419 protein-coding genes, 5 tRNA genes, 2 other RNA genes, 6 pseudogenes and 3 riboswitches (2 of these 435 only partly in view) are annotated in these 449,502 nt (G+C 68.0%); of the genes and pseudogenes, 232 read left to right on the top strand and 200 right to left on the bottom strand.

Annotation, left to right across the window (positions count from 1 at the left end):
- Positions 1-77 carry the end of a dienelactone hydrolase family protein gene (locus tag QE385_RS07695; RefSeq protein ID WP_307100616.1) on the top strand. It extends 820 nt beyond the left edge of the window, so 77 of the gene's 897 nt are visible here — the last part of the coding sequence; its start codon lies beyond the left edge, outside the window; the stop codon is at positions 75-77.
- A gap of 30 nt (positions 78-107) precedes the next feature.
- Positions 108-731, top strand: a complete 624-nt coding sequence (locus tag QE385_RS07690; protein ID WP_307100614.1) for a glutathione S-transferase family protein — start codon at positions 108-110, stop codon at positions 729-731.
- A 15-nt stretch (positions 732-746) separates the two neighbouring features.
- On the opposite strand, the gene QE385_RS07685 is transcribed toward QE385_RS07690, so the two are convergent.
- From QE385_RS07685 to sppA, 5 genes are all read right to left on the bottom strand, one after another.
- A complete protein-coding gene (locus QE385_RS07685) occupies positions 747-914 on the bottom strand; it encodes a hypothetical protein (RefSeq protein WP_307100613.1) in 168 nt (55 codons plus the stop codon).
- Between the two features lie 163 nt (positions 915-1,077).
- A complete protein-coding gene (gor, locus tag QE385_RS07680; RefSeq protein WP_307100611.1) occupies positions 1,078-2,427 on the bottom strand; it encodes a glutathione-disulfide reductase in 1,350 nt (449 codons plus the stop codon).
- Between the two features lie 134 nt (positions 2,428-2,561).
- A complete protein-coding gene (gene pgi, locus QE385_RS07675) occupies positions 2,562-4,052 on the bottom strand; it encodes a glucose-6-phosphate isomerase (protein ID WP_307100609.1) in 1,491 nt (496 codons plus the stop codon).
- 146 nt (positions 4,053-4,198) lie between these two features.
- Complete coding sequence (locus tag QE385_RS07670) at positions 4,199-4,789, bottom strand: GNAT family N-acetyltransferase (RefSeq protein ID WP_307100607.1); 591 nt, start codon at positions 4,787-4,789, stop codon at positions 4,199-4,201.
- Between the two features lie 206 nt (positions 4,790-4,995).
- The gene (gene sppA / locus QE385_RS07665) at positions 4,996-6,960 is read right to left on the bottom strand and encodes a signal peptide peptidase SppA (protein WP_307100605.1); all 1,965 of its coding nucleotides are present in this window, start codon (positions 6,958-6,960) and stop codon (positions 4,996-4,998) included.
- A 226-nt stretch (positions 6,961-7,186) separates the two neighbouring features.
- Here sppA and groES point away from each other — a divergent pair, with 226 nt between their 5' ends.
- Together groES and groL are read left to right on the top strand one after the other, a co-directional pair.
- Positions 7,187-7,474 (top strand): co-chaperone GroES, encoded by a 288-nt coding sequence (gene groES, locus QE385_RS07660; RefSeq protein WP_230483787.1) that lies wholly within the window; start codon positions 7,187-7,189, stop codon positions 7,472-7,474.
- 57 nt (positions 7,475-7,531) lie between these two features.
- Positions 7,532-9,172, top strand: coding sequence for a chaperonin GroEL (gene groL / locus QE385_RS07655; RefSeq protein ID WP_307100603.1), 1,641 nt, complete (start codon positions 7,532-7,534; stop codon positions 9,170-9,172).
- 852 nt (positions 9,173-10,024) lie between these two features.
- Here groL and QE385_RS07650 read toward each other — a convergent pair.
- Genes QE385_RS07650 through QE385_RS07640 form a run of 3 tightly spaced genes read right to left on the bottom strand, consistent with a single transcriptional unit; the run spans position 10,025 to position 12,013 of the window.
- Positions 10,025-10,774: a thioredoxin domain-containing protein gene (locus tag QE385_RS07650; protein WP_307100601.1), complete on the bottom strand. Its 750-nt coding sequence runs from the start codon at positions 10,772-10,774 to the stop codon at positions 10,025-10,027.
- A gap of 28 nt (positions 10,775-10,802) precedes the next feature.
- Positions 10,803-11,498 (bottom strand): thioredoxin domain-containing protein, encoded by a 696-nt coding sequence (locus QE385_RS07645; protein WP_307100599.1) that lies wholly within the window; start codon positions 11,496-11,498, stop codon positions 10,803-10,805.
- Positions 11,498-12,013 (bottom strand): DUF721 domain-containing protein, encoded by a 516-nt coding sequence (locus QE385_RS07640; protein WP_307100596.1) that lies wholly within the window; start codon positions 12,011-12,013, stop codon positions 11,498-11,500. Before QE385_RS07640 ends, QE385_RS07645 begins: the two co-directional genes overlap by 1 nt.
- 26 nt (positions 12,014-12,039) lie before the next feature.
- Here QE385_RS07640 and QE385_RS07635 point away from each other — a divergent pair, with 26 nt between their 5' ends.
- From QE385_RS07635 to nudC, 3 genes are read left to right on the top strand one after another with little or no spacing between them, the layout of a single operon-like run.
- Positions 12,040-13,089: an A/G-specific adenine glycosylase gene (locus tag QE385_RS07635; RefSeq protein WP_307100595.1), complete on the top strand. Its 1,050-nt coding sequence runs from the start codon at positions 12,040-12,042 to the stop codon at positions 13,087-13,089.
- 8 nt (positions 13,090-13,097) lie between these two features.
- Entirely contained in the window at positions 13,098-14,417 is a 1,320-nt protein-coding gene (locus QE385_RS07630; protein ID WP_373424710.1) for a serine hydrolase domain-containing protein, read from the top strand.
- Positions 14,414-15,268 (top strand): NAD(+) diphosphatase, encoded by an 855-nt coding sequence (nudC, locus tag QE385_RS07625; protein WP_307100591.1) that lies wholly within the window; start codon positions 14,414-14,416, stop codon positions 15,266-15,268. The genes QE385_RS07630 and nudC overlap by 4 nt, the downstream gene beginning before the upstream one ends.
- A gap of 365 nt (positions 15,269-15,633) precedes the next feature.
- Here nudC and QE385_RS07620 read toward each other — a convergent pair whose 3' ends face one another.
- On the bottom strand, positions 15,634-16,524 hold the full coding sequence (locus QE385_RS07620) for a prephenate dehydratase (RefSeq protein ID WP_307100589.1): 891 nt from the start codon (positions 16,522-16,524) through the stop codon (positions 15,634-15,636).
- Positions 16,525-16,641: 117 nt separating this feature from the next.
- Here QE385_RS07620 and QE385_RS07615 point away from each other — a divergent pair, with 117 nt between their 5' ends.
- The 4 genes from QE385_RS07615 to QE385_RS07600 all read left to right on the top strand — a co-directional run bounded on the left by QE385_RS07615 (position 16,642) and on the right by QE385_RS07600 (position 20,429).
- Positions 16,642-17,349 (top strand): cytochrome c family protein, encoded by a 708-nt coding sequence (locus QE385_RS07615; RefSeq protein ID WP_307100587.1) that lies wholly within the window; start codon positions 16,642-16,644, stop codon positions 17,347-17,349.
- A gap of 7 nt (positions 17,350-17,356) precedes the next feature.
- On the top strand, positions 17,357-18,397 hold the full coding sequence (locus QE385_RS07610) for a nitronate monooxygenase family protein (RefSeq protein ID WP_307100585.1): 1,041 nt from the start codon (positions 17,357-17,359) through the stop codon (positions 18,395-18,397).
- A gap of 45 nt (positions 18,398-18,442) precedes the next feature.
- Complete coding sequence (locus QE385_RS07605) at positions 18,443-19,510, top strand: exo-alpha-sialidase (RefSeq protein WP_307100584.1); 1,068 nt, start codon at positions 18,443-18,445, stop codon at positions 19,508-19,510.
- Between the two features lie 100 nt (positions 19,511-19,610).
- A complete protein-coding gene (locus QE385_RS07600) occupies positions 19,611-20,429 on the top strand; it encodes a shikimate 5-dehydrogenase (RefSeq protein ID WP_307100582.1) in 819 nt (272 codons plus the stop codon).
- Here the strand turns inward: QE385_RS07600 and QE385_RS07595 are convergent.
- Positions 20,426-20,827, bottom strand: a complete 402-nt coding sequence (locus QE385_RS07595) for an EVE domain-containing protein (protein ID WP_307104617.1) — start codon at positions 20,825-20,827, stop codon at positions 20,426-20,428. The genes QE385_RS07600 and QE385_RS07595 overlap by 4 nt on opposite strands.
- A gap of 140 nt (positions 20,828-20,967) precedes the next feature.
- Here QE385_RS07595 and QE385_RS07590 point away from each other — a divergent pair, with 140 nt between their 5' ends.
- Together QE385_RS07590 and QE385_RS07585 are read left to right on the top strand one after the other, a co-directional pair.
- Positions 20,968-21,348, top strand: a complete 381-nt coding sequence (locus QE385_RS07590; RefSeq protein ID WP_307100580.1) for a hypothetical protein — start codon at positions 20,968-20,970, stop codon at positions 21,346-21,348.
- A 76-nt stretch (positions 21,349-21,424) separates the two neighbouring features.
- Positions 21,425-21,703, top strand: a complete 279-nt coding sequence (locus QE385_RS07585; RefSeq protein WP_307100578.1) for a DUF3297 family protein — start codon at positions 21,425-21,427, stop codon at positions 21,701-21,703.
- Between the two features lie 244 nt (positions 21,704-21,947).
- On the opposite strand, the gene QE385_RS07580 is transcribed toward QE385_RS07585, so the two are convergent.
- From QE385_RS07580 to lipB, 4 genes are all read right to left on the bottom strand, one after another.
- Complete coding sequence (locus tag QE385_RS07580) at positions 21,948-23,810, bottom strand: ABC-F family ATP-binding cassette domain-containing protein (RefSeq protein WP_307100576.1); 1,863 nt, start codon at positions 23,808-23,810, stop codon at positions 21,948-21,950.
- A gap of 161 nt (positions 23,811-23,971) precedes the next feature.
- A complete protein-coding gene (locus tag QE385_RS07575; protein ID WP_307100574.1) occupies positions 23,972-24,679 on the bottom strand; it encodes a hypothetical protein in 708 nt (235 codons plus the stop codon).
- 246 nt (positions 24,680-24,925) lie between these two features.
- Positions 24,926-25,192, bottom strand: coding sequence for a hypothetical protein (locus tag QE385_RS07570; protein ID WP_307100572.1), 267 nt, complete (start codon positions 25,190-25,192; stop codon positions 24,926-24,928).
- Between the two features lie 90 nt (positions 25,193-25,282).
- Positions 25,283-25,954 (bottom strand): lipoyl(octanoyl) transferase LipB, encoded by a 672-nt coding sequence (gene lipB, locus QE385_RS07565; RefSeq protein ID WP_373424647.1) that lies wholly within the window; start codon positions 25,952-25,954, stop codon positions 25,283-25,285.
- A gap of 172 nt (positions 25,955-26,126) precedes the next feature.
- Between lipB and QE385_RS07560 the strand changes: the two genes are divergently transcribed.
- Together QE385_RS07560 and QE385_RS07555 are read left to right on the top strand one after the other, a co-directional pair.
- Positions 26,127-26,978, top strand: a complete 852-nt coding sequence (locus tag QE385_RS07560; RefSeq protein ID WP_307100571.1) for a hypothetical protein — start codon at positions 26,127-26,129, stop codon at positions 26,976-26,978.
- 11 nt (positions 26,979-26,989) lie between these two features.
- Positions 26,990-27,718, top strand: a complete 729-nt coding sequence (locus QE385_RS07555) for a hypothetical protein (protein ID WP_307100569.1) — start codon at positions 26,990-26,992, stop codon at positions 27,716-27,718.
- Here QE385_RS07555 and QE385_RS07550 read toward each other — a convergent pair.
- The 7 genes from QE385_RS07550 to petA form a co-directional block, all read right to left on the bottom strand.
- Positions 27,708-28,301: an N-acetyltransferase gene (locus tag QE385_RS07550; RefSeq protein WP_307100568.1), complete on the bottom strand. Its 594-nt coding sequence runs from the start codon at positions 28,299-28,301 to the stop codon at positions 27,708-27,710. The two genes, QE385_RS07555 and QE385_RS07550, sit on opposite strands and share 11 nt — an antisense overlap.
- Before the next feature lie 3 nt (positions 28,302-28,304).
- Complete coding sequence (hemF, locus tag QE385_RS07545) at positions 28,305-29,165, bottom strand: oxygen-dependent coproporphyrinogen oxidase (protein WP_307100566.1); 861 nt, start codon at positions 29,163-29,165, stop codon at positions 28,305-28,307.
- A gap of 35 nt (positions 29,166-29,200) precedes the next feature.
- Positions 29,201-29,656, bottom strand: a complete 456-nt coding sequence (locus QE385_RS07540) for a tRNA (cytidine(34)-2'-O)-methyltransferase (protein WP_307100564.1) — start codon at positions 29,654-29,656, stop codon at positions 29,201-29,203.
- The gene (locus QE385_RS07535; RefSeq protein ID WP_307100562.1) at positions 29,656-30,192 is read right to left on the bottom strand and encodes an adenine phosphoribosyltransferase; all 537 of its coding nucleotides are present in this window, start codon (positions 30,190-30,192) and stop codon (positions 29,656-29,658) included. The genes QE385_RS07540 and QE385_RS07535 overlap by 1 nt, the downstream gene beginning before the upstream one ends.
- A gap of 244 nt (positions 30,193-30,436) precedes the next feature.
- The gene (locus QE385_RS07530) at positions 30,437-31,285 is read right to left on the bottom strand and encodes a cytochrome c1 (RefSeq protein WP_307100561.1); all 849 of its coding nucleotides are present in this window, start codon (positions 31,283-31,285) and stop codon (positions 30,437-30,439) included.
- A gap of 25 nt (positions 31,286-31,310) precedes the next feature.
- Positions 31,311-32,609 carry a cytochrome b/b6 gene (locus QE385_RS07525; protein WP_307100559.1) on the bottom strand — a complete coding sequence of 433 codons (1,299 nt, stop codon included), beginning with the start codon at positions 32,607-32,609 and terminating at the stop codon, positions 31,311-31,313.
- A gap of 14 nt (positions 32,610-32,623) precedes the next feature.
- Positions 32,624-33,217, bottom strand: coding sequence for a ubiquinol-cytochrome c reductase iron-sulfur subunit (gene petA / locus QE385_RS07520; protein WP_307100557.1), 594 nt, complete (start codon positions 33,215-33,217; stop codon positions 32,624-32,626).
- Positions 33,218-33,504: 287 nt separating this feature from the next.
- Here petA and QE385_RS07515 point away from each other — a divergent pair, with 287 nt between their 5' ends.
- Positions 33,505-34,029 carry a hypothetical protein gene (locus tag QE385_RS07515; RefSeq protein ID WP_307100555.1) on the top strand — a complete coding sequence of 175 codons (525 nt, stop codon included), beginning with the start codon at positions 33,505-33,507 and terminating at the stop codon, positions 34,027-34,029.
- Here the strand turns inward: QE385_RS07515 and QE385_RS07510 are convergent, their stop codons facing one another.
- The 8 genes from QE385_RS07510 to radC all read right to left on the bottom strand — a co-directional run bounded on the left by QE385_RS07510 (position 34,030) and on the right by radC (position 40,093).
- On the bottom strand, positions 34,030-34,479 hold the full coding sequence (locus QE385_RS07510) for a MaoC family dehydratase (protein WP_307100553.1): 450 nt from the start codon (positions 34,477-34,479) through the stop codon (positions 34,030-34,032).
- A 12-nt stretch (positions 34,480-34,491) separates the two neighbouring features.
- Positions 34,492-35,811, bottom strand: coding sequence for an ectonucleotide pyrophosphatase/phosphodiesterase (locus tag QE385_RS07505; RefSeq protein ID WP_307100551.1), 1,320 nt, complete (start codon positions 35,809-35,811; stop codon positions 34,492-34,494).
- 86 nt (positions 35,812-35,897) lie between these two features.
- On the bottom strand, positions 35,898-36,290 hold the full coding sequence (locus QE385_RS07500) for a BLUF domain-containing protein (protein WP_307100549.1): 393 nt from the start codon (positions 36,288-36,290) through the stop codon (positions 35,898-35,900).
- A gap of 79 nt (positions 36,291-36,369) precedes the next feature.
- On the bottom strand, positions 36,370-37,470 hold the full coding sequence (gene ychF / locus QE385_RS07495; RefSeq protein WP_307100547.1) for a redox-regulated ATPase YchF: 1,101 nt from the start codon (positions 37,468-37,470) through the stop codon (positions 36,370-36,372).
- A gap of 207 nt (positions 37,471-37,677) precedes the next feature.
- Positions 37,678-37,872, bottom strand: coding sequence for a hypothetical protein (locus tag QE385_RS07490; RefSeq protein WP_307100545.1), 195 nt, complete (start codon positions 37,870-37,872; stop codon positions 37,678-37,680).
- A 160-nt stretch (positions 37,873-38,032) separates the two neighbouring features.
- The gene (locus tag QE385_RS07485) at positions 38,033-38,635 is read right to left on the bottom strand and encodes a TIGR02466 family protein (RefSeq protein WP_307100543.1); all 603 of its coding nucleotides are present in this window, start codon (positions 38,633-38,635) and stop codon (positions 38,033-38,035) included.
- The gene (gene pth / locus QE385_RS07480) at positions 38,632-39,207 is read right to left on the bottom strand and encodes an aminoacyl-tRNA hydrolase (RefSeq protein ID WP_307100542.1); all 576 of its coding nucleotides are present in this window, start codon (positions 39,205-39,207) and stop codon (positions 38,632-38,634) included. The genes QE385_RS07485 and pth overlap by 4 nt, the downstream gene beginning before the upstream one ends.
- Before the next feature lie 184 nt (positions 39,208-39,391).
- A complete protein-coding gene (radC, locus tag QE385_RS07475; RefSeq protein WP_307100540.1) occupies positions 39,392-40,093 on the bottom strand; it encodes a DNA repair protein RadC in 702 nt (233 codons plus the stop codon).
- A 127-nt stretch (positions 40,094-40,220) separates the two neighbouring features.
- Here radC and QE385_RS07470 point away from each other — a divergent pair, with 127 nt between their 5' ends.
- The 10 genes and pseudogenes from QE385_RS07470 to uvrC all read left to right on the top strand — a co-directional run bounded on the left by QE385_RS07470 (position 40,221) and on the right by uvrC (position 49,857).
- Positions 40,221-43,397 carry a YdbH domain-containing protein gene (locus QE385_RS07470; RefSeq protein ID WP_307100538.1) on the top strand — a complete coding sequence of 1,059 codons (3,177 nt, stop codon included), beginning with the start codon at positions 40,221-40,223 and terminating at the stop codon, positions 43,395-43,397.
- A 29-nt stretch (positions 43,398-43,426) separates the two neighbouring features.
- Positions 43,427-43,615 carry a YnbE family lipoprotein gene (locus QE385_RS07465; RefSeq protein ID WP_307100536.1) on the top strand — a complete coding sequence of 63 codons (189 nt, stop codon included), beginning with the start codon at positions 43,427-43,429 and terminating at the stop codon, positions 43,613-43,615.
- A 2-nt stretch (positions 43,616-43,617) separates the two neighbouring features.
- Positions 43,618-43,998: a YdbL family protein gene (locus tag QE385_RS07460; RefSeq protein ID WP_307100534.1), complete on the top strand. Its 381-nt coding sequence runs from the start codon at positions 43,618-43,620 to the stop codon at positions 43,996-43,998.
- A 387-nt stretch (positions 43,999-44,385) separates the two neighbouring features.
- Positions 44,386-44,703 carry an AtpZ/AtpI family protein gene (locus tag QE385_RS07455; protein WP_307100533.1) on the top strand — a complete coding sequence of 106 codons (318 nt, stop codon included), beginning with the start codon at positions 44,386-44,388 and terminating at the stop codon, positions 44,701-44,703.
- Between the two features lie 33 nt (positions 44,704-44,736).
- Positions 44,737-45,528: a F0F1 ATP synthase subunit A gene (locus QE385_RS07450; protein WP_307100531.1), complete on the top strand. Its 792-nt coding sequence runs from the start codon at positions 44,737-44,739 to the stop codon at positions 45,526-45,528.
- Between the two features lie 81 nt (positions 45,529-45,609).
- A complete protein-coding gene (locus tag QE385_RS07445) occupies positions 45,610-45,837 on the top strand; it encodes a F0F1 ATP synthase subunit C (protein ID WP_007406947.1) in 228 nt (75 codons plus the stop codon).
- 58 nt (positions 45,838-45,895) lie between these two features.
- Complete coding sequence (locus QE385_RS07440) at positions 45,896-46,390, top strand: ATPase (protein WP_261269959.1); 495 nt, start codon at positions 45,896-45,898, stop codon at positions 46,388-46,390.
- Positions 46,383-47,045: a hypothetical protein gene (locus tag QE385_RS07435; RefSeq protein WP_307100529.1), complete on the top strand. Its 663-nt coding sequence runs from the start codon at positions 46,383-46,385 to the stop codon at positions 47,043-47,045. The genes QE385_RS07440 and QE385_RS07435 overlap by 8 nt, the downstream gene beginning before the upstream one ends.
- Before the next feature lie 346 nt (positions 47,046-47,391).
- Positions 47,392-47,712, top strand: coding sequence for a multidrug efflux SMR transporter (locus QE385_RS07430; protein ID WP_307100527.1), 321 nt, complete (start codon positions 47,392-47,394; stop codon positions 47,710-47,712).
- Positions 47,713-47,936: 224 nt separating this feature from the next.
- Positions 47,937-49,857 (top strand): annotated as a pseudogene (gene uvrC, locus QE385_RS07425) (excinuclease ABC subunit UvrC).
- A 51-nt stretch (positions 49,858-49,908) separates the two neighbouring features.
- On the opposite strand, the gene QE385_RS07420 reads toward uvrC, so the two are convergent.
- Positions 49,909-50,154, bottom strand: coding sequence for a hypothetical protein (locus QE385_RS07420; protein ID WP_307100525.1), 246 nt, complete (start codon positions 50,152-50,154; stop codon positions 49,909-49,911).
- Positions 50,155-50,756: 602 nt separating this feature from the next.
- Here QE385_RS07420 and recO point away from each other — a divergent pair.
- From recO to QE385_RS07405, 3 genes are all read left to right on the top strand, one after another.
- Positions 50,757-51,488 (top strand): DNA repair protein RecO, encoded by a 732-nt coding sequence (recO, locus tag QE385_RS07415; protein ID WP_307100523.1) that lies wholly within the window; start codon positions 50,757-50,759, stop codon positions 51,486-51,488.
- A 70-nt stretch (positions 51,489-51,558) separates the two neighbouring features.
- Entirely contained in the window at positions 51,559-52,602 is a 1,044-nt protein-coding gene (gene leuB, locus QE385_RS07410; RefSeq protein WP_184105976.1) for a 3-isopropylmalate dehydrogenase, read from the top strand.
- Between the two features lie 5 nt (positions 52,603-52,607).
- Positions 52,608-53,708 (top strand): glycosyltransferase family 2 protein, encoded by a 1,101-nt coding sequence (locus tag QE385_RS07405; RefSeq protein WP_307100520.1) that lies wholly within the window; start codon positions 52,608-52,610, stop codon positions 53,706-53,708.
- Between the two features lie 94 nt (positions 53,709-53,802).
- Here the strand turns inward: QE385_RS07405 and QE385_RS07400 are convergent, their stop codons facing one another.
- A complete protein-coding gene (locus tag QE385_RS07400; protein WP_307100517.1) occupies positions 53,803-55,047 on the bottom strand; it encodes a phospholipid carrier-dependent glycosyltransferase in 1,245 nt (414 codons plus the stop codon).
- Positions 55,048-55,244: 197 nt separating this feature from the next.
- Between QE385_RS07400 and QE385_RS07395 the strand changes: the two genes are divergently transcribed.
- Entirely contained in the window at positions 55,245-57,104 is a 1,860-nt protein-coding gene (locus QE385_RS07395; RefSeq protein WP_307100515.1) for a beta-galactosidase family protein, read from the top strand.
- A gap of 69 nt (positions 57,105-57,173) precedes the next feature.
- Here the strand turns inward: QE385_RS07395 and QE385_RS07390 are convergent, their stop codons facing one another.
- A complete protein-coding gene (locus tag QE385_RS07390) occupies positions 57,174-57,485 on the bottom strand; it encodes a hypothetical protein (RefSeq protein ID WP_307100514.1) in 312 nt (103 codons plus the stop codon).
- Positions 57,486-57,614: 129 nt separating this feature from the next.
- Here QE385_RS07390 and QE385_RS07385 point away from each other — a divergent pair, with 129 nt between their 5' ends.
- The 3 genes from QE385_RS07385 to QE385_RS07375 are packed head-to-tail and all read left to right on the top strand — an operon-like array spanning position 57,615 to position 60,006.
- Positions 57,615-58,823, top strand: a complete 1,209-nt coding sequence (locus tag QE385_RS07385; RefSeq protein ID WP_307100512.1) for a PLP-dependent aspartate aminotransferase family protein — start codon at positions 57,615-57,617, stop codon at positions 58,821-58,823.
- Positions 58,820-59,218: a Co2+/Mg2+ efflux protein ApaG gene (apaG, locus tag QE385_RS07380; RefSeq protein WP_307100510.1), complete on the top strand. Its 399-nt coding sequence runs from the start codon at positions 58,820-58,822 to the stop codon at positions 59,216-59,218. Before QE385_RS07385 ends, apaG begins: the two co-directional genes overlap by 4 nt.
- A complete protein-coding gene (locus QE385_RS07375; RefSeq protein WP_307100508.1) occupies positions 59,215-60,006 on the top strand; it encodes a LysR family transcriptional regulator in 792 nt (263 codons plus the stop codon). Before apaG ends, QE385_RS07375 begins: the two co-directional genes overlap by 4 nt.
- A 216-nt stretch (positions 60,007-60,222) precedes the next feature.
- Here QE385_RS07375 and QE385_RS07370 read toward each other — a convergent pair whose 3' ends face one another.
- From QE385_RS07370 to parE, 4 genes are all read right to left on the bottom strand, one after another.
- Positions 60,223-61,137 carry an Hsp33 family molecular chaperone HslO gene (locus tag QE385_RS07370; protein ID WP_307100506.1) on the bottom strand — a complete coding sequence of 305 codons (915 nt, stop codon included), beginning with the start codon at positions 61,135-61,137 and terminating at the stop codon, positions 60,223-60,225.
- A gap of 133 nt (positions 61,138-61,270) precedes the next feature.
- Positions 61,271-62,191: an ornithine carbamoyltransferase gene (argF, locus tag QE385_RS07365; protein WP_307100503.1), complete on the bottom strand. Its 921-nt coding sequence runs from the start codon at positions 62,189-62,191 to the stop codon at positions 61,271-61,273.
- Positions 62,192-62,244: 53 nt separating this feature from the next.
- On the bottom strand, positions 62,245-63,435 hold the full coding sequence (locus QE385_RS07360) for an aspartate aminotransferase family protein (protein WP_307100501.1): 1,191 nt from the start codon (positions 63,433-63,435) through the stop codon (positions 62,245-62,247).
- 99 nt (positions 63,436-63,534) lie between these two features.
- Positions 63,535-65,514: a DNA topoisomerase IV subunit B gene (parE, locus tag QE385_RS07355; RefSeq protein ID WP_307100499.1), complete on the bottom strand. Its 1,980-nt coding sequence runs from the start codon at positions 65,512-65,514 to the stop codon at positions 63,535-63,537.
- A 151-nt stretch (positions 65,515-65,665) separates the two neighbouring features.
- On the opposite strand from parE, the gene QE385_RS07350 reads away from it, so the two are divergent.
- On the top strand, positions 65,666-66,526 hold the full coding sequence (locus tag QE385_RS07350; RefSeq protein ID WP_307100496.1) for an outer membrane protein: 861 nt from the start codon (positions 65,666-65,668) through the stop codon (positions 66,524-66,526).
- Between the two features lie 184 nt (positions 66,527-66,710).
- Here the strand turns inward: QE385_RS07350 and QE385_RS07345 are convergent, their stop codons facing one another.
- Positions 66,711-67,361 (bottom strand): GcrA family cell cycle regulator, encoded by a 651-nt coding sequence (locus QE385_RS07345; protein WP_307100493.1) that lies wholly within the window; start codon positions 67,359-67,361, stop codon positions 66,711-66,713.
- Positions 67,362-67,448: 87 nt separating this feature from the next.
- On the opposite strand from QE385_RS07345, the gene QE385_RS07340 reads away from it, so the two are divergent.
- The 3 genes from QE385_RS07340 to queE all read left to right on the top strand — a co-directional run bounded on the left by QE385_RS07340 (position 67,449) and on the right by queE (position 69,867).
- A complete protein-coding gene (locus QE385_RS07340; protein ID WP_307100491.1) occupies positions 67,449-68,300 on the top strand; it encodes an ABC transporter permease in 852 nt (283 codons plus the stop codon).
- Between the two features lie 234 nt (positions 68,301-68,534).
- Positions 68,535-69,230, top strand: coding sequence for a 7-cyano-7-deazaguanine synthase QueC (gene queC / locus QE385_RS07335; protein ID WP_307100489.1), 696 nt, complete (start codon positions 68,535-68,537; stop codon positions 69,228-69,230).
- 4 nt (positions 69,231-69,234) lie between these two features.
- Positions 69,235-69,867, top strand: a complete 633-nt coding sequence (gene queE, locus QE385_RS07330) for a 7-carboxy-7-deazaguanine synthase (protein WP_307100487.1) — start codon at positions 69,235-69,237, stop codon at positions 69,865-69,867.
- Positions 69,868-70,122: 255 nt separating this feature from the next.
- Here the strand turns inward: queE and QE385_RS07325 are convergent, their stop codons facing one another.
- From QE385_RS07325 to QE385_RS07290, 8 genes are all read right to left on the bottom strand, one after another.
- Positions 70,123-70,920 (bottom strand): LytTR family DNA-binding domain-containing protein, encoded by a 798-nt coding sequence (locus tag QE385_RS07325; protein WP_307100485.1) that lies wholly within the window; start codon positions 70,918-70,920, stop codon positions 70,123-70,125.
- On the bottom strand, positions 70,917-72,056 hold the full coding sequence (locus QE385_RS07320) for a sensor histidine kinase (protein WP_307100483.1): 1,140 nt from the start codon (positions 72,054-72,056) through the stop codon (positions 70,917-70,919). The genes QE385_RS07325 and QE385_RS07320 overlap by 4 nt, the downstream gene beginning before the upstream one ends.
- Before the next feature lie 120 nt (positions 72,057-72,176).
- Positions 72,177-73,886 (bottom strand): hypothetical protein, encoded by a 1,710-nt coding sequence (locus tag QE385_RS07315; protein WP_307100480.1) that lies wholly within the window; start codon positions 73,884-73,886, stop codon positions 72,177-72,179.
- Positions 73,887-73,935: 49 nt separating this feature from the next.
- Positions 73,936-75,531: a TonB-dependent receptor gene (locus QE385_RS07310; protein ID WP_307100478.1), complete on the bottom strand. Its 1,596-nt coding sequence runs from the start codon at positions 75,529-75,531 to the stop codon at positions 73,936-73,938.
- Positions 75,532-75,860: 329 nt separating this feature from the next.
- A complete protein-coding gene (gene ligA / locus QE385_RS07305) occupies positions 75,861-77,993 on the bottom strand; it encodes an NAD-dependent DNA ligase LigA (RefSeq protein WP_307100477.1) in 2,133 nt (710 codons plus the stop codon).
- Positions 77,994-78,085: 92 nt separating this feature from the next.
- Positions 78,086-78,214, bottom strand: a complete 129-nt coding sequence (locus tag QE385_RS07300; RefSeq protein WP_307100476.1) for a hypothetical protein — start codon at positions 78,212-78,214, stop codon at positions 78,086-78,088.
- 137 nt (positions 78,215-78,351) lie between these two features.
- Positions 78,352-80,016, bottom strand: coding sequence for a DNA repair protein RecN (gene recN / locus QE385_RS07295; RefSeq protein WP_307100474.1), 1,665 nt, complete (start codon positions 80,014-80,016; stop codon positions 78,352-78,354).
- 215 nt (positions 80,017-80,231) lie between these two features.
- Positions 80,232-81,167, bottom strand: a complete 936-nt coding sequence (locus QE385_RS07290) for an outer membrane protein assembly factor BamD (protein ID WP_307100473.1) — start codon at positions 81,165-81,167, stop codon at positions 80,232-80,234.
- Between the two features lie 180 nt (positions 81,168-81,347).
- Here QE385_RS07290 and QE385_RS07285 point away from each other — a divergent pair, with 180 nt between their 5' ends.
- Entirely contained in the window at positions 81,348-82,172 is an 825-nt protein-coding gene (locus QE385_RS07285; protein ID WP_307100471.1) for a phosphoheptose isomerase, read from the top strand.
- 61 nt (positions 82,173-82,233) lie between these two features.
- On the opposite strand, the gene QE385_RS07280 is transcribed toward QE385_RS07285, so the two are convergent.
- Entirely contained in the window at positions 82,234-83,679 is a 1,446-nt protein-coding gene (locus QE385_RS07280) for a S41 family peptidase (protein ID WP_307100469.1), read from the bottom strand.
- 234 nt (positions 83,680-83,913) lie between these two features.
- On the opposite strand from QE385_RS07280, the gene QE385_RS07275 reads away from it, so the two are divergent.
- Positions 83,914-85,110 carry a glycosyltransferase gene (locus QE385_RS07275; protein WP_307100468.1) on the top strand — a complete coding sequence of 399 codons (1,197 nt, stop codon included), beginning with the start codon at positions 83,914-83,916 and terminating at the stop codon, positions 85,108-85,110.
- Here QE385_RS07275 and QE385_RS07270 read toward each other — a convergent pair.
- Genes QE385_RS07270 through yajC form a run of 4 tightly spaced genes read right to left on the bottom strand, consistent with a single transcriptional unit; the run spans position 85,092 to position 88,441 of the window.
- Entirely contained in the window at positions 85,092-85,475 is a 384-nt protein-coding gene (locus tag QE385_RS07270) for an Mth938-like domain-containing protein (protein WP_307100466.1), read from the bottom strand. The genes QE385_RS07275 and QE385_RS07270 overlap by 19 nt on opposite strands.
- A gap of 9 nt (positions 85,476-85,484) precedes the next feature.
- Positions 85,485-86,465 (bottom strand): protein translocase subunit SecF, encoded by a 981-nt coding sequence (gene secF / locus QE385_RS07265; protein ID WP_307100464.1) that lies wholly within the window; start codon positions 86,463-86,465, stop codon positions 85,485-85,487.
- 16 nt (positions 86,466-86,481) lie between these two features.
- Positions 86,482-88,086: a protein translocase subunit SecD gene (gene secD, locus QE385_RS07260; RefSeq protein ID WP_307100462.1), complete on the bottom strand. Its 1,605-nt coding sequence runs from the start codon at positions 88,084-88,086 to the stop codon at positions 86,482-86,484.
- A gap of 4 nt (positions 88,087-88,090) precedes the next feature.
- A complete protein-coding gene (gene yajC, locus QE385_RS07255) occupies positions 88,091-88,441 on the bottom strand; it encodes a preprotein translocase subunit YajC (protein ID WP_307100460.1) in 351 nt (116 codons plus the stop codon).
- A 192-nt stretch (positions 88,442-88,633) separates the two neighbouring features.
- Between yajC and QE385_RS07250 the strand changes: the two genes are divergently transcribed.
- Positions 88,634-88,710: transfer RNA gene (locus QE385_RS07250), tRNA-Pro, on the top strand.
- A gap of 200 nt (positions 88,711-88,910) precedes the next feature.
- On the opposite strand, the gene QE385_RS07245 is transcribed toward QE385_RS07250, so the two are convergent.
- Positions 88,911-89,477 carry a septal ring lytic transglycosylase RlpA family protein gene (locus tag QE385_RS07245; protein ID WP_307100458.1) on the bottom strand — a complete coding sequence of 189 codons (567 nt, stop codon included), beginning with the start codon at positions 89,475-89,477 and terminating at the stop codon, positions 88,911-88,913.
- A gap of 109 nt (positions 89,478-89,586) precedes the next feature.
- A riboswitch (cobalamin riboswitch) is annotated at positions 89,587-89,789 on the top strand.
- A 165-nt stretch (positions 89,790-89,954) separates the two neighbouring features.
- Between QE385_RS07245 and QE385_RS07240 the strand changes: the two genes are divergently transcribed.
- The 7 genes from QE385_RS07240 (at position 89,955) to cobJ (ending at position 99,055) form a co-directional block, all read left to right on the top strand.
- Positions 89,955-91,025, top strand: coding sequence for a HoxN/HupN/NixA family nickel/cobalt transporter (locus QE385_RS07240; RefSeq protein WP_307100456.1), 1,071 nt, complete (start codon positions 89,955-89,957; stop codon positions 91,023-91,025).
- Positions 91,026-91,047: 22 nt separating this feature from the next.
- A riboswitch (cobalamin riboswitch) is annotated at positions 91,048-91,249 on the top strand.
- Positions 91,250-91,429: 180 nt separating this feature from the next.
- Positions 91,430-92,467 carry a cobalamin biosynthesis protein CobW gene (gene cobW / locus QE385_RS07235; protein WP_307100454.1) on the top strand — a complete coding sequence of 346 codons (1,038 nt, stop codon included), beginning with the start codon at positions 91,430-91,432 and terminating at the stop codon, positions 92,465-92,467.
- A gap of 4 nt (positions 92,468-92,471) precedes the next feature.
- Positions 92,472-95,846, top strand: a complete 3,375-nt coding sequence (gene cobN, locus QE385_RS07230) for a cobaltochelatase subunit CobN (RefSeq protein WP_307100452.1) — start codon at positions 92,472-92,474, stop codon at positions 95,844-95,846.
- Positions 95,843-96,955, top strand: coding sequence for a cobalamin biosynthesis protein CobG (locus QE385_RS07225; RefSeq protein WP_307100451.1), 1,113 nt, complete (start codon positions 95,843-95,845; stop codon positions 96,953-96,955). Before cobN ends, QE385_RS07225 begins: the two co-directional genes overlap by 4 nt.
- The gene (locus tag QE385_RS07220) at positions 96,955-97,584 is read left to right on the top strand and encodes a precorrin-8X methylmutase (RefSeq protein ID WP_261269916.1); all 630 of its coding nucleotides are present in this window, start codon (positions 96,955-96,957) and stop codon (positions 97,582-97,584) included. The genes QE385_RS07225 and QE385_RS07220 overlap by 1 nt, the downstream gene beginning before the upstream one ends.
- Positions 97,581-98,309, top strand: coding sequence for a precorrin-2 C(20)-methyltransferase (gene cobI, locus QE385_RS07215; RefSeq protein ID WP_307100449.1), 729 nt, complete (start codon positions 97,581-97,583; stop codon positions 98,307-98,309). The genes QE385_RS07220 and cobI overlap by 4 nt, the downstream gene beginning before the upstream one ends.
- Complete coding sequence (gene cobJ / locus QE385_RS07210) at positions 98,306-99,055, top strand: precorrin-3B C(17)-methyltransferase (protein ID WP_307100447.1); 750 nt, start codon at positions 98,306-98,308, stop codon at positions 99,053-99,055. Before cobI ends, cobJ begins: the two co-directional genes overlap by 4 nt.
- Here the strand turns inward: cobJ and QE385_RS07205 are convergent.
- The gene (locus QE385_RS07205; RefSeq protein ID WP_307100445.1) at positions 99,031-99,777 is read right to left on the bottom strand and encodes a cobalt-precorrin-6A reductase; all 747 of its coding nucleotides are present in this window, start codon (positions 99,775-99,777) and stop codon (positions 99,031-99,033) included. The genes cobJ and QE385_RS07205 overlap by 25 nt on opposite strands.
- On the opposite strand from QE385_RS07205, the gene cbiE reads away from it, so the two are divergent.
- Genes cbiE through cobF form a run of 6 tightly spaced genes read left to right on the top strand, consistent with a single transcriptional unit; the run spans position 99,776 to position 104,870 of the window.
- Entirely contained in the window at positions 99,776-100,975 is a 1,200-nt protein-coding gene (gene cbiE / locus QE385_RS07200) for a precorrin-6y C5,15-methyltransferase (decarboxylating) subunit CbiE (RefSeq protein ID WP_307100443.1), read from the top strand. The two genes, QE385_RS07205 and cbiE, sit on opposite strands and share 2 nt — an antisense overlap.
- Positions 100,969-101,325: a cobalamin biosynthesis protein gene (locus tag QE385_RS07195; RefSeq protein ID WP_307100440.1), complete on the top strand. Its 357-nt coding sequence runs from the start codon at positions 100,969-100,971 to the stop codon at positions 101,323-101,325. The genes cbiE and QE385_RS07195 overlap by 7 nt, the downstream gene beginning before the upstream one ends.
- Positions 101,322-102,086 carry a precorrin-4 C(11)-methyltransferase gene (gene cobM, locus QE385_RS07190; RefSeq protein ID WP_307100438.1) on the top strand — a complete coding sequence of 255 codons (765 nt, stop codon included), beginning with the start codon at positions 101,322-101,324 and terminating at the stop codon, positions 102,084-102,086. Before QE385_RS07195 ends, cobM begins: the two co-directional genes overlap by 4 nt.
- On the top strand, positions 102,083-103,390 hold the full coding sequence (locus QE385_RS07185) for a cobyrinate a,c-diamide synthase (protein ID WP_307100437.1): 1,308 nt from the start codon (positions 102,083-102,085) through the stop codon (positions 103,388-103,390). Before cobM ends, QE385_RS07185 begins: the two co-directional genes overlap by 4 nt.
- Positions 103,387-104,109 carry a uroporphyrinogen-III C-methyltransferase gene (cobA, locus tag QE385_RS07180; RefSeq protein WP_307100435.1) on the top strand — a complete coding sequence of 241 codons (723 nt, stop codon included), beginning with the start codon at positions 103,387-103,389 and terminating at the stop codon, positions 104,107-104,109. The genes QE385_RS07185 and cobA (QE385_RS07180) overlap by 4 nt, the downstream gene beginning before the upstream one ends.
- The gene (gene cobF / locus QE385_RS07175; RefSeq protein ID WP_307100433.1) at positions 104,106-104,870 is read left to right on the top strand and encodes a precorrin-6A synthase (deacetylating); all 765 of its coding nucleotides are present in this window, start codon (positions 104,106-104,108) and stop codon (positions 104,868-104,870) included. The genes cobA (QE385_RS07180) and cobF overlap by 4 nt, the downstream gene beginning before the upstream one ends.
- A gap of 179 nt (positions 104,871-105,049) precedes the next feature.
- Here the strand turns inward: cobF and cobO are convergent, their stop codons facing one another.
- Positions 105,050-105,649 (bottom strand): cob(I)yrinic acid a,c-diamide adenosyltransferase, encoded by a 600-nt coding sequence (cobO, locus tag QE385_RS07170; protein ID WP_373424646.1) that lies wholly within the window; start codon positions 105,647-105,649, stop codon positions 105,050-105,052.
- Positions 105,649-106,173, bottom strand: coding sequence for a bifunctional adenosylcobinamide kinase/adenosylcobinamide-phosphate guanylyltransferase (gene cobU / locus QE385_RS07165; RefSeq protein ID WP_307100428.1), 525 nt, complete (start codon positions 106,171-106,173; stop codon positions 105,649-105,651). Before cobU ends, cobO begins: the two co-directional genes overlap by 1 nt.
- Positions 106,174-106,200: 27 nt before the next feature.
- Here cobU and QE385_RS07160 point away from each other — a divergent pair, with 27 nt between their 5' ends.
- From QE385_RS07160 to QE385_RS07150, 3 genes are read left to right on the top strand one after another with little or no spacing between them, the layout of a single operon-like run.
- Positions 106,201-107,190: an aminotransferase class I/II-fold pyridoxal phosphate-dependent enzyme gene (locus QE385_RS07160; protein WP_307100427.1), complete on the top strand. Its 990-nt coding sequence runs from the start codon at positions 106,201-106,203 to the stop codon at positions 107,188-107,190.
- Positions 107,183-108,121 (top strand): adenosylcobinamide-phosphate synthase CbiB, encoded by a 939-nt coding sequence (gene cbiB, locus QE385_RS07155; protein WP_307100425.1) that lies wholly within the window; start codon positions 107,183-107,185, stop codon positions 108,119-108,121. Before QE385_RS07160 ends, cbiB begins: the two co-directional genes overlap by 8 nt.
- Complete coding sequence (locus QE385_RS07150; protein ID WP_307100423.1) at positions 108,109-109,563, top strand: cobyric acid synthase; 1,455 nt, start codon at positions 108,109-108,111, stop codon at positions 109,561-109,563. The genes cbiB and QE385_RS07150 overlap by 13 nt, the downstream gene beginning before the upstream one ends.
- Here QE385_RS07150 and cobS read toward each other — a convergent pair.
- From cobS to QE385_RS07120, 6 genes are all read right to left on the bottom strand, one after another.
- Positions 109,548-110,264, bottom strand: coding sequence for an adenosylcobinamide-GDP ribazoletransferase (gene cobS / locus QE385_RS07145; protein WP_307100421.1), 717 nt, complete (start codon positions 110,262-110,264; stop codon positions 109,548-109,550). The genes QE385_RS07150 and cobS overlap by 16 nt on opposite strands.
- Positions 110,261-110,818: a histidine phosphatase family protein gene (locus tag QE385_RS07140; protein WP_307100419.1), complete on the bottom strand. Its 558-nt coding sequence runs from the start codon at positions 110,816-110,818 to the stop codon at positions 110,261-110,263. The genes cobS and QE385_RS07140 overlap by 4 nt, the downstream gene beginning before the upstream one ends.
- The gene (gene cobT, locus QE385_RS07135; protein ID WP_307100417.1) at positions 110,815-111,825 is read right to left on the bottom strand and encodes a nicotinate-nucleotide--dimethylbenzimidazole phosphoribosyltransferase; all 1,011 of its coding nucleotides are present in this window, start codon (positions 111,823-111,825) and stop codon (positions 110,815-110,817) included. The genes QE385_RS07140 and cobT overlap by 4 nt, the downstream gene beginning before the upstream one ends.
- A complete protein-coding gene (locus tag QE385_RS07130; RefSeq protein ID WP_307100414.1) occupies positions 111,822-112,229 on the bottom strand; it encodes a DUF1636 domain-containing protein in 408 nt (135 codons plus the stop codon). The genes cobT and QE385_RS07130 overlap by 4 nt, the downstream gene beginning before the upstream one ends.
- Positions 112,230-112,320: 91 nt before the next feature.
- Positions 112,321-112,504, bottom strand: a riboswitch (cobalamin riboswitch).
- Between the two features lie 171 nt (positions 112,505-112,675).
- Positions 112,676-114,943, bottom strand: a complete 2,268-nt coding sequence (locus tag QE385_RS07125; protein ID WP_307100412.1) for a S9 family peptidase — start codon at positions 114,941-114,943, stop codon at positions 112,676-112,678.
- Complete coding sequence (locus QE385_RS07120; RefSeq protein WP_307100410.1) at positions 114,940-118,077, bottom strand: glycoside hydrolase family 2 TIM barrel-domain containing protein; 3,138 nt, start codon at positions 118,075-118,077, stop codon at positions 114,940-114,942. Before QE385_RS07120 ends, QE385_RS07125 begins: the two co-directional genes overlap by 4 nt.
- 144 nt (positions 118,078-118,221) lie before the next feature.
- Between QE385_RS07120 and QE385_RS07115 the strand changes: the two genes are divergently transcribed.
- The 6 genes from QE385_RS07115 to QE385_RS07090 all read left to right on the top strand — a co-directional run bounded on the left by QE385_RS07115 (position 118,222) and on the right by QE385_RS07090 (position 122,475).
- Positions 118,222-118,665: a MerC domain-containing protein gene (locus tag QE385_RS07115; protein WP_307100408.1), complete on the top strand. Its 444-nt coding sequence runs from the start codon at positions 118,222-118,224 to the stop codon at positions 118,663-118,665.
- 38 nt (positions 118,666-118,703) lie between these two features.
- Entirely contained in the window at positions 118,704-119,501 is a 798-nt protein-coding gene (locus QE385_RS07110) for a phosphatase PAP2 family protein (protein WP_307100406.1), read from the top strand.
- An 83-nt stretch (positions 119,502-119,584) separates the two neighbouring features.
- Entirely contained in the window at positions 119,585-120,574 is a 990-nt protein-coding gene (locus QE385_RS07105; RefSeq protein WP_307100405.1) for an SDR family oxidoreductase, read from the top strand.
- A gap of 107 nt (positions 120,575-120,681) precedes the next feature.
- Entirely contained in the window at positions 120,682-121,587 is a 906-nt protein-coding gene (locus QE385_RS07100; RefSeq protein ID WP_307100403.1) for an ROK family protein, read from the top strand.
- Positions 121,588-121,645: 58 nt separating this feature from the next.
- Entirely contained in the window at positions 121,646-122,206 is a 561-nt protein-coding gene (locus QE385_RS07095; RefSeq protein WP_307100400.1) for a glycoside hydrolase family 108 protein, read from the top strand.
- The gene (locus QE385_RS07090; protein WP_307100397.1) at positions 122,203-122,475 is read left to right on the top strand and encodes a 3TM-type holin; all 273 of its coding nucleotides are present in this window, start codon (positions 122,203-122,205) and stop codon (positions 122,473-122,475) included. Before QE385_RS07095 ends, QE385_RS07090 begins: the two co-directional genes overlap by 4 nt.
- 4 nt (positions 122,476-122,479) lie before the next feature.
- Here QE385_RS07090 and QE385_RS07085 read toward each other — a convergent pair whose 3' ends face one another.
- Positions 122,480-123,730, bottom strand: a complete 1,251-nt coding sequence (locus tag QE385_RS07085) for an aspartyl protease family protein (protein ID WP_307100395.1) — start codon at positions 123,728-123,730, stop codon at positions 122,480-122,482.
- A gap of 327 nt (positions 123,731-124,057) precedes the next feature.
- Positions 124,058-125,578 (bottom strand): ATPase, T2SS/T4P/T4SS family, encoded by a 1,521-nt coding sequence (locus QE385_RS07080; RefSeq protein ID WP_307100393.1) that lies wholly within the window; start codon positions 125,576-125,578, stop codon positions 124,058-124,060.
- A 109-nt stretch (positions 125,579-125,687) separates the two neighbouring features.
- Here QE385_RS07080 and QE385_RS07075 point away from each other — a divergent pair, with 109 nt between their 5' ends.
- The 3 genes from QE385_RS07075 (at position 125,688) to QE385_RS07065 (ending at position 128,862) form a co-directional block, all read left to right on the top strand.
- Positions 125,688-126,776 carry a S1C family serine protease gene (locus QE385_RS07075; RefSeq protein WP_307100391.1) on the top strand — a complete coding sequence of 363 codons (1,089 nt, stop codon included), beginning with the start codon at positions 125,688-125,690 and terminating at the stop codon, positions 126,774-126,776.
- Positions 126,689-127,213 carry a hypothetical protein gene (locus QE385_RS07070; RefSeq protein ID WP_307100389.1) on the top strand — a complete coding sequence of 175 codons (525 nt, stop codon included), beginning with the start codon at positions 126,689-126,691 and terminating at the stop codon, positions 127,211-127,213. The genes QE385_RS07075 and QE385_RS07070 overlap by 88 nt, the downstream gene beginning before the upstream one ends.
- 92 nt (positions 127,214-127,305) lie before the next feature.
- Positions 127,306-128,862 (top strand): hypothetical protein, encoded by a 1,557-nt coding sequence (locus QE385_RS07065; protein ID WP_307100387.1) that lies wholly within the window; start codon positions 127,306-127,308, stop codon positions 128,860-128,862.
- Between the two features lie 3 nt (positions 128,863-128,865).
- Here the strand turns inward: QE385_RS07065 and QE385_RS07060 are convergent, their stop codons facing one another.
- Positions 128,866-129,696, bottom strand: a complete 831-nt coding sequence (locus QE385_RS07060) for a bifunctional transcriptional activator/DNA repair enzyme AdaA (protein WP_373424645.1) — start codon at positions 129,694-129,696, stop codon at positions 128,866-128,868.
- A 251-nt stretch (positions 129,697-129,947) separates the two neighbouring features.
- On the opposite strand from QE385_RS07060, the gene QE385_RS07055 reads away from it, so the two are divergent.
- The 6 genes from QE385_RS07055 to QE385_RS07030 all read left to right on the top strand — a co-directional run bounded on the left by QE385_RS07055 (position 129,948) and on the right by QE385_RS07030 (position 135,436).
- Entirely contained in the window at positions 129,948-130,517 is a 570-nt protein-coding gene (locus tag QE385_RS07055) for a F0F1 ATP synthase subunit delta (RefSeq protein ID WP_307104613.1), read from the top strand.
- Positions 130,518-130,523: 6 nt separating this feature from the next.
- Positions 130,524-132,053, top strand: coding sequence for a F0F1 ATP synthase subunit alpha (gene atpA, locus QE385_RS07050; protein WP_007406897.1), 1,530 nt, complete (start codon positions 130,524-130,526; stop codon positions 132,051-132,053).
- A 128-nt stretch (positions 132,054-132,181) separates the two neighbouring features.
- Positions 132,182-133,057 carry a F0F1 ATP synthase subunit gamma gene (locus QE385_RS07045; protein ID WP_261269889.1) on the top strand — a complete coding sequence of 292 codons (876 nt, stop codon included), beginning with the start codon at positions 132,182-132,184 and terminating at the stop codon, positions 133,055-133,057.
- Complete coding sequence (locus QE385_RS07040) at positions 133,057-133,638, top strand: hypothetical protein (protein WP_307100385.1); 582 nt, start codon at positions 133,057-133,059, stop codon at positions 133,636-133,638. The genes QE385_RS07045 and QE385_RS07040 overlap by 1 nt, the downstream gene beginning before the upstream one ends.
- Positions 133,638-135,110, top strand: coding sequence for a F0F1 ATP synthase subunit beta (gene atpD / locus QE385_RS07035; RefSeq protein ID WP_307100383.1), 1,473 nt, complete (start codon positions 133,638-133,640; stop codon positions 135,108-135,110). Before QE385_RS07040 ends, atpD begins: the two co-directional genes overlap by 1 nt.
- Before the next feature lie 74 nt (positions 135,111-135,184).
- A complete protein-coding gene (locus QE385_RS07030; protein ID WP_007405041.1) occupies positions 135,185-135,436 on the top strand; it encodes an ATP synthase F1 subunit epsilon in 252 nt (83 codons plus the stop codon).
- Between the two features lie 324 nt (positions 135,437-135,760).
- Here QE385_RS07030 and QE385_RS07025 read toward each other — a convergent pair whose 3' ends face one another.
- The gene (locus QE385_RS07025; RefSeq protein ID WP_307100380.1) at positions 135,761-137,932 is read right to left on the bottom strand and encodes a primosomal protein N'; all 2,172 of its coding nucleotides are present in this window, start codon (positions 137,930-137,932) and stop codon (positions 135,761-135,763) included.
- A gap of 48 nt (positions 137,933-137,980) precedes the next feature.
- Positions 137,981-139,480 (bottom strand): sensor domain-containing diguanylate cyclase, encoded by a 1,500-nt coding sequence (locus QE385_RS07020; protein ID WP_307100378.1) that lies wholly within the window; start codon positions 139,478-139,480, stop codon positions 137,981-137,983.
- A gap of 371 nt (positions 139,481-139,851) precedes the next feature.
- On the opposite strand from QE385_RS07020, the gene QE385_RS07015 reads away from it, so the two are divergent.
- The 9 genes from QE385_RS07015 to guaA all read left to right on the top strand — a co-directional run bounded on the left by QE385_RS07015 (position 139,852) and on the right by guaA (position 147,462).
- Complete coding sequence (locus tag QE385_RS07015; protein ID WP_307100376.1) at positions 139,852-140,544, top strand: response regulator transcription factor; 693 nt, start codon at positions 139,852-139,854, stop codon at positions 140,542-140,544.
- Positions 140,541-141,896 carry a HAMP domain-containing sensor histidine kinase gene (locus QE385_RS07010; protein WP_307100374.1) on the top strand — a complete coding sequence of 452 codons (1,356 nt, stop codon included), beginning with the start codon at positions 140,541-140,543 and terminating at the stop codon, positions 141,894-141,896. Before QE385_RS07015 ends, QE385_RS07010 begins: the two co-directional genes overlap by 4 nt.
- Positions 141,897-142,022: 126 nt before the next feature.
- Positions 142,023-142,301, top strand: a complete 279-nt coding sequence (locus QE385_RS07005; protein ID WP_307100373.1) for a hypothetical protein — start codon at positions 142,023-142,025, stop codon at positions 142,299-142,301.
- 158 nt (positions 142,302-142,459) lie between these two features.
- Positions 142,460-142,828 (top strand): 30S ribosomal protein S13, encoded by a 369-nt coding sequence (gene rpsM / locus QE385_RS07000; RefSeq protein WP_307100371.1) that lies wholly within the window; start codon positions 142,460-142,462, stop codon positions 142,826-142,828.
- 95 nt (positions 142,829-142,923) lie between these two features.
- Positions 142,924-143,313, top strand: a complete 390-nt coding sequence (rpsK, locus tag QE385_RS06995; RefSeq protein ID WP_007405180.1) for a 30S ribosomal protein S11 — start codon at positions 142,924-142,926, stop codon at positions 143,311-143,313.
- 88 nt (positions 143,314-143,401) lie between these two features.
- Positions 143,402-144,466 (top strand): DNA-directed RNA polymerase subunit alpha, encoded by a 1,065-nt coding sequence (locus QE385_RS06990; protein WP_307100369.1) that lies wholly within the window; start codon positions 143,402-143,404, stop codon positions 144,464-144,466.
- A gap of 247 nt (positions 144,467-144,713) precedes the next feature.
- The gene (rplQ, locus tag QE385_RS06985; protein ID WP_307100367.1) at positions 144,714-145,136 is read left to right on the top strand and encodes a 50S ribosomal protein L17; all 423 of its coding nucleotides are present in this window, start codon (positions 144,714-144,716) and stop codon (positions 145,134-145,136) included.
- A gap of 155 nt (positions 145,137-145,291) precedes the next feature.
- Positions 145,292-145,876, top strand: a complete 585-nt coding sequence (locus QE385_RS06980; protein WP_307100365.1) for a hypothetical protein — start codon at positions 145,292-145,294, stop codon at positions 145,874-145,876.
- Between the two features lie 32 nt (positions 145,877-145,908).
- Positions 145,909-147,462 (top strand): glutamine-hydrolyzing GMP synthase, encoded by a 1,554-nt coding sequence (gene guaA / locus QE385_RS06975; RefSeq protein ID WP_307100363.1) that lies wholly within the window; start codon positions 145,909-145,911, stop codon positions 147,460-147,462.
- 107 nt (positions 147,463-147,569) lie between these two features.
- On the opposite strand, the gene QE385_RS06970 is transcribed toward guaA, so the two are convergent.
- Positions 147,570-147,646: transfer RNA gene (locus QE385_RS06970), tRNA-Arg, on the bottom strand.
- Positions 147,647-147,729: 83 nt separating this feature from the next.
- Between QE385_RS06970 and QE385_RS06965 the strand changes: the two genes are divergently transcribed.
- A complete protein-coding gene (locus tag QE385_RS06965; RefSeq protein WP_307100361.1) occupies positions 147,730-148,464 on the top strand; it encodes a queuosine precursor transporter in 735 nt (244 codons plus the stop codon).
- 300 nt (positions 148,465-148,764) lie between these two features.
- Here the strand turns inward: QE385_RS06965 and purQ are convergent, their stop codons facing one another.
- The 3 genes from purQ to purC are packed head-to-tail and all read right to left on the bottom strand — an operon-like array spanning position 148,765 to position 150,442.
- Positions 148,765-149,433, bottom strand: a complete 669-nt coding sequence (purQ, locus tag QE385_RS06960) for a phosphoribosylformylglycinamidine synthase subunit PurQ (RefSeq protein ID WP_307100359.1) — start codon at positions 149,431-149,433, stop codon at positions 148,765-148,767.
- Positions 149,433-149,663, bottom strand: coding sequence for a phosphoribosylformylglycinamidine synthase subunit PurS (gene purS / locus QE385_RS06955; protein WP_042486357.1), 231 nt, complete (start codon positions 149,661-149,663; stop codon positions 149,433-149,435). Before purS ends, purQ begins: the two co-directional genes overlap by 1 nt.
- Entirely contained in the window at positions 149,663-150,442 is a 780-nt protein-coding gene (purC, locus tag QE385_RS06950) for a phosphoribosylaminoimidazolesuccinocarboxamide synthase (protein ID WP_007405170.1), read from the bottom strand. The genes purS and purC overlap by 1 nt, the downstream gene beginning before the upstream one ends.
- A 299-nt stretch (positions 150,443-150,741) precedes the next feature.
- Here purC and QE385_RS06945 point away from each other — a divergent pair, with 299 nt between their 5' ends.
- The 4 genes and pseudogenes from QE385_RS06945 to QE385_RS06930 all read left to right on the top strand — a co-directional run bounded on the left by QE385_RS06945 (position 150,742) and on the right by QE385_RS06930 (position 155,313).
- Positions 150,742-151,131 (top strand): hypothetical protein, encoded by a 390-nt coding sequence (locus tag QE385_RS06945; RefSeq protein ID WP_307100356.1) that lies wholly within the window; start codon positions 150,742-150,744, stop codon positions 151,129-151,131.
- A 140-nt stretch (positions 151,132-151,271) separates the two neighbouring features.
- The gene (gene parC, locus QE385_RS06940) at positions 151,272-153,524 is read left to right on the top strand and encodes a DNA topoisomerase IV subunit A (protein WP_307100354.1); all 2,253 of its coding nucleotides are present in this window, start codon (positions 151,272-151,274) and stop codon (positions 153,522-153,524) included.
- Between the two features lie 111 nt (positions 153,525-153,635).
- A pseudogene (locus QE385_RS06935) lies at positions 153,636-154,418 on the top strand (diguanylate cyclase domain-containing protein); the annotation flags it as partial.
- Positions 154,419-154,548: 130 nt separating this feature from the next.
- Entirely contained in the window at positions 154,549-155,313 is a 765-nt protein-coding gene (locus QE385_RS06930) for a bifunctional diguanylate cyclase/phosphodiesterase (RefSeq protein WP_307100352.1), read from the top strand.
- Here the strand turns inward: QE385_RS06930 and QE385_RS06925 are convergent.
- Genes QE385_RS06925 through QE385_RS06910 form a run of 4 tightly spaced genes read right to left on the bottom strand, consistent with a single transcriptional unit; the run spans position 155,304 to position 158,173 of the window.
- Positions 155,304-156,464 carry a CCA tRNA nucleotidyltransferase gene (locus QE385_RS06925; RefSeq protein WP_307104611.1) on the bottom strand — a complete coding sequence of 387 codons (1,161 nt, stop codon included), beginning with the start codon at positions 156,462-156,464 and terminating at the stop codon, positions 155,304-155,306. The genes QE385_RS06930 and QE385_RS06925 overlap by 10 nt on opposite strands.
- Positions 156,452-157,045 (bottom strand): CoA pyrophosphatase, encoded by a 594-nt coding sequence (locus QE385_RS06920; RefSeq protein ID WP_307100350.1) that lies wholly within the window; start codon positions 157,043-157,045, stop codon positions 156,452-156,454. The genes QE385_RS06925 and QE385_RS06920 overlap by 13 nt, the downstream gene beginning before the upstream one ends.
- Positions 157,042-157,614 carry a DUF1285 domain-containing protein gene (locus QE385_RS06915; protein WP_307100348.1) on the bottom strand — a complete coding sequence of 191 codons (573 nt, stop codon included), beginning with the start codon at positions 157,612-157,614 and terminating at the stop codon, positions 157,042-157,044. The genes QE385_RS06920 and QE385_RS06915 overlap by 4 nt, the downstream gene beginning before the upstream one ends.
- Before the next feature lie 46 nt (positions 157,615-157,660).
- Positions 157,661-158,173, bottom strand: a complete 513-nt coding sequence (locus QE385_RS06910) for a GNAT family N-acetyltransferase (RefSeq protein WP_307100346.1) — start codon at positions 158,171-158,173, stop codon at positions 157,661-157,663.
- 134 nt (positions 158,174-158,307) lie between these two features.
- Here QE385_RS06910 and QE385_RS06905 point away from each other — a divergent pair, with 134 nt between their 5' ends.
- Together QE385_RS06905 and QE385_RS06900 are read left to right on the top strand one after the other, a co-directional pair.
- Positions 158,308-158,676 (top strand): dihydroneopterin aldolase, encoded by a 369-nt coding sequence (locus tag QE385_RS06905; RefSeq protein WP_307100345.1) that lies wholly within the window; start codon positions 158,308-158,310, stop codon positions 158,674-158,676.
- Between the two features lie 7 nt (positions 158,677-158,683).
- Positions 158,684-158,971, top strand: a complete 288-nt coding sequence (locus QE385_RS06900) for a Rossmann fold domain-containing protein (RefSeq protein WP_307100343.1) — start codon at positions 158,684-158,686, stop codon at positions 158,969-158,971.
- On the opposite strand, the gene QE385_RS06895 is transcribed toward QE385_RS06900, so the two are convergent.
- Positions 158,947-159,840 (bottom strand): hypothetical protein, encoded by an 894-nt coding sequence (locus QE385_RS06895; protein ID WP_307100341.1) that lies wholly within the window; start codon positions 159,838-159,840, stop codon positions 158,947-158,949. The genes QE385_RS06900 and QE385_RS06895 overlap by 25 nt on opposite strands.
- A gap of 214 nt (positions 159,841-160,054) precedes the next feature.
- On the opposite strand from QE385_RS06895, the gene QE385_RS06890 reads away from it, so the two are divergent.
- The 7 genes from QE385_RS06890 (at position 160,055) to QE385_RS06860 (ending at position 165,825) form a co-directional block, all read left to right on the top strand.
- Positions 160,055-160,735, top strand: a complete 681-nt coding sequence (locus QE385_RS06890) for an energy transducer TonB (RefSeq protein ID WP_307100339.1) — start codon at positions 160,055-160,057, stop codon at positions 160,733-160,735.
- Between the two features lie 51 nt (positions 160,736-160,786).
- The gene (locus tag QE385_RS06885) at positions 160,787-161,578 is read left to right on the top strand and encodes a MotA/TolQ/ExbB proton channel family protein (protein ID WP_307100337.1); all 792 of its coding nucleotides are present in this window, start codon (positions 160,787-160,789) and stop codon (positions 161,576-161,578) included.
- Between the two features lie 102 nt (positions 161,579-161,680).
- Positions 161,681-162,154 (top strand): biopolymer transporter ExbD, encoded by a 474-nt coding sequence (locus QE385_RS06880; RefSeq protein ID WP_307100335.1) that lies wholly within the window; start codon positions 161,681-161,683, stop codon positions 162,152-162,154.
- Positions 162,155-162,188: 34 nt separating this feature from the next.
- Entirely contained in the window at positions 162,189-162,614 is a 426-nt protein-coding gene (locus tag QE385_RS06875) for a biopolymer transporter ExbD (RefSeq protein ID WP_307100333.1), read from the top strand.
- A gap of 355 nt (positions 162,615-162,969) precedes the next feature.
- Positions 162,970-163,320, top strand: a complete 351-nt coding sequence (locus tag QE385_RS06870) for a tetratricopeptide repeat protein (RefSeq protein WP_307100331.1) — start codon at positions 162,970-162,972, stop codon at positions 163,318-163,320.
- Between the two features lie 874 nt (positions 163,321-164,194).
- Positions 164,195-164,821, top strand: a complete 627-nt coding sequence (locus tag QE385_RS06865) for an SOS response-associated peptidase family protein (RefSeq protein ID WP_307100329.1) — start codon at positions 164,195-164,197, stop codon at positions 164,819-164,821.
- Between the two features lie 2 nt (positions 164,822-164,823).
- Entirely contained in the window at positions 164,824-165,825 is a 1,002-nt protein-coding gene (locus QE385_RS06860; protein WP_307100326.1) for an MBL fold metallo-hydrolase, read from the top strand.
- Positions 165,826-165,868: 43 nt separating this feature from the next.
- Here the strand turns inward: QE385_RS06860 and QE385_RS06855 are convergent, their stop codons facing one another.
- Together QE385_RS06855 and QE385_RS06850 are read right to left on the bottom strand one after the other, a co-directional pair.
- Positions 165,869-166,420, bottom strand: a complete 552-nt coding sequence (locus tag QE385_RS06855; RefSeq protein WP_307100324.1) for a phosphoribosyltransferase — start codon at positions 166,418-166,420, stop codon at positions 165,869-165,871.
- A 99-nt stretch (positions 166,421-166,519) separates the two neighbouring features.
- The gene (locus QE385_RS06850) at positions 166,520-167,533 is read right to left on the bottom strand and encodes an adenosine deaminase (protein ID WP_307100322.1); all 1,014 of its coding nucleotides are present in this window, start codon (positions 167,531-167,533) and stop codon (positions 166,520-166,522) included.
- Positions 167,534-167,811: 278 nt separating this feature from the next.
- On the opposite strand from QE385_RS06850, the gene QE385_RS06845 reads away from it, so the two are divergent.
- Positions 167,812-169,176 (top strand): nucleobase:cation symporter-2 family protein, encoded by a 1,365-nt coding sequence (locus QE385_RS06845; protein WP_307100321.1) that lies wholly within the window; start codon positions 167,812-167,814, stop codon positions 169,174-169,176.
- A gap of 26 nt (positions 169,177-169,202) precedes the next feature.
- Here the strand turns inward: QE385_RS06845 and QE385_RS06840 are convergent, their stop codons facing one another.
- On the bottom strand, positions 169,203-170,306 hold the full coding sequence (locus QE385_RS06840; protein ID WP_307100317.1) for a purine nucleoside permease: 1,104 nt from the start codon (positions 170,304-170,306) through the stop codon (positions 169,203-169,205).
- Between the two features lie 59 nt (positions 170,307-170,365).
- The gene (locus QE385_RS06835) at positions 170,366-172,852 is read right to left on the bottom strand and encodes a TonB-dependent siderophore receptor (protein WP_307100315.1); all 2,487 of its coding nucleotides are present in this window, start codon (positions 172,850-172,852) and stop codon (positions 170,366-170,368) included.
- 237 nt (positions 172,853-173,089) lie between these two features.
- Here QE385_RS06835 and QE385_RS06830 point away from each other — a divergent pair, with 237 nt between their 5' ends.
- Positions 173,090-174,010, top strand: coding sequence for a LysR family transcriptional regulator (locus tag QE385_RS06830; RefSeq protein WP_307100313.1), 921 nt, complete (start codon positions 173,090-173,092; stop codon positions 174,008-174,010).
- Here the strand turns inward: QE385_RS06830 and QE385_RS06825 are convergent.
- From QE385_RS06825 to QE385_RS06800, 6 genes are read right to left on the bottom strand one after another with little or no spacing between them, the layout of a single operon-like run.
- Positions 173,992-175,143, bottom strand: a complete 1,152-nt coding sequence (locus tag QE385_RS06825; protein ID WP_307100310.1) for a nucleoside hydrolase — start codon at positions 175,141-175,143, stop codon at positions 173,992-173,994. The genes QE385_RS06830 and QE385_RS06825 overlap by 19 nt on opposite strands.
- Positions 175,116-176,405 carry a guanine deaminase gene (gene guaD / locus QE385_RS06820; RefSeq protein WP_307100308.1) on the bottom strand — a complete coding sequence of 430 codons (1,290 nt, stop codon included), beginning with the start codon at positions 176,403-176,405 and terminating at the stop codon, positions 175,116-175,118. Before guaD ends, QE385_RS06825 begins: the two co-directional genes overlap by 28 nt.
- Positions 176,406-176,407: 2 nt before the next feature.
- Positions 176,408-177,343: a xanthine dehydrogenase accessory protein XdhC gene (xdhC, locus tag QE385_RS06815; RefSeq protein ID WP_307100305.1), complete on the bottom strand. Its 936-nt coding sequence runs from the start codon at positions 177,341-177,343 to the stop codon at positions 176,408-176,410.
- An 11-nt stretch (positions 177,344-177,354) separates the two neighbouring features.
- Entirely contained in the window at positions 177,355-179,667 is a 2,313-nt protein-coding gene (gene xdhB, locus QE385_RS06810) for a xanthine dehydrogenase molybdopterin binding subunit (RefSeq protein WP_307100303.1), read from the bottom strand.
- Positions 179,667-181,070: a xanthine dehydrogenase small subunit gene (gene xdhA, locus QE385_RS06805; RefSeq protein ID WP_307100301.1), complete on the bottom strand. Its 1,404-nt coding sequence runs from the start codon at positions 181,068-181,070 to the stop codon at positions 179,667-179,669. Before xdhA ends, xdhB begins: the two co-directional genes overlap by 1 nt.
- 4 nt (positions 181,071-181,074) lie before the next feature.
- Entirely contained in the window at positions 181,075-182,430 is a 1,356-nt protein-coding gene (locus QE385_RS06800) for an NCS2 family permease (RefSeq protein ID WP_307100299.1), read from the bottom strand.
- A gap of 208 nt (positions 182,431-182,638) precedes the next feature.
- Here QE385_RS06800 and QE385_RS06795 point away from each other — a divergent pair, with 208 nt between their 5' ends.
- The 13 genes and pseudogenes from QE385_RS06795 to QE385_RS06735 all read left to right on the top strand — a co-directional run bounded on the left by QE385_RS06795 (position 182,639) and on the right by QE385_RS06735 (position 196,852).
- The gene (locus QE385_RS06795) at positions 182,639-184,186 is read left to right on the top strand and encodes an adenosine deaminase (protein ID WP_307100295.1); all 1,548 of its coding nucleotides are present in this window, start codon (positions 182,639-182,641) and stop codon (positions 184,184-184,186) included.
- Positions 184,187-184,359: 173 nt separating this feature from the next.
- Positions 184,360-186,693, top strand: coding sequence for a TonB-dependent receptor (locus tag QE385_RS06790; RefSeq protein WP_307100294.1), 2,334 nt, complete (start codon positions 184,360-184,362; stop codon positions 186,691-186,693).
- A 30-nt stretch (positions 186,694-186,723) separates the two neighbouring features.
- Positions 186,724-186,888: a hypothetical protein gene (locus QE385_RS06785; RefSeq protein ID WP_307100292.1), complete on the top strand. Its 165-nt coding sequence runs from the start codon at positions 186,724-186,726 to the stop codon at positions 186,886-186,888.
- A complete protein-coding gene (locus QE385_RS06780) occupies positions 186,885-188,243 on the top strand; it encodes an AtzE family amidohydrolase (protein WP_307100290.1) in 1,359 nt (452 codons plus the stop codon). Before QE385_RS06785 ends, QE385_RS06780 begins: the two co-directional genes overlap by 4 nt.
- Positions 188,243-189,823, top strand: coding sequence for a gamma-glutamyltransferase family protein (locus tag QE385_RS06775; RefSeq protein ID WP_307104609.1), 1,581 nt, complete (start codon positions 188,243-188,245; stop codon positions 189,821-189,823). Before QE385_RS06780 ends, QE385_RS06775 begins: the two co-directional genes overlap by 1 nt.
- Positions 189,817-191,073 carry an allantoate amidohydrolase gene (locus QE385_RS06770; RefSeq protein ID WP_307100288.1) on the top strand — a complete coding sequence of 419 codons (1,257 nt, stop codon included), beginning with the start codon at positions 189,817-189,819 and terminating at the stop codon, positions 191,071-191,073. Before QE385_RS06775 ends, QE385_RS06770 begins: the two co-directional genes overlap by 7 nt.
- Before the next feature lie 37 nt (positions 191,074-191,110).
- Positions 191,111-192,293, top strand: a pseudogene (locus tag QE385_RS06765) (alanine--glyoxylate aminotransferase family protein).
- Positions 192,290-193,192 carry an allantoinase PuuE gene (gene puuE / locus QE385_RS06760; protein WP_307100286.1) on the top strand — a complete coding sequence of 301 codons (903 nt, stop codon included), beginning with the start codon at positions 192,290-192,292 and terminating at the stop codon, positions 193,190-193,192. Before QE385_RS06765 ends, puuE begins: the two are co-directional and overlap by 4 nt.
- Before the next feature lie 8 nt (positions 193,193-193,200).
- Positions 193,201-193,581 (top strand): oxalurate catabolism protein HpxZ, encoded by a 381-nt coding sequence (gene hpxZ / locus QE385_RS06755; protein ID WP_307104607.1) that lies wholly within the window; start codon positions 193,201-193,203, stop codon positions 193,579-193,581.
- Positions 193,578-194,069, top strand: a complete 492-nt coding sequence (gene uraD, locus QE385_RS06750) for a 2-oxo-4-hydroxy-4-carboxy-5-ureidoimidazoline decarboxylase (RefSeq protein WP_307100285.1) — start codon at positions 193,578-193,580, stop codon at positions 194,067-194,069. The genes hpxZ and uraD overlap by 4 nt, the downstream gene beginning before the upstream one ends.
- On the top strand, positions 194,066-195,487 hold the full coding sequence (locus QE385_RS06745; RefSeq protein WP_307100283.1) for an NAD(P)/FAD-dependent oxidoreductase: 1,422 nt from the start codon (positions 194,066-194,068) through the stop codon (positions 195,485-195,487). The genes uraD and QE385_RS06745 overlap by 4 nt, the downstream gene beginning before the upstream one ends.
- Entirely contained in the window at positions 195,484-195,825 is a 342-nt protein-coding gene (uraH, locus tag QE385_RS06740; protein WP_307100282.1) for a hydroxyisourate hydrolase, read from the top strand. The genes QE385_RS06745 and uraH overlap by 4 nt, the downstream gene beginning before the upstream one ends.
- A 28-nt stretch (positions 195,826-195,853) precedes the next feature.
- Complete coding sequence (locus tag QE385_RS06735) at positions 195,854-196,852, top strand: bile acid:sodium symporter family protein (RefSeq protein ID WP_307100280.1); 999 nt, start codon at positions 195,854-195,856, stop codon at positions 196,850-196,852.
- A gap of 5 nt (positions 196,853-196,857) precedes the next feature.
- Here QE385_RS06735 and QE385_RS06730 read toward each other — a convergent pair whose 3' ends face one another.
- Positions 196,858-197,763, bottom strand: coding sequence for a LysR family transcriptional regulator (locus QE385_RS06730; RefSeq protein WP_307100278.1), 906 nt, complete (start codon positions 197,761-197,763; stop codon positions 196,858-196,860).
- A 77-nt stretch (positions 197,764-197,840) separates the two neighbouring features.
- The gene (gene dcd, locus QE385_RS06725) at positions 197,841-198,395 is read right to left on the bottom strand and encodes a dCTP deaminase (protein WP_007405039.1); all 555 of its coding nucleotides are present in this window, start codon (positions 198,393-198,395) and stop codon (positions 197,841-197,843) included.
- Between the two features lie 113 nt (positions 198,396-198,508).
- Here dcd and QE385_RS06720 point away from each other — a divergent pair, with 113 nt between their 5' ends.
- The gene (locus QE385_RS06720) at positions 198,509-199,288 is read left to right on the top strand and encodes a MerR family transcriptional regulator (protein ID WP_307100277.1); all 780 of its coding nucleotides are present in this window, start codon (positions 198,509-198,511) and stop codon (positions 199,286-199,288) included.
- A gap of 130 nt (positions 199,289-199,418) precedes the next feature.
- On the opposite strand, the gene QE385_RS06715 is transcribed toward QE385_RS06720, so the two are convergent.
- Genes QE385_RS06715 through QE385_RS06705 form a run of 3 tightly spaced genes read right to left on the bottom strand, consistent with a single transcriptional unit; the run spans position 199,419 to position 201,030 of the window.
- A complete protein-coding gene (locus tag QE385_RS06715; protein ID WP_307100274.1) occupies positions 199,419-199,877 on the bottom strand; it encodes a cytidine deaminase in 459 nt (152 codons plus the stop codon).
- On the bottom strand, positions 199,874-200,548 hold the full coding sequence (locus QE385_RS06710) for a GH25 family lysozyme (RefSeq protein ID WP_307100272.1): 675 nt from the start codon (positions 200,546-200,548) through the stop codon (positions 199,874-199,876). Before QE385_RS06710 ends, QE385_RS06715 begins: the two co-directional genes overlap by 4 nt.
- Complete coding sequence (locus QE385_RS06705) at positions 200,548-201,030, bottom strand: UPF0262 family protein (protein ID WP_307100270.1); 483 nt, start codon at positions 201,028-201,030, stop codon at positions 200,548-200,550. Before QE385_RS06705 ends, QE385_RS06710 begins: the two co-directional genes overlap by 1 nt.
- A gap of 97 nt (positions 201,031-201,127) precedes the next feature.
- Between QE385_RS06705 and QE385_RS06700 the strand changes: the two genes are divergently transcribed.
- Positions 201,128-202,621: a replicative DNA helicase gene (locus QE385_RS06700; RefSeq protein WP_307100268.1), complete on the top strand. Its 1,494-nt coding sequence runs from the start codon at positions 201,128-201,130 to the stop codon at positions 202,619-202,621.
- Positions 202,622-202,779: 158 nt separating this feature from the next.
- Here QE385_RS06700 and QE385_RS06695 read toward each other — a convergent pair whose 3' ends face one another.
- The 5 genes from QE385_RS06695 to cobA (QE385_RS06675) are packed head-to-tail and all read right to left on the bottom strand — an operon-like array spanning position 202,780 to position 206,691.
- A complete protein-coding gene (locus QE385_RS06695) occupies positions 202,780-203,526 on the bottom strand; it encodes a phosphoadenylyl-sulfate reductase (RefSeq protein WP_307100266.1) in 747 nt (248 codons plus the stop codon).
- Positions 203,519-203,977, bottom strand: a complete 459-nt coding sequence (locus QE385_RS06690; RefSeq protein ID WP_307100264.1) for a DUF934 domain-containing protein — start codon at positions 203,975-203,977, stop codon at positions 203,519-203,521. Before QE385_RS06690 ends, QE385_RS06695 begins: the two co-directional genes overlap by 8 nt.
- Positions 203,970-205,595, bottom strand: coding sequence for a nitrite/sulfite reductase (locus QE385_RS06685; RefSeq protein WP_307100262.1), 1,626 nt, complete (start codon positions 205,593-205,595; stop codon positions 203,970-203,972). The genes QE385_RS06690 and QE385_RS06685 overlap by 8 nt, the downstream gene beginning before the upstream one ends.
- 11 nt (positions 205,596-205,606) lie before the next feature.
- Complete coding sequence (locus tag QE385_RS06680) at positions 205,607-205,903, bottom strand: DUF2849 domain-containing protein (protein WP_307100260.1); 297 nt, start codon at positions 205,901-205,903, stop codon at positions 205,607-205,609.
- Positions 205,900-206,691 (bottom strand): uroporphyrinogen-III C-methyltransferase, encoded by a 792-nt coding sequence (gene cobA / locus QE385_RS06675; RefSeq protein ID WP_307104605.1) that lies wholly within the window; start codon positions 206,689-206,691, stop codon positions 205,900-205,902. The genes QE385_RS06680 and cobA (QE385_RS06675) overlap by 4 nt, the downstream gene beginning before the upstream one ends.
- Positions 206,692-206,915: 224 nt before the next feature.
- Here cobA (QE385_RS06675) and QE385_RS06670 point away from each other — a divergent pair, with 224 nt between their 5' ends.
- Positions 206,916-209,897, top strand: a complete 2,982-nt coding sequence (locus tag QE385_RS06670) for a TonB-dependent receptor domain-containing protein (RefSeq protein ID WP_307104603.1) — start codon at positions 206,916-206,918, stop codon at positions 209,895-209,897.
- 42 nt (positions 209,898-209,939) lie between these two features.
- Here QE385_RS06670 and astD read toward each other — a convergent pair whose 3' ends face one another.
- Both astD and QE385_RS06660 read right to left on the bottom strand, forming a co-directional pair.
- Positions 209,940-211,346, bottom strand: a complete 1,407-nt coding sequence (gene astD / locus QE385_RS06665; protein ID WP_307100258.1) for a succinylglutamate-semialdehyde dehydrogenase — start codon at positions 211,344-211,346, stop codon at positions 209,940-209,942.
- A gap of 10 nt (positions 211,347-211,356) precedes the next feature.
- A pseudogene (locus QE385_RS06660) lies at positions 211,357-212,734 on the bottom strand (protein adenylyltransferase SelO family protein).
- Positions 212,735-212,771: 37 nt separating this feature from the next.
- Here QE385_RS06660 and QE385_RS06655 point away from each other — a divergent pair.
- The 4 genes from QE385_RS06655 (at position 212,772) to QE385_RS06640 (ending at position 217,004) form a co-directional block, all read left to right on the top strand.
- Positions 212,772-213,632: an alpha/beta fold hydrolase gene (locus tag QE385_RS06655; protein ID WP_307100256.1), complete on the top strand. Its 861-nt coding sequence runs from the start codon at positions 212,772-212,774 to the stop codon at positions 213,630-213,632.
- Between the two features lie 237 nt (positions 213,633-213,869).
- A complete protein-coding gene (locus QE385_RS06650) occupies positions 213,870-215,006 on the top strand; it encodes a glycosyltransferase (RefSeq protein WP_307100254.1) in 1,137 nt (378 codons plus the stop codon).
- A 100-nt stretch (positions 215,007-215,106) separates the two neighbouring features.
- Positions 215,107-216,510 (top strand): nitronate monooxygenase family protein, encoded by a 1,404-nt coding sequence (locus tag QE385_RS06645; RefSeq protein ID WP_307100252.1) that lies wholly within the window; start codon positions 215,107-215,109, stop codon positions 216,508-216,510.
- An 8-nt stretch (positions 216,511-216,518) separates the two neighbouring features.
- A complete protein-coding gene (locus tag QE385_RS06640) occupies positions 216,519-217,004 on the top strand; it encodes a hypothetical protein (RefSeq protein ID WP_307100250.1) in 486 nt (161 codons plus the stop codon).
- A gap of 2 nt (positions 217,005-217,006) precedes the next feature.
- Here the strand turns inward: QE385_RS06640 and QE385_RS06635 are convergent, their stop codons facing one another.
- Complete coding sequence (locus tag QE385_RS06635; RefSeq protein WP_307100247.1) at positions 217,007-217,198, bottom strand: hypothetical protein; 192 nt, start codon at positions 217,196-217,198, stop codon at positions 217,007-217,009.
- Positions 217,199-217,597: 399 nt separating this feature from the next.
- Positions 217,598-218,596: a D-glycerate dehydrogenase gene (locus tag QE385_RS06630; protein ID WP_307100244.1), complete on the bottom strand. Its 999-nt coding sequence runs from the start codon at positions 218,594-218,596 to the stop codon at positions 217,598-217,600.
- 142 nt (positions 218,597-218,738) lie between these two features.
- Between QE385_RS06630 and QE385_RS06625 the strand changes: the two genes are divergently transcribed.
- Positions 218,739-219,236 carry an SH3 domain-containing protein gene (locus QE385_RS06625; protein WP_307100242.1) on the top strand — a complete coding sequence of 166 codons (498 nt, stop codon included), beginning with the start codon at positions 218,739-218,741 and terminating at the stop codon, positions 219,234-219,236.
- A gap of 253 nt (positions 219,237-219,489) precedes the next feature.
- Here QE385_RS06625 and QE385_RS06620 read toward each other — a convergent pair whose 3' ends face one another.
- Positions 219,490-220,671, bottom strand: a complete 1,182-nt coding sequence (locus tag QE385_RS06620; RefSeq protein ID WP_307100239.1) for an acetyl-CoA C-acyltransferase — start codon at positions 220,669-220,671, stop codon at positions 219,490-219,492.
- 90 nt (positions 220,672-220,761) lie between these two features.
- Between QE385_RS06620 and QE385_RS06615 the strand changes: the two genes are divergently transcribed.
- The 8 genes from QE385_RS06615 (at position 220,762) to QE385_RS06580 (ending at position 234,240) form a co-directional block, all read left to right on the top strand.
- Positions 220,762-221,523: an A24 family peptidase gene (locus QE385_RS06615; RefSeq protein WP_307100237.1), complete on the top strand. Its 762-nt coding sequence runs from the start codon at positions 220,762-220,764 to the stop codon at positions 221,521-221,523.
- Positions 221,520-221,942 (top strand): hypothetical protein, encoded by a 423-nt coding sequence (locus QE385_RS06610; RefSeq protein ID WP_307100235.1) that lies wholly within the window; start codon positions 221,520-221,522, stop codon positions 221,940-221,942. The genes QE385_RS06615 and QE385_RS06610 overlap by 4 nt, the downstream gene beginning before the upstream one ends.
- Positions 221,943-222,050: 108 nt before the next feature.
- Positions 222,051-224,288, top strand: a complete 2,238-nt coding sequence (locus tag QE385_RS06605; protein WP_307100233.1) for an autotransporter assembly complex family protein — start codon at positions 222,051-222,053, stop codon at positions 224,286-224,288.
- Positions 224,288-228,520, top strand: coding sequence for a translocation/assembly module TamB domain-containing protein (locus QE385_RS06600; RefSeq protein ID WP_307100230.1), 4,233 nt, complete (start codon positions 224,288-224,290; stop codon positions 228,518-228,520). The genes QE385_RS06605 and QE385_RS06600 overlap by 1 nt, the downstream gene beginning before the upstream one ends.
- A gap of 71 nt (positions 228,521-228,591) precedes the next feature.
- Complete coding sequence (argE, locus tag QE385_RS06595; protein ID WP_307100228.1) at positions 228,592-229,761, top strand: acetylornithine deacetylase; 1,170 nt, start codon at positions 228,592-228,594, stop codon at positions 229,759-229,761.
- A 319-nt stretch (positions 229,762-230,080) separates the two neighbouring features.
- Positions 230,081-231,361 (top strand): GGDEF domain-containing phosphodiesterase, encoded by a 1,281-nt coding sequence (locus QE385_RS06590; protein ID WP_307100226.1) that lies wholly within the window; start codon positions 230,081-230,083, stop codon positions 231,359-231,361.
- Positions 231,348-233,783, top strand: coding sequence for an ATP-binding protein (locus QE385_RS06585; RefSeq protein ID WP_307100224.1), 2,436 nt, complete (start codon positions 231,348-231,350; stop codon positions 233,781-233,783). Before QE385_RS06590 ends, QE385_RS06585 begins: the two co-directional genes overlap by 14 nt.
- A gap of 67 nt (positions 233,784-233,850) precedes the next feature.
- Complete coding sequence (locus tag QE385_RS06580) at positions 233,851-234,240, top strand: response regulator (RefSeq protein WP_307100223.1); 390 nt, start codon at positions 233,851-233,853, stop codon at positions 234,238-234,240.
- Positions 234,241-234,496: 256 nt separating this feature from the next.
- Here QE385_RS06580 and QE385_RS06575 read toward each other — a convergent pair whose 3' ends face one another.
- Positions 234,497-235,342 carry a class I SAM-dependent methyltransferase gene (locus QE385_RS06575; RefSeq protein ID WP_307100221.1) on the bottom strand — a complete coding sequence of 282 codons (846 nt, stop codon included), beginning with the start codon at positions 235,340-235,342 and terminating at the stop codon, positions 234,497-234,499.
- Positions 235,343-235,400: 58 nt separating this feature from the next.
- Between QE385_RS06575 and QE385_RS06570 the strand changes: the two genes are divergently transcribed.
- The 5 genes from QE385_RS06570 to QE385_RS06550 all read left to right on the top strand — a co-directional run bounded on the left by QE385_RS06570 (position 235,401) and on the right by QE385_RS06550 (position 237,848).
- A complete protein-coding gene (locus tag QE385_RS06570; RefSeq protein WP_307100219.1) occupies positions 235,401-236,162 on the top strand; it encodes a ComF family protein in 762 nt (253 codons plus the stop codon).
- A 31-nt stretch (positions 236,163-236,193) separates the two neighbouring features.
- Positions 236,194-236,451 carry a glutaredoxin 3 gene (gene grxC / locus QE385_RS06565; RefSeq protein ID WP_307100218.1) on the top strand — a complete coding sequence of 86 codons (258 nt, stop codon included), beginning with the start codon at positions 236,194-236,196 and terminating at the stop codon, positions 236,449-236,451.
- Entirely contained in the window at positions 236,448-237,272 is an 825-nt protein-coding gene (locus QE385_RS06560; protein ID WP_307100215.1) for a carbon-nitrogen hydrolase family protein, read from the top strand. The genes grxC and QE385_RS06560 overlap by 4 nt, the downstream gene beginning before the upstream one ends.
- Positions 237,269-237,700 (top strand): DUF1178 family protein, encoded by a 432-nt coding sequence (locus QE385_RS06555; protein ID WP_307100214.1) that lies wholly within the window; start codon positions 237,269-237,271, stop codon positions 237,698-237,700. Before QE385_RS06560 ends, QE385_RS06555 begins: the two co-directional genes overlap by 4 nt.
- A gap of 71 nt (positions 237,701-237,771) precedes the next feature.
- Positions 237,772-237,848 (top strand) — tRNA-Arg (locus QE385_RS06550).
- Positions 237,849-237,942: 94 nt separating this feature from the next.
- On the opposite strand, the gene QE385_RS06545 is transcribed toward QE385_RS06550, so the two are convergent.
- The gene (locus QE385_RS06545) at positions 237,943-238,140 is read right to left on the bottom strand and encodes a hypothetical protein (RefSeq protein ID WP_307100212.1); all 198 of its coding nucleotides are present in this window, start codon (positions 238,138-238,140) and stop codon (positions 237,943-237,945) included.
- Positions 238,141-238,287: 147 nt separating this feature from the next.
- Here QE385_RS06545 and QE385_RS06540 point away from each other — a divergent pair, with 147 nt between their 5' ends.
- On the top strand, positions 238,288-238,704 hold the full coding sequence (locus QE385_RS06540) for a DUF2721 domain-containing protein (RefSeq protein WP_307100210.1): 417 nt from the start codon (positions 238,288-238,290) through the stop codon (positions 238,702-238,704).
- A gap of 28 nt (positions 238,705-238,732) precedes the next feature.
- Here QE385_RS06540 and asd read toward each other — a convergent pair whose 3' ends face one another.
- Positions 238,733-239,593 (bottom strand): archaetidylserine decarboxylase, encoded by an 861-nt coding sequence (asd, locus tag QE385_RS06535; RefSeq protein WP_307100208.1) that lies wholly within the window; start codon positions 239,591-239,593, stop codon positions 238,733-238,735.
- 38 nt (positions 239,594-239,631) lie between these two features.
- Between asd and QE385_RS06530 the strand changes: the two genes are divergently transcribed.
- Entirely contained in the window at positions 239,632-241,308 is a 1,677-nt protein-coding gene (locus QE385_RS06530) for an aminotransferase class III-fold pyridoxal phosphate-dependent enzyme (protein WP_307100206.1), read from the top strand.
- Between the two features lie 204 nt (positions 241,309-241,512).
- Here QE385_RS06530 and QE385_RS06525 read toward each other — a convergent pair whose 3' ends face one another.
- The 3 genes from QE385_RS06525 to QE385_RS06515 form a co-directional block, all read right to left on the bottom strand.
- On the bottom strand, positions 241,513-242,136 hold the full coding sequence (locus QE385_RS06525; RefSeq protein ID WP_307100204.1) for a hypothetical protein: 624 nt from the start codon (positions 242,134-242,136) through the stop codon (positions 241,513-241,515).
- Positions 242,133-242,786, bottom strand: coding sequence for a class I SAM-dependent methyltransferase (locus tag QE385_RS06520; protein WP_307100203.1), 654 nt, complete (start codon positions 242,784-242,786; stop codon positions 242,133-242,135). Before QE385_RS06520 ends, QE385_RS06525 begins: the two co-directional genes overlap by 4 nt.
- A 284-nt stretch (positions 242,787-243,070) precedes the next feature.
- Positions 243,071-244,420, bottom strand: coding sequence for a methyl-accepting chemotaxis protein (locus QE385_RS06515; RefSeq protein WP_307100201.1), 1,350 nt, complete (start codon positions 244,418-244,420; stop codon positions 243,071-243,073).
- 154 nt (positions 244,421-244,574) lie between these two features.
- Here QE385_RS06515 and QE385_RS06510 point away from each other — a divergent pair, with 154 nt between their 5' ends.
- Positions 244,575-245,042, top strand: a complete 468-nt coding sequence (locus QE385_RS06510; RefSeq protein WP_307100199.1) for a hypothetical protein — start codon at positions 244,575-244,577, stop codon at positions 245,040-245,042.
- Between the two features lie 63 nt (positions 245,043-245,105).
- Here the strand turns inward: QE385_RS06510 and QE385_RS06505 are convergent, their stop codons facing one another.
- Positions 245,106-245,366: an SWIB/MDM2 domain-containing protein gene (locus QE385_RS06505; protein WP_307100197.1), complete on the bottom strand. Its 261-nt coding sequence runs from the start codon at positions 245,364-245,366 to the stop codon at positions 245,106-245,108.
- A gap of 56 nt (positions 245,367-245,422) precedes the next feature.
- On the bottom strand, positions 245,423-245,626 hold the full coding sequence (locus tag QE385_RS06500) for a DUF2945 domain-containing protein (RefSeq protein ID WP_058734057.1): 204 nt from the start codon (positions 245,624-245,626) through the stop codon (positions 245,423-245,425).
- A gap of 107 nt (positions 245,627-245,733) precedes the next feature.
- Here QE385_RS06500 and QE385_RS06495 point away from each other — a divergent pair, with 107 nt between their 5' ends.
- From QE385_RS06495 to QE385_RS06455, 9 genes are all read left to right on the top strand, one after another.
- Positions 245,734-246,846, top strand: a complete 1,113-nt coding sequence (locus tag QE385_RS06495) for an S-(hydroxymethyl)glutathione dehydrogenase/class III alcohol dehydrogenase (protein WP_307100194.1) — start codon at positions 245,734-245,736, stop codon at positions 246,844-246,846.
- Positions 246,846-247,232 (top strand): VOC family protein, encoded by a 387-nt coding sequence (locus QE385_RS06490; RefSeq protein ID WP_307100191.1) that lies wholly within the window; start codon positions 246,846-246,848, stop codon positions 247,230-247,232. Before QE385_RS06495 ends, QE385_RS06490 begins: the two co-directional genes overlap by 1 nt.
- 22 nt (positions 247,233-247,254) lie before the next feature.
- Positions 247,255-247,644, top strand: coding sequence for a VOC family protein (locus QE385_RS06485; protein ID WP_307100189.1), 390 nt, complete (start codon positions 247,255-247,257; stop codon positions 247,642-247,644).
- Complete coding sequence (purU, locus tag QE385_RS06480) at positions 247,641-248,504, top strand: formyltetrahydrofolate deformylase (protein ID WP_307100186.1); 864 nt, start codon at positions 247,641-247,643, stop codon at positions 248,502-248,504. The genes QE385_RS06485 and purU overlap by 4 nt, the downstream gene beginning before the upstream one ends.
- Complete coding sequence (gene fghA, locus QE385_RS06475; RefSeq protein WP_307100185.1) at positions 248,501-249,343, top strand: S-formylglutathione hydrolase; 843 nt, start codon at positions 248,501-248,503, stop codon at positions 249,341-249,343. The genes purU and fghA overlap by 4 nt, the downstream gene beginning before the upstream one ends.
- Positions 249,344-249,531: 188 nt before the next feature.
- Entirely contained in the window at positions 249,532-250,158 is a 627-nt protein-coding gene (gene folE / locus QE385_RS06470; protein ID WP_307100183.1) for a GTP cyclohydrolase I FolE, read from the top strand.
- Complete coding sequence (locus QE385_RS06465; protein WP_307100181.1) at positions 250,155-250,901, top strand: SDR family oxidoreductase; 747 nt, start codon at positions 250,155-250,157, stop codon at positions 250,899-250,901. The genes folE and QE385_RS06465 overlap by 4 nt, the downstream gene beginning before the upstream one ends.
- Complete coding sequence (locus QE385_RS06460) at positions 250,898-251,251, top strand: dihydroneopterin aldolase (RefSeq protein WP_307100178.1); 354 nt, start codon at positions 250,898-250,900, stop codon at positions 251,249-251,251. The genes QE385_RS06465 and QE385_RS06460 overlap by 4 nt, the downstream gene beginning before the upstream one ends.
- Before the next feature lie 142 nt (positions 251,252-251,393).
- On the top strand, positions 251,394-252,854 hold the full coding sequence (locus QE385_RS06455; RefSeq protein WP_307100176.1) for a porin: 1,461 nt from the start codon (positions 251,394-251,396) through the stop codon (positions 252,852-252,854).
- Here the strand turns inward: QE385_RS06455 and QE385_RS06450 are convergent.
- On the bottom strand, positions 252,848-253,639 hold the full coding sequence (locus QE385_RS06450; RefSeq protein ID WP_307100173.1) for a hypothetical protein: 792 nt from the start codon (positions 253,637-253,639) through the stop codon (positions 252,848-252,850). The two genes, QE385_RS06455 and QE385_RS06450, sit on opposite strands and share 7 nt — an antisense overlap.
- An 84-nt stretch (positions 253,640-253,723) precedes the next feature.
- A complete protein-coding gene (leuA, locus tag QE385_RS06445) occupies positions 253,724-255,382 on the bottom strand; it encodes a 2-isopropylmalate synthase (protein WP_307100170.1) in 1,659 nt (552 codons plus the stop codon).
- Positions 255,383-255,670: 288 nt separating this feature from the next.
- Between leuA and QE385_RS06440 the strand changes: the two genes are divergently transcribed.
- A complete protein-coding gene (locus QE385_RS06440; protein ID WP_307100169.1) occupies positions 255,671-256,072 on the top strand; it encodes a BLUF domain-containing protein in 402 nt (133 codons plus the stop codon).
- A gap of 50 nt (positions 256,073-256,122) precedes the next feature.
- Here the strand turns inward: QE385_RS06440 and QE385_RS06435 are convergent, their stop codons facing one another.
- From QE385_RS06435 to miaA, 5 genes are all read right to left on the bottom strand, one after another.
- Complete coding sequence (locus tag QE385_RS06435; RefSeq protein ID WP_307100167.1) at positions 256,123-256,737, bottom strand: YceI family protein; 615 nt, start codon at positions 256,735-256,737, stop codon at positions 256,123-256,125.
- 293 nt (positions 256,738-257,030) lie between these two features.
- On the bottom strand, positions 257,031-258,050 hold the full coding sequence (gene ilvC / locus QE385_RS06430; RefSeq protein ID WP_307100165.1) for a ketol-acid reductoisomerase: 1,020 nt from the start codon (positions 258,048-258,050) through the stop codon (positions 257,031-257,033).
- 126 nt (positions 258,051-258,176) lie between these two features.
- Positions 258,177-258,692 carry an acetolactate synthase small subunit gene (gene ilvN, locus QE385_RS06425; RefSeq protein ID WP_307100162.1) on the bottom strand — a complete coding sequence of 172 codons (516 nt, stop codon included), beginning with the start codon at positions 258,690-258,692 and terminating at the stop codon, positions 258,177-258,179.
- A 148-nt stretch (positions 258,693-258,840) separates the two neighbouring features.
- Complete coding sequence (locus QE385_RS06420; RefSeq protein ID WP_307100160.1) at positions 258,841-260,586, bottom strand: acetolactate synthase 3 large subunit; 1,746 nt, start codon at positions 260,584-260,586, stop codon at positions 258,841-258,843.
- 85 nt (positions 260,587-260,671) lie between these two features.
- Positions 260,672-261,604, bottom strand: coding sequence for a tRNA (adenosine(37)-N6)-dimethylallyltransferase MiaA (gene miaA, locus QE385_RS06415; protein WP_307100158.1), 933 nt, complete (start codon positions 261,602-261,604; stop codon positions 260,672-260,674).
- On the opposite strand from miaA, the gene serB reads away from it, so the two are divergent.
- On the top strand, positions 261,603-262,481 hold the full coding sequence (gene serB, locus QE385_RS06410) for a phosphoserine phosphatase SerB (RefSeq protein ID WP_307100156.1): 879 nt from the start codon (positions 261,603-261,605) through the stop codon (positions 262,479-262,481). The genes miaA and serB overlap by 2 nt on opposite strands.
- Before the next feature lie 48 nt (positions 262,482-262,529).
- Here the strand turns inward: serB and QE385_RS06405 are convergent, their stop codons facing one another.
- On the bottom strand, positions 262,530-263,639 hold the full coding sequence (locus QE385_RS06405; RefSeq protein ID WP_307100154.1) for an SPOR domain-containing protein: 1,110 nt from the start codon (positions 263,637-263,639) through the stop codon (positions 262,530-262,532).
- 188 nt (positions 263,640-263,827) lie between these two features.
- Here QE385_RS06405 and QE385_RS06400 point away from each other — a divergent pair, with 188 nt between their 5' ends.
- Positions 263,828-265,129: a tetratricopeptide repeat protein gene (locus QE385_RS06400; RefSeq protein WP_307104601.1), complete on the top strand. Its 1,302-nt coding sequence runs from the start codon at positions 263,828-263,830 to the stop codon at positions 265,127-265,129.
- Between the two features lie 305 nt (positions 265,130-265,434).
- Here the strand turns inward: QE385_RS06400 and QE385_RS06395 are convergent, their stop codons facing one another.
- The 3 genes from QE385_RS06395 to QE385_RS06385 all read right to left on the bottom strand — a co-directional run bounded on the left by QE385_RS06395 (position 265,435) and on the right by QE385_RS06385 (position 267,584).
- Positions 265,435-265,731 (bottom strand): hypothetical protein, encoded by a 297-nt coding sequence (locus tag QE385_RS06395; protein ID WP_307100152.1) that lies wholly within the window; start codon positions 265,729-265,731, stop codon positions 265,435-265,437.
- 69 nt (positions 265,732-265,800) lie between these two features.
- A complete protein-coding gene (locus QE385_RS06390) occupies positions 265,801-266,988 on the bottom strand; it encodes an NAD(P)/FAD-dependent oxidoreductase (protein WP_307100150.1) in 1,188 nt (395 codons plus the stop codon).
- A gap of 140 nt (positions 266,989-267,128) precedes the next feature.
- Entirely contained in the window at positions 267,129-267,584 is a 456-nt protein-coding gene (locus QE385_RS06385; RefSeq protein WP_307100148.1) for a GreA/GreB family elongation factor, read from the bottom strand.
- 208 nt (positions 267,585-267,792) lie between these two features.
- Here QE385_RS06385 and QE385_RS06380 point away from each other — a divergent pair, with 208 nt between their 5' ends.
- Positions 267,793-269,532: a DEAD/DEAH box helicase gene (locus QE385_RS06380; protein WP_307100146.1), complete on the top strand. Its 1,740-nt coding sequence runs from the start codon at positions 267,793-267,795 to the stop codon at positions 269,530-269,532.
- Between the two features lie 156 nt (positions 269,533-269,688).
- Here the strand turns inward: QE385_RS06380 and QE385_RS06375 are convergent, their stop codons facing one another.
- The 5 genes from QE385_RS06375 to QE385_RS06355 all read right to left on the bottom strand — a co-directional run bounded on the left by QE385_RS06375 (position 269,689) and on the right by QE385_RS06355 (position 276,211).
- Positions 269,689-270,906, bottom strand: coding sequence for a dihydroorotase family protein (locus tag QE385_RS06375; RefSeq protein ID WP_307100144.1), 1,218 nt, complete (start codon positions 270,904-270,906; stop codon positions 269,689-269,691).
- On the bottom strand, positions 270,903-271,886 hold the full coding sequence (locus QE385_RS06370) for an aspartate carbamoyltransferase catalytic subunit (protein WP_261270972.1): 984 nt from the start codon (positions 271,884-271,886) through the stop codon (positions 270,903-270,905). The genes QE385_RS06375 and QE385_RS06370 overlap by 4 nt, the downstream gene beginning before the upstream one ends.
- A gap of 92 nt (positions 271,887-271,978) precedes the next feature.
- Positions 271,979-274,348, bottom strand: a complete 2,370-nt coding sequence (locus QE385_RS06365) for a TonB-dependent receptor (RefSeq protein ID WP_307100141.1) — start codon at positions 274,346-274,348, stop codon at positions 271,979-271,981.
- A 295-nt stretch (positions 274,349-274,643) separates the two neighbouring features.
- Positions 274,644-275,108, bottom strand: a complete 465-nt coding sequence (ruvX, locus tag QE385_RS06360) for a Holliday junction resolvase RuvX (protein ID WP_167345377.1) — start codon at positions 275,106-275,108, stop codon at positions 274,644-274,646.
- Positions 275,105-276,211 carry a DUF3089 domain-containing protein gene (locus QE385_RS06355; protein ID WP_307100139.1) on the bottom strand — a complete coding sequence of 369 codons (1,107 nt, stop codon included), beginning with the start codon at positions 276,209-276,211 and terminating at the stop codon, positions 275,105-275,107. The genes ruvX and QE385_RS06355 overlap by 4 nt, the downstream gene beginning before the upstream one ends.
- A gap of 138 nt (positions 276,212-276,349) precedes the next feature.
- Between QE385_RS06355 and gatC the strand changes: the two genes are divergently transcribed.
- Genes gatC through gatB form a run of 4 tightly spaced genes read left to right on the top strand, consistent with a single transcriptional unit; the run spans position 276,350 to position 280,006 of the window.
- Positions 276,350-276,637 carry an Asp-tRNA(Asn)/Glu-tRNA(Gln) amidotransferase subunit GatC gene (gene gatC, locus QE385_RS06350; protein WP_037568622.1) on the top strand — a complete coding sequence of 96 codons (288 nt, stop codon included), beginning with the start codon at positions 276,350-276,352 and terminating at the stop codon, positions 276,635-276,637.
- On the top strand, positions 276,637-278,118 hold the full coding sequence (gatA, locus tag QE385_RS06345) for an Asp-tRNA(Asn)/Glu-tRNA(Gln) amidotransferase subunit GatA (RefSeq protein ID WP_307100137.1): 1,482 nt from the start codon (positions 276,637-276,639) through the stop codon (positions 278,116-278,118). Before gatC ends, gatA begins: the two co-directional genes overlap by 1 nt.
- Positions 278,112-278,528 (top strand): hypothetical protein, encoded by a 417-nt coding sequence (locus tag QE385_RS06340; RefSeq protein WP_307100135.1) that lies wholly within the window; start codon positions 278,112-278,114, stop codon positions 278,526-278,528. The genes gatA and QE385_RS06340 overlap by 7 nt, the downstream gene beginning before the upstream one ends.
- Positions 278,525-280,006: an Asp-tRNA(Asn)/Glu-tRNA(Gln) amidotransferase subunit GatB gene (gene gatB / locus QE385_RS06335; protein ID WP_307100133.1), complete on the top strand. Its 1,482-nt coding sequence runs from the start codon at positions 278,525-278,527 to the stop codon at positions 280,004-280,006. The genes QE385_RS06340 and gatB overlap by 4 nt, the downstream gene beginning before the upstream one ends.
- A gap of 264 nt (positions 280,007-280,270) precedes the next feature.
- On the opposite strand, the gene QE385_RS06330 is transcribed toward gatB, so the two are convergent.
- A complete protein-coding gene (locus QE385_RS06330; protein ID WP_307100131.1) occupies positions 280,271-280,513 on the bottom strand; it encodes a hypothetical protein in 243 nt (80 codons plus the stop codon).
- Positions 280,514-280,521: 8 nt separating this feature from the next.
- On the bottom strand, positions 280,522-280,680 hold the full coding sequence (locus QE385_RS06325) for a hypothetical protein (RefSeq protein ID WP_307100127.1): 159 nt from the start codon (positions 280,678-280,680) through the stop codon (positions 280,522-280,524).
- Between the two features lie 122 nt (positions 280,681-280,802).
- Here QE385_RS06325 and QE385_RS06320 point away from each other — a divergent pair.
- From QE385_RS06320 to QE385_RS06310, 3 genes are all read left to right on the top strand, one after another.
- Positions 280,803-280,887: transfer RNA gene (locus QE385_RS06320), tRNA-Leu, on the top strand.
- A gap of 59 nt (positions 280,888-280,946) precedes the next feature.
- Positions 280,947-282,602: a trigger factor gene (tig, locus tag QE385_RS06315; RefSeq protein WP_307100125.1), complete on the top strand. Its 1,656-nt coding sequence runs from the start codon at positions 280,947-280,949 to the stop codon at positions 282,600-282,602.
- A gap of 193 nt (positions 282,603-282,795) precedes the next feature.
- Positions 282,796-283,728: a glycosyltransferase family 2 protein gene (locus tag QE385_RS06310; protein ID WP_307100123.1), complete on the top strand. Its 933-nt coding sequence runs from the start codon at positions 282,796-282,798 to the stop codon at positions 283,726-283,728.
- Here QE385_RS06310 and QE385_RS06305 read toward each other — a convergent pair.
- A complete protein-coding gene (locus QE385_RS06305; RefSeq protein WP_307100121.1) occupies positions 283,692-285,083 on the bottom strand; it encodes a hypothetical protein in 1,392 nt (463 codons plus the stop codon). The two genes, QE385_RS06310 and QE385_RS06305, sit on opposite strands and share 37 nt — an antisense overlap.
- A 165-nt stretch (positions 285,084-285,248) precedes the next feature.
- Between QE385_RS06305 and QE385_RS06300 the strand changes: the two genes are divergently transcribed.
- The 4 genes from QE385_RS06300 to QE385_RS06285 all read left to right on the top strand — a co-directional run bounded on the left by QE385_RS06300 (position 285,249) and on the right by QE385_RS06285 (position 289,312).
- Positions 285,249-285,935 (top strand): ATP-dependent Clp protease proteolytic subunit, encoded by a 687-nt coding sequence (locus tag QE385_RS06300; RefSeq protein WP_307100119.1) that lies wholly within the window; start codon positions 285,249-285,251, stop codon positions 285,933-285,935.
- 112 nt (positions 285,936-286,047) lie between these two features.
- The gene (gene clpX, locus QE385_RS06295) at positions 286,048-287,319 is read left to right on the top strand and encodes an ATP-dependent Clp protease ATP-binding subunit ClpX (RefSeq protein ID WP_307100117.1); all 1,272 of its coding nucleotides are present in this window, start codon (positions 286,048-286,050) and stop codon (positions 287,317-287,319) included.
- A gap of 160 nt (positions 287,320-287,479) precedes the next feature.
- Positions 287,480-287,989: a GNAT family N-acetyltransferase gene (locus tag QE385_RS06290; RefSeq protein ID WP_307100116.1), complete on the top strand. Its 510-nt coding sequence runs from the start codon at positions 287,480-287,482 to the stop codon at positions 287,987-287,989.
- A gap of 195 nt (positions 287,990-288,184) precedes the next feature.
- A complete protein-coding gene (locus QE385_RS06285; RefSeq protein ID WP_307100114.1) occupies positions 288,185-289,312 on the top strand; it encodes a calcium:proton antiporter in 1,128 nt (375 codons plus the stop codon).
- Positions 289,313-289,673: 361 nt separating this feature from the next.
- Here QE385_RS06285 and QE385_RS06280 read toward each other — a convergent pair whose 3' ends face one another.
- Positions 289,674-291,431, bottom strand: a complete 1,758-nt coding sequence (locus QE385_RS06280) for a M1 family metallopeptidase (protein ID WP_307100112.1) — start codon at positions 291,429-291,431, stop codon at positions 289,674-289,676.
- Positions 291,432-291,568: 137 nt separating this feature from the next.
- On the opposite strand from QE385_RS06280, the gene lon reads away from it, so the two are divergent.
- The 4 genes from lon (at position 291,569) to QE385_RS06260 (ending at position 295,811) form a co-directional block, all read left to right on the top strand.
- Positions 291,569-293,995: an endopeptidase La gene (lon, locus tag QE385_RS06275; protein ID WP_307100110.1), complete on the top strand. Its 2,427-nt coding sequence runs from the start codon at positions 291,569-291,571 to the stop codon at positions 293,993-293,995.
- A 201-nt stretch (positions 293,996-294,196) separates the two neighbouring features.
- Positions 294,197-294,469 (top strand): HU family DNA-binding protein, encoded by a 273-nt coding sequence (locus tag QE385_RS06270; protein ID WP_042489856.1) that lies wholly within the window; start codon positions 294,197-294,199, stop codon positions 294,467-294,469.
- Between the two features lie 64 nt (positions 294,470-294,533).
- Positions 294,534-294,608, top strand: a tRNA-Val gene (locus tag QE385_RS06265).
- A 432-nt stretch (positions 294,609-295,040) separates the two neighbouring features.
- Positions 295,041-295,811 carry an EAL domain-containing protein gene (locus QE385_RS06260; RefSeq protein ID WP_307100107.1) on the top strand — a complete coding sequence of 257 codons (771 nt, stop codon included), beginning with the start codon at positions 295,041-295,043 and terminating at the stop codon, positions 295,809-295,811.
- A 10-nt stretch (positions 295,812-295,821) separates the two neighbouring features.
- Here QE385_RS06260 and QE385_RS06255 read toward each other — a convergent pair whose 3' ends face one another.
- From QE385_RS06255 to QE385_RS06220, 8 genes are all read right to left on the bottom strand, one after another.
- Positions 295,822-296,856, bottom strand: coding sequence for a c-type cytochrome (locus QE385_RS06255; RefSeq protein ID WP_307100105.1), 1,035 nt, complete (start codon positions 296,854-296,856; stop codon positions 295,822-295,824).
- A complete protein-coding gene (locus tag QE385_RS06250) occupies positions 296,853-297,431 on the bottom strand; it encodes a cytochrome c oxidase assembly protein (RefSeq protein WP_307100103.1) in 579 nt (192 codons plus the stop codon). Before QE385_RS06250 ends, QE385_RS06255 begins: the two co-directional genes overlap by 4 nt.
- Positions 297,428-297,805, bottom strand: a complete 378-nt coding sequence (locus tag QE385_RS06245) for a hypothetical protein (protein WP_307100101.1) — start codon at positions 297,803-297,805, stop codon at positions 297,428-297,430. The genes QE385_RS06250 and QE385_RS06245 overlap by 4 nt, the downstream gene beginning before the upstream one ends.
- Positions 297,802-300,312 carry a cytochrome c oxidase subunit I gene (gene ctaD, locus QE385_RS06240; protein WP_307100099.1) on the bottom strand — a complete coding sequence of 837 codons (2,511 nt, stop codon included), beginning with the start codon at positions 300,310-300,312 and terminating at the stop codon, positions 297,802-297,804. The genes QE385_RS06245 and ctaD overlap by 4 nt, the downstream gene beginning before the upstream one ends.
- On the bottom strand, positions 300,309-301,277 hold the full coding sequence (gene coxB, locus QE385_RS06235; RefSeq protein WP_307100097.1) for a cytochrome c oxidase subunit II: 969 nt from the start codon (positions 301,275-301,277) through the stop codon (positions 300,309-300,311). The genes ctaD and coxB overlap by 4 nt, the downstream gene beginning before the upstream one ends.
- 52 nt (positions 301,278-301,329) lie before the next feature.
- Positions 301,330-301,848, bottom strand: coding sequence for a TspO/MBR family protein (locus QE385_RS06230; protein WP_307100095.1), 519 nt, complete (start codon positions 301,846-301,848; stop codon positions 301,330-301,332).
- Between the two features lie 71 nt (positions 301,849-301,919).
- On the bottom strand, positions 301,920-303,362 hold the full coding sequence (locus QE385_RS06225) for a PepSY domain-containing protein (RefSeq protein WP_307100093.1): 1,443 nt from the start codon (positions 303,360-303,362) through the stop codon (positions 301,920-301,922).
- 95 nt (positions 303,363-303,457) lie between these two features.
- Complete coding sequence (locus QE385_RS06220) at positions 303,458-303,901, bottom strand: hypothetical protein (RefSeq protein ID WP_307100091.1); 444 nt, start codon at positions 303,899-303,901, stop codon at positions 303,458-303,460.
- A 184-nt stretch (positions 303,902-304,085) separates the two neighbouring features.
- Here QE385_RS06220 and QE385_RS06215 point away from each other — a divergent pair, with 184 nt between their 5' ends.
- Both QE385_RS06215 and QE385_RS06210 read left to right on the top strand, forming a co-directional pair.
- On the top strand, positions 304,086-306,653 hold the full coding sequence (locus QE385_RS06215; RefSeq protein WP_307100089.1) for a PAS domain-containing protein: 2,568 nt from the start codon (positions 304,086-304,088) through the stop codon (positions 306,651-306,653).
- A gap of 94 nt (positions 306,654-306,747) precedes the next feature.
- Complete coding sequence (locus QE385_RS06210; protein WP_307100087.1) at positions 306,748-307,443, top strand: HAD family hydrolase; 696 nt, start codon at positions 306,748-306,750, stop codon at positions 307,441-307,443.
- A 7-nt stretch (positions 307,444-307,450) separates the two neighbouring features.
- On the opposite strand, the gene QE385_RS06205 is transcribed toward QE385_RS06210, so the two are convergent.
- Entirely contained in the window at positions 307,451-308,386 is a 936-nt protein-coding gene (locus QE385_RS06205; protein ID WP_307100085.1) for a cell wall hydrolase, read from the bottom strand.
- Between the two features lie 99 nt (positions 308,387-308,485).
- Positions 308,486-310,918 carry a TonB-dependent receptor gene (locus tag QE385_RS06200; protein WP_307100083.1) on the bottom strand — a complete coding sequence of 811 codons (2,433 nt, stop codon included), beginning with the start codon at positions 310,916-310,918 and terminating at the stop codon, positions 308,486-308,488.
- 174 nt (positions 310,919-311,092) lie between these two features.
- Between QE385_RS06200 and QE385_RS06195 the strand changes: the two genes are divergently transcribed.
- Positions 311,093-312,763: an alkaline phosphatase gene (locus QE385_RS06195; RefSeq protein WP_307100081.1), complete on the top strand. Its 1,671-nt coding sequence runs from the start codon at positions 311,093-311,095 to the stop codon at positions 312,761-312,763.
- Between the two features lie 25 nt (positions 312,764-312,788).
- Here the strand turns inward: QE385_RS06195 and QE385_RS06190 are convergent, their stop codons facing one another.
- Positions 312,789-313,538 (bottom strand): AcvB/VirJ family lysyl-phosphatidylglycerol hydrolase, encoded by a 750-nt coding sequence (locus tag QE385_RS06190; protein WP_307100080.1) that lies wholly within the window; start codon positions 313,536-313,538, stop codon positions 312,789-312,791.
- Between the two features lie 190 nt (positions 313,539-313,728).
- On the opposite strand from QE385_RS06190, the gene QE385_RS06185 reads away from it, so the two are divergent.
- Positions 313,729-317,031, top strand: coding sequence for a glycosyltransferase (locus tag QE385_RS06185; protein ID WP_307100078.1), 3,303 nt, complete (start codon positions 313,729-313,731; stop codon positions 317,029-317,031).
- A gap of 107 nt (positions 317,032-317,138) precedes the next feature.
- Here the strand turns inward: QE385_RS06185 and QE385_RS06180 are convergent, their stop codons facing one another.
- From QE385_RS06180 to QE385_RS06170, 3 genes are all read right to left on the bottom strand, one after another.
- Positions 317,139-318,401 carry a HAMP domain-containing sensor histidine kinase gene (locus QE385_RS06180; protein ID WP_307100076.1) on the bottom strand — a complete coding sequence of 421 codons (1,263 nt, stop codon included), beginning with the start codon at positions 318,399-318,401 and terminating at the stop codon, positions 317,139-317,141.
- An 89-nt stretch (positions 318,402-318,490) separates the two neighbouring features.
- Complete coding sequence (locus QE385_RS06175; RefSeq protein ID WP_307100074.1) at positions 318,491-319,180, bottom strand: response regulator transcription factor; 690 nt, start codon at positions 319,178-319,180, stop codon at positions 318,491-318,493.
- Positions 319,149-319,577 (bottom strand): hypothetical protein, encoded by a 429-nt coding sequence (locus QE385_RS06170; protein WP_307100072.1) that lies wholly within the window; start codon positions 319,575-319,577, stop codon positions 319,149-319,151. Before QE385_RS06170 ends, QE385_RS06175 begins: the two co-directional genes overlap by 32 nt.
- Before the next feature lie 388 nt (positions 319,578-319,965).
- Between QE385_RS06170 and mprF the strand changes: the two genes are divergently transcribed.
- Complete coding sequence (mprF, locus tag QE385_RS06165) at positions 319,966-322,527, top strand: bifunctional lysylphosphatidylglycerol flippase/synthetase MprF (RefSeq protein WP_307100070.1); 2,562 nt, start codon at positions 319,966-319,968, stop codon at positions 322,525-322,527.
- Positions 322,528-322,623: 96 nt separating this feature from the next.
- On the opposite strand, the gene QE385_RS06160 is transcribed toward mprF, so the two are convergent.
- Positions 322,624-323,655, bottom strand: a complete 1,032-nt coding sequence (locus QE385_RS06160; protein ID WP_307100069.1) for a N(4)-(beta-N-acetylglucosaminyl)-L-asparaginase — start codon at positions 323,653-323,655, stop codon at positions 322,624-322,626.
- A gap of 359 nt (positions 323,656-324,014) precedes the next feature.
- On the opposite strand from QE385_RS06160, the gene QE385_RS06155 reads away from it, so the two are divergent.
- Together QE385_RS06155 and QE385_RS06150 are read left to right on the top strand one after the other, a co-directional pair.
- On the top strand, positions 324,015-327,071 hold the full coding sequence (locus QE385_RS06155) for a TonB-dependent receptor domain-containing protein (RefSeq protein WP_307100067.1): 3,057 nt from the start codon (positions 324,015-324,017) through the stop codon (positions 327,069-327,071).
- Between the two features lie 447 nt (positions 327,072-327,518).
- Complete coding sequence (locus QE385_RS06150) at positions 327,519-330,605, top strand: TonB-dependent receptor domain-containing protein (protein ID WP_307100064.1); 3,087 nt, start codon at positions 327,519-327,521, stop codon at positions 330,603-330,605.
- A gap of 166 nt (positions 330,606-330,771) precedes the next feature.
- Here QE385_RS06150 and QE385_RS06145 read toward each other — a convergent pair whose 3' ends face one another.
- The 3 genes from QE385_RS06145 to QE385_RS06135 are packed head-to-tail and all read right to left on the bottom strand — an operon-like array spanning position 330,772 to position 333,235.
- Positions 330,772-331,713: a Gfo/Idh/MocA family protein gene (locus QE385_RS06145; protein ID WP_307100062.1), complete on the bottom strand. Its 942-nt coding sequence runs from the start codon at positions 331,711-331,713 to the stop codon at positions 330,772-330,774.
- 5 nt (positions 331,714-331,718) lie between these two features.
- Positions 331,719-332,348: a 2-dehydro-3-deoxy-6-phosphogalactonate aldolase gene (locus tag QE385_RS06140; RefSeq protein WP_307100060.1), complete on the bottom strand. Its 630-nt coding sequence runs from the start codon at positions 332,346-332,348 to the stop codon at positions 331,719-331,721.
- Positions 332,345-333,235, bottom strand: coding sequence for a 2-dehydro-3-deoxygalactonokinase (locus tag QE385_RS06135; protein WP_307104598.1), 891 nt, complete (start codon positions 333,233-333,235; stop codon positions 332,345-332,347). The genes QE385_RS06140 and QE385_RS06135 overlap by 4 nt, the downstream gene beginning before the upstream one ends.
- A gap of 113 nt (positions 333,236-333,348) precedes the next feature.
- Here QE385_RS06135 and QE385_RS06130 point away from each other — a divergent pair, with 113 nt between their 5' ends.
- On the top strand, positions 333,349-333,840 hold the full coding sequence (locus QE385_RS06130; RefSeq protein WP_307104596.1) for a GAF domain-containing protein: 492 nt from the start codon (positions 333,349-333,351) through the stop codon (positions 333,838-333,840).
- A gap of 126 nt (positions 333,841-333,966) precedes the next feature.
- Positions 333,967-334,956 carry an RcnB family protein gene (locus tag QE385_RS06125; protein WP_307100057.1) on the top strand — a complete coding sequence of 330 codons (990 nt, stop codon included), beginning with the start codon at positions 333,967-333,969 and terminating at the stop codon, positions 334,954-334,956.
- Positions 334,957-335,071: 115 nt separating this feature from the next.
- Here QE385_RS06125 and QE385_RS06120 read toward each other — a convergent pair whose 3' ends face one another.
- From QE385_RS06120 to QE385_RS06090, 7 genes are all read right to left on the bottom strand, one after another.
- On the bottom strand, positions 335,072-336,334 hold the full coding sequence (locus tag QE385_RS06120) for a M20/M25/M40 family metallo-hydrolase (RefSeq protein ID WP_307100055.1): 1,263 nt from the start codon (positions 336,332-336,334) through the stop codon (positions 335,072-335,074).
- 158 nt (positions 336,335-336,492) lie between these two features.
- Positions 336,493-337,359: a manganese catalase family protein gene (locus tag QE385_RS06115; RefSeq protein ID WP_307100053.1), complete on the bottom strand. Its 867-nt coding sequence runs from the start codon at positions 337,357-337,359 to the stop codon at positions 336,493-336,495.
- 31 nt (positions 337,360-337,390) lie between these two features.
- The gene (locus tag QE385_RS06110) at positions 337,391-337,912 is read right to left on the bottom strand and encodes a ferritin-like domain-containing protein (RefSeq protein WP_307100051.1); all 522 of its coding nucleotides are present in this window, start codon (positions 337,910-337,912) and stop codon (positions 337,391-337,393) included.
- Positions 337,913-337,937: 25 nt separating this feature from the next.
- On the bottom strand, positions 337,938-338,795 hold the full coding sequence (locus tag QE385_RS06105; protein WP_307100048.1) for an SDR family oxidoreductase: 858 nt from the start codon (positions 338,793-338,795) through the stop codon (positions 337,938-337,940).
- 75 nt (positions 338,796-338,870) lie between these two features.
- On the bottom strand, positions 338,871-339,698 hold the full coding sequence (locus QE385_RS06100; RefSeq protein WP_307100046.1) for a serine aminopeptidase domain-containing protein: 828 nt from the start codon (positions 339,696-339,698) through the stop codon (positions 338,871-338,873).
- Positions 339,686-340,381: a hypothetical protein gene (locus QE385_RS06095; protein WP_307100044.1), complete on the bottom strand. Its 696-nt coding sequence runs from the start codon at positions 340,379-340,381 to the stop codon at positions 339,686-339,688. The genes QE385_RS06100 and QE385_RS06095 overlap by 13 nt, the downstream gene beginning before the upstream one ends.
- Complete coding sequence (locus QE385_RS06090; protein WP_307100042.1) at positions 340,378-340,650, bottom strand: acyl carrier protein; 273 nt, start codon at positions 340,648-340,650, stop codon at positions 340,378-340,380. The genes QE385_RS06095 and QE385_RS06090 overlap by 4 nt, the downstream gene beginning before the upstream one ends.
- Before the next feature lie 275 nt (positions 340,651-340,925).
- Here QE385_RS06090 and QE385_RS06085 point away from each other — a divergent pair, with 275 nt between their 5' ends.
- The 12 genes and pseudogenes from QE385_RS06085 (at position 340,926) to QE385_RS06030 (ending at position 356,382) form a co-directional block, all read left to right on the top strand.
- Positions 340,926-342,416: an AMP-binding protein gene (locus QE385_RS06085; protein ID WP_307100040.1), complete on the top strand. Its 1,491-nt coding sequence runs from the start codon at positions 340,926-340,928 to the stop codon at positions 342,414-342,416.
- Positions 342,413-343,640, top strand: a pseudogene (locus tag QE385_RS06080) (pyridoxal-dependent decarboxylase, exosortase A system-associated). The gene QE385_RS06085 and the pseudogene QE385_RS06080 overlap by 4 nt, the downstream one beginning before the upstream one ends.
- Before the next feature lie 88 nt (positions 343,641-343,728).
- Positions 343,729-344,367, top strand: coding sequence for an XrtA/PEP-CTERM system exopolysaccharide export protein (locus QE385_RS06075; protein ID WP_307100038.1), 639 nt, complete (start codon positions 343,729-343,731; stop codon positions 344,365-344,367).
- Between the two features lie 14 nt (positions 344,368-344,381).
- Positions 344,382-345,890 (top strand): XrtA system polysaccharide chain length determinant, encoded by a 1,509-nt coding sequence (locus QE385_RS06070; RefSeq protein ID WP_307100036.1) that lies wholly within the window; start codon positions 344,382-344,384, stop codon positions 345,888-345,890.
- Positions 345,887-346,930: an AAA family ATPase gene (locus tag QE385_RS06065; RefSeq protein ID WP_307100034.1), complete on the top strand. Its 1,044-nt coding sequence runs from the start codon at positions 345,887-345,889 to the stop codon at positions 346,928-346,930. Before QE385_RS06070 ends, QE385_RS06065 begins: the two co-directional genes overlap by 4 nt.
- Positions 346,927-348,621, top strand: a complete 1,695-nt coding sequence (locus tag QE385_RS06060; RefSeq protein WP_307100032.1) for a hypothetical protein — start codon at positions 346,927-346,929, stop codon at positions 348,619-348,621. Before QE385_RS06065 ends, QE385_RS06060 begins: the two co-directional genes overlap by 4 nt.
- A 19-nt stretch (positions 348,622-348,640) precedes the next feature.
- Positions 348,641-349,975, top strand: a complete 1,335-nt coding sequence (locus QE385_RS06055; RefSeq protein ID WP_307100030.1) for an ExeA family protein — start codon at positions 348,641-348,643, stop codon at positions 349,973-349,975.
- The gene (locus QE385_RS06050) at positions 349,965-350,831 is read left to right on the top strand and encodes an XrtA system polysaccharide deacetylase (protein WP_307100028.1); all 867 of its coding nucleotides are present in this window, start codon (positions 349,965-349,967) and stop codon (positions 350,829-350,831) included. Before QE385_RS06055 ends, QE385_RS06050 begins: the two co-directional genes overlap by 11 nt.
- Positions 350,828-351,859: a FemAB family XrtA/PEP-CTERM system-associated protein gene (locus QE385_RS06045; RefSeq protein ID WP_307100026.1), complete on the top strand. Its 1,032-nt coding sequence runs from the start codon at positions 350,828-350,830 to the stop codon at positions 351,857-351,859. The genes QE385_RS06050 and QE385_RS06045 overlap by 4 nt, the downstream gene beginning before the upstream one ends.
- A complete protein-coding gene (locus tag QE385_RS06040) occupies positions 351,856-353,013 on the top strand; it encodes a TIGR03087 family PEP-CTERM/XrtA system glycosyltransferase (protein WP_307100024.1) in 1,158 nt (385 codons plus the stop codon). The genes QE385_RS06045 and QE385_RS06040 overlap by 4 nt, the downstream gene beginning before the upstream one ends.
- On the top strand, positions 353,010-354,494 hold the full coding sequence (xrtA, locus tag QE385_RS06035; RefSeq protein WP_307100022.1) for an exosortase A: 1,485 nt from the start codon (positions 353,010-353,012) through the stop codon (positions 354,492-354,494). The genes QE385_RS06040 and xrtA overlap by 4 nt, the downstream gene beginning before the upstream one ends.
- A 4-nt stretch (positions 354,495-354,498) precedes the next feature.
- Complete coding sequence (locus QE385_RS06030; RefSeq protein WP_307100019.1) at positions 354,499-356,382, top strand: XrtA/PEP-CTERM system amidotransferase; 1,884 nt, start codon at positions 354,499-354,501, stop codon at positions 356,380-356,382.
- Between the two features lie 47 nt (positions 356,383-356,429).
- Here the strand turns inward: QE385_RS06030 and QE385_RS06025 are convergent, their stop codons facing one another.
- The 4 genes from QE385_RS06025 to QE385_RS06010 form a co-directional block, all read right to left on the bottom strand.
- Complete coding sequence (locus QE385_RS06025; RefSeq protein ID WP_307100017.1) at positions 356,430-357,413, bottom strand: alpha/beta hydrolase; 984 nt, start codon at positions 357,411-357,413, stop codon at positions 356,430-356,432.
- Positions 357,414-357,519: 106 nt separating this feature from the next.
- Positions 357,520-357,666, bottom strand: a complete 147-nt coding sequence (locus tag QE385_RS06020) for a hypothetical protein (RefSeq protein ID WP_307100016.1) — start codon at positions 357,664-357,666, stop codon at positions 357,520-357,522.
- Complete coding sequence (locus QE385_RS06015) at positions 357,666-358,715, bottom strand: deoxyhypusine synthase (protein ID WP_307100014.1); 1,050 nt, start codon at positions 358,713-358,715, stop codon at positions 357,666-357,668. The genes QE385_RS06020 and QE385_RS06015 overlap by 1 nt, the downstream gene beginning before the upstream one ends.
- A gap of 184 nt (positions 358,716-358,899) precedes the next feature.
- Complete coding sequence (locus QE385_RS06010) at positions 358,900-360,135, bottom strand: type III PLP-dependent enzyme (protein ID WP_307100012.1); 1,236 nt, start codon at positions 360,133-360,135, stop codon at positions 358,900-358,902.
- 141 nt (positions 360,136-360,276) lie between these two features.
- Between QE385_RS06010 and QE385_RS06005 the strand changes: the two genes are divergently transcribed.
- The 4 genes from QE385_RS06005 to QE385_RS05990 all read left to right on the top strand — a co-directional run bounded on the left by QE385_RS06005 (position 360,277) and on the right by QE385_RS05990 (position 362,947).
- Complete coding sequence (locus tag QE385_RS06005) at positions 360,277-361,239, top strand: threonine/serine dehydratase (RefSeq protein ID WP_307100009.1); 963 nt, start codon at positions 360,277-360,279, stop codon at positions 361,237-361,239.
- Positions 361,239-361,403: a hypothetical protein gene (locus tag QE385_RS06000; RefSeq protein ID WP_307100006.1), complete on the top strand. Its 165-nt coding sequence runs from the start codon at positions 361,239-361,241 to the stop codon at positions 361,401-361,403. The genes QE385_RS06005 and QE385_RS06000 overlap by 1 nt, the downstream gene beginning before the upstream one ends.
- A gap of 213 nt (positions 361,404-361,616) precedes the next feature.
- Positions 361,617-362,291, top strand: a complete 675-nt coding sequence (mtgA, locus tag QE385_RS05995; protein WP_307100004.1) for a monofunctional biosynthetic peptidoglycan transglycosylase — start codon at positions 361,617-361,619, stop codon at positions 362,289-362,291.
- Positions 362,292-362,545: 254 nt separating this feature from the next.
- The gene (locus QE385_RS05990; protein WP_307100002.1) at positions 362,546-362,947 is read left to right on the top strand and encodes a hypothetical protein; all 402 of its coding nucleotides are present in this window, start codon (positions 362,546-362,548) and stop codon (positions 362,945-362,947) included.
- Positions 362,948-362,969: 22 nt separating this feature from the next.
- Here QE385_RS05990 and QE385_RS05985 read toward each other — a convergent pair whose 3' ends face one another.
- The 8 genes from QE385_RS05985 to QE385_RS05950 form a co-directional block, all read right to left on the bottom strand.
- Complete coding sequence (locus QE385_RS05985; RefSeq protein WP_219020342.1) at positions 362,970-363,224, bottom strand: hypothetical protein; 255 nt, start codon at positions 363,222-363,224, stop codon at positions 362,970-362,972.
- A gap of 75 nt (positions 363,225-363,299) precedes the next feature.
- Positions 363,300-363,623 (bottom strand): YbaB/EbfC family nucleoid-associated protein, encoded by a 324-nt coding sequence (locus tag QE385_RS05980; RefSeq protein WP_307100000.1) that lies wholly within the window; start codon positions 363,621-363,623, stop codon positions 363,300-363,302.
- 1 nt (position 363,624) lies between these two features.
- A complete protein-coding gene (locus QE385_RS05975) occupies positions 363,625-365,304 on the bottom strand; it encodes a DNA polymerase III subunit gamma/tau (protein WP_307099998.1) in 1,680 nt (559 codons plus the stop codon).
- A 204-nt stretch (positions 365,305-365,508) separates the two neighbouring features.
- Positions 365,509-365,606: signal recognition particle sRNA small type (ffs, locus tag QE385_RS05970), an RNA gene on the bottom strand.
- Positions 365,607-365,676: 70 nt separating this feature from the next.
- Complete coding sequence (locus QE385_RS05965) at positions 365,677-366,000, bottom strand: hypothetical protein (RefSeq protein WP_307099996.1); 324 nt, start codon at positions 365,998-366,000, stop codon at positions 365,677-365,679.
- Between the two features lie 97 nt (positions 366,001-366,097).
- Positions 366,098-366,403 carry a 2Fe-2S iron-sulfur cluster-binding protein gene (locus tag QE385_RS05960; RefSeq protein WP_307099994.1) on the bottom strand — a complete coding sequence of 102 codons (306 nt, stop codon included), beginning with the start codon at positions 366,401-366,403 and terminating at the stop codon, positions 366,098-366,100.
- The gene (locus tag QE385_RS05955; RefSeq protein WP_307099992.1) at positions 366,400-367,461 is read right to left on the bottom strand and encodes a cysteine desulfurase family protein; all 1,062 of its coding nucleotides are present in this window, start codon (positions 367,459-367,461) and stop codon (positions 366,400-366,402) included. The genes QE385_RS05960 and QE385_RS05955 overlap by 4 nt, the downstream gene beginning before the upstream one ends.
- A complete protein-coding gene (locus QE385_RS05950; protein WP_307104593.1) occupies positions 367,458-368,504 on the bottom strand; it encodes a cysteine desulfurase family protein in 1,047 nt (348 codons plus the stop codon). Before QE385_RS05950 ends, QE385_RS05955 begins: the two co-directional genes overlap by 4 nt.
- Before the next feature lie 109 nt (positions 368,505-368,613).
- Here QE385_RS05950 and QE385_RS05945 point away from each other — a divergent pair, with 109 nt between their 5' ends.
- On the top strand, positions 368,614-369,270 hold the full coding sequence (locus tag QE385_RS05945) for an alpha/beta hydrolase (protein ID WP_007404127.1): 657 nt from the start codon (positions 368,614-368,616) through the stop codon (positions 369,268-369,270).
- 63 nt (positions 369,271-369,333) lie between these two features.
- Here the strand turns inward: QE385_RS05945 and QE385_RS05940 are convergent, their stop codons facing one another.
- From QE385_RS05940 to QE385_RS05925, 4 genes are all read right to left on the bottom strand, one after another.
- On the bottom strand, positions 369,334-370,029 hold the full coding sequence (locus tag QE385_RS05940; protein ID WP_307099990.1) for an aspartate/glutamate racemase family protein: 696 nt from the start codon (positions 370,027-370,029) through the stop codon (positions 369,334-369,336).
- Positions 370,030-370,088: 59 nt separating this feature from the next.
- Positions 370,089-371,312: an NAD(P)/FAD-dependent oxidoreductase gene (locus tag QE385_RS05935; RefSeq protein ID WP_307099989.1), complete on the bottom strand. Its 1,224-nt coding sequence runs from the start codon at positions 371,310-371,312 to the stop codon at positions 370,089-370,091.
- 2 nt (positions 371,313-371,314) lie between these two features.
- Positions 371,315-372,220, bottom strand: a complete 906-nt coding sequence (gene rpoH / locus QE385_RS05930) for an RNA polymerase sigma factor RpoH (RefSeq protein WP_007404166.1) — start codon at positions 372,218-372,220, stop codon at positions 371,315-371,317.
- Between the two features lie 68 nt (positions 372,221-372,288).
- A complete protein-coding gene (locus tag QE385_RS05925) occupies positions 372,289-373,236 on the bottom strand; it encodes an RluA family pseudouridine synthase (RefSeq protein ID WP_307099987.1) in 948 nt (315 codons plus the stop codon).
- Positions 373,237-373,253: 17 nt separating this feature from the next.
- Here QE385_RS05925 and QE385_RS05920 point away from each other — a divergent pair, with 17 nt between their 5' ends.
- From QE385_RS05920 to rnpB, 9 genes are all read left to right on the top strand, one after another.
- A complete protein-coding gene (locus tag QE385_RS05920; protein WP_307099984.1) occupies positions 373,254-373,658 on the top strand; it encodes a M67 family metallopeptidase in 405 nt (134 codons plus the stop codon).
- Between the two features lie 44 nt (positions 373,659-373,702).
- A complete protein-coding gene (locus tag QE385_RS05915; RefSeq protein WP_307099983.1) occupies positions 373,703-374,347 on the top strand; it encodes a histidine phosphotransferase family protein in 645 nt (214 codons plus the stop codon).
- 59 nt (positions 374,348-374,406) lie between these two features.
- Positions 374,407-376,731: a chemotaxis protein CheA gene (locus QE385_RS05910; RefSeq protein ID WP_307099981.1), complete on the top strand. Its 2,325-nt coding sequence runs from the start codon at positions 374,407-374,409 to the stop codon at positions 376,729-376,731.
- Positions 376,731-377,159: a chemotaxis protein CheW gene (locus QE385_RS05905; RefSeq protein WP_307099980.1), complete on the top strand. Its 429-nt coding sequence runs from the start codon at positions 376,731-376,733 to the stop codon at positions 377,157-377,159. The genes QE385_RS05910 and QE385_RS05905 overlap by 1 nt, the downstream gene beginning before the upstream one ends.
- A gap of 83 nt (positions 377,160-377,242) precedes the next feature.
- Positions 377,243-377,608 carry a response regulator gene (locus tag QE385_RS05900; RefSeq protein WP_307099978.1) on the top strand — a complete coding sequence of 122 codons (366 nt, stop codon included), beginning with the start codon at positions 377,243-377,245 and terminating at the stop codon, positions 377,606-377,608.
- A 32-nt stretch (positions 377,609-377,640) separates the two neighbouring features.
- Positions 377,641-378,744, top strand: a complete 1,104-nt coding sequence (gene cheB, locus QE385_RS05895; RefSeq protein ID WP_307099975.1) for a chemotaxis-specific protein-glutamate methyltransferase CheB — start codon at positions 377,641-377,643, stop codon at positions 378,742-378,744.
- Positions 378,741-379,634, top strand: a complete 894-nt coding sequence (locus QE385_RS05890; RefSeq protein ID WP_307099973.1) for a protein-glutamate O-methyltransferase CheR — start codon at positions 378,741-378,743, stop codon at positions 379,632-379,634. The genes cheB and QE385_RS05890 overlap by 4 nt, the downstream gene beginning before the upstream one ends.
- Before the next feature lie 66 nt (positions 379,635-379,700).
- Positions 379,701-380,390 (top strand): N-acetylmuramoyl-L-alanine amidase, encoded by a 690-nt coding sequence (locus QE385_RS05885; RefSeq protein ID WP_307099972.1) that lies wholly within the window; start codon positions 379,701-379,703, stop codon positions 380,388-380,390.
- Positions 380,391-380,538: 148 nt separating this feature from the next.
- Positions 380,539-380,920: RNase P RNA component class A (rnpB, locus tag QE385_RS05880), an RNA gene on the top strand.
- 20 nt (positions 380,921-380,940) lie between these two features.
- Here the strand turns inward: rnpB and QE385_RS05875 are convergent.
- The 3 genes from QE385_RS05875 to QE385_RS05865 form a co-directional block, all read right to left on the bottom strand.
- Positions 380,941-382,017 (bottom strand): hypothetical protein, encoded by a 1,077-nt coding sequence (locus QE385_RS05875; protein WP_307099970.1) that lies wholly within the window; start codon positions 382,015-382,017, stop codon positions 380,941-380,943.
- A 61-nt stretch (positions 382,018-382,078) separates the two neighbouring features.
- Positions 382,079-382,717, bottom strand: coding sequence for a carbonic anhydrase (locus QE385_RS05870; RefSeq protein WP_307099968.1), 639 nt, complete (start codon positions 382,715-382,717; stop codon positions 382,079-382,081).
- Positions 382,714-384,294: a SulP family inorganic anion transporter gene (locus QE385_RS05865; RefSeq protein ID WP_307099965.1), complete on the bottom strand. Its 1,581-nt coding sequence runs from the start codon at positions 384,292-384,294 to the stop codon at positions 382,714-382,716. The genes QE385_RS05870 and QE385_RS05865 overlap by 4 nt, the downstream gene beginning before the upstream one ends.
- 185 nt (positions 384,295-384,479) lie before the next feature.
- Between QE385_RS05865 and QE385_RS05860 the strand changes: the two genes are divergently transcribed.
- Positions 384,480-385,019 (top strand): J domain-containing protein, encoded by a 540-nt coding sequence (locus QE385_RS05860; protein WP_307099963.1) that lies wholly within the window; start codon positions 384,480-384,482, stop codon positions 385,017-385,019.
- Positions 385,016-385,312, top strand: a complete 297-nt coding sequence (locus QE385_RS05855; protein ID WP_307099961.1) for a (2Fe-2S) ferredoxin domain-containing protein — start codon at positions 385,016-385,018, stop codon at positions 385,310-385,312. The genes QE385_RS05860 and QE385_RS05855 overlap by 4 nt, the downstream gene beginning before the upstream one ends.
- 243 nt (positions 385,313-385,555) lie before the next feature.
- Here the strand turns inward: QE385_RS05855 and QE385_RS05850 are convergent, their stop codons facing one another.
- The 9 genes from QE385_RS05850 to QE385_RS05810 form a co-directional block, all read right to left on the bottom strand.
- Complete coding sequence (locus tag QE385_RS05850; protein WP_307099959.1) at positions 385,556-385,957, bottom strand: SufE family protein; 402 nt, start codon at positions 385,955-385,957, stop codon at positions 385,556-385,558.
- A 106-nt stretch (positions 385,958-386,063) separates the two neighbouring features.
- Positions 386,064-386,303 (bottom strand): hypothetical protein, encoded by a 240-nt coding sequence (locus tag QE385_RS05845; protein ID WP_307099956.1) that lies wholly within the window; start codon positions 386,301-386,303, stop codon positions 386,064-386,066.
- Between the two features lie 33 nt (positions 386,304-386,336).
- Complete coding sequence (locus QE385_RS05840; RefSeq protein WP_307099954.1) at positions 386,337-386,594, bottom strand: hypothetical protein; 258 nt, start codon at positions 386,592-386,594, stop codon at positions 386,337-386,339.
- Positions 386,595-386,621: 27 nt separating this feature from the next.
- Positions 386,622-386,921, bottom strand: coding sequence for a hypothetical protein (locus tag QE385_RS05835; RefSeq protein ID WP_307099951.1), 300 nt, complete (start codon positions 386,919-386,921; stop codon positions 386,622-386,624).
- A gap of 13 nt (positions 386,922-386,934) precedes the next feature.
- On the bottom strand, positions 386,935-387,231 hold the full coding sequence (locus QE385_RS05830) for a hypothetical protein (protein ID WP_307099949.1): 297 nt from the start codon (positions 387,229-387,231) through the stop codon (positions 386,935-386,937).
- Between the two features lie 40 nt (positions 387,232-387,271).
- Positions 387,272-387,655 (bottom strand): envelope stress response membrane protein PspC, encoded by a 384-nt coding sequence (gene pspC, locus QE385_RS05825; RefSeq protein WP_307099947.1) that lies wholly within the window; start codon positions 387,653-387,655, stop codon positions 387,272-387,274.
- Between the two features lies 1 nt (position 387,656).
- Positions 387,657-387,950, bottom strand: coding sequence for an envelope stress response membrane protein PspB (pspB, locus tag QE385_RS05820; protein WP_307099945.1), 294 nt, complete (start codon positions 387,948-387,950; stop codon positions 387,657-387,659).
- 1 nt (position 387,951) lies between these two features.
- The gene (gene pspA, locus QE385_RS05815) at positions 387,952-388,620 is read right to left on the bottom strand and encodes a phage shock protein PspA (protein WP_307099944.1); all 669 of its coding nucleotides are present in this window, start codon (positions 388,618-388,620) and stop codon (positions 387,952-387,954) included.
- Between the two features lie 29 nt (positions 388,621-388,649).
- The gene (locus QE385_RS05810) at positions 388,650-388,796 is read right to left on the bottom strand and encodes a hypothetical protein (protein WP_307099942.1); all 147 of its coding nucleotides are present in this window, start codon (positions 388,794-388,796) and stop codon (positions 388,650-388,652) included.
- Positions 388,797-388,971: 175 nt separating this feature from the next.
- Here QE385_RS05810 and pspF point away from each other — a divergent pair, with 175 nt between their 5' ends.
- Both pspF and QE385_RS05800 read left to right on the top strand, forming a co-directional pair.
- Positions 388,972-390,018 (top strand): phage shock protein operon transcriptional activator, encoded by a 1,047-nt coding sequence (gene pspF / locus QE385_RS05805; RefSeq protein ID WP_307099940.1) that lies wholly within the window; start codon positions 388,972-388,974, stop codon positions 390,016-390,018.
- Between the two features lie 66 nt (positions 390,019-390,084).
- Positions 390,085-390,696, top strand: coding sequence for a superoxide dismutase (locus QE385_RS05800; protein WP_307099939.1), 612 nt, complete (start codon positions 390,085-390,087; stop codon positions 390,694-390,696).
- A gap of 263 nt (positions 390,697-390,959) precedes the next feature.
- Here the strand turns inward: QE385_RS05800 and QE385_RS05795 are convergent, their stop codons facing one another.
- The 3 genes from QE385_RS05795 to mtaB are packed head-to-tail and all read right to left on the bottom strand — an operon-like array spanning position 390,960 to position 393,747.
- Positions 390,960-391,574 (bottom strand): septation protein A, encoded by a 615-nt coding sequence (locus QE385_RS05795; RefSeq protein WP_307099937.1) that lies wholly within the window; start codon positions 391,572-391,574, stop codon positions 390,960-390,962.
- Positions 391,571-392,506 carry a signal recognition particle-docking protein FtsY gene (ftsY, locus tag QE385_RS05790; RefSeq protein ID WP_307099935.1) on the bottom strand — a complete coding sequence of 312 codons (936 nt, stop codon included), beginning with the start codon at positions 392,504-392,506 and terminating at the stop codon, positions 391,571-391,573. The genes QE385_RS05795 and ftsY overlap by 4 nt, the downstream gene beginning before the upstream one ends.
- Positions 392,503-393,747 (bottom strand): tRNA (N(6)-L-threonylcarbamoyladenosine(37)-C(2))-methylthiotransferase MtaB, encoded by a 1,245-nt coding sequence (mtaB, locus tag QE385_RS05785; protein WP_307099933.1) that lies wholly within the window; start codon positions 393,745-393,747, stop codon positions 392,503-392,505. The genes ftsY and mtaB overlap by 4 nt, the downstream gene beginning before the upstream one ends.
- On the opposite strand from mtaB, the gene QE385_RS05780 reads away from it, so the two are divergent.
- Positions 393,746-394,321 (top strand): DUF924 family protein, encoded by a 576-nt coding sequence (locus QE385_RS05780; RefSeq protein ID WP_307099931.1) that lies wholly within the window; start codon positions 393,746-393,748, stop codon positions 394,319-394,321. The genes mtaB and QE385_RS05780 overlap by 2 nt on opposite strands.
- On the opposite strand, the gene QE385_RS05775 is transcribed toward QE385_RS05780, so the two are convergent.
- Complete coding sequence (locus QE385_RS05775; protein WP_307099930.1) at positions 394,296-395,840, bottom strand: bifunctional diguanylate cyclase/phosphodiesterase; 1,545 nt, start codon at positions 395,838-395,840, stop codon at positions 394,296-394,298. The genes QE385_RS05780 and QE385_RS05775 overlap by 26 nt on opposite strands.
- Positions 395,841-396,081: 241 nt before the next feature.
- On the opposite strand from QE385_RS05775, the gene ffh reads away from it, so the two are divergent.
- From ffh to rimM, 3 genes are all read left to right on the top strand, one after another.
- Positions 396,082-397,605 (top strand): signal recognition particle protein, encoded by a 1,524-nt coding sequence (gene ffh, locus QE385_RS05770; protein ID WP_307099927.1) that lies wholly within the window; start codon positions 396,082-396,084, stop codon positions 397,603-397,605.
- 56 nt (positions 397,606-397,661) lie between these two features.
- The gene (gene rpsP, locus QE385_RS05765) at positions 397,662-398,045 is read left to right on the top strand and encodes a 30S ribosomal protein S16 (RefSeq protein WP_307099925.1); all 384 of its coding nucleotides are present in this window, start codon (positions 397,662-397,664) and stop codon (positions 398,043-398,045) included.
- A 152-nt stretch (positions 398,046-398,197) separates the two neighbouring features.
- Positions 398,198-398,758, top strand: a complete 561-nt coding sequence (gene rimM, locus QE385_RS05760) for a ribosome maturation factor RimM (RefSeq protein WP_307099923.1) — start codon at positions 398,198-398,200, stop codon at positions 398,756-398,758.
- On the opposite strand, the gene QE385_RS05755 is transcribed toward rimM, so the two are convergent.
- Positions 398,748-399,656 (bottom strand): NAD(P)/FAD-dependent oxidoreductase, encoded by a 909-nt coding sequence (locus tag QE385_RS05755; protein ID WP_307099922.1) that lies wholly within the window; start codon positions 399,654-399,656, stop codon positions 398,748-398,750. The genes rimM and QE385_RS05755 overlap by 11 nt on opposite strands.
- An 86-nt stretch (positions 399,657-399,742) precedes the next feature.
- Here QE385_RS05755 and QE385_RS05750 point away from each other — a divergent pair, with 86 nt between their 5' ends.
- From QE385_RS05750 to rplS, 4 genes and pseudogenes are all read left to right on the top strand, one after another.
- On the top strand, positions 399,743-400,015 hold the full coding sequence (locus QE385_RS05750; RefSeq protein WP_307099920.1) for an AbrB/MazE/SpoVT family DNA-binding domain-containing protein: 273 nt from the start codon (positions 399,743-399,745) through the stop codon (positions 400,013-400,015).
- The gene (locus QE385_RS05745) at positions 400,008-400,391 is read left to right on the top strand and encodes a type II toxin-antitoxin system VapC family toxin (protein ID WP_307099918.1); all 384 of its coding nucleotides are present in this window, start codon (positions 400,008-400,010) and stop codon (positions 400,389-400,391) included. The genes QE385_RS05750 and QE385_RS05745 overlap by 8 nt, the downstream gene beginning before the upstream one ends.
- Positions 400,388-401,103: pseudogene (gene trmD, locus QE385_RS05740) on the top strand (tRNA (guanosine(37)-N1)-methyltransferase TrmD); the annotation flags it as partial. The gene QE385_RS05745 and the pseudogene trmD, both read left to right, overlap by 4 nt.
- A gap of 15 nt (positions 401,104-401,118) precedes the next feature.
- Positions 401,119-401,511, top strand: a complete 393-nt coding sequence (rplS, locus tag QE385_RS05735) for a 50S ribosomal protein L19 (RefSeq protein ID WP_058733020.1) — start codon at positions 401,119-401,121, stop codon at positions 401,509-401,511.
- 226 nt (positions 401,512-401,737) lie between these two features.
- Here rplS and QE385_RS05730 read toward each other — a convergent pair whose 3' ends face one another.
- From QE385_RS05730 to QE385_RS05705, 6 genes are all read right to left on the bottom strand, one after another.
- Positions 401,738-402,379: a peptidylprolyl isomerase gene (locus tag QE385_RS05730; protein ID WP_307099916.1), complete on the bottom strand. Its 642-nt coding sequence runs from the start codon at positions 402,377-402,379 to the stop codon at positions 401,738-401,740.
- 73 nt (positions 402,380-402,452) lie between these two features.
- Positions 402,453-402,911, bottom strand: coding sequence for a GNAT family N-acetyltransferase (locus QE385_RS05725; RefSeq protein ID WP_307099912.1), 459 nt, complete (start codon positions 402,909-402,911; stop codon positions 402,453-402,455).
- Between the two features lie 140 nt (positions 402,912-403,051).
- Entirely contained in the window at positions 403,052-405,076 is a 2,025-nt protein-coding gene (gene rpoD, locus QE385_RS05720) for an RNA polymerase sigma factor RpoD (protein ID WP_307099910.1), read from the bottom strand.
- Positions 405,077-405,218: 142 nt separating this feature from the next.
- The gene (dnaG, locus tag QE385_RS05715) at positions 405,219-407,066 is read right to left on the bottom strand and encodes a DNA primase (protein ID WP_307099908.1); all 1,848 of its coding nucleotides are present in this window, start codon (positions 407,064-407,066) and stop codon (positions 405,219-405,221) included.
- Between the two features lie 164 nt (positions 407,067-407,230).
- Complete coding sequence (locus tag QE385_RS05710) at positions 407,231-407,734, bottom strand: endonuclease domain-containing protein (protein WP_307104591.1); 504 nt, start codon at positions 407,732-407,734, stop codon at positions 407,231-407,233.
- A 42-nt stretch (positions 407,735-407,776) separates the two neighbouring features.
- Positions 407,777-408,229, bottom strand: coding sequence for a GatB/YqeY domain-containing protein (locus QE385_RS05705; protein WP_261270902.1), 453 nt, complete (start codon positions 408,227-408,229; stop codon positions 407,777-407,779).
- 140 nt (positions 408,230-408,369) lie between these two features.
- Between QE385_RS05705 and carA the strand changes: the two genes are divergently transcribed.
- The 5 genes from carA to QE385_RS05680 all read left to right on the top strand — a co-directional run bounded on the left by carA (position 408,370) and on the right by QE385_RS05680 (position 414,457).
- Complete coding sequence (carA, locus tag QE385_RS05700) at positions 408,370-409,563, top strand: glutamine-hydrolyzing carbamoyl-phosphate synthase small subunit (protein WP_307099904.1); 1,194 nt, start codon at positions 408,370-408,372, stop codon at positions 409,561-409,563.
- Complete coding sequence (locus QE385_RS05695) at positions 409,556-409,903, top strand: hypothetical protein (protein WP_307099902.1); 348 nt, start codon at positions 409,556-409,558, stop codon at positions 409,901-409,903. Before carA ends, QE385_RS05695 begins: the two co-directional genes overlap by 8 nt.
- 7 nt (positions 409,904-409,910) lie before the next feature.
- Positions 409,911-413,243, top strand: coding sequence for a carbamoyl-phosphate synthase large subunit (gene carB, locus QE385_RS05690; RefSeq protein WP_307099900.1), 3,333 nt, complete (start codon positions 409,911-409,913; stop codon positions 413,241-413,243).
- A gap of 94 nt (positions 413,244-413,337) precedes the next feature.
- A complete protein-coding gene (greA, locus tag QE385_RS05685) occupies positions 413,338-413,814 on the top strand; it encodes a transcription elongation factor GreA (protein WP_183953050.1) in 477 nt (158 codons plus the stop codon).
- Positions 413,815-413,818: 4 nt separating this feature from the next.
- Positions 413,819-414,457: a rhomboid family intramembrane serine protease gene (locus tag QE385_RS05680; RefSeq protein WP_307099897.1), complete on the top strand. Its 639-nt coding sequence runs from the start codon at positions 413,819-413,821 to the stop codon at positions 414,455-414,457.
- A 157-nt stretch (positions 414,458-414,614) separates the two neighbouring features.
- Here QE385_RS05680 and QE385_RS05675 read toward each other — a convergent pair whose 3' ends face one another.
- Positions 414,615-414,830: a DUF4170 domain-containing protein gene (locus QE385_RS05675; protein WP_307099894.1), complete on the bottom strand. Its 216-nt coding sequence runs from the start codon at positions 414,828-414,830 to the stop codon at positions 414,615-414,617.
- A gap of 140 nt (positions 414,831-414,970) precedes the next feature.
- Between QE385_RS05675 and QE385_RS05670 the strand changes: the two genes are divergently transcribed.
- The 3 genes from QE385_RS05670 to QE385_RS05660 all read left to right on the top strand — a co-directional run bounded on the left by QE385_RS05670 (position 414,971) and on the right by QE385_RS05660 (position 421,006).
- On the top strand, positions 414,971-416,227 hold the full coding sequence (locus tag QE385_RS05670; RefSeq protein ID WP_307099891.1) for an NAD(P)/FAD-dependent oxidoreductase: 1,257 nt from the start codon (positions 414,971-414,973) through the stop codon (positions 416,225-416,227).
- A gap of 356 nt (positions 416,228-416,583) precedes the next feature.
- Complete coding sequence (locus QE385_RS05665; RefSeq protein WP_307099890.1) at positions 416,584-418,701, top strand: TonB-dependent siderophore receptor; 2,118 nt, start codon at positions 416,584-416,586, stop codon at positions 418,699-418,701.
- A gap of 67 nt (positions 418,702-418,768) precedes the next feature.
- Complete coding sequence (locus QE385_RS05660; RefSeq protein ID WP_307099887.1) at positions 418,769-421,006, top strand: alpha-galactosidase; 2,238 nt, start codon at positions 418,769-418,771, stop codon at positions 421,004-421,006.
- Between the two features lie 59 nt (positions 421,007-421,065).
- On the opposite strand, the gene QE385_RS05655 is transcribed toward QE385_RS05660, so the two are convergent.
- Positions 421,066-421,737, bottom strand: a complete 672-nt coding sequence (locus tag QE385_RS05655) for a PEP-CTERM sorting domain-containing protein (protein WP_307099886.1) — start codon at positions 421,735-421,737, stop codon at positions 421,066-421,068.
- Positions 421,738-421,846: 109 nt separating this feature from the next.
- A complete protein-coding gene (locus QE385_RS05650) occupies positions 421,847-422,554 on the bottom strand; it encodes a FadR/GntR family transcriptional regulator (RefSeq protein ID WP_307099884.1) in 708 nt (235 codons plus the stop codon).
- Positions 422,555-422,767: 213 nt separating this feature from the next.
- Between QE385_RS05650 and QE385_RS05645 the strand changes: the two genes are divergently transcribed.
- From QE385_RS05645 to QE385_RS05635, 3 genes are all read left to right on the top strand, one after another.
- Positions 422,768-424,732 carry a CocE/NonD family hydrolase gene (locus tag QE385_RS05645; RefSeq protein WP_307099881.1) on the top strand — a complete coding sequence of 655 codons (1,965 nt, stop codon included), beginning with the start codon at positions 422,768-422,770 and terminating at the stop codon, positions 424,730-424,732.
- A 112-nt stretch (positions 424,733-424,844) separates the two neighbouring features.
- A complete protein-coding gene (locus QE385_RS05640) occupies positions 424,845-426,008 on the top strand; it encodes a GAF domain-containing protein (RefSeq protein ID WP_307099879.1) in 1,164 nt (387 codons plus the stop codon).
- Complete coding sequence (locus tag QE385_RS05635; RefSeq protein WP_307099876.1) at positions 425,974-426,435, top strand: response regulator; 462 nt, start codon at positions 425,974-425,976, stop codon at positions 426,433-426,435. Before QE385_RS05640 ends, QE385_RS05635 begins: the two co-directional genes overlap by 35 nt.
- Before the next feature lie 44 nt (positions 426,436-426,479).
- Here the strand turns inward: QE385_RS05635 and QE385_RS05630 are convergent, their stop codons facing one another.
- Positions 426,480-426,932, bottom strand: coding sequence for a MarR family winged helix-turn-helix transcriptional regulator (locus QE385_RS05630; RefSeq protein WP_307099874.1), 453 nt, complete (start codon positions 426,930-426,932; stop codon positions 426,480-426,482).
- Between the two features lie 117 nt (positions 426,933-427,049).
- Here QE385_RS05630 and QE385_RS05625 point away from each other — a divergent pair, with 117 nt between their 5' ends.
- From QE385_RS05625 to QE385_RS05615, 3 genes are read left to right on the top strand one after another with little or no spacing between them, the layout of a single operon-like run.
- A complete protein-coding gene (locus QE385_RS05625; protein ID WP_307099872.1) occupies positions 427,050-428,249 on the top strand; it encodes an HlyD family secretion protein in 1,200 nt (399 codons plus the stop codon).
- A complete protein-coding gene (locus tag QE385_RS05620; protein WP_373424641.1) occupies positions 428,246-429,829 on the top strand; it encodes an MDR family MFS transporter in 1,584 nt (527 codons plus the stop codon). The genes QE385_RS05625 and QE385_RS05620 overlap by 4 nt, the downstream gene beginning before the upstream one ends.
- Positions 429,830-429,837: 8 nt before the next feature.
- Complete coding sequence (locus QE385_RS05615) at positions 429,838-431,298, top strand: efflux transporter outer membrane subunit (RefSeq protein ID WP_307099871.1); 1,461 nt, start codon at positions 429,838-429,840, stop codon at positions 431,296-431,298.
- A 229-nt stretch (positions 431,299-431,527) separates the two neighbouring features.
- Here the strand turns inward: QE385_RS05615 and QE385_RS05610 are convergent, their stop codons facing one another.
- Positions 431,528-431,917: a MerR family DNA-binding transcriptional regulator gene (locus QE385_RS05610; RefSeq protein WP_307099869.1), complete on the bottom strand. Its 390-nt coding sequence runs from the start codon at positions 431,915-431,917 to the stop codon at positions 431,528-431,530.
- Positions 431,914-433,632 (bottom strand): long-chain fatty acid--CoA ligase, encoded by a 1,719-nt coding sequence (locus tag QE385_RS05605; protein WP_373424640.1) that lies wholly within the window; start codon positions 433,630-433,632, stop codon positions 431,914-431,916. Before QE385_RS05605 ends, QE385_RS05610 begins: the two co-directional genes overlap by 4 nt.
- A gap of 131 nt (positions 433,633-433,763) precedes the next feature.
- On the opposite strand from QE385_RS05605, the gene QE385_RS05600 reads away from it, so the two are divergent.
- The 9 genes from QE385_RS05600 to QE385_RS05560 all read left to right on the top strand — a co-directional run bounded on the left by QE385_RS05600 (position 433,764) and on the right by QE385_RS05560 (position 444,317).
- On the top strand, positions 433,764-434,900 hold the full coding sequence (locus QE385_RS05600; protein ID WP_307099866.1) for a thiolase family protein: 1,137 nt from the start codon (positions 433,764-433,766) through the stop codon (positions 434,898-434,900).
- Positions 434,900-437,227, top strand: a complete 2,328-nt coding sequence (locus QE385_RS05595) for a 3-hydroxyacyl-CoA dehydrogenase/enoyl-CoA hydratase family protein (protein ID WP_307104585.1) — start codon at positions 434,900-434,902, stop codon at positions 437,225-437,227. Before QE385_RS05600 ends, QE385_RS05595 begins: the two co-directional genes overlap by 1 nt.
- Before the next feature lie 18 nt (positions 437,228-437,245).
- On the top strand, positions 437,246-439,042 hold the full coding sequence (locus tag QE385_RS05590; RefSeq protein WP_307099865.1) for an acyl-CoA dehydrogenase C-terminal domain-containing protein: 1,797 nt from the start codon (positions 437,246-437,248) through the stop codon (positions 439,040-439,042).
- 156 nt (positions 439,043-439,198) lie between these two features.
- Positions 439,199-439,606, top strand: coding sequence for a DUF2147 domain-containing protein (locus QE385_RS05585; protein ID WP_307099863.1), 408 nt, complete (start codon positions 439,199-439,201; stop codon positions 439,604-439,606).
- 43 nt (positions 439,607-439,649) lie between these two features.
- Positions 439,650-440,957 (top strand): OmpP1/FadL family transporter, encoded by a 1,308-nt coding sequence (locus QE385_RS05580; RefSeq protein WP_307099861.1) that lies wholly within the window; start codon positions 439,650-439,652, stop codon positions 440,955-440,957.
- Between the two features lie 14 nt (positions 440,958-440,971).
- Entirely contained in the window at positions 440,972-441,721 is a 750-nt protein-coding gene (locus tag QE385_RS05575) for an electron transfer flavoprotein subunit beta/FixA family protein (protein WP_307099859.1), read from the top strand.
- Positions 441,718-442,647: an electron transfer flavoprotein subunit alpha/FixB family protein gene (locus tag QE385_RS05570; protein WP_307099857.1), complete on the top strand. Its 930-nt coding sequence runs from the start codon at positions 441,718-441,720 to the stop codon at positions 442,645-442,647. The genes QE385_RS05575 and QE385_RS05570 overlap by 4 nt, the downstream gene beginning before the upstream one ends.
- Positions 442,648-442,738: 91 nt before the next feature.
- The gene (locus tag QE385_RS05565) at positions 442,739-443,194 is read left to right on the top strand and encodes a hypothetical protein (RefSeq protein WP_307099854.1); all 456 of its coding nucleotides are present in this window, start codon (positions 442,739-442,741) and stop codon (positions 443,192-443,194) included.
- An 85-nt stretch (positions 443,195-443,279) separates the two neighbouring features.
- Complete coding sequence (locus tag QE385_RS05560; protein ID WP_309701721.1) at positions 443,280-444,317, top strand: substrate-binding domain-containing protein; 1,038 nt, start codon at positions 443,280-443,282, stop codon at positions 444,315-444,317.
- A 6-nt stretch (positions 444,318-444,323) separates the two neighbouring features.
- Here QE385_RS05560 and QE385_RS05555 read toward each other — a convergent pair whose 3' ends face one another.
- From QE385_RS05555 to QE385_RS05545, 3 genes are all read right to left on the bottom strand, one after another.
- Entirely contained in the window at positions 444,324-445,445 is a 1,122-nt protein-coding gene (locus QE385_RS05555) for a glycoside hydrolase family 68 protein (RefSeq protein ID WP_307099852.1), read from the bottom strand.
- A 31-nt stretch (positions 445,446-445,476) separates the two neighbouring features.
- Positions 445,477-446,844, bottom strand: a complete 1,368-nt coding sequence (locus QE385_RS05550; protein ID WP_307099850.1) for an MFS transporter — start codon at positions 446,842-446,844, stop codon at positions 445,477-445,479.
- 203 nt (positions 446,845-447,047) lie between these two features.
- Positions 447,048-449,285: a DPP IV N-terminal domain-containing protein gene (locus QE385_RS05545; RefSeq protein ID WP_307099848.1), complete on the bottom strand. Its 2,238-nt coding sequence runs from the start codon at positions 449,283-449,285 to the stop codon at positions 447,048-447,050.
- A 169-nt stretch (positions 449,286-449,454) separates the two neighbouring features.
- Here QE385_RS05545 and QE385_RS05540 point away from each other — a divergent pair, with 169 nt between their 5' ends.
- On the top strand, positions 449,455-449,502 hold the beginning of the coding sequence (locus QE385_RS05540) for an FAD/NAD(P)-binding protein (RefSeq protein WP_307099846.1). 1,314 nt of this gene lie beyond the right edge of the window; 48 of the gene's 1,362 nt are visible here — the first part of the coding sequence; the start codon lies at positions 449,455-449,457; its stop codon lies off the right edge, out of view.

Raw genomic sequence — 449,502 nt, 5'->3', positions numbered from 1 at the left:
GCTATGACGCAGCGGCGGCCGCGCAGGCATGGGAGCGGACGACGCGCTTCCTGCATCGCCATCTCGACCGGGTCTGACCGGTCCGGCACGTATCGAGGAAACATGCGATGACCGACGATCTGACGCTTTACACCAACCCCCGCTCGCGCGGCCGCATCGCGCGCTGGATGCTGGAGGAAAGCGGGGCCTCTTACGACACGGTGGTGCTCGACTATGGGACGACGATGGTCGCGCCCGCCTATCGCGCGATCAACCCGATGATGAAGGTGCCCGCCATCGTCCATCGCGGACAGGTGGTGACCGAAACCGCCGCGATCTGCGCCTATCTGGCCGATGCCTTTCCGGATGCCGGGCTGGCGCCATTGCCGGCGGAGCGTGCCGATTATTATCGCTGGCTGTTCTTCGCGGCGGGCCCGCTGGAGGCGGCGATCACCAACCGCGCGATGGGCGTGACCCCGACCGTCGAGCAGCAGCGCATGGCGGGCTATGGCGATTTCGACCGGGCGGTGGCGGTGATCGGCGATGCGGTGGCGCGCCATCCCTATATCGCGGGCGATCGCTTCACTGCCGCCGATGTCTATCTGGGGTCGCAGTTGATGTGGTTCACCCAGTTCGGGCTGCTGCCCAAGACCGAGCCGGTCATGGCCTATATCGGCCGGTTGAGCGAGCGCCCCGCCCATGCGCGCGCCACTGCGCTGGACGACGAAAGGGTCGAGGAGGGGGCGGCCTGACTCCGCCCCGGCGGGTCAGGCAAGTACCGGAAACGCGCGCTGCGCCTGCTGGGCGGCGCGCAGCATGTCGAGCCCGGCGGCGAAATGATTGCCCGCCAGCGGCTGGTTCAGCGCATCGGCGCCTTCCAGCGCGGCCTGGGCCAGCGCGATGATCTGATCGAGGGTCGGGGCAGGAGCGGACATCGCGGTTTCCAGGGCAACGGGTTTCGGACCATCGCGTGACGGCCGTGCAATCGCTTAACGCGCGAGGCTTAAGCTTCGATAACTTTTTTCGCGATAACGAATATCCGTGGCCAAGTGACCATCTGCCCCCGAGCGGGACACTCGGGGGCAGGGTGCGCGCGGGTCAGCGCATCAGGACCAGTTCCTCGGCCATGGTCGGGTGCAGCGCGACGGTGGCGTCGAACTGCGCCTTGGTGAGCCCCGCCTTCACCGCGACCGCCGCCGCCTGGATGATCTCGGGCACGTCGGGGCCGATCATGTGCAGCCCGACCACACGGTCGGTGTCGCCGTCGCATACCATCTTGTAGAGCGCACGCTCGTCGCGCCCCGCCAGCACATTCTTCATCGGGCGGAAGTCGGAGGTATAGACGCGGACCGAGCCCAGCTTCTGCTTGGCCTGTGCCTCGGTCATGCCGACCCCCGCCATGGGCGGGTGGCTGAACACGGCGGCGGGGATGCAGTCATAATCGACGCGGGTCGGCTTGTTGCCGAAGATCGTGTCGGCAAAGGCCTGTCCCTCACGGATCGCCACCGGGGTCAGCTGGACGCGGTTGGTCACGTCGCCGACCGCATAGATGCTGTCGCAGGTCGAACGATTATCCTCGTCCACCTTGATCGCGCCATGCTCGTCCAGCTCGACGCCCGCCGATTCCAGCCCCAGCCCATGGGTGTTGGGCAGGCGGCCGGTCGCGAACATGACCAGATCGACCTCGATCGGCGCATGGTTCGACATGGAGACCAGCAGCGACCCGTCCGCCTGCTTCTCGATCCCCTCGAAGGTCGCGTCGAAGCGGAACTCGATCCCCTTCATCATCGAAATCTGGAGCAGCCGGTCGCGGATCGTCAGGTCGTATCCGCGAAGGATATCCTTGCTGCGGTTGATCAGCGTGACGTGCGCGCCGAACTGGTGGAAGACGCCCGCAAATTCGTTCGCGATATAGCCCGCGCCCGCGATCAGCACGCGGCTGGGGATCGAGTCGAGATGGAACGCCTCGTTGGAGGTGATGCCATGCTCATGGCCGGGGCAGGAGGGGACGGCGGGATGCGCGCCGACCGCGATCAGGATCTTGTCGGCGGTCTTCTCGGTCCCATCGGCCAGGCGCACGCTGTGCGGGCCGGTAACGACCGCGCGCTGCTGGATGATCTCGACCTTATGGCTCTCCAGCGTGTTGGTATAGGCGCCGTTCAGCCGGTCGACCTCCGACAGGACATTGTCGCGCAGCGTCTTCCACGAAAATTCGCACTCGCTGGGCACCTGCCAGCCGAAGCGGCGGGCGTCCTTCAGATCCTCGGCGAAATGCGCGCCGTATACGAGCAGCTTCTTCGGCACGCAGCCACGGATGACGCAGGTGCCGCCGACGCGATACTCCTCGGCCACCGCCACGCGCGCGCCATGCGCCGCCGCGACCCGCGACGCCCGCGTTCCCCCCGAGCCTGCGCCGATGACGAACAGGTCATAGTCATACTCAGCCATGGGATCGGTTTCTCCGGGGAATGGGGGCGACAGGCCCGCCTAAAAGCATAACGGGGGACGCCGAGCCAAGTTCAGCGTCCCCCTGACAGTGATCGGAAATTCAAATTCCTCCCCCTGGCAGGGGGAGGATCGGATCACCCAAAGGCGCGCTTGATCAGGTCCTCGGTCGAGGGGTCGAAATCCTGTCCGCCCTGGTCGGCGGCCTTGGCCATTTCCTTGCCCAGTTCGACGCCGAACTGGTCGAAGCTGTTGATGCCCAGGATCACGCCGTTCACGAACACGCGGTGCTCGTAAAAGGCGATCAGCGCGCCCAGCGTGCGCGGGTCGAGCGTCTCCAGCAGGATGGTCGAGGACGGACGATCGCCCGAATAGCTGCGCGCGGGATCGTCGGTCTTCTTGCCCTTCATCAGCGCGGCGCCCTGCGCGAAGGCGTTGAGCAGCAGCTGGCGGTGATGCTCGTCGCTCAGCACGTCGCCCGGCTCGACCACCGCGATGAACTCGACGGGGACGAGGTGCGTGCCCTGGTGGAGCAGCTGGAACACCGCATGCTGCGCATCGGTGCCGACCCCACCCCAGGTGATGGCGGCGGTGGGACGGCCGACGGGCTGGCCGTCGACGGTCACGCCCTTGCCGTTCGATTCCATCTCCAGCTGCTGGAGATAGGAGGGCAGGAGGCGCAGCCGCTCGTCATAGGCGAAGGGCGCGCGCGTCTCGGCATGGCGGACCTGGGTGTAATAAAGGTCGGCAAAGGCGGCGAGCGCGGGGGCGTTCTGCGACAGGTCGGTCAGGCGGAAATGGCGGTCCATCTCGGCCGCGCCTTCCAGCAGTTCCTCGAACGCGTCCCAGCCCAGGCCCAGCGCGGCAGGGAAGCCGATCGTCGACCAGAGCGAATAGCGGCCGCCGACCGACTCGGCGAAGGACAGGATGCGCGTCTCGTCCACGCCCCATTCGACCGCCTTGGCGGGGTTGGCGGTCAGCGCGATGACGCGGCCATAGGGGTCTTCCACACCATGCTCGGTCATCCACTGGAGCGCCGAGGTGGCGTTGAGCATCGTCTCGGTGGTGGTGAAGGTCTTGGACGCGACGACCAGCAGCGTGGCGGCGGGGTCGAAGCGCTTGAACACCTCCTCCAGCGCGACGCCGTCGACATTGGAGACGATCGCGACGTCATAGCGGTCGCTGTCGCGGCCCAGCGCGTCGACCAGCAGGTCGGGGCCCAGCGCCGATCCGCCGATGCCGATGTGCAGGACATGGCGGATGGGGCCCAGCGCCTCGGCCTCGATCGCGTCGATCAGCGCGCGCATCCGGGCGTGCGAGGCGCGGGCGGTGGCGACGCTTTCGGGATTGCCCTCGCCACGCTCGGCGGTGTGTTCGACCGCGCGGCCTTCGGTGACGTTGACCACCTCGCCGCCGAACAGCGCGTCGCGCTTGGCGGCCAGCCCCTTGGCCTTGGCCAGTTCGGCGAAGGCGGCGACGGCGTCGGGCGTCAGATGCGTCTTGGACCAGTCGAAATGGATGCCCGCCACGTCCAGGCTGAGCGAGGCCAGCCGGTTGGGATCATTCGCGAAAAGATCGAGAAGCGGAGTCTGCGGGAGCGATTCGATCGTCGACCAGTCGGCAGCCATGATGCCTGTTCCTTCCTTGACCTGCCCCAAAGGGCTTCATCCACGGCGTTAGACAATGCGGGTGCGCAAAGCCAAGCCCTAGATTGGTATGGTGGATCAGGCTGGCACGCGAAATCGCCACGGGCGGGCGACTTGCGGCGGATCGGTCAGCGGTGCTTCACCGCCACCGGGTCGCGCACCACGCCGACATCGGCGAAGCGCCGGGGCTCGGCGGGCTGGGGCACGGGCTGGGCCAGTTCGCGCTGCCAATAGCCGACATCGATCCAGCGGCCATGCTTGTGGCCGACCTCGCGGAAGACACCGGCGCGGCGGAAGCCGACCGCCTCGTGCAGCTTGATCGATCCGTCATTGGGCAGCGCGATCACCCCCATCGCCTGGGTGAAGCCCTGCGCGGTCAGCGTGTCGACCAGCGCTTCGTAGAGCAGCCGTCCGACGCCCGCGCGTTGCGACACGTCGGCGACATAGATGGTCGTCTCCACCACCCAGCGATACGCCTCGCGCTCGCGGAAGCGCGCAGCATAGGCATAGCCGATCACCGCATCCTCGCGGCCCGCCTCGTCGCTCAGCGTGGCGACGATCCATGGATACAGCCCGTCCGCGCCCTCCATCCGCGCGCGCATCGCATCGGCATCGGGCGCCTGCGTCTCGAACGAGACCACCCCCGCCAGCACATGCGGCGCATAGATGGCGGCGATGGCGGCGGCGTCATCGGGGCGGGCGGCGCGAATGGCGATCATGGGGCGTGCGTCTCCTGAAACGATGGGCCTGCCTAGCGCGCGGACGCGCCGTTCGGAAAGCCCCGATTCCCGCGCGCCGTTTTGGGAAGGCCACAATCCCAGGCCCCGTTCGCCCTGAGCGAAGTCGAAGTGCACGCCCCACATAGGGGCAAGGGAGTCCCTCGGCCTTCGACTTCGCTCAGGCCGAACGGAGGTGGCGGATCAACTCACAGCCCCAGCCGCGCGATCAGCAGGTCGAGCAGCCGCTCGTCGCTGACCGAGCCCACCGGACCCAGGCCGCCGCATTCCAGGCAGCGCGCCTGCACCGATCCGCCGCGCGCCAGCCGCGCGACATCGCCCAGCGCGCGGGCCGCGACCGCGCGACGCTCCGCCGCCGCGATGGCGAATACGTCGCCGCCCTGCTGCGTGTCGTCATCGTCGCCGTCGAACCCTTCGGCCAGCATCGCGGCGAAGCCCGGCTTCTTCTCCAGATATTCGGCATGGACCTTGGCGGGGTCCAGCCTGGCGCGGTGCGCCGCCTCGGCGATCGCGTCGGACAGGGTGCCGAACCGGTCGACCAGCCCGATCTGGCGCGCGGTGCCGCCGTCCCACACGCGGCCCTGCGCGATGGTGTCGACCTTTTCCACCGACATGTGGCGCGACTCGGCGACGCGGGTCAGGAACTGGCGATAGCCATTCTCGATCCCCGCCTGGAGGATCGTGTCGAGCATCGGGGTGAAGCCGCCCAGCACGTCGGGCTGGCCGGTCAGCGGCGTGGTCTTCACCCCGTCGGTGGTGATGCCGATCTTGGCCAGCGTGTTCTCGAACGAGGGGATCAGCCCGAAGATGCCGATCGACCCGGTGATCGTGCCCGGCTCTGCGAAGATCAGGTCGGCGGGGGTCGAGACCCAATAGCCGCCCGACGCGGCCAGGCCGCCCATCGACACGATGACGGGCAGCTTCTGGCGCTTGGCCTCCAGGATCGCCTGGCGGATCTGCTCGGAGGCCAGCACCGAGCCGCCGGGCGAGGCGACGCGGACGACCAGCGCCTTCAGTTTCTTCTTGGCCAGCCCGTCGAGCAGCGCCTTGGCGATCGTATCGCCTGCCGCGGTGCCGGGGCCCGCCTCGCCATCGACGATATTGCCCGCGATGGTCAGCACGCCGATCGCGTCGCCTTGCGTCGGCAGGGGATGGGCACGAACCCAGGCGGCGTAGGAAATGGTCCGGAAGCTGCCCGCAGGCTTGCTCGCATCGGCGCCCGCAATCTCGGCGACGCGCTTGCCGAAGGCCAGCTTGTCACCCAGCCTGTCGACCAGCCCGGCCTTCAGGTTCGCATCGGCGATGCTGCCGTTCGCGGCCAGCACCGCGCGGTCGGGCTGGGCCAGGAAGCTGTCGATCTGCGCCTTGGGCCGCGCCTTGGCGACGCCCTCTCGCCACTGGGCGAACAGCGTGCCGTACAGCGCCTGCGAGGCCGCGCGCGCCTCCGGGCTCTGGTCGGCGCGGATATAGGGTTCGACGAAGGACTTGAACTTGCCGACGCGGTAGACATGCGCGTTGACGCCCAGCTTGTCGATCAGCCCCTTGTAATAGAGCTGGTTGCCGCCCGGCCCCGCGAACAGCGTGCCGCCCAGCGGGTTGACCCAGATCTCGCTGGCGTTCGCGGCCAGGCGATAGGCGCCGTCGGTATAGGCGGTGGCATAGGCCAGCACCGGCTTGCCGCCCTTGCGGAAGCGCTGGATCGCGTCGCCGACCTCCTGGAGACTGGCCGGGTACGCGCCGCCGAAGCTGTCGAGGTCGAGGACCAGCAGCTTGACCCGGCCATCGTCGCGGGCCGTATCGATCGCGCTGACCAGATCGCGCAGGCGATATTCGTGCGGGACGCTGCGCCCCGACAGCATGGCGAGCGGCGCAATCGTCTCGGGCTGCTCGACGATCGGGCCGTCCAGCTTGAGCAGGAGGGCGCCGTCGGTGATCGCCTTGGTTCCCGGCCGTGCATTGAGCGCGGCGAAGATCAGGCCGAAGAACAGCAGCATCGCCGCCAGGACCAGGAAATCCTTGATCCCGACCAGCAGCCGCCACGCCGCCTTCAGAATGCGCCAGCCGCTGCGCTTGCCCGGCTTGCGTCCCGGTCGGCTGAAATCCTGGTCGAGGGGAGAGGCGGGCGGAAGAGCGTCTGCGCGAGCGTCGGTCATTCCCCATCGCTACCCCAGCCGCGAAGGCGCGGCAATGGCCCGTATTAGCCAGCCAATACGGACGCCGCCGCACCGCGATTTTGTTCCCGCTTTCGGGGCGCTCGGTCGAAATTTTTTGATGGGGGTCGTTGACGGCCTGAACCGGCGTTCACATATCCGGTGGCGTTGGCACTCGCATGGCTCGAGTGCCAGAAAAGTGTAACATGCCAGATAAAGGGACATGGCAATGAACTTTCGTCCGTTGCACGACCGCGTTCTCGTCCGTCGCGTCGAGGCCGAGGAAAAGACGGCCGGTGGGATCATCATCCCCGACACCGCCAAGGAAAAGCCCCAGGAGGGCGAGGTTGTCGCCGCCGGTTCGGGCGCGAAGGCCGAAGACGGCAAGCTGACCCCGCTGGACGTGAAGGCGGGCGACCGCATCCTGTTCGGCAAGTGGTCGGGCACCGAGGTCAAGGTGAACGGTGAAGACCTGCTGATCATGAAGGAATCGGACATCCTCGGCATCATCGGCTGAGCGACCGTTTCTTCTTTTCCGTTTTTCTGACAATTCCAGATCGAAAGGGTAGCCACCATGGCAGCCAAGGAAGTCAAGTTTTCGCGCGACGCGCGTGAGCGCATTCTGAAGGGCGTCGACATCCTCGCCGATGCCGTCAAGGTCACGCTGGGCCCGAAGGGCCGCAACGTCGTGATCGACAAGTCGTTCGGTGCGCCGCGCATCACCAAGGACGGCGTCTCGGTCGCCAAGGAAATCGAACTCAAGGACAAGTTCGAGAACATGGGCGCGCAGATGGTGCGCGAAGTGGCGTCGAAGACCAACGACATCGCCGGTGACGGCACCACCACCGCGACCGTCCTCGCCCAGGCGATCGTCCGCGAGGGCATGAAGTCGGTCGCGGCCGGCATGAACCCGATGGACCTGAAGCGCGGCATCGACATCGCCGTCGCCAAGGTGACCGAGGACATCAAGTCGCGCTCGAAGCCCGTCTCGGGCAGCCAGGAAGTTGCCCAGGTCGGCATCATCTCGGCGAACGGCGACCGTGAAGTCGGCGAGAAGATCGCCGAGGCCATGGAAAAGGTCGGCAAGGAAGGCGTCATCACCGTCGAGGAGGCCAAGGGCCTCGAATTCGAACTCGACGTCGTCGAGGGCATGCAGTTCGACCGTGGTTACCTGTCGCCCTACTTCATCACCAACCCGGAGAAGATGACGGTCGAACTCAACGACCCGTACATCCTGATCCACGAGAAGAAGCTGTCGAACCTGCAGGCGATGCTCCCGATCCTGGAAGCCGTCGTCCAGTCGGGCCGTCCGCTCCTGATCATCGCCGAGGACATCGAGGGTGAGGCGCTCGCCACGCTCGTCGTCAACAAGCTGCGCGGCGGCCTGAAGGTCGCGGCGGTCAAGGCACCGGGCTTCGGCGATCGTCGCAAGGCGATGCTGGAAGACATCGCCATCCTGACCGCGGGCGAGCTGATCTCGGAAGACCTGGGCATCAAGCTCGAGACCGTCACCGTCGGCATGCTGGGCACCGCCAAGCGCGTCACGATCGACAAGGACAACACCACCATCGTCGATGGTGCGGGTGATGCCGACGCGATCAAGGGCCGCACCGAGGCGATCCGTGCGCAGATCGAGAACACCACCAGCGATTACGACCGCGAGAAGCTCCAGGAGCGTCTGGCCAAGCTCGCTGGCGGCGTGGCCGTCATCAAGGTCGGCGGTGCGACCGAGGTCGAGGTGAAGGAGCGCAAGGACCGCGTCGACGACGCGCTGCACGCGACCCGCGCGGCCGTCGAAGAGGGCATCGTCCCCGGCGGTGGTACGGCGCTGCTGTACGCGACCAAGGCGCTGGACGGCGTCAAGGGCGTCAACGACGACCAGACCCGCGGTATCGACATCGTTCGCAAGTCGCTGACCGCGCTGGTTCGCCAGATCGCTCAGAACGCGGGTCATGACGGTGCGGTCGTGTCGGGCAAGCTGCTCGACCAGAACGACACCTCGTTCGGCTTCAACGCGTCGACCGACACGTATGAGAACCTGGTTGCCGCCGGCGTGATCGACCCGACCAAGGTCGTGCGCACCGCGCTCCAGAACGCGGCGTCGGTCGCGGGCCTGCTGATCACCACGGAAGCCACCGTGGCCGAGCTGCCCGAAGACAAGCCCGCCATGCCCGCCGGTGGCGGCATGGGCGGCATGGGCGGCATGGACTTCTAAGTCGGATACCGGCGACCGGCGGGGCTTGCGCCTCGCCGGGAACCGGACCGGCTTGTCCTTGCGGCACAGCCAACAGAAAAGGGCCCGGGGAGCGATCCCCGGGCCCTTTTTGTGTCTGCTTCATGGTCCCGAACTCCGTTCAGCCTGAGCGGTCGAAGGCCGGGAATCCCCTCGCGGAGATGGCGAGGCGTGCACTTCGACTTCGCTCAGTGCGAACGGGGGTGGGGATTGTCGGCGCGATCCCACAGTCTGCCCTCCGTTCAGCCTGAGCGCAGTCGAAGGCCATGGGAATCCGCTTGCGGAGACGGCGGTACGTGCACTTCGACTTCGCTCAGTGCGAACGGGGGTGGGGAGTGTCGGCGCGATCCCACATCCTTCCCTCCGTTCAGCCTGAGCGCAGTCGAAGGCCACGGGAATCCCCTCGCGGAGATAGCGGGGCGTGCACTTCGACTTCGCTCAGTGCGAACGGGGGTGGGGGGAGCGTCGGCGCGGTCCTACATCCTTCCCTCCGTTCAGCCTGAGCGCAGTCGAAGGCCACGGGAATCCCTTCGCGAAGATGGCGGGGCGTGCATTTCGATTTCGCTCAGTGCGAACGGGGTGGGGGAGAGCCATTGAAAGGCCCGGTTCCCCGGCGAAGGCCGGGGCCCAGTTACGATGCGATCGAAATGGCTCCCGGCGTCGCGTGGGAGGCTCAAACCGGCGCGTCGCAAACGCCTCCCATGAAGCCGTCCGCGCGCCAGCGACGATGGGGCGACTGGGCCCCGGCCTTCGCCGGGGAACAGGAGGCGTGGACAAGAAAAAGGGCGGCCGAGCCTTCGCCCGACCGCCCTTCACGAACCACGAATGCCGCGCTTACGCGCCCGCGTTCTTCAGCGCGGCCTGGACGTCCTTCCAGGTGATCGCGCCCTGAAGCGGCTTGCCGTTCAGGATGAAGGTCGGGGTGCCCGTCACCGTGCCGTCGGCGCCGCGATCCTGGGTCTGCTTGGTCAGGCGGTCGATCTCCAGCATGTTGCTGAGGCAGGCGCGCGCCTTGGCCTCGGGGATGCCGCGTTGCTTGACGAAGTTGATCAGGTCCATCTGGTCGGCCAGCGCCTTGATCACGTCGACCGGCTTGGCGTTCTGCAACGCCTTTTGCTGCTCGGGGCTCATCGCCTGGAGCTTGTCGTTGAAGCCCTGCTGCGACTGGTACATCTGTTCCAGGATCGGGAAGAAGGTCGCCTCGCCCGCGCAGATGCCGAGCAGCGCGGGCGGCAGGTCGGGCGCGCCGTGGATCAGGAATTCGCGGAATTCCCAGCTGACCTTGCCCGACTTGACGTAATCGTTCGTCAGCGGCTCATAGCCTTCCCGCGCGAAGGCGCCGCAGGCGGGGCACAGGCGCGAGCCATATTCGACCAGCTTGATCGGGGCATTGGGGTTGCCCATCACGAAGCCTTCGCCGGTCTTGCTGACGACCTGGGTCCAGTCCTTGCCCGCAGGCGCGGGGACCGCCGCGACCGGCGAGGCGGCGGGAGCGCTGCTGTTGGCGTCGCCGCCGCCACCGCAGGCGGCCAGTGCGAGAGGCAGCGCGAGAGGCAGGGCGAGAAGGAGGAGACGAGACTTCATCGACAAATGCTCCGAGAGAAAAGGGGGATCAGCGGGCTCCGGCCGCGCGCAACAGCGGCAACAGGCGTTCCCAGGTGAAGACACCCGTCGCCTGGCGACCGTTGATGAAGAAGCCGGGCGTGCCCTCCAGGGTCTTGGGGGCAGAGCTGGTCATCGCGACGATCCGGTCGGTGGCGGCGCGATCCGACAGGCAGGCGGTGATCTGCGCATCGGTCAGCCCGGCGCTCCGGCCGATTTCGGTCAGCCCCGCGCCATCGGCGATCGCGCGCATCTGCGCCGCCGCCGGATACATGCCGATCCGCTGGCCATTGGCCTGTTCGAACTCCATGCCGCGCGCCAGCCACGTCTTCTGCTGCGCGAACAGCGTGTCGGTCAGCCCGGCGAATTTCGCCGCGCCGCCGCACCGCGCGATCAGCGCGGCCGCCAGGTCGATCCGGTTGAAGATGTAATGGCGCAGCTCGATGCTGGTCGAGCCCGACCGGACCATCTGCCCCTTCAGCACCGCGCCCGAGCTGTTGATGAAGGCGGCGCAATGCGGGCAGGTATAGCTGACATATTCGACCAGCTTCACCCGCGCCGCCGGATTGCCGATGACATAGGCGCCCGTCGGCGTCTGGGTGATATGGGTCGTCCAGTCGGTCTTGCGCTGTGCCTGGGCCGCCTCGACGGCGCCGGTGGCGGAAAGCGAAAGGCCGAGCGCGGCCAGCGACAGGAAAAGGCGCATCACGATACCTTGGGAATGCCGCGCGTCGCCGCGACGCCCGCGGCCAGCGATTCGAGCACCGCGCGAAGCTCTGGGTCGGCGATCTGGCGCAGCCCGTCGCCCATCTCCGGCGGCACCGGCTGGGGCTTGGGGCGGGCGGGGCGGCGGGGCGCGCCCATCGGCAGCTCGCCCTGCCGGATCTGCAACCGCGCGACCGCCGGATAGCCGAAGAAGCGGTTCACCCGCTCGATGATCTCGGGTGCGATATGCTGCATCATCGGGGCATGGGCCCCGCGCACGACCAGGGTCAGCACGCCATTCTGCTTCTCGCCTTGCGGAAAGCGGATCGATTCGGGCGCGCTGGCGGTCGACAGGCGCGGGCCGACGATATCGGGCCAGCGGCTGACGATCGCGCTCTGCACGAAGCCGAAACGACGAAAGGCCGCGCCGCCGATGGCGGGCAGCAGTTCGGACACCGCGCGGGGGCGGTTGGAACGGGGGGGCGGCTCCTGGGGGGCGCGGACGCGCTTGCTCATGTCGCGCTCCATGCCATAGCGGGCCGGTGCACGCCAAGCCTTCATCATCGCCCGACAATCCTGCGGCCCGGCTGCTCGCCTGGTACGACCGTCATGCCCGCGACCTGCCCTGGCGCAGCAAGCCGGGGGAGACGCCCGTTCCGTACCGGGTCTGGCTGTCGGAGGTGATGCTGCAACAGACGACGGTGGCGGCGGTCGCGCCGCGCTTCACCGCCTGGGTCGACCGCTGGCCCGACGTCGCCAGCCTGGCCGCCGCGCCCGACGAGGACATCATGGCCGCCTGGGCGGGGCTGGGCTATTATGCCCGTGCGCGCAATCTGGTGAAGGCCGCGCGGGCGGTCGTGGCGGAGCATGGCGGGCGTTTCCCGGCGACGGAGGCGGCGCTTCGCGACCTGCCGGGACTCGGGGCCTATACGGCGGCGGCGGTGGCGGCGATCGCGTTCGGCGAGCGCGCGGTGGTGGTCGATGCCAATGTCGAGCGCGTCGTCGCCCGGCTGTTCGCGATCGCAACGCCGCTGCCCGCCGCGCGGCCCGCGATCCGCGCCGCAACCGATCGAATCACCCCCGACGCCCGCGCGGGCGACTTCGCGCAGGCGATGATGGACCTGGGCTCCGCGATCTGCACGGTGAAGAAGCCGCAATGCCTGCTCTGCCCTGTGGCGGTCGATTGCGATGCCCGCGCGCAAGGGATTGCCGAGACGCTTCCCGCCAAGGCGCCGAAGAAAAAACGTCCCTATCGTCACGGCACCGTCTTCTGGATCGAGCAGGAAGGGCGGGTCTGGCTGGTCCGCCGCCCGGACAAGGGGATGCTGGGCGGCATGCGCGCGCTGCCGACCGGGCCATGGAGCGACGAACGGCCGGGTCTGGCCGAGGCACCGGGCAAGGGGCCATGGACGATGCTGAACGAGACGGTCGTGCATGGCTTCACCCATTTCGAGCTGGAACTCGCGCTCGCCCGGAGCGAAGGGCGGCCCGAGGACGCGGCGGCGGGGGAATGGTGGCCGGTCGCCGATCTGGGAACCGCGGGGCTCCCCACGCTGTTCGCGCGGGCGGCCGATCTGTTGAAAAGGACCTGATGCCGATGATGCGCCGAATGATGATGACGGGCGGGGTGGCGATGACCCTGCTGGCGACCGCCGCCCCGGCCCAGCTCGCGGCACCGCCCCGCGCGTCGGTGGCGGCGGCGACCCGGCTGCCCGCGACCCAGGCCCTGTTCGACAGCTATGTCCGCACCGGCAAGATGCCCGGCATCGTCGCCGCGCTGGGGATGCTGGGACAGCCGACCGTGTTCGTCTCGGCGGGGCGGACCAGCCTGGAGCCGAACGCGCCCGCCGCCGGGCCGGACACGCTGTGGCGGGTCTATTCGATGACCAAGCCGATCACCGCGATGGCCGCGATGATGCTGATCGAGGAGGGGCGGCTGAAGCTCGACCAGCCGCTGTCCGACATCTATCCGGCCTATGCGCGGATGCGGGTGCTGACCGACCCGGAGCATTCGCTGGAAACCCGGCCTGCGACCCGGCCGATCACTATCCGCAACCTGATGACCCATACGGCGGGGCTGGGATACAGCATCGTCACGAAGGGGCCGCTGCTTCAGGAATATGAGCGGCTTGGCATCGTGCCCTTCGCAGCCAATGCGCAGGTCGAGGCCAAGGTGCGGCCGACCCGCCCCGCCAGCCTCCAGCAATTCGCCGAGCGCGTCGCGACCCTGCCGCTGATCGCCGAGCCGGGGACAAAATGGAGCTATTCGATCGGTCTCGACGTGCTGGCGGCCGTGGTCGAGAAGGTGTCGGGCATGCCGTTCGAGCGGTTCGTCCAGACGCGGCTGTTCGCCCCGCTCAGGATGACGTCCAGCTACTGGCAGGTCCCGGCCTCGGCGGCGAACCGGCTGGCGACCAATTACACCTTCATCGGCGACCAGCTGGTGCCGCTCGATCCGGCGGCGGGCTCGGTCTTTCGCCAGCCGCCCAGCTTTCCCTATGGCGGGGCGGGGCTGGTCATGTCGGCGCGCGACTATGACCGGTTCCTCCAGATGCTTCAGAATGGCGGGGAGGTGGACGGCGTCCGCGTGATGAAGGCCGAGACGGTCAAGCTGGCCATGTCGAACCTGCTGCCGCCGGGCGTCACCTATGGCTCGGTGTCGGGCACGACCGGGGGCAGCGCGGGCGAGGTGCCGACTGGCTTCGGCGCGGGCGGGTCGGTGACGCTGGCCGATACGCCGGGCGGGCCGGGCAAGGGCACCTATGGCTGGGGCGGCGCGGCGGGCACCATCGCCTTTGTCGACCCCAGCCGCCACATGCGCGGGACCGTCATGGTCAATTACTTCCCGGCGGATCGCTATCCGTTGCGGCGCGATCTGGCGGCGGCATTGTACCAGGATCTGGGTGCGCCGCGTCGATGAACGGACTGGGCTTTACCGGCGGGCGACTCGACCGCGCCGATCCGCTGCGTCATGACGAACCGGGTTTCGCCGCGGCGCTGGCCGATCCGGCGGCACGGCTGCTGATCCTGAATGAATATCAGCCGGTTATGGCCGAGGGGCGCCTGGGCTGGACCGCCATCGCCCCCGACGCCCGGCCGGAGGATCATGTCCTGCTGGGCATCGAGGACGGGGTGCCGCATTTCGCGCGGCTGGTGGCGGAACCGGCCGCGGGGCGCTCGGTCGAGATGATCGCGGCGCTCCACGCGCTGGCGGCGGGCGAGGCGGCGACCTATGCGGCGGCGCGCTCGGTGCTCGACTGGCATGCCCGGCATGGCTTTTGCGCGCGCTGCGGCGCGGCGACCGCGCCGTTCCGCGCGGGCTGGGGGCGGCGCTGTCCGGCGTGCGGCACCGAGCATTTCCCGCGAGTCGACCCGGTGGTCATCATGATCGCCGAGCATGACGGGCGCGCTCTGCTCGGCCGCCAGCCCGCCTTTCCGCCGGGGCGCTATTCTGCGCTGGCGGGGTTTCTGGAACCCGGCGAATCGATCGAGGAAGCGGTCGTGCGCGAGCTGTTCGAAGAAGCGGGCGTGCGGGTGCGCGACGTCCGCTATATCGCCAGCCAGCCCTGGCCCTTCCCCTCGTCGCTGATGATCGCCTGTGTCGCAACGGCGCTGGACGACCGGCTGGCGATCGACACGACCGAGCTGGAGGACGCGATCTGGGTGTCGCGGGACGAGGTGCGCGCCGCGCTGGCGGGGGATGCGTCCAGGTTCGGCGTGCCGCCCGCCTATGCCATCGCGCATACGCTGCTGGAGACGTGGGCCCGATAATCCCCCGGCATGGCGAGGTAGCAGACCGAAGGCCTGATGGGGGGCTTAGGGCGGACCGACATTCAGTATTGCTTCTTCTTTCCTCTCCCCTGGACAGGGGAGAGGGTTAGCGAAGCTTGCCAGCCTGCTGGCTAGCGCAGCTTGGGTGAGGGGTTGAGCGAGCCCAAGGGCTCGCGCGCTCGCGGGGCGAGCGCCCACCCCTCACCCAGCTCCGACTAAGCCTTTGCTTTCGCAAAGACCAAGTCTGCGCAACCCTCTCCCCTCTGCGAGGGGCGAGGGGAGGAAATGTCGATCGGCGCTCGTTGGCCGCCATCCCCCTTAACCACCGCTTCGTGGCGGACTTCCTCCCTGTGTCGGGGAGGATTTCAGCCGCGCTGGCGCGCCTGGGCGTAGGTGCCCAGCACTCGCATCCATTTGCTGTGGAAGCCCAGTTCCTCGATCGAGCGGTCGAAGGCGGGGTCGCCCGGCTTGCCGACCACGTCGCAATAGAATTCGGTCGCCGCGAAGCTGCCGCCGCGCTGATAGCTTTCCAGCTTGGTCATGTTGACGCCGTTGGTCGCAAAGCCGCCCATCGCCTTGTAGAGCGCGGCGGGGATGTTCTTCACCTCGAAGATCAGGCTGGTCATCCACGGACCGTCGCCCACCGGGGGCTGGCCGCCGCGCGCCAGCACCACGAAGCGGGTCATGTTGCGGTCGCCGTCCGAAACATCCTCGGCCAGCAGGTTCAGGCCGTACAACTCGGCGGCGCGCGGCGGGGCGAGCGCGGCGATGCTGGCGTCGCCCATCTCCGCCACCCGCGCCGCCGCGCCCGCCGTATCGGCATAGGCGATCGGGCGAATCCCATGCGCGCGCAGCCAGTGGCGGCACTGGCCCAGCGCCTGCGGATGGCTCATCGCCTCGACCAGCCCGTCGCGGCCGCCCGTTGCCATCAGCGCGTGGCGGATCGACAGGAAATGCTCGCCGACGATCGCCAGCCCGGATTCGGGCAGCAGGAAATGGATGTCGGCGACCCGCCCGTGCAGCGAATTCTCGATCGGGATGATCGCGCGGTCGGCCTTGCCGCTCTTCACCGCATCCAGCGCGTCGGCAAAGTCGAAACAGGGCAGCGGCAGGCCGTCCGGAAAGGCCTCCATCGCCGCGACATGGCTGTTGGCGCCCGGCGCACCCTGAAAGGCGACCGCGCGCGCGGGTTCGGCCAGCGCGGCCTCGGTCATCGCCGCGACGATCGGGCGGGCGGGGGCGGCATAATTTTCCATGGGTCAGCGGCCTAAAGCGCGGGCGCCATGCGATCAAGGGAAGCAAAACTTGCCGTCCGCGAAAGCCGCACCTAAGGTCTGCGTTCAGGAGAGATATTGGCGGGGCAGCGAAAAGCGATGGACCTAAAGACCAATACGATCGCGGGATGGGTGCTGGGCGCGGCAGGCGTCGCATTGGGCCTTTCGATCGTCGGCGGCATGATCTTCCACGACGAGCGCCCCAAGAAAATGGGCTATGCGATCGAGGGCGTCGAGGCCGAGGGATCGGGCGGGGGTGCCGCCGAGGTGCCGATCGCCTCGCTGCTGCCGACCGCCGATGCGGCCAAGGGCGCCGAAGTCTTCAAGAAATGCGCCGCCTGCCACACGATCAACCAGGGCGGCGCGAACGGGATCGGTCCCAACCTCTATGCCACCATGGGAGAGGCCATCGCGCAGGGCAAGGCGGGCTTCGCCTTCTCCGATGCGCTGAAGGCGGTCGGCGGCACATGGGACTGGGACAAGATGAACGCGTGGCTGACGTCCCCGCGCAAATTCGCGCCCGGCACCAAGATGACCTTTGCCGGGCTGTCCAATCCGCAGGACCGCGCGAACGTGATCCTCTATCTCAACCAGCAGGGATCGAACCTGCCGCTGCCCGCCGCGCCGGCCGCCAAGGAACCGGCGGCGGGCGACGCCCCCGCCAACGGCGCCGATGCGGCGGTCAACCGGGTCGAGGAGGATCCGCGCGGCGATACCGGGTCGATCGCCAATACCGGCACGCCCGCGCGGGGGGCGCCCTCGGTCGATCCGCAGGCGGCGGTGGAGGGGGCCAAGGCGCCGCGCTGACCGGAGGATGCTGCCCGGCCTGAACCTCGATCCGCCGATCCTGCAAGCGCCGATGGCGGGAGTGTCGACGCCCGCCATGGCGGCGGCGGTCGGGGAGGCGGGCGGGCTCGGCGCGGTCGCCCTGGGGGCGAGCGATGCCGCCGGTGCCGCCGCCATGATCGCCGAGACGCGGGGCCGAACGCCGCGCCCCTTCAACGTCAACCTCTTCGTCCATGCGCCGCCTCGCCCCGATCCCCAGCAGGAGGCGGCCTGGCGCGAGGCGTTGCGGCCCGCCTTCGTCGAACAGGATGCCGCCCCGCCGCTGGCCCTGCGCACCATCTATGCCAGCTTTGCCGAGGATGACGCGATGCTGGCGCTGCTGGTCGCGACGCGCCCCTCGGTGGTCAGCTTCCATTTCGGCCTGCCCGGTGCCGATCGGATCGCGGCGCTGAAACGCGTGGGATGCCGGCTGCTGGCCAGCGTCACCTCGCTGGCGGAGGCGCGGGCCGCCGAGCATGCGGGCATCGATGCGCTGGTCGCGCAAGGCTATGAAGCGGGCGGGCATCGCGGCGTCTTCGACCCGGATGCGCCCGACGACCGGCTGGGGACGCTGGCGCTGACCCGGTTGCTGGTGGTGCGGACGCGCCTGCCGGTCATCGCGGCGGGCGGGATCATGGACGGGGCGGGCGTGTCGGCGGCGCTGGCGCTGGGCGCGGTGGCGGCGCAGCTGGGCACCGCCTTCATCGCCTGTCCGGAAAGCGCGGCGGACGACGCCTATCGCACGGCGCTGAGCGGCCCCGGAGCGGCGCATAGCGTCATGACCCGCGCCATATCCGGGCGGCCCGCACGCTGCCTGCCCAATCGCTTCACTGCGCTGGGCGAGACCTTGTCGGTCGCGCCGCCCGATTATCCGCGAGCCTATGACGCCGGAAAGGCGCTGAACGCCGCCGCGCGTGCGAAGGGCGAGCATGGCTATGGCGCGCAATGGGCCGGGCAGGGGGCTCCGCTGGCCCGCGCCCTGCCAGCGGGCACGCTGGTCCGCACGATCGCTGGCGAGATGCGGCGATAGCGTCTATCCGCGCCGACGATTGCAGGCATCGGAAAGGGACAGTTTGTGAGAATCGCGCTTTGGATGGCGGCCCCCGCGCTGGTCGCGGCCGCGCCCCTGCCCGCAGCGGAGAGCCGTTCGCCGATCCTGCTGTCCGAGTTCGTCGATGCCGCCGCCCCCTATCCGCAGGCGCATGCCTCCACGATCGTCCAGCTTCCCGACGACACGCTGGCCGCCGCCTGGTTCGCCGGGTCGGGTGAGAGCCGCCCCGATGTCCGCATCTGGTTCGCGCGCCGGGAGGCAAAGGGCTGGGCCGCGCCGGTGCCCGTCGCCGATGGCGTCAGCCCGGACGGCAAACGTTATCCGACCTGGAACCCGGTGCTGTTCCAGCCGCCGGGCGGCGCGCTCCAGCTGTTCTACAAGGTGGGTCCGAATCCGCGCGAATGGTGGGGCATGGTGATTCGCTCGACCGATGGCGGCCGCACCTGGACCCGCCCCGAGCGTCTGCCCGAGGGCGTGCTGGGGCCGATCAAGAACAAGCCGGTGATCGCCGCCGATGGCAGCTGGATCGCCCCCTCCAGCCGCGAGGAGGGCAATGCCGAGGCCAATATCTGGTCGCTGCGGATCGAGCGCAGCACCGACCAGGGCAAGAGCTGGACGGTGGGCCCGCGTATTGCCAGCCCCATGCATATCGAGGCGATACAGCCCAGCATTCTCTTCCACCCGGACGGTCGCCTGGAACTGATCGCGCGGACGCGGCAAGGCGCGCTGGCGCAGAGCTGGTCGCGCGACAATGGCGTCACCTGGTCGCCGATCGCGGCCATTGACCTGCCCAATCCCAATGCGGGCACCGATGCGGTGACGCTGGCCGACGGGCGCCAGCTGATCGTCTATAACCACAGCGCACACGCCCCCGATACGCCGGGCGACGGGCCGCGCTGGCCGATCAATATCGGCCTGTCCGATGACGGGGTGCGCTGGCGCAACGCGCTGACGCTGGAGAGCAAGCCGATGCCCGATGGCTATGCCTATCCGGCGGTGATCCAGACGCGCGACGGGCTGGTCCATGTGACCTATACCTGGAATCGGCAGCATATCCGGCATGTCGTGATCGATCCCAGGCGGCTCAAATAAGGGAGGGAGGCCCGAGCGGGACGACGTCGAAGGCCACGGAAATCGCTCGCGAAAACAACAAGGGGGTGCCACCCGCGCCGCAGCCCGCTACACCGTTGCGATGACCACCAAGCCCCCCATCGGTCGCGATACGCGGCTGTGCATGTCGCTGTCGGCGCGGCCCGGCAATTTCGGATCGCGCTTCCATAACCGGCTCTATGAGCTGACCGGGCTCGACTATGTCTATAAGTCGTTCAGCACCACCGATCTGGCGGCGGCGGTCGGGGGGATTCGCGCGCTGGACATTCGGGGCTGTGCGATTTCGATGCCGTTCAAGGAAGCGGTGATCCCGATGCTCGACGGGCTGGCCGGGTCGGCGGCGGCGATCGACAGCGTCAACACGATCGTCAACGATGCCGGGCGGCTGACGGGATATAATACCGACTATGCCGCCGTCGTCGAACTGGTCGCCGATATCGATCGCGCGACGCCGTTCGTGCTGCGCGGATCGGGCGGCATGGCCAAGGCGGTAGCCGCTGCGCTGCGCGATTCGGGCTTCACGCACGGCACCATCGTCGCGCGCAACGAAGCGGCGGGGCGGGGGCTGGCCGAGCTTTACGGCTTCGGCTGGGCGAGCGAATTGGGCGAGGGCGCGCCGCTGCTCATCAACGTCACGCCGATCGGCATGACCGGCGGCAATGAGGATGATCTGGCCTTTCCCGAGGCGATGATCGCCGATGCGGACATCGCCTTCGACGTGGTGCAATATCCGCCCGAGACACGGTTCCTGAAGACCGCCCAGGCGCTGGGCAAGCGAATCGTCACCGGCACCGAGGTCGCGACCATCCAGGCGCTGGAACAGTTCGTCCTCTATACCGGCCTGCGTCCCACCCCCGACCAGGTGGCCGAAGCGGCCGCCTATGCCCGCAGCCTGGGCTAAACGCCGCCCATTGCTGTCAGCACCGCCCATTCGGCTTCGCCCACCGGCGAGACGGAGAGGCGGGACTGGCGCAGCATCGGCAGGTCGGCCAGCCTGGCCTCCGCCTTCATCGCCGCCAGCGCGACGGGGCGGGGCAGCGGCCGGTCGGGCGCGACCTGGACCGAGACCCAGCGCCCATCCTCGCCATCGGCGCGCGCGGCGCGGGCGACGGTGACGATCCCGACCGCCGCCTTGTCCTTGCCGCTGTGATAGAAAATCGCCGAGTCGCCCACCGCCATGGCGCGCAGATGCTTGGCGGCGGCGGCGTTGCGTACGCCGTCCCATTCGGTCGCGCCGTCGCGGACCAGATCGTCCCAGCCATAGCTGTCCGCCTCCGATTTCAGCAGCCAATGGGCCATGGTCGTATCGCGCTCCTGAACCGCGACTAAACGCCGCATTCCATGTCCATTCAGCCCGATGATGGCAGGGAACGCAACACCGACGCCAGCGGCGCGTTTTGCCATCAGCGGACCGGGCGTATCAGTATCGGAGGTTCGGTATGAACGGAGTTTTGAAGAAAGTGGGGTTGGGCGTCGCCTTGGCCGCGACCGCGCTGACCGCCGCGGCACCCGCCGAGGCGCAGCGTTGGGGCCGTGGCTGGGGTGGCGGCTATTACAACCGGGATCGCGGTGGCGATGCGGTGGCGGGCGCGTTGCTCGGCGGCATCCTCGGCCTGGGCGTCGGGGCTGCGATCGCCAGCAGCAACCGGCCGCGCTATGTCGATCGCGGTTATTATTACGATCGCGGCTATGATCCCTATTATGCGCCGCCGCCCCCGGCGGTGGTCTATGAATATCAGGATTACCGGCCGCGTTGCTGGAACGACTGGCGCTGGGACCCCTATTGGGGCCGCAACGTCCAGGTGCGGGTCTGCAACTAAGTCCAAGGGCGGCGTCGGATCATTCCGGCGCCGCTTTTTCTTGGCAGCGAGCCCGTCTCGGCGTTAAGGCGCGGACATGACCGATACCGTTCCCGATCGCCTGTCCACCAACCCGGACAGCCCCTATTTCAACCAGGACCTGCTGCAGCGGGGCGTTGGCATCCGCTTCAAGGGCGCCGAGCGCCGCGACGTCGAGGAATATTGCATTTCCGAAGGCTGGATCCGCGTCGCGCTGGGCAAGAAGGTCGACCGCCATGGCCGTCCGCTGACCCTGAAGCTGACCGGCGAGGTCGAGGCGTGGATCGAGAACCCGGCTGCTGGCGAAGACGCCGCCGAGGGTTCGGACGAGGCCTGATTTCCGGCCGTACCCCGGCGAAGGCCGGGGGCCGGTTGCCTTCGAGGGTGGGATGTAGTTGCCTCCCACTTGTCGGGTAGCGAGCCATCTACTTCGCCGTAACTGGGCCCCGGCCTTCGCCGGGGTACGGGCCTGCGTTATGGACCATCTGCTCCCAACCCCCCGTTCAGGCTGAGCGAAGTCGAAGCCCAAGCGAATCCCCCGCCGCATTTCGACGTCACTCAACGCGAACGGAGGGCCGGGCTCAAGCCGCCTCCATCGCCTCGCCCGCTTCCATCCAGCGCGTCTCGGCATCGGCGAGTTTCTCGACCACTTCGGCGCGGCGCTTGTTCAGTTCACCCATCGACAATTTCGCATGGCGCGGTTCGGCCGAGGCCGGGTCGTTCATCGCCTTGTCCAGCGCATCGCGCTCGCGGGTCAGCTTGGCCATCTCGTCCTCGATGCCACGCAGCGTCTTCTTCATCGCATTGAAGCGTTCGCGCTGCTCGGCCGAGGCCTTCTTGCTGGCTGCGCGGTCCGCCTTGGACGCGGCGTCGCCCTGGCCCGCATCACCCTTCAGGACGAAGGCGATATAATCGTCCAGCGACCCGTCGAACTCCTTTGCCGTGCCGTTGTCGACCAGCACCAGCCGGTCCGCCGTCATCTCCAGCATGTGGCGGTCATGGCTGACCAGCACGACCGTGCCCTTGTACATGTTGAGCGCCTGGACCAGCGCCTCGCGCGCATCGACGTCGAGGTGGTTGGTCGGTTCGTCGAGGATCAGCATGTGCGGCGCGTCGCGGGTGATGAGCGCCAGCGCGAGCCGGGCGCGCTCGCCGCCCGACAGCTTGCCGACCTTGGTCGTCGCCTTGTCGCCCGAAAAGCCGAACCGGCCCAGCTGCGCGCGCACCGCCGCCGGGGTCGCGCCGCGCATGATCCGGGTCATGTGCTCCAGCGCGGTATCGCCGGTGTCGAGCTCCTCGACCTGATACTGGGTGAAATAGCCGACGCGCATCTTGCCCGACGAATTCATGTCGCCTTCCATCGGCGTCAGCTGCGCGGCGAGCAGGCGGGCCAGCGTCGTCTTGCCGTTGCCGTTGCGGCCCAGCAGCGCGATCCGGTCGTCCGGGTCGATGCGCAGGTTCAGCCGCTTCAGGATCGGCGTCTCCGCATAGCCGACACTGGCGAGGTCCAGCGTGATCAGCGGCGGGCGCAGCTGGTCGGGATCGGGGAAGTCGAAGGACAGCGAGGGGTCGTTCGCCATCTCGGCGATCGGCTGCATCTTGGACAGCATCTTGGCGCGGCTCTGCGCCTGTTTGGCGGTCGAGGCGCGGGCCGAGTTGCGCGCGATATAGTCCTGCAGCTTGGCGCGCTGCGCCTCCTGATTCGCCTTGGCCGCGGCGAGCTGCGCCATCCGCTCGGCGCGCTGGCGCTCGAACGAGTCGTAACCGCCGGGGTAGAGCGTCACCTTGCCGCCCTGCAGGTGCAGGATATGGTCGACCACATTGTTCAGGAAGTCGCGCTCATGGCTGACCAGCAGGATCGTCGCGCGATAGGATTTGAGGAAATCCTCCAGCCACATCACCGCTTCGAGGTCGAGGTGGTTCGACGGTTCGTCGAGCAGCAGCACGTCGGGCGCCGAGAAGAGCAGGGCGGCGAGCGCCACGCGCATCTTCCACCCGCCCGAATAGCTGGACAGCGGGCGCGCCTGCATCGCCTCGTCGAACCCCAGGCCCTGGAGGATGCTGGAGGCGCGCGCGGGCGCGGTATAGGCGTCGATCGCGATCAGCCGCTCATAGATGTCGCCCAGCTTTTCGGGATCGCTCTCGGTCTCGCTGCGCTCCATCAGCTCGGCGCGTTCGACATCGGCGGCCAGCACCGTCTCGAACGGGGTGGCGGTGCCGTCGGGCGCTTCCTGCGCGATATAGCCGAGCCGCGCGCCCTTGGGCATTTCGCAGGCGCCGTCATCGGCCTCCAGCTGGCCCGCGATCACGCGGACGAGCGTCGACTTGCCCGCGCCGTTGCGGCCGATCAGGCCGACCCGGCTGCCGGGGGGGAGCGCGGCGGATGCACCGTCGAGGATCGTGCGGCCGCCCAGGCGCACGGTGATGCCATTCAGATTGAGCATGGCGCGCGCGTAGCAAATTCCGGCGCGAAAGGGGAGGGGGACCATGCGAAACATGGTGGAGGGGTGTCCCGGCTGGCGAGGTCGGCTCTGCCTCGCCGCCGGGAAAACCCCTCCGTCAGGCCTTCGGCCTGCAACCTCCCCGTGTCGGGGAGGAATAGGGTTCAGCGCGCGGCGAGGTTGGTCGCGCCGGCGGGCGGCCAGTTCTGCGGCCCGCACTTCTTGACGACCCATTCGGCCCGCTTGTTCCAGCACAGCGCGTCGAGGCGCGGCATGGTCACGGCGACATGCTCGCGGCCGATATAGCGCGGGAAGCGCTGCTCGCCATAAGGGACCAGGCTGTTGCGCAGTTCCTGCATCCGGTCGACCGCCAGCTCGCCCAGATGGCCGCGCGGGGTGAAGACCGCCTGATGCAGGATCGAGCTGGCCGTCTGACAGAAGCCCAGCTGGCCCGACACCGAGGAGAAGCTGGCATAGGTGCGCGTGCCGAACTGGTCGAGCGCGTTCTGGCCTTCCTTCACGGTCTTGTTCTTGCGCTTGAAATAGGCACCGAGCGTGTCGAACGCGCCCTTCAGCTCGCCCTCATGATCCTTCAGGATGGCATTGTAATTGGCGACCGTGGCCAGCGTCGGCTCGAACTGGCATTGCAGCGCGGCGACGTTGAGCGCGGCGCGCATGTTCCAGAGCAGCCCCGCGCGCAGCTCGGCCGGGGTCGCGCCGGGCAGCGGCTGGCCGATGCCGGGTTCGTCGCCCTGAACGGGCTTTCCCTGGAAATTATAGGGCTGCAGGAAGAATTGTGCCGATGCGGGTGCCGCGGCACCCATCCCCCAAAAAGCCACGCCGGCGACCAGCGCGGTACGCACCACCTTCATTGTGTTCCGATCCTTCCCCCGTAGGGCTTTCGAGCGTCCCGAAACATAACGCTTTTTGGGGGCCGACCCAAATGGAAATCACGGGGTCGCGTCGATTGTCGGATGCGATCGGTCGTTACGGAAAGGCAGCGAAATCGCGGTGTTGGCGGTGGCACCGACACCCCTTGGTGCGGGCTGGCGCACTTATGAAAAGGGCCGCCCGGTCGCCCGGACGGCCCCTGTCGTCAGGAATGATCCTGGCGATGATTACATCGCGTTCGACGCGTTGGTCATCGTGTCGTTGGCCATCATCATGTCGTTCGACATGGTGTCGTTGGCCATCACGCCACCGTTCATGGCGCCGTCGACGGCGGTCATGTTGTCGGTGGTGGTGTCCATGCCTTCCGAAGCGTTCATTTCGGTGGTCATGTTCGCGTCGGTGGTGTTCTCGGTCTTCGAGCCGCAAGCCGAAACCGCGAGCGCCGCGCCGGCGATGATCGAGCCCGTCAGGACCTTGGAGATGATTGCACGCATTGGAAGCTCCCTTGATAATAAGGATTTGGAACGGCTTGCTGGCCCTATTACCCAAATCGGGGTGGACATTAATCGGATACCGCCTGGTCCTCAAGCCTCGTTTTGTCGGACCGGATCAAGGGTCTTGAGGAAAGCCGGAAAGCTGAACGCAAGCGCCTCGTCAAAGGTTTCCAATGACTTGGTGCCATTCAACGCAAAAAGACTGGTCACCGGGAACTCCGGCAGGCCGCAGGGGACGATGCCGCCGAAATGGGACAGGTCGGGCGCGATATTGACCGCGAAGCCGTGCAGCGTGACCCAGCGGCGCACGCGCACCCCGATCGCGCCGATCTTGGCCTCCGGCCCGCCGTCGCGGGTCCAGATGCCGACGCGCCCGTCCACGCTGAACGCATTCACCCCCAGCCGGGCGAGCGCGGCGATCAGCCAGTCCTCCAGCGCATGGACGAACTGCCGCACGTCGCGGCCGCGCTTGGTCAGGTCGAGCACCAGATAGCCGGTCCGCTGTCCGGGCCCATGATAGGTATATTTGCCGCCGCGCCCGGTCTGGTGCACCGGAAAGCGCGGATCGACCAGCTCGGCCGGATCGGCGCTGGTCCCCGCCGTATAGACGGGGGGATGTTCGAGCAGCCAGACCAGCTCGCGCGCCTCGCCCGCCGCCACCGCGGCGGCGCGCGCCTCCATCTCGGCAAGCGACTGGTCATAGGGGGTGAGCCCGGCGCTGATGCGCCATTCGATATCGGAAAAGGCGGGAAGATCGGTCACGATGCGCGCTATCTGCGCCCGGGGCGGCGGCGATGCAAGCGTTCCGCCGGGACGGGGGCGGCGGGCCAACGCGACCGATGGCGTCCCGTCCGGCAATCGGTTAGGCAGGAGTCATGTTCATGACGGATGACGCCGGACAGGTCGGCCGCATGACGGGGCAAAGGGAAGCAAGATGACCGTCAGGATCGGATCGGTGTGGGACAGCACGCAACAGGTGCTGGCGGGCAGGGCCGGGATGCTGGTCCCCTTCGCCGCGATCGGGTTCGTGGTCCCGGTCCTGATCCAGTTGCTGCTCGTCCCCGCAGGCAGCGTGCCGCATGGCGGCCTGATGATGGTATCGACGATCCTGGGCGCGCTGCTGGGCATCTGGGCGCAGCTGGCGATCATGGCGCTGGCCACCCATCCCGCGACCACCCAGGCCGATGCGGCGCGTGCCGGGTGGCGGCGATTCCCGGCGGCGCTGGGCGTGGCATTGGTGCTGGGCCTGGCGTTCATGGTCGCGATCCTCATTCCCATGGTCCTGCTGGGGGCCTCGGGCTTCGACTTCGCGCAGGCGGTGGCCGCCAATGGCAATCCCGCGCTGATGCCGCCCATCCCCTCGGGGCTGGGTGCGATTCTGGGGCTCTACATCCTGGCCCTCGCCCTGGTCGCGGTGTGGATCGGCGTGCGGTTCATGCCCCTTTATGCGGTGGTCCTGAACGAGCGCCGGGGGCTGGGCGCCTATCGCCGGTCGCTGACGTTGACGCGTGGGATGACCTGGCGGTTGATCGGCGTCTCGCTGCTGTTCCTGATCGTCCTGTTCGTCACCACGCTGGCGGTGCAGGGGGTGACCGGTGCCGTCCTGCGGCTGGCGCTCGGGCCCGACCGGCCGGGGATCGTGCTGGGGCTGGTCGGGGTGCTGGGGTCGATCGTCACCGCCGCCTTCATGACGCTGGCCTATGTCTTCGTCGCCCGGCTCTATGTCGCGACGGCGGCCGAGCATCCCGCCGGTCCGGCCACGGAGGACGGCACGCCGTCGCTGTGATGACGTTCGACATGATGGCTGCGCTGCGGGACGCCTGGGGCCTGTTCCGCCGGAATGCCGACCTTACGCTGCGGCTGGCCGCGCCCTTCCTGTTCCTGCCGACGCTCGCGCTCGGCCTGCTGGTGCCTGCGCCGCCCCTGCCCGAGGAGGACGCGGCGGACGGCGCGGCGCGGGCGATGGCCTGGGTCGATTCGGTCGGCAACTGGGCGGGGCAATATGGCGGCTGGTATTTCGCCACCTATGCGATCGGGCTGATCGGCATCGCGGCGCTGCTGGCGCTGCATCTGGGCGGCGGCCGGTTGACGGTGGGACAGGCGCTGAACGTCAGCCTGCGGATCGCGCCGCGCTTCCTGCTCGCGATGATCCTGGTGGCGTTGCCGGTGGGGGCGGGCATGCTGCTCTACATCCTGCCGGGGCTGTATGTCGCGGGGCGGTTGCTGCTGGTCGGCCCGATCCTGCTGGCCGAGCGGCGGATGCCCGCGCTGGCGGCGCTGGCCCGCTCGTTCGCGCTGACGCGGGGCGTCGGGCTGCCGATGGCGGCGCTGGCCTCCTGCACCTATCTGGGCGGGATGATCCTGGGCCAGCCCTTCATCCTGCTGATCGACACGGTGCAGGGCAGCGGCGGCAATCCGGTCGCGATCGCCCTGCTCCAGACCGGGGCAGCGGCGGTGGCGCTGGCGTCCGGGGTCGCCCAGGCGCTGATCGCACTCGCTGCCTATCGCCGACTGGTCAGCCGCTGATCCCCAGGCGCGGGATCTGCGGCGCGGCATCCTCGGGCAACAGCCCCAGCGCGCGGGGATCGGGAAAGGTCTCGATCGCGCGCCCGATCGGGGTGAATCCCTGCTTGCGGTAGAAGCTCAGCGCCGAGGGATGGTCGAGCGTGCAGGTATGCACCCAGACCCGCTCCACCCCCGGCGTCCAGGCGCGCAGCATCGCCTGCGCCATCAGCCAACGGCCATGGCCATGCCCCGCCAGCTCGGGGATCAGCCCGAAATAGCCGATCTCGCACGCGCCCGTCTGGCGATGGTCGAGTTCGAGCAAGCCGACCTCGATCCCCATCCGGTCGATCACCGCGAAGACCGAGACGGCGGGATCGTGGATGATCCCGGTCAGCATCGCATCGTCCATCACCAGCCGCGAGAACCACAGCCACGGCGCGCCGACCCGCGCGAACAGCGCCCGGTATTTGGCCGGGTCGGGCCTGGCCCAGGCGGTCAGCCGCAACGGCGAGGCGAGCATCGGGCGCGGGCGCGGGCGCTCGCGCATCTCCAGCGTGGTGACGATGGTGGCGATCTCGCCGGGATCGACGGGGATCAGCGCCATGGATTATTCCCAGGTCGCGAGCGGCGGCAGGCTCATCAGGATCGCCTCGATATTGCCGCCGGTCTTCAGTCCGAACAGCGTGCCGCGATCATGGACCAGGTTGAACTCGGCATAGCGGCCGCGCCACGCCAGCATCGTCGCGCGATCCGCCTCGGTAAAGGGCTGGTCCATCCGCCGCCGGACGATACGCGGATAGACGTCCAGGAACGCCTCGCCGACATCGCGGGTCAGCGCGAAATTGGCGTCGAAGTCGCCCTCCAGATGATCGTAGAAGATGCCGCCCACGCCCCGATGCACCTTGCGGTGGGGGATGTAGAAATAATCGTCGGCCCAGGCCTTGAACCGGGGATAATGGTCCGGGTCATGCGCATCGCACGCCGCCTGCATCGCGGCATGGAATTCGGCGGTATCCTCGTCGATGGGCAGCGGCGGATTCAGGTCCGCGCCGCCGCCGAACCAGCGCTTGGTCGTGGTCAGGAAGCGGGTGTTCATATGGACCGCGGGGACATGCGGGTTGGCCATGTGCGCGACCAGGCTGATGCCGGTCGCCACGAAGCGCGGATCCTCGCCCGCGCCGTGGATGGTCTGGGCGAACGGCCCCTCGAACGTGCCGCCGACGGTCGAGACGTTGACGCCGACCTTTTCGAAGACGCGCCCCTTCATCACGCCGCGCACCCCGCCGCCGCCGGGCTCGCCGCTGGGATCGGCACGGTCCCAGGCGGTATAGGTGAAGGCCGCGTCCGACCCCGCCTCGCGCTCGATCGCCTCGAACGCGGCGCAGATCCGGTCGCGTAGCGATTCGAACCAGAGGCGGGCGGCGTCCTGCTCGGCGTCGAGCGCGATGTCGGGGGTGCGGCTGGTCATGATCCGGAGTCTCTGGGCGGGGGAGGGGGCGGGGGTCAACCCGGCATTTGGTCCCAACCCGTCTGCCGCCGCGCCTCGGCCAGCAGGATGCCGCCGGTGATCGCGACGTTGAGCGAGCGGACGCCGCTGCGCATCGGCACGCGCACCCGGATGTCGGCGGCGTTGTGCACCGCCTCCGGCACCCCTGCGCCCTCCGAGCCGAGCAGGATCACGTCGTCGGGGCGGAACACCATCTCGGGCAGCGGCAGCGCGCCCAGCGTCGTCGCCAGCACGATGCGCCCCGGCGTGGCGGCGCGGAAGGCGTCCCAATCGGCATGGCGCACCACCTGGGCCATGGCGGCATAGTCCATCGCCGATCGGGCCAGCGCCCGGTTGGAATAGGGAAAGCCCATCGGCTCGATCAGGTCGACCGCGACGCCGAAACAGGTCGCGGTGCGGATCAGCGTGCCGACATTGCCCGCAATATCGGGCTCATGAAGCGCCAGCCGCATCAGTGGCCGGGAAAGGACAGCAGCGCATCGACCGCCAGCCCCTCGGCCCGCAACGCGTCGGCGCCGCCGAGATCGGGCAGGTCGACCAGGAACTGCGCCTGTTCGACGACGCCCCCCGCCCTGCGTAGCAGCCGGACGGCGGCGCGGGCGGTGCCGCCGGTGGCGATCAGGTCGTCGACCAGCAGGACGCGCGCGCCGGGGACCAGCGCATCCTCGTGCATCGCGATCCGGTCCTGGCCATATTCCAGCGCATAATCCTCGGCGATGGTCGCGCCGGGCAGCTTGCCGTCCTTGCGGATCAGCAGCACGCCCGCGTTCAGCGGCACCGCCAGCGCGGCGGCGAACAGGAAGCCGCGCGCCTCGATCCCTGCGATCAGGTCGACCGGCCCACGCGTCGCGGCGACCATCCGCTCGATGGTCTTCGCGAAACCCTCCGGGTCGAGCAGCAAGGTGGTGATGTCGCGGAACGCGATGCCGGGCTTGGGAAAGTCCGGGATCGTGCGGATCAGGGCTTTCAGATCGTCATTGGCGTTCATGCGGCGCCTCATGGGCCTGATGGCGGCGGGGGTAAAGGGGGCAATCCCAACCATCCGTTCGGCCTGAGCGAAGTCGAAGGCCAAGGGAATCCATTGCCAAAGGGGCCGGAGGAAAGGTTCGGGCATGGGCTTCGACTTCGCTCAGCCTGAACGGAGGTCGGGAGTGGGGCGGCGGGTTCCCCAAAAAAAGGGCGGCTTCCTCGTCGGAAAACCGCCCCAGGCTCTCACATGATCCGATACGGCCTCAATGCTTCACGTCGCGCCAGACATTCTGATACGCGCCCCAGGCCAGGAAGCAGAAGATCAGGATGAAGATCACCGCCCCGATCCCCGCCGCATGGCGCGATTCCAGCTTGGGCTCGGCGGTCCAGGTCAGGAAGGCGGCGACGTCCTTGGCCATCTGGTCGCGGGTGGCCAGCGTGCCGTCGGTATATTGGACCTGCCCGTCCTGGGTCAGTGGCGGTGGCATCGCGATGTTGAGGTTCGCGAAATAGGGATTGTAGTGCAGTCCCGTCGGCGTCTTGGCATCCGGGAACTGGCGCAGCAGCGCGGCGGGCTGGTTGCGATAGGCATCGGGGCCGATCAGCGAATAGACGTAATTGGTGCCGTCATGCCGCGCCTTGGTCATCAGTGACAGGTCGGGCGGCAGCGCGTTGTTGTTCGCCGCGCGCGCCGCGACCTCGTTGGCGAAAGGCGAGGGGAAATGGTCGGCGGGCACGTTCTTGCGCGTCGTCGCCTCGCCCGTCTCCGGGTTGATGCTCGGCTGTTCGATCACCCACTGGTTGGCGATCGCCTTCACCTCGGCCTCGTTATAGCCCAGATCCTTCAGGTCGCGGAACGCCACCAGCCGCAGCGAATGGCAGGCCGCGCAGACCTCCTTATAGACCTGGAAGCCGCGCTGGAGCTGGCGCCGGTCGAACCGGCCCAATATCCCGTCCGAGGCCAGATGTGCGGGCTTGGGATGGAGGTGGAACTCCTCTTCGGCGGTGGGGGCGGGCGGGTCGGAGACCAGCCCCGAGACGCTGCCCCACAGCGCGATGGCGAGGACCAGGGTGAAGGCCGCCCCGACCAGGAATGCGATGCCACGAACCATGTTCGAAATCCTCTCTCGGTTCGTGTCAGGCCGAAGCCGAAGGGGTTAGGGCCGACTTGGTGGGCGCGGTGCCGCCATGTTTGGCCAGCACGGCTTCGGTGATCGAATGGGGCAGGGGGGAGGGCCGCTCCGTCCGCGCGATCCAGGGCAGGATCACCAGGAAGTGGAGGAAGTAATAGGCCGCCGTGACCTGGCTGAGGATGATGAAGAAGGGCGTCGCGGGCGACCCCCCGCACCAGCCGAGCAGCAGCACGTCGACCACCAGCACCCAGAAGGCGATCCGCGCCTTGGGCCGGAAATTGCTCGACCGCACCGGCGAGCTGTCCAGCCAGGGGAGGAAGAACAGCAGCAGGATCGACCCGAACATCGCCAGCACGCCCCACAGCTTGGCGGGCAGGATGAAGTCGGCGGTGAAGGCGCGCAGGATCGCGTAGAAGGGCCAGAAATACCATTCGGGCACGATATGCGCAGGGGTCGAGAGCGGGTTGGCCGGAATGTAATTGTCCGGATGGCCCAGATAATTGGGGAAGAAGAACAGCAGCCCCGCGAACACCAGCAGGAACACGCCCAGCCCCACCGCATCCTTGGCGGTGTAATAGGGGTGGAAGGGCACCGTATCCTGCTCGCCCTTCACGTCGACGCCGGTCGGGTTGTTCGAGCCGGGGATGTGCAGCGCCCAGATGTGCAGGATGATGACGCCCGCGATCACGAAGGGCAGCAGATAGTGGAGCGAGAAGAAGCGGTTGAGTGCGGCATTGTCCGGCGCGAACCCGCCCAGCAGCCAGACGCGGATGGTGTCGCCGACCAGCGGGATCGCCGAGAAGAAGCCGGTGATGACCTGCGCCCCCCAAAAGCTCATCTGCCCCCAGGGAAGGACATAGCCCATGAAGGCGGTGGCCATCATGAGGAGGAAGATGACGACGCCCAGCAGCCACACCATCTCGCGCGGCGCCTTGTACGACCCGTAATAGAGGCCGCGGAAGATGTGGGTATAGACGACGATGAAGAACATCGACGCGCCATTGGCGTGGGCATAGCGCAGGAACCAGCCCGCATTGACGTCGCGCATGATGCTTTCGACCGAGTCGAAGGCGACGCCCGCATTGGCGGCATAATGCATCGCCAGCACGACGCCGGTGATGATCTGGATGGCGAGCGCGGCGCCTGCCAGCACGCCGAAATTCCAGAAGTAATTCAGGTTGCGCGGCACCGGATAGCCCGCGCCCACCGCATTATAGACGAGGCGCGGCAGCGGCAGCTTCTCGTCCAGCCAGCGCATGACCGGCTGTTTGGGTTCGTAATGCTTGGCCCAGGGAAAGCTCATGTCTCGGGTCCCCTTTAAGCGGCCGCGCCGACCGTGACGGTCGTGTCGCTGTCGAACTTGTAATCGGGCACGAAGAGGTTCTTCGGTGCCGGACCCTTTCGGATGCGCGCGGCGGTGTCATAGGCCGAACCGTGGCAGGGGCAGAAATAGCCGCCATAGGGGCCCTTGTTCTCGCCCTCGCCCGCGCCCAGCGGCACGCAGCCCAGATGGGTGCAGACGCCCAGCGTGATCAGCCAGTTCTTCTTGCCCGGCTTGGTCCGCTCCTCCAGCGTCTGGGGATCGCGCAGCTCGGACAGCGGCACCGCATCGGCCTCCGCCATCTCCTTGGGCGTCAGGTTCCGGACGAACAACGGTTGCTTGCGGAAACTGGCCTTGATCGCCTGGCCCGGCGCGATCTTGGACAGGTCGATCTCGGTGGTCGACTGCGCCAGCACGTCGGCCGAGGGGTTCATCTGGTTGATGAGCGGCAGGACGATGGCCAGCGCCCCCACGCCCGCGAAGGACACGGCGGCGACGTTGATGAAGTCGCGGCGGCGGGGATCATGGACCTCTTCGTGGAATGGCTCCGGCGACTCGCCGGGGGGTACGGTGTTCTCCGTCATCGCCATTCGTCCTGTCCCTCCACCTCGTTCGCGTGGCGCCGGTCGCGCCCTGGCGGTCGTGCCGGATTGTCCCCGGTCATGCGCCGCCCGATCTCGCCCGCCCATGATGAACGGAGCGTCAGGTTAGCCTTGCTTGGCGGGCTTTGCCAATCCCCTTTGCGGTGGCGTTCATGGCGGGTGCAGTCGGGCGGGCGCAGGAACCATGGTGGCGTGGTTCGGGTTGACCGATGACGGACGCGGATGACGGGCCCCTGTCGCATCCGCAGGAACGACCAGGGGCATGGAGAGAGGCGATGCTCTTGGGCAGGATCGGATGGGGCGGCTTGCTGGCCGCCGGGCTGTTGGCGCTGGGCGGCTGCGCCGACGGCTATGGCTATAGCGGCGTGTCGGTGGGCACGGGCTATGGCGGATATGGCGGCTATGGCTATGCCCCCGGCTATTATGGCGCGGGTTATGCGCCGTCCTATTATGGCTGGTACGACGACTTTTATTATCCGGGCACAGGCGTCTATGTCTATGACCGCTACCGTCGGCCGTTCCGCTGGAACGAGGGCCAGCGCGCCTATTGGGAAGGGCGGCGCGGCGCTTGGCGCGGGGCCCCGATCCGCGACCAGTGGCGCGGCTGGGGTCGCAACGGCTGGCGCGGCGATCGCTGGGGCAATGGCCCGCGTGGACCCGGCCCCAACCCCGGTGTGGGTGTCGCGCCCCGCCCGCCGGCCCCACGGGTCGAGGGTTGGCGCGGCCCTCGCGGCGGCAATCCCGGCTGGCGTGGCGGGCGGCCCGGCGGCGCGCGGGGCGGTCCGCGCGGGCCGCGCTGATCAGCCTGCCGAGCGGGCCCGGATCATCAGCGTGGGGCGGAACCGCATCACCGCCACATCGTCCTGGTTATAGACGGTCAGCAGGCTGACGATCAGCCCCATGTCGGGCCGACTGGCCGAGCGGCGCACCTCCAGCACTTCGGTCTCGCAGCGCAGCGTGTCGCCCGGATAGACCGGCTTCAGCCAGCGAAGCTCGTCGATGCCGGGCGATCCCAGGCTCTGAAAGCCGGTCGCCCGGTAATGCTCGACGATCATCGCCATGGTCATCGACGCGGTGTGCCAGCCGCTGGCCGACAGCCGCCCGAAATGGGTGGCGGCGGCGGCCTCGTCGGACAGGTGAAAGGGCTGGGGGTCGTAGCGCGTGGCAAAGGCGATCACCTCGTCCCGCTCGACCCGATGATTTCCGAACCGCGCGGTATCGCCGACCGCCACATCCTCCAGCCAGATCATCGCATCCTCTCCTTATCGTCTGAAAACGCGGCGGAACGGCGCATCGTTGCCGTCCAGCCCCTGGCCCGCCGGAAGCCCGATCAGATCGCGCAGCAGCGGGGCGACATCGACATTGTCGAACGGCGCCAGCCGCACCCCCGACCGAAATGTGGGGCCCTGCGCGATGAACAGCGCGGCCATGGCGGGATCGGCATTGTCATAGCCATGGGTGCCCTTGGCAAAGGGGGCATCGGGCCGCTTGGCCTGGATCAGCCAGCCGGTCTGGGCGAGGCAGAAATAGGGGGGGATGCGCGGGTTGCGACCATAATGGAAACGCGCGGGCATCGCCGGGCTGCGCCAGCAATCGGCATGATCGTGATGGCCGAGCAGCCGCCGCTCCAGCGCGGCCTCATGCCCCGGCACCGCGCGGAAGGTTGCATAGGGGCCGTCCTCGGTCATTACCGCATCGGCGGGATCGACCAGCATATCCTCGGTCACGATCCGGTCGCTGGACGTCGCGGCCATGCCGTGGTCGGCGACGACGACCAGATTGGCGGGCTGGCCCAGTTCGGCAAGCCCCGCCAGCAGGCGGCCGATCGCCTTGTCCACCTTGCCGACCGCCGCGTTCACCTGCGGCGAGTCGGGGCCGGCGTCATGGCCCGCGCTGTCCACTTCGTCGAAATACAGGGTCAGGAACTGCGGACGCGTGGCCGCCGGGCGACGCAGCCAGTCGATGATCGAATCGACCCGCTGGCGGTCGGTCACGTTCTGGTTGAACTGCTGCCAGTCGTGCGGACGCATGCCGCCCGTCACGGTGCCGCCATAGTCGCCGGGGTGGAAGGTGCCGCCCCAGGCGACGTTCGATCCCGGCCAGAACATGGTGGCGGTGGGAATTCCGGCCTTTTCGGCGGTGATCCAGATCGGCTCGGCGGCGTTCCACCAATAGGGCTGGTCCGACGCCATGGTGAAGCGCGCGTCGGGATGGGCCGGATCGGTGAAGCCGTTGGCGACGATCCCGTGGCGATCGGGCACCAACCCGGTGACCAGGGTCCAGTGATTGGGGAAGGTCTTGGACGGGAAGGAGGGACGCATCGACGCGCTGACCCCCTCGGCGGCCAGCCGCGACAGGTTCGGGGTCAGCCCGCGCGTCAGATAATCGGGGCGGAAGCCGTCGATCGATACCAGGATCGTGACCGGCGCGCGCGGCGCGACCGCTTCGGCGGCGGGGCGGGGCGTCGCCGCCCCCGCGCTCGCCGCGCTCTCGCCGATCGGGGGCAGTGCGGGCGGCGTATAGGGGTAGGCACAACCGGCCAGGAGGGTCAGGGCCAGGGCGGCGAGGGGGAGTCGGGTCACGGAGCGGCTATCCTTTCAGGCCAGCCGATAGCGTCGTCCTGTGACACTGGCGAGGCCCGTCGGCACGATCGCGCTTGCCCGGCCGGTCAGTCCAGCGGGAAGAAGTGGCGCACCTCCGGCCCGGCATGGCGAAGCAGGACCCGCAGCCGTTCGGCGGCTTCGGCGGGATGATCGCCGGGCAGCCCCGCCATCGCCCAGTCGCCGAAGGTCGGCGTGTCGGTCCGGCGGTCGTCGAGGACCTGGATGTCGGTGTGGCGCGGATCGCGCCGGATCCGCTCGAACGCGTCGCCCACGCTGTCGACGGGGCCCTCGATCAGCTGGAGATAGCGGCCCCGCTCGATCCAGAGGATGCCCGAAATGCCGTCCATGCCGTTGTTGCGGCGCGAGACGCGCAATATGGCCAGGTGGTCCGACCGGCCATCCTCGCCCACGGCCTGGCTGCTATAGATGATACGCCGGAACGAACTAACCTGGATCATAATCGGCTTCTAGGTCCTCCGGCGCGCGCTGCAAAGCGGCAATGCGCCGGGCGGCCGGAGCCGACCGGCGCATAATGGGTCAGACGTTGAAGCGGAACAGCATCACGTCGCCGTCCTGCACGACATATTCCTTGCCCTCGGCGCGCAGCTTGCCCGCATCGCGGGCGCCCGCCTCGCCCTTGAAGGCGATATAGTCGGCAAAGGCGATGGTTTCGGCGCGGATGAAGCCGCGTTCGAAATCGCTGTGGATCTCGCCCGCCGCATTGGGTGCCTTGGCGCCGCGATGGACGGTCCAGGCGCGCGCCTCCTTGGGGCCGACCGTGAAGAAGGTCAGCAGGTCGAGCAGCGCGTAACCGGCGCGGATCACGCGGGCGAGGCCGGTTTCGGACAGGCCCAGCTCGGACAGGAACTCGCCGCGATCCTCCGCGGGCATGGTCGCGATGTCGGCCTCGATCGCGGCCGACACGACGACCGCCTGCGCGCCCTCGGCGGCGGCCTTTTCGAACACGCGCGCCGAATGGGCATTGCCGTTGGCGGCGTTCGATTCCTCGACATTGCAGACATAGAGGACGGGCTTGGCGGTCAGCAGCTGTGCCTGCGAGAACACGCGCGCCTCTTCCTCATCCTTGGGCACGGTCAGCCGCGCGGGCTTGCCGTCGCGCAGCAGCTCCAGCGTCTGGCCCAGGACCGAGGCGGCGATCTTGGCCTCCTTGTCGCCCTGCTGCCCCTTCTTGATGAAGGCGGGCACGCGCTTTTCCAGGCTTTCGAGGTCGGAGAGCATCAGCTCGGTCTCGACCGTCTCGGCATCGGCGATGGGGTCGACCTTGCCCTCGACATGGGTCACGTCACCGTCCTCGAAGCAGCGCAGGACATGGACGATCGCGTCCACCTCGCGGATATTGCCGAGGAACTGGTTGCCCAGGCCCTCGCCCTTGGACGCGCCGCGCACCAGCCCGGCAATGTCGACAAAGGCGAGCTGCGTCTCGATGATCTTGGCGGACCCGGCGACCTCGGCCAGCTGGTACAGGCGCGGATCGGGGACCGCGACGTTGCCGACATTCGGCTCGATCGTGCAGAACGGATAATTGGCGGCCTGCGCCGCCGCCGTTTCGGTCAGCGCGTTGAAGAGGGTGGACTTGCCGACATTCGGCAGGCCGACGATGCCGCAGCGGAAACCCATGCGTCGCTTATCCTACAGGAAGGGGAAAGCGTCCCTCTAGCGACGATGGGGATATTTCTCAACCGAGCGCTTCTCCCATGCTCCGTTCAGCCTGAGCGAAGTCGAAGGCCAAGGGATGACGGTTGGGCGGGGCGCCATTGTCGGATGTTCCAGCGTGGCCTTCGACTTCGCTCAGGCTGAACGGACTGGGGGGAAGGGGTTATGGGGTCAGGCGATCCCGACCATCATCGCGGCGGCCCAGGCGAGCAGCATCACGCCCAGCGCCCCCGAAAACCCCATCAACACCAGGCCCAGATAATGCAGCATCGGCGGATTGGCGCGCTGCGCCTTCTTGTTCCGGCCCAGGCCCGACAGCACGAAGCTCGCCAACATGCCGAAGGTGAAGACAGCGAATTCGATCATCGGGAATAACGTCCGGGATAGGGGGTGCGATCGACGCCCCCTTTAACCGAGATAAGTTAACGGCACGATATCGGCGCGGCGAAGCGCCCGCTTTCATCGATGAAGCGTGGGAACCTTTCGCCCTGTCGCGGGTGCGGCGCGGATCGTCGCGCGCGGCGGATCAGCGATAGTTGAAGCTGACGCTGATCCGCTCGCCCTTGGCACCGTTGGGCACGACCTCGTGCCGCAGCCAGCTTTCCCACAGCAGCACCGTTCCCGGCTGGGGCGTGGCGGTGGCGAAGGTGGCCAGGTCGTCGGGCGCATCGGCACGGCGCGGCGGGGCCGCCATCAGCATCGGCAGGCGCGGATCCTCCAGCTTCAGCGCGCCCGATCCCTGGGGCATGGCGACATAGAGCGTGCCCGAGACGACCGAGTGCGGATGGATATGCGCCGAATGATGCCCGCCGGGTTTCAGGACATTGACCCACAGGCTGTCCAGCTTCAGTTTGCGCCCGCCCAGGTCGAAGGCGCATTCCTCGGCGAAGCGCGCGACATGGCGGTCCAGCTTCTTGCGCAGGTCCGCGAAGACCGGATCGCGGATCGGCAGGTCGTTGAGCGAGGCATAGCTGGTATAGCCGCGATAGCCATGCTCCTTCGACCAGCGCCGCCCGGCGCGGTCATCCTCGGCCAGCGCCCAGCAGCTCTGCTCGATCTCCTCCAGCAGATCGGCATCGTCCAGCTGGCCCTCATAGAGAAGCGAGGCGAAGAGGCGGCGCACGCTCATGCCGGGTCTCCCAGGCGCAGCGCGATGTCGTTGACGAAGCGGACATCGTCCCCCTCGGCCAGCCACCGCGCCTCCGCCGCCAGCGCGCCGAGCAGGTCGGACAGCGGCTCGATCTCCGCCTTGGCGTAGTTGCCCAGCACATGGCCGGTCACGCGGTCCTTGTGCCCCGGATGGCCGATGCCGAGCCGGACGCGGCGGAAGTCGGGCCCCAGATGCTGATCGATCGAGCGCAGTCCGTTATGCCCCGCCGTGCCGCCGCCGGTCTTCACCTTTACCCGGAAGGGGGCGAGGTCGAGTTCGTCGTGGAAGACGGTCAGCGCCTCCACCCCCAGCTTGTAGAAGCGCAGCGCGTCGCCGACGCTGCGCCCGCTCTCGTTCATGAAGGTCGCGGGCTTGAGCAGCAGGATCTTCTGCCCGCCGATGCGGCCTTCCTGGGTCCAGCCCTGGAACTGCTTCTTCACGGGGCCGAAATCATGCACCTCGGCGATGGCGTCCATCGCCATGAAGCCGACATTGTGGCGGTGCATCGCATATTGCGGCCCCGGATTGCCCAACCCGGCCCAGACCTGCATGTGATATTCCTTATTCGCTTGGTTGGCAGGGCCCTAGCACCGGGGGCTTCGGGTTTCCAATGCGGTGAGGGTAATGGGGGCGTGGGCTTCGACTTCGCTCAGCCTGAACGGATGTCTGGGTAATCCTGCCGCACTATCAACAGCCGTTCAGGCTGAGCGAAGTCGAAGCCCAAGGGAATCCCCCTCAGATCAACCCCTGCGCCCGCAGACTCACATGCCCCGAGGTGCCGATGATCAGATGGTCGTGCACCGTGATCCCCAGCCGCTTGCCCGCCTCCGCGATGGCGCGGGTCACGTCGATATCGGCGCGGCTGGGCGAGGGGTCGCCGCTGGGATGGTTGTGCACCAGGATCAGCGCCGCCGATCCGAAGTCGATCGCGCGGCGAATCACCTCGCGGATATAGACCGGCGCCTGGTCGATCGAACCCTGTCCCATCAGTTCGTCGCGGATCAGCATGTTGCGCGTGTTGAGGTGCAGCACTCGGAACCGCTCGACCCCGTGATGCGCCATGTCGGCATGGAGATAGTCGAGCAGCGCCTGCCAGTTGGACAGGACCGGGCGCTTCGCCGCCTCCACCTGCACCAGTCGCAGCGCGCAGGCCTGCGCGATCTTGAGCGCCGCCGCCGCCGTCTCACCCACTCCGTCGACGCGTCGCAGGGCATTGGGATCGGCGGTCAGCACGCCACCTATGTCATGGAATTCACGCAGCAGCGCCTTGGCGATCGGTTTGGTGTCGCGGCGGGGGATGGCGGTCATCAGCAGATATTCGATCAATTCATGGTCGAGCAATCCGCCACCGCCCAACAACCGGTCGCGCAGTCGCGCACGGTGTCCGGCATGGTCATTCGGCTGATCCCGCTCGTCCCCGCCGCCACCGTCGCCCATGGTCCGCTTCCCCCTTTGCCGGAAAGCATAAGGGCGGCGCGGGGAACTGTCGCCGGGCTTCGTGCGATTGCGTGCGGCGCGACCATAGGGTTATGACACAGGTCAAGACGGAAGGAGTGGCATCGGGGTGGAGGGCGCGAACGAGGAAGTCGGCACCCCCGAAAGCCCGATCCGGCGTTTCCGTCGCCTCCAGCGTATCCTGATCGCCATCGCGTTGCTGATCCTGGTCGCGCTGATCGCTCTGTGGCTGGAGCGCAAGCCGCTCGCCGGGGGTTTCATCGATCGCGAACTGGCGCGGCGCGGCGTCCCTGCGCGTTACAAAATTTCCGACTTGGGGACGGGACGGCAAAGGCTGACCGATGTGGTGATCGGCGATCCGCGCGATCCCGACCTGGTCGCCGACTGGCTGGAGACGCGAACCCGGCTGACCCTGTCCGGCGCCGAGGTGACGGGCGTGCGCGCTGGCCGGGTGCGGTTGCACGGGCGACTGGTCGGCGGACGGATCACGCTGGGCGCGCTCGACAAGCTGATGGGGCCGTCCTCGGGCAAGCCCTTCGCGCTGCCCGCGCTGGATGTCGTGGTCGATGATGGCGGCATCCGGCTCGACACGCCGCATGGGCCGGTGGGGATCAGCCTGTCGGGGCGCGGAGTGCTGAACGACGGTTTCACCGGGCATCTGGCGGCGGTGGCGCCCCGGCTGGTGATGGGCGATTGCGTTGCCACGGGGCTTGCCGCGCCGATGCGCGTGCGGGTGGTGCGCGAGCAGCCGACGCTGACGGGGCCGCTGCGGCTCGGCAATCTGCGCTGCGGCGAGGTGGCGGTGGCCGATCTGGCGGCGCGGGTCGATGTGACCTTCGGCGCGGCGCTCGATCGGTGGCAGGGGCGTGCCACGGTGGGCAGCGGCGCGATCCGCCATCCCGTCATGGCCGCCGCCGCGATCGAAGGACAGCTCGATTTCACCGGCACCCCCAAGGGCACGCATGGCCGGATGCAGCTGGCCGCGCGCAACGTCACCGCGCGACCGGGCCGCGCCGGGCGGGCAACGATCGCTGGACAATATCTGGTCGGCCCCGCCACCCGCTTCGACGGCCGGATGACGCTGGGCGACGCACAGCTGTCGCCCGCCATGTTGGCGCGGGTCGGGCAATGGGGCGCGGCCGCCGCCGGAACCCCGGTGGGCCCGGTGGTGAGTGCCATGGCCGAGGCCGTGCGGCGCGGCGGGCGGCGCTTCGCCGCCGACGTCGCGCTGGCGATCGACAGCGACAAGGGGCCGCGCGGCCCCGGCTTTGCGGTGCGGGTGCCGCGCCTGTCGCTCGCCTCGGCCAGTGGCGGACGGCTGGCCTTCGCCGATGGCGCGGGGCTGACCTATGACGCGCGGGGGCTGCGGCTCGACACCCGGCTGGCGATGCGCGGGGGCGGCCTGCCCGGTCTGCGCGCCATCTTACGACAGGATGCGCCGGGCGCGCCGATGCGCGGCACCGCCGAGCTGGCGCGTTACGACGCGGGCGGTGCCAGCCTGGCGCTCGACCGGCTGGTGTTCCAGGCGGCGATGAATGGCGAGACGCAGATCACGACACGCGCCATGCTGTCCGGGCCGATCAGCGGCGGCCGGATCGATGGGCTGATCCTGCCCATCACCGCCAACTGGGATGGCGGACGGCGCTTGCGGGTCAATCCGACCTGCCAGCCGCTGGCGATCGACCGGCTGGCGCTGTCGGGGCTCCGGCTGGAGCGGGTCGCGACGACGCTTTGCCCGCTCGACGGCGCGCTGGTCCGTCTCGACGGTGGGCGGATCGGCGGCGGGGCGCAACTGGGGCCGACACGGCTCGCCGGGCGGATCGGGAGCAGTCCGCTGGCGCTGTCGGCGGCGACGACCCGGTTCGCGCTGGCGGATCGCAGCTTCACGCTGACCGGCGTCGAGAGCCGCATCGGCCGCCCCGAATCGCCGACCCGGATCGACGCGGCGAGCCTGTCGGGCCGGATCACGCCAGAGGGGATTGCGGGCCAGTTCACCGGCGGCAGCGGACAGGTCGGGCAGGTGCCGCTGCTGCTGGGGCAGGCCGATGGCACATGGCGGCTGGCCAAGGGCGTGCTGACCCTGAACGGCGGGTTGCAGGTGAGCGATGCCCGTGCCGATTCGCCGCGCTTCCTGCCGATGGCGGCGCGGGACGTGACGCTGACGCTGGCGGGCAGCCGAATCGACGCGAAGGGCGTGTTGTTCGAGCCCACCAAGAATGTGAAGGTTGCCGATGTCGCCATCACCCATGCGCTCGATCGGGGCGCGGGCTCGGCCGAGCTGGCGGTGCCGGGGCTGACCTTCACCAAGGACTTCCAGCCCGAATTGCTGACCCCCGTCACCAAGGGCGTGATCGAGGATGTGCGGGGCGAGATGTCCGGCCAGGGGCGGATCGCCTGGGATGCCGATGGCGTCCGCTCGACCGGCGATTTCGGCACCGAGGGCATCGACCTCGCCGCCGCGCTCGGCCCCGTCACCGGGATTGCGGGCAAGATCCACTTCACCGACCTGCTGGCGCTGGAAAGCGCGCCGGGCCAGGTGGTGACGATCCGCACGATCAATCCCGGCATCCAGGTGACGAACGGCACCGTCCGCTACCAGACGCTGTCGGGCACGCGTATCCGGGTGGAGAGTGGCAACTGGCCCTTTGCGGGCGGCACGCTGACGCTCGACCCGACGCTGCTCGATTTCTCGCAGCCGGTGGAGCGGCGGATGACCTTCCACGTCAAGGGCGCGGCGGCCGACCAGTTCCTGCTCCAGTTCGATTTCCAGAATCTCAACGCCACCGGCATCTTCGACGGCGAATTGCCGATGGTCTTCGACGAGCGCGGCGGGCGGATCGAGGGCGGGCGGCTGGTTGTGCGGCCGGGCGGGGGCAGCATCGCCTATCTGGGGGCGGTCAGTCAGAAGAACCTGGGGCTTTGGGGCAATCTGGCCTTCGGTGCGCTCCGCTCGCTCAACTATCGTTCGCTTCGGATCGACATGAACGGGCCGCTGGCGGGCGAGATGGTCACCGATGTCCGCTTCGCCGGGATCAGCCAGGGCAAGGGCGCCAAGTCGAACTTCCTGATCCGGCGGCTGCAGAAGCTGCCTTTCGTGTTCAACGTGCGGATCAAGGCGCCCTTCCGCGGGCTGCTCGATTCGGCGCAGTCCTTCTACGACCCGCGCCGCCTGATCCAGCGGAACCTGCCCGCGCTGCTGGAGGAACAGAATAAGCGCGCCGCGCCACCCGCCGTCCCGGCCGCCGGAACCCCCATTCAGCGCAGCGCAAGCGAGACCGTGCCATGACCGTAACAGGATTGAAAATGCAGGACAGAATGCCGATCTTGGGGATGACGCGATGGATGCCGGTCGCGCTGGTCCTGGCGAGCGGGGGATGTGTGAACATTTCCGCGCCGGACAAGCCGATCGAGATCAATCTCAACATCAATGTGACGCAGGAAGTGGTATATCGCCTGGACGGCGAGGCCAAATCGCTGATCCAGCAGAATCCGGGGATATTCTGATCATGAAGACCAAGGCGGTGGTGATGGTGGCGGCAGCGGTCGCGCTGATCGGCATTTCGGGCGTGGCGATCGCACAACGCGATCCCGCCTATGCCGCCGCGCGCGCCGAGGGATTGGTCGGCGAGCAGCCCGACGGCTATCTGGGCATCGTCGGCGCCGCGACCCCGGCGCTGCGCACGCTGGTCAACAGCATCAACATCCAGCGCAAGGCGGCCTATACCCAAAAGGCGCAGGCCAGCGGCGCGACCGTCGAGCAGATGGCCTTTACCAGCGGCTGCAACCTGATCGCGCAGACCGCGAGCGGCGAGAAGTACAAGACGCCCGAAGGCGTGTGGAAGACGCGCACCGCGGCGGCGCCCGAGCGGGCGCCGGCCTGCGTGTAAGCTCCCTTCTTACTCCCCTCCCGCAGGCGGGAGGGGCTGGGGGAGGGGAGTCCGGTTACGGTCAGGCTGTCGGCTTGAGGGGAGGGGGGATGAAGTCCCGTATCTTCAAAGGCATTGCCTGACGATAGCACCTGCCCTCCCCCGACCCCTCCCGCCTGCGGGAGGGGAGAAGAAGGGGGGCTCCCTATGGGGAGAAGAGGAACCGGTCCGCGAATCGGACGGTCCTGTCGCTCCTCGGCAACAATCCTTAACGCATCTGTCACAACGCCCACCCCAGGCGGTTGACTTGGGGGGAGGGCCTTTCTAAACGGGCCTCGCCTTGGCGGGGTCGCTCGCCGTTCGCGCGCATTCTCCCCTTCGGTGACGAAAACAGGTGAGGGTGGCTGCGTGGCGGAGAAAGAGCCCGGACAGGACTTTGGCGATGCGGACGATCCGCGTCTGGCCGCGCTGGACAAGCGACTGGCTCAGGCACGCGCGGAGGGCGCATCGCGGCAGGGGGTGAAGGTGGATGCCGACAGGGGATATTCCCAGGGCAGCCGCGTCATCTCCGCGCTGATCGGAAGTCTTGTCGGCAGTGCGTTGATCGGCTGGCTCTTCGACCGCTGGTTCGGCACCGCACCCTGGGCCCTGATCGTGATGCTGTTCCTGGGGATCGGCGTGGCGTTCAGGCAGATCATTCGGATTTCTGGTGAGCGCCCGGAGTAACCGGGCGTTCGTCATATGTGGGAACGAAGCAGCGTGGCGGCAGAATCGGGCGGCAAGATTGATCCGATGCACCAGTTCCTGATCGAGCCGGTGCTCGGTCGGCATTGGGTGGTCGGCGGCTACGACCTTTCCTTCACCAATTCCGCTCTGTGGATGGTGGCGACGCTGGTCGCGCTGTGGATCTTCATGATCGGCGGGATGAAGCGCGATCTGGTTCCCGGTCGCTGGCAGGCGGCGGTCGAGGGCTTCACCGGCTTCGTCAATTCGATGCTGACGTCGAATATCGGGCCGGAGGGCAAGCGCTTCCTGCCTTATGTCTTCTCGCTCTTCATGTTCATCCTGTTCGCCAACGTGCTGGGCCTGCTGCCCTTCGGCGTGGTGCCGGGTGTCCATCCCTTCACCGTGACCAGCCATGTGACCGTGACCGGCGTGCTCGCGCTGATCTCGTTCGCGATCGTGCTGATCGTCGGCTTCGGTCGCCACGGTTTCCACTTCTTCGCGCTGTTCGTGCCGCACGGCACGCCGACGCTCATGATCCCGCTGATCTTTGTGGTCGAGCTGATGAGCTTCCTGGTGCGTCCCTTCTCGCTGGGTCTGCGACTGTTCGTCGCGATGACCGCGGGGCACATCCTGCTGAAGGTTCTCGCCGCCTTCGTCATCAACGGCATCAACATGGGCCCCGGCTATGCCGCGCTCATCACGCTGCCGAGCTTCCTGCTGATGATCGGCATCACGCTTCTCGAACTGCTGGTCGCCGCGATCCAGGCCTATGTCTTCGCGCTGCTGACCTCGGTCTATCTGAACGACGCGGTCAACCTGCACTGATCCGGGGAGCCGGACCGGGCGGGCGGCCTCGCCGCACGACTTGAATACCCAAACGACCCTTTTTGAACTGGAGTGATTGAAATGGACGCAGAAGCCGCGAAGCTGATCGGTGCCGGTCTGGCCGCTATCGGCATGGGCATCGCCTCGCTCGGCGTGGGCAACGTGTTCGCCAAGTTCCTCGAAGGCGCGCTGCGCAATCCGGGTGCGGCGGACAGCCAGCAGGGCCGCCTCTTCATCGGTTTCGCCGGTGCCGAGCTTCTGGGCCTGCTCGCCTTCGTGACGATGATCATCCTGGTGTTCGTCGCCTAATCATTCGGATCGGCCGGGCGGCCCCGTGTCGCCCGGTTGATATGGCAACGAGGACTCCATGCCCCAGATAGCACAGATCAGTGCGACCTATGCGTCGCAGATCTTCTGGCTCCTGATCACCTTCGGCCTGCTCTATTTCGTGGTCGGTCGTGGGATGGTGCCCAAGATTCAGGCGACCGTCGACGCTCGCGAAGCCCGTATCGCCGGCGATCTGGCGGCGGCGGAGGCCGCGCGTGCCGAGGCCGACCGGGTCGAGGCGGCATGGCGGGCCGAGATGGACGCCGCGCGCACCGCCGCGATGGCGGAAACCAACGCCGCCAAGGCGCGGGCCACCCATGCCTTCGAGGCGCAGGTCAAGGCGGCCGATGCCGACCTGGCCGAGCGGCTGGGTCATCACGATCTGGCGATCGCCAATGCCAAGGCCGAGGCGATGGCCAATCTTCAGTCCGTGGCGGCCGAGGCCGCGCGCGATCTCGTCGCCAAGCTGTCCGGCGTCCATGTGGGCGAGGACGCGGCGGCCGACGCGGTGCGAAAGGTGAGCGCGCATGGCTAATCATTCCGCGAACGGCGCGCTGACCAACGCCGACGCGCTGGTCGCGCAGAACCTGGCCGATGCGGCCTCGGCCGAGGGCATGGCCCCCCAGCCGATCCGCGAAGGCGATGGCTTTACCGCCAACACGGTCGCGCCCGCCGAGGGCGAGCATCACGCCGCCAGCCCGACCGCGCTGGGTTTCGATTCGACCGGCTGGGTGGCGCTCGCCGCTCTGGTCGTGCTGATCGGGATGCTGGTCAAGAAGGTGCCCGCGATGATCGGGCGCTCGCTCGACCAGAAGATCGCCGGTATCCGCGCCCAGCTCGACGAAGCGACCAAGCTGCGTCAGGAAGCCGAAGCGTTGAAGGCCGAATATGAGGCCAAGGCCAAGGCGGCGCATGCCGATGCCGAGGCGATGCGCGTCCAGGCGCAGCACGAGGCGGGGCAGCTGCTCAGCAAGGCCAAGGCCGATGCCGAGGCGCTGATGGAGCGTCGCGCCAAGATGGCCGAGGACAAGATCGCGGCCGCCGAGCGCACCGCGCTGGCCGAGGTCCGCGCCCGCGCCGCCGAGGCCGCGGCCAAGGCCGCCGGTCTGCTGATCGCCGAGCATCACTCGGTCGAGGCCGACCGGGCGATGATCGACCGCTCAATTGCAGGGCTCGGCCGCCCGAACTGATCGGCGCCAGGGCCAGTGACAGGACCGCGCTTCGGGCGACCGAGGCGCGGTTCGGTCGTTTTTGGCGGCCGAACGACCGCCCACACCGTTCAGGCTGAGCGAAGTCGAAGCCCAAGGGAATCCCTCGCCCTGCGTGTGAAGAGGGCAGGGCGTGGGCTTCGACTTCGCTCAGCCCGAACGGGGGATGGGAAAGCCAATTTCTTCTCAAGCTCGACTTGGGGAGGGGGCCCGCCGGGCCAGGCCCCACATGACATAACCCCGCAAGCACGGGGCCGCATCGCCGTCTCTTCCGGGTTTCCGGCGCCGATGCCCATAGTGCCGAGCCCGTAACCAAGGAGACGCTCCGATGGCATGGGTCATTCTGGGCATTGCCGTGATTACCGAGATTTGCTGGGCGCTCAGCCTGAAATGGGCGGCGACCGTTGCCACCTGGCAGGCGTCGAGCGTGCCGATCCTGCTCAGCTTCGTGAATATGGGCCTGCTGGCGCTGGCCATGCGCGGGCTTGCGGCCGGGACCGCCTATGCGGTGTGGACCGGGCTGGGCGCGGTGGGCGTCGTGATCGGTGGCGCGATCGTCTTCGGCGACAGGATCGCGCCGGTCCAGGCGGGCTTCATGGTGCTGACCGTGATCGGCGTGATGGGCACCAAGCTGTTCGCGCAGGGCTGAATTTGGGTTCGCGCGAAGCCGCGAAGACACGAAGAAGATGGTTCGCGCGGAGGCGCAGAGAGCGCGGAGAAAGAAGAAGGTCTTCCGACCGCCACGTTTGGAACGCCTCTGCGTCCTCCGCGCCTCCGCGCGAACAAAAAACCGTCGCGTCTTCGCGGCTTCGCGTGAACCAAAGGCACCTCACAGGGTAGCGATCCGCCCGCCGCGCTCCTAAATCGGCCGTAATGTCCGAGCCTCCCGTCGACCGCTTCAACGAAGAGAAATCCACCTTCACCCTGCGCGGGGCCGATGCGCCCGATCTGAAGGCGGGGGTGGCGGCGATCCGCAATGTGCTGGCGACGCTGCCGCTGCGGCCGGGCGTGTACCGGATGCAGGATGCGCGCGGCGATGTCCTCTATATCGGCAAGGCGCGCGCGCTGAAGAACCGCGTCGCCAACTACACCCAGGTCGATCGTCTGCCCAAGCGGCTCCAGCGGATGGTGGCGCAGACCCGGTCGATGACGATCGTCACGACCAACAACGAGGCCGAGGCGCTGCTGCTCGAGGCGCAGCTGATCAAGCGCTATCGCCCCGCCTTCAACGTCCTGCTGCGCGACGACAAGAGCTTTCCCTTCATCCTGCTGCGCAACGACCATGACTTCCCGCGCATCCAGAAGCATCGCGGCGCCAGGCGGGCGGTCGGCAATTATTACGGCCCCTTCGCCAGCGCGGGCAGCGTCAACAACACGCTGAACGCGCTGCAAAAGCTGTTCCTGCTGCGGTCGTGCACCGACAGCTTCTTCAAGGGGCGCGACCGGCCGTGCCTGCTCTACCAGATCAAGCGATGCTCGGCCCCGTGCGTGGGCCGGATCGACGAGGCGGCCTATGCCGAGCTGGTCGCGGATGCGAAGAACTTCCTCGGCGGCAAGTCGACCCAGGTCCAAGCCAAGCTGGGCGCGCAGATGCAGGACGCCGCCGAAGCGATGGATTTCGAGCTGGCGGCGATCCTGCGCGACCGGCTGAAGGCACTGACCTTCATCCAGGGGACGCAGGCGATCAACGCCGAGGGCGTGGGCGACGCCGACATCTTCGCGCTGGCATGTCGCGAGGGCGTGATGGGCATCCAGGCCTTCTTCATTCGCAGCGGCCAGAATTGGGGGCATCGCAGCTTCTTCCCCGCGCACACCACCGACGTGCCCGAGGAAGAGGTGCTGACCAGCTTCCTCAGCCAATTCTATGAGGAGGTGCCGCCCGCCAAGACGATCCTGCTCGACCCGCGATTTGCCCGAAGGCGAATTGCTGACCGAGGCGCTGGGCGAGCGGGCGGGATACAAGGTGCAACTCACCGTGCCGCAGCGCGGCGACCGCCGCCGCCTGCTCGACCAGGCGAAGCGCAATGCGGTCGAGGCGCTCGACCGGCGGCTGGCCGAGTCGACCACCCAGGCCAAGCTGCTGCGCGAGGTGGCGGACTTCTTCGACCTGTCCGAGCCGCCGCAGCGGATCGAGGTCTATGACAACAGCCATATCCAGGGCACCAATGCGCTGGGCGCGATGGTCGTGGCCGGGCCGGACGGGTTCCAAAAGGGCCAGTATCGCAAGTTCAACATCAAGGGGAACGAGGCGGCGACCAATGACGATTTCGGCATGATGCGCGAAGTCTTCCGCCGCCGCTTCGCGCGCCAGCTCGAGGAAAATCCCGACCGCGACGATGCGACCTGGCCCGACCTGGTCCTGATCGACGGCGGGCGCGGCCAGCTCAACGCGGCCAAGGCGGTGCTGGAGGACCTAGGCATCGAGGATGTCTGCCTGGTCGGCGTCGCCAAGGGCCCGCATCACGGCCGCGAGGGGCGCGAGGTCTTTCACATGATGGACGGCAGCGAACGGATGCTGCCGGTCAACGCGCCGCTGCTCTTCTACCTCCAGCGGTTACGCGACGAGGTCCACCGCTTCGTGATCGGCGCGCACCGCGACAAACGCGCCAAGGCGATGGGTGCCAGCCCGCTCGACGAAGTGCCCGGCATCGGCCCGGCGCGGAAGAAGGCGCTGTTGATGCACTTCGGCACGGGCCGCGCGGTGCGCAATGCCAGCCTGGAGGATCTGCGCAAGGCACCGGGGGTCAGCCAGGCGGTGGCGCAGCAGGTGTACGACTTTTACCATAGCCGGTAAGAGTCTCCATTGCTTCCGAGGCCGATCGTCGCGGGCGAATTCATGCGTTTGTCAGCGGACGGTAAGCCATAGCGCGATAGCCTGCGCATCGGCCGTGCAGCTTTGCTGTCCGGCGGGAAGAGCCGCTCTGGAAACGGCTTCATCGAAGCGGGAGACGAGTGTGCCGATCGCTTTTGCCATTGTGCTTGCCGCGCAGTCCGTCAGCTCTCCGCTCTCGCACAAGGCGACCGCCTGTTCCGCCTCGGAGATCGTCAGGGTGCCGCCCGGAGACATGCTCCAGCTATTGGACGATTTCATGGCGAGCCTGTCATCCGGCGACCGTCACCAACTCGACGGCGCGCTCCCCCGTGGCGCCGATGGCGGAATCGAACGATGTGATCGCGCCAAGGGGAGCCGCGCCGCGTGCGAGGTCCATGCCTATATGCCGGCACTTCGGCGCACCGGGCTGATGCCAAGGTTCCGGGCAAGTCTCTGCCCCGCAAGACCGGATGCGCGGGACCATTCTCCGGCGTCGAAGCGATAGGCCTCCCGCTTCCTGCTTGGGCGGCGGGTCGCCATTCAGCGATGCCTTTCCTTCCCTCGCCCCTCGCAGAGGGGAGAGGGGAGAGGGTTGCGCAGACTTGGTCTTTGCCAGAGCAAAGGCTTAGTCGAAGCTGGGTGAGGGGTGGGCGCTTGCTTTGCGAGCGCGCGAGCCTTTGGGCTCGCTCGACCCCTCACCCAAGCTGCGCTAGCCAGCACGCTGGCAAGCTGCGCTAACCCTCTCCCCTGTCCAGGGGAGAGGAAAGAAGAAGCAATACTGGATGTCGATCCGACCTGATTTTTTCGGCCGAGGGGGTAGCGCGGATCGGCCTGCTCGCTCTCCATAGCATCCCACCCCATTCCCCCCTACATCCCCCTCCATGCACCGCGTCGCCCCCGCCATCATCCTGTCGGTCCGGCCACATGGCGAGCATGGGGCGATCGTGCGGGCCTTGACCCGCGAGGACGGGGTACAGCCGGGCTATGTCCGGGGCGGGCGGTCGCGGGCGCTCAGGCCGGTGCTGCAACCGGGCAACGGGATCATCGGCGAGTGGCGGGCGCGGACGGTCGAGCAACTGGCCGCGCTGACCATCGAGCCGGGGCATAGCCGCGCGGGGCTCCACGGCGAGCCGCTGGCTGCCGCCGGGATCGAATGGCTCTGCGCGTTGACGGCTGCCGCGCTGCCCGAGGAGCAGCCTTATCCGGTCCTCTACGACGCGCTCGACGCGGTGTTGACCGCGATCGAGTCGGCCCCGTCGGCGCGCGGCTGGGCAGGGGCGCTGGTGCGGTATGAATTGCTGCTGCTGGGGCAATTGGGCTTCGGGCTCGATCTGGAGCGGTGCACCGTCACCGGCGGGACCGCCGATCTCGCCTATGTCAGCCCCAAGAGCGGCGCGGCGGTGTCGGCGGGGGCGGCGTTCGGGTACGAGGCGCGGCTGTTTCCCCTGCCGCCCTTTCTGCGCGAGGGCGGGGCGGGGGACTGGCCCGACATCTTCGCTGCCGGGCGGATCACCGCGCATTTCCTGGCGCGCGATATCCTGGCCGGTCTGCGCCATGATCCGATGCCGGCCCGCGCCCGGCTGTTCCATCGTTTCAAAAGGGCGGTTGCGTGATGCCCGCCCGCTAAGGCAAAGGGCGCTCCGAACTCAGCTAAGACAACTCAGGTAAGACAAGGGGCCAGCCATGGCATTGATCGCGATCCTCGCCGGTGACGGCATCGGCCCGGAAGTGACGGCGGAAGCGCGTCGTGTGCTGGAGGCGCTGGACCTGGGCCTGACCTTCGAGGAGGCCAAGGTCGGCGGAGCGGCCTATGAGGCGGCGGGCCATCCGCTGCCGCCCGAGACGCTGGAGGTGGCGGGCCGCGCCGATGCGCTGCTGTTCGGCGCGGTCGGCGATCCGCGCTTCGACAATCTGGAGCGTGCGCATCGGCCCGAACAGGCGATCCTGGGTCTGCGCAAGGCATTCGGCCTGTTCGCGAACCTGCGTCCCGCGCGCCTGTTCGAGGGGCTGGAGGATGCCAGCTCGCTGCGCCCTGACATCGCACGGCGCATCGACATGGTGATCGTGCGCGAGCTGACCGGCGACGTCTATTTCGGTGCGAAGGGCCGTGGCACCACCGAGGCGGGTCTGCGCGAAGGCCATGACCTGATGCGCTATGACGAAGAGGAAGTGGCGCGCATCGCCCGCGTCGGTTTCGAGACCGCGATGCGCCGCCGCCGCCGGTTGCTGTCGGTGGACAAGGCCAATGTGCTGGAAACCTCGCAGTTGTGGCGCGACGTGGTGATCGAGGTGGCGAAGGACTATCCGGACGTCGCGCTCGACCATATGTATGTCGACAATTGCGCGATGCAGTTGGTGCGCGATCCGGGCCAGTTCGACGTCATCCTGACCGGCAATCTGTTCGGCGACATCCTGTCGGATCAGGCGTCGATGTGCGCAGGCTCGATCGGGATGCTGCCCTCCGCCGCACTGGGGGCGACGGGCAAGGGGCTGTACGAGCCGATCCATGGCTCGGCCCCCGATATCGCGGGGCAGGGCAAGGCCAATCCGTGCGCGGCGATCCTGTCGTCGGCGATGATGCTGCGCCACTCGCTGGGGCTCACCGAGGCGGCCGACCGGATCGACGCAGCGGTGGCGGGCGCGATCCGCGAGGGCGCGCGGACCGGCGATCTGGGCGGCAGCCTGTCGACCCGCGCCATGGCCGACGCGATCCTCGAACGCCTTTGACGCCCATGAGCGCGCTCCTCGAACTCGCGGTCGTCATCCCGACCTTCAACGAGCGCGCCAATGTGCCCGTGCTCATCGCCAAGCTCGACCAGGCGCTGGCCGGGCGGCGGTGGGAGGCGATCTTCGTCGACGACAACAGCCCAGACGGTACGGCCGAGGCCGCGCGGGAACTGGGCCGCGTCGACGGCCGCGTTCGGGTGATCCAGCGGATCGGGCGGCGGGGGCTGTCGTCCGCCTGTATCGAGGGGATGTGCGCCACCGCCGCGCCTGTGGTCGCGGTGATCGACGGCGACTTGCAGCATGACGAGACGTTGCTCCCGAAGATGCTCGACCGGTTGCAGACGGAAGGCGATCTCGACATCGTCGTCGGCTCGCGCTTCGTCGACGGCGGCGGGACGGGGGACTGGGACCGCGACCGGGTGGCCAAGTCGGCCTTTGCGACGAAGCTGTCGCAGCGGGTGCTGAACGTGAACCTGTCCGACCCGATGAGCGGCTTCTTCATGGTCCGCACCCAGGTGGCGCGCGACACCGTGCCGCATCTGTCGGGGATCGGGTTCAAGATCCTGCTCGACATCATGAGCGCGTCGCCGCGCCCGTTACGTGCGGCCGAAATGCCCTATGTCTTCCGGCTGCGGACCGAGGGCGAGTCGAAGCTCGATCATGTCGTGGCGATGGAATATCTGATCGCACTGTACGACCGCCGCTTCGGCAAGGTGGTGCCGGTGCGCTTCGCCATGTTCTCGGCGATCGGGGTGCTGGGCGTGGGCGTGCACATGGCGGTGCTCAGCCTGTTCTTCGTCCTGCTGGGCGCGAGCTTCCTGGCCAGCCAGATCGTCGCGGTGGCGGCGGCCATGACGTTCAACTTCTTCCTGAACAACGCGCTGACCTATCGCGACCGGCGTCTGACCGGGTTCAAGCCGCTGCTCGACGGCTGGGTGTCCTTCTGTCTGGTCTGCGCCGTGGGGGCGATCGCCAATGTCGGCGTTGCGGCCTTCCTGCACGATGCGCGGGCGAACGAGTGGGCGGTATCGGCACTGATCGGGGTGCTGGTCGGCGCGGTGTGGAATTACGCGCTGTCGTCGCGGTTCGTCTGGGGGCGGTATTGATGGATTCCCTTGGGCTTCGACTTCGCTCAGCCTGAACGGATCCTGGTATGAAACGCCGTTCAGCCTGAGCGAAGTCGAAGGCCAAGCGACAAGCTCACCGCCAATCGACAAACCACGTCCACCGCACGAACGACTTCGGCCCCGCCAGCGCCCCCGCCGTCAGGATCGGATAGAAATAGACGAACAGACAGGCGGCCGCGACCAGATAGGCCTCGTCCCAGTCGCGCAGCGCCGCCCGCCACCGGTCGATCGCCACCGCCAGCGCGACCGACAGCCAGATGGCGGGCAGGAAATAATAATAATAGAAGCCCAGCGACTTGGGGATGATCGCCCAGACCGCGAAGCCGCCGATCCACAGCGCCGCCGCGAACCCCGGCCGCACCTCGCGCGTCCGGACCCAGCCCAGCGCGCAGGCCGCCACCGCGACCAGCCCGCCCCACATCACCGCCGGATTGCCGAGCAGGAAGATGCCCCGCTGCGCCCCGTCGGCGACCTCGTAGAAATACCAGATAGGCCGCCCGATCACCGGCCAGCTCCACCACGCCGACTGATAGGTGTGCGCCGCCAGCACCTGGGTCTGGCGCGCATACATGTCGAGCTGAAAGGGCACGAACCCCGCCACGGTCAGCGGATCGCGCGCATAGAAAAAGGCCGGTGCGAAGGTCGCGGCATAGGCCAGCCCCGCCCCGATGCCCAGCAGCCCCCAGGCCGACCACCAGCGTAAGCCCGGCCAGCGGCTGGGATCGCCGCGCTTCATCAGGACGAAACCGATCGCGGCATAGCCCAGATAGGGGACCGCCGCCCATTTGGTCCCGACCGCCAGCCCCAGCAGCACCGCGCCCAGGCCCCAGCGCCACCGGCTTTGCGCGGGCGTGCCGCGCATTGCCCATCCCATGGCCGCGACCGCGAGCACGGTGAACGCCGCCATGAAGCCGTCCAGCATCGCGATCCGCGCCTGCACCAGCACCATGAAGTTGGCGAGCGTCAGCCCCGCCCCGATCGCGGCGGCGCGCGTCCGCCGGGTCATCAGCCAGACGATGGCGAACACGCCGCCGACGATCGCGGTGCCCGCCAGCGTCGACATCGCCCGCCAGCCGAGCGGATTGTCGCCAAAGGCCATCATGCCCAGCCCGATCAGCGCCTTGCCGAGCAGCGGATGCTCGATGTTCACCGGCCCCTCCAGCGCCAGCAGCGCGCGGGCGGCGGGGACGTAATGAACCTCGTCGAAGACCAGCTTGTGCGGCGTGGTCAGCCGCCAGCAGAACAGCGCCTGCGCGGCGACCAGAAGGGCGAGGAGCGCCGGGACCGGGCGGCTGAAGGGGGCGAGCAGGCGGCGCATGGCCCCAGGTCATGACGCCGCCGGTGAGACGGGGCAATGGGGTTGGTGGCGCCCGACGCGAAAGGGGCGTCGGTTCCCCTTTTCAATGGTCAGACAATTTGACGAAAGGCTTTGCGCATGGCACCCATGGCGAAGGGGCAGGGGTGGGGCGCAATCGTCCGACACATCCCGTCCGGTCCAGATTGCGGGAGAGTGACGTGACGCGAGCGGTTCGATCGATCTTGTGCGGGATTCTGGCGGCCACCGCCCTGTCGCCGCTTCAGGCGCAAGGCCCCACCGCCAATGACGGCCCGCCCCGGACCTTCGCGGTGCAGGGAAAGGGCTTTCTGCGCAACGGCCAGCCGCATCAGGTGATTTCGGGCGAGATGCACTATGTCCGCATCCCGCGCGCCTATTGGCGCGACCGGCTGCGCAAGGCCAAGGCGATGGGGCTGAACACCATCACCACCTATGCCTTCTGGAACGCGCACGAACCGCGCCCCGGCACCTATGATTTCAGCGGCCAGAACGACATCGTCGCCTTCATCCGCGACGCGCAGGCCGAGGGGCTCGACGTCATCCTGCGCCCCGGTCCCTATGTCTGCGCCGAATGGGAACTGGGCGGCTATCCGTCCTGGCTGCTCAAGGACCGGAGCCTCGTGCTGCGCTCGACCGATCCCAAATATAGTGCCGCGGTCGATCGCTGGCTGATGCGGCTGGGGCAGGAGGTCAAGCCGCTGCTGCTGAAGAATGGCGGGCCGATTGTCGCGGTCCAGCTCGAGAATGAATATGGCGCCTTTGGCAGCGATCAGGATTATCTGCGCGGGCTGGAGGCCAGCTACAAGCGCGCCGGTCTGGCGGACGGGGTGTTGTTCACCAGCAACCAAGGCGGCGACCTGGCCAAGGGGTCGCTGCCCAACCTGCCCTCGGTCGTCAATTTCGGGTCGGGTGGTGCGCAGAACGCCATCGCCAAGCTGGAGGCCTATCGCCCCGACGGCCTGCGCATGGTCGGCGAATATTGGGCGGGCTGGTTCGACAAATGGGGCGAGGACCATCACGAGACCGACGGCCGGAAAGAGGCCGAGGAAATGGCCTATATGCTCAAGCGCGGCTATTCGATCTCGCTCTACATGGTCCATGGCGGCACCACCTTCGGCTGGATGAACGGGGCGGATTCGCACACCGGCAAGGATTATCACCCCGACACGACCAGCTATGACTATGACGCGCCGATCGATGAGGCGGGCAATCCGCGCTACAAATACGGGCTGATCGCCGCCGCCATCGCCGAGGTGACCGGCAAGCCCGCCGCCCCCACTCCCGCGCCCACCGTCGCGCAGCGCTTCCCCGTCTCGCCGGTCCGGCGCAGCGCCTCGCTCTGGGACAATCTGCCGCAGCCGATCCGCGCGGCGCAGCCTAAGACGTTCGAGGAACTCGACCAGAATTACGGTTACGTCCTCTACCGCGTCACCGTGCCAAAGGGCCCGGCGGGGACGCTGATGCTGAAGGGCATGCACAGCTATGCGCAGGTCTATCTCGGCCGCAAGCTGGTCGGCACGCTCGACCGGCGGCTGGATCAGGAAACGGTGGAGCTGCCCGCGCGGACCGCGCCCGCGACGCTGGACATATTGGTCGAGAATACCGGCCGCGTGAATTACAGCCATGCCATCCGGACCGAGCAGGCTGGCCTCACCGGCGCGGTGACGCTGGCGGGGCAGCCGCTGACCGACTGGCAGATGTTCCGCCTGCCGATGGACGACCTGTCGGCGTTGAAGCTATCGGCCAAACCCTGCACCGGACCCTGTTTCTACGAAGCGGAGATGACGGTGGCGCAACCCGCCGACACCTATCTCGACATGCGCGGCGCGCATAAGGGGCAGTTGTGGTTCAACGGCCATAATCTGGGCCGCTATTGGGGGATCGGCCCCGTCCACACGCTGTTCACACCCGCGCCGTGGATGAAGCAGGGGGCGAACCGCGTCCTGTTCTTCGATCTGATTGGGGATGCCAGTGACCGGCTGACCAGCGTGACCAAGCCGATCTACGGCAAGATCACCAACCATCGCGAGGCGCAATAAGGTCGACCGGCTCTGCCCCTCCACCGTCAGGCGCAGCCGGTGGTGGAGGGGCAAGGCGTGCCGATAGGGTTATCGGACCGCCGCGGCCTGGTTGGCGACGATCGCGTCGCGCTGTTCCTGGCTCATGGCGCTGGCATTGACGTCGGCGGCCTTGATCGCGTCGGCGCGGTCCTCGGCATAGTCGCGGGTCTTCTCGGCCTGCTTGTCGAGCGCCTTGGCCTCGTTGCGCAGCATGTCCGCCTGGCTTTCCATATTGTCGGCGCGGTTGTCGGCGGCGTCCTCGACGCGGCCCGCCAGCTTGTCGGTGCCCTTGTTGTTGCAGGCCGACAGCGAGACCAGGCTGGCCGCCAGCAAAAGACCGATACGCATCTTCATCGTCATTTCCCCTGTTCGTTTCGGCCGCAACAACCGGATCATCGCAATTCCGTTCCGCTTCGGTAACGGCTACACTTGGCCGCGCGTGTCCGAATATCCTTGAACCCCGCCCCCCGGACCGGCAAATGGGCTGGCATGAAGCGAAAGACTGGCCAGGACCGTTCGATCACCACCCAATGGCGCCCCGCCACGCAGGCCGTTCGCGGCGGCACCGCGCGGTCGGAATATGGCGAAACCTCCGAGGCGCTCTTCCTGACCTCGGGCTATTGCTATGACCGGGCGGGCGATGCGGCGGCGCGGTTCGCGGGCGAGCAGGAGGGGATGACCTATTCCCGCCTCCAGAACCCGACCGTCGAGATGCTGGAACAGCGCATCGCGCTGCTGGAGGGCGCGGAGGCATGCCGGACCATGGCGTCTGGCATGGCGGCGATGACCGCGGTGTTGCTCTGCCAGTTGCAGGCGGGCGACCATCTGGTCGGCGGCCGCGCGGCGTTCGGCTCGTGCCGCTGGCTGACCGACACGCTGCTGCCCAAGTTCGGCATCGCCACCACCGTCGTCGATGCGCGCGACCCGCAGGCGTTCCTGGATGCGGTGCGGCCCGAGACCAAGGTCTTCTTCTTCGAAACGCCCGCCAATCCGACCATGGACGTGGCCGACCTGGAGGCAATCTGCGCCATCGCGCGCGAGCGTGGGATCACCACGGTCGTCGACAATGCCTTCGCCACCCCGGCGCTCCAGCGGCCGATGGATTTCGGCGCGGATGTGACCGCCTATTCCGCCACCAAGATGATGGACGGGCAGGGGCGCGTGCTGGCGGGTGCGGTGTGCGGTTCGGAAGATTTCATCACCAACACGCTGCTGCCCTTTACCCGCAACACCGGCCCGACCCTGTCGGCGTTCAACGCCTGGGTGGTGCTCAAGGGGCTGGAGACGCTCGACCTGCGCATCCACCGCCAGTCGGAATCGGCGTTGAAGGTCGCGCAGTTCCTGGAGGGGCGGGTGCCGCGCGTCCTGTGCCCGGCGCTGCCCAGCCATCCGCAGCATGAACTCGCCATGCGCCAGATGAAGGCGGGCGGCAGCATCTTCGCGATCGAACTCGATGGCGGGCGGACCCAGGCGCACGGGCTGCTCGATGCGCTGGAGCTGATCGACATCTCCAACAATATCGGCGACTCGCGCTCGCTGATGACCCATCCCGCCTCGACCACCCATGCGGGCGTCGCCGAGGACAAGCGGGTAGAGATGGGGATTGGCGAGGGGATGCTGCGCCTGAATGTCGGGCTGGAGGATGCGGACGACCTGATCGACGATCTCGACCAGGCGCTGCGTGCCGTGGGTCTGTGAAGGCGCTCTTTTCCCATGCGCTGACAACCGGGCCGGTGACGGTTCGGGTGTCGGTCAGCTATCTGCCCGAACAGTCGGAGCCCGAGCGCGGGCGTTGGTTCTGGGCCTATCATGTCCGCATCGAGAATGAGGGCGATCAGCCGGTGCAGCTGCTCACCCGCCGCTGGATCATCACCGATGGGCGCGGCGCACGCCATTCGGTCGAGGGCGAGGGCGTGGTCGGCGAGCAGCCGGTGATCCAGCCGGGTGCGGCCTATGACTATGTCTCGGGCTGTCCGCTGGCGACGACCAGCGGGGCGATGCAGGGCAGCTATCGCATGGTCGGCGCGGACGGCGAGACCTTCGATGCGGCCATCCCCCATTTCGCGCTGATCGCGCCGGCGGTGGAATCGTGAAGCGGACGCATCTGCCGCTCAACGGTCTGCGCGTGCTGGACGCCGCTGCGCGCCATCTGAGCTTCACCCGCGCCGCCGACGAACTGGCCGTCACCCCGGCGGCGGTCGGGCAGCAGATCCGCGCGCTGGAGGATACGCTGGGCGTCGTCCTTTTCCGCCGCACCACGCGCGGGCTGGAACTGACCCCGGAGGCCGAGGCGGGGCTGGCCCCGTTGCGCGCCGGTTTCCTGCAATTCGAGGATGCGGTGCGCGCGATGCAGGCGGGCCAGTCGTCCAAGTCGCTGACCATCGCCGCGCCGCGCGACGTGACCGAGAAGTGGCTGATGCCGCGCCTGGCCGCGATCGCCGCCAGCGATCCCGACCTGCGCTTCTCGCTGATCGCGTCGGACGAGGGGCTGGACTTCACCGAGGCCAATCTGGACCTCGCCATCCGCTGGGGTGACGGGCCCGGCGGGCTGGAGGGCGAGGCGATCGAGTCGGACGGGATGATCGCGATCGGTGCTCCTGGCGGTCCCGAAGACGCGCCGCTGATCGCCTGGCCCGGCGCGCCCGAAGAAGGAACGCCGCTGGTCCGCGTGACCGATGCGGGGCTGGCGATCGACGCGGTGGCGGCGGGGCTGGGCCGGGCCATCGTGCCGCAACTGCTCGCCGAGCGCGATCTGGCCGAGGGGCGCGTGGTCGCCACCGGCGAGGCGGTGCCGTCGCGCATGGGATACTGGCTGGTCGCGCCGCTGCCGCAATGGCGCCAGCAGAAGGTCAAGGCGCTGGTAGAGGCGCTCGGCGGGTAAGCGTCATCACTCCACGTTCCCCGGCGAAGGCCGGGGCCCAGTTGCGGTGCGGCTGGGGGAGTGGGTTTGTGCCGCGTGGGAGGCAAAAGCGAGCGCGTGGCGATGCCTCCCACGCAGCGTATCGCGCCCTCTCACCGACATCGAAGCTGGGCCCCGGCCTTCGCCGGGGAACGAGGAGTGGCTCCATTCCTCCCCTTGCAGGGGAGGAAAAGACGGTCAGGCCGCCGCTTCCGCGTCGAACGGCACCGGAAACTTCTTCGCGCAGAAGGCGCAGTCGACCTGGATCAGTCCCTCGGCATCCGCCATCTCGCGCCGTTCCTCGACCGAGAATTTGGTGATGACGCTGGCGATATACTCCGCCGAGCAGCGGCAACCGCGCACGATGGCGGGGCTTTCCGACACGCGGACATTCTGTTCCTCGTTGAACAGCCGCCACACGAGCGTTTCCAGCGGCAGCGCGGCGTCGGCCAGTTCCTCGGCCTGCATGGTCTGGCCCAGCGCCTGGACATGCTCCCATTCGGGGTGGTCGAGCTTGACGTGCAGCCGCTCGCGGCCTTCCTCGCCCTCGGGCAGATGCTGGAGGAACAGGCCGCCCGCGACGGTGCGGCCGTCCGGTCCCTTGGCGATCCCGACGCGCAACAGGCTGGGGATCTGCTCGGACTGGATGAAATAGCTCTCCGCCGCCGCCGACAGCGTCTCGCCGTCGATCGGCACGATGCCCTGATAGCGTTCGCCCGTCACCGCCAGGTCGAAGGTGATCGCCAGATAGCCTTGCCCGAACAACGCGAACAGCGTCGGGTCGGCGGGCAGTTCGGCCAGCCGGTCCTCGTCATACTGGATATAGCCGCGCAGCTCGCCGCCGCGATAATCGCACACCAGCAGCCGGATCACGCCGCTGTCGCTGCGCGTCTGGATGGTCAGCTGCCCGCCCGTGTCCTTCAGCGTCGCGCCCATCAGCGCGGTCAGCGTCAGCGCCTCGGCCAGCAGCCGCTCGATCACCGGGGGATAGGCATGCGCCGCCAGGATCTCGTCCAGCACGGGGCCCAGCCGCACCAGCCGTCCGCGCGCATGCTGCTCGGGGATGGTGAACGCGATCGCGCGGTCGAGGTCGGGCAGGGTGAGGTCGGTCATGGTCGTGCCTTTACGCGCCGGGAAACGTCCGGGCGATATGGTGCCGGTGCGGCGGGGGAAAGAGAAAAGGCCGACGAACCCGCCGGCCTTTCCATAGATAGGATCGGTTCGCTGCCGATCAACCGAGCCGATCTCACACTTGGCCGAAGCACCAGCGCAGCACCGATTTCTGCGCGTGGAGGCGGTTTTCCGCTTCCGGCCAGATCAGCGACTGCGCCCCGTCGATGACGTCGGACGTGACTTCCTCATCGCGGTGCGCGGGCAGGCAGTGGAGGAACCTGGCATCCGGCTTGGCCAGCGCCATCAGATCGGCATTGACCTGATAGGGCATCATCGCCGCCAGCTTTTCCTCGGCATGGGCCTGGCCCATCGAGATCCAGGTGTCGGTGACGACGATGTCCGCCCCCTCGACCGCGGCGCGCGGGTCGGTGGTGCAGGTGGCACGACCTCGACCCAGCTCCAGCGTGCCCGGTTCCGGGTGATAGCCATCGGGGCAGGCGGCGACCACGTCGAAGCCGAGCAGCCCGCCCGCCTCGACGATCGAGTGCAGCACATTATTGCCGTCGCCCAGCCACGCGACCTTCAGGCCGGACAGGGTCTTGCCCGCCTCGATCACGGTCAGCAGGTCGGCCATGATCTGGCAGGGGTGCGACAGGTCGGTCAGGCCGTTGATGACCGGCACGCTGGCATAATGCGCCATCTCCTCGACCTTGGCATGGTCGTCGGTGCGGATCATGATCGCGTCGGTATAGCCCGACAGGATGCGCGCGGTGTCGGCGATCGTCTCGCCGCGACCCAGCTGCATGGTCCCGGCATCGAGCACGATCGAGGTGCCGCCCAACTGGCGGATCGCCATGTCGAAGCTGACGCGGGTGCGGGTCGAGTTCTTCTCGAACACCATGGCGAGCGTGTGGCCGGCCAGCGGGGCGTCGGCATCGACGCGGCCCTTGGTGAAACCGGCGCGCGCGGCCTTGCGGGCCTGGGCATCGGTCAGAATGGCGGTCACACCCTCGGGACCGGCGTCGGCGAGGTTCAGGAAGTGGCGGATCGTCATGGAATATTACTCCGTCGCCCCGGCGGACGGTGCCGCCGGGGTGGCAGGGATCATCAATCGTCGGCGGCGGGGACATAGACGCGCGCGGCGTCGGACAGTTTCGTCGCGAACTCGGTGATGTGGCTCTCGTCGATGGTCAGCGGCGGCAGGATGCGGATCACATTCTCGCCCGCCGCGACCAGCAGCAGCCCGTGATGGTCGCGGCAATGCGCGACGAAGCGACGGCTGTCGCTCTTCATCTTCAGCCCCTGCATCAGGCCATGGCCGCGCACTTCCTCGAACAGATGATCGAAGTTCGGAATCATCTGCTCCAGCGTGGAGCGCAGCCGCTGGCCCATCGCCTCGACATGTTCGAGGAAGCCCGGCTCCTGGATCACGTCCAGCACCGCCTCGCCCGCCGCCATGGACAGCGGGTTGCCGCCATAGGTCGACCCGTGCGTGCCGATCACCATGCCCTTGGCCGCTTCCTCGGTCGCCAGGCACGCGCCCAGCGGGAAGCCGCCGCCGATGCCCTTGGCCACCGCCATGATGTCGGGCGTCACGCCGTACAGCTCATGCGCAAAGAACTTGCCGGTGCGACCATAACCGCACTGCACCTCATCCAGCACCAGCAGCAGGCCATGCTCGTCGCACGCCTTGCGCAGGCCCTGGAGGAATTCCATGCTGGCCGGGCGCAGGCCGCCTTCGCCCTGGATCGGTTCGACCAGGAAACCGGCGGTGTTCTCGTCGATCAGCGCCAGCGCCGCCTCCAGGTCATCGAACGGCGCATAGGCGAAGCCGGGCAGCAGCGGCTCGAACCCGTCGCGCATCTTGGGCTGGTTGGTTGCTGAGATCGCGCCCAGCGTCCGCCCATGAAAGGCGTTGTTGAACGTGATCAGCGTATGACGCTGCGGATTACCATTGGCGAAGTGATAGCGGCGCGCGGTCTTGATCGCGCACTCGACCGCCTCGGCGCCCGAATTGGTGAAGAACACCGTATCGGCAAAGGTCGAATCGACCAGCCGCTGCGCGAAATGCTCGCCCTGCGGGCTGCCGTACAGGTTGGACACGTGCATCAGCGTCGCGGCCTGTTTGGCGATCGCCTCGACCAGTTTCGGATGGCCATGGCCCAGCGCGTTCACCGCGATCCCGGCGGCAAAGTCCAGATACTGCTCGCCATTCTCGCCATACAGATAGACGCCCTCGCCTCGGACCGGACGCACCCCGCACCGTGGGTAAACGGGCATCAGGGCGGTGATGGTCACGGGACGTCTCCTTCAAACAGCAAAGGGCGGCTCAATGGGCCGCCCTTCGTCACGATAGCCGATCACCAAAAGCGAGACAACACCGCTCCCGTCATCGCGTCAGGCGTCGATCACCTCTTCGTCCAGCCGCGCCGCATTCTCCTGGATGAAGGCGAAGCGGTGCGCCGGGTTGTTGCCCATCAGCCGGTTGACCAGGTCCTTCACGCCCGCCCGCTCCTCATATTCCTGGGGCAGGGTGATGCGGATCAGGCTGCGGGTCGCGGGGTCCATCGTGGTCTCGCGCAGCTGGCCGGGGTTCATCTCGCCCAGGCCCTTGAAGCGGGCGACCTCGACCTTCTTGCCCCGAAAGGCGGTGCGCTCCAGCTCGGCGCGGTGGGCGTCGTCGCGCGCATAGAGCGACTTGGCCCCGACCGTCAGGCGATAGAGCGGCGGCTGCGCGAGATAGAGATGCCCGCGCCGCACCAGATCGGGCATTTCCTGGAAGAAGAAGGTCATCAGCAGCGTGGCGATATGCGCGCCGTCCACGTCCGCGTCGGTCATGATGACGATCTTTTCGTAGCGCAGCTGGGTCGGGTCGCAATCCTTGCGCGTGCCGCAGCCCATGGCCAGCGTCAGGTCGGCAATTTCCTGATTCTGCAGGATCTTGGTCGAGGTGGCGCTGGCGACGTTCAGGATCTTGCCGCGGATCGGCAGGATCGCCTGGGTCTTGCGGTCGCGCGCCTGCTTGGCCGAGCCGCCCGCCGAGTCGCCCTCGACGATGAACAGCTCGGTCCCCTCGGGGCTGTCGGCGGCGCAGTCGGTCAGCTTGCCGGGCAGGCGCAGCTTGCGCGCCGAGGTCGCGGTCTTGCGCTTGACCTCACGCTCGGCCTTGCGGCGCAGCCGCTCGTCCATCCGGTCGAGCACATAGCCGAGCAGCGCCTTGCCGCGCTCCATATTGGCGGAGAGATAATGGTCGAAATGGTCGCGCACTGCCTTTTCGACCAGCCCGGCGGCTTCGGGGCTGGTCAGGCGATCCTTGGTCTGGCTCTGGAATTGCGGTTCGCGGATGAAGACCGACAACATCAGTTCGGAGCCGACCATGACGTCGTCGGCGGTGATGTCCTTGGCCTTTTTCTGGTTCACCAGCTCGCCGAACGCGCGCAGGCCCCGGACCAGCGCCTGGCGCAGCCCCTGTTCATGGGTGCCGCCATCGGGGGTCGGGATGGTGTTGCAATACCAGCTATAGCTGCCGTCGCTCCACAGTGGCCAGGCGACCGCCCATTCGACGCGGCCCTGTTCGCCCGGAAACTCCTGGTTCCCGGAGAAGAAATCGGCGGTGGCGCATTCGCGCCCGCCCAGCTGTTCCTTCAGGTGATCGGCCAGGCCGCCGGGGAACTGGAACACCGCCTCGGCGGGCGTGTCGTCGGTGATCAGCGCGGGCGAACAGTGCCAGCGTATCTCGACACCCGCGAACAGATAGGCCTTGGAGCGGACCAGCTTGTGCAGCCGGGCGGGCTTGAAGGCGAGTTCGGGGCCGAAAATCTCGGTATCGGGGGTAAAGGCGACGCTGGTCCCGCGCCGGTTGGGGGCGGCACCCACCGTCTCCAGCGGCCCCAGCGTCGCGCCGCGCGCGAAACGCTGGCGATAGAGGATACGCTCGCGCGCGACCTCGACCACCGTGTCCGAGGACAGCGCATTGACCACCGACACGCCCACGCCGTGCAGGCCGCCCGAGGTCGCATAGGCCTTGCCGGTGAACTTGCCGCCCGAATGCAGCGTCGACAGGATCACCTCCAGCGCCGACTTGTCGGGGAATTTGGGGTGCGGGTCGACCGGGATGCCGCGACCATTGTCGACGATGGTCAGGCGGTTGCCCGGCTCCAGCTTGACCTCGATCCGGGTGGCATGGCCCGCCACCGCCTCGTCCATCGCATTGTCGAGGACCTCGGCGGCCAGATGGTGCAGCGCGCGTTCGTCGGTGCCGCCGATATACATGCCGGGGCGGCGGCGCACCGGCTCCAGCCCTTCCAGCACCTCGATCGAGGAGGCGTCATAGGCGGGCTGGGTGCGGGGCGTGCCCGCGAACAGGTCATTGGACATAACGGGAACTATAGGGGCTGTAGGGCCGGTGCGCCAGCGCCGCCTGCACCCCCGCAAATGCGACAAAACTTTGCTTACGTTAAGTCGCGGGATATTTCGGTCGCATCCGTCCGTTCCCCCGGAACCTTAGCCAAGGGACACGGGAGAATTTATGGTGAAGTTTTGGATGGCGGGCGTCGCGGCCTCGGCCTTGTTCGCCGCGCCTGCGATGGCGCAGGACAGCTATGCGACGGGGGACGATGCCGCTCCGTTTTCGGGCGTCTATGTCGGCGGCAGCTTCGGTTACGACGTGCAGCCCAATGATGTCGGCTCGCGCCTGTTGTTCGATCGCAACGGCGACGGCCGGTTCGGCGATGTCGTGACGACCTCGACCGGCGCCAACGCCTTCTCGCCGGGCTTCTGCAACGGCGCGGCACGCAGCGCGCTGTCGCCCCAGAATGCGGCGACCGGATGCAACAACGACAAGGACGGCATCGCCTATTATGGCCGGGTCGGCATCGACCATCAGGTCGGCAACATCGTCTATGGCGCGGTCGGCGAGTTCGGCAAGTCGGAGATCACCGACAGCGTCTCGGGCTTCTCGACCACGCCCGCCTGGTACACCTTCACCCGCAGCATCGACTGGGAAGCCTCGGTTCGCGGGCGCGCGGGCTATGCGGCGAACAACACGCTGTTCTACGGCACCTTCGGCGGCGGCTATGCGCGGATCAACCGGACCTTCACCACGTCCAACACCGCCAACGCCTTTGCGATCAGCGGCGACCGCAACCGGTTCGGCTTTCTCGGGGGTGGCGGCATCGAGCAGAAGATCGGTCGCAACTTCTCGATCGGCATGGAATATATGTACCACCAGTATAACGACGACGAGACCCGCGTCCGCGTGACCCAGGGGTCGGCGCCCGCGACCAATCCGTTCGTGCTGGCGCCCAATACGGCGGGCACCGACATTCGCCGGTCGGACGACAAGTTCCGCTGGCATTCGCTGCGCGCGACGGCGGCGTTCCGGTTCTGATGCGAGGGGCGTCCCGTCGCTCGGGGAGAGCGGCGGGGCGTGCACTTCGACTTCGCTCAGTGCGAACGGAGGTTGGTACCTGACGTCCGTTCAGCCTGAGCGAAGTCGAAGGCCACGGAATTACGCCAGCAACGAAAAAGCCCGCCGGTCGCGAAACCGGCGGGCTTTTTCCATCGATCCCGGATCAGCGGACGCGCGGGCCGCCAAAGGGCAGCGGCGGCGGCGGGCGACGGTCGCGGCGGGGCAGCTGCGCCTGATAGGCGTGGCCGCAATGCTCGACGCAATAGGGGAAGCCCGGATTCACCTTTTCGCCGCAGAAGTGGAAGTCCGGCTCACCCGGATGGCCGATCGGCCATTTGCAGATGCGGTCGTTCAGGTCGAGCAGCGAGGTCTTGCCCGCAATCTCGGCGCTCGGCTTGGCGGGGACCAGGCGACGCGGCGGGGCGGGCGAGGGCGGGGGCTGCTGCTCGCCGGGCGACTGGCGGACGAAGCCGCCGGGGCCGACCGAGCGCAGGATCGGCTGCGGCTCGCGCGTCGGTTCGGCGGCGGGTTCGGGCGCGGCAGGGGCGGCCGGTTCGGCGCGCACGGGTTCGGGCTCGGGCTCCGGGGCGGGCGGCGGAGCGGCAGGGACCGGCTCGGGCGCCTCGGCCACCGGGGCGGCGGCGGGCTCGTTGGCCTTTACCGGCGACGGACGCGCCTGAAGGCCCAGGCGATGCGCCTTGCCGATCACCGCGTTGCGGCTGACCCCGCCCAATGCTTCGGCGATCTGGCTGGCGGTCTGTCCCGCCTCCCACATCGTCCTGAGCGTATCGATCCGCTCATCGGTCCACGACATTCGAAACCTTTCCTCACTTCATCATCGCACCGGCCAGTCATTGTACCGGGTTGCGGGCGGCCACGGCAACGGTTACGCGCTATGGCGATGAGCAGCCAGCCCCCAATCGGCGAAATCCACTCGGCGGTGCGCGCCGCCCCTGGTGAGCCCGTGATCCGGAACATCAACTGGGGAGGCCTGCGAACCCTCTATATCAAGGAGGTGCGCCGGTTCTTCAAGGTGCAGCTCCAGACGATCTGGGCGCCGTCGGTCACGACCCTGCTTTACATCATCATTTTCACCACCGCGCTGGGCGGGCGTCATGCCGTGCCGGTGGCGGGGATGCAGGTGCCGTTCGCCGATTTCATCGCGCCGGGCCTGATCGTCATGGGGATGATGAACAACGCCTTCGCCAATGCCAGCTTTTCGCTGCTGGTCGGCAAGATCCAGGGCACGATCGTCGACTATCTGATGCCGCCGCTGTCCACCGCCGAGCTGCTGGCCGCGCTGGTCGGCGGCGCGGTGACGCGCGCGGTGCTGGTCGGGGTGACCGTCTGGGCGGCGATGGCGATCTGGCCGGGCGTCCATGTGACGCCGCACGCCTTTTTCGCGGTGCTGTGGTTCGGCCTGCTGGGTTCGGTGTTCCTGGCGCTGCTGGGCGTGCTGACCTCGATCTGGGCGGAGAAGTTCGACCATGCCGCCGCCGTCACCAATTTCGTGGTCGTGCCGCTGTCGCTGCTGTCGGGCACCTTCTATTCGGTCGATGGCCTAGCCCCGGCGTTCCGCGCGATCAGCCATGCCAACCCGTTCTTCTATATGATCTCGGGCTTTCGCTACGGCTTTCTGGGGCTGGCCGATTCGCCGGTGACGCTGGGCGGCGCGATCGTGCTGGGCATCGACGTCGCGATGGCGGTGCTATGCTATGTGCTGTTGCGCAAAGGCTGGAAGCTTAAAAATTAAGTCCCTGCGGCTTAACCGCTTTTTCACCATAGAGCCGCTATTCCCGACTCTCTGCTCCAGCAGCGGAACCTCCTCTTGGCCGGGTCGTCAGCATGCCCGGTTCAGGTCCTTAGCGGGACCGCCTGCGCCGTCGATGCCCCTCGGGGATCGGGCCAAGCGGTCCCGGCCTTTCGCGCCCGGTGATTCAAGCGGCATTGCAAGCGCGCGCCAATGGGCGTAGCGGAGGACCCCATCATGACATCTTCTGCTCCCATGGCGGTCGTGCTCGTTTCGGGCGGGCTGGACTCGATGATTTCCGCCGCCTCGGCCAAGGTCGCAGGCTATCGCATCCTCGCATTGTCGGTGGATTACAACCAGCGGCACAAGGTCGAACTGGCCGCCGCCGCGCGCGTCGCCGAGGCGCTGGGGGCCGAGCGGCATATCGTCCTGCCGCTCGACCTGTCGGCGTTCGGCGGGTCGGCACTGACCGCCGATATCGACGTGCCCAAGGACGGGGTGCAGCCGGGCATTCCCATCACCTATGTCCCCGCGCGCAACACCATCTTCCTCAGCCTGGCGCTGGGCTGGGCCGAGGCGGCGGGCGCGCGCGACCTGTTCATCGGGGTCAATGCGCTCGACTATTCGGGCTATCCCGATTGCCGCCCCGAATTCATCGCCGCCTTCGAGGGGCTGGCCGAGATCGCCACCAAGGCGGGCGTCGAGGGCCAGCCGTTCAAGATCCACGCGCCGCTCCAGCACATGACCAAGGCGGACATCGTGCGCGAAGGTACGCGGCTGGGCGTCGACATGGGGATCAGCTGGTCCTGCTACGACCCGACGCCCGAGGGGCTGCATTGCGGCGAGTGCGACAGCTGCCGCCTGCGTTCGCGCGGGTTCGAGGAAGCGGGTATTCCCGACCCCACCGCCTATGCGGTCAAGCCGCAGGGCTGAGGCCATGAGCTATGCCGTCAAGGAGATGTTCCTGACGCTCCAGGGCGAGGGGGTGCAGGCGGGGCGGCGCGCGGTGTTCGTGCGCTTTGCCGGGTGCAACCTGTGGTCGGGGCGCGAGCAGGACCGGGCGAGCGCGATCTGCCGCTTCTGCGACACCGATTTCGTCGGGGTCGACGGCCTGGGCGGCGGGCGCTTCGCCGATGCGGCGGCACTGGTCGCGGCGGTCGAGGGTTTCTGGGGCACGACGCGCGACCAGCGCTTCGTCGTGCTGACCGGGGGCGAGCCGATGCTGCAGGTCGACGACGCGCTGGTCGAGGCGCTGCATGCGGCGGGGTTCTTCATCGCGATCGAGAGCAATGGGACGATCGCGGCGCATCCGGGCATCGACTGGGTGTGCATCAGCCCCAAGGCGGGGTCGCAGGTCGTCCAGCGCTCGGGGCAGGAATTGAAGCTGGTCTGGCCCCAAACGGGGATCGACCCGGCGGAGGTCGAAGGCTGGGACTTCGCCAACCATTTGCTCCAGCCGCTCGACGATCCGCGCGCGGAGGCGAATCGCGAGGCGTGCATCGCCATGGTCATGGAGCGGCCGCGCTGGCGGTTGACGTTGCAGACCCACAAGATGCTGGGGTTGCGGTAAGGGTTTTGGGCCGGCGTTGGAGCGTGCGCTTCGACTTCGCTCAGCGTGAACGGTTATAGGTATCAACCCGCCCCGCATTTGTTTTTGCAGCGTAATCCCACCCCCCGTTCAGCCTGAGCCCCTCGACTGGCTGGCAAGCCAGCCGCTCAGGATAAACTTCGGCGCTTCGCGCCGAAGTCGAAGGCCACGCCCGACGCCAACCCAACGCGGAACGTGCACTTCGACTTTGCTCAGTGCGAACGGAGGCTGAGTCCTTTAGTGAACGAACCGCGCCACCACGTCGCGGTAGCTGCGCGAGACCTTCACCTGCGCGCCCGACTCGAGCAGCAGGAAGCATTCCCCATTGGTGTGCGGCTTGACCTGCTTGACCAGGTCCAGGTTGACGATGGTCGAACGATGCACCCGCTGGAACCGGCGGGGGTCGAGTCGCTTTTCCAGGTCCTTCATCGTCTCGCGCAGGACCAGCGAATTGTCGCCGGTGTTGATCACCATGTAATCGCCCGCCGCCTCGATCATCTCGATCGTGTCAACATCGACGCGGAAGATCTGGCCGCGATCCTTGATGTTGATGAGCTTCTCGAAGCGGCTGGCGGCGACCTCGCCGCCTTCGTTCAGGTCGGCGACCGCTTCGGGAGCATGCTCGGCGAGCACTTCCTTCAGCTTCTCGACCTCGCCCGCGCCGCGCTTCTCGTTCAGCCGCTGGCGCACGCGGTCGAGCGTGTCGGCGAGTCGTGCCTCCTCGACCGGCTTCATCAGATAGTCGACCGCCTGCGCCTCGAACGCGCGCAGGGCATGGTCGGAATAGGCGGTGACGAAGACGAACAAGGGCGGTTCGACCTCCATCAGCCCCTGGATCACCGAGAAACCATCGAAACCGGGCATCTGGATGTCGAGGAAGACGAGGTCGGGCTTGTGCGTCTTGATCGCGCGGATCGCTTCGCGCCCGTTCGAGCAGCGCTCGATGATCTCGACGTCTTCGTGCGCCTGGAGACGGATCTCCAGTCCCTGGATCGCCAGGGGCTCGTCGTCGACGAGGATGGTACGGATGGTCATGCGGCCTCTCTGTTCACATTCTCAAGCTGGAAGGGGATCTCGATCTCGACCGAGAATCCGCCAGCCGGCGCGGAGCGGGATTCGAAGCGGTGATCCGGGCCATAAGCCTGGGCCAGCCGTTCGCGGATATTGGACAGCCCAACGCCGGTCGAAACGCTTGAGGAATGACGCACCTCGTGCAAGCCGGGACCGGTATCGGATACGGCGATCCGCACCCGTTGCCCGACCAGTCGCACATCGACGCGGATATCGGCGCCTTCCTCCTGCGGGGTGACGGCATATTTGATAGCGTTCTCGACCAGCGGCTGGAGCAGCAGCGAGGGCAGCCGGGCGCGTTCGGCCCGCGGATCGATCTCGAAGCTCGGGCGCAGGCGATCCTCAAAGCGCATCTTCTCAATTTCCAGATAGAGTTTCAGCGTTTCAACCTCTTGCGCCACGGTCACATGCGCCGTGGGCTCATTGGCCAGCGTGTAGCGGAGGAAGGCTGACAGCCGGCTTAACATCGCATTCGCCCGCTCGGTCTGCTTGAGCAGCACCAGCGTCGAGATGGAATTGAGCGTGTTGAACAGGAAATGCGGGTTCAACTGGTAGCGCAGCATCGCCAGCTGCGCCGACGACGCCTGATGCTCCAGCGCGCGCATCTCGTCGATCTGGTGCTCGACGATCAGATAATAGTTGATCGCGAAATAGAGCGCCGACCAGCCCGCCAGCACCTCGAAGGTGATGAACAGATTGCCGATCAGCAGCGAGACGGTGACCCCCGGCTGGGTCGTGGTGATGAACGAAAAGGAAAAGGCGTTGAGCGCGGCATAAAGGAACGTCGCGGCCGCCAGCGTCGCCAGCGTCAGGAACACCCCCGCGATGCGCGGCAGCCGCCGGTAATAGCCATAGAGGGTCGAGAGCAGCAGCGTGATGCAATAGCCCAGGATCGCCTCGATGATCACCGGGATGATCTTCTCCAGCGAAAAGCCGTTGGAGACGCCGACCACCGAACGCTGGACCAGATAGCCGGACCAGCCGACTGCCTGGAGTATCCAGAAGGCACGCGCCTTGTTCTCGAAAAACGGCCGCACCGACAATTGGTCGGAGGCGGCGGGCGAAGCGGTGCTGGTCGCGACGGGCGAATGGGTGGCCATGGCCGGGCGACATCTACACGGACCACAGGCGAAGGGCAAAGATTGGGGCAGGGGCAAAAGAAAGGGCCGCCCTTCCCGGAGGAGGGGCGGCCCGAAAGGTCCGTCGCCGGACGCGTCAGCTTAGAAGCTGAAACGTGCGCCTATGCGGATCTGGTAGAGGGACTCCTGCGACGAGATCGTGTCCGTCGGCGTCGAGTTGGGCGCGAGGTAACGATACTGGGCGCAAGCCTGGCTCGAGGTGGTGGCGACCGCCGATCCTCCGGCCGTGCCGGTCGCGACCGGCGTGGTCAGGCACTGCACCCGCACCGCCGCCTGCGTGTAGGGGAAACTGTACTGACGCAGCTGGCCCCAGTTCTTGTTGAGCAGGTTCGCGAAGTTCTCGATGTCCATGAAGACCTGGATGCGCGACGCACCCAGACCGGTCGGGACTTCCTGCGCCAGATGCAGGTCGATCTTGGTGAACCACTTGGAGTTGAACGCGTTGCGCGGTGCGATCTGGCCGCGATATTTCGACAGGCCGGTGGAGTTGATCAGCGCGTTCAGGGTGTCGCGGGTCGCAGTGCTGTCATAGGACACGCGCGCATCGTCGATGCCGGTCGGCACGTACAGCAGATAGCGGCTGGACGAACCGATTGTTCCGAAGACCGGGCTACGCAGATTCGAGGCATCCTGCATGGTCCAGCTATACGGACGGCCGATGCGGGTTTCGCCGAACAGCGCGAAGGTGGTCTTGTAGTCGCCGAAGAAGGCGCGCTCGAAGGTCAGGTTGTACTTGATGTTGTACTTCACCTGCTCGTTCGAGATGCCATAGGCCGCACCGTTGGGATCGAGGAACGCGCCGTTGCCATAGTTGGAGCTGGCGGTCGACGAGGTAGCCGGAGCCTGATCCTTGATGTCCTGATAGGTGAAGCTGGCGCCCAGGTTCAGGCCTAGATCGAACGTCTTGTCGACCCGCGCGACCGCGATATAGCTCCGGCCACGGGTCGTGTTCGTCAGGATCAGGTCCGAGTTCGTGTCGCCGAACGAGGTCAGCGCCGCATAGCGCACGCGGCCGTCGGGGGTCCGCAGCGCGGTGGGCACGACCCGCGCGTCGGTGAAGAACACCTGGTTGCGAACCTTCGAGTAGAAGAAGTCGGCACCGAAGTTGAAGCCCGACAACGCCGTAGGTGCATAGTCGAACGACAGGGTCGAGCGCCACTGCGACGGCAGCTTGAACTTGGGGTCCAGCGCATTGGTCGGGGCGGTCGACGAGATCGTGCCCGCATTCAGATAGTTGTTCACCACGCCGGGGATCGTCGTGCCGGAAACGCCGGTCAGCGCCGCGGCGCCGACACCTGCGGGCAGGTTGGTGGCCGAGTAGCTGCCATCGTTGTTCTGGCGGATGTCGATCGTGTTCGACAGGAAGCCCGTGTTCGAGAAGCTGTTCGAGACGTAGACGTCCGGCGAGCCGCCCGAGAAAATGCCGACGCCGCCGCGAACCGACAATTCCTTCGACGGACGCAGTTCAAAGCCGATACGCGGCTGAGCGATGCCGCGGCCGCTGATATAGGCCGTGTTGGCGTAGCCCAGGCGGTTGAAGAACGACTGGTTGAATGCCGGACGGCTGTGGCCGCCATACATGTCGTAACGGATGCCGTAATCCAGGCTGAACCAGTCGGTGATCCGCCAATTGTCCTGGATACCAAAGGCATAGGACTGATAGCGGAAGCGAGCCGCCGCATCGATCGGGTTCAGGCTGGGGACCGCATTGCCGTAACGCAGGCGCTGGGCGTTGCCCGCCTGGAAGTCCGCGATCGAGTCGAAATAATAGTTGCCCGCCGTGCTCTGCACGAACAGGTTCTCGATCTTGGTGTCCTGGAAATCGGCGAAGATGCGCAGGTCATGGTTTTCGCGGTTCAGGCGACCCTGGACCCTGGATCAAGCCGCCATAGGTGCGGCTGGTCAGGGCATTCGACTGACGCGAAACGTCCGGGCCCAGATAGACCGAGGCATAACCCGGCGCGCAGGTGGTCGATGCATTGGCACCGGCCGAACCGGGGTTGGAGCGGTCCGACGTCGGCGCCGCGCAAACCTGGAATTGTGCGAAGCCGCGACCCAGGACCGGATCCTGGCCGCGCTTGTAATCCTTGTAGAAAGCGCGGACTTCGGTCGAGAATTCGTCCGACCAGTCGCTGTTCAGCTGGAACACGCCGGTGTGGAGGCGGTTGCTGCTAATATAGCCGTTCGATTCCAGGCCCAGGCTGGGCGCAGTGACCGACGCGTTCTGGTTAAGCCGGATCGAGTCCTTGGTGTACAGATAGGTCAACGACGCGCGCTGCGTGTCGGACAGGTTGGCGTCGAGGCGCGCGGTCAGGCGGTCGTCGCTGTCCTGCGAGTTGTTCAGGATGCCGCCCGCATTGTAATTGTAACGGGACTTGGCGATCGACGTGATCTGGTTGACGGTCGCGTCGGTCAGCAGGCCACCGGCGTCGCCGACATTGGGGATGACCGTACCGGCGTTGTTCTCGACGGTGCCTTCGACGATCGGGGTGCCTGCGCGGATGCGCTCGCCCGCGACCATGAAGAACAGCTTGTCCTTGATGATCGGGCCCGAAAGCTCGGCGCCGAAATTCTGGATCTTGAACGGGGGCAGGGTCACGCGGCCGGTCGGCACGCCCGGACCCGCCTTGGTTTCGTTGCCGGTCAGCTTGTTCGACGAATAGGAATAGAAGCCGGTCCCATGGAACTGATTGGTGCCCGACTTCAGGATCGCGTTGATCGCGCCGCCCTGGAAATTGCCTTCGCGCACATCATAGGGCGCGACCTTGGTCTGGAACTGGCCGATGGCGTCCAGCGGCACCGGGCTGCGGCGGGTCGGCAGACCATCGGGGTTCAGACCGAAATTGTCGGTGATCGGCACGCCGTCGACCGAGAAACGGTTGAAGCGCGCATTCTGTCCAGCAAAGGACACGGCGCGGCCCGAGCCCGAGGCATAGTCGAGACGGGCGAAGGGATCGCGACGCATCAGGTCGCGGATGTCGCGATTGACGCTGGCGACCTTGGCGATGTCGGCGGCGGTCAGGACGGTGACCGGACCCAGGCTCTTGGTGCCCGCACCCGCGATCGACGATGCGGTCACGACGATCTCACCGCCGCCCTGGCCATCGGCGGCCAGTTCGACCGGCAGCTCATAGGGCAGGCTGGTCACCGTGAAGATGTCGGTAACGCGCGTTTCCTGATAGCCGGGCGCGGTCACCGTGACGGTGAACGGACCACCCACGCGCAGGCCGGTCGACGAGAACGAGCCGTCTGCGCCGGACACCGTCGATGTGGTCGTACCCGAAGGGACGTTCACGATCGTGACGGTCGCACCGGCCACGGGCGCGCCGTTCGCGGTGACGTTGCCGCGGATCGAGGAGGTGGTTTCCTGCGCGGCGGCCGCCGCAGGAATGGCGAGCGCGACGATGGCCGCGCCCAGGAAAAGCGAATTACGCATAGATAAAAGGTCCCCTTTTCGCGCGAAGCGGCGCGGTCCGGCCGTGTTTTCCGGCTCGGTTGAGCGTGCCCCTGACTGACGAACATTGCCGTTATGTGACAAAGTTCACGCTTACGACAGGGGGGTGATCACTCAATTGCCGGGCGTTGCAGTTTGGCAACGGTAATGGGAGCGATCACAGCGCCATCGCATTCGGATTGCGGTGATTTTCCGGTTCGCAAGGTTCCAGCGGCGCGCTCGGTCACGACAGGCGAGGGCCGATAAGGGCGCTCGACCGTCGGTGCGAAGGTGACGCCGCCGTCATGATTCGGCGGCGGCGTCGCGCAGGGTCAGCTGGATGCGACCAGATCGTTCCAGGCGGCTTCGTCGATCACCCGGATGCCCAGGTCCTGCGCCTTTTTCAGCTTCGATCCGGCGCCCGGCCCGGCGATGACCAGGTCGGTCTTGGCCGAGACCGATCCCGAGACGCGCGCGCCCAGCGCCTCCGCCTGGGCCTTGGCCTCGTCGCGCGACAGGGTTTCGAGCGTGCCGGTGAAGACCAGCGTCTTGCCGGTGACCTCCGACTCGCGGGTCTGGTGAACGGTGTCGGCGGGCGTCACCTCGCCCAGCAGGTCGTCGACGACCGCGCGGTTATGCTCCTCGGCGAAGAAGTCGAGCAGCGCATCGGCGACTTCGGGGCCGATCTGGGGCGTGTCGATCGCGGCGACGATGGCGCGCTGGCGGCGCAACTCGAACTTGCGCTCGGGCTCGCCCAGCGCGGGCACCGTTTCGGCCCGGACCTGAAGCGCGGCATCGATCATCGCGCGGAAGCCCGCCATCGAGACGAAGCGCCGCGCCAGATCGCGCGCGGTGATCTCGCCGACATGGCGGATGCCCAGCGCGAAGAGGAAACGGTCGAGCGATATGTCGCGCCGCGCGTCGATCGCCGCCAGCAGCTTGTCGACCACCAGTTCGGACATGCGCTCGCGCGCGATCAGCGCCTCGCGGTGCCGGTGCAGCCGGAAGATGTCGGCGGGCGAGGCGATCAGGCCGTCGCGGAAGAAATCCTCGATCCGCACCAGGCCCAGCCCGGTGATGTCGAAGGCATGGCGCGAGACGAAATGGATCAGGCGTTCGACGCGCTGCGCCGGGCAGATCAGCCCGCCGGTGCAGCGGATGACGACCTCGCCCTCCTCGCGAGTCGCCAGACTGCCGCATTCGGGGCAGTGATCGGGGAAGACGAAGGGCTCGCGGGCCACGTCGCGGGTCAGGTTCTCGACGATCTGCGGGATGACGTCGCCCGCGCGTTGCAGGACGACGCGGTCGCCGGGGCGCACCCCCAGCCGCTCGATCTCGTCGGCATTGTGCAGCGTCGCATTGGTCACGACCACGCCGCCGACCGTCACCGGCTCCAGCCGCGCGACCGGGGTCAGCGCGCCGGTGCGGCCGACCTGGATGTCGATCCGCTCCAGCGTGGTCTGCGCGCGCTCGGCGGGGAATTTGTGTGCGATCGCCCAGCGGGGGGTGCGCCCGACGATGCCGAGCCGCGCCTGCCAGTCGAGCCGGTCGACCTTGTAGACCACGCCGTCGATGTCGAAGGGCAGGTCGGCTCGCTGCGCCTCGATCGTGCGATAGATGGCCAGCGCGGCGGCGGCATCGGGCACGCGGGCAAAGGCGTCGGCGATAGGAAAGCCCCAGCGGCGCCAGGTCTCGACCATCTCGAACTGGCTGTCGACCGCGACCTCGCTCGCCTCGCCCCAGCCATGCGCCAGGAAACGCAGGGGACGGCCCGCCGTGATCGCGGGGTTCTTCTGGCGCAGCGATCCGGCGGCGGCGTTGCGCGGATTGGCGAACTGGCGCGCCTCCTTGCCCGTCTCGGCCGCCTCCTGCGCCAGCTTGGCGTTGAGCGCGGCGAAATCGGCCTTGCTCATATAGACCTCGCCGCGCACCTCGAACACGCCCGGCGCGGGGATGGTCTGGGGGATGTCGGCGATGGTGCGGACATTCTCGGTCACGTCCTCGCCGATCGCGCCGTCGCCGCGGGTCAGCGCCTGGACCAGCCGTCCGTCGACATAGCGGAGCGAACAGGACAGGCCGTCGATCTTGGGCTCGGCGGTCAGCGTGACGGGCTCGTCCTCGGGCAGCTTCAGATAGCGGCGGACGCGGCCGACGAATTCCTCGACCTCTTCGTCGGTGAAGGCATTGTCGAGGCTGGTCATCGGCCGGGCATGCGCGACCTTGGCCAGATGCGCGGCGGGGGCGGCGCCGACCTGGACGCTGGGCGAGTCGCTGCGGACCAGATGGGGGAAGGCCGCCTCGATCGCGGCGTTGCGGCGGACCAGCGCGTCATAGTCGGCGTCCGAAATCTCGGGCGCGTCCTCGGTGTGATAGAGGCGGTTATGATGCGCGATCTCGCGGGCGAGCGCCTCCAGATCGGCGGCGGCTTCGAGATCGGTTTGCGGCAGGGCGGGGAGGGCAGTCACGCCGCCGTGCTAGTCCACCCCCCGCCGGGGGATCAAGACCGCGATGACGTCAGTCCGGCGTCGCGGGGAACGGGCGTCTCGCGGGGATGGCGCTATGCCTCGTCATAGCCATGGGCGATCAGCCATGACCGGGCCTGTTCCAGATGGATGCCGACCATCGGCAGGTCGAGTCGATCCGCCAGCGCAAGGCAGGAACGCAGTCCCGCCACCAATGCCGTCATATCGTTTGCACTGGGCGGAGCGGGCGTGAAAGGCAGAGTGACGGGCATGCGATGAATCCGTTGAAGGCGTGCGCAAGGATCGAACGCATCGCCTTCATAACTGATCGACATCAGATATAAAATCGCATTGGCGTCGCCTACAGCGTTTCGAGCAGTCGGTCGGCCTGGGCGCGGGCTTCGTCGGTGATCGTCGCACCCGACAGCATCCGGGCAATCTCCTCGCGCCGTTCCGCCTCGCTCAAGGCGCGGACCCCGGTGCGGGTGACGGTGCCGTCATGGCTCTTGGCGATCAGCAGATGCGCCGCGCCGCGCGCCGCCACCTGCGGGCTGTGGGTCACGACCAGCAACTGGGTCCGCCGCGCCAGCCGGTGCAGCCGGTCGCCGATCGCGGAGGCGACCGCGCCGCCGACGCCGCGATCGATCTCGTCGAAGATCATCGTCGTCGCGCCGCCTTCCTCGGCCAGCGCGACCTTCAGCGCCAGGATGAAACGCGACAATTCGCCGCCGCTGGCGATCTTCATCAGCGGGGCGAAGGGCGCGCCGGGGTTGGTCGAAATCTCGAACTCGACCCGATCCTTGCCCGCTGCCGACCAGCCGGACGGCTCGACGGTGGCGACCACGGTGCGGAACCGCGCGGCGTCCAGCTTGAGCGGGGCGAGTTCGCTCTTCACCGCCTGATCCAGCCGTTCGGCGGCGGCGGCGCGCGCCGTGGAAATCTGGGCCGCGGCCTTGTCATAGGACGCGCGCGCGGTCGCGACGGCGGCCTCCAGCCGACCGATCCCTTCTTCGCCCGCATCCAGCCGCTCCAGCCGCCCGCGCAGCTGTTCGGTCAGTTCGGCCAGGTCGTCGGGCTGGACCCGGTGCTTGCGCGCCATGCCGCGCAGCTCGAACAGCCGGGCCTCGTCCTCCTCCAGCGCGCGGGGATCGTAGGCGAGCTCGCGATGCGCATCGGCCAGCCGCTCCTCGGCCAGCGACGCCTCGATCACCGCGCGGTCGATGGCGGCCAGCGCCTCGGCCAGCGCGGGGTGATCCTCGCCGATCCGCTCCAGCACACGGGCCGCCTGGCGAAGTCCCGCCAGCGCGCCGTCGGAGCCCTGCAAATGGTCCTCGATCGCGGACAATTCGCCCGCGATCTTTTCCGAACGCTGCATGGTGCGCCGCCGGTCGGCCAGCGATTCCTCCTCGCCCGGTTCGGGGGCGAGCTTGGTGAGTTCGGCGACCGCATGTTCCAGCCATTCGCGGTCGCGCGCCGCCGTCTCGATCTCCTCGCGCGCGGTGGCCAGCGCCGTCTCCGCCTCGCGCAGCTTCGTCCAGGCGGCGGCGACCGCGCCGGTGTCGATCCGCCCGAAACTGTCGAGCATCATCCGGTGGCCGCGCGGGTTCAGCAGTCCGCGATCGTCATGCTGGCCGTGGATCTCGACCAGGAAGGGCGCGATCTCGCGCAGCAGCGCGGCGGAGGCGGGCTGGCTGTTGACGAAGCCCCGGCTGCCGCCATCGGCCTTGACCTGGCGGCGGACGATCAGCGGCTCGCCCGGCTCGACCGCGATGCCCGCATCGTCGAGGATCGTGGCGAGGCGGCTGTCGGGGGCGGGGGGCTCGAAGCTGGCGGTGACGATCGCCTGGCCCGCGCCATGGCGGACAAGGCCGCTGTCGCCGCGCCCGCCAAGGGCCAGGCCCAGCGCGTCGAGCAGGATGGATTTACCGGCGCCCGTCTCGCCCGTCAGGACGCCCAGGCCTTGGCCGAAATCGAGGTCGAGCGCCTCGATCAGCACGACATCACGGATGGACAGCGCGGTCAGCATGGGGCGCGATATAAAGCCAAATGCCGCGCGATGTTATCCCCCCTGCGCGAAAATGATCCCGATTTGTTCGGGTGGGGCGCGATACATGGCCTTCCTCCCCTGCGGGAGGAGGGGGGGCAGCGAAGCTGACGGAGGGGGGCGCCCTGTCGAGCGCGCGACACCCCTCCCGTCAGGCCAGCGGCCTGCCATCTCCCCTTGCAGGGGAGGAAAAAGGCTTAGCCGGTCGGCGAGCTGTTGTTGCCCGTCGGGGTCGGGCGGCCCGGTGCGGCGGCGCTGGGGGTGGCGTTGCCCGCGCTGCCCGGCAGGGTGACGTTGACCGAACCCGGCGTGCCCTGCGGCACCACGGGCTGGCCCGGCTGGATCGGCGGGATCGTCTCGACCGGATATTCGCGCATCAGCTTGTAGGCGCGGTTATACCAGTCGCTGCCCGGATAATTGGCGCCCAGCACGGCGGCGGCGCGCTCCGCCTCGGGACGCACGCCCAGCGCCAGATAGGTCTCGGTCAGCCGCAGCAGCGCCTCGGGCGTGTGGCTGGTCGTCTGGTACTTGTCGACCACGGTGCGGAAGCGCATCGACGCGGCCAGCCACTGGTGCCGGTCCTCGTAGAAGCGGCCGATCTCCATTTCCTTGCCCGCCAGGTGATCGTTGACCAGATCGACCTTCAGCCGGGCATCGGCCGCGTAGCGTGAATTGGGATAGCGGCGCATCAGCTCACCCAGCGCATCGAGCGCCTGGCGGGTGATCTTCTGGTCGCGGGTGACGTCCTGGATCTGCTCGTAATAGCCGAGCGCGATCAGATAATAGGCATAGGGCGCGTCGCGATTGCCGGGATGGACCGAGATGAAACGCTGCGCCGACTGGATCGACTGGGTATAGTCGCGGCCCAGATAATAGCTGAACGCGCTCATCAGCTGCGCGCGGCGGGCCCAGATCGAATAGGGGTGCTGACGCTCCACCTCGTCGAACAGCAGCGCGGCCTCCTTGTAGCGGCCCTGATCCAGCCGGTTCTTGGCGGCGGTATAGAGCGTGCCGACGTCGCGCGCGACATAAGGCAGGTCGGTGCGGGTACGGTTGCGGGCGCAACCCGCGATCGGAAGGGCCAGTGCGGCGATGAGCGCCAGCGACAGCGCACGGGAACGGGGGTTACGCATCGCGCATGTCCTTAGCGCAGCCGGACGGCGGGGAACAGTCCTTCCGCACATGCGTCTGCGACGGATGCGAAACGACGCGGCTTGCCATCGACATATGGGTCGCGGCATGGGCGGGGCAGGGCGGAACGGCCCATGGCGCCGACGGTTTTCCCGTCGCCCGATCGGAAGGAAGATAGACCCATGCCCGCCACGCTGCTCCATACCCACCGCGTCGAAAAGCCCTGGGGCCGCCATACCCTGTATCCCGGCTTCGAGGATGCGCCCGCCGACGGCGCGCCGATCGGCGAGGTCTGGTTCCAGGCGCCGGGCGACACCTCGCCCGACCTGCTCATCAAATATCTGTTCACCAGCGAGAAGCTGTCGGTCCAGGTCCATCCCGACGACGAACAGGCCCATGCCCGTGGCCTGCCGCGCGGCAAGGACGAATGCTGGACCATCCTGACCGCCGAACCCGATTCGACCATCGCGCTGGGCCCCAAGGCGCCGATGACCAAGGAACAGCTGCGCGCCGACGCCCGCGACGGCTCGGTCGAGGCCGATCTCGACTGGGTGCCGGTCAAGGAGGGCGATTTCTATTACGCGCCGTCGGGCACCATCCATGCGATCGGCGCGGGGCTGACCGTGATCGAGGTGCAGCAGAACAGCGAGACCACCTATCGCCTCTACGACTATGGCAGCGACCGCGAGCTGCATCTGGAGGACGGGGTCGATGTCGCGCATCTGACCCCCTATCAGCCGATCGTCTCGCCGGGGCCGGCGGGCGAGGGGCGCGATATCCTGGTCGAGGGGCCGAAATTCGTGCTGGAACGCTGGGCGGCGGGCGAGCACGTCGTGGCGCTGCCCGAGGGGCGGACGGCCTGGCTGATCCCGATCACCGGATCGGGCGAGGTCGCGGGTGTCGCGTTCCAGGCGGGCCAGTGCCTGACCGTCACCGGTGCCGAGACGGTTACGCTGTCGGGCGACGGCGATGCGCTGTTCGCCTATGCGGGGACGCAGCGGCTGTAAGCCAGAGGTCCCGGACGGAAAAGCGCCCCTCCCGCCTTATGGCCGGAGGGGCGTTTTCGTATCAGAACAGGCCCGGCACGTCGCGCTGCGCGACCGAGGGGCGTTCGGGCTGGAGCAGCTTGCGCGCGCCGCCCGACAGCGACTGCGCCGTCGCGGTCGAGGCGCTGATCGGGGTGCAGGTCTTGCCCTGAAGGAAGTCCAGCGCGGCGCGGGTCGAGGCTTCCTGCGGATCGCCCATCTTGCGGGTCAGGTCGTCGCCCGCCTTGCAACTGGCGGGCACGACGCTGGCCAGGCCGTTATAATAGCCGCCCTGCTGATTGGCGTTCTGGATCGAGATGGCGATGACGCGCAGCCGGTCGTCGCACTCGCTCTTGTCGAGCGCGATCTGCCCCACCGGCTTGCCATAGGTGTTGGCGCCGATCAGCCCGCTATTGGACCCCATATAGGGCAGGGTGCGGTTCACCACCAATTCGCTGGCCGAGGCGGTGCCGCCCGTGCCGATAAAGGCAAGCCGGGTCGGTACGATCGATTCAGCCTGGGGCGCGAAATAGGTGGTGGTGTTGTTCGACGCCTTGCTGGCGCGGAAGGCGGTATAGCCCATCACGTCCGACGTCTGGCGATTGCCGCCCAGCAGGTTGTTGAACAGGTCGGCAATGGTGATCGCACCGCCGCCATTATAGCGCAGGTCGACGACGACCTGGGTGATGCCCTGCTGCTTGAAGGTGGCGAAGGCGGCGCGCAGCTGCGGATCGGCGGTGCTGATGAAGGTGCGCAGATTGATATAGCCGTAACGCTGGCCGTTCTCGACGATGACCTGGGTGCCGTAATTGGGCGACACCGGCTGGAGCGTGAAGGCCGACTTGGTCAGCGTGACGGTGCGGACATTGCCCGACGTGTCGGCGACCTGGAGCACGCGGGTCGTGCCCGCCGTATCGGGACCGAGCGCGTTGGACAGGCCGTTATTCGGATCGGCGCGAACGATGTCGGCGATCGACTGGATATTGGCGGTCGTGGTGCCGATGCCGCGAATCTCGGTCCCGCGATCGATACCGGCGGCCAGCGCGGCGCCGCTTTCGAACGACTCGGCGACCATCAGCCTGGTCTGCGAGGCGTCGGCGGTCAGGCGGAAGCCGAAGCCCGCATCCGCACCCGAATTATAATAGGCATCCTCCTCCTTGATGGAGGTGATGTAGGTGAAATAGCGATCCTTGCGCTGCGCCCGTGCTGTCGCGGTCAGCGCGTCGATATAGTCGCTGACGGTGGAATAGGGGGTCGGGTCGAGGCTGGCGGGCAGCGTCTCGGGGAAGAGATACCATTCGTTCATCTGCGCCGCGACCCAGTTCTGCCGGTTGCGCAGCGAGCAGCCGTTCGTCGCGGTGCCGCTCGAGCCGCCCCCCGAGCCGCCCCCGCCCGAAGGGGTGATCGTGTTCGACCCGCCATCGCCGCCACAGCCCGCCAGCGTCGCGGCCAGGGCCAGCATCGTGCCCAAACGTCCGAATCGCGTCATGAAATGTCCCACCCTGTTGGTCTGGACTGGATAGCCCATGGCCGTAACTGTGTCAGGAACGATCTGTCGCGTTGATGAACAATTCTTAACTGTGGCGAGTCAGGATGGGTATTTGATCGCGCAAGATGATCGCATGTCCATCATCTTTCGCGGCCATGGTTTTTGCCACCACCCGTTTCCGGGCTAGGATGAGCGTCGCGCATCGTGGGCGCGCCGACCGGAGTTGAAGGATTGATGCTGAACGTCCTGACCCTGTCGAGCCTGTTTCCCGATGCCACGCGCCCCAATTTCGGCATTTTCGTCGAGCGGCAGACGGCGGCGCTGGCGCAGCGGCCCGGTGTTTCGGTGCGCGTGGTCGCGCCGATCGGCTTGCCGGTCTGGCCGCTGGCGCGCGCCGCCCGGTTCCGGGCGCAGGCCGCGCTGCCGGTGGCGGAGACATGGCATGGGCTGTCGGTCGCCCGGCCGCGCTTCGTGACGCTGCCGGGGACGGGCGGGCGGTTCCATGTCGCCGCGCTCGTCCGGGCGCTGTGCCCGCTGCTCGACCGGCTGTGGGAGGAGCAGCGGTTCGACGTGATCGATGCCTCCTTCTTCTTTCCCGATGGCCCGGCGGCGGTGGCGCTGGGGCGGCGCTATGGCGTGCCGGTCTCGATCAAGGCGCGCGGCGCGGACATCCATCATTGGGGGCGGGCCCCGGCCACCCGCCATCAGGTCGCCAGGGCGGCGGCGCGGGCGGACGGGCTGTTGGCGGTCAGCGATGCGATGGCCGACGACGTCGCCGCGCTCGGCGTGGCGCGACAACGGATACGGGTCCATCATACCGGCGTCGACCAGGTGATCTTCCAGCCGATCGACCGGCCCGCCGCCAAGCGGGCGCTGGGGATTCGGGGGCCGCTGGTCGTCTCGCTGGGCGCGCTGATCCCGCGCAAGGGGCATCATGTGGTGATCGATGCGGTCGCCCGGCTGCCCGGTGTCGAGCTGCTGATCGTGGGGGAGGGGCCGGAGCGTGACGCGCTCGCCGTGCAGGTCGCCCGGCTGGGCATGGGCGAGCGGGTGCAGCTGGTCGGCGGCATCCCGCACCAGGCGCTGCCTCCGCTGCTGGGGGCGGCCAATGTGATGGCGCTGGCCTCGGCCTCCGAGGGGCTAGCCAATGCCTGGGTCGAGTCGCTCGCCTGCGGGACGCCCATCGTCATCACGCCGGCGGGCGGGGCGGGCGATGTGGTGACCAGCCGCACGGCGGGGCGAATCACCGCGCCCGAGGCCGAAGCCTTTGCGGATGCGATCCGCGATGTCCTGGAGCAGGCACCCGACCCCTGGACGGTGCGCGCGGCGGTGCGCGACTTCACCTGGGCGGCCAATGCCGCGGCGCTTCATTCGCATCTGGCGGGGCTGGTCGCGCGCCGCCAGGCGGCCGCTCAGGCGTCGAGCGGGTAGAGCGCGGCAACGATCTTGCGCCCCTCGGAGCGCAGCACGCCCCAGGCGCGGGCGGCGGCGCGGCTGTCCATCGCCTCGACGCCCAGTCCGCGCGCCTCCAGCGCCTCGATCAGCGCACGCGGCGCGCGGCGCAGCGTCGCGCCGGTGCCGAGCAGCAGGAATTCCGGCGCCTCGTCGATCAGCGACGCCACCGCCTGTGCATCAAGCGCCTCGAAGGGCGGCGGGCTCCACGGCTCATGCCAGTCGGGCGAGAGCAGCAGCGCAGGGTAGGCGATCTCCCCGACCCGGAAGCCCGTGGCGGCAAAGCCACGGACGATCGGGCCGGGGGCGGTCGGATCGCGGGTGATGCGGATCGAGTCGCTCATGCGCCCGGCTCACCCCTCTCGCGGGGTGATGCGCTCGGCGTCGGCGATGCTGCGCTTGTCGGTCGTGCCGGGCTTTTCGCGGTTCGGCTCGGCGCGCAGGCCCAGCGTGATGAGCAGCGAGGACGAGACGTAGATCGACGAATAGGTGCCGACCACGATGCCCAGGATCATCGCCGCAGTGAAGCCGCGCAGCACATGGCCGCCCAGCAGCAGCAGCGCGATCAGCGCCAGCAGGATCGTGACCGAGGTCATGACCGTGCGCGGCAGCGTCTCGTTGACCGACAGGTTGATGATCTCGCGCATGTCCATCTTGCGATAACGGCGCATATTCTCGCGGATGCGGTCGTCGATCACGATCTTGTCGTTGATCGAATAGCCGATGATGGTCAGGAACGCCGCGATGATCGTCAGGTCCAGCTCGAACTGGGTGATCGCAAAGAAGCCCAGCGTGACGAGAAGGTCGTGGACGATGGCGACGATGGTCGACACGCCGAACTGCCATTCGAAGCGGAAGATGGCGAACAGGCCGATGCCCAGGATCGCCAGGACGACCGCCAGCACGCCGTGCTTGATCAACTCGCCCGACACCTTGCCCGACACCGTGTCGTAACGGCTGAAGGTCGCGCCGGGGAATTGCTGGCCCAGCGCGGTCTCGACCTTGCGGACGACGGCGTTGGTCGCGCCTTCGTCGTTGGAGGCCGGGGCGGGCAGGCGGATGCTGATGGTCCGGCCGTCGCCGACCGTCTGGATATTGGCTTCGCCGACACCCAGCCCGTCGATGACCGAACGCACGCGGTCGGCCGAGGGCGGGGTGGGGAATTTCTCCTCGATCATCAGGCCGCCGACAAAGTCGACGCCCAGATTGAGACCCCTGGCGAACGTCACGCCGACCGCCAGCAGGGTGAGCGCGAGCGTCAGCCCGAACGCCCAGCCGCGCAGGCGGACAAAGTCGATGTTCGTGTTGTCGGGGACGAGTTTCAGGAGGCGCATGATCTGTTCTCCTGCCTCAAATATTGATGGTCTTGGGCTTTTCGCGGCGCAACCACAGCGCCACGAGCATCCGCGTGAAGGTAACGGCGGTGAACACGCTGGTCACGATGCCGATCAGCAGCACGACCGCGAAGCCCTTGACCGGGCCCGAGCCCAGCACGAGCATGATGACGCCCGAAATGGCGTGGGTCACGTTCGCCTCGAAGATGGTGCGGCTGGCTTCCTTATAGCCCAGCTCGACCGACTGGATGACGCTTCGCCCGCGCCTGCGTTCCTCGCGGATACGCTCGTTGATCAGCACGTTGGCGTCGACCGCGGTGCCGATGGTCAGGATGAAGCCCGCGATACCCGGCAGGGTCAGCGTCGCGTTCAGCATCGCCATGACCGCCAGGATGACCAGCACGTTGATGACGACCGCGATGTTCGCATAGATGCCGAACCGACCATAGGTGACGGTCATGAAGACGATGACGGCGACCGCCGCGATCGCCGAGGCCAGGATACCGGCGCGGATCGAATCGGCGCCCAGGTCGGGGCCGACGGTGCGTTCCTCGACGACCTTCAGGTCGATCGGCAGCTTGCCCGAACGCAGCGAGATCGCGAGCTGGTTGGCGGTGTCGACGGTGAAGTTGCCCATGATCTGGGCACGACCGCCCAGGATCGGTTCGTTGATATTGGGAGCCGACAGCACCTGGCCATCGAGGATGATAGCGAACGGCTTGCCGGTATTTTCCTGCGTGATCCGCGCGAACTTGCGACCGCCCTGCGCGTCGAAGGTGATCGCCACCTGCGGCGCATTGGTCTGCTGGTCGAAGGTCTGCTGCGCGTCGATCAGCTGGTCGCCCGAGATGATGACCGGCCGCTTGACCGCGATCACCGGCGCGCCCAGCGGGTTGCCGGGATAGGGCAGGACCTGGCTGCCGGCGGGGGCGTTGCCCTTGACCACCTCGGCCGGGTTGGCGGTCGTGTCGACCAGCTTGAACTCCAGCTTGGCGGTCTTGCCGATCAGGTCCTTCAGCTGTTGCGGATCCTGAAGACCCGGCACCTGCACCACGATGCGGTTGCTGCCCTGCTGAAGGATCGTCGGCTCCTTGGTGCCCAGCGCGTCGATGCGGCGACGTACGACCTCGGTCGCGGTCTTCATCGCGGTGTCGACCGCCTGGGTCAGGCCCGCCTGGGTCGGCTTCAGCACGAAGCGCGAGGTGTCGACGACCTGGATGTCCCATTCGCGCTGGCCGGTCATGCCCGCCCCGCCGCCGGTGATCGACAGCAGCCGCTCACGCGCCGCATCGACCTGGGTCGGATCGCGCAGCATGAAGCTGAGCTGTCCGCCGCGGACCGAGATGTCGCCGATCTCGATGCGCGGATTGCCTCGCCGCATCTCCGCCGCCACTTGGTCGCGCATCGTCTCCAGCCGCGAATTGGCGAGGTCGGCGGTGTCCGCCTCCAGCAGCAGATAGCTGCCGCCCGCCAGATCGAGGCCCTTGTTCACACGCGGGTGCGGAATCGAACCCCAGGTGTTGGTGACGCTCTCGGGCAGAAAGCTCGGGATCGCCAGCAGGCACAGGGCCGCCAGCAGCGCGACGATGGAAGCGACCTTCCAGCGGGGGAAATCGAGCATCGGGTCAGTCGTTCGCGGGCTTGGCGTTCGGATTGACCACGTCGGTCAACGTCGCTTTGACCACCCGGACGCGGACGTTCGGCGCGATCTCGACCTCGACCAGCTGGTCCTCGACGCGGGTCACCTTGCCGACGATGCCGCCCGCCGTGGTGACCTGATCGCCCTTCTTGACCCCCTCGATCGAGGCTTGCAGCGTCTTCATGCGGCGCTGTTGCGGGCGGATCATCAGGAAATAGAAGACCACGAAGACGAGGAGCAGCGGCGCCAGGCTGAGGAACGAGGCGGCGCCGCTCGATGCGGTGGCCCCGGTGGCGGCAGCCATCGCGGCGACTGGGGCGGTGAAGGGAATGAACATTCGGACCCGTCTATGCTGAATGGGCACGGGCACCCGCCGACCGCGAACGATCGACCAGCCCCCATGTCGGATAGCCTGCCCGCTACCATCGCAGGCGAACAGGCGCAATGGAGCGCCGGATGTGGGGTGCGCACTATCTTCACATCAAGGCTTGCATCCTTCGGAAAACCCGCCTAGAGGCCGCCGCTCGGTCGGGGCGTAGCGCAGCCTGGTAGCGCATCACACTGGGGGTGTGGGGGTCGCAGGTTCGAATCCTGTCGCCCCGACCAATCTTCTACTGACATCGGTGGACGACGACGAAGCGGGCGAAAGCCCGCTTTTTTCGTTTCTGGACCCCTTAATTCCTCCCCATCGCAGATGGGGAGGGGGACCGCCGCGAAGCGGTGGTGGTGGGGCAAGCCCCTCCGGCCCCTCCACCCCTCCCCAAGCGAGCGGTTCCCCTCCCCAAGCGAGCTTGGGGAGGAATGCGTTATCGCACCGTCATGCCCGCCGCCGCGATCTGCGACAGCAGGTTCGCCCGCACCGCATCCGATACCGGCGGCAAGGGCCGCGCCGCCTTGCCGTGGCGCAGGCGTTCGCGGTCCCTCTCGTCCGGCTCCACCCGCCGCACCCGTACCGCCGCCTTGCCGACCGTGCGCAGGCCGAGCTGTTCGGCGGCGCCGCGCGACAGGTCGATGATCCGCGACGATCCCGCGAACGGCCCGCGATCATTGACCCGCACGATGATCCGCCGCCCCGTGTCCAGCGCCGTCACCTCGACATAGCTGGGCAGGGGCAGGGTGGTATGCGCCGCCGTCGCCCAGCCGGGGCGGAAACGCTCGCCATTCGCGGTGCGCTTGCCCGATTCGCTGCCATACCAGCTGGCATAGCCCAGCATGTCATAGGTCGCGTCCTCGGCGGGCACATAGGTGACGCCGCGCACCGTATAGGGCTTGCCGATCCGCACCGGATAATCGCTGACCGGCCGGTAATTCCCGCCCGAACAGGCCGCGACCAGGCACGCCGCCGCCGGCGCCCAGCGGCGCCATCGTTTCACATCCACCATGTGATCCGGATTAAGCCGCGCGTCCGGCCCGATAAAGCGGTTTGCGCCTCCATCCGCCGCAGACTATCCCCATGCCGACCGGCAACGGCTTTCAGCCCGACCGCCGGTCAATCGCGCCGGTGCCCCTCGGGGCTTGAAACGGGAATGGGGTGAAGATCCCCAGCTGTCCCTGCAACTGTAAGCGGTGAGCGAGCGACGCCGGTCCCTGCGACAGGGGACAGCCACTGGAGCCATCCGGGAAGGCCGTGTCGCGTGCGCTTCGACCCGCAAGCCAGGAGACCTGCCGGTGCGAGTCGCTCTTGCCGCGATCCAGGGGATGGTCACCGGCTGGATATATTGTATCATACGAGCGACGCCCATCGGCCGAGACGAATCGGCCATCCCGCCCGGCGTGCGTCCGTGGGGTGGGATGGCGACCGCGACAGCGGAGTTCGGCCCTTGTCGCAATGACGCCGGGGGTTATCACCCATGTCCTACCATCATGCCGGAGCGCCGCGCGCCCGGTTGCCGCTGAAGAAGCGGGTCGCGCTGCTGATGGGCGCGCTGGTCTTCGTCAATATCGCCGTCTGGGGCTGGGCGCTGAGCGTCTTCGCGAGCAACAGCCTGATGCTCGGCACCGCGCTGCTCGCCTATAGCCTGGGGCTGCGCCATGCGGTCGATGCCGACCACATCGCCGCGATCGACAATGTCACCCGCAAGCTGATGCAGGACGGCCAGCGCCCGATCGCGGTCGGGCTGTGGTTCGCGATCGGCCATTCCGCCATCGTCCTGATCGCGGCGACCACGATCGCGCTCGCCGCCAGCACCCTGTCCGACTTCGAGGCGTTCGGGCAGAGCGGCGGGACCATCGCCACCATCGTCTCGGCGAGTTTCCTGTTCGCCATCGCGATCATGAACCTCATCATCCTGCGCGATGTCTGGACCCGGTTCCGCCGGGTCGCGCGCGGCGAGCCGATGGCGGAGGCGGATGCCGCGATGATGTTTTCGGGGCAGGGGCCGTTGTCGCGCCTCTTCCGTCCGCTGTTCCGGCTGATCCGGCGGAGCTGGCACATGGCGCCGCTGGGTTTCCTGTTCGGGCTGGGTTTCGACACTGCGACCGAGGTCGCCATTCTCGGCCTGTCGGGCGCGCATGCGGCGGACGGCGTGTCGCTGGCGACGATCCTGGTCTTCCCCGTGCTGTTCGCGGTGGGCATGGCGCTGATCGACACCGCCGACGGGCTGGTGATGCTGGGCGCGTATGAATGGGCGTTCGTCCATCCGCTTCGCAAGCTCTATTACAACATGACGATCACCCTGGTTTCGGCGCTGGTCGCGCTGGTGATCGGCGGCATCCAGGCGACCGCGCTGCTCGCCGAGCGGTTCGGCTGGACGGCGGGGCCGTTCCGCTATGCGGGGGCGCTGTCGGAGCATTTCAACGTGCTGGGCTTCGCCATCGTCGGGCTGTTCGTGATCTGCTGGGGGGCGAGTTTCCTCCTCTATCGCTGGCGCGGGTTCGCCGCGATGGAGGCGCGAATTGCCAAGCCCGGCGCGGCGGGATAAATGCCGCACATCGGGGCCGAAACGCCCCGAAGATCGCGCCGGTGCCCCTTGGGGCTTTGAAACGGGAATGGGGTGCAAATCCCCGGCTGTCCCTGCAACTGTAAGCGGCGAGCGAGCGATGCTGGTGCCCCATCGGAGGCACGGCCACTGGAGCGATCCGGGAAGGCGCATCCCTTCGCTTTGACCCGCGAGCCAGGAGACCTGCCGGCGTCATGGTCGCTCTTGCCTGGACCCAGGGGGTGGTCGGGGCACGGTTCTCCGTCGGGGAGCGACGAAGCCATGCGGCCGGGGTCGCATCGGTCGCCGACACGCGGGGCGGACGCATTCGACTGCGCCCGTCCGTCACCGCTCCGGCGATCGGTCCCGTGTCCGCGCTCGCTCGTCCGGCGCGTCGGAGAAATAGCATGCGTGACCTCAGCAAGGTCCCCGTCACCATCGTCACTGGCTTTCTGGGCGCCGGCAAGACCACGCTCATCAGCCATCTGATCCGCCATGCGGGCGGTCGCCGCCTGGCGGTCGTCGTCAACGAATTCGGCACTTTGGGCGTCGATGGCGACATCCTGCAAAGCTGCGCCATCCCCGACTGCCCGGCGGAGAATATCGTCGAGCTGGCCAATGGCTGCATCTGCTGCACCGTCGCCGACGACTTCATCCCGACGGTCGAAAAGCTGCTGGCGATGGAGCCGCGCCCTGATCACATCCTGATTGAGACCTCCGGTCTGGCGCTGCCCAAGCCGCTGTTGAAGGCATTCGACTGGCCCGCGATCCGCTCGCGTATCACCGTCGACGGCGTGGTCGCACTGGCCGATGCCGAGGCGGTCGCGGCGGGCCGCTTCGCCCCCGATCTCGATGCGGTGGAGGCGCAGCGCGCCGCCGACCCCAGCCTGGACCATGAAACCCCGTTGTCCGAGGTATTCGAGGATCAGCTGGCATGCGCCGACCTCGTCCTCTTGACCAAGGCCGATCTGGCGGGGGCGGAGGGCGTCGCCAGGGCACGCGCGATCATCGCCGCCGAGGCCCCGCGCCCGCTGCCCATGGTCGAGGCGGTCGACGGCATCGTCTCCGCCGAGATCGTGCTGGGCCTGGAAGCTGCCGCCGAGGACGACATCGCCGCGCGCCCCTCGCACCATGACGGCGCGGACGATCACGAGCATGACGATTTCGACAGCCTCTCGGTGATGCTGGGCGAGGTGGAGAGCCCCGAGGCGATCGCCGCGCGCATCGTCACGCTCGCCGAGCAGCAGGATATCCTGCGCGTAAAGGGTTATGCGGCGGTCGCGGGCAAGCCGATGCGGCTGCTGGTCCAGGCGGTCGGCCGCCGGGTGCGCACCAGCTACGACCGCCCCTGGGGCGCGGGCGAGCCGCGCGGCACTCGGCTGGTCGTCATCGCCGAGCATGACCGGATCGATCGCGCCGCGATCGAGGGCGTGCTGAAGGGCTAGGCGCGTGCATCTCGTCTTTCGCGAGAGCCATGGGCTGGAGGAACAGGCGGTTCCGCAGGATCTGGGGCAACGCCCCGGTGACGTGGTGGTGCTGTCCTTTTCCGACAGCGACCTGAGCGCCTTTGCGGCGGGCTGGCGGGCAGGGGGATTTCCCTGGTCGCTGCGGCTCGCCAATCTGGCGGCGCTGGTCCATCCGCTGTCGGTCGATACCTATGTCGAACAGACCTTGGTTCATGCGAAGGCGATCCTGATCCGGTTGATCGGTGGGGCGGCGTATTGGGAATACGGCCTGCGCGAGGTCGAGCGGCTGGCGCGGGAACGCGGGATTGCGCTGGCGGTGCTGGCGGCGGACGGGCGCGAGGACCGGCGGTTGATGGCGGCGTCCACCGTCGATCAGGCGGTGGTGCGGCGGCTGACGGCGCTGTGCGATGCGGGTGGGGCGGAGGCAGCGGCGATGGCGCTGTCGACCCTGGCCTTGACGGCGGGAATGCCAATGTTGGCCGGGAACGAGGAAGGGGCCTCGTCACAAGCTGCATCGCCCGCGGCCCTTGCCCCTCCCCAACCCCTCCCCCTGCCGGGAGAGGGGCTATATGGGCACGCGTTAGCCACAAACACGCCCCTCCCGCAGGCGGGAGGGGATGGGGGAGGGCCCTCTCCGCAACTGGCTCCGGTCGGAGGCTGGTCCCCGAACGGCATAGCCTGCCCCGCCGCAACTTTGCTTAGGGCAACACGCCCCCGCGTCCTGATCGTCTTCTACCGCGCCTATCTCGCCGCCGCCGACCTCGAACCCATCGCCGCCCTCCACGCCGCCCTGACCGAACGCGGCTTCGACCCTGTGGCGCTGTTCGTCCCCTCGCTGAAGGCCGAGGGCGCAGGCCCGTGGATCGCGCGCTGGGTGAAGGCGCTTACCCCCGCCGCGATCGTCAATGCCACCGCCTTCTCCGCACGCGGCGAGGACGACACCACGCCGCTCGACGGGGCGGGCGTGCCGGTGTTCCAGATCGCGCTCGCGACCAGCGACCGCGAGGGCTGGGTGGGTTCGGCACGGGGTCTGTCGCCCGCCGACCTCGCCATGCACGTCGTCCTGCCCGAGATCGACGGACGGCTGTTCGCAGGGGTCATCAGCTTCAAGCAACCCGGCGAGCGCGACCCCGATTTCGACATCGCGCTGCGTCTCCACCGCGCCGAGCCCGCGCGGATCGCCGCCGTGGCGGACAAGGTAGCGGGCTGGGCGAGGCTGGCGACGACCCCGGCGGCGGAGCGGCGGCTGGCGATCCTGCTATCCACCTATCCGGGCAAGGACTGGCAGGCCGCGCATGCGGTGGGGCTGGACGGTTTCGCCTCGGCGAAGGCGATCCTCGGCGATCTGCGCGAGGCCGGTTATGATGTGGAAGCCCCGTCGGATTTGCCCGTCGCGTTGCTCGCCAACCGGATCGCATGGCCGGTGGCGGCGTATCACGACGCACTTTCCACATTACCCGAAGCGTTGCGCGCCGATCTTTTCGAAAGCTGGGGCGCGGTCGAGCAGGACCCGTTGGTCGAGGGCGATGCCTTCCGTTTCCCCGCCCTGACGCTGGGCAAGGCGATCGTCGCGCTCCAGCCCGAACGCGGCCGACCGAGCGCGCGGGGTGAGGATTATCACGACCTGTCGCGCTGTCCGCGTCACGCCTATGTTGCTTTCTACCTCTGGCTCCGCGCGCAAGCGATCGACGCGCTGGTCCATGTCGGCGCGCATGGCACGCTGGAGTGGTTGCCCGGTAAGGCGGTCGCGCTGTCCGATGCCTGCTGGCCCGAGGCGCTGGCCCGTGACTGGCCGGTCCTCTATCCCTTCATCGTCAACGATCCGGGCGAGGCGGCGCAGGCCAAGCGGCGGCTGGGTGCGGTCACTCTCGGCCATGTCCCTCCGGCGCTGGTCCAGGCGGAGACGGGCGCGGGGCTGGGGCGGCTGGAGGCGCTGCTCGACGAATATGCCAATGCCGATGGCCTCGACCCCGCGCGCCGCGACCGGCTACGCGGCCTGATCGCGGAGGAGGCGGACAGCGTCGGGCTGGGCGAGACGCTGGGGCTGGCGGGGGCGGAGGATCCGCTCGCCCGGATCGACGCCTTTGTCTGCGACGTGAAGGATAGCCAGTTCGGCGAGGGTCTCCATGTCTTCGGGCGTGGCGAACAGGGCGCGGCCGAGCGGGCCGGGCTGCTGGCGGGGCTGGATGGACGACGGGTGGCGGCGGGGCCATCGGGATCGCCCTACCGGGGCCGCGCCGATGTGCTGCCCACGGGGCGCAACCTCTACGCCATCGATCCCCGCGCGGTGCCAAGCCGCGCCGCGCAGACGCAAGGGGTCAAGCTCGCCGAGGAACTGATCCGGCGGCACATGCAGGAGGAAGGCGATCACCTGCGCACCCTGATCGTCGATCTCTGGGGATCGGCGACGATGCGCACGGCGGGGGAAGAATTCGCCATGGCGCTCCACCTGATCGGGGTCGAGCCGCTATGGGACCACCGTTCAGAACGGGTGACGGGGTTCGAGGTGATGCCGCTGATGCGCTTCGACCGGCCGCGCGTCGATGTGACGCTGCGCGTGTCGGGGCTGTTCCGCGACGCCTTCCCGCATCTGGTCGCCTTGTTCGGACAGGCGGTGCGGGCGCTGGGCCAGCGTGACGAAGAGCCCGAATGGAACCCCTATGTCGGGCAGGCGACCCCGCGCGTCTATGGCCCCGCGCCGGGCCGCTATGGCATCGGGCTGGACCCGGAGGCGGCCTATGACGAGGCCGCGCGGATCGCGGCGGGGGAAAGCTGGCTCGCGGCCTCGGCGACCGCGCTCGACGATGGCGACCGGCGCGACGCGGCCGGGATCGCCGCGCGGGTGGCGGGGGCGCAGGCCTTTGTCCATGTCCATGACCTTCCCGAAAGCGACCTGCTGCTGGCGGCGGACTATGCCGCGCATCAGGCGGGTTTCGCGGCGGCGCGGGCGGCGCTGGGAGAGGGGGCGGCGTCGCTCTATCATCTCGACACGCGCGATCCGGCCAGCCCCAGGGCGCGGACGCTGGCCGAAGAGATCGCCCGCACCGTCCATGCCCGCGCCGCCCATCCGCGCTGGGTGGCGGGGATGATGGCGCATGGCTTTCGCGGCGCGGCGGAGATCGCGGCGACGCTCGACCATCTGGGCAGCTTCGCGCATCTGGCCGACATGGTGCCCGCGTCGCTGATCGACCTGTATTGGGACGCGACGCTCGCCCGCGACGAGGTGCGCGACTTCATGGCGCAGGCCAATCCGGCGGCGCTGGCGGCGATGGAGGCGCGGTTCGCGGCGCTTCATGCGGCGGGGCTGTGGCGGACGCGGCGCAACTCGGTACTGGCGATGCTGGACGGCGCGGCATGAGCGGGTTCGTGGTCAAGGGCTGGTGCCCCGATGCGTGGCGGCCGATGATGGCGGGCGACGGCCTGCTGGTGCGGGTGCGCCCGGTGCTGGCGCGGTTGACCGGACCCCAGGTCGAGGGGCTGTGTGCGGCCGCGATCCGGCATGGCAATGGCCAGATCGACCTGACGGCCCGCGCAAATCTGCAACTGCGCGGCGTCGCCTATGCGGGCTGGCCCACGTTGATCGAGGAATTGCAGGCGCTGGGGCTGGTAGACGCCGACCCGGTGCGCGAGGGGCGGGGGGCGATCCTCGTCAACCCCGACTGGTGTGAGGGCGACGACACGCATGCCATCGCCGAAGAACTCCGCGCGCGTCTGGCCGAACTGCCCGAGTTGCCCGGCAAGGTGGGTTTCGTCGTCGATGCGGGGCCTGCGCCGATGCTGACCCACGCGCCCGGCGATTTCCGTATCACGCGCGCCGCCACTGGGGAGTTGCTGTTGCGCGCCGATGGTCGTGCGAGCGGTGTGGCCGTCACGCGGTTTACTGCCGTCGATGCCTTGATCCGGCTGGCGCACTGGTTCGTCGAGAGCGGTGGCTGCACCGCCGGGCGGATGGCACGTCACGACGCCGCTCTACCCGGTTGGGCGAACGGCGATATCGTGCCCGCCGCACCCGTCGTACCACTACAGCCCGGCACGCATCCGATCGGTGCGGTTTATGGCCTGCCCTTTGGTCGAATCGACGCCGCGTCGTTGGCCACCTTCGATTGCGCGGTTCGCCTCACCCCCTGGCGATTGATGATCGCGGAGGGCGTCGCACCTGCGCCCGCTATTGGAATGCTGCTGTCCGATAGCCCGATCCTGCATGTCGACGCCTGTGTCGGCGCGCCCGCCTGTCCGCAGGCGAGCGTCGAGACCCGCGATCTGGCCGCCCGCCTCGCGCCGTCGATCGAGGGGCGTCTGCACGTCTCGGGTTGCGCGAAGGGCTGCGCGCGGGCACGGGCGGCGGACTGGGTGCTGACCGGGCGCGAGGGGGCTTTCGATCTGGCCCGCCACGCCCGCGCCGGGGCGGCACCGCTTCACACCGGATTGTCGCCCGAGCGGGCGGTCGCGCTTCTCGGAGCCTGTTGATGCCCTATAGTTACGAAACCGATGGCGCGGCGATCTATCGCCAGTCCTTCGCCATCATCCGCGCCGAGGCGGAGCTCGCCCGCTTCGATGCGGAGGAGGAGCCGGTCGCGGTCCGCATGATCCATGCCGCCGGGCTGGTCGAACTCGCCCCGTCGATCCACTTCTCGCGCGGCTTCGCGACGGCGGGGCGGCAGGCGCTGGCGGCGGGCGCGGCGATCCTGTGCGACGCGCATATGGTCAGCGAAGGCGTCACGCGCGCGCGGCTGCCCGCCGACAATCCGGTGATCTGCACCTTGCGCGATCCGTCGGTGCCTGCACTGGCCAAGGATATGGGCACGACCCGCTCCGCCGCCGCGCTGGAGCTGTGGCGACCGCATCTGGCGGGCGCGCTGGTGGCGATCGGCAATGCGCCGACCGCGCTCTTCCACCTGCTGACCATGTTGGAAGACCCCGACTGTCCGCGCCCGGCGGCGATCATCGGCTGTCCGGTCGGCTTTGTCGGCGCGATGGAGTCGAAGGACGCGCTGTGGGAGGCGATGCCCGTCCCTTGCGCCATCGTGAAGGGCCGTCCGGGCGGCAGCGCGATCACCGTCGCGGCGATCAACGCGCTGGCGAGCCGCGCCGAATGACGACGGGCACGATCCACGGTGTCGGTCTCGGCCCCGGCGCGGCGGACCTGATGAGCGTCCGCGCCGACCGGCTGGTGCGCGGCGCGCGGCACGTCGCCTATTTCCGCAAGGCCGGGCGGCGCGGCCATGCGCGGACCATCGTCGAGGGCATGTTGCGGGACGACGTGGTCGAATATCCGATGGACTATCCGGTCACGACCGAGATCGTCTTCACCGACCCGCGCTACAATGAATGCCTGTCGGCCTTCTACGCGACCTGCACCGCGCATATCCTGTCGCTGGTGCGGCGCGGCGAGGATGTGGTGGTGCTGTGCGAGGGCGATCCCTTCTTCTACGGCTCGTTCATGCACCTGCACAGTCGACTGCTTCCCCACGCCCCGGTCGCGGTGGTGCCCGGCATCACCGGCATGTCGGGTGCCTGGACCGCCAGCGGCGCGCCGATCACCTGGGGCGACGATGTGCTGACCGTCGCGATGGCGACCCTTCCCGAGCCGGAACTGACCCGCCGCATCGCCGAGACCGACGCGCTGGTCGTGATGAAGATCGGCCGCCATTTGCCCAAGCTGCGCCGCGCCATCGCGGCGGCGGGGCGGTCGGACCAGGCGTGGCTGATCGAACATGCCGCCCAGGCGGGCGAGCGCGTGCGGCGGCTGGCGGAGGTGGAGGACGCGCCCGCCCCCTATTTCTCGATCGCGCTGATCCACGGGCAGGGGCGGCGGCCATGAGCGGCTGGCTGATCGTCGCGGGGCTGGGGCCGGGGGCGGACGCCATGGTCACGCCCGAGGTATCGGCGGCGCTGGCGGAGGCGACCGATGTGGTCGGCTATATCCCCTATGTCGCGCGCGTGCCCGAACGCCCCGGCCTCACCCGTCATGCCAGCGACAACCGGGTCGAGCGCGACCGCGCGCTCCATGCGCTGGAAATGGCCGAGGCGGGCGCGCGGGTGGTCGTGGTCTCCTCGGGCGATCCGGGCGTCTTCGCCATGGCGGCGGCGATCTTCGAGCGGGTGGAGGAGGACCCGACCCGCTGGCACGACCTGGACATCCGCGTCCTGCCCGGCATCACCGCGATGCTGGCGGCCAGCGCGCGCGCGGGCGCGCCGCTGGGGCATGATTTCTGCGCGATCAACCTGTCCGACAACCTCAAGCCTCAGGCGCTGATCGAGCGTCGATTGCAACTTGCGGCAGAGGCGGATTTCGCCATCGCACTCTACAATCCCCGGTCCAAGGCGCGGCCCGATGCGCTGGACTCAGCCTTTGCGCTGCTCCGCGAGACGTGCGGCGACGACCGTCCGGTGCTGTTCGCCCGCGCCGTCTCGACACCGGAGGAGCATCTGCGCATCGTGCCCTTGCCCCAGGCGCGGGGCGAGATGGCGGACATGCGAACCGTCGTCATCATCGGGTCCAGCCGCACGCGGATGATCCCGCACTCGGGCCGCCCGATCCTCTACACCCCGCGGACGACGCCGTGATCGAGCCAGTCGAGCACCCCCGCGACGCTCTCCACCTGAGGCCGGTCGGGGATGAAGGGGCGGTCGATCATCACGACCGGCAGCCCGAGCTCGCGCGCCGCCTCCAGCTTGGCCCGCGCGCCCGCGCCGCCCGCATTCTTGGCGGCGATGACCTCGATCCGGTGTTCGCGCAGCAGGGCCAGTTCGCCCGCCAGCGTGAAGGGACCGCGATCCACGACCAGATGATGGCGCGGCAGGGCGGGGACCTCGGCGGCGTCGACGAAGCGCAGCAGGTAGAAATGCTGCGCAGCATCGGCGAAGTCCCCGATGGTCTGGCGACCGAGCGCGAGGAAGATTCGTGCCGCCTCGCTGCCCAGCGCCGCCACGGCCTCCGCCGTATCGGCGACGCGAATCCAGCGGTCGCCAGGGCCGGTGTCCCAGGCGGGTCGGGTCAATGCGAGCAGCTTGACGCCCGCCAACTCGGCCGCCGCGATCGCATTGGCGCTGATGCGCGCAGCGAAGGGATGGGTGGCGTCGACCAGATGCGTCACGCCCTCGCGGGCCATATGATCGGCCAGCCCCTCGATGCCGCCAAAGCCGCCGACCCGCGTCGGGATCGCCTGCGCGCGCGGCGCTTCGGTGCGGCCCGCATAGCTCAGCACCGCGCGTTCGCCGCGCTGCGCGAGCGCGGTCGCCAGCGCGCTCGCCTCGGTCGTGCCGCCGAGCAGAAGGATATGGCGCATGGCTGACTCCGGACCCTGGCTGACGATCGTTGGGATCGGCGAGGATGGCTGGGACGGCCTGACCGCCCCCGCACGCGCCGCGATCGAATCGGCCGATAGCGTGATGGGCGCGGCCCGTCACCTATCGCTGCTGCCCGAGCGCGGCGCGGCGCGGCGCATCGTCTGGCCGGTGCCGTTCGCGGACGGGGTGCCGATGCTCCTCGACCGGCGGGGGGAACGGGTGGTGATGCTCGCCTCGGGCGATCCCTTCTGGTTCGGCGCGGGGTCGGTCGTGACCCGTCACCTGGAGCCGGGGGAGTGGATCGCCCATCCCGCCCCCTCGACCCTGTCGCTGGCGGCCGCGCGGCTGGGCTGGCCGGTCGAGACCATCCGGAGCGTCGGGCTGCACGCCCGGCCGATCGAGACGCTGCGCCCGCATCTGGCGCCGGGGCGGCGGGTGCTGGCGCTGATGCGCGACGGGGCAGCGGTGCCGGGGCTGGCGGCCTGGCTGGTCGATCAGGGTTTCGGCGACAGCGTGTTGACCGTGCTGGAAGCGCTGGGCGGTCCGCGCGAGCGGGTGCGGCGGACGACGGCGGCGGCGCTCGACGGGACCGACATCGCGCACCCGGTCGCGGTGGCGATCGAGCCTGCGGGAGACGGCCGCGCCCTGCCTTGCGCGAGCGGGCTGGACGATGACTGGTTCGCGCATGACGGACAGATCACCAAGCGCCCCGTTCGCGCGCTTGCACTGTCGGCGCTGGCTCCGCGTGCCGGTGAGCTATTGTGGGATATCGGCGCCGGTTCGGGGTCGGTCGCGATCGAATGGCTGCTAAGCGACCCGACGACCCGCGCCATCGGTTTCGAGCGCGATCCAGACCGCTTGGCCCGCGCCCGCGACAATGCCTTGCAACTGGGCGTCGAGCGGCTCGAACTGATCGAGGGGGATGCGCTCGACCGGCTCGCCGACCGGCCGCATCCCGATGCGGTCTTCGTCGGCGGCGGCCTGTCGCGGCCGCTGGTCGAGGCCCTGCGCACCCTGCCCCGGTGCCGCCTGGTCGCGCATGCGGTGACGCTGGAGACGGAGGCTTTGCTGGCCGAGTGTCATGCCCGTTTCGGGGGAGAGCTGTTGCGGATCGAACTGGCCCAGGCCCGGCCGCTGGGGACGAAGCGCGGCTGGAAGGCCAGCTATCCCATCGTCCAGTGGCGGGTCGCATGGTGATCGCCGGGTTCGGATGCCGGGCGGGGGCGACCCCCGACTCCGTCCGCAGCGCGCTGGCGGCGGCGGGCATCCGCCCCGATGCGCTGGCCGTGCCCGCCGACCGCGCGGCCGTCATCGCCGAATTTGCCGAAGGGCAGGGCCTGTCCGTCCATCCGATCGACGCGGACCTGCTGGACGGCCTGGATACGCCGACCCGCTCGATCGTCAGCCTCGCCCGTCGTGGCGTCGGCAGCGTGGCCGAGGCCGTCGCGCTCGCCGCCGCCGGGCCGGGCGCGCGGATCGTCGTGCCCCGCCTGATTTCCTCCGACCGCATGGCGACCTGCGCCATCGCCCAAGGACCCGACCAATGACCGTTCACTTCATCGGCGCCGGACCCGGCGCCCCCGATCTGCTGACCCTGCGGGGGCGCGACCTGATCGCGGCCTGCCCGGTATGCCTCTATGCCGGATCGCTGGTGCCAGAGGCGGTGCTGGCGCATTGCCCGCCGGGCGCCAAAATCGTGAACACCGCGCCGATGACGCTCGACGAGATCATGGCCGAGATTTCCGACGCGCATCGCAAAGGCCAGGATGTCGCCCGGCTCCATTCGGGCGACCTGTCGGTCTGGTCGGCGATGGGCGAGCAGGTGCGGCGGTTGCGCGAACTGGGCATCCCGGTGTCGGTCACGCCCGGCGTACCGTCCTTCGCGGCGGCGGCGGCGGTACTGGAAAGCGAGCTGACCCTGCCCGGCATCGCCCAGTCTGTGATCCTGACCCGCACCCCCGGCCGCGCCAGCGCCATGCCCGAGGGGGAGACGCTATCCGCTTTCGCCGCGACGGGATCGACGCTGGCCATCCATCTGTCGATCCACAATCTGGCCCGGGTCGTCGCCGACCTGACCCCGCATTACGGCGCGGACTGCCCCGTCGCGATCGTCTGGCGCGCCAGCTGGCCCGAGCAGCGCATCGTCCGCGCGACGCTAGCCACCATCGAGGACGCCGCCGCCGATGGGCCGGAGCGGACCGCGCTGATCCTGGTCGGGCGCGTCCTCGACCAGAGCGATTTCGCCGAAAGCCGGTTGTACGCGGAAGGCTATGACCGCCGCTATCGTCCTGGGAACACTGTCGAATGACGCCCGGTTTGATGATCGCCGCGCCCGCCTCGGGCACCGGCAAGACTACGGTGATGCTGGGCCTGCTCCGCGCGTTTCGCGACGCGGGGGTGGCGGTGCAGCCGTTCAAGAGCGGCCCCGACTATATCGACCCCGCCTTCCACCGCGCGGCGTGCGGGCGGGCGTCGTTCAACCTCGACGGCTGGGCGATGCCCGCACCTCTGCTCGATACGCTGGGACAACGCGGGGCGGATGCCGAACTGGTGCTGGCGGAGGGCTCGATGGGGTTGTTCGACGGCGTTGCCAGACCCGGCGCGACCGGCATGGGCAGCAGCGCGGAGACGGCGCGGCGGATGGGCTGGCCGGTGGTGCTGGTCATCGACGTGTCGGGACAGGCCCAGTCGGCGGCGGCGACCGCGCTGGGCTTTGCGCGCTTTGACCCCGACCTGCGGGTGGCCGGCGTGATCCTGAACCGCGTGGCGAGCCCGCGTCACGAGCGGCTGGCGAAGCTGGGGTTCGAGGAGATCGGCCTGCCGGTCTTCGGCGCGCTTCCCCGGCGCGGCGATCTGGTGCTGCCCGAGCGGCATCTGGGGCTGGTGCAGGCGGTCGAGCATCCCGAACTCGACCGGCTGATTGGCGACTATGCGGCGTTCCTGGCGGCGCATGTCGACTTGGAAGCGATCCGCGCGGCGGCCTATGCCAAGACTGCGCCCGCTACCGACGTGATCCTGCCGCCGCCCCCGGCGCAGCGGATCGCGCTGGCGCAGGATGCGGCTTTTTCCTTCGTCTACCCGCATATGCTGGAGGGCTGGCGCGCGGGCGGGGCGGAGGTCTTGCCTTTCTCGCCGCTCGCCGATGAAGCCCCCGATGCGTCGGCCGATCTGGTCTGGCTGCCCGGCGGCTACCCTGAGCTTCACGCCGGGCGGCTGGCGGCGGCGGAGACGTTCCGAGCCGGACTGGCCGACCATGCCCGGACCAGGCCGGTCCATGGCGAGTGCGGCGGCTATATGGCGCTGGGCGAGGCGCTGATCGATGCCGAGGGCGTCAGCCACCGGATGGCGGGGCTGCTCGGCCTCGTGACCAGCTATGCCAAGCGCAAGATGCATCTGGGTTATCGCCGTGCGACGCTGCTGGGCGAGGTGGCGGGGATGCCCGAAGGCGCGGTATTGGGCGGACATGAATTCCATTATTCGACCGTCCTCGAACAGCCCGACGCGCCGCTTGCGCATGTCGTCGATGCGCAGGGCGAGGCGGTGCCCGAAACCGGATCGCGGCGGGGGGCGGTGACCGGCACCTTCTTTCATCTGGTGGCGCGCTGGTGGTGAGCGGCTTCGTCCATCTGGTCGGCGCGGGGCCGGGCGATCCCGAATTGCTGACGCTCAAGGCGGTGCGCTGCCTGGGGCAGGCCGATGTCGTGCTGTTCGACGATCTGGCCGCCGGACCGATGCTGACCCATGCGCGGCCCGGAGCCGAACTGATCGCGGTGGGCAAGCGGGCGGGCCGCGCCTCGCCCAAACAGGCGGAGATCGACCGGCTGCTGGTCGACCACGCCCTGGCGGGCAAGCGGGTGGTGCGGCTGAAATCGGGCGATCCCGGCATTTTCGGGCGGCTGGAGGAAGAGATGGTCGCGCTGAAGGCGGCCGGTATCGGCTTCGAGATCGTCCCCGGCGTCAGCGCGGCGAGCGCGGCGGCGGCGGCGGCCGCCATTCCGCTGACCCGGCGGGCGGAGGCGCGGCGGGTGCAGTTCGTGACCGGTCATGACGTGACCGGCGCGCTGCCCGCCGACCGCAACATGGCGGCGCTGGCCGATGCGAGCGCGACGACGGTGGTGTTCATGCCCAAGCGGACCTTCCCCGCGCTGGCCGAGGCGCTGATCGCGCATGGCCTGCCGCCCGAAACGCCTGCGCTGATGGCTGAGCATGTCGGCTGTCCCGACCAGCGGCTGACCCGCTCGACCGTGGCCGGGCTGGCCGCGCGACTGGCGGAGGGTGTGTCGGCCAAGGCGGCGCTGATCCTCTATGGCCCGTTGATGGAGGATTTGTGATCAATCTCGACCTGATCGGCATCGGCACGGGCAATCCCGACCATCTGACCCGTGCCGCCGAGGCTGCGATGCGCGCTGCCGACCTGATCCTGCTGCCGCGTAAAGGCGATAAGGCCGAGCTGATCGACCTGCGCCGCGACATTTGCGCGCAGGTGCTGATGGGGGCTGAGGTGCGGGTGGTCGAGTTCGACCTGCCGGTGCGTGCGGCGGAGGGGGCCTATCTCGATACGGTCGAGCATTGGCATGACGCGATCGCCGAATGCTGGGCGGCGGAGATTGCCGCGCATCTGCCGGATGGCGGGCGGGTGGCGCTGCTCGTCTGGGGCGACCCCTCGCTCTATGACAGCACGATCCGCATCGCCCGGCGGCTGGCGGCGGTGGAGCGGGTGACGGTGGTGCCGGGGATCACCAGCCTCCAGGCGCTGTGCGCGGCGCATGCCATCCCGTTCAACGCGGTCGGCGCGCCGGTGATGGTGACGACCGGGCGGCGCTTGCGCAAAACGGGCTGGCCGCAGGGGGCGGATAGCGTCGCGGTGATGCTGGACGGCGGATGCGCCTTCACGACGCTCGATCAGCCGGATGTCGCGATCTGGTGGGGGGCGTATCTGGGCATGGCGCAGCAGGCGATCGAGTTCGGGCGGCTGGCGGATGTGGCCGAGCGGATCGTCGCGCGCCGGGCGGAACTGCGGCGGGCGCATGGGTGGATCATGGATGTGTACCTGCTGCGGCGCGGCGGGGATTTGGTGGGGGAGGGGTTTTGACGATGTCCCTCAACTCGCCGCTAGCCGCTCCCCTCCCGCAAGCGGGAGGGGATGGGGGAGGGCAGCGCCCCAAATTGTGTCGCGCGTGGCCGGGCCCCCACCCCAAACCCCTCCCCCCTTCCGGGAGGAGGGGCTTAAAACGGATTGCCTCGCCGCAAGCTTCTGCCGGGCGGAGGGGGTCAGAACTCGATCCCCTTCTGCGCCTTCACGCCCTGTTCGCGGAAGGGATGCTTCACCTGCGTCATGTCGGTCACCAGATCGGCCGCCGCGATCAGCGCGTCGGGGGCGTTGCGGCCCGTGATGACGACATGGGTCATCGCGCCCTTGGTCGCCAGCACCTCCAGCACCTCGTCGACCGGCAGATAGTCATAGCGCAACACGATGTTCAGCTCGTCCGCGACGATCAGGTCATAGGCCGGGTCGGCGATCATCCGCTTCACCTCGTCCCAGGCGGTGCGCGCGGTGGCGATGTCGCGGGTGCGGTCCTGGGTGTTCCAGGTGAAGCCCTCGCCCATCGCGTGGAAATCCACCTCGGGAAAGCGCGCCAGCACCGCCGCCTCGCCGGTGGTCATCGCGCCCTTGACGAACTGGACCATGCCGACGCGCATCCCGTGGCCGACCGCGCGGATCACCATGCCCAGCGCGGCGGTCGTCTTGCCCTTGCCCTTGCCGGTATGGACGATGACCAGCCCCTTTTCGGCGTCGCGCGCGGCGACCATCCTGTCCTGCGCGACCTTCTTCTTGGCCATGCGCTCGGCATGTTCGGCGTCGGTTCGCATCATTTCTCTCCTGAAAGACGAAGGGGCAGCCCGGCGACCACCAGGTCGGTCGCGTCGCAGACCCGCGCCAGCCGCTGGTTCAGCGACCCTTGCGCATCGCGGAAGCGGCGGGCCAGCGCATTGTCGGGGACGATGCCGAAGCCGACCTCGTTGCTGACCAGCACGACGGGGCCGGGCGCGTCCGCGATGGCGGCGACCAGCGCATCCCCCGCCGCCGTCAGGTCGGCCTCGCCAAGCAAGAGGTTGGTCAGCCACAAGGTCAGGCAGTCGACCAGCAGCACCCGGTCGGCACGGCCATGCGCGGCCATGGCCTCGGGCAGCGCGAGCGGCGCCTCCACGGTCGTCCAGCGCGCGTCGCGGTCGGCCTGGTGCCGTGCAATCCGGTCGCGCATCTCCGCGTCCCAGGCCTGCGCCGTCGCGATGAAGCAGCCGGTCGGCGTCATCGCCTCGGCCAGCGACTGGGCATGGCGGCTCTTGCCCGACCGGGCACCGCCGAGGACGAGGATAGTGCGGGGCGTGTGCATGCCCGTCCGCATCGCGGGAGCCGGGCTGTGACGCAAGCGGAAATGGCCGCGCTGACCTATCATGGCGGCCGGATCGATGCGGCCAAGGCGCTGTTCCCGAACGCGCCCGCGCCGTGGCTGGACCTGTCGACCGGCATCAATCCGGTTCCCTGGACGCCGCCCGAGGGGCTGGACGTCGATGCGGGGCCCTTGCCCGATCGCGGCGCGCTCGCGCGGCTGGAGGCATTGGCGGCGGCGCATTTCGGGGTCGCGGCCGAGCGCGTCGCGGCGGTGCCGGGCAGCGAGATGGCGTTGCGGCTGTTGCCGCTGCTCGGGGTGGCCCAGCCGATCGTGGCGCTTCGCCCCAGCTATGGCACGCACGGCGCGATCGCCACGACGCGGGTCGATCATGCCGCGCTGGAGAACTGGGCGGGGCAGTCGGGCAGCCTGTTGCTCGCCAATCCCAACAACCCCGATGGCGTGGTTCATACCGGCGGGACACTGGCCCGGCTGGCCGAGGCGCAGGCGCACGCGGGCGGCTGGCTGATCCTGGACGAAGCCTTTGCCGATGCGATGCCGGATCCCGGTTTCACCGGCGGCGCGCGGGTGGTGGTGCTGCGCTCGTTCGGCAAATTCTTCGGGCTGGCGGGCGTGCGGCTGGGCTTCGTGATCGCTGCGCCCGCGTTGCTGTCGCGGTTTCGCGGCCTGCTGGGCGACTGGCCGGTGTCGAGCCATGCGATGGTCTGGGGCGGCGCGGCCTATGCCGATCGCGGGTGGATCGCGGCGACTCGCCTCGCGCTGGTCGAGCGCGCGGCGGCGCTCGATGCCGTGCTGGCGCGGCACGGGCTGGTCGCGACGGGGGCGTGTCCGCTGTTCCGCATGGTCGAGACACCGGACGCGGGGTCTGTTTTCCACCGGCTGGCGGCGGCGGGGATTCTCGTCCGCCCCTTCGCCGACGCGCCCCAGCGGTTGCGTTTCGGCGTGCCCGCCTCGCTCGCGGAGCTTGCGCGGCTGGACAAGGTATTGAGTGATGGCTGATCCGATCGCGCTGGTGGCGCTGGCGCTCGATGCCGCGATCGGCTGGCCCGATCGGCTCTATGCCTGGGTCGGGCATCCGGTGGGCGGCTTTGCCCGGTTCCTCAATGCTTGCGAACGGCATGGCAACCGGCCCGACCGGTCCGAGGCGACCCGCCGGGCGCTGGGGGTGGCGACGATCCTGGGGCTGATCGCGCTGACTGGTGCGGCGGCATGGTGGCTGGACCGCGAGGCGCATCTGCTGTTCGGCCGATGGGGCTGGATCGCCAGTGCAGTCCTGGCCTGGCCCGCGCTGGCGCAGCGTAGCCTGTACGGGCATGTCCGCCCGGTCGCCGACGCGCTGATGCGCGGCGACCTGCCCGCCGCCCGCTCGGCGGTCGCGCGGGTGGTGGGGCGCGATACCCAAAGGCTGGATCAGGCGGGCGTGTCGCGCGCCGCGATCGAGACGCTGGCGGAGAGTTTCTGCGACGGCATCGTCGCGCCGCTCTTCTGGCTGCTGCTGCTCGGCCTGCCGGGCGTCTGGGTCTATAAGGCGATCAACACCGCCGACAGCATGATCGGGCACAAGGAGCCGCGCTGGCGCGCCTTTGGCTGGGCGGCGGCACGGATCGACGACGGCGCGAACTGGATACCGGCGCGGATCGCCGGGGTGCTGGTCTGTGTGGCGGGCGCGGGCGGCTGGGCGGTGATGAAGCGCGATGCGCGCGCCCATGCCTCGCCCAATGCGGGCTGGCCCGAGGCGGCGATGGCGGGGGCACTGGGCGTCGCGCTGGCGGGGCCGGTGAGCTATGACGGGGTGACCCAGATCAAGCCCTGGATCGGGCGCGGCGGCCGAAGCGCGACGCCCGCCGATATCGTGACGGGCTTGCAGATATATGCCCGTGCCTGCCTGTTGCTGTGGATCGTCGCGGGGGGTGTCGCATGGCTGGCGTGATGATCCAGGGCACCGGGTCGGATGTCGGCAAGTCGGTGCTGGTGGCGGGGCTGTGCCGGGTCTTCGCCAATCGCGGGCTGACCGTCCGCCCGTTCAAGCCGCAGAATATGAGCAACAACGCCGCCGCCACCCCGCAAGGCGGCGAGATCGGCCGGGCGCAGGCGACCCAGGCGATGGCGGCGCGGGTCGAACCGCATGTCGACATGAACCCGGTGCTGCTCAAGCCGCAGGGCGATCGCAGCTCGCAACTGATCGTGCGCGGGCAGGTGCGCGGGATGCTGCCCGCGTCGAAGTGGCGCGAGGGGCGGATCGAGCTGCTCCCCGAAGTGGTGGAATGCTATCGACGGTTGGAGGCGGATTGCGACCTCGTCATCGTCGAGGGCGCGGGCTCGCCCGCCGAGGTCAATCTGCGCAGCGGCGATATCGCCAATATGGGCTTTGCGCGCGCGGCGAACGTGCCCGTGGTGCTGGCCGGAGACATCGACCGGGGCGGGGTGATCGCGTCGCTGGTGGGGACCAAGGCGGTCATCGACCCGGCCGATGCCGCGATGATCCGGGGCTTTCTGGTCAACAAGTTTCGCGGCGACCCGGCGCTGTTCGCCGATGGCATGGCGCTGATCGCCCGGCATACCGGCTGGCATTCGCTGGGGCTGATCCCCTGGCTGGCGGACGCGCGCCGCCTGCCGAGCGAGGATGCGGTGGCGCTGGAGCGGCCCGCCGCCGGGACCGGGGGGCGGGTGGTCATCGCCTGTCCGATCACCCCGCGCATCGCCAATTTCGACGATCTCGATCCGCTGCGCCTCGAACCTCAAGTCGATCTGGTCATGGTCCGTCCCGGCCAACCGATTCCCGATGCCGCGATGATCGTGCTGGCGGGATCGAAGACGACCATCGCCGACCTGGCCTTCGTCCGCGCGCAGGGGTGGGATATCGACATCGCCGCGCACCACCGGCGCGGGCGGCCGGTACTTGGCCTGTGCGGCGGCTATCAGATGCTCGGGCAGCGGGTGGCCGATCCGGATGGCGTCGAGGGCCCGGCGGGCAGCGTCGCGGGGCTGGGGCTGCTGGATGTCGAGACGGTGCTGACCGGCGAAAAGACGGTGCGGCCGGTAACGGGCGAGGCGCTGGGCGCGGCCTTTTCCGGTTATGAGATTCACCTTGGCCGGACTGAGGGGCCGGATGCCACACGTCCCGTCGGGCACCTCGCCGATGGCCGGGCGGAGGGTGCGATGAGCGCCGACGGGCTGGTCGCGGGCAGCTATGTCCATGGTCTGCTGGGCGAGGCGGGGCAGCGCGCGGCGTGGCTGGCGCGGATCGGCGTGGCGGGGGCGGGGCCCGATCACCGCGCCGATGTGGACGCCGCGCTCGACGCCATCGCCGCCGTGCTGGAGGCGCATGTCGATTGCGACGCGCTGTTGCGGATCGCTCAGGACGCCAGATAGAGGAGGGCGACGATCAGCAGGCCGGTCTCGGTCAGCTCGATGCCGGCGCCGTGCACATCGCCGGTCACGCCGCCCAGCCTTCGCCGGAACCAGAACGACAGCGGCAGGATCAGCAGCGGCGTGACGGCGATGGGCGGACAGGCCAGACCCAATAGGATCGCCGCCAGCAGCCAGGCGATCATGTCGAACGGCCGCACCGCGCGCGCCACCAGCGCCCCCAGCCCGCCGGGGCGCAACGGCGGCAGGACGCGCGCCCAGACCAGCGGCCCGACCCGCGCCGCCGCCGGGATCAGCGCGAGCATCGGCCAGGCGCGCGCGGGCATTGCGTGGAGCAGCACCAGCTTGGCGAGAAGCTGCATGACGAGCGCCACGACGCCGAAGCTGCCGATCTGCGGCTCGGCCATCACCGCCAGCAGCCGCGACCGGTCGCCATGCGCCGCGCCCAGCCCGTCGGCCAGGTCCGCCAGCCCGTCGAGATGCAGCGCCCCCGTCACCCAGACCCAGGCCGCCAGCCCCGCCAGCGCCCCCGCCCAGGGATCGATATGCTGGCCGAGCCACGCCGCCCCCGCGACGATCGTCCCGACGACCAGCCCGGCGACCGGATAGAGCCGGATCGCCGCCGCGAAATCCGCCTCGTCCGCTGCGACGCGCGGCATGGGCAGGCGGGTCAGGAAACCGAGCGCAAGGATCAGCGCTTTCATGCCGTGACCAGTCCCGTCACCTGCGCCGCACGGGGGCGGCCGTCCCATACCTCCAGCGTCAACAGGCTGGCATAGGGCAGCGCAAAGGCCCAGACGGCGCGGCGGTCGAACCCGCACAGGATATGCAGCGCCGCGCGCATCGCGCCGCCATGGGTGACGACCAGCGTCGGTTCGGGCGGCAGCTCGGCGATGGCCGCCGCGACGCGCGCGACGAGATCGGACCAGCGCTCCCCGCCCGGCGGGGGGGCGGCATCGGGATCGTCCCAGAACCGGCCGAGCGCGGTCCGGTCGATCGCTTCGGGCGCCAGCCCGTCCCAGTCGCCGAAATCCAGTTCCCGCCAGCGGGGATCGACCGTGGCGGGTCCGATCGCCTCGGCACAGGCGCGCGCGCGCGACAGGTCCGAACTGATCCGCCGGGTCACCGCCAGATCGCGTCCCCGCGCGGCGCAGGCGGCGATGCCCTCGACCGTCGCCGGACTGTCGGTCCGCCCCAGCATCCGCCCCGCCGCCTCGGGCTCGCCATGCCGAAGCAGATGCAGGCGAAACGCGCTCACGCGCTCGCCACGCCCGCCTCGGCAAAGGTCGCCATGCCGTCATGCGCCGCCAGCGCCGCGCGGATGACCTGGACCGCCACCGCCGCACCGCTCGCCTCGCCCAGCCGCATGTTCAGCGACAGGATCGGCGCAAGGTCCAGCCGGTCGAGCAGCCGGATATGGCCGGGCTCCGCCGAGCAATGGCCCGCCAGGCAATGGGCGGTGATCGCGGGATTGACCAGCGCCAGCGGCGCGATCGCGGCGGTGCCGATGAAGCCGTCCAGCACCACCGGCACGCCGCGGGTGCGTGCCGTCAGGATCGCCCCCGCCATCGCCGCGATCTCCCGCCCGCCCAGACGGCGCAGCAGCTCGAACGCGCTGGTCAGATGCTCGTGGTGCAGCGCCAGCCCCTCGGCCACCACCGTCGCCTTGCGCGACAGGCCGCGTGCATCCACCCCGGTGCCGGGACCGACCCAGTCGGCGGGATCGCCCCCGAAACTGGCGGCGGCCAGCGCGGCGGCGGGGGTGGTGTTGCCGATCCCCATCTCGCCCAGCACCAGCAGGTCGGCATCGCCGACCGCCGCCGCCCCCGCCGACAGCGCGGCCAGGCATTCCGCCTCGCTCATCGCCGGGCCGGTGGTGAAGTCGACCGTCGGCCGGTCGAGGTCGAGCGGCACGACCGACAGGTCCAGCCCGGCGGCGGCGGCCAGCGCGTTGATCGCGGCGCCCCCGGCGGCGAAATTGGCGACCATCTGCGCGGTCACTTCCGCCGGAAAGGCGCTGACCCCGCGCGCGACCACGCCGTGATTGCCCGCGAAGATCACCGCGCGACCGCGATCGATCCGGGGCCGCTCGCGCCCCTGCCATCCGGCCAGGAAGATCGCGATGTCCTCCAGCCGTCCGAGCGAGCCCGGCGGCTTGGTCAGCTGTCCCTGCCGCCGCGCGGCGGCGTCGCGCGCGCCGGTATCCGGCGCGGGCAACACGGCCAGGGTCGTCTCGAAGCTGGCGATGGTCGGGAAAGCGCTCATTCGACGATGAATCCCTCGGGCGGCGTGCGGGTCAGGAAATGGCCCTTCACCCCTTGCGGCCATTGCTTGTACGGCACCTGTCCCCAATCGCTGTCGGCATAGGCGCGCGCATAGTCCAGGATCGCACGCGCGGCCTCCTCGTCGGGGGCGAATTTGCCCATCACATAGCCGACCTTGCCGGGGCAGCGAAGATGGACCGTGCAGAAGGACTGGCAGGCAAAGAGGCAGGGCATCTCCTCGACCGCCACATCCGCATAGGCCGGGTCGGAGGCTTTCACCGCGCGCAACGCCTCGACCAGCAGCGCGCCGCCGCGCCGCCCTTCGGCGTCCTCGCGCGCATCGTCGGACAGGCGACAGGTGTTGCAGGCGACCACGGCGGGACCGTTCGCGGCGGGTTTCAGCATGAACAGGGCTCGGTCATCGGGGCATGTCTCCACAAAGGCGCTGTCGTCGCGCGAGGGGATAGCCCCGTCCGCCCGGTACACCCTGACCGGCCGAAAGACGACCGCGACGGGCAGGTCTCCTGGCTCGCGGGTCGGTGCCGGTCCGCCGCCTTCTCGGGTTTCCCCAATGGCGTCATGGCGGATGGCTCGCCGCTTACAGTTGCAGGGGCAGCCGGGGCATCGCACCCCATTCCCTTTTCATCCCCCGAAGGGGAACCTGTCGCAGGGCGAGCGATAGGCGCGGGGAGGGCGGGAGGCAACACCGCTATTCCCTTCCCAACCCCCGCCGTCCGCCCCGGCGGAGGCCGGGGCCCAGTTGCCGTGTCGCTCGTGGGGCGCCCGATGGAACGCCGAAACTGGACCCCGGCCTTCGCCGGGGTGGTGCTATTGTGGCTGAGGGAAGGGTGCTATTCCTCCCCGCGCAACGCCTTCAGGAAGAAGGCATATTGCCGCCGCATCGCATAGGCCACCGGGCCGCTGCTGCGCCCGGCGGTATGCTCGCCGCCGGGGATGACCAGCAGGTCGAAATCCTTGTCCGCCTTGATCAGCGCATCGACCACCTGGGTCGTGCTGGCGGGATCGACATTGGAATCCTGCTCGCCGACGACCAGCATCAGCTTGCCCTGCAACTGGTGCGCATGGACCACGCCCGAGGCGTCCAGATAGCTCTGGTCGACCGGATAGCCGAGCCATTGTTCGTTCCAGTCGATCTTGTCCATCCGGTTGTCGAAACACCCGGCATAGGCGACCCCGGCCTTGTAGAAATCGGGGTGGAACAGCAGCGCGTTCAGCGTGCTCTGTCCGCCCGCCGAGCCGCCATAGATGCCGACGCGGGAAAGGTCGACGGCGGGGTCCTTCGCCGCCAGCGCCTTCATCCAGGCGATTCGGTCGGGAAAGCCGCTATCGGCCAGGTTCTTCCAGGCGACGTCGTGGAACGCCTTGGAGCGGTTGGCGGTGCCCATGCCGTCGATCATCACCACGATGAAGCCCAGATCGGCGAGCTGCTGCATCCCCATGACCTTGTCGCCGCCGGAAAATCCGCCGAACGGCCAGAACGCCTTGGGCACGAAACTGTCATGCGGCCCGGCATAGATATTCTCGATCACCGGATAGCGCTTGGCGGGATCGTAATCGCGCGGGCGGACGACCAGGCCGTAAATATCGGTCTTCCCGTCACGCCCCTTGGCGGAGAAGCGTTCGGGCGGGCGGAATCCGGCGGCGGCCAGTGCGGTGATGTCGCCCTTTTCCAAAGTCTGGATCAGGCGACCGTCGCGCGCGTCGTGCAGTTCCATCGTCTCCGGCAGGTCGGTGCGCGAATAGACGTCCACATAGGTCGTCATGTCGGGGGAGAAGCGGACCTCGTGCGTCGCATTCTCCCGGGTCAGCCGGGTCAGGTTGCGGCCGTCGAAATCGACCCGGAACCATTGCTTGTAATAAGGGTCTTCGCCGGGCACGAAGCCGCTGGCCGAGAACCAGATCTGGCGCTTGTCGTCATCGACCTTGGCGATGTCGCGGACGATCCATTGGCCCTTGGTGATCTGGCGAACGATCCGGCCGGTCGTGCCGTCGATCATATAGAGATGCCGCCAGCCGTCCCGCTCCGACGCCCAGAGAATCTCGCGGCCCCTATCCTTCACGTCATGCGACCAGATGCGGTCGCGAAAGACGAAGGTCTTCGCGGTTTCGGTCACGGCGGCATGCGCCTTGCCGGTATCGGCATCGACCGCGATGATCTTCGCCTCGCCGAAGCCGCGCTTCAGATCGTCGAAGGCGAAGCTCTTGCCATCCGCCCGCCAGGTCGGGGCCGACAGGGTATAGGCATTTGCGAACAGCGACGGGTCGATCTCGGTCCGCTTGCCGTCGGCGACGCGGAACAGGACGGGTGCCTCCTGATCCACCGCGTCGCCGGGCTTGGGATAGAGTTGCTGGACGACCTCGGGCTGGACCTTGCCCGGCGGCGCGGCGAGGACGCGGGTGACCATGCGGGGATAGCCGGGGCGGACGCGCTGGAGCGCGATATGCTGGCCGTCCGGGCTCCAGGCGATCGTCTCGGGATCGTAGAAATTGGCGGGGCTGCCGTCCTGGGACCGCCACAATTCCTTGCCGCCCCCGGCCTCGCGCACGACCAGATTGTCGTCGAGGACCAGCGCCTCCAGCCTGCCGCCGGGCGAGAGGCGGGGATGGTTGTCGGCGGGCACGCGCAGGTCGCGCACCACGCCGAAGCCGCGCGGGCGGCCGGGGTTTTCCGGCGGGACGACGGTGCAGGCGGGCCGGGCGAGGACGCAGCGATAGGTGACGCCGTCCTCATAGCCGATGCTGAAGGTGATCGCCGAACGATCGGGCGTATAGGCGAAATGATCGAAGGGCAGGCGGAGCGGTGCGATCGGCTTGCCCATGACCCTGGCCAGTGCGGGGGCGAGCGCGGCGGCGTCGAAGGCGGGGGCCTTGGCGCGGCTGGTTGCGTCCACATCGACGAAGGCGAAGCCGCCCGCCACCGTCTTGCGATAATGGAAATGCCGTCCGTCCGCGTCCCACTCGGCGGGGGAGGCGATGTCGCGGGTCAGCCATTGCCATTGCTCGCGAAGGGCCAGCGACCTGGCGATGCGGTCGGGCACGTCCTGCGCGGCGACCGGACCGGCGGCGAGCAACAGCGAAAGCGTCAGCAGGGTCTTCAACGGGCCGCTCCGATGGTGAAGCTGTAGGTCAGGGGCTGGAGCGGAATGCGGTACGGCATGTGCGCACGGCCATCGAGGTTCCAGCCGGTATCGCCGCCGACCCCGACCTGCGCGGCGTCGATCAGCAGCGTGCCGTCGCCATGCGGGCGGATGTCCGAGCTGTGCGCCTGGGACGGCGGCTTCATCGCCAGGTCGGCATAGGGGAAGGGTAGGGCATTGACCGAAAGCGGCTGCGCCCCCGTCACACGGAGCCCGACCCCGGTGCCGGTGAGTTGCAGCCAGCGCACATCGGTCTTGTTGCCGCTCTCCTGCGGCCGGGCATAGTCGTGATACTGGTCGGCCAGCGCCCCGCTCCAGCGGGCGATCATCGCGCCGGTCTTGCGGTCGGCATAGCTTTCCCACGGGCCGCGCCCGAACCAGCTGACCTGGGTGAATTGCTGCCCCGGCGTCGCGAAGGCGAGGCCGACGCGCAGGGGATCGGGCAGCGTCGCGCGCAGCGGCGTGAAGCGCACGGTCGCCGTCGCATTGCCGTCCGGCGCCATGGTCCAGCGGGTCTGCATCTTGACCGATCCGACGCCCATGTCGTGATCCACGACGATGGCATCGCCCTCGCGCCGGATCGCGTCGAGGCGGCGATGCTCGGAGAAATATTGCCACATCGCATGGCTCTTGGGCACGCCCGCGCCCACGTCATTGTCGGTCGGCGCGCGGGTGAAATCGGGGGTGCCGCCGGTCAGCAGCGTCTTGCCGCCCCGCGCATAACGGCGGACGAGCCCGGTCGTCCGGTCGATCTCCAGCACGGCATCGCCCGCCGCCAGCGTCATCGCTTCGGCGCTTTCCTGCGGCGCGACCGACCCGGTTGGCACGGCGGCGAAGACCGGGCCGGTCAGCGCGAACTGGTCCCAGCCGACGACATGGCCCGCGGGCAGCGGCGGGATCGCCCCCGCTTTGGTCCGTGCGCGCAGGATCAGCGATCGCTCGGCCGAGGCATCCCTCGGCGCGGGCAGGGTGAAGGCCAGGGGCGCGCTGGCCCCCGCCGCCACGGACGGGGTGGCGATGCTGCCGCGCGCCGTCTCGACGCCATTCTCCATCACCGTCCAGTCCAGCGTGAAGCGCGACAGGTCGATATGGTCGTGGCGGTTGACCACCTGCCACCCGCCGTCCTTGTGGGTGAAATGGATCGGCGACTGGACATGCGCCATCTCGTAATATTCGGGGTCGGGGGTCCGGTCCGACTGGATCACGCCGTCGCCGACCGGGCTGTCGTCGCCGTGCAGCCCGGCATCCTTGGGATCGGGATCATAGTCCAGGCCCTGTCCCCAATAGGGGCGGCCGTCCTTGTCCTTCAGGATCATCGTCTGGTCGACCCAGTCCCAGACGAAGCCGCCCTGGAGCTTGGGATATTTGCGGAACACGTCCCAATAGCCCTGGAAGTCGCCCAGGCTGTTGCCCATCGCATGGGCATATTCGCACAGGATCAGCGGCTGGGTGAATTCCGGGCGCTGGGCATAGTCGGCCAGCTTCTCCACATCGTCATACATGGGGGCGAAGATATCGACATAGGCATTGGTCGGATGCCGCCAGCCGCTCATGCTGTAACCCAGGAAGTTGATCAGCCGGGTCTTGTCATGCGCCCGGATCCACTTCGCCGCCGCCTCGAAATTCGGACCCACGCCGCTTTCATTGCCCAGCGACCAGAAGATGATCGAGGGGTGGTTGCGATCGCGCTCGACCATCCGCTGCACCCGGTCGAGATGCGCCGCCGCCCATTCGGGCTTGTGGCCCAGGTTCAGCGTCGGATCGCCCTTTTCCTGGGTGAGGCTCAAGTAACCGTGGCTCTCGATATTGGCCTCGTCCATCACGTAGAGGCCATATTCGTCGGCCAGGTCGTACCAGCGCGGATCGTTGGGATAGTGGGAGGTGCGGACCGCGTTGATATTGGCGGCCTTCATCAGCTCGATATCCTTGCGCATCGTCTCTTCGGACACGACGCGGAAGGTGTGCGGGTCATGCTCGTGGCGGTTGACGCCGCGGATCATGATCCGCTTGCCGTTGACCCGCACCTCGCCGCCCGCGACCTCGACGGTGCGGAAGCCGATGCGGCGGCTGGTCGCCTCGATGAGCTTGCCCTTCGTGTCGAGCAGTTCGACCAGCAGCGTGTAGAGGTTGGGGTCCTCAGCGCTCCACGTCTTCACCGCCGGAACCTCGGCGGCGATCGTCGCGGTCGTGCCGGTCGGCGTCGCGGTCCGGGTCAACACGACCCGCTTGCCGTCGAGCAGCGTGGCGCGCACCGAGGTCGCCTGCGCCGCGCCCGCCAGGTCGGTCGCGGCCGACAGCGTCCCGTCGCGATAGTCATGGGTCAGCCCGGCATCGATCGCCAGATCGCGGATATGCGTCTGCGGCGCGGCATAGAGGGTGATCGACCGCTCGATCCCGTTGACCCGCCAGAAATCCTGATCCTCGAGGTAGCTGCCGTCCGAATGGCGGTAGAGTTCGATCGCGATGGTGTTCCGCCCCGGCCGGGCGGCGCGGCTGATGTCGAATTCGGCGGGGAGCTTGGAATCCTCCGAATAGCCGATCTTCTGGCCGTTGACCCACAGATAATAGGCCGCCCCCGCCGCGCCGATGTTGAGGAGCAGGCGGCGTCCGGCGAAATGCGCCGGAACGGTGAAGTCGCGGCGATAGGACGCGACCTCGTTCAGCCGGTGCTCGATAAAGGGTTCGTTGCGCGGAAAGGGATAGCCGCTGCCGACAAAGACCGGGCGGCTCAGCCCCTGGGCCTGGAGGATGCCGGGCACCGCCACGTCGCGCCATTTCGACACGTCGCGGGCGGGATCCTCGAAGCCGACGGGTCGCGCCTCGGGATTGGGCGACATCTGCACCTTCCACCTCCCGTCGAGCGACAGGTGATAGCGCGACCGGGCGACATCGCCCGCCAGCGCCGCCGACCGCGTCTCGAACCCGGCGAAACTGCTGTGCATCGGCTCCGCGCCGATCCGGTTGATCGCGGGATTCTCCCAATCGGGGCGGGGCGGGACGGGTTGGACGGGTTGGGGAGCCGGGGTTTGCGCCAGCGCGCTGCTCGCCATCATGGCCGACAGGCTTGCCCACAGGGCCAGTCGCTTCGTCGCCATATCCCATCCTCCTCCTCTGAAACCACGCCATGCTAGATTATACGGAATACAATTTAAAGGCATGGTCGTCGGATTTAACGCTTGCCATCCATGATACAAAATATCATTAGCCTCCGCCGGGGGCGAATGGGAAAGGCCCGGATGATGACCGAACGCAACGATGGCGACGAAGCGGCGCTGGCCGCGATGCCGGGAGGAGCGCCGCATCATCGCGGCGGCTGGGGCGTGGACCGTCTGGCTATCTCGGCATCGACCCTGTGCCTGATCCATTGCCTGTTCCTGCCCGTGCTGGCCGCCTTCCTGCCCTCGCTCGCCCAGTGGACCGACACCGGCGAGGCGTTCCATCTCGTCATGCTGGCCATCGCGGTCCCGCTGAGCAGCTTCGCGCTGATCCGGGGATGGCGGCAGCATCGCGTGGTCGGCCCGCTGCTGGCGGGTGCGAGCGGTCTGCTCCTGCTGATGTTCGGGGTGATGCTCGACCATATGCTGATCGGCACGATCCTGACCGTCGGTGGCGGCATCACGCTGGCGCTGGCGCATATCGCCAATCTCCATGCCACCAACATGCGGTTGCTGGCCGCGCTGTAACCCGAATTCTTCAACCCGAGCCGTGAGTGGGGGACGCCGTGTCCAAATCGAAGTTCGTCGCATCCTGTCTGGTCCTGGCCCTGATGGGCACCGCCGCGCTGGCCGAAGTGCGCGAGGGGGACGAGCCGCCGCACTATCTGCCCGCGGGCGGGTTCGACCTGCTCGCGATCCTGCCGCCCGCGCCCAGGCCGGACGATGCGCGTGGCAAGGCCGACCGGGCGATCTTCCGCCAGACGCGCAAGCTGGTCGGCACGCCGCGCTGGGCGCTGGCGACCAACGACGTGAAGCTGGACGATGCGGACATGGCGCATGACTACTCCTGCGCGCTGGGCATCGCGCTGACCCCGCAGAACGCCCCGGTGACGATCAGGCTGATCGACGCGGTCGGCTCCGACACCGCGCGCGCGACGGGGATCGCCAAGCGCTATTACAAGCGGCAGCGCCCCTATCTGATCGACCGGGGTCCGGTCTGCCAGCCCGCATCCGAGCTCAAGGGCAGCTATGACTATCCTTCGGGCCACACCACGGCGGGATGGACCTGGGCGATGCTGCTGGCCGAGATCGCGCCCGATCGCGCGACGCCGATCCTGGCGCGCGGGCGGGCCTTTGGCGAAAGCCGGATCGTCTGCGGCGCGCACAATGCCAGCGCGGTCGAGGGCGGGCGGCTGTCCGCCACCGTGACGCTGACCGCGCTGTCGCAAAGCCCCGCCTTCCAGCATGACCTGGCGGCCGCGCGGTCCGAGATCGACGCGCTGCGCCGGAACCCGGCGACGCCGCGCCCGGACGCGGCCGCCTGTCGGCAGGAGGCGGCGCTGGTCGCGCAACCGATCTTCTGACCCTTTACCCGTTTCATGACGGAACTGTCATTCGCCGCACCTGTTCGGGTGGGGCGGGCGGCTTTTCGGCAAGGAACGGGATTATGGACAAGATTTCGGCATCGCGGCGCGCTGTCCTCGGTGGAGCGGCAGCGGCCGTCGCGGCCCCTGCGGTCGCGGCGCAGGCCACCGGCCCCGCGGCCACGCCGGTCAACACCGTGCAGGACCCGGTCAACCGTTACCCCAGGCCGCCCTTTCCCCGCCAGCCCCAGGCCTGGCCTGGCCTCGCCAGCAAGATGCAGCCGCTGCCCGACCATGGCGAGAAGAGCTATCGCGGCTCGGGGCGGCTGTCGGGGCGCAAGGCGTTGATCACCGGCGGCGATTCGGGAATCGGGCGCGCCGCCGCCATCGCCTATGCGCGCGAGGGCGCCGATGTCGCGATCAACTATCTGCCCGCCGAGGAATCGGACGCGCGCGAGGTCATCGCGCTGATCCGCGCCGAGGGGCGCAAGGGCGTGGCCATCCCCGGCGACATTCGCGATCCCGCCTTTTGCCGCAAGCTGGTCGCCAATGCGGTGCGCGAGTTGGGCGGGCTGGACATATTGGTCAACAATGCCGGGCGCCAGCAATCGGTCGAGGACCTCGCCGATCTGGACGAGGCGGCGTTCGACTGGACGATGAAGACCAATATCTATGCGCCCTTCTGGATCACCAAGGCGGCGCTGCCGCATCTGAAGCCCGGATCGGCGATCATCATCACCGCCTCGGTCCAGGCGTTCCAGCCCTCGGGCAATCTGTTCGACTATGCCCAGACCAAGGCGGCCAATGTCGCCTTCGCCAAGTCGCTCGCCAAGCAGCTCGGCCCCAAGGGCATCCGGGTGAATGCGGTCGCGCCGGGTCCGTTCTGGACCCCGCTCCAGCCCTCGGGCGGGCAGCCGACCGACAAGGTGGCGAGCTTTGGCGAGGATACGCCGCTGGGCCGTCCGGGCCAGCCCGCCGAGCTGGCGGCGACCTATGTGACGCTGGCCGCGCCCGAACAAAGCTATGCCACGGGGCAGGTGTTCGGCGCCTCGGGCGGTACCGGCGTGGGCTGAACCGTCCCGTTCCCGCCAGGCTTTTTGCAGCCTCGCTCTTGACCGCGACGCGCGGTTTCGCGCAGGCGCGCACATCTTAGCGAATAAGAGTCTGGCGGGAGAATGGAATGACCGAGGCACAGGATCGGATCGTCGCGGGGGTCGAGCTTGGCGGTACGAAATCGATTGTACTGATCGGGCGCGGACGGGACATTCTGGTATCCGAGCGGTTGCCGACGACCACGCCCGCCGTCACGCTGGCCGCGCTGCGCCAGCGTCTGGCCGAATGGCGCGACGAATATCGGCCCGAGGCGCTCGGCATCGGCAGCTTCGGCCCGATCGCGCTGGACAAGACCGGCATGGACTATGGCCATATGCTTGCCACCCCCAAGCCGGGCTGGGCGGGTGCGGACGTGGCGGGCGCGCTGGCCGAGGGCTTTGGCGATCGCGTCGCGATCCATACCGACGTGACCGGCGCGGCGCTGGCCGAGGGGCAATGGGGCGCGGCGCGCGGCCTGTCCGACCATGTCTATGTCACCATCGGCACCGGCGTCGGCATGGGCATCATCGTCAACGGCCAGCCGGTGTCGGGCCGGATGCACCCCGAGGCGGGCCATGTCCGCGTCCGCCGGGTGCCGGGCGACACCTTTGCGGGTTCCTGCCCGTTCCACGGCGATTGCCTGGAAGGACTGGTGGCGGGCCCCGCCATCGCCGCGCGCGCGGGCAAGCCCGCCCAGGAGCTGGCGGCGGACGATCCCGTCTGGGGCTTCGTCGCCGATGCGCTGGCGGAGAGCTTTGCCGGACTGTTCCTGACGCTGGCCTGCGGGCGAATCGTCATCGGCGGCGGCGTGGGCGTGGGCCAGCCGCACCTGCTCGACATGGTGCGGGCCGCCACGGTCGAGAAGCTGTCGGGCTATCTGCCCTTCGTCGACGCCGCACAGGTCGCCAACCGGATCGTCCATGCGCAGCTGGGCGACCAGGCGGGGCCGCTGGGCACGCTGGCCTTGGCGCGCAGCGTCCTGCCCCAGGCATAAAATCCCTGTCCTACAGCGAACCGATATGGTTCTTTCCCTCCTGTCATGGGAGGGTGATATGGGACAGGGGAACAAGACGGCGGGGGTCGATGCGCTGATCGCACAGGTGATCGCGCGCGAGGGCGATTACAGCGATCACCCCGCCGACCGGGGCGGCGCGACGCGGTTCGGCATCACCGAGACGGTCGCGCGCGCCGACGGCTATACCGGGCCGATGCGCCGCCTGCCGCTGGCGCGGGCGGAGGCGATCTATCGGCGGCTCTATTGGACCGCGCCGGGGCTCGACCGGGTGGGCGCGCTGGCCCCGACGCTGGCCGAGGAGCTGTTCGACACCGGCGTCAACATGGGGCCGGGGGTGGCGGCCGGGTTCCTGCAACGCGCGCTGACCGCCCTGAACCGCGGCGGGCGCGACTATCCCGACCTGGTGCCCGACGGGCGGATCGGCCCCGCCACGCTGGCCGCGCTGGCCGCGTTCCTGCGCCATCGCGGGGCGGCGGGCGAGACCGTGCTGCTGAAGGCGGTCGAGGCGTTGCAGGGCGAACGCTATCTGACGCTCGCCGAGCGGCGGCCCGCCAATGAGGCGTTCCTGTACGGCTGGCTCGCGGACCGGCTGTCGTGACCGGCGGCGACGGCATCGACGATGCGGCGGGGGAGGGTGGCGATGCCTGGACCCGCCGGGCGCGGCCGACCTTCCTCTATGTCATGTACGCGCTGCTGCTGTGGAGCATCCCGATGGGGCTGCTCGCCGGTCTGCGGCCCGCCATGGCTGCGGCGATGATCCGGGGCATGGCGCAATATCTCGCCGCCATACCCGAGCCGCTCTATGCGCTCTTCGGCACCGGCTATCTGGGCTATACGGTGGCGCGCGAATGGGGAAAGCGGCGATAGCGGCTCAATAGAAGCGCGCCAGCGTCAGCGAGCGATCCTGCCCGTCGCAGGTGCGCAGGCGGACGACGGTGCCGGGCTTGCCGACCGTCCAGCGGGCGAGGGGGCTGTCGACATAGTCCTTGGGGATCGGCTGTCCGTCGATGGCGCAGATGGTGTCGCCGTCGCGCCAGCCGGTCTTCGCCGCCGGGCCGCCGCGCATGACGTGCAGCACGCGCAGCCGGTCGCCCGCCACGCCCATCAACAGCCCCGCCGTCGAGCGCAGCATGGGCTTGTCCGCATCGGGGCCGGGCGACAGGATCATCCGCCCCGCGCCGGGATCGAGCAGGACGCGGTAGCGCTGGAGAAAGCCCGACCCGATCCGTCCCGCCGCGCCGACCGATTCGCTGAACCCCTGCGCGGGCTCGATCCGCACCTCGACCTCCCTCGCGGTCAGCGTGCCCAGCCGGACCGTGGGGACGATCGCCAGATCGTTGATACTGGCCCCCGCCAGCCCGAAGCCGATCGCGGTCGTCGTCGGCAGCGCGGACAACCGCGCCGCGCGCCATCCCGCCTGGGTCACGGTCAGCGACGATCCGTCCCCCGTGTCCACGATCACCGGCGACAGCTTGGCCGCCCCCAGGCCGACCGCGCTTTCATAGACGCGCCGCTCGGTCGAGACGCTCAGCGGCGCCGTCGCCCCGGTAAAGGGCATCCGGCCCGAGGGGATCAGGCGGAAGCGCTTGGCACCATAGTCGATGTCGAGCGCATGGGCGGCCAGCAGGTCGCGCCCGACCAGCAGGTCGACCGGCGTCGCATCCCCGGTCGCCAGCGCGGGCAGCGGTGCGACCACCACGCCGCCGCCCCTGCGGGTCAGACCGCCCAGCGCTAGGGTGCGGGTCGGCATCCATCCGACCGCCACCGCGCCGCCGATCGCGCTGGCCTCTCCGCCGGGGCGCACTTTGGCTTTGGCGGCGACGGGCGAACTCTTGGACAACAGGGTGAAGCTGACCCCGGTGTCGAGGATCGCCGAGACGCGCTGCCCGTCGATCGTCATGGCGAAGCGGATCTGGTTTCCGGGGGTCAGCTGAAAGGGGATCCAGCGTTGCTCGGCATCGGGGGCCAGGGTCTGGACCCCCGGATCGCGCGCGGCGGCGGCGACGATATCGTCCGCCCCGGCACCGGACGCGGCGGGCTTGGAAGCCTGATCGGCACGGGGGACCGCCATCGCGGTGGCCAGCAGGAACGGGACGGGGAGCAGATAGAAGAGGCGAGGCATCGTGCCCCAACGCCTAGCCCAGCCCGCAGCTGCGCGCGCGGGAAATCGCGTGCGCCCGGTGTTAGGTCGGATCGACATTCAGTATTGCTTCTTCTTCCCTCTCCCCTGGACAGGGGAGAGGGTTAGCGAAGCTTGCCAGCGTGCTGGCTAGCGCAGCTTGGGTGAGGGGTTGAGCGAGCCCAAGGGCTCGCGCGCTCGCCAAGCGAGCGCCCACCCCTCACCGAGCTCCGACTAAGCCTTTGCTCTCGCAAAGACCAAGTCTGCGCAACCCTCTCCCCTCTGCGAGGGGCGAGGGAAGGATAAGGCATCGCTGAATGTCGATCGGCGTCAGAGGCATGCCTCCAGCAGCGCCTCGTCAAAGCCGTACTGCTTGGCCTTTTCCAGCGTATAGGGGCGCAGGCCCGCCGAGCGGAACTCGCCGATGATCTTGCCGTCGGTGCCCTCGTCCAGATAGGCGAAGGCGAACAACTCCTGGGTCACGATCACCGGGCCTTCCATGCCGATCACCTCGGTGATGTTGGTCACGCGGCGGCTGCCGTCGCGCAGGCGCTTGACCTGGATGACCAGATCGACCGAGTCGGCGATCTGGCGGCTGATCGCGTCCTTGGGCACCTTGATGTCCGACATCATCACCATATTCTCCATGCGGGCCAGCGCCTCGCGCGGGGAATTGGAGTGGAGCGTGCACATCGACCCGTCATGGCCGGTGTTCATCGCGGCCAGCATGTCGAAACATTCGCTCCCGCGGATTTCGCCCAGGATGATCCGGTCGGGCCGCATGCGCAGCGCGTTCTTCACCAGGTCGCGAATCGAGATCTCGCCCTGGCCCTCCAGATTGGCGGGACGCGTCTCCAGCGGCAGCCAGTGCGGCTGTTGCAGGCGAAGCTCGGCGGCATCCTCGATGGTCAGCACGCGCTCGCCGGGGTCAATCATCTTGGACAAGGCGTTCAGCATCGTCGTCTTGCCCGACCCGGTGCCGCCTGAGATGACGATGTTGAACCGGCATGCGCCCGCGATCTTCAACAGGGTCGCCATGTCCTGGCTCATCGATCCGCCCGCCGCCATCATGTCGATGGTGATCGGCTTGGCGGAGAATTTGCGGATCGAGATGGCGGTGCCGCGCAGGGACAGCGGCGGCACGATGACGTTGACGCGGCTGCCGTCCTTCAGGCGGGCATCGGCCAGCGGCGTGGTCTGGTCGACGCGGCGGCCGACCGAGTTGACGATTCGCTGCGCGACCTGGAACAGATGCTCCTCGTCGCGAAAGCGGATGGGGGCGAGCTCCAGCCGGCCCTTGCGCTCGACATAGGTCTGCTCGGGACCGTTGACCATGATGTCGGTGATGTCGGCATCGGCCAGCAATTCCTCGAGCGGCCCCAGGCCGAGCAGTTCGTCGACCAGCACCTTTTCCAGTGCGAACTGTTCGCGCCGGTTGAGTGTCAGCTTCAGCTCGGCCAGCACCTCGCCGATGATCGGGCGGAATTCCTCGGCCAGCTCGTCCTTGCCCAGCGTCGCGGCGGCCTCGGGATCGACGCGTTCGAGCAGGCGGGGGAGCACCTGTTCCTTGATCCGGTGGATCGACGCCTCGAAGCCCTCGCCGCGCGCGGCGGTGCCGTCGACCGGGGCGGCCTGGCGTTCGGCCAGCCGCTGCATCGCATCGGCGGCGGTGGCGGGTGCGGCGCGCGGGCCCTCGGCAAAGGGGGGCGGGGACAGCGGCTGTCCGGCGGCCGCCGAATCGCCATCGGGGCGAGGAGCCGGGCCGGGGCCGTGCATCGGCCGCGCGACGCCGAAGGCGGGGCGGCCCGCTTGCCCGCTTCCCAGACCGTGACGGCGACCGAACGCACTCATCCCGCAATTCCCCATGACATGGCGGGCAGGGGTAAATGGCAAGATTTACCATAAGCCTAACCGATCCCGGTTGCGGGGCATGGAAATGGCGGGATATGGCGCGCAGGACATGTTGAGCCGGTTCGTCCTCGCCCGTTTCCTGCCGCTGATGCTGGCCGTGCTGGGACTGATGCCCGTCGCCGCCGGGGCGGACGACATCGCCGCGACCGCGCGCGGGGTGGTGCGGGTCGTCACCATCGCGATGGTCGACGACCAGGTAGCGGGGTTCGGCCATGGCTCGGGCTTTGCGGTCGCACCCAACCGGATCGTCACCAACGCGCATGTCGTCGAGCTGGCCGAGCGCTATCCCGACAATGTCGTGATCGGCGTCGTGCCGTCCGAGGGCAGCAAATCCTATCAGGGCCGGGTCATCGCCTATGACGCGCACCGCGACCTGGCGCTGATCGAGGTCAGCGAGGCCAAGCTGCCGACCGTGGCGCTGTTCACCGGCCCGGTGACCGAGGGGGATCAGGTCATCGCGCTCGGCTATCCGGGCAATGTCGACCTGGCGACCGCGCAGTCGGCCGCCGACTATATCCGCCCGCTCTCGCCCGTCCGTTCGCAGGGTGTCGCCTCGGGCCGCCGCGCGCTGACCGGGATCGAGGTGCTGCTCCACACCGCCAGCATCGCGCGCGGCAATTCGGGCGGGCCGCTGCTCGACCCTTGCGGGCGGGTGATCGGGGTGAATTCGGCGCTGACGCGTGCGGATGACGGCGATTCGACCTTCGGCTTCGCGATCGCCGATACCGAGCTGATGGCATTCCTTCGCGCCGCCAAGCAGCCCTATACTGCGGTCGGTATGCCCTGCACCTCGATCGAGGAGCGGCTGCGCGAGGACAGCGCGGCGGATGCGCGCGCGCGATCGCCGATGCCGCCGCCGCCCGGCGCGAGGCCGCCAACACCGCCGCGATCCGTCGCGAGGCGGCGCTGGCCACCGCCCGCGCCCAGGCCGAGCGGTCGCGGGAGAATGTCATGGCGATCGCCGCGCTGCTGCTGGTCGGCGGCGCATTGGGCATCGGCGCGGCGGGGCTGCTCGAATCGCGCGGTCGGCGGCGGCCCGCCATCTGGACCGTGTCGGCGGGCGGGGCCGCGATCGTCGCGGCGGTGGTCGTGTTCCTGCTGCGCCCCTCCGGCGAGATCGCGCTGCCGCCCGAAATGACGACGATGCCCAGCGCGTCGCCGCCGGGCAAGGCGCTGGGCGCGCTGATCTGCACCCTGGAGCCCGATCGCAGCCGAATCACCATATCCTCCACCGCCGAGGCGCGGCTGGACTGGGGTGCGGACGGCTGTGCCGACCGCAATGTCCAGTTCCTGGAAGGCGAGGACGGCTGGCAGCGTATCCTGGTCCCCGATGACGAGCAGACGGTGACCGTCGCGCGCTTCGATCCTGTCACGCGCCGCTATACCCAGACCCGCTATCTGCTGCCCGCCGCGACGATGGAGGCGATCCGCAAGCTGCGCCAGCCCGCCACCCCGCGCGCCTGCACCCGCGACGATGCCGCGCTCCAGCGGCTGCAGAGCGAACAGGCGCAGATTCGCCAGCAACTGCCGCCGCTTCCCAACGAGAAGCTGGTCTATAGCTGTCGCTCGACCTGACAAAGTCCGGGGGCAAGGCCCTATGGGGCTTGCCTCGATCCCTCCTTGCGGTGAGAAGGGGCCTTGGCTGAAGCGGCTTGGGAGGGCCGGGGATGATCTTGGGGGGAATGCGCGCGCGTCGCTGGATGGCGGCGGCGCTGATGATGGTCTGCACGGCGTTTCTGGGCCGTCCGGCACAGGCCGAATGGCGCGAGGCGCGCGCCCGGCACTTCGTCATCTATGGCAACATGTCCGAGGACGCGATCCGCGCGATGGCGACGCGGCTGGAGCAGTTCGACGGCGTGCTGCGCTATTTCTACCATCTGCCCGAGGTCGACGGGCAGGAGAGCAACCCCGTCACCGTCTATGCCGTGGCCAATGTGGCGGCGATCCGGCGGCTGTACGGCAAGGACGGCGATCATGTCGCCGGCTTCTACCAGCCGCGCGCCTCGGGCTCGGTGGCGTTCACCCCGATCCGGGGCGATGGCGACGGCCCCAATGCGCTCCAGCCGCAGATCGTGCTGTTCCACGAATATGGCCATCATTTCCTGTTCGGCAATTCGACCGTCGCCTATCCCGCCTGGTTCTCGGAAGGCTTTTCCGAGTTCGCCAGCACGGCGCGGTTCGATCGCGACGGGGTGATGGTCGGCGTCGCGGCGCAGCACCGCGCCTATGGCCTGCTCGACAGCAGCAAGCTGCCGATCGAGACGCTGTTCGATTCGTCGCGCCGCAAGCTGGGGCCCGCCGAGCTGGATCAGGTCTATGGGCGCGGCTGGCTGCTGACCCATTTGCTGATGTTCGACCCGGCCCAGAAGGCGAAGTTCAACCACTATCTGACGTTGCTCAACACCGGCACGCCCAGCATCGCGGCGGGCGACCAGGCCTATGGCTCGCTCAAGCAGCTCGACCGGGAGCTGGAGAGCTATCTGCGCAAGAGCCGGATACCGGGGATGCTGATCCCCTATGACCGGCTGCCCAAGCCGCAGGTCGCGGTGCGCGTGCTAAGCCCCGGCGAACAGGCGCTGATCGAACTGCGGATGCGGTCGGATCGCGGCGTCGACCAGACCAGCGCGCGGCAGGTCTATGAGCGCGCCGCGTCGCTCGCGGCCTCCTATCCGCAGGATGCGGTGGCGCAGGGCTGGTTCGCCGAAATGGCCTATGATGCGGGCGAGGATGCGGCGGCCGAGGCGGCGGCGGACCGCGCGCTGGCGGTCGATGCCAAGTCGCAACAGGCGCTGCTCTACAAGGGGCTGATCCATCTGCGCCGCGCCCAAGCCGAGCATAGCAAGGATGCGAAGCGCTGGGGGGAGGCGCGCAGCTGGATTATCCGCGCCAATCGGGCCGATCCCAATGCCGCCGAGCCGCTGGCGATATTCTATCGCAGCTTCGTGATGGCGGGCGAAAAGCCGCGCGAGTCCGCCGTCCTCGGGCTGGAGCGTGCCTTCCAGCTCGTGCCGCAGGACAAGGGGCTGCGCTTCACGCTGGCGGCGCATGAGATCGGCGCCAACCATATCGATACGGCGAAGGGCCTGCTGCGCCCGCTCGCCTTCGACCCGCATATGCCGCCCGACAATCCGGCGGCGCAGCTGCTGACGCTGCTCGACGCGGGCAATGGCGATGCGGTGCGCAAGGCGCTGGGCGCCATGTCGGGGCAATCGCCCGGCGAATAGGCCTTAGCCGCCGGTCCGCCATGCGCCCGCAACCGCCGCGATGAAGGCGGTGCGCCGCGCGGGTTCGGCGAGCAGCGGGTCGGGCGGGGTGGCAGCGGCGACGGCGCTGGCGAGGCGATCGCGGATCGCCCCCTCCGCCGGGCGGATCGTGGCGGAGGGGAGGGATTGGCACAGGCCCGCCGCGTCCCCCTCGAAGGCGATCCGCGCCACCCCGCGCGGCGTGACCGCCACGAGCAGCGCGCCCAGCGGGGAATCGACCACCGCCCATTCGATCGTCACGCCCTCGCCGCCGCGCCGCCACTGGCCGGGCGCCATGCCCAGCCGCTGTTCGCTGTCGGCATAGAATCGGCTCGGCCCGGCATAGCCCGCCTCGTATACCGCGTGCGTCACGCTCGATCCGCTCGCCAGCGCCCGCGCGGCGCGATCGGTGCGCAACGCGCGGGCATAGGCGGCGGGCGTCACCCCGGTCGCGCGTCGGAACAGCCGATGGAAATGATGCGGCGCATAGCCGACCCGCGCCGCCAGCTCGGTCAGCGCGGGGGTGCCCTCCATGGCCTCGAGCAAGGCGACCGCCTCGGCCACCGCCTGCCGGTCGCGCGCGACGTCGTCGGGCAGGCAGCGCAGGCACGCGCGATAGCCCGCTGCCCGCGCCGAGGCGCTATCGGCGTGGAAGCGGACATGTTCGCGCCGGGGGCGCCGGGCGGCACAGCTGGGGCGGCAATAGATGCCGGTGGTCCGGACCGCGACGACGAACTGCCCGTCCGCCCGCCGGTCCCTGCGGCAAAAGGCATCCCAGGCGGCATCCGCATCGAAAAGGCGGGGCGAGTCAGTCATTTCAACGGCTTCCGACGATCCCCGGCCTGGGGACGGGGGCATGATAGCAGCGCCGCTGTGGCATACATCCCACGGCTTGCGCCCAAAGCCGTTAAACTTGCGTCACCATCCTGTCACAAGATGCGCCACGCAGCTTGCATCCCAAGGTTCCCGATGCTAACCGCCCGCCAACCCATCGGAGGCGCGTTTTTCGCGCCCCGTTCCCCATGGGGCCAACCCGTTCGTTGTTCGAGGAATTCGCATCCGTGGAGATGTCCGGCGGTACTATAAGCGGCACAGGCGGCATCCAGGCGAGCCTGGGTGGACGTTATGCGCTCGCGCTGTTCGAAACGGCCGTTGAGGGCCGTTCGATCGACACGATCGAGGCGAGCCTCGTGACCCTTCGCGATGCGCTGGCCGCCGACAAGGACCTAGCGGCGCTGACCAAGAGCCCGGTCGTGGCGCGCGGGGCCGCCGTCAAGGCGATCCTGGCGGTCGCCGACACGCTGGGCCTCGACGGCGTGACCAAGAATTTCCTCGGCGTGCTCGCCGAGAATCGGCGCCTCTCGGCGCTGCCGCAGATCATCCGCGCGTACCGCCAGCTGGCCAGCCGCCATCGCGGCGAGGTCGCCGCCGAGGTGACGAGCGCCCACCCGCTGACCGAGGACCAGGTCGCAGCGCTCAAGCAGCAGCTGCGCACCCGCGTCGGCCGTGAGGTTTCGGTCGACCTGTCGGTCGATCCGGACCTGCTCGGCGGGCTTGTCGTCCGCATCGGTTCCCAGATGATCGATAGCTCGATCCGCACCCGTTTGAATGCGCTCGCCAGCGCGATGAAAGGCTGACGTTCCATGGATATCCGCGCCGCAGAAATCTCCAAGGTCATCAAGGACCAGATCGCCAATTTCGGCACCGAGGCCCAGGTCAGCGAGACCGGCCAGGTGCTGAGCGTCGGTGACGGCATCGCGCGCATCTACGGCCTCGACAATGTCCAGGCGGGCGAGATGGTCGAGTTCGCCAATGGCGTGCAGGGCATGGCCCTCAACCTCGAGGCCGACAATGTCGGCGTCGTGATCTTCGGCTCGGACGCCGAGATCAAGGAAGGCGACACCGTCAAGCGCACCGGCACCATCGTCGACGTGCCGGTCGGCCGTGGCCTGCTGGGCCGCGTCGTGGACGGCCTGGGCAACCCGATCGACGGCAAGGGCCCGATCGAGGCGACCGAGCGCCGCCGCGTCGAGGTGAAGGCGCCGGGCATCATTCCGCGCAAGGGCGTGCATGAGCCGGTCCAGACCGGCCTGAAGGCGATCGACGCCCTCGTCCCCGTCGGCCGTGGCCAGCGCGAGCTGATCATCGGCGACCGCCAGACCGGCAAGTCGGCCGTCGCGATCGACGCCTTCATCAACCAGAAGACGGTCAACGCGGGCACCGACGAGTCGAAGAAGCTCTACTGCATCTACGTCGCCGTGGGTCAGAAGCGCTCGACCGTGGCGCAGCTGGTCAAGACGCTCGAAGAGAATGGCGCGATGGAATATTCCATCGTCGTCGCCGCGACCGCGTCGGAGCCCGCGCCGCTTCAGTTCCTGGCGCCGTACACCGGCACCGCGATGGGCGAATATTTCCGCGACAATGCGATGCACGCGCTGATCGTGTTCGACGATCTGTCGAAGCAGGCCGTTGCCTATCGTCAGATGTCGCTGCTGCTGCGCCGTCCGCCAGGCCGTGAAGCCTATCCCGGCGACGTCTTCTATCTGCACAGCCGTCTGCTCGAGCGTGCGGCCAAGATGAACGACGCCAATGGCGCCGGTTCGCTGACCGCGCTGCCGATCATCGAGACCCAGGCGGGCGACGTGTCGGCGTACATCCCGACCAACGTGATCTCGATCACCGATGGCCAGATCTTCCTCGAAACCGACCTGTTCTTCGCGGGCATCCGCCCGGCGATCAACGTCGGCCTGTCGGTCAGCCGCGTCGGCTCGGCCGCGCAGACCAAGGCGATGAAGAAGGTGTCGGGCTCGATCAAGCTGGAGCTCGCCCAGTATCGCGAAATGGCCGCCTTCGCGCAGTTCGGCTCGGACCTCGACGCCTCGACTCAGAAGCTGCTCAACCGCGGTGCGCGCCTGACCGAACTGCTCAAGCAGCCGCAGTTCAACCCGCTGCCCTTCGAGGAGCAGACGGCGTCGATCTTCGCGGGCACCAACGGTTATATCGACAACGTGCCGGTGGCGCAGGTCGTCCGCTACGAAGCGGCGATGCTCGCTTATCTGCGCAACGATCATGCCGATGTGCTGGCGATGATCCGCGACACCAAGGATCTGGGCGACGAGGCCAAGGGCAAGCTCAAGGCCGCGCTCGACCAGTTCGCGAAGATCTTCGCGTAAGACGGCATGTAAGCCCTCTCCCCTCCGGGGAGAGGGTTGGGTGAGGGGCGCCACACAGGCCGTCTCATCCGTGGCAGCCCCTCACCCCGGCCCTCTCCCCAGTGGGGAGAGGGAGAAGAAGGACTAAGATGGCGTCCCTCAAGGCCCTCAAAATCCGGATCAACTCGGTCAAGTCGACCCAGAAGATCACCAAGGCGATGAAGATGGTCGCCGCCGCCAAGCTGCGCCGGGCGCAGGACGCGGCGCAGAACGGCCGTCCCTATGCCGAGCGGCTGGAAACGGTGATGGCCGGCATGGCCGCGCGCGTGGGCGGCGTCGGCGCGTCGCCGCTGCTGGCGGGCACCGGCAAGGACGATGTCCAGCTGCTGGTCGTCGCGACCTCCGAGCGTGGCCTGGCGGGTGCGTTCAACACCAACATCGTCCGCGCCGCGCGCCGCAAGGCCGAAGAGCTGACCGCGCAGGGCAAGACGGTGAAGTTCTACATCGCGGGCAAGAAGGGGCGCGTGCTGAAGCGCTTCTTCCCGAACGCGATCCTCGCCGATCACGACATGAGCGCGATCAAGGCGCCCAAGTTCGACGACGCGCGCGTCATCGCCGACGATCTGATCGCCCGCTTCGAGCGCGGCGAGTTCGACGTGGCGCACCTGTTCTATTCCAAGTTCGTCTCGGCGCTGGTGCAGGACCCAGTCGCGCAGCAGCTGATCCCGGTGCCGATGCCCGCAGCCACCAAGGCCGAAACCTCGGTCGAGGCGGTCGCCGAGTTCGAGCCGAGCGAAGAGGACATCCTCGACGCGCTGCTGCCGCGCAACGTCGCGGTGCAGATCTTCCGCGCGCTGCTGGAGAACCAGGCCGGTTTCTACGGGTCGCAGATGAACGCGATGGACAATGCCACGCGCAATGCGGGCGACATGATCCGCCGCCTGTCGATCCAGTATAACCGCACGCGTCAGGCCGCGATCACCACCGAGCTGGTCGAAATCATCTCGGGCGCCGAGGCGCTCTGATGAAGGCTGCGCTCCTTCTGGGCCTGACGGTCGCTCTGGCCGGATGCGGCCAGGCGTCCGATCAGCCTAAGGATGCACCCCGCGCGACGCCGACACCGCTCGTGACGGGCGGCTGGGCCACCATATTCGGCAATGCGCCGGAGACGGTCAGCCTGCTCGACCGAATGGGCTTTCGCATGAGCGGCTACGCGCCCGTCCAGGGCCAGTATCGCGCGATCGCGCAGGCGACGCCGATGGCCGATCCGTCGGTGGCGCCGGTCAATATGGCCAATCTGATCGTCGAGGGCGATGCGAAGGCGCTGAACACGCTTCGCTTCACGCTCGATCTCGTCAATCTCGACTCCAGCCCGTTCGCCAAGACGCAGTTCATCCGCTGGGTGACCAAGCCGATGGATCAGCTGGGTCTGGACGGCAAGGATGCGGTTGCGGCCGCGATCCAGACCGAAAGCGCCACCACCGGCCACCTGACCGGCGCCGATTACCATGTTACCCGTGACAAGATCGACGGTGGCCGCCGTCTGGTCGTGACCTTTACCCGCCCCGAAGCTATGTCGGGCTCTACCGAACCAAGGAAGCAATGATGGCAACCGCCGCTGAGGACATCCGGCCGACCACGGCCACCAACAATGTCGGCACGATCGCCCAGGTCATCGGCGCGGTCGTCGACGTTCACTTCCCCGATCACCTGCCCGCGATCCTGTCGGCGCTGGAGACGGATAACAACGGCACCCGTCTGGTGCTCGAAGTCGCGCAGCATCTGGGCGAGAACACCGTCCGCACGATCGCGATGGACACGACCGAGGGCCTGACCCGCGGGCAGAGCGTGACCGACACCGGCAACCAGATCCAGGTTCCGGTCGGCCCCGCGACGCTCGGCCGCATCCTGAACGTCGTCGGCGAGCCGATCGACGAGCGCGGGCCCGTCGCCACCGACCTGCGCGCGCCGATCCACGCCAAGGCGCCCGAGTTCGTCGAGCAGTCGACCGAGAGCGCGATCCTGGTCACCGGCATCAAGGTCATCGACCTGCTCGCGCCTTATGCGAAGGGCGGCAAGATCGGCCTGTTCGGCGGCGCGGGCGTCGGCAAGACGGTTCTGATTCAGGAACTGATCAACAACATCGCCAAGGGCCATGGCGGCACCTCGGTCTTCGCGGGCGTCGGTGAGCGGACCCGTGAGGGTAACGACCTGTATCACGAATTCCTCGACGCGGGCGTCATCGCCAAGGATGCCGAGGGCAACGCGATCAGCGAGGGCTCGAAGGTCGCGCTGGTTTATGGCCAGATGAACGAGCCGCCGGGCGCCCGTGCCCGCGTCGCGCTGTCGGGTCTCGCCATCGCGGAATATTTCCGCGACCAGGAAGGCCAGGACGTGCTGTTCTTCGTCGACAACATCTTCCGCTTCACCCAGGCGGGTGCGGAAGTGTCGGCGCTGCTCGGCCGCATCCCGTCGGCCGTGGGCTATCAGCCGACCCTGTCGACCGACATGGGCGCGCTGCAGGAGCGCATCACCTCGACCAACAAGGGCTCGATCACCTCGGTTCAGGCCGTGTACGTGCCCGCCGACGACTTGACCGATCCCGCGCCGGCCACCTCGTTCGCCCACCTGGACGCGACGACCGTGCTCAACCGCGCCATCTCGGAACTGGGCATCTACCCGGCCGTCGACCCGCTCGACTCGACCAGCCGCGTGCTGGAGCCGCGCATCGTCGGCCAGGAGCATTATGAGACGGCCCGTGCGGTCCAGTCGCTGCTCCAGCGCTACAAGGCGCTGCAGGACATCATCGCGATCCTGGGCATGGACGAGCTGTCCGAAGAGGACAAGCTGACCGTCCAGCGCGCCCGCAAGATCCAGCGCTTCCTGTCGCAGCCCTTCCACGTCGCGGAAGTCTTCACCGGCATCTCGGGCAAGTTCGTCCAGATCGAAGACACGATCCGTTCGTTCAAGGCGGTGGTCGACGGCGAGTATGACCATCTGCCGGAAGCGGCCTTCTACATGGTCGGCGGCATCGACGAAGCCGTCGCCAAGGCCGAGAAGCTGGCTCAGGAAGCCTGATGACAGGGGGGACGGCCTGGTCCGTCCCCCTCTTTCCTCTCCCCGGCGGGGAGAGCGATGCGAGATACTAGACCATGCTGCACTTCGAACTCGTCACGCCCGAAAAGCTCCTTCGCTCGGAGGAGGTGCATATGGTGGTCGTTCCCGGCACCGAGGGCGATTTCGGCGTGCTGGAGGGCCATGCGCCCTTCATGTCGACCATCCGCGACGGCGCGATCCAGGTGTACCGCACCGACAAGGGCGAGCCGGAATCGATCCAGATCCGCGGCGGCTTCGCCGAGGTGGGGCCCAAGGGCCTGACCGTGCTGGCGGAGCATGCGGGGTAAGGTTTTTTCCCTTACCGGGGTTTTGAAACGGTCGCGGCGCAAGCTGCGGCCGTTTTCGTTTGTTCGGGGCGTGGCCTTCGACTGCGCTCAGGCTGAACGGAGCGGGGGTAAGGCGGCTATCCTCAACCGTCGTTCAGCCTGAGCGAAGTCGAAGGCGAAGGGAAACCGCCTCCACAGTCGGTAAGCCCCTCCCGCAGGCGGGAGGGGTTTGGGGAGGGCATGGGTTCTCGCAGAGACCATCGCTCGCGGCTTTCCCTCCCCCATCCCCTCCCGCCTGCGGGAGGGGCGTGCCCGGGGCGGACGACCTGCTCGCCCCCAGAGCGCTCACAAAAAGCTATACGGGTCCACATCCACCGCGACGCGCACCTTGGTGGACCATTCCACCCCGCCCAGCCATTCGCGGATCACATCCTGCACCGCCAGCGCCCGCCGGGCGTGGACCAGCAAGCGGAACCGATGCCGCCCGCGCAGCATCGCCAGCGGGGCGGGGGCGGGGCCGAAGACGTGCATGCCTTCGACCTTGGGCGCGGCGCGGGCGATCATGGCGGCGGTCGACTGGGCCGCGCCCTGATCCTCGGACGAGATGATGATCGCGGCATAGCGGCCGAAGGGCGGGGCATCGGCATCGCGCCTGGCCTCGGTTTCCGCCGCGTAGAAGGCTTCGGCATCGCCCGTCACCAGCGCCTGCATCACCTGGGCCTTGGGGCTGTGCGTCTGGATGAAGACATGGCCCGGCTTGGCGCCGCGTCCCGCGCGACCCGATACCTGGCGGATCTGCTGGAAGGTGCGTTCCGCCGCGCGCAGGTCGCCGCCGTCCAGCCCCAGATCGGCGTCGATCACCCCCACCAGGGTCAGATTGGGGAAGTGATAGCCCTTGGTAATCAACTGCGTGCCGACGACGATGTCGATATCGCCCGCCTCCATCCGCCCGACAAACTCCGCCGCCTTGGCGGGCGACCAGATGGTGTCGGAGGTGACGACCGCGATCTTGGCCTCGGGGAACAGCGCGGTCGCCTCGTCCGCGATCCGCTCGACGCCGGGGCCGCAGGCGACCAGCGTGTCCTCACCGTCGCATTTGGGGCAGGCGCGCGGGGTGGGCAGGACATGGCCGCAATGATGGCAGGCCAGCCGCCGCACCAGCCGATGCTCGACCATCCAGGCGGTGCAGTTGGGGCACTGGAACCGATGCCCGCAGGTCCGGCACAGGGTCAGCGGGGCATAGCCGCGCCGGTTGAGATAGAGCAGCGACTGTTCGCGCTTCTCCAGCACCTGCTTCATCGCCGCGACCAGCTTGGGCGCGATCCAGCGGCCGCGTTCGGGCGGGTCTTGGATCAGGTCGATCGCCTCGATCGTCGGCATCTGCGCCGGGCCGAATCGGCCGGGCAGCTTGACCTCAATATAGCGGCCCAGCGCGACCTGTTGCCGCGTCTCGATGGCGGGGGTGGCGGAGGCGAGGATGACCGGGCACGGCTCGAACAGGCCGCGCATCACCGCCACGTCGCGCGCATGATAATGGACGCCGTCTTCCTGCTTGAAGCTGGTCTCATGCGCCTCGTCGACGACGATCAGGCCGAGATTGGCATAGGGCAGGAACAGCGCCGAGCGCGCGCCCACCGTCACCATTCCCTGGCCGCTGGCGATCGCCCGCCAGGCGCGCCGACGCTGCGAGGAGCGCAGGCCGGAGTGCCACGCCACCGGCTCGCAGCCGAAGCGGTCGTGGAAACGCTTGAGGAACGGCTCGGTCAGCGCGATTTCGGGGAGCAGGACCAGCACCTGCCGTCCCTCGGCCACCGCCTGCGCGACCGCCTCGAAATAGACCTCGGTCTTGCCCGATCCGGTGACCCCGTCGAGCAGCACCGGCTGGAAGCTCCGCGCCGCCACGCCCGCGACCAATATGTCCGCCGCCGCACGCTGGTCGTCAGACAGGGTCGGGCGGTGATGATCGGGATCGGGAAGGGGGAAGGGGCTGTCGATATCGACCTCCACCCCCTCGATCGCGCCATTCTTGACGAGGCCCCGGATCACCGCGTCGGACACGTCCGCCATCGTCGCCAGTTCCCGGATCAGGCCCTGTCGATCGCCGATCCGCTCCAGCGCCTGCGCGCGCTGCGGGGTCAGGCGGTCGGGGACATGGCCGGTGACGCGATATTCGGTGACGGTCCGGGCCCCCTCCAGCGCGGAGGTGGAGGACAGCGCCATCCGCACGACCGCGGCGGGCGGGGCGAGATAATAGTCCGCCGTCCATTCGATCAACCGGCGCAAGGGGGTCGGCAATGGCGGGGCATCGGCCACGCCGAGCAGCGGGCGCAGGCGATTGTCGCCGACCTCGGCATCCGAGGGCATCCGCTCGGGCTCCCACACCACGCCCAGCAACTGGCGGGGGCCGAGCGGCGCAACGACGATCGATCCCGGCTCGACCGTCATGCCCTGGGGAACGCGGTAATCGAGCGGGCCGAGGGCGGAATTCAGGACGAGGACGCGGGCGCGCGAGGACATGGACCCGCTATATGGGGTTGGCCGGGCCCGAGGAAAGGGCCGAGCGCGTCAGCCCGCCTGCCGCCGGTCGTCCTGCCGCCGGTCCCCCTGGCGTCGGTCGTTCTGCCGCCTGTCGCCGTGCCGCCGTTCGCCGACCCGCTCGCGCTTGGCACCGTACAGGCGGCTGTCGGCGTGATGCATGAAATCGCGCGTCGTCGCGCATCCCGGCGGCAGCGTCGTGAGGCAGACCGTGCCCGAACAATGCATGGTCAGGCCCTCGGCGGTGACGGCGATGATCAGCAGCGCCTCGATCCGCGTCCGGATCCGCTCGGGATCGGCGAGGAGCGCGGGGTCCTGGACGATCACGCCGAATTCGTCACCGCCCAGCCGCGCGACGAAACAGCCGTCCAGCCAGTCGCTGCGCAGCCGCTGGCCGACGACGCGCAGGACCTCGTCCCCGGCGGGGTGGCCGAGCGTGTCGTTGACGAGCTTGAACCCGTCGAGATCGATCAGCACCAGCCCGAGCGGGGTGTCGTTCGCCGACGCCTCGGCGATCGCGGTTTCCAGCGCGCGGTCGAACGCGGCGCGGTTGGCCAGCAGGGTCAGCGCGTCGGTATCGGCGTTGCGGCGAAGCTGGGTCTCCAGCAGATGCCGCTCGGTCACGTCCTGGAACATGCCCACCACCCCGCTTGCCCGCCCGTCCAGCATCTCGCGCTCGCCCATCACGCGGACCCGGCGACGCCGCCCCAGCGCGGTGATGAAATCCAGTTCGATGTCGAACGACTCGCCGGTCCGAATGGTCTGCTCGATGGTCGAGCGCAGCTGGTCGCGCGACTGGGGCGGGTAATAGGACAGGCCCTGTTCGACCGTGAACGTCTTGCCCGGCGGCAGTTCGTGGATTCGGTACACCCCCTCGGACCAGGTGGCGTGTCCGTCCGCCAGATCGATCCGCCACGATCCGATCAACGCCAGCCGCTCGACCTGGCGCACGGTATGTTCCTTGGCGCGCAGGTCCTCGGCCTGGCGATCGCTCAGCTCGGCCATGGCGGTGGCCCGGCGGGCGATGGCGCGCGCGGCGATCAACGCCTCGGCCAGCCTGGCGAGATGGCGCAGCGTCCGCTCCCCCGCCGCACTCAGCGACCGAGGGCTGGCGTCCATGACGCAGAGCGAGCCGATCGCCTGGGGCGTGCCGTCCAGGTCGGGAACGCGGATCGGCATCCCCGCATAGAAACGGGTCGCCGCCTCGCCGGTGACGAAGGGATTGGCCGCGAAGCGCGGATCGCGCGTCAGGTCGGGCACCATCATCAGGTCGGGGGCCTCGATCGTGTGGTCGCAAAAGGCGACTTTGCGCGGCATCTCGCTGGGCAGCGGGCCGACCGCCGACTTGACCCAGAAACGGTCGCGATCCGCCAGGGTCAGCGCCGCGACCGGACAGCCGAGCATATCGGCGGCCAGCGAGACCAGCGCATCGAACTCGGCCTCCGGCTCGCTGTCGAGCAGCGCATGAGCCTGGACGGCGGCCATGCGGCGCTCTTCGCGGGAGGGCATGGGCAGGGGATCGACCTTCATGACAGACATTCATAAAAGCAAGTCTTGTCAAAATCTTAAAAATAGATCGGGAAGCGGAGCCTTTATTTGCTCCGAAGCCGTGGGCATCGCCGGGCGGGACGCCGACGGGCCGGGTGCAGGATGACGTATTTTTCACGTTATGGTCACCCCGGGGTATCCCGTCAGCCTGTAGCCCTGCGGTCACAGAGTTCGAAGAGCTCGGCGCCCGACACTCCCGGGGGTGCCGTCGGGGCCGGCGGAGAGCGCGCTTTCCGCCGGCCTTTCACTGGCATCGCTTATCCGGGCGGCGCGATCGACCGGCGACGGTCGTCCTTGTCGCGGCACCGATCCTGATTGACAGAAAGTCGTCCGATGCCGGAGCAGACGAGCCGATGAGTCGCAAAATCCTGATCGTCGAAGACGATGCCTCCACCGCCGCCTATGTCGCCAAGGGACTGGCCGAGGCGGGCTATGCCGTCGAACAATGCGGGGACGGGCGCGACGGCCTGTTCCTGGCGAGCGAGGGCATATTCGACCTGATCATCGCCGACCGGATGCTGCCCCGCCTCGACGGGCTGGCGATGGTCAGCGCGATCCGCGCGGCGGGGATTTCCACCCCCGTGCTGATCCTGTCGGCGCTGGCGACGGTCGACGACCGGGTCGACGGGCTGAAGGCCGGGGCCGATGACTATCTGTGCAAGCCCTTCTCCTTCGCCGAGCTGTCTGCGCGGATCGAGGCGCTGGTCCGCCGGTCGGACCGCACCGCGTCCGAGCCGACGCGCACCAAGCTGAGCGTCGGCGACCTGGAGATCGACCTGCTGGCGCGCACCGTCACCCGCGCGGGCAAGATCATCCCGGTCGGCGCGCGCGAGTTCAACCTCCTCGAATTCCTCGCCCGCCATGCCGGGCAGGTCGTCACCCGCACGATGATGCTGGAGAAGATCTGGAACTATCATTTCGACCCCGGCTCCAACGTGGTCGACGTCCATATCGGGCGGCTGCGGCGCAAGCTGGAGGAAGGCTTCGGCACCCCGATCCTGCATACGGTGCGCGGCGCGGGCTATCGGCTGGCCGTGGAGGGGTGAAGCTGCGCCTGACGATATCGGCGCGGATCGCGCTGCTTTCGGTCGTCCTGGCGCTGTTGTCCAACCTCGTGCTGGTCGGTTTCATCTGGAAACAGACCAGCGCCGACGCGGTCGCCGCGCTTCACCGCGAGATCGTCGAGCAGGCGGATGCGCTGCGCGCCGTCTGGCGGACGGGCGCGTTGCCCGCGCTGGCCGATGCGATCACCCATGCGCGCGAGCCGGGCGACGTCACGCTGGTCCTGGCCATCTATGACAGCCGGGGGCACCGGATGGCGGGCTATGCACCGCGCCATCTGGCGGTGCCGCTGGCGGATACGCCGTTCCGCATCGCCATGCTGGGCGGCGAGGGCGTCTGGGCCTCGCGCGAGGCGGGCTATACGCTGCATCCGATCGGTAACGACTGGCTGCTGGTCGGGCGTCCGCTCGACCTGATCGAGGCGCAGCAGATCGCGATCGAGCGGGCGCTGGCGCTGGCGGTCTTCCTGTCGCTGATGCTGGGGGTCGGCACGGGGCTGGTGCTGGCGCATTATGTCGCGGGGCGGCTCAACACCATTGTCGCGGTGATCGACGCGGCGGGCGAGGGCGACCTGACCCGGCGCGTGTCGCTGGTCCGTGCCGACAGCGACGAGGGCGACGCCTTCGACCGGCTGGCCGAGCGGCTGAACGCGATGCTGGGCAAGATCGAGCAGCTGATGGCCGAGCTGCGCGTCGTCACCGACAGCCTGGCGCATGATCTCCGCTCGCCGCTCGCCCGGTTGCGGACCAAGACCGAGCAGGCGGTGCTGATCGCCGATCCGCACCAGCGCGAGGCGGCGCTGGGCGGGCTGCTGGTCGAAACCGATCTCATCATGCGCATGCTGACCATGGTGATCGAGATCAGCCGGTCCGAATCGGTGACGCGCGACCGGTTCACGCTGGTCGCCCCCGCCGATCTGGTCGAGGAGATTGGCGAGCTCTATGCGCCGGTCGCCGAGGATGCCGGACTGCGTTTCCTGATCGAGGTGGAGGATCGCCCCGCGCCGCTGCCGCTCCACCGCGAGCTGATGAGCCAGGCCCTGTCCAACCTGATCGACAATGCGCTGAAACATGGCGCGTCGGGGGCGCAGGTCACGCTGCGCCTGTCGCGCGGGGTGGAGGGGATCGTCTTTCAGGTCGAGGATCGCGGTCCCGGCATCGCCGAGGCGGACCGGGCGCAGGCGCTGAAGCGATTCGGGCGGCTCGATACTGCGCGCACCACGCCGGGGGCGGGGCTGGGCATGGCGCTGATCGAGGCCGTCGCCCGGCTGCATGGCGGGCGGTTCGAGCTGGCGGACAATGCGCCGGGGCTGATCGCGCGGCTGGTGATTCCGTGACGACGCTTTCCTCCCCTGCAAGGGGAGGTGGCAGGCCGAAGGCCTGACGGAGGGGTATCGCGCCCTCGATAGGGGTGACACCCTTCCGACGCGTTGCGCGCGCCACCTTCCCTTGCAGGGGAGGAGTTGCAGGCACTTGCCCGCTGGGCTCAGCGCTTTACACCCCGCAGCATGGACTCCCTTTCCTTGTTCGGCCTTGCCGCCGTCTCCTTCACCCTGGTCTGCTATGCGAAGGAATCGGGCGCGCATTGGTGGACGCTGGGCTTCGTGTTGGGATGCCTGGCGGGGTCGGCCTATGGCTTTTTGCAGGGGGCCTGGCCGTTCGGCGTGGTCGAGCTGGTCTGGGCTGTCGTGTCCTTTCGCCGATGGTTGGAATTGCGACGGATTCGGGAACCGATCGCTTGACAGTGGGTTTCGCGGGCCCTAACTGACCATCCTTCCACCACCCCCGGTTTCACGACGCGCGATCTGCGTGCGTCGCGCTTCCGCGTGGCGGAACCATCGCGATGAGATGGAGCATGTGCGGCCATGCCATGCTTCGTGGAGCTAGGAGAATAAATTTCATGGCACGTATTGCGGGTGTCAACCTCCCGACCAACAAGCGCGTATTGATCGCGCTGACCTATATCCATGGCATCGGTCCGGCCAAGGCGAAGGAAATCACCGCCAAGCTGAACATCGCCGCTGACCGTCGCGTCCAGGACCTTTCGGACCAGGAAGTGCTCCAGATCCGTGAGACGATCGACTCCGATCACACGGTGGAAGGCGATCTGCGTCGCGAGACCGCGATGAACATCAAGCGCCTGATGGACCTGGCCTGCTATCGCGGCCTGCGTCACCGCAAGGGCCTGCCGGTCCGCGGCCAGCGCACGCACACCAACGCGCGCACCCGCAAGGGCAAGGCGAAGCCGATCGCGGGCAAGAAGAAGTAATTCGTCCGGGGGACGAATTACTCCGCCGGAGGCAGGCTTGTGGCTGACCGCCCGCCGCTCTCCGCATCAGGATATCAGGTCAGGATTATCATCTAATGGCACGTGAACCGCAGCGCATTCGCCGTCGCGAGCGCAAGAACATCACCGCCGGCGTCGCGCATGTGAACGCCAGCTTCAACAACACCATGATCACCATCACCGACGCGCAGGGCAATGCCATTTCGTGGTCGTCGGCGGGCATGATGGGCTTCAAGGGCTCGCGCAAGTCGACCCCGTATGCGGCGCAGGTCGCGGCGGAAGACGCGGGCAAGAAGGCCGCCGAGCATGGCGTGCGCACCCTGGAAGTCGAAGTGAAGGGCCCGGGTTCGGGCCGCGAGTCGGCGCTGCGCGCGCTGCAGGCGGTCGGTTTCCAGATCACCTCGATCCGCGACGTCACCTCGATCCCGCACAACGGCGTGCGGCCTTCCAAGCGTCGCCGCGTCTGATGCTTCCCATGGCCGGCTGACGAGTCGGCCATGCCTCTCTCCACGGCTGGAACCGTCCCCGTTCCGGCCCATAACTCAGGGGAACCACGTGTCTGTCAACGCAAAGAACTGGCAGGAACTCAAGAAGCCCAACGCGCTCGAGAAAAAGGGTGGCGATGGCAAGCGGAAGGCGACGTTCGTTGCCGAACCGCTGGAGCGTGGCTTCGGCCTGACGCTGGGCAACGCGCTGCGCCGCGTGCTCCTGTCGTCGCTCCAGGGCGCGGCGGTCACCTCGATCAAGATCGAAAACGTGCTGCACGAGTTCTCGTCGCTGGCCGGTGTGCGTGAAGACGTCACCGACATCGTCCTGAACGTGAAGCAGCTCGCGATCCGCATGCAGGGCGAAGGCCCCAAGCGGCTTCAGCTGTCCGCGACCGGCCCCGCCACCGTCAAGGCCGGCGACATCGCCGTGTCGGGCGATATCGAGGTCATGAACAAGGACCTGGTGATCTGCCATCTCGACGAAGGTGCGACGCTCAACATGGAGCTGACCGCCGATATCGGGAAGGGCTATGTCCCCGCCGCGTCCAACCGTCCGGCCGATGCGCCGATCGGTCTGATCCCGGTCGATGCGCTCTACTCGCCGGTTCGCCAGGTGTCGTACAAGGTCGACCCGACCCGCGTCGGTCAGGACCTGGACTATGACAAGCTGACGCTCTCGGTCGAGACCGACGGCACCGTGACCCCGGAAGACGCCGTGGCCTATGCCGCGCGCATCCTTCAGGACCAGCTGGCGCTGTTCGTGCACTTCGACGACTCGGCGCTCACCCGCGCGGCCCCCGTGGGCCAGGCGGCGCTCCCGGTCGCCGGTGGCGAGCCGCAGAGCGACGCGCAGCAGATCAACCGTTACCTTCTCAAGAAGGTCGACGAGCTGGAACTGTCGGTGCGTTCGGCCAACTGCCTCAAGAACGACAACATCATCTATATCGGCGATCTGGTCGGCAAGACCGAGGCCGAGATGCTGCGCACCCCGAATTTCGGTCGCAAGTCGCTGAACGAAATCAAGGAAGTGCTGTCGTCCATGGGTCTGCGCCTGGGCATGGAAATCCCCGGCTGGCCGCCCGAGAATATCGAGGAAATGGCCAAGAAGCTGGAACAGGAGATCATGGGCTGATTTCGCGCCGGCGCAAGAAATTGCGCCGGAGACGAAAACAGCCCGGCCGGCGGGTCGCCCACGGGCGACCCGTTCGACGTCAGGATCGCGGCTTCGCCGTGATCCGGTCGGGCCGCTCCACCAGCTTCGCTGGTCCCCCTCCCCAAGCCAGCTTGGGGAGGATTTGAATAGGCGAAGGTGACGGCCTCAACGGTCACCAGGTCTGGGGTACCGTGACACGGCCCCTTAACGAACGAAGGAACTACCCATGCGTCATCGCGTCGGCGGCCGTAAGCTGCAGCGTACCTCGGCTCATCGTACCGCGCTCTTCCGCAACATGTCGGCCGCGCTCATCAAGCACGAGCAGATCACCACCACCGTCGCCAAGGCGAAGGAACTGCGTCCCTATGTCGAAAAGCTGGTGACGCTGGCCAAGAAGGGCGGTCTCTCGAACCGTCGTCTGGCCCATGCCCGCCTGCTCGACGACGCGCAGCTGGTGAAGCTGTTCGACGTTCTGGCGTCGCGCTATGCGGACCGCAACGGTGGCTATACCCGCATCATCAAGGCCGGCATCCGCGCGTCGGACGCCTCGCCGATGGCGATCATCGAGTTCGTCGACCGCGACGTCTCGGCGAAGGGCCAGGATTCGGGTCCGGTCATGACCGAGGAAGATTTCGACGAAGCCGCGTAATTTCCGCGCGTCTTTCGAGACACCTTCGAGAGAGGGCCGTGCCAGCGATGGCGCGGCCCTTTTTCGTATCCGCCGTTTCAAGCATGTTCAGCCAGGCGAAAGCCGGGATGTATAACGTTACGGGCGCGAATCGAGGGAGGCTGGGAATGCGTTGCATGGCGGTCGGGTGGATTCTGGCGGGTCTGGCGGGTCTGGCGCTTCCCCTGCCGCTCGCGGCGCAGAACGGGGCGTCTCCGCCCACCACGTCGACGCAGGTCGTGCCGGTCGCACCGTTCATTCCCACCGACCGCGAACGGCAATGGCAGACCCTGCAACAGCGCAAGCAGGCGGACGCCGTAGCCGGGGGCTTCGTCGCGGGCGCGCTGCTCACGACGGCGGTGGCGCTGACCGCGGGCAAGAATTTGACGCCCCATAGCGATTCGGGTGCGATCGATGTCTCCCGTCCGGTTCGTGCCGCCGAGGCGCCATCGCCCTATCGCGCGGAAACCGACGACGAGGCGGCGGTCCATGCCTGCGCCAAGGCGGCGGAAGGCGAGGGGCGGCGCAGCTTCGCGCTGGCGCAGGTCGGGCAGGTCCGCTCGGCCCATCCTCTGGGCAATGGCTATGACGTGCAGGGCGATGTGCTGCTGCGCACCAGTTACCGCGAGGCGGGCGAGAGCCGCGCCTTCCGCTGCCGCGTCGATGCGCAGGCGGTGCGGATGATCGCGATCGACGGGATTCAAACCCTCCCGACCCGGTAGCATTTTCCAGAAGACATCGCTATCGGACCGCCATGGAGCACCCCGACAGCATCCTCATCGTCGATTTCGGCAGCCAGGTCACCCAGCTCATCGCGCGCCGCGTGCGCGAGGCGGGGGTCTATAGCGAGATCGTTCCCTTCCAATCGGCCGAAGCGGCGTTCGCACGGATCAAGCCCGCCGCGGTCATCCTGTCCGGCGGCCCGGCTTCCGTGGTGGACGAGAATTCCCCGCGCATCCCGCAGGCGATCCTCGACAGCGGCCTGCCGATGCTCGGCATCTGCTATGGCCAGCAGGCGCTGACCCAGCAGCTGGGCGGCAAGGTCGAGAAGGGCGACAGCGGCGAGTTCGGCGAGGCCTTCATCACCGTCGAGGGCGATTGCGCGCTGTTCGACGGCGTGTGGAACACCGGCGAGCGGCACCAGGTGTGGATGAGCCATGGCGACAAGGTCACGGCGCTGGCGCCGGGCTTCCGCGTCGTCGCGACCAGCCCCGGCGCGCCCTATGCGATCATCGCCAATGACGAGCGCCGCATCTTCGCGATGCAGTTCCACCCCGAAGTCGTCCACACCCCCGACGGCGCCAAGCTGATCGGCAATTTCGTCCGTCACGTCGCCGGGCTTTCGGGCGACTGGACGATGGCCGAGTTCCGCGCCTCCAAGATCGCCGAGATCCGCGAGCAGGTGGGCAGCGGCCGGGTGATCTGCGGTCTGTCGGGCGGGGTCGACTCGTCTGTGGCCGCGCTGCTGATCCACGAGGCGATCGGCGACCAGCTGACCTGCGTCTTCGTCGATGGCGGCATCCTGCGTCAGGGCGAGGCCGAGCAGGTCGTCAGCCTGTTCCGGGGCCATTACAACATCCCGCTCGTCCATGTGGATGCGCAGGACCTGTTCATGAACGGCCTGGCGGGCGTCACCGACCCCGAGGCCAAGCGCAAGTTCATCGGCAAGACCTTCATCGACGTGTTCGAGGCGGAGGCCAAGAAGATCGGCGGCGCCGAATTCCTGGCGCAGGGCACACTCTACCCCGACGTGATCGAGAGCGTCAGCTTCACCGGCGGCCCGTCGGTCACGATCAAGAGCCACCACAATGTCGGCGGCCTGCCCGAGCGCATGAACATGAAGCTGGTCGAGCCGCTTCGCGAACTGTTCAAGGACGAGGTCCGCGTGCTGGGTCGCGAACTGGGGCTGCCCGACGTGTTCGTCGGCCGCCACCCCTTCCCCGGACCGGGCCTCGCCATCCGCATCCCCGGCGAGGTGACGCGCGAGCGTTGCGACATCCTGCGCAAGGCGGATGCGATCTATCTCGAGGAAATCCGCAACGCCGGGCTGTACGACGCCATCTGGCAGGCCTTTGCGGTCCTGCTGCCGGTGCGGTCGGTCGGCGTGATGGGCGACGGGCGGACCTATGACTCGGTGCTGGCGCTGCGTGCGGTGACTTCGGTCGACGGCATGACCGCGCAGGCGTTCGACTTCCCCGGCGACTTTCTGCCGCGCGTGACGACCAGGATCATCAACGAGGTCAAGGGCATCAACCGCGTCGTCTACGACTATACCAGCAAGCCCCCCGGCACGATCGAGTGGGAGTGACACGGCCCCGCGCCCCTGCCGGACAGGGTCGCGGCAACGCCGACCGACACGTCATGCAGCGCCTCGGCGAAAGCCGGGGCGTTTTGCTGTCTGTGATGGGGAGGGAGTGGCGCGCCCGGAGGGATTCGAACCCCCGACCGAGGAGGTAGAAGCTCCTTGCTCTATCCAACTGAGCTACGGACGCGCGGATGGCGGTGTCCCTAGCGTGGTTTGACCGCCAAGGGAATGGCGATAAACAACGGTCCGCACGGCTTTGAGGGGATCGTAATGAGCGGGGAACGGATGGTCGCGGGCCGCGATCTGGAGCGGTCGGCCTTTCGCTGGTTCGACTTCGTCATGGCAGCGTTCGTCACCATCCTGCTGCTGTCCAATGTCATCGGCGCGGGCAAGGTGGCGGTCATCACCCTGCCGCTGGTCGGGCAGTGGCCGTTCGGGGCGGGCATCCTGTTCTTTCCGCTCAGCTATGTCATCGGCGACGTGCTGACCGAGGTTTACGGCTATGCCCGCGCGCGGCGGGTCATTTGGGCGGGAACCGTGGCGCTGCTCTTCATGGCCTTCATGAGCTGGGTGGTGGTCAAGTTGCCGCCAGCGCCCAGTTGGACCAATCAGGCCGCCTATGAGGTGATCTTCGGCCAGGTCCGCCGGATCGTTTTTGCCAGCATCTGTGCCTTCTGGGCGGGCGAGTTCGCCAACGCCTTTGTCATGGCGCGCATGAAGCTGTGGACCGGCGGGCGGCATCTCTGGTCGCGCACGATCGGCTCGACGGTGATCGGGCAGGGGGTCGACAGCCTGATCTTCTATCCGCTCGCCTTCTGGGGTGCGGAGGGTTGGACAACGCATCTGGTGGTCGTCGTGCTGTTCACCCAATGGGTGCTGAAGGTGGGCTGGGAGGTGCTGTTGACCCCCGTGACCTATCTGATCGTCGGCGGGCTGAAGCGCGCCGAAGGGGTGGACGTATTCGACGAGGGGACCGACTTCACGCCGTTCCGGGCGCGGGTTTGATTTGGGCTCACGCTAAGACGCGAAGGGTTTTAGAGATTGGGTTCACGCGGAGGCGCGGAGACGCGGAGGTGATGTAGCCGGCGATAGCCGCCAATCTCTGCCATCGACATGCGTTAGAAGGGATAACGCCCGCAACGAGGCCAAACACCTCTGCGTTCTCCGCGCCTCCGCGCGAACCCAATATTCTTCGCGCCATCGCGGCTTCGCGCGAACAAAAAGGGGAAGCGAGTCGCCTCGCTCCCCCTTTGTCAGATGTAGTCCCGTGTCCTTCGACTTCGCTCAGGCTGAACGGGGGAGGGGTTAGGCCCCCACCATCTCCAGCAGGCCCTCGAACAGGCGGCGGCCATGGTCGCCGCCGTGCGCGGCTTCGATGCGGCGCTCGGGGTGGGGCATCATGCCCAGCACGTTGCGCTTCTCGTTCAGCACGCCCGCGATGGACCGTGCCGAGCCGTTGACGTCCTCGGCATAGCGGAAGGCCACGCGGCCTTCGCCTTCGAGGCGGTCGAGCGTGTCGGCATCGGCGAAATAATTGCCGTCATGATGCGCGACCGGGATACGGATCGTCTCGCCCTGCTGGTACAGCCGGGTGAAGGCGCTGTCGGTGTTGGCCACCTCCAGATCCACGTCGCGGCAGACGAAGTTGAGCGAGCGGTTGCGCATCAGCGCGCCCGGCAGCAGCCCGGTTTCGGCCAGCACCTGGAAGCCGTTGCACACGCCGAAGACCGGCGTGCCCTTGTTCGCCGACTCCACGACCGCGCGCATGATCGGCGAGCGGGCCGCGATCGCGCCGCAGCGCAGGTAATCGCCGTAAGAGAAGCCGCCCGGTACGCCGATCAGCCCCAGCCCCTCGGGCAGTTCGCTGTCGCCGTGCCAGACCATGGCCGGCTTGACGCCCGTCACCGCCTCCAGCGCGACGGCGAGGTCGCGGTCGCAGTTCGAGCCCGGAAAGACGATTACGGCGGTCTTCATCAGGCGCGCTCCACCCGGTAATTCTCGATCACGGTGTTGGCGAGGAGCTGGCGGCACATCTCGTCGATCTGCGCGTCGGTCGTCGCGTCGGCGACCTCCAGCTCGATCAGCTTGCCCGCGCGGACGTCGTTCACGCCCGCAAAGCCCAGGCTTTCCAGCGCGTGGTGGATCGCCTTGCCCTGCGGGTCGAGCACGCCGGGCTTCAGGGTGACGAAAATCTTCAGCTTCATTACTTGCCCCGGCTCTTGCGGTGTTCTTCGAGGTCGAGGACGGCGGTGTCGCCCCCCTCGGGCAGCAGGCCCAGACGGCGTGCCACTTCCTGATAGGCTTCCACCTCGCCGCCCAGGTCGCGACGGAAGCGATCCTTGTCCAGCTTTTCGTTGGTGGTCATGTCCCACAGGCGGCAGCCATCGGGGCTGATCTCGTCGGCCAGGATGATGCGACCGAAGTCATTGTCCCAGATGCGGCCGAATTCCAGCTTGAAGTCGACCAGGCGGATGCCGATCGCGGCGAACATGCCCGACAGGAAGTCGTTCACGCGGATCGCCAGGTCGGCGATGTCGTGCATCTCTTCCTGGCTGGCCCAGCCGAAGCAGGCGATATGCTCGTCGGTGACCATCGGGTCGCCCAGCGCATCGTCCTTGTAATAATATTCGATGATCGTGCGGGGCAGCTTCACGCCCTCTTCGATGCCCAGGCGCTTGGACAGCGAGCCCGCCGCGACGTTGCGGACCACGACCTCGATCGGCACGATCTCGACCTGGCGGATCAACTGCTCGCGCATGTTCAGGCGGCGGATGAAGTGGGTCGGCACGCCGATATGGTCGAGCATGGTGAAGACATGCTCGGAGATGCGGTTGTTGAGCACGCCCTTGCCGTTGATCGTGCCCTTCTTCTGGGCATTGAACGCGGTGGCGTCGTCCTTGAAATACTGGATCAGCGTGCCGGGCTCGGGGCCCTCGTACAGGATCTTGGCCTTGCCTTCGTAGATTTGGCGGCGGCGAGCCATGCGGCGGTCCCCTGAAATGAGTACAGCCCCGGTGCCCCACATGCTGAGGCCCGAGGCGGGATGGCGCGGCCTATAATCGAAGGTGCGGGCGGGCGCAATGGAGGCGTGCGGCCTTGCGGTGCGGACAGGCTCCTTCCGTCGTGCAAGCAACGAAAGGGGACTGGAAGATGAAGGTCACGTAATGTCCCAGCCATGATGGACATGATTTTCACGGTATATGAAAAAACGGTAAGGTAGAAAGTATAGGAAACCGATCGTCCAAGTCATGGGTTCTGTCGATGCTTGCAAAGGAGGAAGTCATGAACAAGCTGATGATCGGTGTTGTTGGTGGGGCTCTGATGCTGACGGCGGGTGCTGCCGTGGCGCGGCCGATGCACATGGCGCAGGCGCCGCTGGTCTATGAACAGGCGCGTGTTCCGCTGGCCAATGGCATGGAGGCCATCGCGGTGGTCAAGAACGGCAGGACGGAGCGCACCGTCGCGTGTCGCGATACCGCCGATGTCCTCGCCACCTTCCGCCCCGAGGCCATCGCCTTCGCGCCCGGCCATAATGCCAAGGGCAAGGCCGTGACCGATGAGGAAGTCGCCGGGGTCGAGACCTTCACCCCCGTCGCGTTCCAGAACTGCACGGTCGCGGCGGGCAACCACTTCACCCAGGACGTCAACCAGGCGCAGGCGAACCACGCCTGACCGGGATGGTCGCAAGGCAGGCGGGCGCGGCGCTCCCAACGTGCCCGCCTTGCCCCAGCGATCCTGTCCCCGGTGATTTGTTCACTTTTTGATCCGCCCGATTGCCCCTGCGCGCATCGCTTGCTAGAAGCGGGGCTCCCATGGCGATCGATCTCCGCGACAATCCCCCCGTCGGCATCTTGGATGCCCCCTTCGACAGCGCGCTGTCCGAACGGTATCTGGTCTATGCGCTGTCCACGATCACGGCGCGCTCGCTGCCCGATGTGCGCGATGGCCTGAAGCCGGTACATCGCCGGTTGCTATGGGCGATGCGGCTGCTCAAGCTCGACCCGGCGGCGGGCTACAAGAAATGCGCGCGCGTCGTCGGCGACGTGATCGGTAAATATCATCCGCATGGCGACCAGTCGGTCTATGACGCGATGGTCCGTCTCGCCCAGGATTTCGCGCTTCGCTATCCGCTGGTCGACGGGCAGGGCAATTTCGGCAATATCGACGGCGATAACGCCGCCGCCTATCGTTATACCGAGGCGCGGCTGACCCAGATCGCGATCGACCTGATGGATGGGCTGGACGAGGATGCCGTCGCCTATCGCCCGACCTATAATGGCGAGGAGCAGGAGCCCGAGCTGTTCCCCGGCCTGTTCCCCAATCTGCTGGCCAATGGCGCGAGCGGGATCGCGGTCGGCATGGCGACCAGCATCCCGCCGCACAACGCCGCCGAGCTGCTGGAGGCCGCGATCCTGCTGGTCGATCGGCCCGATGCCGATGACGATGCGATCCTGGCGCTGGTCAAGGGGCCGGACTTCCCGACCGGCGGCATCGTCGTCGATGCGCCCGCGATCTTGCGCGAAAGCTACACCACCGGGCGGGGCGGCTTCCGCGTCCGCGCGCGCTGGGAGATCGAGCGCGAGAAGGGCGGCGGCTGGCAGATCGTCATCAGCGAAATCCCCTACGGCGTCGCCAAGGGCAAGCTGATCGAACAGATCGCCACGCTCATCAACGACAAGAAGCTGCCGATCCTGGCCGATGTCCGCGACGAATCGGATGCGCAGGTCCGCATCGTGCTGGAGCCGCGCGCGCGCACCGTCGATCCGCAGGTGCTGATGGACGGGTTGTTCCGCTTCTCCGACCTGGAGACGCGGATCAGCCTGAACCTCAACGTGCTGGACAAGGACCGCACCCCGCGCGTCATGTCCCTGCGCGAGGCGCTGGCGGCCTGGGTCGAGCATCAGTTCGTGGTGCTGCGGCGGCGTTCCGAGCATCGGCTCGGCAAGATCGCCGACCGGATCGAGCTGCTCGACGGCTATCTGGTCGCCTATCTCAACCTCGACCGGGTGATCGAGATCATCCGCACCGAGGACGAGCCCAAGGCGGTGATGATCGCGGAATTCCGTCTGACCGATCGTCAGGCCGAGGCGATCCTCAACATGCGCCTCCGTTCGCTGCGGCGGCTGGAGGAGTTCGAGATTCGCGGCGAGCGCGACAAGCTCGACAAGGAGCGCGAGCAGCTCACCCTGCTGCTCGGCTCCGAACAGCGCCAGCGGACGCGAATGAAGAAGGATCTGGGCCGGATTCGCGACCGCTATGGTCCCGAGACCGCGCTGGGCGCGCGCCGCACGCTGATCGAGGAGGCCGCGCCGACCCGCGACATCCCGCTGGAGGCGATGATCGAGCGCGAGCCGATCACCGTCATCCTGTCGCAGCGCGGCTGGATTCGCGCGATGAAGGGGCATGTCGACCTGGCCTCGGCGGATACCGCCAAGTTCAAGGAAGGCGACGGCCCCGCTTTCGCCTTCCATGCGCAGACCACCGACAAGCTGTTGCTGGCGGCGGCGAATGGGCGGTTCTTCACCCTGGCCGCCGACAAGCTGCCCGGCGGGCGCGGCTTCGGCGAGCCGGTGCGTGCGATGATCGATCTGGACGGGTCGATCGGCATCGTCGGCTTCCTGCCCGCCGCGCGCGCGGCCAAGCTGCTGGTCGCCGCCTCGGACGGGCGCGGCTTCGTCGTGCCGACCGCCGACACCATCGCCGAGACGCGAAAAGGCAAGACGGTGCTGACGCCACGCGCCGGAGCGGCGCTGAAGGTCGTGCGTCCGGTGGGGGCGGACGATGATTATGTCGCGGCGATCGGCGACAATCGCAAATTGCTGGTCTTCCCGCTGACCGAGTTCGTCGAACTGTCGCGCGGCACCGGGGTCCAGCTGCAACGCTATCGCGACGGCGGCCTGTCCGATGCGACGACCTTCGTCTTCAAGGACGGGTTGAGCTGGCCGATGGGCGGCGAGACGGGGCGCGTGCGGACCGAGGCCGATCTGTCCGCCTGGCGGACCGCGCGCGGGGCGGCGGGGCGGATGCCGCCGACCGGCTTCCCCCGCGATAATCGTTTCGATTGACCGCGCCCGATCGACGGCGTGTTTCCGATTATGGCGGACTGAACCGTTTACGGGATCAATTTCGCTGAAATTTTAGGGGGTTTTAACGATCGGCCGATAAATGGTCGGTAGATGGCTTCGACCGTTTATCCAATCTCGCGACCCTTGCCGCGCCCAATCGCGACTCTGACGTCGTGCGCAGTCGAGATCATGGCGATCCCGGCGGCGGAAATCGCGATGCGCGCGGATGGGCCCGGCATCGTCACGGTCAACGCCCCCTATCGACGTGCCGGTCTGACCGAGGCGCGGTCCGATGCACTGATCATGGCCGAGGTGACGAAGCGAATCGGCGATCTCCAGAGCCTGGGCGGCAAGTCGATCGAATTCCCGCTGGCGCTTGGCGAAGCCATCGACTGCCGGTATTTTCAGGTCACGCTCGCCCGCTCGGCGGAGGAACGCGCGGACCAATATGTCCTCATGCTGGTCGACCAGACCGCCCAGCATCATACCGAGCGCAGCCTGCGGCGCGAGATGACGACCGACAGCCTGACCGGACTGCCCAATCGTCAGGGATTCGGCGACCTGATCGAGGCGATGATGGCGACCGGCCATTCGCATGCGGTGCTGGTCATCGATCTCAACCGCTTCGGTCGGCTGAACGCCTGTATGGGCTCGCTGGTCGGGGACGAACTGCTGATCACCGTCGCACGCCGGTTGAAGGGGGCGCTGCGGTCGCGCGACTCGATCGGGCGGATCGGCGGCAATGAATTCGGCATCCTGATGATGATCGACGAGAGCGAGGACGAGGCGCATGTCTTGGCCGACCGGATCGACCGCGCGCTGCGCTCGCCCTTCCGGCTGACCGATTACGAGGTGAATGTCGAGGCGTCGGTGGGCATCGCCTTCAACGCCGACGACGATGGCGACGGCGATGCCGAGGAGCTGATCCGCCACGCCCAGTTCGCGGTGAAAACGCGCCAAGGCGGCGGGTCGGACCGAGGTCTATCACCCCCAGGCCTTCACCATCGCGCGCGCCCAGTTCGCGATGGAGACCTCGCTGCGCCGCGCGATCGAGCGCGAGGAACTGCATCTCGCCTATCAGCCGATCTGCGATCTTTCAACGGGCCGCATGGTCTCGTTCGAGGCGCTGGCGCGGTGGCGCGATGCCGAGGGGTGCGACCATTCCCCGGTCGACTTCATCCCGGTCGCCGAGGAATCGGGGCTGATCGTGCCGCTTGGCCGCTGGGCGGTGCAGCAGGCGACGATGCAGCTGGCCGAGTGGGACCGTATCGCGGGCGGGTCGTGCGGGATGCGGATGTCGGTCAACGTCTCGGCGATCCAGCTTCAGCGCGATGCCATCCCGGCCGTGATCGACGGCGCGCTGGGCAAGGCCGGGATCGCGGGCGACCGGCTGACGCTGGAGCTGACCGAAAGCGCGATCGTCGGCGATCCCGACGGCGTGACCATGATCATGGAGGGGCTGAAGGAACTCGGCACGACGGTGGCGATGGACGATTTCGGCACCGGCTATTCCAATCTCGCCTATCTCCAGAAACTGCCCATCGACATTCTCAAGATCGACCGCAGCTTCGTGAACGGCATGCTGGCCGACCGCGACAAGATCGCCATCGTCCGCGCGATCATGGGTCTGGCGCAGGCGCTGGGCATGAAGACCACCGCCGAGGGGATCGAGACGATCGAACTCGGCCAGACGCTGGCGGCGCTGGGCTGCACCTATGGCCAGGGCTATCTCTATGCCAAGCCGCTCGACCCCGAGGCGGCCTGGGCGATGATCGCGGCTCAGGCCTGAGCCACCGCCGCATCGGCCAGCTCGGCGACCCGGCCCGCGTCCGGAAAGCCCTCCGCGATCCACCGGGTCTCCACCTGACGCAGCAGCCGCGCGACATCGGGGCCCTTGCGCACGCCGCGCTCGACCAGCGCCCCGCCGGTCAGCGGCAGGGCAGGGGGCGTCCAGTCGCGGATCGCCGCCACCGATTCGCCCGCCAGCAATAGCCGGTCGACCGCGCCGGTCGTGCCCACCCGGTATGCCAGCGCATGGGGCCCCTCATCGCCCGGCCCGGCGGTCGCGGCGATCAGGCGCTTGCGGTCCAGATTGGACAGCTTCAACCGCGCGCCCACCGGCTCGGCGGCCTCGGGGGGCAGCAGCGCAGCGAGGCGGCGGATCGGGTCGGGGGCGATCCCCGCCGCCGCTTCCGCTTCGGCGAGGCGGGCCAGCCGGTCGGCCCCGGCGCGATCGATCTCGGGGATGACCGCGCGGAAGATGCCCTGTTCGACCATCAGCGCCACCACCGGCACCGCGCGCGCCGCGACCAGCAGCTTCAGCAATTCGGCCGCGATCCGTTCGCGTGACAGCGCCATCAGGTCGTTGGCGCGCTGCGTACAGGCGTCCAGCCCGGCCTGGTCGATCGCCTGGCCGAAGCGTGCGTGAAAGCGGAAGAAGCGCAGGATGCGGAGATGATCCTCGGCGATGCGCTGCAACGGATCGCCGATGAAGCGGACCCGCCCCGCCTTCAGATCGTCCAGCCCGCCGAAATAGTCGAACAGCTCGGCCGTCACCGGATCGGCATAGAGCGCGTTCATCGTGAAGTCGCGCCGCGCCGCATCCTCGCGCCAGTCGTCGGTGAAGGCGACGACGGCATGGCGGCCATCGGTCGACACGTCGCGGCGCAGCGTCGTGACCTCGACCGGGCCATCGGGCAGGACGGCGGTGATCGTGCCATGCGCGATGCCCGTCGGCACCGGCTTGAACCCCGCCTCGCGCACGCGCGCGATGACCGTCTCAGGCGACAGCGGCGTGGCGAGGTCGATGTCCGCCACCGCCTGGCCCAGCAGCGAATCGCGCACCGCGCCGCCGACGAACCGCGCCTCCAGCCGCTCGGCCAGCGCGATCAGGTCGCCTCGGTCGGTCCAGGGGGCGGTGGCAGCCGTCATGCCGCCCATTGCAGCCGCCGCGACAGGTTGACGATCATCGCGGCTGTCGCGCCCCAGATGCGCCGGTCGTTCCATAATATCTCGTAAAAATGACGGGTTTGCCCGCGCCAGGGTGCGCTGACCCGGCGGTGATGGGCGGGATCGAGGACATAGGCGAGCGGCACCTCGAACAGGTTCGCCACCTCCGCCTCGGATGGATACAGGGTCAGGTCGGGCGGGATGACGCCCAGCACCGGCGTCACCTCGAACCCCGTGACGGTGCGATAGCGGTCGGCGAGCCCGACCACCGTCACCGCGTGCGGCGACAGGCCGATTTCCTCCTCCGCCTCGCGCAGCGCGGTGGCGACCAGATCGACGTCACCCGGATCGGCGCGGCCGCCCGGAAAGGCGATCTGCCCGGCATGGTTGCGCAGATGCTCGGTCCGCTGGGTCAGGACCAGGCCCGGCTCGGCGCGATCGGTCACGGGCACCAGCACCGCCGCGGCGGTGGGTGTCGCGGCGGTTTCGGGCAGGATGTCCCCGTCGCCGGTCAACAGGTCGGCAACGGGTATCCGCGCCATCGCCTGTGCCAGCCTTTCGGCCAGCGTCATGCGTCGGTCGCGGGCGCGATGGGAAAGAAGGCGCCGTCGCTCCACAGACCCGGCGGCGTGTCGCCCCCCGCCAGCGCCCGTTCGGCCAGTTCGTAATAGACCGGCCGCGCGATCAGCGCCTCCAGCCCGTCGCGGACATGCAGATAGGGGCGGGGGCCATCCTCGCCCTCGGCGAAGCGCAGGCCATGCGCGGGGCCCGCCGCGACAAGGTCTCCGGTGTTGAGCTGGAAGGTCAGCCGCGCGTCGCGGCCCTCGCCCTGCGCCTTGAGCGTCACCGCGACGAAGGGCGCATCCTCGACCGCAATGTCGAGCTTTTCGACCGGCGTGACCAGGACGTGGCGGCCATCGGCTTCGCGGCGCAGGATGGTCGAGAACAGCCGGACCATGGCGGGGCGGCCGATCGGGCTGCCCTGATGATACCAGGTGCCGTCGCGGGCGATCCGCATCTCGCTGTCCCCGCAATGGGTGGGATTCCATTGCGAGACGGGGGGCAGCTTCTGCGCCTCCATCGCGCGCACGATTTCGGCGAGGCTGAGCGAGGACAGGTCGGGGGGCGGCGCCATGGGCATGATCGGTCTGAGTTAGGGACGCGAGGCGCGCAGGTAAAGCCCGGCCTCAGCCCGCGGCGCTCAGCATGCCGGGACAGGCCGGCACATCGGGGCCGCGGGCCAGCAGCCGATGCCGCTCGACCGGGCCGGGCAGTCGCCAGTCCGCCGTCCGGTCGGCGGTGAAGCCGAAGAAGCGGCCATAATATTCCGGGTCGCCGATCAGCATCATCGCGCGGTCCAGCCCCTGTTCTGCGGCGGCGGCGAGCATGTGCGCCAGCAGGCGACGTCCCAGTCCGTCCCGCTGATGATCGGGGGCGACCGCGACCGGGCCGACCATCACCATGGGATGCACCCCGCCCGCATCGTCGGCGAGCGCGACCGGCCAGCACTGAATCGAACCCAGCAGCGCGCCGTCCTCGTCCAGCGCGGCAAAGCAGAGCGAGGCGATCGCCGCGACGGTCCCGCGCACCTTATAGGCGGTCCGCGCCTGGCGCCCCGGCGGAAAGGCGCGGTCGAGCAGCGCCTCCACGGCGGCGGGATCGACCCTGTCGAGCGGAACAAGGGCAGTCGTCTCGGTCACAACGGGTGGGGTCCGATCGCGGCAGAAGGAGAGGGGAGAATGCGCGCGCCCTTAATCCGCTCCTCGGCGGATGCAAAGCCCCGCGGCTCCGCGCCGCCACTTCCCTTGCGCGCGGGCTCTGCTAGAGCCCTGGCATGGAAGACCGTCTCCAGCTCGAAGTCCACGACCTCGAAGTCCAGGTGCTGACCGGCATCTACTCCGAGGAAACGCATCTGCCGCAACCGCTGCGCATCTCGCTGACCGTCGATCTCGACTGTCCCGCCCATTATGCGCCCGACACGCCGCTGGGCGAGTCGAAGAATTATCTCGACCTGAAACATGCCGCGACGCAGTTGCCCGAAGGTGTGCATTTCACGCTGATCGAGGGGGTTGCGGACCATATCTGCGACACGCTGTTCCTTCAGGACAAGCGGGTTCGGCGCGTGAAGGTGAAGATCGTGAAGCTGGCCATCGCCGAGGATGGCGAGGCGATCGGCATCACGCTGGTCCGCCACCGTCGCTGATCGGGGCATGGCCGCGCGGCGAATCGACGTGGCGCCGGGGGAGGATGTCGCGGCGCTCGTTGCGGCGAATCCCGGCTGCGACCTGATCCTGGTGCTGCGCCCCGGTCGCGATTCCGTGGCGCAGGCGATGGCGGAGGCGGCGATCGGGCCGCTCGCGGTCGCCGCCGCTCCCGATGCGCGGGTCAACGCCGTGATCTGCCGCGATACCGCGTCCGATCAGGCGGTCGCGGCGGCGGTCGCCTATCTGGCCGCCGCGCACGCCGTCACGGGTCAGTTGCTGACGCTGGGCAGCTGACGCTCGCGGACGCAGGGGCCGAGCTTCTGGATGACGAAGCGATAATCCTCCTGCGCCGCCTGGGCATCCTGCGGCGAGAGCGAGGCGGTGCTGCGATCGGGCAGCGATTCGGGCAGCGCGCAGGCCAGCCGGTACCAGAGCAGCGTATCGCGCGCGGGCGGCGCCGCCGATTCGTCGACGATCTCGCTCAGCGCCACGGCATAGCGGCGTTCCTCGCCCGGCCGTCGCAGAACCGACAATGAGACCGGGCGATTATTGGCGGTGGTGAGGAAGATCTGCGTCTCGCCCTCGCCGGGCAGGCTGCCCGCCACGTAAAAGGCATTGCCGACGCCGGTGATGACCGGCGGCGCGTCCGGCGACAGCGCATCGCGCGCGATGGTCCGGCTGCGCTGCTCGGTATCGGGCGTCCAGGGCAGCTGCGCATCGGGCGCGACCAGCTGGAGCTGGTCGGGGGCATTGGGCACCCGCCGTGCATAGATCAGCACGCGCATCTTCTTCAGCCGCGGCGCGCGGCCCCGCGCATCCGTCGCTGCGTCGTAGAGATAGCCGACGCGCGCCGGCAGGCCGCCCGATCCGCGGATCAGCGTGCCGACATCGGCCTCGACATAGAAACGCTGCCGGCCGGGGGCGACGCCGGCGGCCTCGGGCCCCTTGATCGCGGCCGCCGAGCGGATCGTCACGTCGGCGATCACCGGGGCGGACAGGACCAGGTCGGCGAGGTCGGCATAGCCGGGGCCTGTTTGCGCTACCATCGGATCGCCCGCGCGCACCGACGGCGCGGTCGCCACTTGCGCCCCGACCGGGCCTGCAAACGATAGCATCGCGACTGCGATGGTGGTAGCATGGAGGGCGTGGGAGAGGGGTTTCATCGCTTCGCGCTACTCCTTCGTGTATTAACGGTACAGAAATAATTTTGTCATGGCGTGCTTGTACGTTTATTACGTCCGACAAACTGATTGCACCGCGCCAGCCGTGACGATAGGGTCCGAGGCTCTGCCGCATGCGTGAGCGCATGGCAGGAGTTTCCCACGTCCCCACGCTACGGCGAGGCGAAACTGGCAGACTGAGGAGTTTCGTTGCTGAATGGCCTATACTGACCAGAAGATGTCCGGGGGCAAGGTGGTCGCGATCGTTATCGTCGTGCTCATCCATGCTGCCCTGGGCTACGCCTTCGTCACGGGACTGGCATACCAGTACGTGAAGAAGGCGACCGAAAAGCTCGACACGTTCAACGTGGAGGAGCCGCCGCCCCCGCCACCGCCGGATGAACCGCCGCCCCCGCCGCCGGAGCAGCCCAACCTGCCTCCGCCGCCGACCACGGTGGTGACGCCGCCGCCGATCGTCAACGTGCCCTCGCCGGCGCCGACGATCTCGACGACGAGCATCATCCCGCTCAGCCAGCCGACCGCACCGCCGGCTCCGCCTGCGCCGCCGGCTCCGCCCGCGCCGCCGCCTGCGCCGACGGTCTCGAAGGCTGCCGGTCTGCGCGGTAACCCGGGCCAGTATTTCGGTCCCGACGCCTATCCGCCCTCGGCCCAGCGCGAAGGCGCGGAAGGCCGCGTGTCGGCCAAGCTGTCGATCGGCACCGATGGGCGCGTCACCGACTGCACGATCCTGTCGGGCAGCGGCAACCGGGCCCTTGACGATGCCACCTGCCGCATCTCCAAGGCGCGCGTGCGTTTCACGCCCGCCCAGGACGCGGCCGGCAACCCCGTCGCATCGTCGTACACGCTTAACATCCGTTGGCAGCTGCCACAGGAATAACGGCTAAAAGCCGATCACACCCAACGCTTTAGTCAGAGGACCTAACCAATCATGCTCACCACCATCCTCGCCGCGGGCGGCGCTGCGGCCGGTGCCGAAAATCCGTACGGCCTCGGCCAGGCTCTGAAAGAGGGCGGCCTCATCTCGCAGTCGGTGTTCACCATCCTCTGCCTGATGTCGATCGTGTCGTTCTACATCCTGTTCTCGAAGCTGTTCGAGCAGCAGAAGATCATCAACCAGGCGAAGCGCGTTCGTCAGGGCTTCTGGTCGTCGAACTCGCTGCGCGAAGGTTCGGCCAAGCTCGAGAAGAACTCGGCCTACAAGCAGATCGTCGACGACGGTCTGGCCGCGCAGGACCAGCATTCGAAGCTGACCGATCCGGTCGAAGCGCATGACTGGCTGCACGGCTCGCTGGCGCGTTCGGAAGCCGCGATCAACTCGAAGCTGGGCGGCGGTCTCGCCTTCCTGGCGACCGTCGGTGCGACCGCGCCGTTCATCGGTCTGTTCGGTACGGTTATCGGCATCTACCGCGCGCTCATCAAGATCGGCTCGTCGGGCCAGGCGTCGATCGACGCGGTCGCCGGTCCGGTCGGTGAAGCGCTCATCATGACCGCGCTGGGTCTCGTCGTCGCCGTTCCGGCGGTGCTCGCCTTCAACTGGCTGCAGCGTCGTAACAAGGGCATCGCGGAAGACCTGTCGTCGTTCTCGAACGACGTGCTGGGCTTCCTGGCCTCGAACGGTGCGGTTCGTCCGGCCGTTGCCGGTGCCAAGCCGACCGCCGTCAAGGCGACCCCGGCGACGACCACGGCCGGTCAGGCCGGTGGCGTTCAGACGCGCGCCTGAGCCTAAGGGGGCGGGGACCGGCCGTTCGCGGCACGGCCCCGCCACCCCCCGTCGACCCGGCTCCGGGACGGCGAAAGAATGCATGGATAGGATAGCTCTCTCATGGCGATGAGCGTTGGCGGGGACTCCGCCGAGAAACCGATGTCGGAGATCAACACGACGCCCCTCGTGGACGTCATGCTGGTTCTCCTCATCATCTTCCTGATCGCGGTTCCGGTCGTGATTCAGACCGTTCCGCTCAAGCTGCCGAGCGTCCGCTTCGATCCGACGACGACGAAGCCGGAAAACGTCTCGCTTTCGGTGACCAGCGAAAATGGTCAGTGCAAGGTGTATTGGGGCCTCAGCCCCGTGACCTCGACCGAGCTGCGCGACAAGGCGGTTCAGAAGCTGAAGGCCGAGATCGAGCGGCTCGGGCCGAACATCACGCCCGATCAGCTGCCCGAGGCGCATATTCGCGGCGACGTGAATACGCCGTATCGGTGCATTGGCGGCACCATCTACACGATGCAGCAGGCCGGTTTCGCCCGTGTCGGCTTCATCTCCGAGCCGCCCCCCGGCGGCAACCCCCGCGCCTGATCGGCCGGGCGGACAGAATAGGAGTTAGCACGCCATGGCAATGAGCGCCGGATCCGATGATGGCGAGCCGATGATGGACATGAACACGACGCCGTTGATCGACGTCATGCTCGTGCTCCTCATCATGTTCATCATCACCATCCCGATCCAGACTCACGCGGTGAAGGTCGACCTGCCGGTCAACTCGAAGAACAACACGCCCGTCGTGAACAGCGAGAAGAACAAGGTCGGCATCGACGCCGCCGGTACGGTGACCTGGAACGGCACGCCGGTCGACGAGGTGACGCTGCGTCAGTATCTCGACCAGACGGCCGCCATGAACCCCGAGCCGGAACTGCACTTCCAGCCGGCCCCCGACGCCAAATATGTCAAGGTCGACGAGATCCTGGCAGTCATCAAGCGTTCGGCGGTCAGCAAGCTCGGCTTCATCGGCAACGAGCAGTATCGCAACGACTTCTGATCGACGCGATTCCGTTCGTGACGGACCAGGGCGGCCTCTTCGGAGGCCGCCTTTTTTATGCCTGGGGGACAGGGGGTGAGAGGCAGGGCGTGAGCGCGGCCGATTGCGGAGGGCGTCGCGCTGGTGCCGGAGATCGGCAGGGCAACGGGCCCCATGATCACGCTGGGCTATCCTGCGGTGATCGGCCTTAGGCGAAGGCGGCCATCACCTGTTGTCTTCCGGAAGAATTTCCCCCGACACGTCGGAAATCCGGTTTTGCCCAGCTGTCGGCAACGCCTTCGGCCCTTGCGGGGGTTTCACAAAAATGGCAACATGCCGTCATAAAAGTGAAACATGGAGAAGGGCGATGCGTGGCATGTCTTTGGCTCTGATCGTCGCGGCGGCGGGTATGGCAGCCCCGGCCATCGCCCAGGATCGCTGGCCGCAACGGACGGGCTATCACGAGATCGCAGCCGGGAAGCTGGTAGCAGCGGAGCGGACCCTGCTCCAGGAGCGACGCACCAGCCCCGACAGTCCGGAACTGATGCTCAACCTCGCCGCGGTCTATGCCCAAACCGGACGCGCGTCCGAGGCGCGATCGCTGTATGCGGCGGTCCTGCAGGAAAAGCCGATTGCCATGGACATGCCTTCGGGCGCGGTGATTTCCTCGCACCGCGTCGCGGAGACGGGCCTTCGCCAACTGAACCGGACATTCGCTTCGCGCTGAGGCGAGAAGGGGTAGGTCGGGTTCGAATCTGCCTTAGTGTCGCGCGCCGGGTGAGACGATCGCGGGAAGTTCAAGGGCCATGCCTGAACCCGGCCGTCGACCTCACTCGGCCGAACGGGGCGGGGCAGCATCTCCGATAGTGGGGTTTGACGCGCTCTGTCGCCCCGCGCCTGGATTCCTATCCAACGACGATGTGTAGGGCCGATCGCCATTCAGTGATGCCTTTCCGTCCCCCGCCCCTCGCAGAGGGGAGAGGGTTGCGCAGACTTGGCCTTTGCGAGAGCAAAGGCTTAGTCGGAGCTGGGTGAGGGGTGGGCGCTCGCGAAGCGAGCGCGCGAGCCTTTGGGCTCGCTCGACCCCTCACCCAAGCTGCGCTAGCCAGCAGGCTGGCAAGCTTCGCTAACCCTCTCCCCTGTCCAGGGGAGAGGGAAGAAGGGGCGATCCTAAATGTCGATCGGCCTAAGCATTGGTGGATAGGCGGCGTCCGCCATCATCCTTGCGAATTGCGCCGTTATGCCGCCCTTGGCGGGGTTGCTCCGCCAGAGTCGGCCCGCTGCCTAAGGACACATATCACCTCGGCAGAGGCCGGGGTCCAGTCAGGCGATGATCGGGGCAACTCACAATCCCAATGGGATCGCCGCTCTCGCTGAATGGTCCTGATGGAGTTTCGCCGGGGATTACCGGCAGCGAAGTAACAGGCCGATGGCCTGACGGAGAATGTCCCAGCCAATAAACCGTAGCCGGGGCTCGCGATCCGGTCTTGCGACAGGGGAGCGCGTTATGCGTCGCCATAGGGCTCGCGTTCGCGCGCAACGGAGGGTGGTCGGCGCGGAAGAGGCTTGTCTGCTGCCACCGACCGTGATCGAACAGCGGAATGTGCAATCTTTACAGCATCAAGGTGGATCCCCGAACCTATTTCGACGCGCTGGGCGCGGCGGAGGACGCGGCCAATGGGCTGGCGGTGGAGAAGGATTACGCCGTTCCCGGCAAGCCCGCTTATGTCGTCCGTCTGGAGAAGGGCCAGCGGGTGCTGAGCACGATGCGCTGGGGTTTCCCGACCCGCAAGCCGCGCAAGCGGCCCGCGCGCGAGGGGGAGTTGCCCTTTCTCTACGACTGGTGGACCAATGCCCGCAACATGCAGAGCGGCATGTGGAAGCCCTGGATGGCGAAGGCCGAACATCGCTGCCTCGTGCCCTTCACCCGCTTCTCCGAACCCAAGGCTGCTGCCGATCGCCAGGGGCCGGGCGACATCCATTGGTGGTTCACGGTCGAGGATCAGGCGGTGCCGTGCTTCGCCGGGCTGTGGAAGGTCGACCGGGATCATGACCGGGTCTATGCCTTTTGCACGACCGAGCCCAGTCCACTGGTCGCGCCCCGGCATCCCAAGGCGATGCCGGTCATCCTGTCGGCCGAAGATCAGGAGCGCTGGCTGACCGCGCCGGTCGAGGAGGCGCTGGCCATGCTGACCGCCTATCCCTCGCAATTGATGCGCGTCGCCTGACCATGGCCCGCAACCGCTATTATGACGGTCCGCCGAGCGACCATTTCGATGGCACGCGCTTCTTCAATCCGGGGCAGGCCAGCACCGATCGGGGGCTACGTGCGGTCCTGCGCTGGAAGCTGGCGGGGGCTGCCGCCAAATGGCCGGTGACGGTGCCGGTCACGCCGGCGATGCCACGGCCGCGCGTCGATGGCCTGTCCGTCACCATGGTCGGCCATGCCGCGTTGCTGATCCAGGCGGCGGGGATGAACATCCTCACCGATCCGGTCTGGTCCGAGCGTGCCAGCCCCTTCCGTCGCGTGGGGCCCAAGCGTGTCACCGCGCCGGGTATCCCGTTCGAGGCCCTCCCGCCGATTGATGTCGTGCTGCTGAGCCATGCCCATTACGACCATCTCGACATCGCGACGCTGCGTCGCCTTCACGCCGTGTATGATCCGCTGATGGCGATGCCGCTGGGCAATGATGCGGTCGTCCGCGCCGGGGTGCCGGGCGCGCGGTGCGTGACCGGCGACTGGTGGGATCGGATCGACCTCGGCAACGGCGTCGCGACGACGCTGACGCCCGCCAACCACTGGTCCAATCGCTGGCCGAGCGACACGCGGATGACATTGTGGAGCGGCCATTATCTGGAGACGCGCGCGGGCACGATCTGGTTCGTGGGCGACACCGGCTATGGCGACGGGGCCATCTTCCGCCAGGTGGGCGAGCGGCTGGGACCGCCCGACGTCGCCCTCATCCCGATCGGCGCCTATGAGCCGCGATGGTTCATGGCCGCGCAGCATGTCGACCCGGCCGACGCGGTGCGGATCTTCACCGATGTCGACGCGGGGCGGGCGCTCGGCATCCATTGGGGCACGTTCCAGCTCACCGACGAAGCCCGCGATGCGCCGGCCGAGGAACTGGCGGCGGCCCTCGACGCCGCAGGCATCCCGCGCGATCGCTTCGTCGCGGCCGAGCCGGGCGGCGTCTACCATTTCGGCCGGACCCCGGTGACATCGCGCTGAACCAACATGAGCCCCTTCCCCGGAGGGGAGGGGCAATCTCGCGTCAGCGCAGGATGATGTCGGCGCCGTGCTTGTGCTCGCGAATCTCCGCCTCGGTCAGCCCGTTGATCTCGTGCGGGAAGATCAGCCAGTCATTGGTCTGGTGGACGAAGAAATCGGGCTTCAGGTCGGTGACGTTGCGCGAGGGTTTGTAATAGACGGTCGCGACCTTCACCTCGTCCGGAATGTTGTTCCGGCACCGCTCCTTCAGTTCCTTCAGGACCGCACGGATCGAACGCCCCGAATCGAACACGTCGTCGATCAGCAGCAGTCGATCCTCGGGGTTGAGCACATCGACCAGATAGCCGAGGCCATAGATGCGGACCTGCGGATCCTGCTGGTCGATTCCCGTGTAGGAGGTGGTGCGGATCGCGATGTGATCGCTCTGGACGCCGCGATATTCGAGCAGTTCCTGGACGGCGATGCCCACCGGCGCGCCGCCGCGCCAGATGCCGACGATATGGGTCGGGCGAAATCCGGAATCGAACACCAGATTGGCCAGGCGGAACGAGTCCTCGAGCAGGCGATCGGCGGACAGATAGACTTTGGTGACCACGAAACTTCCATCATCCTTGTTGGGCCGACCGGGTCTATTCCTGCCCGAAGCCGGCGCTCGTCTTCTACCCCCTGGCGTCGCCAGGGCAACCGTCGCCGCTTATCCGGAACGCTGCGCGAAAGTGTCGAGCCGCGCGAGATGCGCCGCGATCGCGGCATCGTCCAGAAACGATCCGAGGAAGCTGTTGCGCGCCAGCGTCACCAGATCGGCGCGGGACAGGTTCCGGGCCCGGGCGACCGCCTTGTAATTGTCGCCGACATAGCCGCCGAAATAGGCGGGATCGTCCGAATTGATCGTCGCCCGCAGTCCCAGGCGCAGCATCCGGTCGATGGGATGATCCGCCATGTCCTTGACCACGCACAGCTTGTGATTGGACAGCGGGCAGACGGTCAGCGTCATCGCCTCCCGCGCGAGGCGGGCGGTCAATAGCGGGTCCTCCAGCGCGCGATTGCCATGGTCGAGCCGGTCGATCCCGAGCAGATCGAGCGCTTCATGGACATAGGCGGGCGGCCCTTCCTCCCCGGCATGCGCCACGCGCTTGAGGCCCGCATCCCCGGCGGCGGCGAATACGCGGGCGAATTTGGACGGCGGATGGCCGACCTCGGATGAATCGAGCCCGACGCCATCGATGCGGTCGAGCCATTTTCCGGCCTGGTCGAATGTCGCGAAGGCGGCGTCCTCGTCCAGATGGCGCAGGAAGCACAGGATCAGCTTCGACGTCAGGCCATGGCGTTCCTTCGCCGCGGCCATCCCGGCCAGCAGCCCCTCCATCACCACGTCGAACGGGATGCCGCGATCGGTATGCGTCTGCGGATCGAAGAAGATTTCGGCATGGACCACGCCATCGGCCGCCGCCCGTTCGAAATAGGCGACCGCCAGATCGTGAAAATCCTCCGCCGTCCGCAGCACGTCGGCGCCCGCATAATAGATGTCGAGGAAATCCTGCAGATTGGAAAAGGCATAGGCCGCCCGAACCTCCTCCACCGAGCGGAACGGGATGGAAACCCGGTTGCGGCGGGCGAGGTCGAACATCAGCTCGGGTTCGAGGCTGCCCTCGATATGCAGATGCAGCTCGGCCTTGGGCAGCGCGGTGATGAAGTCGTCGTCGGTCATGCGGGCAGGCTCCATCGGCCGGAATTGGCGGGCGCGGGCGTCATCATGCGCAATCGTGCACACAGGCGATAGCCCGGACGCGCGATTTCCGACGCCGTTCGCGAAGGAACGGCATGGCGGGCCGGGAGCGATGCCTTTTCTCGATCGCTCCGTTCCAGAATCGGCGCTGGTGGCGTCCGCTTCGATATCGATACGATGACCGTCATCACCTCATGGACAGACGGAGATCCAAGCCCATGCAATCGGCGACACGGAAGTTGCCCCTGGCAGGCCAGGACATGTCCGATCCGTCCGTCGCGCCCGCGATCGACCGGGCCGGGGACGGCGTCGACGCGGTGCTGCCCGCGCGGCGGCTGGTTCCGCTGGCCTGTCAGCATGTGCTGGTCATGTATGCCGGGGCGGTGGCGGTGCCGCTGGTCGTCGGCCGCGCGCTGGACCTGCCCCCTGCGGAGTTGGGCATGCTGATCAGCGCCGATCTGGTCGCCTGCGGGTTCGCCACGCTGATCCAGACGCTGGGCCTGCCGCTGGTCGGTATCCGCCTGCCGATCGTGATGGGCGTGACCTTCGCCTCGATCAGCCCGATGCTGGCGATGATCGCCACCGGCAAGGCCGATGGCACGCCGCCCGCCATGGTCTTGCAGGGCATTTACGGCGCGGTGATCGTCGCCGGGCTGTTCGGTTTCCTGATCGCGCCGTTCGTCGGCCGGGTGTCGCGGCTGTTCCCGCCCGCCGTGACCGGAACGGTGATCCTGTCGATCGGGCTCAGCCTGATGCGGGTCGGCATCAACTGGACGGCGGGCGGGCAGCCGACCGATCCCGGATATGGCGCACCGGCGCATCTGCTGCTGGCGCTGCTGACGCTGGCCATCGTGCTCTGCCTGATGCGCTTCGGTCGCGGTCTGTTGCGAAGCGGCGCGGTGCTGGCGGGGACGGTGGTCGGTACGATCATCGCGGGCGCGACCGGCCAGGTCGATCTGACCCAGGTTCGCGAGGCGCCGTGGTTCGCGCTGGTACGCCCCTTCCAGTTCGGCTTGCCGACCTTCGACCTGCCCGCGTCGATCGCGATGTGCCTGGTCATGATGACGGTGATGATCGAATCCTTCGGCATGTTCATGGCGGCGGGGCAGATGGTCGGTCGGCCGATCGACCGGCGCCAGATGGTGCGGGGCCTGCGCGGCGATGCGGCCGGTACGCTGCTGGGCGGCATCTTCAACACCTTTCCCTATACCTCCTTCGCGCAGAATATCGGCTTGCTGAGCATCACCGGCGTCCGTTCGCGCTTCGTATGCGCGGGGGCGGGGGTGATCCTGTTGACGCTGGGCGTCTGTCCGAAGCTGGCGGCGCTGGTCGCGGCGGTGCCCTTGCCGGTGCTGGGCGGGGCGGCGCTGGTCATGTTCGGGATGATCGCGGCGACGGGCATCCGCATCCTGGGATCGGTCGAGCTGACCTTCGAGCGGCTGGTGACGATCGCGGTGTCGATCGCCGTCGGGCTGATCCCGGTCCTGTCCGACCGCTTCTTCCAGGCGATGCCGACCGCGCTCGCCCCGCTGCTGCATTCGGGGATCGTGCTGGCATCGATCAGCGCGGTCGGGCTGAACGCCTTTTTCGGCAACCGGACGAGTGGCGACGACGCGGTGGCCTGACCACGCCGTGCCGGGGCGGCGGCGCATCAGCGCGGCGGGGTCGCGGCGTAGCGATCCCAGTGGGACAGCAATTCCTCCACCACCCGGTTGCCGACCCGGTAGAGGCTTTCGACCGACGCGTTCAGCCCGGCATAGCCCTCATTCTCTCGCAGCAGATAGTCGGCGGCGGTCACCCCCGGCGGCGGCATGGTGTAGTTGCTGCCCGCGCGCAGCACGAGGACGCGGTCCTTGTCGACCCGGCCGATCTTCGAGAGATAGGCGATCGCCTGGAGCGTGCCGGTTTCCTCCATCGCGCTGGTGACGAAATTGCCCTTGCCCTGCGTGAAGTACCGGGTGTGATCATTGGCCCAGCGATTGAGCAGCGCGCCGTGCCAGAAGGTCATCGCCGAAAACTGGTCGCCGATCAGGACGAAGGGCGGCTTTCGCGCATTGGGATGGTCGGTATAGCGGGCGCGTTCGCGCGCGATCCCCGGATCATCGGGCAGCGGCACGTCGCGCGTCAGCCGATAGGCCCATTCGGTCAGGCCGGGGTTCAGCGCGAACACCTCTCCGCCATCGGGCCGGGGCGGGGCGGGATCGTTGGGGCCCTTGCGGTCGATCGGGAAATAGCCGGTCTTCCAGTCGGCGGGTATCTCGCGCGCGTCGATCTCATGCGCCAGATCGCCGTCGACGCTGTAGCGTGCCCAGGCCGCCGAGCCGATCGAGGCGTCCTCGGGGTCGATCCCGGCTATCCCGGCGACCAGCCAATAGGCGCGTGACAGGTCGAGCCGCGTGTCGAGGCCCAGCGCGGTGATCGCGGCAGCGGAGCGGACCGAGCCGACGCCGGTGACGACCCCCAATATCTGCGTGTCTGGGTTGTAATAGAGGTCGTGATAGCCGTGCGGGAAGGGGATGCGCTGGCGCAGATCGCGCCGCGTCTTCCACAGCTGGAACTCGCCCGCGACATCGCCTTCGTCCTTGCCGATCTCGAACATGGTGACGACGACCATCCGCACCGGCAGGGGGCGGGGGCAGGGGGCGGCGATGGCGCAAAGCGACGGCGGTGGGGCGGGTTGCGGGGCAGGTTGTGGGGCGGGTTGCGCGGCGGGGGCCATGGCGGCGAGCAGCAGCCCGGTGACGAGAGGGTTCATGATCGATACTCCGGCGGGACGGGGACGCGAACGGGCGGCTCGCATCCCCGTGCGCCCATTCAGAATTTATAGACGGCGGAGGCCAGGAAGCTGCGCGGACGCTCGGGCAGGACGATGGTGCTGCCGAACAATTCGGTGAAGTTGGCGCGGAAATAGCGCGCATTGGTCGCGTTCTTGACGACCAGGCGGAACAGCCAGGGGCCGGTCTGATACGAGGTCGACAGATCGACCAGCGTATAGCCGGGCAGCCGCACCGCCTGCGACTGGCCGGAAAAGACCGAGTCGACCTTCACCACGCTGCCGCTGACCGACAGGCCGTTGTCGAAGCCATAGGTCGCGGTGGCGGAATAGAGGTTGGCGGGAATGCCCGCGCGCCGCGCCTGATTGCGGTTGGTGATCGGCACCAGACCGATCGGCTGGCCGCCCAGATAGAGCGTCGGGTTGGTGACGTTGACCAGATCCTCAATGCCGAAGAAGCTGAAGAGCGAACCCGCTTGCAGGCCGGTGAGGTTGACGACCTCGGTATGGGTATAGGCGCCGGTCACCAGCAGGTGGCGATCGACCGCCCAGCGGGCTTCGGCCTCGACCCCCTTGGTCTCGACCGCCTGGTTGACGGTGATCGACTGGATGTTGAAGTCGGTCCGGTTCTGTTTGTAGACCGAGAGCGCCGCATAGAGCCGCTCGTTCAGCCAGCTTCCCTTGATGCCGCCTTCGTACAGGCGGGAGGTCGACATGAAGCCCGATGCCACCGCCTCGGGCAGCACCTCGGCGCCCTGGCCGACAACGATCGTCGCCTGCTGCGACGCGGTCGCATAGGGGATCAGTCCGAAGGGCAGCTTGTACGACGCGCTGGCGGTCCACGACCAGCCATCGTCGCTGCCCTTGGCCGAAACGCGGGTCGGCACCCGGTCCATGACGGTCGGATCATAGCGCGACGCGGCGTCCACCTTATCGTACCGCCCGCCCAGCAGCAGATCGAGCCCGAAGTCGAAATCCAGATCGACCAGCGCGGCCAGGCCAAAGTCGGTGGTGTGGCCGAAGACCCGGTCGGTATAGCCGCAATTGCACTCGTTCGCGAGCAGGCGGTTCGACGCGGGCGTATAGCTTTGCGTCAGGTCGACACGGTGGAAATATTCGTAATCGAAATCATCGCCATAATCGAAATTGACATAGCGTACCGACGGCGAAAACTGGCCGGAGAATTTGCCGATGTCCGTCTTGATCGACTTGGCGATGACGATCTTGTCCTCGATAACATAGGATTTGACGCGCTGCGAGAAGCCGTAATCATTGTTGTTGATATTCTGGGTATGGTCGAAGAAGATCTGGTTCTTGACGGTCAGGTCGCTCGGCCCATCGAAGGTGATGTCGTAATAGAGCGTGGTCTGCTTGTTCTCCAGCTTGTCGTTCGGCCCGGTCAGCACGTTGCGGCGGCTGAGCGTCGTCGTGCCGGTGTTGACCAGGTTCAGCTGCGGATAGGTCTGGGTGAAACAGGCATTGGTGAAGCCGGTGGCGAAGGGGCTGGGCGTGCTGTTGGGGCAGGTGTAATTGCCGAAGATCGACAGGCCGCCGGGGATGGATGCGTTGATCTCGCCCTGGGAGATCTGGCCGTCGCCATTGGTGTCGAGCGGCTTGGCGGTGCCGGTGATATAGGTGCCGTTATCGACCAGCTTCTGCGTCAGGCGGTTCCAGCCGCCATTCTGCTGGCCCTTGAAGTTCTGATACTGGCCGCCGAACTCGATCTTGATCCGGTCGGTCAGCTGATGGTCGAACGCGCCCTGCAGGATCGTCTGCCGGGTCGACATGTTGCGGTAATAGCTGCCCGAATCCTCGACCTCAGCATAGAGGCTATAGCCCAGATCGGCGCCCGCCAGGTGCAGCGGCCCGCGCACCTCGGCGCGCAGATTGTTCCGGTCCCAGCTGCCGCCCGTATAGCTCACCTCGCCGGTCGGACCGCTCAGCAGCGCGCCGCCCGCGACCCGCGCCGATTTGGGCACGAAGTTCAGATAGCCGCCCGTCTTGGACGGGCCATAGATGGGCGAGGCGGGGCCGCGCACGATGTCGATCCGGTCGGCCGCCGCGATCGGCGTCGGATAATTGCCCGCATTGTCGAGGCGACGGACGCCGCGAAAATAGGTCTCGCCCGGCGTGCCGCGAATGTCGAGCGCGCCGCCCACTCCGAAAAAGGAGTTGGTGAAGGTGCCGGGCGACTGCGCGACCAGATCATAGATGTCGGTGATGCCGAACCGCTCGATCTGTTCGTCGCTGATCGTCGAGGCGGAGCGCGGCGTTTCGACCAGCGTCTTGTCGAACCCGAAAACCGAGCCGACATCCTTGACCGGCAGCGCGTCGAGCGATCCGGTGACGACGATCTCCGCTCCGTCCTGCGCGGCGGGCTGGGGCGGGGTGGCCGTCGTCGCCTGCTGGGCGAGGGCGGGCGTGGTCATCGCGGTCCCGCACAGCAGCGACAGGAGCAGAGCGATCCCGGTGCGGCGCCCCCGCCCGGGCGCGCGCGAAATGGTCGATAGCGAGCAAGCAAGCGTCATCAGTGTCAGCCCCCCATGTGACGCCCGGCCCATTCCCCTGGACCGGTCCGTCGCTGTTTGTCCCTGATCTCTCCCCCGTGATCGCGGCGGCGTCTGGCCATCGTCGTCACGCCGGTCCGTATTGCGCGGCAATCGCACGGTGGCCGCGTCATGATACCGAACCGGCAGTTGACCTACGGGCCGGGATCGTTGCATTCAAACGCAATGATGACGACGATCCGTTGCATAAATTAGAGCATGCCCGCCCTATCGCGCTTCATCCGATATTTCATGGCGGTCGGGCGGCTGGGCTCGATCCGGCGCGCCGCCGATGAGCTGGCGGTGTCGGCCTCGGCGATCGACCGGCAGATCCTGAATGCCGAGGCGCGGCTGGGGGTGCAGCTGTTCGAACGGCTGTCCACCGGCCTGCGGCTGACGGCGGCGGGCGAGGTGATGATGGCGGCGGGCGGACGCTGGCAGAAGCAGCTCGGGGACACGCTGGCCCAGATCGAGGATTTGCGCGGGCTGAAGCGCGGCCATGTCGACATCGCGGTCATCGACGCGCTGTCCAAGGGCTATATGCCCGCCGCGATCCATGCGATCCAGCAAAGCCATCCCGGCATCACCATGGGGGTGCATGTGCTGGGCAACGAGCAGGTGCGGCGCGCGATCGCCGCCAATGACGTCGATTTCGGCATCCTGTTCGACCCGCAATCCTATCAGGATCTGACGGTCCGCGCCTTTGTCGACGTGGTGCTGGGCATCGTCTCGCCGCCGGGGCATCGGCTGGCGGGGCAGCCGGAGATTCGCTTTTCCGATTGCGACGGCGAATCGGTGATCCTCCCGGCCGCGCCGCTGGCCGTGCACCAGCAGGTCGCGGTGCTGGAGGCGACGTCGGGCGTCACGCTCAACCGCCGGGTGACGTCGGACAATATCCAGATGATCGCCTCGCTGATCGAGCAGGGCGACAGCGTCGGCATCCTGACCTCGCTGGACGTATCGACCGAGGTGCGCAACGGATCGCTGGCGTTCACGCGCATCGCGGACAAGGTGCTGCGCCCGATGACGCTGGCCCTGTGCACCGCGACCGCGCGCACGCCCTCCTATGCCGCCGCGATGGTGCTGCGCGAGATCGAGGCGGGCTTCACCCAGTTCGCCTATCAGCCCCCGGCGGCCTGAGGCCGGGTCGGACGGGCCAGCAGCCGCAGCATCAGCGCCTCCAGCCGGGCGGGATCGATGGCGCGGATCACCTCCGCGCGCTGTTCGCCGATCCCCGGCTGATAGCCAGGGCTCCACGACAGCATATCGCCGTAACCCGGCCCGAACTGCGTATCGTAATCGACAAAGGCGGTGTCGCGCGTGGTGACGATCTTGGGCTCGAGCCAGATCGCAGCGGCGATCTCGTCCCACATCGGAAAGCCCGGTTCGAGCGACCCGATCCAGCCTGCCATGGCGGGCGACGACACCGCGCGCAGCCGCGCGATCAGCGCGGGCGTCAGCTCGGTCGCGGTGGACGGGTCGGCGGGGACGATGGTGATGTGCCGCCACGGGCTGCGCGACACGATGCTCGCCGCCTCGGGATCGAAGCGCGCATTGAACTCGCGGCGCGGCGAATGGACGAATTCGCGCGCAAACTGGCTGGCCGACACGCCGTCCCTTACCTGACGGGGATTGAGGCTGCCGCCCATATAGACCAGCTCCTTGGCCAGACCCGCAAAGGCGGGGTCGAGCCGCTGCGCCAGCGCCAGATTGGTCAGCGGCCCCATCGCGATGATCGTCACCTGTCCGGGATGCTCGTGCACCATGCGCAGCAGGAAATTGGCGGCGATCTCGGGCGAGGGGCGGGTGGTCGGATTGCCGCCGGGCAGGGCGACCGGATCGTCGGCGCGGTGATAGGGCGGGGTGCTCTGTTTCGTCGGCTCGACCCATTGGCGCATCCAGGCGCCCTTCCAGGTCAGCTTGCCGTACAGCGCCTCCCAGCGTTCGGTCAGCACCTCCGAATTGACCAGCGGATAGGTCGCACCCTGTGCGACGGGCACGCTCCGCCCCATCCGCTCGACGCCCTTGAGCGCCAGGGCGGTGGCGCGGTTGACCCAGACATTGCCGGTCACGGTGGTGATGCCCAGCACCTCGACATCGGGCGCGTCGAGCAGCATGACATGGCCGAGCCCGAAGCCTTCGTCATCGATGACGACCAGGCGGCGGTTCTCCTGCGCCTGCGCGGGCATCGTCGCCGCGAGCAGCGCCATCACACATCCAAGAAGCTGCAACCCCAGCTTGCGCATCAGCCCGTCCCCCGATCCCAGGCGCATTCGCCCATCACATAGGTACGCCGCACGGCGCGGTCGTCGCCCAGCACCTGCATCGCGAACAGCCGCGCGGCCAGGTCCGCGCCGGCGGTCCGCCGCGCGAGCAGCGGCGTGGCGGCTTCGTCCAGCACGACGAAATCGGCCTCCTGTCCGGGCAGCAGCGCCCCGACCCGGTCGCCGATGTTGAGCAGCGCCGCGCTGCCCGCCGTCGCCAGATAGAGCGCCCGAAACGGATCGAGCCGCAACTCGCGCGCGAGCGCCGCCTGATAGGCGACCCCGGCGGTGTGGAGCATCGAGAAGGACGTGCCCGCGCCGATATCGCTGCCCAGGCCCAGCCGCAGCCGGTGCGTGTCGGCTTGCCCGAAATCGAAGAAGCCGGACCCCAGGAAGAGATTGGAGGTCGGGCAGACCGCGATCCCCGCCCCGGCTTCCGCGATCCGCGCGCAGCTCCGGTCGGTCAGGTGGATGCCATGCGCGAACACCGATCGCGGACCGACCAGCCCGAACCGATCATAGACGTGGAGATAGTCGTGCGCGTGCGGGAAACGCTCCGCGACGGCGGCGCATTCGTGGCGGTTCTCGGCCAGATGGGTGTGCAGCAGCACATCGGGGTTCGCCTCGAGCAGCGCGGCGGCCTGCACGAGCTGTTCGTCGGACGAGGTCAGGACGAAACGCGGAGTCACCGCATAGCCCAGCCGTCCACGCCCGCGCCATCGCTTGATCAGCGCCTCGCTATCGGCGCGGGCGGTCTCGGGCGTGTCGCGCAGGCCGTCTGGGCCCAGGTCCATCAGCACCTTGCCCGACAGGATCCGCATCCGCCGGTCGAGCGCCGCCTGGAACAGCGCGTCGACCGATCCGGGGTGGACGGTCGGGAAGACCAGCGCGCTGGTCGTGCCGTGGCGGAGCAGCTCGCTCAGGAAGGCATCGGCGACGGCGGCGGCATGGGCCCGGTCGGCAAAGGCTTTTTCGGCCGGGAAGATATGGCGTTCCAGCCAGTCGAGCAGCTGTTCGCCATGCGAGGCGATGCGGTCCATCTGCGGATAATGGACATGCGCGTCGACAAAGCCGGGGACGACGATGCCGGGCAGCCGCTCGACGGCGACGCCCTCGAACTGCGGCGCCAGCGTCGCATAATCGCCGCGCGCCACGACCAGTCCGTCCTCGACCGCGAGCAGCCCATCGGGCTCATGCCGGATCGCGGTCGGATCGTCGCGGGGATCGGCACCGATCGACAGCAATTCGGCGCGGAAAAGGCGTAGGGTCATGGTCACTCGGCAATGGCGGGGTGGGGGGCGGGCTCGCGGCCCAGCGCGAGAAGCTGGGCCAGGACCGACAGCGCGATCACGTCGGGTTCCTTGCCGGTGATCGCCGCCAGCCCGATCGGGCAGGTCAGCCGGGCGCGGGCCTCGTCCGGCACATCGTCGCGGGTCAGCCGGGCGAGGAAGCGGGCGCGCTTGGTCGCCGATCCGATCAGCCCGACAAAGGCCAGCGGCGGGCGCGTCAAGGCGGCGCGAGTCAGCCGGTAATCGAGCCCATGGTCATGGGTCAGGATCAGCACCGCCGCCTCGGCGGGCGCGTCGGCCAGACAGGCGGGCAGGCGATCCTCGTCGACGATCGTCACGCCCTTCAACTCCTGCATCGTCGCGCGGCTGTCGAACCAGGCGAGCCGCAGCGGCAGGCCGATCGCCTGACGCGCGATGGCCTGGCCGACATGGCCTGCACCGAACAGATAGAGCGGCCGATGCCACTGGCCGAGCCGTTCGGCCCAGCATGCGCCCGCGCCGGGGCGTTCGCCGCGCGCGGACAGGGCGACGATTGCCGCCGCCGGATCGATGGTGCGCGTGATGCCCGACGGGTGCAGCAGGGTGGTCAGCGTCGCGCCGATGGTCGCCGTTTCGATCCAGCCCAGCGCATCGGGGTCGATCCGCTCGATCAACAGCCGGACGCGCCCGCCGCAGCATTGGCCGAGCAGGGGCCCGAGCGGATAATCCTGTATCCGCCAGGTGCCGGGTGGGTGGGCCAGGATCGCGCGGGCCTGTTCGATCGCCTGATGCTCCAGCGCGCCGCCGCCGATCGTGTCGAAAGCGGCGGCGTCCGTCACCACCATCCGGGTGCCCGCTCCGCGCGGGGCGGACCCCTCGGTCGCCAGCACCGTAACCAGCGCGATCCGCTCGCCGGGCGTGGCGTCGCGCAGCCTGGTCATCCACAGCGCGTTCATGCGCGGTGGGCGGCGATCGCGCGCAGGATCGCCTCGGGCGTGGCGGGCGCGTTCAGCGGCGGAAAGCCGCGCCGTTCGGGCGCGGTTGCGGCCACCGCCTCGCCCAGCGCGGACAGCACGCACTGGGCCAGCATGAACGGCGGCTCGCCGACCGCCTTCGAGCGGTTGATCGTCGGCTCGACATTCTCCCCGTCCCACAGCGCGACCCGGAAACGGTGCGGGCGGTCGGCGGCGGTCGGGATCTTGTAGGTGGCGGGCGAATGGGTCAGCAACCGGCCATCCTCGGCAAAGACCAGTTCCTCGGTGGTCAGCCAGCCCTGGCCCTGGAGGAACCCGCCCTCGATCTGGCCGAGGTCGATCGCCGGATTGAGCGACCGGCCGACATCGTGGAGGATATCGACCGCCAGGACGCGGTGTTCGCCGGTCAGCGTGTCCACCACCACCTCCGCGCATGCCGCGCCATAGGCGAAATAGTAAAAGGGGCGCCCGCGATGCGCCGCACGGTCATAGGCGATGTCCGGGGTCGCATAGAATCCGGTCGAGGACAGCGACACCCGCGCCAGATGCGCCTTGCGGCACAGCGTGTCGAAAGGGATCGTCTCCGCCCCCGCGACCACCCCGGCCGGGGTGAAGCGCACCGCCTCCACCGCGCAGCCGCCGATCGACGCCGCCACGCCCGCCAGCCGCTCGCGGATGGTGCACGCCGCCTCGAACGCCGCCATGCCGTTCAGATCGGCCCCCGACGAAGCGGCGGTGGCGGAGGTGTTGGGAACCTTGTCGGTGCGCGTCGCGGTGATGCGCACCTTTGTCACCGGCACGGCGAAGACGTCGGCCACGACCTGCGCGACCTTGATGTACAGGCCCTGGCCCATTTCGGTGCCGCCATGGTTCAGCTGGATGCTGCCATCGGCATAGACATGCACCAGCGCGCCCGCCTGGTTGAGATGGGTGGTGGTGAAGCTGATCCCGAACTTCACGGGGGTCAGCGCGATGCCCTTCTTCAGTACCGTGTGGCGGGCGTTGAACTCGCGGATAGCGGCGCGGCGCGCGTCATAGTCGCTGTCGTCGCGCAACCGGGCGATCAGCGCGGGCGCGGTATTGTCGGCGATCGTCATGCCATAGGGCGTCACGTCGCGCTCCGGCCCGTAGAGATTGGCGATGCGCACCTCGAGCGGATCGCGGCCGAGTGCGGCGGCAACCACATCGATCACCCGCTCGATCGCCAGCATCCCCTGCGGCCCGCCAAAGCCGCGAAAGGCGGTGGCGGAGACGGTATGGGTCTTCAGCCGTTCGGAGACGATCTCGATCGCGGGCAGCCAATAGCAATTGTCCGCATGGAACATCGCACGGTCGTTGATCGCGGGCGACAGGTCGACCGTCGCCCCGCACCGCGACGCCAGCCGCAGCACCAGTCCGACGATCCGGCCCTCGTCGTCGAAACCGACATCATAGCCGACCTCGAAATCATGGCGCTTGCCGGTCAGCACCATGTCGTCGTCGCGGTCGCAGCAGAATTTGGCGGGGCGACCCGTCTTGGCGGCGACCAGAGCGGCGGCGGCGGCGAAGGGGGCCGCCTGCGTCTCCTTGCCGCCGAACGCACCGCCCATGCGACGCACCTCGACCGTGACGTCCGCCGACGTCACGCCCAGCAGGTCGGCGACCAGATGCTGGACCTCGCTGGGATGCTGGGTCGAGCTGGTGATATGGATCTGCCCGTCCTCGCCGGGACGCGCGAGCGCGACCTGCCCCTCCAGATAGAAATGGTCCTGCCCGCCCATCGCGAACCCGCCGGACCGGCGATGCGGCGCGGTGTCGAGCGCGGCGGCGGCATCGCCCCGCGCCATGCGCTGGGTCGGCTCGATCAGCGAGGCGGCGGCGCGGGCGTCCGTGATCGACAGCAGCGCGGGGCGGGGAGCATAGTCGATCCTCCCCAGCCGCGCCGCCCGCCGCGCCGCACCCCGGCTGGTCGCCGCGACGAGGAAGACCGGCTGGCCGCGATACAGGACTTCCCCGTCCGCGAGCAGCCGGTCGTCATGCGCGACCGGGCTGACGTCATTATGCCCCGGAATGTCGGCTGCGGTGAAGACCGCCACCACCCCCGGTGCGGCGCGCACCGCCGACAGGTCGAGCGCGACGATTGCGGCATGCGTCTCGCCCGACTGGCCGAAGGCGAGGTGGAGCAGATCAGCGGGTTCGGGCTCGTCATCGACATAGCGCGCCGCGCCGGTGACATGCAGGACCGCGCTGTCATGCGGCAGCGAGGGTTTCAGGATCGGCTCGGCGGCGGGGGTGGTAACGGGATCGGCCATCAGACCGCCTCCCGGACCGAAACCGGCTCGCCCTGTTCGCGGTGCCACAGCCGCCACAGCAGATTGCCCGCCGCTTCGTGACGATAGGCCGCGCTGCCGCGCACATCGGTCAGCGGCGCGAAATCCTCGCGCAGCGCGGCGACGGCGCGGGCGATCGTCGCTTGCGAAAAGGATGCGCCGGTCAGCGCCGCTTCGCACGCCGGGGCACGGCGTGGCGTCGCCGCCATTCCGCCGAACGCGACCCGCGCCTCGGCGATGACGCCGTCGCGCAGCGTCAGCGCGAAGGCGCCGCACACCGCGGATATGTCGCTGTCGAAGCGGCGCGACAGCTTGGCGATATGGATGATCGCATCGGGGGCGGGGCGGGGGATATGGATGTGCTCGATAAACTCGCCGGGCGCCCGGTCCTGGCGGCCATAGCCGAGGAAATAATCCTCAAGCGCCAGGGTCCGCCGCTGGTCCCCGCGACGCAGCGTCAGCGACGCGCCCAGCGCGATCAGCGCGGGCGGTCCGTCGCCGATGGGCGAGCCATTGGCGATGTTGCCGCCGATCGTGCCCGCATTGCGCACCTGCAACCCGCCGATCCGCCGCACCAACTCGCCCAGATCGGGATGCAGCCGCCCGAGCGCGTCATGCGCTTCGGCATAACGCACCGCCGCGCCCAGCGTGACCCCGGCGGCGTCCTCCAGGATGGTGCGCAGCTCGGACACGTCGCCGATGAAGACCGGCGTGTCGATGTCGCGGAGTCCCTTCGTCACCCACAACCCGACATCGGTGGCCCCGGCGATCAGCCGCGCATCGGGATGGTCGAGCAGCAGCGCGGCAAGGTCGTCGGCCGATCGCGGTGCGAACCAATTTGCTTCTGTCGGCTCTGAGGCCGTCCGAAGGTCGCGCAGCGTCGCGGCCAGTCGTGCATCGTCGCGGTCGATCCGGGGCGCGTCCTCGGCGGCGGCGAGGATCGGGCCATAGCCGGTGCACCGGCACAGATTCCCGGCGATCACATCGGCGACCGGCAGCGCGTGCCCCGCCGCGCCCACCGCGCGGCCGTAAAGCGACATGACGAAGCCCGGCGTGCAGAAGCCGCATTGCGAACTGCCGTTGCGCGCCATGCACGACTGGAGCGGGGTCAGCGTCTCGCCGCGCGACAGGCTTTCGACGGTCAGCACGGCCTTGCCGTCGATCATCGGCAGGAACAGGATGCAGGCATTGACCGCGCGCCACGCGATGCCCTCTCCGTCCGGCTCGCCGACCAGCACCGTGCAGGCACCGCAATCCCCCTCGGCGCAACCCTCCTTGGTGCCGGTGCGGCGCAGGCGATAGCGGAGATGGTCGAGCAGCGTGGCGGTCGGCTCGGCGTCGGCGACCTCCACCACCGCATCGTCGAGAAGGAAGCGGATCGTCATCGCCTCACGCCGCTCCCATCCAGACGAAGCGCGCGACGAACAGGGCGGCGAGCAGGAACAGGAACCAGTCGGCCCGCGTCGCCTGTCCGCGTGCCGCCTTCAATATGGCATGCGCGGTGATGCCGAAGGCCAGGCCATTGGCGATCGAGAAGGTCAGCGGGATCATCGCGACGGTCAGGAAAGCCGGGATCGCCGCCAGCGGATCGTCCCATTTCACCTCGGCCAGCGGCAACAGCATCAGCCCGCCGACGACGATCAGCGCGGGCGCGGTGGCGGCCAGCGGTACCAGCTGCGCATAGGGCGCGACGAACATCATCAGCAGGAACAACAGGCCGGTGACGATGGCGGTCAGCCCGGTGCGCCCGCCCGCCTGCACCCCCGCCGCGCTCTCGACATAGCTGGTGACAGTGCTGGTGCCCGCCATCGCGCCGACCATGGTCGCCACCGCATCGGTCAGGAGGATGCGGTTCAGGCCGGGAATACGACCCGCCGCGTCGATCAGCCCGGCGCGTTTGGTCACCGCGACCAGCGTGCCGATATTGTCGAACAGGTCGACGAACAGGAACACGAACAATATCTCGAACAGGCCCAGCCCGTGCCGCCCGCCCGCCCCGAACACGCCGGGCAGGTCGATGCGGAACGCGGTCTCGGTCAGCATGGTCAGGCTATAGGGTTCGGGCTTCACCGTGACCTGGCCGGTCATCCAGGCGACGGCGGTGGTGACGACGATCCCGATCAGCATCGCGCCGCGCACGTTCCATATGCTCAGCATCGCGATCAGCAACAGCCCCAGCAGCGCGAGCGCCGCGCCCGGCTGGGTCAACGGGCCCAGCGTCACCAGCGTCGCGGGGCTGGCGACGACGATCCCGGCATTCCTCAGCCCGATGAAACCGATGAACAGCCCGATCCCGCCCGCCACCGCCGCGAACAGATGCGACGGAATGACCGAGACGATCAGCTGTCGCACCCCGGTCAGCGTCAGGATCAGGAAGCAGACGCCCGAGATCAGCACGCACCCCAACGCGACCGGCCAGGGGATGCCCATCTGCTGGACGACGGTGAAACTGAAATAGGCGTTCAGGCCCATGCCCGGCGCCAGTGCCAGCGGCACATTGGCGACCATCCCCATCAGGATCGAGGCGAAGGCGGCGGCGAAGCAGGTGGCGGCGGCGACCGCCGCGACCGGCATCCCGGCCTGTCCCAGGATCGCGGGGTTCACCAGCACGATATAGGCCATGGTCAGGAACGTGGTGGTTCCCGCCAGCACCTCCGTCCGCAGCGAAGTGCCGCGCTCGCGCAACAGGAAACGGCGTTCCAGCGCGGTCGATGCCGGTTCTTCCGTCGCTGCCCTATCTGTCATTGCGTCCCCCGAAATCCGCCTCACGGGCGTCATGCCATTCACTGCCCGACCGATCTACATCAATGAACGGGATAGATCGTTGCAAAAATGAGCGCACCCTTTGGTGCGCCCCGCGCGCGGTTTAAGGCAACGCGACGTGCCGGATATTGCGATGGGCGGAGCGGAATCCGCCCCCTAGACAGGCGGGCATCATCAAGGGGGATAGCGAATGAACGCCCGTTGCAATGACGGTCGCAGGGGCAGGCGCGGGCGCGCGGTTGCGACCTGCGCGATGCTGGTGCTGGCGGCGGCGATGCTCGGCGGGGCGGCCGCGCCGACATCGCCGGAGGCGCGGACCGCCGCCTATCTGGACCGTATCGCGGACAGCCCGCCACGGCTGCGCATGTTCCTTCAGACCATGCCCAAGGGCGGCGACCTGCACAATCACGCGGGCGGTGCGGTCTATGCCGAGGATATGCTGCAATGGGCGGCGGCGGAGGGACTGTGCCTGTCGACCGATCCCGTCGGCGTGGCGCCCGCACCCTGCGACGCGCCCGGCCGGGTCGCGGCGGCCGATCTGGTCCGCAACTATCCGCGCTACGCCGCCTTTGTCGACGCCTTCTCCACGCGTGGCTTCGAAGCGGGGACCGGCGATCCGCGCATATCCGGCTATGACCGCTTCTTCGCGACCTTCGGTGCCTTCTGGCCGATCGCCGCACGGCATGGCGGCAAGGTGCTCGCCCTGGCGCGCCAGCAGGCCGCCGCCGATGGCGTGTCCTATGCCGAGTTGAGCACCGGTTCGGCCGCGACGCAGCCCTTGCTGGCGAAGGTCGGGGAAGGCGATGTGGGCGATCTGGCCGCGCTCTATGCCAGGATCGCGCCCGAACTGCCCCGCGCGGTGCAGGCGACGCGGGCGGAATATGACGCCTATGAGGCGGAGATGGCATCGATCGACGGTTGCGCCACGGCCAACCCGAAGCCCGCCTGCGCCACGGAAATCCGGTATCAATATGCCGCCATCCGCACCCGGCCACCGGTGCAGGTCTTCGCCGAACTCGCGCTGGGATTTGCGCTGGCGCAGGGCGATCCGCGTTTCGTGGCGGTCAATATCGTCGCGCCCGAACATGATCCGGTCGCGCTGCGCGACTATGCGCTGCACATGCGGATGCTGCGCTTCCTGAAGGCGCGCTATCCCGCCGTCCCGCTGTCGCTGCACGCGGGCGAACTGACCTTGGGGCTGGTCCCCCCGCGCGAGCTGGCCTTTCATATTCGGGACGCGGTGGAGGTCGCGGGGGCGCGCCGGATCGGCCATGGTGTCGACATTGCCTATGAAACCGATGCCCGCGCCCTGCTCGCCCGCATGGCGCGCGACCGGGTGGCGGTGGAGATCAACCTGACCAGCAACGCGGTGATCCTGGGCGTGAAGGGGCGCGACCATCCGCTGTCGCTCTATCGCCAGGCGGGCGTGCCGGTGGTCCTGTCGACCGACGACGAGGGCGTCTCGCGCAGCGACATGACCAACGAATATCTGCGCGGAGTGACCGAACAGAAGCTGCGCTACCCCGACCTCAAGCAGATGGCGCGCGATTCGCTGCACTATTCCTTCCTGCCGGGGGGCAGCCTGTGGCGCGACCGCGCGGGCGGGGCGCGTGTCGCGGCCTGCGATCGCCTCGATACACCCGCATGCCGCGCCTTTACCGCGACCCATGCCAAGGCGCGGCTGGAGGCACGGCTCGAACGCGATTTCGACAGGTTCGAGCGGCAGAGCTTCGACTGACCAGCCCAAAGGGTGAGCGAAAAATGCGCGCGCTTGGGGCGGAATATTGCGCTTCTGCCGCCCTATTTGTCGACGCTAACACAGCCCTCGAAAGCGGGCGGCGCCGCGCGACATCATCCGGCGGACGGTTGAGGAACGGCGCCCGGCCCATGCGAAATCAGGTGCGGGGGCAAATGATGAACTGGACGAAATGGTCGCTGCTGCTGTCCTGCGCGACGTTGCTGGCCGATCCATGCGCGGCGCAGGTCGCCACGCCGGCGACACCGGCGGATGCGGCGCAGGAAGAATATCTGCCCGACATCGTCGTCACCGCCGAAAAGCGCGAGGCGGGGTTGCAGCAGGTGCCGCAGGCGATCACCGCGCTGACCGGCGATGCGCTGGTCGCGAACAACATCAACACCTTCCAGGATCTGAGCGCGCTGGCCCCCGGCCTGACCGTCGGCAATGCCGAGGGGGAGCGCACCACGCTGTCCATTCGCGGCGTCGGGCAGGAGGCGAACCAGAATGACGTCGCCGCGCCGTCCGTCTCCTATCACCAGGACGGCGTCTATATCGTGTCGCCCTTCGCGCTGGGCGGCAACTTCCTGGATGTGGGGCGGGTCGAGGTGTTGCGCGGGCCGCAGGGGACGCTGTTCGGCCAGAACTCGACCGGTGGCGCGATCAATCTGGTCACGGTCGCGCCCGCGCTCGACCGGACCGAGGGCTATGTCGATGCGGCCTATGGATCGTTCGACTATCGCAACCTGCGCTCGGCGGTGAACCTGCCCATCGGATCGACGATGGCGGTGCGCGCGGCGGGAAGCTGGCTGAAGCAGGACGGCACCACGACGAACATCCGGCTGGGGCAGAAGCTGGACCAGCGCAACGACGCGGCCTGGCGGTTCCAGCTGCTGTGGAAACCCGCCGACAATTTCCATATCGACCTGACCGCGCAGCAATTCCGCAGCGACACCAACGGGCCCGCGCGCTTCGGCCTGCTCGATCCGACCCCGCGCCGCGACGCGGACGGCGACCGGCAACTGGCGCAGGACTCGCCGTCGCACCTGTTCCTGCGCTCGCAACTGTACAGCCTTGTCGCCACCTGGGACCTGCCGGGCTTCACCGTCAAATATCTGGGCAGCCACCAGCGCGAGGATGTCCGCAAATATCGCGACAACGACTTTTCCGACGTGGCGCTGGTGGGGCCGCTGGCCGTCGAGCGCAGCTTCTACGAGCGGCAGGATCAGGCGCATCGCTCCTATACCTCCGAGCTCAACCTCGTGTCGCGCACGCCCCTGTTCGGCAGCGTCGACTGGGTGCTCGGCGCCTTCTGGTTCCAGCAGAAGATCGAGGCGCATTCGTTCGAGCGGGTCGATCGCAACCGCAACGGGGTGCTCGATCCGTTCAACGCGCTCGCCAATAACGGCCTGCCGCCCGCCGGGGACATCGGTTTCCAGAGCGATTTCTTCCCCGAGCGCCGCTCCTTCTCCTTTTACGGGCAGGCGACCTGGCATGCGACCGACCGGCTGCGGATGACGGGCGGGCTGCGCTATACGGATGACCGGGCGACCAACCGCAACTATAATTTCTTCACCCTGTCGACCGGCCGACCGACCGCGCTGATCACGTCGCAGGGGACGGCGGTGACGGGGCGCGCGGCGGTGGAGTTCGACCTGGGCCGCAATCGCATGGCCTATGCCTCCTATACGCGCGGGTTCAAGCCGGGCGGCAACAACCTGACCTATGGCATTGCCGACGTGGCCGAGGATCTGGTGTTCCGCACCTTCCGCCCGGAACGCATCGACGCCTATGAGCTGGGGTTGAAGGCGGACTTCCTCGACGGGCGGCTGCGCACCAATCTGGCCGGGTTCGGCTATGACTATGTCGACCTGCAATACATGACCAGCGACCCGCGCAATCGGTCGAGCGGCGTCGCCAATATCCCGCGCAGCCGCATCCTGGGTGCGGAGGCGGAAGTGACCTTCGCGCCCAGCCGCGACCTGCGGTTCAACACCGGCCTGACCCTGCTCGACAGCAAGGTCAGCGGTCACACCCGCGCGCTGGACAGCGTGAATGCGACCGCGGCGGAGCGCAATCTGGTCGTCAACCAGCGGCTCAGCATCTTCGCGCCTGCCGTGACGCTGGCCCGTGCGGCGGTCATCGGCGATCTGTACGGCAACCAACTCGCCAAGACGCCCGCGTTCAGCGCCACGGCGGGCGTGAACTGGGACCATCAGTTCGGCAACGGGCTGCGCGGCTATGCCTCGGGGTTGTTCATCCGGCGCGGGGCGATGCAGGCGCGCGTGTTCAACAACCCCGCGATCGACCGCATCCCCGGTTACAACCAAGTCAACCTGACCGGCGGCGTCCGGTTCGGCGACGGCTGGGACATCAGCCTGAGCGCGCAGAACCTGTTCGACACCGACGGCATCAGCACGCGCTTCACCGACGTGTTCGGCGTCAACGCCACTTTCGACCAGTTGATCCCGCCGCGCACCGTCATCGGCCGCGTGCGGTACAGCTTCTGACCGCGCGCCGAGCGATGGGGAGACGATAGCATGACGCAGCCGACGGAAGCCGAACGCAACGCCGCTATCCTTCAGGCCGAACGCCTGGGGCTGGCCCTTCCGGCAGCGGCGCTGGACGGCGTCGTCGCCAACCAGCAATTGCTGGCGCGGCATCATGCCGTCGTGCGCGAAGCTCTGGCGGAGGACGCGGAATGAGCGCATTGCCCGAAACCGCCTGCGCCATCGCCGCCCAGGTTCGCGAGGGGCGGCTATCGGCCCGGCAGGTCGCGACCGACACGCTCGACCGCATCGCGCGGCACGATGGCCTGAACGCGGCCACGCGGTTGTTGCGGGAGCGGGCGCTGGCCGATGCGGCGCGGGTCGACGCGGCGGTCGCTACTGGGCGCGATCCCGGCCCGCTCGCGGGCGTGCCCTTCGCGGTCAAGGACCTGTTCGACGTCGCCGGGGAGACGACGACCGCCGGTGCCCGGCAACGCGCACAGGCCCCGGCGGCGGTCCGTGATGCCGAGGTCGTCGCGCGGCTCTGCGCGGCGGGGGCGATGCTGGTCGCGACGGCCAATATGGACGAGTTCGCCTATGGCTTCTCGACCGAGAACGCCCATTACGGCACCACTCGCAACCCGCACGATCCCGATCGGCTGGCGGGCGGTTCGTCGGGCGGGTCGGCGGCGCTGGTCGGTGCGGGGCTGGTCCCGCTGGCGCTGGGATCGGATACCAACGGATCGATCCGCGTGCCCGCCAGCCTGTGCGGGATATTCGGGTTGCGGCCGAGCTTCGGCGCTCTGTCGGTCGAGGGTGTCTATCCCTTTGTCGAGCGGCTCGACACGGTCGGGTGCTTCGCCCGGTCGCCCGAGGATATGGCGCTGGCCCATGCGGTGATGCTCGGCGAAGCGTTGCCGCCGTTCGCGGGCGGGCGTCCTCGCGTCGCGGCGCTGGGCGGATGGTTCGCCGGGCGGGCCGATGCCGCCGTCCTTGCCGGGATCGATCGGATCGCCGCGCATCTGGAGGCGGGGCCGCCGGTCGTGCTGCGCTATGCCGCCGCCGCGCGATCCGCCGGTTTCCTGCTGACCGGGGCCGAGGGTGGCCATCGCCATCTGCCCGCGCTGCGCCGCGACGCGATGGCGTTCGATCCGGCGACGCGCGACCGGCTGATCGCGGGGGCGCTTCAGCCGGTGGCCGCTGTCCGCGATGCCGAGGCGGTCGCGGCGTGCTTCATGGCCGAGGTCGCCGACGCGCTGTCCAAGCATGACCTGCTGCTGGCCCCCGCAACGCCGATGCCCGCGCCCCGGATCGATGCGACGACGATCGTCATCGACGGCCAGACCCTGTCCGCGCGCGCCGATTTGGGCCTGCACACCCAGCCGCTGAGCCTGGCGGGGGTGCCGATCCTGTCGGTGCCGCTGGCCCAGGCCGAAGGGGTACTGCCGATCGGCGTGCAGTTGATCGCCGCGCCGGGGCGTGAGGCGCTTTTGTTCGACACGGCGGCGGCGCTGGTCGCGGCGGGGTTGGTGGCCTGTCCGCCCGTTCCTCTTCTGGCGGAGGCGGCATGATGCGCGCGACCCCCCGTTCCCTGCGCGGCATGGTCAGCGCCCCGCACCATCTGGCGGCCCAGGCCGGGCGCGACGTGCTGGCCGAGGGCGGCAGCGCGGTCGAGGCGGCGGTGGCGACCGCCGCCTGCCTCGCCGTTGTCTATCCGCACATGACCGGGATCGGCGGCGACGGCTTCTGGCTGGTCGCCGAGCCGGACGGCCGGACCTGGGCGATCGACGCCTGCGGCGCGGCGGCGCTGGCGGCGGACCGCGCGCTGTACCACGACCATGCGACCATTCCGTGGCGCGGACCCTTGGCGGCGAACACGGTGGCGGGGACCGTCGCGGGGTGGCAGGCGGCCTTGGCGCGGAGCGGCGCGACCTTGCCGCTCGACCGATTGCTGCGCGATGCCATCCATCACGCGCGGAGCGGCGTCGTTGTTACGGCGGGCGGAGCGCAGGTCGCCGCCGCCGCGTCGCCCGCGCTCCGCGATCTACCCGGCGCCTATGCGTCTGTCTTCGAGCCCGAAGGCCGTCCGCTGGTCGAGGGGGATCTGCTCCGCCAGCCCGCGCTGGCGGTGACGCTGGAGCGATTGGCGGGGGAGGGGCTGGACGGCTTTTATCGCGGCGCGCTGGCACAGCTAATCGCCGACGACCTCACCCAACTCGGTAGTCCGCTCGCGGCAGCCGACCTCGCCGCCTTCGACGCGCGCAATGTCACGCCGCTGGAGGTGGCGATCACCGGGGCGCGCCTGTTCAACCTGCCGCCGCCGACGCAAGGGGTGGCGTCGCTGCTGATCCTGGCGCTGTTCGACCGGCTGCGCGCGGCTGAGGCCGATGGGTTCGATCATGTCCACCGGCTGGTCGAGGCGACCAAGCAGGCGTTCCGCTGGCGCGACGCGCATGTCGGCGATCCGGCGACGATGACGCAGGATGCGCAGGCGCTGTTGCGCGATGCCGCCGCGCTGGACCGCATGGCGGGCGCGATCGACACCACCCGCGCCGCGCCATGGCCGCATCCCCCGGCGCTGGGCGATACCACCTGGTTTGGCGCGGCCGACGCGCGCGGGCAGGTCGTCAGCTGTATCCAGAGCACCTATTTCGAGTTCGGATCGGGCATTGTCCTGCCCCGGACCGGCATCGTGTGGCAGAATCGGGGCTGCTCCTTCGCACTCGACGGTGACGGCCCCAACCGGCTGCGACCCGGTGCGCGGCCCTTCCACACGCTGAACCCGGCGCTGGCGCGGTTCGACGATGGCCGGGTCATGGCTTATGGCACGATGGGCGGCGAGGGACAGCCGCAGACCCAGGCGGCGATCTTCACTCGCCATGCGCTGTTCGGCCAGCCTTTGCAGGCGGCGGTGGACGCCCCGCGCTGGCTGCTCGGGCGGACCTGGGGCGACCAGAGCACCACGCTGAAGATCGAGGCGGGGTTCGACCCGGCCTTGTACGACCGGCTGGCGGCGGCGGGCCATGTGGTCGAACGCGTGCCCGCCTGGTCGTCGATGATGGGGCATGCCGGGACGATCCTGCGCCATCCCGGCGGGATGATCGAGGGCGCGGCCGATCCGCGCAGCGACGGCATGGTGGCGACATGGTGACGACGACCGCATCCGGCGCGCGCGCGGTGGCGCGCTGTCTCGAGCTGTCGCGGGCGCCCTATAGCGACCGGGCGGACCGGCTGTTTCGCGGCTGGCTGACGCCCGCCTATCGCGCGACGATCGAACGCGTCGGGGCATGGATGGAGGCGGCGGGCATGTCGGTGCGCCGTGACGCCGCCGTCAACCTGATCGGCCGCTATGAGGGCACGCGCCCGGACGCGCCCGCGCTGGTGATCGGCAGCCATCTCGACAGTGTGCGCGATGCGGGGGCCTATGACGGGCCGCTGGGCGTGATGCTGGGCATCGAATGCGTCGCCGCGCTTCATGCCGAGGGGCGCAGGCTGCCCTTCGCGATCGAGGTGATCGGCTTTGGCGACGAAGAGGGATCGCGCTTTCCCGCCGCGATGCTGGGCAGCCGCGCGGTGGCGGGCACGCTGACGCCCGGCGCGGCCGACATGGCCGATGCGGCGGGGATCAGCGTCGATGCCGCGCTGCGTGAGTTCGGCAGCGAAGCGGCTGCGCTGGCGACCGCACGTCGCGCGCCGGGCTCGATGCTCGCCTATCTGGAAGCGCATATCGAACAGGGGCCGGTGCTGGAGGCGGAGGGGCTGGCGCTGGGCGTCGTGACCGGCATCGCCGCTCAACTCCGTCTTGAGGTGACGGTGAACGGCGTGGCGGGCCATGCCGGGACCGTCACCATGCCCCTGCGCCGTGACGCGTTGGCCGCCGCCGCGCGGATGGTGTCGGCGGTCGAGGACATCGCGGTCGCCGCCGCCTCCGATCTGGTCGCGACGGTCGGCCGGATCGAGGTCGCGCCGGGCGCGGCGAACGTGATCGCGGGCGAGGTGCGCTTCACCGTCGACATTCGCGCAGGCGCGACCGACCGCCGCGACCGCGCCGCCGCGGCGATCGGTGAGGCTATGAACACCATCGCGCACGATCGGGGCGTGAGCCTCACCGTCGCGACCGTCCACGACCTGCCGCCATGTCCGTGCGATCCGGGGCTGATGGATCTGCTCGACGCGGCGGTCGTCGCCACCGGGCAGGGCTCGCGGCGGCTGATGTCGGGCGCGGGGCATGACGCGATGGCGATGGGCGCGCTGGGGCCGGTCGCGATGCTGTTCCTGCGCTGTGCCGGGGGGATCAGCCACAACCCGGCCGAACATGTCGACCCGGCCGATGCCGATGCCGCCTTTGCCGCGATGCGCGGCTTTATCGACCGATTGGGAGGAGATTATCGTGACGCCTGACCTTTTCGGCGAGATCGATCCGCCGCAGCGGCTGCTGATGGGGCCGGGGCCGGTCAACGCCCATCCGCGCGTGCTGCGCGCAATGAGTGCGGACCTGCTCGGCCAGTTCGATCCGGAAATGACCGGCTATATGAACCAGGTGATGGCGCTGTACCGTCCGGTGTTCGGGACCGAGAACCACTGGACGTTCCTGATCGACGGCACCGCGCGCGCGGCGATCGAGGCGTCTTTGGTCTCGCTGCTCGCACCGGGGGACCGGCTGCTGGTCGTCGATTTCGGCCGCTTCGGGCTGTTGTTGCAGGAGATTGGCGAGCGGATCGGCGCGCAGGTCGAACGGCTGTCGGTCCCCTGGGGTGAAACCGTGCCGCTCGACGCCATCGCGGACGCGATCGAGCGGACCGCGCCGATGGTGGTCGCCTGCGTCCATGGCGACACCTCGACCACCATGGCGCAGCCGCTCGACGGGGTGGGGGCGCTGGCACAAGCGGCGGGCGCGTATCTCTATGTCGATGCGACCGCGACGATCGGCGGAATGGAGATCGCCACCGACCGCTGGGGCGCAGACATCGTCACCGGCGGCTTGCAGAAATGCCTGGGCGGTCCGTCGGGATCGGCCCCGATCACCGTCTCGCCCCGCGCCGCCGAGCGCATCCTGGGGCGTCGTCATGTCGAAAAGGGCATTCGCCGCGACGATCTGGTCGATGCGGGCGGGGTGCGGATCGGCACCAACTATTTCGACCTCGCCATGATCATGGATTACTGGTCCGAGAAGCGGCTGAACCACCATACCGAAGCCACGACCATGCTTTACGGCGCGCGCGAATGCGCCCGCGTCGCATTGGGCGAGGGGCTGGAGGCGCGGTTCGCGCGCCATGCGGCGGCGGGCCGGGCGGTGGTGGCCGCGGGCCCGCGCGCTGGGGCTGGAGGTGTTCGGTGACGATCGCTTCCGCATGACCAACGTCACCGGCATCGTCATCCCGCCCGGCGTCGACGGCGAGCGGGTGCGCGCCCGGATGCGCGAGGATTTCGAGATCGAGATCGGCACCGCCTTCGGCCCGCTCCAGGGCAAGGTCTGGCGGATCGGCGCGATGGGCTACAATGCCATGAAGCATAAGGTGCTGCTGACGCTCGCTGCGCTGGAGGCGGTGTTGCGGGCCGAGGGGATGGCATTGCCCTCCGGCGCGGGGGTCGATGCCGCGCTCGAAAGCTATGCCGCATGACCGCGCCGCGCGATCTGGTGGGCTATGGCGCGTCGCCGCCCGATCCCCGCTGGCCCGGCGGCGCGCGCGTCGCGGTGCAGTTCGTCGTCAATGTCGAGGAAGGCGCGGAGAACAGCGTCCTGAACGGCGATGCCGGGTCGGAGGCGTTCCTGTCGGAGATGGTCGGCGCGGCCAGCCATCCCGCGCGCGCCATGGCGATGGAAAGCCTGTACGAATATGGCGCGCGCGCCGGTTTCTGGCGGTTGCACCGTCTGTTCGCCGAGCGGCAGGTGCCGGTCACGGCCTTCGCTGTCGCCACCGCCATGGCCGCCAATCCGGCGACGGTCGACGCGATGCTGGCCGCCGACTGGGAGATCGCCAGCCACGGCTATCGCTGGATCGACTATCAATATGTCTCGCCCGAGGTGGAGCGCGCGCATATCGCCGAGGCGATCGCGCTGCACACCCGGCTGACCGGCACGCGCCCGCTGGGCTGGTATCAGGGGCGGACCTCGCCCGCGACCGCCGCGCTGGTCGCCGCCGAGGGCGGGTTCGTCTATGACGCCGACAGCTATGCCGACGACCTGCCCTATTGGGATCGTCGCCATGCCGAGGCGAATGGCGGGCGGGCGCAGTTGATCGTGCCCTATACGCTCGACGCCAACGACATGAAGTTCGTCGCCTATAACGGCTTTGCCGATGGCGAACCCTTCTTCCGCTATCTGCGCGACACGTTCGAGCAGTTGCGGGCCGAGGGCGGGCGGATGATGTCGGTGGGCTTGCACGGGCGTATCGTCGGACGGCCCGGCCGCGCGGCGGCGCTGGCCCGCTTCGTCGATCATGTGATCGCCAGCGGCGACGCGTGGATCGCGCGCCGCATCGATATCGCGCGACACTGGCAACAGGTGCACCCGGCATGACGCCCGAGATGATGATCGACGATCCGCAGGTGGTGGCCGAGGTGACGGCCGCCTTCACCGCTTATGAAGCCGCACTGATGGCCGATGACGTGCCCGCGATGGACCGGCTGTTCCACGATCATCCGACCACGATCCGCTATGGCGTGGGCGAGGTGCTGTACGGCGCGGAGGCCATTCGCGCCTTTCGCAAGGGGCGGGGCGGGTCGCCGCAGCGTCGGCTCGGAACGGTCGCCATCCATGCCTTTGGCCGCGACCATGCCACCGCCAACGCCGAATTCTTCCGCGAAGGCGATGCCCGGCGCGGGCGGCAGAGCCAGACCTGGGTGCGCTTTCCCGATGGGTGGAAGGTCGTCGCCGCGCATGTCTCGATCGAGGGGGCGGGATCATGACCGATAGCGATTTCAATGCTATGTCCAGCGAGGCCTTCGTCGCACGCTATGCGAGCGTGGTCGAGCATTCGCCCTGGGTGGTGGAGCGCGCGGCGGCGCGGCGGCCCTTTGCCGATCTGGCGGAGGGGATCGTGGCGGTGCTCGCCGACGCTACGCCCGAGGAGCGGCTGTCGGTGATCCGCGCCCATCCCGAACTGGCGGGGCGCGCGGCGATCGCGGGCACGCTGACCGAGGAGTCGCGCAGCGAGCAGGCCTCGGCCGGGCTGGACCGCATGACCCGGCAGGAGTTCGAGCGCTTCCATGCGCTCAACGCCGCCTATGGCGAGCGGTTCGGCTTTCCCTTCGTCATCTGTGTCCGGCGGACCGACCGGGCGGGCATATTGCGCGCCATGGCCGAGCGGCTGTCCAACGACCGCGAGGCCGAGGTCGAAACCGCGCTGACCGAGATCGGCCATATCGTCCGCCTGCGACTGGAGACCCTGGCATGACCCAACCCATCGGCCTGGCCGCCCTGGCCCAGCAGGTCGCGACCGATCTCGAACGCCTGGCGCATGGCGGCCCCGCCTGGACGGTGCCGCAGCCCATGGCGGAGGGCCATGTCCATGACGTCATCATCGTCGGCGGCGGGCAGAGCGGGCTGGGCGCGGCGTTCGGGTTGTTGCGCGAGCGTGTGTCGGACATCCTGGTCCTCGACGAAAACCCGGCGGGTTATGAAGGGCCGTGGGACACCTATGCGCGGATGATGACGCTGCGCACGCCCAAGCACCTGACCGCGATCGACCTGGGCATCCCCTCGCTGACCTTCCGTGCTTTCTGGGAAGCGCAGCATGGCGCAGAAGGATGGGAGGCGCTGGACAAGATTCCGCGCCGCGACTGGATGGCCTATCTGCGCTGGTATCGCGCCGTCCTGAACCTGCCGGTGCGCAACGAGGCGCGGGTCACGCTGATCGAGCCGCTGGGCGGGCGGTTCCGCGTCCACCTCGCCGACGGTGCGCCGCTGCTCGCGCGCAAGGTCGTGCTGGCGACCGGCATCCAGGGGGGCGGCAACTGGCACGTGCCCGAACTGGTGCGCGATCGGCTGCCCGCGACCCGCTATGCCCATACCTCGGCGGCGATCGATTATGCGGGGCTGGCCGGAAAGCGCATCGCGCTGCTGGGGGCGGGGGCCTCGGCGTTCGACAATGCCCATGCCGCGCTGTCCGCCGGGGTGGCCGAGGCGCATGTCTTCGTCCGCCGCCCGGAACTGCCGCGCGTCAATCCGATCCGGCATATGGAGCGCAGCGGGATCATCGGCCGCTTCCCCGCGCTCGACGATGCCGCCAAATACCGAATGATGGTCGCTTTTTTCGACCGCAGCCAGCCGCCGACCAACGACACGTTCGACCGCGCGTCGGCGCTGCCCGGCTTTCACCTGCATCTCGGCACGCCGTGGCTGGACGTGGCGGATACCGGCGACGCGGTCGCGGTCACCACCCCGCGCGGGACCGAGACGTTCGACTTCCTCGTCCTGTCGACCGGGCTGGTCACCGATCCGGCGCTGCGTCCCGAACTGGCGCTGGTCGCCGACGGCATCGCGCGCTGGTCCGACCGCTATCGCCCGGCGGAGGCGTCGCATCCGCTGATCGATGCGCATCCCTATCTGGGGCCGCAATTCCAGCTGTTGCCGCGCACGCCCGACGATGCGGCGGCGCTGCACGGGCTGTTCGCGTTCAACTATTCGGGGCTCATCAGCCTCGGCCTGTCGGCCTCCGCGCTGTCGGGACTGCGCCACGCCTTGCCCCGGCTGGTGGCGGGGGTGGCCGACCAGCTGTTCCTCGACGACCGCGATGCGATGATCGCCGCCTATCTCGACTATGACGAGCCCGAATTCATCGGGTCGTGGCCGCGCACGGGGGCGGTGGCATGAGCGCGACCCTGTCCACCCATGTCCTCGACACCGCGCATGGCCGGCCGGCGGCGGGCATCGCCGTCACGCTGCTCGACGGCGACGGGGTGCGGTTGTTCGATGGCGTGACCAATGCCGATGGGCGCTGTCCCGCGCTGGCTGCCGTGCCGGTTTCGCCGGGACGTCATGCATTATGCTTCGCGGTCGCCGACTATTTCCGCGCCGCCGGGGTGGAGCTGCCCGATCCGCCCTTTCTCGACCGGGTGACGATCGATTTCGGCATCGCGCCGGAGGGGGGGCATTATCACGTGCCGCTGCTCGTCTCGCCCTACAGCTATTCCACCTATCGGGGCAGTTGATCCCGTTCCTTCCCGCCGGAGTGCTTCGATGATCCGTCGCCTGCTCGCCACGATCGAGCCCTATGTCCTGATGCTGCTGGCGACCGTGCTGATCGCCACGCTGCTGCCGCCGCGCGGTGTCGGCGTGCGCGTCTTCGACCGCGCCGCCGATACCGCGATCGTCGCGCTGTTCTTCGTCCATGGCGCGAAATTGTCGCGCAGCGCCTTGCTGGCGGGGGCGCGGCACTGGCGGTTGCATGCGGCGATCCTGGCGACCAGCTTCGTGCTGTTCCCGCTGCTGGGGCTCGCCATCGCGGGCAGCGGCCTGCCGTCGCCCAGCCTCGCCACCGGCCTGTTGTTCCTGACCCTGTTGCCCTCGACCGTGCAATCCTCGATCGCCTTCACCGCGATCGCGCGCGGCAATGTCGCGGCGGCGGTGTGCAGCGCCTCGCTGTCCAACCTGCTGGGCATCGCCGTCACGCCCGCGCTGGCCGCCCTGCTGCTTCCCGGCACCGGGGGCGTCGAGCTGTCGTTCGACAGCGTGCGGGCGATCGTGCTGCAATTGCTGGTGCCGTTCGCGGCGGGGCATATGCTGCGCCCCTGGATCGGCTCGTGGATCGCAGCGCGCAAGCGGCTGGTGACGACGCTCGATCGCGGATCGATCCTGCTGGTCGTCTATACCGCTTTCGGTGCGGCGGTGAGCCAGGGGCTGTGGTCGCAGGTCGGCGCGCTGGAGCTGGCGGAACTCGTCGGATGGTGCGCGCTGCTGCTGACGGTGGTGCTGGTGCTGACCGGCGTGATGGGGCGGGCGATGAAGCTGGCACCCGAGGACGCGGTCGTGATGCGCTTCTGCGGGTCGAAGAAGAGCCTGGCGACGGGCGTGCCGATGGCGGGCGTGCTGTTCCCGCCCGCGCAGGTCGGGGTCGTCCTGCTGCCGGTCATGGTGTTCCACCAGTTGCAGCTGATCGCCTGCGCCTTCCTCGCGCGGCGGCTGGCCGACGCGGTGGAGGCGGAGCCCGCCATGCCGGGCGCGGTGGCGTCGGGATAGGTCGGCTATTCGCCCAGCCGGGCGAACTCCTCCTTCAGCATGTCGACAAAGGTGCTGAGATAGATGGGCAGCACCCGGCCGCGCTGAAGCAGCATAGACACGCTGGCCGGGCGGACGATCCCCTCGGCCAGCGGAACCCAGCAGAGTTCGCCCGCCGCCAGTTCGCGCTCCAGCCCGATGCGCGAGAGGAAGGCGATGCCGACCCCGGCGCGCACCAGATTCTTGAGCGTATCGATCCGCTCGACCGTGGCGACCCGCTTGAGCGGCACGTCGCTCATGTCGAACAGATCGTGCAGCACGCTCTGCTTCAGCCAGTCGTCATGCGGCGTCACCACCGCATGGGGAACGCAGTCGGACAGGGTCACCCGGTCGAGCAGGGAAAGGGGATGGCCCGGCGGAGTGATGACGCCGATCGGCGTCTGGACATGTGCCACCGTCGCGGTGCGCGCGGTGCCCGTCAGGTCGAAGGCGCAGATGACATCCGCTTCCTTGGACAGCAATTCCGCCTTCACCCGGTGATTGTCGCCCGCCAGCAGCGAGAATTCGATCAGCGGGAAGCGTTCCTTGTAGCGGACGATGGTGCGCGGCACGAGGTCGTCGGCCAGGCTCTCGGCGGCGGCGATCCGGATATGGCCGCGCTCCCCGCCGCGCAGCCGCAGCATCTCGTGGCGCAGCGCGACGCTCTCGCGCTTCCACCGCCGGATATAGGCCAGCAACGCCTCGCCCGCCGCGGTGGGCCGTATCCCGCGCGGCATGCGGACGAACAGCTGCACGTCCAGCTCCTCTTCGAGCTGTAGCAGCTGCCGGTTGACCGCCGAGGATGCGATGTTGAGCGATTCCGCCGCCTTGCGGATCGAGCCGTGGCGGATCGCCTGATCGAAATAGATCAACCCGGTCTTGATGAGGGCCATCATCGTCCTCGTGTCGCCATCCGGGCCGCAATCGACGGTCGAGGCCCGCGAGCTTTGGGAGCGTTACGGTTGCCCGGTCACAGCCGGGGCAGGGTGACGCCGCGCTGGCCCATATATTTGCCCGCGCGGTCGGCATAGCTGGTCTCGCAGGGCTCGTTGCCCTTCAGGAACAGGAACTGGCAGGCGCCTTCATTGGCATAGATTTTCGCAGGCAGCGGCGTGGTGTTGGAAAATTCCAGCGTCACATGCCCCTCCCAACCCGGCTCCAGCGGCGTGACGTTCACGATGATCCCGCAGCGCGCATAGGTCGACTTGCCCAGGCAGATGACCAGCACGTCGCGCGGCACCCGGAAATATTCGACCGTCCGCGCCAGCGCGAAGCTGTTGGGCGGAATGATGCACACATCGGTCTTGCGATCGACGAAGCTGTTCGACGCGAAGTCCTTGGGATCGACGACCGCGCTGTCGACATTGGTGAAGATCTTGAACTCGTCCGCCACCCGCGCGTCATAGCCATAGGAGGACAGGCCATAGCTGATACAGCCGTCGCGGCGCTGGTTCTCGACAAAGGGCTCGATCATCCCTTGGGTCTGCGCGGCTTCGCGAATCCAGCGGTCGGACAGGATCGACATCTTCATTCCCCTTAAGCGTTGCCGCTCATTGCCGGATCGCCCGGACAGGGCAAGCGCCGAAACGCAAAATGGGGCTTGCGGTTGACGTTGCGTCAAGCGGTAGGCTGCCTCGCATGACGAAGATGCTGGATATTGCCGAGATCGCGAAGGCCACGGGGCTCAGCAGCCGGGCGTTGCGCTTTTACGAGGCGCGGGGGCTGATCCGACCGCTGCGCAGCGAGGGCGGGCGGCGCATCTTCGGTGCATGGGAACTCGAGCGGCTGCACGCGATCGTCGCGCTGAAACGGGCCGGGTTCACGCTGGCGGCGATCGGGCGGATGCTCGACCGGCCCGATGCCCGGCTGGGACCGATGGTCGCGGCGCAGCTGGCGGTGGTCGAGGCGCAAGCCGCCGTGCTGGCCGATACGGCGACCCTGCTTCATTCCATCCAGTCCCGCATCGATGCCGGCGAGCGCATCGACGTCGCGACGCTCTGCTCGCTGATTCGAAAGGGAAACAGCATGACGACGACCCAATGGAAGGCCGTGGCCGACCAGCATTTCACCAAGGAGGAACAGGCCCATTGGGCCGAGCGGATGGCCACGCTCGCCCCCGATTTCGATCAGGACGCCTATCAGGCGCAATGGGCCGATCTGGGCCAGCGGATCGCCGCCGCATTGCCGCTCGGCCCCGGTTCGGAGGCGGCGCAGGCTTTTGTGCGCGAGTGGTTCGCGCTGCTGGCGCCGTTCCGCGCGGTGGCCTCGCCGGAGATGTGGGCGGGTGCGACGCGGCTGCATGAAAACCGGGCGGCGTGGGATGGGCAGGCCGATCCGGGCTTTTCGGCCGATGTGTGGCAGTTCATCCAGGCGGCCGCCGCCGCGATGCGGGTGCGGGGCGAAGAGCCAGGCAACTGAGGCGAAGTGTTCGCGCGGAGGCGAAGATAAGGGGGCATCCGCTCATGGCGATGAGGCAGGCAAGGCCGGAACCTCTTCTCTGCGCCTTTGCGCGAACACATCTTCGTGTCTTCGCGGCGTCGCGCGAAATTCAGCCGATCCCCAGATCCGCCGGACCAAAGGCATCCGGCAGCAATTCGGACAGCCGATAGCTGCGCACCGCATCGCCCTCCGCCGCGCCGCAATGGACGGGCAGGTCGCGGCCACCCATCTGGGCGGCCTCGTTGATGACCTGTCGACACCGGCCGCAGGGGCCGACCGGGGCGGTGCCGGTGGGCACGCCGTTCGCGTCCATCGCGCCGCCGATCACGCCGACCGCGACGATCTCGCGCAGCCGCCCGGCGGCCGAGGCGGTGGCGATCGCGACCGTCTCGGCGCAGAGCGACAGGCCATAGCTGGCGTTTTCGAAGTTCGCGCCGGTGATGACCGACCCGTCCTCCATCAACAAGGCGGCGCCCACCGCGAACCGGCTATAGGGCGCATGGGCGTGGCGCGCGGCGGCGCGGGCGGCGGCGATCAGGCGCGCGGCGGTCGGATCGATCTGGCTCATGGTGTGACGACGTCCCAGTTGACGGGGCCTTCCACCCCCTCGACCCGGCGGAAATCGCTCGCGCGCCACATCCGCCAGGGGCGGGCGGCATAATCGGGTTTGAACATATTGCCGACCGCCCAGATCGGGCGGTCGAACGCGGTCGTGATGCTGTATTCGGATTCGAACGGCTTGGCGACGCGCAGCATCACGGGCTTGCGCGTATGCGTCTCGACCATCGTCACGAACCGGGTCAGGTCGGCGACCAGCGTCGCGCGATCGGGCCGCGCGGTGCAATCGTCGTGAAAGGACAGGTCGATCGCGGCGGGCAGCGCATCCCCGGCGCGCGGCACGAAGATGTTGAAGGCATCCGCCTGCGCCGCGGCGGGCTGGCACAGCGAATAGATATGGACCGCGCCGCGCCGCAGCCCCGCCTCGGGCAGCGCGGCCCAGTTCGCCTCGAACGCGGGGTCGCGGCGGTCCGCGCCGGAGGTGGCGACGATATAGGCGAAGTCGGCGCCGCCCGCGCGCAGCGTCCGCCACTCCACCGGCGGCGGATTCTCGGTCAGGTCGATGCCCTGCAACGCATAATGGTCGGCCGAGGGGCGCCAATGCGTCGCCCAATGCCAGCCGCCCATGCCCGCCGCACCGAGCGCGAGCAGCCCGGCACCGATTTTCCAGAGAATCGCCATCAGTTGCGGATATGCAGGACGCACAGCAGTGTGAAGAGGCGGCGTGCGGTATCGAAGTCCACCTCGATCTTGCCGGTCAGCCGGTCCTTCAGCATTTCGGCGGCATCGTTATGGATGCCGCGCCGGGCCATATCGATCGTCTCGATCTGTTGCGGCGTGGCGGCCCGGATCGCCTGGTAATAGCTGTCGCAGATCGCGAAATAGTCCTTGATCGGCCGCCGGAACCGGCCGAGCGCCAGCACCAGCGTCTCGATATGCGTGCCGTCCTCGCGGTACATATGGATGCCCAGGCGACCTTCCTCGGACTCCAGCTTGATCCGATAGGGCCCGGCATAGCCGTCCGCCTGCGGCCGTTGCGGCGCGAAATAATTTTCCTCGATCAGGTCGAAGATCGCGATCCGCCGCTCCTGCTCGACATCGGCCGATCGCCAGCCGAGGCTGCGTTCGTCGAGATCGATGGATATGATCCGCGGATCGGCCATCCGGCAGGGATAGTCGCGAAGCGCGTGCGCCGCAAATCCCCCGCTGATCGACGCAATGCGTTTTCATCCGGCGCCACTCCGCGCTAACGCCGAAGAAATGGCCACCCTCGCATTTCCGAACACCGCTGCCGCCGCCGAGCCGCAGCAGCTCCCCCGCAATATCGAGGCGGAGGCCGCGCTGCTGGGCGCGATGATGATTGACAACCGGCTGGCCGACGATCTGGTCGACCGGCTGGACCCGGACCATTTCTTCGAGCCGGTCCATGGCCGCGTCTTCGCCGCGATCAAGAATCTGCGCGCCACCGACATGCTGGCGACCCCCGTCACGCTGCGCCCGATGTTCGAGGCGGACGAGGGGATGAAGGCGCTGGGCGGCCCGGCCTATCTGGCGCAGCTGACCGGATCAGGCGCTGGGCTGATCGGTGCGCGGCAGTTCGCGACGCAGATCTATGACCTGGCCATGCTGCGCGCGCTGGTGACGGTGGGGCGGACGCTGGTCGACCGGGCGATGGATACCTCGGAGGAGGTGAACCCTCGCGCGCAGATCGAACTGGCCGAGAACGAGCTGTTCAAGGTCGCGGCGGACGGCGGCTCGGAAAATGCGGTGAAGAGCTTCGCCCAGGCCACCACCATGGCGGTCAAGAATGCCGAGCGCGCGCTGAATTCCGGTGGCCATGTCTCGGGCATCACCACCGGTCTCGACTCGGTCAATGCCAAGATCGGCGGTATGCACCGCTCCGACTTGATGATCCTGGCGGGCCGTCCGGGCATGGGCAAGACCTCGCTCGCCACCAACATCGCGTTCAACGCCGCGCGGCGCTGGATGCGCGACATGCAGGACGGCATCCCGCCGTCCGAGTCGGTCGGCGCCAAGGTTGCGTTCTTCAGCCTGGAAATGTCCGCCGACCAGCTGGCGACGCGTATCCTGGCCGAACAGTCGGGGATCAGCTCCGAGGCGCTGCGCATGGGCAAGATCAGCCGCAACGAGTTCGCGCAGCTGGCCGCCGCCGCCGCCGAGCTGGAGCAGCTGCCGCTGTTCATCGACGATACCGGCGGCCTGTCCATCTCCGCGCTGCACACCCGCGTCCGGCGGTTGCAGCGGCGACATAATAACGAGATCGGGCTGGTCGTGGTCGACTATCTCCAGCTGCTGACCGGCTCGGGCAAGTCGTCGGAGGGCAACCGCGTGCAGGAAATCTCGGAGATTTCGCGCGGGCTCAAGACGCTGGCCAAGGACATGAACGTGCCGGTGCTGGCCCTGTCGCAGCTGTCCCGCGCGGTCGAGCAGCGCGAGGACAAGCGGCCGATGCTGTCCGACCTTCGCGAATCGGGCTCGATCGAGCAGGACGCCGACATGGTCTGGTTCGTGTTCCGCGAAGACTATTACATGATGCAGCGCGAGCCCAAGCGCCCGATGGAAGGCGATGACGGCAAGGTCTTCGAGGACCACGCGAAATGGGCGACCGAGGTGGAGCGGGTCTACGGCCTTGCCGAACTGATCGTCGCGAAACAGCGTCACGGTGCGACCGGCAAGGTCGTGATGAAGTTCGACCCGACGATCACGCGGTTCACCGACTTCGCGGGGTATTGATTCCAACCTCCGTTCAGCCTGAGCGAAGTCGAAGGCCACGCAAAGCCCTGGCCGCATGGTCCGGGGCGTGCACTTCGACTTCGCTCAGTGCGAACGGAGGTGGGAATGCTTTCGCGTAACACCGGAGGAGGCAAGAGTGGCCAAGGGATCGAAGTCCCTCAGACCGACCGAACGGCCTCCACCGGCCGGTGTATCCCGCATTCCACCTTGTCGAACCCGCGCCATCTCCCCGCACGCGGGTCTTCGCCGGGCTTGACCTTGCTGGTGCAGGGCGCGCAGCCGATCGACAGATAGCCCTGTGCCTCCAGTGGATGGCGCGGCAGGTCGTGTTCGGCGAAATAGCCGTCCAGCGCCGCCTTGTCCCAATCCGCCAGCGGGTTGAGCTTCAACCGGCCATCCTCGACCTCGAATCGGGGCAGGGCGCGGCGGGTGCCCGCCTGGAAGCCCTTGCGACCCGAAATCCAGGCCTCGAACGGGGCGAGACCACGCGCCAGCGGCTCGACCTTGCGCAGGTCGCAGCAGCCATCGGGGTCATAGCCATGGCGGATTCCCTCGGGGTCCTTCGCGGCCAGCAGCGCGGGGTCAGGCTGGATGACGCGCACGTCGAGCAGGCCCAGCCGCGCGACCAGCGTGTCGCGATAGGCCAGCGTCTCGGGAAACATCTTCAGCGTGTCGGTGAAGACCACCGGCGTCGCGGGATCGGCCTGCGCCACCATGTGCAGCAGCACGGCGGACTCGGTGCCGAAGGACGACACCGCCGCGATCTGCCCGCGCAGCTCGCCGGTCAGCAGGGTACGCAGCATCTCGGGCGCAGCCACGCCCGCGAAGCGCGCTTCATAAGCCGCAGCGTCCTCCGCCGTGTAAGCCGGCCGAACGTCGATCCGGTCGAGCGACCGCTCAGCCATGGCGCCGCTTCCACACCGGCACGCGGGTATCGGCGGCCTTCTGATAGGGTTGCGGATAGAGGTTCAGCAGCTTGATCAGCGTCGCCGCATCGACCGGCTTTTCGGGCGCGAAGCTGTCGAAGCCGCAGCGGCGCATGTGCGGGATCTGGTCGACCAGCACGTCGCCCGCCGCGCGGAGTTCGCCCTCGAACCCCGCCTCGCGCAGGATCCGCGCCGCCGAATAGCCGCGCCCGTCGCGGAAGGTCGGGAAGCTGATCTCGACCAAAGCGATCTGCCCCAGATGCGGGAGGAGCGCGCGCGCATCGTCGCCCGCCTCCAGCCGGACGGCGGTGGCGTTGGTCTGGCCCAGAAACGCGTCCAGCGTCACCGCCGGTTCGTCATGCACCACATCGTCGCGAAAGCGCAGCAGCGTCTCGCCCGCATCGGTGTTCACGGTGATCGGATCAACCATAAATGGCTTCCTTGAACGGCTGCATGCCGACGCGGCGATAGGTGTCGAGGAAGCGTTCACCGCCCTCGCGAAGCTGAACATAACGGTCGGTCACGCGCTCGATCGCGTCGACCACGCCGTCCTCGTCGAAACCGGGGCCGGTGATCTTGCCGAGCGACACGTCCTCGGCGCCCGATCCGCCGAGCAGTAGCTGGTAGTTTTCGGTGCCCTTCTTGTCGACGCCCAGGATGCCGATATGCCCGGCATGATGGTGGCCGCAGGCGTTGATGCAGCCCGAGATCTTGAGCTTCAACTCGCCCAGTTCGCGCTGCCGCCCGGCGAAACGCTCGCCGATCTTCTGCGCCAGCGGGATCGAGCGGGCATTGGCCAGGCTGCAATAATCCAGGCCGGGGCAGGCGATGATGTCCGAGATCAGGTCGAGATTGGCCTCGGCCAGCCCGGCGTCGCGAAGCGCGGTCCAGATGGCGTGGAGGTCGGCCTTGCGGACATGCGGCAGGACGATGTTCTGGGCATGGGTGACGCGCAGTTCGTCATGGCCGTAACGCTCGGCCAGGTCGGCCATCAGGTCGATCTGGTCGGCGGAGGCGTCGCCGGGAATCCCGCCGATCGGCTTCAGGCTGATCGTGACGATGGCATGGCCGGGCTGCTTGTGGCGTGCGACATTCTGGTCGAGCCAGACCGCGAAGTCGGGATCGGACCGGTCCACGCTGTCGGGCGCGTCGCTGGCAAAGTCCGGTCCGGCGAACATCGCGGTGATCCGCGCCAGCTCGGCCACGGGCGGGTCGATGCCCAGCTCGCGGATCGCGGCGAATTCCGCCTCCACCTGGTCGCGATAGGCGTCGACGCCGATCTCGTGCAGCAGGATCTTGATCCGCGCCTTGTAGATATTGTCGCGACGGCCATAGCGGTTATAGACCCGCAGGCACGCCTCCAGATAGCTCATCAGATGGTCGGCGGTGATGAAGTCCTTCACCTCATGCGCGATCATCGGGGTGCGGCCCATGCCGCCGCCGACGAAGATCTTCGCGCCCAGCACGCCGTCGCGCTCCAGGAGCTGGATGCCGATATCGTGCAGCCGCATCGCCGCGCGATCCTCGTCCGCCGCGATCACCGCGATCTTGAACTTGCGCGGGAGATAGGTGAATTCGGGGTGGAAGGTCGACCATTGCCGCAACAATTCGGCCCAGGGGCGCGGATCGGTGACTTCATCGGCGGCCGCGCCCGCGAACTGGTCGGACGAGATGTTGCGGATGCAGTTGCCTGAGGTCTGGATGGCATGCATCTGCACGGTCGCCAGCTCGGCCAGGATGTCGGGCGCGTCGGCCAGCTTGATCCAGTTATACTGGATGTTCTGGCGGGTGGTGAAATGGCCGTAGCCGCGATCATATTTGCGCGCGATATGGCCCAGCATCCGCATCTGGCGGCTGTCCAGCGTGCCGTACGGCACCGCGACGCGCAACATATAGGCGTGAAGCTGAAGGTAGAGCCCGTTCATCAGCCGCAGCGGCTTGAACTGATCCTCGGTCAGCGCGCCCGACAGGCGGCGTTCCACCTGGTCGCGAAACTCCTCGACACGGGCATCGACGATGCTCTGGTCATATTCGTCGTAACGATACATGCGCTATTCTCTCAAATGATCCAGGCGCCGGCATCGGCATCGGCGGGCTTCAGCGTCAGGTCGGGGCGTACCGTGGGGCCGAGCGCGCGGATACGGTCCTTGATATGCGCGGGGCGGGGGCCTTGTTCGGTCGCCTCGGCGTCGATCAGATAGGGCACGTTGACCCGGCGCGCGCCTTCCTCGGCGCGTAAGGTCGCCTCGCCGGATGCGCCGACATCGACCGCATCCTCGATATGGCGCGACCAGTCGCGCCCCGTCCACCAGACGACATCGCCGGTCGCCAGATCATTGCCCGTCAACAGCTTCATGCGTTCATCCCTTCCGCCACGCGGGCCCAACGCGCCAGCTTGTCCTCGGCATCCGACAATTCCACCACCTCGCCCACGACGATGATCGCCGGGCTCTGCACCTTTTCGCGTTCGACCATCGGGCCGAGATCGGCGAGCAGGGTGCGGATGGCGCGGTGGCCCTCCAGCGTGCCGCGCTCCAGCACCGCGACCGGCATGTCGGGGGCGACGCCGTCCGCCATCAGCTTGTCGGCGATGCCGTTGGCGGTCGCGACGCCCATATAGATGACGAGCGTGCGGCCCTGGCCCGCCAGCCCCGACCAGTCCTGATCGGTCAGCCCCTTGCACTGGCCCGCGACGAAGGACACCGCCGAGGCATGGTCGCGGTGCGTCAGCGGCAGCATCGCCTCCGCCGCGCAGCCGAGCGCGGCCGAGACGCCGGGGATCACCTCGACGCGCAGGCCGGCGGCGCGCACCGCCTCCACCTCTTCGCCGCCGCGCCCGAAGATGAAGGGGTCGCCGCCCTTCAGCCGGACGACGATCGCGCCGGTCTTCACATGCGCGACGATCAGCGCGTTGATCGCGTCCTGCGACAGGGTATGCCGCGCGCGCCGCTTGGCCACCGAAATGCGCTGTGCCGTGCCGGGCGCGATGTCGAGCACGCGCGGATCGATCAGCCCGTCATGCACGACGACATCGGCCTGTTTCAGCGCCTCGACCGCACGAACCGTCAGCAGGCCCGGATCGCCGGGGCCTGCACCGACAAGGATCACGCGTCCACGCGCGGCGGGATCGAGGAGACTAGCCATGATGCCCATGTGCGCCTGCTCCGCGCCTGCCACAACCGAGCGATGCTTGGGGCAGGGGTAGATCAGCTTGGGAGCCGCCCAGGGAGGGACTGGGATGATAGTATATTATATTTGTGATTCGCATTTGGATGTGCTTTGATGAACGAAAGTAGAAGAAGCTGATGGGGGGCGTAGCAATGAAGACATCATATTGCTCCAGAATGGGGATTGGCGCATCCTTGATTGTGCTGGCGTGGACGGGGGTTGCGTCGGCACAAACGACTCCGGCGGGTGACGACGACAAGGCGAAGACCGAGGCCTCCGTCGTCACGGGTGTGTCGGCATCGACCGACAGGATCGACGCCAAACAGGAAAAGGTTGATCCCGGCGACGTGATCGTCACGGGCACGCGCATCGTGCGGCCCAACATGGAAAGCAATGCGCCGATCACCACGATCGACGCCACCTATCTGAAGGAGCGGGGCCTCGCCCGCGTCGAGGACGCGCTGGCGCAACTGCCGCAGGTCACGCCGATGCTGGGGCTTCAGGGCCAGAGCTGGGACTCCGGCGCGGCGCCGGTCGGGCTGCGCAGTCTGGGGGCGGGCCGTACCCTGACGCTGCTCAACGGGCAGCGGATGGACAATGACGTCAATATTGTCCCCGGCGCGCTGATCGAGCGGATCGACATCATGACCGGCGGCGCATCGGCGGTCTATGGTTCGGACGCGATCGCGGGTGTCGTCAACTTCATCGTGAAGCGCAAGTTCAACGGCATCGCCTTCGATGGCGAGGTCAGCGGCTTCAACCACAACAACAACAATCCGCTGCTGGCCAAGGTGGCCCAGGAAGCGGGCTACACCTATCCGCGCGGCAGCTATCTGGGCGGCGGCAATTACTATGCGTCGCTGGCGGCCGGGCATTCGTTCCTGGACGACAAGGTCAATCTCAGCGCCTTCGCGACCTACAAGCGCGCCGACCCGATCCAGTACCGCAATCTGGACACGACCAACTGTCCGCTGCTGATGTTCGACCCGAACAAGGTGGAGGCAGGCAACACCAAGTGGACGTGCAACGGCACGACCTACAATCCGTACAGCTATTTCGGGATCAACAACCAGGACCTCACCAACGCACGCGATGGTTCGCGCAGCTTCCGCGCCTATGACGTGCAGGACGAGCAGCGCATCCAGCGTGTCGACGCGGTCCAGCGTCGCAACGAGCAGGTCAATGTCGGCGGCTTCCTGACCGCCGACCTGCCGGCGGGCATGCGGCTGAACGGCAGCTTCCTGTACAGCAGCATCGTCGAGCGTGGCGCCCTTTCGATCGATGGCGGCATCTGGACGCCCAGCGCCCGCGTCAACTGCGACAATCCCTTCCTGGGGCAGCAGCAGGCCCAGGTGATCTGCGGCGCGGCGGCGGGCACGACGGCGCTCAGCGATCCGATTGCGGTGTCGCTGTTCCGGCCGGGCATGATCCAGAACTTCCGCAACACTACGGCCGATTGGCGCGGATCGTTGAACCTGTCGGGCACGATCGTCGACAAGATCCGCTTCGAGCTCAGCTATCAGCAGACCCGCAACATCATGCGGGGCTATGCGGACCATCTGCCGGCAGCGGACCAGGAAGCCCGTATGGGGCGCGGTCTTCAGGTCCGTAACGTCAACGGCGTTCCGACCTGTCTGTCCAAGATCGACGGAAGCGATCCGACCTGCCAGCCGGTCGATGCCTTCTCGGTCAACTCGCCGGTCAGCGACGCGGTCTATAATTATCTGACCACCGATGGCAGCCGCCGCCAGCAGAACGATCTGCAGGTCATCAACGCCATCGTGTCGGGCACGCTGGAGGATTACGGGATCAAAAGTCCGTTTGCCGAAAGCGGCGTCGGCTTTGCGATCACCGGCGAATATCGCAAATATCGCAACCAGTCGAAGGGGATGGGCGCCTGGTCGACCTTCACGACGTTTGACGGCCGGACCAGCGTGAAGGAACTGGGCGGCGAAATCGATATCCCGCTGATCGAGAACAAGCCGTTCTTCAAGGAACTCAGCGTCAATGGCGGCTATCGGATTTCCGATTACGACGTCTATCAGTCGCTGGTGCATAGCTGGAAGGCGGAAGCGAGCTGGGCCCCCGTGGACGGCATCCGCTTCCGGGGCAGCTATAACCGCGCGGTGCGGGTCGGCGTGCTCCCGCGGCTGGAAGGCGAGAATCGCTATCCCAACACGCTGATGCTCGACCTGTGTGCCCCGCCCCGTGCGTCCAGCGGCGCCAACACTGTCCAGCGTTACACCTTCGATCAATGCTCGATCGGCATGACGCGAGCACAATATGACGCGCTGACCAGCTATACGGGATGCAATTCACAGGGCTATTGCCCGACCACCCTGGTCAATGGCGGCAATTCCGGGCTGCAACCCGAACGTTCGCGCAGCAAGACGCTGGGCGTGGTGCTGCAACCGCGCGGCATCCCCGGTCTGTCCGCCACCGTCGACTGGTATGACATCGATATCCGTGGCGCCTTCGAATGGACGCGGATCGGTATGGCTTTCGACCAGTGTTACAACAACAAGGTCGAGTTCTTCTGCCAGTTCTACAAACGTGACCCGCAGTCCGGACAGCTGCTCGTCGCCGATGCGCGGTACAACAATTCCGGCTATACCAAGACGCGGGGTATCGACTTCGGGGCCAACTATGCGCTCGATCCGAAACGTCTGGGGATTGCTGACGATATCGGCACCTTCGGCCTGAACTTCAACGGAACGCTGACCACCAAATATGAGCGCCAGTTCGCACCGGGCAACACACCCTGGTCGTGCCTGGGCTATTTCGGCTTCGCCTGCGGCGATCCGATGCCGCGCTGGCGCCATGTCGCCGGAGTGAATTGGCAGTTGCCATGGATCAAGGGCGGCGTCGGCTTCACCTGGCGCTATACCGGCCCGACCGGCAATTCCAAGCTGTCGAGCAATTCCATCCTGAAGGCGGCGGCGGGTGAAACCTATCCGCTGGTCCAGCGGATTCCGGCCTATAGCTATTTCGACTTCAACACCAATGTCACGCTGGTGAAGGGGATCGACGTACGCTTCAACGTCCAGAACATCTTCGACAAGGATCCGCCGCTGATCGGCGATGCCGCGACGGCTTGGAGCGGATCGTACTTCAACACCTTCCCGGCCTATTACACGGTACGGGGACGGACCCTGCGGGTCGGCATTTCCGCCCGCTTCTGATCGGGGATGGCCCGGAACCCTGGTTCCGGGCCATTTTCCTGTTCAGCGAAGACCGACCGGGATCGCGGCGGCGATATGGTCGGTCTCGGCGCTGGCGACCGGATAGGCGCAATAGTCGGCGGCGTAATAGGCGCTGGGGCGGTGATTGCCCGACCAGCCGATACCCCCGAACGGCGCGCTCGACGCCGCGCCGTTGGTCGGGCGGTTCCAGTTGACGATCCCGGCGCGGATGCCGGTCCAGAATTGTTCGTACCGCTCGCGCGAGGGCGAAATCAGCGAGGCGGACAGGCCGTAGCGGGTGGCGTTGGCCTGTTCGATCGCCTGCCCGAATTCCCGCGCGCGTGAAACCTGCAGCACCGGGCCGAACAACTCGTCATCGGGCCGCTCCGTCCCATCGGTCACGTCGAGGATCGCGGGGCTCAGCAGCGGCAAGCCGGGGGTAAGACGCGCCAGCGGGCGGACGACCGCCGCGCCGCTCGCGATCAGCTCGTCGGCCCGTGCCAGCAGATGATCGGCCGCCGCATTGTCGATCACCGGCCCCATGAAGGGCGCCGGGTCATCCTGCGGCGCGCCGACGATCAGCCGGTCGGTCAGCCGGGTCAGCGCCGCCATCACCGGATCGTACAGCCGATCCTCGACGATCAGCCGCCGCCCCGCCGTGCAGCGCTGTCCGGCGGTGGTGAAGGCGGACTGGACGATCAGCGCGGCGGCGGCATCCGGGTCGGGATCGTCCCAGACGAGGATCGGGTTGTTGCCGCCCATCTCCAGCGCGAGGATCTTTTCCGGTCGTTCGGCGAACTGGCGGTTGAGCGCGATGCCGGTGCGCGCCGATCCGGTGAAGAGCAACCCGTCGATACTCTCATGCCCCGCCAGCGCCCGCCCCTGGTCGGGCCCGCCGACCAGCAGCCGCACGACCCCGTCCGGCACCCCCGCCGCATGATAGCATTCGATCAGGAACGCCCCCGTCGCGGGCGTCTTTTCGGAGGGTTTGAACACCACCGCATTCCCCGCGAGGAGCGCGGGCACGATATGGCCATTGGGCAGGTGCGCCGGGAAATTATACGGCCCCAGCACCGCCAGCACCCCGTGCGGCCGGTGGCGCAGCGCCATGCGCCCGCCGCCCGGCTGGTCGGTGAAGCGCTCGCCCGCACGCTCGGCCTGCGCGGTGATCGAGATAGCGACCTTGGCGACCACGGTGTCGACCTCGGTCGCCGCCTCCCAGAGCGGCTTGCCGGTCTCGCGCGCGATCAGCTCGGCAAAGGCTGCGGCGCGCTCCCGCACCAGCTCGGCGAAGCGGCGGAGCGTGGCGATCCGCTCCGCCAGCGGGGTGGCCGCCCAGCCCGGCCATCCGGCACGCGCGGCGGCGACCTCGCGCGTGGCATCCCCGATCGGCAATTGGGCGATCAGCGCGCCGGTGGCGGGCTCATGGGTCGACAGGAACTGGGTCATGGCGGCGAGGCTAGGCCGTGCCGGGACCCCCGGCAAGCGCCGCGCCCATCGCGCGAATCCGCTCCACCTTGTCATAGAGCGGCGTCCAGTCGTCCCGCTCGGCGATGGGCGCCCAGATCGCCTCGACCTCGTCGATCAGCATCGATTCGGGCGAGCCCTGCCAATAGGCGTGATCGCGGGCGCGTCGCGGCGCATAGGGCTCGATCAGGTCGCGGAGCGCGTCCCACGTCTCGTCATAATGATCGGGCACCGACCCGCCGAACAGATCGAAATAGGTACGGTCGATCGAGGCCTGGCTGGTGCGCAGCGCGCGCTCGAAGGTCTGGACCAGCGCGCGGTCCTCGGTGGCCTCGCGCGGGGTGACGCCCAGCCGCCAGAGGATCGCCGCGACGATCGCCGTCTGATAGGTGGTGGCGAAGCCGTCGAGCGCCGCGATCAGCGGCTCGCTTTCGGCGATCAGGCGCAGGCTGGAGGCGAGCTGCATCACGTCCCACTGGATCGCCTCGGGCTGACGGCCCAGCGCATAGAGGCCGCTCTGGTCGAAATAGGCGGCGGTGAATTCGGGGTCCCAGACCGGGGCGAACCGCCATGGGCCATAGTCGAAGCTCTCGCCCGTGATGTTGATATTGTCCGAATTGAGCACGCCATGGACGAATCCGGCGGCCATGTAGCGCGCCGCCAGGGTCGCGGTCCGCTCCGCCACCCGCGTCAGCAGCCGGACGGGATCGTCCGAATCCTCGCCATAGAGGTGATGCAGGGCATAGGCGACCAGCCGCTTCATCCCGGCCTCGTCGCGCTCGAAGGCGAGCCGCTGGAAACTGCCGATGCGGATATGGCCATGGCTCATCCGCACCATCACCGCCGAGCGGGTGGGGGAGGGTTCGTCGCCCCGGTGCAGCGCCTCGCCCGTCTCGATCAGCGACAGCGTGCGCGAGGTGGGGACGTTCAGCGCCTCCAGCATCTCGGTCGCCAGGATTTCGCGCACCCCGCCCTTCAGCGTCAGGCGCCCGTCGCCGAACCGGCTGTACGGCGTCTGCCCCGACCCCTTGGTGCCGAGTTCGAGCAGCCGGCCATCGGTCGCGGTCATCTGCGCGAAGGTGAAGCCGCGCCCGTCGCCCAGGTCGGAATTAATACTGGCGGAACTGGTGGCCGTGATAACGCAGCGCGGCCGGGCCGGGCAGCGTGTCGGGCAGCGGCTGGAACCGGCCGAGATGCGCGACCCATTCGTCGTCGGTCAGCGTGTCCAGCCCGATCTCCGCCGCCGCCCTGTCGTTGCGGAAGCGCGGGATGGTCTGCGGAAAGTCGGCGGGCGCGACCGGATCGGCGAGGATGTCGGCGATCTCGGTCAGGGCGCGGGCGGGGCGATAGGCTTGCGGGGAAACGGGCATGCCGCGATATGGAGGCGGCACCGGAGGACCTTCAAGCATGACGGCCTATGAGAATCGTTATTGGTGGTCGAAAGACGGGCTGCGGCTCCACGCACGGGACTATCCGGGGTCGGACGCGCTGCCCCCCGTCATCTGCCTGCCCGGCCTGACCCGCAACGCGCGCGATTTCGAAGGGCTGGCCAAGGCGCTGACGGGCCGCGCGCGGGTGATCGCGGTCAGTTTCCGGGGGCGGGGCGAGAGCGCCTATGCGAAGGACCCGATGAGCTATGTGCCGCTCACCTATGTCCAGGATGTCGAGGCGATGCTGAACGAACTGGGCATCGGCCGGTTCGTGGCGGTCGGCACCTCGCTGGGCGGGATCGTGACCATGGTGCTGGCGGCGACCGCGCGCGGGCGGCTGGCGGGCGCGGTGCTCAACGATATCGGGCCGGAGATCGAGGCGGCGGGGCTGGCGCGCATTCGCGGCTATGTCGGCCGGGGGCAGAGCTTCCCGACCTGGCTCCACGCCGCGCGCTGCGTCCAGGAAACCAATGAGGACATCTATCCCGGCTGGGGCGTCGAGGACTGGCTGGCCATGGCCAAGCGCACCCACCGCCTGACCAGTGCGGGGCGGATCGTCCTCGACTATGACCTGAAGATCGCCGAGCCGTTCCGCGTGCCCAATACCGAGGGCGGACCGGATATGTGGGCCGCGCTCGACGCGTTGAACGGCGTGCCGACGCTGGTCGTGCGCGGCGAGCGATCCGACATATTGGGCGCGGGCGTGGCGGAGCGCATGGCCGCGCGCCTGTCGCCGTCCGAGCTGGTGACGGTGCCGGGCGTCGGCCACACGCCGCTGCTGACCGAGCCGGAGGCGCTGGCGGGGATCGGCCGGTTGCTCGACCGGGTGGCGGGTTAGGGGGGGGGCGCCTTCAAAAACCCAGCAGCACCATCCCGGCGAAGGCCGGGATCCAGTTGGGTAAGCACTGCTGATCCGATCCCGTCGTGCCGCAACTGGACCCCGGCCTTCGCCGGGGTGGTGCATGGTCGGGGCAGGGACTGACGATCGCGACGACGCTTGGTTGTTCGGGAAAAGACGAGTGCTGGGCGGCGCGAGTGGTTTTCAACCTCGTCCTCGCCCGCTAATCCGGCGGGCATGGCCCGTCCGCTCCACATCCTCCATCTTCATTCCTCCTTCTCGCTGGGCGGCAAGGAGGCGCGGGCGGTCGCGCTGATGAATGCGTTCGGCGATGCCGCGAAGCACACCATCGTCTCGGGGCTGCCCGACGAACTCGGTGCGCGCGATGCGATCGCCAAGGGGATCCGCTACGAGATCGCGCAGGACGCGCCGCCGCTGACCGGCAAGCCCTCGGTCAAGCGTTACGAGGCGATCGCCGCCTATATGCGCCGCTTCGATCTGGTGCTGACCTATAATTGGGGGGCGATCGACGGGGTGATGGCGCGCCGCGTCTATGCCAAGGGCGCGCCGCCGCTGGTCCATCACGAGGACGGGTTCAACGCCGACGAGGCGCGCGGGCTGAAGCTGGAGCGCAACATCTATCGCCGCATCGCCCTGTCGGCGGCGGATGCGCTGGCGGTGCCCAGCCATGTGCTGGAGGGGATTGCGCGCACCACCTGGAAACAGCCCGCCGAGCGGGTGCATCGCATCCCCAACGGGATCAACACGGCGCTCTATGCCCGCGACCCCGACCCCAAGGCGATCCCCGGCTTTGTCCGCCAGCCCAAGGAGGTGGTCGTCGGCGCGCTGGCGGGCCTGCGCGTCGTCAAGAACCTGCCGATGCTGGTCCGCGCGATGGGCGGCATCGCCGGGCGCTTCCGGCTGGTGATCGTCGGCGAGGGGCCGGAGCGCGCGACCATCCAGCAGGCCGCCGCGGCGATGGGCATTGCCGACCGGCTGGTCATGCCGGGCTTTCTCGATCGGCCTTATCGCTTCATCCGGCATTTCGACATCGTCGCCTTGTCCTCGCTGTCCGAACAGGCGCCGATCTCGGTGCTGGAGGGGATGGCGGCGGGCCTGCCCATCGCCTCGCTGCCGGTCGGCGACGTGGCGTCGATGGTGTCGGAGGCCAATCAGCCCTTCATCACCGACCATCCCAACGAGGTGCGCCTGCGCGACGTGATCCAGGCGCTGATCCTCAATCCCGATCACCGCGCGGCGGCGGGCGCGGCCAACCAGGCGCGGGCGCGGGCCGAATTCGACGAAAGCCTGATGGTCGCGCGCTACAAGGCCCTGTACGAAAAGGTCCTGGGCCGACCGGGTGCGCTCGGCTGATCCGCCATGGAGCGTCGTACCGCGCCGTGTCGTTAATTCCCGCTCGCTAAGCGGTCCTAACACGCTATATGAGGCCCTTTCGGACAGACAAGGTAACGACGTGTTCAAAGGCTTGAGCCCCATCCTGTACAACGGCCGCGAGGTATGGCCGCTGATCGAAGGCGGGAAGGGCGTCGCCGCCACCAACCACGCCTCGGCGGGGGCCTGGGCTGCGGCTGGCGGCGTCGGCACCGTCTCGGCGGTGAATGCCGACAGCTATGATGCCGATGGCAAGATCATTCCCCAGATCTACCGCGCGCTGACTCGGCGCGAGCGGCATGAGGAACTGATCGAATATGCCATCGAGGGCGCGGTCCAGCAGGTGAAGCGCGCCTGGGACATTGCCGGCGGCAAGGGCGCGATCAACATCAACGTGCTCTGGGAAATGGGCGGCGCGCAGCGGGTGCTGGAAGGCGTGCTGGCGCGCACCAAGGGCTTGGTCGCGGGCGTGACCTGCGGCGCGGGCATGCCCTACAAGCTGTCCGAGATCGCGGCGCATCACCAGGTCAGCTATCTGCCGATCGTCTCCTCGGGCCGTGCCTTCCGCGCGCTGTGGAAGCGGGCCTATTCCAAGGCGTCGGAGTGGCTGGCGGCGGTGGTCTATGAGGATCCCTGGCTCGCCGGTGGCCATAACGGCCTGTCCAATGCCGAAGACCCGTTGCAGCCCCAGGACCCCTATCCGCGCGTGAAGGCGCTGCGCGATACGATGCGCGAGGGCGGGATTTCGGACGAGGTGCCGATCGTGATGGCGGGCGGCGTCTGGTACCTGCGCGACTGGAACGACTGGATCGACAATCCCGAGCTCGGCAAGATCGCCTTCCAGTTCGGCACGCGGCCCTTGCTGACCCAGGAAAGCCCGATCCCGGAGGAGTGGAAGCAGCGGCTGATGACGATCGAGCAGGGCGATGTCCTTCTCCATCGCTTCTCGCCGACCGGCTTTTATTCCAGCGCGGTGCGCAATCCCTTCCTGCGCAACCTGGAGGCCCGCTCGGACCGGCAGATCGCCTTCTCGACCCAGGAAGCGGGCGACCATGTCTTCCAGCTCGACGTGGGCGTGAAGGGCAAGAATTTCTGGGTGACCAAGGGCGACCTGCTGCGCGCGCGCGAGTGGTTCGGCAGCGGCTTCACCATGGCGCTGAAGACCCCCGACAATACGCTGGTCTTCGTGACGCCCGAGGAAGCCAAGGAAATCCGCAAGGATCAGGCCGACTGCATGGGCTGTCTGTCGCAGTGCCTGTTCTCCAGCTGGGCCGACAGCGAGACCAACTCGACCGGCCGCCTGGCCGATCCGCGCAGCTTCTGCATCCAGAAGACGCTGCAAGAGATCGCGCATGGCGGCGATGTCGAGCAGAACCTGATGTTCGCCGGGCATGCGGCCTATAATTTCAAGCGCGATCCCTTCTATTCCAACGGATTCGTGCCGACCGTGAAGCAGCTGGTCGACCGCATTCTGACCGGCGACTGATCGCCGTCATGACGCCGGAGCTTCGCGCGACATTGCAGGGTGTCGCGCGGGCGATGGCGGTGTTTCCCGAAGGCTGGTGGATCATCGGCAGCGCGGCGGTCCTGCTGCACGGGGTCGAAGCCGGGCGGGTGAACGATATCGATCTGCTGATCGATGTGTCGCTGGCCGAGGCGGTGCTGGAGCGGCTGGGCATCACGCCGCTGACCCTGCCGCCCGATCCGCTGTTTCGCTCGACCGTCTTTGCACAATCGAAGGCTTGGCCCGTTCCGGTCGAGGTGATGGCGGGATTTCAGGTCAAGGCCGGGGGGCGTTGGCGGCGGGTGGAGCCGCTTTCCCGGCATCGGGTCCCGGTTGACGATGCCATGCTGTTCATCCCCGACCGAGACGAACTTCTGTCGCTATTCCATCTCTTCGGGCGGTCCAAGGACGCCCCGCGCATCGCGGCGCTGGAGCGGGCGGGAGCCCGGCCGAGCCCGGCCTCTCCCGCCCGATAGGATCAGTCGGCGACGGTGCCGACCACCGCGCCCGCCGTGCCGCCAACGGCCGCGCCCTTTTCCACGCTACCCCCGGTCGCCGCCGCGACCCCTGCGCCCCCGGCACCGCCGATCGCGGCCCCCTTCAGCGTCGAACAGGCCGACATGGAGAAGGCGGTCGCGGCAAGGGTCAGGCCAATAGCCAGCTTTTTCATGGGGGTAGCTCCTGTTGTGATGACAGGAGGGGAATGCGGCGGCCCGATGACGGTTCCGCGCCGCAACATTTTGACATGGATGGCAAGAGGCTGGCGCCGCCGGTCCGAATGGGTACGGGTGAAGGGACATGACCCGCATCGGAGCAATCGATTCCGTGGGGGCTGCCGGAATCGAACAGATCGGCCCGATATTCCGTCATGCCTATCCTTCCCTCGCCCCTCGCAGAGGGGAGAGGGTTGCGCAGACTTGGTCTTTGCGTAGCAAAGGCTTAGTCGGAGCTGGGTGAGGGGTGAGCGCGCAGCGCGCGAGCCGAAGGCTCGCTCGACCCCTCACCCAAGCTGCGCTGGCAGGCTCCGCTATCCTCCCTGTCCAGGGAAGAGGGTGGATCAGCCCCAGGCCTACAGCCACCCCTCCAGCACCTGATCCGGCGGGCGGTGGCCGTCGGCCCAGCTGCGGATATTGGCGATGACCCGCTCGCCCGATGCCATGCGGCCCTCCAGCGTCGCCGAGCCCATATGCGGGGTCAGCACGACATTGGGCAATGCCAGCAGCCGTGGGTCGATCTCGGGCTCGTGCCGCCACACGTCCAGCCCCGCGCCCGCCAGCCGCCCGGCCTCCAGCGCGTCGACCAGCGCGTCCTCGTCGACGATGCCGCCCCGGCTGGCGTTGATGAGATAGACATGGCTGCGCATCAGGCCGATCCGGCGGCGGTCGATCAGGTCGTGGCTGTCGGCGTTGAGCGGCGTATGGATCGACACGATGTCGACCGCGCCCAGCATCGTGTCGAGGTCGCCATACCAGCTCGCGCCCAGCTCCGCCTCGATGCTGGCGGGCAGGCGGCGGCGGTTGTGATAGTGGATCGACAGGCCGAAGGCCCGCGCGCGTCGCGCGACCGCCTGTCCGATCCGGCCCATGCCGACGATGCCCAGCGCCTTGCCGCCGATCCGGTGGCCCAGCATCCCGCCGGGGCTCCAGCCCTTCCACGCGCCCGAGCGGACCAGCTTTTCCCCTTCGGGCAGGCGACGCGGCACCGACAGGATCAGCGCCATCGTCATGTCGGCCGTATCCTCGGTCAAGACCCCCGGCGTGTTGGTGACGATGATGCCGCGCGTGCGGGCAGCCTTCAGGTCGATATGGTTCACGCCCGCGCCGAAATTGGCGATCAGCTTCAATCGGGGCCCGGCGCGCGCGATCAGATCGGCATCGATCGCGTCGGTGACGGTCGGGACCAGCACGTCGCAATCCGCCACTGCCTCGGTCAGTTTCGCGCGGTCCCACTTCTCGTCGCTGCGGTTGAGGCGCGTGTCGAACAGCGCGGCCATCCGGTCCATGATCGGATCGGGCAGTTCGCGGGTGACGACCACCCTGGGGTTCAGGCAGCGGCGCGGATCGACCATGGCCAAGGGATTGGGCCAAGCCCGCCGGTCCGTCAACCGGCGATGCCATGCCAGCCGTCCCTCGCCACCCGTGCGAACAAGGTTGAAGCGCCCCCCCGCCTCGGCGTAGAGTCGGGGGCGGGGGCGAATTGAAGGAATTATGATGCGCAGGTCCATGTTCGGACTGGCTTTGATGGCGGTGTTCCTGTCCGCCGGACCGATCGCCCCGGCGATCGCCGCGCCCGAAAAGCGCGCCATGCCCTATTATGGCTCGATCGGCGCGTCGCTGGCGCGGATGCGGACCGGCCCGGCGCGCGCCTATCCCGCCAGCTGGACCTATCGCCGCCCCGATTTGCCGGTGAAGGTCGTCGCCGCGTTCAAGGAATGGCGCAAGGTGCAGGACCCCGACGGCACCGAGGGGTGGATGCTGGCGGTCCTGCTGCGCAACACCCGCACCGCGATCGTGCGCGGTACCGAACCGCTGCCGATGCGATCGGCCCCCAATGAGACCGCCAAGACGCTGTGGCGCGCCGCGCCGGGCGTGGTCGGGCGGATCAGCGAATGCAATGGCGGCTGGTGTCGGCTGGATGTGAAGGGGCAGGCGGGGTTCGTGCCGGTCGGGTCGATCTGGGGCGTCGAGCCGGGGGAGGTCGTTCCTTAGGGGCGGTCTCTGCGAGACACCTTGCCCTCCCCCATCCCCTCCCGCTTGCGGGAGGGGAGAGGCTTGGGGATGGCGCTGGACCCCGATCGCCGCGTGCCGTTTTCGGGACGCTGTGAAGGATTCGCTCGCTCGCTGCCAGGCACGCCCCTCCCGCAAGCGGGAGGGGATGGGGGAGGGCAGGCCGCGGGCGATGGTCTCGGTGAGACTCCTGCCCTTCTTCTCTTCCGCCCGCGACAGCGAGGCGAAAGCAGCCCTACATCAATTCCACCGCCATCGCGGTCGCCTCGCCACCACCGATGCACAATGACGCGACACCTCGCCGCGCACCCTGGGTTTCCAGCGCCGAGAGCAGCGTCGCCAGCACCCGCGCGCCGCTGGCGCCGATCGGATGGCCCAGCGCACAGGCGCCGCCATGGACGTTCAGCCGGTCGTGCGACAATCCCATGTCGTGCATCGCGATCATCGCGACGGCGGCAAAGGCCTCGTTGACCTCGTAGAGATCGGCATCGCCGGTCGACCAGCCCGCGCGTTCCAGCGCCTTGCGCATCGCAAAGACCGGCGCGGTGGTGAAGCGGGCGGGGGCATGGGCATGGGCGGCCTGCGCCACGACCCGCGCGATCGGGGTCAGGCCGAGCCGCTCCGCGACGCTCGCCCGCGTCATGACCAGCGCCGCCGCACCGTCCGAGATGGACGAGGCATTGGCCGCCGTGATCGTCCCGTCCTTGGAGAAAGCGGGCTTGAGCGTCGGGATCTTGGCGGCATCGCCCTTGGCGGGCTGTTCATCGCGCGCGACCTGTTCCTCGCCCTTGCGGGTCTTGACCGTGACCGGCACGATCTCGCGGTCGAACGCGCCCGAAGCCTGCGCCGCCTTGGCGCGTTCCAGCGAGGCGATGGCGAAATCATCCTGCGCCGCCCGCGTGAACTGATAATCCTGTGCGGCCTCCTCGGCGAAATGCCCCATCAGCCGCCCGCGCTCATAGGCGTCCTCCAGCCCGTCGAGGAACATATGGTCGTAGAGCGTGTCATGCCCGATCCGCGCGCCGCCGCGATGCTTGTGGCTGAGATAGGGGGCGTTCGTCATGCTCTCCATGCCGCCCGCGACGATCAGATCGGTCGAGCCCGCCGCCAGCGCCTCGGCCGCCATGATCGCGGCCTGCATCCCCGATCCGCACATCTTGTTGACCGTCGTCGCCTCGACCTGCTCGCCCAGTCCCGCGAAGATCGCCGCCTGCCGCGCGGGCGCCTGGCCGAGCCCGGCGGGAAGGACGCAGCCCATATGGATGCGCTCGATCGCCGAGGGATCGACGCCGGCACGCTCGACCGCGCCCTTGACGGCGGCGGCGCCCAGTTGCGTCGCGGACAGGCCCGACAGGCTGCCCTGGAACGACCCCATGGGGGTGCGGGCATAGGACAGGATGACGATGGGATCCGTCATGGCGGCATGCTCTCCGTGATCTGTGTTTTGCTGCGGCCTTACGCCTTTTGCCCGTGGCGTGCAAAGGGGCGGGCGGTTAGGGGCGGGCGTATGACGTTCGGGGCGGCATCGGGGCTTTGGGCCGGTATCTATGGGCTGGCGGGGGCGATCGCCGGGTCGTTCGTTGCGGCGCTGGTGCTGCGCTGGCTGGACGACCGGTCGGTGCTGCGCGGGCGATCGGCCTGTGACGGGTGCGGCGCGTCGCTGCGTCCTTGGGAACTGGTGCCGATCCTGAGCGCGCTGGCACTGCGCGGACGCTGCGCCCGGTGTGGGACGCGGATCGATCCGGTCCATTTCCGGATCGAATTGCTGGCCGCGCTGATCGGTGCGGCGGCGGGGTGGGTCGCCGGGCCGGATGGCTGGACCGGCGCGCTGTTCGGCTGGTCGCTGCTGGCGCTGGGCGCGCTGGACGCGATGGCGCTGTGGCTGCCCGATCGGTTGACCGCCTGGCTGGCGGGGGCGGGGCTGCTGACCGGGGCGTTGGGCTTTGCGCCGTCGCTGGGGGACCGGATCGTCGGCGGGCTGGCGGGGTTCGGGACGCTCTGGGCCATCGCCGCCTCGTATCGCCGCTGGCGGGGGCGTGAGGGGATGGGGGGCGGCGACCCCAAGCTGATGGGTGCGATCGGGCTGTGGCTGGGCTGGCGGATGCTGCCCGCCGTGCTGCTGGCGGCGTGCGTGATCGGGCTGGGCCATGTCGCGTTTCGCCGCCTGTCGGGCAAGCGGATCGCCGGGGACGATATGGTGCCGCTGGGGCTGTTGCTGGCCATCGCCGCTTACCCGAGCTGGCTGTTGATGATAGCATCGGCGCCATGATGTCGCCGCTCCTCGCCCTGGCGCTGATCCAAGCGCCGCCTGCCGCCCCGCCGGTGCTCGGCACCCTGCCGCGCCAGCAACTGCCCGAGCGCGGATGCGCCGCCTATCTGTGGACGGTGCAGGATCAGCGGCTGGTCGCCATGGCGGAGCCCGCCCGGCTGCGCATCCTGGTCGATGGGGCGATCCGCGACCTGCCCGCCGCCGAGGGAAGCGGGGCGGGTGCGCTGGGGTTCGCCGACAGCACCCGCTTTGCCGGGGGCGGATGGAGCGCCACCCTTTCGATGACCATCGCGCAGCGCGAAACGCTTCAGGACGGGGCGATCGTCTCCGACGCGACGCTGCGGATCGGGCGCGACGGACAGGATGAGATCGCGGTGCCGGTCGGCGGGCTGGTGGGATGTGCGCCCGCCGCGCGGTGAGAAGTGAACTGTAGGGGGAACTCCAACTGACCTTCCGGCGTTGACGGGATAGTGGGGGATCGATCCGAATGACGGAAGGCCCTGTCGGATAAAGGGGCTTTGAACGGCGTGGCGGGACGGATCGGCAGACATACCTGGCTTGCGTTCGCGCTGATCGCTCCACCGCTTTCCCTTCCCGCCCAGGCGCAATTGTCCAAGCCCGGCACCGCGCCCGCCCAGGGCCCCAGCCTGTCCGACGCACAGCGCCAGGGTGGCGACAATGCGACCGCCGGCGATCCGCAGGGCAATGCCCCGATCGTCCCCGATGCCGAGTTCAACGCCGCGCTGCCCCCCTTGAGCGGCGACATCAACGCACCGCTGGAATCCATGTCCTCGATGACCAAGGGCCAGCCCAAGGTCGAGGCGATCCCCGTGCCGCAGAGCGCGCCGCCGCTGCCTGCTGCGCAGACGGCGCAACCGCTGGCCACCGGCGACACCATCGGCCCGATCGCGCCCGAGGATCCGCAGCTGGCGCAACCGCTGACCCCGCTGACCGGCTTCGACTCCACCCCGCTCCAGACCGCCGCCGACATCAAGGGGACGCACTCCCCCGAAATCCGGTACGACATGGACGTGCGCGGGCTGGCCGAGCTGAAGCTGGAGGACGAGTTCCGGGGGCTGTCGGCGCTGCGCGAAGGCAAGGGCAAGGCGGCGAACGCGACCCAGGTCGCCGCCCGCGCGCGCGAGGACGAACAGCTGGCGATCCGGCTGATGAAGTCGCTCGGCTATTATGACGCGACCGCCGTCTCGACGCTGCAACGCGAAGCGGCGGGCGATGCCGAGGGAGAGGCGCAGGCGGGCCGGTTGAAGGTCGTGCTGACCGCGACGCCGGGGCGGCTCTATCGCCTGTCGTCGATCACGGTGAAGGCCGATCCCACGGTCCCGCCCGACCTGATCCGATCCAACCTGCCGCTCAAGGTCGGCGAGCCGATCGAGGCGGCCCGGATCCAGGGCGCGGAGGCCAATGTCAGCCTGGTCCTGCCGCAGCGCGGCTATCCCTTCGTCAAGGTCGGCGACCGCGACATATTGCTGGAGGATCAGGGGCCCGAGCCGGTGGGCGCCTATACGCTGCCGGTCGATACGGGGCCGCGATCCGCGTTCGGCAAGCTGACCACGGTCGGCGACCGGGTGTTCGATCTCGACCATCTGAACGTCTTCCCGCGCTTCGACGAAGGCCAGCTCTATGACTCGCGGCTGACCGACGATCTGCGCAACGCGCTGGTCGCGACGGGCCTGTTCAACGGTATCGCGGTGGAGCCCAAGCGGACCGGGCGGATGAACCCCGACGGGACCGAGCAGATCGACCTGCAGGTCACCCAGACCAAGGGGCCCGCGCGCACCCTGTCGGGCGAGGGCGGCTATTCGACCGGGCAGGGCGTCCGGTTGCAGGGCAGCTTCACCAACCGCAACGCCTTCAAGCCCGAGGGGGCGATCATCGCCTCGGTCATCGCGGGCACGCAGGAACAGGGGCTGAGCGGCACCTTCCGCCGTTCCAATGCCGGGCGGCGCGACCGGACCTTCCAGGTCATCGGCTCGGCCAGCCACCAGAATTACGACGCCTTCGACGCGTTCATCGGCACGGTGGCGTTCCGCTGGAGCCATGACTCGACGCCGATCTGGCAGAAGAAATTCACCTATGCCTATGGCGGCGAGCTGACCGGCACCAACGAAAGCGTCTATGACTTCGCCCGCGGCGAGCGGCGGCGCGCGACCTATGGCATCGCGGCCATCCCGGCGCAGGCGGTGTTCGACCAGTCCAACGACCTGCTCAACCCGACGCGCGGCTATCGCCTGAAACTGAACCTCAGCCCCGAAACCTCGGTGCGCGGCGCGGTGCGGCCCTATGTCCGGACGATGGTCGAGGGGACCTTCTACTATCCCTTCAACGACAGCCTGGTGCTGGCGGGACGGGCGCGGGCGGGCGCGATCTTCGGGATCGAGCGCGACGATCTGGCCCCGTCGCGGCGCTATTATGGCGGCGGCGGCGGCTCGGTGCGCGGCTATGGCTTCCAGCGGCTCGGGCCGTTCGATCCGCAGGGCAATCCGGTCGGCGGGCGCAGCCTGAACGAATTCTCGCTGGAGGCGCGCTACCGCTTCGGCAATTTCGGCATCGTGCCGTTCGTCGATGCGGGCAACAGCTATGAAAGCACCTTGCCGACGGGCAAGGACCTGCGCTTCGGCGCGGGCATAGGCGGGCGCTTCTACACCAATTTCGGGCCGTTGCGCGTCGATGTCGCGACCCCGCTGAACCCGCGTCCGGGCGACGGCAAGGTCGCGCTGTATATCTCGATCGGACAGGCCTTCTGATGGCGGACGAACAGACCATGGTGCCTGAGCCCGCGACCGAAACCGTCGTCGTGCGCCGCCCGCTCTGGCAGCGTGTGCTGAAATGGATCGGCTTCACGATCCTGGGCCTGATCCTGCTGGTCGGGGCGATCCTGCTGGGCATCAACACCGATCCCGGCCGCCGCTTCGTCGCGGACCAGCTGGGCGGCTATACCACCGCCTCGGGCCTGAACATCCGCGTCGGACGGATCGAGGGGTCGCTCTACGGCCGGATGAACCTGATCGACCTGCGGGTCAGCGATCCCAAGGGCGTGTTCTTGTCCAGCCCCAAGCTGGCGGTCGACTGGCGTCCGTTCGCCTATACGCGCAACCATGTCGATGTCCGCTCGCTGAGCGCCGATCTGGTCACGCTGGCGCGCAAGCCCGAGCTGAAGCCGACGCCCAGCGACCCCAATGCGCCGCTGCTCCCCGATCTCGACATCGATGTGAACCGCCTGACCATCAAGCGCTTCGTCCTGGGTGCGCCGGTGACCGGGCAGCGTCATATCCTGGCGATCGACGGCAAGGTGCATATCGCCGACCGCCGCGCGCAGGTGACGGCCAGCGCCGATGCGCTGCGCGGACCCGGCATCGCGGGCGGCGACCGGTTGCGGCTGGTGCTCGACGCGGTGCCCGATGCCGACCGGCTGGCGGTCGACGTCAAGCTGACCGCGCCGACCGGCGGCGTGGTCGCGTCGATGGCGGGGCTGAAGGCGCCGCTGACGCTGTCGGTCGACGGGCGTGGCGGCTGGAAGGCATGGCAGGGCCGCGCCATCGCGACGTTGGGCGGCGGCGAGCTGGCCAATCTGAACGCCACCGCGCGCGACGGGCATATCGAGGTGCGCGGTGTGACGCGGCCCGGCCTGTATCTGGAAGGGCCGGTCGAACGGCTGACCGCGCCCGCGCTCCAGGTCGCGATCGACACTACGCTGAACGAACGCCGCGCCGACACGCGGATGAAGCTGCGCTCCTCGGCGCTGCTGGTCGATGCGGGCGGTCTGATTGATCTGGCGAACAGCCAGTTCGGCAATTTTGCGGTCGACGCCAAGCTGCTGACGCCGGGAGCCATCGCACCCAACCTGACGGGGCGCGACGTGCTGGCGCGCGTGGTGCTGAACGGCGCGTTCGCGACGCCGACGGTGGATTACAAGGTCCGCGCGGCGGCGCTCGGTTTCGGCGAAACCTCGGTCCAGAACCTCTATGCCGAGGGGCTGGCCAAGGTGAATGCCGACCGCATCCTGGTGCCGGTCAAGGCGCGGGCGAAGCGGATCGCGGGGCTGAACGCGGCGGTCGGCGGGCTGACCAACAATGTCGCGATCGAGGGCGATTTCGCGATCGCCATGCCCAATATCCTGTCGGACAATCTGCGCATCCGCTCCGACAATATCGACGCGACGGCGGTCGTCGTCGCGAACCTGTCGACCGGGCGCTATACCGGCGCGCTGAAGGGCCGGGTGAACAATTACCGGGTCGAGAGCATCGGCATCATCAACCTGACCACCGACGCCAATCTGGTGGCGACGCCGGGCGGGTTCGGGATGAAGGGCCGCGTGGTCGCGCGCACCTCGCAGATCTTCAACGAGGGCGCGCGCAACTTCCTGGGCGGCAACGCCGTCGTCCGCGCCGATGTGGAGTATAGCCCGCAGGGGATCGTGACCTTCAGCCGCCTGAGGCTGGCCGCGCCGCAGTTCCGCGTGACGCGAGGCAGCGGTCGCTACAATCCCGCAAACGGCGCGCTGGCGGTGGAGGCGGATGCCTATTCCAACCAATATGGCCCGCTGACCGCGCGCGTGACGGGGTCGCAGACCAACCCGGTCATCGTGCTGCGCGCGGCCCGGCCGGGGGTCGGCGTGGGGCTGGCCAATCTCCAGGCGCGGATCGTCGGGCGGAACGGCGCCTATGCGGTCAACGCCAGCGGCGACACCAATTACGGCCCCTTCACCGCCAATGTGCTGGTCAGCACCGGGCGACAACTGGCGATCGACATTCGCAGCCTGGTCTTTGCCGGGATCAACGCCACCGGCCGCGTCGTCCAGACGGCGGCGGGACCGTTCGCGGGCGCGTTGCAGTTCGCGGGCCAGGGGATCAACGGCCGCGTCCAGCTGGCCGATCAGGGCGGCAACCAGCGCGCCGACATCGCCGCGCGCGCCTATAATGCCCGCGTGCCGGGCATGGTCGACTTCACCATCGGCCGCGCCATCGTCAATGCCAGCATCGTCATGCTGCCCAAGGCGCCGCAGATCGTCGCCGACGCGCAGCTGGCCGACACCCGTTATGGCGAGGTCGTCATCCAGTCGGCGCGCGCCAAGGTGAACTACACCGGCGGGCGCGGTACGGCGCAGGCGGTGCTGACCGGATCGTCGAGCATTCCGTTCAACGTCGCGCTCAATGCGCGGCTGGCGCCCAACGACTATCTGGTGGCGGCCAAGGGGCAGGCCAACGGCATCGGCTTCCGGACCACCAATCCGGCGCGCATCCGGCAGGAGCAGGGGGCTTGGCGTCTGGCGCCGACCCGGATCAATTTCGATCAGGGATCGGTGCTGATGGCGGGTTCCTATGGCAAGGGGCTGAACGTCCAGACGCGGCTGGACAAGCTCCAGCTTTCGATCCTCGACGCCTTCATCCCCAATCTGGGCATTTCGGGTCAGGCGAGCGGTGCGCTGGATTTCACCCAGGCGCAGGGCAGCAGCTTCCCCGCAGCCGAGGCCCGGCTGACCATCAACAACTTCCGGCGCACCGGCCTGTCGGCGGTGTCGGAGGCGGTGGACATCGTCTTTGCCGGACGGCTCGTGTCCGATGGCGGCGAGGCGCGCGCGCTGATCCGGCGCGGGCAGATGGTCGTCGGCCGGATGGTCGCGAACCTGCGTCCGCTGCCGCCGGGCAATGGCGGCTGGGTCAACCGGCTGATGCAGGCGCCGCTGTCCGGTGGCCTGCGCTATAACGGCCCGTCCTCGGTGCTGTTCTCCTTCGCGGCGCTGCCCAACCAGCAGTTGAGCGGACCGATCGCGATCGCCGCCGATTTCGGCGGGCGGGTGTCGGCGCCGCAGCTCAACGGCCTGATCCGCGCCGACAACCTGACCTATGACAATGAGGCGTACGGCACGCGGCTGAACAACATGCAGCTGGCGGGACGCTTCAACAACGACCGTCTGGAGATCACCCGGATGCAGGCCAAGGCGGGTGAGGGCAGCATCCAGGCGCAGGGCACGATCGGGCTGGCGGCGGACAGCGGCTATCCCATCGACATCCGCGCGAGGCTCAACAATGCGCGGCTGGCCGACAGCGATGCGCTGGCCGCGACGACCAGCGGCACGATCCGGCTGACCCATGGCCGCGACGGCGGACTGATCCAGGGCGACCTGACCGTGCCCAATGCGCGCTATCAGATCATCCGCCAGGGCCAGGCCGAGGTGCCCGAGCTGACCGGCGTGCGCCGTCGCAGCGAGATCCGCACCCCGCGTCCGACCGACCGGCCCGCGCCCACCCCGCCGCCGGGGCTGTTCCGCCTCGACCTGCGGGTCCATGCCGACAACCAGCTGTTCGTCTCGGGCATGGGGCTGGAATCGGAATGGGAGATGGACCTGCGCATCGGCGGCACCAGCGCGGCGCCGACGATCAATGGCGGGCTCGATCTGGTGCGCGGCACGTACAGCTTTGCCGGCAAGCGGTTCGAGGTGAATCGCGGCACGATCCGCTTCCGCGGCGGCGCGCTGACCGATCCGGACATCAATATCCAGGCGACGACGACCACCGACGGCATCACCGCGGTCATCAACGTCACCGGCACCGGCCAGCGTCCGCAGATCAGCTTCACCTCGACGCCGACCCTGCCGCAGGACGAGGTGCTCAGCCGGTTGCTGTTCGGCACCCACCCCGAGAATCTGTCCGCGACCGAGGCGATCCAGCTGGCCGCCGCGCTCAACTCGCTGCGCGGATCGGGCGGCGGTGGGCTCAATCCGCTGGGCAAGTTGCGCTCGGCGGTCGGCTTCGACCGGCTGCGCGTGCTGGGCGCCGACGAGGCGACCGGCCGGGGGACCAGCCTGGCGGCGGGCAAATATCTGACCGACAATATCTATGTGGAGATCGTCACCGATGCGCGCGGCTTCACCGCCACCCAGTTGCAGATCGCGCTGACCCGCACGCTCAGCCTGTTGACCCAAACCGGCTCGTTCGGCGGATCGGCGGCCAGCCTGCGCTATTCGCGCGATTTCTGATGGATTGCGAAACCCCGCCGGGACCGCCCGGCGGGGTTTCATCGAAGTGAAACATCCGGCAGGATGGGGCCATGACCCCGGACCGCCTTGCCGCCGATGCGACCGCCATCCTTGCCGATCTGATCGCGATCGACACCACCTCGCGCGAGTCCAATCTGGACCTGATCGCCTATGTCGAGCGGCATCTGGCGGGGTTCGGGGCGACCGGGCGGCGGGTCTTCAACGACGAGGGGACCAAGGCCAATCTCTATGCCAGCATCGGCCCGGCGGAGCCCGGCGGCGTCGTCCTGTCGGGGCATAGCGATGTGGTGCCGGTCGACGGCCAGCCCTGGACCAGCGACCCGTGGCGGCTGACCCGGCGCGGCGACCGGCTGTTCGGGCGTGGCACCTGCGACATGAAGGGGTTTCTGGCGCTGTCGCTGGCGATCGCGCCGCATGTCGCCGGGGGGCGGATGGTCCGCCCGCTGCACCTGGCGATTTCCTATGACGAGGAGGTCGGCTGCCTCGGCGCGCCGTCGATGATCGCCGAGATCGCGCGCGAGCTTCCTTCGCCGGCGGCGGTGGTGGTGGGCGAGCCGACCGACATGGTGGTGGTCAGCGGTCACAAGGGCATCGCGACCTGGACCGTGACCGTCACCGGGCATGAGGCGCATTCCAGCCTGATCCATCTGGGCGCGTCGGCCAACATGGTCGCGGTGCGCCTGATGCAGGAGCTGGCCGATCTGGCCGACCGGCTGGCGGGCGAGGGCGATCCGCACGGCCCCTTTTGTCCGCACCATGCCACGTTGACCATCGGACAGATGGCGGGCGGCACGGCGGTCAACATCCTGGCGCGAGAATGCCGGTTCGCCTTCGATCTCCGCACGCTGCCGGGGCAGGAGCCGGAGGCGTTGCTCGCGCCCTTCTTCGCGGCCTGCGCCGACGCCGATGCCGCGCTTCGTGCCCGTTTTCCCGAGGCCGGGGTGCGTGTCGAGCGGCGCTCGCGCACGCCGTCCTTCGCGCCCGAGGCGGACGGAGCGGCCGAACGGCTGGCGCGGCGATGGGCGGGGGACAATGGTCCGGCCCGTGCGGTGCCCTATGCCGCGGAGGCGGGGCAGTTTCAGGGGGCGGGATTTTCGACCGTGATCTGCGGACCGGGCTCGATCGCGCAGGCGCATCAGCCGGACGAATATATCGAGGTCGCGCAGATGGAGCGCGGGGCCGCCTTCATGCTGCGGCTGGCGGACGATCTGCTCGGCTAGACCGGCCGATATGCGCCCTGAAGCGAGCGGATGCCGCGCATCCAACCCGCTTCAGGGGCGGATATGATTACCAGGGGCGAATCTGTTCGCCGTAGATCAGCGCGAGAATGAAGTTCAGCATGGGTACCTCCCTAAGAGCGCCCCTTTTGTTGGCGCGGCGCCATGGTTAATACGCTGTTAACCATGGCGCAATGGCGTTGCGACGAATTGCCAAGCGATTGAGATCCCCACGCAAAGGCGGTTAACACCTTGTTTAAGGATCGCCCCTAGACCCAGGGGCGTGAGTAAAGGATTGTCCCGAACCCCACCCGGTGACGCTATGTGCCTCACCCCCGACGGCCATCCGGCGGACGATCGCGATTCGCCCTGGCAGTTCCTGGTCCTGATCGGCCTGAGCAACTTCAACGCGCTGCGCCGTCGCCTGGGGCGCGCGGGAAGCGCCACGCTGATCGAGGCGATCGCGGACCGGATCGCCCGGTGCATTCCCGATGCCGTCGCCCGCCCGTCCGGCCCCTCGCAGGTCGAGGTCATGCTGCACGCCCCCGCTCGCGTCGGGTTGGATGCCTATCTTGCGACCTTGAGCGAGGTGCTGGTCCACCCCTTTGCGCTGGGCGACGCGTCCTGCCGCATCAAGCCCATGCTGGGCGTCGCGGCCGCACGGATGCCGCATGACGATGATATCCGCCTGCTGGAAGAGGCCGAACAGGCGCTCGCCGAATCGCAAGTCGAGGGGCGGACCGTCATCCGCGACATGGCGACGCGGACCGACCGGCTCGACCGGCTCACGCTGGCGCAGGAGCTGAGCGAGGCGATCGAGCAGGATGCGCTGTTCATCGAATATCAGCCCAAGGTCCATGTCCGCCAGCAACGCGTGTCGAGCCTGGAGGCGCTGCTGCGCTGGCGTCACGGCACGCACGGCCTGATCTCGCCGGTCGAGTTCATTCCGGTGGCCGAGGAGTCGCGGATCATCGCGCCGCTGACCCTGTGGGTTCTGCGCCGGGTCATCGCCGACCAGCGGCGTCTGGCGACGCTGGGCCATGCGCAGCGCATCTTCATCAACATCTCGGGCATGTTGCTGGGCGACCAGGATTTCGTGCGCGAAGCCTGTGCGATCGTCATCGACAGCGGCGCCAGCATCGGGTTCGAGATCACCGAAACCTCGGTCATCCGCGATCCCGACAGCGCGATCGCCAATCTCCGCGCGTTCGCCGCCATGGGCATCGCGGTCGCGATCGACGATTATGGCGCTGGCCTGTCCTCGCTATCCTATCTCAAGCAGCTGCCGGCCTGCGAGCTGAAGATCGACAAGCTGTTCATCACCCAGCTGACCAGTTCGCACCGCGATCCGCTGATCGTCCGCTCGACCATCGACCTGGCGCATGCGCTGGAGATGGAAGTGGTCGCCGAAGGGGTGGAGACGCCCGCGACGCTCGCGCTGCTCAGCGTGATGGGATGCGACATGGTGCAAGGTTATCTGATGAGCCGCCCGATCGCGCTCGACGCGCTGATCCCGTTCCTCGACGCCCAGGCGCATCAGGCGACGGTGGCGCCGTCGCCGCCCATGCCCTTTGCCCGGCTCGCTACCCGTGCGCGTGCTTAGGGTCCTGCTGGTCGCCGCGGCCCTTCTGGTGGCGGTGGTAGAGGCGAAGGGGCAGGGGGCGGCGGTCACGCCATGGCCGCCGGGCTTCGCCCATGCGATCGACGCGGCCAGGGCCGAGATGCTGCGCGACCCGGCCCAGGCCATGGACCAGGCCGAGCGCGCGCGGGACCAGGCGCAGGCCATGGCGCAGGGCGATCGCCGCCTGGTCGCGCTGGCGACGGCGGACTGGCTGCGCGGCGAGAGCATGATCCGGCTGGGGCGCGGGCAGGACGCCTATCCGATCATTGCGCGCGCGCTGACGACCGCGCGGCGGCTGGCGCCGCGATCCGATCTGTTCGGCAATCTCCTTTTGTCCAGGGGTGGGCTGGACCGCGACCGGGGCGATATCGCCGACGCGCTCAAGGCCTATCAGGTCGCGCACCGGGTCTTCCAATATCTGGACGACACGCGCGGACAGGCCCGCGCGCTCGTCCAGATTGCGGGCCTGTACAGCGACGGCAAGGACCTGACCTCGGCGCTGCGCTATCTGGAGCAGGCGCGGACCGCCTATCGCGGCGACGATGCGCTACGGCTGGCGATCCTCAACAACCGCGCGCTGACGCTGGTCGAGCTGACGCGGTTCGACGATGCGCTGGCGCAGCTGCGCGAAGCGCGTCGTCTGGCCGAGGCGATGCACAGCCCAGGCCTCCAGGCGCTGATCTGGCGCAACATCGCCCGCGCCCGGCTGGAGGCGGGGCGGATCGCCGAGGGGCAGGCGGCGCTCGCCAGCGCGACCAGGGCGGATCCGCAGGCCGGCGAGGAGGATCGTCGCGCGCTGGACAGCATCGCGGCGCAGGCGGCGTTCCAGCGCGGCGATCTGGCGGGGGCGACGCGGCTGATCGATCGGAGCTTTGCGGGTGTCGATCCGAGCGGGACGCCGATGACGCAGCGCGACGCGCATCAGAGCGCCTATCGCATCTATGCCGCCGCCGGGCGGACCGCCGATGCGCTGCGCCATCTCCAGGCGCTCAAACGCATCGATGACGAGGCGACGCGGCTGGCGACCTCGACCAGCTTGGCGCTGATGGGCGCGCGGTTCGACTTCGCCAATCAGGAACTGCGGATCGCGCGGATGAAGGCCGCCGACCTGCAACGCAACATCGCCTTCGAGCGGGAGCAGTTGCGGACCGAGCGGCTGATCCTGATCGGGTCAGTCGCCGGGATCGTCGTCGTGCTCGCGCTGCTCGGCATCTGGCTGGTCACGCTGGGGCGCAGCCGCAACCGTATCCGCGCGGCGCATGGTGACCTGGCGATCACCAACGACCGGCTGGAAAAGGCGCTGGCGGTCAAGACCGAGTTCCTGGCGACCACCAGCCATGAGATCCGCACGCCGCTGAACGGCATATTGGGGATGACGCAGGTCATGCTGGCCGACCGGGCGCTGGCGCGCGACCAGCGCGAGCGGGTCGAGGTGATGCATGGCGCCGGGCTGACCATGCGCGCGCTGGTCGACGACCTGCTGGACGTCGCCAAGATCGAACATGGCGGCCTGACGCTGGAAAAGGCGCCGTTCGATCTGGTCGCGACGATCCGCGACGCCTCGCGACTATGGGAGGATCAGGCGGCGGCCAAGGGGCTGGGCTTCGCGCTCGATTTGGCGGACTGTCCGCACAGGGTGGAGGGGGATTCGGCGCGGATTCGCCAGATCGTCTTCAACCTTTTGTCCAACGCGCTGAAGTTCACCCCCTCCGGCCGCGTCGACCTGACGGCGCGGCGCAGCGGCCAGGGTGTCGAGGTCCAGGTCCGCGATACCGGCATCGGCATCGCCGCGGACACGCTGGAGGATATATTCGAGGCGTTTCGCCAGGCCGATGCCAGCACGACGCGCCAGTTCGGCGGCACCGGGCTGGGGCTTGCCATCTGTCGGCGGCTGGCGCGCGCGATGGGTGGCGACGTGACCGTCGAGAGCGAGCCGGGGCGCGGCACCCGCTTCACCCTGACCCTGCCGCTGACCGAGCTGGCGGCGGTGCCGCAGGAGGAGGGCGAACGCCCGCATCTGCTGCTCGTCGACCGCAACCCCATTCGCCGCGCCATGTTGGCCAAGCTGTCCGCGTCGCAGGCCGCCATCGTCTTTGCCGCCGACGTCGCGGAGGCGGTGGTCCGGCTGGGCGAGGGGGGCATCACCCATGTCCTGATCGACGACAGCGCGATCGACAGGGACGGTGTGGCCGCCGCGATCGCCGCGATCCGGGGCGCTGCTCCGGCGAACCTCCCGCTTCATCTCTTGTGGCCGAAAACGGAGTCGTTGGCAGGGAACGATTTTACCGAACGTGACTTGATCAGGGTTATCGCCAAACCGATCTCCGGGGGAGAGGTGATGCGCATGTTGTTCGGCACCTCATCGCAAACCGCTCCGTCGCCTCTTGTAACGCAAGCGGCATGATCGTTAGGGCGGACCCCATGACCTTGAGCATCAACGCATTCGGGCTCGACGTGGCAAAAGGACGCGGATGAACGTTCTTTTCATCGAGGATGACCGCATGAACCGCCGGGTCGTGCGCGACATGCTGGACGTCGCGGGCGCTACCATGGCCGAGGCCGAGAGCGCGGAAATCGGCCTGGAGATGATCGACCGCGACACCTATCACATGATCCTGATTGATCTGCGGATGCCCGGCATGGACGGCATCACCGCGATCCGCCACATCCGCGCGCGCGGCGACGACAAGGCGGAACTGCCGATCATCGTCGTCACCGCCGACAGCGGCGTCGACCTGCGCGAACGTTGCATGACGGCGGGCGCGGACGATGTGATCGTCAAGCCCGTCGCGATGGACCAATTGTTCGAGGCGATCGGCCGCATCCTGGCGGGGGATCGCGGCGGGGCCATGATTTCCTAACGCCGATCGACATTCATCGCTGCCTTTCCTTCCCTCGCCCCTCGCAGAGGGGAGAGGGTTGCGCAGACTTGGTCTTTGCGAAAGCAAAGGCCTAGTCGAAGCTGGGTGAGGGGTGGGCGCTCGCTTGGCGAGCGCGCGAGCCCTTGGGCTCGCTCAACCCCTCACCCAAGCTGCGCTAGCCAGCAGGCTGGCAAGCTTCGCTAACCCTCTCCCCTGTCCAGGGGAGAGGGGAAGAAAAATGTCGATCCGACCTGGCTTATTCGGCCGGGGGCTTGGCCTTCAGCGCATCGGCCAGCGATGCGGTCGCGCTGCCCCGCTTGGCGGGTACGGGCTGCGACGGATCGGGGGCCCAGCCGGTCAGGAAGATCAGGCTGAACTGCTCGCTGGTTCGGCCGTCCTCGTCGGCCATGTCGGCAAAGGCGGCGGCGGCAGAGGCCAGGGCGGTCCGCCCGATCGGCCGCCGCTCGGCCAGCAGGTTGCTTGCCGCCATGCCGCGCAGATCGCCCAGCAGCCGCCCGAAATCGCGGTAGCGCACCTCCAGCGTCTCGATATCCGCGACCGGCAAGGTGAACCCGGCGCGCATCAGCAGATCGCCCGCCGAGCGGACATCGACCTGCGGGTGGAGCCGCGCCACCGGCCGCTCCGCCTCCGCCACGCGCAGCGCCGCGCGAAGCCGGGGCAGCGAGCCGCCGCCGACAAACGCCCCCAGGAACAGCCCGTCGGGGCGCAGCACCCGCCGGATCAGCGTCAGCACGCCGGGCAGATCGTCGATCTGGTCGAGCACGCCCGCGCTGACCACCAGGTCGAAGCTGCGATCGGCGAAGGGCAGCCGATCCTCGTCCGCCTGCACGCCCCCCGCCGCGCGGGCAAAGGCGAAACCGGGGTCCAGCCGCGCCACATGCGCGCCCGGCGGAACGGGAAAGCCCCCGTCGAAACAGCCCAGGTCCAGAACGTCGCGGAACGGCCGCGTCACCGCATCCAGCCGCTCCGCCAGCCCGTCGAGCATCGCGGCGCGCAGAAAGTCGTGCGCGGCATAATCGGGCTGGGCGCGGTCGCGGCGGTGGCGGCGGGCGCTACGGTCGAAGATGGTGGTGGGGGTCACGGTCGCGCTTGTGCGCGCTCAACCGATCGGGGACAAGTCGGATCATGGGGCGGGGGACATGACGCGGCCGGGATTTGCGGCGGGGCGGGCGGCGTACAGGCTGGCCGGCTCGCTGGTCCGCCGCGTCGCCGATTGGGCCTTGCCGCCGCGCTGTCCCGGCTGCGGCGAGCCGGTCGAGGCGGATCATCGCTTCTGCGCGGGCTGCTGGGGCCAGTTGCGCTTTCTGGATGATATGGGATGCGCGAGTTGCGGGCTGCCGATCGTGCCGGAAGCGGGGCGGGAGGCGCGCTGTGCGACGTGCTTCGCCTCGCCACCGGTCCATGCGGGGATCCATGCGGCGGTCGCCTATGGCCCGATCGCCCGCGAATTGCCGATCCGGCTGAAACATGGCGGGCGGATCGGCGTGGCCGAGACGATGGCCGGGCCGATGGCGCGGCGGATGCCGGAAGGGGCCGAGCTGCTGGTGCCGGTGCCGCTGCATCGCTGGCGGCTGTGGCGGCGCGGCTTCAACCAGGCGGTATTGATCGGCGCCAGCCTGTCGCGGCGGACGGGCGTGCCGATGCTGCGCGACGGGCTGGTGCGGGTCAGGGCGACCCCGTTGCTGCGCGGCCTGTCACCCCGGCAGCGGCGGGCGGCGATGGCCTCGGCCTTTCGCGTGCCCGATCCGGCGCGGGTCGCGGGGCGGCGGGTGGTGCTGGTCGACGATGTCTATACCACCGGCGCGACGACGGGGGCGTGCGTCCGCGCGCTGCTGGCGGCGGGGGCGGCTTCGGTGGCGATCCTGTGCTGGGCGCGGGTGGTCGAGGGGGCGGACGATTGACAATAGGGCCCGCGCGCCACACCTGAGGGGGATGGCAAAGGTCGAAATCTACACCAAGGCGTTCTGCCCCTATTGCACCCGGGCCAAGGCGCTGCTCGCCTCCAAGGGCGTCGAGCCCCAGGAATATGACATCACCATGGGCGGGCCGCAGCGCGCCGAGATGATCGAGCGCGCAGGGGGGCGGACCACCGTGCCGCAGGTCTTCATCGACGGCCAGCATATCGGCGGATCGGACGATCTGGCCGCGCTCGACAAGCGGGGAGGGCTCGACCCGCTGCTGTCGGCATGACCGACATCGCCGTCCTGCAGATGACGGCAGGGATCGACCCCGCCGCCAATGCGGCCGTGCTGGAACAGGCGATCGCCGAGGCGGCGGCGCGCGGCTGCACCATGGTGTTCACCCCCGAAATGTCCGGGCTGATCGACCGCGACCGTGCGCGGGCGGCCGGGCATCTGGTGGTCGAGGCGGACGATCCGGTGCTGGCGCGCGTCCGGGCAGCGGCGGCGGCGCATGGGCTTTGGGTCCATCTGGGTTCGCTGGCGGTGCGCGGAGCGGACGGGCGGCTCGCCAATCGCGGCTATGTCATCGACGATGCGGGCGCGATCCGGGCCCGCTACGACAAGATGCATCTGTTCGACGTCGACCTGCCCAGCGGCGAGAGCTGGCGCGAATCCGCCTCCTACGCGCCCGGCGAGCAGGCGGTGGTGGTCGACACGCCGGTCGGGCGGCTGGGCCTCGCCATCTGCTACGACCTGCGCTTCCCCGCGCTGTTCGCCGCGCTGACCGAGGCGGGGGCGACGATCCTGTCGGTGCCCGCCGCCTTCACCCGGCCGACCGGCGCGGCGCACTGGCATGTGCTGTTGCGCGCGCGGGCGATCGAGGCGGGCGTGCATCTGGTCGCCGCCGCGCAGACCGGCAAGCATCAGGACGGCCGCGCGACCTATGGCCATTCGCTGGTCGTCGGGCCCTGGGGCGAGGTGCTGCTCGACATGGGCGAGGCGGCGGGGCTGGGCGTGGCTGCGATCGACCCCGCGCAGGTAGAGGCGGTGCGCGCGCGGCTGCCCGCCATCCGCCATCGTCGTGCCATTCCGCCGGTGGCCGGGGCATGATCGTCTTCGACCTGCGCTGCGGCCAGGCGCATGTGTTCGAGGCGTGGTTCGCCTCGTCCGGCGCCTATGCCGAACAGCGCGAAAGCGGGCGGATCGAATGCCCGATATGCGGTGACCGCGACATCGAAAAGGCGGTGATGGCGCCGCAGATCGCGGCCAAGGGCAATAGCCGCCCCGACGCCCCGTCGCCCGAGGCGATCAAGGCCGCGCTCCGCCATCTGGCCGGAGAACAGGCCAGGATGCTGGAGAAGTCGACCTGGGTCGGCACCGCCTTTGCCGACCGGGCCCGTGCGATGCATGACGGCGAGGCGCCCGTCGCCCAGATACATGGCCAGGCCAGCCTTGCCGAGGCCAAGGCGCTGGTCGAGGAGGGCGTGCCCGTCGCGCCCTTGCCCTTCCCGGTGCTGCCGCCCAAGCTGACCAACTGACCGGCGCGCATGGGGCGCGGCAAACGCTCTGGACCGGACCCCGCGTCCCCTGTATCACCGCGCCCGCATGGGGCCCCGTAGCTCAGCAGGATAGAGCATCAGATTCCTAATCTGAGGGCCACTGGTTCGAATCCAGTCGGGGTCACCATGTCAGATTTTCCAATGCCTTGGCCATCCCTGCCGGGCATGGAAAAGAGCCGCAACCGGGGGCTGCGGCTCCGCTGCCGGACAGGCCGACCGGCTTATTTCTGCTTCTTGGCCTTCTTGGCATAATGATGGTGCGCCAGCGCGCAGCCCGCCGCTGCCCCGGCGACGCCATGCCCCTTTCCGACCATATGGCCCGCGACACCGCCCGCCACCGCGCCGCGGATACAGCCCTTGGCATAGACCGGGCTGGCGAGCAGCGTGGCACCGGCAAGGGCGATTAGGGCGATCCGCATGACATCCTCCTGGGTTATTCGATCGCCTTCCAAGTATCGGGACCGATCGCCTGTTCCATGACAAATATGTCAGGGCGGTGCCGGGGACATGGCGGGGAACATCGCGGCGGCTTGATCGATCGGGGATCGGTGGAGAATGGACCCGATATGACCGAACCCTTGAACGCGGCCGCCCATGTCATTCAACTGGCGCTGACGCCGATCTTTCTGCTGACCGCCGTGGGATCGTTGCTCAACGTGTTCGCCACCCGGCTGGGGCGGATCAGCGACCGGATCCAGGCGCTCAAGCGCGACGGACGGGCCAAGAGCTTCGAGATGCGCCGGTTGCGCCTGCGCTCGAAGATCCTCGACATCGCGGTCACGATGACGGCGGCGGCGGGCGCGATGACCTGTTGCTCGGCAATCACGCTGTTCCTGGGGACGCTGCGCGAATCGGGTCATGCCTCCCTGCTGTTCTTCTTCTTTGGCGGCGGCCTGCTGTTCGCGGTGGCGGGGCTCGCCTGTTTCGTCGGCGAGATCACGATCGCCGGACGGGCCCTGCGCGACGAGAACGACAGCCAGTGACCGGCGTTCGGGAGAGCCGCGCGAGCGATCACGCCGTGCGGCCGATCGCCTCACCCGCACGGATGGCCTGTCCCTCCGTCAGCGTGTCGAGCAATCGCATGCCCCGAGGCAGGAACAGGATGATGGTCGAGCCATGCTCGAACCAGCCCATCTCCTCGCCCCTGCCGATCCGCGCGGTGCAGGCGCGGCGGCCGGGGCCATGCTCGCGCAGGGTGCGTTCGGTGTCGAGGCAATGGAGCCGGATGCTCGCCACCAGGATCGCCGCGACCGGCACGATCAGCAGCGGCTGGCCCGACACCAGGGTCCGCGCCTCGATCACCGCGCGTTCGTTGCGACAGAAGAGCCGCTCGACCCGCCGGAGCGCGATCGGGTTGACGTTCCAGCAATCGCCCGAGAGATAGGTCACGCCCTCGACCGCAATGTCGGTCGGCGCGTGGAAACGGTGATACATGCCCGCCGTCAGCCGCAATGTGACGAACGATCCGTTGCGGAACCGCTCGACCAGTTCGGGGGCGGGGATCAGGTCGCCCAGCCGATAGGGAAAGCCCTTTACCTGATAGAGTCGATCGTCCGCGATTTCGCCATGCGCGCCGACCAGCGCGTCGCAGGGGGATGCGATCGCATCGGGATCGCCGTCGAACGGGCGGGCGCCGTCGCGCAAGGGACGGACGAAGCCGTCGCGCAACGACCGGAACCGCGTCGTCCGCGCGTCCGACAGGTCCACGCCCGCGAAGAATTTCCACAGGGCCAGGCAGGGCCGGGCGATCAGCGGATGCTCGATCCGTGCGATTCGGCCGACCAGCTTGGTCGCGAACCGGCGCGGCAGGCGGTTGGTGACGAGGAAATTGATGTCCTCGTTCAGAAAGAACCGCATGATGGGTCCGCGCATTGTCATGCCTCCGTCATGGGCACGCGGTCAAAGGCCGCATGAACCCGATTCTCACTGGCCTGATGGCCGTCTCCGCCGGTGCGGTCGCCCTGACGAAAGGGCATCGCCGCCTGACCCTGTCGCGCGCCAAGCATCCCGGACTGGGCGGCCATGTCCGCATGGCCAAGCGGATCGCGGGGCAGATCCCGTTCTACAGCTATGGCGAGGATCGCGTCTTCCGGGTCGATGGCGCCCCCGATGCGGTGGTCGGGCAGCGGCGCGCAGGCTTTGAGCGGCTGGGCGCCTTGTTCGCGCAGCGTTATGCGCAGACGCTGGCGCTGACCCGCGAGACGCGGCCCGGCCTGTCCGACCTGCAATTCACCGGCGCGTACCGCGTGCCGTTCCAGTTTCGCGAGAAGGTCCGCACGACGCTGGCGACCGGGGCCTTCTACCAGCGGTCGGAGGGGCCGATCCTGGTCGATCTGGACGGCAACAGGCTGATCGACCTGACCGGCTCCTACGGGGTCAATTTGTTCGGCAACGACTTCTACAAACGGACCATGGCCGAGGGGGCGGCGACCGTCGCCGATCTGGGCGGGGTGCTGGGGTCGTTCCACCCGGTCGTCGCCGACAATGTCCGTCGGCTGACAGTCCTGACGGGGATGGACGAGGTGTCCTTCCACATGTCCGGCACCGAGGCGGTGATGCAGGCGGTGCGGCTGGCGCGCTATCACACCCGCCGTCCGCGCCTGGTGCGGTTCGCCGGGGCCTATCATGGCTGGTGGGGCGATGTTCAGCCCGGCATTGGCAACCCCGTGCCCGCCGACCGCACGCTGACGCTGGCCGACATGTCCGAGCGGACGCTGAAGGTCCTCGCCACGCGCAAGGACATTGCCTGCGTGCTGGTCAATCCGCTCCAGGCGATGCACCCCAATGGCTCGGCGCCGTCCGACGGGCAACTGGTCGATGGCGGGCGCAAGGCGGGGGCGGACATGGCGGCCTATCGCGACTGGCTGCACCGGCTGGCGGATGTGTGCCGGGCGAACGGCATCGTCCTGATCTTCGACGAGGTCTTCATGGGCTTCCGCCTGGCCAAAGGCGGGATGCCCGAATATTTCGGGGTGAAGCCAGACCTCATCACCTATGGCAAGACGCTGGGCGGCGGGTTGCCGGTCGGCGTGCTGTGCGGCCCGGCGCATCTGATGAAGCGGTGGCGGGAGGATCGCCCGGTCGACATCTGCTTTGCGCGCGGCACCTTCAATTCGCATCCCATGGTGATGGGGGCGATGAACGCCTTCCTGCGGCGGCTGGAAACGCCCGAGGTGGCCGCGCTCTATGACGGGCTGGACGAGCGGTGGAATGCGCGCGCCGCGATGTTCAACGCAGCGATGGCGGCGGCGGGGCTGCCCCTGTCGGTCGCGCATGTCCAGACGATCTGGACCATCCTCTATTCGGTCGCCTCGCCCTATAACTGGATGCTGCAATATTATCTCCGGGCGCAAGGACTGGCATTGAGCTGGGTCGGGACCGGGCGGCTGATCTTCAGCCTGGACATCGACGACACCCTGTTCGCCGAGATTTGCGACCGCTTCGTTGCAGCGGGACAACAGATGCGTGACGATGGCTGGTGGTGGACCTCGCCCGAGGCACCGAAGGAGTTGAAGGCGGCGAACAAGGCGATCCGGCGGAGGATCCTGAAGGAGTCGCTGGCGGTGCGGTTGGGGCGGGGAAGGTAAAGCCCCCACTTCTTAAGCCCCTCCCGCAGGCGGGAGGGGTTTGGGGAGGGCAGGGCCGCAAGCGATGGTCTCTGTGAGACGCCTTGCCCTCCCCCATCCCCTCCCGCTTGCGGGAGGGGAGCGGCCAGACGAGAGGCTGGAATATAAAAGGGGGCGGCGGTCCTTCTCGAACCGCTGCCCTGTCCGTCAAACCACCGGCAGACCTTACGCCGCCTTCAGATCCTCGAAATCATCGACATCGTGATGATCCATCCGCTCGCCCTTCATCAGGCGGCGGGGGGCGCTCTTGTACATCTTGAAGTCGTTGAACGGGTCGGTGACGATCTTGGTCGCCCAGACGAGGCCGGTCTCCAGGTCGCGCTTCACCCAGAGCTGAAGGACGCGCACCACGATCGCGCTGACGCCCAGGCCCAGCCAGCCGATGCCGACATGGCGCAGATAGCCCATGAAGCCGTCCGGATAGTCGAGCGCCCCGAACAAGGTCGGCTGGACCAGCAGCACCAGCGGGATCGCGCCCCAGATGCCCATCAGCACATATTTGCGGACGAGGTTGTAGCCGACCTTGATCTCTTCCTTATGCTCGTGCGTCGCCTTGTTCACATGGTCATAGCCCTTGGGCTCGAAGAAGAAGTGCCCGGCCTGGCGGCTGGTCATCGCCACGCCCCAGGCGAGGAGGCTGGCGACCGCCGGATCGATGAACAGCAGCACATAGGCCGTCAGGAAGGTGCAGGCGCTGACGAAGTGCAGGCTCTGATTGACCAGGCTGTGATGATAATAGCGATGATCGTCCCACCGCTGTTCGGCGAGTTGCGCGCGAAAACCAGTCATTGGGCATGTCCTTGGGCGGAAGGCTGGCGCTTGGCGAAGCGGACCAGCGAGAAATGGCCGAGCGGGGGCAGGGGGCGGCTTTCGACCAGTTCGACATCGCCGCGCGTCGCCGCCCAGTCGGTATAGCGTTCGAACGGGAAGTCGGTGCGGAAGCCCAGCCGGCTGGTGATCGGCATCAGCGTCTTCTCGATCGTGCCGCGAAGCCCGTCGCCCGCGCCCACCCGCGTCGTGATGACGATCTCGCCGCCGGGGCGGCAGATGCGCGCGAACTCGTCCAGCGCCTTTTCCGGGTTCGGCACGGCGGTGATGACATATTGCGCGACCACCACGTCGAAGCTGTTGTCGGCGAATTGCAGCGCCTCGGCATCGCCGTAAGCGATCTGCTCGACATGGCTCAGCCCGCCGCGCGCCACCCGTTCGCGCGCCTTGTCGAGCATCGGCTCGGACAGGTCGACGCCGACGATGCGGTTGTCGCGCGAATATTGGGGCAGCGATATGCCGGTGCCCACGCCCACCTCGATGATCCGGCCGCCGATGCGTTCGGCCGCGACGATCGCGGCGGAGCGGCCCTTTTTGAACACGGGGCCGAAGACCAGATCATAGACAGGCGACCAGCGATCATAGGCCTTGGTGACGCTGGCGGTACTCATCTGCGTTGCCATCGAAGGGGCATCCCGTTGAACGACGATGCGGCCCCTGTTCGCAGCAGGCGGTGACAATTTGACGACAAGTCGCGAGTCTTTTGCGACGATTTCGCAGATTGGAAACCGAAGTGTCACATGGGTGGAATGAATATGTCGTAATACGGCGCTAGAGGTTATTCTGAGATATGCTGTTCCCGGCGAAGGTCATCGCCGGGAAATGCTTTGTATGTTGGCGACAGGTCTTCGTTATCGGGAAAATATCTGTCGGCTTGGGCGGCGAATCGTCGGGATTACGCGGCCCGGCGGGTGGCGCGGGCGGGCTGTGCCCAGGCTGCCGCGTGCAGGGCGCTGCCATGGTCGAACCGGCCGACCGTATCGGCCATGCCCGTCGCTTCCTGCGCGAGTTCGCGGGCGGCGGCGGTCGCTTCCTCGACCATCGCGGCATTTTGCTGGGTCATCGAATCCATGTCGTTGATCGCGAGGTTGATCTGCGAGAAGCCGGTCGCCTGTTGCTGCGCCGAATTGGCGATGTCGGCGATCAGCCCGCCCATCTCGCGGACCTGCGCGGCGATCCGGTCGAGCGCGGTCCCGGCGGCATGGACATGCTCGACGCCCGCGCGGACCTGTTCGGCGGAGGCGCCGATGCGGCTCTTGACGTCCTTGGCGGCGTCGGCGGACCGTTGCGCCAGCGCGCGCACCTCGCTGGCGACGACGGCAAAGCCCTTGCCCGCGTCACCGGCGCGCGCCGCCTCGACCCCCGCATTCAGCGCGAGGAGATTGGTCTGGAAGGCGATGCCGTCGATGACCGCGATGATCTCCGAAATCTCGGTCGAGGTCCGCTCGATCCCGCCCATCGCGTCGATCGCGCGGCGGACGACGGCGCTGCTTTCGGCGGCGTTGGTCTGGGCCGCCGTGGCGACGTCGGCGGCGCGGGCGCCGCTGACCGCCGATTGCTGCGCGGTCGTGTTGATCTGATGCACGGCGGCGGCGGTTTCCTCGATCGAGGCGGCTTGCTGCTCGGTGCGCATCGACAGGTCGTCGGCCGCCTTGCGAATCTCCCCCGCCCCGGCGAGCACCCGCTGCGAGGCGGCATCGATATCGCCGATCGACCGGCGCAGCATCGCGGCGGTGTCGTTGAAGCTCTTGCGCAGCGGTTCATAGTCGCTGCGAAAGGGCGTATCGATGCTGTAGGTCAGATCGCCCGAGGAAATGGTGGCGAGGCCGGTGCGCAGCGCATCGACGACCTGGCTGGTCTCGTCGAGATCCTGGATGATGACCAGCAGGTCGTCGGGCTTTACAACCGGCGCGGGCAGCAGCATGACCATGAAGCGGCGAAGCTGGCCGTTCGGGCTGGTGTTCATCCACTCGAAACGGGCCAAGCCATCGCGCAGCGCCTGTTGGACGCGTTCCTGGATATGGACCGCGGTCGGCCGCCCGTCGCCCTGGGTGGGGGCGGAGAAGACCAGCGGGTCCTGGCCGATCACGTCGGCGCGGGGACGCTCATAGATGCGCTCGGCGGCGGCGTTGCAGGCGATGAAGCGACCTTCGGACAGCAGCATGATGGCATCGGGGGATCGATCGAACAGGGCGATGGCGACGCGATCGTTCAAATTCGTCTTTTCGCGATGAAACCACTTCATCCTGTCGCCTTCCATCCTATCCTGACGGTCGGCTTAGGATGATTCGCTTAACATAGCTTTAGGAAGACAGGATTTTTCCGGCGGGCCCGCAGGGGCTTTTCCCGCCGGAGGGCAGGGGATAAGCCGTCGCCTCCTCTTGTCCGGACTGTCGCCCATGCGTCGCGTGCCTGCCCTGATCCTTTGTCCGCTGGCGCTGGTCGCCTGCCAGCCGTCCGGCTCCGACGGCCGCACCGACGCAGTGGATGCGGCGGAAAGCCGGGAGCGCGCGCGCCAGGAAAAGGCGGCGCGCGAGATGGTCGCGCAGACCGAGGATCAGGTGCGGGTCAAGATGCTGGAACAGCGGATCGCGACGCTGGAGGCGCAGGTGGCGGCATTGCAGGGGGATCGCAAGCTGCTGGATGCGCAACTGGTCGAGCAGCGGCTGAACCAGATCGAACTGGAGCGTGTCGGGGCGGAGGCGGCGCCGGGCAATGTGCCCGCACCGACGGCGGCACCCGTATCGCCGTCCGCAAGGGGAGCGGCCAGAGCCGCCGGATCGGCCGTGTCCCGGCCTGCGGCACCCCGGCCGACGCCGTCTGCGACACCGCCCGCGCGCAAGCCGCTGGTCCTCGACCTGCGATAGCTGGCACGCGGGCGGCGCGAGGGGGATTCCCCGGCGCGGTGGCCGGGGGCCCGGATAAGAAGCTTACTTCTTCAGGTGCGCCGAGATGAACTTGTTCATCTCGAACATGGTGCACTTGTCCTTGCCGAACACCTTCTTCAGCTTGTCGTCGGCCAGGATTTCCCGCTTGTTCTCGGGATTCTGCAGGTTGTTGGCCTTGATGTAATCCCACACCTTGCTGATGACCTGGCTGCGCGGCAGCTTATCGTTGCCGACGATCGCGCCCAGTTCCTCGGACGGCTGGACCGGCGCGTGGATGCCGGTGCCCGTGGTTGCGGTGGCCATGATATTCCTTCCCTTAATCCTTCAGCATCCCAGCCGCTTGGCGGGACGCGCGTGAATCACGCCTTCTTCAGCGCGTCCGCCTTGTGCGCCGCCTTTCCGCCATTGTCACTCTCTACTATGTATTGCGGCTCGTCCTTCGATGCGCGGACGGTGTGACCCTTGATGCTCGTATCGCTGGTCTGCTTCTTCACGACCTTGCCCTCGGCGGTGCCGCCATGGCTGTTCCACTCGACATGGTCGCCCTTCTTGAATTCGGTCATCGTCGCTCTCCCGGTTTGTGCAAGCCCATCAATCCGCCGGGGCGTTCGTTGGTTGCACATGCGGGCGCATCGGGGCATCAGGACGCCATCTGAGGAGACTGGAATTCATGAAGACCCGCGCCGCCGTCGCCTTCGAAGCGAAGAAGCCGCTCGAAATCGTCGAACTCGATCTGGAAGGCCCCAAGGCCGGAGAGGTCCTGGTCGAGATCATGGCGACCGGCATCTGCCATACCGACGCCTATACGCTGGACGGCCTGGACAGCGAGGGGATCTTCCCCAGCGTGCTCGGCCATGAAGGCTGCGGCATCGTGCGCGAGGTCGGCGCGGGCGTGACCAGCGTCGTGCCGGGCGACCATGTCATCCCGCTCTACACGCCGGAATGCCGCCAGTGTAAGTCGTGCCTGTCGGGCAAGACCAACCTGTGCACTGCGATCCGGGCGACGCAAGGCAAGGGGCTGATGCCCGACGGCACGACCCGGTTCAGCTACAAGGGCCAGCCGATCTTCCATTATATGGGCTGCTCGACCTTCTCGAACTTCACCGTCCTGCCCGAAATCGCGGTCGCCAAGATCCGCGAGGACGCGCCGTTCGACACCAGCTGCTATATCGGCTGCGGCGTGACGACGGGCGTGGGCGCGGTGGTCAACACCGCCAAGGTTCAGCCGGGCGAGAATATCGTCGTCTTCGGTCTGGGCGGCATCGGCCTGAACGTCATCCAGGGTGCCAAGCTGGCGGGCGCGGGCCGGATCATCGGCGTCGACATCAACCCCGACCGCGAGGAATGGGGCCGCCGCTTCGGCATGACCCACTTCCTCAATTCCAAGGGCCTGTCGCGTGAAGAGACGATCGCGAAGATCCTCGAGCTGACCGATGGCGGCGCGGACTACAGCTTCGACGCGACCGGCAATACCGAGGTGATGCGCACCGCGCTGGAGGCGTGCCATCGCGGCTGGGGCACCTCGATCATCATCGGCGTGGCCGAGGCGGGCAAGGAGATCAGCACCCGGCCGTTCCAGCTGGTGACCGGGCGCAACTGGCGCGGCACCGCATTCGGCGGCGCGCGCGGGCGGACCGATACGCCCAAGATCGTCGACTGGTATATGAACGGCAAGATCGAGATCGATCCGATGATCACCCACCGGCTGACGCTGGAGGAGATCAACAAGGGCTTCGACCTGATGCACAAGGGCGAGAGCATCCGCAGCGTGGTGATCTTCTGATGTTCAGCCATGTCGTGCTGGGCGCGAACGATATCGCCGAGGCCAAGCGCTTCTACGACGCGATCCTGGGCGTGCTCGGCGCGCCCGAGGGGGTGATCGATCCCTGGGGGCGGCTGGTCTATAGCCATGAAGGCTCGCGCTTCCTGCTCACCCGGCCGCTGAACGGCGAGCCTGCGACCCATGCCAATGGCGGGACGCTGGGCTTCGCGGCAAAGTCGATCGAGCAGGCGGACGCCTGGCATGCCGCAGGGCTGGCGCATGGCGGCACTGCGATCGAGGACCCGCCCGGCTATCGCTATCCGCCGGTCGGCAAGATCTATCTGGCGTATTTGCGCGACCCGACGGGCAACAAGCTGTGCGCGCGCTATCTGGTGCCCGCCGCCTGACGGTCCCAAGGGGGGAATGGATATGTACACCCATATCATGGTCGGATCGAACGACATCGCGCGGTCCAAGACCTTCTATGACGCGCTGTTCGTCGCGCTGGGCGGCCAACCGGGTCGGCAGGCGCCAGATGCCGAGCGTGTCCTCTATCTGCACAATGGTGCGGTGTTCATCGTGACCCGGCCGATCGACGGCCAGCCCGCCACCCATGCCAATGGCGGCACGATCGGGCTGGGCGCGGCCGATCCGGCGCAGGTCGACGCAGCGCATGCCGCCGGGACCGCGCATGGCGGCACCGCGATCGAGGGGCCGCTGGGCGAGCGGGACACCGGGCTGGGCAAGGCCTATCTCGGCTATCTGCGCGATCCGGACGGCAACAAGCTCTGTCTCGGCTGTCGCCTGCCCGCCGCATGAGCGAGGCCGACTATATCCTGACGCTGGCGTGCCAGGACCGGGTCGGCATCGTCGCCGCCGTGTCGGGCGCGCTGGCGGGGATTGACGGGTTCATTCTCGACAGCCAGCAATATGCCGATCTGGAGACGGGGCGCTTCTTCCTGCGCATCGTCTTCACCGGCCAGGGGGCGCGTTTTCCCGCCTCGGTCGAGGGGGTGAGGGCGGCGCTGAACGAACCGGCGGCGCGGTTCGGCTTCGACTGGCATGTCGCACCCGCCAGCGAACGCCCCCGCATGCTGATCGCGGTGTCGAAGGGCTCGCACTGCCTGAACGACCTGCTCCATCGCTGGCGGACCAACACGCTGCCGGTCGAGATCGTCGGCGTGGTGTCCAACCATGACAGCCTTCGCCCGCTGGTCGAGTGGCATGGCCTGCCCTGGCATCACCTGCCGGTCAGCAACGCCAACCGCGCCGAGCAGGAGGCGGCGATGCTTGCCCTGATGGACGAGAGCCGGGCCGATTACCTCGTCCTCGCCCGTTATATGCAGGTGCTGGGCGAGCGGCTGGTCGCGGCGCTGCCGGGGCGGTGCATCAATATCCATCACAGCTTCCTGCCCGGCTTCAAGGGCGCGCAGCCCTATCACCGCGCCCATGCGCGCGGGGTGAAGCTGATCGGCGCGACCGCGCATTTCGTGACGGCGGACCTCGACGAAGGGCCGATCATCGAACAGGCGGTCGAACGCGTCGACCACCGCGCCAGCGTCGACGACCTGATCCGCATCGGCCGCGATATCGAGGCGCAGGTGCTGGCCCGCGCGGTCGCCTGGGTGGGCGAGCGACGCGTTTTCCTCAATGACAACCGGACGGTGGTGTTCCGATGACGATCGAGACGATTTCGACCTCCAAGGCGCATGGCGGCATCCAGGGCGTCTACGCGCATGACAGCCAGGTGACCGGAACGCGCATGACCTTCTCGGTCTTCGTGCCGGAGCATGAGGAGAGCGAGACGCTGCCCGTCCTCTGGTATCTGTCGGGCCTGACCTGCACCCATGCCAATGTCACCGACAAGGGCGAGTTCCGGGGGCCATGTGCCGAGCATCGGATGATCTTCATCGCCCCCGACACCTCGCCGCGCGGCGAAGGTGTGGCGAATGACGACGCCTATGACATGGGGCAGGGCGCGGGTTTCTATGTCGATGCCACGCAGGAGCCCTGGGCGAAGCATTTCAAGATGCGGAGCTATATCGAACAGGAACTGCCCGCGCTGATCGCCGAGCATTTCCCGGTCGCCGATATGGACGCGCAAGCGATCACCGGCCACTCGATGGGCGGCCACGGCGCGCTGACCATCGGCCTTCGCCACCCGGATCGCTTCCGCAGCGTGTCCGCCTTCGCCCCCATCGTCGCGCCCTCCCAGGTTCCCTGGGGTGAGAAGGCTCTGGGCGGCTATCTGGGGCAGGATCGGGCCGCATGGCGACAGGCGGATGCCGTCGCCTTGATCGAGGACGGCGCGCGGTTGCCCGACCTGCTGATCGATCAGGGCGATGCCGACCAGTTCCTGACCGAGCAGTTGCGTCCCGAACTGCTGGCCGAGGCGTGCGACAAAGCGGGAATCGCCCTGACGCTGCGGATGCAGCCGGGGTACGACCACAGCTATAACTTCATCTCCACCTTCATGGCCGACCATGTCGCCTGGGCGGCGGAGCGGCTGCGCGGGTAATCCCCCAACCGCCGTTCAGCCTGAGCGAAGTCGAAGGCCAAGGGAATCCGCTTAGGTTCAGTCGTTGTCGCGTGGCCTTCGACTTCGCTCAGGCTGAACGGGTGTGGGGGATCGCAGGGCACCGCCGCGAGTTTTGCACCCCGACAATCGATCCGCTATCGCACCGGCTTTGACGTGAAGGACATGATATGAGCTGCGCGCATGGCGACCCGGAGGATGGCGACCTGATCGGAGAGGACGGCAAGGTCGTCGTGCCCGATCATGTGGCGCAGGCCATCCGCACGCTGATCGCCTGGGCGGGCGACGATCCTGCGCGGGAGGGGCTGGTCGATACGCCGAAGCGCGTGGCGCGGGCATGGCGCGAATATTGCGCGGGCTATGGCGATGACCCGGCCGTCCACCTGTCGCGCGTGTTCGAGGAGGTCGGCGGCTATGACGAGATCGTGCTGCTGAAGGACATCCCCTTCCAGTCGCACTGCGAGCATCACATGGCGCCGATCATCGGCCGCGCGCATATCGCCTATCTGCCGCGCAACCATGTCGTCGGCATCTCCAAGCTCGCCCGCGTGCTGCACGGCTTCGCGCGCCGGTTGCAGGTGCAGGAGCGGCTGACCGCCGAGGTCGCCGATTGCATCTGGCAGAACCTGAAGCCGCTGGGCGTCGCGGTGGTGATCGAGGCGACCCATGCCTGCATGACCGCGCGCGGGGTTCGCACGCCGGGCGTGTCGATGGTGACCAGCCGGATGATGGGCGTGTTCCGCGACGATGATCGCAGCCGCAAGGAAGTGCTGTCGCTGATGGGCCTGGGCGGATGACGACCCGCACCGTCCTGGTGACCGGCGCAGCCAAGCGGCTGGGCGCGGCGATCGCGCGGCGGCTGGTCGCGGACGGACACCGGGTGGTGGTGCATTATAATGGCTCGGCGGATGCGGCGAAGGCGCTGGCGGCGGAGCTGGACGCGCCCATTGTGCAGGGCGACCTCGCCGAGCTGGACGGGATCGACGCGCTGTTCGCCCGTGCCCGTATGGCGGCGGGCGGGCCGATCGACGGGCTGGTCAATTCGGCGTCGGCCTTCGTCTTCGACCGCCCGCCGGGGGTGGATGCCGCGCTGATGGCCAGGCTTTATGCGATCAACGCCGCCGCCCCGGCCTTGCTGGCCTCGGCCCTGGCGCGGCAGGACGATGTGGCGGACGGCGCGGTGGTCGATATCCTCGACCAGAAGCTCGCCAATCCGAATCCCGATTTCTTCGCCTATAGCTGCGCCAAGTTCGCGCTGGCGGGGGCGAACACGATGCTGGCGCAGGCGCTCGGCCCCCGCATCGCGGTCAATGCGGTCGCGCCGGGGCTCACGCTGCAAAGCGGCGACCAGTCGGATGCGGAATTCGCGGCGGCGGCCAGCAAGAACCTGCTCGGTCGCCCGATCGGCGCGGCGGCGGTGGCGGAGGCGGTGTCCTTCCTGCTGACCGCCAGGGGGATTGCGGGCCAGACGCTCTATGTCGATTGCGGCCAGCGTTTCTGCCGCCGCGACGGCGACGTGATGTTCGAGGGGCGGGGATGAGCGCGACCTATACGATCCTGCTCGACGATCTGCGGGTCGCGATGCGCCTGGGTATCCATCCGCACGAGGCCGAGCCCCAGCCGGTCACCCTGTCGGTCGCGATGACCGTCACCTATCCCGCCGCCCCCAGCGCCGACCGGATCGAGGAGGTGCTGGACTATGATTTCCTGCGCGAGTCGATCCTGGCGATGGCAGGGGGGCCGGGCTTCGCGCTTCAGGAAAGCCTGTGCGAGGCGGTGGCGGCGCTGTGCCTTGCCGACCGGCGGGTGGTGAAGGTCCGGGTGCGGTCGATGAAGACCGGCATCTATCCCGATGCGCGGGTGGGATGCGAGATCGAACGGACGCGCTGATCGCCGGGGTTCGTGTGTCACGGATTTATCACCGAACTGTCATCAATCTGTTGCGGAACCGGCCGTCGCTGGCCTAAGCCGCCGCCGCATCAGCGGGTGCCGCAGGCATCGCGGCGAACAGGGCGGAATCAGCACGGTGAGCATGTCGAAACCCCATCGGGCCCGGTACCGGGTCGCCGTCGCGATGATGCTGGCGGCCTGTCCGGTGCCCGCCGCCGCGCAGACGGTGCAGGAGTTGCAGCGCCAGATCGACGAGCTGAAGGCGCAGATCAAGGCGCTGACCGCCGCGCAGCAGGGCGGGACGGCGGCCGTCCCGGTGTCGGCCGCGCCGTCCCCCCAGCCATCGCCGCCCCCCGCGCCGCAGATCGCCGCCGCGCCGCCCGCCGCGCCGGCACCGGCGGCCAGCGCCCCGGCTCCGCGCATCGCGATCGCCAAACCGCCATCGGCGCGCGCGCCCTGGTATGAGCGGCTGCGCCTGCGCGGCTATACCCAGTTGCGCTATAACGGGATTCTCGACGAGCAGGATGCGCCCTCCGACACCGGATCGCGGCTGCGTTCGGTGCATGACAGTTCGATCAACGAGGATGGCGGATTCCTCCTGCGCCGGGTCCGGCTGGTCCTGCAAGGCGACATCACCGAGCGGTTGCAGCTCTATTTCCAGCATGACTTCGGTACGGCGGTGAACAACCAGTCGAGCACCGAGCGGCGCGAGAATTTCGGCCAGCTGCGCGATGTGTATGTCGACTGGTTCCTCGACCCCGAACGGCGGCTGCGGCTGCGCTTCGGCCAGTCGAAGGTGCCGTTCGGCTGGGAAAATCTGCAATCCTCGTCCAACCGGCTGACGCTGGACCGGTCGGATGCGATCAACAGCGGCGTGCCTGGCGAGCGCGATGTCGGCATCAACGCCTATTTCACCCCCGATGCGGTGCAGGCGATCTGGGACCGGCTGTCGAAGAAGAAGCAGAAGCTGTTCGGCAATTACGGCGCGTTCGGGCTGGCGGTCTATAACGGCCAGGGCACCAACCGGCCGGAGCGCAACGACCGGCTGATGAAGGTCGCGATGGCGACCTGGCCCTTCGCGCTCGACGGCCTGGGGCCGTTGTTCCGGGGGCAGGTGCTGGAGGTCGGCGGATCGGCGATGTTCAACCGCTATCGCCCCGAATTGCGCAGCGGCGGGATCAGCCCGATCAGCTATCGCGACGACCGGGTCGGCGTCCATGCCATCCTCTATCCGCAGCCCTTCGGCATCCAGACCGAATGGATGACCGGCCATGGCCCGCAATATGACCTGGGGCTGCGCGCGGTGCGGAGCAGCCCGCTGGGCGGCGGCTATGTCCAGCTGATGATGGACGCGGGCAAGACCCCGGTCGGCCGCATGATCCCCTATGCCCGGTGGCAACATTATCGCGGCGGGTGGAAGGCCAATGTCGATGCGCCGCGCCTGGAAACCGACGAGTGGGAGCTGGGCACCGAGATCCAGCTGGTCGAGGCGCTGGAGCTGACGCTGGCCTATGCGCGGATGGAGCGGCGCGAGGCCGATGCCCGGCGCACCGGCCGCGCGACCGGCGACCTGATCCGCACCCAGCTGCAATTCACCTATTGAGGATCAGTCCCGCCGCCGGAGCTGTTGAAGTCGATGCGGATGCGGACCCATTCGCCGACCATCACCTTGCCGCCGATGCGCGGCGCGCGGACGCGGAACTGCCACGCCGCCTCGCGCATCGCACGGGCCAGGCCCAGTCCGCGCGGCGATTCGCCCAGGATCTGGCAATTCTCGACCCGATAGTCGGGGATCGTCCGGCACGCGATCAACGCCCAGCTGTTCGGCGGCGGCGCGCTGTGCAGATAGCCGTTCAGCTCGGCATTGCTCGGGCGATGGGGATACCATTCGGCATTGTAGAGCCGCTGGCCGCCCGGTCCCTCGCCGGGGCCATAGGCCGATGCGCTGTCCTGGCCGCGATCGTCGCCGTTGCTCGATCCCACGCCATTGCCCGCCCCCTTGGGCATGGCGGAAATATCGCCCGCCGCGAACAGCGACTTGTCGCCCCATTGCCACGGCGTCGGCGCGGAGGTGTCGGCGGGCTTCTCGGTCGGCGGATTGGGGGTGTCGGGCTGCTTGGGAGTGACGGGGGCCTTGGAGCCGCCCGCCGCCGCTGGCTTGCGCGTGGCGATGCGCGTCTCGGGCACCGGCGCACCCGCCTCCCGGTCCGACGGGGTGACCGAGAAGGTGCTGAGCGAGGATGATGGCTCCGGCGCGATCAGCTTAGGGGCCAGGTGGAACAGAAGCCAGGCGAGCAGCAGGTGCGCCAGCACCGTGAGCGTGATCGAGGCGCCCCGCTCGCGCAGGGTTTCGCGATATCGCTCGGGCAGCCGGGTCAGCACCGCCATGTCGGGGGCCTTACGCCGTAAGAGCCGAGACCGCCCCGCTCTCCACGAACGTCATGGGGAAGAGCGGGGCGGGGACCATGGGCGTCAGGCCCGGTTGGCGGCGGACAGCACCGCGCGGACGCTGGCGGTGGCGATGTCGGTGTCCAGCCCGACGCCGAAGACGGTCCGGCCATCGGCGGTCCGCGCCTCGACATAGGCGGCGGCCTGCGCATCGGCACCGTGGCCGATCGCATGCTCATTATAGTCGACGACCTCGAGCGCGGGGCCGGTGGTGTCGGCCAGCGCCGCGATCACGCTGGAGATCAGGCCGTTGCCGCGCCCCGAGATCGACTTCTCCTCGCCGTCCACCTGGACGCGACCGACGAAGATACGCTGCCCGGCCGAGCCGCTTTCCTCATAGTCGCGCAGGACGAAGCGGTCGTCGCCGCGCGGCAGATAGGTCGCCTCGAACCCGGCCCAGATGTCGGCGGCGTTGAGTTCGCGGCTGGTCGCATCGGCCATCGCCTGGACATGGCGGCTGAAATCCGCCTGGAGCCGCTTGGGCAGCTTCAGCCCCTTGTCCTGCTCGATCACCCAGGCGACGCCGCCCTTGCCCGATTGCGAATTGACGCGGATGACCGCTTCGTAAGAGCGGCCCAGATCGGCGGGGTCGATGGGGAGGTAGGGGACTTCCCACAGATCGTCGTTGCGCGCGGCCTGCGCGGAAAAGCCCTTTTTGATCGCGTCCTGATGGCTGCCCGAAAAGGCGGTGAAGACCAGATCGCCCGCATAGGGGGTGCGCGGATGGACGGGCAGGTTGGTGCAATATTGCACCGTGTTCACCACCTCGTCGATGTCGGACAGGTCCAGCCCCGGATCGACCCCTTGCGTGTACATGTTGAGCGCGACGGTCACGAGATCGCAATTGCCGGTCCGCTCGCCATTGCCCAGCAGACAGCCCTCGACCCGGTCCGCCCCCGCCATCACGCCCAGCTCGGCGGCGGCGACGCCGGTGCCGCGATCGTTATGGGTGTGGAGCGAGATGACCACCGACTCGCGGTTGGGGATGTTGCGCCCGAACCATTCGATCTGGTCGGCATAGACATTGGGTGTCGCACACTCGACGGTGGCAGGCAGGTTCAGGATCAGCGGGTGGTCGGGCGTCGGCTTCAGCACGTCCATGACGGCGGCGCAGACCTCGACCGAGAAATCCAGCTCGGCGGTCGAGAAGGTTTCGGGGCTGTATTCGAAGAACCAATCGGTGTCCGGGCGCTTGGCCGCCTCGTCGCGCAGGATCTTGGCGCCCTCGACCGCGATCTGGCGCACCTCGTCGCGGGTCATGCCGAACACGATTTTGCGCCAGGCCGGGCTGACCGCGTTGTAGAGATGGACGATCGCGGTACGCGCGCCCTCCAGGCTTTCGAAGCTGCGCTCGATCAGGTCGCGGCGCGACTGGGTCAGCACCTGGATCGTCACGTCGTCGGGGATGCGATCGTTCTTGATCAGGCCCGAGATGAAGTCGAACTCGGTCGCGCCCGCGCTGGGGAAGCCGACCTCGATCTCCTTCAGCCCGACCTTGACCAGCAGGTCGAACATCCGCGTCTTCTTCTCGGCGTCCATCGGGTCGATCAACGCCTGGTTGCCGTCGCGCAAGTCCGTCGACAGCCAGCGCGGCGCGCGCGTGATGGTGCGGTTCGGCCATTGCCGGTCGGGCAGGGCGATTGCGGGGAAGGGGCGGTACTTGGTCGAAGGGTCGCGCAACATGATCGGGTCTTCCAGCATTCTCGGCCGCGTCTGGCCAGAGGCACGGCGGGGACAGGCTTATCGGTTCATTCAGCCCTTAGGGAAGTCGCGCATGGCCACGCCGATCCTCCCCTAAGGGCGGATAAGTCGAAGCGAACGAAGCGGCAGCACGGCGATCATGATGAAGCGGTTCATGCCGCGTCGCGGCGGGCTTGTCCATATCCCGCCGCACCGCGTGAACGCTTTGTTAAAGCCGGGCGCGGCATCGACGGCCGGAATACCGGCGCCGCCGGGAAGAGGGGGACCGCGATGTTGCGCCAGCTCGTCTATATCAGCAGCGTGAAGGGCCCGGCGGCGGCGATCGATCCCGAGGCGATCCTGCAGGCGTCGCGCCGCAACAATGCGCGGGCGGGGGTGACGGGGCTGCTCTATTATGACGGTCGGCGTTTCCTCCAGGCGCTGGAGGGCGAGGCGGCGGCGGTGGAGCGGGTCTATCGCCATATCGCGGCGGACTCGCGTCACCATGCCCTGGTGATCCTGTCCGACCGGACGGTGGACGCCCGCGAGTTTGGCGACTGGGCGATGGGCTATGCGACCAAGGGCGAGGACAAGGCCAGGCTGGTCGCGCGCATCGCGGGTATGGCGGCGACGGCGTCGCCCGAGATCCGGGCCACGTTCGAGAGTTTCGCGGGGCTGAAGCGTCTGTTCTGATCCGGCCCCGACCGCCCGGTCTCGGGCGGCCGGAACCGGACGGCAATGGCTTACTGCGCGGTGAAGGCCGCGTTGATCACCAGGTCCACATCGTCACCCACGACCGGCACATAGGCGCCGACGCCGAAGTCCGAACGCTTGATCTTGGCGGTCGCGCGGAAGCCGATGTTCAGCTTCTTGGACATCGGATTGGTGCCCGCACCGAAGAAGGTCGCGTTCAGCGTGACCGGCTTGGTCTGGTCCTTGATGGTCAGGTTGCCGGTGATGACCGCCTTGGTGCCCATGACCTTGACGCCGGTCGAGACGAAGCGCGCGGTCGGATAGGTGGCGGCGTCGAAGAAGTCCTTCGACTTCAGGTGATTGGCGAAGGGGGCGGCGGTGACCGACAGATTGTCGATCTTGAAGGTCACGTCGACCTTGGCGGCCTGTGGCTTGGCCGGGTCGAGGGTCAGCGTGCCTTCGGACGCGCCGAACTGCCCCTCGAGCATCGAGAAGCCCATATGGTTGAGCGACCAGGTGACCTGGGTATGCGCGGGGTCGACGGCATAGGTGTCCGCGACGACGCGCGAGGCGACCGGCGCGCCGGGCATGCCCGCCGGAGCGGTCTGGGCAATGGCCGGGGCGGCGAGGACGAGCGCCATGGCGGCGGGAAGGACGAAACGCATGGGTGGGTACTCCCTGTTGAACGGCGGCCTTTGTGGGCCGTGCGGTTAACGCACGTCAAAGGCCAAGGTCGCAACGATGCGTTTCCGGGGGTGGGTCTCTGCGAGGCCCCTTGCCCTCCCCCATCCCCTCCCGCTTGCGGGAGGGGAGAGGTTTGGGGCAGTCGTTTTGCTTTTGTCGCAAACTGCGGGCTAGCCGAAGCGCTTGCAGCTTCCGCCTGGCGCACCCCTCCCGCAGGCGGGAGGGGATGGGGGAGGGCAAAGGTGTCTCACCGAGCCCACCCCCCGACAAAAAATCAATTCTTCGCCTTGTCCACCAGCTTGTTCGCGCCGATCCACGGCATCATCGCGCGCAGTTCGCTGCCGACCTGTTCGATCTGGTGGCGCTTGGCGGCGATGCGGCTGGCCTTCAGTTCGGGCTGGCCGGCGCGGTTGTCGAGGACGAAGTCCTTCACGAAGCGGCCCGACTGGATGTCGGCCAGGACGCGCTTCATTTCCTTCTTGGTCTCTTCGGTGATGATGCGCGGGCCGGTCTTGATGTCGCCATATTCGGCGGTGTTCGAGATCGAGTAGCGCATGTTGGCGATGCCGCCCTCATACATCAGGTCGACGATCAGCTTCAGCTCGTGAAGGCACTCGAAATAGGCCATTTCGGGGGCGTAGCCCGCCTCGACCAGCGTCTCGAAGCCCGCCTGGACCAGCGCGGTCGCGCCGCCGCACAGCACGGCCTGCTCGCCGAACAGGTCGGTTTCGCACTCTTCGCGGAAGTTGGTCTCGATGATGCCCGAGCGACCGCCGCCGACGCCCGAGGCGTAAGCGAGCGCCACGTCATGCGCGTTGCCGCTGGCGTCCTGATGGATCGCGATCAGGCAGGGCACGCCGCCGCCGCGCACATATTCGCTGCGCACCGTGTGGCCGGGGCCCTTGGGCGCGATCATGATGACGTCGATGTCCGCGGGCGGCTCGATCAGGCCGAAATGCACGTTCAGGCCGTGCGCGAAGGCGAGCGCGGCGCCGGGCTTCATCTTGCCCTTGATGTCGGCGTCATAGATCGCGGCCTGATGCTCGTCGGGGGCCAGGATCATCAGGATGTCGGCCCAGGCGGCCGCTTCCTGGTTCGACAGGACCTTGAAGCCCGCCGCTTCCGCCTTGGCGGCCGAGGCCGAACCGGGGCGCAGCGCGATCGCGACATTCTTGACGCCCGAATCGCGCAGGTTCTGCGCATGGGCATGGCCCTGCGAGCCGTAGCCCAGAATGGCGATGTTCTTTTCGGAGATCAGGTTCAGATCGGCGTCGCGATCGTAATACACACGCATTGGTTTCTTCCCTTTCGATGAGGTCCATCATGCCAGCGCAGGCTGGCATCTCTTGCGGTCAGGGCCAGTGCCCGGCCAGGAGACCCCAGCCTTCGCTGGGGTGACGATAGTGGTTGTGATGATGTTTCAGGCCGCGTCCTTGCCCCGCGAAATGGCGGCGATGCCGGTGCGGGCGACCTCGACCAGGCCGACCTCGCCCATCAGTTCGACGAACTTGTCGATCTTGGCGATGGTGCCGGTCACCTCGAACACGAAGCTGCCGATCGTCGCATCGACCACGCGGGCGCGATAGACTTCGGCGAGGCGCAGCGCCTCGATCCGGCGTTCGCCGGTGCCCGCCACCTTCACCAGCGCCAGCTCGCGCTCGACATGGTCGCCCAGCACCGACAGATCGGTGACCTTGTGGACCGGGACCAGCCGGTCGAGCTGGGCGATGATCTGCTCCATCACCGACGGCGAGGCGCTGGTGACGATGGTGATGCGGCTGACGGCCTTGTCGGCGGTGATCTCCGACACGGTCAGGCTCTCGATATTATAGCCGCGCGCGGTGAACAGCCCGGCGATCCGGGCCAGGATGCCCGGTTCGTTGTCGACGATCACCGCCAGCGTGTGGCGTTCCACCTTCTCGGTCTTGATGTGCATATTCAATTCCTCCCCGGAACGGGGAGGGGGACCATGCGGAGCATGGTGGAGGGGGCTCTCCACTCATGCTGTCCTGCGCGGCGATCCCCCTCCACCGTGCCGCTTCGCGTCACGGTCCCCCTCCCCGTGCCGGGGAGGAGCTTGAAGGTCAAACCAGCGCCTTGGCCTCGTCGTCCATGGTGCCCGATACCTCATTGGCCTGCAGGATCATGTCGGTATGGGCCGCACCGCTCGGGATCATCGGGAAGCAGTTGGCGAGCTTGGCGACGCGGCAGTCGACGATCACCGGCCCGTCATGGTCCAGCATCGCGGCGATGCCGTCCTCCAGCTGGTCGCGGTGCTCGATCAATATGCCCTTCCAGCCATAGGCCTCGCCCAGCTTCACGAAGTCGGGCAGCGAGTCCGAATAGCTCTCGGCATAGCGGCTTTCATAGGTCAGTTCCTGCCACTGGCGGACCATGCCCATATATTCGTTGTTCAGGATGAAGATCTTGACCGGCAGGCGATACTGGGTCGCAGTCGCCAGTTCCTGGATGTTCATTTGGATCGAGGCTTCGCCGGCGATGTCGATGACGAGCGCACCCGGATTGCCGAGCTGTGCACCGATCGCGGCGGGCAGGCCGTAACCCATGGTGCCCAGACCGCCGCTGGTCAGCCACTTATTGGGCTTTTCGAAGCCGAAATGCTGCGCGGCCCACATCTGGTGCTGGCCGACCTCGGTGGTGATGATCGGCTGGCGGGCCTGGGTCGCTTCGTACAGCGCGCGGATCGCCCGCTGCGGCATGATCGCGTCGCCATTCTCCGGGAAGGAGAGACAGCCGACCGCGCGCCACCCCGCAATGCGGCGCTGCCATTCGGTGGTGTCGGGCTTGGGATGCTGGCGCGACTTCCAGATGCGCACCGCATCCTCCAGCGCGTGGCCGACATCGGCGATGATCGCCAGGTCGACGCGGACATTCTTGTTCACGCTCGACCGGTCGATATCGACATGGACCTTGCGGCTGTTCGGGCTGAACGCGTCCAGACGGCCCGTGACGCGGTCGTCGAATCGGCTGCCAAGTGCTACCACCAGATCGGCCTGGTTCATCGCCATATTGGCTTCGTAAGTGCCGTGCATGCCCAGCATGCCCAGCCATTGCGGGTCGCTGGCCGGGAAGGCCCCCAGGCCCATCAGGGTCGAGGTGACGGGCGCGCCGGTGATGCGGGCCAGTTCGCGCAGCAGCTGCGACGCGGCCGGACCCGAATTGATGATGCCGCCGCCGGTATAGAGGATCGGACGCTCGGCCGCCGCCAGCATGTCGACCAGCTGCTCGACTTGGGCTTGGTCGGCCTTCACCTGCGGGCGATAGGTCTTGTGACGGATCGGACCCGGCTTCTGATAGCGGGCGGTGGCGACCTGCACGTCCTTGGGGATGTCGATCACGACAGGGCCGGGGCGGCCCGAGGTCGCGATGTGGAAAGCCTCATGCACCACCTCGCCCAGACGCGCGGGGTCCTTCACCAGATAATTATGCTTGGAGCAGTGGCGCGTGATGCCGACCGTGTCGGCCTCCTGGAACGCGTCGGTGCCGATCAGCGCGGTCGGGACCTGGCCGGTGATGACCACCATCGGGATCGAATCGAGCAGCGCGTCGGTGATGCCGGTGACCGCATTGGTCGCACCGGGGCCGGAGGTGACGAGCACCACGCCGGGCTTGCCGGTCGAGCGGGCATAGCCCTCCGCCGCATGGGTCGCCGCCTGTTCGTGGCGGACCAGAATGTGGCGGATGCGCTTCGACCTAAACATGGCGTCATAGATCGGCAGCACCGCACCACCCGGATAGCCGAAGACGACCTCCACGCCGAGATCGCACAGCGCCTCGACCAGGATATCGGCTCCGCTCTTCTCGGTCATCGTCTTTGTCCTTCTGCGTCCGTGCCCACTGACGGGGCTTGTCGGGAAAGGCGCGGCTACAAGTTTAAAAAGTGCGCGTCAACCGTCAACGGCGCAATAAAGTTTCTATTATGTTGCGACGCACATCGGCGTCAGGGTCGGGAATCACGGTCCAGTCGGGCCCTGGCTGGTGACGGAACCAGGTAAATTGCCTTTTGGCATAACGCCTTGTCGCCAGCGCCCCGGCCGCCTCGGCCTCGGCGCGGGTCATGCGGCCTTCGAGGAGTGCGGCGGCCTCCGGCACGCCGATCGCGCGCCGGATCGGGGCGTCGGCGGGCAGGTCGGGACGGGCGAGAAGCGCGGCGGCCTCGTCCAGCCCCTCGTCCAGCATTTCCCCGAAGCGTCGGTCGATGCGGGCGTTCAGCCAGTCTCGGTCGGGCAGCAGGATGACGGCGGACAGCGCGATGTGATCGCCGATCCCGCCTTCCTTATGCGCCTGCCATGCGTGCAGCGGACGCCCGGTCGCGCGCACCACCTCCAGCGCGCGGGCGACGCGGGTAGTGTCTGCCGCATTGAGCCGGGCGGCGGCGGTCGGGTCTTCGCGGGACAGGGCGGCATGGGCCTCGGCGACGGGCAGCGCGCGAACCTCGGCGCGGATGGCGGGATCGATCTCCGGCACCGGCGCGATGCCGTCGAGCAGGGTTCGCATATAAAGGCCGGTGCCGCCGACCAGGATCGGCAGCGACCCCGCCGCCACGCAATCTTCGATCGTCGCGCGCGCCTCCGCCGCCCAGCGCGCCGCCGAATAGCCGGTGTCCGCACCGTCGACATGGCCGAACAGCCGGTGCGGTGCCTGTGCCACCTCTTCGGGGGCGGGGCGGGCGGTCAGGATAGAGAGGTCGCGGTACACCTGCGCCGAATCGGCATTGATGATGGTGCCGCCGGTCGCCTTGGCCAGATCGAGCGCCAATGCGGACTTGCCGCTCGCGGTCGGCCCTGCGATGAGCGCGACCTTTGGACGGTCAGAGGAGTTCGCCATGTTCATCGCCACGCTGATAGCAGCCGAATCGATCGCTGAGCGCGATATTTCGGAGGCGGTGGCGCAGATGACGCCGCTGTGCGCGGTCGCCGACTGGAACTGGATCGACGAAGGCCGCGCGGCGGATATTTGCTTCGCCGAGGACCCCGACTTTGCGGCGGGCGTGCTGCACGGCCGGTTTGACCGGACCGATGTCATCATCCAGCCGGCCGCGCATCGCCAGAAGCGGCTGCTGGTCGCCGACATGGACTCCACCATGATTACGGTCGAGTGCATCGACGAACTGGCCGACTATGCCGGGATCAAGGCGCAGGTCGCCGAGGTGACCGAGCGGGCGATGCGTGGCGAACTGGACTTCGCCGCCGCGTTGGACGCACGGGTCGCGCTGCTCGAAGGGCTGGACGAGCGGGTCATCGAGCAATGCCTGGCCGAGCGGGTGACGCTGATGGCGGGTGCCCGCGCGCTGGTCCGCACGATGAAGGCGCGCGGCGGCCATGCGATCCTGGTGTCGGGCGGCTTCACCCGTTTCGCCGAACCGGTCGCGTCCGAGATCGGTTTCGACCGCGCCATCGCCAATTACCTCGAGATCGCGAACGGCAAGCTGACCGGCACGGTGCGCAAGCCGATCGTCGGCTCGGACACCAAGGAGAAGACGCTGCTCGCCGCGCTCGACGAACTGGGCATTGGCGCGGCGGAGAGCATGGCAGTGGGCGACGGGGCCAACGACCTGGCGATGATCCGTCGCGCCGGGCTGGGCGTCGCCTATCGTGCCAAGCCGATCGTCGCGGGCGCGGCGGCGGCGCGGGTCGATCATAACGACCTGACCGCGCTTCTCTATGCGCAGGGCATTCCGCGTTCGGAATGGGTGGTCGGTTAAGGGCCATGATGCCCTTCCTTCCCTGAATAGGGGAGGAAGGGGCGTCGTCTACGGGACGACCACCACGCAGGGCTGGCCCGAGCGGGTGCAGGCGGCCTGGGCTGCATTGCGATCGGCATAGCCGCCCGCCTGCAAGCGGATGACCCCGCCCGCGCTGACATAATGCGGCTGTGCGCCCGCCAGTCGCGCGCGCACCCGCTGCCATAGTCCCTCGGCATTGCCCCGGTCGCGGAAAGCGCCCAGCTGGATACGCCACGCGCCGCCCCCGGCCGCGCGGGGAGGCGTAGGCTTGGGGGCATGCGGCGCGGCGGTGCGCGTCGACGCCATGGGCTTGGGCCGTTCGACCGGGGCGGCGGCCGTCTCGCGGACCGGTGGCGTCGGGCTCGGAGAGGTGCCGGGCGCCGGATAGCTGGCCCCGTAACCGGAGGCTGCGGATCGCGACGGGGGGACCGGCACCGGCTGCACCGCCGGGCGCGCCTGTCCGGCGGTGCGGACAGGGGCGTCGGCGGCCTTGCCCGGCGTCGCTTCGCTTCCCACCGTCACCCGCTTCGGCCCGGTGGTCTCGGGGGTGGGCAGGGCCGCCAGCCGGGCGCGATATTGCTGGGCCAGCTCGACGCCGTGCTGGCGGTCGGGCGGGGTGATATACTGGTCCATCTGTGCCAGCGTCTGCGAAGCGGCTTGCAGCCCCGCCTGCGACGCCAGCGTCATCAGCGCATAGGCGCGCGGATAGTCGCGCGTCACTCCGTCGCCGTTGAACAGCATTGTGCCCAGCACCAGCTGCGCGCGCGGCTCGCCCCGTGCGACCGACTTTTCCAGCCAGGGCAGCGCCTCGGCCTTCTTGCCCGACTGGAACAGCGCCAGGCCATAATTGTCGGCGGCCTGGGCATGCCCCTGCGCGGCGGCCTTGCGGAACCAGCTTTCGGCCAGCGCGGGGTCGAGCGGTACGCCGCGTCCCAGCTTATAGGCCTGGGCCAGGTTGAACTGCGCATCGGCGTCGCCCGCGATGGCGGGGCCGCGCCACTCCTCCACCGCCTTGCGATAATCGCCCTGCGCCCAGGCATCGACGCCCGCCTTCACATCGGCCAGCGCAGGCGCGGCGAGGAGGCAGGTGGCAAGCGTGGCCAGCGCCGCGCCGACGACCGGGAACCTGCGCATCATCCTTCTTCCCCCAATAACTATCGCGTCCGTCATGCCCCGAGGCGGGGCGCGGGTAAAGCGTTCCTCAAGGCTTAACCGTTCCTTAGCGCGTCGCCGGATAGCATCGTCCCCGATCGGGGAAACGGATAACGCCATGGGCGCGGCGGCGTGCCCGGAGCCCGCGACCCCATGGCTTTTGGCTGGTGACGATGATGACCACGATCCGCACTCTCATGGCCTGCAGCATCGGCGCGCTGATGATCGGTGGCGTCCTGACCGGCTGTACGTCGGCGGATCGCCGCACGGCGCGACTGGCCGACGGGGCGGGGCATGGCGGCGAGGCGCAGGCGACCGCTGCGCTTGCCGACCGGACGCGCCGTGTGCTGGCGCAGCGGGACGGCGAGGGGGCGGTGGCGCTGGCCGAACGGCTGGTCGCGGCCGACCCGCATCAGGCGGGCTATCGTGCGCTGCTGGGGCAGAGCTATCTCCAGGCGGGGCGCTTCGCCTCGGCGCGACAGGCCTTTACCGACGCGTTGCAATTGGACCCGAAGGACGGGCGCGCCGCGCTGAACCTGTCGCTGGCGATGATCGCCGGGGGCAATGGCGCGTGCGCGCGTGCGATGCTGGAGCGCCATGCGGCGATGATTCCCGCCACCGATCTGGGGCTGGCCGTGGCGCTGGCCGGATCACCCGGCGACGGCATACGCCTCCTGACCGCCGCCGCGCGCGAACCCGGCGCTTCGGTCAAGACCCGGCAGAATCTGGCGCTGGCGCTGGCCTTGGCGGGGCAATGGGACATGGCGCGCATGGCCGCCTCGGCCGATATGGCGCCCGCCGATGTCGAGGCGCGGATGCGCGAATGGGCCGATTTCGTTGCGACGACCAGTCCGGCGGATCAGGTGTCCGCGCTGCTCGGCATCCGCCCGGCGGTGGATAGCGGCCAGCCGCTGGCACTGGCGCTCAACGCCGCACCCTCGGCGGCGGTGGTGCAGGACATGGTCCAGGCGCTGCCCCGCCCGGCCGACGCCGACGTGCCGGTCGCGATGGCCGCCAAGGGAGAAGACGTCCCGCCGCCGCCCGGCCCGCTGGTCGAACAGGCCGCGATCATCGATGCCGAGCCGACGCCGTACAAGCGCGCGACCCGCATGGCGGCGGCGCTCGTCACCACGCCCGCGCTGCTCCGCCGGGCCGAGGAACGCCGTGTCGCCGCGCCCAAGGGCGAGTGGAACGTCCAGATCGGCGCCTTTGGCCGCGAGGACGGGGCACAGCGTGCCTGGGGTCTGCTGACCCGGCAATTTGCCGGGCTTTCCGATTATGCGCCGCAGAGCGGCACGATCCAGCATTCGGGGGGCGAGCTGCACCGCCTGTCGGTTGGGGGGCTCAGCCGGGACCAGGCGGATGCGCTGTGCGGGCGCTATCGCCGGACCGGGGGCGCCTGCTTCGTGCGCCGCCAGGCCGACGACCGGATGGCGCATTGGGCACGGCCGGGGATCGGTCTGGCCTCGCTATAAGGCCGGTCAGCGCCCTGCACGCCCGGCTGGACCGCACCTTCTAGGTGGAACCGACATTCAGGATTGCTTCTTCTTCCCTCTCCCCTGGACAGGGGAGAGGGTTAGCGAAGCTTGCCAGCCTGCTGGCTAGCGCAGCTTGGGTGAGGGGTTGAGCGAGCCTGTAGGCTCGCGCGCTCGCTTCGCGAGCGCCCACCCCTCACCCAGCTCCGACTAAGCCTTTGCTCTCGCAAAGACCAAGTCTGCGCAACCCTCTCCCCTCTGCGAGGGGCGAGGGAAGAAAAGGCATCGCTGAATGGCGATCGGACCTAGTCCAACAGGCCGACGGCGGCATCCGCCCAGATCGTGAGGACCAGCAGGGTCGAGCCGAGGACGATCAAGGCCCGGATGGGGGCTTGCGCGGGCAGGCGTGCCGCCACTTCGCACGCGATGCCGATCGTCCCCATCAGGACCGCCGCCATCAGGAAGTCGACCGCGTCCCATTTCACCTCGCCGGTGAAGCGCATCGCGACGGCGGGGGCGAGGACGATAAGGGCCAGCATCGACCAGAGCGGGATCCGCCAGTGGCGGATGGGGCGCGCGCGGGACAGATCAAGCAGCGGCATAAGGATCCTTTCGCCCGGCAGGATAGACCGCCCGCGCGCGACGCGCCAGTCGCCGCGCCCGGACGCGGATCAGACGGCCTCGCCGGCGGCGCGCCCGCTCGCCCAGGCCCATTGGAAGTTATAGCCGCCCAGCCAGCCGGTGACGTCGACCGCCTCGCCGACGAAATACAGCCCCGGCACCGCCTTCGCCTCCATGGTGCGCGAGGACAGCCCGGCGGTCGACACGCCGCCGACCGTCACCTCGGCCTTGGCATAGCCCTCGCTGCCATTGGGGTGGAACGGCCAGTCGGCCAGTCGGGCGGCGGCGGCGGACAGCGCCTTGTCGGTCGCCGCGCCCAGCTCGCCCGGCAGCGCGAGGCGCTCGGCCAGCGTCTCGGCCAGCCGGTCGGGCAGGTGCTGGCCCAACAGGCGGTGGGGTGAGGTGCGCGGGGCGGCGCGCTTGGCGGCGAGCAGCCAGTCGCCCGCGCAGTCTGGCAGGAAGTCGATCCCGATCGCCTCGCCATGCCGCCAATAGGAGGAGATTTGCAGGATCGCCGGACCCGACAGCCCGCGATGGGTGAACAGCGCGGCCTCGCGGAAGCGGGTCTTGCCCGACCGTGCGACGACCTCCGCCGCGACGCCCGAGAGCGAGCGGAACAGCGTCTCGTCGCCGCCCAGCGTCAACGGCACGAGCGCGGGGCGCGGTTCGACCACCTTCATCCCGAACTGGCGCGCCAGATCATAGGCATAGCCGGTCGCGCCCATCTTGGGGATGCTGGGCCCGCCGGTCGCGACGATCAGGCAGGGGGCGGTGTAGGCCCGGCCGCCCCGCGTCACCCGGAATTGCGTGCCGTCATGCGCGACCGCCTCGACCGGCTGGCCCAAAGCGATGTCGACCATGCCGCCCGCCCGCCCGGCCTTGTCGCACTCGTCGAGCAGCATCGCCACGATCTGCCGCGCCGACCCGTCGCAGAAGAGCTGGCCCAGCGTCTTTTCATGCCAGGCGATGCCATGCGCCTCGACCAGTTCCAGGAAATCGGCCGGGGTGTAGCGGCCGAGCGCCGATTTGGCGAAATGCGGGTTCGCCGACAGGAAACGGTCGGGCAGGGTGCCGATATTGGTGAAGTTGCACCGCCCGCCGCCGGAGATCAGGATCTTCTTGCCCGGCGCGTCGGCATGGTCGAGGACCAGCACCCGCCGCCCCCGCTGCCCGGCGGTCGCCGCCGCCATCAGGCCCGCCGCGCCCGCGCCCAGGATGATCACGTCATGATGTTGCATGGCGGAGCTTTAGGGGGATTTGGCGGGGCGGGATAGGGGGCACGCCCTCGTCTTGGCGTTCCTCTCCCGCAGGCGATGGTCTCTGTGAGACTCCAGGCCCTCCCCCGGCCCCTCCCGCCTGCGGGAGGGGAGAGGAGCGTTCAGCTTACCTCCACTACCTCCACCGCATCGGCCTTGCCCCCGAACGCGACGGTTTCCCCTTCCATCGCGCCCATCAGCGCGCGGGCCAGCGGCGCGGCATAGGCGATGCGGTCCTGGGCGGGGTCGGCTTCGTCATGGCCGACGATGGTCAGCGTCTTTGTCTGCCCGTTGAGGCGGATCGTCACCACGCTGCCGATCCCGATCTCGTCCTCCGCCGGGGCGGGGGCCAGTTCCAGGGTCGCGGCGCGGGTGTTCCAGTAGCGCAGCTCGCGCTGGAGCCGGGTCCGCTCATCCTCGTCCGACGCGGCGGCGAGCGCAGCCTCGACCTCCGTCACCTTGGCACGGGTCAGCTCGGCCCCGCGCGGCGTGACCAGATTGGGGCCGGGCGGGATCGGCAGCTCGAACTTGGGTTCGAGATGCTCCTCATCGGATTCGCGGCGAAAGGCGACACTCATCGGGGATCAACGCATCGGGTCATGGCGCGGCTCCATGGCGGGGCGATCGGTTCGCCGCAAGCCCGGTTGAGTTTTCCGGCAATGCGTGTATAGGGCCTCGCTTTCACGGAACGCAAACATTCACCCGTGCCGCATGGGTGTATCCGCCAACCGAGAGGGATGGGTCCCTTGGTTCGGCGGTACGCGCTCCTTTTTCGTTGGAGTCCCCATGCCTTTCTCTGCCCTGCCCACGGTCCTTTCGACCGCTCTTTCCGCGCGTGGTTATGCCGCGCCCACGCCCGTCCAGGCCGCCGTCATCGAGGCGGACGCCGCCGGTCGCGACCTGATCGTCTCCGCCCAGACCGGGTCGGGCAAGACCGTCGCCTTCGGCCTGGCCATGGCGAACGACCTGCTGGTCGATGGCGAGAACCTGCCCCATGCCGGTGCGCCGATGGCGCTGGTCATCGCGCCGACCCGCGAACTGGCGCTGCAGGTCAGCCGTGAGCTGGAATGGCTCTATGCCGGTGCGCGGGCGCGCATCGCCACCTGCGTCGGCGGCATGGATGCCTCGCGCGAGCGCCGGGCGCTGAACCACGGCGCGCATATCGTCGTCGGCACCCCCGGCCGTCTGCGCGACCATCTGGAGCGCGGCGCGCTCGACCTGTCCTCGCTCAAGGCGGTGGTGCTCGACGAGGCGGACGAGATGCTCGACATGGGCTTCCGCGAGGATCTGGAGCAGATCCTGGACGGCACGCCGTCCGAGCGTCGCACGCTGCTGTTCTCGGCAACCATGCCGCGCCCGATCGTCCAGCTCGCCAAGCGCTATCAGAACAACGCCAAGCGGATCGAGACGATCAGCGAGGAAAAGGGCCATAGCGACATCGAATATCAGGCGGTGACGGTCGCGCCCGCCGATATCGAGGCGGCGGTGGTCAACCTGCTGCGCCTGCACGAGGCCGAGGTCGCGATCCTGTTCTGTGCCACGCGCGACAATGTCCGCCACCTGCATTCCAGTCTGGTCGAGCGCGGCTTCTCTGCGGTCGCGCTGTCGGGCGAGCATTCACAGAACGAGCGCAACCATGCGCTCCAGGCGCTGCGCGACGGTCGCGCCCGTGTCTGCGTCGCGACCGACGTCGCGGCGCGCGGCATCGACCTTCCCGGCCTGACGCTGGTGATCCATGTCGAGATCCCCCGCGATGCCGAGGCGCTTCAGCACCGTTCGGGCCGCACCGGCCGCGCGGGCCGCAAGGGCACCGCGATCCTGATCGTCCCCTATCCGCGCCGTCGCCGGGTCGAGGGCATGCTGCGCGGCGCGCGGATCGACGCCCAGTGGCGGCGTGCGCCGACGCTGGAGGAAATCCGGGCACAGGACCGCGAGCGCCTGCTGACCGCGCTGCTCGCGCCGGTCGAGGTGGACGAGTCCGATCGCGAACTGGCGACCCGCCTGCTCGCCGAGAAGTCGGCCGAGGACATCGCCGCCGCGCTGGTCCGCGCGCACCGCGCCGCGCTGCCCCAGGCCGAGGAACTGATCGAGGGCGATGCGCCCGCCCCGCGCGAGCGTCGCGAAGGCTTTGACGATACCGTCTGGTTCCGCATGAGCGTCGGGCGCAGCCAGAATGCCGATCCGCGCTGGCTCCTCCCGCTGATCTGCCGTCGCGGGCACATCACTCGCAACGAGATCGGCGCGATCCGCATCCAGCCCAGCGAGACGCTGTTCGAGATTCCGGCCGCGCTGGCGTCGCGCTTCGTCGCCGCGCTGAAGCGGACCGAGGCGGATCATGCCGAGGACGATATCGCGATCGAGCAGGCCGACGGCCCGCCCGCCGGCGGTTCGGGTCATGGCGGCCCGCGTCGCGGTCCGGGCGGCAACCGTCCGATGGGCGGCCGTCCCGCTGGCGGCCCCGGCGGCCCGCGCCGCTACTCGCCGCGCCCCACCCAGGGCGGCCCGCGCGGTCCCCGTCGCGGCTAAGCGAAACACGGTTGAACAAAAAAGCCCTCCCCGAGACGTCTCGGGGAGGGCTTTTTTGTTCAACGTCGCCCCAGCGCAGGCTGGGGCCTTTCTCGGCTTTCGGGAAAGATTCACCAGAGGCCCCAGCCTTCGCTGGGGCGACGGGCCTCGCGAAGTTTAGAGGATTTCCCGTCCCGCCTTCCACAGCCGCTGCGCGCGGCCCTGGACGGGGAAGCCGTCGAACGGCGTATTGCCCGCCGAGGCGAAGGCGTCGCCCGAGATCATCCACGGCGTTTCCGCATCGAACAGCATCAGGTCGGCAGGCTTGCCCGGCTCCAGCGTGCCGGTGTCGAGGCCCAGCACCCTGGCCGGATTGGCGGCCAGCAGCGCGAACAGCCGGGGCAGGGTGATCCGCTCGTCGCGCACCAGCATCAGCGCCAGCGGCAACAGCGTCTCCGCCCCCGCCATGCCCGCTTCGGCATCGACGAAGGGCAGGCGCTTCGCCTCGGGGCCATGCGGGTCGTGGCCCGATCCGATGACATCGACCGTCCCGTCCGCGACCGCCGCCAGCGCCGCCTGGCGGTCGCTCTCGTCGCGCAAGGGGGGCGAGAGGCGGGCGAAGGTGCGGAAATCGGTGATCGCGATGTCCGACAGGTGGAGATGCGCAGGCGTGATCCCGCACGTCACCTTCACGCCCCGCCGCTTGGCCGCACGGATCAGGTCGAAGCCCGCCGCCGTCGTCACCTGCCGGATGTGCAGCTTGGCCCCGGTTTCCTCTGCAAGCATCAGGTCGCGCGCGATGGCGAGCGACTCGGCGATGGCGGGGGCGGAGGGGAGGCCAAGACGGCTCGCCGTCTCGCCCTCGGTCGCGACCGCGTCGGCGGCCAGGCCGCCATCCTCGGCATGGGCGATGACGGTCAGGCCCAGATCGCCCGCATAGGCGAGCACCCGGTGCATCACGCCCGAATCGGCGATCCAGCCGCGCCCGGTGCCGACCGCCTTCGCGCCCGCCGAGACGCAGACCGCCATCTCCGCCAGATCGGTGCCCGCCAGCGAGCGGGTCGCCGCCGCGATGGGGTGGATCCACAGGTCCGGCCGCCCGATCAGCGCGGCACGCTGCACCACGCCCGGATCGTCGAGCACCGGCGACTGGTCGGGCATCAGGCCAATGCGCACGATCCCGCCCGCGCGGAAGGCGGAATTGTCGACCTTGAATACGCCCAGATCGACGATGCCGGGGGCGAGCATATTGCCGCCGCAGTCGATCACGGTCGCGCCCTCGGGCACGTTTCCGGTGCCGGTGATGACACCGTTCTCGACCAGCAGCGCCTGGCCCCAGGTCTCGCCGCCGACCGGGCAGACCAGCACGGCGTTGGTGAAGGCGGTGACGCTCATGCCCAGCCCTCCAGCTTGCGGGCTCGGCGGGTCAGCACGTCCAGACAGGCCATGCGCACCGCGACGCCCATCGCCACCTGTTCGGTGATCGCCGATTGCGGGCCATCCGCGACCTCCGAGTCGATTTCGACCCCCCGGTTCATCGGGCCGGGGTGCATGACCAGCGCACCGGGCTTGGCGCGCTTGAGGCGTTCAGGCGTAAGGCCGTAGCGCAGGCGATATTCGCGGGTGGAGGGGATATAGCCGCCCGCCATCCGCTCGTTCTGGACGCGCAGCATCATGACCACATCGGCGTCCTCGATGGCTTCGTCGAAATCGGTGAAGGGGGTGACGAACATCCGCTCGATTCCCTTGGGCATCAGCGTCGAGGGCGCGCACACCCGCACCTCGGCCGCCAGCGCGGTCAGGGCGAGGATGTCCGAGCGCGCGACCCGGCTGTGCAATATGTCGCCGCAGATCACGACCTTCTGTCCCGCGACGCCGCCACGACGGCGACGGATGGTCAGCATGTCGAGCAGCGCTTGCGTCGGATGCTCGTGCCGCCCGTCGCCCGCGTTCAGCACCGGGCAGTCGACCTTGTCGGCGATCAGGCGGACGGCTCCGCTCGCCATGTGGCGGATGACGATGACATCGGCGCGCATCGCGTTCAGCGTCATCGCCGTGTCGATCAGCGTCTCGCCCTTCTTCACGCTCGACTGGGCGGCGTGCATGTTGACCACGTCGGCGCCCAGGCGCTTCCCCGCGATCTCGAAGGACAGCAGGGTCCGGGTCGAATTCTCGAAAAAGGCGTTGATCTGGGTGAGGCCCGCCAGCCGCGTGTCGGGCGTGTCGGTCGCGCCGCGATCGAGCCAATGTTCCGCCTCGTCGAGCAGGAACATGATCTCATGCGGTTGAAGGCCGTCGATTCCGGTCAGATGCCGGTGCGGGAAAACGGCGCCACCCTGAATGAGCGTGCCGGGGCGATGATCCGAGGTCTGCATTAAAGCCGCCGGGTAGCGAGCGGCGGCGCGATGGGCAAGCGGGCAGTTGGTCCCGATCCCGATAATCCGGGGCCGGGACGGGACCATCGGCGTCAGAACGCGCCCGACAGGGTGATGAAGCCCATGCGCGGCGGCTGGGCATAGCTGTTCCAGGTCCTGGACGCGGCACCGACAACCAGTTCGTAAATACCCTTGCGGTTGGTCACGTTGGTGACGTTGACCGACAGCTTCAGGTCCTTGACCCCGAACCCGTCGATCTGCGGCAGGGTGTAGCTGGCCTGGAGGTTGACCAGATAGCGTCCGCCAATGCCCTGGTCGTTGGTATAGGTGGCGAAGCGTGGGCCGACATAATCGCCGATCGCCTGGATTTCGAAGGGGCCGTCATTGATCGACACCACCGTCTTGTTCAGCCACTTGGCGGTGTTGGGGACATATTTGCCCGCGGTCAGGACGGTGCTGGTGCCGCTGACATAATTGTCGCGATATTTCGAGCTGTTGTAGGACAGCGCGTTGTAGATCGACAGGTGCGGGCCGAAGCGCAAGGTCGCCGCCGCATCCACGCCATTGGTCTGCACCCGGCCGACATTCTGTAGGATCGACACGCCGCCGATGACCGAGGCGATGACCGGCGTTGCGCTGATCTGGAGCAGGCGATTGTCGAAATCGACATGATAGGCGCTGACTTGTCCCTCGATCGCGGTCAGCGGCCCCAGGTCGAGCGCGTGGCGCGACCGCAGGCCCGCCTCATAGGTCCAGGAGGTTTCGGGCGAGGTGTTCGCCTTGATCTGCTCGAACGCCTGCTGGCTGCCCACCGCGAAGGGCGACAGGCCCGCCGCGACCGAGGCCTGGAACTGGCGGACATTCTTCTGGATATGGCCGAACAGCTGGTCGTTGGCCGAAACGTCCCAGATCGCGCCGATCGCGGGCAGGAACCATTTCTTGGTGTTCAGCCGTCCCTCGGGATAGCCGGTCGAGGTGCCGGGCAGCGCGCCGGGCAGCGGCTGGGTCGGCACGCGGCCATCGGCGAATTGCAGGCTGGACTTGAAGCCCGCCTCGACCGTCACCGTCGGGGTAACGTGCCAGCGATCCTGTACATGCGTCTGGATCAGGTCGTACTTCGTGATCGCGGCATATTGGGTCAGGCGGCGCTTGGCGGGATCGGCCCATTCATAGGGCGAGGGCGGATTGTCGATGGGGGCCGCATACCAGCGGCGGAAGATGGTGTTGCGGTTATGCTCATACCAGCCGCCCAGCTCGATCTCGTGATCGCCCGCATGGATGGCCAGCGTCGAGATCGCGCCCTTGCGGTCGATGCCATATTCGGTGGTGCGCAGCGCATAGCCCGATCCGCCGAAGACCTGTTTCAGATCCTGCCCCGGATAATAGATGCGGAACAGGCCCGGCAGGCCCGCCGCCGCGATCGGGCCGGTGATCTGCCCCTGGCCCTCGTCATGATGGTAATAGACCTGATTGGTCCATGTCACCGCATCGCCGAAGCGGCGTTCATATTTGATATAGCCCAGATAGTCGGTGCGCTGCGCATCGCCGAAATAGTTCATGTAATTATTGGGGTTGTTCGACGGCGGCGCGCCATTGGCGTCGACATAGGCGAGCGCGGCCCGCCAGTTCGGATAGAGCAGCGAGCGATAATAGGGCTCCAGCCCGCCCGCATTGTGCGCGACCGAATCCTGATTGGGCTCGGCCTTGTCCGAAATGTCGAAATAGCCGGTCAGCGTGCCGTTCTCGCCCTTGTGGACGAACTTGGCATTGCCCTGCCACCCGCCCTGGCGCGCATCGAATTCCCAGGCGCGCGCCTTTTGCCGGACGACCGAGAGGTATCCGCTATTGGTGCCGCCCAGCCCCTCGACCTCGCCGCTGTCGATGCGCAGGAAGGTGCGGCTGGCGTCATAGCTGCCCAGCGTCTGGGCGAAGCGGACGCCCATCGTCGCGGCCGGGTCGCTCGAATAGGTCTCGATCCCGCCGCCCAGATTGCTGGCCGAGGCGGTGCCCAGGTCGGCGGCACCGGCGGTCAGGCGGACGCGGGCGACATTCTCGCTGATGACCGCACGCTGCGGCGTCAGGCCGTTGTAATTGCCATAGGACTGGTCGCCCAGCGGCACGCCGTCCATGGTGAAGCCGAGCTGGTTCTGGTTGAAGCCGTGCACGAACAGCGAGATGTTCTGCTCGTTATTGCCCCAGGGGTCGGCCGTCTCGAACTGCACGCCGGGCAGCGTCTGGATCGCCTTGACCGGGTTGGCGCCGGGCAGCACCTTCTGGATCTCCGCCGCGCCCAGCTCGACCGAGGAGCGGGTGGTGCGGGTCGCGGTCACGACGATCTGGTCGCCATTGGTCGCGGCCTCGGGCGCCGCCGTATCGGACTGCTGCTGCGCCCGGGCGGGCATGGCGATGACGGCGGCGCCGATCATCAGCATCGAACGGGACAGAGTGGAAAAACGCGGCACGGCTGGGCCCCCCAAAGGCTTCGTAGGAAGCGGCGCAGCTAGGGGGCTTGAGTGACGGGTCGGCGACTGGTTGGAGACCGATATGTGACATTGTTGGCGGACGCGGTCGTTTTGCGGTCAGTCGGTCGACATTTGTGAGGCATCACTATCCTTCCTCCCCTGGAAGGGGAGGGGGACCATCCGAAGGATGGTGGAGGGGTGTCACCGGTCGTTGCTGCGGTCCAACCTCTCCAGCCTGAACACCCCTCCGTCAGGCCTTCGGCCTGCCACCTCCCCTTCCAGGGGAGGAATGTTCTTACGCCATCACCAGCGCGTCGATCGCCGCCTGAAGGATGTGCGCGGCGGCGAGATTGTCGATCCGCTCCGCCCGCTTGGCGCGGCTCATATCCTGCTCGATCATCGTCCGCTCGACCGCGACGGTCGACCAGCGTTCGTCCCAGAGCAATATGGGGCCCAGATCGGCGCAGTTGCGGGCAAAGGCACGGGTCGATTGCGAGCGCGGGCTCTCGCTGCCGTCGAGATTGAGCGGCAGGCCGATGACCAGCCCCTGCACACCCTGTTGCGCGATCATCGCGATCAGCTGTTCCTTGTCCTTGGTGAACTTGGTCCGGCGGATGAGGGTGGCGGGGCTGGCGAAGCTCCATCCGGCGTCGCAGAGCGCGGTGCCCACGGTCTTGGTGCCGACGTCCAGCCCGATCAGCCGCCCGCCCGAGGGGAGGGCGTTGCGGAATTCGGTGCGGTCGGTGGTGATCAGGCTCATCGAAAGGCTTTCAAACGGCGCTCCGCATCGGCGCGGACATTCGCCCAGAACAGGCTATAGTCATAGACATGGTAATTGTTGCCCGGCAGCACATAGGGCCCGACATTGGGCCCCTCGCCGATGGTCAGGATGCCGCGCCCCTCGCACTTGGCGGGAACCTTGCCCGCCGCGATGTCCGCGCTCTTCAGATCGGCGGACGGATAGAGCGTGCCCAGATTGGCGGTCGCGGGCGCCGCGACGTCCGGCGTGCCGGTCAGCGGATTGGTGCACAGCATCGCCGTGTCCTTGCGCGGTGCCCCGGTATAGCCATTGGTCTTGTCGAACACGTCGAGGATCAGCGACGGATCGGCGGGCTCGCCGAAGCTCTGCCAGCTCAGGATGCAGCCGGTCTGGTCGGCCCGCTCGCAGGCGGGCAGCCCCATGGCGGGCAGGTCGGCGGTCATCGAGATCGGCCAGCCCACGACATAGGCCGCGACGATCCGCCGCTTGAGCGCGGGGTTCTTCGCCACCCGGTCGGTCAGCAGCCGCGACAGGTGCAGCGCGCCCTGGCTATGCCCCGCCAGGATCAGCGGACGGTTGGGATCGACCTGCGCCAGAAAGGCGGTGAAGGCGGCGTCCACGTCCCGGTACGCCAGGTCGAGCGCGCGCTCGGCATCCTGGACGCTGGTCAGGAACGCCCCGAAGGTCGCCTGTCGATAGCGGGGCGCCCAGATGTCGCCCGCCGCATTGAACGCGCTGGCCTGTCCGCGCAGGAACAGTTCGGCGCGCGCATTCGTGTCCGCATCGTCGATCGGCGCATTCCAGTGCGACTTGTTGATGTACGAGGTGGGGTGGATGAAGAAGATGGCGGCCCCGGTGCCGGGCTTGCCGGGCGTGTAGCCCGCCGGAACCCACAGGGCGGGATTGCCGGGGATGTCGGGTCGCGCCAGCCACAGGACCTTGCGCTCGTACAGGTCGGCCGGGGGCGCCGCCTGGGCCTTGAACGACTCGGACGGGACCGTCGACCAGCGGAGCAGCTGGTTGCCGAACAGGCGATAGGCAAAGGCGGCGGCGATCGTCAGCATGATGAGTGCCGCCACCACATACAGGAATTTGCGCGCCAAATCCTCACTCCATTGTGCGTCGCAGCAAAATTGGGCGGCCCGCAATTGCTATCCATGACGCCTGACTTGCCCCCGTTGCAATCGCCGAGACGGCAAAAGCGTTGCGCGAAGCCGCGCGGCGATGCTAGCCGCAAATCCATGTCCGTAGATACCGCAACCGTGAAGAAGATCGCGAGCCTCGCCCGCATCGCGATCACCGAGGAGGACGCGACGCGCCTCGCCCCCGAGCTTGGGAATATCCTGGGCTGGATCGAGCAATTGGGCGAGGTCGACACCCAAGGGGTCGAGCCGATGACCGCGGTGATCCCGAACCAGCTTCGCCTGCGCGACGACGTCGTCAATGACGGCGGCATCCGCGACCTCCTCATGCAGAATGCGCCGCAGGCCGAACATGGCTTCTTCACGGTGCCCAAGGTGATCGAATAATGACTGATCTCACCACACTCGGCATCGCCGCCATTCGCGACGGCGTGCGCGACGGCCAGTTCAAGGCGCGCGAAGTCGCCGAGGCCTTCAATGCCAAGGTCGCGGGTGCCCGTGCGCTCAACGCCTTTCTGGTCGAAACCCCCGACCATGCGCTCGCCGCCGCCGATGCGGCCGACGCCGCGCGCGCGGCGGGCGAGACGCTCAAGCCGCTGGCGGGCGTACCGATCGGCATGAAGGACCTGTTCGCGACCAAGGGCGTCGCGACCACCGCCGCCAGCAAGATCCTGGAAGGCTTCGTGCCGCCTTACGAGTCCACGGTTTCGCAGAATCTGTGGAATGCGGGCGCAGGCATGCTCGGCAAGCTGAACCTCGACCAGTTCGCCATGGGCTCGTCCAACGAGACCAGCGCGTTCGGCAACGTCATCTCGCCCTGGCGTCGCCCCAACGACACTGCCGCGCTCGCCCCCGGCGGGTCGTCGGGCGGTTCGTCGACGGCGGTATCGGCGGGTCTGGCGCCGGGTGCGACCGGCACCGATACCGGCGGCTCGATCCGCCAGCCCGCCGCCTTCACCGGCATTTCGGGCATCAAGCCGACCTATGGCCGCTGCTCGCGCTGGGGCACGATCGCCTTTGCCTCCTCGCTCGACCAGGCGGGGCCGATGGCGCGCGACGTGCGCGACTGCGCGATCATGCTGGAGGCGATGGCGGGCTTCGACGCCAAGGACGCGACCTCGCTGAAGCTCGACGTGCCCAATTGGGAAGCCGCTTTGTCGGCGGACCTGAAGGGCAAGAAGGTCGGCGTGCCCAAGGAATATCGCGTCGACGGCATGCCCGCCGAGATTGAGGCGCTGTGGCAGCAGGGCATCGACTGGCTGCGCGATGCAGGCGCCGAGATCGTCGAGGTCTCGCTGCCGCACACGAAGTACGCGCTGCCCGCTTACTACATCATCGCGCCGGCCGAGGCGTCGTCCAACCTCGCCCGCTATGACGGCGTGCGCTACGGCCTGCGCGACCTGCCCGAAGGGGCGGGGTTGCAGGACATGTACGCCGCGACCCGCGCCGCCGGGTTCGGCGACGAGGTGAAGCGCCGCATCCTGATCGGCACCTACGTCCTGTCGGCAGGCTTCTACGACGCCTATTACACCCAGGCGCAGAAGGTCCGCACGCTGATCGCTCGCGATTTCGAGCGGGCGTTCGGTGAGTGTGACGTGCTCCTCACCCCGACCGCGCCCTCGGCGGCGTTCGCGCTGGGCGAGAAGCAGGCCGATCCACTGGCCATGTACCTCAACGACGTGTTCACGGTGCCCGCCTCGCTGGCCGGGCTTCCGGCCATGTCGGTGCCGGGGGGTCTGGACAAGGATGGACTGCCGCTCGGCCTTCAGATCATCGGCAAGCCGCTGGACGAGCAGGGCGTGCTGAACGCCGGGCTCGCCATCGAGCAGCGCGCGGGCTTCACCGCCCGTCCGCAGGCCTGGTGGTAAGCGACCGCGCCTTCACGGCCCGCAACATCGCGGTGTTGCGGGAAGCACAGGGCGCCCTGAACGTCGCGTTCGGGGCGATCCTCAGCGCCTATGTCGGCGTGTCGCTCAGCCATATGGAAAGCCAGCCCTTCGACCATCACACGCTGGCGCGGTTCTTCCTGGGCGTGGCGGGGTTCATCCTGTGCCTGTGCGTGGGCAACAGCGTGATCCTGCGCGGCGAGGTGCGGCTGGGCATCCTGTTCCTGCTGCTGGGGGCGGGCGCGGCCTATATCGGGTTGCGGGAGGCGCGGCATCTTGGTTTCGAGACGTCGGTCCTGCGCATCCTGTCGACCTGCTGGATCGTCGCCCTGCTGGGCAGCAACGCCGTCCTGACGGCGATCAACTATCTTCATCATCGAGATCGAACATGAGCGAATATCGCATCCAGGGCGCGACGGGGGAATGGGAGGTCGTGATCGGCCTGGAAGTCCATGCCCAGGTCACCTCCAACGCCAAGCTGTTCTCCGGCGCGGCGACCGCGTTCGGCGCGGAGCCCAACACCCAGGTCTCGCTGGTCGACGCCGCGATGCCCGGCATGCTGCCCGTGCCCAATATGGAGTGCATCCGCCAGGCGGTGCGCACCGGCATGGCGATCGACGCGCAGATCAACAAATGGTCGCGCTTCGACCGGAAGAACTATTTCTACGCCGATCTGCCGCAGGGCTATCAGATCAGCCAGCTCTACCACCCGCTGGTGGGTGAGGGCGCGATCGAGATCAGCCTGGACGAGAAGAACCCCGACGGCCCGACCAAGTCGATCGGTGTCGAGCGTATCCATGTCGAGCAGGATGCGGGCAAGCTGATGCACGACCAGCATCCGACGCGCTCCTATGTCGACCTCAACCGGTCGGGCGTGGCGCTGATGGAGATCGTCAGCCGTCCCGACATGCGTTCGCCCGCCGAAGCAGGGGCTTATCTCCGCAAGCTGCGCGCCATTCTCCGCTATGTCGGGTCGTGCGACGGCAATATGGAAGAAGGCTCGATGCGCGCCGACGTGAACGTGTCGGTGCGCAAGCCCGGCGACGAGTTCGGCACGCGCACCGAGACGAAGAACGTCAACTCGGTCCGCTTCGTCATGGCCGCGATCGAGTATGAGGCCAAGCGCCAGGTCGCGGTTCTGGAGGATGGCGGCAAGATCGTCCAGGAAACGCGCCTCTTCAACGTCGAGAGCGGCACGACGCGCTCGATGCGGTCGAAGGAAGATGCGCATGATTACCGCTACTTCCCCGATCCCGACCTGCTGCCGCTGGAACTGACCGACGCGTTCGTCGAGGAATGCCGCGCCAGCCTGCCCGAGCTGCCCGACGCCAAGCGCCGCCGTTACGAGGCGCTGGGCCTGACTCCGTATAATGCGGGCGTGCTGACCGCCGAGGTCGAGACGGCGCGCTGGTTCGACGGGCTGCTGGAGGCGCTGGAAGGCACGAGCGCCAAGCCCGCACAGGCGGCCAACTGGGTCGCGGCCGAACTGTTCGGCGCGCTCAATCGGCTGGGCAAGGACATCACCGAGAGCCCGGTCAGCCCCGCCCAGGCAGCCGAGCTGCTGGCGCTGGTCGCCGACGGTACGTTGTCGGGCAGTCTGTCCAAGCAGGTGTTCGAGATCATGCTGGAGACGGGCGACGGTCCGAGCAAGATCGTCGAGGAGCGTGGCCTCAAGCAGACCAGCGACACCGGCGCGATCGAGGCGGTGATCGCCGAGGTTCTGGAGAAGAACCCCAACCAGCTGGGCCAGTATCGCGCGGGCAAGGAAGCGCTGTTCGGCTTCTTTGTCGGTCAGACGATGAAGGCGATGGGCGGCAAGGCCAATCCGGCGGTGGTCAACGACCTGCTGAAGAAGGCGCTGGTGGGTTGATCTCTTGCACCCCCTCCCGCAAGCGGGAGGGGGCCGGGGGGAGGGTTTGGTGTCTCGCAGAGGGCATCGCCTGCGGCTTTCCCTCCCCCATCCCCTCCCGCTTGCGGGAGGGGCGTGCTTTGGGCGGGTGAAATGCGCTGTCGTGAGCTTCGAATCTAGCGAACGGCCTTCGATAATCTTCTCGCCTTGCCGCAAGCTTCTCCCCTCCCGCAGGCGGGAGGGGCTGGGGGAGGGCAAGGGTGTCTCACCGAGACCGCTGCCGTGTTATTGCGCATCCAGATCCTGGTTCCGCACCACGCCGCCGGTCCCACCGACGCCGTCATGCTCGCCGCTGCTGGTGAACGTCACCGGTTCCTCGCCGCCTTCACCACGCTTGACCGCATCGGAGCGCGCCTCGACCGCCTGTTCGATATCGCTGCGCTCGTCCTCGCGCGGCGGGCTGTCGGGGTTGTTCTCCGGCGCCTCGGCGGGCGGGCTGTCGGGATGATTTTCGGGGTTGGTCGCCATCGTCTTCCTCAAATCTGCGGGGGCTGCTGCGTGCCGGGATCGCCGGGGCCGGTGCCGGGGGCGGGCTGGTCGATATCGGGGCCGGGCGGCACGATTTCGGGCGGGGGTGCGTCGGGCTGCGCGGGCTGGGTCGGCTGCGGGCTTTCGGGCGGGGGCTGGGTGGCCATTTTCGCTCTCCAATTCGGACTGGGGAGGGGATAAACGCATCGCGACCGCACATGTTGCCTGTTGTCCCTTGCCGAAGCCGCCCATGGTGATATAGACGCGCGCCCATCGGCGGTGTCCTCGTGCGGGCGTGGCGGAACTGGTAGACGCGCTGGATTTAGGTTCCAGTATCGTAAGATGTGGGGGTTCGAGTCCCTTCGCCCGCACCAGTCCCCGGTCAAAACGGGGCGACAGCCACACGGAATTTCTCCAGATTGAAGGCCTTTAGATGCAGACTGTCGAGACGCTGAACGAGGGGCTGAAGCGCGCCTACACGCTCACCATCACCGCCCAGGATATCGAGGGCAAGGTCGATGCCGAACTGAAGCGCATCGCTCCGCAGATGAAGATGCCCGGCTTCCGCCCCGGCAAGGTGCCCGCCAACCTGGTCCGCAAGATGCACGGCCCGGCGCTCCTCCAGGACGCGCTGAACACTGCGCTGCAGGAAGGCGTGCAGTCGCTGATCGTCGAGCAGGGCCTGCGCCCCGCGATGCAGCCACAGGTCGAGCTGGTCGGTGAGTATGAGCAGGGCAAGGATGCCACGCTGAACGTCACGCTCGAAGTGCTGCCGCAGGTCCCGACCCCCGCGATCGACGCGCTGAAGCTGGAGCGTCTGACCGTGGCCGTCGCCGACGAGGCGGTGGACGAACAGCTCCAGAAGTTCGCCGACCAGCAGAAGCGCTGGGACGATGCGGGCGACAAGGCCGCGGCCGAGGGTGACCAGGTCACCGTCGACTTCGTCGGCAAGACGGCTGACGGCGTCGCCTTCGAGGGCGGCTCGGGCGAGGACATGGCGGTCGAGATCGGCGCGGGTCGCCTGATCCCCGGTTTCGAGGACCAGCTGGTCGGCGTGAAGGCCGGTGAAGAGAAGCAGATCTCGGTCACCTTCCCCGAGGACTATCCCGCCAAGGATCTGGCCGGTCAGCCCGCGACCTTCGACCTGACGATCAAGTCGGTGAAGACCGCCGGCGAAGCCAAGATCGACGACGAGATGGCCAAGAATCTGGGCCTCGAGAGCCTGGAGCAGTTGCGCGGCCTGCTGAAGGGGCAGATCGAGCAGGAGCATAACGGCCTGACCCGCACCTATATGAAGCGCAAGCTGCTCGACCAGCTGGCCGATGGTCACGACTTCGAAGTGCCGCCGTCGATGGTCGAGGCCGAGTTCTCGCAGATCTGGGCGCAGCTCGAGCATGAAGCAACCCATGAGGAAGACCCCGAGGCCGCCAAGGCCGAGATGGAGAAGGAGCGCGACGACTATCGCAAGATCGCCGAGCGCCGCGTCCGTCTGGGCCTGCTCCTCTCGGAGATCGGCCAGGCGAACGGCGTCGAAGTGACCGCGCAGGAGATGAACCGCCTGATCGCGCAGGCCGCGCAGCAGTACGGCCCCGAGGATCGCCAGCGCTTCATCCAGTATATCCAGCAGGAGCCGATGGCCGCCGCCCAGCTGCGCGCCCCGCTCTATGAGGACAAGGTCGTCGACTTCCTGTTCGGCAAGGCCGAGATCACCGACCGCGAGACCACGCGCGAGGAACTGGAAGCCGCGATCGAGAGCGAGGACGGTTTCGCGACCGGCACGCACGTCCACAATCATGACCACGACCATGATCATGACCATGGCGCCAAGAAGTCGAAGGCGAAGGCCAAGAAGGCCGACGTGACCGAGGACGCCGCCGCCGAGGAAGGCGCCGAGGACGCGCCGAAGAAGGCGACCCGCGCCAAGAAGGCGGCTCCGGCCGAAGGCGAGGCGGATGCCGCCGAGGCGACCGAGGAAGCCCCGGCCAAGAAGCCGCGCGCCAAGAAGGCCGCTGCTCCGGCGGAAGGCGAGGCCGAGGCCGAAGCGCCCGCCAAGAAGCCCCGCGCCAAGAAGGCCGCGCCGACCGAGTAAGGACGGCATCGGACTTCGGTTCGTGAACCAACGGGGAAGGGCGGTCGCGCAAGCGGTCGCCCTTCCTGCGTGAAGGCCTTCTGTTCTTCCCCTTGCAGGGGTGTACGGGCTGTCCCGCCCGGCCGCATTGGCGCATAGGGGCTGTGGGTAGTGACGGGGGGCCGGATCGCCCGCCTTTTGACGAGGATAGGTTGTGAACGAACCCCGGATCGCGGTGCTGCTGCCCTGCTATAACGAAGAGGCCGCGATCGCGCAGACCATTGCGGGCTTCCGCGCCGCGCTGCCCTCGGCGACCATCTATGTCTATGACAATAACAGCCGGGATCGCACCGTGGAGGTGGCGCGTGCCGCCGGGGCGGTGGTCCGGTCGGAACGCATCCAGGGCAAGGGCGCGGTCGTGCGGCGGATGTTCGCCGATATCGACGCCGACATCTATGTCATGGCGGATGGCGATGCGACCTATGACGCGGCCTCCGCGCCGGGGCTGGTCGCGCGCATGGTCGAGGAGCAACTCGACATGGTGGTCGGCCAGCGGGTGAGCGAGGCCGAACTCGCCTATCGGCGCGGGCACCGCTTCGGCAATGCGATGCTGACCGGGATGCTGGCGCGACTGTTCGGGCGCAGCTTCTCCGACATTCTGTCGGGCTACCGCGTCTTCTCGCGTCGCTTCGTCAAGAGTTTCCCGGTCCTGTCGGTCGGCTTCGAGATCGAGACCGAGATCAGCGTCCATGCGCTGGAACTCAAAATGCCCTGCGCCGAGGTGGCGACCCCCTATTTCGCGCGGCCCGAGGGGTCGGCGTCGAAGCTGAGCACCTATTCGGACGGCTGGCGTATCCTGCGTACCATCATCAAGCTGTACCGGATCGAACGGCCGCTCTGGTTCTTCGGTGCGATCGCCGCGCTGTTCGCGGCAGCGGCCATCCTGCTCGCGGTGCCGTTGATCCTGACCTATCTCGACACGCATCAGGTGCCGCGCTTCCCGACCGCGATCCTGTCGACCGGGCTGATGCTGCTGGCGGCGCTGAACGTCTTTACCGGGCTGATCCTCGACACCGTGGTGCGCGGTCGGCAGGAGGTGCGGCGGCTGGCCTATCTGGCGCAGCCCGCCCCCGGCTCGGCGGGCTGAGCGGGCAGGGCGAGCGCGAACAGCGCAAAGCCGCTGGCGATCGTCCAGACCAGGGTCCGCTCCATGAACCAGGCATGGATCATGGTATGCTGCCAGAACAAGACGAGCATGGCGGCGATGGCGCCATTGGACAGTAGCAGCGCGACCACCCGCGCGCGCATCGCCGGGTCGGGACGGGCGAGCAGCCGCCGCGCGCCCCACATACCCGCCACCAGCGCGATCAGCACGACCGCGCCCGCCATTAGCGGCATTCCCGCCGCCAGCCCGTCAATGCCCTTGGCCAGTTGCCTTGCCATATGGACGATGCCCAGATCGGACGTCTCGCCATGCGAGGCGTCGAGGCCCAGCCGGACCTGAAGCTGCCCCGCATCCGCGCGTAACGCCCGGACGCCGAACACCTGCGCGACCAGCGCGATCTTGAGCGCCGCCATCGTCGCGATCGCGCCGAGATAGGCCGCCAGCGGCGCGACGGGCAGGGGGGCGAAGGCGCGTTCCTCGCCCGGCCTGGCGGCAAAGGCCAGGCCACCGATCACCGCCGCCAGCCCCAGCGGGATGCCGCCGGTCAGGAACTCGAAGGTCAGGGTCAGCGCGCCGAACAGCCCGGCGGTCAGCATCGCCAGGCGCGGCCCGATCCCGCGCCCCGTGCCCAGCACCGCCAGCATCAGCAGATAGCCGATCAGCACGATGTCCGCCGGACCATGGCCCAGCGACTGGCCATAGCTTTCCAGCCCGAACCCGCGTGCGAAGGCGAGGAAGACGATCAGCCAGAACAGCCCCTCCGCCCGCCGCCGTCCCCGCGCCAAGGCGATGAGCCCGGTGACGATCCCCGCCAGCACCAGCAGCGTCGACAGGCCGTGATAGATTCCCCGGATCGCCGCCACCGACAGTCGGGGCAGCAACAGCCGGGCGATCAGCGTGTGGCCATGGATATAGCGGTGATAATAGCCGGTCGTGCCCGTCCGCTCGCCCGCCAGGAAGCCGCGCAGGCTGCTGCACTGGGTCCGGGGTTCGACCGGCGGCGTGACCAGCGGGCTGACGGTCAGGGCGGTCGCACTGGCGTGCTGGTCGAGCGCAAGGCGTAGGATCAGGCAATCATTATATTGATGCCATCCGATCGCGGTATCGCCCTTCAGATAGTCGCGGTCCTGCAACGCACCCTCGGCAAAGGCCTGTCGGACATGCGCCCGCGCGCCGGGCAGATCGAGTCCGATCGCGGCGTGATTGGCCAGAAGGAACAGCAGGAACAGGACCGCGCCGATAACCGCCCCGCTCGCCGCGCCGAGAAGCAGCGCACGCGGTCGCATGACGCGAAGCGCCGTGGTCAGGGCCGGAGGCGGCGTTCGTGCCAACGTCATGATTTTGCCGGATACCGCCTCTCGCGTCCTTGCGCATCGGTCTAGCGTGCGCGCGCGTAAAAAAGGGTAAACGCTGCGTCGCGGCATGTGGGGCGGTCGCCGGGGCTTGAATATGCGCTGGCATCACGCGACATAGGGGCTCTTCTGGGCATAAGAGAGATATCCATGCACAATCCGTTCGAGACCGGCGATTTCGCGAGCCCGCTGGCACAGGCCGGCGTCGGGCTGCGGCAGACGCAGGCCGGTCTGGTTCCGATCGTCATCGAACAGTCGAACCGCGGCGAACGGTCGTTCGATATTTTCAGCCGTCTGCTGCGCGAGCGCATCATCTTCGTCACCGGCGGTGTCGAGGACGGGATGGCGTCGCTGATCTGCGCGCAGCTGCTGTTCCTCGAGTCGGAAAATCCGAAGAAGGACATCTTCATGTACATCAACTCGCCGGGCGGTGTCGTCACGGCGGGCATGGCGATCCATGACACGATGCAGTATATCCGGCCGCGCGTCGGCACGCTGTGCATCGGCCAGGCCGCCTCGATGGGCAGCTTCCTGCTGTCGGCGGGTGAGCCGGGCATGCGCGTGGCGACGACGAACAGCCGCATCATGATCCACCAGCCTTCGGGCGGGGCGCAGGGCATGGCCGCGGACATCGAGATCCAGGCGCGCGAGATCCTGCGCATGCGGCATTTCCTGAACTCGCTGTACGCCAAGTATACGGGCAAGCCGCTGGAGGAGATCGAGCGTGCGATGGACCGCGACAAGTTCATGGGCGCCGAGGAGGCCAAGGAATTCGGCCTGATCGACCAGGTGTTCGACAAGCGTCCGGTCCCGGCCGACGACGCGACGTCCGCGTAAGACGGGTCGTTCCGCGTGAACGGTTTATTTCGATTGTGACTTTATCGGGGTGCGGTACGATGCGCACCCCGGCAACGGTAGCGCACCGTTTGATGGGTGCGAGAGGTGATTGATGGACAAGGTGAGCGGTGGCAACTCGAAAAGCACCCTCTATTGCTCGTTCTGCGGCAAGTCGCAGCACGAGGTGCGCAAGCTGATCGCGGGGCCGACCGTCTTCATTTGCGACGAGTGCGTGGAGCTGTGCAACGACATCATCCGTGAGGAGACCAAGTCCGCTTTGGTGTCCAAGAAGGATGGTGGCGTGCCGACGCCGCAGGAAATCTGCAACGTGCTCGACGATTATGTCATCGGGCAAAAGCAGGCCAAGCGCGTCCTGTCGGTCGCGGTGCACAACCACTATAAGCGCCTCAACCACGGCGCGAAGGGCGCCGACGTCGAACTCGCCAAGTCGAACATCCTGCTCGTCGGCCCGACCGGCTGCGGCAAGACGCTGCTCGCGCAGACGCTGGCGCGCATCCTCGACGTGCCGTTCACCATGGCGGACGCGACGACGCTGACCGAGGCGGGCTATGTCGGCGAGGATGTCGAGAACATCATCCTCAAGCTGCTCCAGGCGTCGGATTACAATGTCGAGCGGGCGCAGCGCGGCATCGTGTACATCGACGAAATCGACAAGATCAGCCGCAAGGCCGAGAATCCCTCGATCACCCGCGACGTGTCGGGCGAGGGCGTCCAGCAGGCGCTGCTCAAGCTGATGGAAGGCACGACCGCCAGCGTTCCGCCGCAGGGCGGCCGCAAGCATCCGCAACAGGAATTCCTGCAGGTCGACACGACGAACATCCTGTTCATCTGCGGCGGCGCGTTCGCGGGTCTGGAAAAGATCATCGGCGACCGCCTGCAGGGCAAGTCGATCGGCTTCGGCGCCTATGTCGCGGCCCCCGAGGAGAAGCGGACCGGCGAATATCTGCGCCAGACCGAGCCCGAGGATCTGCTGAAGTTCGGCCTGATTCCCGAATTCGTCGGCCGTCTGCCGGTGATCGCGACGCTCGAGGACCTCGACATCGCGGCGCTGGTGAAGATCCTGTCCGAGCCGAAGAACGCGCTGGTGAAGCAGTATCAGAAGCTGTTCGAGATGGAGAATGTCGAACTCGACTTCACCGACGAGGCGCTGACCACGGTCGCCAAGAAGGCGATCGAGCGCAAGACGGGTGCGCGCGGGCTTCGCTCGATCCTGGAGGGCATCCTGCTCGACACCATGTTCGACCTGCCCGGCATGGACGGCGTCGACGAGGTGATGGTCGACAAGGACGTGGTCGAGGGCCGCAAGGAACCGATCCGCGTCTATGCCGAAAAGTCCAAGCAGAAGGACGGCGCGGCGGCCTGAACGCCGGCCCTGTGACCGATGCAAGAAAGCGGGCGCTTCCGAAAGGAGGCGCCCGTTTTTCATGAGGATCATGCGATGGCCGTGATGCGCGATGCGGTGGACGGGGACCGGGTGGCGGTGGCGCGGATGCTGGGCCGCGCCTTCGCCGACGATCCGGCCCATGTCCTATATCTTTCCCGATGCGGCCGACCGGGCGAAGCGCCTGCCGCGCCTGTTCGCGCTGTTGTTCGACAGCGATGCGGTCGGGATGCGGCTGGTGAGCCAGGGGGCGGATGCGGGCAGTTTCTGGCGGCCGCCCGGACAGGCGCAGGTGCCGACCATGGCCTTTGTCCGGCGGTTGATCCCGGTGCTGCACGCGCTGGGGGCGTCGCTGCCCCGCGCGATGCGGCTGGGCGATGCGGTGGAAGCGCATTTCCCGGCCGAGCCCTTCTGGTATCTGCACATTGCGGGCGTCGATCCGGCGCGGCAGGGGCGGGGGCTGGGCGGCGCGTCGATCCGGGCGGGACTGGCCAGATGCGACGCGGACGGCGTGCCCGCCTATCTGGAGACCGCGACCGAGAGCAATGTCGGGCTCTACACGCGGCTGGGGTTCGAGCTGATCGGGCCGTGGTCGGTCCCCAAAGACGGCCCGCGCTTCTGGTCGATGATGCGGCCGGTCGGGGGAACGTGAAGCCCGTCGCCTGAAGGGGTGGCCCCGCTATGTCAGCCATGCCGTCCCGCCGTGGGTGGACGATATTGGGCGGCGCGATCGGCAGTTGGTTGCGATCTCGCAATGAATCCCGCCCCGATCGGGAGCCAACAGGGTGGTTGGCGCATTGGCATGACAGGAATGTCATCATGCCATGACGAGGAGACCCGACCAGCCATGAGCGAACCCGATGCCATCGTTTCCCCCGGACAGAAGCGCGCGCTGCTCCAGCGTCTGTTGATGCCCTGGTGGACCCTGGTGTTCCCGTTGCTGGGGCTGCTGGCCATCGCCGTGTCGCTCTACAAAATGGGGACGGTGGGGGTGGTCGTCGCGGCGATCATTCTGTTCGGCTGCGTGCTGTCGGCGGTGCATCAGGCCGAGGTCGTCGCCCACCGGGTCGGTGAGCCGTTCGGTACGCTGGTACTCGCCGTCGCGGTGACGGTGATCGAGGTATCTCTGATCGTCAGTCTGATGCTGTCCGATGCCGGCGATGCCTCCAGCCTGGCGCGCGATACCGTGTTTGCGGCGATCATGATCATCCTCAACGGTATTGTCGGCCTCTGCCTGCTGGCGGGGGGCGTGCAGCATGGCGAGCAGCGCTTTTCGCTGCGCGGAGCCAGTTCGTCGCTGAACGTGCTGAGCGCGATGGTCGTGCTGTCGCTGGTCCTGCCCAATTACGTCTCGTCCGCGCCGGGGCCGACCTATGCGACCTCGCAGTTGGTCTTCGTCGCGATCGTCAGCGTCATCCTGTACGGGACGTTTGTGATGGTGCAGACGGTGCGGCACCGCGACTATTTCCTCCCCGCGCATGAGGACATGCCCGCCGACGCCCATGCCGAGCCGCCGACCAATGCGGCCGCCTGGGCGGCATTGGGGATGCTGCTGGTCGCGCTGGTCGGGGTGGTGCTGCTCGCCAAGGGGCTGTCGGGGATCGTCGAGGCGGCGATCCTGAACGCCGGGCTGCCGCTCGCCATCGTCGGCGTGGTCATCGCGGCGCTGGTCCTCGCGCCCGAAAGCCTGGCGGCGTACCGGGCGGCCAAGCGGAACCGGTTGCAGACCAGCCTCAACCTCGCGCTGGGCTCGGCGCTGGCCACGATCGGGCTGACCATTCCGGCGGTGGCGATCGTCTCGCTGATGCTCGGCCTGCCGCTCGCGCTGCGGATCGGGGCCAAGCAGATGATCCTGCTGGTGCTGTCGTTATTCACCATCACGCTGACGCTGGGCAATGGCCGGACCACCGTGCTGGGCGGCGCGGTGCATCTGGTGATCTTCGCGGCCTATCTGTTCGTGACGGTGGTGCCCTAAGACCGATCAACATTCAGCGATGCCTTTGCTTCCCTCGCCCCTCGCAGAGGGGAGAGGGTTGCGCAGACGAAAGCAAAGGCTTAGTCGGAGCTGGGTGAGGGGTGGGCGCTCGCGAAGCGAGCGCGCGAGCCCTTGGGCTCGCTCAACCCCTCACCCAAGCTGCGCTAGCCAGCAGGCTGGCAAGCTTCGCTGACCCTCTCCCCTGTCCAGGGGAGAGGGCAAGAAGACGTTAAGTCGGGCCCATCCATCCGTTCAGCCTGAGCGAAGTCGAAGGCCAAGGGAATCCGGTCGGACCGGGCACGCTTGGAACCTCGCTTAGCCCGTGGCCTTCGACTTCGCTCAGGCTGAACGGAGCGGGTGTTTAGTTTGGCTTCTTCTTGGCCGCCTGTTCCGCCTTCCACGCGCGGAACTGCTCGATCGCGACCGAGCGTTTCAGCACCTTCGCCCAGGGGTCGACCACGACGTGCGCATCTTCGGGAAGGGTCAAGGTGCCCATGCCGTCCGTCATCGGCAGCGTCTCGACCCTGTCGCCCACCTGCACCTCGACCGGCATCGGGAAAGGCCCGCCGCCCGGCACCTTCCATGTCAACGTCAGCCGGTTGCCGACCCGCGTCTCGACGATCTCGGGCAGCGCCGCCTGGCGCAGATAGACGTTGAAGAACCAGCCATAATCCTTGCCCGTGACCTGCCGGACAAAGCCCTCATATTCCTTGGTCGAGCCATAGCGCGGCGTGAAATTCCCCGGCTTGGGATCGGTGCGGCCATAGACGGCAAGCCGCGTCACGTCCCAAAAGGCCTTGTCGCCGATCAGGTTGCGCAGGGTGTGGAGCATCCACGACCCCTTCATATAGATGTCCAGGCCGGGGCCGCCCTTGGCGTCTTCATAGACGTCCTGCTCGGTCATGCTGCGATCATGAACGATGGGCGACTTGTTCGCGATCTGGCCGCGCTGGGCATCCATCATCACCGCATAGCGCGCCTCGCCCTCGCGCCAGCGGCCATAGCTGGGCTGCATGTAACTGCCATAGCCTTCGTGCAGCCAGAAATCGTCCCAGTCGACATTGGTCAGCTGGTTGCCGAACCATTCATGGCTGAACTCGTGCTGGAACAGCCAGTCGAACCCCTCGGGCGCCTTGGCATATTCATTGCCGTACGCGTTGATCGTCTGGTGCTCCATGCCCTTGTGCGGGGTTTCGACCACCCCCAGCTTCTCGTCGCCAAAGGGGAAGGGGCCGACCGTCGATTCGAAGAAATCCAGCGTCGGCGCGAACTCGGCGAACAGGCCTTCGGCCTTTTGCTTCTCGCCGGGCAGATACCAGTAGAACATCGGGATCGTGTTGCCGAAGCGGCTCTTGTAGCGGCCCTGCACCACCTCATAGGGTCCGACGTTCAGCGCGATGGCATAGGTGTTGGGATGCTTGGTCCGCCAGTTCCAGCGGGTGCGCCCGTCGGGCAGCGTGTCGACGCCCAGCAGCACGCCGTTGGACGGCGCCTTCAACCCCTTGGGCACGGTGATGTGCAGCGTGACGACGCCCGGCTCGCCCATCGGATAGTCGAGGCAGGGCCAGAACAGGTCGCAGCCATAGCCCTGCGTCGTCGTCGCGAACCAGGGCCGCCCGTCGGGCGTCTTGGCCCAGACCACGCCGGTATCCCAGGGCGCCCGCACCGCGACATGCGGCGTGCCGCCATAGGTGATCCTGGCGCTGACCTTCTGTCCGGCGCGAAGCGGGCGGGGCAGGGTGACGACCAGCTGCCCCTCCGGATTGGACCATGCGGCGGGCTTGAGCGGCTTGCCGTCGATCGCGATCGCCTTGACCGGCAGATTGCGGTCGAGATCGATCACCAGCCGCGCCAGCGGCGACTTTGCGGTAAAGTCCAGCACGGCAATGCCGTTCAATTCCCGTGTGTCCGGCAGAATCTCGAACGACAGGTCGGCGCTGTCGAACCGCATGGCCCGTTGCTCGGGCGGGCGAACGCCGCCCGATACCATGGTCTGGGCGGTCAGCGGCGGCTCGCCCTTGCCGGGTAAGCCCTTGGGGCTCTGGGCAAAGGCGGTCGCGGCCCCACAGAGCAGCGAGGAGGCGAACAGCGCAGCGACGACATTCCGTATACGATTCATGCGGCATGGTGTCGCGCAACGCCGACGGCTTGGCAAGCCGTCGATCGATCCACTGATCGCACCGACGATTGATGGAACGGCAACCCTCCCCATATAGTGTGATGAAGAGGCCCCGGTCGGGGCCGACCGGAGTTTGCATGAACCAGTCCTATCCCGTCCTTCCGCTGCGTGACATCGTCGTATTCCCGCACATGATCGTCCCCCTGTTCGTCGGTCGCGACAAATCGGTCGCGGCGCTCGAGGCGGCGATGGCGGCGGACAAGGAGATTTTCCTGGTCGCCCAGCTCGATCCCGCCGAGGACGATCCGGCGCGCGAGGATCTGTATGAGATCGGCGTCACCGCCACCGTCCTGCAACTGCTCAAGCTGCCCGACGGCACCGTCCGCGTGCTGGTCGAGGGCAAGGTGCGCGGTCGCCTGGCCGAGCTGGACGAATCGGGCGCCTTCCTGACCGCCACGATCGACGCGACCCCGGTCGAGGCCGACGAGGCCGCGCTGGAAGAGCAGGACCATGACATGAAGGCGCAGATCGCCGCCCTCATGCGCTCGGTGGTCGACCAGTTCGAGAATTACGCCAAGCTCAACCGCAAGCTGCCCGCCGAGACCGCGGTGCAGCTGGCCGAGATCGAGGATGCCTCGCAGCTGGCCGATGCCGTCGCCGCCAACATCTCGGTCAAGGTCGCCGACAAGCAGGCGCTTCTGGTGGAGACCGATCCGGCCAAGCGGCTGGAGATGGCCTATGCCCTGATGGAAGGCGAACTCGGCGTCCTGCAGGTCGAGAAGAAGATCAAGAGCCGCGTCAAGCGCCAGATGGAGAAGACGCAGCGCGAATATTATCTCAACGAGCAGCTCAAGGCGATCCAGCGCGAGCTGGGCAATGAGAGCGAGGACGGCGACGGCGACGAGATCGCCGAGCTGACCCAGAAGATCGCGACGCTCAAGCTGTCCAAGGAAGCGCGGACCAAGGCGACCGCCGAGCTGAAGAAGCTGAAGACCATGGCGCCGATGAGCGCCGAGGCGACCGTCGTGCGCAACTATCTCGACGTGCTGCTGGGTCTGCCCTGGGGCAAGAAGTCCAAGGTCAAGAAGGACATTGCGGCGGCGCAGGCGATCCTCGACCAGGATCATTATGCGCTGGAGAAGGTGAAGGACCGGATCGTCGAATATCTCGGCGTGCAGGCGCGCACCAACAAGCTGAAGGGGCCGATCCTGTGCCTCGTCGGCCCGCCGGGCGTCGGCAAGACCTCGCTGGGCCAGTCGATCGCCAAGGCGTGCGGGCGCGAGTTCATCCGCCAGTCGTTGGGCGGCGTGCGCGACGAGGCCGAGATTCGCGGCCACCGCCGGACCTATATCGGCTCGCTGCCGGGCAAGATCGTGACCAACCTGAAAAAGGCCGGCACGTCCAACCCGCTGTTCCTGCTCGACGAGATCGACAAGCTGGGCCAGGATTTCCGCGGTGACCCCGCCTCGGCGCTGCTGGAGGTGCTGGACCCCGAACAGAACGCCAAGTTCAACGATCACTATCTGGAGATCGACATCGATCTGTCGGACGTGATGTTCGTGTGCACCGCGAACACGCTCAACCTGCCGCAGCCGCTGCTCGACCGCATGGAGATCATCCGACTGGAGGGCTATACCGAGGATGAGAAGGTCGAGATCGCCGAGCGCCATCTGGTCGCCAAGCAGGTCGAGACCCATGGCCTGAAGGACGGCGAGTTCACGCTGACGCAAGACGGCCTGCGTGCGCTGATCCAGCGTTACACCCGCGAGGCGGGCGTGCGTACCCTGGAGCGTGAGATCGCGCGTCTCGCCCGCAAGGCGCTGCGCCAGATTCTGGAGGGCAAGGCGACGTCGGTGACGATCACGCCCGAAAACCTCCACGAATTCGCGGGCGTGCAGAAGTATCGCCATGGCCTGTCCGAACAGGAGGATCAGATCGGCGCGGTCACGGGTCTCGCCTGGACCGAGGTGGGCGGCGAGCTGCTGACCATCGAATCGGTGACGGTGCCGGGCAAGGGCCAGGTGAAGACCACCGGCAAGCTGGGCGACGTCATGAAGGAATCGGTCCAGGCCGCCTTCAGCTTCGTCCAGGCGCGCAGCCCCAGCTTCGGGATCAAGCCGTCGCTGTTCCACCGCAAGGATATCCATATCCACCTGCCCGAGGGCGCGGTGCCCAAGGATGGCCCGTCGGCGGGTATCGGCCTGGTCACCTCGATCGTCTCGACGCTGACCGGGATCGCGGTGCGCAAGGATGTGGCGATGACCGGCGAGGTCACGCTGCGCGGCCGCGTGCTGCCGATCGGCGGCCTGAAGGAAAAGCTGCTTGCGGCGCTGCGGGGCGGGATCACCACCGTCCTCATCCCGCAGGAGAATGAGAAGGATCTGGCCGACATCCCGGCCAATATCCGCGAGGGCTTGAAGATCGTGCCGGTCGCGCATGTCGACGAGGTGCTGCGCCTGGCGCTGGTCGGGCCGCTGGAGGCGATCGACTGGACCGATGCGGACGAGCTGGCGGCACTGCCGCCCGCGCCGATCCCGGCGGTCGGGGGCGAACGCCACCACTGATCGTCGCATCGCAGGGGCCGTCCGTCGAAGGAGGGGCGGCCCTTGTCATCGTCCTGACACGGGCTTCTGTTTGCGCGATCCTTCGCTTTTGCGGGAAACGGGGGTTTGACAGCGCCGCCGGGTCCGGCATTATCGGCACTTTGATATTCGGGCGTCAGCAGTTAGGCTCGTTTTAATATCGGGATCATAGGGGGTTATGGAATGAACAAGCAGGAGCTGATCGCCACCGTCGCCGACTCCTCAGGGCTGGCGCGCGGGGATGCGGTCAAGGCCGTGGATGCCGTGTTCGAATCGATTACCGCCGCGCTGAAGAAGGGGGACGAGGTCCGCCTGGTCGGTTTCGGCACCTTTTCGGTGTCCAAGCGCAAGGCGTCGACCGGCCGCAACCCCCGCACTGGCGAGCCGATGACGATCAAGGCGTCGTCGCAGCCCAAGTTCAAGCCGGGCAAGCTGCTCAAGGACTCGGTGAACTGATTTTCTCGATTTTGGGGCTGGACAGGCGGTTCGCCGCCGCCTAAAGGCGCCTCTCCCGGTTACCGGGCGCGTAGCTCAGCGGTAGAGCACACCCTTCACACGGGTGGGGTCACAGGTTCAATCCCTGTCGCGCCCACCATGCAAATGGCAATGGCCGCCCGTCTCTTCCCCGCCGGAAGATGATCGGGCGGCCATTTTGCATTGGCGAAAACGCCGCGCGCGATGCTGTCGGCAACGGCTTCGCCCTCGCGCCTCGACCACGACGACATTGCGCCGCGCCCATGCGAGCCCCTCCCCTTCAGGGGAGGGGTTGGGGTGGGGCATCGCCACGAACCGGACGCTTGCGAAGGCGCCCCACACCGGGCTGTCATCCGAGGACGGCAATCTCCCTGTCATCCTCACCAGAGAACAGAAAATATCGCCGCATCATAAGATGATGCCGATGGCGGTCGATGATTCCCCCCAAGCATTATGAATATTCCAGCCGCTCGCATGGCTATGTCGGCAAGGCTCCGACAATTAACGGCGATTTAGTGGCTTTGCCCTATGCTTTCGGGCGAAGGAGATTGCCATGCAGCCGGGGTATCGCCGCTCTCACACCGAATATGCCGTCTTTCCCATGGCCATGGCGTTTCAGCCGATCATGGACGTCTCGACCGGCCGACCCATGGCCTATGAGGCGCTGGTCCGGGGCAGCAAGGGAGAAAGCGCCGCGAGCATCCTGGCCAAGGTGACGCCGGACACGCTCTATGCCTTCGACCAGCAATGCCGGGTGACCGCGATCGAGGGGGCGGTGGCCGCCGGGCTGCTCGACGGCGATGCGCGGCTGGCGATCAACTTCCTGCCGGCCACGGTCTATTGTCCGATCGCCTGCCTTGAGCCCACGCTGGAGACCGCGCGGCGACTGAACCTGCCGCCCGAACGGTTGATCTTCGAGTTTTCGGAGCGCGCCGATCCGGGCGACGGTGCGGCGTTGAAGACGATCCTCGATACCTATTCGCATATGGGCTTCGGCACCGCGATCGACGATTTCGGCGCGGGGCAGGCCGGGCTGACGCTGCTGGGGCAGGTCAGGACCGATTATATCAAGCTCGACATGGCGCTGATCCGCGGGATCGACGAGGCGATGCCGCGCCGCATGATCGTGGAAGGGGTCATCCGCATCGCCGACAAGATGGGCATGGCCGTCATGGCCGAGGGGGTCGAGACGCTCGGCGAATATGACACGCTGCGCCGCCTGGGCGTCCGCTATATGCAGGGCTATCTGTTCGCGCGGCCCGGCTTCCGGTGCCTGCCGCCCGGCATGGTCCCCGAGGAACCATCCTGGGCGGCGATGGGCTGAGCCGCCCCGGTCAGCGGGGCTCGCCTTCGCCAGCCAGATAGCGGGCCAGCGGGTCGATCATCTCCTTGGGGATGCGTCGTGCGATGACGGGCATGGTCGCATGGCTCTTGCGCGCATCGACGACATTCTTGTCGCCCTGCCAGTGGCGGAGCCGCGCGGCGATATAGCTGGCGCGTTGTCCGGCGATCACCGGATAGGGCTTGCCGGGCGCGTGGCAGCTGGCACAGGCGGGCAATTGGCGCTCGGGCAGGCCCTGCGTCACGATCCGCGCCGCCGCCGCGTCACCGGAAGGACGCCCGCCAAGCCCCGGCATGGCGGCGAAACGGCGCGCGGCGGTCTGCATCGCGATGGGGTCCATCCGCATCGCGACCTGCTGCATCACCGCGCTCGACCGGGTGCCGTTCGCATAGCCCTGAAGCGCGGCGAGGAGATAGGCGGGGTTCTGTCCGCCCAGGATCGGAATGTCGGGGCTCCCGCGTCCGCGACCATCGGTGCCGTGGCAGCCGGTGCAATTGTCCGGATCGACCGCCGGCGACGCCTCGGCCACCAGCGCGCGATACTGGGCCGGGGTCATGTCGGGCAGGCGGCGGACAAAGGCGACCATGCGCCGCACCTCGTCCGGCCGGTCCTGCACCGCCCAGGCGGGCATGCCGGTATATTTGACGCCGTGCTGCAGGATCCAGAACAGCTGCCGGTCGGTCCATTCGCGCGCATTGACCGCCAGATCGGGGGCGGGCGGGGTGGCCGCCTGCATGACGGGGGCGGGCTTCTGGCCGGGGGCCCCGTGGCAGACCGCGCAGGCATTGGCGAAATGCCCCGCCGCGCTGACCAGCCCGCTGGCCTCGGCGGGGTCCTTGGGCGAGGAGAAGGCCGCATGGGTGCGCACCGAGTTGCGCATCGCCCAGTGCAGGAACCAGTCGGTGATCGCCCAGTGTCCGCTCGACGCGGCCAGGTTCATGACCCCCGACCAGGCAAAGGCCATGCCCAGCGCGAACAGGCCGATCAGCGTCGCGACGACGCGTTTCCAGGTGATGCGGATCGTCATGCGTGCGCCTCCTGCCGGACCTGAAGCAAGCGGCCGAGCATCGCGAGACCTCCGCACAGATAGGCGATGCCGCCGACCAGCAGCATGATGACGCCCGCCAGCTGCTGATCCTCCAGTGCGCCCGCGCCGTGATGGCTGTAGAGCGGGCGCGGGGCGAGCCCGATCAGCGCGCCGAGCAAGGTCATATGCATCGAGGTGACGAGCAGCGCGGCAACCCCGCTCGCGCGGTGGCGCGGCGCCAGCACGGCGGACCAGAGCCAGAGGCCCGCGATCAGGAAACTCGCCTGCTCGATGGCCAGCCAGACCGGCTGGTGATCGGCCAACCGCCGGAGCGCGGGCACATGCCAGCCCCAGACCACGACCGCCTCGACCAGCGCGGCGACCATCGGGCTGGCGAGACGTGGCCAGCGCTCGGCGGGGTCGAGGGCATGGCCCTGCAGCCCCAGCGCGACGAGCGGCGCGGCGATCGCCACCGCGATCATGTGCGCGGCCATATGCCCGGTCATGCCCAGCGGGCTGAGCATCCAGCCCAGCGGCAGCAGCGCGAGGCCCGCGATCAGCATGCCGCGCCTCACCGGCAATCCCCCAGCATGAGGACCGGCAACGCGGTGAAGACCACCGCGATGAAGCTCAGCCCAGCCAGTAGCAGCGTCGAATAGGCCAGGAATCGCAGCCGATCGATGTCGGTCCCTTCATTGTGCGGCGGGGGATCGCCCGGCGTGCGCGACTGCTGCCACGCGATCAGCCCCGAGGCGACGATGATCACCAAGGCGACCGCCGTGGCGATGGCAAAGACGGTGGGGAACAGCGCCCATTCGCCGATCTTGGCGCAGGAGACGGCCGCCCAGAGATAGGAGAGCAGGAAATGCACCGCCCAGACGGTCGGCGGCACGATCAGCGTCCATAGCGTGACGCGCAGCCGGTGCGCGCGCTTCAGCCAGCGCCTCACAGCCCCGTCTCCGGAAACAGCCCGACCGTCAGATAGGTGACGATCGCGGTCAGCGCGAAGAAATGCGCATAGACGGTGATGTTGCGGATGTCGGCATCATGGATGGGCGTCATCCGGCCCGCCAGGCTGCGAGCCAGCGTATAGAGCTGCATGACGACCATGACGGCGGCGTGGACGACGGTCCAGACGACCAGCACCCATACGATCGCCGGATAGACATTGGCCTCGGGGTCGAGCCCGCTCAGGCTGGCGAGCCCGGCGAACAGGCTGGCCCCCGCCGCGCCCGCGCCGATCAGCAGCAGCAGGCGCGCCGCCGCGACACTGCCTCGCGCATGAACCTCGCGTGCCGCCAGCGTCGCCGCCCAACTGCCCAGCGACAGTCCCAGCGCCAGCATCGGCCCGCCGATCCCCGGCCCGTCGAACCCGGCGCCGAAATCGGGGTGGATCGTCCAGTAGAAATAATATCCGAAGACCAGTCCCGAAAAGGCGGTCGCGTCGGCCATCATCGTGATGAACATCGCCCACCATCCCGGCGCGGCGGGCCCCGAGATATAGAGCGGCATGCGCATGCCGTGACCGATCGGCTTTTCGGGCTTTTCGGGAATCTCGGCGGTATCCCACAGCCACCAGACGATCGCCGCCAGCGTCACCACCCCGAACAGCGCGGCGAGCCAATAGAGGTGATAGGTGGTCAGGATGAACACCGCGCCCAGCGCCACGGCGGTCGCCATCGGCTTGACGCTGGGCGTGCCCAGCCGGATCACCGAGACGGGCTTGGCGTCGAGGACCGAGGTGATGATCGTCTCGCGGCGGCCTTCCTCGGCATCGGGCAGGAAGAAGCGGCCCTCATCGACCTTGGCGACGAAATCCTTCTGGTCCCAGATCGGATAGCGGCTCTCGATCAGCGGGACCGAGCGGATGCCCCAATCCTCGTCATCCGGGTGCGCCAGCCATTCCAGCGTGCCCGCATTCCACGGATTGCGCGGGGCCTTGGCGCGGGTGGGGGAGAGGGCAAGGTCGACGACCAGCACGAGGACGCCCGTCGCGAACAGATAGGAGCCTGCCGTCGACGCCAGGTTGAGCCAGCCGATATTGAGCTCGGCCGGATAGGTGAAGACCCGGCGCGGCATCCCCTCCAGCCCCGACAGATGCATCGGGAAGAAGGTCAGGTTGACCCCGACGAACATGATCCAGAAGGCGGTCCGCCCCAGCCGGTCGGATAGTTTCTTGCCGGTGATCAGGGGCCAGTAATAATAAAGCCCGCCGAACAGCGGCAGCAGCGTGCCGCCGATCAGCACGTAATGCAGGTGCGCGACGACGAAATAGGTGTCATGCGCCTGCCAGTCGAACGGCGCGACCGCGACCATCACCCCGGTCAACCCGCCGATGACGAAGATGGCGAGGCTGCCCGATGCGTAGAGCAGCGGCGTCGACCATTTGACCTTGCCCGCCCATAGCGTGGCGATGAAGGCGAAGATCTGCACGCCGGTCGGGATGGCGACCGCCTCGGACGCGGCGGAGAAGAAGGCCAGGCTGATCTTGGGCAGGCCGGTCGCGAACATGTGGTGGACCCACAGGCCGAACGACAGGAAGGCGGTGCCAACCGCCGCCAGCACGATCCAGGGGTAGCCGAGCAGATGCCGCTGGGCGAAGGTCGGGATCATCATCGCGAACAGCGCGATGGAGGGCAGGAAGACGATATAGACTTCCGGATGGCCGAAGATCCAGAACAGGTGCTGCCACAGCAGCGGATCGCCCCCGCGCGCCGCATCGAAGAACGGCCAGTTCAGCAGCCGCTCCATCTCGAACAACAGGTCGCCCGCGATCAGCGGTGGGAAGGCGAACAGGATCATCACCGCCACGACCAGTATGTACCAGGCATAAAGCGGCATCAGGTTCAGCCGCATCCCCGGCGGGCGGCATTTCAGCACGCCGACGATCAGCTCGACCGCGGCGGCGACCGACGACACCTCGATGAAGGACAGGCCCAGCATCCAGATATCGGCGCCCAGCCCCGACAGGTCGGTGCGGGTGGTCAGCGGCGGATACATGAACCAGCCGCCATCGGGGGCGGCGTTGAAGAAGATCGAGCCGGAGACGAAGACGCCGCCGATCAGGAAGCTCCAATAGCCAAAGGCCGACAGGCGCGGAAAGGGCAGGTCGCGCGCGCCGAGCAGCTGGGGCAGCAGGATGATCGACACCGCCTCGAACATCGGCACGGCGAACAGGAACATCATCACCGAGCCGTGCAGCGTGAACAGCTGGTTGAAGGTGTTCGCCGAGACAAGGTCGTTGTCGGGCACCGCCAGCTGGGTCCGCATGATGAGCGCCAGCACCCCGGCGAACAGCATGAAGCCGAAGGCGGTCAGCGTGTACCACACGCCGACCCGGTTGTTGTTGGTGTCGGTCCAGCGCAGGAACAGGCCGCTCGGCGGCTTCCATACCGCGCGAAGCCTCTCCTCCTGCGCGGCGCGGAGGGCGGGATCGTCCTGGGCGTGGAGACTCATTTCAGGCCTTGCAGATAGCGGGTGAGGGCCATGGCCTGATCCTGCGACAGTTGCGGGAAGGACGGCATACGGACGCCCGGCTTGGTCTTTTGGGGGTGCCGGATGAACCCTGCGACATTGGCGGGGGTCATCGGCAGGATGCCCGCCGCCAGCGTGCGGCGCGATCCGAAATGGGTGAGGTCGGGGCCGATCCGCGTCCGCGCGGTCACGCCCGCGACCGTGTGGCAGCCGCCACAGCCATTGGCGGCGAACAGCCGCGCGCCCTCGCTATCGCTTGCCACCGCCGGGCGGCGCTGCCCGGCCAGCCAGGCGTCGAACGCGGCGGGGGGCATGGCGATGACGTCGAACGCCATCAGCGCATGGGACAGGCCGCAGAATTCGGCGCATTGCCCGCGGTAGCGGCCCGGCTTGTCCGCGCGGACGATCAGCGTGTTGGTGCGGCCGGGGATCATGTCCATCTTGCCCGCCAGCCCCGGAATCCAGAAGCTGTGCACCACATCGCCGGCGCCCAGCCGGAAGGCGACGGTGCGGCCGGTGGGGATGCGGATCTCGTTGGCGCTCTCGACCGGGGTCCCGGCGGCGGGGCGATAGGTGACGCGCCACCAGAATTGCTCGCCATCGACCGCGATCTGCAGGTCGGCGGGCGCGACCGGGCGCGGGCGCATATAGGGAAGCGAATAGGCGAGCAGCCCGAGCAGGACGATCGTCGGGATGATCCCGCCCAGCCACAGCACGATCCGCATCCCGCCTCGATGGCTGATCGCCCCCTCGGGCGCGCGGACGGCATGGCGCATCAACAGCGCGACCGCCGCCGCGATCACCACCGCGCCGACCAGCATGATGATGAAAAGATGGCGAATATCGAGCGCATCCGCGCCGAACGGGGCCAGGGTCGACTGATGCGCATTGCATCCGGCCAGCAGGCTGGCCGCCGCAATCGTTCCGATGATGCTAGTCCCCCGCATCCCGCCCGAACGCTTCGGTCGCGAAACGGTTCATGCGATCTTCATCCAAGCGTCATTTTTCCGGCGGGTTGCGACGCGCGACCTCGCTCGCCAGCACGGTGGCGAAGCCCAGCCAGGCGGCCAGCGGCACCACGCTGGCGGCGGCCGGGCGGTCGATCTTCCACGCGGTGGCGGCCAGCGTGGCGGTGCCCAGGGTCATCGCCCCTGCCGCGACCGCGCTGGGACCGGGGCGGCGGGCCCGGAAGAACAGCTCGGTCCAGCCGCCGATCATCGCGCTGTTGCCCAGCCACAGCGCCACCGCCGCATTGCGACGCGGCGATGCGGGCTGGCGGAGCAGCCGATAGCCGCCCACGCCCGCCAGCGTCTCCAGCACTGGCCAGACCGCGCCGAACAGCTTGTCGGGCGGGGTGAAGCCGGGCTTGTCGAGCCGGGCATACCAGCGGCGGATGCCGGGATGCGACCGGTCGGGGGCGTTGCGCCGCCCGACCAGCGCGCTCAGTCCCAGCACGGCGGCTGCGGCCCCGCCCGCGATCAGCGGCGACAATCCGGTGGAGCGGGTGGCGTTCATCATCGTCTCTCCGAAACTCATGCGATCGGAGCGACAACGAGCAGGCGCCCCCGCCGTTCAGCGGACCCGCGAATTTACGCCCGCGCCATTCCCCGCCGCATCGCCACCGCGATGCGATCCAGCAGCGCGACGACCAGCAACGACAGGCCGAACAGCGGCAGGACGACGCCCGCGACGATCAAAGCGACGACCAGCCCGCGAACCCGCGCGCCCGACAGTCGCGGCGGCGCGCCCAGCCGTCCCGCCGGACGTCGCTTCCACCACATCGCGACCCCGCTGATCGTCAGCCCCCAGATGGCGAGGCACGGGATCAGCATCAGCAACTGGTTCGCCAGCCCGAAATACTGGCCCATGTGCAGTTGCACCCCGGACTCCACCGCACGGCCGACAATGCCATATTGGGCATAGCGAACCTCCGGCCCGATCGGGCGGAACGTGTATCGGTCGATATAGAGCGTCTTCTGCCCCTCCGGCCGGCCGGGATAGGTGAAGACGGTATAGACGCCGCGCGGGCCCTTGGGCAGGAACAGGCGATAGCTGCCCGACCAGCCATGAGCGGCCAGGATCGCCGTCACCCGGTCGGTCCCCCGGATCACCGCCGGATCGCGCGTCGTGCCGGGGGTGGCGGGGCTGTGATCGGCATGGTCGCTCGACATGGCGGCCATGCCCGACTGCGGCATCGGCGCATCCTCCAGCGTCCAGGGTGCCTCGCCCAGCGCCGCCTTCATCGGGACGCTCCGGGGGATGTTGTACTGGCGGAAGGAGGGCGGATAGCCGATCCCCGCCGCCGCGCTGACCCGGTGGAGCAGCGGGCCGCTGATCCCCGCCCAGGGCAGGCCGGTGACGATCAGGAAGCCGATCAGCCCCACGCTCCACAGACCCAGGGGTGCATGGAGCTCGCGCCAGAAACGCCGTCCCCGCCCCGACAGGCGCGGATAGAGCGTGCCCGCCGCGCGCCAGCCCCTGCGCGGCCACCACAGGATCATTCCCGTGACCAGCAGGACCAGCGCCCAGCTGACCGCCAGTTCGATTAGCCGCTCGCCCGCCACGCCTATCAGCATCGACCGGTGCATGGCGTCGGCCCAGCCGACCAGGGTGCGGTCATAGACCACGCTGCCCAGCACGCGCCCCGTGCCGGGATCGACCGCGACGCGCAGCGGCTCGCCATGGTCGGGCGTCACGAACACGACCGCGGCGCGATCAGCGGTGTCGGGCATGTCGACCCGCGAGGCGGAGCCGGGATGCGCCGCCAGCGCCGCCGCGATCATCCGCGACATCGGGACGTCGCCGCGATGCGGCGCGACGAACCGCAGTCCGGGGTAGAGCGCGTCGTTCAGCGCGCCGTTGAACAGATAGATGGCGCCCGTCGCGCTGAGCATCAGCAGGACGGGCGCGACCAGCAATCCCGCCCAGAAATGCCATCGCCAGATGGTGCGGTGAAAGGCGGCGTGCGACGCGGGGTGGGCGGAGGGGGCGCCGGACGGGAACCGGTCCGGCTGTGGGGACGATATCAGCATGAAGGCGCTTTCGACCGGCCCGTATCGGCATGGCCGATAACGGGGCGAGGATCGGAAAGGGGCATCGCGTGCGTGCGACACCCGACGAAACGCGGTCAGCGTTGCGCGGGCGGTCCCCGAAGCGGCGGGCGGAGATGAAGCGGCGCGGCCGGGCGCGATAGGGCTGGTGCGACCAGCCCCGTCGCCATGACGAAGGCGATGAACGCGGCCAGCAGGACCGGATCGACCGCCGCCAGCCCGGCCGTGGACAGTCCCGAAAAGGCGCAGGGCAGGTCGGCCCCATGCTCGCGCCCGCGATGGTCGTGCGAACCATGGGCGGGGGCGGTCGCGGCGGACAGGCCATGCCCGTGGCCATGCGTCATCGGCGGGGCGGCCTGGGCGGGCGGAGCGGCGCTGCCCGGACACAAAGTGATCGCCATATGCCCCCCGACATCGCCGATCATATAGCCGGTCGGCACGATCAGCCTGAGCAGCAACGCCGCCGCGCACAGCAGCACGGCCCCATGGCGTTGCGCGAGCAGGCTCCGGATCGCCGTCACCCGACCGGCCTAACCGCCCCGGTCCGGCCTGTCACCCGGACAGATCGACTTTGACGCGCTACCGGGGTCCCTGACGACGGTTCATGGGGAAAAGGCTAACGATTTCTGAAGACTGTTGCTTCTATACCGTATTATGGCACCCGGCGACGCATCGTTAGACAATGGCATGATGGCGCAATCATCTTTGGAATTCCTACGCGGCCTGTCGGGCCAGGTGGTGGAGGAGATCACCGCCTTCGACTGGGGCGCGACGTCGCTCGGCGCGCCGGGCACATGGCCGGTCGCGCTGCGATGCCAGCTGGCGACGATGCTTGCCTGTCCGGTGCCGATGTATCTGGTCTGGGGGCCGGACCTGATCTCCTTCTACAATGACGCCTATCGGCCGATCCTGGGCTATCGCGCGGCGACGGCGATGGGCATGCCGTTCCGCATCCTGTGGGGCAGCATCTGGGACGACATCTCGCCGCTGGTCGACAAGGCGCTGTCGGGCGGGGTCGCGCAGGTCACCGACATGCGGCTCGACCTGGCGCGTGAGGGGCGGCCCGAGGAAAGCTACTGGACCTTTTCCTATTCGCCGGTCTTCGACGATGACGGCGGGATCGCGGGCATGGTCTGCGTCACGGGCGAGACGACTGCGCGGGTGCTGGCCGAACGGCGACAGCGCGAGGCGGACGAGCGGCTGGACCTGGCGCTGAGTTCGGGCGCGCATGTCGGCCTGTGGGACTGGGACGTGTGCAATGATTCGGTCCGCTCCGATGCGCGCTTCGCGGCGATGTACGGGGTCGATCCGGCGGCGGCCGAGCGCGGCATGCCGATCGCCGAGTTCTTCCAGGGCATCCACCCCGACGATCGGGAGCGCGTCCAGGCCGAGGTCGGCGTCGCGATGGCGGAGACCGGCATCGGCCGGGAGGGGCGCTTCACTTCCGAATATCGGCTGGTCGAGGCCGATGGCACGGTCCATTGGGTGTCGGCGCAAGGCCGCTGCATTCCCGACGCGGCGGGGCGCTGCGTCCGTTTTCCGGGGGTCAGCTTCGACATCACCCAGCGGATCCGCGTCGAGCACCAACTGCGCGAGAGCGAGGCCCGCGCCCGCCAGAATGCCGAGCGGGTGCAGCTGGCGCTGGAGGCCGGGGCGATCATCGGCACCTGGTTCTGGGACCTGCCGACCGACCGTTTCACCGTGGACGAGCCGTTCGCGCGCACCTTCGGGCTGGACCCCGCGCTCGGCCATGACGGGCTGAGCCTGGCGCAGGTGGTGGAGACGGTCCACCCGGACGACCGCGCGGGGCTGGCCGAGGCGATCGACGAGGCGATCGCGCGGGGCGGCGCCTATGCGCATCAATATCGCGTGCGGCGGCGCGACGGCCATTATCACTGGCTGGAGGCGAATGGGCGGGTCGATCACGCGCCCGACGGCACGCCGCTGCATTTCCCCGGCGTGCTGATCGATGTCGGCAGTCGCCGGGCGCTGGAGGCGGAACGCGACTGCGCGATCGCCGAACTGCGCGCGCTGACCGACCAGCTCGAACAGCGCGTGGCCGACCGCACCGCCGAGCTGATGCGCGCCGAGGAGGCGCTGCGCCAGTCGCAGAAGATGGAGGCGGTGGGACAGCTGACCGGCGGGCTGGCGCATGATTTCAACAATCTGCTCGCCGGTATCTCGGGCTCGCTCGAACTGATGGCGCTGCGGCTGTCGCAGGGACGCATCGCCGATGTCGACCGTTACATGGACGCGGCGCAGGGCGCGGCGCGACGGGCGGCGGCGCTGACCCATCGGCTGCTCGCCTTTTCGCGGCGCCAGACGCTCGCCCCGCGCGCGACCGATATCGCCGGGCTGGTCGGCGGCATGACCGACCTGATCCAGCGCACGGTCGGTCCGGCCATCACACTGGAGACGCGCGGCGCGGACGATCTGTGGACCGTGCTGGTCGATGCGCCGCAGCTCGAGAATGCGCTGCTGAACCTGTGCATCAACGCGCGCGACGCCATGCCCGAGGGCGGGCGGATCACGATCGAGATGGTCAACCGGCACCTCGCCGATGACAATGCGCGCTTCGGCGACATACCCGAGGGCGACTATCTGGTGCTGTGCGTCACCGATACCGGGACCGGCATGACCCCCGACGTCATCGAAAAGGCGTTCGACCCCTTCTTCACCACCAAGCCGCTGGGGCAGGGGACCGGGCTGGGGCTGAGCATGATCTATGGTTTCGCCCAACAGTCGGGCGGCCAGGTCCGCATCCAGTCGACGCCGGGCGAGGGGACGACCGTCCACCTCTATCTGCCGCGCCATGACGGCCTGGTCGAGGCGGAGCGGTCCGGCCCCGCCGCCGCGCGCGGAAGTGCAAGCGGCGCGGGCGAGACGGTGCTGATCGTCGACGACGAGGCGACCGTGCGGCTGATGATCGCCGATGTGCTGCGCGACATGGGCTATCGGGTGATCGAGGCGGGCGACAGCGCCGCCGGGCTCGCCCTGCTGCGCTCGGACCGGCGGATCGACCTGCTCGTCACCGATGTCGGGCTGCCCGGCGGCATGAACGGGCGCCAGATGGCCGAGGCGGGACGGGAACTCCGCCCCTATCTGAATATCATGTTCATCACCGGCTATGCGGAGAGCGCGGTGCTGAACAGCGGGCATCTGGCGCCGGGGATGCAACTGCTGACCAAGCCCTTCACGGTGGATGCGCTGGTCACGGGCATCCAGGCGGCGATGGGCGCGGGCGCACGACGATACGATCCCCACGCGTCCTGATCCGCCGTGACGGCACCCGGTCGCGCCCCCGGCCGGGCTTGCGCATCATCCCCGAAATCGTGATGGAAAGCGGCGCGTAACGGGAGATATGGGCATGGCGATCGAACTCATCTGCCTGGATGCGGACGACACGCTCTGGCACAATATGCGGCATTTCGCCGAGACCGAGGAGGCGCTGGTCGGCCTGCTCGCCCCCTTTGCCGAGGCGCGGGTGGCGCGCGCGACGCTGGAGGCGTGCGAGGGGCGCAATCTGCGGCTCTATGGCTATGGCGCGAAGGGCTTTACCCTGTCGATGATCGAGACGGCGGTGGAGCTGGCCGGGCCGACCCTGCCGACCGAGCTGGTCGCACGGCTGCTGGAGGCGGGGCGGCGGCTGCTCGCGCATCCGGTCGAACTGCTCGACGGCATCGCCGAGACGATGGCCGCGCTGGCCGGGCGGGGGCGGCTGGTGCTGGTGACCAAGGGCGACCTGCTGCATCAGGAAGCCAAGCTGGCGGCCTCCGGGCTGGGGGCGCATTTCGCCGATGTCGCGATCGTCAGCGACAAGACGCCCGACACCTTCGCGCGCATCTTCGACCGCCACGGCGTCGCACCGGAGGCGGCCGTAATGGCGGGGGATTCGATGCGCTCGGACATCCTGCCCGCGCTGAAGGCGGGGGCCTGGGCAGCCTATATCCCCCAGCCGCTGGCCTGGAGCCATGAAGCGGGGGAGGTGCCGCAGGATCATCCGCGTTTCCGGCAACTCGACCGGCTGGGTGACCTGCCCGACTGGATCGACACGATCGGCTGAGCGGGCTTCAGCCCGGATCGCTTTCCTCGCCGACAATGGCCCCTTGCGAAACATCGGCGCCGTCATGCGCGAAGCCGTTGCGATGGATGCGGACCCCGGCGGTCGTCACCGGCACCTTGAGCGCGGGCGCCACCTCGGGGCCGTCATCGGCGACGAGGCGGGAGGGATCGCCCCGATGGATGGTCACGCCGTTGACCGCCTCGGGCGCGACGGCGGCGATGCTGTCGGCCATGGCCGGGGCGGCGGCGCGGGCCGGGATGGCGGGCTCGACCCCGGCATAGCCCTGTCGGAAGGACAGGTCGCGCTCCAGCGCACCGCGCCAGCGATAGAAGATATGGCTGCCGACAGCGCCGATCCGGTTCAGGCTGGAGGCCCACCAGGGCAGGACGTAATTGGCGTGGTAGAAGGTCGCCGCACCGACCGGCGCATAGACGAGCCCCGCCAGCGCGCCCTGCGCCACCGCCGCCGCGCGGGCCCAGGCGTTGGGGTCGCGCGGCTGGTCCATCGACCCGTCACAGGTGAAGCTGAACTGGCACCCGGTCGACCGATCCGAACCCTGATAGACGACGCCGCAGATGCTCTTGGGAAAGGCGCGGTCGCGCACGCGGTTCAGCACAACCTGTGCCACTGCGCGCTGGCCGTCGACCGGCTCGGAGCGTGCCTCGTAATAGATGGCGGCGGTCAGGCATTCGGCGGCGCGCGCGGCGTCCCGCGCGGTGCGGGCGATGCCGTGGAAGGCGGGGGCGGCGGCCATCTCGATCGGGGTGCCCGGCGCCAGCGTCTCGGGCAGGTCGGTCTCGGGCACGTCGAGCGCGAGCTGGCGCAGCAGCGTCCGCGTGGTCGGTGGGGGCACGTCCAGCGTCAGATGCGGACGGGCCCGGCGCACCGGCGTGCACGAGGTGGCGACCGCCAATGTCGCGATCAACATCAGCCAGCGCCGCATGACATCCGCTTTCCAACCCGCCCGTTCATGGACGCCGCTTTATGGCGGACAGGGTTAGAAAGCGGTTAAGTCACCGGAAACGGACGCGTCTGTTCGCCGTCAGAAGCGCGCGCCCGCCTCCAGGCCATAGAAGCGCGGCTCGCCCGCGATATAGGTGGGCGCGTCGAACATGCCGCCGGTATTCCCGGCATCGATCAGATAGCGCTTGTCGGTCAGGTTGCGCGCGAAGCCCCCGACATGGAACCGGCCCCGGTCGCCGAATTCCAGCCCGGCGCGCAGATTGACCAGCGTATAGCCCCCCTGCGAAATCGCCGCGCTGTTGGGCAGCTCGAAGAACACCTTGGAGCGATAGGTCGCGCTGGGCGTCGCATAGAAGGTTGCCGACGCGCCCACGGGAATGCGCAGGCTCGCCCCGCCCGAGGCGGTCGTATCGGGCTGGAGCCGGAAGCGGTTGCCCGCGAACACGCCATTGGCCGGATCGTCGGCGATGCCGCCATCGATATAGGCGAAGGTCGCGAACAGGTTCAGCCAGCGATGGACCGCCAGATTGCCCTCCAGCTCGACCCCGATATTGTTCGCCGAGCCCGCGCTGCGCGTGACGGTCAGCCCGTTTTCGAAGACCGAGACCTGGAAACCCTTGTAACGCTGGTAGAAGACCGAGGCGGCGCCGGAGAAGGGGCCGACCCGCCCCTTGATGCCGCCTTCGTAATTCCAGACGCTTTCCTCGGGCACGATCTGCAACCGGGGCACCGCGCCCGAATTGGGGACGCTGAGCGGTACGACGCGCTGCGCATCGAGCTGGACCACCGGCGAGCGGCGACCCTTGCTGATCGTCGCATAGAGGTTCACCCCGCCGCCCAGCCGATAGAGCGCGTTGAAGCGCGGCAGGATCGCGGCATAGCTGCGCTGCGCGGTGAAGACCTGTCCCTTGGTGTTGGCCGCGCCGAGCAGGCTGGTGAAGATGCCCGCGCCCGCCAGCAACCGGCTGTCGGGCATGACCGAGCTATAGGCCGAACGCCGGTCCTCGATCAGCACGCGCGCACCCGCGGTCAGCTCCAGCGCCGGGGTGGGCATCCAGCTGGCGTCGCCGAACACCGAATAGCTGTTGTTGCGCCCGTCATTGGCGAAGCTGGCGCTATAGGGCAGGACGGTCGCGGCCCCGCGCGACAGGATCGCGGTGGCGCGCGTCGCCGGGATGGTGCCGTTGGCCGCGACGCAGGCGGTGCCGGTCGGCAGTCCGGCCGCGTTCAGCATCTGGCGGATGGGGGCGAAGTCGCGCGCGACCGAACAGGCCAGATAGGTGCCTTCCTCGGTGGAGAAGGGCACGCGCTGCTGCCCGTTTTCGAAAAAGGCGTTCCAGCCGAAGGAGGCGCGGGCCTTGGCTCCCTCGAAGGCGAAGCGGCCCTCATGGCTCCACTGGTCGCCGCGCGCATCCTCGCCGAACTCCAGATACCAGGCGGGGCCGCCATCCGCGTCGAAGATCTCGAGCGCGTCGAACCGGCGATAGCCGTTGACCGTGGTGAAGGTGATGCCCGGCGCGACATCGACCGCGACGGTCAGGTTGGCGTCATAGACGTTGCGCGTCAGCCCCAGCTTGCGCGCGCCCAGCACTCCGGCGGAGAAGGGCGAACCCGACAGCTCGGCATAGCCGTAATCCCCCGTCTGTCCGCCGGTAGGGGCGAAGGCCCGGCTCTTGAACGCGGTGCCGGGATTGCGCTGTCCGTCATAGGTCAGGATCAGGTCGGCGGTCAGCGAACTGTTGGGCGTCCAGCGCAGCGATCCGCGCAGGCCGCGCTGGTCCTGTCCGTTCAGGTCGTCCTGATCGACGCGGCCCTGATTCTGGTTGGGGATGTTCGGGTCCCCCGCGATGTTGCGGACATAGCCGTCGCGATATTTATAGGCAAAGGCGATGCGCCCCGCGAGCACGTCGTTGCCCGCATTCAGGAAACCCGACACCTGGGTTCGGTCGAAATTGCCATAGGAGGCGACGATCCCGCTTTCGGTCCCCGCATGGGGGCGCGCCGAGATGATGCTGATCGCACCGACCGCGGCGGCGGTGCCGAACAGCGTCGCCTGCGGCCCCTTGGCGACCTCGATCCGTTCGATATCGTACAGGTCCTGATAGGCGCCCTGCTTCCGGCTGGTGTCGATGCCGTTGTAATAGACGGTGACGCGCGCACCCTGCTGCGCCGAGCCGGAGTCCGACGTGATGCCCCGGATCACGAAGCCGGGGCTGTTCGCGCTCTGCTCCTGGATCTGGAGGCCGGGGATATATTGCGCGACCTCGGACAGCGAATTGACGCCCAGATCGGCCATGCGCGCGCCCGAGACGGCGGTGACGGTCAGCGGCACGTCCGCGATCCGCTGCTCGCGCTTCTGCGCGGTGACGATGACGTCGGCCTTGTCGTCCGCATCGCGCGGATCGCCTTGCGGCTGGATCATCGCCTGCGCCCCCGCCGGTGCGATGAGGGCCGTCTGCGACAGGCCGAGCAGGATTGTGGCCACCGTCAGGCGGCCTGTGGTCGAATGCATTTTTCCCCCCGAAGGACTTTGTTTCGGGCTTCGTAGTTAGCAGGGATTACCAGTCAGTGTCCGGCTTGTTTCAAATCCGTGACGGCGTTCCACATGTGTCGCCAAACCGTCATCCGCACGCCATCCCCCTGTCGTGGGCGCGGATTAGCCGTGCGGTCCGAAAGGACTGACACGATGACGATCATGAACCGACGCCGCGCGATGGCGCTGATGGGAAGCGGGGCCGCGCTGGCCATGCCCGCCGGAATGGCGCAGGCCGCGACCGGCGCGGTACGCTTCGACTACGGCGTCGCGAGTGGCGACCCGGCCCCCGACGGTGCGATCCTGTGGACCCGCGCCACCCCGGCGGAGGGCGATGCGGCGCGGGACGTGGCGTTGACCTGGCATGTCGCGCCGATCGGCGGCCATGATGCCGTGGGCCTGCGCACGGGCCGCGTCTCTGCCCGCGCCGCGCGCGACCACACCGCCAAGGTCGAGGTGACCGGCCTCCAGCCCGGCCGCGACTATCGTTACTGGTTCGAGGCGGCGGGCCTGCGCTCGCCCGAGGGGCGTTTCCGCACCCTGCCGCGCGGGGCCGTCGAGGATGTCGTGCTGGCGGTGGTGTCGTGCCAGCTCTATCCCGGCGGTTTCTTCAATGCCTATGACGCGATCGCGAAAACCGAGCGGCTCGACGCGGTGCTGCATCTGGGCGACTATATCTATGAATATGGCGCGGACGGCTATGGCACGGATCGCGGGCACAAACTCAACCGCCTGCCCGAGCCCGCGCACGAGATCGTGACGCTCGCCGATTACCGCCAGCGTCATGCCCAGGTGAAGCGCGACCCCGACATGCAGGCCGCGCATGCCCGCGCCGCCTTCATCTGCGTGTGGGACGATCACGAGGTCGCCAATGACGACTGGATCGGCGGCGCGGAGAACCACCAGCCCGCGACCGAAGGCGACTGGGGGCGGCGCAAGGCGGCGGCGATGCAGGCCTATTTCGAATGGATGCCGATCCGCGATCCCCGGCCCGGCCAGCCCTGGGAGGCGATCAACCGCAGCTTCGATTTCGGCGATCTGGCGACGCTGGTGATGGTCGAGACGCGGCTGCTCGCCCGGTCGAAGCAGGTCCATGCCAAGGGCGCCGCGCCCGAGCCGGACGAATATGCCGCGATGATGGCCGAGCGCGCCCGACCCGACCGCGAACTGCTGGGCGCGAACCAGCTGGACTGGATCGAGCGGACGCTGACCCGCTCGGTCAAGGCGGGGACGCCGTGGCAGGTGATCGGCAATCAGGTGGTGATGGCGCGGATCGACGGCCCCGATCTGGAAAAGCAAATGGGCTCGGCGGGCTATGCCAGGCTGACCGAGCGCCTGTCCGAGATCGAGCGTCGCAATCTGGCCAAGGCGCAGGCCGGGTATCGCGCGGGCCTGCCGCTCAACTTCGACAGCTGGGACGGGTATCCGGCGGCGCGCGAGCGGCTCTATGCCGCCTTTCGCCGCGCGGGCAGTCGGCCGGTCGTCCTGTCGGGCGACAGCCATGCGGCCTGGGCGAACGACCTGTACGATGCGAACGGCGCGCTGGTCGCGGCGGAGTTCGCGGGCACCTCGATCACCAGCCCGTCCTGGGGCGACATGATGCCCGGCATCGGCCGCGAGATCGCGGCGGCCAATCCGAAGGTCGTGCGCTTCTGCGACCAGGAGGACAAGGGCTGGCTGCACCTGACGCTCACCCGCGACAGCGCGACGGCGCGCTACATGACCGTGTCGACCGTCATGGCCAAGCCCTATGCGCCGGGCTGTGCGGCGATCTGGCGGACGCGGACCGGCGCCGCCGCACCGATCGAGGCGCTGCCGGCCTGACCGGCGGCGCGCCCTTCCTCCGTCGTTACCGCCGGGCGGCGGGGGAGGGGCCGCCGTGTACCGCTGCCAGCATGGCGGCGACCAGCTTTGCGTCATCATGGTCCAGATAATGATTGCCCGGCAGGCCGATCACCCTGGCCGGACCGCCCTTGAGCAAGGGGCACAGGCTGTCCTTTTCCTTCAGCCCGTAGATGCAGGTGAGCGGGGCCCAGTCGATCGTGCGCGCGGTGGTGATGGCATAGCTGTCCGGCTTGCCCATATAGGCGATCCCGGTCGGGTCGGAGCGGAAGAAGGCGGTCTGCCCCGGCACCACCAGCACGATCGCCGCCACCCGTGCGCGCAGATCGGCGGGCAGGTGCGCCAGCCCGGTCTGCAGCATGTCCGCGCCATAGGATTGCCCCACCAGCACCAGTCGCCGGTCGCCCGCCTCCGCCACGGCGCGGCGGACCGCGTCGGCGATGACCGTATCGACCTGTTCGCGCGTGCGGTGGACCCGGAACAGCACCGGCGAATTGATGCCGATGACCTCGATCCCCGCCGCGCTCAGGCCGCGCGCCACCACGCCCCCCATGCCATAGCGCAGCCCCATGTCGCCCGAGAGGGACAGGACCAGGATCGGCTGTGCCCGCCCCTGCGCCGGAAAGCGCATGACCGGGTCGCGTGCAAAATAATTGCCTGAATAGAGCAGGATGGCGATGCCGCCGACGAACAATGCCGCAACCCCGGCAAGGATACGCCCGCGATGGCGGCCAAGACGTGAAAGTAGAACGGACATAACCTTTCCTAAAGGGTCGGGCGGCTACTTGCCATGCATCGATGTGTCGGGGCGCGGCCGTCACATGAAAAATCTGTAATATCGCGATCACCCGCTCTATGCGCGACGTCTGCCATCGGCGGGGGGATGGAAACATGCGGGCGGCATAGGGGCACCCGCATCATATGGTAACGAACCGGGGACCGACGCAGTGACCAAGCCGATCTTCTTTGACCCGACGGGCCGTCGGGGCGCGTGGGCGCGGCGTGCGGTGGCCGTCCTGATCCTGTCGGTGATCGTTGCCGCGATCGCCTTTGCCACCACGCTGGTCGCGGTGCCCAACTCGGGCGTTCTGCCGCTGCCCTTCGCGCGGCGCCAGGCGATGACGCTGGAGCCGACCGCGCAGCTGAAGGGGCGGCGCGGCGCATGGTTGCCGCGCCGGTCGGTGGCGCAGGGGCATAGCCCGCTGACCATCGCCTTCTACACGCCCGGCAATGACTCGGCACTGGCGTCGCTCCATGCGCATATGGGGCAGATCGACTGGCTGGTGCCCAGCCTGATGAACGTCGCGGGCGCCAAGGGCGAACTGACGATCAGCAACGATCCCAAGCTCGCCACCCTGTTGTCCCGCGCCGCCCGGCCGCCCCGGCTGTTGCCGATGGTCCAGAACCTGACCGCCGACGAATGGGACGGCACGACGATCGCGCGGATCATCGCCAGCCCGGCGGCGTCCGAGAAGCTGGCGACCCGGCTCGGCCAGTCGGTGACGGCCAATCGCCAGTCGGGCCTGGTCATCGACTTCGAGAACCTGCCCGCCAGCGCCATGGCGGGCTATCCCCGGCTGCTCCAGCGGATCAAGGCGCATCTGCCCAAGGGTGCGGTGCTGGCCGTCACCGTCCCCGCCGAGGACGAGGCGTGGCAGTTGCAGCGGCTGGCGCGCGTCGTCGACCGCATCATCCTGATGGCCTATGACCAGCATTGGCAGACCGGCACCCCCGGCCCGATCGCGGCGCAGCCCTGGTTCTTGCAATCCTCCGAAAAGGCGCTGCGCGAGGTCGGCCGCGACAAGCTGATCGTCGCGCTCGGCAGCTATGCCTATGACTGGCCCGCCAAGGGCCCGGCGGAATCCAAGTCGATCGAGGAAGCCTGGCTGATCGCGCATGACAGCCAGGCGAAGGTCAGCTTCGATCCGGCCAGCGGCAATGCCGGTTTCGCCTATGACGAGAATGGCGAGCATCACACCGTCTGGATGCTCGACGCCGCGACCAGCTGGAACCAGCTCCAGGCGCTCAAGCGGCTGGGGATCGACGACATCGCCTTCTGGCAGCTGGGGTCGGAAGATCCCGGCCTGTGGGCGGATTTCGCCGCGTTCCGCAGCACGGCGCGCGGGGTCATCCCGCGGCTGGGCGCGGTCGCCTCGCCGCTGAACGTCGATGTCGAGGGGACGGGCGAGATCCTGCGCATCACCGCGCAGCCGACCGAGGGGCAGCGCGACCTGCGCTATGACAAGGACGGGGTGATCCGCAACGAGGTCTATCGCACCTATCCCACCCCCTATGTCGTCCAGCGCGCCGGTGCGCTGCCCAAGACGGTCGCGCTGACCTTCGACGACGGGCCCGATGCCGAATGGACGCCCAAGATCCTGGACGTGCTGGAGCGCGAGCATGTCCCCGCCACCTTCTTCGTCATCGGCGAGAACGCGTTGCAGCATCCCCAGCTGCTGCGTCGCATCGTCGCAGGCGGCAGCGAGCTGGGCAATCACAGCTATACCCATCCCAACATGGCGACGACGGGCGCGCGCACGATCAAGCTGGAGCTGAATGCGACCAAGCGGCTGATCCAGGCCTATACCGGCCGCTCGACCACGCTGTTCCGCGCACCCTATTTCGGCGACGCCGAGCCGACCACGGCCGACGAGATCGACCCCGCGCTGGTCGCGCAGAATCTGGGCTATACGGTCGTCGGGCTGCACGTCGATCCCAATGACTGGCAGCGTCCCGGCACCGACCAGATCGTCCAGCAGACGATCGACCAGGTGCACGGCGCGACGGCCGACAATTCGGCCAATGTCATCCTGCTGCACGATGGCGGCGGCGACCGCGAACAGACGGTCGAGGCATTGCCGCGCATCATCGATACGCTGCGCGCACAGGGCTATCGCTTCGTGGCCGCCTCACAGCTGGTCGGGGTGAGCCGCGACCAGGCGATGCCGGTGGTCGACGGCAAGGACCTGCTGGCGGTGCGCACCGACGTCGCGATCTTCGTGGTGCTGGCCTTCCTGTCCGCATCGCTCGCCTGGCTGTTCTACCTGGCGATCGCGCTGGGCATCGCACGCGCGGTGGTGATGGCGGGGCTCGCCTGGTTCCAGGGGCGCAAGTCCAAGCCGGTGCCGCCGGAATATACCCCCAGCGTCTCGGTCATCATCCCGGCCTTCAACGAGGAACGGGTGATCGCCCAGTCGGTGACCCGCGTGCTGGCCAGCGACTATCCGGGATTGCAGGTGATCGTGGTCGATGACGGGTCGAAGGACGGGACCAGCGCGGTGGTGGGCGCGGCCTTTGCCGACGAGCCGCGCGTCCAACTGCTGACCCTGCCCAATGGCGGCAAGGCGGCAGCGCTCAACCGCGCGTTGCAGGACGCGGCGGGCGAGGTGGTGATCGCGCTCGACGCCGATACCCAGTTCGAGCCGGACACCATCGCCAAGCTCGCCCGCTGGTTCGCCGACCCGAAGCTGGGCGCGGTGGCGGGCGATGCGCGGGTCGGCAACCGGGTGAACCTCGTCACCCGCTGGCAGGCGGTCGAATATATCACCGCGCAGAATCTGGAACGCCGCGCGCTGGCCGGGTTCGATGCGATGACGGTGGTGCCCGGCGCGGTGGGGGCGTGGCGGCGCGCCGCGCTCGATGCGGTGGGCGGCTATCCCGAGAATACGCTGGCCGAGGATCAGGACCTGACCATCGCGATCCAGCGGGCGGGCTGGCGCGTCACCTATGATCCGCGCGCCGTCGCCTGGACCGAGGCGCCCGAAAGCTTCAAGGCGCTGGCCAAGCAGCGTTACCGCTGGGCGTTCGGCACGCTGCAATGCCTGTGGAAGCATCGCCGCGTGATCCGCACCGGCCAGCCCGCCGGGCTCGCGCGGGTGGGCCTGCCCCAGGCCTGGCTGTTCCAGATCATCTTCGCCGCGATCTCGCCGCTGATCGACCTGGCGCTGATCCTGTCGATCATCGGCACGGCGGTGCGGGTGGCGCAGCATGGCTGGGCCCAGACCAGCACCGACGTGTTCCAGATGGCGGCCTATTGGACGGCGTTCACCGCGATCGACGTGCTGTGCGGCTGGCTCGCCTATCGGCTGGACGGCAACCGGGTGCGTTACCCCGCGCATCTGCTGGTCGCGCAGCGGCTGGTCTATCGCCAGATCATGTACTGGGTCGTGCTCCGTGCGATCAGCTCGGCGATCGGCGGGTGGATCGTCGGCTGGGGCAAGCTCGAGCGGACGGGGAATGTCGGGGCGTAAATTCCCTGACGACCACCGTTCGTGCTGAGCGAAGTCGAAGCACAGGCCACGCCGTTTGCCGTCGAGCGTGGCCTTCGACTTTGCTCAGGCTGAACGGAGGTGGTCGTTCAGGCGGAACGGGCGTCGGGCGCGAGCGTCATCCGGACCCGCAACCCCGGCGCATGATCCTCCAGCGCCAGCGTCCCGCCATGCAGATGCGCGACCGCGCTGGCGAGTGAAAGGCCCAGCCCCGCGCCGCTCTCGCTGCGCGCGGCGTCCAGCCGACCGAAGCGTTTCAGCGCCTCGTCGCGCCGCTCGGGCGGGATGCCGGGGCCGTCATCGGCGACGATCAGGACCGGGCCGGGTTCGACCCGCACCGTCACCGCGCCCGATCCGTATTTCAGCGCATTGTCGACCAGATTGGCCAGCGCCTGGCCCAGCAGCTCGCGGTGGACCAGCGCCACCAGCCGGTCGGGTGCCTCGGCCCGGATCGTCATGCCGCGATCCTCGGCCAGCGGCTCGAACATGTCGGCCACGTCGCGCGCCATGGCGGCGAGATCGGCCTCGACAAAGGCGTCGCGGCCCAGCCCCGCCTCGGCCCGGCTGATGCGCAGCGCGGTGTCGAGCATCGCGAGCAGCCGGTCGCCTTCCTCCAGCGCGCGGCCGACCGACACCCTGGCGCTTTCGTCCTGGGTCTCGGCCAGCGCGCGTTCCAGCGTGGCGCGCAACCGGGTCAGCGGCGAGCGCAGGTCGTGCGCCAGTCCGTCGGTCGCGATCTTGAGTTCGGTCATCAGCAGCGCGATCCGGTCGAGCATCGCATTGACCGCCCCCGCCAGCGCGTCGAAGGCGTCGTCGCCGCCCTTGGTGACGACCCGCCGCGACAGCTCGCCCGCCGCCACCGCATGCGCGGTCGCCACCGTATCCTCCAGCCGCCGCTCGATCATCCGTGCCGCGATCCAGGCGGCGAGCGCGGCCAGCACGATCGCCGCCGCCATGCCGACCGCCATCGCCTCTTCCATCGCGCGGGCGACACGCAGCTCGCTCTCGACGACATGTCCCGCCAGCATCCGCGATCCATCGGGCAGGCGGGTGGCGAGCACGCGCATCCGCTCGGGCTGCGAATGGCCGATGCGGAAGATCTCGATCGTCGCGGCGCCGGGGGTGGGGACGTTGGGCGGCCATTCGGCGATATTGCCGGTGACGAAGCGGCCGCGCGCATCGGTCAGCAGGATGACCGACAGCGGCACCCGGTCGGTGGTCAGCCGCCGCGCGACCGCCGCGCGCACCGCCGCCTGTCCGCCGCTGCGCCACATGCCCGCCAGTTCGTCGCTCAGGTCGCTGGCGGCGTCCTCGGCTTGGTCGGCGATCTCGCCGCGGGTCAGGTGGCGCACGGTCGCCACCATCGCGCCCGCGCCGACCAGCTGGAGCGCAAAGACCAGCAGTGCGAAGCGCAGCGTGGTCGAACGGAAGACGCCCGAGGCTATTTCTCGACCCCCAGCTTGTAACCCGACCCGCGCACCGTGTGGAGCAGCGGCCGGGCAAAGCCCTCGTCGATCTTCTTGCGCAACCGGCTGATATGCACGTCGGTGACGTTGGTGTTGGGGTCGAAATGGAAATCCCACACCCCCTCCAGCAACATGGTGCGGGTCACCACCTGGTCGACATGCTGGAGCAGATATTCGAGCAGCCGATATTCGCGCGGCTGAAGCTCGATCGGCTTGCCCGCGCGCCGGACGCGGTGGGCGAGCAGGTCCATCTCCAGGTCGTCGCACACCAGCTTGGTCTGCGGCGCGTTGCCGGTCGTGCCGCCGCGCCGGATCAGCAATCGGATGCGGGCCAGCAGCTCGGCGAAGACGAAGGGCTTGGTGAGATAATCGTCCGAGCCGGAGGTCAGCCCGGCGACCCGGTCCTCGGGCGAGGACATGGCGGACAGGATCAGGACCGGCGACTCGATCCCGGCGGCGCGGATCGCGGCCAGCACCGCCATGCCGTCCATGCCGGGCAGCATCCGGTCCAGCACGACGCAGTCATAGGTGCCGTCGGTCGCATGGAACAGGCCGTCGCGCCCATTGGCCGCATGGTCGACCAGGAATCCCTCTTCACGCAACCCGTTGGCGATATAATCCGCCGTCGAGCGATCATCTTCGATCAACAAAATCCTGTTGGCCACGCAGTCCTCCCGATCCGGTCCTTAGCAGCGTGATCGTGTGGAGGCCATGGTCGCGCATGATACGCAGCCGGAGCGGGGCTTCGGGATCGCGAAGCGCCTCGTCGCGCAGCAGCGAGAAGGAGGTGGCGGGGCGACCGTCGACCGCCACCACCGTATCCCCGACGTGCAGCGGCAAATTGTCGATCGTGCCGGGGTCGCCGTCCAGGTCGCTGCGCAGGCTGGTGACGACCAGCCCCGGCCGGTCGTCGCCCATCGGCACGAAGGTCGCGCCATAAAGCGTCGTGCCCGTCCGCATGCCCGCGCGAAGCGGCAAGTGCCCGACGAGCAGCGCCACCGCCCCCGCGCCCAGCAACGCGACCGCCGCCGCGCCCCAGCCGACGATCCGCAACCCCTTCACGACGCCCATCCGGCCGGGACGCGCCGATCCATGGCCGCAGGCGAGGCGGCATGGGCGGAGGCAGGGCGGGCGAGGCGTTTCACACCTGTCCTTCTATCGATCGCGACCTGAGGGGAGGGTGGGCGAGACGTGACGCTTCTGTCATCAAATCGCTTGTATCCACATGACACACTTGTCAGGTGGCCGAAAGGTGACAGGGGCAGGGACGGTCCTATGGCCATGGCGGGTCGCCGCGTCGTGCAGGGGTGTAGGCGGGCGATGGGTGGGTGTGCGTAGAGGATGAAAGGTTTGCGGCCATGACGGGCCATAAGGCGACGGGCGGCGATCTATGCCGTCTCGTCGTGTCGCGTTCGCCGGGGGGCGGCGCATGACGGAAGGGGCGGGGGACATGGGATGGCTCGACCGGGCGCTTGGCTATGCCAAGGCGCGGCGCGGCTATCTCGCGGTTGCGGCGGTGGTGCTGCTCGTCGCGCTGGGGCTGTCGGCGCTGCATCATCTGACCCGCCAGATCCGGCTGGCCGATGTCCGCGCGGCTTTCTACGCGATCGACCCGCACCAGATCATGCTGTCGGCGGCGCTGACCGTCGCCAGCTATATCGCCTTGACCTTTTACGACGTGATCGCGCTGCGCGTGATCGGGCGGCCGCTGCGCTGGCGGACGGCGGCGATGGCGTCCTTCACCAGCTATACGCTCAGCCACAATCTGGGGCTGGCGCTGCTGACCGGCGGGTCGGCGCGCTACCGCGTCTATGCGGCCGCCGGGCTGGACGGTCCCGACATCGCACGCGTCATCGCGATCGCCAGCGCGACCTTCTGGTTCGGGGTGTTCAGCGTCACCGGGCTGGGGCTGCTATTCCATGAAGGGCCGGTCACGCTCGACGCGCTGGTGCTGGGGCAGAGCGCGGTCCGCTGGGTCGGCGCGGCGGTGGTGGCGGGGGCGCTGGCGCTGATCCTGCTCTGCGCATTGCGGCCAGGCAAGCGGGTCGGCTGGCGCGCCTGGAGCGTGCCGCTGCCCACGACGGGGCAGGCGCTGGCGCAGATCGGCATCGCCTCGCTCGACCTGCTTTGCGCCAGTGCGGCGCTGTTCGTCCTGTTGCCGGGCGCCTCGCCCGAGCTGCTGCCCGCCTTCGTGCTCGCCTATGCGCTGGCGATCATCGTCGCGCTGGTCAGCCATGTGCCCGGCGGGATCGGCGTGTTCGAGGCGGTGGTGCTGGCGACGGTGCCGGTCGACCGGACCGAGCTGTTCGCCGCGCTGATCGCGTACCGCGTCCTTTACTACCTGCTGCCGCTGGGCCTGGGCATCGCGCTGCTCGCCTGGGACGAGGCGCGGCGGCGTCCGATCAAGGCGTTGCGCGATATTCGCCGCGTCCTGCTGGGCGTGGCCCCGACGCTGCTCAGCGCGGCCTGTTTCGGGGGCGGGGCGATCCTGCTGCTGTCGGGATCATTGCCCGCCATTCCGCAGCGGGTCCATCACCTCGTCCATATCCTGCCGCTGCCCTTTATCGAGGCGTCGCATTTCGCCGCCAGCCTGGTCGGCACCGGGCTGCTGCTGCTGGCGCCGGGGCTGTACCGGCGGCTGGACGGGGCGAGCCTGGCGGCGCGTGCGCTGCTGGTCGCGGGCGCGGTCTTCTCGCTGGCCAAGGGCATCGATTACGAGGAGGCGGCGGTCTGCCTCTCCATCGCGCTGCTGCTCCAGATGAGCCGCCGCGCCTTTTACCGGCGTACCTCGCTGGTCGCGCGGCCGCTGTCGCCCGCCTGGCTGTTCAGCGTCGCGGTGGTGATCGTCGGGACGGGATGGATCGGCTTCTTCGCCTATAAGCATGTCGATTATCAGGAATCGCTGTGGTGGCGGTTCGCGCTGTCCGACGATGCCTCGCGTTTCCTGCGCGCCGCGCTGGGCGTGGCGGTGATGCTGGCCGGGGCGGGGTTGTGGCGGCTGTTCCTTGCCGCGCCGCCGGGGGAGACCGACCACCCCGCGATGGACCGGGTGCTGGCGATCGTCGGACAGGCCGAGCGGACCGACGCCGCACTGGCGCTGCTCGGCGACAAGCGCTTCCTGTTCTCGCCCGAGGGCGATGCCTTCGTGATGTATCAGGTGCGCGGGACCAGCTGGATCGCGATGGGTGATCCGGTCGGGCCGCGCGCCGCCTGGGCCGATTTGCTGTGGCAGCTGCGGACCATGGCCGACGCCGCGCAAGGCCGGTTGATGCTGTATCAGATCACCCCCGACGCGCTGGAGATCGCGATCGAGATGGGGCTCCAGATCATCAAATATGGCGAGGAGGCGCTGATCGACCTGGGGCCTTTCGCGCTGGAGGGCGGGCGGATGCGCGGGCTTCGCCAGACGCTCAACCGTTTCCGCACGCGCGAGAATGCCAGCTTCGCGATCCTGCCCGCCGCCGAGGTGCCGGCGATCCTGCCCGAATTGCGCGCGGTGTCCGACGACTGGCTGATGGCCAAGGGGCATGGCGAGAAGGGGTTCAGCCTGGGCCGCTTCGACCCGGCCTATCTGGCGATGACCGATTGCGCGCTGGTGCGGGTGGAGGGGCGGATCGTCGCCTTCGCCAATTTGTGGAAGGCGGGGGATCGGCGCGAGCTGTCGGTCGACCTGATGCGCCATGTCGAGGACGCGCCGGGCGGGGTGATGGACTATCTGTTCGTCGAGCTGATGCTGTGGGGCCAGGCGCAGGGCTATGGTCGCTTCGCGCTGGGCCTGGCGCCGCTATCCGGGGTCGGCGGGCGGCGTATGGCCCCGACCTGGGCAAAGCTGGCCTCGCTGGTGTTCCGGCATGGCGAGCGTTTCTACGGCTTTCGCGGCCTTCGCGCCTATAAGGAGAAGTTCCAGCCCGAATGGGCGCCGCGCTATATTGCGGGGCCGCGCGGGCTGGGGCTGGTCAAGGCGCTGCGCGACCTGAACGCGCTGATCGCCGATGGCGGGGAGCAAGGCTGAATTGCTCCCCCGCAAGGGGAGGGGTGTCGCTCTCTCGATAGCGGGACACCCCTTCGTCGCGCTACGCGTGCCACCTCCCCTGACAGGGGAGGTGGGTTATGCCTTGAACAGCGACGGGGCCTTTTCCACCCGCGTCTTTCCGGCGGCGTCCGTCACCGCATAGGTAAAGCCCGGCAACAGGCAGAAGGCGCCGATCCGCCCCGCCGTGTCCATCGCCAGGAAGCCGACCTGCACCCCCTTGATCGCATCGCCGCGCAGGGCGGCGATATGCTTGGCGGCTTCCTCGCAGGCCGCCTGCGGGCTCAGCCCATGGCGCATCGAGGCGACGACGCGCGCGGTGCCGACGGTGCGGGTCACTTCCTCGCCCAGCCCCGTGGACGTCGCGCCGCCGATCCCGCGCTCGACATAGAGGCCCGAGCCGACCTGCGGCGAATCGCCCACGCGCCCGCGCATCTTGAACGCCATGCCCGAGGTCGTGCAGGCGCCCGCCATCCGCCCGCTCGCATCGCGTGCCAGCATCCCGATCGTGTCATGGTCCAGCGCGCCGCCCGGCGTGCCGGGGCGGCCCGCGCCATAGGTGCCGGTCTCGCTATTGGCGACGGGCTTATAGTTTTGCGTCTTCAGCCATTCGCGCCACGCCTTCTCCGCCTCGGGCGTCAGCAGGTTGGTACGCGGGAAGCCCCGATCGCGCGCGAAGCGGGTCGCGCCCTCGCCGACCAGGAAGGTGTGCGGCGTATGCTCCATCACCGCGCGCGCGACCGAGATGGCATGGACCGTATCCTCCAGCGCGGCGACCGCGCCGACGCCGCCCGCATCGTCCATGATGACCGCATCGAGCGTGACATGGCCGTCGCGGTCCGGGTAACCGCCATAGCCGACCGAATGGTTGTTCGGATCGGCCTCGGGCACCTTCACCCCAGCCTCGACCATGTCGATCAGCGATCCGCCCGCCCGCCCGGCGGCAAAGGCCGCGTCATTGGCCGGTGCGCCGAAATCCCAGGTCGACACGATCGTCGCGCGCGGCCCGGCGGCCTGCGCAAAGGCGCGGGCGGGCGCGGCGGCCAGTCCCGTACCGATCCCCGCCAGCGTGGCGATCCCACCCAGAAAACCCCGTCGACCTTCTTTCATCACGCGTGCTCCCCCCGCCCGCGATCGCCGGGCGTTTCGTCGCCCGATTGTGCGCGGCCCCGCGCGGAGCCGCAAGCCTGCAAACCGATATAACACCAATTGTCCGCCCCGGCGTGACCGTCGCGATCACCCGGTGGGCGAGTCGGAGGCATGCGGCCGTCAGGGACCGCCGGGGAATATGGCGGTGCCGTCATGCAAAGGTTTCAAATCGTTAATAATTGTGTCTTTCCGGTTACAGTTTCAGGCCAATGCCATCCTTGGGGGCATAAAGGTATGGTTTAGGTATTGACCAAATTCTTCAAAATGTTTGTCTTTCTCCCGCGCCCGACAAAATCAGCCTTGGGCCTTAGGGGAGACGTATGAGAATCCAGCAGTCCGCATCATGGTTGGCCCTCTCGGCCGCGTCGATGATGCTCGCCGCGCCCGCCATCGCGCAGCAGACCGGAACAACCGGTGCTCAGGCGGACGCGCCGCAGACCGGCGCCGACCAGAATCCGGGCGATCTGAGCGCGAATGCCGCCGCCACCCGCTCGGCCGCGATCACCGGCACCCCGCAGGCCAGCCCGGGCGGCGGCGACGTCGTCGTGACCGGCACGCGCATCACCCGTCCCAACCTCGCCTCCGCCGCGCCGATCACCTCGGTCACGCGCCAGGACATCCAGGCCCAGGCCGCGGTCAATGTCGAGGACGTGCTCAACCGTCTGCCGCAGGTCGCGCCGGACAGCCAGCAGACCTATAACGACTCCGACGGTCGCCAGCGCATCAAGCTGCGCACCCTGGGCTTCGAGCGCACGCTGGTCCTGATCGACGGCAAGCGGCTGGGCACCCAGAACGGCCAGGACGTCGGCATCATCCCGACCTCGCTGTTGCAGCGCGTCGACGTGCTGACCGGCGGCGCCTCGTCGGTCTATGGCTCGGACGCGGTCGCGGGCGTCGTCAACTTCGTCCTGCGCAAGGATTTCGAGGGCGTTCAGCTCGACGCCAACTATAATTTCTTCAACCATTACAACAAGGACACGATCGTGTCGCCGCTGGCGCGCGCCGCCGGCTTCGGCAGCGCGCGGGGCCTGACCAATGACGGCGGCCGTGCCGACCTGACGCTGACGGCGGGCACCAAGCTGTTCGACGACAAGCTGCACGTCAGCGGCTTCGTCAACTATCGCCAGACCAACGAGATCGCGCTGACCTCGCGCTCGAACGCGGGCTGCTATCTCACCCAGTTGCAGCTCAACGGCCCGCTGTCGTGCGGCCTGACGCCCAGCAGCTCGACCAGCGGCCTCATCACGCCCCAGTCGGGTCCGAATGCGGGCGCGCAATATGTCAACAATCCGGACGGAACGCGCACCTTCGTGCCGTTCGGCGCGGGGCAGGGCAATGCGTCCAACTATTTCAGCGGCTATGCCTATCAGCGCCCCTCGGAGCGCGTGAATGCGGGCGGCTTCGCCACGCTGGACCTGGCGCCGGAAGCCGAGCTCTATGCCTCGGGCATCTGGTTCCGCGACAAGTCGTACACCAACTATCCGACGATCGCGAGCGGCACCGTCAACGTCAACTGCAACAACCCCTATCTGTCGGGGACGCAGGCGACCGCGATCGGATGCGCCACTGGCGTGACCAGCGTGCCCGTCACGCTCGCCTATCGCCTGGGCGAGAATAACGATCGGCCCGACACCTTCATCAACACCGGCGTCCGCCTGACCGGCGGCGTCCGCGGCAAGGTGGGCGACGCCTGGACCTATGATGTCGGCGGCGTCTATGCCCGCAACCATCAGGACTATACGCCCAGCTTCCGCGTTCCCGGCACGCTGCAGAATGCGGTGAATGTCGGCGGCACGGCGGCCAACCCGGTCTGCGCCAGCGGTGCGGCGGGCTGCGTGCCCTTCGACATCTTCAGCGCGGGCAACAACAACCCGGCGCTGATCAACTATCTGTTCGGCACCGGCACGTCGGAAACCACCGGCACGCTGTACGACGTCCAGGCCAATGTCACCGGCGACCTCGGCAAGTACGGCATCACCTCGCCCTTCGCCGAACAGGGTCTGGCGATCGCGCTGGGCACCGAATATCGCAAGGACACGCTGACCTCGCGCGCCGACAGCGCCTATCGCGCCGCGCTGGGCGGCACCGACACGAACCTCAGCCAGGATGTGGTCGAGGCCAATATCGAGGTCCAGGCCCCGCTGATCGAGCACAAGCCCTTTGCCGAGCTGGTGCAGGTCAATGGCGGCTACCGCGTCTCGAAGTACAGCAGCAATCCCAAGGCGTTCAACACCTGGAAGATCGAGGGCGTCTATGCCCCGGTCAGCGACCTGACCTTCCGCGCCTCGTTCAACAAGGCGCAGCGCGCGCCGACCGTGGTCGAGATCCGCCAGGCGAGCAATGTCGAGTTCGTGGGCGGCGGATCGGGCACCTTCACCGACTTCTGCGCCCCGACCGTGACCACCGGCGCCAATGGCGTCACCTATGGCGCGCCGATCGCATCGCGTGAGGTCTGCCGCGCCACCGGCCTGTCGGACGCGCTGTACGGCAGCCGCGACCTGTTGTGCAGCAACGGCACCACGCCCAACGGCAGCAGCGCCTGCGCGGTGCGTTCGGGCGGCTTCACCGCCGATCCGGAAACCGCCTATACCCAGACCTATGGCCTGGTCGTGAAGCCGCGCTTCATCAAGGGGCTGGTCTTCTCGGTCGATCGCTATCGCATCAAGATCGACAACTCGCTCGGCTATAACGACTACAGCTATTACACCGATGGCTGTCTGCGTTCGGGCGGCGACCAGTTCTTCTGCCAGGGTATCGTCCGCAACGCGACCACCGGCCAGCTGTTCAACGGCGGCTATATCCGCCAGGGCACGACCAACTATTACACCTCGATCGCGCAGGGCTGGGACTTCCAGGCGCAATATGCGCTGACCCTGGAATCGATCGGCCGTCTGGACTTCGGCTTCAACGGCTCGCTGACCACCGCCGCCGGTGGCCAGGACTCGCCGCTTCAGCCCGAGCGCAACTGTGCGGGCTATTACGGCAATGGCTGCGGCCAGCTGATCCCGAAGTGGAGCCATGGCCTGCGCACGACCTACACCACGGTCGACAAGAAGTTCAGCGCATCGCTCAACTGGCGCTATGTCGGCTCGCTGACCAACGCCAACAATTCGGGCGACTCCGCGATCGGCGGCACGCCGGAGCGGGCGCTGACCAACTATTACCGCGTCGCGCCGCAGAATTATTTCGACCTGGCGCTCAACTTCGCGATCGCCAAGCAGTTCTCGCTGCGCCTGATCGCGAACAACCTGTTCGACAAGTCCGCGCCGATCGTGCCGGATTCGTACAATATCAGCCTGGCGCGGACCAACACCATCCCGCAGCGTTACGACACGCTGGGTCGCAACATCGCGATCGGGACGACGATCAACTTCTGATCCACGCCCCCGGCGGAGTGCCCCGGCACTGCGCCGATCCCCGAATGGAAAAGGCCGGTCGTCCCTGCGGACGATCGGCCTTTTTTGCAGGCGATCTACGGCCAATATATCTCATATTGGTACTATATTGAGTTCAACAGGTACTAAAAAATAGAGGGGCGGGTTTTCGATCGAGCAACCATCTCGCAGGTCGCTGCGACTGATATTAAGTCACTGATAATCAAACGCAAATTCGGTGCTGTTCGTTTAACCTGTGGTTTAATCGTTTGTTTTCAAAGCCTTATTTGCCATGATTTTTTGTTGCGGAATTGCAACAAGCGTTGGCGAAACGCCATAAGATTATAAATCGGTATTCCTAGGTTATTGACCGAATGCCCCTGGCTGTACTGTTTTAGTAACGCGCCGATTTAAGCGAAAACGCTCTCGGCGAAAAAAGGGGGTAACCGAATGAAGCTGCTTCACCCGATATCCTGGCTCGCTCTGTCAGCCAGCACCATGCTGATCGCCGTACCGGCGCTGGCTCAGCAGACCGATCCGACCGCACAGGCAAATCCCGACGAAGCCGCGTCGTCCAGCGCCAAAGCCGCGCAAACCCGCGTGGCGGCGATCACCGGCACGCCGCAGGCGTCGAACGATGGCGACGTCATCGTGACGGGCACCCGCATCGCTCGTCCGAATCTTGCCTCGGCCTCGCCGATCACCTCGGTCACCGCGCAGGATATCCAGGCGCAGGCACCGCTGAACGTCGAAGAGGTTCTGAACCGCCTGCCGCAGATCGCGCCCGACGCGCAGCAGAATTATCAGGATTCCGACGGTCGCCAGCGGATCAAGCTGCGCAGCCTGGGCTTCGAGCGGACGTTGGTGCTGCTTGACGGCAAGCGGCTGGGCACGATGAACGGGCAGGACACGGGCATCATCCCTGCCTCGCTGCTCCAGCGCGTCGACATCCTGTCGGGCGGCGCGTCGTCGGTCTATGGTTCGGACGCCGTGTCGGGCGTCGTGAACTTCATCCTGCGCAAGGATTTCGACGGTCTTCGGGTCGACGCGAACTACAACTTCTACAATCACCTGAACAAGAGCAACATCGTCACGCCGCTGGCGCGTGGCGTGGGCTTCAGCACCCCTCTCGGCCTGACCAATGACGGCGGCCGAGCCGATGTCACGTTGACCGCAGGCAAGAAGCTGCTCGACGATCGACTGAAGGTCTCTGCATTCGTCAACTATCGCACCGCCGAATTGGTTCGCACCGGCGATCGCTCGATCGCGGCGTGCCCGCTCGCGCAGACCAGCAAGGACGGCCCGCTGAGTTGTTCGCCGGTGTCGACCTATTCGCCCGCCGGCTATATCTCGCCGCGTTCGGGGCCGAACTCCGGGACCGCCTATGTCAACAATCCGGACGGGACGCGCAGCTTCGTCTCCTATGGGCCACGCCCGGGCGTCGCGGCTAACCCCTATGACGACTATTCCTTCCAGCGTCAGAGCGAGCGTTATACCGCGGGCGGCTTCCTGAGCTTCCAGATCGCGCCGGAATTCGAATTGTATGGCGACGCCATCTGGTTCCGCGACAAGTCGATCAACCCCAGCCCGCTGCGCGTCTACAGCTATACCGTCTATGGTTCGACGCCCTATCAGGTGAACTGCAACAACCCATTCCTGTCGGCGGGGCAGGCGGGTGCGCTGGGCTGCGCTTCGGGCGCGACCAATTCGGTCCCGCTAGAGGTTCGCTATCGTTTCAACGGACAGCCCTATCTGGTCGATACCTATATCAACCAGGGCATCCGGGCGACCGGCGGCCTGCGCGGTAAGGTGGGCGATGCCTGGACCTACGATATCGGCGGCGTCTACGCGCGCAACCAGCAGGATCTGCGCAACTCGCCCTTCGCCGATCCCGACCGGGTCAATCGCTCGCTGAACGTGGTCAACGTCAATGGCACGCCGACCTGCGTGTCGAACCTGAACGGCGGCGACAGCGCCTGCGTCCCCTTCGATGCCTTCCGCGCCGGAACCGGCAACAGCGCGCTGACCAACTATCTGTTCAACGGGCCGGGTAGCCAGAGCGGCGTCAATGGCCAGGTCGGCATCCTGTACGACGTCATCAGCACGGTGACCGGCGACCTGACCAAATATGGCATCAAGACGCCTTGGGCCAATGACGGCCTCGCCATTTCGCTGGGTGCCGAGTACCGCAAGGATCGCCTGATCTCGACCGCCAACGACGTCTATATCAGCCAGAATGGCGACAGCCGCAGCGACCTGCGTCAGGACGTCTGGGAATCGAACATCGAGCTCCAGGCGCCGCTGATCCAGGACAAGCCGTTTGCGCATCTGCTGCAGACCAATGGCGGCTTCCGCGTCTCCAAGTACAGCTCGAATCCCAAGACCTTCTCGACTTGGAAGATCGAGGGCATCTATGCGCCGGTGTCGGACCTGACCTTTCGTGCCTCGTACAACAAGGCGCAGCGCGCGCCGACCGTGAACGAGATCCAGCAGGCGACGGCGATCCGCTATGGTCGGAACAGCACGCTGACCGACTTCTGCGCTCCCGTGCAGCGTACGCAGGCCGATGGTACGGTCACGACCGCTCCGCTCGCCTCGCGCGATCTGTGCCGCAAGACCGGCCTGGCCGATAACCTGTACGGCAGCACGTCGCTGCTCTGCCCGACCGAGGGCTGCACGGTGCGCACCGGCGGCTATACGGCGGACCCGGAGACGGCCTACACGCTGACCTATGGCCTGATCGTGAAGCCCAGCTTCGTGCCCGGCCTGGTCTTCTCGGTCGATCGCTATCAGATCCGCATCGTCAACTCGCTGAGCTACAACGGCGCGGACTACTTCCTGAACGGCTGTCTGGCGTCCAATGGCGACCCCTATTTCTGTCAGGGGATCGTGCGCGATCCGACGACCGGATCGATCGGCAATGCGCCTGCCAACAACCCGACCAGCGGCTTCATCCGTCAGGGTACGACGAACTTCTATCGTTCGCTGGCCTATGGTTGGGATTTCCAGGGCCAGTACACGCTGGGCCTTGGCGGGGCGGGGCGCCTCGACTGGAACTTCAACGGCTCACTCACCACGCTGGCCGGTGGCCAGGACTCGCCGTTGCGCAGCCAGTATAACTGTGCGGGCTATTTCTCGAACGGCATCGCCTGCGGCCAGCTGGTCCCGAAGTGGGTGCACGGCCTGCGCACCACCTGGACGACGGCGGACAACACGTTCAACGCCTCGTTCAACTGGCGCTATACGGGATCGCTCACCACGGCCTATAATTCGGGCAATGCGGATATCGGCGGGACCGCCGCCAATTTCCGCAACACCTATGCCCGGATCGCGCCGCAGAGCTATTTCGACCTGGCCCTGACCTGGAATATCGCGCGGCAGTTCGCGTTCCGCATCATCGCGAACAACCTGTTCGACAAGAACCCGCCGATCATTCCGAACTCGTACACCGTGGCCCTGTCGCGTGCGAACACCGCGCCGCAGCGTTACGATGCACTCGGTCGCCAGATCTCGATCGGGACGACCATCAACTTCTGATGACAGGGGCGGGGTGCTTCGGCATCCCGCCTTCGCCTAAAGGAAAAAGGCCGACCGCCCGATGGGGCAGTCGGCCTTTTTCATGTCACTCCCCGACCGCTCCCGTCGAGTGAAGTCGGGACGCTGTTCCTGCTTCGACCTCGCTCAGGCTGAACCGAGGTTCGGTTTACTCCACGAAATCCTCAACCTCGCGCCGCTTGCCGCGCATGAAGGCGTCGGCGACGTGGCGCAGCGGGGCGATGTCGACGTCCGAGCGGCCGCCCTTCACCAGTTCGGCGAAGCGGGCATAGAGCCCCGGATATTCGCCGTGCAGCCCCTCTTCGCGATGCGGGGTCGAACCGTCGGGCAGGGTCAGCACCGCGCCGCCCTCGGCCAGCCTGAGCGTGCCGTCGGTCGTCTCGACGACGATGTCCCAGCTTTGATGCCCCTCCTGCCGCCAGTCCAGGTCGAGCGTGACCGGCGTGCCGTCGGTCGTGCGAAACGCCACGTCGGCGGCGATCGGCGCGTCGCGATTGGCGGGGAAGTCCAGCGTCGCGCGTTCGATGAAGAAGGGCTGGGGCATGATGTGCGTCGCGATCGACAGCGCGTTGATGCCCGGATCGAACACGCCGAAGCCGCCCGCTTCCCAGATCCAGGCCTGGCCCGGATGCCATTGCCGCACATCCTCGCGCCAGGTGATCGCGGCCGACGTGACCTTGCGGGCGGACAGCCATTCGCGCGCGGGCTCGACCCCCAATGCGTAGCGGGAATGCCAGCTGGCGAACAGCGTCACGCCCGCCTTGGCCGCCAGCTCCTCCAGCACCGCCACCTCGGCCAGTGTCGCGCCCGGCGGCTTTTCGAGGAAGACGTGCCAGTTGTTCTCCAGCGCGGCGGCGGCGATGGCGTGGCGGACCTGCGGCGGGGTGCACAGCGCCACCGCATCGACCGTCACGTCGCTTTGCGCGAGTTCCGCGATGTCGTGGAAATGCGGCACGCCGTCGACCCCATTGGGCGAGCGGCTGACGGTGGCGACCAGTTCGAAGGCCGGATTGCCCGCAATGGCGGGGACATGCTGGTCATGGGCGATCTTGCCCATGCCGACCAGCGCGAGGCGGATCGTGTCGGTCATCGGTATCAGCGTGCCTTTTCGACATAAGCGCGCGCCGACACGGCGACATCCGCCGCCGGCTTGCCCGCGCGATAGAGGTTGGAGCCCAGGCCGAAGCCGTCCGCGCCATGCGCGCGCCATTCGGCCATGTTGTCGGGCGTGATCCCGCCGACCGCCAGCACCGCGACCTCGCGCGGCAGGACGGCGCGCTGCGCCTTCAGGAAAGTCGGCGAAGCGCCCTCGGCCGGGAACAGCTTCAGGCCGTGCGCGCCCGCCTTCAGGGCGGCAAAGGCCTCGGACGGGGTGAAATAGCCGGGCAGCGAGATCAGCCCTTCCGCCACGCTGTGCGCGATGACTTGCGTGTCGGTGTTGGGCGAGACGATCAGCGTGCCGCCCGCCGCCTTCACCCGGTCGACCTGCTCGGTGGTCAGCACGGTGCCCGCGCCCACGATCGCCTTGTTTCCGACATGCGCCGCGATGGCGGCGATGCTGTCATAGGGCTGGGGCGAGTTCAGCGGCACCTCGATCAGCGTGAATCCCGCTTCGACCAGTGCGTCGGCGACGGGGATCGCCTCGTCCGGGGTCAGGCCGCGCAGGATTGCGACGAGCGGGCAGGCGGCAAAGGCGGTGGCGAACCGTGCGGCGGGGTCGGTCATGACAAATGCTCCCGAATGGCGTGAAGTCCGGCGAGGAAACCGGCATGGCTGTCGTGCGCGACGACGGTGCCGCCCCGCGCCGCGATCCCGATGGTGTAGAGGTCGGCGAGCAGGCCGCTGGACAGAAGGTGGACGGTGCGCCCCGCCATGTCCGGCACCGCGCCGATGTCGCTGCCGATCAGCAGTCCGCTGGCATAGGCCGCCGCGTCCTCGGGCGCGATCCGGCCGAGCAGGACCGAGGCGCGCACCCCGAACAGCGCCGCCGTCAGGTCGCACGCGCCGAAGCCACGCGCCAGGCCGTCGCGAAAGGCGGGGCCGTCCGCCACGGGCCCATCGAGCATCCCCGCCAATATGCCATGCCCCTTGACCAGCGCGAACAGCTCGCCGGTCATGGTGGTGGCGAAGTCGGTGATCCGGCCGTCCCGGGTATGCACCCATTTGTTGTGCGTTCCCGGCTGCGCGAACAGCGCGTCGGCGGGGGCGAGCCCGGCGGCGATCGCGCCCAGCACCTGCACCTCCTCGCCCCGCATCACGTCGGCGCGGGTCGCGGTCAGCAGCGAGATGCCGGGGACGATGGTGACGTCCTGTTCGGCGATGCGGGTCGCCGCACCGGCCAGCATCGCCAGATCCGCCGGGGCGGGGACATAGGCCGCCTCGCGCCAGCCGCGCGTCGACCCGACCATCCCCGCCGCGACGATCGGCAGCTTGCCGAACCGCGTCCGGATCGCGGCGATCTCATCGGGATAGGCATCCGGCTGCATCGACAACACGCCGCGATCGTCGCGCACCGTGTCCAGCATCGTGCCGTCATCGGCCAGGATATAGAGGCGGCGGTTGGTGGTGCCCCAGTCGATCGCGATATAGGCGGGCGTCACGTCTGATGGCACGGTGGGCACGGCCTCTCCTTATCTTGTTGTGCGATTTGTAGGACAATAAAATGCCCGGCGCAAGCTGGTCGGCGGGGGATGACGTCGCGCCCGCACCCGCCTACATTCGGGATATGTACCAATTCGATATCGCCGCCGGATCCAAGGCGGAGCTTTACCGCGACCTCCATGCCGCGCTCGACGCGCTGACCGCCGGAGAGGCGGATACGGTCGCCAACATGGCCAATGCCTCGGCGTTGATCTGGCAATATCTGCCCGATCTCAACTGGGCCGGTTTCTACCGCATGGTGGGTGGCGAGCTGGTGCTCGGCCCGTTTCAGGGCAAGGCGGCGTGCATCCGGATCCCGGTGGGCAAGGGCGTGTGCGGTGCCGCGGTCGCGACCCGCGAGACGCAGCGGGTGGACGATGTCCATGCCTTTCCGGGCCATATTGCCTGCGACGCGGCCAGCCGGTCGGAACTGGTCGTCCCGGTCCTGCATGACGGCCGGGTGATCGGTGTCCTCGATCTCGACAGCCCCGAGCCCAGCCGTTTCGATGCCGAGGATCAGGCGGGGTGCGAGGCGCTGGTGACGCTGCTCGCGCCGCGACTGGCGGCGGCCGACTGACCCGGCTGATCCGATTCGGGACGCGGGGCGGCGCTATCGGCGAGGGTGGCGCGCTGGTATCAAAGCGTGTTTCGGCAAAGGCGTTTAGGGGACGTCCTTCGCATTGATACAGGGGAATTTTACGCCATGCGCACCACCTCGCCTCTGATCGCCCTTACGCTGGCCCTGGCGTTCGGCGCGCCGGTCGCGGCGCAGGGGCCCGGCCGGGCCGGGGCCAGCTATCCGCGCCCCGGCCTCGACGCCGCGTCCGGGCCGGTGGCGGCCCCGATCGTCTCGACCAGCACGGTCGGCGTGCCGCCGGTCCGCCCGGATCGCTGGGGCAGCAAGGTGGGCGGACGCTGGTGGGGCGGGGCCAATGCGCCCGGCGGCTGGCCCGCCTATCGTCGGCCGGTGCGCGGGATGGTCGTGCCGGGCTATTGGAACAGCCCGCGTTTCGGCGTGTCCGACTGGGCGGTCTATCGCCTGCCGCAGCCGCCGGTCGGTTATCGCTGGACACGTTACTATGACGACGCGGTCCTGATCGATCCGCGCGGGGCGGTCTATGACAGCGTCCATGACGTCGATTGGGACGGAGCGGGGCGGGCGGGCCATGCCGGTGGCTATCCGCCGCCGCCCCCGCCGGTTCGGCGTGACGACGGGCTGGGCGGCGCGGCGATCGGCGCGGTCGCCGGGGGTGTCGCGGGCAATCTGGTGGCGGGGCGCGGCGACCGGCTGGGCGGGACGCTGATCGGCGCGGGCGTCGGCGCGGTGGCGGGCTATGCCATCGACCGGGCAGAGGATCGGCGGCGTCGGATGCCGCCGGGCCATGACGATTACGGCGCACCGGATTATGGCTATCCCGGCGACTATCCGCCCCCGCCGCCTCCACCGCCGGCCATGGGGCGGCGCATCGTGACGCGGGACGGGACCACCGTGACCACCACGACGACCGTCGGCACGCTCGCCGAAGGCCAGCCAGCTTATTATGATAGCGGCTATTATTATCCCGCTCCCACAGTGACAACGATTGTGGTACAGGGGGCACCTGTTACCACGACAACGACGACCACCACGACCGAAGTCGTGCGCCAGGCCCCGCGCCGGGCGCGGATACGGAGCAAGCTGGTCCGTCGCTGAAGCCTTCCCCCAGGGGGGATTTTCGACCCGAGAGACGCCGGGTCGATAATCGGGATGCCGCTCCGTCTACTCCCACGGGGCGGCATCCCAACTGATGGACGGGGATGCGCCGGCGTCAGCGCCCGCCGAAGGTGACCAGGCTTTCCGATCCGTCCGCCGCCACCGCCGACACGCCGACGAAGTGATCGTCGACCGGGGTCTGGGTCAGCACGGCCTTCGTCTCGGTCACGTCGCGCGACTGGCTCCACTGGCCCGTGTCGTTGCGCCGCCAGTGGACGCGATAGCGGACAGCGCCCGGCACCGGGGCCCATTCCACCTGCGTATCGCGCGACAGCGCCCCGCTGATCGTGACCTTGTCGGGTGCGGGCGGCGCGGCGGCCAGCCGGGCCAGCGTGGCGATGTTGATCGCCGTCACCTTGGCCAGATAGGGAAAGTCCATCTTGTCGATGGTGTCGCCGAACGCGACATTGCCTTCCTTGCGCAGATCCTGGTGCTGCGCGTCCCAATCCTCGTTGGCGACCGAGAAGCGGACGGCGGGATAGCCGAGCTTCAGGAACGGCTCATGGTCGCCGCCGCGCCCGAATCGGTCGGGCCGCCGGTCGAGGAACACGTCGAGGCCGCCGAGTTTGTCCGCCACGCCGTCGATCGCCTTGGCGAGCGCGCGGCTGGGGCCGTCATCCTCGCCGCCATTGCCGCGCCGCTGGATCTGCTGGGGCAGGTCTTCGGACGCGCGAATCCCCTCGGAGAAGACGCGGACCCAGCGCGCCTCGCGCACGCCGCCCTGGCCGATGGTGTTGCCGACGATGTCGTTGTTCAGCATCGCCGAGACGCGCCAGTTCCGCTGCTTGGCGGTGTCGGCGAGCAGGGTGGCGCCCCACAGCCCCTGTTCCTCGCCCGAAAAGACCGCATAGACGATGGTCGCGTCATAATGCTGCTTCGACAGGATGCGCGCCGCCTCCAGCACCAGCGCCACGCCCGAGGCGTCGTCATTGGCCCCCGGCGCGTCGGAGGTCGCGTCCATGACGTCGGTGACGCGGCTGTCGATATGTGCGCCGACGATGACCACGCGGCTCGGGTCGCGCCCGCGCTGGATGCCCAGCACATCCTCGACCATCACGCCGTTCGGCGCGCGCGGGCCGGTGAAGCGGCGATTGATCCGTTCGACGGTGATGCAGCCGTCACAGCCTTGCCCGATCGCCTCGAACTGCCGCGCGGCCCAGTCGCGCGCGGCGCCGATCCCGCGCTTGGGGTCGGTGGTGGTCGACAGGGTGTGGCGCGTGCCGAAGCCGACCAGCGTTTCGACATCGGCCTTCAACCGGGCGGGCGAGGGGGTGGTCGCGGCGGACGCGGCGGCGGCGAGCAGAAGCGGAAGGATCATCGCACCAGACTGGCGGAGAGGCGAATGCGAGGCAAGTGGCGGATTTCCCGAGGGATAGCCGCCCGGATGCCTGATGCGACACCGCCCCGGTCGGTGTGGACCGGGGCGGCTTGAACGTCGGTCCCTCCTGCCCGAAGCGGGAAGGAGGGCAGGCGGTCCTACGCGACCGGCTTTTCCGCCATCTGCTCGGCCTGGGCGCAGCTGTCCGGCCGGGCGGGGCCGAGGACCGGCTCCTCGCCCATGGGTTCGTTGCGGAAGACCGAGAATTCGGCGCGTCCGTCCAGGCTCGGCCCCTGCGTCCAGCGCCCTTCGGGATAGGTGCCGTCGACCGAGGTGACGAAGAAGTCGTAATTATGCTCCTGATTTTCCTTCGCCTGCGGGAAGGAATTCGGGATGGGGAGCGCATCCTTGCCGCCTAGTTCTTCGATCACCGCCAGCCATTGTTCCTGATGCATGGTGTCTCGGGCGATCAGGAAGTGGAGCATGTCCTTCATCCCCTGGTCGTGCGCGGCGTGATAGAGGCGGGTCGCCAGCACCCGGCCGGTGCTTTCCGCCGCGACATTGCAATACATGTCGGCGGCGATGTTCCCGCTGGCATAGATATGGCTCATGTCGAACGGCACCCCGTCCGAATCCGACGGGTGCGCCGCCAGGCCGGTCGATAGGATATGCTTGTGGAGCGTGCCCTCGATCGCGTGACGGGGATTCTCGCCGCCCATCACCGCGCCGACGATGCTGTCCGCAGCACCTTCCTCCTGAAGCGAGGCGGGCGCCTTGTCGAGATTGAGCGCGACCGCGGTCGCCAGCATCTCGATATGGCCGATCTCCTCGGTCGCGGTGTTCAGCAGCATGTCGCGATATTTCGGGCTGGGCGCGCGATTACCCCAGGCCTGGAAGAAATATTGCATGCAGACGCGGATCTCGCCCTCCACGCCGCCGATCGCCTGTTGCAGCATCCGGGCGAAGAGGGGATCGGGACTGTCGACCCGGACGGGATATTGCAGGCGCTTGTCGTGATAATACATGGTCGGCCTCGCTTGGTTCGGGGGTGTCGGATCAGTGGCTGGCGGTGTCGCCCGCGGCGCGGCGTTCGAGATAGCGGCGGGTCAGCGCGGCATTGTTGTCGTCGACCCATGCCGCCATCGCGAGTTCCTCGTTCAGCGACTGGGTGAGCAGCGGCGCGGCGCTGCCGAAGCCGCCGACATCGGCGATGGTCAGCAGCGATTTGTAGCTGGCCGCCTCGAAATTCTCGAAGGCGAAGTTGGCGAAGCTGTTCTTCAGGATTTCGTCGGGCGCGAAGGTATGGCCGAGCGCGGCCATGTTGCCCGAGAAGGACAGCGCGGCGTCCTTCAGCACCGAGCGGCTCTCGTTGAACCCGTCGAGTATGTCCTCCAGCCGGACGATCTGCTGCTCGGTTTCGCCCCGGTGCATCCGCAGCCGGTCGGCGACGTCGGGATAGTTGGACAGGTGGTCGAGTTGCCGGTCGATCAGCGCCAGCGCCTGATGCTCGACGGCATGGGCGTTCTTCAGTCCGGCGACGAAGACCGCCGCGACCACGTCATTGGGGAGGGTAGCCATGGATCATCGCTCCTTCGTTTCGGGATCAGAGGAAGGGGGTGCCGCCGGTGACGGGGATGGTCGCGCCGCTGATGTAGCTGGCCTCGCCGCTCGCCAGCAGGACATAGGGCGGGGCCAGTTCGGCGGGCTGCGCGGCGCGGCCCATCGGGGTCTGCTGGCCGAAGCTCTTCACCGCCTCGGGCGGCATGGTGGAGGGGATCAGCGGGGTCCAGACCGGCCCCGGCGCGACCGCATTCACGCGGATATTGCGCTCGGCGAGCATCTGGGCCAGCCCGGCGGTGAAATTGTGGATCGCGCCCTTGGTCGTCGCATAGGCGAGCAGTTGCTGGTTGGGCTTGTCCGCGTTGATCGAAGTCGTGTTGATGATCGACGCGCCCTCGCCCATGTGCGGCAGGGCGGCCTTCACCAGATAGAACATCGCATGGATGTTGGTGGCGAAGGTCACCTCCCATTCCTCGTCGCTGATGTCCTCGACCGCCTGGAAGCTGGCCTGGTGCGCGGCATTGTTGACCAGGATGTCGACGCGGCCGAAGGTCTGGACCGCGCGCTCGACGATGGTGCGGCAATGCGCCGGATCGCTGACGTCGCCGGGGATCAGCAGCGCCTTGCGGCCCGCCTGTTCGACCAGCCGCTGGGTCTCGGCGGCGTCCTCATCCTCCGACAGATAGGAGATGACCACATCGGCGCCCTCGCGGGCAAAGGCGATGGCGACCGCGCGGCCGATGCCGCTGTCCGCGCCGGTGATGATCGCTTTCTTGTCGGTCAGCTTGCCATGGCCGACATAGCTGTGTTCGCCATGATCGGGACGGGGGGTCATCGCCTCCGTCTCGCCGGGCATGTCCTGCTGCTGTTCGGGTTGGGGTGGGGTGGGGCGTTCGTTCATGGACCGTCTCTCCTTGCCCGATCCAATAGACGGAGCGGAGAGGCGTTCCGGAAAAAACCATTATCCTAAAACGTGTTAATCGGTATTTTTGAGTTCCGTTATACCGTCGTGCAAAGCGCTCGGTCCGTCCGATGCCGCCGCCTCGGCCAGCCGGGCCAGGATCTCGCGCTCCAGCGCGTCCAGCGCGTCGGCATAGCTGTGCGAGTCCGTCGCGATGCTGGTCATCGGAAAGCCATGGCCGCGCGCCGCCGCGCGGAACGCCACCCCGGTCGCATCGCCGCGCGCCAGGATGATCGCGGCGCTGTCCCCCCAGTGACCGATCGCGTCGAGCAGCGGCGCAGCGGTCGCGTCGAGCGGGGCGGGGGGCGCGGCGATCTTGCTCAGCCCCTGGCGCAGCCGGTCGAAATCCACCGCCCCTCGCGCCGCGCGCAGCCATTCGCGCGGGTCCATCAGCTTGCGGGCATAATGGCGGCGGATCGCGGCGGCGGGGGGCAGCGCGTCGGGTTCGTCCGACAGCCAGGGGTTGGACAGCAGCACCGCGTCCAGCCCGGCCTCGCGCCCGTGGAGCGCGAGCGCGGCGGCGGCGTCGCAATTGCCGAAGCCGATGATCCGCGCGCACCCGCTCGCCTCGGCAAAGGCGTGGACGGCGGCGGCGATGTCGGGGCCGCTCGACTCCCAGCCGCGATTGACCCCCTCGCTGTCCCCGACCCCGCGCCGGTCGAAGCGGAACACCGGATAGCCCTTGGCCGCGATGCGCGCCGCCAGCATCGCCTGGCCGCGATGCGCGCCCATGCGCGGCTCGTTGCCGCCCGAGACGATCAGCAGGCCGGTGTCGAGGGCGCCCTCGTCCAGCGTGCCGACCAGCATCGCAGCCTCGCAGGGGAAGGAGATCAGGCTTCGCATGAGGCGATCCAGTGCGCGATATCCTCGGCCAGCGTCGCGGCGAGTTCGGGGTCTTCCTGCGGCTCGGCGCGGCGCCAGGGGGGCACCGCGTCGATGGTGCGGTCGGCGGGGGCGCGGTCATGGCCGAGGCGCACGACACGGCGCGGCACGCCGGGCTGGTCATAGGGCTCGGCCCCCGCCAGCCCGGCCAGGAAGTGCGGCGAGACCCGGTTGCCCGCGATCCGCACCGGCGACTCCGCGCCGAACAGGCCATGCTCGTCGCCGCGCAGCCCCGCCGCGGCGCGCAGGCGGATCACATCGCGCAGCACCGCTTCGCCGGTCATCGGCGCCAGATGCCAGCGTCCCGACAACAGGGCAAAGCCGTCGATCAGCGTCCCCGCCCGGATCGACACGCCGTAACAGCGCCGGTTGCCCAGCGCCTCGGCGGCGGCCTGATGCGCGTCGCGCCATTGCATGATGCTGGCCTGTTCGGTGTCGATCAGGCTCTCCCCGGTCCCCGGCCAGTCGGGCAGCGCGCCGCCGATGCCGTGATCCGCCAGCCGCCGCAGCATCGCCACCGCCAGCGCCCGCGTCCGGTTCGCCTCTTCCCAGAAGGGGAGCGCGACCAGCACCACCGGCCCTTGCGCGGGGCCGAAGCGCAATATCGCCTCGCGCCCGCCGGGCCAGTCATAATAGTCGATCAAGCGGGCGCCTTGGCGCTGGCGAAGGCGACCAGCTGGCCAAAGGTCTCCAACATTTCGCCGTCCACCTCGTCATCTTCGATCAGGATGCCCAGGCGATCCTCCAGCTCGGTCAGCACGCCTGCCACCGCCATCGAGTCCAGCTCGGGCAGCGCGCCGAACAGCGGCGTCTCGGCGGTGAAACCGGCCACGCGCTCATGCGACAGCCCCAGCACATCGGCCAGCACGCCGCGCACCGTCGCGTCCACATCCCCGTTCGCCTGGAGTCCCAATCCCTGTCGCCCTGTTGTTGGTATCGCCCCCAGCGTTAGTCCGGGAGGGCGCGTTGGGCAACGGCTTTGGGTTTTGGGGTTATGGCAGGAGGCGGGAGTCCCAGGCCCTTCCCCAACCCCTCCCGCCTGCGGGAGGGGAGAAAAAGGGTGGAAGCGCTCGCTTCAAAAGCCCCCACTGGGGTTGGGGGAGGGCGGCCATATCGCCAACCGTCCGCCACAAGGCTCCACGCCCGCTCGGCTCGACTTTCCACCCCCCCCGGCTGTAGATGACGCGCATGGCACCCCAACCCGCCGCCCTGCCCATCGACCATGTCCTGCGCGGGACGCCCGACGCGCCCGCCCTGTTGGAACGCGACGCCGCCCTGAGCTTCGCCGAGGTGGAGGCGACGGTCGCGCGGCTGGCGGGATGGCTGGCGGCACAGGGTTTCGCTCCCGGCGCGCGGGTCGCGACGTGGTTGCCCAAGACGCGCGTCGCCGCGCTGATGCCGCTCGCCGCGCCGCGCGCGGGGCTGGTCCATGTGCCGGTCAATCCGCTGCTCAAGCGGGCGCAGGTCGCGCATATCCTGGCGGACAGCGGTGCCGCGATGCTGCTGAGCCACGCCCCGCGCGCCGCCACGCTGGAGGAAGGCGACATACCCCCCGGCGTCCTGGTCGCGACCGAGGCGGGGGAGGGCGAGGCGCTGCCCCGGTCCTCCGCCGATCCGGAGGCGCTGGCGGCGATCCTCTACACCTCCGGCTCGACGGGGCGGCCCAAGGGGGTGATGCTGAGCCACGCCAATCTGTGGTTCGGGGCGATCGCCGTCGCCGACTATCTGCGGCTGACCCCGCAGGACCGGGTGCTCGGCGTCCTGCCGTTCAGTTTCGACTATGGCCAGAACCAGCTTCTTTCGACGTGGGCGGCCGGAGGGGCGGTGGCGCCGCTCGACTATCTGACCCCGCGCGACGTGGTGAAGGCGGTGGCGCGGCACGGCGCGACGGTGCTGGCGGGGGTGCCGCCGCTCTGGACGCAGCTGCTGGGGATCGACTGGCCCGAGGAGGCGGTCGCGCCGATCCGGCGGCTGACCAATTCGGGCGGCGCGCTGACCCCGCGACTGGTGCGGGGATTGCGCGAGCGGTTTCCCCAGGCCGATCTCTACGCCATGTATGGCCTGACCGAAGCGTTCCGCTCCACCTATCTCGACCCGGCGCTGATCGACGCGAATCCCGATGCGATCGGCCGCGCGATCCCCTTTGCCGAGGTGATGGTGCTGCGCCCCGACGGAACCCGCGCCGCGCCGGGCGAGCCGGGCGAGCTGGTCCATGCCGGGCCGCTGGTCGCGCAGGGCTATTGGCGCGATGCGGAGCGGACCGCGCAGCGTTTCCGCCCCGCGCCCGGCTGGCCCCGTGCGGTCTGGTCGGGGGATACGGTCGTGGAGGGGGCGGACGGCCTGCTCCGCTTCGTCGGACGCGATGACGAGATGATCAAGGTCGCGGGCAACCGGATCAGCCCGCAGGAGGTCGAGGAAGCCGCCCTGTCGGGTGGCGAGGCACGCGAGGCGGTGGCGATCGGCGTCGCGGACGAGGCGCAGGGACAGGCGATCGTGCTGGTCCTGGCGGGCGATCCGGCGAACGAACCCGCGCTGCGCGCACGCCTGAAGCGCGACCTGCCCAATTTCATGCAGCCCGCGCGCTTCGACTGGCGCGAGGAACTGCCCCGCAACGCCAATGGCAAGCTGGACCGCGCCGCCCTGCGCCGCGCGGTCGCCGACAAGGATATGACGTCATGAAGCCGATGGGGCCGATCCCCCCCGAATATGCGGGCCAGCGGGGGATGCTGACGATCGCCGGGCGCCCCGCGCTGGACTGGCTGGCGCAGCGGGACGGCCCGGTGTTCGTCTATGACCCCGCCATCGTCGCGGCACGGGTCGCGCGGTTCCGGGCCGCCTTTCCCGCGATCGACCTTCATTATGCGATCAAGGCCAATCCGTTCCCGCCGCTGCTCGCCGCGATGGCGGAGCTGGTCGATGGCTTCGACGTCGCCTCGGCGGGCGAATTGGCGAAGGTCGAGCGGCTGGGGCGTCCGGTCAGCTTTGCCGGGCCAGGCAAGCGCGATGCCGAGCTGTCCGCCGCGCTGACCGCCGGGGTGACGATCAATCTGGAATCCGAAGGCGAGGCGACCCGCGCGCTCGCCATCGCCGAACGGCTGGGCGTGCGCCCCCGTCTGGCGGTGCGGGTCAATCCGGATGTCGAGCTGCGCGGCTCGGGGATGAAGATGGGCGGGCGGCCGTCGCCCTTCGGGATCGACGCGGTGCGGGTGCCCGCGCTGGTCCGCCATCTGGTCGCGGCGGGGCGCGGACTGGCGCGGCTTCCATATCTATGCGGGCAGCCAGGCGCTCGATCCGCAGGCGATCATCGATACCCAGGCCGCCACCATCGCGCTCGCCGCGCGGCTGGCGGAGGAGGCGGGGCAGGCGCCGCCGCTGGTCAATCTGGGCGGCGGCTTCGGCGTGCCCTATTTCGCGGGCGATACCGCGCTCGACATCGAGCGGGTGGGGGCCGCGCTGGAGACGGCGGTGGCGGCGCGCCCCGCTATCCTGCGCGACAGCCGGTTCGCGATCGAACTGGGGCGCTGGCTGGTGGCGGAGGCCGGAGTCTATCTGGCGCGCGTGGTCGATCGCAAGGAGAGCGGGGGCGAGACCTTCCTGATCCTCGATGGCGGCCTCAACCACCAGCTTGCGGCCAGCGGCAATTTCGGCACCGTCGTCCGGCGCAACTATCCGCTGGCGCTGGCGCATGCGATGGGCGACGAGGCGACCGAGACGGTATCGGTGGTCGGGCCCCTCTGCACCCCGCTCGACCGGCTGGGCGATCGGATCGCCCTGCCGCGCGGGGATGTCGGGGATGTCGTCGCGATCTTCCTGGCCGGGGCCTATGGCGCCACCGCCAGTCCTTGTGCCTTTTTGGGACATGGTCCTGCGGCCGAGCTATTGCCGAGGGATCACAGCGACTAACGCTCTGTTCACCTCTTCATGGCATAGCGACGCTGCGCAATTTGCCCTTCGTTCCGGCCGGGATAACAGGGTTCAGGAGACTCCTTCGATGGCATCGTTCGCCCGTCCCCTCTTGCTCGCAGGCCTGGCGGCCTCGACGCTGACCGCCTGTTCGACCGGGCGGCCGGACCCCGAATTGCCCTCGGCGGGCTATGTCGCGCGCAAGGAGCAGCCGGGCGAGGAATATGTCATCGGCCCGCTCGACCAGCTCAACATCTTCGTCTGGCGCAATCCCGATCTGTCGACCAAGGTCCAGGTGCGCCCCGACGGCCGTATCACCACGCCGCTGGTCAACGACATGCCCGCCGTCGGCAAGACGCCCGCGATGCTGGCCGACGACATGAAGAAGGCGCTGTCGGAATATGTCTCCAACCCGATCGTGTCGGTGATCGTCGAGAACTTCTCCGGCACCTATAGCCAGCAGGTGCGGATCGTCGGCGCGACCGAAAAGCCCGCCGCCATCCCCTACCGCGCCAACATGACGCTGCTCGATGCAATGATCGCGGTGGGCGGGCTGAACCAATATGCGGCCGGTAACAAGGCCAAGCTGGTGCGCACCGACCGCGAGACCGGCAAGCAGCGCGAATATGCGCTTCAGATCAACGACCTGCTTCGCAAGGGCGATTCGAAGGCGAATGTCCGGCTGGAGCCGGGCGACGTCATCATCATCCCCGAGTCGATGTTCTAAGGTCGCGCCTGCGCATGTCGAGCATCCAGGACGAAATCCGCATAGCGATCCATGCGATCTGGACCCGGCGCTGGCTGGCGCTGGGCGTCGCATGGGCGGTGTGCATCGCGGGCTGGCTGTTCGTCTCGCAAATTCCCAGCCGGTATGAATCGCGCGCGCGCATCGCGGTGCAGAATGCGCAGATCCTGCCCGACGGCATCGCCTCGACCCAGGCCAGCCAGATGGATTCGGTCGATCAGGTGCGCCAGACGCTGATCTCGGCGATCAACCTGCAAAAGGTGGTGCGCGGCACCGACCTGGCCAGCACCGTGTCGAGCGACGCCGACGTCGCCGCGCGCGTTTCCGCACTGGCCCAGTCGATCAAGATCGAGAACCAGCAGGACACGATCTTCCAGCTGACCGTCACCCAATCCAGCCCCAAGCTGGCGCAGCAGGTGGCGCAGAAGCTGATCGACATCTTCGTCGAATCCAATCTGGTCGGCGATCGCAACAACACGAACCAGAGCCTGGCCTTTCTCGACAAGCAGCTGGACGACCGCCAGAAACAGCTCCAGATCGCCGAGGCCAAGCGCGCCCAGTATCAGAACCAGTTCCTGGGCGGCCTGCCGGGCAGCGGATCGGTCGCCGACCGGATCGGGCTGGCGCGCTCGCAAATGGCGCAGGTGGACAGCGACATGGCCGCCGCACAGTCGAGCGTCGCGGCGGTGCAGGGGCAGCTGGCGGGCACGCCGCGCACTGTGGGCGAGGGCGGCGGGGTCGCCGGCCCTGCGCGCGCGCGGCTGGCGACGCTACAGGGACAGCTCGCCGATGCCCGGGCGCGCGGCTATACCGACAGCCATCCGGACGTGATCGCGCTGAAGAGCCAGCTGGCGGTCGCGCAGGCCGCCGCGCGGGCCGAGCCGCCGGGTGGCGGGGCGGGCGGGCAGCCCAATCCGCTCTACATGTCGCTCCAGTCGATGGCCGCCGAGAAGCAGGCGCAGCTCGCCAGCCTGAAGATGCGCAAGAGCCAGTTGCAGATCGATCTCGACCGGCTGAACGCCAGCCTGTCGACCGATCCCGAGGCGGCGGCGCAGCAGGGGGCGATCGACCGCGACTATCAGGTGCTGAAGGACAGCTATGACCAGTTGCTGCGCCAGCGCGAACAGGTCGCGCTGCGCGGACAGGCGCAGAACCAGACCGACTCGATGCGTTTCTCGGTGATCGACCCGCCCACCTATCCGCGCACGCCGACCGCGCCCAATCGCCTGTTGCTGCTGACCGGCGTGTTCCTGGCCGCGCTGGGACTGGGGATCGGGACCGCCTTTGCCCTGTCCAAGCTGCGCCAGACCTTCACCACGCCGCATTCGCTGCAACGCGCGATGGGCCTGCCGGTGATCGGCGCGATCGGCGAGGTCGTCACGCGCGCGCAGGCCGAGGTGCGGGCCAAGCGGATGAAATTGTTCCTCGGCGGGACGGCGGCGCTGGGCGCGGCCTATGGGATGGTGGTCGCGATCGAGCTATTGCAGCGGGGTATGGCGGCATGACCAAGCCCTTGAAACCGAACCGGCCCCGGCGGGAGCCTTCGCTGCTCGAACGCGCGGCGAATGTCTATGACTTCCAGTCCTTTGTCCGCGCGCCCGTCATGCCCGAGGGCGAGCGGAGCGAAGATGCCACGCCTGTCGCGCCGCGTGAGGCGGACCGGACGCCGCCCGTCATGGTCGCGCCAGACAGCGCGCCCGATCCCGAATTTCCCGCCAGCCTGAGCGGCATTCCGGCCGAGTTCCTGGCGCAGCCGGGCGACGAGGAATTCCTGGCGAGCGAATATAATCCCGGCTTCAGCGACGTCGCGATGGTCGACCGCGCGATGCTGGCCGAGAACGGCATGATCGTCCCCGGCGCGCCGGTCGGGCCGCTGGCCGAGGAGTTTCGGCTGGTCAAGCGCCAGCTGATCATCACCAGCCGCCGCCTGGTCGAGACGGGCGATGCCGACAAGGCGCGCACCGTCCTGATCTGTTCGGCGCGGCCGCAGGACGGCAAGACCTTCTGCGCGGTCAATCTGGCGCTGTCGCTGGCCGCCGAGCGCGATACCGAGGTGTTGCTGGTCGACGCCGATGTCGCCAAGCCCGACGTGCTCGATCGGCTGGGCCTTGCCGAGGGGCCGGGGCTGCTCGACGCGCTCGACGACGGCGCGATCGATGTCGAGGATCTCGTGATCCGCACCGACGTGCCGCATCTGTCCGTGCTGCCCTGCGGCACGCGTAGCGCCAGCGACACCGAATTGCTCGCCTCGGCGCGGACCCGGACGGTGTTGCAGCGGCTGTTGTCGGCCAATCCGCGCCGCCTGGTTATCTTCGACTCGCCGCCCGCGCTGGCCGCCTCGTCCGCTTCAGTGCTGGCGATGCTGGCGGGGCAGGTGATGATGGTCGTCCGCGCCGACCGCACGCCCGAGAGCGAGGTCGCGGGCGCGATCGCGCTGCTCGATGCGTGCGAGCATATCCAGCTGGTGCTCAACAGCGTCGCCTTCGTGCCGGGCAGCCGCCGGTTCGGCTATTATGGCGGATATGGCAAGGATGACGCCCGGTGACGACGGCGCGGCCGGTCCTGATCGCTTCGGCGCTGGCTCTGGCGGCCTGGCCGTCGGCGCTGGCGGCGCAGATGCAGGGCATGGCCACGCCCCCCTCCACGTCCGCGCCGGGCAGCGCAGCCCCCGGCATCGCGCCCGCGCCCGCAGGCGGCACCGCATCGCGTGTCCGCATCGCCCCCTATATCGAGGTGGGGCAACTGCTGAGCGCCGATCTGAACGGCGGCGATGTGGTGACCTTCACCAGCCTGGCGGCGGGCGTGAATGCGCAGGTGAGCACCCCGCGCGCGCAGGCGCAGCTCAGCTATCGCTACGAACATCGGTTCAGCTGGAACGATCGCTATGCCGACAATGACATCCATAGCGGGCTGGCGCGCGGCGCCTATCGGCTGACGCGCGACCTGACCCTGGACGGCGGCGCGCTCGCCACGCGGACCCGCTCGGACATTCGCGGCGCCGCGCCGGGCGTGCTGGTCGGCGATACCGACAATATCTCGCAGCTCTATTCGGCCTATATCGGTCCGGTCCTGACCACCCACGCCGGGCCGGTGCAGATCGGCGCCAATTACCGGCTGGGCTATACCCGCGTCGACACGCCGGGCTTTGGCGGCATCGCGCCGGGCCAGCCACGTCTCGACTATTTCAGCGACAGCTGGAACCAGCTGGCGACGGTCAGCGCCAATGTCCGCCCCGGCGCGGTCCTGCCGGTCGGGCTGTCGCTCAACGCCTCCTATGAGCGCGACGATGCCGGGCAGCTGGCGCAGCGTTACGAGGGCTGGTTCGTGCGCGGCGACGTGCTGAAACCTATTTCTCCCTATGTCGCGCTGACCGCCGGGGTCGGCTATGAGCGGATCGAGAGCAGCCAGCGCGACGCGGCGGTCGACGCCGCCGGACGCCCGCTGGTCGACAGCCGGGGCCGCTTCGTCACCGCGCCCACCGGCCCGCGCCGCATCGCCTATCGCACCGACGGCGTCTATTATGATGCGGGCGTGATCTGGCGTCCCGATCGCCGCACCTCGGTGGAGGGGCATGTCGGCGAGCGTTACGGCTCGCTCAGCGTGACCGGCGTCGCGCGCTATCAGGCGTCGCGCAACGTCGTCATGCAGGTCGCGGTCTATGACGGCATCCAGACCTTCGGACGGCAGTTGCGCGATGGCCTGTCCAACCTGCCGACCAATTTCGTCGAGACGCGCGATGCCTTTGGGCAGCAGTTCAACGGATGCGTGTTCTCGACCAGCGGCACGACGCCGGGCGGGTGCCTGAACGACGCGCTGCAATCGGTGCAGACCTCGCTCTACCGCGCGCGCGGACTGGATGCGATGGTGTCGATGACGCGCGGCCGCTCGACCCTGGGTCTGGGGCTGGGCTATACCAATCGCCGCCTCTTCGCGCCGCAGAACGCGCCGGGCCTCGTCGTCTATGGCACCGAGGACGAAAGCTGGTACGCGCAGATTTTCTTCGGCCACGCGCTCGGCCCGAATTCGGGGCTTAACGTTAACGGCTTCGTTAACTATTATGCCAGTAAGTTGGCGGGGGCCGAGGACGTGGTGTCGCTGGGATCGACCGCCAGCTATTACCGCAACTTCGGTCGGCTCGGAACAACCGCGTCGGTGGGATTGTATCACTTCACGGTCGGGGACCTGTCCAGCGCGCTGTCGGCGCAGGCCCTGATCGCGGCACGATACCAGTTCTGACCGGCCGAAAGGCACGATGATGTACGAGACGCATTTTGGTCTGGGCGAGCGCCCGTTTCAGCTGACGCCGGACCCGCGTTTCTGGTTCGAGACGGCGACTCACGGCAAGGCGATGGCCTATCTCGGCTATGGCCTGGCGCAGGGCGAGGGCTTCATCGTCATCACCGGCGATGTCGGCGCGGGCAAGACCACGCTGGTCGGCCATCTTGTCGAGACGCTCGACCCGCGCCGCCTGCGCGTCATCCATATCGTGTCGACCGCGATCGAGCCGAACGACCTGCTCCGCACCGTCGCCGGACAGCTGGGTGTCGACAGCCTGGGCCTGTCCAAGGCGGGACTGTTGGCCGCGATCGAGCGCGCGCTGAACGGCGTCGCGCGCGAGGGGCGTCGCATCCTGCTGATCGTCGACGAGGCGCAGGCGCTGCCGCTCGCCTCGCTCGAGGAACTGCGCATGCTGTCCAATTTTCAGGCGGGGGGGCATGCGCTGCTCCAGATCCTGCTGGTCGGACAGCCCGAATTTCGCGAGCGCCTGCTCGGCTCGGCCGCCATCGAGCAGCTGCGCCAGCGGGTCATCGCCATCCACCATCTCGACCCGATGGAGGCCGACGAGGTTCCCGATTACATCGCGCACCGGCTGGCGGTGGCGGGATGGACCGGCCGCCCCGATTTCGCCGCCGACGCGTTCGACGCGCTGTACGAGGTGTCGGGCGGCGTGCCGCGCCGTCTGAACGTGCTGGCGGGCCGCGTGCTGTTGCAGGCGGCGGTCGAGGGGGTCGAGCTGATCGGCGAGGAAACCGTCAAGAGCGTCGCCGCCGACATGGCCGCCGATATGGGGGGCGATCGGTTCGCGACCTCGCGCGACGTCGAGATACAGCCCGAACCCGCCCCGATCGCACCGCCACAGGCCGCACCCGCCTTCGACCGTTCGGTCTTCGGGCTGGGGACGCTGGGCGCCGCGACGCTGAACGGCGCGCCCGCGCCCGCCGCGATGGCCGATCCGATCGTTCGCACCCGCATCATGCCCGACGGCCAGACGGGGCAGGGCGGCAGCCCGCGTATCGTCGCCCCGCCGCCCGCGCCCGAGCCGGTATCGCTGCGCCCGATCCCCGATCCCCGGCCCGCTCCGGAACCCCAGTCCGCCAAGCCCGCCCCGGCGGCGGCGGCCGAACCGTCGCCGGTCGCGGCCCTGGAGGAGCGGATCGCGCGGCTGGAGGCGCGGCTGGAGCAGCAGGAGGCGGCGCTGCGCCGCGTGCTGACGCTGATGGTCGACTGGAGCGATGCCGACGCGCGTGGCGAGCCCCGCCGCGAAGAAAGCCCGACGATCCGCACGGGCGCCTGGGGCCATGCCGCCTGAGCCCGGCGCGGCCCGGCCGCTCCATGGCATGTCGGTCGATGTCGAGGAGTGGTTCCAGGTCGGCGCCTTCGAACGGACGATCGACAAGGCCGACTGGGACCGGCTAGACAGCCGGGTCGAGGCCAATACCGATGCGGTCCTGTCGCTGTTCGCCGAGACGGGGACGCGCGCGACCTTCTTCACGCTGGGCTGGGTCGCGCATCGCCATCCCGGCCTGATCCGCCGCATCGTCGCCGCCGGGCATGAGATGGCCAGCCATGGCTGGGACCATCAGCGCGTCTTCACCATGACCGCCGACCAGTTCCGCGCCGATCTGCTCCGCGCGCGCACCGCGATCGAGGATGCGGGCGGGCAGGCCGTCACCGGATATCGCGCGCCCAGCTTCTCGATCGACACCCGCACCCCCTGGGCGCATCGCGTGCTGGCCGAGGCGGGCTATCGTTATTCCTCCAGCGTCGCGCCGCTGCGGCACGATCATTATGGCTGGGCGGCCTCGCCGCGCTATGCCTGGCGGCCGCTGGCCGATGCCGATCTGATCGAGCTGCCGGTGACGGTGGCGCAGTTCGGCCAGCGCCGGCTGGCGACCGGCGGCGGCTTCTTCCGGATGCTGCCCGCCAAGCTGACCGACATCGCGATCGGGCAGGTCGAGCGCGACCGGCACGGCGCGATGTTCTATTTCCACCCCTGGGAGATCGATCCCGGCCAGCCGCGCGTCACCGCCGCCCCGCTTCGCTCGCGCATCCGCCATTATTCGCGGCTGGGCGCGATGGAGGGCAAGCTGCGCGCGTTGCTCGGGCGGCATGATTGGGGCCGGGTCGATCAGGTGGCGGCCAGGGAAGCGGCACAGCTGGCATGAGCGCGACGGTGCCGACCCTGCGCGTCGCCGATCTGGCGCGCGAAACGGAGCGTGCGCGCATCGATGCGTTCGTGGATGCCGCCGGTGGCACGCCCTTTCATCGCACCGGCTGGCTGCTGGCGGGGGCGGCGGGCTGTGGCCAGAAGGCGCATTGCCTGGTCGCGGAGCGCAGCGGCGATCTGGTCGGCCTGTTGCCGCTCAGCGAAATTCGCTCGCCCTTGTTCGGCGCGGCGATGGTGTCGACGGGCTTCGGCGTCGATGGCGGCGTGCTGGGCGAGGGCGTGGACCTGCTGGCGGAGGCGGCCTGGACGCTCGCCCGCGACCGGGGCATCGAGTCGGTCGAATTGCGCGGAGGGCCGGTGCCGGATGGCTGGACGCCCGACGCCGACAGTTATCTGGGTTTCGTCCGCCCGATCGCCGCCGATGACGAGGCCGAGCTGAAGGCGATTCCTCGCAAGCAGCGGGCCGAGGTGCGCAAGGCGCTGGCCAACGACCTGACCGTCCAGACCGGCGCCGATGCGATGATGCTGGCCGAGCATTACCACGTCTATGCCGAATCGGTTCGCAATCTGGGCACCCCGGTCTTTCCGGCGCGGCTGTTCCGCGAGGCGGCGGCGCGGCTGGACGCGGACGTGCTGACCGTGCGCCATCGCGGCCGCGCGGTGGCGAGCGTGCTCAGCCTGTATCATGGCGGCACCGTCTATCCCTATTGGGGCGGGGGCACGCAGGCGGCGCGGGGTCTGCGCGCCAACGACCTGATGTATTTCGCGCTGATGCGGCACGCGCGGTCACGCGGCTGCCACCGCTTCGATTTCGGCCGGTCGAAGGTCGGGACCGGCGCGGCGGCGTTCAAGAAGAATTGGGGGTTCGAGGGGCGGCCGCTGGTCTATGCCAGCCGCAGCATCCATGGGCCGCGCGCGATCAATCCGCTCAACCCCAAATATGCCGCGATGATCGCCATCTGGAAGCGGATGCCGGTCTGGGCGGCGCGGATCGCGGGGCCGGTGATCGCACGGGGGCTGGGGTGAGGGACCTGTTGTTCCTCGCGCACCGCGTGCCCTTTCCCCCCGATCGCGGCGACAAGATCCGCAGCTTCCACATCCTGCGGCATCTGGCGCGCGACTGGCGCATCCATCTCTGCGCCTTTGCCGAAAGCGAGGCCGAGCGCGATCCGCCGCCCGCATTCCGCGACCTGCTGGCGAGTTGCCATGTGATCCCCCGGACCAAGGGGATGCCGCGCGCCGCCGTCGAGGCGCTGGCGACCGGCCGCCCGGTCTCGCTGACCGCCTTTGCCCATCCCGCCATGGCGCGGGCGGTGGCCGGGGTGCGGCGGGGCGGGGTGGCCGCGACCTATGTCTTTTCGGGCCAGATGGCGCAGTATCGCGGGCAAGGGCCGACCGTGATGGACATGGTGGACGTCGACTCGGCCAAGTTCGCCGCGATGGCGGATGGCGCGACCGGCCCCAGGGCCTGGATGCTGGCCCGCGAGGCGAAACGTCTGTCCGCCTTTGAGCGCCGCGTGGCCCGCGATGCCGATGCGACCCTGTTCGTCAGCGAGGCCGAAGCCGACTTGTTCCGCAGCCAGGGCGGGCAGGGCCATGTCCTGGCCATCGAGAACGGCATCGACGCGACCGTCCATGCGCCCGGCGCGGTGGCGCCGGTGGTGCGGGACGGCCCACTGATCGTCTTCACCGGGCAGATGGACTATCGCCCCAATATCGATGCGGTGATCCATTTCGCCCAGAGCATCCTGCCGTGCATCCGCGCCGTCCGGCCGGATGCACGCTTCGCCATTGTCGGCCGCGCGCCCGCCGCGGCGGTGCGGCGACTGGCGGGCGAGGTGGTGATCGTCACCGGCGAAGTGCCCGACACGCGGCCATGGCTGGCGGGGGCGGCGGTCTGCGTCGCGCCGCTGATGCTGGCGCGCGGCATCCAGAACAAGGTGCTGGAGGCGATGGCAATGGCCCGCCCCGTCGTCGCGTCGCGCGCCGCCGCCGAGGGGATCGATCATGGCGGCACGATCGCGGTGGCGGCGGACGACCGGGATTTCGCGGCCCGCGTCCTCGCCGCGCTGAACGGCCCCGCCACCAACCCCGCCGCGCGCGCGCGGGTGATGGAGCGTTACTGCTGGGGGGCGCGGCTGGCGCCGCTCGACCGGCTGATGAAGGATATGGTGTCGTGAAGCCGGGACGCTGGAGCTATCATCTGGCGCTGCTCGGCGTGGCGGCTTTGTTCGTCCTGTTCCTCCTGCGACGCGACGTCGCGCATCTGGTCGAGATCTGGTGGACCAGCACGACCTATGGCCATTGCCTGTTCATCGGGCCGGTCGTCGGCTGGCTGATCTGGCAGCGGCGGCCGGAGCTGGAGCAACTCGCCCCGGTCGCGTGGTGGCCGGGATTGCTGCTCGTCGCGGCGGGCGGGTTCCTCTGGCTGCTCGGCGAGTCCGCCACGGTCGCGCTGGTGCGGCAATTGGGGCTGGTCGCGACGCTGGAGGCGCTGGTCGTCACGCTGCTGGGGCCGATGGTCGCGCGCGGGCTGTTGTTCCCGCTGGCCTATGCCTGGTTCCTGGTGCCGTTCGGCGCGGAACTGGAAAAGCCGCTTCAGCAGATCACCGTGGCGATCGTCATGCCGCTGCTCGACTGGAGCGGCATCCCCGCCAGTGCGGACGGCGTGCTGATCCATGCCGGGCGCTACTGGTTCGAGGTGGCGGAGGCGTGTTCGGGGTCCAAATTCGTCCTAGCGATGATCGCCTTTGCGACGCTGGTCGCCAATCTCTGCTTCCGTTCGCCCTGGCGGCGCGCGGTGTTTCTGATCGTGTCGGTGATCGTGCCGGTGCTGGCCAACGGCATCCGTGCCTGGGGAACGATCTTCGCCGCCGACCTGACCTCGATCGAGGTAGCGGGGGGCGTCGATCACATCATCTTCGGCTGGGTGTTCTTCGCCTTCGTCATGGCGGCGGTGCTGGCGATCGGGTGGCAGTTCTTCGACCGGTCGCCCGACGATCCCGCCTTCGACCCCGCGCGCCTCTCCGCCATTCCGCGCCGCCGCATCGACCCGCTGCTCGCCGAGATCCTGGCGGTGACGATCACCGCGCTCTACCCCAGCTGGAGCGGCTTTGCCGGGTCGCGCGTCGCCGCGCTGCCCGCGCATATGGCGCTGCCCGACGTGCCCGGCTGGACCCCCGCGCCGCAGATCAGCGAATGGCGGCCCTATTATCCCGGTGCGCAGGTGCTGCTGCGCACCTATGCCGACGGGCAGGGGCATCAGGTCGATCTGGCGGTCGGCATCTTCCCGCAGCAGCGCGAGGGCGGCAAGCTGGGCGCGTTCGGGACGGGCATCCTGCACGAAGCCGATCCCTGGATCCGCGTCGCCGATCTGGCGCCCGTCGCGGGCGGCGATGCGACCCGGCTGATCGAGACGACGCCCGATCGCCGGACCATGCAGCGCGTCGTTGCGAGCTGGTACCGGATCGGCGATACGCTGACCCCGGACATGCGACGGGTGAAGATCGAGACGATGAAGGCCAGACTGCTCGGCCGGCGCCAGGTGGCGGTCGCCGTCCATGTGTCGAGCGAGGGGGATGACCGCCAGGCGATCTCGGCGTTCGTCCAGGCGCTGGGGCCGATCGATCGCTTCGCCGACCGACTGACCGGGCGGCGCTGATCCCATGTGCGGTATCGCCGGCCTGTTCCATCCCGCCACGCCCAAGCCGGTCGATCCCGCCCGGCTGCGCGCGATGATCGGCGCACAGGCGCATCGCGGGCCGGACGGGCAGGGCCTGTGGACCGCGCCCGGTGTCGGCTTCGCCCATGCGCGGCTGTCGATCATCGATGTCGAGGGCTCGCCCCAGCCGATGGTCGATGGCGAGGTCGCGGTCTGCTTCAACGGCGAAATCTATAATTACCGCGAATTGCGCGACGAGTTGCGCGCGGGCGGCGCGGTGTTCCGCACCGATGGCGATACCGAGGTGCTGCTGCACGGCTGGCGGCATTGGGGGCCGTCGATGCTCGACCGGCTGGTCGGCATGTTCGCCTTTGCGGTGCATGACGCCAGGGCGGGGGCGCTGTTCCTGGCGCGCGACCGGCTGGGGGTGAAGCCGCTCCACTGGGCCGAGCTGCCCGATGGCGCGGTCGCCTTCGCCTCGGAGATGAAGGGGGTGCTGGCGCATCCGCTGTTCCGGCGGCGGCCCGATATCCGCGCGGTCGAGGATTATCTGGCGCTGGGCTATGTCCCCGACGATGCCAGCATCATGGGCGGCGTCCACAAGCTGCCCGCCGGGCATTTCCTGCTGATCGAGCGGGGGCGGGCCATTCCGTCTCCCCGGCAATGGTGGGACGTGGATTTCTCCGACCGGGAAACCGGATCGGCCGCGCGGATGGGCGAGGAACTGCTTGCGCGGATGCGGGCCGGGGTGACCAGCCGGATGGTGGCGGACGTGCCGCTGGGCGCGTTCCTGTCGGGCGGCGTCGACAGCTCGGGCGTCGTCGCGCTCATGGCGGAGGCGTCCCCGCGCGCGGTGCGCACCTGCACCATCGGTTTCGAGGAGGCGGGGCATGACGAGCGGGGCTATGCCCGCACCGTGGCCCGGCGTTTCGCCACCGATCATGTCGAGCGGGTGGTGCGCGCCGACGACTTCACGCTGATCGACACGCTGGTCGCGCATTTCGACGAGCCCTTTGCCGATGCCTCGGCGCTCGCCACCTATCGGCTGTGCCAGCTGGCGCGCGAGCATGTCACCGTCGCGCTGTCCGGCGACGGCGCGGACGAGGCGATGGCGGGCTATCGCCGCCATGTCTTCCATGCGGGCGAGGAGCGGGTCCGTGGCCTGTTCCCGGCGGACCTGCGACGCGGGCTGTTCGGGACGCTGGGGCGTTTCTATCCCAAGGCCGATTGGGCCCCACGCCCGCTGCGCGCCAAGACGACGCTGTTGGCGCTGGGGATGGACGGGGCGGAGGCCTATGCGCGGGCGGTGGGCGTCACCAGCCCGGAATGGCGCGCGCGGCTGTTTTCGGCGGAGGCGAAGGCGGCGCTGGGCGGCCACCGGGCCGAGGATCGCTATGTCGCGGCGATGCGCGACGCGCCCGCCCGCGACGCCATCGACCGCGCGCAATATGCCGATCTGAAAATCTGGTTGCCCGGGGATATCCTGACCAAGACCGACCGCACATCGATGGCGGTGGGGCTGGAGGCGCGCGAGCCGCTGCTCGACCATCGCCTGGTGGAATATGCCGCCCGCCTGCCCGCCGCGATGCGGGTGCGCGGCGGGCAGGGCAAATGGCTGATGAAGAAGGCGCTGGAGCCCTATCTGCCGCGCGACATCCTCTACCGGCCGAAGATGGGCTTCGTCACGCCGATCAGCGCGTGGTTTCGCGGCGCCCTGGCCGACGAGGCGGCTCGGCTGGCGCAATCGGGGCTGCTGCGCGAGACGGGCTGGTTCCAGCTGGCCGAACTGGGGCGCATGGCCGCCGACCACCGGGAGGGGCGGGCCGACCATGGCCGGACGCTGTGGCAGATGCTGATGCTGGAGCGGAGCCTGCAAAGGCTGTTCTGAGGGGCTATCCCCCATCCGTTCGCACGGGGCGAACGGAGGTTTGGGCATCACGCCCCCAGCGTCTGGTTGATCCAGCGGTCGAACAGATCGGGCCACAGCCGCGCCGGGGCGCCTTCGGGGGCGCCCAGCGCGCCGAAGCCGTGCCCGCCCTTCTCGAAGAAATGCGCCTCGACCGGCACCTTCGCGGCGCGGGCGCAGGTCAGCAGGTCGAGCGACTGGTCGAGCGGGACCAGCCCGTCATCGACCGCATGGACCAGGAACAGCGGCGGCGTGGTCGCATCGATCCGGCGCGGGCTGTCATAGCGCGCCTTAATCGCGGGATCGGGATGGGGGCCCAGCAGATTGTCGCGCGATCCGGCATGGGTGGTCGGCGTCGACAGGCTGGCGACCGGATAGACCAGCCCCGAAAAGCGCGGACGCGCCGATTGGCGGTCGGCGGCATCGACCGGCGCATAGACCCGGTCGTCATAACCGACGGTCAGCGAACCCGCGAGATGCCCGCCCGCCGAAAAGCCGACGATACCCAGCCGCGCCGGATCGATGCCGTATCGCGCCGCATTGGCGCGGATCAGCCGCATGGCGCGCTGCGCATCTTGGAGCGGGACGTCGGCCTGATGGTCCCAGCCTTCGGAGGGCAGGCGATAGGCGAGCGCGAAGACGGTGATGCCATGCGGGTTGAGCGTCCGCGCGACGTCGATCCCCTCATTCTGGACCGACACGAAGCCATAGCCGCCGCCGGGAATGGTCAGCACGGCGCGACCATCGGGCCGCTCGGGCCGGAAGACCGCGACGATCGGGGTGGCGATGCCGCGCAGCCACAATTGCTGCTGCCCTGCCGGGCCGTTCATCGAGGGGCGGGGGCTGGGCAAAGTCGCGCGCGCGCCGGGCGGACGGCCGGGCCAGAGGGGGAAATGTTCGGCGGGCGGCCAGGGCGTCATGCCGGTGGCGGAGGCCGGTGCGGCCTGCGCGGCGGCGCGGGCGGCCAGCGGCACGCTCGCCATGGCTCCGATCACAGAGCGTCGGTCGATCATCCTATCCTCTCCATCCGCGCCTCACGGCGTTATCGGGGCAAGCCTGCCGGGAGGGCGCGTGCCGGGCAAGAAAAAAGGGCGGAACCCTGCGGTTCCGCCCTTTTTCTCAATGTCCGTACTTCTTGATCCCGCGTCGGCGCAGCTTCTCGCGCTTGCGCCGGCGGCTATAGGGGATCGCAAAGGCCAGGAGCGACAGCAGCACTGCCCCGATGATGATATAGGCAAGCTGCTCCCGTTCGAGAAATTCAAACATTAGTCGAAAATCGCTCCCCAACGACGCTTCGCACGCTCACGCCAGTGGCCGCGATGATAGGCGTCCGAGGCGAGGAGCGGCATGACCGAACCAGCTTCGGCGAATACCATCTGTTCCAGCGCCGTGTCCACCTTGCCCCAGCTCGCCGCTTCCTTCAGCGTCGAGGACGAGCAGGCGCCGTCGCGCACGTCGGCGACGGTGATCTGCACCGCGTACTTGTGCATCTCGACATCGTCATGACCCAGGATTTCGGCGCAAACCACCGTATCCTGGATGAAATTCTTCGGCACGCCGCCGCCGATCATCAGCAGGCCGGTGGTGCCCGCCTTGATCTTGATGTCGGTCAGTTCGCGGAAGTCGGCGATCGCGTCGAGCACCATGTACGGCTTGCCTTCCTTGGCACGCTCGACCTGGTGCTTGACCAGACCGAAGCCCGCCGACGAGTCGACAAAGGCCGGGCAGAAGATCGGCACGTCATGCTCATAGGCGAGCTTGACCAGGCTGTTGTCCTTCTTGCCGTGCTCGGCCAGATACTTGCCCATCTCGCGGATGAAGGCGCGGCTCGAATAGGCCTTGGGCTCCAGCGAGTCCGCGATCTTGCCGATCGTGTGGTCGCAGTCCTGAAGCTGCTCTTCGTCGATATAGGTGTCGTAGATGCGGTCGATGTAGAGCGAACGCAGCGTGTTGTCGTCCGGCACTTCCAGCGCCTGATAATGCTTGTGGCCCAGGCCCTCGAAGAAATCCATGTCGACGATCGACGCGCCGGTCGCGACCACGCCGTCGATCATGTTCGAGCGCAGCAGCTCGGCATAGAGGTCCATGCAGCCGCCCGCCGAGGTCGAGCCGGCGATCACCAGGAAGATCGAGCAGTCCTTGTCGGCCAGCATCTGGTTGTAGATGCCGGTCGCGCGCGCCAGGTCGCGGCTGGTGAAGCTCATCTTGCCCATCGAATCGATGATCGGGCGCGCGTCGAACTTGGTGATGTCGATATGCTCGACCACGCTGGAGAGCAGCTCGGCCTTACGGTTGTCGTTGATCGTGTCGGTCATGATGGTTCCATCATCATCGAGAAGCCGTCGTCGTTGATGGGGACGCGGTAACCCGGCTGGTCCGGGCCCGCACGAACGGCGGGTCCGGTATGCGAAGGGGCCTTATCGCGGTGAACGCCGCAATGCCACCCCATTCCCCTCCCGCCGGAGCGGAAGGGGATAAAGGCGTGCTAAAGTCGCTGGATTACAGCTTGACGACGTTCGCGGGGAGGGCGTGCTCGGCCTCGTCGCGATAGACCGAGAACATCGGCTCGTCGTCGGTCACGACGAACTCGTGACAGGAAAAGCCGTTGAACTGGGTCCGCATCGCCTGGCCATAGGCACCGAGCATCCCGATCTCGAAATAATCGCCGGTATTCGTGTCCGCGGGCAGCGGGAACGGACCCTGCATGAAGTCGAGATCGTCGCAGGTCGGGCCCCAGAAGCTGAAGTCCATGTCGCGCGCGTCGGAATCGGGCTCGCGCAGCAGCTGGACGGGGTACTTCCACCCGATATGCGCCGCATCGAACAGCGCGCCGTACGCGCCGTCGTTGATGTACAGCTCATTGCCCCGGCGACGCTCGACGCGCACCACGACGGACGAATATTCGGCGCACAGCGCACGGCCCGGCTCGGCCCAGAGTTCGGCCGAATAGGACACCGGCAGGCTCTCGAACGCGCGGTGGATCGTCTCGAAGAAACGCTCCAGCGGCGGCGGGGTCATGCCCGGATAGGCCGAGGGGAAGCCGCCGCCGACATCTATCACGTCGACCGTAACCGCCGCCGCGACGATCGCCGCACGCACCCGCTCCATCGCCGCCGAATAGGCGTCGGGGGTCATCGTCTGGCTGCCGACATGGAAGCAGATGCCCAGCGCGTCGGCGACCTGGCGGGTCGCGATCAGCAGGTCCTTCGACTCTTCCAGGCTGACGCCGAACTTCGATCCCAGGCTGAGCTTGGCATATTCGGACGACACGCGCATCCGGACGCACAGGGTCAGGTCGGTCGCGCCGTTGGTGGCGCGGACGATCTTCTCCAGCTCTTCCAGGCTGTCGAGCGAATAGGTGCGGACGCCGTGCGTGAAATAGGCCTCGGCGATCGCCTCTTCCGACTTCACCGGATGCATGAAGCAGCAGACGGCCTGGGGAACGACCGACTTCACCATCCGCACTTCCGCGATCGAGGCGGTGTCGAAATGGGTGATGCCATTGTCCCACAGGATCTGAATCAGATCCGGCGACGGATTCGCCTTCACCGCATACATCGGCCGACCCGGAAACTTCTCGACGAAGAAGCGGGCGGCGCGCGCAGCGGCGTGCGGGCGAAGCAGCGTGACCGGATCAGCCGGGCGACGCTTGGCGATGTCGATGCCGCGCTCCAGGTTGGAGGGGACGGCGGTCGAGTGGGCAGCTAGCCCCAGCGCGCGATGATTCTGGTGCAACTCAAGGGACCTCCAATTGCCTGACGGCATACGGTGACAAAAAGCTGCCTTGCGGTTGGAAGTCCCATGGGGCAGCGGAGGCGCGAAATAGGGTCCACTTTTTCTAATGTAAAGCGGTAGAAAGCGAGGCGGAGATAAAAAGTGACAATCCTAAGACAGCCGACAAAAGCCGGGGTCCGCGACGCCGCCGAAAAGATCGCGCGGGTGTTGCCGCCATCGCCACTATTCCCGTTGAATATCAATGGGAAAGCGGTGGCCTTCAAGGCTGAATCCTTGCAGCCGATCGGCGCGTTCAAGCTGCGCGGCGCATGGCATCGATTAACCGCGTTGGACGCCGATTCCAGGGCGCGCGGGGTCGTCGCCTTCTCCTCGGGCAATCATGCGCAGGGAATCGCCTGGGCCGCGCGGCGGCTGGGGATCGCCGCGACCATCGTGATGCCCGCCGATGCGCCCGCGTCGAAGCGCGACGGGACGCTCGCGCTGGGGGCGGAGATCGTCGACTATGACCGCGCGACCGAAAGCCGCGAGAAGATCGCGCGGCGGCTGGCCGAGGCGCGCGGCGCGACGCTGGTGCCGAGCTTCGATGATCCCTGGGTGATCGAGGGGCAGGGCTCTGCGGGCGTCGAGGCGGCGGCGCAGATGGCCGCGCTGGGCTTGCCCGCGCCCGCCCATGTCGTGACGCCCTGCGGCGGCGGTGGGCTGGCGGCGGGGCTGACGCTAGCGCTGCCCGAAGCGCGGGTGACGGTGGTCGAGCCCGAGGGCTGGGACGATATGCGGCGCTCGCTGGAGGCCGGGTGGATCGAGCCGGTGGGCGACAATCCCCCGCCGACCGCCTGCGACTCGCTCCAGACGACGCGCGTGTCGCTGCTGACCTTCGAGGTGCTGGCGCGGCGCGGGGCGGAGGGCGTCGCGGTGTCCGAGGCGGAGGTGGCGGCCGCGCAGCGCTTCGCCGCCGAACGACTGCGGCTGGTGATCGAGCCGGGCGGCGCGGCGGCGCTGGCGGCCTTGCTGGCGGGCAAGGTGGCGGCGGAGGACGGGATGCTGGTCATCCTGTCGGGCGGCAATGTCGACCGCGCCGCCTATGCCCGCGTGCTGGCGGGTTGATGGAGGGGATCGCCCAGGCCGCGCCGGGGATCGCGATGCTGGCGGCCTTCGCCTGTGTGGCCGGCGGGGTGGCGACGATCCGGCGCGGGGATCGGCGCAAGGGCGTGCTGATGCTGGTGATGGCGGTGGTGCTGGTCGGCAATGTCCTGATCTGGACGGTGTGACACCTGTTCCCCGGCGAAGGCCGGGGCCCGGTTGCTATTGCGCTTGTGGCGGTGGCAGAATGAGCGTGGGAGGCATTTCCGAGCGGGTCGCTTCTGCCTCCCACGCACTGCCTTGCGCACCTTCGATCGTGAAGTGACTTGGCCCCGGCCTTCGCCGGGGAGCAGGGCGCGGTTGCAAGTGACCTATCGCCCAAACCCCGCTAAAGCCCCCTCATGTTCCGCATCGCTCGCTGGGCCCTGAAGGCCGCGCTCGCCTTTGTGATCGTCAGTGTCGTCTGGGTCGGCATCTATCGCTTCGTGCCGCCGCCCATCACCTTCACCATGCTGGGTGATGTGATCGGCGGGCATGGCGTGACCAAGGACTGGATGCCCTTGTCGGAGATGGACCCCGACATGGCGCGCGCCGCGATCGCGGGCGAGGATGCCCGTTTCTGCTCGCATAACGGTTTCGATTTCAAGGCGATGGCCAGCGCCGCCTATCGCAACGCCAAGGGCGGGCGGATCCGCGGCGGCTCGACGATCAGCCAGCAGACCGCCAAGAACGCCTTCCTGTTCCAGAATGGCGGCTATGTCCGCAAGGCATTCGAGGCCTGGTTCACCTTCCTGATCGAAACGCTGTGGGGCAAGCGGCGGATCATGGAGGTCTATCTCAACATCGCCGAGACCGGGATCGGGACGTACGGGGCCAATGCCGGGGCGATGCGCTATTTCGGCCATGACGCCTCGCATCTGTCGCCGACCGAGGCGGCCCGGATCGCGGCGGTGCTCCCGCTGCCCAAGAAGCGCGCGGCGGTGGCGCCGACCGGGTTCGTGCGCAGGCACGGCAACGTCATCGCGCGCTATGTGGGCGTGGTGCGGCGGCAGGGGCTGGATGCCTGTATTCGGTGACGGAGTGGGGGCTCGGTGAGACACCTTGCCCTCCCCCATCCCCTCCCGCTTGCGGGAGGGGCGTGTTCGTGGTGGCCGACACGCGCCAGCCGGGACCTTATGATCCCGCCGCTATCGACCGGCACGCCCCTCCCGCAGGCGGGAGGGGATGGGGGAGGGCGGTGGCCCCATGCGACCAAGCTCCGGCAACATCCGCCTCGCAAAAGCCACGATCCTCCACGACGATCGCGAGGATTCTACGGGAAGCCCATGCGATGCCTGCCGCAATCGGACTGATGCTGCTCCAGGCCGCGTCCTCGGCTCTTCCGTTGCCCCGCATCACCCCGCGATCCGAATGTCCCCGGACCGAGAACGAAATTGTGATATGCGGTCGCCGCGATGCGGCCGAACGCTATCGGATACCGCCATCCGCGCGCGGACCGTCCGGCATGGCGGGCGAAGCGGGCGCGGGGCTGAACGGTGCGAATATTCTGGGTGGTACGGGCCCCTGCGGCATCCATGCCGGGCAAAGGCGCTGCACATCCGCTGAGGCGGGGCAGGCGGGCTATGGTGGTGGCCGCGATCCGCTGACCCTCGGTCGCAAGGTGCTGACCCGATTGATCGACCCAGATGCGGAGATCGACCCGCCATCGTCGCAACCGACAGGGCGTCGATAGGCCCGGCCGGTCGCGGATCGCTTTACTTGGCGTCGCCCGAAATCGCGTCGCCCGCCTTCTTGGCGGTATCGCCGACGCTCTTGGCGGCCGAGGTGACGGCCGCGTCCCGGCGGTTTTCCGCCCCGCCCCGGCTGAACAGATAGAAGCCGCCGACCAGCACCGCGATCAGCAGCACGATGGCGATCGCCATGCCGCCACCGCCGCCGCTGCGCCGTTCGATCACCGTGGTATGCGGCTGCTGGGTGCCGTAGGTTTCGGTAACACGTTCATCGGCCATGACATTCCCTCCTCTTGATTATGGAGGGGGCAACGCCATGACCGCCATACCGTTCCCGAAGCGACTGGAAGCGGATCAGAAGGGCAGCTTGAAGCCCGGCGGCAGCGACAGGCCGCTGGTCATCTTGGACATTTCGCTGCCCGAAGCGGCATCCGCCTTGGTCCGCGCGTCGTTGATCGCGGCGGCCAGCAAATCCTCCAGCATGCCCTTTTCCGACGGCTGCATCAGCGAATCGTCGATGGTGATGCCGATGATCCGCCCCTTGGCCGACGCCTTGACCTTCACCAGACCGCCGCCCGAGACGCCTTCGACCTCGATCGTGTCGAGATTGGCCTGCGCCTTTTCCAGTTCGTTCTGGACGTTCTGGGCCATCGCCAGGATTTCGTCGAGATTCTTCACATCATGCTCCGTTCACACTGCGTTTGCCGGGCCATTCCATCAATTCGGCCTCGGGGAAAGCCTCGCGGGCGGCGCGGACCATGTCCGACTCCCACGCGGCGGTCTTGATCGCTTCCTCGGCGGCGACCTGCTGCTCGTGCAGCGTCGGCTCACCGGGCACATCCTCCAGGGTGACGCGCCAGACCTGGCCCGTCGCCGTCTTCAGCGCCGCGATCAGCTCGCTCAGCGTATCCGCCGCGATCGGTCGCGATCCGCTGAACACCATCTCCGGCGGCGTATAACGCACCAGACGCGCCCCGTGGCGCAACCGCGCGGCAAGCGCCAGCTGCCCCATATCGTCCAGCCGGTCGATCATCGCGACAAAGCTGTCGGGCAGCTTGGGCGGCTCGGGTTCGGCGGGGGGAGGGGGCGGGGCCATGGCGGCGGGCGCGGGTGTGGGCGCGGCCTGTGGCACCGCCGCCGGAGCGCTGGGCGCGGAAACGCCGCCATCGCGAATCTGCCGCGCCAGCTCGCCCGGATCGGGGAGCGTCGAGGCATGGATCGCGCGCAGCAGCGCCATCTCCGCCGCCTCGATCGGCAGGGCGGCGCGGGCGACCTCGTCATGGCCCTTCAGGAACAGCTGCCACAGCCGGTGCAGCGCCGGGAAGCTGAGCGACCCCGCCCATTCCTCGCGCGCGGCGCGTTCCTCCAACGGCTGTGCGGCGTCATGCGGCGTGCCGACCTTGGTCAGGGTGATGCCGTGCACCGTCTCCAGCAGCGAACGCAGCACCGATTGCGGGTCGACGCCATAGTCATATTGCCTGCGCAGCGAGGCGAGCGCCCCCGCGCCGTCGCCGTTCAGCACCAGCCCCAGCAGGTCGCGCACCGCGCCGCGATCCGACAGGCCCAGCATCTCGCGGACCGCCGCCGCGGTCACGCCGCCGCCCTCCAGATCGGCATGAGCGATCGCCTGGTCGAGGATCGACAGGCCGTCGCGCGCCGAGCCTTCCGCCGCGCGCGCGACCAGCATCAGCGCCTCCTCCTCGGCGGTGACGCCTTCCTTCACGCAGATGTCGGCGAAATGCGCCGCCAGCTTGTCCGCCGTGATCCGCCGCAGGTCGAATCGCTGGCAACGCGACAGGACGGTGATCGGGACCTTGTTCACCTCGGTCGTGGCGAACAGGAACTTCACATGCGCGGGCGGCTCTTCCAGCGTCTTCAACAGCGCGTTGAAGGCGTTCTTGGAGAGCATATGGACTTCGTCGACGATGTAGATCTTGAAGCGCGCCGAGACGGCGGCATAGCGCGACGCCTCGATGATCTCGCGCACGTCGTCCACGCCGGTATGGCTGGCGGCGTCCATCTCGATCACGTCGATATGGCGGCCCTCGGCGATGGCGCGGCATGGCTCGCACACGCCGCAAGGGCTGATCGTCGGGCCGCCGGTGCCGTCGGGACCGACGCAGTTCAGCGCCTTGGCGATCAGTCGCGCGGTGGACGTCTTGCCCACCCCGCGCACGCCGGTCATCAGGAACGCATGGGCCAGCCGGTCGCGCTTGATCGCATTGCCCAGCGTCTGGACCATCGCGTCCTGCCCGATCAGCGCGTCGAAGGTCTGCGGCCGGTATTTGCGCGCGAGGACGCGATACGCCTCCGCTTTGGCGGGCTGGGGCGGTTCGCCCAGGTCGAACGAATCAGCCATGCCGGGTCTGGGTGGTCGGGATAGGGGAAAGCATCGCCGACCAACATAGGCGCTCGGGCGCGCGGCGTCAGGTATATTCGTGTAGAATGCGACACGCTCTCCGTCATCCCAGCGAAAGCTGGGATCTTTCGCGCGGGTGGTCCACGGCAAAACGCCCCAGCCTGCGCTGGGGCGACGCTGCGTCGCGCGGTTCCGAAATGCTGGAAAGGTGGGAGCCGGGACGACCCGCAGCGAAATCGTTGCGGCTGCTTCCGTCAGGACCTGACCGGGTTGGCGATGACTACGTCCGCCCGACTCCCGCCGCGCATATGGCGAAACGAAGCCGGGGGATCAAGCCCTTATCCCACCGGCCCCGTTCGTCATGTCAGAGGGTCAGCGACGGAAGCACTGACGCTGCGGCCCATCCCAGGTGCGGACCCAGCGGCACACGACGCGCGGGCGTCCGTAACCGCGCCAGCCCGGACCCCGATCCCAGCTGTTGCCGCGATGCCAGCCGGGTCCACGGTCCCAGCCCGGACCACGGTTCCAGCCGGGGCCGCGATCATGCCAGCCCGGCCCACGGTCCCAGCCCGGTCCACGCCCCGGTCCCGGACCCCAGCGGTCGTGGGGCCCATGCGGTGCGGCGGCGGCAGGCGCGGCGGCGGCGATACCCGAAACGGCGATCAGGCCGGCGCCCAAGACAGCAAGAAGTTTCATAACGCTTTACTCCCGGTAGGCCCGCCCTTCGGCGAGCATGGGAGGATATTGCCGAATCGGCGATGATTGCGTGCTGAACCAGTTGGTTATCGCAGGTTCAGGGAAGCCGCGCGGTCAGTCCGTCGAGTTCGGGGGTCAGAAAGACCTGACAGGCCAGGCGGCTGGACCGGGTCGCATCGGGCACCAGGTCGAGCATATCCTCTTCCTCCGCCAAGGGGGGCGCGATCCGGTCGAGATAGGCCGCATCGATCAGGACATGGCAGGTCGCGCACGCCATCTGTCCGCCGCAGGTGCCCTCCATCGGCTGGCCCGCCCGCTGCCCGGCGCGCAGCAGCGTCTCGCCGGGCATGGCCTGGATCGAAACCGCATCCCCCCGGCGATCGATAAAGGTCAGGCCGATCATGGCCGCTGCGCCCTGGCGGCGGCGTCGAGCCGGGCGATGGCGGCCGTCAGGTCCGCCTCGGTGGTATAGCGTCCGAAACCCAGCCGGATCGAGGATCGTGCCTGCGCATCGCCCAGGCCCAGCGCGCGGAGCACATGGCTGGTCCGCCCCGATCCGCTGGCGCAGGCGCTTCCCGCCGAAAAGGCGATGTCGCGGCAATCGGACATCAATCGCGCGACATCCAGCCCCTCGCGCCGGACGTTCAGATTGCCGCGATAGCGCCGGTCGGTCGACCCGTTGATCGTCCAGTCCGGCCCCAGCTGCGCGATCGCCAGCGCCCATAGCCGCTCGACATGCGCCATGTCCTCCTCGGCACGCGCCGCCATCAGCTTCGCCGCCACGCCGAACCCGGCGCACAAAGCGGGGCTGAGCGTGCCCGAGCGGCCGCCCTCCTGATCGCCGCCATGGAGCAGCGCGGGCAGGGTGATGCCGTCCCTGATCCACAGCGCGCCGATGCCCTTGGGCCCATGAATCTTGTGCGCCGACAGCGCGATCAGATCGACGCCGTCGGGAATGGCGATCCGGCCATAGCCCTGCACCGCATCGCACAGCATCCAGGCGCCGACGCGACGCGCCTCCTCAGCCAGCGCGGCGATGGGCTGGACGGTGCCGATCTCGTTGTTGACCAGCATCGCCGCGACCAGTCCGACGCCCGGTGCGACGGACGCGGGCGCGACCAGCCCCTTGTCATCGACCGGCAGGATGGTCAGGTCACGCCCCGTCGCATGCGCGGTGTCGAGCACGGCGGCATGTTCGATCGCGGTCGTGACGATGCCGCCGCTCGCGCCCTTGATCGCCCAGTTCAGCGCCTCGGTCGCGCCGCTGGTGAACACCACCCGCCCGCCCGGTGGCAGCAGCGCCGCCACCTGGTCGCGCGCGACCTCGACGGCGGCGCGCGCCTGTCGCCCGGCGCGGTGGGGGGAATGGGGATTGGCATGGCCCTGCTCCAGCCAGGGGAGCATCGCCTTCAGCGCCTCGGGCGCGAGCGGGGTCGTCGCCTGATAGTCGAGATAGATCATGCGACGCGCGTCCCCCGCGCGATGGCGCGCCAGGCGGTGACGAAGCGGTCGACATGCTCGCGCGTCGTGGAGCGGCCGAAGCTGACCCGCACCACCTCGCGCCCCGCCTCCTCGCTCCAGCCGAGCGCGGACAGGACATGGCTGGGCTTCAGGCTGCCGCTGGCGCAGGCGCTGCCCGCCGAGACCGAGATATGCGCGAGGTCGAACTGGATCAGCTGCGCCGCCGACGGCTTGCCCGGCATGTGATAGCTGGCGATGGCCGGGTGGCGACGGCTGGCATCCGCGACCACGGTCCCGCCCGAGCGCCGGATCGCATCGTCGCAATAGGCGCGAAGCGCATTGTGGTCGGGCTCCGGCTCCGCGAGCGCCGCCGCATAGCCCAGCACGCCGGGCATATTCTCGGTGCCGGGGCGATAGCCGCGCTCCTGCCCACCGGTCGGGGCCAGCACCGCCAGGTTGCGGACCAGCAGCGCGCCGATGCCGGGCGGCCCGCCGCGCTTGTGCGCCGACAGCGCGACGAGGTCGGCATGGTCGATCACCGCGCGGTCCGCGCCCGCCGGCATCTGCGCGGCGTCGACCAGCAGGATGTGCCCGGCGGCGTGGATCGCCTCGGCCAGTTCGGCGATCGGCTGGCGCACGCCGGTCTCGCTATTGGCCCATTGCACCGTCACGACCGCGCGCGGACCGCTGAGGTCAGGCAGGCGCAGCACGCCGTCCGGCCCGACCGGCATGACCACGGCATCCGGGGCGGCGCGCAGCACCGCGTCATGGTCAATCGCGCCGACGAAGCGCCGCTCCGCCATCGACCGGGTCAGCGCGATCGACAGCGACTCGCTGGCTCCGCTGGTGAACAGGATCTCATGCTCCCAGCCCAACGCCCGCGCGATGGCCGAGCGGGCATCCTCCAGCAGCCTTTTGGCCGCGCGCCCCTCCGCATGGGGGGAGGAGGGGTTGGCCCAGGCCGCGCATCCCTGTGCCAGCGCCGCACGCGCGGCATCGGTCATCGGGGTGGTGGCGGCATGATCGAGGTAAAGACGGGACAGGGTTCGTTCCCTAGCTGGAATGATCGAACAATTGCGAAAAGGGCCTTGTCACCTATATAGCGCAACGTTCCCGGCGCTCCACCAGCGCGATCCAGATCGGCGAGTTTTGATGCCCGAAGTCATTTTCCCCGGCCCCGAAGGCCGCCTCGAAGGCCGTTTCGCTCCCGCTCCGCGTCCGCGCGCGCCCGTCGCCATGATCCTGCACCCGCATCCCAATGCGGGCGGCACGATGAACAACCGGATCGTGCAGGAACTCTACAAGACCTTCCAGCGGCGCGGCTTCGCCACGCTGCGCTTCAACTTCCGCGGCGTGGGCAAGAGCCAGGGCACGTTCGACAACGGCATCGGCGAGCTGTCCGACGCCGCCTCGGCGCTCGACTGGGTGCAGAGCTTCCACCCCGAAGCCTCGACCACGTGGATCGCGGGCGTCAGCTTCGGCGCGTGGATCGGGATGCAGCTGCTGATGCGCCGCCCGGAGATTCGCGGCTTCATCTCGGTGGCGCCCCCCGCCAACATGTACGACTTCACCTTCCTGGCACCGTGCCCCTCCTCGGGCATCATCATCCAGGGCGAGGCCGACGAGGTCGCGACCCCGGCGGCGACCCAGAAGCTGGTCGACAAGCTGCGCACCCAGAAGCACATCACCATCCATCACGACACCATTCCCAAGGCGAACCATTTCTTCGAGCATGAAATGCCCGAGCTGATGGGATCGGTGGACCGGTATCTAGACATGCGGCTGGACCCGAACTCGCCGATCCGGTGATTGTGTCGGGTCGTTGAACGAAAGGGCCTCGGCGAAAGCCGGGGCCTTTTTCATGGCCGGGGCTCAGTCGGCCAGCGCCCGTTCGACGGCGGCGTGCGCGTGCAGCGCGGTCGTGTCGAACACCGGCACGGGACTGTCCTGCGCGCCGATCAGGAGCATGATCTCGGTACAGCCCAGGATGACGGCCTCGGCTCCGGCCTCGACCAGACGGCGGATGACCGCGCGATAGCGGTCGCGGGAGGTGTCGAGGATGCGACCCGCGACCAGCTCCTCATAGATGATGCGGTGAACCTCGGCGCGGTCGGCGGCCTCGGGGATGACGACGTCGAGCCCGTGACGCTCCGCTAGCCGCCCCTTGTAGAAATCCTGCTCCATCGTGAAGGCGGTGCCGAGCAGCCCGACGGTCCGCAGCCCTGCGGCCTTGATCCGCTCCGCCGTGGGGTCGGCGATATGCACGAGCGGGGTCGTCACCGCCGCCTCGATGGCCGGTGCCGTGCGGTGCATGGTGTTGGTGCAGATCAGCAGCAGTTCGGCGCCGCCTGCCTCCAGCGTCCGCGCGGCCTCGGTCATCCGGGCGGTCAGGCCGTCCCAGTCGCCCTTGTGTTGAAGCGCCTCGATCTCGGCGAAATTGAACGACCAGAGCAGGCAGGAGGCCGAGGCGGTCGGGCCGAGCCGATCGCGAACCCCTTGATTGATGATGCGATAATATTCGGCCGAGCTTTCCCAGCTCATGCCGCCGATCAATCCTATCGTCCGCATCCTGCCCCCTATCCCGCCAATGCCCGGTCGGGGATGATGGGGGAAGCGGGCGGAATTGCCTAGGGCGCGACCGAAAGAACGCCCCGTGCCGCCGCCACGCCCGTTTCATAGGCCCCATGCGCGGTGGAGAAGTCCTCGCGCGAACAGGCCTCGCCCGCAAAGAAGAGGCGCCCGTCGACCGGCTCGGCCAGTCTGCCCCGCGCATCGGCATGGCCGACCCTGGCATGGCTGTAGCTGCCGCCGATCAGCGGCACATGTCGCCACCGGGTCGCGCCCATCGGCGTGAAGCGCCGCCGCCAGTCGCTGCCCAGCAGGGCCACCAGTTCGTCGATCGCGAAGGCCGCCGCCGCGCCGTCTTCCTCCAGCGCCTCGGCGCAGGGGCCGCCGAAGAAGCTCTCGATGATCGGCCAGCCAAAGGGGGATAGCCGGTGGCTGGCGGTGCACCGCGCGTGCGGATTGCCGGTCAGATGCGCATGGGCGGGCCAGGGCAGGGGCCCTTCGACCGACAGGAAGACCTTGTCGGCGATTCCGAGCGGCAGCGCGGCGGCGGCCTCCTGCTTGGCGGGGAGGGGCGGATCGAAGGTCAATTTGCTTTCCGCCAAGACCGGGGTGGGGACGGCCACGATAACGTGATCCGCCTCGATGGTCCCGGCCGAGGTTTGGATACGGATCGTCTGGCCGCGATGGTCGATCCGCGTCGCGGTGACGCCGGTCCGCACCGGCACATTCGCCGCATGATGCACGACGACCGTGCCATAGCCCTCGACCACCGCCCAATTGTCGTCGGTCGCGGCATTCTCATAGGCCGCCCAGTCGTGCAGCGACACTTCGGCCAGCGAGGCGCCATTGGCATAGCCCGAGATCGCGTCGATCATCGGCCGCCAGGGATCGTCATCGCCCACGAACTCGGACAGCGGACGATCCGGCCCGTCGAGCGCGGCCATCGCCGCCTCCTCGAACCGGGCATAGGCCTCGCCCGAGGCGCGTTTCCGGTCAGGGGGAAAGCCCAGCTCGTTCCACTGGACCTGCCAGTTGGGCGAGCGGCGGTCGATGGTGAAGCTCGCCTGCTCGGCGATGGCAGTCCAGGGATTGCGCCCCGCCGAATGGAGCCAGCCACAGCCATGATCGACCACATGACCGGTCGGCATTCGCACGCTCTGCGCCCGCCCGCCCAGCCGTTCCGCCGCCTCGATCAGCAGGACGTCCCGCCCCGTATCGTGCAGCGTCCGCGCCGCCGCGATCCCGGCCGCGCCGCCGCCGATGACGACGGTGCGGCCGGACATGGTCAGGCCGCCGCCAGCAGCCGCTTCTCACCGGCGATGCGCATCATCGCCTTTTGCAGCTTCTCGAAGGCGCGCACCTCGATCTGGCGGACGCGCTCGCGACTGACGCCGTAAACCTGGCTCAGTTCCTCGAGCGTCTTGGGATCGTCGGTCAGGCGACGCTCGGTCAGGATGTGCTTCTCGCGGTCGTTCAGGTCGTCCATCGCGCTGACCAGCATGTCGTGGCGGACATCCGCCTCCTGCTGCTCGGCGACGACCGAGTCCTGGAGCGGCGCGTCATCGGCCAGCCAGTCCTGCCACTGGCCCTCGCCATCCTCGCGCATCGAGACGTTGAGCGAGGTGTCGCCCCCCATCGCCATGCGGCGGTTCATGCTGATGACCTCGTCCTCGTTGACGCCCAGATCGGTGGCGATCTTGGTAACGTCCTCGGGCCGCAGGTCGCCGTCCTCGAACGCGTCGAGCTTCGACTTCATCCGGCGCAGGTTGAAGAACAGCTTCTTCTGCGCCGCCGTGGTGCCCATCTTCACGAGGCTCCACGAACGCAGGATATATTCCTGGATCGAGGCGCGGATCCACCACATCGCATAGGTGGCCAGGCGGAAACCGCGATCGGGCTCGAACTTCTTCACGCCCTGCATCAGGCCGATATTGCCCTCCGAGATCAGCTCGGAGGTCGGCAGGCCATAGCCGCGATAGCCCATCGCGATCTTCGCCACGAGACGCAGGTGCGAGGTGACGAGCTGCGCCGCCGCCTCCGGGTCGCCATGCTCCTGGAAGCGTTTGGCGAGCATATATTCCTGCTCCGGGGCAAGGATCGGGAATTTCTTGATCTCGGCCAGATAGCGGTTGAGCGACTGCTCCCCGCCGAGCGCAGGAATCGTCGCCGGGACGTTGCTGCCTTTTGCCATGATCCTTATCTCCCTTTCTGGAGCGTCATTCCGTTTCGCCCCGTCGTCGGGCGCGAGGCGGTCTTCTGCTATACGTGAAGCCGACTGAACAGTTCCTGCATGTCCGGTGGCATCGGGCTCTCAAACGCCAAAGCGTGGCCGCTTATGGGATGAATGAAACCCAGATGCGCCGCATGCAGGGCTTGGCGCCGGAAATCGAGTTCATCGAGCAGGGCTTTTTGAGCACCCTTTGTTCTACCATAAACCGGGTCGCCCAGCAAGGCGTGGCCGAGCGACTGCATATGCACGCGGACCTGGTGCGTCCGCCCCGTCTCCAGGCGGCATTCGACCAGCGCGGCGTTGTTGAGCTTTTCGATGGTGCGGTAATGAGTCACAGCGCGCTTGCCGCCCGGCACGATCGCCACCTTCTTGCGGTTCTGCGGGCTGCGCGCGAGGGGCGCGTCCACGCTGCCGTCGGCGGGGCGCGGAATGCCCCCGGTGATCGCGCGGTAACGGCGGTCGATCGAGTGCGCCGCGAACTGCTTGGCCAGCCCCTCATGCGTGCGGTCGGTCTTGGCCGCGACCATCAGGCCGGAGGTGTCCTTGTCGATCCGGTGGACGATGCCGGGCCGCGCCACGCCGCCAATCCCCGACAGCGATCCGCCGCAATGATGGAGCAGCGCATTGACCAGTGTCCCGTCCAGATTGCCCGCCGCCGGATGCACGACCAGCCCGGCGGGCTTGTCGATGACGATCAGATGCTCGTCTTCGTACGCGATGACGAGTGGGATATTCTGCGCCTCGTTATGCGCAGGGGTGGGGGCGGGGACGGCGACCTGGAACAGATCTCCCGCCGCCGCCCGCTTGGCGGGGTCGCGCGCCATCACGCCGTCGCGCGTCACCGCGCCGCTGGCGATCAGCACCTTCAGCCGTTCGCGCGACAGGGTCGGCACCGCATCGGCCAGCGCACGGTCCAACCGCCAGCCATCCGCTGTGGGCGCGATCCGCGCATCGATGATGGAAACCCCCCGGTCCATGGCCTAGTAAATTGGGCATGACCGTAACGATTTCAAGCGATACGCTGGACTTCCTGTTGATAACCGCCGCCGCTTCGCCCGATCGGGAGGTTTGCGGGCTGCTGCTGGGACAGGGGGATCGCATCGATCGGGTCGTGCCCTGTACCAATGTCGCGGCCGAGCCCTGGCATCGGTTCGAGATCGATCCGGCCGCATTGATCGCGGCGCACCGCGCGGCGCGGGGCGGCGGGGCGGCGGTGATCGGCCATTATCACTCGCACCCGACCGGGCTGGCCGAACCGTCGCCGCGCGACGCCGCCGATGCCGCGCCCGACGGCAGTATCTGGCTGATCTCGGGGGGCGGACGGGTCACCGCCTGGCGCGCGGTCGCGGCGGGTGAGCGCCATGGCCGGTTCGATCCGCTCGCACTTGCTTGCGCATAGCGAATGCCCACGTCACAAAGGGCCAGTTTGTCGAGGGATTTTTCATGACCGTCAGCCCGGTGGATTTCGCGAGCCTGTTGTGTTCGCGACTGTGCCACGATCTCCTGTCCCCGGTGGGGGCGCTCAATAACGGGCTGGAGCTGCTGGCCGACGAGACCGACCCCGCCATGCGCGAACGCTGCATGGAATTGCTGGCCGACAGCGCGCGCGCTTCGGCCAACAAGCTGAAATTCTTCCGCCTGGCCTTTGGCGCGGGCGGCGGCTTTGCCGACCGGGTCGACATGGGCGAAGCGAAGGCGGCGATCGAAGGGCTGCTGGTCGACAATCGCCGCACGACGCTGGGCTGGCTGGTCGAGCAGCCCAGCCTCCCCAAGCCTGCGGTGCGCATCCTGATGAACCTGACGCTGATCGCGGCCGAGGCGCTGGCGCGCGGCGGCACGATCGACATCGGGGCCGAGGCGGGGCGCGAGGCGATCGAGATCGCGATCCGGATTGAGGGGCCGCGCATCCTGCTCGACCCCGAAATCCGCCGCACGCTGATGGAGGGGCAGGGGACCGAGCCGCTCGGCTCGCGCACCGCGCCCGCATTCCTGGTCCATACGCTGACCCATGAACATGGCGGCATGACGCTGGTCCATGAGCCCGCGCCCAGCACGATGATCCTGGGGGCGGCCATCCGCGCGGGGTAAACGCCCTTTTAATCTTGTGGCGGCAAGAGGGAGCGGAAAGGACGCGCCCTCGGGGATTTATGGACGATCTGCTGCAGGAATTCATCGCCGAGACGCGCGAGACGCTGGAGGCGCTGTCCGGCGAGATCGTGGCCTGGGAAGCGGCGCCCGCCGACCGGGCGCGGCTCGATGCGATCTTCCGCTTCGTCCATACCGTCAAGGGAAGCTGCGGCTTTCTGGACCTGCCGCGCCTTGCCCGGCTCAGCCATGCCGCCGAGGACGTGCTGGCGGCGGCGCGCGACGGCAGCCGGACGCCCGATACCGCGCTGGTCGATGCGGTGCTGGGGATCGTCGACCGGATCGGCGCGGTGGTCGAGGCGATCGCGACGGGGACCGGGCTGGACGATTCGGACGACGACGCGCTGATCGCCGCGCTGACCCGGACGGAAACCGCGTCCGTCGCCCCCGTCGCCAAGGTGGCGGTGCCGAGCCGCGCCGCACCGCGCAGCATCCGCCTGAACGTCGACCTGCTCGACCGGATGATGAGCGGCATGTCCGACATGGTGCTGGCGCGCAACGAACTCGCGCGGCGGCTTCGCGACTCCGTGCTCGACCCGCGGGTCGAGGCGGCGCTCGACCGGCTGTCGCTGACCGTCGCCGACATGCGCGACACGGTGACGCGGACGCGGATGCAGAAGGTCGACGGGCTGTTCTCCGCCCTGCCGCGCATGGTCCGCGACACCGCCGCCGAACTGGGCAAGGCGGTGGCGCTGCGCATCGAGGGGTCGGATGTCGACCTCGACCGCGAGATGATCGAGATGATGCGCGACCCGCTGGTCCACATCATCCGCAACGCGATCGACCATGGCATCGAGACCCCGGCCGAGCGTCGCCGGCTGGGCAAGCCGGCGACCGGGCAGATCTGCGTCGCCGCGCGCCAGTCGGGCAATCAGATCCTGATCGAGATCGAGGATGACGGCGCCGGGATCGACGTCGCACGCATCGCCGCCAAGGCGGTTGCGAGCGGCGTCCATAGCGCGGGCGAGGTCGCCGCGATGACCGCCGCCGACAAGCAGAAGCTGGTCTTCGAGCCGGGCCTGTCCAGCCGCGACACGGTGTCGACCATGTCGGGGCGCGGGGTCGGCATGGACGTGGTCCGCGCCAATATCGAGCATGTCGGCGGCCGCGTCGCGCTGGACAACCGGCCGGGCCGGGGGCTGGCGATCACCATCCAGGTGCCGCTGACCCTGTCGATCATGTCGACCATCGTCGTCGCGGTCGGCGATCAGCGTTTCGCCATCGCGCGCCAGTCGATCGAGGAGATCGTCAAGATTCGCGGCGATCAGGTCCGCATCGATCCGGTCGGCGCGGTCGAGGTCGCGACGGTGCGCGGACGGCGTCTGCCGATGCTGCCGCTGGGCCGCTTCCTGGGCGTCGGCCCCGCCGAGCCCATGACGCTGGTCATCATATCGACCCGCGACGGCGACTATGCGCTGGGGGTGGACGATGTGCTGGATACCGAGGAGGTGGTGGTCAAGCCCGCCGCCCCGGCGGTGATGGGCAGCGGCCTTTATGCCGGGCAGACGCTGCCCGACAGCGGCCTGCCGATGCTGCTGCTCGACGGCGGCGGGCTGGCGCAGGCGGCCGGGCTCCGTTTTCATCGCGAGGTCATCGCGGCGAGCGAGGACGATGCCGACGAAGCGGCGATCCCGGCGCTGTTGTTCGACGATCTGGATGGCTGCCGCCGCGCCATGCCGCTGGGCGCGATCGACCGGGTCGAAAAGGCGGAGGCGGCGGCGGTCCATCATTCGGGCGGCCGCGTCCGGCTGGTGGTGGGCGAGACGACGATGCCGCTGCACCATGTCGATGCCCGGGCGCTCGACCGCGCGACCGTCGGGGGCGAGATCGAGGTGCTGCGCCTGACCGATGGCGAGGCCGAATGCGCCTATGCGATCGCCGCCGCGCTGGAGATCATTCAGCTGCCCGCCGACATCGCCCCGTCGCCCGGGGACGGCACGGTGCTGGGCGTCGCGGTGTGGCAGGGCGAGCCGATCGAGATCCTCGACCCGCTGGCGCTGTTCGGCGGTACGGCGAGCGGGGTGGGCGACCATGGCCCGCTCCTCTGCCTGCTCGACGGCGCGGGGGCGGCCTGGATGGACCGTTTCCTGCGCCCGGTGCTGGAGGCCAATGGCTATCGCTGTGCGGTGCAGGCGGCGGACAACGAGGTTCCCGCGGTCCGCCTGATGATGGAGGACGAGCCCTTGCCCGAGGATGCCTCGGGCGCGCCGGTGGTGCGACTGCGGCGCGAGCGCGATGCGGCGTCCGATGCCGACAGCGTCTATCGCTATGACCGCCCCGCGCTGATCGCCGCGCTGGCCAGCCATGCGCGTCGGGGAGGCCGCTGATGCCGCTGTTCCTGATCGCCCGCATCGCCGACCAGGGCGTGGTGTTCGATGCCGACCAAGTCGACTCGGTGGTCGATATCGGCGAGGTCGTGGCGGTGCCGCGTGCCGAGCCGTCGGTGCGCGGGCTGACCGCGCTGCGCAGCCGTGTCATCACCGTGGTCGACACCCGGCTGGCGCTGGGGCTGGAGCCGACCGCCGACCATATCCGCCGCGCGGTCATCACCCGGCAGGACGGCCATTATTACGCCATGCTGGTCGATGCGCTGGACGATATCGAGACGTTCGAGACGCGCCCGATGCCGCATGCGCCGCCGCATGAGGGACGCTGGTCGCGCGCGGCGGGCGGCATGGTGGTGCGCGACGGCGAGCCGCTGCTGGTGCTCGACCTGGCCCGGCTGGTCCCGCCGCCCGCGGCGGCGGCCGCCTGAGCCATTAACCCGGCTCTTACTTTCGCAGGGTTAGATGGCCTTCGGGATCCCGCTGGGGTCTTTGCTGTAACAAGGCGTGCCCCATGAAAACCTGTCTCGTCGTCGATGACTCCAAGGTGATCCGCAAGGTCGCCCGACATATATTGGAGACGCTGGACCTTCAGGTGCGCGAGGCGGGCGACGGGCGCGAGGCGCTGGACGCGTGCCTGGAATCGGTGCCCGACGTCGTCCTGCTCGACTGGAACATGCCGGTGATGAGCGGGATGGATTTCCTGCGCGCGCTGCGCGAGGCCAATCTGGACCGGCGGCCGCGCATCGTGTTCTGCACCACCGAAAACGGCATGGCGCATATCCGCGCGGCGATCGATGCCGGGGCGGACGAATATATCATGAAGCCGTTCGACCGCGACACGCTGGAGAGCAAGCTCCAGCTGGTCGGCGTCATCTGAGCCCCGCCGACCGGCCGCCCATGCGCAGCGCCATGGCGTCTTTCCTCCAACCCGATATCGCGCCGCGACCGGCCAGCCGCATCCTGATCGTCGACGATTCGGCGGTCGCGCGCGCGCTGATTGCCGGGCAGATCGCCGGGCATGACCGCTTCGTGCTCGCGGGGCAGTCGACCCATGTCGAAGGCGCGCTGACCTTTCTTGCCCAGAACCGGGTCGACATCATCCTGCTGGATGTCGAGATGCCCGGACAGGACGGCATCTCCGCCCTGCCGCGCATGCTGGCGGCGGGGCGTGGCGCGCGGATCATCATCGTCTCGGCCTCCACGCCCCAGGGCGGCGCGGCGACGGTGCAGGCGCTGGCGCACGGCGCGGCCGACACGCTGGTCAAGCCGCTGCCCCAGAGGCTGGCCGAGTTCGGCGAGATCCTGCGGCACAAGCTGGATGCGCTGGCCGGGACCGGGGCCGGAGCCGGGGCGGGGGAGGGCGACGCATCGTCGCCGCCCGCTGCCACAGCGCCGATCGCCCCGGCTCCGACACGGGGTACGGCGCTGCCCGAGATGATCGGGATCGGGGCGTCGACGGGCGGCATTCACGCGCTGGCCAAGCTGCTGGAACGGGTGCCCGCCAGCATGTCGGTGCCGATCGTCGTCACCCAGCACCTGCCCGCGTCCTTCATGTCCTATTTCGCCGCGCAGCTGGCGGCGGTGGCGCGTCGGCCCTGCGACATTGCCGAGGACCGGATGCGGTTGCGGCCGGGCCGGATCCTGATCGCGCCGGGCGATGCGCATGTCACCTTTGTCGGGCTGCCCGACGGCGGCGCGTCGATCCGGCTGAAGCATGACCGGGCGAGCAGCGGTTGCCTGCCATCGGTCGACCCGATGTTCGCCTCGATGGCGGAGCTGTGGGGCAGCCGGGCCTGGGGCATCGTGCTGACGGGCATGGGGCGTGACGGGATGGAGGGCGCGCGGATGTTGAAGGCGGCGGGGGGAAGGATCATCGCACAGGATCAGGCCAGTTCGGTCGTCTGGGGCATGCCCGGCGCGATCGTGCGCCGCCACCTGGCCGATCAGGTCCTGCCGCCTGAGGCGATAGGCGCGATGCTGGCTGCGGGCGCGGCCAAGGCAGCGCAGCCATGATGGCGTCCGTGCCCCACAGCCCCCGCGCGATGCCGATCCGCTCCAACCCCGCTGCCGAGCCCGCCTCCCGCCAGGCGCTGACCGTCCTGGCCGCGCTGCTCGAGGCGCGCACCGGGCAGCAGATCGTCAGCCACCGTTCGACCCGCGTGGACACCGTATTGCTGCCGCTGATGCGCGAACGGCGGCTGGAGACGCTGGACCAGCTGGTCCTCGCGCTGCTCGACGGGCGCGATCCGCATCTGGCGGGCCGTGTGGTCGATGCGCTGATCAATTGCGAGACGTCCTTCTTCCGCGACCAGCATGTCTTCGACCAGATCGTCGAGATCGTCGCCGAGGTGGAGCGCAGCGGCCGCCGCGCGCGGATCTGGAGTGCGGGCTGTTCGACCGGGCAGGAGCCCCTGTCGCTGGCGATGATCTTTGCCGAGCGTCAGCAGGTGAGCGGGGCGGCGATGCCCGAGATCGTCGCCACCGATGTCTGCGAGGCGGCGCTCGCCCGGGCGCGCAGCGGCTGCTACACCCAGTTCGAGGTGCAGCGCGGGCTGCCGATCCGGCATCTCGTCCGCTGGTTCGAAGGGCGGCCCAACAATGAATTCGCCGCGCGGCCCGACCTGCTGCGCCATATCGCCTTTCGCCACATGAACCTGGTGCTCGACCCGCCGCCGGGCGGCGCCTTCGATCTGGTGCTGTGCCGCAACGTCATGCTGTATTTCTCGCCCGACCCCAAGCGGCGCGCCTTCCAGACGCTGGCCGCCGCGATGCGGCCCTCGGGCGGACTGATCCTGGGCGCGGGCGAGACGGTGATCGGCCAGACCGACCTGTTCCAGCTCAATCCGGCCGGGCGCGGCGTTTACGAGAAATGCGATCCCGACGATCCCATAAGGAGCCTATGAAGTCATATCCTTGATGCTCCGATGCCGCTAACAGGGGCGGCCCAGCGGGGTTGTTCAGGAGGTTGCATGACGATCGTCGATACGCCGTCACCCAATTTCGACGCGCGTCAACTGCCCGTAACGATGATCGTGTTGCACTATACCGGGATGCAGGACGCGGAATCGGCGATCGCCCGGCTGCGCGATCCGGAGGCCAAGGTGTCGTGCCATTATCTGGTGGCCGAGGACGGCACGGTGATGCGCATGGTCGACGAGGACAAGCGCGCCTGGCATGCGGGGCGGTCGCACTGGCGCGCGATCGAGGACGTCAATTCGGCGAGCATCGGGATCGAGATCGTCAATCCCGGCCATGACTGGGGCTATCGGCCCTTTCCCGACGAACAGATCGCGGCGGTGATGGAACTGGTCGCCGACATCCAGCGCCGCCACGGCATCACGCGCGGCAACATCGTCGGTCATTCGGATATCGCGCCTGCCCGCAAGCGCGATCCCGGCGAGCTGTTCCCCTGGGGCGCGCTGGCCCGGCGGCGGCTGGCGCTGCCGCGTCCGACCAAGAACCTGATGGACCCGATGTGGACCGAGGCGGGCTTCTGCCTGGCGCTGGAGCGGTTCGGCTATGACGTGACCGACCGGATGGCGGCGATCATGGCCTTCCAGCGGCGCTTCCGCCCCGAGCTGATCGACGGCGAGATCGATGCGGAGTGCCGGATGATCCTGCTCGCGCTGCTGCTGCCCAGGCCGCAGGGGGACGATTGAGTCCCTTGGGCTTCGACTACGCTCAGCCTGAACGGCTCTTTGGATGAATACATAGCGCCGTTCAGCCTGAGCGAAGTCGAAGGCCACGCCCCGCCGCCACCCACAAACCCCTTGCCCTCCCGCCCATTCCCGCTACACGCACCCCCAGTCAGAGGGCCGGGCGGCCGCGGCCTCGGGAAACCGGGGGCGAGGAAAGTCCGGGCTCCACGGAACGACGGTGCCGGGTAACGCCCGGCGGGGGTGACCCCAGGGACAGTGCCACAGAGAGCAGACGGCCACGGCTTCGGCCAGGTCAGGGTGAAAGGGTGCGGTAAAAGCGCACCGCGGGTCCGGTAACGGAAACGGCATGGCAAACCCCACCGGGAGCAAGACCGAATAGGGACGGCATGGCGCCTTCGGGCGTCGGGGTGTGTTCCCACCCGCCGTCCGGGTTGGTTGCTTGAGGCGATGTGCAAGCATCGTCCTAGAAGAATGGTCGCCCATCCGGCTTTGCCGGTGGACAGAACCCGGCTTACAGGCCCTCTGGCTGATCCTCGCGAACGGGCCCCGATCAGGAGCCCAGCGTGCTCGAATTGATGATGATATTCTTGCCCTGCGATTTGGCCGTGGGCGTGCCCTTGGCGATCAGGTCGACGACCTGGTCGGGGCGGGGCAGGGCGTTGAACGAGGGATAGCTGCTCGCGCTGGCGTCGACATCGTTCAGCCGCACCGTATACGACTTGGTCTTGCGCTTTTCGATCTGGCTCATCAGGTCGGGAAAGACATCAACCGTCCGTCCGGCATCGGCAAGCGCGATCATATAGCCGTCGCTGTCTTCCCCCTCCCGACGATAGACCCCGAACATGGTCGTCGCGACGCCGTCGCGGCACAGCGGGGCGGCCGGCGTGACGGGTTCGGCCTTGGGGTTCGCCTTGTCCTTTTCGGCCTGATCCATGGCGGCCGCGTTCATCAGGAGGGTGAACAGCGGATTGGAACTGCTCGACTTTTCCAGCTTGGCCTTGGGCAGATGCGCGAAGTCGGTCTGCGTCGCGCAGGCGGCGACCGGCGCCGCAGGGCCCGGATAGGCGGGGGTGGTCGCGATGGCGGGCTTCAGCGCGGCGATCATCTCGTCCATCCTGGCGTCAAGCGCGTTGGCGGTCAGCTTCTCGGCGGTCAGGCGCACGACCAGCAACCATTCGCCGATCGGCATGACCGCCAGAGAGGTGCTGCGATAGGGGCTGCTGAGCAGCGACCAGCTCTGGCGCAAGGCGACCGCCGGGCCCGAGCCACTCGGCGCGAAGGCGATCGGATCGGCGCTGGCGGGGGCGCCCTTGTCGAAATTCCGGCGCTCCTCGATCGCGATGCGCGAGCGGTCGAACCATAGCGGCACGCTGGGCACCGCCGGGTGGAACAGGAACAGCGTGGCGAAGACGCTCTTGTCCGGGCTTTCCAGCTTGACCGCAATGTCATGCTCGGTGGTGGTGGCGTCGGTGATCGCGACCCGGTTCAGCCCGGCAACGCTGGACCGGACGATCAGCCGCGTCTGGGCGTGCATCCAGCCCTTGTCGTCCGGAACCGCCAGATCGCGCGCCGAAGCCGTCCCCGCCACCATCGCCGCCGCCAGCGCTGCGCCATACCAGAACCGCATGTCATCCTCCCCCATGGATGAAGCGGAGGCTAGGCGCTCCCCGGACCGCGATCAAGCGTGGTCAGACCAGGACCTTGTCCGGCCGCTCCAGCCCGTCAAGATCGGTGTCGGCGTCGATCTCCAGCAGGGTTTTGATATGCCCGTCGCGAATGTCATAGACCCAGCCGTGCAGCCACAGTTCGCGCTTCTCGGCAAAGGCCTTCTGGATGGTGTCCAGCCGGGCGAGATGGCGCAGCTGCTCCATGACATTGACCTCGACCAGCCGGTTGACCTTGGCCGCCTCGTCGGGCTGGGCGTCGATTTCCTCGCGGTGGCGGTGGAGCACGTCGCGCGCATTGCCCAGCCATTGGTCGACCGGCCCCTCGGTGCCGCCCTTCAGCGTCGCCAGCACCCCGCCACAGCCATGATGGCCGCACAGGATGACATGGCGGACCTTCAGCACGTCGACCGCATATTGGACCACCGACAACAGGTTCAGGTCGTCGTCATGGACGAGGTTGGCGATGTTGCGGTGCAGGAACATGCCCCCCGGCGGGGTCATCGTCATCTGCTCGGGCGTCACCCGGCTGTCCGAACAGCCGATCCACAGGAAATCGGGCTTTTGCCCCACGGTCTGCCGCTGGAAGAAGTCGACCTTCTCCTCGAGCAGTTCGGTTGCCCAGGCCTTATTGGCGAGCAGCAGCTGCTTATATTCCCTCATGCGTAGCGCACTCCGGTCGATGGGGCCTTGATCAGCGGCGCGGTCCGCTCGGCGACGTCGCTGCGCACGATCACGGTGATCCCGCGATAATCGGCGCCCTTGATGAAGGCATTGATGATGTCGACATTGTCCAGGTCGACATAGGAGGTCGAGGACAGGTCGATCAGCAGATTGGCGCCGTCCGGCACCTTGGCCAGCGCCTTCTGCAACTCGTACTTATGGATGAAGTACAGGTTGCGCCGCGCGCGGATCAGGCAGTCGCCATCGTCATAGGCATAGGTCAGCGCCGGGCGGAAATTGCGCGCCACGACGAAGACGAAGCCGACGGTCAGGCCGATCAGGATCCCGATCAGCAGGTCGGTACGCAGGATCGCCAGGATGGTGACGATGAAGGGGATGAACTGGCTCCACCCCTGCTTGTACCGCTCGGTGAACAGCTTGGGCTTGCACAGCTTGTAGCCGGTGGCGATCAGCACGGCGGCGAGCGCGGCCAGCGGGATCAGGTTGAGCACCGCCGGGATCAGCGCGACCGAGATCAGCAGCCAGGTGGCGTGCAGCATCGTCGACAGCTTGCTCTCCGCGCCCGAATCGACATTGGCCGAGGACCGCACGATCACCGAGGTGACGGGCAGGCCGCCGAGCAGGCCCGAGACGATGTTGCCGCCGCCCTGCGCCATCAGCTCCCAGTTCTTGTCGGTGGTGCGACGGCGCGGATCGAGTTCGTCCACCGCCTTGACGCTGAGCAGCGATTCCAGGCTGGCGACGATCGCCAGCGTGATCGCGGTGGTCCACACCGCGCCCATGCCGATCGCCGAGAAGTCGGGCAGCTGGAACTGGCCGACAAATTCCGACGCGCTGCCGGCGACCGGCACGCGGACCAGATGACTGCCCGCCAGCTGCCAGTCGGGCCGCACCGCGCCCAGGATCATGTTGCCGACCACGCCGATTACCACCACGACCAGCGGACCGGGGAGCAGGCGAAGCGGGCCCTGCTTGGGCTTGGCATGATCCCACCAGAACAGGAAGGCCAGCGACACCGCGCCGATCAGCACCGCGCCGGGCGCGATGTCGCGGCTGACGCTGGACCACAGATCGGTGAAGGTGTTGCCGCCCGCGCGGCTGGCATATTCGAAGCTGCCCTCGAAATCGCCGTCATAGCCGATCGCATGGGGAATCTGCTTCAGGATCAGGATCAGGCCGATCGCCGCCAGCATGCCCGTAATGACCGAGGAGGGGACGAACTCGGCCAGCACGCCCGACCGCGTGAAGGAAAAGGCGAGCTGGAGGACGCCCGCCAGCACCACCGCCAGCAGGAAGACCTGGAAACTGGGCAGCCGCTCGATCGCCTCGAACACGATCACGGTCAGGCCTGCGGCGGGCCCCGCGACCGACAGCGGCGATTTGGACAGGAAGCCGACGACCAGCCCGCCGACGATCCCGGCGATCATCCCCGCGAAAGGCGGCGCGCCCGAGGCGACGGCGACGCCCAGGCATAGCGGCAGCGCGACGAGCGCCACCACGATCGAGGCCGGCACATCCGCTCTTGCGGTGGCCAGGAAGGAAGGACGCTCGGCCACGATCGCTCCGTGAAATAAGTGGGTGCAGCATATGCCCGATACGGACGTGAACATATGATGACGTTCATGTCATGAACGAGCCGTGGTCGGACGGTCAAGCATTTCGCACGGCGATTTTGGCCGTGCATGACGCAAAGCAGCACCACGATGCTTGCACCGCTGCGCAACTCGCCTAAATCGGCCGGGTGGCGCGATCTTCTACCCGATCCAACGACTGGGGCTTTCCTCGCTGGCGCAGCTATGGCGCGGCGCGGGAGGCCAAGCCCGTGCGAATCTGCGACCGGCATGGCTGCGACCAGCCGGGCAATTGCCCCGCGCCCAAATCGCCCAACAGCCCCGACCGCTGGTATTTCTGCGAGGCGCATGCCGCCGAGTATAATCGCGGCTGGGACTATTTTCAGGGGCTGAGCGCCGAGGAGGCCGCCGCGCGAGAGGCGTCCGAACGGCGGACCAGCGCGGGCTATGCCCAGTCCAAGCATCAGGCCTGGGCCGGGCCGGGCGACGGCACCCGCTCGCGCGACGAGATGCGCGCGCTGGAGGCGCTGGGGCTGGAGGCGGATGCCGAGTTCGACCTGATCCGCGCGACCTGGCGGGGGCTGGCCAAGGCCAACCATCCCGACATCCGGCCCAACGATCCCGACGCGGCCAAGAAATTCCAGCAGGTCCAGGCCGCCTATGAGGTCCTGCGCGCCGCCGAGGAGCGGCGGAGCTGGAAGCCCGAATGATCCGCCGCGCCAAGGCGGATTGGGAAGCGACGGTCCTGATCTGCGGCAAATGCTCGAAGAAGGTCGGCGGTGGCTTCGGCCCCAAGGGCAAGACCCCGCTGGCCAAGGCGCTGCGGCGGATCTTCGGCAAGGGGCGCAAGGCCTCGGTCGGGGTGATCGAGACCAAGTGCCTGGGGCTGTGTCCGAAGAATGCGGTGACGCTGGTCGACGGACGGCGTCCGGGCGAATGGCTGGTCGTGACGCCGGACGAGGATGTCGAGGCGATCGCGGCGCGACTGGGGCAGGGGGCTTAGGGTTTTAGCGGGGGCTCGGTGAGACCCCTTGCCCTCCCCCATCCCAGTTTCAGGTAAACGATGCCCCGCATCGTTTAGGTCATGTCGGGGGCATGACCGACTTGAAACTCGCCTGCGGGAGGGGAGCGGCCAGAGGCTTGGGCGTGGCCTTCGACTACGCTCAGGCTGAACGGGCGTTAGTAATAGGCCCGATTCCTTCGCTCCGTTCAGCCTGAGCGAAGTCGAAGGCCAAGGGTAAAACCCTCAATACCGCCCCGCCGTCTCCCGGATCAGCGCGATCATGTTCGGAATCCCCTGCGTCCGGTTCGAACTCAGCTGGTTCTTCAGGTCGAACGGTGCCAGCTCGCCCTCGATGTCGGTCGCCAGGATGTCGGCGGGCGTCCGGTCCTGCACCGTCTTGAGGACGAGGGCGATGATCCCCTTGGTGATCGCCGCGTTCGAGTCCGCCAGAAAGTGCAGCCCTTCGCCATCCCCCTTGGTGGGATAGACCCAGACCGAGGCCGAGCATCCGCGCACCAGCGTCGCGTCGGTCTTCAACGCCTCGGGCATCGGCTCCAGCGCGCGGCCGAGATCGATCAGCAGGCGATAGCGATCGTCGGCGTCGAGGAATTCATATTCGTCGCGGATTTCGGCAAGGTCGGACATGGCCATGTCCGCTACCCGGTGCATGCGCCGACGACAAGCCGGTGGTCGCCGGTCGGTGGTGGGACGAGCAAGGGGAGGGCCATTCCCGCTTGTCCCGCGCCCCTTCTTACAGGTCGACGCCTGCGGCGATGGCTTCCAGCTTGCGGATGCGTTCCTTCAGGTCCGCCATTTCGATCCGCGACGAGGCGGAGCTTGCGGGCGGGTAGGGCATGTCGTGCGCGCGGTCGAACTCGCGGCTCTTCAGCTGCAACCAGCCGCGCCATCCGGCCAGCCCTGCGGTGACGATCATCGCCAGTCCCGCAAGGCCTGCGGTCGCGATCACGATGTAAAGATTGGTGTCGGTCATGATCCGGGCTCCCTGTCCGTATCAATGGGTGGATTAGCGGTCGCGCAGGCGTTCGATCTCGCGGTCGAGATCGATGCTTTTGTGCTGGTCGGTGATGACGCGTTCCAGAACCTGGATACGCTCCTTCAGCTGCTGGATCTCGCCGCGCAGCGCCTGGGTGTCGCGGGCGCCTTCGCCGCGCAGATGCTCGACGATGTCGAGACCGGGCGAGCGGCGGTGCTTGGACTTGAAGATGCTGGCGATCATGACGATCGCGACGATCATGACGACCATGAACTGTGATCCGGACATGGCGGAAACTCCCCTTTATTCTTGTTGTCAGTGTTCGATGCGGACGGGCGTCTCGCCCGGTACGCGCAGGCCGTCTATCTCGTCGCTCAGCGCCAGGCCGCGATCGGTGACGATCCGTTCCAGCACCCGGACCCGCTGTTCCAGCTTCTCGGTCTGGGCCGCATATTGCGCGGCCTTCTCCGCGACCATCGAGGCTTCGGTGGCCAGCCGCTTTTCGCGATAGGCGAACCAGGGCTTCAGGAACACGCCGCCGATGATGGCGACCAGGCCGCAGCTGATGCCCAGGATCGGGATCAGAATGCCGAGGACGGGAACGATGTCCTTCATGATCCGCTCTCCCTCAGCGATCGCGCAGCGCGTCGATTTCGCGCGCGGTCCGCTCGGCGGGGTCGGTGGCGATGCGCTCCAGCACCGCGATCCGCTCCTCGAGGCGCGAGACCTGGCCGACCAGCTTCTGGTTCTCGGCGGTCAGCAGTTCGACCTTGCGTTCGTCGGCCATGCCGGTCTTGCCGACCATGCCGCCCCATTCGCCGTCCAGGCTGTACCCGTGCTTGGCACGGATCCAGGTGGTGACGACCCAACCGATCGTCGACATCGCGATGATCGCCAGGACGAAACCCGGTCCTCCCCAAGACATAATCCATACTCCCATAGGATAGTTGATGCGCAGGCCGGGCTCAGCGCAGGCTGTCGATCTCGTCGGCGAGCTGGCGGTTGCGGCTGGTGTAATGCAGTTCGATATCGGCGAGGCGACGGTCGATGTCGCGGAACTTCGAGCGGACCTCGGCGGTCGAGCGGCGCGGATTGCTGCGCACGCCCTGCCAGAATTTGGCGTCCTCGTCCGACTGGTACAGGCCCAGCGGCTTGGCGTTCGCCATCCAGGCGATCAGCATATAGGCGATCGGGACCCAGGGCATGCCGACCCCGGTGATGGTCAGCAGGACCGCGGCGACGCGGACCCACATCACATCGACGCCGGTATAGTCGGCGATGCCCGAGCACACGCCCTTGAACTTGGCATTCTGCTTGTCGAGGTAGAAATTGGTGCGGCTGGCGGTCATCTCAATTCCTCCGATCGAGGCTGTAGTCGTGCTGGCCGAGGCGGCTTTCGGAGCGCCATTCGGACTGCGACAGGCCGGGTTTGAAGTTGGGATTGTCGGCGGCGACGATCCGCTCGACGGTGTGAAGCCGATCTTCGAGCCGCCGTGCGAGCATATGAAGCTCGTCGAGCAGCTGCTCGTCCTCATGGGTGATCTTCGGCGCCTGCTTCCACTTGGTGACATAGTGGAGGATCAGCCAGGGCAGCGCGACGAAGAGCGAGCCGAAGAGGATGAAGGGGACAGCGACGTCGTCCATCTCACTCTCCCTTGTTCAGGCGCGCCTTGAGCGCGGCGAGTTCGGCATCGACCCGGTCGGAGGCGCGCAGCTCGGCGATCTCCTCCTCCAGCGTCTTCGGGCTGGCACCCAGGCCCAGCGCCTCGGCACGACCCTCGGCCTCGTCCACCTTGCGCTCGAGGATGTCGAAGCGGCTGAACGCGTCATGCGTCTTGGGGCCGTTCCACATCTCGCGCAGGCGATAGCGGTTGTTGGCGCTTTCCAGACGGGTCTGGACCGCATTCTGCTTGGTCCGCGCCTCGCGCAGCTTGTTCTGCAGCTTGGCGATATCCTCTTCCGACGCGCGCAGCGCATCGTCGAGCACCTGGACCTCGGCCTTCAGCTGGTCGGCCATGTCGGCGGCCTTCTGACGCTCGATCAGCGCGGCCTTGGCCAGGTCCTCGCGGTCCTTCGACAGCGCCAGCTCGGCCTTTTCGGTCCAGCTGTCCTGAAGCTGGTCCAGCTTCAGGATGTGGCGGCGGATTTCCTTCTGGTCGGCGATCGTGCGGGCGGCGGAGGCGCGCACCTCGACAAGCGTTTCCTCCATTTCGAGGATGATCATGCGGATCATCTTCGCGGGGTCTTCCGCCTTGTCCAGCAGGTCGGCGAAATTGGCGGCGACGATGTCGCGGGTGCGGGAGAAAATGCCCATCGGATACTCCTTGATGGCGGAATGCGTGATTATGCGATCGGCGCCTCGATCGCTGCAACCGGGGCCGTGGCGGTGGCGACATGCGCGGGGGCGAGGGCGCCCATCAGGCAGGTGGCGCTCATCACGACGGTGCAGGCGATGGCGGCGATCTGGCGGGTGACGTTGGTGGCGAACATGGTGGAAACTCCCTGATATCTTTGTTTCGGTCCGCTCGGTGGCGGGATGCCGGAAGCATTGCAGGGTGCGTGCCAATTTCAAAAATGTCGGAAAATCAACGTTTTGTGAAATAGTTGCGGCGCGGCAACGATTGCGCCCTTGCCAAGGCTTGGGAAATTCCGCCACCTGTTGGGAATGGAGCGAACAAGTCAGGTCATCGGCCAGTCGGGGGCCTTTCTGGATGCGCTGGAACGGGCCAGCCGCGCCGCCGCGCTCGACCGCCCCGTGCTGGTCATCGGCGAGCGCGGGACTGGCAAGGAGCTGGTCGCCGAGCGTCTCCACCGCCTGAGCGGGCGATGGGACCAGCCGCTGGTCGTGATGAACTGCGCCGCGCTGCCTGAGTCGCTGATCGAAGCCGAATTGTTCGGCCATGAGGCGGGCGCCTTCACTGGCGCGACCAAGGCGCGCGCGGGGCGGTTCGAGGAGGCCAATGGCGGGACTTTGTTCCTGGATGAACTCGGCACGCTGTCGATGGCGGCGCAGGACCGGCTGCTGCGCGCGGTCGAATATGGCGAGGTGACTCGGATCGGCTCGTCGCGCCCCTTGCGCGTCGATGTCCGCATCGTCGCCGCGACCAACGAGCATCTGCCCGACAAGGTCGCCGCGCACCAGTTCCGCGCCGACCTGCTCGACCGGCTGTGTTTCGAGGTGGTGACGCTGCCGCCGCTTCGCGCGCGCAAGAGCGACATCATGGTGCTGGCCAATCATTTCGGGCGGCGCATGGCGGCCGAGATCGGCTGGAACGACTGGCCGGGCTTTGGCGCGGCGGCGACCGATGCGCTGATGGAGCATCGCTGGCCGGGCAATGTCCGCGAACTGCGCAACGTGGTCGAGCGCGCCGTCTATCGCTGGGACCGCGAGGGGCCGGTGGACGCGATCGAGATCGACCCCTTCCGCTCGCCCTATCGTCCGCAGGGCCAGTCGCCCGCCGCCGCGAAAAGCGAGGGGGCGGGGCAGGGGAGCACCCCCGTGCCGCCCAATGACGGCGACGAGGTGGCGGCGTGCGAGGTCGGCCCGTCCGACTTCAAGTCGCGCGTGGCGCGGTTCGAGCGCGAGCTGCTGACCAAGGCGCTGGCCGACAATCGCTTCAACCAGCGGACGACCGCCGAGTCGCTGGGATTGTCCTATGACCAGCTTCGCCATGCGCTTCGTCGCCATGATCTGATCGGAACGGTTGCGTAACTCCGTTCGGGGAGCCATTTGAGACGCCCGGCGTTGCCACAGGCAAACCCCAAAGGAGCATTTACGATGGCTTTCGAACTGCCGCCCCTTCCGTACGACTATGACGCGCTGGAGCCGGTCATCTCCAAGGAGACGATGACCTTCCACCACGACAAGCACCATGCCGCCTATACCAACAAGTTGAACGAGGCGGTCGCAGCGGACTCGTCGCTCCAGGGCAAGTCGATCGAGGACATCCTGGCGACCATCTCGTCGGCCCCGGCGGTCGTCCGCAACAATGGCGGCGGCTTCTGGAACCATGACTTCTTCTGGAAGATCATGACCAAGCCCGGCACGACCCAGCCCTCGGGCAAGCTGGCCGAGGCGATCGAGGCGTTCGGCGGTCTCGACAAGCTGAAGGAAGAGTTCAACACCAAGGGCGCGGGCCAGTTCGGTTCGGGCTGGGCCTGGGTGATCGCGGACGCCGAGGGCAAGCTGAAGGTCACCTCGACCCCCAACCAGGACAACCCCCTGATGGACGTCGTCGCCGACAAGGGCACGCCGATCCTGGGTAACGACGTGTGGGAGCACGCCTATTACCTGACCTATATGAACGACCGTCCGGGCTATCTGAAGGCTTGGTGGGACGTGGTGAACTGGGACGAGGCCGGTCGCCGGTACGAGGCGGCGGTCGCGTAATTTCGCGGCTATCCGGTTCGGATAAAGGAAAGGGCGGCTCCGCGAGGGGCCGCCCTTTCTGGTTACTATACCCTGAAAATGTGCTCCACCCCGGCGAAGGCCGGGGCCCAGTTGCCACTAAGTTTGTGGCGCGCCGGTCGGTGAGGGGGAGGCAAATGCCACCGGCCGCCATTGCCTCCCACGCGAAGTCTGACCGCGCCTTCCACTTCACCGCAACTGGGCCCCGGCCTTCGCCGGGGTCGTGCCGGGAGTGGGGAGGATCGTCACTCCACCGGCGGTTCGTCGACCTTCGCGGCGTCGGCGTTCAGCCCATGCTTTAACAGCATGGGGATATTCGCGACGGCAAAGCCCAGCGTCAGCGGCATCGCGCCCCACAGCTTGAAGCCGACCCAGAAATCCCAGGTCGAATTGCGCCACACCGCCTCGTTCAGCACCGCCATGAAGGCGAAGAAGATCGCCCAGTTGCGGGTCAGCTTGCGCCACCCTTCCGGCGTCAATCCCGAATAGACGCTGCCCAGCACCATCTGGATCAGCGGCCGCCCGGTCGCCAGCCCGAAGAACAGCATCGCCGAGAACATCGCATAGACGATGGTCGGCTTCATCTTGATGAAGCGCTCGTCGTGGAAATAGAGGGTCAGCCCGCCGAACACGACGACCAGCGCGCCCGACAGCCACAGCATCGGCGAGATACGGCCCAGCTTCACCTTGCTGATGATCATCGACACCACGGTTGCCGCCATGAAGACGCCGGTGGCGACCAGCACGCGGGTCAGCGGCCCCAGCGGCGCGAGGAAATTGACCGCGAAGAACAGGACCAGCGGGCCATATTCGATCCCCGCCTTTAGCCCGGCGCTCGCCTCCTTCTCGGGAGCGCTCATTTGCGGCCTCCCTCGATGCCCGCGATGATCCGGCTGACCTCGTTGGCGTCGAAGGGGCGCAGGTCGGTCATGCCCTCGCCGACGCCGATCGCATGGATGGGCAGGCCGTATTTCTCCGCCGCCGCGACCAGCACGCCGCCGCGCGCGGTGCCGTCCAGCTTGGTCATGACCAGCCCGGTGACGCCTGCGACATCCTTGAACACCTCGATCTGGTTGAGCGCGTTCTGGCCGGTGGTCGCATCGAGGACCAGCAGGATGTCGTGCGGCGCCTCGGGGTTCAGGCGGCCGAGCACGCGGCGGATCTTGGACAGCTCGTCCATCAGCTCGCGCTTGTTCTGGAGCCGCCCGGCGGTGTCGACGATCAGCACGTCGATGCCGGTCGCGGTCGCCTGCTTCACCGCCTCATAGACGATGCCCGCCGCGTCGCCGCCTTCCTTGCCGGACACGATCGGCACGCCGACCCGCTCGGCCCAGGTGGCGAGTTGGCCGATGGCGGCGGCGCGGAAGGTGTCGCCCGCTGCCAGCATCACGCCGTAATCCTGCTCCATGAACAGATGCGCGAGCTTGGCGATGGTCGTCGTCTTGCCCGATCCGTTGACGCCGATGACCAGGATCACCTGCGGCCGGGGGAAAGCGTCGATCTCGAGCGGCGTGGCGACCTTGGCCAGCGCCTTCTCCACCTCCTCGGCGACGACCAGGCGGATGCCGAGGTCCTCCATGTTCCGCTCGAAGCTGCCATCGGCCAGCCGGTTGCGGATATGGCCCGCCGTTTCGGGGCCGAGATCGGAGGCGATCAGCGCTTCCTCGATCTCGTCCAGCGTCTCCTCGTCGAGCCGTGCGGTGCCGAGCCCGGCGAGATTGCCGACCAGCCGGTCCGAGGTGCGACGGAAACCGCCGAGCAGCTTTTCGTGCCAGGAGGAGGAAGAACTCATGCCAATTGTCCGATCAGATGGGTTTCGGTCGCCGCCGTGACCCTAACGCGGGCGATGCTGCCCGGTTCGGCGGCGGGGGAAAAGTGGATGTCGGCGAAGTCGGGCGCATGGCCGCGCGTGCCCGGACGCTCGACCAAAACGTCGCGGGTCTGCCCGACCTGGCGCGCCAGCCAGTCGCGGCGGCGGCGCGCGGCGGCTTCGCGCAGCCTCGCGGCGCGTTCGCGGCGCAGCGGGTGGGGCATCTGCGGCATCCGTGCGGCAGGGGTGCCGTCGCGCGCCGAATAGGGGAAGATATGCGCATGGACGATCCGACAATCGTCGATCAGCGCCCGTGTATCCGCCGCCATCGCCTCGTCCTCGGTCGGGAAGCCCGCGATCAGGTCCGCGCCGATCGCGATATCGGGCCGCGCGGTCAGCAGCCGCTCGACGATGGCGACCGATTGCGCGCGGCTGTGGCGGCGCTTCATCCGCTTGAGGATCAGGTCGTTGCCCGCCTGGAGCGACAAATGGAGATGCGGCATCACCCGCGCCTCGCCGGTCACCAGCTCGAACAGCCGGTCGTCGATCTCGATCGAATCGAGCGAGGACAGCCGCAGCCGGGGCAGGGCGGGAACATGGGTCAGGATGCGTTCGACCAGCAGCCCCAGGCTGGGCTGGCCGGGCAGGTCATGGCCATAGCTGGTCAGGTCGACCCCGGTCAGCACGACCTCCCGGTGCCCCAGTTCGACCGCGCGCGCGATGCGCTCGATCACCAGCCCGGCGGGGACAGAGCGGCTGGGACCGCGCCCGGTCGGGATGATGCAGAAGGTGCAGGCATGGTCGCAGCCATTCTGAACCTCCACGAAAGCGCGCGCATGGCCCGCAAAGGCGGCGGCCAGATGCGGCGCGGTCTCGACCACGCGCGACAGGTCGGCGACCAGCATCGGCTCGGCCGACGCCCAGCTTTCGGGGCGCAGCTTGTCGGCATTGCCCAGCACGCGTGCGACCTCGGGCATGGCGGCGAAGCTGGCGGGGTCGATCTGCGCCGCGCATCCCGTGACCACGATCTGCGCATCGGGCCGCGCCTTGGCCGCGCGGCGGATCGCGGCGCGGGTCTGCTTGACGGCTTCGTTGGTGACGGCGCAGCTGTTGACGACGACCATGTCCCCCCGACCAGCGGCGAGCGCGCGGATCGTTTCGCTTTCGGCGATGTTGAGGCGACAGCCCAGACTGATGATCTCGGGCCCAGGGAGGGACGACATGACCGCCGATCTAGGGATGGATGAGGCACGTGTCCACGCGGAGACGCAGGACATTCTCGACTTCTGGTTCGCTCTGCCGCCCGAGAAGCACTTCGCGAAGGACGACGAACTCGACCGGATCATCGCCGAACGCTTCGGGGTCTTGCGCGACCGGGTGCTGGCGACAGAGGCGATCGGCTGGCGCGACGATCCCGACACGCTGCTGGCCGCGATCCTGTTGCTCGACCAGTTTTCGCGCAATCTGCATCGTGGTTCTGCCCAGGCTTTCGCCGCCGATCCGCTGGCGCTCGACCTGTGCCTGACCGCAATCGATGCGGGGTGGGAGGATCGCTACCCGCCCGAACGTCTGGCGTTCGTCTATATGCCGCTGATGCATGCCGAATCGCGCGCGATGCAGGATCTGAGCGTCGCCAAGTTCACCGAGCTGGGGCGCGAGACCAATCTCGCCTTCGCGCGCGATCATCGCGAGGTCATCCGGCGCTATGGCCGCTATCCCAGTCGGAACGAGGCGCTCGGCCGGGCGACGACCGAGGCGGAGCGCGACTATCTCAGCCAGCCAGACGCGGGCTGGTAGGGGCGCTGGCGGCGATGCCCGCCAGCAGCCGCTTCTCTGCCAGCAACTGGCGCACCTGCGCCAGATCGAGCGGCGGACCGTAAAGCGGCCCCTGGCCATGCGCGCAGCCGATCTCGCGCAGCCGCTCCTCGGTCCCGGCGTCGCGCAGGCCCTTGGCCGCGATCGGCAGGTGCAGGCTGTCGCCCAGCTGGACGATGGCGGTGACGATCGCGCTGCAATCGGGGTCGGCGATCATGTTGCGGATGAAGTCGGGATCGATCCGCACCCGGTCGAAGGGCAGCGCGCGCAGATGGGCGAGGCTGGAATAGCCGCTGCCGAACGCGTCGAGCGCCAGGGCGATACCCTGGTTCTTCAGGCTGAGCACGATCGTCTGAGCCAACGCCATATTGGCGAACAGCGCATGCTCGGTGATCTCGATTTCCAGCCGATGCGCGGGAAAGCCGCATTCGGTCAGCGTCTTGATGACCTTCTGCGCCAGCCAGGCGTCCTGGAATTGCGAGGCGGCCAGCGGGAAGGACAGGGTCAGCGACGGGTCCCAGTCGCGCGCGCTGGCCATGGCCTGTCGCATCAGTGCCAGCGAGACGTCGCCAGACAGGCCGCACGCCTCGGCGACCGGCATGAAGCGGTCGGCCGAGATACAGCCCAGCGTCGGATGATCCCAATGGCCCGACACCTCGAACCCGGTCAGGCGCGCGGTGCCCAGATCGACCTGCGCCTCGAAACGCGGGCAGATGTGGTTGTGCGCCAGCGCGATGCGCAGGTCGGCGATGATCGCGTTGCGTTCGGCCATCGCGCTTTCCATCGCGGGGGCGAACCATAGCGGCTTGCCGTCTCCGCGCGTCTTGGCGGCGATCAGCGCGAGATCGGCCTTGCGCACCAGCTGGTCGATCGTCGCCGACATCCCCTCGACCTGCGCCATGGCGATCGCGGCGCGGGGGGCGAGTTCCTGGTCGGTTAGCCGGACGGGCTGGCCCAGGCGGATCGCGAGCCGCTCGGCCAGCCTGTCGATCCGGTCGCGGCCACGCGGCGCGACGGGTATGAGGCAGCCGAAACAGTCGCCCTCGAACCGCGCGACGATCGCCTCGGACGGGGCTTCGTCGCGCAGGACCTTGGCGACATGCTGGAGCAGGGCGTCGCCCGCTTCATGGCCGAAGGAGCCGGCGATGGCGCGGAACCGGTCGATGTCGAGCAGCAGCAGCGCGACTCCGCGCTGGCGCCGATACGCCGTCGCGATCATCCGCTGCCCGGCGTCGTGGAAGAAGGGGCGGTTGGCCAGTCCGGTCAGCGGGTCGTGCTGGTCCGGCACGCTCGTCCGGTTCGGACGCCTGGCGGGCAGGCGCCAATAGACGATGGTCAGCGCGATCGCGGCGGCGAACAGCACGATCTTGGCCGGGGTGTCATGGCCGAGTTCGATCAGCAGGATGGCGATCGCGACCAGCAGCGCGCCACCCGCCACGGCCATGGCGAAGAACCGCGTCGAGGCGATCGGCTTGGCTGTGATGTCGGACGGACCCCGCATGGCGAATGGTTCGCATGCAAGGAGTGTACAACAGGTTAACGCCGCGATGTGGCGGCCATGGCTTGCGCGCCTCCGGCTTTTGCCATAAGGACCCCGCCGAAGTTCCGTCGCGGAACGTGAAGAGAAGCGCCCAAGGGTGCACGCTGGCCGGCGAGGTTTCGCCCGCCGGCGCTTTTGCGTTTGGACGGGCGGCGTTGGTGTTTGAACCCCGGTCCCCGGACCGGCGTAATGAGGTGAGGCGATGTTCGACAGCTTGAGCGATCGGCTTGGCGGCGTTTTCGACCGCCTCCGCGGCCGTGGCGCGCTGACCGAGGCGGATGTCCGCACCGCGATGCGCGAGGTTCGCGTCGCGCTGCTCGAAGCCGACGTCGCGCTGCCCGTCGCCCGCGACTTCGTCGACAAGGTGACCGAACAGGCGATCGGCCAGAACGTCCTGCGCTCGATCACGCCGGGCCAGCAGGTCGTCAAGATCGTCCATGACGCGCTGGTCGCGATGCTGGGCGCGGATGCCAGCGAGCTGCTGCTCGACGTGGCGCCGCCCGCCGTCGTGATGATGGTCGGCCTCCAGGGCTCGGGCAAGACGACGACGACCGCCAAGATCGCCAAGCGGCTGTCGAGCGCCAGCCTGTCGGGGCGCGAGCGCAAGAAGGTCCTGATGGCCTCGCTGGACGTCAACCGTCCGGCCGCGCAGGAGCAGCTGGCGACTTTGGGCACCCAGGTCGAGGTCGCGACCCTGCCGATCATCGCCGGGCAGCAGCCGGTCGAGATCGCCCGGCGCGCGATGCAGGCCGCCAAGCTCCAGGGCTATGACGTCCTGATGCTCGACACCGCCGGTCGCCTGCACGTCGACCAGGCGCTGATGGACGAGATGAAGGCGGTGGCGGACATCGCCCGGCCTCAGGAAATCCTGCTCGTCGTCGACTCGCTGACCGGCCAGGACGCGGTGAACGTCGCGACCAGCTTCTCGGAGCAGGTGCCGCTGACCGGCGTGGTGCTGACCCGTATGGACGGCGATGCGCGCGGCGGTGCGGCGCTGTCGATGCGCGCGGTCACGGGCAAGCCCATCAAGTTCGCCGGTGTCGGCGAAAAGATGGACGCGCTGGAAGCCTTCCACCCTGAACGGGTCGCGGGTCGCATTCTCGGCATGGGCGACGTCGTGTCGCTGGTCGAGCGCGCGGCGGAGTCGATCCAGCAGGAAGATGCCGAGCGCATGGCCAAGAAGATGGCCAAGGGTCAGTTCGACATGGACGACCTGCGCGGCCAGCTTCAGCAGATGCGCCGCATGGGCGGCCTGGGTGCGCTGGCGGGCATGATGCCCGGCATGAAGAAGGCGCAAGGCGCGCTGGCCGAGGCCGGTGGCGACAAGATCCTGCTCCGCATGGATGCGATCATCACCTCGATGACGCCCAAGGAGCGCACCAAGCCCGAGCTGATCAACGCCAAGCGCAAGATCCGCATCGCCAAGGGTTCGGGCACCACGGTGCAGGACGTGAACAAGCTCCTGAAAATGCATCAGGAAATGTCCACGGCGATGAAGAAGATCAAGAAGATGGGCGGCATCAAGGGCATGATGTCGATGCTGGGCAAGGGTGGCCTTGGCGGCCTGGGCAATGCGCTGGGCGGTCCGCAGATGGGCGAGATGCTCAACAAGGCGGGCAGCAACGGCCTGCCCGGCGGTGGCCTGGGTGGTCTGGGCGGCGGCAAGCTGCCCGACGGGATGCCCAAGCTTCCCCCCGGCTTCGAGAATCTTCTCAAGAAGAAATAACCCCCGCGCCGGACGGAACGCCGGTAATTTTGAACTTTTACTCCAAGGACTGAAATATGGCTCTCAGCATTCGTCTGTCGCGTGGTGGCTCCAAGAAGCGCCCTTATTACCGCATCGTGGTGGCCGACGCCCGTGCGCCGCGCGACGGCAAGTTCATCGAGAAGATCGGCAACTACAACCCGCTCCTCGCCAAGGACAATGAGCAGCGCGTGCAGCTCGACGCCGAGCGCGCCAAGCACTGGCTGGCCAATGGCGCGCAGCCGACCGACCGCGTCGCCCGCTTCCTGGACGCCGCCGGTGTCCGTGAGCGCGCCGCGCGCAACAACCCGAACAAGGCGAAGCCCGGCGAAAAGGCCACCGAGCGCGCCGAAGAGCGTGCCGAGAAGCTGAAGGCCGCCCAGGAAGCCGCCAACGCTCCGGCCGAAACCGCCGAGGCCTAATCGGCCTTGATCCTGGATGGGCACCGGTCGGTCACGATCGGGCCCGTCCCAGGCATCGGAATGCGGGGCCATGCGTTCCCCCAAGCCCATGGCTTAGGAGAAGAGCATGACCCCGCCGACCGAACCCGATCCCCGGACCGCACCCGACGACCATGACGACGCGACCAACCAAGGCGTCTCCGCCCCCGACCCCGCCGAAGGCGGCGACGACACCCCCGACGGGGAAAGCGACTCCCCCAGCGGGTGAGCCGCACGTCACGCTGGCGGTCATCATCGGCGCGCATGGCATCACCGGCGAAGTGCGGTTGAAGGTCTTTGCCGACGACGTGTCGGCCTATCGCGCGTTCAACGGCGGTGCGCTGACGCTGAAATCGGCGCGTGACGGTTCGAACGGTGTGATCGCGCGCTTCGCCGAGGTGACCGACCGCAATGCCGCCGAGGCGCTGCGGGGCACCGAGTTGACGGTGCCGCGCTCGGCGCTTCCTCCGCTGGAGGAAGGCGAATATTATCATGCCGACATTATCGGCCTTGCCGCGATCGCCAGCGACGGCGAGGAGCTGGGCCATGTCGCGCTGATCGAGAATTTCGGCGCGGGCGACGTGCTCGAGATCGAACGGCCCGATGGCCGCCGCTTCATGGTGCCGATGAAGGTCGAGGCGGTGCCCGAATGGGATCGCGAGCGCCTGATCGTGGAACGCGCCTTTATCGCCTGATCGGCTGTTGCCGGTCGAGCATGTTGCGGATCGTCGTGGCCGCGACCCCCGCCTCGCCCATGGCGTGGCTGATCTGATCCAGTCCCTTCACCACATCCCCCGCCGCGAACAGGCCGGGGACCGAGGTGCGTTGATGGTCGTCGACCTCCAGGCACCCGCCGGGGTCCGCCTTCGCGCCCGCTGCGATCGCCAGTTCCGACCGGATACGCGACCCCAGCGCCGGATAGACGCTGTCGAAGCGCATCCGCCCCCTGGCGGTGTCGAGTGCCAGCTGGTCCCCTTCGATCGCCCAGCCGCCGCACGGGCCGTCGACCCGCGCGATCCCCGCATCGTCCAGCGCCCTGGCACAGGCGGGGTCGAGCGCATGCTCGGCCTCCGGGGCGATCAGCGTCACGTCGCGGGTGAAGCCGCGCAGGAACAGCGCCTCGCGCATGCCATGGTCGCCGGTGCCGATCACCCCGACCCGCTTGTCCGTGACCTCATAGCCATCGCAGACGGGGCAATAGCGGAGCAGCCCGCGCTCCAGCGCCGGGTCATGGACCTCGGGCAGCAGATGACGGGGCCGGTGATTGACCACGCCGGTCGCCAGCAGGACGCTGCGGCTGTGATAGGTCGCGGCATCGGTGGTGACGCGAAAGCCCTCGTCCTGCGGTTGGATGCCGGTCACGCGGTGCGGAATGCAATGCGCGCCGTAACGTCGGGCCTGCTCGTACATCCGCGCGAGCAGGGCCTTGCCGCTGATCCCGTCGGGATAGCCCGCATGGTTATGGGTGCACGGGATCATCGCGGCCCGGCTCGATCCGCTGTCGAACAGACGGATGCGCAGGTGATAGCGCGCGAGATAGATGGCGGCGGTCAGCCCGGCAGGCCCCGCGCCGATGATGATGCAATCGTCCATGGCGCAGCCAAAGCGCCACGCGGCGCAACGTTCCTTGGCGGGAAGGGCGGTTTGATGTATATACGTGGTGTATATACGGAGGCGATATGGGCAAGGATTATCAGGCCAAGGTCTTCCGCTCGGGCAACTCGCTCGCGCTGCGCCTGCCCGCCGCGCTGGGCCTGACCGAGGGGACCGAGATGACGCTGCGCGAAGAACAGGGGCGCTATGTGTTCGAGCCCGTCGCAGCGCCGCGCAAGACGATCGACCTGACGGGGATCGCCGGGTCGATGCCGTGGCTGGAGCCGCTGACGCGCGAGGATTTCGAAATGGAGCCGCGCGAGCTGGATTGGGACGGAAAGCTGCTCGGTCGTGATTGAGCCGCGCTATCTGCTCGACTCCAATATCTGCATCTATGTGCTGCGCGATGCAGGGGGGCGGGCCGCCCAGCATCTGGCGACCTGCGAGCCGGGCAGTGCGGTGGCATCGGCGATTACCTATGCCGAGATCATGCGCGGGCTGGAGCGTCATGGCGCGGAGGCGATTGCGGCATTTGATCGCTTTTTCGAGCGTGTCCCGATATTGCCGTTCGACCGGCATGCCGCATCTGCCTATGCGACGATTCCATTCCGCCGGGGGCGGTTCGATCGATTGATCGGCGCGCATGCCCTGGCGACCGGGCTGACGCTGGTGACCAACAACGAGGCCGACTTCGCCGACATCCCCGGCCTGACCATCGAGAACTGGACGCTGTGACCTTTCGCGCAACGATATTGACACTCTATCCGGAGATGTTTCCGGGACCGCTCGGGGCATCGCTGGCGGGGCGGGCACTGCGCGAGGATCGCTGGGCGCTGGAGACGGTGCAGATCCGCGACTTCGCCACCGACAAGCATCGCTCGGTCGACGATACGCCCGCTGGCGGCGGCGCGGGCATGGTGTTGCGCGCCGATGTGCTGGCGGCGGCGGTGGATTCGGTGGCCGACGACCGCCCCGTGCTGGCGATGACGCCGCGTGGGCGCCCGCTGACCCAGCCGCGCGTGCGCGAGCTGGCAGCGGGGCCGGGCGTCACCGTGCTGTGCGGCCGGTTCGAGGGGTTCGACGAACGCCTGTTCGAGGCGCGCGGCATAGAACAGGTGTCGATCGGCGACTATATCCTGTCGGGTGGCGAGATGGGCGCGCTGGTGCTGCTCGACGCTTGCGTTCGGCTGCTTCCCGGCGTAATGGGCGCGGCTTCAAGCGGAGTCGAGGAAAGCTTCGAAAGCGGCCTACTCGAATATCCGCAATATACCCGACCCGCTGAGTGGGAAGGGCGCACGATCCCTGAAGTGCTGCGATCGGGGGATCATGCGAAAATCGCAAAATGGCGTCATGCCAGGGCTTGCGAGGATACACGGTCAAGGCGGCCGGACCTTTGGGAACGTCATGAGGGCGTTCGGGTCGGTCGCCCTCTGGCGCGCGGCGACGATTGAGGAATGAAGTCATGAACGTGATCCAGCAGATCGAAGCTGAGCAGATCGCCAAGTTCAACGAGACGAAGAAGATCCCCGAATTCCGCCCCGGCGACACGCTGAAGGTCGGTGTGAAGGTCGTCGAAGGCGAGCGCACCCGCGTCCAGTTCTATGAGGGCGTCTGCATCGCCCGCGCGAACAAGGGCATGGGCTCGTCGTTCACCGTCCGCAAGATCTCCTTCGGTGAGGGCGTGGAGCGCGTCTTCCCGCTCTACTCGCCGAACGTCGACTCGATCGAAGTGGTTCGTCGCGGCGCCGTGCGTCGTGCGAAGCTCTATTACCTGCGCGGCCGCACCGGCAAGTCGGCGCGTATCGCCGAGCGTCGCGATCCGCGTCCGGCCAAGGGCACCGCTGCCGCCGAGTAATCGGTGCGGCGGACCGCTTGCGGTTCGACAGGAAAGGGCGGTGGCACCCCGGTGCCGCCGCCCTTTTTCTTTGTGCCAAACCGCCGCTCAGCCCGACAAAATACCGCCCCCCTCCGTTCAGCCTGAGCGAAGTCGAAGGCCACGCTTCACCGCTCGCCACATCATGGGGCGAGGGCATCCCTTGGCCTTCGACTTCGCTCAGGCTGAACGGAGGGGGGAAGGAGCGTTACCCCCCGAAATTGTACAGCCACATCTTGGGCTCGCCCGTGGGGTGGGGCGTGCCGTCCAGTCTTTTGGCGGTCATGATCCGCACGGGTTTCAGGATCATCTGCCCCTTCATGGCGTCGAGCCCGCCGCCCGAGGGCTTGGCGAGGATCTTCTTCACCGTGTCCATGCCCGCCACGACCCGGCCGAAGGCCGCATAGCCCTGATAGCCGGGCCGAGCGTCCATGCCCGGCGTGGGGCCGACCGTGATGAAGAAATTGCCGCCCGCCGAGTCCGGCGACTGCCCCCGCGCCATCGAGATAGTGCCGTCGAGATGCTTGATCCCGGTCTTCGCCGTCGTCTCCAGCGGGAAGGGCGGCAGGATGCGCCGCGCATCGGTGCGGATGCCGCCCTGGACAAAGCCCTCCTTCGGGTTCCGCTTGTCGCGCGCGGTGCGGTAGAAGACCGTCCCGTCGAACCGCCCGTCATCGACATAGGCCAGGAAATTCTTCGACGTCGCGGGCGCGTGGCGCGTGTCGAGCGCGACGACGATCGGCCCTTCGGAGGTGTTGATCTGCACCCGGACATAGCCGGGGCGGGGGAGATTCTGGTTGGCGGGCGCGGCGGCGATCAGCAGGGCGACCAGCGGGAGCAGGCATTTCATCCGCCAGGGATTATCGCCCCCGGCCGCGATTGTGGAGCCCAAACCCGTGGGATGCGGCAAGTGGCGGCGCCGATCAGGCGGTCAGATCGCGCATGAAGAACTGGTTGTGCGGACTGGGCTGGTAATCGGCAAAGGCCTCGCAGGATCGGAAGCCCGCGCTGCGATAGAGCGCGACGGCGGGCTGGTAGGGCGGCGTGGTTCCCGTTTCCAGGCTGATCCGATCATAATCGCGGCGCTGCGCCTCCGCGATGACATGGTCGAGCAGCGCACGGCCGATGCCCCGGCCCAGAAAGTCGGGCGCGACCCGCATGGATTTCACTTCGCCATGCCGGGTGTCCAGTTGCTTCAGCGCGGCGAAACCGGCCAGCGCGGGGCCGTCCCAGATCGTCCAGAAGGAGATACCGGGATCGGCCAGCGCCGAGGCGTCGAGCGCGAAGGAAAATTCCTCCGCCTCGCCGCGCATGTCGCGCAGGTGATAGGCGAGCAGATCGGCGACATGCGGTGCGGTCGGATCGTCGAGGCGAATTTCCATGGCACTCCCTTGGGTCTGGCGTGCGAGAAGGCTGATGGGGGGCAGTCTATCGCGGTCCGGATGGGGGCGACAGGCGATGGCCCACAAAAAAGCCGCCGACCGGGTGGTCGACGGCTTTTCCGTTTCGTGGCGTCCGACCCTTACTGGTCGAGGAAGCTGCGCATCTTGCGGCTGCGGCTGGGGTGCTTCAGCTTGCGGAGCGCCTTGGCCTCGATCTGGCGGATACGCTCGCGCGTCACGCTGAACTGCTGGCCGACCTCTTCCAGCGTGTGGTCGGTGTTCATGCCGATGCCGAAGCGCATGCGGAGCACGCGTTCCTCGCGCGGGGTCAGGCTGGCCAGGACGCGGGTGACCGTTTCCTTCAGATTGGCCTGGATCGCCGCATCCACCGGAATGACCGCGTTCTTGTCCTCGATGAAGTCGCCCAGGTGCGAATCCTCTTCGTCACCGATCGGCGTTTCAAGGGAGATCGGCTCCTTGGCGATCTTCATCACCTTGCGCACCTTCTCCAGCGGCATGGAGAGGCGCTCGGCCATCTCTTCCGGGGTCGGCTCGCGGCCCTGCTCGTGCAGGAACTGGCGGCTGGTACGGACCAGCTTGTTGATCGTCTCGATCATGTGGACAGGGATGCGGATGGTCCGCGCCTGGTCGGCGATCGAGCGGGTGATCGCCTGACGAATCCACCAGGTCGCATAGGTGCTGAACTTATAGCCGCGGCGATATTCGAACTTATCGACCGCCTTCATCAGACCGATATTGCCCTCCTGGATCAAATCCAGGAATTGCAGACCGCGATTGGTGTATTTCTTGGCGATGGAGATGACGAGGCGCAGGTTCGCCTCGACCATTTCCTTCTTGGCGATGCGGGCCTCGCGCTCGCCCTTCTGCACCATGTTCACGATGCGGCGGAATTCGGTCAGCGCCATGCCGGTCTGCTGCGAAATCTCGGCGATCTCGCTGCGGATGCGGTCGACGGTGGCGGCTTCGTTGGACGCGAAATTGCCCCACTTCTTGTCGAGCCCGCGCACGGTGTCGAGCCAGTTCTCGTCCAGCTCATGGCCCAGATAGCGGTCGAGGAAGTCCTTGCGGTTGACCTTGTGCCGCTCGGCCAGGCGCAGCATCTGGCCGCCCAGCGCGGTCAGGCGGCGGTTGAAGGCATAGAGCTGGTCGACCAGGAATTCGATCTTGGCGTTGTGGAACTGGACGCTCTCGACCTCGGCGGTCAGCTCCTCGCGCAGCTTGTGATACTTGCGCTCGTCCGCCGCCGACAGCTCGCCGCCCAGCGCCATGGCTTCCAGGCGCTGCTGCTGGACCTTCGAGAACTTCTTGTAGATGTTCGTGATGTTGGCGAACTTCTCCAGCGCCTGCGGCTTGAGCGTCTCCTCCATCTGGGCGAGGCTGAGGGTGTTGTCCTCTTCCTCGTCCTCGGCGCGCGGGCCACGGCGTTCGCCGCCCTCGTCATCCTCGTCGATCGAGGGTTCCTCGGGCTCTTCCTCTTCCTTGAACTGGGGACCGGCGTTCTTGGCGCTGATCTCGCCATTGTCGTCCTCGTCCTCCTCGCCCAGATTTTCCGGGCCGGCGTCCTTGGACAGCATGGCGTCGAGATCCAGGATCTCGCGCAGCTGCATCGTGCCTTCGTTCAGCGCGGTCGACCAGTCGATGATCGCGTTGAAGGTGATCGGGCTTTCGCACAGCCCCAGGATCATCGTGTCGCGACCCGCCTCGATCCGCTTGGCGATGGCGATCTCGCCCTCGCGCGACAGCAGTTCGACCGCGCCCATTTCGCGCAGGTACATGCGGACCGGATCGTCGGTGCGATCGACGGTTTCCTTCTTCTTGGCCTCGGGCTGGGGGCCGGAATCGACGTCGCCATCGCTGGCCTCGGCGTCGTCGGCCTCCTCCTCGGACTCGCCGTCCTCGCCCTGCTCCTCATTCTCGACGATATTGACGCCCATCTCGTTGAGGGCGGCCATGATATCCTCGAGCTGGTCGGAGGACATCTGGTCCTGCGGCAGCGCTTCGTTCAGCTGGTCATAGGTGATGTAGCCGCGCTTCTTGGCGCGCGCGATCAGCTTCTTGATCGACGCTTCGTTCAGGTCGATCAGCGGCGCATCGCCCGTTTCCGTGGTATCGGTCGTATCCGCCGCCATATTCGCCTTCGCCATCAAATGCCCTCGGGTCTCAATGCCCGGCCTCTTTCACGCACGCCGCCGGTTTGGCAAGCGGGTGAGGGGGCCATGCGTAATTTTCCAGTGTGGGCGTGGGTCGCCCAATATGCCCCGGATATGGGGCGCGGGAGTAGCCGTATCAAGCGGCCTCCCCGGCTTGCTTGTCCGCCAGGTCGCGGGCCGCCTCCAGCCAGCGATAAAGCTGGTCCAGCGATTGCGCATGGGCGGCGTGGCACCGCGTCTGTTCGGCGAAGCGATCCTCGGTCATGTCGGCGCGGAACGCCTCGACCGCGCGCTCGCGGTTCGCGCGCGTCTCGCTTTCCTCCAGCATCACCTCGATGACCTTTTCCAGATCGCGCACGGCGATGGCGGGGTCGGACATCTTGCTGAAGAAGCTGAAGGCGAGGTCGCGGGTATAGTCGCGCGCGTCGATCGGGTGGACGTCGGTGGTCGCCATGATCTGTTCGATCAGGCTCTCCGCCTCGGCGGCGTCCTTGCGCGACAGATGGGGATCGTTGACCGCCGCGTCCAGCAGATGATGCCGCCAGTCGTTGAGATAGCGGTCGCCCATGTCCAGGCGGCTGATCTCGTCCATATAGCGGCACAGGACATGCGGATAGCGCATCAGCCCCAGCAGTACCGCGCGCTTCAGGCTGTATTCGACGCCGCGCCCGACATGGCGATTGGCCTCGGCCACCGCCTGGTGCACCGCCGCCGCATTGACCCGCCGGATGCCGAAGACGTCGAAATAGCGCGACATCAAGGCGCGCTTATATTCGTAGGCCAGGTCCTTGTGCGGGATCTGCTGCGCCAGTTCCTCCAGCCGCTGCTTCAGCGCAGCGCGCCCCTCGGGCGTGTCGGTCTGCGCCTGCGCGATCTCAGCCTGCCAGAGCAGGTCGCTGAGCGGGGTGGCGCGGGTGAGCACCGCCTCGAAGCCCGCCGCGCCCTTTTCCTGGACCAGATCGTCGGGGTCCTGGCCTTGGGGCAGGGTGACGAAGGACAGGCTCTTGCCCGGCTGGAGCAGCGGCAGCGCGCGGTGCGCAGCGCGGATCGCGGCCTTCTGCCCGGCGGCATCGCCGTCGAAGCACAGCGTCGGCACGTCGACCATCCGCCACAGGCGCTCCAACTGGTTCTCGGTCAGCGCGGTGCCGAGCGGCGCTACCGCCTCGGCGATCCCCGCCTGGGCGAGCGCGATCACATCCATATAGCCCTCGACCACCAGCACGCGGCCGGACTTGCGCACGGCAGGCGCGGCGCGGTCGAGATTGTAGAGCGTGCGCCCCTTGTCGAAGAGGGGGGTGTCGGGTGAGTTGAGATATTTGGGCTCGCCCTCGCCGATGATCCGGCCGCCGAACGCGATCACCCGGCCCCGCGCGTCGCGGATCGGGATCATCAACCGGCCGCGGAACCGGTCGTAGGGGTCCTTGCCATCGACCTTGATGAGCAGCCCGCACTCGATCAGCGCCGGATCGCCATATTCCTTGAGCGCGGCCTTCAGCTTGCCCCGGCTGTCGGGCGCGAAGCCCAGGCCGAAGGCGCGGGCGGTCTCGGGCGTCACCCGGCGACGGGTCAGCAATTCGCGGGCATCGCCGCCCGACAGGCCGCCCAGTTGCTCGGAGAACCAGGCGGCGGCGTCCGCCATCGCATCGTGCAGCCCCTTGGCCCGCTCCGCCTTCTGCGCGGCGCGGCGGTCCTGCGCGGGGACTTCGAGTCCGGCGGCCTGCGCCAGCTCCTTGACCGCATCGATAAAGGGCAGGCCGCGCTGGTCGGTCATCCAGCGAATGGCATCGCCATGCGCCGAACAGCCGAAACAATGATAAAAGCCCTTGTCGTCGTTGACGTAGAAGCTGGGCGTCTTTTCGTTATGGAAAGGGCAGCAGCCCTTATATTCCCGGCCAGCCTTTTGCAGCTTCACCGTCTTGCCGATCAACGCCGACAGACTGGTCCGAGCGCGTAGCTCGTCAAGGAATTGCGGGGTCAGGCTCATGGCGTCCGCGCGATTATAATGGGTAGCGAAAGAGGGGGTTTTTGGCAAGGGTCTGGGTGGGGTGGATGGTTCGGGTTTGCCCTCCCCTCGATCCCCTCCCGCAGGCGGGAGGGGAAGCACATTTGGCGGAGGACAGTTCTCTCCGCCGAGCGTTACAGGCACCCCTACCGCAGGCGGGAGGGGCTGGGGGAGGGCCTTTCCGCAAGCGTGCGCTCAATAATTGCAACAACGCCCTCCAGATTACCAAGAACGTCGTTGTTCCAGAAGCGGACTACCCGCCAGCCTTGGGCGTCGAGATAGCGGGTCCGGGCTTCGTCGTAAGCGGCTTGAGCGTCGTGCTGGCCACCATCGACTTCAACGATCAGCTTTTCCGATCGGGCGGCGAAGTCGGCGATGTACGGGCCGACCGGGACCTGTCGGTTGAAGCGGACGCCAGCCACCTGGCGTCTCGACAGGGCCCGCCACAACCGCCGTTCCGCGTCGGTCAGCTTAAGGCGGAGTTCGCGCGCTTTTTTTGTAGGGCGGCCTTCGCGGAAGGGCCGGGGGCCCTCCCCTCGGTCCCCTCCCGCCTGCGGGAGGGGATGCGCTTTTGGCGGAGGGTATCCCTCTCCACCAAGCGCAACAGGCTCCCCTCCCGCAGGCGGGAGGGGTTGGGGGGAGGGGACCACGCTCACGATCAGAACGATCCACTGGCCCACTCCCCCATCACATCACGCCAGCGCCGCCTTCACCAGCCCGCTGGCCTTGCTCATATCCAGCACCGCCGCATGGCGCGCCTTCAGCTCGGCCATCACCCGGCCCATGTCCTTCATGCCGCTCGCCCCGATCTCCGCCTTGATCGCCTCGATCGCGGCCTTGGTCTCGTCCTCGGTCAGCGTCTGCGGCAGGAAGCGCTCGATCACCGCGACCTCGGCCTTTTCCTGGTCGGCCAGTTCCTGGCGACCGCCCTGTTCGTACATGGCGATCGATTCGCGGCGCTGCTTGACCATCTTCTGCAGCACTTCGATCACGACCATGTCGTCATCGGCGGGCGCTTCGCCGGTGCGGAGTTCGATGTCGCGGTTCTTGATGGCGGCCTGGATCAGGCTGATCGCTGCGCGGCTTTCCTTGTCGCCAGCCTTCATGGCGGCCACCTGCGCGGCCTTGATGTCGTCGCGAATCATGTTTTGTCCGTCTTGTCTGAAAGGCGGAGACGATAGCGCCCCGAACCGATCACGTGAACCGGTTGACGCGACGCCCGTATGGCCCTAGCGGACGCCACTTAGCGACATTGCAGACATTTTAGCAGGAGTGCCCGCCGATCATGGCCGACGCCAAGCCATTCGCCATGCCCGAAAAGCCTGAAGGCGCCACGGGCGTTCTCGTTCTGGCGAACGGAGACGTGTTATGGGGGCGCGGTTTCGGCGTCGAGGGTGATGCCGTCGGAGAGGTGTGCTTCCACACCGCGATGACCGGCTATCAGGAGATCATGACCGATCCGTCCTTCGCCGGGCAGATCATCACCTTCACCTTCCCGCATATCGGCAATGTCGGGGCGAACCCCGACGATATCGAGGCGGACGCGCCGCACGCGCTGGGCATGATCGTCCGCGAGGATCCGACCGCCCCGTCCAACTTCCGCGCGATGGAGAACCTCGCCGGATGGATGGCGCGGCACAACCGCATCGGCCTGGCGGGTATCGACACCCGCGCGCTGACCCGCCGCATCCGTGCAGGCGGCGCGCCCAACGGCGTGATCGCGCATTCGGCTTCGGGCGAGTTCGACATCGCCGCTCTGCTCGAAAAGGCCCGCGCCTGGCCGGGGCTGGAGGGCATGGACCTCGCCAAGGACGTGTCGACCGAGCTGCATTATGGCTGGGGCGAGACGCGTGAAGGCGGGTTGTGGCGGCTGGGCTTCGGCTATGCCGGTTCCGAGGGCGAGGATCGCCCGCACGTCGTCGCGATCGATTATGGCAGCAAGCACAACATCTTCCGCAATCTGGTTCAGGCCGGTGCGAAGGTGTCGGTGGTCCCCGCCACCGCGTCCTATGAGGATGTGATGGCGCTGAACCCGGACGGCATCTTCCTGTCCAACGGCCCCGGCGATCCGGCGGCGACGGGCGAATATACCGTGCCGGTGATCCGCCAGCTGCTCGACACCGGCAAGCCGCTGTTCGGCATCTGCCTGGGCCATCAGCTTCTGGGTCTGGCGGTCGGCGCCAAGACCACCAAGATGCACCAGGGGCACCGCGGCGCGAACCACCCGGTCAAGCGCCTGTCCGACGGTCTGGTCGAGATCACCAGCATGAACCACGGCTTCGCGGTCGAGCGCGAGACGCTTCCCGCCAATGCGCGTGAGACGCATGTGTCGCTGTTCGACGGGTCGAATGCGGGCCTGGAACTGACCGACCGCCCGGCCTTCTCGGTCCAGTACCACCCCGAAGCCTCGCCGGGCCCGCAGGACAGCTTCTATCTGTTCGAGCGGTTCGTGGGGTCGCTGGAGGCGGACATTGGCTAACTATTTAAAGTCTCGAAATCGCGTCATCGAGGTGATCGGGCGCGAGGCAAGTGTATCAAATATTGGTAATTTCGATATTCAGAGAATACTGGATAGATACGCGATAGATCATAAGTCGGGTTGGGCGCACCGGATTGCTCAGGACATGGCCGATCTCAAACTAGGCGATCTCCTCTTAAGTGCAGAACATGCTGGCATCGTCCCAAACGGTAGATGTATAGAATTCTCTGAGGATTTAGCCGCAAAGCGTACCGTTGTTGGGCGGATGAAATCGGTGTCGAGGAGCGACTGGATCGCCTTTGGCGCATTTGTCACCGCTGTCGTTGCCTTGTTTAAGTGAGTCGATAATGCCAAAACGCACCGACATCTCCTCCATCCTCGTCATCGGCGCTGGGCCGATCGTCATCGGTCAGGCCTGCGAGTTCGACTATTCGGGCACGCAGGCGATCAAGGCCCTGAAGGAAGAGGGCTATCGCATCGTCCTGGTCAATTCGAACCCGGCGACGATCATGACGGACCCTGAGCTGGCCGACGCGACCTATGTCGAGCCGATCACGCCCGCGGTCGTCGCCAAGATCATCGAGAAGGAGCGCCCCGACGCGGTCCTGCCGACCATGGGCGGCCAGACCGCGCTGAACACCGCGCTGGCGCTGTTCCATGACGGCACGCTGGAGAAGTTCGGCGTCCAGATGATCGGCGCCGATGCCGAGGCGATCGACAAGGCCGAGGACCGTCAGAAGTTCAAGGTCGCGATGGAGAAGATCGGGCTGGAATCGGCCCGCTCGGCGATCGCGCATTCCGAGAAGGAAGCGCTGGAGGGCCTGGAGAAGGTCGGCCTGCCCGCCATCATCCGCCCCAGCTTCACGCTGGGCGGCACCGGCGGCGGCGTTGCCTATAATCGCGAGGAGTTCATCGCGATCGTCCGCGCCGGGCTCGACGCCTCGCCGACGACCGAGGTGCTGATCGAGGAATCGCTCCTCGGTTGGAAGGAATATGAGATGGAGGTCGTGCGCGATCGCAACGACAATTCCATCATCATCTGCTCGATCGAGAATATCGATCCGATGGGCGTCCATACCGGCGACTCGATCACCGTCGCGCCCGCGCTGACCCTGACCGACAAGGAATATCAGATCATGCGCAACGCCAGCCTGGCGGTGCTGCGTGAGATCGGCGTGGAGACGGGCGGCTCGAACGTGCAGTTCGCGGTCAATCCGAAGGACGGCCGCCTGATCGTCATCGAGATGAACCCGCGCGTGTCGCGCTCCTCGGCGCTGGCGTCGAAGGCGACCGGCTTCCCGATCGCCAAGGTCGCGGCCAAGCTCGCGGTCGGCTACACGCTGGATGAGATCGAGAACGACATCACCGGCGCGACCCCGGCCTCGTTCGAGCCGACGATCGACTATGTCGTCACCAAGATCCCGCGCTTCGCCTTCGAGAAGTTCAAGGGCTCGGAGCCCGTCCTCTCGACCGCGATGAAGTCGGTCGGCGAAGTGATGGCGATCGGCCGCAACATCCATGAATCGATGCAGAAGGCGCTGCGTGGGCTCGAGACGGGCCTGAGCGGCTTCAACGACGTCGAACACCTCGTCGGCGCGCCGCGTGCCGAGATCGAGGCGGCGCTGGCCAAGGCGACCCCGGACCGGCTGCTGGTCGCCGCGCAGGCGCTGCGCGAAGGCTTCACCGTCGCCGAGGTCCATGCGATCGCCAAATACGATCCCTGGTTCCTGGAGCGGATTGCCGAGATCGTCGCGGCCGAAGCCGAAGTCATGCAGAACGGCCTGCCGCAGGACGCGGCCGGTATGCGCCGCCTGAAGGCGATGGGCTTCTCCGACAAGCGGCTCGCCTATCTGGCGCTTCAGTCGGCGAATCTGCGCGGCATGGATCGCGGCATTGCGCGCGGTTCGGGCCTGATCCACGAGGTCGTCAAGATGATGACCGGCGGCGTGACCGAGCAGGAGGTGCGCGAGCATCGCCAGAAGCTGGGCGTGCGGCCCGTCTTCAAGCGGATCGACACCTGCGCGGCCGAGTTCGACGCCAAGACGCCGTATATGTACTCGACCTATGAAGCCCCGACCTTCGGCGAGCCCGAGGACGAGGCGGTGCCCAGCGATCGCAAGAAGATCGTCATTCTGGGCGGCGGTCCGAACCGGATCGGGCAGGGCATCGAGTTCGACTATTGCTGCTGCCACGCCTGCTTCGCGCTGGCGGATGCGGGCTATGAGACGATCATGGTCAACTGCAACCCGGAAACGGTCAGCACCGACTATGACACCTCGGACCGGCTCTATTTCGAGCCGCTGACCGCCGAGGACGTGCTCGCCATTCTCGACGTCGAGAAGTCGAAGGGCGAACTGGTCGGCGTGATCGTGCAGTTCGGCGGCCAGACCCCGCTGAACCTCGCCCGCGCGCTGGAATCGGCCGGTATCCCGATCCTGGGTACCAGCCCCGACGCGATCGACCTGGCCGAGGACCGTGAGCAGTTCGCCGCGCTGGTCGACAAGCTGAAGCTACTCCAGCCCAAGAACGGCATCGCGCGCAGCCGTGAGGAAGCGCTGATCGTTGCCGAGCGCGTCGGCTATCCGGTGCTGATGCGCCCCAGCTTCGTGCTGGGCGGCCGCGCCATGGAGATTGTCGACGGCCCGCAGCAGCTGGAGGATTATATCCAGACGGCGGTGCAGGTGTCGGGCGACGCGCCGGTCCTGATCGACCAGTATCTGCGTGACGCGATCGAGGTGGACGTGGACGCAATCTGCGACGGCGACCAGGTCGTCGTGGCGGGCGTGCTCCAGCATATCGAGGAAGCGGGCGTCCATTCGGGTGACTCGGCCTGCTCGTTGCCGCCCTACAGCCTGTCGGCGGAGATCATCGCCGAGATCGAGCGTCAGGCCGAGGCGCTGGCGCGCGGCCTGAACGTGCGCGGCCTGATGAACATCCAGTTCGCGGTCAAGGACGGTCAGGTCTATCTGATCGAGGTGAACCCGCGCGCCAGCCGCACCGTGCCCTTCGTCGCCAAGGCGATCGGCACCCCCATCGCCAAGATCGCCGCGCGCGTCATGGCGGGCGAAAAGCTGGCCGACCTGCCGCAGATCGATCGCCACATCGATTATTATGCGGTCAAGGAAGCGGTCTTCCCCTTCGCGCGCTTCCCCGGTGTCGATCCGGTGCTGTCGCCGGAGATGAAGTCGACCGGCGAGGTCATGGGCATCGACCCCGACTTCACCACTGCCTTCGCCAAGTCGCAGCTGGGGGCGGGCACCGTCCTGCCGACCAGCGGCGCGGTCTTCATCAGCCTGAAGGACGGCGACAAGGAACAGATCGTTCCCGCCGCCCGGATGCTGGCGGAGGCGGGCTTCGCGATCGTCGCGACCGGTGGCACCGCCGATTATCTCGACCGCGCAGGGGTCTCGGTCGAGAAGATCAACAAGGTGGCGCAGGGACGGCCGCATATCGTCGACCGGATCAAGGACGGCGGCATCACCCTGATCTTCAACACGACCGAAGGATGGCAGAGCCTGAAGGACTCCAAGCCGATCCGCGAAGCCGCGCTGGGGCAGAAGATTCCGTACTTCACCACGGCCCCCGCCAGCATCGAGGCGGCCAAGGCGATTGCGGCCGCAGGCACCCGTGGTCTTGAAGTACGTCCCCTGCAATCCTACTATTCGCGTTCGCACAACTGATCCCGACATGAGAACATGATGTGCTGGCGGACCGCTTTCCCGGTTGGGAGGGCGGTCCGTACCGGGAATGCGTATGGAAGTGGGGACTAGGATTATGGCGACCGTCGAAAAGATGCCGATGCTCCAGGAGGGCTATGACAAGCTCACCCAGGACCTGCGGCGTCTGAAAGAGGAACGGCCGCTGATCGTCGACGCGATCGAGGAAGCGCGTGCACACGGCGACCTGTCCGAAAACGCCGAATATCATGCGGCCAAGGAACGGCAGGGCCAGGTGGAGGCGACGATCGCCGACATCGAGGACAAGCTGAGCCGCGCGCAGATCATCGACCCGAAGGACCTGTCGGGCGACAAGATCGTGTTCGGCGCGACCGTCACGCTGCTCGACGAGGACGACAAGCCGGTCAAGTACCAGATCGTCGGCCAGACCGAGGCCGACGCCAAGACCGGCCGGATCAGCTACAACTCGCCGCTCGGCCGCGCGCTGATCGGGCGCAAGCTGGACGAAGAGGTCGAGGTGACGGTGCCGTCGGGCGACCGCTATTATCTCGTCAGCAAGATCGAATTCATCTGATCCGATGAATTGGGCAGCGGCACGCGCGACGACGGCCATCGCGGTCGTGACGGCGGTCGTGTCGCTGTTGCTGATCGTCACGGGGCTGGTGCCCGAGGCGGCGATCGGGGCGGGTTTCATCCCGTTGCGGTTCGAGGGGGCGGCGCTGCCCCCCGATCTGGGCTTTGCGGTGCCGACGCTGCTGACCCCGCTGACCGCCACGCTGATCCATGGCGGTTTCGCGCATATCGCGTTCAACCTCGTCATGCTGGTCTATTGCGGCGCGCAGGCGGAGCGGGCGCTGGGCGCGCGGGGGATAGCCGTCCTCTATGTCGTCGGCGCCTATGCGGCGGCGCTGGCGCAATATTTTCCCGATCCGGGTTCCGCCTCGCCGATGATCGGGGCAAGCGGTGCGATCTCGGCGATCGTCGGCGCCTATGCGCTGCTCTTCGGGCAGCGGCGGGCGACCCGTGGGATTGCCGGGCTGTCGGCCGAGTTCACCCATGTCCTGTGGCTGGCGGCGGGGTGGATCGGCATCCAGTTGCTGCTGGGCTTTGCGGGCATGGGGATGGGCGCGATTGCGGTGGGCGCGCATATCGGCGGGTTCATCGCCGGGCTGGTCTTTGCGAAGCCGCTGCTGCTGTGGCGTTACCGTAACGCCTGAGCCGGGCTAAATCAGCCTGGTCATAGTAGATGCGCCACGCGCCCAGCGCGCGCATCAGCATCGCTCATGGCGAACGGAGCGGGGGGCTGCGGCCGAGCCCCCGATCGGCCTGGGCGAAGTCGAAGGCCATGCCTCCGACCTCGCCCGGCAACCCGGATCAACCCAGCGTCGGCTCGAGCAGACGGTGCAGGTGCACCACGACGAACTTCATCTCCGCATCGTCCACCGTGCGCTGCGCGGCGGCGCGCCAGGCCTTTTCGGCGCTGGCATAGTCGGGGAACACGCCCACCACTTCCAGCGCGGAGGGATCGACGAAATCGAGGGTCTGCGGATCGCTGACGCGGCCGCCGAACACGAGGTGCAGCTTGCTCATGGTGTCTCCTGATGGGGTTTGCCTGTCCCTAGCGGCAAGCGCGGCCGGATTGAAGATGCTGTTTCGCGTCGCAACGCTTTGTCATGTCCGTTGGCGGGGGGAAGGTGACAGGGGTGCCCCTGTCATTCTAGGAGTTGGGAATGAACCAGACCGCCGCGCTCGCTTCGCCCGTTGCCTATGATGTCGTGATCGTCGGCACCGGCCATGCCGGAGCCCAGGCGGCGATCGCGCTGCGCCAGGAGGGCTTTGGCGGCACGATCGCGATGATCGGCGAGGAAGCCCATCCCCCCTATGAACGCCCGCCCTTGTCCAAGGAGTATCTGGCCGGGGACAAGCCGTTCGAGCGTATCCTGATCCGCCCCGAACGCTTCTGGGACGAACGCGCGGTGACGCTGCGGCTGGGCGAGCGGGTGATCGCGGTCGGTGCCGAGGCGCGGCTGCTGACGACCGAGGCGGGGGCGATGGTCGAATATGGTTCGCTGATCTGGGCGGCGGGCGGCCATGCGCGGCGGCTGACCTGTGCGGGGCATGATCTGGCGGGGGTGCATGGCGTACGCAGCCGCGCCGATGTCGATCGCCTGATCGCCGAGCTTCCGGCGGTGCGCGAGGTGGTGGTGATCGGCGGCGGCTATATCGGGCTGGAGGCGGCCGCGGTGCTGACCAAGTTCGGCAAGCAGGTGACGATCGTCGAGGCGCAGGATCGGGTGCTCGCAAGGGTCGCGGGCGAGACGCTGTCGCGCTTCTACGAGGGTGAGCACCGCGCGCATGGCGTCACCGTCCGGCTGAACGAGAGCGTCGCCTGTATCGAGGGCGAGACGGCGGTCTGCGGCGTAAGGCTGGGCGACGGGACGGTGCTGCCCGCGCAAATGGCGATCGTCGGGATCGGCATCGTTCCCTCGGTCGCGCCGCTGGTCGCGGCGGGGGCGGCCGGCGACAATGGCGTCACCGTCGATGCGCAGGGGCGGACCAGCCTGCCGCATGTCTTCGCGGTCGGCGACTGCGCGGCGCATGCCAATGGCTTTGCGGGCGGGGCGGTGATCCGGCTGGAGTCGGTGCAGAACGCCAACGACCAGGCGACCGTCGTGGCGCGGACGCTGGTCGGGCGCGAGGTCGCCTATCATGCGGTGCCGTGGTTCTGGTCCAACCAATATGACCTGAAGCTGCAAACGGTCGGGCTGTCTACCGGGCATGACCAGGCCGTGCTGCGCGGCGATCCGGCGACGCGCAGCTTCTCGATCCTGTATCTGCGCGAAGGGCGGGTCGTCGCGCTCGACTGCGTCAACGCGATGCGTGACTTCGTCCAGGGCAAACCGCTGGTCGTGGACGGCGCGGTGCTGCCCGCCGAAATGCTGGCCGACTCGACCCAGCCGCTCAAGGCCCTCTGGCCCCGGCCCTAGGCCCATCGACATTCAGCGATGCCTTTCCCTCCCTCGCCCCTCGCAGAGGGGAGAGGGTTGCGCAGACTTGGTCTTTGCGAAAGCAAAGGCTTAGTCGGAGCTGGGTGAGGGGTGGGCGCTCGCGAAGCGAGCGCGCGAGCCTCTGGGCTCGCTCAACCCCTCACCCAAGCTGCGCTAGCCAGCACGCTGGCAAGCTTCGCTAACCCTCTCCCCTGTCCAGGGGAGAGGGAAGAAGACACGACATTGAATGTCGATCCGCCCTAGCGGCGCGGGCGGTTGCGTGAAAAAAACGTCACATTGATATGTTGTAACGCAACAGACCTTTGGATATGCGCCCCCTCCACGGGAGTAATGTCATGTTCATCCATCGTTTGCCGACGCGGTTCGGCCGCGCATCCTTGTCGTTCGTCGCGCTGATCCTGGCGACCGGCCCTGCCATGGCGCAGACCCGCAAGGAGGCGGCGGCGTCGGACGATCATGGCGACATCGTCGTGCTGGGCACCCGGTCGCAGCGCGATTCCGCGCTCGGCTCCGACCTGTTGACCCGCCGCATGTCGCAGTCGAGCCGCTCGCTGGAGCGCGACCTGCTGGTCGCCAACGGCACCTATCGCCTGTCCGACGCGCTGGAGCTGTTCAGCGGCATCAGCCAGCAGAATAATCGCGGCGGCTTCATCGACAATTTCGCCATTCGCGGCTTTCTGGGGACGCCGGACGGCGGCGCGGAATATTATATCGACGGCTTCCTCGCCAATCGCGGCCTCGCCCCGCCGCGTGACCCCGCCACCACGGAGCGGATCGAGGTGCTGAAGGGCCCGGCGGGCGCGGTGTTCGGCGATATCGATCCGGCGGGCCGGGTGAATATCGTGTCGAAGACGCCGCGCTTCACCCCGGCGGTCAACGCCACGGTGATGGTGGGATCGTTCAACACGCGCCGCGCCGAGCTGGATGTGACGGGGCCGTTCTCCGACACGCTGGCCGGGCGCATCGTCGTCGCGGGCGAGGATTCGGACGGCTATCGCGACTATACCAACCCGTCGCGCCGCGTCGTCTCGCCCTCGCTGACCTGGCAGCCGCGCGCCGGAACCCGCCTGACCGCGCTGGCCGAATATACGCGGTTCGCCTCGGCCTTCGATCGCGGCGTGCCCGCCATCCGGGGCGACGCGCTGGCCATTCCGTCCAACCGCTATTTCGGCGAACCCGCCGACGGGCTGCATCATGCCGACAATACCCGGCTGCAACTGACCGGCGAGCATGGGCTGGGCGGCGAATGGTCGATCAATGGCGGGGTGAACTGGCGCTACACGACCCTGCGCGGCTTTTCGAGCGACCAGTCCAGCCTGCGTTCGGACAACCGCACGCTGTGGCGGCAACGGCGCGAGCGGGGCTATGAGGCGACCGACTTCTCCGCCCGGATCGAGCTGGCGGGCCGGTTCGACGCCTGGGGCGTCCATCATCCCAGCATCGGGATCAAGGGCTATACGCTCGACTATCTCGAACTGCTGCGCCGTTTCCGCCCGTCCGCCGCGCGCCCCTATGCCATCGACGTCTTCAATCCCGTCTATGGCCAGCCGAGCCCGGCGGTCGCCAATTTTACCGACCAGCGCGAGAAGCGGGCGGTCGGGACGCTGTATGCGCAGGACATGTGGGACGTCACCGACCGGCTGACCCTGACCGGGGGCATCCGCTTCGACACCTATCGCCAGAAGCTGCGCCGCAACCTGACCGGGCTGGAGACCGAGGCGACGGGCGATCCGGTCAAGTTCCGGTTTGGCGCGCGCTACCGCGTCACCGACGCGATCGCGGTCCATGGCAATTGGGGCGAGTCCTTCCTGCTCAATTCGGGAACCGGCCGACCGACCGCCGACAATCCGCAGGGGCCGTCCTTCGGCCCCGAAGAGGCCAAGGGGTATGAACTGGGCATTGCCGGTCGCTGGCCCGGCGTGAACGTCGCGGCGACCTTCTTCGATATCGAGAAGCGCAACATCCTGACCAACGATCCGGTCGATCCCAACTTCCTGGCGCCGGTCGGTTCGCTCAAGAGCCGGGGTGTCGAGCTGGACGCCTCGCTCGACCTGGCGAAACGGTGGCAGGTGGTGGCGAACTATGCCTATGTCGACGCCCGCGCCGACGACCGTACCTTCGCTACGCCCGACGTGCTGAACGTCGCCAAGCATTCGGGAACGCTGTTCGTCGTCGGCCGCTATCCGACCGGCTGGGGCACCGACTGGTCGGTGTCGGCGGGGGCGGCCTATGTCGGCGATCGCGCGGGGGCAGTGGACAATAGCGGCCTGCGCCTGCCCGCCTATACCAAGGCCAAGATCGCCGGAGAGATCGGCGTCACGCCCGCGCTGACCGTCCGGGCGGAGGCGGACAATCTGTTCGACGTCCATTATGCGATGAGCTCCTACAGCCCCGTCTGGGTCTATCCGGGGGCACCGCGCACGGTTCGCGTGTCGGCCAGGGTCGCCTTTTAAGACAAGCAGCTTGCGCCCACCCCGCGCCTTATGTCAGATTTAATGCAAAGGTTTGCAGGAGAGTCTGATGCGCTGGCGCAACGTCATGGCGGCGGGGGTGGGCATGGTCGCCCTCGCCGCCCCGGTATCGGCACGGGTCACCGCCCCGGCGGGGGCGAGGATGTTCCGCCTCGACGGGGGCGGGGTCACCTATGCCATGGGGGTGGACGAAAAGGGCTATCTCCAGCCGCTCTATTGGGGATCGTCGCTGGCGGAGGGCGACCCGCTGGTCTCGGGCGATCCGGTCAGGACCGGCGACCCCATCGTGTTGAAGGCGCCGGGCGAGCTGTCGGGCTTCGACCCGGCGGGTTCGGTCACGCTCCAGGAGTTTCCGGGGCAGGGCGAGGGGCTGGTCAGCGAACCGGGCGTCAAGGCGCTGTTCGCCGATGGCAATCGCGACCTCGTCCTGAAATATCGCAGCCACAAGGCCAGTGGCGAGACGCTGACGGTCGAACTGGCCGATATCCGCCGCCCCCTGTTCGTGACGCTGACCTATACCATCGATCCCGAGACGGGGATCGTGGCGCGGTCCGCACGGGTCCGCAACGGCGATACCCGCCCGGTGCGGGTCGACCAGCTGGCGGCGGCGGTCTTCTCGCTGCCGGTAGGGGACGATTACCGGCTCCACTATCTGACCGGCCGCCATGCCGCCGAATGGACGCGGAAGACGGTGCCGGTCGAGGCGGCGGAGACCGTGCTGGAAAGCCGTCGCGGCTCGACCGGCCATGGCAACAATCCCTGGTTCGCGATCGGTCGCGAAGGGCTGACCAGCGAGGTCCATGGTCCGGTCTGGTATGGCGCGCTCGCCTGGTCGGGGTCGTTCCGGATCAGCGTGGCGTCGGACAATCTGGGGCGGGTGCGGGTTGCGGGCGGCTATAACCCCTATGACTTTTCCTGGACGCTGAAACCGGGCGAGTCGCTGGACACGCCGGTCTTCTATGCGGGCTATTCGGACAAGGGGCTGGGCGGCGCGTCACGGACATTCCATGACTTCGAGGTCGCCAACATCCTGCCGCACGGGCGGAAGGCTCGGCTGCGGCCGGTCCTGTACAATAGCTGGGAGGCGACCGCCTTCGACGTGACCGAGGCGGGGCAGATGGCGCTTGCGGAGAAGGCCGCCAGGATCGGCGTCGAGCGTTTCGTGGTCGATGACGGCTGGTTCGGCGCGCGCAACAGCGACAAGGCGGGGCTGGGCGACTGGACGGTCAATCCGGCCAAATTCCCGAACGGGCTGAAACCGCTGATCGACCGGGTCAAGGGGCTGGGGATGGACTTCGGCCTGTGGGTCGAGCCCGAGATGGTCAATGTCGACAGCGACCTGTATCGCGCGCATCCCGACTGGGTGCTGAACTTTCCCGGTCGCCCGCGGACCGAGGGGCGCAACCAGCTGGTCCTGAACCTCGCCCGGACAGATGTGCGCGATCACCTGCTCGCCGTGCTCGACAAGCTGGTCGGCGAGAACGACATCGCCTTCCTCAAATGGGATTATAACCGCAACTGGACCGAGGCGGGCTGGCCCGAACAGCCCGTCGCCGACCAGCAGCGCGTCTATGTCGACTATGTCCGCAACCTGTATTTCATCCTGTCCGAACTGCGGCGGCGGCATCCGAAGCTGGAGATCGAGGCCTGTTCGGGCGGCGGCGGCCGGGTCGATCTGGCGATGATCGGGCTGACCGACGAGGTCTGGCCTTCGGACAATACCGATCCCGCCGACCGGCTGACCATCCAGGACGGCTTTACCCGCGCCTATCCGGTGGCGGTGATGATGGCCTGGGTCACCGACAGCCCCAATTGGGCGAATACCCGCGTCACCAGCCTCGACTATCGCTTCCTGTCGTCGATGCAGGGAGGGCTGGGGATTGGCGCGAATCTCGACAAATGGGGGGAGGGCGACTTCGCCACCGCGCGCAAATGGGTGGCGGCGTACAAGACGATCCGCGAGACGGTGCAGCGCGGCGCGCTCTATCGGCTGGAGTCCCCGACCGGCGACAATGCGACCACCGCGACCCTGTATGTCGGGCAGGACAAGCGGCAGGCGGTGCTGTTCCAGATGCTCCACTCGTCGATGTGGCGCGACAATCCCGCCGCGATCCATGCGCAGGGGCTGGACCCGGCGCGGGTCTATCGGGTGCGGATGCTCGACGGTGCCGCCCGCCCGGCGGGCGTGCCCGCGCGGGCCTCTGGCGCCTATTGGATGAACCGGGGACTGCGCGCGCCGCTCAAGGGCGACTTCGTCGGCACCGCCTTCGTGTTCGAGGCGGAATGACGAAAAAAGGCGAGGACCCGATGGTCCTCGCCTCCATTTTCGATCCTGTCAGGCGCGGATCACAGCGCCAGCGGCTGCGCCTTCAGCTTGCGCGCGCGCAGCATGCCCAGGCCCAGGACGGCGAGCGCGAACAGCGCGATCGTGCCGGGTTCGGGAACCGAGGTCGGTTTCAGGAAGGCGATATTGTCGACCTCGAACGAATCGGTCGGCGAGGTGAAGCGCAGGCCGCCGATCTGGCGTCCGGTGCTGGGATCGACCGTATAGGTGACGTAGCGATTATTGTCGCTGGTCGTCCCTGTCTTGAGGAGACCGTTGGCGATGTCGGCGCCGGTGATCGTCGCGATCGTCTTGCCCAGCGTATCGAGGATGTCGAGCGAGTTGAACGAGTCGATCGTGCCCCACAGGAGGCTGACCGCGCCCCAGCCGGTCGAGCCGGTGCCCTTCAGCTCGGCCACCGTGCCGTTGGTCGCGCCGACGGCCAGATAATTGCCGCTGCCGCCGGACGGCTGGATCGCGCCCTTATAGGCGCCCGTGCTGGTCGAGTCGTTCAGGACCGTGCCGCCGTTCAGCGAGAAGCCCGACGGAATGCCGTTGGTGAAATCGATCACCGTCGTGTCGCGCGCATAGACGGGCGGCACGAGATACGAGGTCGAGCTGACCCCGGCGGACGCAGGAGCCGCCGCGGAAAGGGTGGCGATGGCCGCCATCGCGCCGAGAAGAACCTTTTTCATATCACCGTCGTTACAATTTGCTGGCCGAGCCATGCCTAGCCGCGGACAGCTTTTCAAAAGGTTTCGCGAGGGGCCGCTGTGTCAGGCGTTTCGATGTAAAACAGGCGGGTCACCGCGCCAGCGCGCGTTCGGTATCCTCGCGGGCCTGTTCGACCAGCACGATCGTCGCGGCGCGGGCCGCCGCCGCGTCGGACTCGGCGATGGCGGCGAAGAGCTGGCGGTGCTCGGGCATGGAGTCGCGCGGCAACTTGGCGCTGCGATGCTTGTAGAGCGTCGTCCAGCGGACCGCCGCGCCGATGCTGCCCGACAGGCTGATGAGCAGTTCGTTGCCGGTCGCCTCGAGGATGATGTTGTGGAACTGCTGGTCGGCGGCGCGCCCCTGTTCGGTGTGCAGGCCATGCTCGCCCATCGCCTCCAGCGCGGCGCCCATGCGCGACAATTGCCGGGTATCGCGTTTCAGGGCGGCCAGCTCGGCGGCGGCGGGCTCGACGATCAGGCGAAGCTGGAACAGGCTCTGGACGAAGCCCGCGGGCGGCTCGCCCTCGAACATCCAGGCGAGCAGTTCGGGGTCGAGCAGGTTCCACTCCAGCCGCTCGCGCACCCGCGTCCCCGCCTTGGGCTTGCTGACCACCAGCCCCTTGGCCGACAGCATGCGCAGCGCCTCGCGCACGACCGAGCGCGACATGCCGCGCTGCTCGGCGATCTCGACCTCGCCCGGCAGGGTCGATCCGGCGGCGATCCGGCCGGTCACGATGGCGACGCCGATGTCGCGGGCCAGCGCGCTGTGGGCGGGCCCGCGTCGCTTCAATATCGTCACTTGGCTGCTTCCTTCCGGGCCGATGTCCGCGCGCCGATCCCGGCACATGTCTGACTAGTCTATGGGGCGGGGCGTCGAAAGGAAAGCTTGCGGCGCGCGGAGCCCTTGCACGTCAATGATATAATGTACCATAGGTAGCCGGACAGTTGCCCTGACGCTTCCGTCGCGGCACGATGGCGCATCAACCGATCCAGAGGGGGATCCGTTTTTTCCATGACCTTCCGCACCTGCCTGCTTGCCGCGAGCGCGCTCGCGATCCTGTCCCCGGCCTCGGCCCAACAGACCCCCGCCGCCTCCACGCCCGTCCAGGTCGTGACCGACTCCACGGTCAGCGACATTCCCGCCCATTTCACCCCGCCGACCGACGTCGCCGAGCGCGATTACATCAAGCGCGAGGTGATGATCCCGATGCGCGACGGCGTGAAGCTCTACACCGTCATCGTGATACCCAAGGGCGCGGTGAACGCGCCGATCGTGCTGACCCGCACCCCCTATAACGCCGCCGGTCGCGCCAAGCGGTCGGACAGCACCAGGATGATCGAGGCGCTGCCGCTGGCCGACGAGGAGTTCGTCAAGGCGGGCTATATCCGCGTCTATCAGGACATTCGCGGCAAATATGGCTCGGAGGGCGAATATGTCGTGACGCGTCCGGTCATCGGCCCGCTGAACGCGACCAAGGTCGATCACACGACCGACGCCTATGACACGATCGACTGGCTGGTGAACAAGGCGAACCTGCCCCAGTCCAATGGCCGGGTCGGGATGATCGGGTCCTCGTACGAGGGCTTCACCGTCGTCATGGCGCTGCTCCATCCGCACCCCGCGCTGAAGGTCGCCGCGCCGGAAAGCCCGATGATCGACGGCTGGATGGGGGACGACTGGTTCCATTACGGGGCCTTCCGCTTCGCCAATATCGGCTGGATCGGGTCGCAGACCGGCTACAAGGGCGAGGGCAAGGCGCCGTCGAGCGGCGGTTACGACGATTACGAGAATTTCCGCCATGGCTCGGCGAACGACTGGGCCAGGAAGTCGGGCTATGACCAGCTGCCCTTCTGGCAGCGGATCGTCCAGCATCCCGCCTATGACTTCTACTGGCAGGGCCAAGCGCTCGACAAGCTGCTGGCCGCGAACCCCTCCAACGTGCCGACCATCTGGGAACAGGGGCTGTGGGACCAGGAGGACATGTACGGCGCGATCACCTCGTGGGAGGCGCTGAAGGCCAAGGGCAAGCTGGGCAACAACTTCCTGGTGATGGGCCCGTGGCGGCACAGCCAGATCAACCGCACCGGCACCAGCCTGGGCCCGTTCCAGTGGAATGGCGACACCGCCAAGCAGTTCCGCGAAAATATGGTCCTGCCGCTGTTCAACCAGTATCTGAAGGACGGCGCACCCGCCAACCTGCCCAGCGCCGCCATCTACAATACCGGCGAAAACCATTGGGACAGGCTGACCCGCTGGCCGCTGGCCTGTCAGAGCGGGTGCGACGCGCCGCTGACCCCGCTCTATCTGGCGGACGACAAGGGGCTGAGCTTCGACAAGCCGGGCAGCGGGGAGGATTCCTATGTCTCCGACCCCGCCAATCCGGTTCCGCATCTGTCGCGGCCGGTCAATTTCAACGATGGCCGCTGGGGCGACTGGCTGGTCAGCGACCAGCGTCATGCCGATGGCCGGACCGACGTCGTCACCTATACCGGGCCGGTCCTGACCGAGCCGGTGCGGGTGTCGGGCGCGCCGATCGCCGACCTGTTCGCGCGCACGACCGGCACCGACGGCGACTTCGTGGTGAAGGTCATCGACGTCTTCCCACCCGAGGATGCGATCGACCCCAAGATGGGCGGCTATGAGCTGCCGATCAGCCTCGACATCTTCCGGGGCCGCTATCGCAACAGCTTCTCCAACCCCACCGCGATCCCGGCGGGCAAGGTGCAGGAATATAAGTTCCGCCTGCCCACCGTGAACCATGTGTTCCAGCCGGGGCACCGGATCATGATCCAGGTCCAGTCCAGCCTGTTCCCGCTCTACGACCGCAATCCCCAGACCTTCGTGCCCAATATCTTCACGGCCAAGGCGGGCGATTACCGGAAGGCGACGATCACGCTGGAACGTGGCGGTGCCAATCCCAGCCGGGTCTGGCTGCCGGTCGTGCCGCTCGACCAGTCGGCGGCGATGGCGCGCTGATCCGACCAGGGAGCGGGCGGTGCCGCGTTTCCGCCCGTTCCCGGACGAGGTTTAACCCATCACGGCCACCTAGCCCCTTGGAGGCGGCGGCCGGTAAGGCTATCTGAAAGACGTGGCTCTCTCCCCGTCATCCCGTGCGTCCCTGACCCTGCCCGACGACGCGATCGGATCGGTGACCGCCAATCCGGACGTGGCGCGCCGCTATCTGGCGCTGGTGGCCGCCGCCACCGACCGCCTGATGGCCGCCGACGATCCCGCGGCGATGATCGATGCGCTGTTCGCCCTGATCCGCGACGAGCTGGATCTCGACGTCTATTTCAATTTCCGCCGCGACGATCGCTCCGTCCGGCTGGAGGCGTCGGGCGGCCTGTCGCGCGCGCAACGCACCGAGGCGGCGACGCTCGACATGACCCAGTCCGCCTGCGGACAGGCGATGCGCGAGCGCCGGGCGCTGCACCTGACCGACATCCAGGAAAGCGGCGAGGTGCGGACGTCCTTCGTCCGTTCGCTGGGGATCGATGTCTATCTGTGCATGCCGCTGCTCCATGGCGATCAGCTGCTCGGCACGCTGGGCTTCGGTCGGCGCGCGGCCCGGCCGTTCGGCGAGGACGAACGGCGGCTGCTGACGCTGTTGTGCCATTATGTCGCACTGGCGCAGCACCGCTTGCGGATCGAGGAGGCGCTGCGGCACGGGATCGAGACCCAGGCACGCTTGCTGGACGAGCTGAACCACCGGGTCCGCAACGCCTTGCAGGTCGCGATCGGGCTGGTGTCGCACGAAGTCCGCTCGGCCGGCGACACCGCGACCCGCGCCGCCCTGTCGCGCGCCGCCGAGCGGTTGCAGGTGCTGGCGAGCGCGCATCGCCCGCTCTACGCCACCGCCGAGCCGGGGCTGGTCGACCTGGCGGCCTTGTTCGGCGACGTGATCGCGCAGTTGCGCGGCGACGCGGCGGTGGGCGCGGTCGCGGCGGAGGGCCCCGTCCCGGTGCCGATCGAGCGGGCGGTGGCGGCGGCGCTGCTGCTCGACACGCTGCTGGAAGACGGCGCGGCGGTCCCGCATATCGCAATGCATCCATTTCGGGCGGGCGGGAACGAAATGCTGCGCATTGCGTTTCAGGGGCCCGGATGGGGACGCCATGTCGATCTTGTCGAACGTCATCGACTGGTCGCACGGCTTTGCCATCAGTTGCGCGCGACGCTGACGAACGAGGATGATGGGTGCCTGATCTTGGTCATGCCGCATGACGGTGGCGAATACGGGACTGGTATCCGATAATTCCGCATTCGATGCCGATGGCCTCGACCTGCTGATCATCGAGGACGAGGCGCTGGTCGCGATGCTCGTCGAGGATGCGCTGACCCTGCACGGTCACAAGGTGATCGGCATCGCGGATACCGTGTCGGCCGCGCTGGAACTGGCCGATGCGCAGCGGCCCGACCTGGTCCTGTGCGACGTCAAGCTGGCGGACGGCGACAGCGGGCTGACCGCTGCGCAACTGCTGGCCGAGCGTGGCATTCCCAGCATCTTCCTGAGCGGCAACTGCCCGGAACGCGGCGGCCATCCGCTGGTGATCGGCTGCATCGCCAAGCCGTTTCGGCCGGGCAGCCTGGCCGCGGCGGTTCGCGCGGCGCATCGTGCGGCGCAAGGGGAACGGCCGAGCGATCCGCCGCCCGCGTTGCGCTTCTATTCCGAACCGCGCTGAGGGAAAGCCATCGGAGGAAAAGGGTGGTCGAGGCGACGCGGCGTTCAGTCCTGCGATGGCGACGCGGCGGACGCCCCGGCGGGCAGGGCGTCGATCTCTGCCCCGACCGCCTGGTCCAGCTTGTCGAGAATGATGCTCAACTGCCCCACTTCCTCTTCGGTCAGGCTGTGGAGCGCCAGGCCGGTCAGTTCACGGCGCAGCGGTTCGGTCTGGCGGATGACCTGACGCCCGCTCTCGGTGATGGCAAGCCGCTTGGCCCGCCGGTCGTCCGGGTCCGGGATGCGGACGAGCAGCCCGTCCCGCTCCATCGTATCCACCGCCTGGGTCACGGTGCGCGGCGCCAGGCTGAAGCATTCGGCGATGTCGGCGGCGCGCACCGGCGCGTTGTTCGCGATGAACAGCAGCATCTTGGTCCGCGCGAGCGATGCGCCCTGCGCCGCCATGCGGCGGTCCAGCAACCGGTGAAGCCGCATGTAGATGCGGCCGTAGCGAAGCATGAGAGAGTCACGGTCAACCATATTATGAGGTAACTCAATAAATGGTCTTGCCTTATGCTGCAAGTGCGTCCAAATACACTGCCAAGTTCCATTGATTCCATCGACAGGGGGCCCGGCATGGCCGATGCTAACCAAGTGAATGAGGGGCAGGGCGCAAACGCCGCCGACACGACCCCCGATGACGACAACAAGGCACCGGCCTCCCCCGCCAAGAAGCGGCGCATCCGTGTCATCCTGCTTGTCGTCGCGGCGGTCGCGGTGATCGGCGGCGTGTTCTGGTATGCGAATTACAAGAGCGTCGGCCAGTATATGCAATCGACCAACGACGCCTATATCCAAGCAGATGCCGTCACCGTCGCGCCCAAGGTCTCGGGCTATGTCGACAAGGTGTTCGTCGGCGAGAACCAGAACGTCCAGGCGGGCCAGCCGCTGCTCCAGATCGACACGCGCGACTATCGCGCCCAGACCGCGCAGATCGAGGCGCAGATCGGCGTCGCCCAGGCCAATGCGCAGGGCGTGCGGGCGCAGATCCGCGAGCAGCAGGCCGCGATCGACCGCTCCGAGGCCGATCTCCGCGCCGCGCAGAGCGATGCCGCCTTCGCCCAGGCCGAGGTCGTCCGCTACACCCCGCTCGCCGCATCGGGCGCGGAAAGCCGCGAGCGCCTGTCGCAGCTTCAGAACCAGGCGCGTCAGGCCAATGCCAAGGTCGCGGCGGCCAATGCCGCGCTGTCCGCGTCGCGTCGCCGCATCGGCACGCTGAACGCGCAGGTCCAGCAGGCCCGTTCGCAGGGCGAGGCCGCCCGGGCGCAGCTCGACGCTGCCGAGGTCAATCTCGGCTCGACGATGATCCGTGCCTCGATCGCGGGTCGTGTCGGCAACAAGACGGTGCGCGTCGGCCAGTTCGTCCAGGCGGGCACGCGCACCATGTCGATCGTGCCGGTCAGCCAGCTCTATATCAGCGCGAACTTCAAGGAGACGCAGCTGGGCCTGATGCGTCCCGGCCAGCCGGTGAAGATCGAGGTCGACGCGCTGCCGGGCGTCGAGATCAAGGGCCATGTCGAAAGCGTGGCACCGGGCACCGGCGCGCAATTCTCGCTGCTGCCGCCGCAGAACGCGACCGGCAACTTCACCAAGATCGTGCAGCGCGTGCCGGTCCGCATCGCGGTCGACGCCGACGATCAGACCCGTGCACTGATGGTGCCCGGCATGTCGGTCGACGTCACGGTCGACACCCGTTCGGCCAAGGGCGCGCTGAAGCGCATCGCCGAGCAGCAGGACCAGCATAACGAGGCGCGGGAGGGGGCGCAGCGCCGGTGAGCGCCGCCGCCGCCCCGACGGGGGCCAAGGCCGGATCGGCCGCCCAGCCGGGCGGCACACCGGCCAAGGCCGACCTGACCGCCTGGCTCGCCGTCGCGGCGGGCAGCATCGGCGCGCTGATGGCGACGCTCGACATCTCGATCGTCAACTCGGCGCTGCCCACCATCCAGGGCGAGATCGGCGCCAGCGGTACCGAGGGGACGTGGATCGCGACCTCCTATCTGGTCGCCGAGATCATCATCATCCCGCTGTCCGCCTGGCTGGAGCGGCTGCTGGGGCTTCGCACCTTCCTGCTGATCGCCTCGATCATGTTCACCGGCTTCTCGGTGGTGTGCGGGCTGTCGACCAACCTGACGATGATGATCATCGGGCGCGCGGGGCAGGGGATCACCGGCGGCGCGCTGATTCCGACCGCGCTGACCATCATCGCCACGCGCCTGCCGCGCGAGCAACAGCCGATCGGCACCGCCTTTTTCGGCGTCACCGCCATTTTGGGCCCCGTGATGGGGCCGCTGATCGGCGGCTGGCTGACCGAGAATATCAGCTGGCACTATGCCTTCTTCCTGAATCTGCCGGTCGGTGCGGTGCTCGTCACGCTGCTCCTCGTCGGCCTGCCGCACCAGAAGCCGCATCTGTCCGAGCTGGCCAAGGCCGACTGGCTGGGCATTGCGGGGCTGGCGCTGGGGCTGGGCGGGCTGACCGTCGTGCTGGAAGAGGGGCAGCGCGAGCAATGGTTCGAGTCGCGCGAAATCATCGAGCTGACCATCCTGTCGATCTTCGGCTTTGCGCTGTTGTTCGCGGGCCAGTTCGTCGCCTCGCGGCCGGTTATCCGCCTGAAGCTGTTGCTCGACCGCCAGTTCGGCAGTGTGGTCATCATGGGCATCGTGCTGGGCATGGTGCTGTACGGCACCTCCTATGTGATCCCGCAGTTCCTGGCCTCGATCGCCGGCTACAACGCGTTCCAGGCGGGCAAGGTCGTGCTGCTCAGCGGCATCCCCAGCCTGTTGATGATGCCCTTCACCCCTATCCTCATCAAGAAGGTCGATATCCGCATCGCGGTGGGGCTGGGGCTGGGCATCATGGCGCTGAGCGCGGGGATCGACACCGTGCTGACGGCGGATTCGACCGGCGGCTCGTTCACCGACTCGCAGCTGTTGCGCGGGGTCGGCACGATCCTGGGCATGTTGTTCCTGAACCAGGCGGCGATCTCGTCGGTGCCGCCGTCGCAGGCCGGGGACGCCGCCGGGCTGTTCAGCGCGGCGCGCAACCTGGGCGGATCGTTCGCGCTCGCCGGGATCGCGACCGTGCAGGACCAGCGCAGCTTCCTGCACCAGCAACGGCTGGAGGAGTCGCTGTCGGCCAATTCGCAAGCCGTGCAGGACTGGCTGTCCGGCCTGACCCGCCAGTTCGGCAGCAGCGAGGCGGCCTATCGCATGATCGGCAGCACCATCCAGCAACAGGCGCTGGTGATGACCTATAACGACCTGTTCTTCATCCTGTGCGTCGGCATCCTGATGGTGATGCCGCTTGTCCTGTTCCTTCGTCCGCTGCCCAAGGGCGGCCCCGTGGCGATGCATTGAGGCCCGTGATGCGCAAGCAGCTTTCCCTGATCCCGCTCTTCCTGCTGGGGGCCTGCACCGTCGGGCCGAACTATGCCGGGCCGCCCAAGGCCATCGGCTCCGCCGCGACGCCGCCCGCCGGGTTCGTCCGCGCCGACACCACGCTGGCGACGACCGCGCCCGCGGTCGCCGACTGGTGGACGACGCTGAACGATCCGATGCTGACCTGGCTGGAAGAGCAGGCGCTGGCGTCCAATCCCAATGTCGCCGTCGCCCAGGCGCGGCTGAAGCAGGCGCGTTCGGCGCTGCGGCTGGAACGCGCCAATCAGGCGCCCAACGCCAATGCCAGCGCGACCTATCTTCACGCCGATCTGCCCGCGCTGAACCTGGGTGGCGGGGGAGAGCAGGGCGGCGCGAACGGCAATGCGTCGGGCGGCTCGGGCGGCGGGACCAGCGTCGACTTCTTCAACCTGGGTTTCGACGCCAGTTGGGAGATCGACCTGTTCGGCGGCCGTCGTCGCACCGTGGAGGCGGCGCGCGCCAGCGCGGCGGCGGCCGAGGCCAATGTCGCGGATGCGCAGGTTTCGCTCAGCGCCGATGTCGCCCAGGCCTATATCGGGCTTCGCGATGCGCAGCAGCGGCTGATCCTGGCGCGCGACGCCTCGCGGATGCAGCGCGACACGCTGAACCTGACGCTTCAGCGGTTCAACAACGGCGCCGCCTCGCAGCTGGAGGTCGAGCGGCTGCGCAACCAGGTCGAGAGCACCGATGCGCAGATCCTGCCACTCTCGGCCTCGGTCGAGACCTATCTCAACGCGCTGGCGATCCTGATCGGCGAGGCGCCCGGCACGCTCGACCAGCGGCTGGGCCAGCCGGGCAAGGTGCCGCTGCCGCCCGCGCAGGTCGCGGTCGGCGATCCGACCGCGCTGCTCCAGCGTCGCCCCGACATCCGCGCCGCCGAGCGCAACCTGGCGGCGCAGACCGCGCGGATCGGCGTGGCGGAGGCGGCGAAATTCCCGCGGCTCAACCTGATGGGGATCATCGGCATCGGCGGCACCTCGCTCGACGCGCTGACCGATCTCGACAATCTGGTGACGCTGGGCGCGCCGATGCTGCAATGGAACGTGCTGAACTTCGGTCGCGCCAATGCCCGTGTGGGTCAGGCCGAGGGCGCGCGCGACGAGGCGGAGGCGCAGTATCGCGGCGTGGTGCTGTCGGCGCTGCGCGATGCCGAGGACGCGCTGTCGCGCTTCCGCGCGCGGCGCAACACGGTGGCGACACTGGCGCGAGCCAAGGCGTCGGCGGATCGCTCGGCGCTGCTGATGCAGCAGCGTTACCGCGCGGGCACCGCGACCCTGATCGACACGCTGGATGCCGAGCGCCAGCGCGTGTCCGCCGACCAGTCGCTGTCGCAGGCGGTGGCCGGGCTGACCAACGATTACGTGGCGCTGCAAAAGGCGCTCGGCCTGGGCTGGCGGGCGTCGTCCTAAGGCGCACCCATATTCAGGATAGCTTCTTCCCCTCTCCCCTCTGCGAGGGGCGAGGGAGGGAAAAGCATCGCTGAATGTCGGTCGGCTTTAAATCCTCCCCATCGTCAGATGGGGAGGGGGACCGCGCCCATAGGGCGCGGTGGAGGGGCCTTGCCGATCCGTCTCGCCCCTCCACCATCGCTGGCGCGATGGTCCCCCTCCCCAAGCACAGCTTGGGGAGGATGGGCGGTTACGCCCCCGCCTTCGCGATCCGTTCGCGTGCCTCGCGTTCGATCGTCTCCAGTTCGTCGACCGTCTGGACCAGCGCGGTCATCTGCTGGCGGAGCTCGCCGATCCGCGCATGGCATCGCTCGGCCAGCGCGCGCATCTGTTCGACATGCTGGGGATCGGCATCGTACAGCCGCAGGAACTCCTCGATCTCGCGCAGCGAGAAGCCCAGCCGCTTGCCGCGCAGGATCAGCTGCATCCGCGCCGTTTCCCGCTTGGAATAGACGCGCGCGGTGCCCACCCGTCGCGGCTCGATCAGCCCGCGATCCTCGTAGAAGCGCAACGTGCGCGTCGTCACTCCCAGGCTGTTGGCGACATCCTGGATGCCGCGCAACTCCTCCGTATCCGTCACTTCGCCTGTTCCCCCACCGGCCGCGCCGCCGCCGCCTTCGCCAATTCTTCCTCGACCAGTTCCTTTTTCGACAATTTGCCGATCAGGGTCTTGGGCAGGCTTTCGCGGATTTCGACTTCGCGGGGAAGCTCGATCTTGCTGACCTTGTCCTGAAGGAACACACGCAGTTCCTCGGGCGTGGCGTGATGATCGGCGGCCAGCTTGACGAAGGCCTTGGGCGACTGGCCGCGATAGGGGTCGGGGATGCCGATCACCACCGCCTCGGCGACGGCGGGATGCTCGTACAGCGCCTCCTCGATCATGCGGGGATAGACGTTATAGCCGCCGCACAGGATCACGTCCTTGATCCGGTCGACGATGAACAGATAGCCGTCCTCGTCCAGATAGCCGACGTCGCCGGTGCGCAGCGCGCCGTGGATGAAGACCTGTTCGCTCTCGGTGGGCCTGTTCCAATAGCCGGACATGACCTGCGGGCCCCGCGCGCAGATTTCGCCGACCTCGCCCGGCGGCATCAGCCGGTCGGGATTGTCGCGGTCGCGGATCTCGATGATCGTGCCGGGGAAGGGCAGCCCCGCCGATCCGCCCTTGTTCTCGCCCAGGATCGGGTTGCAGGTGATGATCGGCGACGCTTCCGACAGGCCATAGCCCTCGACCAGCTTGCCCCCGGTCGTGGTCTCGAACGCCACGCGCACCTCGGCCGGCAGCGGCGCGCCGCCCGAGATGCACGCCTTGATCGCCGACAGGTCGACCTTGCGCGCCTCGGCCACGCCCGCGATCGCGTTGTAGATGGTGGGGACGGCTGGAAAATAAGTCGGCTTGCTGCGCGCGATGGTCTTGAGCACCTGGTCCAGCTCGAACCGGGGGAGCAGGATCATCTCCGCGCCGACCCGGATCGCGAAGCTGAGCACCGTGGTCAGCGCAAAGACGTGGAAGAGCGGCAGGACACCCAGGATACGCTCCTCGCCGATCATCTCCTCGCCGCCGGTATGGATGACCATCGCATCGGCATTGGCGATCAGGTTGGCGTGCGACAGCATCGCCGCCTTGGGGCTGCCGGTGGTGCCGCCGGTATATTGCAGCACGGCCACATCGTCGGGCCTGGCCGATACCGGGGTCAGGGTGCCGCCGCGCTTCATCATCTGCGCGAAGCTCAGATGGCGGGGCGAGGGGCCGGGGGCGGCGATCATCGACCGCTTGAGCAGGCGATAGGCCAGCCCCTTGATGGTCGGCAGCGCGTCGGCCACGGGACAGGCAATGACGTGGCGCAGACCGAGCTTCTCGGCGACATGGGAGACGCGGCCGTAAATGTCGGGAATGTCGCAGGTCGCGATGATCTCCGCGCCCGAATCCTCCAGCAAATGGCATAGCTCGCGCTCGACATAGAGCGGGTTGACGTTGACGACGATGCCCCCCGCCTTCAGCGTCGCGAAATAGAGGACGGGGTAATAGATGATGTTGGGCAGGCAGAGCGCGACGCGGGTGCCCTGCTTCACCCCCAGCGCCTGAAGCCCGGCGGCGGCCTTGTCGACCATCGCGCCCAGTTCGTCATAGCGGGTGATTCGGCCCATGAAGTCGATGGCGGGGCGATCCCCGTGCCGCCGTACCGTGGTCTCGAACATGTCAGTCAGCAGCCGCGGCTCGAAGACCAGGGGACGTCCCGCCGCCTGACCCGGTACACCGCCTGTCGTGGTTTCCCCGATGGCTCCTGCCGTCATCGCGTCGCTCTCCTATATCTTTTTTCGACCATACCCGGTTGTCGATTGCGGTCGAGTTGCTTATTGTCTTGACGTATAGGGTAGGTAACGCACCTTAACGTTAGGCCGCAAGCCCATAAAGAGAGGATTGGATGACCAACATCGTGATCGCAGGCTATGCCCGCTCTCCCTTCACCCAGGCTGGCAAGGGCGCGCTCGCACGGGTTCGTCCCGATGACCTGACCGCGCAGGTGATTCGCGGCCTGATCGAACGGACCGGCGTCGACGCATCGGAGATCGAGGACATCATCCTGGGCTGCGCCTTTCCCGAGGGCGAGCAGGGCATGAACGTCGCGCGGCTGATCGGCCTGCTGGCGGACCTGCCGCTGTCGGTCGGCGGCATGACGGTGAACCGTTTCTGCGGATCGTCCATGTCGGCCATCCATATCGCCATGGGCCAGATCCAGATCGGCGCGGGCGAGGCGTTCATCTGCGCGGGCATCGAGTCGATGAGCCGGGTGCCGATGGGCGGCTATAACCCGCTGCCCAACCCCGAGCTCGCCGCCGCCCGGCCCGGCGCCTATATGGGCATGGGCCAGACCGCCGAGAATGTCGCGCAAAAGTATCAGATCACCCGCGCCGAGCAGGAGAAGTTCGCGGTCGCCAGCCAGAAAAAGGCCGCCGAGGCGCGCGCCGCCGGGCGGCTCGCCGATGAGATCGTGCCGATCCACACCAAGGCGGGCGACGTGACCGAGGACGGGCTGATCCGTCCCGACACGACCGAAGAAGTGCTGTCCGGCCTGAAGCCTGCCTTCGACAAGGAGGGCACCGTCACGGCGGGCACCGCCTCGCCGCTGACCGATGGCGCGGCGGCCGTGCTGGTCACGTCGGAAGAGTTTGCCAATCGCCACGGCCTGAAGATCCTCGCCCGCATCAAGGCGGTCGGCATTTCGGGCTGTGAGCCGGAGACGATGGGCCTTGGTCCGATCGGCTCGTCCAAAAAGGCGCTGGAGCGCGCGGGCATTTCGGCGGGCGACCTCGACGTGGTCGAGATCAACGAGGCCTTTGCCAGCCAGGCGATCGCCTGCATCCGCGACCTCGGCCTGAAGGACGAGACGATCAACAAGGACGGCGGCGCGATCGCGATCGGTCATCCGCTGGGCGCGACCGGCGCGCGCATCGTCGGCAAGGCGGCGGCGTTGCTGGCGCGCGATGGCGGCCAGTACGCGCTCGCCACCCAGTGCATCGGCGGCGGGCAGGGCATCGCGACGGTTCTGGAGCGTGCATGATGGCTGACACGATCAACAAGGTTTGCGTGATCGGCGCAGGCGTGATGGGGGCTGGCATCGCGGCGCAGGTCGCCAATGCCGGTGTGCCCGTCCTGCTGCTCGACATCGTGCCCAAGGACGGCGCCGACCGCGACGCCATCGCCAAGGGTGCCGTCGCCAAGATGCTCAAGACCGAGCCCGCGCCCTTCATGTCGCCCGCCGCCGCCAAGCTGGTCGAAACGGGCAATATCGAGGATCATCTGGATAAGGTCGCCGAATGCGGCTGGATTGTCGAGGCGGTGGTCGAGCGGCTGGACATCAAGCAGGCGCTTTATGCGCGGCTGGAGGAATTGAAGCGGCCGGGGACGGCGGTGTCGTCCAACACCTCGACCATCCCGCTCGGCCATCTGGTCGAGGGGCGGTCGGAGCAGTTCAAAAACGACTTCCTCATTACCCATTTCTTCAACCCGCCGCGCTATATGCGGCTGATCGAGATCGTGACCTCGGACCACACCGATGCCGGTGTCGCGGCCAAGGTCGAGCAGTTCGTCGATCACCGCATGGGCAAGCGGATCGTCCGCGCCAAGGACACGCCGGGCTTCATCGCCAACCGTATCGGCACCTATTGGCTGGCCGTCGCGATCAATGCGGCGATGGATCAGGGGCTGACCGTCGAGGAGGCCGACCAGATCGGCGGCCGTCCGATGGGCGTGCCCAAGACCGGCATTTTCGGGCTGATCGACCTGGTCGGCATCGACCTGATGCCGCTGCTCGCCAAGTCGCTGTCCTCGACCCTGCCCGAAGGCGACGCCTATTTCGACACGGTCCGCCCGCTGCCGTTGGTCGACAGGATGATCGCGGAGGGCTTTACCGGCCGCAAGGGCAAGGGTGGCTTCTACCGCCTCGACCGCAAGCCCGACGGCACCAAGGCGAAGCAGGCGATCGATCTGAAGACCGGCGAATATCGCGCCGAGAAGAAGCCCGAGCGTCTGCCCGGCCGCGCCGAAAAGGATCTGGCCGCGCTGGTCGCGACGCCGGGCAAGGTCGGCGATTATGCCTGGGCGATCCTGGGTCCGGTGCTGTCCTATGCCGCCGGTCTGGTCGGCGAAGCGGCGGACGACGTGGTCGCGATCGATGACGCGATGAAGCTGGGCTATAACTGGAAGTTCGGCCCGTTCGAGCTGATCGACCGGCTGAGTCCGGGCAAGCTGGCCGAGCGGCTGCGTGCCGACGGCAAGCCCGTTCCGGCGCTGCTGGAGACGGCGGGCGACCGCCCCTTCTATCGCGTGGTCGATGGCAAGCGGCAATATCTGACGCTGGGCGGCGACTATGCCGATGTCGTCCGCGCCGAGGGCGTGCTGCTGCTCGAGGATATCAAGCTGCGCTCCGAACCGCTGCTCAAGAACGGTTCGGCGGCGGCCTGGGATGTCGGCGACGGCGTCGTGGCGTTCGAGTTCACCGGAAAGATGAACGCGCTCGACGAGCAGGTGCTGACGCTGCTGCAAAAGACCATCGCGCTGGTGAAGAGCCAGTATAAGGCGCTGGTCATCTATAATGAGGGCAGCAACTTCTCGGCCGGTGCCAATCTGGGTCTCGCCATGTTCGCGGTGAACATCGCGGCCTGGGGTGAGGTCGACAAGCTGGTCGTCGCGGGGCAGCAGGCGTACAAGGCGCTGAAATACGCGCCCTTCCCGGTGGTCGCGGCTCCGGCTGGCATGGCGCTGGGCGGTGGGTGCGAGATCCTGCTCCATGCCGATGCGATCCAGGCGCATGCCGAAAGCTATATCGGTCTGGTCGAGACCGGTGTCGGTCTGGTGCCCGGCTGGGGCGGCAATGGCGAGCTGATCGACCGCCTCGCCAAGTCGCCCAAGATGCCCAAGGGGCCGATGCCCGCCGTCATGAAGGCGTTCGAGACCATCTCGACCGCGCAGGTGTCACGCTCGGCGGCGCTGGCGAAGGACCTCGGCTATCTTCGCAAGGACGATGGCATCACCATGAACCGCGACCGCCTGCTGGCCGATGCCAAGAGCAAGGCACTGTCGCTGGTCGAGGGCTATCAGCCGCCCGAAAAGCCGGTCTTCCGCCTGCCGGGTGCGGCGGGACGGGTCGCCTTCAGCGGCGCGGTTGCCGACTTCGCCAAGAAGGGCGTCGCCACCCCCTATGACGTGGTGGTGGCGGGCCGTCTGGCGAACATCGTCACCGGCGGCGAGGCCGATATCATCGACGAGGTGAGCGAGGACCAACTGCTCAAGCTGGAACGCGCCGCCTTCATGGAAAGCGTCAAGGATGCGCGGACCCAGGCGCGGGTCGAGCATATGCTCGAAACCGGCAAGCCGCTGCGCAATTGATCGGGAGAGGATAATCCCATGCAAGTCTATAACGCGCCGCTGCGCGACATGCGCTTCGTCCTCCACGAGCTGTTTCAGGAGGACGAGTTCGGCCCCGTCGCGGGGCAGGACGAATTCGGCCCCGAGCTGTACGACGCGATCCTGGAAGAGGCGGCGCGCGTCACGCAGGAAGTTCTGCTGCCGCTCAACGCCACCGGTGATATCGAGGGCTGCAAGCTGGAAAACGGCGTCGTCCGCACGCCCGCCGGGTTCAAGGACGCCTATAGCCAGTTCTGCGAGGGCGGTTGGGCCGCGCTCGCCTCGCCGGTCGAATATGGCGGGCAGGGGCTGCCCGAGGCGGTGAACAAGCTGGTCGAGGAGATGATCTGCGCGACCAACCTGTCGTTCAGCCTCTATCCCGGCCTGACCCACGGCGCGACCACCGCGCTGATGGGCCATGGCTCGGAGGACCTGAAGAGCTTCTATCTGCCCAAGATGATCTCGGGCGAATGGTCCGGCACCATGTGCCTGACCGAGGCGCATTGCGGCACCGATCTGGGCCTGCTCCGCACCCGCGCCGAGCCGCAAGGTGATGGGTCGTACCGGCTGACCGGCGGCAAGATCTTCATCTCGGCGGGCGACCATGACCTGACCGACAATGTCATCCACCTCGTCCTCGCGCGCACGCCCGATGCGCCCAAGGGGGTGAAGGGGATCAGCCTGTTCCTGGTGCCCAAATATCTGCCCAAGGATGACGGCTCGGTCGGCCCGGCCAACGGCGTCAGCGTCGCGGCGATCGAGCACAAGATGGGCCTGAAGGCGTCGGCCACCTGCCAGCTGGAGTTCAACGACTCCAAGGGCTGGGTCGTGGGCGAGCTGAACAAGGGCCTGGCCGCCATGTTCACCATGATGAACACCGAGCGCGTCTCGGTCGGCATCCAGGGCCTCGGCATCAACGAGATCGCCTATCAGTCGGCCGTCGCCTATGCCAAGGACCGGTTGCAGGGCCGCGCGCTGGGCGGAGCCAAGCGCCCCGACCTGCTCGCCGACCCGATCATTGTCCACCCGGACGTGCGGCGGATGCTGATGACCATGCGCGCCTATGCCGAGGGCTGCCGTGCGCTGGGCCAATGGGCCGCACGCGCGCTGGATGCCGAGGCGAATGCCATCGACCCGGCCGACCAGTCGCGCGCGGCGGACTTCGTCGCGCTGATGACCCCGGTCGTGAAGGCGCTGTTCACCGACCTGGCCTTCGACGCGGCGAACATGGCGGTGCAGGTCCATGGCGGCCACGGCTATATCCGCGACCATGGCATCGAGCAGTTCGTCCGCGACGCCCGCATCGCCCAGATCTATGAGGGCACCAACGGCGTCCAGGCGCTCGACCTCGTCGGCCGCAAGATGCCCGCGCATATGGGCCGCTATATGCGCCCCTTCTTCCATGCGGTGTCCGAACAGGTCGAGGCGCTGGTCAAGTCCGAGGACAAGGCGATCGCAGGCTGGGCGGCGGGGATGCAGCAGGCGTTCGGCGCGCTCCAGCTCAGCACCGGCATGATCGCGCAGAAGGGGATGAAGGACCCCGAGGAAGCCGGTGCCGCCGCGACCGACTATCTGCGCCTGCTCGGCCTGGTCGGCATGGGGCATTGCTTCCTGAAGTCGGCGCGGATCGCGACCGCGAAACTGGCCGAAGGCAGCGACGAGGCGGGCTTCTACAAGGCCAAGCTCGCCACCGCCGGTTTCTTCTTCGATCGCATCCTGCCGCAGGCGACGGCGGCGTTCCTGGCGATCAAGTCGGGCAAGCGCTCGACCATGGCGCTGGAGCTGGAGGCGTTTTGATGGTCATGATGCCGGCGGGCCTTGATTGCGGCCCGTCGGCATTATACGCATAGGGCATTATCCTATGCGTCATATGATGAACGTATAGGGAAATCTGGGCGACCGCGAAAAGGCGGCGTCCGGCCCGGATCATCGGGCATGGAGAGGAGAAGAGGCATGTTGTTGAGCCTGACAGCCATGGCGCTGGCCGCCGCCGGTGCGAACGCCGATACGGTGATCGGCCGTTGGCAGACGCAGACGCGCGGCGGCGTAGTCGAGATCCAGAAATGCGGGGCGTCGGTCTGCGGCCGCGTCCTGACCTCGGAAAAGCTGCGCACCAACCCGGCGCTGACCGACCAGAACAACCGCGATCCCAAGCTGCGCAATCGTCCGCTGAAGAACCTGCTGATCCTGCAGGGCTTCTCACAGGACGGCACGGCCTGGAGCGGCGGCACCATCTACAATGCCGAGGATGGCAAGACCTATAGCGCGAAGCTGACGCCCGAGGGGCCGGATACGCTGAAGGTGCGCGGCTGCGTCTTCGTGCCGCTGTGCAAGACGCAGACCTGGACCCGCATCCGCTGATCCGCCACGTCGCCATCCAACACAAGATTCGGGGAATAAGATCATGACCAAGCGCTTCAGGGCTCCGCTTCTGGCCTCTGCCATCCTGTCGTCCTCCTTTGCCTTTGCGGGCGCGGCGCACGGCCAGGCCTTTTATCTTCAGGAACAGTCGACGCGGGGGCAGGGCCGCGCCTTTTCCGGCGAGGGTGCCGATACCGGGGCCTCGTCGCTGTGGTGGAACCCGGCCTCGATCGCGGGAATGGAGCGCGGCGAGGCGGTGCTCGGCGCCTCGGCGATCATCCCCAAGGGCGATGTGGTCGATACCGGCACGCTGATCCGTCGGCCGGGCCAGACCACCTTCCAGCCGGTCGGCGGCAACCGGGTGTCGAGCGATCCGATCAATCGCGGCGTCGTGCCCTCGGGCGCGGTCGCCATCCCGCTGAACGACCGGGTCGCGGTCGGCCTGGCCGTCACCTCGCCCTACAGCTTCACGACCGAATATGACGGCAACAGCTGGGCGCGGTACAGCGCGCTCAAGACCGAGCTGCGGACCATCGACATCCAGCCTTCGGTGGGCATCGCGCTGCTCGACTGGCTGCGCGTCGGCGGCGCGCTCAACGTCGAATATATCAAGGCCGAACTGGGCAATGCGCTGCCCAACCTGTCGTCGCAGCTGGCGGACGGGTATCAGCGGCTGAAGGGCGATGGCTGGGACCTGGGCTGGACCGCGGGTGTCCAGCTGCACAATGACTGGGCGACGGTCGGCATCAGCTACAAGTCGAACATCAAGCACAAGCTGAAGGGCAGCCTGGAAGTGGGCGGCCTGCTCGGCCCCCTCGCCGGGCAGAACCGGACGGTCGACGGGGCGACGGCGGAATTCTATACCCCTGCGCAGATCATCGTCTCGGGCCGTTTCCGCACCACCGACAAGCTGACCCTGAACGCACAGGTCGTGCGCTTCACCTGGGCCGATTTCGACGCGATCCGGCTGGGCGCGCCGATCAACACCGCGATCCCCGAAAATTACCGCAACAGCTGGTCGCTGGCGGGCGGCTTCGACTATGCGGCCAATGACCGCCTGACGGTGCGTGCCGGTGTGCAGCGGGGCATCACCCCGACGCAGGACGGCAATCGCGACGCGCGCGTGCCCGACGCCAATCGCTGGAACTACTCGATCGGCGGCTCGTACAAGCTGACCCCGCGCTTCACGCTGGACGCGGCGGGCAGCTATATCGACTTCGCCAACGCGACCATCGACCGCCGTACCGCCGCCTATGCGGGCACGGCGGTGCAGACGCCGATCCTGACCTCGGGCCAGGTGCAGAATGCGCGTGCGTTCGTGGCGTCGATCGGCGGCCGCTTCAGCTTCTGATTGAGAGAGTGGTTATGAAGATCGTCGTGCCCGTGAAGCGGGTGTTGGATTATAACGTGAAGCCGCGGGTGAAGGCGGACGGGACGGGCGTCGATCTGGCGAACGTGAAGATGTCGATGAACCCGTTCGACGAGATCGCGGTGGAAGAGGCGATCCGGCTGAAGGAGAAGGGGGCGGCGACCGAAGTGGTCGTCGTCTCGATCGGCGAGCCCAAGGCGGCGGACACGCTGCGCACCGCACTCGCCATGGGGGCGGACCGGGCGATCCTGATCACCGCCGATCAGGCGCCTGAGCCGCTGGGCGTCGCCAAGCTGCTCGCCAAGGTGGTCGAGGAGGAACAGCCCGGCCTCGTGATCCTGGGCAAGCAGGCGATCGACGGCGACAACAACCAGACCGGGCAAATGCTGGCCGGGCTGCTCGGCTGGGCGCAGGGGACGTTCGCGTCGAAGGTCGAGATCGAGGGTGAGACGGCCAACGTCACCCGCGAGGTCGATGGCGGTCTCGAGACGGTGGCGCTGACCCTGCCCGCGATCGTCACCACCGACCTGCGCCTTAACGAGCCGCGCTATGCGTCGCTGCCCAACATCATGAAGGCCAAGTCCAAGCCGATGGCGACCAAGACGGCGGCCGATTACGGCGTCGACATCGCGCCCCGTCTGACGATCACCCATGTCGCCGAGCCGGGCAAGCGCCAGGCGGGCGTCAAGGTCGGCTCGGTCGACGAACTGGTCGAGAAACTCAAAGCACTGGGAGTGGCCAAGTGAAGACGCTGGTATGGGTCGAGCATGACGGCGGGGCCGTCAAGGATGCCACGCTGGCGACCGTCACGGCGGCGGCCAAGCTGGGCGAAGTGCACCTGATCGTTGCAGGGCAGGGCGTGGACGGCGTGGCGCAGGCCGCCGCGAAGATTGCGGGCGTCGGCAAGGTCCATGTCGCCGACGATGCGGCGTACGCCAACACACTGGCCGAGAATGTCGCGCCGCTGGTGGCCGAGCTGATGGGGCATCACGACGCCTTCCTCGCCCCCTCGACCACGACGGGCAAGAACATCGCGCCGCGCGTCGCAGCCCTCATCGACGTGATGCAGATCAGCGACATCCTGTCGGTCGAAGGGCCGGACAGCTTCACCCGGCCCATCTATGCGGGCAATGCGATCGCGACCGTGAAGACGACTGACGCCAAGCTGGTCCTGACCGTCCGCACCACCGCTTTCGAAAAGGCGGCGGCCGAGGGCGGTTCGGGCACCATCGAGGCGGTCGCCTCGACCGGCGATGCGGCCAAGTCCCGCTTCGTCGGCGCGGAGAAGGCCGAGAATGCCCGGCCGGAACTCACCAGCGCCAAGGTCATCGTCTCGGGCGGTCGCGCGCTGGGCTCGGAGGAGCAGTTCCACGCGCTGATCGATCCGCTCGCCGACAAGCTGGGTGCCGCCGTCGGCGCGAGCCGTGCGGCGGTCGATGCGGGTTATGCCCCCAACGACTATCAGGTCGGCCAGACCGGCAAGATCGTCGCGCCCGAAGTCTATGTCGCGGTCGGCATCTCGGGCGCGATCCAGCATCTGGCGGGGATGAAGGACTCCAAGGTCATCGTCGCGATCAACAAGGACGAGGATGCCCCGATCTTCCAGGTCGCCGATATCGGCCTGGTCGGCGACCTCTTCACCGTCGTGCCGGAACTGACCGACAAGGTGTGAAACCCAGACCGCCCCGGCCATGAGTCGGGGCGGCTTTTAAACATACATCAATTTTTCTGGCTTAGCTGCTCTCCTCTCGAAGGAGGTTCGCATGAAAGCCACCGAGCCGCTCGCATTAAACCATAGCTGGCCATTGTTCGAGCAGGGCATGCGCTTCGACCTCGGCCGTCCCGATGCGCCGGACATCACCCAGATCGATGCCGACGATGAATGGTTGGCCGCGCGCGGGATCGGGCGCTGGCATTGTGATCTAATGTCACAGCACTTGCGATGGTCGCAGGGTGTCTATGATCTGTTCGACTGGCGGCTTGGACGGGTGCTGGAGCGTTCGCAGATCCTGCCTTATTATAGCAGCGAGTCCTGCTCGGCGGTCGAGCGGCTGCGTTACTATGCGATACGGCACCGGCGCGGCTTCACGATCGATGCGCTGATCCGGGTGTCGGGTGTCGAGCGCTGGATGCGGATCATCGGTGCGCCGGAATGTCAAAACGGCCGCACCGTCGCGATCCATGGGTGGAAGATGGACGTTACGACCGAATATCGTTGATTTATGTGAGGAATGTGCAGGAAATCCCGTTGCCTGCTTGTTCCCGCCACGCCGGTCCGGTTAGCGTTAGCAGATGAATGAGAATATGATGGGAGGAAGCGAGCGGCGCGTGCGCACGATCGCGGATCTGGCGCAGCTGGCGGGGGTGTCGCCGGGCACCGTGTCGCGCGCGCTGGCCGGCAAGGCGCTGGTCAACGAAGAGACGCGGCGGCGCATCCAGTCGCTGGCCGACGAGCATGGCTTTCGCCCCAACCAGATGGCCAGCCGGTTGCGCACCCGCCGGACCGGGGTGATCGGGATCGTCGTGCCGCTGGGCCATGAGCGTCGCCAGCATCTGTCCGACCCGTTCTTCATGACCATGTTGGGCTATCTGGCCGATGCGCTGACCGAGAGCGGCTATGACGTGATGCTCTCGCGCATCATCCCCGATGCCGAGGACTGGCTGGACCGGGTGGTCGATTCGGGAATGGTCGACGGCGTCCTGCTGATCGGCCAGTCCAACCAGTATGACGCGATCGAGCGGGTGGCGCGGCGCTATCGCCCGCTGGTCGCCTGGGGCGTGACGCTGCCCGATCAGGTGCATGTCGCGGTCGGCACCGACAATCGCGCGGGCGGGCGGCTGGTCGGCGAACGGCTGATCGCGCGCGGGTGCCGCCGCATCGCCTTTCTGGGCGACGCCAGCGCGCCCGAAATCCGCCAGCGCCATGACGGCGTGGCCGAGGCGATCGCGGCGGCGGGAGTGGATGCTCAGCTGATCCAGCTCGCCACGCATCTCGCCTCCGACCTGATGGAGCGGGAGATCGCGGCGCATATCGACGCGTTGCTGGAACAGGGCGGCGGCACCATGCCCATCGACGGCATCGCCGCGGCCTCCGACATGATCGCGATGACGGCGGTGCGCGTGCTGACCGACCGCGCGATCACCGTGCCCGACGCGCTGCCGGTGATCGGCTATGACGACCTGCCGCTATCGGCGCAGGCGGTGCCGCGCATCACCACCATCCGCCAGGATGTCGCGACCGGCGCGCAGGCGATGGTCGACGCGCTGTTCGCGCGGATCGCGGGCCAGGAAGCCGGATCGGTGATCCTGACCCCCGAACTGATCGCCCGCGACTCCGCCTGACGGGGCTCAGTCGCGCGCGATCGTCACCCGGTCTCCATCAAAGGCCAGGCGGAACCACGGCGCGGCGGTGCCCCCGAAACGCTGGCGACGCAGCGCCGGGTCGGCACCGGCGTCGCGGCCCTCCAGCCCCCAATAGTCGACGAAGCTGATGACATCGCCTTCGCCGGTCACCCACCAGCAATAGGCCTGGGTCGGCTCCTCGACCGGATTGCCCGCGACCAGGCCGGTGCCGTTGACCGGCCGCCACGGCCCGTCGAACCGCTCCGCGACCATCGCATAGAGCCCGGTCGGCGCGCCCAGGCCGGGGGCGAAGCGCTTGCCCTGCGTCGACCAGAAGCAGTAATAATGGCCGTCGCGCAGGATGATGTGCGGCCGCTCAAGCTCGCTGTTGACGCCCAGCGATTCGATCAGCGGCGGCTGGATCGCCCAGCGGTCGCCCTCGCGCTTGGCCACGCCGACCACGCCGTCGATATCCTGTTTCACCCAGCCCGCCGATCCGACGAACAGCAGATACTCCGCCCCGTCCGCCGGATCGCGGAAATAGCCGGGATCGCGAAAGCCCTTGATGCCGCCATTTTCGGGTTCGGCCTGGTTGGCGACGATATAGTGATGGCCGTCCGCCGCGACGCTTTCGACCGGCTCGCTCCAGCCCTCGGTGCGCCCTTCCTCGGGCAGGAAGCGGCCGACCGTCTCGAACAAACGCTGCTCGAAGGTGCGCGGACCGCCGCGCCGTCCCGAGGCGGTGAAATACATGGTCAGCGTCGTGTCGTCCTCGCCCAGCACCGCCGAGCCCGACCATTCGCGGCTGCCCGGCGTGAAGCCGTCCGGGAAGGTCACGCCGTGATCGCGCCAGCCGTCCGCACCGTGGCTGGTCAGCCGGATGCGCGCTTCGTCATGGCGCATCTCGGGGTCCTCGAAGCGCGGCGTGGCGAGGAAGAACCACCAGCTCCGCCCGCCGAGAAAGGCGGTGCGGCCATCGGCATAGGCGATCTGCCACATGTCCCACAGGTCGTGGTCGGGCAGGATCGGCACGACATCGGCGGCGCTGAAGACGGGCAGGCGGGCATCGTCTTGCGCGGCGATCCCGGCCAGCGCCTCGGCCGACCAATGGGCGGGGGTGATCGTCATAATACCTCGGAGCAGAAAGGGGGGAGGGGGATCAGGCTTGCGGCACCGCGCCCAGGGGCAGGCCGTCCCGCCCCCGCGCACGCACCGTGAACACGGAGACGGCGGCCAGCAGCATCAGCACACCGCACAGGGTCAGCACATTGCGCGGATCGCTGCCCAGCCAGTCTTGGTAGAACAGGGGCAGGGTCACGCCGAAGATCAGCATCGGAATGACGATCATCATGTTGAAGATGCCCATATAGACGCCCGTCCGCTCGGGCGGGATCGAGCCCGCCAGGATGACGTACGGGTTGCCCATCATGCTGGCCCAGCCCAGCCCGATGCCGATCGCGGGCAGGAACAGCATCGCCTTGCTGGTGACATGGGGCATCGCGATCATCCCGATGCCGGTGATGACCAGGCACAGCGCGTGGAGCGGCGCCGCGCCCCAGCGCTTGGCCAGCGGCACCATCGCAAAGGCCGCGACGAAGGCGACGCCGTTATAGAAGGCCGCGACCTCGCCATTGGTCAGCACGGCAGCATGGAAACCCGAGGACGTCGCATCGGCGGTGCCATAGACCGAGCGGCCGATCGCATAGATGACGTAATTCCAATAGGCCATCATCGCATACCATTGGAACAGGCTCATCAGCGCCAGCTTGCGCATCGGCATCGGCATGGCGCGGATCGCGTCGCCGATCTCCTTGAGCACCGGCCCGATCCCTTTGGGCGCGGCGGCGATGCGCGCGCGGTCCGCCTCGCTCGTCGGCAATTCGGGCACGCGCCGGATCGACCAGACGATGGTGATGAAGGACAGCGCCGCGCCGATCATGAAGACCACGCGCGCCGTATAGGGGATATTATGCCCGTCCACCCAGTCAGGGTTCATCCCCGCCCAGACCAGGATCGAGGGGGTGAGGAAGGCGAGCATCTGCGCCAGGCCGGTAAAGGCGCTCTGGGTCAGAAAGCCGATATTATGCTGCGCCCCGTCCAGCCGGTCGGAGACATAGGCACGGTAGGGCTCCATGGTGATGTTGTTGCCCGCGTCCAGAATCCAGAGCAGCGACACCGCCATCAGCAGCGACGAGCTGAGCGGCATGAAGAACAGCCCCAGCGCGCACAGCACCGCGCCGACCAGGAAATAGGGGGTGCGACGTCCCCAGCGGCTGTCGGTCCGGTCGCTCATCGCGCCGATCAGCGGCTGGATCAGCAGACCCGTCATCGGCCCGGCCATCTGCAACAGCGGAATCTGCGCCTCCGACGCGCCCAGATAGCTGTAGATCGGCGCCATATTGCCCTGTTGCAGCCCGAAGCTGAACTGAAGGCCCAGAAAGCCCAGATTCATCTCCAGGATGCGGACCAGCGAAAGGCGGGGTTTGATCGGGGCCATGGTTCCGGCGGCGGGGGTGGACGGGGTCATCGAGATCCTCTCGCACGCGGGGATGGGCCATGGTCTATCGCTGGCTTGCCGCGTCGCTTTGGATCATGCCGCGCCGCGCAAGGGATTGCAACAAACGATTGCATGAACGGCCGCGCATGTTTCGCTCCCAAAGTGGCACGGCTTGCGACCGATCAGGGCGTCGTCATCGCCCGACCGGCCGCGCGTGCTCCGCGTGGAAGACCTCACCGCCCGCCGGGCGGCAGGTTCGTCTCCAGATAGCGGGTCATCAGCGAATAGAGGTGGATGCTGGTATTCTCGCCCTCATAGATGCCGTGGCTGCGGTCGGGATAGGCCATCATCGAGAAGGGCTTGTTGAAGTGGATCAGGCGATCCACCAGCTGGTCCTGGTTCTGATAATGGACATTGTCGTCCAGCGTGCCGTGGATCAGCAGCATATTGCCCTTCAGCCGGTCGGCGAAGGTGATCGGCGAACCATTTTTATAGCCGTCCACATTGTCCTGCGGCAGCCCCATGTAACGCTCCTGATAGATGGTGTCATAGAGCGTCATGTCGGTCGGCCCGGCCACCGCGATGCCGGTCTTGTAGAGGTCGGGATAGCGGAACAGCGCGTTCTGCGTCATCGCGCCGCCGCCGCTCCAGCCCCAGATGCCGATCCGGTCGGGATCGATATAGGGGCGCGTCGCCAGCATCGTCTTCACGCCCGCCGCATAATCGGCGGAAGCGAGGATGCCGACCTGGCGATAGATGCTCTTGCGCCAGTCGCGCCCGCGCGGGGTCGCGGTGCCGCGCGGATCGAGGCTGGCGACCAGATAGCCCTTTTGCGCCAGCATCCGGTGCCACAGCCCCTGCGACCCCGCCCAGCGATCCGCGACCGTCTGGCCCCAGGGTTCGCCATAGACGAAGTACAGGATCGGATAGCGCTTGGCGGGATCGAAGCCCGGCGGCTTGATCAGCCACCCGTCGAGCTGTGTGCCGCCGCCGATATCGACGCGGAAGAACTCGGTGGCGGGCAGGCCGCTGTCCCGGACGACCTGGGCCAGCGGCGCGTTGGCGGCGAGCGTGCGCAGCGGCTGCTGGCGCGTCATGTCGAGCATGTCGGTCACCGGCGGCGCATCGAAGCGGGACACGGTGTGCAGCGCCCAATGCTCGCCCGGCGCGATGTCGTAGCTGTGCGTGCCCGGCTGACCGGCGGGGGTCAGCCGCTCGACCTTCGGGCTGCCCGACAAGGTGGTGCGATAAAGGTAACGCTGGGTCGGATTGTCGGGCGAGGCGATGAACCAGGCATAGCCCGCCTTCTCGTCGACATTGAGCAGCTCGACCACGTCGAACTGGCCCGGCGTGCGCAGGCTCGCGCGGCCGCTGGCCCGGTCGATGGTGTAGAGATGCCGCCACCCGTCGCGTTCGGACAGCCAGGTGAAGCGGCGCCCGCCGTTCAGCCATTCGGGCGCGACATTGGCCTCGACCCAGGCGGCATCCTTCTCGGTCATCACCGGCCGGACCGAGCCCGTGGCCGGATCGCCGAGCAGCACCTCGTACGTGTTCTGAAGCCGGTTCGACTGCTGGATGAAGACCGCGTCCGATCCGCCCGCCCAACTCATCTGCGGCACGTAATTCTGGCGCGGGTCGCCATCGAGCTTGAACCAGCGGGTCTGGCCGTCCGCCACATCGACCGCCGCCACCGTCACCGCCGAATTGGTCGTGCCCGCCTTGGGATATTGCAGCGGAATGACCTGCGAATATTGGCCGCCGGTATTCTTGATCATGTCGAACGTGCCGACGCCGCGCGTGTCGAAACGGAAAAAGGCGATCCGCCTGGAATCCGGGCTCCAGTCAAAGGCGCGGTGGACCGAGAATTCCTCCTCATAGACCCAGTCGGCCAGGCCGTTGACGATATAGTCGTCGCCGTCCTTCGTCAGCGCCAGCGCCGCGCCACCCTCGACAGGCTCGACATACAGGTTGTTCTTGTGGACATAGGCGATGCGGCGGCTGTCGGGCGAGATGCTGGCATAGAGGGTGGTCGAGGCGGGCAGGTTGCCGCCGACCCGGTGCAGCTTGCGCGTCGTCCGGTCGAACAGCCAGTAATCGGCCAGCGCATTGGTCCTACGGAAACGCTGGCCGTTGGTCTGGATCAGCAGCCAGCGGTCGTCGGGCGACCATTGATAGCTGTCGATGTCGAGCGGCGTGGTCGCGCCCGGCGGGACCAGATCGGTCGCGGGCACCACGACCGTCCGCGCGCCATCGGCGATCGTGTAGCGCACGATGTCCTGCCCGCCCTTGGGGCCCGCCTCCAGCGCGAGATAGCTTTCGCCGTCCTTGCCCCAGCGGCTTTCCCGCACCGATTGCGTGCGGACCGCGCCGGGCCCGAAAATGGTTTCGACCGACAGCGATGGGGCAGCGGGCGTCGTCGCGGTCTGCGCCGCGACGGGCAGGGAAAGGGCCAGCGGGGAAAGGGAAACCAAAAGCCCGGAAATTCGCCAGCACGACCGCATCGACCCGCCCTATATTCGCTTGCAAAGCGCATAGCGTAACGGCGCCGATAAAAATCGTATACAGAAATCTGCGTGGCGATTGCGGCCGATGCGATTACAGACGGTGGCGGTTCGCGACGAGGAAAGGAACAGCCGGGTCATGACATCGGGGATCGACCATGTCGCGATCATCGGCGGCGGCTTTGCG

The sequence above is a fragment of the Sphingomonas sp. SORGH_AS_0950 genome, assembly GCF_030818415.1.
Taxonomy (GTDB): Bacteria; Pseudomonadota; Alphaproteobacteria; order Sphingomonadales; family Sphingomonadaceae; genus Sphingomonas.
Note: the sequence above shows the minus strand (reverse complement) of the source record. Positions and strands in the feature narration are given on the sequence as shown.

Excerpts from the sequence above, each read along its gene's own strand:
- QE385_RS07690 (WP_307100614.1), top strand. The coding sequence starts at position 108 with ATGACCGACGATCTGACGCTTTACACCAACCCCCGCTCGCGCGGCCGC.
- QE385_RS07685 (WP_307100613.1), bottom strand. The coding sequence starts at position 914 with ATGTCCGCTCCTGCCCCGACCCTCGATCAGATCATCGCGCTGGCCCAG.
- gor (WP_307100611.1), bottom strand. The coding sequence starts at position 2,427 with ATGGCTGAGTATGACTATGACCTGTTCGTCATCGGCGCAGGCTCGGGG.
- pgi (WP_307100609.1), bottom strand. The coding sequence starts at position 4,052 with ATGGCTGCCGACTGGTCGACGATCGAATCGCTCCCGCAGACTCCGCTT.
- QE385_RS07670 (WP_307100607.1), bottom strand. The coding sequence starts at position 4,789 with ATGATCGCCATTCGCGCCGCCCGCCCCGATGACGCCGCCGCCATCGCC.
- sppA (WP_307100605.1), bottom strand. The coding sequence starts at position 6,960 with ATGACCGACGCTCGCGCAGACGCTCTTCCGCCCGCCTCTCCCCTCGAC.
- groES (WP_230483787.1), top strand. The coding sequence starts at position 7,187 with ATGAACTTTCGTCCGTTGCACGACCGCGTTCTCGTCCGTCGCGTCGAG.
- groL (WP_307100603.1), top strand. The coding sequence starts at position 7,532 with ATGGCAGCCAAGGAAGTCAAGTTTTCGCGCGACGCGCGTGAGCGCATT.
- QE385_RS07650 (WP_307100601.1), bottom strand. The coding sequence starts at position 10,774 with ATGAAGTCTCGTCTCCTCCTTCTCGCCCTGCCTCTCGCGCTGCCTCTC.
- QE385_RS07645 (WP_307100599.1), bottom strand. The coding sequence starts at position 11,498 with ATGCGCCTTTTCCTGTCGCTGGCCGCGCTCGGCCTTTCGCTTTCCGCC.
- QE385_RS07640 (WP_307100596.1), bottom strand. The coding sequence starts at position 12,013 with ATGAGCAAGCGCGTCCGCGCCCCCCAGGAGCCGCCCCCCCGTTCCAAC.
- QE385_RS07630 (WP_373424710.1), top strand. The coding sequence starts at position 13,098 with ATGCGCCGAATGATGATGACGGGCGGGGTGGCGATGACCCTGCTGGCG.
- nudC (WP_307100591.1), top strand. The coding sequence starts at position 14,414 with ATGAACGGACTGGGCTTTACCGGCGGGCGACTCGACCGCGCCGATCCG.
- QE385_RS07620 (WP_307100589.1), bottom strand. The coding sequence starts at position 16,524 with ATGGAAAATTATGCCGCCCCCGCCCGCCCGATCGTCGCGGCGATGACC.
- QE385_RS07615 (WP_307100587.1), top strand. The coding sequence starts at position 16,642 with ATGGACCTAAAGACCAATACGATCGCGGGATGGGTGCTGGGCGCGGCA.
- QE385_RS07610 (WP_307100585.1), top strand. The coding sequence starts at position 17,357 with ATGCTGCCCGGCCTGAACCTCGATCCGCCGATCCTGCAAGCGCCGATG.
- QE385_RS07600 (WP_307100582.1), top strand. The coding sequence starts at position 19,611 with ATGACCACCAAGCCCCCCATCGGTCGCGATACGCGGCTGTGCATGTCG.
- QE385_RS07595 (WP_307104617.1), bottom strand. The coding sequence starts at position 20,827 with ATGGCCCATTGGCTGCTGAAATCGGAGGCGGACAGCTATGGCTGGGAC.
- QE385_RS07590 (WP_307100580.1), top strand. The coding sequence starts at position 20,968 with ATGAACGGAGTTTTGAAGAAAGTGGGGTTGGGCGTCGCCTTGGCCGCG.
- QE385_RS07585 (WP_307100578.1), top strand. The coding sequence starts at position 21,425 with ATGACCGATACCGTTCCCGATCGCCTGTCCACCAACCCGGACAGCCCC.
- QE385_RS07580 (WP_307100576.1), bottom strand. The coding sequence starts at position 23,810 with ATGCTCAATCTGAATGGCATCACCGTGCGCCTGGGCGGCCGCACGATC.
- QE385_RS07575 (WP_307100574.1), bottom strand. The coding sequence starts at position 24,679 with ATGAAGGTGGTGCGTACCGCGCTGGTCGCCGGCGTGGCTTTTTGGGGG.
- QE385_RS07570 (WP_307100572.1), bottom strand. The coding sequence starts at position 25,192 with ATGCGTGCAATCATCTCCAAGGTCCTGACGGGCTCGATCATCGCCGGC.
- QE385_RS07560 (WP_307100571.1), top strand. The coding sequence starts at position 26,127 with ATGACCGTCAGGATCGGATCGGTGTGGGACAGCACGCAACAGGTGCTG.
- QE385_RS07555 (WP_307100569.1), top strand. The coding sequence starts at position 26,990 with ATGATGGCTGCGCTGCGGGACGCCTGGGGCCTGTTCCGCCGGAATGCC.
- QE385_RS07550 (WP_307100568.1), bottom strand. The coding sequence starts at position 28,301 with ATGGCGCTGATCCCCGTCGATCCCGGCGAGATCGCCACCATCGTCACC.
- hemF (WP_307100566.1), bottom strand. The coding sequence starts at position 29,165 with ATGACCAGCCGCACCCCCGACATCGCGCTCGACGCCGAGCAGGACGCC.
- QE385_RS07540 (WP_307100564.1), bottom strand. The coding sequence starts at position 29,656 with ATGCGGCTGGCGCTTCATGAGCCCGATATTGCGGGCAATGTCGGCACG.
- QE385_RS07535 (WP_307100562.1), bottom strand. The coding sequence starts at position 30,192 with ATGAACGCCAATGACGATCTGAAAGCCCTGATCCGCACGATCCCGGAC.
- QE385_RS07530 (WP_307100561.1), bottom strand. The coding sequence starts at position 31,285 with ATGGTTCGTGGCATCGCATTCCTGGTCGGGGCGGCCTTCACCCTGGTC.
- QE385_RS07525 (WP_307100559.1), bottom strand. The coding sequence starts at position 32,609 with ATGAGCTTTCCCTGGGCCAAGCATTACGAACCCAAACAGCCGGTCATG.
- petA (WP_307100557.1), bottom strand. The coding sequence starts at position 33,217 with ATGGCGATGACGGAGAACACCGTACCCCCCGGCGAGTCGCCGGAGCCA.
- QE385_RS07515 (WP_307100555.1), top strand. The coding sequence starts at position 33,505 with ATGCTCTTGGGCAGGATCGGATGGGGCGGCTTGCTGGCCGCCGGGCTG.
- QE385_RS07510 (WP_307100553.1), bottom strand. The coding sequence starts at position 34,479 with ATGATCTGGCTGGAGGATGTGGCGGTCGGCGATACCGCGCGGTTCGGA.
- QE385_RS07500 (WP_307100549.1), bottom strand. The coding sequence starts at position 36,290 with ATGATCCAGGTTAGTTCGTTCCGGCGTATCATCTATAGCAGCCAGGCC.
- ychF (WP_307100547.1), bottom strand. The coding sequence starts at position 37,470 with ATGGGTTTCCGCTGCGGCATCGTCGGCCTGCCGAATGTCGGCAAGTCC.
- QE385_RS07490 (WP_307100545.1), bottom strand. The coding sequence starts at position 37,872 with ATGATCGAATTCGCTGTCTTCACCTTCGGCATGTTGGCGAGCTTCGTG.
- QE385_RS07485 (WP_307100543.1), bottom strand. The coding sequence starts at position 38,635 with ATGAGCGTGCGCCGCCTCTTCGCCTCGCTTCTCTATGAGGGCCAGCTG.
- pth (WP_307100542.1), bottom strand. The coding sequence starts at position 39,207 with ATGCAGGTCTGGGCCGGGTTGGGCAATCCGGGGCCGCAATATGCGATG.
- radC (WP_307100540.1), bottom strand. The coding sequence starts at position 40,093 with ATGGGCGACGGTGGCGGCGGGGACGAGCGGGATCAGCCGAATGACCAT.
- QE385_RS07465 (WP_307100536.1), top strand. The coding sequence starts at position 43,427 with ATGCCGATCTTGGGGATGACGCGATGGATGCCGGTCGCGCTGGTCCTG.
- QE385_RS07460 (WP_307100534.1), top strand. The coding sequence starts at position 43,618 with ATGAAGACCAAGGCGGTGGTGATGGTGGCGGCAGCGGTCGCGCTGATC.
- QE385_RS07445 (WP_007406947.1), top strand. The coding sequence starts at position 45,610 with ATGGACGCAGAAGCCGCGAAGCTGATCGGTGCCGGTCTGGCCGCTATC.
- QE385_RS07440 (WP_261269959.1), top strand. The coding sequence starts at position 45,896 with ATGCCCCAGATAGCACAGATCAGTGCGACCTATGCGTCGCAGATCTTC.
- QE385_RS07435 (WP_307100529.1), top strand. The coding sequence starts at position 46,383 with ATGGCTAATCATTCCGCGAACGGCGCGCTGACCAACGCCGACGCGCTG.
- QE385_RS07430 (WP_307100527.1), top strand. The coding sequence starts at position 47,392 with ATGGCATGGGTCATTCTGGGCATTGCCGTGATTACCGAGATTTGCTGG.
- QE385_RS07420 (WP_307100525.1), bottom strand. The coding sequence starts at position 50,154 with ATGAAATCGTCCAATAGCTGGAGCATGTCTCCGGGCGGCACCCTGACG.
- recO (WP_307100523.1), top strand. The coding sequence starts at position 50,757 with ATGCACCGCGTCGCCCCCGCCATCATCCTGTCGGTCCGGCCACATGGC.
- leuB (WP_184105976.1), top strand. The coding sequence starts at position 51,559 with ATGGCATTGATCGCGATCCTCGCCGGTGACGGCATCGGCCCGGAAGTG.
- QE385_RS07405 (WP_307100520.1), top strand. The coding sequence starts at position 52,608 with ATGAGCGCGCTCCTCGAACTCGCGGTCGTCATCCCGACCTTCAACGAG.
- QE385_RS07400 (WP_307100517.1), bottom strand. The coding sequence starts at position 55,047 with ATGCGCCGCCTGCTCGCCCCCTTCAGCCGCCCGGTCCCGGCGCTCCTC.
- QE385_RS07390 (WP_307100514.1), bottom strand. The coding sequence starts at position 57,485 with ATGACGATGAAGATGCGTATCGGTCTTTTGCTGGCGGCCAGCCTGGTC.
- QE385_RS07385 (WP_307100512.1), top strand. The coding sequence starts at position 57,615 with ATGAAGCGAAAGACTGGCCAGGACCGTTCGATCACCACCCAATGGCGC.
- QE385_RS07370 (WP_307100506.1), bottom strand. The coding sequence starts at position 61,137 with ATGACCGACCTCACCCTGCCCGACCTCGACCGCGCGATCGCGTTCACC.
- argF (WP_307100503.1), bottom strand. The coding sequence starts at position 62,191 with ATGACGATCCGCCACTTCCTGAACCTCGCCGACGCCGGTCCCGAGGGT.
- parE (WP_307100499.1), bottom strand. The coding sequence starts at position 65,514 with ATGTCCAATGACCTGTTCGCGGGCACGCCCCGCACCCAGCCCGCCTAT.
- QE385_RS07350 (WP_307100496.1), top strand. The coding sequence starts at position 65,666 with ATGGTGAAGTTTTGGATGGCGGGCGTCGCGGCCTCGGCCTTGTTCGCC.
- QE385_RS07345 (WP_307100493.1), bottom strand. The coding sequence starts at position 67,361 with ATGTCGTGGACCGATGAGCGGATCGATACGCTCAGGACGATGTGGGAG.
- QE385_RS07340 (WP_307100491.1), top strand. The coding sequence starts at position 67,449 with ATGAGCAGCCAGCCCCCAATCGGCGAAATCCACTCGGCGGTGCGCGCC.
- queC (WP_307100489.1), top strand. The coding sequence starts at position 68,535 with ATGACATCTTCTGCTCCCATGGCGGTCGTGCTCGTTTCGGGCGGGCTG.
- queE (WP_307100487.1), top strand. The coding sequence starts at position 69,235 with ATGAGCTATGCCGTCAAGGAGATGTTCCTGACGCTCCAGGGCGAGGGG.
- QE385_RS07325 (WP_307100485.1), bottom strand. The coding sequence starts at position 70,920 with ATGACCATCCGTACCATCCTCGTCGACGACGAGCCCCTGGCGATCCAG.
- QE385_RS07320 (WP_307100483.1), bottom strand. The coding sequence starts at position 72,056 with ATGGCCACCCATTCGCCCGTCGCGACCAGCACCGCTTCGCCCGCCGCC.
- QE385_RS07310 (WP_307100478.1), bottom strand. The coding sequence starts at position 75,531 with ATGCGTAATTCGCTTTTCCTGGGCGCGGCCATCGTCGCGCTCGCCATT.
- QE385_RS07300 (WP_307100476.1), bottom strand. The coding sequence starts at position 78,214 with ATGACGGCATTGGTGGCGGGACTGCGTTCCTGCCTTGCGCTGGCGGAT.
- recN (WP_307100474.1), bottom strand. The coding sequence starts at position 80,016 with ATGCTGACCGCGCTGTCCATCCGTGATGTCGTGCTGATCGAGGCGCTC.
- QE385_RS07290 (WP_307100473.1), bottom strand. The coding sequence starts at position 81,167 with ATGCGTAACCCCCGTTCCCGTGCGCTGTCGCTGGCGCTCATCGCCGCA.
- QE385_RS07285 (WP_307100471.1), top strand. The coding sequence starts at position 81,348 with ATGCCCGCCACGCTGCTCCATACCCACCGCGTCGAAAAGCCCTGGGGC.
- QE385_RS07280 (WP_307100469.1), bottom strand. The coding sequence starts at position 83,679 with ATGACGCGATTCGGACGTTTGGGCACGATGCTGGCCCTGGCCGCGACG.
- QE385_RS07275 (WP_307100468.1), top strand. The coding sequence starts at position 83,914 with ATGCTGAACGTCCTGACCCTGTCGAGCCTGTTTCCCGATGCCACGCGC.
- QE385_RS07270 (WP_307100466.1), bottom strand. The coding sequence starts at position 85,475 with ATGAGCGACTCGATCCGCATCACCCGCGATCCGACCGCCCCCGGCCCG.
- secF (WP_307100464.1), bottom strand. The coding sequence starts at position 86,465 with ATGCGCCTCCTGAAACTCGTCCCCGACAACACGAACATCGACTTTGTC.
- secD (WP_307100462.1), bottom strand. The coding sequence starts at position 88,086 with ATGCTCGATTTCCCCCGCTGGAAGGTCGCTTCCATCGTCGCGCTGCTG.
- yajC (WP_307100460.1), bottom strand. The coding sequence starts at position 88,441 with ATGTTCATTCCCTTCACCGCCCCAGTCGCCGCGATGGCTGCCGCCACC.
- QE385_RS07240 (WP_307100456.1), top strand. The coding sequence starts at position 89,955 with ATGTCCTACCATCATGCCGGAGCGCCGCGCGCCCGGTTGCCGCTGAAG.
- cobW (WP_307100454.1), top strand. The coding sequence starts at position 91,430 with ATGCGTGACCTCAGCAAGGTCCCCGTCACCATCGTCACTGGCTTTCTG.
- QE385_RS07225 (WP_307100451.1), top strand. The coding sequence starts at position 95,843 with ATGAGCGGGTTCGTGGTCAAGGGCTGGTGCCCCGATGCGTGGCGGCCG.
- QE385_RS07220 (WP_261269916.1), top strand. The coding sequence starts at position 96,955 with ATGCCCTATAGTTACGAAACCGATGGCGCGGCGATCTATCGCCAGTCC.
- cobI (WP_307100449.1), top strand. The coding sequence starts at position 97,581 with ATGACGACGGGCACGATCCACGGTGTCGGTCTCGGCCCCGGCGCGGCG.
- cobJ (WP_307100447.1), top strand. The coding sequence starts at position 98,306 with ATGAGCGGCTGGCTGATCGTCGCGGGGCTGGGGCCGGGGGCGGACGCC.
- cbiE (WP_307100443.1), top strand. The coding sequence starts at position 99,776 with ATGGCTGACTCCGGACCCTGGCTGACGATCGTTGGGATCGGCGAGGAT.
- QE385_RS07205 (WP_307100445.1), bottom strand. The coding sequence starts at position 99,777 with ATGCGCCATATCCTTCTGCTCGGCGGCACGACCGAGGCGAGCGCGCTG.
- QE385_RS07195 (WP_307100440.1), top strand. The coding sequence starts at position 100,969 with ATGGTGATCGCCGGGTTCGGATGCCGGGCGGGGGCGACCCCCGACTCC.
- cobM (WP_307100438.1), top strand. The coding sequence starts at position 101,322 with ATGACCGTTCACTTCATCGGCGCCGGACCCGGCGCCCCCGATCTGCTG.
- QE385_RS07185 (WP_307100437.1), top strand. The coding sequence starts at position 102,083 with ATGACGCCCGGTTTGATGATCGCCGCGCCCGCCTCGGGCACCGGCAAG.
- cobO (WP_373424646.1), bottom strand. The coding sequence starts at position 105,649 with ATGCGAACCGACGCCGAACATGCCGAGCGCATGGCCAAGAAGAAGGTC.
- cobU (WP_307100428.1), bottom strand. The coding sequence starts at position 106,173 with ATGCACACGCCCCGCACTATCCTCGTCCTCGGCGGTGCCCGGTCGGGC.
- cbiB (WP_307100425.1), top strand. The coding sequence starts at position 107,183 with ATGGCTGATCCGATCGCGCTGGTGGCGCTGGCGCTCGATGCCGCGATC.
- QE385_RS07150 (WP_307100423.1), top strand. The coding sequence starts at position 108,109 with ATGGCTGGCGTGATGATCCAGGGCACCGGGTCGGATGTCGGCAAGTCG.
- cobS (WP_307100421.1), bottom strand. The coding sequence starts at position 110,264 with ATGAAAGCGCTGATCCTTGCGCTCGGTTTCCTGACCCGCCTGCCCATG.
- cobT (WP_307100417.1), bottom strand. The coding sequence starts at position 111,825 with ATGAGCGCTTTCCCGACCATCGCCAGCTTCGAGACGACCCTGGCCGTG.
- QE385_RS07130 (WP_307100414.1), bottom strand. The coding sequence starts at position 112,229 with ATGCTGAAACCCGCCGCGAACGGTCCCGCCGTGGTCGCCTGCAACACC.
- QE385_RS07120 (WP_307100410.1), bottom strand. The coding sequence starts at position 118,077 with ATGGCGACGAAGCGACTGGCCCTGTGGGCAAGCCTGTCGGCCATGATG.
- QE385_RS07115 (WP_307100408.1), top strand. The coding sequence starts at position 118,222 with ATGACCGAACGCAACGATGGCGACGAAGCGGCGCTGGCCGCGATGCCG.
- QE385_RS07105 (WP_307100405.1), top strand. The coding sequence starts at position 119,585 with ATGGACAAGATTTCGGCATCGCGGCGCGCTGTCCTCGGTGGAGCGGCA.
- QE385_RS07100 (WP_307100403.1), top strand. The coding sequence starts at position 120,682 with ATGACCGAGGCACAGGATCGGATCGTCGCGGGGGTCGAGCTTGGCGGT.
- QE385_RS07095 (WP_307100400.1), top strand. The coding sequence starts at position 121,646 with ATGGGACAGGGGAACAAGACGGCGGGGGTCGATGCGCTGATCGCACAG.
- QE385_RS07085 (WP_307100395.1), bottom strand. The coding sequence starts at position 123,730 with ATGCCTCGCCTCTTCTATCTGCTCCCCGTCCCGTTCCTGCTGGCCACC.
- QE385_RS07080 (WP_307100393.1), bottom strand. The coding sequence starts at position 125,578 with ATGAGTGCGTTCGGTCGCCGTCACGGTCTGGGAAGCGGGCAAGCGGGC.
- QE385_RS07075 (WP_307100391.1), top strand. The coding sequence starts at position 125,688 with ATGTTGAGCCGGTTCGTCCTCGCCCGTTTCCTGCCGCTGATGCTGGCC.
- QE385_RS07065 (WP_307100387.1), top strand. The coding sequence starts at position 127,306 with ATGATCTTGGGGGGAATGCGCGCGCGTCGCTGGATGGCGGCGGCGCTG.
- QE385_RS07060 (WP_373424645.1), bottom strand. The coding sequence starts at position 129,696 with ATGACTGACTCGCCCCGCCTTTTCGATGCGGATGCCGCCTGGGATGCC.
- QE385_RS07055 (WP_307104613.1), top strand. The coding sequence starts at position 129,948 with ATGTCCGGCGGTACTATAAGCGGCACAGGCGGCATCCAGGCGAGCCTG.
- atpA (WP_007406897.1), top strand. The coding sequence starts at position 130,524 with ATGGATATCCGCGCCGCAGAAATCTCCAAGGTCATCAAGGACCAGATC.
- QE385_RS07045 (WP_261269889.1), top strand. The coding sequence starts at position 132,182 with ATGGCGTCCCTCAAGGCCCTCAAAATCCGGATCAACTCGGTCAAGTCG.
- QE385_RS07040 (WP_307100385.1), top strand. The coding sequence starts at position 133,057 with ATGAAGGCTGCGCTCCTTCTGGGCCTGACGGTCGCTCTGGCCGGATGC.
- atpD (WP_307100383.1), top strand. The coding sequence starts at position 133,638 with ATGGCAACCGCCGCTGAGGACATCCGGCCGACCACGGCCACCAACAAT.
- QE385_RS07030 (WP_007405041.1), top strand. The coding sequence starts at position 135,185 with ATGCTGCACTTCGAACTCGTCACGCCCGAAAAGCTCCTTCGCTCGGAG.
- QE385_RS07025 (WP_307100380.1), bottom strand. The coding sequence starts at position 137,932 with ATGTCCTCGCGCGCCCGCGTCCTCGTCCTGAATTCCGCCCTCGGCCCG.
- QE385_RS07020 (WP_307100378.1), bottom strand. The coding sequence starts at position 139,480 with ATGAAGGTCGATCCCCTGCCCATGCCCTCCCGCGAAGAGCGCCGCATG.
- QE385_RS07015 (WP_307100376.1), top strand. The coding sequence starts at position 139,852 with ATGAGTCGCAAAATCCTGATCGTCGAAGACGATGCCTCCACCGCCGCC.
- rpsM (WP_307100371.1), top strand. The coding sequence starts at position 142,460 with ATGGCACGTATTGCGGGTGTCAACCTCCCGACCAACAAGCGCGTATTG.
- rpsK (WP_007405180.1), top strand. The coding sequence starts at position 142,924 with ATGGCACGTGAACCGCAGCGCATTCGCCGTCGCGAGCGCAAGAACATC.
- rplQ (WP_307100367.1), top strand. The coding sequence starts at position 144,714 with ATGCGTCATCGCGTCGGCGGCCGTAAGCTGCAGCGTACCTCGGCTCAT.
- QE385_RS06980 (WP_307100365.1), top strand. The coding sequence starts at position 145,292 with ATGGCGGTCGGGTGGATTCTGGCGGGTCTGGCGGGTCTGGCGCTTCCC.
- guaA (WP_307100363.1), top strand. The coding sequence starts at position 145,909 with ATGGAGCACCCCGACAGCATCCTCATCGTCGATTTCGGCAGCCAGGTC.
- QE385_RS06965 (WP_307100361.1), top strand. The coding sequence starts at position 147,730 with ATGAGCGGGGAACGGATGGTCGCGGGCCGCGATCTGGAGCGGTCGGCC.
- purQ (WP_307100359.1), bottom strand. The coding sequence starts at position 149,433 with ATGAAGACCGCCGTAATCGTCTTTCCGGGCTCGAACTGCGACCGCGAC.
- purS (WP_042486357.1), bottom strand. The coding sequence starts at position 149,663 with ATGAAGCTGAAGATTTTCGTCACCCTGAAGCCCGGCGTGCTCGACCCG.
- purC (WP_007405170.1), bottom strand. The coding sequence starts at position 150,442 with ATGGCTCGCCGCCGCCAAATCTACGAAGGCAAGGCCAAGATCCTGTAC.
- QE385_RS06945 (WP_307100356.1), top strand. The coding sequence starts at position 150,742 with ATGAACAAGCTGATGATCGGTGTTGTTGGTGGGGCTCTGATGCTGACG.
- parC (WP_307100354.1), top strand. The coding sequence starts at position 151,272 with ATGGCGATCGATCTCCGCGACAATCCCCCCGTCGGCATCTTGGATGCC.
- QE385_RS06930 (WP_307100352.1), top strand. The coding sequence starts at position 154,549 with ATGGAGACCTCGCTGCGCCGCGCGATCGAGCGCGAGGAACTGCATCTC.
- QE385_RS06925 (WP_307104611.1), bottom strand. The coding sequence starts at position 156,464 with ATGGGCGGCATGACGGCTGCCACCGCCCCCTGGACCGACCGAGGCGAC.
- QE385_RS06920 (WP_307100350.1), bottom strand. The coding sequence starts at position 157,045 with ATGACGCTGGCCGAAAGGCTGGCACAGGCGATGGCGCGGATACCCGTT.
- QE385_RS06915 (WP_307100348.1), bottom strand. The coding sequence starts at position 157,614 with ATGCCCATGGCGCCGCCCCCCGACCTGTCCTCGCTCAGCCTCGCCGAA.
- QE385_RS06905 (WP_307100345.1), top strand. The coding sequence starts at position 158,308 with ATGGAAGACCGTCTCCAGCTCGAAGTCCACGACCTCGAAGTCCAGGTG.
- QE385_RS06900 (WP_307100343.1), top strand. The coding sequence starts at position 158,684 with ATGGCCGCGCGGCGAATCGACGTGGCGCCGGGGGAGGATGTCGCGGCG.
- QE385_RS06895 (WP_307100341.1), bottom strand. The coding sequence starts at position 159,840 with ATGAAACCCCTCTCCCACGCCCTCCATGCTACCACCATCGCAGTCGCG.
- QE385_RS06890 (WP_307100339.1), top strand. The coding sequence starts at position 160,055 with ATGGCCTATACTGACCAGAAGATGTCCGGGGGCAAGGTGGTCGCGATC.
- QE385_RS06885 (WP_307100337.1), top strand. The coding sequence starts at position 160,787 with ATGCTCACCACCATCCTCGCCGCGGGCGGCGCTGCGGCCGGTGCCGAA.
- QE385_RS06880 (WP_307100335.1), top strand. The coding sequence starts at position 161,681 with ATGGCGATGAGCGTTGGCGGGGACTCCGCCGAGAAACCGATGTCGGAG.
- QE385_RS06875 (WP_307100333.1), top strand. The coding sequence starts at position 162,189 with ATGGCAATGAGCGCCGGATCCGATGATGGCGAGCCGATGATGGACATG.
- QE385_RS06870 (WP_307100331.1), top strand. The coding sequence starts at position 162,970 with ATGTCTTTGGCTCTGATCGTCGCGGCGGCGGGTATGGCAGCCCCGGCC.
- QE385_RS06865 (WP_307100329.1), top strand. The coding sequence starts at position 164,195 with ATGTGCAATCTTTACAGCATCAAGGTGGATCCCCGAACCTATTTCGAC.
- QE385_RS06860 (WP_307100326.1), top strand. The coding sequence starts at position 164,824 with ATGGCCCGCAACCGCTATTATGACGGTCCGCCGAGCGACCATTTCGAT.
- QE385_RS06850 (WP_307100322.1), bottom strand. The coding sequence starts at position 167,533 with ATGACCGACGACGACTTCATCACCGCGCTGCCCAAGGCCGAGCTGCAT.
- QE385_RS06845 (WP_307100321.1), top strand. The coding sequence starts at position 167,812 with ATGTCCGATCCGTCCGTCGCGCCCGCGATCGACCGGGCCGGGGACGGC.
- QE385_RS06840 (WP_307100317.1), bottom strand. The coding sequence starts at position 170,306 with ATGAACCCTCTCGTCACCGGGCTGCTGCTCGCCGCCATGGCCCCCGCC.
- QE385_RS06835 (WP_307100315.1), bottom strand. The coding sequence starts at position 172,852 with ATGACGCTTGCTTGCTCGCTATCGACCATTTCGCGCGCGCCCGGGCGG.
- QE385_RS06830 (WP_307100313.1), top strand. The coding sequence starts at position 173,090 with ATGCCCGCCCTATCGCGCTTCATCCGATATTTCATGGCGGTCGGGCGG.
- QE385_RS06825 (WP_307100310.1), bottom strand. The coding sequence starts at position 175,143 with ATGCGCCTGGGATCGGGGGACGGGCTGATGCGCAAGCTGGGGTTGCAG.
- guaD (WP_307100308.1), bottom strand. The coding sequence starts at position 176,405 with ATGACCCTACGCCTTTTCCGCGCCGAATTGCTGTCGATCGGTGCCGAT.
- xdhC (WP_307100305.1), bottom strand. The coding sequence starts at position 177,343 with ATGACCAGGCTGCGCGACGCCACGCCCGGCGAGCGGATCGCGCTGGTT.
- xdhB (WP_307100303.1), bottom strand. The coding sequence starts at position 179,667 with ATGGCCGATCCCGTTACCACCCCCGCCGCCGAGCCGATCCTGAAACCC.
- xdhA (WP_307100301.1), bottom strand. The coding sequence starts at position 181,070 with ATGACGATCCGCTTCCTTCTCGACGATGCGGTGGTGGAGGTCGCCGAC.
- QE385_RS06800 (WP_307100299.1), bottom strand. The coding sequence starts at position 182,430 with ATGACAGATAGGGCAGCGACGGAAGAACCGGCATCGACCGCGCTGGAA.
- QE385_RS06795 (WP_307100295.1), top strand. The coding sequence starts at position 182,639 with ATGAACGCCCGTTGCAATGACGGTCGCAGGGGCAGGCGCGGGCGCGCG.
- QE385_RS06790 (WP_307100294.1), top strand. The coding sequence starts at position 184,360 with ATGATGAACTGGACGAAATGGTCGCTGCTGCTGTCCTGCGCGACGTTG.
- QE385_RS06785 (WP_307100292.1), top strand. The coding sequence starts at position 186,724 with ATGACGCAGCCGACGGAAGCCGAACGCAACGCCGCTATCCTTCAGGCC.
- QE385_RS06780 (WP_307100290.1), top strand. The coding sequence starts at position 186,885 with ATGAGCGCATTGCCCGAAACCGCCTGCGCCATCGCCGCCCAGGTTCGC.
- QE385_RS06775 (WP_307104609.1), top strand. The coding sequence starts at position 188,243 with ATGCGCGCGACCCCCCGTTCCCTGCGCGGCATGGTCAGCGCCCCGCAC.
- QE385_RS06770 (WP_307100288.1), top strand. The coding sequence starts at position 189,817 with ATGGTGACGACGACCGCATCCGGCGCGCGCGCGGTGGCGCGCTGTCTC.
- puuE (WP_307100286.1), top strand. The coding sequence starts at position 192,290 with ATGACCGCGCCGCGCGATCTGGTGGGCTATGGCGCGTCGCCGCCCGAT.
- hpxZ (WP_307104607.1), top strand. The coding sequence starts at position 193,201 with ATGATGATCGACGATCCGCAGGTGGTGGCCGAGGTGACGGCCGCCTTC.
- uraD (WP_307100285.1), top strand. The coding sequence starts at position 193,578 with ATGACCGATAGCGATTTCAATGCTATGTCCAGCGAGGCCTTCGTCGCA.
- QE385_RS06745 (WP_307100283.1), top strand. The coding sequence starts at position 194,066 with ATGACCCAACCCATCGGCCTGGCCGCCCTGGCCCAGCAGGTCGCGACC.
- uraH (WP_307100282.1), top strand. The coding sequence starts at position 195,484 with ATGAGCGCGACCCTGTCCACCCATGTCCTCGACACCGCGCATGGCCGG.
- QE385_RS06735 (WP_307100280.1), top strand. The coding sequence starts at position 195,854 with ATGATCCGTCGCCTGCTCGCCACGATCGAGCCCTATGTCCTGATGCTG.
- QE385_RS06730 (WP_307100278.1), bottom strand. The coding sequence starts at position 197,763 with ATGGCCCTCATCAAGACCGGGTTGATCTATTTCGATCAGGCGATCCGC.
- dcd (WP_007405039.1), bottom strand. The coding sequence starts at position 198,395 with ATGTCGATCCTGTCCGACCGCTGGATTCGCGAAGCCGCGCAGACCCAA.
- QE385_RS06720 (WP_307100277.1), top strand. The coding sequence starts at position 198,509 with ATGACGAAGATGCTGGATATTGCCGAGATCGCGAAGGCCACGGGGCTC.
- QE385_RS06715 (WP_307100274.1), bottom strand. The coding sequence starts at position 199,877 with ATGAGCCAGATCGATCCGACCGCCGCGCGCCTGATCGCCGCCGCCCGC.
- QE385_RS06710 (WP_307100272.1), bottom strand. The coding sequence starts at position 200,548 with ATGGCGATTCTCTGGAAAATCGGTGCCGGGCTGCTCGCGCTCGGTGCG.
- QE385_RS06705 (WP_307100270.1), bottom strand. The coding sequence starts at position 201,030 with ATGGCCGATCCGCGGATCATATCCATCGATCTCGACGAACGCAGCCTC.
- QE385_RS06700 (WP_307100268.1), top strand. The coding sequence starts at position 201,128 with ATGGCCACCCTCGCATTTCCGAACACCGCTGCCGCCGCCGAGCCGCAG.
- QE385_RS06695 (WP_307100266.1), bottom strand. The coding sequence starts at position 203,526 with ATGGCTGAGCGGTCGCTCGACCGGATCGACGTTCGGCCGGCTTACACG.
- QE385_RS06690 (WP_307100264.1), bottom strand. The coding sequence starts at position 203,977 with ATGGTTGATCCGATCACCGTGAACACCGATGCGGGCGAGACGCTGCTG.
- QE385_RS06685 (WP_307100262.1), bottom strand. The coding sequence starts at position 205,595 with ATGTATCGTTACGACGAATATGACCAGAGCATCGTCGATGCCCGTGTC.
- QE385_RS06680 (WP_307100260.1), bottom strand. The coding sequence starts at position 205,903 with ATGAAGCTGTTGACGGGCAATGATCTGGCGACCGGCGATGTCGTCTGG.
- cobA (WP_307104605.1), bottom strand. The coding sequence starts at position 206,691 with ATGGCTAGTCTCCTCGATCCCGCCGCGCGTGGACGCGTGATCCTTGTC.
- astD (WP_307100258.1), bottom strand. The coding sequence starts at position 211,346 with ATGACCCAGTTCCTGTCGACCCATGAGCCCGCCACCGGCGCGCTGATC.
- QE385_RS06655 (WP_307100256.1), top strand. The coding sequence starts at position 212,772 with ATGACGGCCTATGAGAATCGTTATTGGTGGTCGAAAGACGGGCTGCGG.
- QE385_RS06650 (WP_307100254.1), top strand. The coding sequence starts at position 213,870 with ATGGCCCGTCCGCTCCACATCCTCCATCTTCATTCCTCCTTCTCGCTG.
- QE385_RS06640 (WP_307100250.1), top strand. The coding sequence starts at position 216,519 with ATGACGCCGGAGCTTCGCGCGACATTGCAGGGTGTCGCGCGGGCGATG.
- QE385_RS06635 (WP_307100247.1), bottom strand. The coding sequence starts at position 217,198 with ATGAAAAAGCTGGCTATTGGCCTGACCCTTGCCGCGACCGCCTTCTCC.
- QE385_RS06630 (WP_307100244.1), bottom strand. The coding sequence starts at position 218,596 with ATGGTCGATCCGCGCCGCTGCCTGAACCCCAGGGTGGTCGTCACCCGC.
- QE385_RS06625 (WP_307100242.1), top strand. The coding sequence starts at position 218,739 with ATGCGCAGGTCCATGTTCGGACTGGCTTTGATGGCGGTGTTCCTGTCC.
- QE385_RS06620 (WP_307100239.1), bottom strand. The coding sequence starts at position 220,671 with ATGACGGATCCCATCGTCATCCTGTCCTATGCCCGCACCCCCATGGGG.
- QE385_RS06615 (WP_307100237.1), top strand. The coding sequence starts at position 220,762 with ATGACGTTCGGGGCGGCATCGGGGCTTTGGGCCGGTATCTATGGGCTG.
- QE385_RS06610 (WP_307100235.1), top strand. The coding sequence starts at position 221,520 with ATGATGTCGCCGCTCCTCGCCCTGGCGCTGATCCAAGCGCCGCCTGCC.
- QE385_RS06600 (WP_307100230.1), top strand. The coding sequence starts at position 224,288 with ATGGCGGACGAACAGACCATGGTGCCTGAGCCCGCGACCGAAACCGTC.
- argE (WP_307100228.1), top strand. The coding sequence starts at position 228,592 with ATGACCCCGGACCGCCTTGCCGCCGATGCGACCGCCATCCTTGCCGAT.
- QE385_RS06590 (WP_307100226.1), top strand. The coding sequence starts at position 230,081 with ATGTGCCTCACCCCCGACGGCCATCCGGCGGACGATCGCGATTCGCCC.
- QE385_RS06580 (WP_307100223.1), top strand. The coding sequence starts at position 233,851 with ATGAACGTTCTTTTCATCGAGGATGACCGCATGAACCGCCGGGTCGTG.
- QE385_RS06570 (WP_307100219.1), top strand. The coding sequence starts at position 235,401 with ATGACGCGGCCGGGATTTGCGGCGGGGCGGGCGGCGTACAGGCTGGCC.
- grxC (WP_307100218.1), top strand. The coding sequence starts at position 236,194 with ATGGCAAAGGTCGAAATCTACACCAAGGCGTTCTGCCCCTATTGCACC.
- QE385_RS06560 (WP_307100215.1), top strand. The coding sequence starts at position 236,448 with ATGACCGACATCGCCGTCCTGCAGATGACGGCAGGGATCGACCCCGCC.
- QE385_RS06555 (WP_307100214.1), top strand. The coding sequence starts at position 237,269 with ATGATCGTCTTCGACCTGCGCTGCGGCCAGGCGCATGTGTTCGAGGCG.
- QE385_RS06545 (WP_307100212.1), bottom strand. The coding sequence starts at position 238,140 with ATGCGGATCGCCCTAATCGCCCTTGCCGGTGCCACGCTGCTCGCCAGC.
- QE385_RS06540 (WP_307100210.1), top strand. The coding sequence starts at position 238,288 with ATGACCGAACCCTTGAACGCGGCCGCCCATGTCATTCAACTGGCGCTG.
- asd (WP_307100208.1), bottom strand. The coding sequence starts at position 239,593 with ATGCGCGGACCCATCATGCGGTTCTTTCTGAACGAGGACATCAATTTC.
- QE385_RS06530 (WP_307100206.1), top strand. The coding sequence starts at position 239,632 with ATGAACCCGATTCTCACTGGCCTGATGGCCGTCTCCGCCGGTGCGGTC.
- QE385_RS06525 (WP_307100204.1), bottom strand. The coding sequence starts at position 242,136 with ATGACTGGTTTTCGCGCGCAACTCGCCGAACAGCGGTGGGACGATCAT.
- QE385_RS06520 (WP_307100203.1), bottom strand. The coding sequence starts at position 242,786 with ATGAGTACCGCCAGCGTCACCAAGGCCTATGATCGCTGGTCGCCTGTC.
- QE385_RS06515 (WP_307100201.1), bottom strand. The coding sequence starts at position 244,420 with ATGAAGTGGTTTCATCGCGAAAAGACGAATTTGAACGATCGCGTCGCC.
- QE385_RS06510 (WP_307100199.1), top strand. The coding sequence starts at position 244,575 with ATGCGTCGCGTGCCTGCCCTGATCCTTTGTCCGCTGGCGCTGGTCGCC.
- QE385_RS06505 (WP_307100197.1), bottom strand. The coding sequence starts at position 245,366 with ATGGCCACCGCAACCACGGGCACCGGCATCCACGCGCCGGTCCAGCCG.
- QE385_RS06500 (WP_058734057.1), bottom strand. The coding sequence starts at position 245,626 with ATGACCGAATTCAAGAAGGGCGACCATGTCGAGTGGAACAGCCATGGC.
- QE385_RS06495 (WP_307100194.1), top strand. The coding sequence starts at position 245,734 with ATGAAGACCCGCGCCGCCGTCGCCTTCGAAGCGAAGAAGCCGCTCGAA.
- QE385_RS06490 (WP_307100191.1), top strand. The coding sequence starts at position 246,846 with ATGTTCAGCCATGTCGTGCTGGGCGCGAACGATATCGCCGAGGCCAAG.
- QE385_RS06485 (WP_307100189.1), top strand. The coding sequence starts at position 247,255 with ATGTACACCCATATCATGGTCGGATCGAACGACATCGCGCGGTCCAAG.
- purU (WP_307100186.1), top strand. The coding sequence starts at position 247,641 with ATGAGCGAGGCCGACTATATCCTGACGCTGGCGTGCCAGGACCGGGTC.
- fghA (WP_307100185.1), top strand. The coding sequence starts at position 248,501 with ATGACGATCGAGACGATTTCGACCTCCAAGGCGCATGGCGGCATCCAG.
- folE (WP_307100183.1), top strand. The coding sequence starts at position 249,532 with ATGAGCTGCGCGCATGGCGACCCGGAGGATGGCGACCTGATCGGAGAG.
- QE385_RS06465 (WP_307100181.1), top strand. The coding sequence starts at position 250,155 with ATGACGACCCGCACCGTCCTGGTGACCGGCGCAGCCAAGCGGCTGGGC.
- QE385_RS06460 (WP_307100178.1), top strand. The coding sequence starts at position 250,898 with ATGAGCGCGACCTATACGATCCTGCTCGACGATCTGCGGGTCGCGATG.
- QE385_RS06455 (WP_307100176.1), top strand. The coding sequence starts at position 251,394 with ATGTCGAAACCCCATCGGGCCCGGTACCGGGTCGCCGTCGCGATGATG.
- QE385_RS06450 (WP_307100173.1), bottom strand. The coding sequence starts at position 253,639 with ATGGCGGTGCTGACCCGGCTGCCCGAGCGATATCGCGAAACCCTGCGC.
- leuA (WP_307100170.1), bottom strand. The coding sequence starts at position 255,382 with ATGTTGCGCGACCCTTCGACCAAGTACCGCCCCTTCCCCGCAATCGCC.
- QE385_RS06440 (WP_307100169.1), top strand. The coding sequence starts at position 255,671 with ATGTTGCGCCAGCTCGTCTATATCAGCAGCGTGAAGGGCCCGGCGGCG.
- QE385_RS06435 (WP_307100167.1), bottom strand. The coding sequence starts at position 256,737 with ATGCGTTTCGTCCTTCCCGCCGCCATGGCGCTCGTCCTCGCCGCCCCG.
- ilvC (WP_307100165.1), bottom strand. The coding sequence starts at position 258,050 with ATGCGTGTGTATTACGATCGCGACGCCGATCTGAACCTGATCTCCGAA.
- ilvN (WP_307100162.1), bottom strand. The coding sequence starts at position 258,692 with ATGCACATCAAGACCGAGAAGGTGGAACGCCACACGCTGGCGGTGATC.
- QE385_RS06420 (WP_307100160.1), bottom strand. The coding sequence starts at position 260,586 with ATGACCGAGAAGAGCGGAGCCGATATCCTGGTCGAGGCGCTGTGCGAT.
- serB (WP_307100156.1), top strand. The coding sequence starts at position 261,603 with ATGTTCATCGCCACGCTGATAGCAGCCGAATCGATCGCTGAGCGCGAT.
- miaA (WP_307100158.1), bottom strand. The coding sequence starts at position 261,604 with ATGGCGAACTCCTCTGACCGTCCAAAGGTCGCGCTCATCGCAGGGCCG.
- QE385_RS06405 (WP_307100154.1), bottom strand. The coding sequence starts at position 263,639 with ATGATGCGCAGGTTCCCGGTCGTCGGCGCGGCGCTGGCCACGCTTGCC.
- QE385_RS06400 (WP_307104601.1), top strand. The coding sequence starts at position 263,828 with ATGATGACCACGATCCGCACTCTCATGGCCTGCAGCATCGGCGCGCTG.
- QE385_RS06395 (WP_307100152.1), bottom strand. The coding sequence starts at position 265,731 with ATGCCGCTGCTTGATCTGTCCCGCGCGCGCCCCATCCGCCACTGGCGG.
- QE385_RS06390 (WP_307100150.1), bottom strand. The coding sequence starts at position 266,988 with ATGCAACATCATGACGTGATCATCCTGGGCGCGGGCGCGGCGGGCCTG.
- QE385_RS06385 (WP_307100148.1), bottom strand. The coding sequence starts at position 267,584 with ATGAGTGTCGCCTTTCGCCGCGAATCCGATGAGGAGCATCTCGAACCC.
- QE385_RS06380 (WP_307100146.1), top strand. The coding sequence starts at position 267,793 with ATGCCTTTCTCTGCCCTGCCCACGGTCCTTTCGACCGCTCTTTCCGCG.
- QE385_RS06375 (WP_307100144.1), bottom strand. The coding sequence starts at position 270,906 with ATGAGCGTCACCGCCTTCACCAACGCCGTGCTGGTCTGCCCGGTCGGC.
- QE385_RS06370 (WP_261270972.1), bottom strand. The coding sequence starts at position 271,886 with ATGCAGACCTCGGATCATCGCCCCGGCACGCTCATTCAGGGTGGCGCC.
- ruvX (WP_167345377.1), bottom strand. The coding sequence starts at position 275,108 with ATGAGCCTGATCACCACCGACCGCACCGAATTCCGCAACGCCCTCCCC.
- gatC (WP_037568622.1), top strand. The coding sequence starts at position 276,350 with ATGTCCGTAGATACCGCAACCGTGAAGAAGATCGCGAGCCTCGCCCGC.
- gatA (WP_307100137.1), top strand. The coding sequence starts at position 276,637 with ATGACTGATCTCACCACACTCGGCATCGCCGCCATTCGCGACGGCGTG.
- gatB (WP_307100133.1), top strand. The coding sequence starts at position 278,525 with ATGAGCGAATATCGCATCCAGGGCGCGACGGGGGAATGGGAGGTCGTG.
- QE385_RS06330 (WP_307100131.1), bottom strand. The coding sequence starts at position 280,513 with ATGGCGACCAACCCCGAAAATCATCCCGACAGCCCGCCCGCCGAGGCG.
- QE385_RS06325 (WP_307100127.1), bottom strand. The coding sequence starts at position 280,680 with ATGGCCACCCAGCCCCCGCCCGAAAGCCCGCAGCCGACCCAGCCCGCG.
- tig (WP_307100125.1), top strand. The coding sequence starts at position 280,947 with ATGCAGACTGTCGAGACGCTGAACGAGGGGCTGAAGCGCGCCTACACG.
- QE385_RS06305 (WP_307100121.1), bottom strand. The coding sequence starts at position 285,083 with ATGACGTTGGCACGAACGCCGCCTCCGGCCCTGACCACGGCGCTTCGC.
- QE385_RS06300 (WP_307100119.1), top strand. The coding sequence starts at position 285,249 with ATGCACAATCCGTTCGAGACCGGCGATTTCGCGAGCCCGCTGGCACAG.
- clpX (WP_307100117.1), top strand. The coding sequence starts at position 286,048 with ATGGACAAGGTGAGCGGTGGCAACTCGAAAAGCACCCTCTATTGCTCG.
- QE385_RS06290 (WP_307100116.1), top strand. The coding sequence starts at position 287,480 with ATGTCCTATATCTTTCCCGATGCGGCCGACCGGGCGAAGCGCCTGCCG.
- QE385_RS06285 (WP_307100114.1), top strand. The coding sequence starts at position 288,185 with ATGAGCGAACCCGATGCCATCGTTTCCCCCGGACAGAAGCGCGCGCTG.
- QE385_RS06280 (WP_307100112.1), bottom strand. The coding sequence starts at position 291,431 with ATGAATCGTATACGGAATGTCGTCGCTGCGCTGTTCGCCTCCTCGCTG.
- lon (WP_307100110.1), top strand. The coding sequence starts at position 291,569 with ATGAACCAGTCCTATCCCGTCCTTCCGCTGCGTGACATCGTCGTATTC.
- QE385_RS06270 (WP_042489856.1), top strand. The coding sequence starts at position 294,197 with ATGAACAAGCAGGAGCTGATCGCCACCGTCGCCGACTCCTCAGGGCTG.
- QE385_RS06260 (WP_307100107.1), top strand. The coding sequence starts at position 295,041 with ATGCAGCCGGGGTATCGCCGCTCTCACACCGAATATGCCGTCTTTCCC.
- QE385_RS06255 (WP_307100105.1), bottom strand. The coding sequence starts at position 296,856 with ATGACGATCCGCATCACCTGGAAACGCGTCGTCGCGACGCTGATCGGC.
- ctaD (WP_307100099.1), bottom strand. The coding sequence starts at position 300,312 with ATGAGTCTCCACGCCCAGGACGATCCCGCCCTCCGCGCCGCGCAGGAG.
- coxB (WP_307100097.1), bottom strand. The coding sequence starts at position 301,277 with ATGCGGGGGACTAGCATCATCGGAACGATTGCGGCGGCCAGCCTGCTG.
- QE385_RS06230 (WP_307100095.1), bottom strand. The coding sequence starts at position 301,848 with ATGATGAACGCCACCCGCTCCACCGGATTGTCGCCGCTGATCGCGGGC.
- QE385_RS06225 (WP_307100093.1), bottom strand. The coding sequence starts at position 303,362 with ATGCTGATATCGTCCCCACAGCCGGACCGGTTCCCGTCCGGCGCCCCC.
- QE385_RS06210 (WP_307100087.1), top strand. The coding sequence starts at position 306,748 with ATGGCGATCGAACTCATCTGCCTGGATGCGGACGACACGCTCTGGCAC.
- QE385_RS06205 (WP_307100085.1), bottom strand. The coding sequence starts at position 308,386 with ATGCGGCGCTGGCTGATGTTGATCGCGACATTGGCGGTCGCCACCTCG.
- QE385_RS06200 (WP_307100083.1), bottom strand. The coding sequence starts at position 310,918 with ATGCATTCGACCACAGGCCGCCTGACGGTGGCCACAATCCTGCTCGGC.
- QE385_RS06195 (WP_307100081.1), top strand. The coding sequence starts at position 311,093 with ATGACGATCATGAACCGACGCCGCGCGATGGCGCTGATGGGAAGCGGG.
- QE385_RS06190 (WP_307100080.1), bottom strand. The coding sequence starts at position 313,538 with ATGTCCGTTCTACTTTCACGTCTTGGCCGCCATCGCGGGCGTATCCTT.
- mprF (WP_307100070.1), top strand. The coding sequence starts at position 319,966 with ATGGGATGGCTCGACCGGGCGCTTGGCTATGCCAAGGCGCGGCGCGGC.
- QE385_RS06160 (WP_307100069.1), bottom strand. The coding sequence starts at position 323,655 with ATGAAAGAAGGTCGACGGGGTTTTCTGGGTGGGATCGCCACGCTGGCG.
- QE385_RS06155 (WP_307100067.1), top strand. The coding sequence starts at position 324,015 with ATGAGAATCCAGCAGTCCGCATCATGGTTGGCCCTCTCGGCCGCGTCG.
- QE385_RS06150 (WP_307100064.1), top strand. The coding sequence starts at position 327,519 with ATGAAGCTGCTTCACCCGATATCCTGGCTCGCTCTGTCAGCCAGCACC.
- QE385_RS06145 (WP_307100062.1), bottom strand. The coding sequence starts at position 331,713 with ATGACCGACACGATCCGCCTCGCGCTGGTCGGCATGGGCAAGATCGCC.
- QE385_RS06140 (WP_307100060.1), bottom strand. The coding sequence starts at position 332,348 with ATGACCGACCCCGCCGCACGGTTCGCCACCGCCTTTGCCGCCTGCCCG.
- QE385_RS06130 (WP_307104596.1), top strand. The coding sequence starts at position 333,349 with ATGTACCAATTCGATATCGCCGCCGGATCCAAGGCGGAGCTTTACCGC.
- QE385_RS06125 (WP_307100057.1), top strand. The coding sequence starts at position 333,967 with ATGCGCACCACCTCGCCTCTGATCGCCCTTACGCTGGCCCTGGCGTTC.
- QE385_RS06120 (WP_307100055.1), bottom strand. The coding sequence starts at position 336,334 with ATGATCCTTCCGCTTCTGCTCGCCGCCGCCGCGTCCGCCGCGACCACC.
- QE385_RS06115 (WP_307100053.1), bottom strand. The coding sequence starts at position 337,359 with ATGTATTATCACGACAAGCGCCTGCAATATCCCGTCCGGGTCGACAGT.
- QE385_RS06110 (WP_307100051.1), bottom strand. The coding sequence starts at position 337,912 with ATGGCTACCCTCCCCAATGACGTGGTCGCGGCGGTCTTCGTCGCCGGA.
- QE385_RS06105 (WP_307100048.1), bottom strand. The coding sequence starts at position 338,795 with ATGAACGAACGCCCCACCCCACCCCAACCCGAACAGCAGCAGGACATG.
- QE385_RS06100 (WP_307100046.1), bottom strand. The coding sequence starts at position 339,698 with ATGCGAAGCCTGATCTCCTTCCCCTGCGAGGCTGCGATGCTGGTCGGC.
- QE385_RS06085 (WP_307100040.1), top strand. The coding sequence starts at position 340,926 with ATGGCACCCCAACCCGCCGCCCTGCCCATCGACCATGTCCTGCGCGGG.
- QE385_RS06075 (WP_307100038.1), top strand. The coding sequence starts at position 343,729 with ATGGCATCGTTCGCCCGTCCCCTCTTGCTCGCAGGCCTGGCGGCCTCG.
- QE385_RS06070 (WP_307100036.1), top strand. The coding sequence starts at position 344,382 with ATGTCGAGCATCCAGGACGAAATCCGCATAGCGATCCATGCGATCTGG.
- QE385_RS06065 (WP_307100034.1), top strand. The coding sequence starts at position 345,887 with ATGACCAAGCCCTTGAAACCGAACCGGCCCCGGCGGGAGCCTTCGCTG.
- QE385_RS06055 (WP_307100030.1), top strand. The coding sequence starts at position 348,641 with ATGTACGAGACGCATTTTGGTCTGGGCGAGCGCCCGTTTCAGCTGACG.
- QE385_RS06050 (WP_307100028.1), top strand. The coding sequence starts at position 349,965 with ATGCCGCCTGAGCCCGGCGCGGCCCGGCCGCTCCATGGCATGTCGGTC.
- QE385_RS06045 (WP_307100026.1), top strand. The coding sequence starts at position 350,828 with ATGAGCGCGACGGTGCCGACCCTGCGCGTCGCCGATCTGGCGCGCGAA.
- QE385_RS06030 (WP_307100019.1), top strand. The coding sequence starts at position 354,499 with ATGTGCGGTATCGCCGGCCTGTTCCATCCCGCCACGCCCAAGCCGGTC.
- QE385_RS06025 (WP_307100017.1), bottom strand. The coding sequence starts at position 357,413 with ATGATCGACCGACGCTCTGTGATCGGAGCCATGGCGAGCGTGCCGCTG.
- QE385_RS06020 (WP_307100016.1), bottom strand. The coding sequence starts at position 357,666 with ATGTTTGAATTTCTCGAACGGGAGCAGCTTGCCTATATCATCATCGGG.
- QE385_RS06015 (WP_307100014.1), bottom strand. The coding sequence starts at position 358,715 with ATGACCGACACGATCAACGACAACCGTAAGGCCGAGCTGCTCTCCAGC.
- QE385_RS06000 (WP_307100006.1), top strand. The coding sequence starts at position 361,239 with ATGGAGGGGATCGCCCAGGCCGCGCCGGGGATCGCGATGCTGGCGGCC.
- mtgA (WP_307100004.1), top strand. The coding sequence starts at position 361,617 with ATGTTCCGCATCGCTCGCTGGGCCCTGAAGGCCGCGCTCGCCTTTGTG.
- QE385_RS05990 (WP_307100002.1), top strand. The coding sequence starts at position 362,546 with ATGCCTGCCGCAATCGGACTGATGCTGCTCCAGGCCGCGTCCTCGGCT.
- QE385_RS05985 (WP_219020342.1), bottom strand. The coding sequence starts at position 363,224 with ATGGCCGATGAACGTGTTACCGAAACCTACGGCACCCAGCAGCCGCAT.
- QE385_RS05975 (WP_307099998.1), bottom strand. The coding sequence starts at position 365,304 with ATGGCTGATTCGTTCGACCTGGGCGAACCGCCCCAGCCCGCCAAAGCG.
- QE385_RS05965 (WP_307099996.1), bottom strand. The coding sequence starts at position 366,000 with ATGAAACTTCTTGCTGTCTTGGGCGCCGGCCTGATCGCCGTTTCGGGT.
- QE385_RS05960 (WP_307099994.1), bottom strand. The coding sequence starts at position 366,403 with ATGATCGGCCTGACCTTTATCGATCGCCGGGGGGATGCGGTTTCGATC.
- QE385_RS05955 (WP_307099992.1), bottom strand. The coding sequence starts at position 367,461 with ATGATCTATCTCGACTATCAGGCGACGACCCCGCTCGCGCCCGAGGCG.
- QE385_RS05945 (WP_007404127.1), top strand. The coding sequence starts at position 368,614 with ATGCCCGAAGTCATTTTCCCCGGCCCCGAAGGCCGCCTCGAAGGCCGT.
- QE385_RS05940 (WP_307099990.1), bottom strand. The coding sequence starts at position 370,029 with ATGCGGACGATAGGATTGATCGGCGGCATGAGCTGGGAAAGCTCGGCC.
- QE385_RS05935 (WP_307099989.1), bottom strand. The coding sequence starts at position 371,312 with ATGTCCGGCCGCACCGTCGTCATCGGCGGCGGCGCGGCCGGGATCGCG.
- rpoH (WP_007404166.1), bottom strand. The coding sequence starts at position 372,220 with ATGGCAAAAGGCAGCAACGTCCCGGCGACGATTCCTGCGCTCGGCGGG.
- QE385_RS05925 (WP_307099987.1), bottom strand. The coding sequence starts at position 373,236 with ATGGACCGGGGGGTTTCCATCATCGATGCGCGGATCGCGCCCACAGCG.
- QE385_RS05920 (WP_307099984.1), top strand. The coding sequence starts at position 373,254 with ATGACCGTAACGATTTCAAGCGATACGCTGGACTTCCTGTTGATAACC.
- QE385_RS05915 (WP_307099983.1), top strand. The coding sequence starts at position 373,703 with ATGACCGTCAGCCCGGTGGATTTCGCGAGCCTGTTGTGTTCGCGACTG.
- QE385_RS05910 (WP_307099981.1), top strand. The coding sequence starts at position 374,407 with ATGGACGATCTGCTGCAGGAATTCATCGCCGAGACGCGCGAGACGCTG.
- QE385_RS05905 (WP_307099980.1), top strand. The coding sequence starts at position 376,731 with ATGCCGCTGTTCCTGATCGCCCGCATCGCCGACCAGGGCGTGGTGTTC.
- QE385_RS05900 (WP_307099978.1), top strand. The coding sequence starts at position 377,243 with ATGAAAACCTGTCTCGTCGTCGATGACTCCAAGGTGATCCGCAAGGTC.
- cheB (WP_307099975.1), top strand. The coding sequence starts at position 377,641 with ATGGCGTCTTTCCTCCAACCCGATATCGCGCCGCGACCGGCCAGCCGC.
- QE385_RS05890 (WP_307099973.1), top strand. The coding sequence starts at position 378,741 with ATGATGGCGTCCGTGCCCCACAGCCCCCGCGCGATGCCGATCCGCTCC.
- QE385_RS05885 (WP_307099972.1), top strand. The coding sequence starts at position 379,701 with ATGACGATCGTCGATACGCCGTCACCCAATTTCGACGCGCGTCAACTG.
- QE385_RS05875 (WP_307099970.1), bottom strand. The coding sequence starts at position 382,017 with ATGCGGTTCTGGTATGGCGCAGCGCTGGCGGCGGCGATGGTGGCGGGG.
- QE385_RS05870 (WP_307099968.1), bottom strand. The coding sequence starts at position 382,717 with ATGAGGGAATATAAGCAGCTGCTGCTCGCCAATAAGGCCTGGGCAACC.
- QE385_RS05855 (WP_307099961.1), top strand. The coding sequence starts at position 385,016 with ATGATCCGCCGCGCCAAGGCGGATTGGGAAGCGACGGTCCTGATCTGC.
- QE385_RS05850 (WP_307099959.1), bottom strand. The coding sequence starts at position 385,957 with ATGTCCGACCTTGCCGAAATCCGCGACGAATATGAATTCCTCGACGCC.
- QE385_RS05845 (WP_307099956.1), bottom strand. The coding sequence starts at position 386,303 with ATGACCGACACCAATCTTTACATCGTGATCGCGACCGCAGGCCTTGCG.
- QE385_RS05840 (WP_307099954.1), bottom strand. The coding sequence starts at position 386,594 with ATGTCCGGATCACAGTTCATGGTCGTCATGATCGTCGCGATCGTCATG.
- QE385_RS05835 (WP_307099951.1), bottom strand. The coding sequence starts at position 386,921 with ATGAAGGACATCGTTCCCGTCCTCGGCATTCTGATCCCGATCCTGGGC.
- QE385_RS05830 (WP_307099949.1), bottom strand. The coding sequence starts at position 387,231 with ATGTCTTGGGGAGGACCGGGTTTCGTCCTGGCGATCATCGCGATGTCG.
- pspC (WP_307099947.1), bottom strand. The coding sequence starts at position 387,655 with ATGACCGCCAGCCGCACCAATTTCTACCTCGACAAGCAGAATGCCAAG.
- pspB (WP_307099945.1), bottom strand. The coding sequence starts at position 387,950 with ATGGACGACGTCGCTGTCCCCTTCATCCTCTTCGGCTCGCTCTTCGTC.
- pspA (WP_307099944.1), bottom strand. The coding sequence starts at position 388,620 with ATGGGCATTTTCTCCCGCACCCGCGACATCGTCGCCGCCAATTTCGCC.
- QE385_RS05810 (WP_307099942.1), bottom strand. The coding sequence starts at position 388,796 with ATGTTCGCCACCAACGTCACCCGCCAGATCGCCGCCATCGCCTGCACC.
- pspF (WP_307099940.1), top strand. The coding sequence starts at position 388,972 with ATGGAGCGAACAAGTCAGGTCATCGGCCAGTCGGGGGCCTTTCTGGAT.
- QE385_RS05800 (WP_307099939.1), top strand. The coding sequence starts at position 390,085 with ATGGCTTTCGAACTGCCGCCCCTTCCGTACGACTATGACGCGCTGGAG.
- QE385_RS05795 (WP_307099937.1), bottom strand. The coding sequence starts at position 391,574 with ATGAGCGCTCCCGAGAAGGAGGCGAGCGCCGGGCTAAAGGCGGGGATC.
- ftsY (WP_307099935.1), bottom strand. The coding sequence starts at position 392,506 with ATGAGTTCTTCCTCCTCCTGGCACGAAAAGCTGCTCGGCGGTTTCCGT.
- QE385_RS05780 (WP_307099931.1), top strand. The coding sequence starts at position 393,746 with ATGACCGCCGATCTAGGGATGGATGAGGCACGTGTCCACGCGGAGACG.
- mtaB (WP_307099933.1), bottom strand. The coding sequence starts at position 393,747 with ATGTCGTCCCTCCCTGGGCCCGAGATCATCAGTCTGGGCTGTCGCCTC.
- QE385_RS05775 (WP_307099930.1), bottom strand. The coding sequence starts at position 395,840 with ATGCGGGGTCCGTCCGACATCACAGCCAAGCCGATCGCCTCGACGCGG.
- ffh (WP_307099927.1), top strand. The coding sequence starts at position 396,082 with ATGTTCGACAGCTTGAGCGATCGGCTTGGCGGCGTTTTCGACCGCCTC.
- rpsP (WP_307099925.1), top strand. The coding sequence starts at position 397,662 with ATGGCTCTCAGCATTCGTCTGTCGCGTGGTGGCTCCAAGAAGCGCCCT.
- rimM (WP_307099923.1), top strand. The coding sequence starts at position 398,198 with ATGACGACGCGACCAACCAAGGCGTCTCCGCCCCCGACCCCGCCGAAG.
- QE385_RS05755 (WP_307099922.1), bottom strand. The coding sequence starts at position 399,656 with ATGGACGATTGCATCATCATCGGCGCGGGGCCTGCCGGGCTGACCGCC.
- QE385_RS05750 (WP_307099920.1), top strand. The coding sequence starts at position 399,743 with ATGGGCAAGGATTATCAGGCCAAGGTCTTCCGCTCGGGCAACTCGCTC.
- rplS (WP_058733020.1), top strand. The coding sequence starts at position 401,119 with ATGAACGTGATCCAGCAGATCGAAGCTGAGCAGATCGCCAAGTTCAAC.
- QE385_RS05730 (WP_307099916.1), bottom strand. The coding sequence starts at position 402,379 with ATGAAATGCCTGCTCCCGCTGGTCGCCCTGCTGATCGCCGCCGCGCCC.
- QE385_RS05725 (WP_307099912.1), bottom strand. The coding sequence starts at position 402,911 with ATGGAAATTCGCCTCGACGATCCGACCGCACCGCATGTCGCCGATCTG.
- rpoD (WP_307099910.1), bottom strand. The coding sequence starts at position 405,076 with ATGGCGAAGGCGAATATGGCGGCGGATACGACCGATACCACGGAAACG.
- dnaG (WP_307099908.1), bottom strand. The coding sequence starts at position 407,066 with ATGAGCCTGACCCCGCAATTCCTTGACGAGCTACGCGCTCGGACCAGT.
- QE385_RS05705 (WP_261270902.1), bottom strand. The coding sequence starts at position 408,229 with ATGATTCGCGACGACATCAAGGCCGCGCAGGTGGCCGCCATGAAGGCT.
- carA (WP_307099904.1), top strand. The coding sequence starts at position 408,370 with ATGGCCGACGCCAAGCCATTCGCCATGCCCGAAAAGCCTGAAGGCGCC.
- carB (WP_307099900.1), top strand. The coding sequence starts at position 409,911 with ATGCCAAAACGCACCGACATCTCCTCCATCCTCGTCATCGGCGCTGGG.
- greA (WP_183953050.1), top strand. The coding sequence starts at position 413,338 with ATGGCGACCGTCGAAAAGATGCCGATGCTCCAGGAGGGCTATGACAAG.
- QE385_RS05680 (WP_307099897.1), top strand. The coding sequence starts at position 413,819 with ATGAATTGGGCAGCGGCACGCGCGACGACGGCCATCGCGGTCGTGACG.
- QE385_RS05675 (WP_307099894.1), bottom strand. The coding sequence starts at position 414,830 with ATGAGCAAGCTGCACCTCGTGTTCGGCGGCCGCGTCAGCGATCCGCAG.
- QE385_RS05670 (WP_307099891.1), top strand. The coding sequence starts at position 414,971 with ATGAACCAGACCGCCGCGCTCGCTTCGCCCGTTGCCTATGATGTCGTG.
- QE385_RS05665 (WP_307099890.1), top strand. The coding sequence starts at position 416,584 with ATGTTCATCCATCGTTTGCCGACGCGGTTCGGCCGCGCATCCTTGTCG.
- QE385_RS05660 (WP_307099887.1), top strand. The coding sequence starts at position 418,769 with ATGCGCTGGCGCAACGTCATGGCGGCGGGGGTGGGCATGGTCGCCCTC.
- QE385_RS05655 (WP_307099886.1), bottom strand. The coding sequence starts at position 421,737 with ATGAAAAAGGTTCTTCTCGGCGCGATGGCGGCCATCGCCACCCTTTCC.
- QE385_RS05645 (WP_307099881.1), top strand. The coding sequence starts at position 422,768 with ATGACCTTCCGCACCTGCCTGCTTGCCGCGAGCGCGCTCGCGATCCTG.
- QE385_RS05635 (WP_307099876.1), top strand. The coding sequence starts at position 425,974 with ATGACGGTGGCGAATACGGGACTGGTATCCGATAATTCCGCATTCGAT.
- QE385_RS05630 (WP_307099874.1), bottom strand. The coding sequence starts at position 426,932 with ATGCTTCGCTACGGCCGCATCTACATGCGGCTTCACCGGTTGCTGGAC.
- QE385_RS05625 (WP_307099872.1), top strand. The coding sequence starts at position 427,050 with ATGGCCGATGCTAACCAAGTGAATGAGGGGCAGGGCGCAAACGCCGCC.
- QE385_RS05615 (WP_307099871.1), top strand. The coding sequence starts at position 429,838 with ATGCGCAAGCAGCTTTCCCTGATCCCGCTCTTCCTGCTGGGGGCCTGC.
- QE385_RS05605 (WP_373424640.1), bottom strand. The coding sequence starts at position 433,632 with ATGACGGCAGGAGCCATCGGGGAAACCACGACAGGCGGTGTACCGGGT.
- QE385_RS05600 (WP_307099866.1), top strand. The coding sequence starts at position 433,764 with ATGACCAACATCGTGATCGCAGGCTATGCCCGCTCTCCCTTCACCCAG.
- QE385_RS05595 (WP_307104585.1), top strand. The coding sequence starts at position 434,900 with ATGGCTGACACGATCAACAAGGTTTGCGTGATCGGCGCAGGCGTGATG.
- QE385_RS05590 (WP_307099865.1), top strand. The coding sequence starts at position 437,246 with ATGCAAGTCTATAACGCGCCGCTGCGCGACATGCGCTTCGTCCTCCAC.
- QE385_RS05585 (WP_307099863.1), top strand. The coding sequence starts at position 439,199 with ATGTTGTTGAGCCTGACAGCCATGGCGCTGGCCGCCGCCGGTGCGAAC.
- QE385_RS05580 (WP_307099861.1), top strand. The coding sequence starts at position 439,650 with ATGACCAAGCGCTTCAGGGCTCCGCTTCTGGCCTCTGCCATCCTGTCG.
- QE385_RS05575 (WP_307099859.1), top strand. The coding sequence starts at position 440,972 with ATGAAGATCGTCGTGCCCGTGAAGCGGGTGTTGGATTATAACGTGAAG.
- QE385_RS05565 (WP_307099854.1), top strand. The coding sequence starts at position 442,739 with ATGAAAGCCACCGAGCCGCTCGCATTAAACCATAGCTGGCCATTGTTC.
- QE385_RS05560 (WP_309701721.1), top strand. The coding sequence starts at position 443,280 with ATGATGGGAGGAAGCGAGCGGCGCGTGCGCACGATCGCGGATCTGGCG.
- QE385_RS05555 (WP_307099852.1), bottom strand. The coding sequence starts at position 445,445 with ATGACGATCACCCCCGCCCATTGGTCGGCCGAGGCGCTGGCCGGGATC.
- QE385_RS05550 (WP_307099850.1), bottom strand. The coding sequence starts at position 446,844 with ATGACCCCGTCCACCCCCGCCGCCGGAACCATGGCCCCGATCAAACCC.